At 36.1% G+C, this 461,373-nt stretch carries 397 protein-coding genes and 5 tRNA genes (2 of these 402 running past the window's edge); 237 read left to right on the plus strand and 165 right to left on the minus strand.

Translation table 11 applies throughout. From position 1 onward, the window contains the following. Window positions 1–396 carry the final stretch of an FAD-binding oxidoreductase gene (locus tag LUA90_RS05510; protein WP_231458579.1) on the plus strand. 741 nt of this gene lie to the left of the window's left edge, so the window shows 396 of its 1,137 coding nt (coding positions 742–1,137); the start codon falls outside the window, past its left edge; its stop codon occupies window positions 394–396. A gap of 4 nt (window positions 397–400) precedes the next feature. Here LUA90_RS05510 and purU read toward each other — a convergent pair whose 3' ends face one another. Then, window positions 401–1,240, minus strand: coding sequence for a formyltetrahydrofolate deformylase (gene purU / locus LUA90_RS05515; RefSeq protein ID WP_231458580.1), 840 nt, complete (start codon window positions 1,238–1,240; stop codon window positions 401–403). A gap of 156 nt (window positions 1,241–1,396) precedes the next feature. On the opposite strand from purU, the gene rmuC reads away from it, so the two are divergent. Further along, complete coding sequence (gene rmuC / locus LUA90_RS05520) at window positions 1,397–2,770, plus strand: DNA recombination protein RmuC (RefSeq protein WP_231458581.1); 1,374 nt, start codon at window positions 1,397–1,399, stop codon at window positions 2,768–2,770. A 115-nt stretch (window positions 2,771–2,885) separates the two neighbouring features. Here rmuC and thiL read toward each other — a convergent pair whose 3' ends face one another. The 3 genes from thiL to nadA form a co-directional block, all read right to left on the minus strand. Next, window positions 2,886–3,926, minus strand: coding sequence for a thiamine-phosphate kinase (gene thiL, locus LUA90_RS05525; RefSeq protein WP_231458582.1), 1,041 nt, complete (start codon window positions 3,924–3,926; stop codon window positions 2,886–2,888). A gap of 90 nt (window positions 3,927–4,016) precedes the next feature. Further along, entirely contained in the window at window positions 4,017–5,249 is a 1,233-nt protein-coding gene (locus LUA90_RS05530) for a dicarboxylate/amino acid:cation symporter (protein ID WP_231458583.1), read from the minus strand. Between the two features lie 80 nt (window positions 5,250–5,329). Continuing rightward, complete coding sequence (nadA, locus tag LUA90_RS05535) at window positions 5,330–6,322, minus strand: quinolinate synthase NadA (RefSeq protein WP_370634298.1); 993 nt, start codon at window positions 6,320–6,322, stop codon at window positions 5,330–5,332. 454 nt (window positions 6,323–6,776) lie between these two features. Here nadA and nadB point away from each other — a divergent pair, with 454 nt between their 5' ends. After that, window positions 6,777–8,363 (plus strand): L-aspartate oxidase, encoded by a 1,587-nt coding sequence (nadB, locus tag LUA90_RS05540; protein ID WP_231458585.1) that lies wholly within the window; start codon window positions 6,777–6,779, stop codon window positions 8,361–8,363. 102 nt (window positions 8,364–8,465) lie between these two features. After that, on the plus strand, window positions 8,466–8,975 hold the full coding sequence (locus LUA90_RS05545) for a gamma carbonic anhydrase family protein (RefSeq protein ID WP_231458586.1): 510 nt from the start codon (window positions 8,466–8,468) through the stop codon (window positions 8,973–8,975). 247 nt (window positions 8,976–9,222) lie between these two features. Here LUA90_RS05545 and LUA90_RS05550 read toward each other — a convergent pair whose 3' ends face one another. From LUA90_RS05550 to LUA90_RS05600, 11 genes are all read right to left on the minus strand, one after another. After that, entirely contained in the window at window positions 9,223–9,717 is a 495-nt protein-coding gene (locus LUA90_RS05550) for a hypothetical protein (protein WP_231458587.1), read from the minus strand. Then, window positions 9,693–10,013, minus strand: a complete 321-nt coding sequence (locus tag LUA90_RS05555) for a hypothetical protein (RefSeq protein ID WP_231458588.1) — start codon at window positions 10,011–10,013, stop codon at window positions 9,693–9,695. Before LUA90_RS05555 ends, LUA90_RS05550 begins: the two co-directional genes overlap by 25 nt. A gap of 30 nt (window positions 10,014–10,043) precedes the next feature. Next, window positions 10,044–11,684, minus strand: coding sequence for an Ig-like domain-containing protein (locus tag LUA90_RS05560; protein ID WP_231458589.1), 1,641 nt, complete (start codon window positions 11,682–11,684; stop codon window positions 10,044–10,046). Window positions 11,685–11,784: 100 nt separating this feature from the next. Next, complete coding sequence (gene mnmG, locus LUA90_RS05565; protein WP_231458590.1) at window positions 11,785–13,647, minus strand: tRNA uridine-5-carboxymethylaminomethyl(34) synthesis enzyme MnmG; 1,863 nt, start codon at window positions 13,645–13,647, stop codon at window positions 11,785–11,787. 95 nt (window positions 13,648–13,742) lie between these two features. Beyond that, window positions 13,743–15,605, minus strand: a complete 1,863-nt coding sequence (locus tag LUA90_RS05570; RefSeq protein WP_231458591.1) for an ABC-F family ATP-binding cassette domain-containing protein — start codon at window positions 15,603–15,605, stop codon at window positions 13,743–13,745. Window positions 15,606–15,808: 203 nt separating this feature from the next. Then, the gene (locus tag LUA90_RS05575; RefSeq protein WP_231458592.1) at window positions 15,809–16,441 is read right to left on the minus strand and encodes a GIN domain-containing protein; all 633 of its coding nucleotides are present in this window, start codon (window positions 16,439–16,441) and stop codon (window positions 15,809–15,811) included. A gap of 592 nt (window positions 16,442–17,033) precedes the next feature. Further along, a complete protein-coding gene (locus LUA90_RS05580) occupies window positions 17,034–19,643 on the minus strand; it encodes a phosphoenolpyruvate carboxylase (protein WP_231458593.1) in 2,610 nt (869 codons plus the stop codon). Window positions 19,644–21,052: 1,409 nt separating this feature from the next. Further along, window positions 21,053–22,600: a DHA2 family efflux MFS transporter permease subunit gene (locus tag LUA90_RS05585; RefSeq protein ID WP_231458594.1), complete on the minus strand. Its 1,548-nt coding sequence runs from the start codon at window positions 22,598–22,600 to the stop codon at window positions 21,053–21,055. Between the two features lie 7 nt (window positions 22,601–22,607). Further along, a complete protein-coding gene (locus LUA90_RS05590; RefSeq protein WP_231458595.1) occupies window positions 22,608–23,687 on the minus strand; it encodes an HlyD family secretion protein in 1,080 nt (359 codons plus the stop codon). Between the two features lie 8 nt (window positions 23,688–23,695). Next, the gene (locus LUA90_RS05595) at window positions 23,696–25,015 is read right to left on the minus strand and encodes a TolC family protein (RefSeq protein ID WP_231458596.1); all 1,320 of its coding nucleotides are present in this window, start codon (window positions 25,013–25,015) and stop codon (window positions 23,696–23,698) included. Further along, window positions 25,012–25,638: a TetR/AcrR family transcriptional regulator gene (locus tag LUA90_RS05600; RefSeq protein ID WP_231458597.1), complete on the minus strand. Its 627-nt coding sequence runs from the start codon at window positions 25,636–25,638 to the stop codon at window positions 25,012–25,014. The genes LUA90_RS05595 and LUA90_RS05600 overlap by 4 nt, the downstream gene beginning before the upstream one ends. 54 nt (window positions 25,639–25,692) lie before the next feature. Between LUA90_RS05600 and LUA90_RS05605 the strand changes: the two genes are divergently transcribed. The 4 genes from LUA90_RS05605 (at window position 25,693) to LUA90_RS05620 (ending at window position 29,165) form a co-directional block, all read left to right on the plus strand. Beyond that, window positions 25,693–27,567 carry a glycoside hydrolase family 9 protein gene (locus LUA90_RS05605; protein ID WP_231458598.1) on the plus strand — a complete coding sequence of 625 codons (1,875 nt, stop codon included), beginning with the start codon at window positions 25,693–25,695 and terminating at the stop codon, window positions 27,565–27,567. A gap of 77 nt (window positions 27,568–27,644) precedes the next feature. Then, window positions 27,645–28,292, plus strand: coding sequence for a polysaccharide deacetylase family protein (locus LUA90_RS05610; RefSeq protein ID WP_231458599.1), 648 nt, complete (start codon window positions 27,645–27,647; stop codon window positions 28,290–28,292). A gap of 59 nt (window positions 28,293–28,351) precedes the next feature. Further along, the gene (locus LUA90_RS05615; RefSeq protein ID WP_231458600.1) at window positions 28,352–28,537 is read left to right on the plus strand and encodes a hypothetical protein; all 186 of its coding nucleotides are present in this window, start codon (window positions 28,352–28,354) and stop codon (window positions 28,535–28,537) included. Between the two features lie 58 nt (window positions 28,538–28,595). Beyond that, on the plus strand, window positions 28,596–29,165 hold the full coding sequence (locus tag LUA90_RS05620) for a DUF2911 domain-containing protein (protein ID WP_231458601.1): 570 nt from the start codon (window positions 28,596–28,598) through the stop codon (window positions 29,163–29,165). 233 nt (window positions 29,166–29,398) lie between these two features. Here the strand turns inward: LUA90_RS05620 and LUA90_RS05625 are convergent, their stop codons facing one another. The 5 genes from LUA90_RS05625 to LUA90_RS05645 all read right to left on the minus strand — a co-directional run bounded on the left by LUA90_RS05625 (window position 29,399) and on the right by LUA90_RS05645 (window position 37,954). Beyond that, window positions 29,399–30,259 (minus strand): AraC family transcriptional regulator, encoded by an 861-nt coding sequence (locus LUA90_RS05625; RefSeq protein WP_231458602.1) that lies wholly within the window; start codon window positions 30,257–30,259, stop codon window positions 29,399–29,401. A 113-nt stretch (window positions 30,260–30,372) separates the two neighbouring features. Further along, a complete protein-coding gene (locus LUA90_RS05630; protein ID WP_231458603.1) occupies window positions 30,373–30,999 on the minus strand; it encodes a response regulator transcription factor in 627 nt (208 codons plus the stop codon). 31 nt (window positions 31,000–31,030) lie between these two features. Next, window positions 31,031–33,940 carry a sensor histidine kinase gene (locus LUA90_RS05635; RefSeq protein WP_231490587.1) on the minus strand — a complete coding sequence of 970 codons (2,910 nt, stop codon included), beginning with the start codon at window positions 33,938–33,940 and terminating at the stop codon, window positions 31,031–31,033. A gap of 55 nt (window positions 33,941–33,995) precedes the next feature. Next, window positions 33,996–36,365: a phosphocholine-specific phospholipase C gene (locus LUA90_RS05640; protein WP_231458605.1), complete on the minus strand. Its 2,370-nt coding sequence runs from the start codon at window positions 36,363–36,365 to the stop codon at window positions 33,996–33,998. An 83-nt stretch (window positions 36,366–36,448) separates the two neighbouring features. Then, window positions 36,449–37,954, minus strand: coding sequence for a family 16 glycosylhydrolase (locus LUA90_RS05645; protein WP_231490588.1), 1,506 nt, complete (start codon window positions 37,952–37,954; stop codon window positions 36,449–36,451). 342 nt (window positions 37,955–38,296) lie between these two features. On the opposite strand from LUA90_RS05645, the gene LUA90_RS05650 reads away from it, so the two are divergent. Next, window positions 38,297–41,611 (plus strand): DUF4175 family protein, encoded by a 3,315-nt coding sequence (locus LUA90_RS05650; RefSeq protein ID WP_231490589.1) that lies wholly within the window; start codon window positions 38,297–38,299, stop codon window positions 41,609–41,611. Window positions 41,612–42,269: 658 nt separating this feature from the next. Continuing rightward, the gene (gene ybeY / locus LUA90_RS05655; RefSeq protein WP_231458608.1) at window positions 42,270–42,707 is read left to right on the plus strand and encodes an rRNA maturation RNase YbeY; all 438 of its coding nucleotides are present in this window, start codon (window positions 42,270–42,272) and stop codon (window positions 42,705–42,707) included. A 91-nt stretch (window positions 42,708–42,798) separates the two neighbouring features. Here ybeY and LUA90_RS05660 read toward each other — a convergent pair whose 3' ends face one another. Genes LUA90_RS05660 through LUA90_RS05670 form a run of 3 tightly spaced genes read right to left on the minus strand, consistent with a single transcriptional unit; the run spans window position 42,799 to window position 44,001 of the window. Beyond that, entirely contained in the window at window positions 42,799–43,047 is a 249-nt protein-coding gene (locus tag LUA90_RS05660; protein WP_231458609.1) for a hypothetical protein, read from the minus strand. Then, window positions 43,047–43,355: a co-chaperone YbbN gene (locus LUA90_RS05665; RefSeq protein ID WP_231490590.1), complete on the minus strand. Its 309-nt coding sequence runs from the start codon at window positions 43,353–43,355 to the stop codon at window positions 43,047–43,049. Before LUA90_RS05665 ends, LUA90_RS05660 begins: the two co-directional genes overlap by 1 nt. Window positions 43,356–43,368: 13 nt before the next feature. Further along, window positions 43,369–44,001: a peroxiredoxin gene (locus tag LUA90_RS05670; protein WP_231458611.1), complete on the minus strand. Its 633-nt coding sequence runs from the start codon at window positions 43,999–44,001 to the stop codon at window positions 43,369–43,371. A gap of 465 nt (window positions 44,002–44,466) precedes the next feature. Between LUA90_RS05670 and efp (LUA90_RS05675) the strand changes: the two genes are divergently transcribed. The 6 genes from efp (LUA90_RS05675) to LUA90_RS05700 all read left to right on the plus strand — a co-directional run bounded on the left by efp (LUA90_RS05675) (window position 44,467) and on the right by LUA90_RS05700 (window position 51,073). Next, window positions 44,467–45,027, plus strand: coding sequence for an elongation factor P (efp, locus tag LUA90_RS05675; protein ID WP_231458612.1), 561 nt, complete (start codon window positions 44,467–44,469; stop codon window positions 45,025–45,027). 121 nt (window positions 45,028–45,148) lie between these two features. Beyond that, window positions 45,149–45,709, plus strand: a complete 561-nt coding sequence (gene efp / locus LUA90_RS05680) for an elongation factor P (protein ID WP_231458613.1) — start codon at window positions 45,149–45,151, stop codon at window positions 45,707–45,709. A 133-nt stretch (window positions 45,710–45,842) separates the two neighbouring features. Further along, window positions 45,843–47,630, plus strand: coding sequence for a hypothetical protein (locus tag LUA90_RS05685; protein WP_231458614.1), 1,788 nt, complete (start codon window positions 45,843–45,845; stop codon window positions 47,628–47,630). A 67-nt stretch (window positions 47,631–47,697) separates the two neighbouring features. After that, window positions 47,698–49,506, plus strand: a complete 1,809-nt coding sequence (locus tag LUA90_RS05690) for a hypothetical protein (protein ID WP_231458615.1) — start codon at window positions 47,698–47,700, stop codon at window positions 49,504–49,506. 56 nt (window positions 49,507–49,562) lie between these two features. Continuing rightward, on the plus strand, window positions 49,563–50,120 hold the full coding sequence (locus LUA90_RS05695) for a LemA family protein (RefSeq protein ID WP_231458616.1): 558 nt from the start codon (window positions 49,563–49,565) through the stop codon (window positions 50,118–50,120). A 2-nt stretch (window positions 50,121–50,122) separates the two neighbouring features. After that, complete coding sequence (locus LUA90_RS05700; protein ID WP_231458617.1) at window positions 50,123–51,073, plus strand: DUF3137 domain-containing protein; 951 nt, start codon at window positions 50,123–50,125, stop codon at window positions 51,071–51,073. Between the two features lie 2 nt (window positions 51,074–51,075). Here the strand turns inward: LUA90_RS05700 and LUA90_RS05705 are convergent, their stop codons facing one another. The 8 genes from LUA90_RS05705 to gltX form a co-directional block, all read right to left on the minus strand. Further along, window positions 51,076–51,441, minus strand: a complete 366-nt coding sequence (locus LUA90_RS05705) for a response regulator (protein WP_231458618.1) — start codon at window positions 51,439–51,441, stop codon at window positions 51,076–51,078. Between the two features lie 17 nt (window positions 51,442–51,458). After that, window positions 51,459–52,049, minus strand: a complete 591-nt coding sequence (locus LUA90_RS05710) for a chemotaxis protein CheB (RefSeq protein ID WP_231490591.1) — start codon at window positions 52,047–52,049, stop codon at window positions 51,459–51,461. Then, entirely contained in the window at window positions 52,034–52,852 is an 819-nt protein-coding gene (locus LUA90_RS05715; RefSeq protein ID WP_231490592.1) for a protein-glutamate O-methyltransferase CheR, read from the minus strand. The genes LUA90_RS05710 and LUA90_RS05715 overlap by 16 nt, the downstream gene beginning before the upstream one ends. Continuing rightward, window positions 52,849–53,223 carry a two-component system response regulator gene (locus LUA90_RS05720; protein WP_231458621.1) on the minus strand — a complete coding sequence of 125 codons (375 nt, stop codon included), beginning with the start codon at window positions 53,221–53,223 and terminating at the stop codon, window positions 52,849–52,851. Before LUA90_RS05720 ends, LUA90_RS05715 begins: the two co-directional genes overlap by 4 nt. A gap of 14 nt (window positions 53,224–53,237) precedes the next feature. Further along, entirely contained in the window at window positions 53,238–56,825 is a 3,588-nt protein-coding gene (locus LUA90_RS05725) for a response regulator (RefSeq protein WP_231458622.1), read from the minus strand. A gap of 3 nt (window positions 56,826–56,828) precedes the next feature. Next, window positions 56,829–57,971 (minus strand): hybrid sensor histidine kinase/response regulator, encoded by a 1,143-nt coding sequence (locus LUA90_RS05730; protein ID WP_231458623.1) that lies wholly within the window; start codon window positions 57,969–57,971, stop codon window positions 56,829–56,831. A 134-nt stretch (window positions 57,972–58,105) separates the two neighbouring features. Next, on the minus strand, window positions 58,106–58,945 hold the full coding sequence (locus LUA90_RS05735) for a neutral zinc metallopeptidase (RefSeq protein ID WP_231458624.1): 840 nt from the start codon (window positions 58,943–58,945) through the stop codon (window positions 58,106–58,108). Window positions 58,946–59,077: 132 nt separating this feature from the next. After that, window positions 59,078–60,586 carry a glutamate--tRNA ligase gene (gene gltX, locus LUA90_RS05740; RefSeq protein WP_231458625.1) on the minus strand — a complete coding sequence of 503 codons (1,509 nt, stop codon included), beginning with the start codon at window positions 60,584–60,586 and terminating at the stop codon, window positions 59,078–59,080. A 170-nt stretch (window positions 60,587–60,756) separates the two neighbouring features. Here gltX and LUA90_RS05745 point away from each other — a divergent pair, with 170 nt between their 5' ends. Genes LUA90_RS05745 through LUA90_RS05755 form a run of 3 tightly spaced genes read left to right on the plus strand, consistent with a single transcriptional unit; the run spans window position 60,757 to window position 62,864 of the window. Beyond that, window positions 60,757–61,962 carry a HAMP domain-containing sensor histidine kinase gene (locus tag LUA90_RS05745; protein WP_231458626.1) on the plus strand — a complete coding sequence of 402 codons (1,206 nt, stop codon included), beginning with the start codon at window positions 60,757–60,759 and terminating at the stop codon, window positions 61,960–61,962. Continuing rightward, window positions 61,943–62,452, plus strand: coding sequence for a DinB family protein (locus tag LUA90_RS05750; RefSeq protein ID WP_231458627.1), 510 nt, complete (start codon window positions 61,943–61,945; stop codon window positions 62,450–62,452). Before LUA90_RS05745 ends, LUA90_RS05750 begins: the two co-directional genes overlap by 20 nt. Further along, complete coding sequence (locus LUA90_RS05755; RefSeq protein WP_231458628.1) at window positions 62,442–62,864, plus strand: hotdog fold thioesterase; 423 nt, start codon at window positions 62,442–62,444, stop codon at window positions 62,862–62,864. The genes LUA90_RS05750 and LUA90_RS05755 overlap by 11 nt, the downstream gene beginning before the upstream one ends. Window positions 62,865–62,917: 53 nt before the next feature. On the opposite strand, the gene LUA90_RS05760 is transcribed toward LUA90_RS05755, so the two are convergent. Beyond that, on the minus strand, window positions 62,918–63,274 hold the full coding sequence (locus LUA90_RS05760) for a DUF6249 domain-containing protein (RefSeq protein ID WP_231458629.1): 357 nt from the start codon (window positions 63,272–63,274) through the stop codon (window positions 62,918–62,920). A gap of 131 nt (window positions 63,275–63,405) precedes the next feature. Between LUA90_RS05760 and LUA90_RS05765 the strand changes: the two genes are divergently transcribed. The 3 genes from LUA90_RS05765 to LUA90_RS05775 all read left to right on the plus strand — a co-directional run bounded on the left by LUA90_RS05765 (window position 63,406) and on the right by LUA90_RS05775 (window position 65,141). Then, window positions 63,406–63,726, plus strand: coding sequence for a multidrug efflux SMR transporter (locus LUA90_RS05765; RefSeq protein WP_231458630.1), 321 nt, complete (start codon window positions 63,406–63,408; stop codon window positions 63,724–63,726). A gap of 351 nt (window positions 63,727–64,077) precedes the next feature. Then, a complete protein-coding gene (locus LUA90_RS05770) occupies window positions 64,078–64,659 on the plus strand; it encodes an RNA polymerase sigma factor (RefSeq protein WP_231458631.1) in 582 nt (193 codons plus the stop codon). Further along, the gene (locus LUA90_RS05775) at window positions 64,656–65,141 is read left to right on the plus strand and encodes a hypothetical protein (RefSeq protein ID WP_231458632.1); all 486 of its coding nucleotides are present in this window, start codon (window positions 64,656–64,658) and stop codon (window positions 65,139–65,141) included. The genes LUA90_RS05770 and LUA90_RS05775 overlap by 4 nt, the downstream gene beginning before the upstream one ends. Before the next feature lie 75 nt (window positions 65,142–65,216). On the opposite strand, the gene LUA90_RS05780 is transcribed toward LUA90_RS05775, so the two are convergent. The 4 genes from LUA90_RS05780 to LUA90_RS05795 form a co-directional block, all read right to left on the minus strand. Next, window positions 65,217–65,408, minus strand: a complete 192-nt coding sequence (locus tag LUA90_RS05780; protein WP_025141747.1) for a cold-shock protein — start codon at window positions 65,406–65,408, stop codon at window positions 65,217–65,219. A 105-nt stretch (window positions 65,409–65,513) separates the two neighbouring features. Continuing rightward, the gene (locus tag LUA90_RS05785) at window positions 65,514–66,443 is read right to left on the minus strand and encodes a hypothetical protein (RefSeq protein ID WP_231490593.1); all 930 of its coding nucleotides are present in this window, start codon (window positions 66,441–66,443) and stop codon (window positions 65,514–65,516) included. Between the two features lie 41 nt (window positions 66,444–66,484). After that, window positions 66,485–67,342: a phosphodiester glycosidase family protein gene (locus LUA90_RS05790; protein WP_231458634.1), complete on the minus strand. Its 858-nt coding sequence runs from the start codon at window positions 67,340–67,342 to the stop codon at window positions 66,485–66,487. Window positions 67,343–67,412: 70 nt separating this feature from the next. Further along, window positions 67,413–68,552, minus strand: a complete 1,140-nt coding sequence (locus LUA90_RS05795; protein WP_231458635.1) for an aspartyl protease family protein — start codon at window positions 68,550–68,552, stop codon at window positions 67,413–67,415. A 157-nt stretch (window positions 68,553–68,709) separates the two neighbouring features. Here LUA90_RS05795 and LUA90_RS05800 point away from each other — a divergent pair, with 157 nt between their 5' ends. From LUA90_RS05800 to LUA90_RS05835, 8 genes are all read left to right on the plus strand, one after another. Continuing rightward, entirely contained in the window at window positions 68,710–70,038 is a 1,329-nt protein-coding gene (locus tag LUA90_RS05800) for a D-alanyl-D-alanine carboxypeptidase (RefSeq protein ID WP_231458636.1), read from the plus strand. 63 nt (window positions 70,039–70,101) lie between these two features. Continuing rightward, complete coding sequence (locus LUA90_RS05805) at window positions 70,102–71,118, plus strand: glycosyl hydrolase family 18 protein (protein WP_231458637.1); 1,017 nt, start codon at window positions 70,102–70,104, stop codon at window positions 71,116–71,118. 5 nt (window positions 71,119–71,123) lie between these two features. Next, window positions 71,124–72,164, plus strand: coding sequence for an aminotransferase class I/II-fold pyridoxal phosphate-dependent enzyme (locus LUA90_RS05810; protein ID WP_231490594.1), 1,041 nt, complete (start codon window positions 71,124–71,126; stop codon window positions 72,162–72,164). A gap of 127 nt (window positions 72,165–72,291) precedes the next feature. After that, window positions 72,292–72,840 carry an RNA polymerase sigma factor gene (locus LUA90_RS05815; RefSeq protein ID WP_231458639.1) on the plus strand — a complete coding sequence of 183 codons (549 nt, stop codon included), beginning with the start codon at window positions 72,292–72,294 and terminating at the stop codon, window positions 72,838–72,840. A 59-nt stretch (window positions 72,841–72,899) separates the two neighbouring features. Further along, on the plus strand, window positions 72,900–73,925 hold the full coding sequence (locus tag LUA90_RS05820; RefSeq protein WP_231490595.1) for a FecR family protein: 1,026 nt from the start codon (window positions 72,900–72,902) through the stop codon (window positions 73,923–73,925). A 78-nt stretch (window positions 73,926–74,003) separates the two neighbouring features. Further along, a complete protein-coding gene (locus LUA90_RS05825; protein WP_231490596.1) occupies window positions 74,004–77,291 on the plus strand; it encodes a TonB-dependent receptor in 3,288 nt (1,095 codons plus the stop codon). A gap of 20 nt (window positions 77,292–77,311) precedes the next feature. Beyond that, a complete protein-coding gene (locus tag LUA90_RS05830; RefSeq protein WP_231490597.1) occupies window positions 77,312–78,682 on the plus strand; it encodes a RagB/SusD family nutrient uptake outer membrane protein in 1,371 nt (456 codons plus the stop codon). Window positions 78,683–78,797: 115 nt separating this feature from the next. Then, a complete protein-coding gene (locus LUA90_RS05835; RefSeq protein WP_231458643.1) occupies window positions 78,798–79,298 on the plus strand; it encodes a phosphoglycerate mutase family protein in 501 nt (166 codons plus the stop codon). A 6-nt stretch (window positions 79,299–79,304) separates the two neighbouring features. Here the strand turns inward: LUA90_RS05835 and LUA90_RS05840 are convergent, their stop codons facing one another. The 4 genes from LUA90_RS05840 to LUA90_RS05855 all read right to left on the minus strand — a co-directional run bounded on the left by LUA90_RS05840 (window position 79,305) and on the right by LUA90_RS05855 (window position 83,751). After that, entirely contained in the window at window positions 79,305–79,982 is a 678-nt protein-coding gene (locus tag LUA90_RS05840) for a M15 family metallopeptidase (RefSeq protein WP_231458644.1), read from the minus strand. 298 nt (window positions 79,983–80,280) lie between these two features. Beyond that, window positions 80,281–81,510: an alanine dehydrogenase gene (locus LUA90_RS05845; protein ID WP_231458645.1), complete on the minus strand. Its 1,230-nt coding sequence runs from the start codon at window positions 81,508–81,510 to the stop codon at window positions 80,281–80,283. Window positions 81,511–81,589: 79 nt separating this feature from the next. Continuing rightward, window positions 81,590–82,000 carry a tRNA (adenosine(37)-N6)-threonylcarbamoyltransferase complex ATPase subunit type 1 TsaE gene (gene tsaE / locus LUA90_RS05850; protein ID WP_231458646.1) on the minus strand — a complete coding sequence of 137 codons (411 nt, stop codon included), beginning with the start codon at window positions 81,998–82,000 and terminating at the stop codon, window positions 81,590–81,592. Window positions 82,001–82,197: 197 nt separating this feature from the next. After that, a complete protein-coding gene (locus LUA90_RS05855) occupies window positions 82,198–83,751 on the minus strand; it encodes a PglZ domain-containing protein (RefSeq protein ID WP_231458647.1) in 1,554 nt (517 codons plus the stop codon). Window positions 83,752–83,862: 111 nt separating this feature from the next. Between LUA90_RS05855 and LUA90_RS05860 the strand changes: the two genes are divergently transcribed. The 6 genes from LUA90_RS05860 (at window position 83,863) to LUA90_RS05885 (ending at window position 89,611) form a co-directional block, all read left to right on the plus strand. Next, window positions 83,863–85,086 (plus strand): HD domain-containing protein, encoded by a 1,224-nt coding sequence (locus LUA90_RS05860; RefSeq protein WP_231458648.1) that lies wholly within the window; start codon window positions 83,863–83,865, stop codon window positions 85,084–85,086. A gap of 122 nt (window positions 85,087–85,208) precedes the next feature. After that, window positions 85,209–86,285, plus strand: coding sequence for a UDP-3-O-(3-hydroxymyristoyl)glucosamine N-acyltransferase (gene lpxD / locus LUA90_RS05865; protein WP_231458649.1), 1,077 nt, complete (start codon window positions 85,209–85,211; stop codon window positions 86,283–86,285). Continuing rightward, window positions 86,275–87,687 (plus strand): bifunctional UDP-3-O-[3-hydroxymyristoyl] N-acetylglucosamine deacetylase/3-hydroxyacyl-ACP dehydratase, encoded by a 1,413-nt coding sequence (locus LUA90_RS05870; RefSeq protein WP_231458650.1) that lies wholly within the window; start codon window positions 86,275–86,277, stop codon window positions 87,685–87,687. The genes lpxD and LUA90_RS05870 overlap by 11 nt, the downstream gene beginning before the upstream one ends. After that, window positions 87,687–88,472: an acyl-ACP--UDP-N-acetylglucosamine O-acyltransferase gene (lpxA, locus tag LUA90_RS05875; RefSeq protein ID WP_010599175.1), complete on the plus strand. Its 786-nt coding sequence runs from the start codon at window positions 87,687–87,689 to the stop codon at window positions 88,470–88,472. Before LUA90_RS05870 ends, lpxA begins: the two co-directional genes overlap by 1 nt. Before the next feature lie 39 nt (window positions 88,473–88,511). Further along, window positions 88,512–88,976 (plus strand): GNAT family N-acetyltransferase, encoded by a 465-nt coding sequence (locus LUA90_RS05880; protein WP_231458651.1) that lies wholly within the window; start codon window positions 88,512–88,514, stop codon window positions 88,974–88,976. 14 nt (window positions 88,977–88,990) lie between these two features. Continuing rightward, a complete protein-coding gene (locus LUA90_RS05885; protein WP_231458652.1) occupies window positions 88,991–89,611 on the plus strand; it encodes an ABC transporter ATP-binding protein in 621 nt (206 codons plus the stop codon). A gap of 348 nt (window positions 89,612–89,959) precedes the next feature. Here LUA90_RS05885 and LUA90_RS05890 read toward each other — a convergent pair whose 3' ends face one another. Together LUA90_RS05890 and LUA90_RS05895 are read right to left on the minus strand one after the other, a co-directional pair. After that, window positions 89,960–92,347 (minus strand): prolyl oligopeptidase family serine peptidase, encoded by a 2,388-nt coding sequence (locus tag LUA90_RS05890; RefSeq protein ID WP_231458653.1) that lies wholly within the window; start codon window positions 92,345–92,347, stop codon window positions 89,960–89,962. A 230-nt stretch (window positions 92,348–92,577) separates the two neighbouring features. Next, complete coding sequence (locus LUA90_RS05895; protein WP_231490598.1) at window positions 92,578–93,765, minus strand: hypothetical protein; 1,188 nt, start codon at window positions 93,763–93,765, stop codon at window positions 92,578–92,580. Window positions 93,766–93,924: 159 nt separating this feature from the next. On the opposite strand from LUA90_RS05895, the gene LUA90_RS05900 reads away from it, so the two are divergent. Both LUA90_RS05900 and LUA90_RS05905 read left to right on the plus strand, forming a co-directional pair. Beyond that, window positions 93,925–95,316, plus strand: coding sequence for an aldehyde dehydrogenase family protein (locus LUA90_RS05900; protein WP_231490599.1), 1,392 nt, complete (start codon window positions 93,925–93,927; stop codon window positions 95,314–95,316). A gap of 126 nt (window positions 95,317–95,442) precedes the next feature. Beyond that, entirely contained in the window at window positions 95,443–95,976 is a 534-nt protein-coding gene (locus LUA90_RS05905) for a YfiT family bacillithiol transferase (RefSeq protein WP_231458657.1), read from the plus strand. Here the strand turns inward: LUA90_RS05905 and LUA90_RS05910 are convergent. From LUA90_RS05910 to LUA90_RS05940, 7 genes are all read right to left on the minus strand, one after another. Further along, a complete protein-coding gene (locus LUA90_RS05910) occupies window positions 95,968–96,687 on the minus strand; it encodes a heavy metal-associated domain-containing protein (RefSeq protein WP_231490600.1) in 720 nt (239 codons plus the stop codon). The two genes, LUA90_RS05905 and LUA90_RS05910, sit on opposite strands and share 9 nt — an antisense overlap. Before the next feature lie 233 nt (window positions 96,688–96,920). Beyond that, entirely contained in the window at window positions 96,921–97,745 is an 825-nt protein-coding gene (ygiD, locus tag LUA90_RS05915) for a 4,5-DOPA dioxygenase extradiol (protein ID WP_231458659.1), read from the minus strand. 105 nt (window positions 97,746–97,850) lie between these two features. Further along, window positions 97,851–98,369, minus strand: a complete 519-nt coding sequence (locus LUA90_RS05920; protein ID WP_231458660.1) for an AraC family transcriptional regulator — start codon at window positions 98,367–98,369, stop codon at window positions 97,851–97,853. Between the two features lie 41 nt (window positions 98,370–98,410). Then, on the minus strand, window positions 98,411–98,914 hold the full coding sequence (locus tag LUA90_RS05925; protein ID WP_231458661.1) for a DUF3347 domain-containing protein: 504 nt from the start codon (window positions 98,912–98,914) through the stop codon (window positions 98,411–98,413). Between the two features lie 7 nt (window positions 98,915–98,921). Beyond that, the gene (locus LUA90_RS05930) at window positions 98,922–99,737 is read right to left on the minus strand and encodes a hypothetical protein (RefSeq protein WP_231490601.1); all 816 of its coding nucleotides are present in this window, start codon (window positions 99,735–99,737) and stop codon (window positions 98,922–98,924) included. Window positions 99,738–99,740: 3 nt separating this feature from the next. Next, the gene (locus tag LUA90_RS05935; protein WP_231458663.1) at window positions 99,741–100,277 is read right to left on the minus strand and encodes a heavy-metal-associated domain-containing protein; all 537 of its coding nucleotides are present in this window, start codon (window positions 100,275–100,277) and stop codon (window positions 99,741–99,743) included. 81 nt (window positions 100,278–100,358) lie between these two features. Next, window positions 100,359–100,763, minus strand: coding sequence for a hypothetical protein (locus LUA90_RS05940; RefSeq protein WP_231458664.1), 405 nt, complete (start codon window positions 100,761–100,763; stop codon window positions 100,359–100,361). A gap of 94 nt (window positions 100,764–100,857) precedes the next feature. Between LUA90_RS05940 and LUA90_RS05945 the strand changes: the two genes are divergently transcribed. From LUA90_RS05945 to LUA90_RS05965, 5 genes are all read left to right on the plus strand, one after another. Continuing rightward, window positions 100,858–101,547: a peptidylprolyl isomerase gene (locus LUA90_RS05945; RefSeq protein WP_231458665.1), complete on the plus strand. Its 690-nt coding sequence runs from the start codon at window positions 100,858–100,860 to the stop codon at window positions 101,545–101,547. Between the two features lie 335 nt (window positions 101,548–101,882). Beyond that, on the plus strand, window positions 101,883–102,317 hold the full coding sequence (gene tnpA, locus LUA90_RS05950) for an IS200/IS605 family transposase (RefSeq protein ID WP_231458666.1): 435 nt from the start codon (window positions 101,883–101,885) through the stop codon (window positions 102,315–102,317). 33 nt (window positions 102,318–102,350) lie between these two features. Next, window positions 102,351–103,118, plus strand: coding sequence for an exodeoxyribonuclease III (locus LUA90_RS05955; protein WP_231458667.1), 768 nt, complete (start codon window positions 102,351–102,353; stop codon window positions 103,116–103,118). Between the two features lie 81 nt (window positions 103,119–103,199). Further along, complete coding sequence (hutI, locus tag LUA90_RS05960) at window positions 103,200–104,438, plus strand: imidazolonepropionase (RefSeq protein ID WP_231458668.1); 1,239 nt, start codon at window positions 103,200–103,202, stop codon at window positions 104,436–104,438. Then, complete coding sequence (locus LUA90_RS05965; RefSeq protein ID WP_231458669.1) at window positions 104,431–105,387, plus strand: formimidoylglutamase; 957 nt, start codon at window positions 104,431–104,433, stop codon at window positions 105,385–105,387. The genes hutI and LUA90_RS05965 overlap by 8 nt, the downstream gene beginning before the upstream one ends. A 307-nt stretch (window positions 105,388–105,694) precedes the next feature. Here the strand turns inward: LUA90_RS05965 and LUA90_RS05970 are convergent, their stop codons facing one another. Both LUA90_RS05970 and LUA90_RS05975 read right to left on the minus strand, forming a co-directional pair. Then, a complete protein-coding gene (locus LUA90_RS05970) occupies window positions 105,695–105,853 on the minus strand; it encodes a hypothetical protein (protein ID WP_231458670.1) in 159 nt (52 codons plus the stop codon). 6 nt (window positions 105,854–105,859) lie between these two features. Then, on the minus strand, window positions 105,860–106,423 hold the full coding sequence (locus LUA90_RS05975; RefSeq protein WP_231458671.1) for a 5-formyltetrahydrofolate cyclo-ligase: 564 nt from the start codon (window positions 106,421–106,423) through the stop codon (window positions 105,860–105,862). A 158-nt stretch (window positions 106,424–106,581) separates the two neighbouring features. Between LUA90_RS05975 and miaB the strand changes: the two genes are divergently transcribed. The 12 genes from miaB (at window position 106,582) to LUA90_RS06035 (ending at window position 122,771) form a co-directional block, all read left to right on the plus strand. Continuing rightward, window positions 106,582–107,997 carry a tRNA (N6-isopentenyl adenosine(37)-C2)-methylthiotransferase MiaB gene (miaB, locus tag LUA90_RS05980; protein ID WP_231458672.1) on the plus strand — a complete coding sequence of 472 codons (1,416 nt, stop codon included), beginning with the start codon at window positions 106,582–106,584 and terminating at the stop codon, window positions 107,995–107,997. Between the two features lie 118 nt (window positions 107,998–108,115). Continuing rightward, window positions 108,116–109,360 (plus strand): sigma 54-interacting transcriptional regulator, encoded by a 1,245-nt coding sequence (locus tag LUA90_RS05985; protein WP_231458673.1) that lies wholly within the window; start codon window positions 108,116–108,118, stop codon window positions 109,358–109,360. A 38-nt stretch (window positions 109,361–109,398) separates the two neighbouring features. Continuing rightward, complete coding sequence (locus LUA90_RS05990; protein WP_231458674.1) at window positions 109,399–109,902, plus strand: LptE family protein; 504 nt, start codon at window positions 109,399–109,401, stop codon at window positions 109,900–109,902. A gap of 53 nt (window positions 109,903–109,955) precedes the next feature. Then, complete coding sequence (locus LUA90_RS05995; protein WP_231458675.1) at window positions 109,956–111,047, plus strand: hypothetical protein; 1,092 nt, start codon at window positions 109,956–109,958, stop codon at window positions 111,045–111,047. 13 nt (window positions 111,048–111,060) lie between these two features. After that, window positions 111,061–111,417, plus strand: a complete 357-nt coding sequence (secG, locus tag LUA90_RS06000; RefSeq protein WP_231458676.1) for a preprotein translocase subunit SecG — start codon at window positions 111,061–111,063, stop codon at window positions 111,415–111,417. A 453-nt stretch (window positions 111,418–111,870) separates the two neighbouring features. Beyond that, window positions 111,871–112,161, plus strand: coding sequence for a co-chaperone GroES (gene groES / locus LUA90_RS06005; protein WP_025141798.1), 291 nt, complete (start codon window positions 111,871–111,873; stop codon window positions 112,159–112,161). An 86-nt stretch (window positions 112,162–112,247) separates the two neighbouring features. Continuing rightward, on the plus strand, window positions 112,248–113,885 hold the full coding sequence (gene groL / locus LUA90_RS06010) for a chaperonin GroEL (RefSeq protein WP_231458677.1): 1,638 nt from the start codon (window positions 112,248–112,250) through the stop codon (window positions 113,883–113,885). Window positions 113,886–114,233: 348 nt separating this feature from the next. Continuing rightward, complete coding sequence (locus LUA90_RS06015; RefSeq protein WP_231490602.1) at window positions 114,234–118,484, plus strand: PKD domain-containing protein; 4,251 nt, start codon at window positions 114,234–114,236, stop codon at window positions 118,482–118,484. Beyond that, complete coding sequence (locus tag LUA90_RS06020; RefSeq protein ID WP_231458679.1) at window positions 118,481–119,506, plus strand: PorP/SprF family type IX secretion system membrane protein; 1,026 nt, start codon at window positions 118,481–118,483, stop codon at window positions 119,504–119,506. Before LUA90_RS06015 ends, LUA90_RS06020 begins: the two co-directional genes overlap by 4 nt. A 25-nt stretch (window positions 119,507–119,531) precedes the next feature. Further along, window positions 119,532–120,191: an MgtC/SapB family protein gene (locus LUA90_RS06025; protein WP_231458680.1), complete on the plus strand. Its 660-nt coding sequence runs from the start codon at window positions 119,532–119,534 to the stop codon at window positions 120,189–120,191. A 242-nt stretch (window positions 120,192–120,433) separates the two neighbouring features. Continuing rightward, window positions 120,434–121,861, plus strand: coding sequence for an L-serine ammonia-lyase (locus tag LUA90_RS06030; protein WP_231458681.1), 1,428 nt, complete (start codon window positions 120,434–120,436; stop codon window positions 121,859–121,861). A gap of 328 nt (window positions 121,862–122,189) precedes the next feature. Continuing rightward, entirely contained in the window at window positions 122,190–122,771 is a 582-nt protein-coding gene (locus tag LUA90_RS06035) for a DUF5025 domain-containing protein (protein ID WP_231490603.1), read from the plus strand. A gap of 152 nt (window positions 122,772–122,923) precedes the next feature. Here LUA90_RS06035 and LUA90_RS06040 read toward each other — a convergent pair whose 3' ends face one another. From LUA90_RS06040 to LUA90_RS06060, 5 genes are all read right to left on the minus strand, one after another. Beyond that, window positions 122,924–123,835, minus strand: a complete 912-nt coding sequence (locus tag LUA90_RS06040) for an AEC family transporter (protein WP_231458683.1) — start codon at window positions 123,833–123,835, stop codon at window positions 122,924–122,926. 58 nt (window positions 123,836–123,893) lie between these two features. Beyond that, window positions 123,894–125,129 (minus strand): DEAD/DEAH box helicase, encoded by a 1,236-nt coding sequence (locus LUA90_RS06045; RefSeq protein ID WP_231459249.1) that lies wholly within the window; start codon window positions 125,127–125,129, stop codon window positions 123,894–123,896. A gap of 144 nt (window positions 125,130–125,273) precedes the next feature. After that, window positions 125,274–126,578, minus strand: a complete 1,305-nt coding sequence (locus LUA90_RS06050) for a RagB/SusD family nutrient uptake outer membrane protein (protein WP_231490604.1) — start codon at window positions 126,576–126,578, stop codon at window positions 125,274–125,276. An 18-nt stretch (window positions 126,579–126,596) separates the two neighbouring features. After that, window positions 126,597–129,716, minus strand: a complete 3,120-nt coding sequence (locus LUA90_RS06055; RefSeq protein ID WP_231458685.1) for a SusC/RagA family TonB-linked outer membrane protein — start codon at window positions 129,714–129,716, stop codon at window positions 126,597–126,599. A 69-nt stretch (window positions 129,717–129,785) separates the two neighbouring features. Next, window positions 129,786–130,982 carry an anhydro-N-acetylmuramic acid kinase gene (locus tag LUA90_RS06060; protein ID WP_231458686.1) on the minus strand — a complete coding sequence of 399 codons (1,197 nt, stop codon included), beginning with the start codon at window positions 130,980–130,982 and terminating at the stop codon, window positions 129,786–129,788. A 155-nt stretch (window positions 130,983–131,137) separates the two neighbouring features. Between LUA90_RS06060 and nagB the strand changes: the two genes are divergently transcribed. Together nagB and LUA90_RS06070 are read left to right on the plus strand one after the other, a co-directional pair. Then, on the plus strand, window positions 131,138–133,060 hold the full coding sequence (gene nagB, locus LUA90_RS06065; protein WP_231458687.1) for a glucosamine-6-phosphate deaminase: 1,923 nt from the start codon (window positions 131,138–131,140) through the stop codon (window positions 133,058–133,060). A gap of 109 nt (window positions 133,061–133,169) precedes the next feature. After that, window positions 133,170–134,312 (plus strand): acyltransferase family protein, encoded by a 1,143-nt coding sequence (locus tag LUA90_RS06070; protein ID WP_231458688.1) that lies wholly within the window; start codon window positions 133,170–133,172, stop codon window positions 134,310–134,312. Here LUA90_RS06070 and LUA90_RS06075 read toward each other — a convergent pair whose 3' ends face one another. Continuing rightward, complete coding sequence (locus tag LUA90_RS06075; RefSeq protein WP_231458689.1) at window positions 134,313–135,857, minus strand: glycoside hydrolase family 10 protein; 1,545 nt, start codon at window positions 135,855–135,857, stop codon at window positions 134,313–134,315. It abuts the gene before it with no gap. Window positions 135,858–136,058: 201 nt separating this feature from the next. On the opposite strand from LUA90_RS06075, the gene LUA90_RS06080 reads away from it, so the two are divergent. Then, entirely contained in the window at window positions 136,059–136,961 is a 903-nt protein-coding gene (locus LUA90_RS06080; RefSeq protein ID WP_231458690.1) for a hypothetical protein, read from the plus strand. A gap of 4 nt (window positions 136,962–136,965) precedes the next feature. Here LUA90_RS06080 and LUA90_RS06085 read toward each other — a convergent pair whose 3' ends face one another. The 4 genes from LUA90_RS06085 to LUA90_RS06100 form a co-directional block, all read right to left on the minus strand. Then, entirely contained in the window at window positions 136,966–140,694 is a 3,729-nt protein-coding gene (locus tag LUA90_RS06085; RefSeq protein WP_231458691.1) for a HAMP domain-containing sensor histidine kinase, read from the minus strand. Between the two features lie 88 nt (window positions 140,695–140,782). Beyond that, on the minus strand, window positions 140,783–141,664 hold the full coding sequence (fabD, locus tag LUA90_RS06090; protein WP_231458692.1) for an ACP S-malonyltransferase: 882 nt from the start codon (window positions 141,662–141,664) through the stop codon (window positions 140,783–140,785). Between the two features lie 75 nt (window positions 141,665–141,739). Next, entirely contained in the window at window positions 141,740–142,375 is a 636-nt protein-coding gene (folE, locus tag LUA90_RS06095; RefSeq protein ID WP_231458693.1) for a GTP cyclohydrolase I FolE, read from the minus strand. A gap of 6 nt (window positions 142,376–142,381) precedes the next feature. Then, window positions 142,382–142,792: a 6-carboxytetrahydropterin synthase gene (locus LUA90_RS06100; RefSeq protein WP_231458694.1), complete on the minus strand. Its 411-nt coding sequence runs from the start codon at window positions 142,790–142,792 to the stop codon at window positions 142,382–142,384. Between the two features lie 131 nt (window positions 142,793–142,923). On the opposite strand from LUA90_RS06100, the gene mqnB reads away from it, so the two are divergent. Both mqnB and LUA90_RS06110 read left to right on the plus strand, forming a co-directional pair. Then, window positions 142,924–143,550, plus strand: a complete 627-nt coding sequence (gene mqnB / locus LUA90_RS06105; RefSeq protein WP_231458695.1) for a futalosine hydrolase — start codon at window positions 142,924–142,926, stop codon at window positions 143,548–143,550. 129 nt (window positions 143,551–143,679) lie between these two features. Next, window positions 143,680–144,507, plus strand: coding sequence for a menaquinone biosynthesis family protein (locus LUA90_RS06110; RefSeq protein WP_231458696.1), 828 nt, complete (start codon window positions 143,680–143,682; stop codon window positions 144,505–144,507). Window positions 144,508–144,562: 55 nt separating this feature from the next. Here the strand turns inward: LUA90_RS06110 and LUA90_RS06115 are convergent, their stop codons facing one another. The 3 genes from LUA90_RS06115 to LUA90_RS06125 form a co-directional block, all read right to left on the minus strand. Beyond that, complete coding sequence (locus LUA90_RS06115; protein ID WP_231458697.1) at window positions 144,563–145,258, minus strand: response regulator transcription factor; 696 nt, start codon at window positions 145,256–145,258, stop codon at window positions 144,563–144,565. A gap of 124 nt (window positions 145,259–145,382) precedes the next feature. Further along, complete coding sequence (locus tag LUA90_RS06120) at window positions 145,383–147,212, minus strand: sensor histidine kinase KdpD (protein WP_231490605.1); 1,830 nt, start codon at window positions 147,210–147,212, stop codon at window positions 145,383–145,385. Window positions 147,213–147,399: 187 nt separating this feature from the next. Further along, complete coding sequence (locus tag LUA90_RS06125) at window positions 147,400–147,768, minus strand: DUF3127 domain-containing protein (protein ID WP_231458699.1); 369 nt, start codon at window positions 147,766–147,768, stop codon at window positions 147,400–147,402. A gap of 72 nt (window positions 147,769–147,840) precedes the next feature. On the opposite strand from LUA90_RS06125, the gene LUA90_RS06130 reads away from it, so the two are divergent. The 8 genes from LUA90_RS06130 (at window position 147,841) to LUA90_RS06165 (ending at window position 155,413) form a co-directional block, all read left to right on the plus strand. Beyond that, complete coding sequence (locus LUA90_RS06130) at window positions 147,841–149,019, plus strand: class I SAM-dependent RNA methyltransferase (RefSeq protein WP_231459250.1); 1,179 nt, start codon at window positions 147,841–147,843, stop codon at window positions 149,017–149,019. A gap of 225 nt (window positions 149,020–149,244) precedes the next feature. After that, the gene (locus LUA90_RS06135) at window positions 149,245–149,529 is read left to right on the plus strand and encodes a helix-turn-helix domain-containing protein (RefSeq protein WP_231490606.1); all 285 of its coding nucleotides are present in this window, start codon (window positions 149,245–149,247) and stop codon (window positions 149,527–149,529) included. Window positions 149,530–149,598: 69 nt separating this feature from the next. Next, a complete protein-coding gene (locus tag LUA90_RS06140; RefSeq protein ID WP_231490607.1) occupies window positions 149,599–150,243 on the plus strand; it encodes an HD domain-containing protein in 645 nt (214 codons plus the stop codon). Between the two features lie 119 nt (window positions 150,244–150,362). Continuing rightward, a complete protein-coding gene (locus LUA90_RS06145; RefSeq protein WP_231490608.1) occupies window positions 150,363–151,619 on the plus strand; it encodes a putative DNA modification/repair radical SAM protein in 1,257 nt (418 codons plus the stop codon). A 19-nt stretch (window positions 151,620–151,638) separates the two neighbouring features. Further along, window positions 151,639–152,403, plus strand: coding sequence for a TIGR03915 family putative DNA repair protein (locus tag LUA90_RS06150; protein WP_231490609.1), 765 nt, complete (start codon window positions 151,639–151,641; stop codon window positions 152,401–152,403). A 33-nt stretch (window positions 152,404–152,436) separates the two neighbouring features. Continuing rightward, window positions 152,437–153,462 (plus strand): cell wall metabolism sensor histidine kinase WalK, encoded by a 1,026-nt coding sequence (locus tag LUA90_RS06155; protein WP_231458704.1) that lies wholly within the window; start codon window positions 152,437–152,439, stop codon window positions 153,460–153,462. A 286-nt stretch (window positions 153,463–153,748) separates the two neighbouring features. Next, window positions 153,749–154,390 carry a DUF47 domain-containing protein gene (locus LUA90_RS06160; protein ID WP_231458705.1) on the plus strand — a complete coding sequence of 214 codons (642 nt, stop codon included), beginning with the start codon at window positions 153,749–153,751 and terminating at the stop codon, window positions 154,388–154,390. Window positions 154,391–154,402: 12 nt separating this feature from the next. Then, entirely contained in the window at window positions 154,403–155,413 is a 1,011-nt protein-coding gene (locus LUA90_RS06165; RefSeq protein ID WP_231458706.1) for an inorganic phosphate transporter, read from the plus strand. A 604-nt stretch (window positions 155,414–156,017) separates the two neighbouring features. Here the strand turns inward: LUA90_RS06165 and LUA90_RS06170 are convergent. The 3 genes from LUA90_RS06170 to LUA90_RS06180 form a co-directional block, all read right to left on the minus strand. Next, the gene (locus tag LUA90_RS06170) at window positions 156,018–156,632 is read right to left on the minus strand and encodes an FMN-binding negative transcriptional regulator (protein WP_231490610.1); all 615 of its coding nucleotides are present in this window, start codon (window positions 156,630–156,632) and stop codon (window positions 156,018–156,020) included. A gap of 198 nt (window positions 156,633–156,830) precedes the next feature. Continuing rightward, window positions 156,831–158,168: a carboxypeptidase-like regulatory domain-containing protein gene (locus LUA90_RS06175; protein WP_231490611.1), complete on the minus strand. Its 1,338-nt coding sequence runs from the start codon at window positions 158,166–158,168 to the stop codon at window positions 156,831–156,833. Continuing rightward, window positions 158,161–158,739: an RNA polymerase sigma factor gene (locus tag LUA90_RS06180; protein WP_231490612.1), complete on the minus strand. Its 579-nt coding sequence runs from the start codon at window positions 158,737–158,739 to the stop codon at window positions 158,161–158,163. The genes LUA90_RS06175 and LUA90_RS06180 overlap by 8 nt, the downstream gene beginning before the upstream one ends. A 349-nt stretch (window positions 158,740–159,088) precedes the next feature. Between LUA90_RS06180 and LUA90_RS06185 the strand changes: the two genes are divergently transcribed. The 8 genes from LUA90_RS06185 to LUA90_RS06220 all read left to right on the plus strand — a co-directional run bounded on the left by LUA90_RS06185 (window position 159,089) and on the right by LUA90_RS06220 (window position 164,673). Next, entirely contained in the window at window positions 159,089–159,847 is a 759-nt protein-coding gene (locus LUA90_RS06185; RefSeq protein WP_231490613.1) for a DUF4197 domain-containing protein, read from the plus strand. A gap of 85 nt (window positions 159,848–159,932) precedes the next feature. Then, window positions 159,933–160,850: a hypothetical protein gene (locus LUA90_RS06190; protein ID WP_231490614.1), complete on the plus strand. Its 918-nt coding sequence runs from the start codon at window positions 159,933–159,935 to the stop codon at window positions 160,848–160,850. 335 nt (window positions 160,851–161,185) lie between these two features. Next, window positions 161,186–161,737, plus strand: coding sequence for an RNA polymerase sigma factor (locus LUA90_RS06195; protein WP_231490615.1), 552 nt, complete (start codon window positions 161,186–161,188; stop codon window positions 161,735–161,737). Window positions 161,738–161,748: 11 nt separating this feature from the next. Next, window positions 161,749–162,096: a hypothetical protein gene (locus tag LUA90_RS06200; RefSeq protein ID WP_231490616.1), complete on the plus strand. Its 348-nt coding sequence runs from the start codon at window positions 161,749–161,751 to the stop codon at window positions 162,094–162,096. 1,221 nt (window positions 162,097–163,317) lie between these two features. Beyond that, entirely contained in the window at window positions 163,318–163,584 is a 267-nt protein-coding gene (locus LUA90_RS06205) for a hypothetical protein (RefSeq protein ID WP_231490617.1), read from the plus strand. A 4-nt stretch (window positions 163,585–163,588) separates the two neighbouring features. Beyond that, window positions 163,589–163,816 (plus strand): hypothetical protein, encoded by a 228-nt coding sequence (locus LUA90_RS06210; RefSeq protein ID WP_231458715.1) that lies wholly within the window; start codon window positions 163,589–163,591, stop codon window positions 163,814–163,816. Between the two features lie 6 nt (window positions 163,817–163,822). Continuing rightward, entirely contained in the window at window positions 163,823–164,203 is a 381-nt protein-coding gene (locus tag LUA90_RS06215; RefSeq protein WP_231490618.1) for a hypothetical protein, read from the plus strand. A gap of 29 nt (window positions 164,204–164,232) precedes the next feature. Then, window positions 164,233–164,673, plus strand: coding sequence for an Hsp20/alpha crystallin family protein (locus LUA90_RS06220; RefSeq protein WP_231490619.1), 441 nt, complete (start codon window positions 164,233–164,235; stop codon window positions 164,671–164,673). Between the two features lie 182 nt (window positions 164,674–164,855). Here LUA90_RS06220 and LUA90_RS06225 read toward each other — a convergent pair whose 3' ends face one another. Beyond that, window positions 164,856–165,605, minus strand: coding sequence for a DeoR/GlpR family DNA-binding transcription regulator (locus LUA90_RS06225; protein WP_231458718.1), 750 nt, complete (start codon window positions 165,603–165,605; stop codon window positions 164,856–164,858). 237 nt (window positions 165,606–165,842) lie between these two features. On the opposite strand from LUA90_RS06225, the gene LUA90_RS06230 reads away from it, so the two are divergent. The 4 genes from LUA90_RS06230 to LUA90_RS06245 all read left to right on the plus strand — a co-directional run bounded on the left by LUA90_RS06230 (window position 165,843) and on the right by LUA90_RS06245 (window position 173,748). Continuing rightward, entirely contained in the window at window positions 165,843–168,923 is a 3,081-nt protein-coding gene (locus LUA90_RS06230) for a SusC/RagA family TonB-linked outer membrane protein (RefSeq protein ID WP_231458719.1), read from the plus strand. Between the two features lie 11 nt (window positions 168,924–168,934). Beyond that, complete coding sequence (locus LUA90_RS06235; RefSeq protein ID WP_231458720.1) at window positions 168,935–170,485, plus strand: SusD/RagB family nutrient-binding outer membrane lipoprotein; 1,551 nt, start codon at window positions 168,935–168,937, stop codon at window positions 170,483–170,485. A gap of 11 nt (window positions 170,486–170,496) precedes the next feature. Further along, a complete protein-coding gene (locus tag LUA90_RS06240; protein ID WP_231490620.1) occupies window positions 170,497–171,276 on the plus strand; it encodes a DUF4397 domain-containing protein in 780 nt (259 codons plus the stop codon). A 72-nt stretch (window positions 171,277–171,348) separates the two neighbouring features. Then, the gene (locus tag LUA90_RS06245) at window positions 171,349–173,748 is read left to right on the plus strand and encodes a gliding motility-associated C-terminal domain-containing protein (protein ID WP_231490621.1); all 2,400 of its coding nucleotides are present in this window, start codon (window positions 171,349–171,351) and stop codon (window positions 173,746–173,748) included. A gap of 59 nt (window positions 173,749–173,807) precedes the next feature. Here the strand turns inward: LUA90_RS06245 and LUA90_RS06250 are convergent, their stop codons facing one another. After that, window positions 173,808–174,410 carry a porin family protein gene (locus LUA90_RS06250; RefSeq protein WP_231458723.1) on the minus strand — a complete coding sequence of 201 codons (603 nt, stop codon included), beginning with the start codon at window positions 174,408–174,410 and terminating at the stop codon, window positions 173,808–173,810. A 170-nt stretch (window positions 174,411–174,580) separates the two neighbouring features. Between LUA90_RS06250 and LUA90_RS06255 the strand changes: the two genes are divergently transcribed. The 4 genes from LUA90_RS06255 to LUA90_RS06270 all read left to right on the plus strand — a co-directional run bounded on the left by LUA90_RS06255 (window position 174,581) and on the right by LUA90_RS06270 (window position 180,858). Further along, the gene (locus LUA90_RS06255; RefSeq protein WP_231458724.1) at window positions 174,581–174,796 is read left to right on the plus strand and encodes a hypothetical protein; all 216 of its coding nucleotides are present in this window, start codon (window positions 174,581–174,583) and stop codon (window positions 174,794–174,796) included. 162 nt (window positions 174,797–174,958) lie between these two features. After that, the gene (locus tag LUA90_RS06260) at window positions 174,959–176,650 is read left to right on the plus strand and encodes a S41 family peptidase (RefSeq protein ID WP_231490622.1); all 1,692 of its coding nucleotides are present in this window, start codon (window positions 174,959–174,961) and stop codon (window positions 176,648–176,650) included. A gap of 34 nt (window positions 176,651–176,684) precedes the next feature. Beyond that, window positions 176,685–178,013 carry an alpha-L-fucosidase gene (locus tag LUA90_RS06265; protein WP_231490623.1) on the plus strand — a complete coding sequence of 443 codons (1,329 nt, stop codon included), beginning with the start codon at window positions 176,685–176,687 and terminating at the stop codon, window positions 178,011–178,013. A 241-nt stretch (window positions 178,014–178,254) separates the two neighbouring features. After that, window positions 178,255–180,858, plus strand: coding sequence for a glycoside hydrolase family 2 TIM barrel-domain containing protein (locus LUA90_RS06270; protein WP_231490624.1), 2,604 nt, complete (start codon window positions 178,255–178,257; stop codon window positions 180,856–180,858). Between the two features lie 142 nt (window positions 180,859–181,000). Here LUA90_RS06270 and LUA90_RS06275 read toward each other — a convergent pair whose 3' ends face one another. Together LUA90_RS06275 and LUA90_RS06280 are read right to left on the minus strand one after the other, a co-directional pair. After that, window positions 181,001–181,327, minus strand: coding sequence for a 2Fe-2S iron-sulfur cluster-binding protein (locus LUA90_RS06275; protein ID WP_231458728.1), 327 nt, complete (start codon window positions 181,325–181,327; stop codon window positions 181,001–181,003). 41 nt (window positions 181,328–181,368) lie between these two features. Further along, window positions 181,369–182,379 (minus strand): NAD(P)/FAD-dependent oxidoreductase, encoded by a 1,011-nt coding sequence (locus LUA90_RS06280; protein ID WP_231490625.1) that lies wholly within the window; start codon window positions 182,377–182,379, stop codon window positions 181,369–181,371. A 293-nt stretch (window positions 182,380–182,672) separates the two neighbouring features. Between LUA90_RS06280 and LUA90_RS06285 the strand changes: the two genes are divergently transcribed. The 4 genes from LUA90_RS06285 to LUA90_RS06300 all read left to right on the plus strand — a co-directional run bounded on the left by LUA90_RS06285 (window position 182,673) and on the right by LUA90_RS06300 (window position 186,463). Continuing rightward, window positions 182,673–183,419: a UDP-2,3-diacylglucosamine diphosphatase gene (locus tag LUA90_RS06285; protein ID WP_231490626.1), complete on the plus strand. Its 747-nt coding sequence runs from the start codon at window positions 182,673–182,675 to the stop codon at window positions 183,417–183,419. A gap of 407 nt (window positions 183,420–183,826) precedes the next feature. Further along, entirely contained in the window at window positions 183,827–184,900 is a 1,074-nt protein-coding gene (gene prfA, locus LUA90_RS06290; RefSeq protein WP_231458731.1) for a peptide chain release factor 1, read from the plus strand. Window positions 184,901–185,006: 106 nt separating this feature from the next. After that, window positions 185,007–185,080 (plus strand) — tRNA-Asp (locus LUA90_RS06295). 189 nt (window positions 185,081–185,269) lie between these two features. Beyond that, entirely contained in the window at window positions 185,270–186,463 is a 1,194-nt protein-coding gene (locus LUA90_RS06300; protein ID WP_231490627.1) for a TlpA disulfide reductase family protein, read from the plus strand. 192 nt (window positions 186,464–186,655) lie between these two features. Here the strand turns inward: LUA90_RS06300 and LUA90_RS06305 are convergent, their stop codons facing one another. Continuing rightward, on the minus strand, window positions 186,656–187,225 hold the full coding sequence (locus LUA90_RS06305; RefSeq protein WP_231490628.1) for a DUF1543 domain-containing protein: 570 nt from the start codon (window positions 187,223–187,225) through the stop codon (window positions 186,656–186,658). A 45-nt stretch (window positions 187,226–187,270) separates the two neighbouring features. Next, window positions 187,271–188,977 (minus strand): FAD/NAD(P)-binding protein, encoded by a 1,707-nt coding sequence (locus tag LUA90_RS06310; protein ID WP_255717603.1) that lies wholly within the window; start codon window positions 188,975–188,977, stop codon window positions 187,271–187,273. Between the two features lie 277 nt (window positions 188,978–189,254). Between LUA90_RS06310 and LUA90_RS06315 the strand changes: the two genes are divergently transcribed. Next, entirely contained in the window at window positions 189,255–189,419 is a 165-nt protein-coding gene (locus LUA90_RS06315; RefSeq protein WP_231490630.1) for a hypothetical protein, read from the plus strand. A gap of 97 nt (window positions 189,420–189,516) precedes the next feature. Here LUA90_RS06315 and LUA90_RS06320 read toward each other — a convergent pair whose 3' ends face one another. Continuing rightward, window positions 189,517–189,861 (minus strand): hypothetical protein, encoded by a 345-nt coding sequence (locus LUA90_RS06320; protein ID WP_231458736.1) that lies wholly within the window; start codon window positions 189,859–189,861, stop codon window positions 189,517–189,519. Window positions 189,862–189,979: 118 nt separating this feature from the next. Here LUA90_RS06320 and LUA90_RS06325 point away from each other — a divergent pair, with 118 nt between their 5' ends. After that, entirely contained in the window at window positions 189,980–190,510 is a 531-nt protein-coding gene (locus LUA90_RS06325; protein WP_231458737.1) for a superoxide dismutase family protein, read from the plus strand. A 246-nt stretch (window positions 190,511–190,756) separates the two neighbouring features. Beyond that, complete coding sequence (locus LUA90_RS06330; RefSeq protein ID WP_231490631.1) at window positions 190,757–191,284, plus strand: biopolymer transporter ExbD; 528 nt, start codon at window positions 190,757–190,759, stop codon at window positions 191,282–191,284. Window positions 191,285–191,430: 146 nt separating this feature from the next. Here LUA90_RS06330 and metK read toward each other — a convergent pair whose 3' ends face one another. After that, window positions 191,431–192,717, minus strand: a complete 1,287-nt coding sequence (gene metK, locus LUA90_RS06335) for a methionine adenosyltransferase (protein WP_231458739.1) — start codon at window positions 192,715–192,717, stop codon at window positions 191,431–191,433. Window positions 192,718–192,942: 225 nt separating this feature from the next. Here metK and LUA90_RS06340 point away from each other — a divergent pair, with 225 nt between their 5' ends. The 29 genes from LUA90_RS06340 to LUA90_RS06480 all read left to right on the plus strand — a co-directional run bounded on the left by LUA90_RS06340 (window position 192,943) and on the right by LUA90_RS06480 (window position 220,048). Next, window positions 192,943–193,824, plus strand: a complete 882-nt coding sequence (locus LUA90_RS06340; RefSeq protein ID WP_231458740.1) for a diacylglycerol kinase family protein — start codon at window positions 192,943–192,945, stop codon at window positions 193,822–193,824. A gap of 17 nt (window positions 193,825–193,841) precedes the next feature. Beyond that, the gene (locus LUA90_RS06345) at window positions 193,842–194,192 is read left to right on the plus strand and encodes a translation initiation factor (RefSeq protein WP_231458741.1); all 351 of its coding nucleotides are present in this window, start codon (window positions 193,842–193,844) and stop codon (window positions 194,190–194,192) included. Window positions 194,193–194,369: 177 nt separating this feature from the next. Continuing rightward, window positions 194,370–195,965: a phosphoenolpyruvate carboxykinase (ATP) gene (gene pckA, locus LUA90_RS06350; RefSeq protein ID WP_231490632.1), complete on the plus strand. Its 1,596-nt coding sequence runs from the start codon at window positions 194,370–194,372 to the stop codon at window positions 195,963–195,965. 301 nt (window positions 195,966–196,266) lie between these two features. Then, the gene (locus LUA90_RS06355; RefSeq protein ID WP_231458743.1) at window positions 196,267–197,097 is read left to right on the plus strand and encodes a MotA/TolQ/ExbB proton channel family protein; all 831 of its coding nucleotides are present in this window, start codon (window positions 196,267–196,269) and stop codon (window positions 197,095–197,097) included. Between the two features lie 75 nt (window positions 197,098–197,172). After that, entirely contained in the window at window positions 197,173–197,787 is a 615-nt protein-coding gene (locus LUA90_RS06360; protein WP_231458744.1) for a biopolymer transporter ExbD, read from the plus strand. Window positions 197,788–197,790: 3 nt separating this feature from the next. Continuing rightward, window positions 197,791–198,294, plus strand: coding sequence for a biopolymer transporter ExbD (locus LUA90_RS06365; protein ID WP_231458745.1), 504 nt, complete (start codon window positions 197,791–197,793; stop codon window positions 198,292–198,294). A gap of 18 nt (window positions 198,295–198,312) precedes the next feature. Further along, window positions 198,313–199,131: an energy transducer TonB gene (locus LUA90_RS06370; RefSeq protein WP_231458746.1), complete on the plus strand. Its 819-nt coding sequence runs from the start codon at window positions 198,313–198,315 to the stop codon at window positions 199,129–199,131. Window positions 199,132–199,357: 226 nt separating this feature from the next. Continuing rightward, on the plus strand, window positions 199,358–200,257 hold the full coding sequence (locus LUA90_RS06375) for a PstS family phosphate ABC transporter substrate-binding protein (RefSeq protein WP_231490633.1): 900 nt from the start codon (window positions 199,358–199,360) through the stop codon (window positions 200,255–200,257). A gap of 107 nt (window positions 200,258–200,364) precedes the next feature. Beyond that, window positions 200,365–202,077 carry a hypothetical protein gene (locus tag LUA90_RS06380; RefSeq protein ID WP_231458748.1) on the plus strand — a complete coding sequence of 571 codons (1,713 nt, stop codon included), beginning with the start codon at window positions 200,365–200,367 and terminating at the stop codon, window positions 202,075–202,077. Window positions 202,078–202,160: 83 nt separating this feature from the next. Beyond that, complete coding sequence (locus LUA90_RS06385) at window positions 202,161–202,532, plus strand: NADH-quinone oxidoreductase subunit A (protein ID WP_231458749.1); 372 nt, start codon at window positions 202,161–202,163, stop codon at window positions 202,530–202,532. 187 nt (window positions 202,533–202,719) lie between these two features. Then, on the plus strand, window positions 202,720–203,262 hold the full coding sequence (locus LUA90_RS06390; protein WP_025146324.1) for an NADH-quinone oxidoreductase subunit B: 543 nt from the start codon (window positions 202,720–202,722) through the stop codon (window positions 203,260–203,262). Beyond that, window positions 203,262–203,762 carry an NADH-quinone oxidoreductase subunit C gene (locus tag LUA90_RS06395; RefSeq protein WP_231458750.1) on the plus strand — a complete coding sequence of 167 codons (501 nt, stop codon included), beginning with the start codon at window positions 203,262–203,264 and terminating at the stop codon, window positions 203,760–203,762. Before LUA90_RS06390 ends, LUA90_RS06395 begins: the two co-directional genes overlap by 1 nt. A 90-nt stretch (window positions 203,763–203,852) precedes the next feature. Then, window positions 203,853–205,067 (plus strand): NADH-quinone oxidoreductase subunit D, encoded by a 1,215-nt coding sequence (locus LUA90_RS06400; RefSeq protein WP_231490634.1) that lies wholly within the window; start codon window positions 203,853–203,855, stop codon window positions 205,065–205,067. After that, window positions 205,060–205,575: an NAD(P)H-dependent oxidoreductase subunit E gene (gene nuoE, locus LUA90_RS06405; protein ID WP_231490635.1), complete on the plus strand. Its 516-nt coding sequence runs from the start codon at window positions 205,060–205,062 to the stop codon at window positions 205,573–205,575. The genes LUA90_RS06400 and nuoE overlap by 8 nt, the downstream gene beginning before the upstream one ends. A 73-nt stretch (window positions 205,576–205,648) precedes the next feature. Further along, window positions 205,649–207,016 (plus strand): NADH-quinone oxidoreductase subunit NuoF, encoded by a 1,368-nt coding sequence (gene nuoF, locus LUA90_RS06410; protein WP_231490636.1) that lies wholly within the window; start codon window positions 205,649–205,651, stop codon window positions 207,014–207,016. 150 nt (window positions 207,017–207,166) lie between these two features. Next, the gene (locus LUA90_RS06415; RefSeq protein ID WP_231490637.1) at window positions 207,167–208,177 is read left to right on the plus strand and encodes a 2Fe-2S iron-sulfur cluster-binding protein; all 1,011 of its coding nucleotides are present in this window, start codon (window positions 207,167–207,169) and stop codon (window positions 208,175–208,177) included. After that, window positions 208,177–209,214, plus strand: a complete 1,038-nt coding sequence (nuoH, locus tag LUA90_RS06420) for an NADH-quinone oxidoreductase subunit NuoH (protein ID WP_231458755.1) — start codon at window positions 208,177–208,179, stop codon at window positions 209,212–209,214. The genes LUA90_RS06415 and nuoH overlap by 1 nt, the downstream gene beginning before the upstream one ends. 2 nt (window positions 209,215–209,216) lie before the next feature. Beyond that, entirely contained in the window at window positions 209,217–209,720 is a 504-nt protein-coding gene (locus tag LUA90_RS06425) for an NADH-quinone oxidoreductase subunit I (RefSeq protein ID WP_231458756.1), read from the plus strand. Between the two features lie 112 nt (window positions 209,721–209,832). After that, window positions 209,833–210,336, plus strand: coding sequence for an NADH-quinone oxidoreductase subunit J (locus LUA90_RS06430; protein ID WP_231458757.1), 504 nt, complete (start codon window positions 209,833–209,835; stop codon window positions 210,334–210,336). Then, entirely contained in the window at window positions 210,336–210,665 is a 330-nt protein-coding gene (gene nuoK / locus LUA90_RS06435) for an NADH-quinone oxidoreductase subunit NuoK (protein WP_010601897.1), read from the plus strand. The genes LUA90_RS06430 and nuoK overlap by 1 nt, the downstream gene beginning before the upstream one ends. 13 nt (window positions 210,666–210,678) lie before the next feature. Then, window positions 210,679–212,580, plus strand: coding sequence for an NADH-quinone oxidoreductase subunit L (gene nuoL / locus LUA90_RS06440; protein ID WP_370635306.1), 1,902 nt, complete (start codon window positions 210,679–210,681; stop codon window positions 212,578–212,580). 20 nt (window positions 212,581–212,600) lie between these two features. Then, window positions 212,601–214,064 (plus strand): NuoM family protein, encoded by a 1,464-nt coding sequence (locus tag LUA90_RS06445; protein ID WP_231490638.1) that lies wholly within the window; start codon window positions 212,601–212,603, stop codon window positions 214,062–214,064. 3 nt (window positions 214,065–214,067) lie between these two features. Next, window positions 214,068–215,441, plus strand: coding sequence for an NADH-quinone oxidoreductase subunit N (locus LUA90_RS06450; protein WP_231490639.1), 1,374 nt, complete (start codon window positions 214,068–214,070; stop codon window positions 215,439–215,441). A 46-nt stretch (window positions 215,442–215,487) separates the two neighbouring features. Continuing rightward, complete coding sequence (locus LUA90_RS06455) at window positions 215,488–216,144, plus strand: DedA family protein (RefSeq protein ID WP_231458760.1); 657 nt, start codon at window positions 215,488–215,490, stop codon at window positions 216,142–216,144. Between the two features lie 2 nt (window positions 216,145–216,146). After that, window positions 216,147–216,698, plus strand: coding sequence for an inorganic diphosphatase (locus LUA90_RS06460; protein ID WP_231458761.1), 552 nt, complete (start codon window positions 216,147–216,149; stop codon window positions 216,696–216,698). A 71-nt stretch (window positions 216,699–216,769) separates the two neighbouring features. Continuing rightward, on the plus strand, window positions 216,770–218,125 hold the full coding sequence (locus tag LUA90_RS06465; protein ID WP_231490708.1) for a hemolysin family protein: 1,356 nt from the start codon (window positions 216,770–216,772) through the stop codon (window positions 218,123–218,125). Window positions 218,126–218,133: 8 nt separating this feature from the next. Then, the gene (locus LUA90_RS06470; protein WP_231490640.1) at window positions 218,134–218,838 is read left to right on the plus strand and encodes a 16S rRNA (uracil(1498)-N(3))-methyltransferase; all 705 of its coding nucleotides are present in this window, start codon (window positions 218,134–218,136) and stop codon (window positions 218,836–218,838) included. 71 nt (window positions 218,839–218,909) lie between these two features. Next, on the plus strand, window positions 218,910–219,545 hold the full coding sequence (locus LUA90_RS06475; RefSeq protein WP_231490641.1) for a DUF4159 domain-containing protein: 636 nt from the start codon (window positions 218,910–218,912) through the stop codon (window positions 219,543–219,545). 2 nt (window positions 219,546–219,547) lie between these two features. Beyond that, a complete protein-coding gene (locus LUA90_RS06480; RefSeq protein WP_231458765.1) occupies window positions 219,548–220,048 on the plus strand; it encodes an acetyl-CoA carboxylase biotin carboxyl carrier protein subunit in 501 nt (166 codons plus the stop codon). Between the two features lie 46 nt (window positions 220,049–220,094). Here the strand turns inward: LUA90_RS06480 and LUA90_RS06485 are convergent, their stop codons facing one another. Beyond that, a complete protein-coding gene (locus LUA90_RS06485; protein WP_231458766.1) occupies window positions 220,095–221,753 on the minus strand; it encodes an SUMF1/EgtB/PvdO family nonheme iron enzyme in 1,659 nt (552 codons plus the stop codon). Between the two features lie 246 nt (window positions 221,754–221,999). Here LUA90_RS06485 and LUA90_RS06490 point away from each other — a divergent pair, with 246 nt between their 5' ends. The 3 genes from LUA90_RS06490 to ispF all read left to right on the plus strand — a co-directional run bounded on the left by LUA90_RS06490 (window position 222,000) and on the right by ispF (window position 226,503). Further along, window positions 222,000–224,585 carry an AsmA-like C-terminal region-containing protein gene (locus LUA90_RS06490; protein WP_231490642.1) on the plus strand — a complete coding sequence of 862 codons (2,586 nt, stop codon included), beginning with the start codon at window positions 222,000–222,002 and terminating at the stop codon, window positions 224,583–224,585. A 199-nt stretch (window positions 224,586–224,784) separates the two neighbouring features. Beyond that, window positions 224,785–225,975, plus strand: a complete 1,191-nt coding sequence (gene porV, locus LUA90_RS06495; protein ID WP_231458768.1) for a type IX secretion system outer membrane channel protein PorV — start codon at window positions 224,785–224,787, stop codon at window positions 225,973–225,975. A 48-nt stretch (window positions 225,976–226,023) separates the two neighbouring features. Next, window positions 226,024–226,503 (plus strand): 2-C-methyl-D-erythritol 2,4-cyclodiphosphate synthase, encoded by a 480-nt coding sequence (gene ispF, locus LUA90_RS06500; protein WP_231458769.1) that lies wholly within the window; start codon window positions 226,024–226,026, stop codon window positions 226,501–226,503. 57 nt (window positions 226,504–226,560) lie between these two features. Here the strand turns inward: ispF and LUA90_RS06505 are convergent, their stop codons facing one another. The 9 genes from LUA90_RS06505 to LUA90_RS06545 form a co-directional block, all read right to left on the minus strand. Further along, window positions 226,561–227,430 carry a pirin family protein gene (locus tag LUA90_RS06505; protein ID WP_231490643.1) on the minus strand — a complete coding sequence of 290 codons (870 nt, stop codon included), beginning with the start codon at window positions 227,428–227,430 and terminating at the stop codon, window positions 226,561–226,563. A gap of 45 nt (window positions 227,431–227,475) precedes the next feature. After that, entirely contained in the window at window positions 227,476–228,006 is a 531-nt protein-coding gene (locus tag LUA90_RS06510; protein WP_231490644.1) for a YceI family protein, read from the minus strand. Between the two features lie 173 nt (window positions 228,007–228,179). Beyond that, entirely contained in the window at window positions 228,180–228,770 is a 591-nt protein-coding gene (locus LUA90_RS06515) for a Crp/Fnr family transcriptional regulator (protein WP_231458772.1), read from the minus strand. Window positions 228,771–228,783: 13 nt separating this feature from the next. Then, window positions 228,784–228,942: a FeoB-associated Cys-rich membrane protein gene (locus LUA90_RS06520; RefSeq protein WP_231490645.1), complete on the minus strand. Its 159-nt coding sequence runs from the start codon at window positions 228,940–228,942 to the stop codon at window positions 228,784–228,786. A gap of 143 nt (window positions 228,943–229,085) precedes the next feature. After that, complete coding sequence (locus LUA90_RS06525) at window positions 229,086–230,273, minus strand: hypothetical protein (protein ID WP_231490646.1); 1,188 nt, start codon at window positions 230,271–230,273, stop codon at window positions 229,086–229,088. A gap of 155 nt (window positions 230,274–230,428) precedes the next feature. Further along, window positions 230,429–231,253, minus strand: coding sequence for a type 1 glutamine amidotransferase (locus tag LUA90_RS06530; RefSeq protein ID WP_231490647.1), 825 nt, complete (start codon window positions 231,251–231,253; stop codon window positions 230,429–230,431). Between the two features lie 7 nt (window positions 231,254–231,260). Next, window positions 231,261–232,361 (minus strand): carboxylate-amine ligase, encoded by a 1,101-nt coding sequence (locus LUA90_RS06535; protein WP_231458777.1) that lies wholly within the window; start codon window positions 232,359–232,361, stop codon window positions 231,261–231,263. Between the two features lie 29 nt (window positions 232,362–232,390). Beyond that, complete coding sequence (locus tag LUA90_RS06540; RefSeq protein ID WP_231490648.1) at window positions 232,391–233,443, minus strand: RimK family alpha-L-glutamate ligase; 1,053 nt, start codon at window positions 233,441–233,443, stop codon at window positions 232,391–232,393. 79 nt (window positions 233,444–233,522) lie between these two features. Further along, the gene (locus tag LUA90_RS06545) at window positions 233,523–234,230 is read right to left on the minus strand and encodes an esterase family protein (RefSeq protein WP_231490649.1); all 708 of its coding nucleotides are present in this window, start codon (window positions 234,228–234,230) and stop codon (window positions 233,523–233,525) included. Between the two features lie 171 nt (window positions 234,231–234,401). Here LUA90_RS06545 and LUA90_RS06550 point away from each other — a divergent pair, with 171 nt between their 5' ends. The 4 genes from LUA90_RS06550 (at window position 234,402) to LUA90_RS06565 (ending at window position 237,087) form a co-directional block, all read left to right on the plus strand. After that, the gene (locus tag LUA90_RS06550; RefSeq protein WP_231490650.1) at window positions 234,402–235,220 is read left to right on the plus strand and encodes an esterase family protein; all 819 of its coding nucleotides are present in this window, start codon (window positions 234,402–234,404) and stop codon (window positions 235,218–235,220) included. Between the two features lie 75 nt (window positions 235,221–235,295). Next, window positions 235,296–235,739, plus strand: coding sequence for a nuclear transport factor 2 family protein (locus LUA90_RS06555; protein ID WP_231458781.1), 444 nt, complete (start codon window positions 235,296–235,298; stop codon window positions 235,737–235,739). Window positions 235,740–235,780: 41 nt separating this feature from the next. Further along, window positions 235,781–236,560, plus strand: a complete 780-nt coding sequence (locus tag LUA90_RS06560) for an ion transporter (RefSeq protein ID WP_231490651.1) — start codon at window positions 235,781–235,783, stop codon at window positions 236,558–236,560. A 74-nt stretch (window positions 236,561–236,634) separates the two neighbouring features. Next, window positions 236,635–237,087, plus strand: a complete 453-nt coding sequence (locus LUA90_RS06565) for a VOC family protein (protein ID WP_231458783.1) — start codon at window positions 236,635–236,637, stop codon at window positions 237,085–237,087. Between the two features lie 6 nt (window positions 237,088–237,093). Here the strand turns inward: LUA90_RS06565 and LUA90_RS06570 are convergent, their stop codons facing one another. Continuing rightward, window positions 237,094–238,236, minus strand: coding sequence for a retropepsin-like aspartic protease (locus LUA90_RS06570; RefSeq protein WP_231458784.1), 1,143 nt, complete (start codon window positions 238,234–238,236; stop codon window positions 237,094–237,096). A gap of 318 nt (window positions 238,237–238,554) precedes the next feature. On the opposite strand from LUA90_RS06570, the gene typA reads away from it, so the two are divergent. The 3 genes from typA to LUA90_RS06585 all read left to right on the plus strand — a co-directional run bounded on the left by typA (window position 238,555) and on the right by LUA90_RS06585 (window position 243,470). Continuing rightward, window positions 238,555–240,357 (plus strand): translational GTPase TypA, encoded by a 1,803-nt coding sequence (typA, locus tag LUA90_RS06575; RefSeq protein WP_231458785.1) that lies wholly within the window; start codon window positions 238,555–238,557, stop codon window positions 240,355–240,357. A gap of 913 nt (window positions 240,358–241,270) precedes the next feature. Beyond that, window positions 241,271–242,203 carry a lysophospholipid acyltransferase family protein gene (locus LUA90_RS06580; protein WP_231458786.1) on the plus strand — a complete coding sequence of 311 codons (933 nt, stop codon included), beginning with the start codon at window positions 241,271–241,273 and terminating at the stop codon, window positions 242,201–242,203. Window positions 242,204–242,279: 76 nt separating this feature from the next. Further along, entirely contained in the window at window positions 242,280–243,470 is a 1,191-nt protein-coding gene (locus LUA90_RS06585) for a serine hydrolase (protein WP_231458787.1), read from the plus strand. Window positions 243,471–243,529: 59 nt separating this feature from the next. Here the strand turns inward: LUA90_RS06585 and LUA90_RS06590 are convergent, their stop codons facing one another. From LUA90_RS06590 to LUA90_RS06605, 4 genes are all read right to left on the minus strand, one after another. Next, window positions 243,530–244,090, minus strand: coding sequence for a type 1 glutamine amidotransferase domain-containing protein (locus LUA90_RS06590; protein WP_231458788.1), 561 nt, complete (start codon window positions 244,088–244,090; stop codon window positions 243,530–243,532). Window positions 244,091–244,195: 105 nt separating this feature from the next. Continuing rightward, complete coding sequence (locus LUA90_RS06595; protein WP_231490652.1) at window positions 244,196–244,942, minus strand: glycosyltransferase family 2 protein; 747 nt, start codon at window positions 244,940–244,942, stop codon at window positions 244,196–244,198. A 2-nt stretch (window positions 244,943–244,944) separates the two neighbouring features. Then, entirely contained in the window at window positions 244,945–246,036 is a 1,092-nt protein-coding gene (locus LUA90_RS06600; RefSeq protein WP_231490653.1) for a YhcG family protein, read from the minus strand. A 1-nt stretch (window position 246,037) separates the two neighbouring features. Next, on the minus strand, window positions 246,038–247,318 hold the full coding sequence (locus LUA90_RS06605) for a glycosyltransferase (protein ID WP_231458791.1): 1,281 nt from the start codon (window positions 247,316–247,318) through the stop codon (window positions 246,038–246,040). Between the two features lie 74 nt (window positions 247,319–247,392). Here LUA90_RS06605 and LUA90_RS06610 point away from each other — a divergent pair, with 74 nt between their 5' ends. Both LUA90_RS06610 and LUA90_RS06615 read left to right on the plus strand, forming a co-directional pair. Then, the gene (locus LUA90_RS06610) at window positions 247,393–250,581 is read left to right on the plus strand and encodes a S41 family peptidase (RefSeq protein WP_231458792.1); all 3,189 of its coding nucleotides are present in this window, start codon (window positions 247,393–247,395) and stop codon (window positions 250,579–250,581) included. 137 nt (window positions 250,582–250,718) lie between these two features. Next, window positions 250,719–251,471 (plus strand): bifunctional 2-polyprenyl-6-hydroxyphenol methylase/3-demethylubiquinol 3-O-methyltransferase UbiG, encoded by a 753-nt coding sequence (locus LUA90_RS06615; protein ID WP_231458793.1) that lies wholly within the window; start codon window positions 250,719–250,721, stop codon window positions 251,469–251,471. Here the strand turns inward: LUA90_RS06615 and LUA90_RS06620 are convergent. From LUA90_RS06620 to upp, 9 genes are all read right to left on the minus strand, one after another. Further along, window positions 251,466–252,917, minus strand: a complete 1,452-nt coding sequence (locus LUA90_RS06620) for an alpha-L-fucosidase (RefSeq protein ID WP_231490654.1) — start codon at window positions 252,915–252,917, stop codon at window positions 251,466–251,468. The two genes, LUA90_RS06615 and LUA90_RS06620, sit on opposite strands and share 6 nt — an antisense overlap. Window positions 252,918–252,970: 53 nt before the next feature. Beyond that, window positions 252,971–253,885 carry a glycosyltransferase gene (locus LUA90_RS06625; RefSeq protein ID WP_231458795.1) on the minus strand — a complete coding sequence of 305 codons (915 nt, stop codon included), beginning with the start codon at window positions 253,883–253,885 and terminating at the stop codon, window positions 252,971–252,973. Between the two features lie 107 nt (window positions 253,886–253,992). Continuing rightward, window positions 253,993–254,754, minus strand: coding sequence for a class I SAM-dependent methyltransferase (locus LUA90_RS06630; RefSeq protein WP_231458796.1), 762 nt, complete (start codon window positions 254,752–254,754; stop codon window positions 253,993–253,995). A 10-nt stretch (window positions 254,755–254,764) separates the two neighbouring features. Beyond that, window positions 254,765–255,412, minus strand: coding sequence for a class I SAM-dependent methyltransferase (locus LUA90_RS06635; protein ID WP_231490655.1), 648 nt, complete (start codon window positions 255,410–255,412; stop codon window positions 254,765–254,767). Further along, window positions 255,409–256,728, minus strand: coding sequence for a flippase (locus LUA90_RS06640; RefSeq protein WP_231458798.1), 1,320 nt, complete (start codon window positions 256,726–256,728; stop codon window positions 255,409–255,411). Before LUA90_RS06640 ends, LUA90_RS06635 begins: the two co-directional genes overlap by 4 nt. A gap of 33 nt (window positions 256,729–256,761) precedes the next feature. Then, window positions 256,762–257,283 carry a hypothetical protein gene (locus tag LUA90_RS06645; RefSeq protein WP_231458799.1) on the minus strand — a complete coding sequence of 174 codons (522 nt, stop codon included), beginning with the start codon at window positions 257,281–257,283 and terminating at the stop codon, window positions 256,762–256,764. A 26-nt stretch (window positions 257,284–257,309) separates the two neighbouring features. Then, complete coding sequence (locus LUA90_RS06650; protein WP_231458800.1) at window positions 257,310–257,834, minus strand: DinB family protein; 525 nt, start codon at window positions 257,832–257,834, stop codon at window positions 257,310–257,312. Window positions 257,835–257,855: 21 nt separating this feature from the next. Continuing rightward, window positions 257,856–258,554 (minus strand): YjjG family noncanonical pyrimidine nucleotidase, encoded by a 699-nt coding sequence (locus LUA90_RS06655; RefSeq protein WP_231459252.1) that lies wholly within the window; start codon window positions 258,552–258,554, stop codon window positions 257,856–257,858. Window positions 258,555–258,648: 94 nt separating this feature from the next. Continuing rightward, complete coding sequence (gene upp / locus LUA90_RS06660; protein WP_231458801.1) at window positions 258,649–259,293, minus strand: uracil phosphoribosyltransferase; 645 nt, start codon at window positions 259,291–259,293, stop codon at window positions 258,649–258,651. A 182-nt stretch (window positions 259,294–259,475) separates the two neighbouring features. Between upp and LUA90_RS06665 the strand changes: the two genes are divergently transcribed. After that, window positions 259,476–261,404 carry a glycoside hydrolase family 172 protein gene (locus LUA90_RS06665; protein WP_231458802.1) on the plus strand — a complete coding sequence of 643 codons (1,929 nt, stop codon included), beginning with the start codon at window positions 259,476–259,478 and terminating at the stop codon, window positions 261,402–261,404. 11 nt (window positions 261,405–261,415) lie between these two features. Here LUA90_RS06665 and LUA90_RS06670 read toward each other — a convergent pair whose 3' ends face one another. Next, on the minus strand, window positions 261,416–262,672 hold the full coding sequence (locus LUA90_RS06670) for a hypothetical protein (RefSeq protein WP_231490656.1): 1,257 nt from the start codon (window positions 262,670–262,672) through the stop codon (window positions 261,416–261,418). 151 nt (window positions 262,673–262,823) lie between these two features. Continuing rightward, a complete protein-coding gene (locus LUA90_RS06675; protein WP_231458804.1) occupies window positions 262,824–263,336 on the minus strand; it encodes a DUF6702 family protein in 513 nt (170 codons plus the stop codon). A gap of 85 nt (window positions 263,337–263,421) precedes the next feature. Between LUA90_RS06675 and LUA90_RS06680 the strand changes: the two genes are divergently transcribed. The 5 genes from LUA90_RS06680 to LUA90_RS06700 all read left to right on the plus strand — a co-directional run bounded on the left by LUA90_RS06680 (window position 263,422) and on the right by LUA90_RS06700 (window position 269,302). Further along, window positions 263,422–264,009 (plus strand): HupE/UreJ family protein, encoded by a 588-nt coding sequence (locus LUA90_RS06680; RefSeq protein ID WP_231458805.1) that lies wholly within the window; start codon window positions 263,422–263,424, stop codon window positions 264,007–264,009. A gap of 8 nt (window positions 264,010–264,017) precedes the next feature. Further along, window positions 264,018–266,390 carry a M1 family metallopeptidase gene (locus LUA90_RS06685; protein WP_231458806.1) on the plus strand — a complete coding sequence of 791 codons (2,373 nt, stop codon included), beginning with the start codon at window positions 264,018–264,020 and terminating at the stop codon, window positions 266,388–266,390. A gap of 333 nt (window positions 266,391–266,723) precedes the next feature. After that, on the plus strand, window positions 266,724–268,766 hold the full coding sequence (uvrB, locus tag LUA90_RS06690; protein ID WP_304622658.1) for an excinuclease ABC subunit UvrB: 2,043 nt from the start codon (window positions 266,724–266,726) through the stop codon (window positions 268,764–268,766). Window position 268,767: 1 nt separating this feature from the next. Further along, window positions 268,768–268,965, plus strand: a complete 198-nt coding sequence (locus tag LUA90_RS06695; RefSeq protein WP_231458808.1) for a YwbE family protein — start codon at window positions 268,768–268,770, stop codon at window positions 268,963–268,965. A gap of 85 nt (window positions 268,966–269,050) precedes the next feature. Continuing rightward, on the plus strand, window positions 269,051–269,302 hold the full coding sequence (locus LUA90_RS06700; RefSeq protein ID WP_231458809.1) for a DUF4834 family protein: 252 nt from the start codon (window positions 269,051–269,053) through the stop codon (window positions 269,300–269,302). A gap of 160 nt (window positions 269,303–269,462) precedes the next feature. Here the strand turns inward: LUA90_RS06700 and LUA90_RS06705 are convergent, their stop codons facing one another. Beyond that, complete coding sequence (locus LUA90_RS06705) at window positions 269,463–269,969, minus strand: GbsR/MarR family transcriptional regulator (RefSeq protein ID WP_231458810.1); 507 nt, start codon at window positions 269,967–269,969, stop codon at window positions 269,463–269,465. Window positions 269,970–270,178: 209 nt separating this feature from the next. Between LUA90_RS06705 and LUA90_RS06710 the strand changes: the two genes are divergently transcribed. The 40 genes from LUA90_RS06710 (at window position 270,179) to LUA90_RS06905 (ending at window position 317,383) form a co-directional block, all read left to right on the plus strand. Next, window positions 270,179–272,683, plus strand: a complete 2,505-nt coding sequence (locus LUA90_RS06710) for a YfhO family protein (RefSeq protein WP_231458811.1) — start codon at window positions 270,179–270,181, stop codon at window positions 272,681–272,683. A 336-nt stretch (window positions 272,684–273,019) separates the two neighbouring features. After that, window positions 273,020–273,871 (plus strand): UDP-2,3-diacylglucosamine diphosphatase, encoded by an 852-nt coding sequence (locus LUA90_RS06715; protein ID WP_231458812.1) that lies wholly within the window; start codon window positions 273,020–273,022, stop codon window positions 273,869–273,871. Window positions 273,872–273,895: 24 nt separating this feature from the next. Beyond that, window positions 273,896–274,885, plus strand: coding sequence for a glycosyltransferase family protein (locus tag LUA90_RS06720; protein ID WP_231458813.1), 990 nt, complete (start codon window positions 273,896–273,898; stop codon window positions 274,883–274,885). Window positions 274,886–275,084: 199 nt separating this feature from the next. After that, a complete protein-coding gene (locus LUA90_RS06725) occupies window positions 275,085–275,999 on the plus strand; it encodes a DUF6427 family protein (protein ID WP_231490657.1) in 915 nt (304 codons plus the stop codon). A gap of 123 nt (window positions 276,000–276,122) precedes the next feature. Next, window positions 276,123–276,857: a type III pantothenate kinase gene (locus LUA90_RS06730; protein ID WP_231458815.1), complete on the plus strand. Its 735-nt coding sequence runs from the start codon at window positions 276,123–276,125 to the stop codon at window positions 276,855–276,857. A 1-nt stretch (window position 276,858) separates the two neighbouring features. Then, on the plus strand, window positions 276,859–278,151 hold the full coding sequence (locus LUA90_RS06735) for a hypothetical protein (protein WP_231458816.1): 1,293 nt from the start codon (window positions 276,859–276,861) through the stop codon (window positions 278,149–278,151). Continuing rightward, on the plus strand, window positions 278,151–278,726 hold the full coding sequence (locus LUA90_RS06740; protein ID WP_231490658.1) for a hypothetical protein: 576 nt from the start codon (window positions 278,151–278,153) through the stop codon (window positions 278,724–278,726). The genes LUA90_RS06735 and LUA90_RS06740 overlap by 1 nt, the downstream gene beginning before the upstream one ends. A gap of 131 nt (window positions 278,727–278,857) precedes the next feature. Next, window positions 278,858–280,942 carry a SurA N-terminal domain-containing protein gene (locus LUA90_RS06745; protein ID WP_231458818.1) on the plus strand — a complete coding sequence of 695 codons (2,085 nt, stop codon included), beginning with the start codon at window positions 278,858–278,860 and terminating at the stop codon, window positions 280,940–280,942. A 65-nt stretch (window positions 280,943–281,007) separates the two neighbouring features. After that, on the plus strand, window positions 281,008–281,523 hold the full coding sequence (locus LUA90_RS06750) for a DUF2480 family protein (protein ID WP_231458819.1): 516 nt from the start codon (window positions 281,008–281,010) through the stop codon (window positions 281,521–281,523). 139 nt (window positions 281,524–281,662) lie between these two features. After that, window positions 281,663–282,433, plus strand: coding sequence for a DUF3108 domain-containing protein (locus LUA90_RS06755; protein WP_231458820.1), 771 nt, complete (start codon window positions 281,663–281,665; stop codon window positions 282,431–282,433). A 2-nt stretch (window positions 282,434–282,435) separates the two neighbouring features. Next, on the plus strand, window positions 282,436–282,999 hold the full coding sequence (locus tag LUA90_RS06760) for a DUF3109 family protein (RefSeq protein WP_231458821.1): 564 nt from the start codon (window positions 282,436–282,438) through the stop codon (window positions 282,997–282,999). A gap of 258 nt (window positions 283,000–283,257) precedes the next feature. Then, on the plus strand, window positions 283,258–284,310 hold the full coding sequence (gene rfbB / locus LUA90_RS06765; RefSeq protein ID WP_231458822.1) for a dTDP-glucose 4,6-dehydratase: 1,053 nt from the start codon (window positions 283,258–283,260) through the stop codon (window positions 284,308–284,310). Continuing rightward, entirely contained in the window at window positions 284,310–284,852 is a 543-nt protein-coding gene (rfbC, locus tag LUA90_RS06770; protein ID WP_231458823.1) for a dTDP-4-dehydrorhamnose 3,5-epimerase, read from the plus strand. The genes rfbB and rfbC overlap by 1 nt, the downstream gene beginning before the upstream one ends. Window position 284,853: 1 nt before the next feature. Continuing rightward, window positions 284,854–285,717, plus strand: coding sequence for a dTDP-4-dehydrorhamnose reductase (gene rfbD / locus LUA90_RS06775; RefSeq protein ID WP_231458824.1), 864 nt, complete (start codon window positions 284,854–284,856; stop codon window positions 285,715–285,717). A gap of 14 nt (window positions 285,718–285,731) precedes the next feature. Next, the gene (gene rfbA, locus LUA90_RS06780) at window positions 285,732–286,592 is read left to right on the plus strand and encodes a glucose-1-phosphate thymidylyltransferase RfbA (RefSeq protein WP_231458825.1); all 861 of its coding nucleotides are present in this window, start codon (window positions 285,732–285,734) and stop codon (window positions 286,590–286,592) included. A 606-nt stretch (window positions 286,593–287,198) separates the two neighbouring features. Continuing rightward, on the plus strand, window positions 287,199–288,470 hold the full coding sequence (locus LUA90_RS06785; protein WP_231458826.1) for a nucleotide sugar dehydrogenase: 1,272 nt from the start codon (window positions 287,199–287,201) through the stop codon (window positions 288,468–288,470). Between the two features lie 98 nt (window positions 288,471–288,568). Continuing rightward, entirely contained in the window at window positions 288,569–289,720 is a 1,152-nt protein-coding gene (gmd, locus tag LUA90_RS06790; RefSeq protein WP_231490659.1) for a GDP-mannose 4,6-dehydratase, read from the plus strand. Window positions 289,721–289,756: 36 nt separating this feature from the next. Then, window positions 289,757–292,294, plus strand: a complete 2,538-nt coding sequence (locus LUA90_RS06795) for an SLBB domain-containing protein (RefSeq protein ID WP_231490660.1) — start codon at window positions 289,757–289,759, stop codon at window positions 292,292–292,294. A 126-nt stretch (window positions 292,295–292,420) separates the two neighbouring features. Next, window positions 292,421–293,545: a Wzz/FepE/Etk N-terminal domain-containing protein gene (locus LUA90_RS06800; RefSeq protein WP_231458829.1), complete on the plus strand. Its 1,125-nt coding sequence runs from the start codon at window positions 292,421–292,423 to the stop codon at window positions 293,543–293,545. A 4-nt stretch (window positions 293,546–293,549) separates the two neighbouring features. Next, window positions 293,550–294,572, plus strand: a complete 1,023-nt coding sequence (locus LUA90_RS06805; protein ID WP_231458830.1) for a polysaccharide biosynthesis protein — start codon at window positions 293,550–293,552, stop codon at window positions 294,570–294,572. A gap of 5 nt (window positions 294,573–294,577) precedes the next feature. Beyond that, window positions 294,578–295,666, plus strand: a complete 1,089-nt coding sequence (locus LUA90_RS06810) for a DegT/DnrJ/EryC1/StrS aminotransferase family protein (protein WP_231458831.1) — start codon at window positions 294,578–294,580, stop codon at window positions 295,664–295,666. Then, window positions 295,666–296,727 (plus strand): DegT/DnrJ/EryC1/StrS aminotransferase family protein, encoded by a 1,062-nt coding sequence (locus tag LUA90_RS06815; protein WP_231458832.1) that lies wholly within the window; start codon window positions 295,666–295,668, stop codon window positions 296,725–296,727. Before LUA90_RS06810 ends, LUA90_RS06815 begins: the two co-directional genes overlap by 1 nt. After that, window positions 296,709–297,233 carry a hypothetical protein gene (locus tag LUA90_RS06820; protein WP_231490661.1) on the plus strand — a complete coding sequence of 175 codons (525 nt, stop codon included), beginning with the start codon at window positions 296,709–296,711 and terminating at the stop codon, window positions 297,231–297,233. Before LUA90_RS06815 ends, LUA90_RS06820 begins: the two co-directional genes overlap by 19 nt. 46 nt (window positions 297,234–297,279) lie before the next feature. Then, window positions 297,280–298,542 carry an NAD(P)/FAD-dependent oxidoreductase gene (locus LUA90_RS06825; protein WP_231458834.1) on the plus strand — a complete coding sequence of 421 codons (1,263 nt, stop codon included), beginning with the start codon at window positions 297,280–297,282 and terminating at the stop codon, window positions 298,540–298,542. Window positions 298,543–298,574: 32 nt separating this feature from the next. Continuing rightward, window positions 298,575–300,044: a flippase gene (locus LUA90_RS06830; RefSeq protein WP_231458835.1), complete on the plus strand. Its 1,470-nt coding sequence runs from the start codon at window positions 298,575–298,577 to the stop codon at window positions 300,042–300,044. Window positions 300,045–300,050: 6 nt separating this feature from the next. Further along, window positions 300,051–301,058 (plus strand): hypothetical protein, encoded by a 1,008-nt coding sequence (locus tag LUA90_RS06835; RefSeq protein ID WP_231458836.1) that lies wholly within the window; start codon window positions 300,051–300,053, stop codon window positions 301,056–301,058. Window positions 301,059–301,168: 110 nt separating this feature from the next. After that, window positions 301,169–302,311, plus strand: a complete 1,143-nt coding sequence (locus LUA90_RS06840) for a glycosyltransferase (protein ID WP_231490662.1) — start codon at window positions 301,169–301,171, stop codon at window positions 302,309–302,311. A 62-nt stretch (window positions 302,312–302,373) separates the two neighbouring features. Further along, window positions 302,374–303,357, plus strand: a complete 984-nt coding sequence (locus tag LUA90_RS06845; RefSeq protein WP_231458838.1) for an EpsG family protein — start codon at window positions 302,374–302,376, stop codon at window positions 303,355–303,357. 167 nt (window positions 303,358–303,524) lie between these two features. Continuing rightward, window positions 303,525–304,352, plus strand: a complete 828-nt coding sequence (locus tag LUA90_RS06850) for a glycosyltransferase family 2 protein (RefSeq protein ID WP_231458839.1) — start codon at window positions 303,525–303,527, stop codon at window positions 304,350–304,352. Window position 304,353: 1 nt separating this feature from the next. After that, window positions 304,354–304,953: an acetyltransferase gene (locus LUA90_RS06855; RefSeq protein ID WP_231458840.1), complete on the plus strand. Its 600-nt coding sequence runs from the start codon at window positions 304,354–304,356 to the stop codon at window positions 304,951–304,953. A gap of 105 nt (window positions 304,954–305,058) precedes the next feature. Continuing rightward, on the plus strand, window positions 305,059–305,883 hold the full coding sequence (locus tag LUA90_RS06860; protein WP_231458841.1) for a glycosyltransferase: 825 nt from the start codon (window positions 305,059–305,061) through the stop codon (window positions 305,881–305,883). Next, window positions 305,883–306,776: an NAD-dependent epimerase/dehydratase family protein gene (locus LUA90_RS06865; protein WP_231458842.1), complete on the plus strand. Its 894-nt coding sequence runs from the start codon at window positions 305,883–305,885 to the stop codon at window positions 306,774–306,776. The genes LUA90_RS06860 and LUA90_RS06865 overlap by 1 nt, the downstream gene beginning before the upstream one ends. 22 nt (window positions 306,777–306,798) lie before the next feature. Then, the gene (gene gmd / locus LUA90_RS06870) at window positions 306,799–307,926 is read left to right on the plus strand and encodes a GDP-mannose 4,6-dehydratase (RefSeq protein WP_231458843.1); all 1,128 of its coding nucleotides are present in this window, start codon (window positions 306,799–306,801) and stop codon (window positions 307,924–307,926) included. A 48-nt stretch (window positions 307,927–307,974) separates the two neighbouring features. Beyond that, window positions 307,975–308,907 (plus strand): GDP-L-fucose synthase, encoded by a 933-nt coding sequence (locus LUA90_RS06875; protein WP_231458844.1) that lies wholly within the window; start codon window positions 307,975–307,977, stop codon window positions 308,905–308,907. Continuing rightward, complete coding sequence (locus LUA90_RS06880; protein ID WP_231458845.1) at window positions 308,894–310,003, plus strand: mannose-1-phosphate guanylyltransferase; 1,110 nt, start codon at window positions 308,894–308,896, stop codon at window positions 310,001–310,003. The genes LUA90_RS06875 and LUA90_RS06880 overlap by 14 nt, the downstream gene beginning before the upstream one ends. Window positions 310,004–310,056: 53 nt before the next feature. Further along, window positions 310,057–311,022, plus strand: a complete 966-nt coding sequence (locus LUA90_RS06885; protein WP_231458846.1) for a glycosyltransferase family 4 protein — start codon at window positions 310,057–310,059, stop codon at window positions 311,020–311,022. A gap of 369 nt (window positions 311,023–311,391) precedes the next feature. After that, window positions 311,392–313,326 carry a nucleoside-diphosphate sugar epimerase/dehydratase gene (locus LUA90_RS06890; protein WP_231458847.1) on the plus strand — a complete coding sequence of 645 codons (1,935 nt, stop codon included), beginning with the start codon at window positions 311,392–311,394 and terminating at the stop codon, window positions 313,324–313,326. A gap of 6 nt (window positions 313,327–313,332) precedes the next feature. Further along, window positions 313,333–313,983, plus strand: a complete 651-nt coding sequence (locus LUA90_RS06895) for a hypothetical protein (RefSeq protein WP_231458848.1) — start codon at window positions 313,333–313,335, stop codon at window positions 313,981–313,983. Next, a complete protein-coding gene (locus LUA90_RS06900) occupies window positions 313,980–315,662 on the plus strand; it encodes a capsule assembly Wzi family protein (protein WP_231458849.1) in 1,683 nt (560 codons plus the stop codon). The genes LUA90_RS06895 and LUA90_RS06900 overlap by 4 nt, the downstream gene beginning before the upstream one ends. Before the next feature lie 11 nt (window positions 315,663–315,673). Then, window positions 315,674–317,383 (plus strand): capsule assembly Wzi family protein, encoded by a 1,710-nt coding sequence (locus tag LUA90_RS06905; RefSeq protein ID WP_231458850.1) that lies wholly within the window; start codon window positions 315,674–315,676, stop codon window positions 317,381–317,383. A gap of 357 nt (window positions 317,384–317,740) precedes the next feature. Here the strand turns inward: LUA90_RS06905 and LUA90_RS06910 are convergent, their stop codons facing one another. The 9 genes from LUA90_RS06910 to LUA90_RS06950 form a co-directional block, all read right to left on the minus strand. Beyond that, complete coding sequence (locus LUA90_RS06910) at window positions 317,741–318,823, minus strand: hypothetical protein (protein WP_231458851.1); 1,083 nt, start codon at window positions 318,821–318,823, stop codon at window positions 317,741–317,743. Window positions 318,824–318,827: 4 nt separating this feature from the next. Then, window positions 318,828–321,143 (minus strand): SLBB domain-containing protein, encoded by a 2,316-nt coding sequence (locus LUA90_RS06915; protein ID WP_231490663.1) that lies wholly within the window; start codon window positions 321,141–321,143, stop codon window positions 318,828–318,830. A gap of 121 nt (window positions 321,144–321,264) precedes the next feature. Next, window positions 321,265–322,404, minus strand: coding sequence for a glycosyltransferase family 4 protein (locus LUA90_RS06920; RefSeq protein ID WP_231458853.1), 1,140 nt, complete (start codon window positions 322,402–322,404; stop codon window positions 321,265–321,267). 130 nt (window positions 322,405–322,534) lie between these two features. Then, complete coding sequence (locus tag LUA90_RS06925) at window positions 322,535–323,653, minus strand: glycosyltransferase family 1 protein (protein WP_231490664.1); 1,119 nt, start codon at window positions 323,651–323,653, stop codon at window positions 322,535–322,537. Window positions 323,654–323,659: 6 nt separating this feature from the next. Next, a complete protein-coding gene (locus tag LUA90_RS06930; protein WP_231458855.1) occupies window positions 323,660–324,763 on the minus strand; it encodes a DUF1972 domain-containing protein in 1,104 nt (367 codons plus the stop codon). Between the two features lie 11 nt (window positions 324,764–324,774). Then, window positions 324,775–325,713, minus strand: a complete 939-nt coding sequence (locus LUA90_RS06935; RefSeq protein ID WP_231458856.1) for a class I SAM-dependent methyltransferase — start codon at window positions 325,711–325,713, stop codon at window positions 324,775–324,777. A gap of 75 nt (window positions 325,714–325,788) precedes the next feature. Then, the gene (locus LUA90_RS06940) at window positions 325,789–327,186 is read right to left on the minus strand and encodes an O-antigen ligase (protein WP_231458857.1); all 1,398 of its coding nucleotides are present in this window, start codon (window positions 327,184–327,186) and stop codon (window positions 325,789–325,791) included. After that, window positions 327,183–328,103 carry a glycosyltransferase family 2 protein gene (locus LUA90_RS06945; RefSeq protein WP_231458858.1) on the minus strand — a complete coding sequence of 307 codons (921 nt, stop codon included), beginning with the start codon at window positions 328,101–328,103 and terminating at the stop codon, window positions 327,183–327,185. Before LUA90_RS06945 ends, LUA90_RS06940 begins: the two co-directional genes overlap by 4 nt. Next, complete coding sequence (locus LUA90_RS06950) at window positions 328,096–329,358, minus strand: oligosaccharide flippase family protein (RefSeq protein ID WP_231458859.1); 1,263 nt, start codon at window positions 329,356–329,358, stop codon at window positions 328,096–328,098. The genes LUA90_RS06945 and LUA90_RS06950 overlap by 8 nt, the downstream gene beginning before the upstream one ends. Before the next feature lie 201 nt (window positions 329,359–329,559). Here LUA90_RS06950 and LUA90_RS06955 point away from each other — a divergent pair, with 201 nt between their 5' ends. Both LUA90_RS06955 and LUA90_RS06960 read left to right on the plus strand, forming a co-directional pair. Continuing rightward, window positions 329,560–330,951 (plus strand): undecaprenyl-phosphate glucose phosphotransferase, encoded by a 1,392-nt coding sequence (locus LUA90_RS06955; protein WP_231458860.1) that lies wholly within the window; start codon window positions 329,560–329,562, stop codon window positions 330,949–330,951. Window positions 330,952–331,040: 89 nt separating this feature from the next. Continuing rightward, the gene (locus LUA90_RS06960) at window positions 331,041–332,648 is read left to right on the plus strand and encodes a gliding motility protein RemB (RefSeq protein WP_231458861.1); all 1,608 of its coding nucleotides are present in this window, start codon (window positions 331,041–331,043) and stop codon (window positions 332,646–332,648) included. A 75-nt stretch (window positions 332,649–332,723) separates the two neighbouring features. On the opposite strand, the gene dxs is transcribed toward LUA90_RS06960, so the two are convergent. Continuing rightward, a complete protein-coding gene (gene dxs / locus LUA90_RS06965; RefSeq protein ID WP_231458862.1) occupies window positions 332,724–334,652 on the minus strand; it encodes a 1-deoxy-D-xylulose-5-phosphate synthase in 1,929 nt (642 codons plus the stop codon). 193 nt (window positions 334,653–334,845) lie between these two features. On the opposite strand from dxs, the gene LUA90_RS06970 reads away from it, so the two are divergent. Next, window positions 334,846–335,589, plus strand: a complete 744-nt coding sequence (locus LUA90_RS06970; protein ID WP_231458863.1) for a ScpA family protein — start codon at window positions 334,846–334,848, stop codon at window positions 335,587–335,589. Between the two features lie 63 nt (window positions 335,590–335,652). After that, entirely contained in the window at window positions 335,653–336,924 is a 1,272-nt protein-coding gene (gene glyA, locus LUA90_RS06975) for a serine hydroxymethyltransferase (protein WP_231458864.1), read from the plus strand. A gap of 275 nt (window positions 336,925–337,199) precedes the next feature. On the opposite strand, the gene LUA90_RS06980 is transcribed toward glyA, so the two are convergent. The 8 genes from LUA90_RS06980 to LUA90_RS07015 all read right to left on the minus strand — a co-directional run bounded on the left by LUA90_RS06980 (window position 337,200) and on the right by LUA90_RS07015 (window position 343,974). Continuing rightward, window positions 337,200–338,573, minus strand: coding sequence for a hypothetical protein (locus LUA90_RS06980; RefSeq protein WP_231458865.1), 1,374 nt, complete (start codon window positions 338,571–338,573; stop codon window positions 337,200–337,202). Between the two features lie 13 nt (window positions 338,574–338,586). Beyond that, a complete protein-coding gene (locus LUA90_RS06985; RefSeq protein ID WP_231458866.1) occupies window positions 338,587–339,306 on the minus strand; it encodes a ComF family protein in 720 nt (239 codons plus the stop codon). 211 nt (window positions 339,307–339,517) lie between these two features. Next, a complete protein-coding gene (gene rlmN / locus LUA90_RS06990) occupies window positions 339,518–340,579 on the minus strand; it encodes a 23S rRNA (adenine(2503)-C(2))-methyltransferase RlmN (protein WP_231458867.1) in 1,062 nt (353 codons plus the stop codon). Window position 340,580: 1 nt separating this feature from the next. Beyond that, window positions 340,581–340,862: a Txe/YoeB family addiction module toxin gene (locus tag LUA90_RS06995; protein WP_231458868.1), complete on the minus strand. Its 282-nt coding sequence runs from the start codon at window positions 340,860–340,862 to the stop codon at window positions 340,581–340,583. After that, on the minus strand, window positions 340,844–341,083 hold the full coding sequence (locus LUA90_RS07000) for a DUF2683 family protein (protein WP_231458869.1): 240 nt from the start codon (window positions 341,081–341,083) through the stop codon (window positions 340,844–340,846). The genes LUA90_RS06995 and LUA90_RS07000 overlap by 19 nt, the downstream gene beginning before the upstream one ends. Window positions 341,084–341,198: 115 nt before the next feature. Then, complete coding sequence (gene rluF, locus LUA90_RS07005) at window positions 341,199–342,170, minus strand: 23S rRNA pseudouridine(2604) synthase RluF (protein ID WP_231458870.1); 972 nt, start codon at window positions 342,168–342,170, stop codon at window positions 341,199–341,201. A 153-nt stretch (window positions 342,171–342,323) separates the two neighbouring features. Continuing rightward, complete coding sequence (locus tag LUA90_RS07010; protein ID WP_231458871.1) at window positions 342,324–342,884, minus strand: DinB family protein; 561 nt, start codon at window positions 342,882–342,884, stop codon at window positions 342,324–342,326. Window positions 342,885–343,284: 400 nt separating this feature from the next. Beyond that, window positions 343,285–343,974 carry a YafY family protein gene (locus tag LUA90_RS07015; protein ID WP_231458872.1) on the minus strand — a complete coding sequence of 230 codons (690 nt, stop codon included), beginning with the start codon at window positions 343,972–343,974 and terminating at the stop codon, window positions 343,285–343,287. Between the two features lie 124 nt (window positions 343,975–344,098). Here LUA90_RS07015 and LUA90_RS07020 point away from each other — a divergent pair, with 124 nt between their 5' ends. Then, entirely contained in the window at window positions 344,099–346,576 is a 2,478-nt protein-coding gene (locus tag LUA90_RS07020; protein WP_231458873.1) for an ATP-binding protein, read from the plus strand. Between the two features lie 20 nt (window positions 346,577–346,596). Here the strand turns inward: LUA90_RS07020 and LUA90_RS07025 are convergent, their stop codons facing one another. The 3 genes from LUA90_RS07025 to LUA90_RS07035 all read right to left on the minus strand — a co-directional run bounded on the left by LUA90_RS07025 (window position 346,597) and on the right by LUA90_RS07035 (window position 348,726). Beyond that, entirely contained in the window at window positions 346,597–347,928 is a 1,332-nt protein-coding gene (locus LUA90_RS07025) for a sigma-54 dependent transcriptional regulator (protein ID WP_231458874.1), read from the minus strand. Window positions 347,929–347,997: 69 nt separating this feature from the next. Next, window positions 347,998–348,309 (minus strand): hypothetical protein, encoded by a 312-nt coding sequence (locus LUA90_RS07030; RefSeq protein WP_231458875.1) that lies wholly within the window; start codon window positions 348,307–348,309, stop codon window positions 347,998–348,000. Window positions 348,310–348,411: 102 nt separating this feature from the next. Continuing rightward, entirely contained in the window at window positions 348,412–348,726 is a 315-nt protein-coding gene (locus LUA90_RS07035) for a hypothetical protein (protein ID WP_231458876.1), read from the minus strand. A 565-nt stretch (window positions 348,727–349,291) separates the two neighbouring features. Here LUA90_RS07035 and LUA90_RS07040 point away from each other — a divergent pair. The 22 genes from LUA90_RS07040 (at window position 349,292) to feoB (ending at window position 381,544) form a co-directional block, all read left to right on the plus strand. Continuing rightward, a tRNA-Thr gene (locus LUA90_RS07040) sits at window positions 349,292–349,364 on the plus strand. Between the two features lie 122 nt (window positions 349,365–349,486). After that, window positions 349,487–350,647 carry an amidohydrolase family protein gene (locus LUA90_RS07045; protein WP_231490665.1) on the plus strand — a complete coding sequence of 387 codons (1,161 nt, stop codon included), beginning with the start codon at window positions 349,487–349,489 and terminating at the stop codon, window positions 350,645–350,647. A 5-nt stretch (window positions 350,648–350,652) separates the two neighbouring features. Next, entirely contained in the window at window positions 350,653–351,609 is a 957-nt protein-coding gene (locus LUA90_RS07050) for a nitronate monooxygenase family protein (protein WP_231458878.1), read from the plus strand. 63 nt (window positions 351,610–351,672) lie between these two features. After that, window positions 351,673–351,948, plus strand: coding sequence for an acylphosphatase (locus tag LUA90_RS07055; RefSeq protein WP_231458879.1), 276 nt, complete (start codon window positions 351,673–351,675; stop codon window positions 351,946–351,948). Between the two features lie 49 nt (window positions 351,949–351,997). Further along, entirely contained in the window at window positions 351,998–353,479 is a 1,482-nt protein-coding gene (locus LUA90_RS07060; RefSeq protein WP_231458880.1) for a lipopolysaccharide biosynthesis protein, read from the plus strand. Window positions 353,480–353,539: 60 nt separating this feature from the next. Beyond that, window positions 353,540–353,971 carry a dUTP diphosphatase gene (dut, locus tag LUA90_RS07065; RefSeq protein WP_231458881.1) on the plus strand — a complete coding sequence of 144 codons (432 nt, stop codon included), beginning with the start codon at window positions 353,540–353,542 and terminating at the stop codon, window positions 353,969–353,971. 76 nt (window positions 353,972–354,047) lie between these two features. Further along, a complete protein-coding gene (locus LUA90_RS07070; protein WP_231490666.1) occupies window positions 354,048–355,733 on the plus strand; it encodes a tetratricopeptide repeat protein in 1,686 nt (561 codons plus the stop codon). Continuing rightward, window positions 355,711–356,502, plus strand: coding sequence for a DUF4292 domain-containing protein (locus tag LUA90_RS07075; protein WP_231458883.1), 792 nt, complete (start codon window positions 355,711–355,713; stop codon window positions 356,500–356,502). Before LUA90_RS07070 ends, LUA90_RS07075 begins: the two co-directional genes overlap by 23 nt. A 163-nt stretch (window positions 356,503–356,665) precedes the next feature. Next, the gene (locus tag LUA90_RS07080) at window positions 356,666–357,973 is read left to right on the plus strand and encodes a murein hydrolase activator EnvC (RefSeq protein ID WP_231458884.1); all 1,308 of its coding nucleotides are present in this window, start codon (window positions 356,666–356,668) and stop codon (window positions 357,971–357,973) included. 77 nt (window positions 357,974–358,050) lie between these two features. Continuing rightward, window positions 358,051–358,389: a twin-arginine translocase TatA/TatE family subunit gene (locus LUA90_RS07085; RefSeq protein WP_231458885.1), complete on the plus strand. Its 339-nt coding sequence runs from the start codon at window positions 358,051–358,053 to the stop codon at window positions 358,387–358,389. An 11-nt stretch (window positions 358,390–358,400) separates the two neighbouring features. After that, window positions 358,401–358,601: a twin-arginine translocase TatA/TatE family subunit gene (locus LUA90_RS07090; RefSeq protein WP_231490667.1), complete on the plus strand. Its 201-nt coding sequence runs from the start codon at window positions 358,401–358,403 to the stop codon at window positions 358,599–358,601. Between the two features lie 15 nt (window positions 358,602–358,616). Beyond that, the gene (gatA, locus tag LUA90_RS07095) at window positions 358,617–360,035 is read left to right on the plus strand and encodes an Asp-tRNA(Asn)/Glu-tRNA(Gln) amidotransferase subunit GatA (protein WP_231458886.1); all 1,419 of its coding nucleotides are present in this window, start codon (window positions 358,617–358,619) and stop codon (window positions 360,033–360,035) included. Between the two features lie 332 nt (window positions 360,036–360,367). Further along, a complete protein-coding gene (locus LUA90_RS07100) occupies window positions 360,368–361,771 on the plus strand; it encodes a lytic transglycosylase domain-containing protein (RefSeq protein WP_231458887.1) in 1,404 nt (467 codons plus the stop codon). A gap of 311 nt (window positions 361,772–362,082) precedes the next feature. After that, window positions 362,083–364,407 carry an NADP-dependent malic enzyme gene (locus LUA90_RS07105; RefSeq protein WP_231458888.1) on the plus strand — a complete coding sequence of 775 codons (2,325 nt, stop codon included), beginning with the start codon at window positions 362,083–362,085 and terminating at the stop codon, window positions 364,405–364,407. Window positions 364,408–364,475: 68 nt separating this feature from the next. Beyond that, a complete protein-coding gene (gene ruvA, locus LUA90_RS07110) occupies window positions 364,476–365,060 on the plus strand; it encodes a Holliday junction branch migration protein RuvA (RefSeq protein WP_231458889.1) in 585 nt (194 codons plus the stop codon). Window positions 365,061–365,071: 11 nt separating this feature from the next. Continuing rightward, entirely contained in the window at window positions 365,072–372,271 is a 7,200-nt protein-coding gene (sprA, locus tag LUA90_RS07115; RefSeq protein ID WP_231458890.1) for a cell surface protein SprA, read from the plus strand. Between the two features lie 93 nt (window positions 372,272–372,364). Beyond that, window positions 372,365–372,745, plus strand: a complete 381-nt coding sequence (gene gcvH, locus LUA90_RS07120; RefSeq protein ID WP_231458891.1) for a glycine cleavage system protein GcvH — start codon at window positions 372,365–372,367, stop codon at window positions 372,743–372,745. Beyond that, window positions 372,735–373,157, plus strand: coding sequence for a glycine cleavage system protein H (locus LUA90_RS07125; RefSeq protein ID WP_231458892.1), 423 nt, complete (start codon window positions 372,735–372,737; stop codon window positions 373,155–373,157). The genes gcvH and LUA90_RS07125 overlap by 11 nt, the downstream gene beginning before the upstream one ends. Window positions 373,158–373,402: 245 nt before the next feature. Beyond that, window positions 373,403–376,225 (plus strand): outer membrane beta-barrel protein, encoded by a 2,823-nt coding sequence (locus tag LUA90_RS07130; protein ID WP_231458893.1) that lies wholly within the window; start codon window positions 373,403–373,405, stop codon window positions 376,223–376,225. A gap of 136 nt (window positions 376,226–376,361) precedes the next feature. Next, window positions 376,362–379,112 (plus strand): TonB-dependent receptor domain-containing protein, encoded by a 2,751-nt coding sequence (locus LUA90_RS07135; protein WP_231490668.1) that lies wholly within the window; start codon window positions 376,362–376,364, stop codon window positions 379,110–379,112. Window positions 379,113–379,208: 96 nt separating this feature from the next. Continuing rightward, entirely contained in the window at window positions 379,209–379,424 is a 216-nt protein-coding gene (locus LUA90_RS07140) for a FeoA family protein (RefSeq protein WP_231458895.1), read from the plus strand. Between the two features lie 11 nt (window positions 379,425–379,435). Continuing rightward, window positions 379,436–381,544, plus strand: coding sequence for a ferrous iron transport protein B (feoB, locus tag LUA90_RS07145; protein WP_231458896.1), 2,109 nt, complete (start codon window positions 379,436–379,438; stop codon window positions 381,542–381,544). A gap of 447 nt (window positions 381,545–381,991) precedes the next feature. Here feoB and LUA90_RS07150 read toward each other — a convergent pair whose 3' ends face one another. Further along, a complete protein-coding gene (locus LUA90_RS07150) occupies window positions 381,992–382,468 on the minus strand; it encodes an Lrp/AsnC ligand binding domain-containing protein (protein WP_025145395.1) in 477 nt (158 codons plus the stop codon). Window positions 382,469–382,624: 156 nt separating this feature from the next. On the opposite strand from LUA90_RS07150, the gene LUA90_RS07155 reads away from it, so the two are divergent. Together LUA90_RS07155 and LUA90_RS07160 are read left to right on the plus strand one after the other, a co-directional pair. Further along, a tRNA-Asp gene (locus LUA90_RS07155) sits at window positions 382,625–382,734 on the plus strand. 90 nt (window positions 382,735–382,824) lie between these two features. After that, window positions 382,825–382,968, plus strand: a tRNA-Asp gene (locus tag LUA90_RS07160). A gap of 145 nt (window positions 382,969–383,113) precedes the next feature. Here LUA90_RS07160 and frr read toward each other — a convergent pair. From frr to LUA90_RS07200, 8 genes are all read right to left on the minus strand, one after another. After that, window positions 383,114–383,677: a ribosome recycling factor gene (gene frr, locus LUA90_RS07165; RefSeq protein ID WP_231458897.1), complete on the minus strand. Its 564-nt coding sequence runs from the start codon at window positions 383,675–383,677 to the stop codon at window positions 383,114–383,116. Window positions 383,678–383,717: 40 nt separating this feature from the next. After that, complete coding sequence (gene pyrH, locus LUA90_RS07170) at window positions 383,718–384,422, minus strand: UMP kinase (protein ID WP_231458898.1); 705 nt, start codon at window positions 384,420–384,422, stop codon at window positions 383,718–383,720. Window positions 384,423–384,480: 58 nt separating this feature from the next. Next, window positions 384,481–385,566 (minus strand): N-acetylglucosamine-6-phosphate deacetylase, encoded by a 1,086-nt coding sequence (gene nagA / locus LUA90_RS07175; RefSeq protein ID WP_231490669.1) that lies wholly within the window; start codon window positions 385,564–385,566, stop codon window positions 384,481–384,483. A 307-nt stretch (window positions 385,567–385,873) separates the two neighbouring features. Then, entirely contained in the window at window positions 385,874–386,719 is an 846-nt protein-coding gene (gene tsf, locus LUA90_RS07180; RefSeq protein ID WP_231458900.1) for a translation elongation factor Ts, read from the minus strand. 110 nt (window positions 386,720–386,829) lie between these two features. Next, window positions 386,830–387,666, minus strand: a complete 837-nt coding sequence (gene rpsB / locus LUA90_RS07185) for a 30S ribosomal protein S2 (protein WP_231458901.1) — start codon at window positions 387,664–387,666, stop codon at window positions 386,830–386,832. A gap of 18 nt (window positions 387,667–387,684) precedes the next feature. Beyond that, window positions 387,685–388,071, minus strand: a complete 387-nt coding sequence (gene rpsI, locus LUA90_RS07190; RefSeq protein ID WP_055913282.1) for a 30S ribosomal protein S9 — start codon at window positions 388,069–388,071, stop codon at window positions 387,685–387,687. 3 nt (window positions 388,072–388,074) lie between these two features. Next, a complete protein-coding gene (gene rplM, locus LUA90_RS07195) occupies window positions 388,075–388,518 on the minus strand; it encodes a 50S ribosomal protein L13 (RefSeq protein ID WP_231458902.1) in 444 nt (147 codons plus the stop codon). A gap of 400 nt (window positions 388,519–388,918) precedes the next feature. Beyond that, the gene (locus tag LUA90_RS07200; RefSeq protein ID WP_255713356.1) at window positions 388,919–389,458 is read right to left on the minus strand and encodes an ORF6N domain-containing protein; all 540 of its coding nucleotides are present in this window, start codon (window positions 389,456–389,458) and stop codon (window positions 388,919–388,921) included. A gap of 121 nt (window positions 389,459–389,579) precedes the next feature. Here LUA90_RS07200 and LUA90_RS07205 point away from each other — a divergent pair, with 121 nt between their 5' ends. After that, window positions 389,580–390,659 (plus strand): mechanosensitive ion channel family protein, encoded by a 1,080-nt coding sequence (locus tag LUA90_RS07205; RefSeq protein WP_231490670.1) that lies wholly within the window; start codon window positions 389,580–389,582, stop codon window positions 390,657–390,659. Between the two features lie 130 nt (window positions 390,660–390,789). Here the strand turns inward: LUA90_RS07205 and LUA90_RS07210 are convergent, their stop codons facing one another. Then, window positions 390,790–391,989: a DUF1501 domain-containing protein gene (locus tag LUA90_RS07210; protein ID WP_231458904.1), complete on the minus strand. Its 1,200-nt coding sequence runs from the start codon at window positions 391,987–391,989 to the stop codon at window positions 390,790–390,792. Between the two features lie 10 nt (window positions 391,990–391,999). Beyond that, window positions 392,000–393,442 carry a DUF1800 family protein gene (locus LUA90_RS07215; RefSeq protein ID WP_231458905.1) on the minus strand — a complete coding sequence of 481 codons (1,443 nt, stop codon included), beginning with the start codon at window positions 393,440–393,442 and terminating at the stop codon, window positions 392,000–392,002. 73 nt (window positions 393,443–393,515) lie between these two features. Between LUA90_RS07215 and aat the strand changes: the two genes are divergently transcribed. Further along, window positions 393,516–394,148 (plus strand): leucyl/phenylalanyl-tRNA--protein transferase, encoded by a 633-nt coding sequence (gene aat, locus LUA90_RS07220; RefSeq protein WP_231458906.1) that lies wholly within the window; start codon window positions 393,516–393,518, stop codon window positions 394,146–394,148. A gap of 50 nt (window positions 394,149–394,198) precedes the next feature. Here aat and LUA90_RS07225 read toward each other — a convergent pair whose 3' ends face one another. From LUA90_RS07225 to dapF, 7 genes are all read right to left on the minus strand, one after another. Further along, window positions 394,199–394,981, minus strand: a complete 783-nt coding sequence (locus LUA90_RS07225; protein ID WP_231458907.1) for a DUF1080 domain-containing protein — start codon at window positions 394,979–394,981, stop codon at window positions 394,199–394,201. 64 nt (window positions 394,982–395,045) lie between these two features. Continuing rightward, window positions 395,046–395,363 (minus strand): DUF2892 domain-containing protein, encoded by a 318-nt coding sequence (locus tag LUA90_RS07230; protein WP_231458908.1) that lies wholly within the window; start codon window positions 395,361–395,363, stop codon window positions 395,046–395,048. Between the two features lie 367 nt (window positions 395,364–395,730). Next, a complete protein-coding gene (locus LUA90_RS07235) occupies window positions 395,731–398,622 on the minus strand; it encodes a DEAD/DEAH box helicase (protein WP_231458909.1) in 2,892 nt (963 codons plus the stop codon). A 337-nt stretch (window positions 398,623–398,959) separates the two neighbouring features. Then, window positions 398,960–400,360, minus strand: coding sequence for an efflux transporter outer membrane subunit (locus tag LUA90_RS07240; RefSeq protein ID WP_231458910.1), 1,401 nt, complete (start codon window positions 400,358–400,360; stop codon window positions 398,960–398,962). 12 nt (window positions 400,361–400,372) lie between these two features. Further along, window positions 400,373–403,552, minus strand: a complete 3,180-nt coding sequence (locus tag LUA90_RS07245) for an efflux RND transporter permease subunit (protein ID WP_231458911.1) — start codon at window positions 403,550–403,552, stop codon at window positions 400,373–400,375. 27 nt (window positions 403,553–403,579) lie between these two features. Continuing rightward, window positions 403,580–404,749 (minus strand): efflux RND transporter periplasmic adaptor subunit, encoded by a 1,170-nt coding sequence (locus LUA90_RS07250; protein ID WP_231458912.1) that lies wholly within the window; start codon window positions 404,747–404,749, stop codon window positions 403,580–403,582. A gap of 385 nt (window positions 404,750–405,134) precedes the next feature. Next, entirely contained in the window at window positions 405,135–405,917 is a 783-nt protein-coding gene (gene dapF, locus LUA90_RS07255) for a diaminopimelate epimerase (protein WP_231458913.1), read from the minus strand. 311 nt (window positions 405,918–406,228) lie between these two features. Here dapF and LUA90_RS07260 point away from each other — a divergent pair, with 311 nt between their 5' ends. The 3 genes from LUA90_RS07260 (at window position 406,229) to LUA90_RS07270 (ending at window position 409,184) form a co-directional block, all read left to right on the plus strand. After that, window positions 406,229–407,779 (plus strand): trypsin-like peptidase domain-containing protein, encoded by a 1,551-nt coding sequence (locus tag LUA90_RS07260; RefSeq protein WP_231458914.1) that lies wholly within the window; start codon window positions 406,229–406,231, stop codon window positions 407,777–407,779. 469 nt (window positions 407,780–408,248) lie between these two features. Next, on the plus strand, window positions 408,249–408,758 hold the full coding sequence (locus tag LUA90_RS07265; RefSeq protein ID WP_231458915.1) for a hypothetical protein: 510 nt from the start codon (window positions 408,249–408,251) through the stop codon (window positions 408,756–408,758). A 234-nt stretch (window positions 408,759–408,992) separates the two neighbouring features. After that, window positions 408,993–409,184 (plus strand): cold-shock protein, encoded by a 192-nt coding sequence (locus LUA90_RS07270; RefSeq protein WP_231458916.1) that lies wholly within the window; start codon window positions 408,993–408,995, stop codon window positions 409,182–409,184. Window positions 409,185–409,251: 67 nt separating this feature from the next. Here the strand turns inward: LUA90_RS07270 and LUA90_RS07275 are convergent, their stop codons facing one another. Further along, window positions 409,252–410,373, minus strand: coding sequence for a TlpA disulfide reductase family protein (locus LUA90_RS07275; RefSeq protein ID WP_231490671.1), 1,122 nt, complete (start codon window positions 410,371–410,373; stop codon window positions 409,252–409,254). Between the two features lie 224 nt (window positions 410,374–410,597). Here LUA90_RS07275 and LUA90_RS07280 point away from each other — a divergent pair, with 224 nt between their 5' ends. The 3 genes from LUA90_RS07280 (at window position 410,598) to LUA90_RS07290 (ending at window position 414,182) form a co-directional block, all read left to right on the plus strand. Beyond that, the gene (locus LUA90_RS07280; protein ID WP_231458918.1) at window positions 410,598–411,266 is read left to right on the plus strand and encodes a succinate dehydrogenase cytochrome b subunit; all 669 of its coding nucleotides are present in this window, start codon (window positions 410,598–410,600) and stop codon (window positions 411,264–411,266) included. A 29-nt stretch (window positions 411,267–411,295) separates the two neighbouring features. After that, on the plus strand, window positions 411,296–413,275 hold the full coding sequence (locus tag LUA90_RS07285; RefSeq protein ID WP_231458919.1) for a fumarate reductase/succinate dehydrogenase flavoprotein subunit: 1,980 nt from the start codon (window positions 411,296–411,298) through the stop codon (window positions 413,273–413,275). 136 nt (window positions 413,276–413,411) lie between these two features. After that, the gene (locus LUA90_RS07290; protein WP_231458920.1) at window positions 413,412–414,182 is read left to right on the plus strand and encodes a succinate dehydrogenase/fumarate reductase iron-sulfur subunit; all 771 of its coding nucleotides are present in this window, start codon (window positions 413,412–413,414) and stop codon (window positions 414,180–414,182) included. Between the two features lie 436 nt (window positions 414,183–414,618). Here LUA90_RS07290 and LUA90_RS07295 read toward each other — a convergent pair whose 3' ends face one another. The 11 genes from LUA90_RS07295 to LUA90_RS07345 form a co-directional block, all read right to left on the minus strand. Further along, complete coding sequence (locus LUA90_RS07295; RefSeq protein ID WP_231490672.1) at window positions 414,619–415,311, minus strand: TonB-dependent receptor plug domain-containing protein; 693 nt, start codon at window positions 415,309–415,311, stop codon at window positions 414,619–414,621. 36 nt (window positions 415,312–415,347) lie between these two features. Continuing rightward, complete coding sequence (locus LUA90_RS07300) at window positions 415,348–417,291, minus strand: M56 family metallopeptidase (protein ID WP_231458922.1); 1,944 nt, start codon at window positions 417,289–417,291, stop codon at window positions 415,348–415,350. Continuing rightward, window positions 417,288–417,665 (minus strand): BlaI/MecI/CopY family transcriptional regulator, encoded by a 378-nt coding sequence (locus LUA90_RS07305; protein ID WP_231458923.1) that lies wholly within the window; start codon window positions 417,663–417,665, stop codon window positions 417,288–417,290. Before LUA90_RS07305 ends, LUA90_RS07300 begins: the two co-directional genes overlap by 4 nt. Before the next feature lie 97 nt (window positions 417,666–417,762). Beyond that, window positions 417,763–418,404, minus strand: coding sequence for a response regulator transcription factor (locus LUA90_RS07310; protein WP_231458924.1), 642 nt, complete (start codon window positions 418,402–418,404; stop codon window positions 417,763–417,765). 2 nt (window positions 418,405–418,406) lie between these two features. Beyond that, a complete protein-coding gene (locus LUA90_RS07315) occupies window positions 418,407–419,159 on the minus strand; it encodes a sensor histidine kinase (protein WP_231458925.1) in 753 nt (250 codons plus the stop codon). Window positions 419,160–419,164: 5 nt separating this feature from the next. Next, a complete protein-coding gene (locus LUA90_RS07320; RefSeq protein ID WP_231458926.1) occupies window positions 419,165–419,695 on the minus strand; it encodes a hypothetical protein in 531 nt (176 codons plus the stop codon). Between the two features lie 151 nt (window positions 419,696–419,846). Continuing rightward, window positions 419,847–420,317, minus strand: a complete 471-nt coding sequence (locus tag LUA90_RS07325; RefSeq protein ID WP_231458927.1) for a hypothetical protein — start codon at window positions 420,315–420,317, stop codon at window positions 419,847–419,849. A gap of 375 nt (window positions 420,318–420,692) precedes the next feature. Further along, entirely contained in the window at window positions 420,693–422,285 is a 1,593-nt protein-coding gene (locus LUA90_RS07330; protein ID WP_231490673.1) for a M20/M25/M40 family metallo-hydrolase, read from the minus strand. 335 nt (window positions 422,286–422,620) lie between these two features. Continuing rightward, complete coding sequence (locus tag LUA90_RS07335) at window positions 422,621–423,418, minus strand: ABC transporter permease (RefSeq protein ID WP_231490674.1); 798 nt, start codon at window positions 423,416–423,418, stop codon at window positions 422,621–422,623. A gap of 2 nt (window positions 423,419–423,420) precedes the next feature. Continuing rightward, window positions 423,421–424,329, minus strand: coding sequence for an ABC transporter ATP-binding protein (locus LUA90_RS07340; RefSeq protein ID WP_231458932.1), 909 nt, complete (start codon window positions 424,327–424,329; stop codon window positions 423,421–423,423). A 3-nt stretch (window positions 424,330–424,332) separates the two neighbouring features. Next, entirely contained in the window at window positions 424,333–424,506 is a 174-nt protein-coding gene (locus LUA90_RS07345) for a hypothetical protein (protein WP_231458933.1), read from the minus strand. Window positions 424,507–424,773: 267 nt separating this feature from the next. Here LUA90_RS07345 and LUA90_RS07350 point away from each other — a divergent pair, with 267 nt between their 5' ends. Next, complete coding sequence (locus LUA90_RS07350) at window positions 424,774–425,805, plus strand: sensor histidine kinase (RefSeq protein ID WP_231458934.1); 1,032 nt, start codon at window positions 424,774–424,776, stop codon at window positions 425,803–425,805. Window positions 425,806–425,865: 60 nt separating this feature from the next. Beyond that, window positions 425,866–426,615: a LytTR family DNA-binding domain-containing protein gene (locus LUA90_RS07355; RefSeq protein ID WP_231458935.1), complete on the plus strand. Its 750-nt coding sequence runs from the start codon at window positions 425,866–425,868 to the stop codon at window positions 426,613–426,615. 93 nt (window positions 426,616–426,708) lie between these two features. Here the strand turns inward: LUA90_RS07355 and LUA90_RS07360 are convergent, their stop codons facing one another. The 3 genes from LUA90_RS07360 to LUA90_RS07370 form a co-directional block, all read right to left on the minus strand. Next, a complete protein-coding gene (locus LUA90_RS07360) occupies window positions 426,709–427,455 on the minus strand; it encodes a 1-acyl-sn-glycerol-3-phosphate acyltransferase (RefSeq protein ID WP_231458937.1) in 747 nt (248 codons plus the stop codon). Between the two features lie 53 nt (window positions 427,456–427,508). Beyond that, a complete protein-coding gene (locus LUA90_RS07365; RefSeq protein ID WP_231458939.1) occupies window positions 427,509–428,063 on the minus strand; it encodes an NUDIX hydrolase in 555 nt (184 codons plus the stop codon). A gap of 93 nt (window positions 428,064–428,156) precedes the next feature. Further along, window positions 428,157–430,649: an outer membrane beta-barrel family protein gene (locus LUA90_RS07370; protein ID WP_231458940.1), complete on the minus strand. Its 2,493-nt coding sequence runs from the start codon at window positions 430,647–430,649 to the stop codon at window positions 428,157–428,159. A 206-nt stretch (window positions 430,650–430,855) separates the two neighbouring features. On the opposite strand from LUA90_RS07370, the gene LUA90_RS07375 reads away from it, so the two are divergent. Next, on the plus strand, window positions 430,856–431,791 hold the full coding sequence (locus LUA90_RS07375) for an NAD(P)-dependent oxidoreductase (protein ID WP_231458945.1): 936 nt from the start codon (window positions 430,856–430,858) through the stop codon (window positions 431,789–431,791). Here LUA90_RS07375 and LUA90_RS07380 read toward each other — a convergent pair. Then, the gene (locus tag LUA90_RS07380; RefSeq protein ID WP_231458947.1) at window positions 431,781–432,203 is read right to left on the minus strand and encodes a DUF6157 family protein; all 423 of its coding nucleotides are present in this window, start codon (window positions 432,201–432,203) and stop codon (window positions 431,781–431,783) included. The genes LUA90_RS07375 and LUA90_RS07380 overlap by 11 nt on opposite strands. Before the next feature lie 148 nt (window positions 432,204–432,351). Between LUA90_RS07380 and LUA90_RS07385 the strand changes: the two genes are divergently transcribed. The 3 genes from LUA90_RS07385 to LUA90_RS07395 all read left to right on the plus strand — a co-directional run bounded on the left by LUA90_RS07385 (window position 432,352) and on the right by LUA90_RS07395 (window position 433,975). After that, window positions 432,352–432,828 (plus strand): OsmC family protein, encoded by a 477-nt coding sequence (locus tag LUA90_RS07385; protein ID WP_231458948.1) that lies wholly within the window; start codon window positions 432,352–432,354, stop codon window positions 432,826–432,828. Window positions 432,829–433,001: 173 nt separating this feature from the next. Then, on the plus strand, window positions 433,002–433,475 hold the full coding sequence (gene greA, locus LUA90_RS07390) for a transcription elongation factor GreA (protein WP_010603520.1): 474 nt from the start codon (window positions 433,002–433,004) through the stop codon (window positions 433,473–433,475). Window positions 433,476–433,576: 101 nt separating this feature from the next. Further along, window positions 433,577–433,975 carry an HIT family protein gene (locus LUA90_RS07395; protein WP_231458950.1) on the plus strand — a complete coding sequence of 133 codons (399 nt, stop codon included), beginning with the start codon at window positions 433,577–433,579 and terminating at the stop codon, window positions 433,973–433,975. 1 nt (window position 433,976) lies between these two features. On the opposite strand, the gene LUA90_RS07400 is transcribed toward LUA90_RS07395, so the two are convergent. From LUA90_RS07400 to LUA90_RS07410, 3 genes are all read right to left on the minus strand, one after another. After that, window positions 433,977–434,867, minus strand: a complete 891-nt coding sequence (locus LUA90_RS07400; RefSeq protein WP_231458951.1) for a pirin family protein — start codon at window positions 434,865–434,867, stop codon at window positions 433,977–433,979. A gap of 115 nt (window positions 434,868–434,982) precedes the next feature. Next, complete coding sequence (locus tag LUA90_RS07405) at window positions 434,983–436,083, minus strand: NADH:flavin oxidoreductase (RefSeq protein ID WP_231458952.1); 1,101 nt, start codon at window positions 436,081–436,083, stop codon at window positions 434,983–434,985. Window positions 436,084–436,095: 12 nt separating this feature from the next. Next, window positions 436,096–436,398: a helix-turn-helix transcriptional regulator gene (locus LUA90_RS07410; RefSeq protein ID WP_231458953.1), complete on the minus strand. Its 303-nt coding sequence runs from the start codon at window positions 436,396–436,398 to the stop codon at window positions 436,096–436,098. Window positions 436,399–436,570: 172 nt separating this feature from the next. Between LUA90_RS07410 and LUA90_RS07415 the strand changes: the two genes are divergently transcribed. From LUA90_RS07415 to LUA90_RS07440, 6 genes are all read left to right on the plus strand, one after another. Further along, window positions 436,571–437,149, plus strand: a complete 579-nt coding sequence (locus LUA90_RS07415) for an RNA polymerase sigma factor (protein ID WP_231458955.1) — start codon at window positions 436,571–436,573, stop codon at window positions 437,147–437,149. A gap of 133 nt (window positions 437,150–437,282) precedes the next feature. Next, window positions 437,283–438,455, plus strand: a complete 1,173-nt coding sequence (locus LUA90_RS07420; RefSeq protein WP_231458956.1) for a FecR family protein — start codon at window positions 437,283–437,285, stop codon at window positions 438,453–438,455. 215 nt (window positions 438,456–438,670) lie between these two features. Further along, complete coding sequence (locus tag LUA90_RS07425) at window positions 438,671–442,027, plus strand: TonB-dependent receptor (protein WP_231490675.1); 3,357 nt, start codon at window positions 438,671–438,673, stop codon at window positions 442,025–442,027. A gap of 12 nt (window positions 442,028–442,039) precedes the next feature. After that, window positions 442,040–443,548, plus strand: a complete 1,509-nt coding sequence (locus LUA90_RS07430; RefSeq protein ID WP_231458958.1) for a RagB/SusD family nutrient uptake outer membrane protein — start codon at window positions 442,040–442,042, stop codon at window positions 443,546–443,548. 11 nt (window positions 443,549–443,559) lie between these two features. Beyond that, window positions 443,560–444,981 (plus strand): PKD domain-containing protein, encoded by a 1,422-nt coding sequence (locus LUA90_RS07435; protein WP_231490676.1) that lies wholly within the window; start codon window positions 443,560–443,562, stop codon window positions 444,979–444,981. Between the two features lie 66 nt (window positions 444,982–445,047). Further along, window positions 445,048–445,920 (plus strand): family 16 glycosylhydrolase, encoded by an 873-nt coding sequence (locus LUA90_RS07440; protein ID WP_231458960.1) that lies wholly within the window; start codon window positions 445,048–445,050, stop codon window positions 445,918–445,920. Between the two features lie 188 nt (window positions 445,921–446,108). On the opposite strand, the gene LUA90_RS07445 is transcribed toward LUA90_RS07440, so the two are convergent. Beyond that, window positions 446,109–446,483 carry a hypothetical protein gene (locus LUA90_RS07445; RefSeq protein ID WP_231458961.1) on the minus strand — a complete coding sequence of 125 codons (375 nt, stop codon included), beginning with the start codon at window positions 446,481–446,483 and terminating at the stop codon, window positions 446,109–446,111. A gap of 74 nt (window positions 446,484–446,557) precedes the next feature. Next, the gene (locus LUA90_RS07450) at window positions 446,558–446,752 is read right to left on the minus strand and encodes a hypothetical protein (protein ID WP_231458962.1); all 195 of its coding nucleotides are present in this window, start codon (window positions 446,750–446,752) and stop codon (window positions 446,558–446,560) included. A gap of 122 nt (window positions 446,753–446,874) precedes the next feature. Here LUA90_RS07450 and LUA90_RS07455 point away from each other — a divergent pair, with 122 nt between their 5' ends. From LUA90_RS07455 to LUA90_RS07470, 4 genes are all read left to right on the plus strand, one after another. Further along, a complete protein-coding gene (locus LUA90_RS07455) occupies window positions 446,875–447,171 on the plus strand; it encodes a Dabb family protein (RefSeq protein WP_231458963.1) in 297 nt (98 codons plus the stop codon). A gap of 517 nt (window positions 447,172–447,688) precedes the next feature. Then, the gene (locus LUA90_RS07460; RefSeq protein WP_231458964.1) at window positions 447,689–447,925 is read left to right on the plus strand and encodes a hypothetical protein; all 237 of its coding nucleotides are present in this window, start codon (window positions 447,689–447,691) and stop codon (window positions 447,923–447,925) included. Beyond that, window positions 447,913–448,974: a hypothetical protein gene (locus tag LUA90_RS07465; RefSeq protein WP_231490677.1), complete on the plus strand. Its 1,062-nt coding sequence runs from the start codon at window positions 447,913–447,915 to the stop codon at window positions 448,972–448,974. Before LUA90_RS07460 ends, LUA90_RS07465 begins: the two co-directional genes overlap by 13 nt. 205 nt (window positions 448,975–449,179) lie before the next feature. Next, complete coding sequence (locus tag LUA90_RS07470; RefSeq protein WP_231458966.1) at window positions 449,180–450,025, plus strand: sensor histidine kinase KdpD; 846 nt, start codon at window positions 449,180–449,182, stop codon at window positions 450,023–450,025. 52 nt (window positions 450,026–450,077) lie between these two features. Here LUA90_RS07470 and LUA90_RS07475 read toward each other — a convergent pair whose 3' ends face one another. Then, window positions 450,078–450,302: a CDGSH iron-sulfur domain-containing protein gene (locus tag LUA90_RS07475; RefSeq protein WP_231458967.1), complete on the minus strand. Its 225-nt coding sequence runs from the start codon at window positions 450,300–450,302 to the stop codon at window positions 450,078–450,080. A 76-nt stretch (window positions 450,303–450,378) separates the two neighbouring features. Then, a complete protein-coding gene (locus tag LUA90_RS07480) occupies window positions 450,379–452,889 on the minus strand; it encodes a zinc-dependent metalloprotease (protein WP_231458968.1) in 2,511 nt (836 codons plus the stop codon). A 423-nt stretch (window positions 452,890–453,312) separates the two neighbouring features. Between LUA90_RS07480 and LUA90_RS07485 the strand changes: the two genes are divergently transcribed. Beyond that, window positions 453,313–453,385, plus strand: a tRNA-Lys gene (locus LUA90_RS07485). A gap of 228 nt (window positions 453,386–453,613) precedes the next feature. On the opposite strand, the gene LUA90_RS07490 is transcribed toward LUA90_RS07485, so the two are convergent. Then, window positions 453,614–454,435, minus strand: a complete 822-nt coding sequence (locus tag LUA90_RS07490) for an alpha/beta fold hydrolase (RefSeq protein ID WP_231458969.1) — start codon at window positions 454,433–454,435, stop codon at window positions 453,614–453,616. Window positions 454,436–454,732: 297 nt separating this feature from the next. On the opposite strand from LUA90_RS07490, the gene LUA90_RS07495 reads away from it, so the two are divergent. The 5 genes from LUA90_RS07495 to LUA90_RS07515 form a co-directional block, all read left to right on the plus strand. After that, complete coding sequence (locus LUA90_RS07495) at window positions 454,733–457,144, plus strand: hypothetical protein (RefSeq protein WP_231490678.1); 2,412 nt, start codon at window positions 454,733–454,735, stop codon at window positions 457,142–457,144. Window positions 457,145–457,288: 144 nt separating this feature from the next. Next, window positions 457,289–458,536 (plus strand): efflux RND transporter periplasmic adaptor subunit, encoded by a 1,248-nt coding sequence (locus LUA90_RS07500; protein WP_231458971.1) that lies wholly within the window; start codon window positions 457,289–457,291, stop codon window positions 458,534–458,536. 4 nt (window positions 458,537–458,540) lie between these two features. Next, window positions 458,541–459,998 carry a TolC family protein gene (locus LUA90_RS07505; protein WP_231458972.1) on the plus strand — a complete coding sequence of 486 codons (1,458 nt, stop codon included), beginning with the start codon at window positions 458,541–458,543 and terminating at the stop codon, window positions 459,996–459,998. A gap of 297 nt (window positions 459,999–460,295) precedes the next feature. Next, window positions 460,296–460,961, plus strand: a complete 666-nt coding sequence (locus LUA90_RS07510) for an ABC transporter ATP-binding protein (protein ID WP_231458973.1) — start codon at window positions 460,296–460,298, stop codon at window positions 460,959–460,961. Between the two features lie 10 nt (window positions 460,962–460,971). Then, on the plus strand, window positions 460,972–461,373 hold the beginning of the coding sequence (locus LUA90_RS07515; protein ID WP_231458974.1) for an ABC transporter permease. 828 nt of this gene lie beyond the right edge of the window; only the first 402 of its 1,230 coding nucleotides appear in the window; its start codon is at window positions 460,972–460,974; its stop codon lies off the right edge, out of view.

The raw sequence follows: 461,373 nt of genomic DNA on the forward strand, positions 1-461,373 counted from the left end.
CAAGTTTTGATAACAAAGCCTATTAAAACCCTAAAAATTAAAGGAACCTTCCATTACGATAAGGGCTATTATTATTTTAGAAATATTAATGATAGAATTTTGCTTGGCGGCGGTAGAAATCTCGATTTTAGTGCAGAAGAAACAACGGAGCTAAGTGTAACTACCAACGTTCAAAATGCTTTGGAGAAGCTTTTGAGAGAAGTTATTATACCTGAAACATCTTTTGAAATTGATTATCGCTGGAGTGGCATTATGGCATTTGGCAAAACACTTTCACCAATAATAAGCGAAGCAATACCGAACGTTTTTTGTGCAGTTAGGTGCAACGGAATGGGCGTTGCTATGGGTAGCCAAACTGGTGAAGACGTTGCTGAAATGGTTTTAAGAAGTTTATAAGGCGTTACTTAAAAACAATAGTTTTATTTCCGCTTACAAAAACCCGGTTCTCAAAAATCAATTCTAAGGCTTCTAAAAGCACTTTTTTCTCTATTTCTTTACCAGCACGAACCATTTCTTTTACTCCGAAATTATGGTCGATATGTGTTGTATGTTGTGTTATTATCGGACCCTCATCTAAATTATCGGTTACGAAATGAGCAGTTGCACCTATAATTTTTACGCCACGTTCAAAAGCTTGTTTGTATGGATTTGCACCAATAAAGGCCGGTAAAAATGAGTGGTGAATATTTATAATTTTCCCAGCAAAATCTTTTACAAAATCCGGAGATAAAATTCTCATAAACTTTGCTAAAACGATATAATCAACTTCAAACTGATTGATAACTTCTTTTACTTCTGCTTCAAAAGTTGCCTTATCTTTGTTTTCGTGAGAGATGTAATGATATGGAATACCCAGACTTTCGGTAAAATCTTTTAGTCCTTCGTAATTGCCAATTACGCATTTAACGTTTGCACCTAGGGTTTTAAACTGATTTTTAACTAAAATTTCTGCCAGACAATGGTATTCTTTGGTAACTAAAACAGCAATCTGTTTTTCTGAATGGTTTATTAAGTTCACCTCAGCAGAATTTGGCAAACTCTCAAGCAGTTTTTCTTTTAATTTATGTGGTGCTTCTAAATCACCTGTGCAGGCAATACGAGTAAAAAAGCCTTTTTTTTCTTCATCAACAAATTCACGCATCGCTACTATATTAAGTTGATGTGCCGCCAATACACGCGTAATGTTTGTAACTAAACCAACTTTATCGGGGCATGAAATTAAGATTGTTAATTCGCTCATTATTTTATTATGAAAATCAATTATAATAAAACAAAGCCACAGATTAGCAGATTAATGATTTTTAAAGGAATATAAATGTAAATGCTTAGTAACATTAAGCAAATTATTTTGGCAAAATAGTTTTTATTTGAGATTTTTACTAAAATTTTTATCAAAATGGATGTAACTGGAATTATTTTATTAGTTGTTATTCTTCTCGTATTAATACTTTTATTTTTAAAAAAGCCACAAACTTCAATTCCATTAATTTCTTTAGAAGACTTTGAGAAATTAAAAACAGAGAACGAATCTTTAAAAATTGCTTTGGCTAAAGCCGACGAACGTGCCTCTAATTTAGTTGTAGAAAAAGAGCACATAACTTTATTACTAAAGCAAGAGCAACAAAGGTTAATTGAGGAGTTGCAAATGGAGCGGGATAGACTTGCTGATGCTAACCGCGAACTGGAAGGCACACGTTCTTTTTATCAGGCCGAAAAAGAAAAACTTGCTGCTCAACAATTGAGTTTGGACCAAAATCAGGAAAAGTTTAACAAAGATTTTGAGCTGATTGCCAATAAAATTTTAGAAGAAAAATCTATACGTTTTGTAGAACAAAACAGAACCAATCTGGATTTAATTTTGAATCCATTAAAAGAAAATATTAAGGCTTTTGAGGAAAAGGTAGAAAAGGTTTATAAAGCTGAATCGGATGAACGAAATATTTTAAAAGGCGTAATTTCAGAGCTTCAGATACAAAGCAAACTTATTCAGGAAGATGCCAATAATTTAACCAAGGCTTTAAAAGGAGATAGTAAAAAGCAAGGCAATTGGGGCGAAGTTATTTTAGAAAAGGTTTTGGAACGTTCGGGTTTGGTGAGGGATCAGGAATATCGCATTCAGGCTTCGCTTATATCCGCCGAAGGCGGAAGATACCAACCAGACGTAGTTATTGATTTGCCAGACGGTAAACATCTTGTTGTTGATGCTAAGGTGAGTTTGGTTGCTTATGAACGTTCTGTATCAGCTGAAACCGATGAAGAGCGTGAAGGTTATGTAAAACAGCATTTAGCTTCTATTAAAAATCATATTCAGGAATTATCTTCAAAAAATTACCAGGATTTATATAAAATTAATTCGCCAGATTTTGTTTTACTATTTGTTCCGATTGAATCATCGTTCAGTATTGCGGTACAAAAAGATGCAGAACTTTTCAATTTTGCATGGGATAGAAAGGTTGTTATTGTGAGTCCATCAACACTGTTGGCTACTTTACGCACCATTGCCAGTATGTGGAAACAGGAACGACAGAATAGAAATGTACTAGAAATTGCCCGCTTAAGCGGAAGCATGTACGATAAGTTTGTTGGCTTTATTTCGGATATGGAAACGATTGGTAAGCACATCAAAAACGGTCAGGACGCATATGATAAAGCCATAAATAAATTATCAGATGGTTCAGGAAATTTGGTAAATACCTCAGAAAAAATTAAGAAACTTGGCGCTAAGGCTACTAAACAGATAGATGGGAAGTATTTGGATGAGGAGTTGTAAGAAAAATCGTCATTGCGAGGCACGAAGCAATCTCTCAAAGCTATTGCCATTGATAATATTAAGATTGCTTCGTGCCTCGCAATGACGACCGTGTTATTATTTTTTTTATATCTACTTACTTATTAAAAGCATTCCAGCCTTGCGCTTTCAACTCATGAACGTTATCTGATTTTGAAACCATTTTGCAACCCGAATTTTTATCAGTAACATGACCAATTACTGTAATGTCCACATCGTGTTTCAGTTTTTTATAATCATCCTGACTGATGGTAAACAATAATTCATAATCTTCGCCGCCACTTAAAGCACAAACCGTTGGGTCTAATCCTAGTTCTCTAGCGGTTTCGTAAGTCATTGGGTCGAGTGGAATTTTTTCCTCGTAAATTGTAATTCCTTTATCGCTTTGCGTTGCCAAGTGCAAGATTTCAGAAGCTAAACCATCCGAAACATCAATCATCGAAGTTGGTTTAATATTCATATCTTCAAGTAAAGCTACAATATCCATCCTAGCTTCCGGTTTCAATTGTCTTTCGATGATGTAATCTTTTCCTTCTAGATCGGGTTGGATTTGAGGATTTTCAAGATAAATTAATTTTTCTCTTTCGAGGATTTGTAAGCCCACGTAAGCGCCACCTAAATCGCCAGAAACACATAATAAATCATTTTCTTGGGCGCCGTTTCTGTAGACTACTTTATCAGCATAAACATAACCAATACTTGTAATACTGATGACTAAACCTTGCTTACTCGATGAAGTATCACCCCCAATTAAATCGATATTATATTTATTGCAAGCCAGCTCAATGCCTTTGTAAATTTCTTCCACTGCCTCTAATGGAAATTTACTTGATAAACCTATTGATACAGTAATTTGGCTTGCCTTACCATTCATTGCATAAATATCACTCAAATTTACCTGAACGGCCTTATAACCTAAATGCATTAAAGGCACATAGGCTAAATCAAAATGAATACCTTCTAACAATAAATCGGTAGAAATAAGTGTTTGTTTTCCTTTTGAATCTAAAACGGCTGCATCATCACCAATTCCTTTTACAGAATAATCATTTTTTATTTTAAAATTAGTAGTAAGGTGTTTTATCAAGCCAAATTCACCCAATTCATTTATATCTGTGCGTTCTTTATTTTCAAACATATTTTTACATTTTGTAATATAAGGGCAAGGCCCTAGATTTTATTTTAAGTTATAAGCAAATTCTTCGACAAGCTCAGGATGACAATTTAACTATGATAATTTACTTTCCATCCAATTCTTACCTTCTGTAAATCTGGCAATTAGCATGGCTGCAACATTATCACCTGTTGCATTTAACAGCGTAGCCATTGGGTCTACCAAAGTTCCAATAATCATTGCTGGTGGTAAAGCTTCAGGTGGTAATTGGTAGGCAGAAATCATTAGTAATTCTCCAATATATCCACCATTTGGTATGCCACCCTCAACAATACTTACCAAAACAGTAATCCCCAAAGCCAACAAAATAGTATCTACACTAGTTAAATCTTTGCCAAAAATTGCAAAAACAACTGCTATTTTAACAATAGAGCTTATACTAGAACCATCTTTGTGCAAGGTTGAACCTAAGGGGATAGTAACATTGGTAATGTAAGCCGGAACACCCATTTTTGATGCTCCTTCTAAATTTGCAGGAATCGTTGCAATACTGCTGCATGTACCTACAGATGTTAAAGAAGGTACTATGTTGTTCTTCCAGAATATTTTTATTGCTTTAAAACCTCCTGCAACAAAAGCGTATAATGTAAAAAAAACAATGAAATAAAATGCCCCAACACCATAATATAAACCCAAAGCTTTTGCATAAGTACCGAAAAGTTGTGGTCCGAAAACACCAACCTGGTATGCAAAATACGCTCCTAAACCAATCGGTCCTAGTTTCATTATCAAGATGATGAGCTTTTTCATCACCTCATTCCCGGATACTAAAAAGTTTTTAAAGCCTTCGCCTTCTTTTCCTGAATATAGTGTTGAGAAACCAACCAAAACTGAAAAAATAATTAGGGCAAGCATATTCTTCCGACTACCAATTTCGTAGAATTCACCAACTGTTAAAAGTTGCGTCATTTGCCCGCCAAAAGATTGAATCTTTTCATTTTCAAGTGGTAATGTATTGTTTCCAAGTTCCTGATGAATTGGAAAAACCCAGGTGGCCGCCAAGGTTAAAACAGCCGAAATTAAAATTGTAGATAAGAAAACAAGCACCATTATGGTTAAAAGTTTTCCTAATTTTTTTGAACGGTCTATGTTTGCAATGGCAGATGAAACCGCAAAAAATACTAAAGGAATTACCGCTGTAAATAACAGGTTTAAAAATATATCTCCTAGTGGTTTTATACGCTCAACGCTTTTTCCAAAAATTAAGCCCACAATACTACCTACTGTTATACCGAGTAGTAGCCAAAGCAGACCTGAGTAATTTTTAAGAATTTCTGTTATTTTCATATAATTAGCTTTCCGTCATTGCGAGGAACGAAGCAATCTCATTAGTAGATTGCTTCGTTCCTCGCAATGACGGTTTCATTTTATAATCCCAATTCTGCTGAAATATCTAGCATTCTTTGAATCGGTTTACGAGCTTGTTCAATAATATGTTCAGGCACAGTTACTTCGGGCGAACTATTTTTCAAACATAAATATAGCTTTTCTAAAGTATTTCGTTTCATGTAAGGGCAATCATTACAAGCGCAACTATTATTTGGTGGTGCAGGTATAAATGTTTTATCCGGACAAGCTTTTTCCATTTGGTGGATAATTCCACTTTCTGTAGCTACAATAAATTCTGTAGCCGGGTTGCTGATAGAATATTTTAACAATCCAGTGGTAGAACCAATATAATCGGCCATTCTTAAAACAGGTTCTTCACATTCTGGGTGTGCAATAAATTTAGCATTTGGATGGCGTTCTTTGAGCTTTGTTATTTTCTCCTGAGAAAAAATTTCATGAACCATACAAGCTCCATTCCATAGAACCAAATCTCTACCCGTTTTTTTTGCAACCCATGCTCCTAAATTTCTATCCGGCCCAAAAATTATTTTCTGGTCTTTAGGCAAACTTTCTACAATTTGAACAGCATTTGTACTCGTACATACAATATCACTTAAAGCTTTTAATTCAGCTGTACAATTTACGTAGGTAATCACCAGATGATCTGGATATTTTTCCTTAAACTTTTTAAATAAGTGAGGCGGACAACTATCTGCCAAAGAACAACCAGCTTTAACATCAGGTAATAAAACTTTTTTATTTGGCGATAAAATCTTCGCCGTTTCTGCCATAAAATGCACACCAGCAAATACAATTACTTCGGCATCTGTTTTAGCAGCTTCTTGAGATAAGCCTAAACTATCGCCAATGTAATCTGCTATATCCTGAATATCAGGCTCTTGGTAATAATGAGCCAGGATAATTGCATTCTTCTCTTTCTTTAATTTTTCTATTTCTGCAAATAAATCAAGTGTTGGGTCGATATCTTCCTCAACAAATCCTTTTATATTTATTTCTTCTAAGGTATCCATCATCTTTTAACAATTATTTTATTTGGTTTTGAAGCTTGCTCAAAGATAGCAGTTTCCACATCTCAATAATTAATAAGTATTTTAAATAAATAGATCTTGTTTGTTTATTAGTGTGTTAGTATTGTTGGCAAGTTTCGTAAAATTATTCTTTTATGTAAGTTGTTAATCGTTTACTAACATTTAGATTACATTTTTGTAATATCATAAGATTGATATTCAGCACTATCAAAAACAGCTTCAAATTTTATCAATATTGGAATGTTAATTGTTTATAAGTGTGTGAAAAGTTAATTACTTGTACAAAGGTGCTCAAAAATTACCTAAAAGATTGTGGCAAATTGTCTTTTTAGAGTAGCTTTAAACATTCAAATTTATTTGTTAGCATAATTTAGACATAGAGTTAACACTTATTAAATATTTGTTAACATAGTGGATAAAGTAAAAGTTTTTATTGATGAGAAAAGTTGATTTTCTGGTAATAGGTTCAGGTATAGCGGGTTTAAGTTTTGCACTTAAGGCGGCTAAGTATGGTAAGGTTTTAATTGTTACTAAATCTAACGAGGATGAATCTAACACAAAATATGCTCAGGGTGGCGTGGCTGTTGTTGTAGATAAAGATGATTCTTTTGAAAAACATATAGAAGATACGCTGATTGCAGGCGATGGTTTATGCGATAAAAAAATTGTAGAAATCGTTGTAAAAGAAGGACCTCAGCGTATACAGGAGATTATTGACTATGGTATTAACTTCGATAAAGACAACTCTGGTTTTTACGATTTAGCTAAAGAAGGTGGTCATTCAGAGCATCGTGTTTTGCACTATAAAGACATCACCGGATACGAAATTGAAAGGGTTTTGCTACAGGAAATTCATGAAAATCCTAACATAGAGATATTAACACATTACTTTGCATTGGAGTTGATCACTCAACATCACCTTGGTGAGTTTGTTGATAAACGTACTGAAGATATTAACTGTTACGGTATATATGCCTTTAACACAGAGCTTAACGATGTGGAAAAGATTTTAGCAAAGGTTACAGTTATGGCTTCAGGTGGTGCCGGACATGTATATTCTGCTACCACAAATCCGGTAATTGCTACAGGTGATGGTATGGCAATGGTTTACCGTGCAAAAGGAAAAGTTAGAAATATGGAATTTATTCAGTTCCATCCAACAGCTTTATATCATCCAGGAGAATATCCATCATTCTTAATATCTGAAGCTGTTCGCGGTTTTGGTGGTGTGCTTCGCCGTAAAAATGGTGAAGAATTTATGCATGAATATGATGAGCGCAAATCTTTAGCGCCACGTGATATTGTAGCCAGAGCTGTTGATAATGAAATGAAAAAATCTGGTGATGATTTTGTTTTTCTGGACATCACAATGCGTAAGAAAGCGGATATTTTAAAACATTTTCCTAATATTTATGCTAAGTGTTTATCAATTGGTATTGATATGACGAAGGATTACATTCCGGTTACACCAGCATCGCACTATATGTGTGGCGGTATTTTAGTTGATGAATATGGTCGTTCATCTATTAAAAACCTGTATGCTTGTGGCGAATGTTCATCTACAGGTTTACATGGCGCCAATCGCTTGGCTTCAAATTCTTTATTAGAAGCGACCGTTTTTGCACATAGAATATATCAGGATGCAGTAGAAAATTTCAAGAATAACATTATACCAGATAATATACCAGAGTGGGATTCTAAAGGTGTCACACAAATTAATGAAGATGTATTGGTAACCCATAACCTTCGTGAATTGCAAAAGATTATGGGCGATTATGTGGGTATCGTTCGCTCTGATTTTCGTTTAGAAAGGGCACACCGACGTTTATTTCTAATCCATCAGGAAACAGAAGAGTTTTATAAAAAGAATAAAGTTTCCGTTAAGCTTTGTGAGCTAAGAAATGTAATCCAAACTGCTTATTTGGTTATTAAATCGGCAATGCAACGTAAAGAGAGTAGGGGTTTGCATTTTACTACTGATTATCCAATTCATGCTAATGAACTGATTGATACTGTATTTTAGCACTTTTTCATGCTGAGCCTGTCGAAGCAAACTCATAGGTCTTCGACAAGCTCTGATTTACAATTATTTATTACATTCCATTTTACATCTTACATTTTAATTATGCCTTTAATACTGCCCGTAAAAGATAAATACCCTGAAATTGGAAAAGATAACTTTATTGCAGAAAATGCAACCATAGTTGGCGATGTTGTAATTGGCGATAATTGTTCGGTATGGTTTAATGCTGTTGTTAGAGGCGATGTAAACGCCATTACTATTGGAAATGAGTCTAACATTCAAGATGGAGCAGTAATTCATGCTACGTATTTAAAAGCATCTACACATATTGGTAATCGGGTGTCTGTTGGTCATAATGCCATAGTGCATGGCTGTACAGTAAAGGATAATGTATTAATCGGTATGGGTGCAATAGTTATGGATAATGCAATTATCGAAGAATATTGCATTATTGCTGCCGGTTCTGTTGTTTTAGAAAATACAATTTGCGAAACCGGATTTTTGTATGCTGGTACGCCTGCAAAAAAAATAAAGCCCATTACTGATGAGCAAAGGGCTTTATTAAATAAGTTACCAGATAATTATATTATGTATTCTGGTTGGTTTATGTAATTATTTTCTATAATGCATTAGATGAGTTATAATAAATGCCAATAATATTATTGTAAATCCAATAATAAGTGCAATAACTTTCCAGCTACTAACACTTTTTGGCTGATTTAGAATTGTAAATATAGCTGTACTTACTATTGATAAGCAAAATATTAATGATTTATCAGTAATCAAAAAAACTGAACAAATTATTAGTTGAATTATTATGAAGCTAATTGCTAATTTCTTCTCTCTATTAAAATTCATATTATGATATCGATGCACAATGATCTAATTGATAGCCGGCAGTATTTAAACAATGATCGTAGCTTACAACAATTGCAGTAATTGCGACTTGCATTGTAATTTCAGCTACAACACTCCCTATTCCTGCTGTAGTTACTACCGCTAATATGCCAACTGTGATGGCAGATGCCATCTGTAAATTAAAATTGAATTCACATTCTCTCATTGCCATATTAAGCTGGTATAAGCAATCATCGGCATAATTCAATTTTGTGAATGGTGCGTTCAGTGACATTAATTTGCTTGAATTTCTTTTAATATTTTCAAGCTTAATAATTTGATTTTCAGTGTTATTGTTATTTAAAATATTAGATATGATATCCAATTGTTCTTTAGAAGTTAGTTTTTTAAAGTTAGGATATTTTTCAATGAAATTGCTTATTGCTTTTATTTCTGAATTAATTAATTGCAGTATTTTATTTGGATCTCCATTTAGATGATTTGAAATAAATGACAAAACATCTTCTTTTGTTTTAGCGTTTTTTTTGAAATTGTTAATGTCAGAGTCTGTAGTTTTTTCCTAATAATACCTTTGTCTACAATATCTAAAGAATTAAGCTTTGCTTCAGCTAGAAGTAATCTATTAGAATTTAGAAATGTGTTGATGTTTTGGTCATCTTGCATTAAAATCTTGAAATCGTCTTCTGTTTTGAAATCATCTTCTTTTTTACATCCATTGGTGAATAGTGAAAGGATCAGGATTAAAGGAATTAATTTGTTTTCTGAGTTAAGTAGCGTTTTTAGTTTTATCATTTTTTTATAATTTAATATTCTACTATAATATTATTTATTATTATTTGGTATAGTTAAATTATTTTCAATATCCCAGTTTGGTCTTAAAGATATTTCATCTTTTGAATACCAGATTTTTTCTGGTTGAGTGCCTGATTTTAGATTTCCTGTATCCCAGATTCCATTTTTATTATCATCATAAACTACTCTTATTAAGTATTTTGCAGCTGGATAATTATTAAAGTTCAGTTTGATGTTTGATCTGATGGCATAAGATTTAATTAATACTTTCTTATCATTCAAAATTTCGATAATATAACTTTTTGAGGTATCTGGAACGGATACATTTAATGCAAGGTTTCCATAATTATCGGCTGCATCTAAAGTAAACTTCTTTGTAAATTCCTTATTTTTAGAATTAAAAATCCCTGTAAATGCACCTGCAGCAAATTTGATATCATAATTCCTTTTTGCCTTCCATGGAAAAATAACGTAGTATTTTAGAAAGTCTGTACTATCTTTTAATAATTGAAAATTTGTGCGTTTTATGGAATCATCAAGTAGGGAAATTTTACTTTCATCGGCACTGGTAATCGGTAAAGGAAAATTCAGCGTGTAACGTTGATGTGGATTTAGCTTGCCGGCACCAGCATTATCAGTTGGTGTTAAATCTCTAACGTAAGTATCTTTCTTCGAGCGACTTAAATTTACAGTTTGCAATAATTTTCCCTGGTCTTTAATTGCTACTTTTATAGAGTCGAAACTTAAATCATTTAGCCATACTTTTGCCGAATCGTTGTTTTTACTAAAACGAAGCCTTTTGCCAACATCAACGCCCGCAGGCTCAGTTACTATTATATCTGGATTTTTAAGTTGCTGTGTAAAGCTGAGGCTTATGCTACCATCGTTATTTAATTTACTATCTGTAACCCTAAATTCTGGAGATAACTCTTTAAAAACGCTTAGGTTAACATTTTCAACATTCTTTTCAATGTTAACCGGCTCTTTTAAATAGCCAACTTCATCGTTAATTTGTTGGTATACTTTATCTCCTCCACCTTTTGCTTCCTTAATTGCATACACTTTATATTTTCCCTTACGGAGATTATTTAGCTTATAATTTCCTGAGCTGTCTGTTAAAGTATAAATAGAAGGGCGTTTCTTACCAAAAAGGGTATCTCGTTCTAAAGGAAATATAAGAACAGTAACATCCATTTCATCTTCACCTGTTAAGGCATTTGTTACCTTGCCGCTTAAAGAAAGCGAGTCAATTTCTGGACCGGTAGAAAATACATAACTAAAGTTTTTGAGCACATTACTTTCATTAATATCTGCAATAGATTTACCGAAATTTAAAGTGTAAGTTGTATTTTTCTCTAATGTATCTGCAATTGAAATTTCTAATGATCTTTTTTTGATTTTTAGAATTGGCGCCTTTTCCAATTCAGGTGAAATCGAAAATTCTTTAGTTTCATCTACTATTTTAAAATATTCATCAAATTCTATAACAATTTTTTTTGCGCTAAAATTTCTTGTCAGATTTTTCGGGCTAATGCTTAAAACTTTTGGTGGCGTTTTGTCTTGCGGTCCACCTGTAATTGGTTGTGGTGAAGCACAGCCGAAAGATAGACTAATAATCGCCAAAGCCATCAAATTTATTAGGTTAAAATACGGTGTTTTAATATTTGGCATTTTTAAGCGTTTTAAGGCGTTTTTAATGATTGTGGAACTTTTATATTAAAATAATTTTTTATTCAATTTAATTAGATATTCATAACCATTTGTAAATCAGCTACTTATTTATATAAACCATTAAAACTGATATATCTGATGGTGAAACTCCTGAAATACGGGAAGCCTGACCCAAAGTGCGTGGTTTTATTTTAAATAATTTCTCGCGAGCTTCTTTTGATATGGAAACGATTTTGTTGTAGTCAAAATCTGCTCGAATTTCTTTGTCTTCCATTTTTAGCATTTTAGCTACAATTTCATTTTCTTTTTCAAAATAGCTTTCATATTTTATTTTGATTTCTGCCTGTTCAATGGTCTCTTCATCCAAGTCTTTTGTAGCTTCACTTAAAGGCTTACTTACTTTAATAATGTCTTGGATGCCGACATGAGGTCTGCCGATTAAACTGTGTATTTTTACATTTTGGTTTAATGTACTAGAACCTAAGCTTTCAAGCATAGGATTTGCATCAGCCATTTCTATACCTTGATTTCGGGTGTATTTTACTAAAGCATCTGCAGCTGCAACTTTGTGTTTAACTTTTTCCAAACGTTCATCAGATATTAAACCTAATTCATGGCCAATAGGAGAGAGGCGAATATCAGCATTATCTTGTCTTAATAGCAAACGATGCTCAGCTCTGGAAGTAAACATTCTGTATGGTTCTTCTGTGCCTTTAGTTACCAAATCATCAATTAAAACACCAATATAACTTTCTGAGCGTTTCATTATCAGCTCATGTTTATCATTAATTTTTTGATGCGCATTTATACCCGCCATAAAGCCTTGACATGCGGCTTCTTCATATCCGGTAGTACCATTTATCTGGCCGGCTAAAAATAAATTCTTTATCAGCTTTGTTTCTAAGGTTAACGATAATTGGGTAGGAGGGAAGAAATCATATTCTATGGCATAGCCTGGTCTAAACATTTTAGCTTGTTCAAAACCCGGAATTAATCTTAATGCTTTAAATTGTACATCCTCTGGAAGTGATGTTGAAAAACCATTAACATAAATTTCACATGTATTCCATCCTTCTGGTTCAACAAAAATCTGGTGTCTATCTCTTTCTGCAAATCTGTTTATTTTATCTTCAATAGATGGACAATACCTCGGACCTAAACCTTTAATCCTGCCTGTAAACATTGGAGATTTTTCAAAGCCCTCTTTTAATGTTTCATGAACTTCACTATTGGTATAAGTAATCCAGCAACAACGTTGGTCAGTTGATACTACTGTATCAGTAAAAGAGAATTTGCTTTTATCACTGTCGCCCCACTGCTCTTCCATTTTTATGTAGTCCAGGCTTCTACCATCAACTCTTGGTGGCGTTCCGGTTTTCATTCTGCCCGCTTCCATACCTAGTTCCACCAGTTGTTCTGTTATACCAGTAGATGATTTTTCGGCAGTTCTACCTCCTCCAAATTTCTTTTCTCCTATATGAATTATTCCATTTAAAAAGGTTCCATTAGTAAGAACAACAGCGGTGCTTTCAATTTCGATACCTAGAGATGTTTTCACACCATATACGGTATTGTCTTTAACTAATAAACCTACCACGTTATCCTGCCACATGTCAAGATTCTGAGTCTGCTCAAGTGCTAATCGCCACTCTTCGGCAAATTTCATTCTATCTATTTGTGCTCTAGGACTCCACATTGCAGGTCCTTTCGATTTATTAAGCATTCTAAATTGAATGGTTGATTTGTCGGAGATTATACCTGAGTAACCACCCATAGCATCAACTTCACGAACAATCTGACCTTTTGCAACACCACCCATAGCAGGATTACAGCTCATTTGTGCTATAGTTCCCATATTCATGGTGATCAGTAAAACCTTCGATCCTAAGTTGGCAGCAGCAGCAGCAGCTTCGCAGCCTGCGTGGCCGGCGCCAACAACAATCAAATCATATTTTGCAAACATTGTATTTTCTATTAACGTTCCACGTGGAACATGTATTTATTTTTCTAAGTTTCTGTATATGTTCCACGTGAAACATTTACATAAATTAGCTATTATTAATTTTCAGATAACTCTAACCACCTCAAAGTGTATTCATCTAAAAGTGCTTTTTGCTTTTCTATCTCCTCTGAAACTTCCTGTATTTTTTTATAATCTGCAGCATCGATAGTAAGTAATTTTGCAGTTAGCTCAGCTATTTTGGCTTCTGCTTGCTCTATGCTTTGTTCGCTTTCTTCAAGCTCTTTCTGCTCCTTATAACTTAGTTTTTTAGTGCTTTTTGTATTTACAATATCAAGAACAGGTTCAACAGGCTTTTTAATTTCTGTTTTTTTAGGTTGTTCTAAACTCAATCTATATTCAGAATAATTACCGTTATATATTTTCACAACACCTTCGCCTTCCATTATAAAAAGCTGATCGCTCATCTTATCTAATAAATATCTATCGTGAGAAACAAGCATCAAAATACCAGGGAAATTCTCTAAAAATTCTTCTAATACATTAAGTGTATCAATGTCTAAATCGTTGGTTGGCTCATCCAAAATTAAGAAGTTTGGGTTTTGCATTAAAACCTTCATCAAGTTTAATCGCTTCTTTTCACCACCACTTAATTTTTCTACCATGCCATGTTGTTTCTTTGGAGGGAAAAGAAAAAGAGTAAGTAGGGCAGAAGCAGTAATTACAGAACCATCTGCCATTTTAATATATTCGGCATCTGATTTAACAATATCAATTACTCTTTCTTTCGGATCAAATGTTAATCCGCCTTGTTTGTAATATCCGAAAACGGTGGTTTCACCAATATCAACTTTACCGGCATCTGGCTGAAGTTGGTTAGTAATAATGTTTAACAGCGTGGATTTGCCTGTTCCGTTTTTACCGGCTAAGCCAATTCTATCGCCTTTTTTAAAGGTGTAACTGAAATCATTTATAATCTGGCGGCCATCAAAAGCTTTTGCTATGTTTTCAAGTTCAATAATCTTACCGCCTTGGCGAGACATCTTCATTTTTAACGTAACACTTTGATTATCAGACTTTTTCTTTGTTTTTTCCTCTAAATCATAAAATGCATTTATTCTGGCGTTAGATTTAGTCGCACGAGCTTGTGGCATACGCCTCATCCACTCCAACTCTTTCTTTAATAGCTGTTGGTTCTTGTGTAAAACGGTTGCATCAGAAGCCTCTCTTTCAGCCTTCTTCTCTAAGAAGTATGCGTAATTTCCATTATAGTTAAAAATCTTTCCGCCATCTAATTCTACAATTGTATTGCAAACATTATCTAAGAAATATCTATCATGAGTAACCAATAAAATTGTTTTCTGTCCGGTGGTTAAAAGTTTTTCTAACCATTCAATCGTATCAATATCTAAATGGTTGGTCGGCTCATCCAAAACTAAAATTTCTGGATCTTCTATTAATAATTTGGCTAGAGCCAAACGTTTCTTTTGTCCGCCAGAAAGGGTAGATATTTTTTGTTGCAAATGAGTAATGCCCATTCTGTTCAAAATGGTTTTTATCTCATGCTCATATTCCCAGGCATTGTGTTCGCTTAGTTCTTCATATAAACGGTTAAGCGTTTTTTCGTCAGGGTTAGGATTTTCGATTAATTCTTCATATTCCTTAATCAACTGCTGTTGCTTATTCTCTAAAGAAAATATATGATCGCTAATAGAAAATCCTTCAGTAAACTGAGGTTCCTGATCTAAGAAACCGATTTTAACAGATTTATTTTTTACAATTTTTCCTTCGAGCGGAGGAAACCTTTCGGCTAATAATTTTAAAAGTGTGCTTTTACCCGCACCATTAATTCCAACAAGCGCTACCCGCTGTCCGGAATTAATTCCTAGGGTTAAATTTTTAAATAGCCATTCATCATGGTAGCCATGACCCAAACCTTCTGCCGCAATTAGTGTGCTCAATTTCTTTGTGTTTCGAATTTATAAAGGAAAATTGCAACAAAAGTACGGATAAAATATTTGAGACAATAAATTGTATTTATAATGCCTTACAATGCCGCTAAATATTGCATAATATTGATTGTTAAAAACCTTAAAAACAAAACAGCGGAGGAATCGCTCCGCCGCTGCTTCTATCATTAACTAAAACTAAACTTATCTTCTATTTAGATTATTGTTTCCAATAACTCTAACTTTACATCATTAAAACGGTTCGCATTATAAATAACAATTAGAGCAGTACTCACATTGCTATCCGTTGCTGTAAAATCGTTCATGCCAACCTTTGCCGATGAACTTAAAACAGCATTGTAACTATCTGTATTTCCGCTTAAATTAAGCTTGCTGCTGCCATTCACATTTGTGTTTAAACTAATGGTGTTCGCTGTAATATCTGCAGTGGCTTTATCATTTAAAACCACAGTAAGGTTTAAAAGGTTAAAATTACCCGAAGTTTTAACGGATGCATTATTAGATGCTTCGATGTCTGTAATATTATTTACGTGTGCAATAACGGTTAAAGCCTCAGCATTAAACGAACTAATTCTTAACTCGCCATTTTGCTGTTGTACAAGTGCATTTTTAGTGTAATAATTATCATAAACCTCAACACTCTCTTTAGCGTCCTGTACTAAAATCAATTTCACATTTCCACTGATTTTAATTTTGCTGATATTTTTTACTGCAGTTAAATTGGTATAACTGTTTGTATTTTCTGTTGCATTTGCTGCTACACTTACAGAACCTAAAACCAAAGTTGTTAAAGCTGCTGCGAATAAATTTTTGATAGAATTTTTCATGACTGTATATTTTAAATTTCTTAAATCTTTTTGTTGTTGTTTTGTATATAAGACTGCACATGCGCAAAAACGTTGCACAAGAAATGGCTGTATTATACCAGCTTGGATATATTATAGACGAACGCCAGTAATTATTAGACGAAACCAAAGAAAAAAAATAATTAGAAAAGCAATTTTCTGTGATAACAGGATACAACAGCCCCGCCTGCCTACCGCAGGCAGGCTTTTTGCTACAACAAAAGCAGAAAAAGCTTTTGGTTTCCCCGGCAATCGGGTTTAATTACAAAGTATCCGGTTTTTGGGTTTGGCTTGTTGCCCGGCAAGCGCCAATAGCAGCAAAAAAATGGAGTGTGTAAACGGGATTTAGTGAAAATATTCCGATTTAGGTCCTGCTGGAATTTATTACTTCTGCTAACCTACAGGTTTCATCGGGAATTGGAACGAGTGCCCTACTGGCAATAAAGTTGTTGCTAATATTGCTTTACAAAAGATTAAACAACTGTCAATCAATTTTTTACAAAAAAAACGAAGCAATTTTAGGCTATTCTATATAACCTTTTATTGCTTCGTTAATAATAAGAATTGAATGATATTAAGCTAGATTTCTACCTGCATTAACAATTCCGAATACTGTTCTAACGGCTAATTTTTCTAAAGCGTTTTGGTCTACTTCGTTTTGGTCATGTTGTAATTTCTCTAAAGCAAAATGCTGAATTAAAACTAAAGGCAAAATAATTTTTTCACGTGTAGCAATAGATTTTTTATCAACCGGATAGTTTGCCATTAAAACCTCTTGTCCTGAAAGTTTTAAAAGCATTGCCTTCGTTAATTCAAATTCATCGTGTAATTGGGTCCAAAATGCACCAAACTCTTTATCGTTTGCCAAATGAGCCGTAATCACAAAGTCTGATTTACTCATACTCATCATACAATTATCTACAATGGTTTTTAAATAGTCAGATGCTTCATAAGCTTTAACCACTTTATCCCAGTTGCCGGCTTTTTCCTGATTTTTCATTGCAGTACCCATGCCATAAAAACCAGGTACATTTTGTTTTAGCATGCTCCATGCGGTTACAAAACTAATAGCCCTTAAATCTTCAAGCTTCATTTCTCCGCCTCCATTTCTTTTTACCGGTCGGCTGCTAATATTTGCCTGCGACAGTAATTTAAGAGGGGAAAGTTTTTCTAAGTAGCTTACAAACAAAGGGTGTTCTCTCAAATCGACAAAAGCTTTGTAACCATCTTCTGCCATTTCATCAAGTAAAGTCTTGTTTTCGGGGTCTAAAAGCACATTATGCTTTTCCTTTAAACCAGATGAAATACCCGCATTAATAAGTTGTTCTATATTAAATTCAGCACTTTCTACCGAACCATATTGCGAACTAATGGTTTGACCCTGAACGGTTAATTGTATGTTTTTATTAGCAATTTCTTTACCCATTGAAGCATAAAAACGGTGGGTTTTACCACCACCGCGAGCAGGAGGGCCGCCTCTGCCATCAAAAAACGCAAGCTGTATGTTGTGTTTCTTAGAAATCTCTGATAGTGAGGTTTTACCATTAAAGATTGACCAGTTTGCCATTAAGTATCCGCCATCTTTTGTACTGTCTGAATAGCCCAACATAATATCTTGCTTGTTGCCACGATTAGCCAAATGCGTTTTGTAGAAAGGATTGCTATAAAGTGTATCCATTATTGCTCCGGCGCCTTTCAAATCGTTAACAGTTTCAAAAAGCGGCACAAAATCTATTGTTAGTGATTCTTTACTCCATCCATTCCAAAGGAAAAGCTCAATAAGTTGTAAAATATCGCTGGCTTGTTGACAATTACTAATAATAAATCTATGGCATGCCTTTTCGCCATTACGTTTCTGGATGCCTTTAATTTCTTTAATGGTTTGAATGGTATCTTCAATCAAAGCATCAGCTTCAGTTACATAAACAGGTGTTGCTTCTTTAAATGAAATTAGTTTTAGTTTTTCAGCTTCTGATAGTTTATCGTAGTTTTCGGGATATAAGGAAGATATAGGTTTATTTTGACGGCAATAAGCATGTACACTTCTCAAAACACGGCTATCCTGGCGAATATCTAATGAAGCGAAATAGTTACCATAAAGATCGATTTTACGTATCAAATCATTGACTAAATCAACAAATAAACCATCATGTTCTTTTAGTAGGGTTTCTTTAATCTGATTCAGGTTTTCCCTTAGTTCATCAGAAATGTCATGAAGCTCACAGGTTTGGTCGAAAGCATTTTTATAAAGTACATCATGTAGTTTAGCAATGTTTTCTTCTACCCCTCTAAAGGTAATGCGGCGTTTAATTACCCTAAAATCACGATAGTAACAACGGAAGAGAATTTGGCGCAACATTTTAGAAACTTCTAAAGTTGTATCTGCGTGAATGTTTGGATTTCCGTCTCTATCGCCACCCGGCCAAAAGCCCAACTCTAAAATCTTTTTGGTTTCTAAATTATATTCATCAAGGTTTTGGTCTATTTCCTCTTGGATATTTGCCGCAGCGAAGTAGAAAGTGTTTTCTAAAAACCATGCTAAATTCAAAGCTTCATCAACCGGTGTTGGCGATTTTTTATTAAAAAATGGCGTTTTACCCAATTGCTGCAATAAGGAATTCATCGAAATGATGTCATTATCTCTGATGGCTTTGGTTAAATCGGTAATAATAGCCAATACACTGCCCGGATAAAATTGTGTTGGGTGGGCGGTTAATACTAAGCGAAGCGAAAGTTCATCAATTAGCTTTTCGATTTTAGCTAGCATTGGTTTATTATCAGCATTCTTTTTTAAGATAAATGCTAATGTACTTTGCTCATCTGTAGTGTTTAGCTTCGTAAAAGAGGCATCTTCAACAGCATCAAAAAGAACAACCTGGCGCTCTATGTATTGAATAAAGCGGAATAGTAAATCAATGATATCTTTTCGCTCTGTATAGCTGGTAAACTTGGCGAAAAATTCTTCAATAATTTGAGCAGGCTTCTGTCCGTTTGCAATGCCATCTTCACAGCTTTTAAAAAATAAAGGCAATAAGGTACCAGTATCTTTAATTTTATAGAATGGCAAGGTTAAAAACAGGCTATTGTAAAGTTCAAATTTTGAGATTACCTCATTATTGAAAATGGATTCACGCTGTGTTGTTAAACGAAGTTTAGGCATAACTTTAGCAATTGTTTTGTACATGGTAATACTACAAAAAATGCATAAGGTATTAAAATTCTAAGGCTTACAATTTGGATAATTGTATAATAAATTTTAATTTTAAAATCTTATTTGGCTACTTGGTAGTTTAATAAGAACATGTGCAATGTTTAAGGGCGTTGCATTGATTGTTAATTTTTTGGGTTAAAACAGCCGATGTAATAAAATACACCGGCTGTTTTTATTTAGGCTCACTGAGCCCCACCTAAATCCTCCCCGGAAGGGAGGACTTTAAGTCAGAAGTATATTTATGTTTAAAAGATTATGGGTTTGGTAGGGCTTTTTAACCCATTAGGTTTAACCCAGTATCTGATAAATCCCTCTTCGCCTGGAGAGATTTAGCCCCACCTAAATCCTCCCCGGAAGGGAGGACTTTAAAGCAGAAGTATATTTATATTTAATGGGTTATGGGTTTGGTCAGGCTTTATAACCCATTAGGTTAAACCCACTATCTGATAAATCCCTCTCAGTCTGGAGAGGGAGCGCTCATAATTCGCCTTACCAGAAACATTGATAGGGTGAGGCTTAAGCCGCATTTAGCCCCACCTAAATCCTCCCCGGAAGGGAGGACTTCAAAGCAGAAGTATATTTATGTTTAATGGGTTATGGGTTTGGTCAGACTTTATAACCCATTAGGTTAAACCCACTATCTGCTAAATCCCTCTCCACCTGGAGAGGGAGTGCTTGAAGTTAGCCTTACCATAAACATTGAAAGGGTGATGCTTAAACCCCATTAGCCCCACCTAAATCCTCCCCGGAAGGGAGGACTTCAAGGCAGAAGTATCTTTATGTTCAATGGGTTATGGTTTTGGTCAGGCTTTATAACCTATTAGGTTAAACCCACTATCTAATAAATTCCTCTTCACCGGGTGAGGGAGTGCTTAAAATTCGCCTTGCCACAAACTTTGATTGGGTGAGGCTTAAGCCCCATTTAGCCCCATCTAAATCCTCCCCGGAAGGGAGGACTTTAAGTCAGAAGTATATTTATGTTTAATGGGTTATGGTTTGGGTAGGCTTTTTTAACCTATTAGGTTAAACCCACTATCTGATAAATCCCTCTCCACCTGGAGAGGGAAAGCTTGAAGTTAGCCTTACCACAAACATTGATAGGGTGAGGCTTAAGCCACATTAGCCCCACCTAAATCCTCCCCGGAAGGGAGGACTTCAAGGCAGAAGTATATTTATGTTTAATAGGTTATGGTAGGCTGTTTTAACCAATTAAGATAAAACCAGTATCTGATAAATCCCTCTCCACCTGGAGAGGGAGTGCTTGAAATTCGCCTTGCCACAAACTTTGATAGGGAGGCTCTTTTTATTTGATAAATTCCTCTCCACCTAGAGAGGGAGTGCTTAAAATTCGCCTTACCACAAACATTGATAAGGTGAGGCCCCTAGTGCGCATCAGTTACAATGTTTGCATTTTTCTTAAATTTTTGCAAATACAAAAGCGGAATGGAGAACAACATAATTAATCCTGCAACCCAATAAGCATCATTATAAGTAAGCAACATGGTTTGTTTTATTACTGTTCCTTCAATGGCTTTCATGGCCATCAACTTGGCATCAAGAAATGATGCGCCTTTTGCCATGAAGCCATTTACCAGCGCATTTAATTTCTGTGTAAAAGCTGGGTTGTATTCATTAACATTGGTAAGCAGATTACTTCTGTGAAAACCCGAACGTATATGAATTAAGGTTGTTAATGCAGCAATACCGAAAGAACCACCTAATTGACGGCTCATGTTGTTTAGCCCCGAACCCTGACCAATCTCTGGCCCCGACAAATCTTGCATGGCAAGCGTTGTTAACGGAACAAATAATAAAGCCATACCAAAACCCCTGATTACGAGCGGCCAGAAAAAATCTCCTGTACCCGAAGCTAAAGTGGATTTGCTCAACATCCAACAGAAAACAAAGAATAAAAACATACCTCCGGTTGCCATAAACTGAGCCGGAACACCTTTCTTAAGCATAATTCCAATAAAGGGCATCATTGCTATTGTACAAATACCTCCGGCAATGAATAGCTTTCCGGTTTGTAATGGTGTAAAGCCTAACAAATTTTGCGCAAAAACCGGGAACACGAAAACCGAACCATATAAACCAAAACCTAATATGAAAGAGGTAAACATCCCGATGGAGAAGCTTCTTTTTTTCATAATACGAAGATTTACGATTGGATGGTCGGTTGCAGTTTCTCGCCAGATAAACAAAAGCAAACCGAAAACAGATACAACAGCAAGGGCTGTTATGTATGGTGTAGAAAACCAATCTTCGCTTTCGCCTTTTTCCAATACCGTTTGTAAGCTACCTACTGCAATCGCCAGTAAAGCTATTCCCCACCAGTCAACAGGTTTTCCCTGTCCGTCTTTTGGCGTTTCCCGAATAAATGTGTAGGTACAATAGGCTGCGAGTATCCCGACGGGAATATTCACGTAGAAAATCCAAGGCCAATCGGCAATTTCTAAAATGTAACCACCTATAGTTGGGCCAACCGTTGGGCCAACAACTGCACCTAAACCGAATAGGGCGGTGGCAATACCAACATCTTCGCGAGGCCAGGTTTCAATTAAAATGGCTTGCGCTGTAGAAATTAATCCACCACCAGCTACACCCTGTAAAATCCTGAATAGAATTAATTCATTTAGCGATGTAGCATTACCACATAAGAATGAAACCAGGGTAAAAACAATGATAGAAGTTAAAAAATAATTTTTTCGCCCGAAACGACTACCCAACCATCCAGACATCGGTAGGATGATTACGTTCGCAACGGCATATCCAGTAGATAACCAGGCGATATCCTCGAGGGTAGCGCCCAGGTTTCCCTGTATTTGAGGGATTGCTACGTTCACGATGGTTGTATCAATAAGCTCCAAAAGAGAAGCTGTGATCACCGTAAAAGTAATAATCCACTTTTTTAAACCTACTTCGGCCATTTTGTTATTAATTAGTAGAAACGGAAGCTTTCACGCTCATTCCAGGGCGTAACTTAGCTAACAATTCTTTTGATGGATGAATTTTGATTTTTACCGGAATACGTTGAACAACTTTAACGAAGTTACCTGTAGCATTATCCGGAGGTAATAAAGACCCTTTTGCACCAGTAATTGGCGAAAAGTTGTAAACTTCTCCTTGGATTTTTTCCTCTGGATAGGCATCAACTTCGATTTCTACTTTAGAACCGGTTTTAATTTTCTCTAACTGAGTTTCTTTAAAATTAGCAGTTACATAAATGCTGCCATCATTTACTACAGAAAATAAGGATTGACCAGCTTGCACCAATTGGCCTTTTTGCACATTCTTTTTAGAAACAATACCAGAAGCCGGAGCTTTAATATTTGTGTATGATAATTGAAGCTTAGCAAAATCGATATCACTTTGGCGTTGGCTAATTACATTACTGCTAACAGCCAATTGCGATTGAGTTGTTCCAACTTGTTTAACAGCGGCATTATACTGGTCTTGAGCGGCCTGATAAGCTGCAATAGCAGATTGTCTTGCTGCTTCTGCAGATTCTTTTGTTGCTTTTGCCTGGTCGAAAGCTTGTTGCGTAATTGAACCATCTTTTACCAGGTTTTCATAGCGGGCATAATCTTTCTGTGCTAAATTTACTTTCACATTTGCTGCTGCAACGTTTGATTTCGCCGCTTCTACATTTGCTCTGGCCGTACCGGTATTTGCTTGCGTAGCTGCAATTTGCGATTGTGCCACACCAACTCCGGCGCTTGCACCTTTTTGTCCCGATTCAGCTTGCTCTAATTTTACTTTGTAATCACTATCATCAAGTTTAACCAAAACCTGTCCTTCGTTTACATGGGTGTTTTCTTCAAAACTGATGTCTTGTACGTAGCCACCAACACGAGCAACAACAGGGCTGATGTCGCCATCAATCTGGGCATCATCTGTATCTACATGTTTACTAAAATAATTCCACTCTGTGATACCAAAAACGATACCTATTACAAGTAAAACACCTAAAATGATGGGTACTACTTTGCTCTTCTTTTTATTTTCAGTTGTCATTGCTGTATTTATTGCGTTATTTTTCCTGTTGATTTTAATAATGTATAGTAAGCCAAGCCTGCATCAGCCTTTGCTATTTCTAAATTAATTTTTGCTTGATATAATAAGGTTTCAGCATCTATTCTATCGGTTACAGATGCCACATTATTTTTATACTTGGATGCCAATAATTTATCATTTTCGGTAGCCTGAGCAATCGATGTTTCTAATACCTGGATTTTATTAATCGCTACCTGATAATTCTGAAAGTTTTTATTGATATCAGTTTTTACATTATCAGATAAAATATCTTTTTGCAAGCTGATTTCACTTTGTTGAATTTTTGCTTCGTTAACTTTATTTTTATTGGTCCAAAGGTTGCCAATATTCCAGCTTACCGTTGCACCTAAAGTTATTGGCATTAAATATTGGTTTACCGGCGGAATGAACCTACCACTTGGGTTAATGTAGTAAAGATTTGCACCCACACCAACCGTTGGCAAAGTATTCGCTTTAACGGTTTTTATGTTATAATCTGCAACTTTGTTCTGAACATCTAATTGTTTCAATTCCTGGCGATTTGCCATGGCCAAACCAATATATTCATTTAAAGAAGCTGCTGATTTTAAACCTATGCTTGGATCTGTAATTTTAACTTCTGTATCTTCTGGTAAGCCTAAAAGGATATCGAGGTTGTAATTAATCACTTTGCGATTGCTTTCTATATCCAATTGGGTTAGCGTTACGTTTGCCTGTTGCAATTGGAAGCGAAGCACATCATTTTTGGTAACAATGCCTTGTTCAAAGAAGCGCTGTGCTTGTTTAATCTGGGCAGCAATCGATTCTAAATTCTGGCCAACCACTTTTTTGCTTTGCTCTACTTTATATAAAGCATAATATGTGCTGATTACCGCATAAGTGATTTCTTCCTTGCTTTTGTCTGCATCTAGGCGAGCCACATCAGCTAGTAATTTCGTCGATTCTTTTGCGTATTTTAATTTCCCACCGCCATAAACCAATTCTTGCACGGCTGCGGTACCTACAAAAGCATCCGCTCTGCGTGGTAATTGTAAAGATGAGCCGCCACCCGGTAAGGTAAAAGTGCTGGTAGGTATTTCTGCGTGATTGTATATAAAGCTAGCATTAGCAGTTGGAAGTACATTGTCTTTTACAACGGCTAGCTGCGCCTCTGCTTGCTGTATTTTGTTTTGTGATAATTTTAGGTTTTTACTATTGGCTATGCCAAGTTCAATTGCCTGGTTTATGCTTAGTTCTTTTGTGCTTTGCGCAAACAAAGCCGCAGGAACTAATGATGCCACCAGCATTAATCTTATTGATTTGGGTATCATTTTTTTGCTGTTAAATAAACGGTTACAAGATTTTGTAAATGGGCGATGGCTCGCTCTTTAATCATTTTATTGTCTTTTGGGTTGCTTAAATCTATTACCTCGCCCTGTGAAATTTTATGAGGCGCTATTACCACATTGGTTAGCGTACCCATAATTGTCGAAATAACCATTCTTACATCCACGTTACTAAAGCTGCCATCTTCAATCCCATCAATGATGATTCTGTCTAAAATCAGCATGTTATGGCTCATGGCATTTTTAATTTTATCATACATCTCGGGTCTTTGCGTTAGCGAAAGTTCTCGATGCATCATCTTATGGAAGGCAATATTGGAGAATATTCTATTCGCATAACCCTCAATCACTTTGTGTAATTTTTGCAGAGATGAAATTTTATCTTCATTGATAATTCGCAATTGAGATGCAAATCCCGCTATTCGGTTATTCATAATTTCTACAAAAACCCCTTCTTTCGACCCGAAGTAATAATTAATCATCGCCATGTTGGCACCAGATTCCTTTGATATCTGCCTGGTAGAAGTTCCCTCATAACCGGTTTCGCAAAACAACTTTTCTGCTGCTTCTAAAATGGCTTGCCTTTTGTCTACTTTTTCTGTTTTCATTTCTTTATTAGATGGCACAAAATTAATCAAACGATTGATTAATTTCCAAATGAAATGATACATCTTTTACATTATCTTGATAAAAGCTTAATTTTAGACGGAAAAAAAATTAAAATGAAGAACAGGCTAGCCATCTTAAGTGCTATTTTTCTCTTATCAGCTTATTTATTAGCATTTAAAAACACTGCTAAAAGAAAACAGCAAAGCTGGATTAGAATAAATTTGTTGGGCTACACTACGGAGGCAATTAAGGTGGCCGTTTGGGCAAGTAAAGAAAATATCATACCATCATCTTTTGAAATTATTGAAAAATCAACCGGAAAAGTTGTTTACACATCTAAAAACATAAAGAGCTTTGGCGCTTATGGTCCGTTTAATAAAACTGCCAGATTAAATTTTTCGGATTTTAAAGCACAAGGAAGTTTTTTGATTCGTGTAAACAATATAACCTCGCCTGATTTGCTTATAAACAATGAGATTTACAAAGGCGCTGCCGATTTTTGTCTGCGCTATATGCGACAGCAAAGGAGCGGCTTCAATCCATATTTAAAAGATAGCTGCCATACCCATGATGGTTTTGTGTTGTATGGTGCTAAAGCTGGTATAAAAGACAGCACCCATTTTGATGCATCGGGTGGATGGCATGATGCCAGCGATTATCTGCAGTATTCTACTACTTCTGCAAACGCAACCTATCATTTGCTGATGGCCTATCGGGATTATCCCGAAGTTTTTGGCGATAAGCAGCAAGCCAATGGTTTAGATGGAAAAAATAGTATAGCCGATGTTTTGGATGAAGCTAAATGGGGATTAGATTGGTTGCTCAAAATGCATCCAAAAAAGAATATAATGTTTAATCAGCTAGCGGATGACCGCGACCACCTCACTATGCGCATCCCTAAAGAAGATAACCAATACGGTAAGGGACTTGAAAGGCCTTTATATTTTATCTCAGGCGAAACACAACAACGCGGAAAATTCTTAAATAATACAACCGGCACCAGTTCTACCGCCGCAAAGTTTAGCAGTGCCTTTAATTTAGGGGCATCATTATTTAATAAAATCGATGTTGAGTATGCAAATCAGCTAAAAGCAAAAGCAGGTACCGCGATGCAATTTGCGATGAAAAAGCCAGGCGTTACGCAAACGGTTTCTGTTAAATCTCCATATATCTATGCTGAAGATAATTGGGTTGATGATATGGAGCTGGCATCTGCCGCGATGAATTTCAATCTATCGAAAAACGTGAAAAGAAACTTAAAAACCGCTTTAAATTACGCTGAAAAAGAAATGGTTACACCATGGATGGAAAAAGATACTGCTGCTCACTATCAATATTACCCTTTTATCAATATCGGCCACTATGAACTTGCCCAACAACTAAATGGTGATGAAAAACAAAAAGTTGCAGATTATTATAAAAATGGAATAAACGAAGTTTGGAAACGGGCTGAGCAAAATGCTTTCTATCGTGGCGTTCCGTTTATTTGGTGCAGCAATAATATAACCGTCTCTTTTGCAATTCAATGCGGCTGGTATGCAAATTTAACTGGCGATAAAAGATTTAGCGAGTTAGAACAAGCTAACTTTGATTGGCTGTTTGGCTGCAACCCATGGGGTACGAGCATGGTTTATGGTTTACCTACTTCGGGCGATACACCCGCCGATCCACATTCTGCTTTTACACATTTAAAAAATTATCCAATTGATGGTGGTTTGGTTGACGGGCCGGTTTACACCAATATTTATAAAAGTTTAATAGGTATTACGTTAGCCAAAGAAGATGAATATGCACAATTTCAAAGCGATTTGGCTGTTTATCATGATGATTATGGCGATTACAGCACCAACGAACCAACAATGGATGGAACGGCATCTTTAATTTACTTACTTGCAGCAAAGGAGGCTGGAACTAAGCCAAAAAAGTAAAAGCCTCTGTTACAGGAGGCGAAAGTAATTATCTGGGTGCAATTATTCGTGGCGACACCACCAAGAAAAAGATTGCTTTGGTTTTTACTGGTGATGAATTTGCAGATGGCGGGAAATCCATTTCCCAGACTTTGAAAAACAGACATGTTAAAGCATCTTTCTTTTTAACCGGAAATTTTTATCGCAACAAGCAGTTTAATGGAATTATAAAGGAACTGAAAAATAACGGACATTACCTTGGTGCACATTCTGACAAGCATTTATTGTATTGCGATTGGCAAAAAAGAGATAGTTTATTGGTCGCAAAACATCAGTTTGATGAAGACCTGTTTAACAATTATAAGGAAATGCAACATTTTGGTATAAGTAAAATGGATGCCAAATATTTTCTGCCACCTTATGAGTGGTATAACCAAAGCATTGCCGATTGGACGGGTGAACACCAACTACAGTTAATTAACTTCAGTTCTGGCACTCGTTCAAATGCAGATTATACTTATCCCGAGTTGGGAAAGGCTTATCGCGGAAGCGAAGAAATATTTAAATCGATTAACACATATAATGAAACAAATCCAAATGGGTTAAATGGATTTATCTTACTCCTGCACATTGGTACAGACCCACGAAGAAAGGATAAGTTTTACTATAGGTTGGATGAGTTAATAACTTATTTACAACAATATGGCTACGATTTGGTTAGAATAGATAAATTATTAAACCATTAAACGAGTAACGCAAAGTATATTTTAAAATAAATATTAACTTTGCCTCAAATATTAAAAAAATGAGTGTACAAGAAAACAGCAGCAATAATTTTAACTGGCTTTATTACGCATTAGGTTTATTCTTCGGTATTTTAACAGGAGCTATAATAACTCAGAATTATATTTTTGCTCTTTTAGGTGGCGTACTTGGATTATTAAGCGCAGGCTTATTTCTAAACGCACTTGTTAAAGGCAGAAAATACTAAATCGATATTTAATTCGATTAACCTTCTGTTATCTATTAAATTTCAAAAAACTCAGCACATGAAGAATACTTTCATTGTTGCTTTAGCTTTATTTTGTTTTTCAGCAAAAGCTCAGGATGCATCAAATGCAGATGTAAAATTTCCTGCTGTAGATCCAAGTCCGGCAGATGTTGTTTACTATCCGCTTAATGCTGCTAAAGTTAAAGCTGATGATGCTACATTGCCCGTTGTTAAGGTTATTTATTCTCGTCCGCAGAAGAAAGGGCGTGAAATATTTGGCGTTTTAGAACAGTATGGAAAAGTTTGGCGTTTTGGCGCGAATGAGAGTACAGAAATTCGTTTCTTTAAAAAAGTTACTATTGGCGGCAAGAAAATTAAAGCGGGTACTTATAGTTTATTTGCAATACCCAATAAAGATAACTGGACAATTATCGTAAACAAACAAACCGACAAATGGGGCGCTTTTAGTTACGACGAAACAAAAGATGTGGTGCGGGTTAATGTATTGGCGAAAACTTTAAGTAAGCCTGTTGAATACTTTTCCGTAACCTTTAATGCAAAAGATAGTGGCGCAAATTTAATTGCCGCATGGGATAAAACACAAATTGAATTACCAATTGGCTTTTAAGCAAAATCTATAAAATTTTTAAAAGGCTTCAGAACATCTGAAGCCTTTTTTATTGTGAAATTTTTTAAAAAATGCCTGTAAAAATAAAAAGCAAACCCCAATCCTGGAAGCTTGCTTTTTTTCTATCATTATTAACCTATCAGGTAAAACTTCTACAAAGTTTATCTGAAAGTATCGGCAAAAATAGTGCTCTAAATATTTAAAAAATATGTAGAAAACACTTTTTTATATTTTTAATTCAATCTACTTTTCTTGTATTTTGAAGGTGTTATGTTAAAATGGTTTTTAAACAATCTGATAAACGAACTTGGACATTCAAAACCAATTAAACCAACAATTTCATTTAAAGAATAATGGGTATACTGCAATAAATCTTTAGCCCTTTGCAACCTAATCTGCAATAAATACTGGTGTGGCGTAATTTCGTAAGCTTCTTTAAATGTTTTTAAAAAATGATTTATAGACAGGCAGCAATGCTCTGCAATTTCTTCAACCGTTAAACTTTTATTAAAGTTGCTGTTCATAAAAGCTTTTGCCACAGTTAGCTTTTTTAAAACATCTTCTTTAGTTTTTTCCCTAACAAAATTTAGCTTGTTTATCCGCTGGTTTATTTCCTCATCGTAAATTTTATAATAATTTAAAAGCGTTTCTTCCATGTATGCATTTATCAATAACTCATCATTTAAGCCTTCATCAAGATAGTTTTTTAACAGATTAACCTGTTCTTTAATACCATCAGAAAATGGATAAATTGATTCGTAAAAAGTATGCGGATCAAAAGCCTTACCTATTTCATTTTGTTTATTTCTATTTAGGGATGCATAAAAATCGCTGATAAAACGCTCTGTAAACGATAATGAAAATGTTCTTACCGGTGTTGGAGATTCTATTTTACTGCTAAACTTTGTGCCAATATTAAGCACAGCAAAACTATCAGGATATATATTTAAATTTCGATTTTGCATGCCGCAATTTTCCCTTCCACCAAATACAAATTTTATGGTGTAAAACATGCCTTTGTCCTGGTAAGTAGCATCGCAAGAGGTTTCGCTTACGATTGTATTTCCATTACTTAATACCTTGGCATATCTCATCTATTCAATTAGAAAGGTGGTTGCAAAATCTGATTTAGGGTTTGTAAAAATAGCAGTAAACGAAATTCTATATACCACCCCAAAAGGGGGATTTATGAAGATGATTTTTGAAATTAGATAAATCGCTTTTCTTTGGCAGCCTTTATTGCTTCTGATTTTGAATTAACATCAAGTTTAATGTAGATGTTTTTTACGTGGCTCCTAACCGTTTCCTGATCTATAAAAAGTTCTTTGGCAACTTGTGGTTTGGTTTGTCCGTTTGCAATACGCTCTAAAACCTCAGTTTCTCTTTTAGTTAATGGCGAATTCAGGTTTTTTTGGAAAGAATGCATCACAATTCTGGCAACATTTGTACTCATTGCGCCACCACCGGTACTAACCTCTCTAATTGCATCTATAATTTTTGATGAACTTGAGTTTTTTGTAAGATAGCCACTTGCACCTAATGTAAGCGCTTCAAAAACCTGTTCTGGTGAATCAAAAACGGTTAATATAATAATGTTTGTTTTTGGTAGAGATTTCTTAATAAATGGAAGGGCTTCAATTCCAGTGGTACCGGGAATTTGTAAATCGAGCAAAATTAAATCAGGTTTATCATCTGATAAATGCTTTTTAGCGATATCGTATGAAGAATATGAATTTACAATTAGGAAATCCTGCTCATCTTGCAAAATAGATTCGTAACCCATTCTAAGAATTTCATCATCATCGATTAAAATAATTCTTAGCTTATTGCTCATTTTCGTGCTCATTAAAGGTTAGACGCTAATTTCAACAATTTGTGACACATACTTGCGTACAAATCGAAATTTCTGTTCCCTTACCTATTTCAGAATTAATTTTAAATGTTGAGTTTATGCGTTTACTTCTGGTTTTTATGTTATTTAAACCTCTGCCACTTTTAACTTTTTGTAAGTTAAATCCTATTCCATCATCGTAAGTTAAAATTTCAATATAGCCTGATGTGTTCTCAAAAATGGTTACTACAACATGCTGTGCATGAGCATGTTTTAAAATGTTATTAAACATCTCTTTAAAAATAAGGGTCAGGTTTCTATTAAATTCCATAGAAATACGAATCTTACTAAAAGCTGCAGTTACGCCATCTACTTTAAAACTTACGCCTGTATTCTGAAATAAATCAATACCAAAATTTTTGATGTGGTCTAAAACGGCAAGCAGATTATCGCTTTTAGGATCTAAGGCCCACAAAATATCTTTTGTACCAGTATATAAAAGTCCGGCATTTTCTCGTATTAAACGGATAAGTTCTTTTTGTTCGGCTGCGTCTTCAGCCACTTTTTTATCTAAAATTTCTGATAAAACATTAATTCTGGTTAATTTATTTCCAATATCATCATGAAAATCTTCGGCTGTTTGCTTTCTTATTTTTAGTTGTTCCTCGATTTTTATTTCCTCTAATTCTATTTTCTTCCTTTCTCTGGCTTTAAAAATCATGAAAAATATCAACCAGATTAAAAAAATAAGCAGAATAAAAGCAAAAACTTTAAAAAGAATTGTATCATAAAATGGAGGAACGATTGTAAAACTGAAAGTTTCTATGTTCGAGGCTTTACCATCTGCAATCGCATAAACTTGAAACGTGTATGTTCCTGGTTTTATAGATGAATACTCGATTTCGTTGCTGTTTATCGGCGCACTAAAGTCTTCATCCACACCAATCATTTTATAGCGATACTTTATGTTATCGGGATTGGATAAATAAATGGCTTTGAAATTAATAGAAATGTGGTTCTGGTTATAATTTAGTTCATTTAAGGTTTCAGCCGAGTGTTTTGGGATTACTGAAACATCTTTTTTCTTATCGCTTTTATGATAAATTTTTATGAAATCGATGTAAGCAAATGGTCCGACTTTCTTTTCAGAATTACGAAGTGTTTTACACCGAACAAGACCATTTACGGTACCAATAACCATACTGTTTTTGTAGTTTAATATTACCGATTGGTTGCATTCGATAATTAGCGGACTATTCTCTAAGATCTCATAATTATTATTTTTTTTATTAAGATTAAGCGTGTTGATGCCACGCCCCGTACCTATCCATAAATAATTATTACTATCGGCGGCCATACTGTAAATGTCATTGGAATTTAATCCGCTGTTAACAGTATACTTTTTGATTTTTTTGGTTTTTAGGTTCCAGGCCAACATCCCATCGCCAAGGGTTCCAAATAAAATATTGCCTTTATGTTTGGTGATGCTTAAAATGTAAATACCATTTAACTCCTTTATCCTGAAGGATTTATCTAACTTTTTGTTTTTAATAAGCTGTATTCCTGCAGACGTTCCTAACAAAATGCTATCTGAATTTAACTGATAAATACAGGAACTATTTCCTTCAAAGCCGCTAATTTTTTGGGTTTTACCATCTTTGATATAAAGGGTTTCCATTAAATTATTAAACCAGTAGCCACCCTCCTTATCCTGCAACATTGAGTTGAAATCAGAATTAGCCGCATTTACTTCCTTCGTAAACTTATTTCCATTATACTTCCATATTCCTTTATCCGCTACGGAAATCCAAACGTTTTTAGCTTTATCAGTATAAGTAAAAAGTATATTTTTATCTCTAAATTCTGGATTAGCAACACGCTCTATTGTTGTCCCATTATATTTCAGCAAGCCTTTATTTGTACTGCCAATCCACAAATTATCACTTTTATCAGCTGCAACGCCACTAATTGGAAAATTTAAGCTTTGGCCTTTAAAGGCTAAATATCTGATATAGGCATCTCCTTCATACTTGTACAATCCATCACTAAAACAAGAGACCCAGATGTTACCTTCCTTATCTTTAAAAATATCGTACACCCGGTTATCACTTAATCCATTAGTATCGTTAAAGTGAATGTCGGGTCTATTTTTATTTAACAGGTATACGCCTTTATCTGTGCCAACCCAGAGGCCGCCTTTTGTGTCTTGTGCTATGGTGTAATAATTGGATTGATTTTCGTTGTAGAATACCCGATTTATTGCTCCCTTTTCTAAAGAATAAACACCCAATTTATTCGATAGTACAAATAATTTATTCGGGTTTTTATCATCAAACAAAATTTTTGAAACATAAGTAGATGCAATTTCTGCCGGGAAGGCTTTAAACAATTTCCAGGTTTTAGTATCTCTTTTGAAGATGCCTTTTTCCCAGATAAACGCGTATAAATCGCCGCTGACGTTAACCGATAGGCAGGTAATTTTCTCATCCTTAATTTCTGAGAAAACAGGTTTGCCTGCGTCGATATGGAAAAGTTTGCGGTTGCTTAAGCCCCAGATTTTGCCTTGCTTATCTTTTTTAAGCTGTGATATAAAGCTGTTTGGTAAAACAGTTTCTATTTTTCCTTTTGAAATAATATTCAAACCAAGCTCGGTGCCAATGTAAACCTGCTCGTTGTCATCTTCAACAATGCTGGTTATGGAGTTAGAAATTAAACCATCAGCTTTGCTGTATGAAGTAAAAAATTTCCCGTCAAAGTTGCTTACGCCTCCAAAAGTACCAAGCCAAAGCGTTCTGTTTTTAGCTTGATAAATTACACTAACCTGCGATTGAGGTAAGCCTTCTTTTAAACCATATCGTGTAAAATTATAGCTCTGCGCTAAAAGCTTACTGCTGATAAACAGAAAGATAACTATAAATTTGACTATAAGGCTTTTACTTTGCATCGCATTGCAAAATAAGAGAATTTATCTTAATATTTATTGCAGCCCAAAAGGGCTTTTACGCGTTGCCCATATAAGGATCTGTTTGTGTAATCATCCCGTTTTCTATCTTGCCGGCATACTGTTGTTTAAAGATTTTATTTCCAACCTGAACAATACTGAAATCGTACCAGTTACCACTTTTAGCTAGATTTAAGGTAATGCTTGCTGTTGATTTTAGCTTTAAGCTTAAGGTTTTTGGCTGGCTTTTATATTTGTTATCAATAATTTGAATATCTGCAGGTGTTGTGCCTTTGTTTTCAAACGATAGAACTAAATTTCCACTTGTTTTTTTAGCTATAGTTCCGGTTATTTCAGGTTTGGCAAGCACATTTATGTTTGGATTTTTGGCATTTCCTTTAAAATTTCTGTAGAAACCATTGGGTCCGCTTATTGCCAAATCATAGATGCCATTATCGAAATCATCCAGGCTGATTGTATCTTTCAAAACATCGCCACTTTTGACTGCATAAGCCCAGTATTTGCCAATTACGCCTTTATATTTTAAAATGGTATTCATATTAAAAGGTGCGCCAACATTTTCTGTTTCACTACCAAAAAGGCCTTTTGCCGCTTTAAAGGTAAGCTCTATTTCATTGTTCGAAAGCGCAGCATCAACCGTTAAATGATAAGGTAATGCGCAGGCAGGCTTAGTTCCATTTTCTTGCTTTGGAGCATATTTTGAAGTTTCAGAAGAAAAGTTTTCAAAACGGTTCATTTTCTCAACTTCAACTTTATTTAGCGCTGTCGGACCCGCTTGAGCAGGTTTGTTTCTGGCATTAATAATATTTGCAACCACGGTTTCTCGCTTTAAAGGCTGCGGTGAATTTATTTTTTCGCCGTTATATGGTCTGAAAACTGAAGTTAAATCGCCACAAAAATGCCTTCTCCAATCGCTAATATTATCGCTTTTTATTGCCTTGCCGGTTTTTTTTGAAAGCCATTTTTCCATAAACATTAAAGAAGATGTATGGTCAAAAACCTGCGAGTTTACAAAGCCGCCTTTACTCCATGGTGATGCGATAACCATTGGCACTCTGTAACCTAAACCTATCGGACTGCCTTTTCTATTTTCATAATCGGTTGCAAAATTTATGCCTTCAGATACTTTTCCGCTCGATGAATCATCTGGATTTGGAACCACAAAAGGAGGTTGATGATCGAAATAACCATCATTTTCATCGTAAGTAAGTACAAAAATGGTTTTCTTCCATAGCTCCGGGTTTTTAGTTAAAATATCTAAAGCTTCGCTTACATACCACGTTCCATAAAGCGGTGAGCTGGTATGGTCTGAAAATTTTTGTGGGGCAACCAACCACGAAACTGCAGGCAGTTTTCCGCTGTCTACATCTTTTCTAAACTGATGAAAGATATCTCCTTTCGGAATGTTTACGGTTTCTTTATTTCCCTGGTCGTTAGTAAAAGTGAAAGGCTCAACATCTATATAATCTTTCTGTGAAATATTAGTTGTAAAAGCCTTGTCAATCAGATTTTTTTCTCTTTGAGATAATTTATCGTATTTCGCCTGAACTTCTGCAGCAGTTAATGGTGGTTTTACTGTATTATCTCCATTTTTTCTGAAATAGGCAGAAAGCTTTACATTATGCCTGCTGATGTATTCGATAGGATTATCGCCATAATTTCCACACCAGTCATCAATTTCTCCTTCAGGAAGTTTGGATGTCCAGAGCTCATTTTGGTAAATGCGCCAATCTATACCATTATCTTCTAATTTCTCTTGAAAAGTAGGCCAATCTACAAAAACATTATTTTGCGATTCTGCCTGGTCGTTATTTACTACGGCAACTTTATTCAGGCTTTTTTCGCCACGCACTGTTCCGGTAAAAAAGAACAACCTGTTGGGCGTTGTACCTGTTAGCGAAGAACAAAAATGTTGGTCGCAAACGGTAAAAGCATCCGCTAAAGCATAGTAAAAAGGCACATCATTCCTGTCGTAGTAAAATAATGTCATTGCCGATTTAACCGGGAACCATTTGTCATATCGTCCGCCGTTTCTTGCTGCAACCTGATCGTTCCAGGAGTGCGGCAAACCGCCTTGCCAGGTAATTTTGGTTTTATTTATGTCTACATGAAAGGGTGCGTAAGTATAACCTTGCCCATCTTTTTGCAACCAGACCTTGTTGCCATCTGGCTGAATATGCGGATGAGGATCATTAAAACCACGCACACCTTTTAACTTACCAAACATGTGGTCGAAAGAGCGGTTCTCCTGCATTAAAAACACAATGTGTTCAGCATCGTAAAATGTGGTTCCAGGCTCGGCGTTGATGGACATTGCCTTCAATACAGAACTTGGAAAAGCATTTGCAAAACCAGTCGTACCTGCTAGTAAGCCGGCTTTTTTAAGAAATTCTCTGCGTGAATCCATGGATTTTACAATGCTAAAAAATGGAGGATGGAAAATGTAAAATGAAGGATGGACTGGTGCCATCATCCATTTTACATTTTCAATTACTTTTGATAAACCCTAACGTAATCAACTTTCATTGTCGCCGGAAAGATGGTATCGTCAACACCTTTTTTTCCACCCCAACCGCCACCAACGGCTAAGTTTAAAATTAGATGAAAGTTTTGGTCAAATGGCCAATCATTAGCGCCTTTGCCTGTGTTTTTGAAGGTTAAATATTTTTGGTCGTCGATGTAAAAATCAATCCTATCTTTAAACCACTCTACAGCATAAACATGATATTCTGTATAAGGATTGGCCACTTTTAAAGCCTTACCAACCTGCGTGTTTTTTATGTGGTTAAAATGTTCGGTGTGAACCGTTCCGTGTACACTATCGGGTTCGTAACCAACATGCTCCATGATGTCGATTTCGCCACTTTTAGGCCAGCCGCCATATTTTCCATCGGTAGGTAAGCCCCAAAATGCCGGCCACAAACCTCTGCCTTTTGGTAAAATCATACGGGCTTCAGCTCTGCCATACTTAAAATCGAATTTGTTTTTAGTTACCAAACGGGCTGAAGTATATTGGTTACCTTCTTTTTGGGTTTTTAGCGCAATGATGTTCAAATTGCCCTTTCTAACGATGGCATTCGAACTGTCTGCGTCAGTGTAGTATTCTAATTCACTGTTTCCCCAGCCTTTACCGCCAACATCATAACTCCAGTTTTTAACCAAAGGAAGTCCGGCGTCATTAAATTCATCGCTCCATTTTAATTTCCAACCATTTGCAACAGGTGATTTCTTTAATTCTTCAAAAAGCAACTCTGGTTCGTTCGTGGTAATGTATTCTACGTTATGCGCCAATAACCATTGCATTTCCGGAGCAGCATTAACCGTCCAGGCGTTAATGGTTAAACCAAGTTTTTGAGCATTTTCAATCCAGTTATCCTTTTGGTAAAGGCTGTAATGATAATCTACGCCGGTTAATTTATCAGCCTTCAATTGCTCAGCAGTTACATCGCCTTTTAAATAAGCAACTTTAGCATTTGGTAGTAATTGTACAACACGTTTGCAATAGTCGTAATCAAAGCTGATATACTCTGTCCATGCCAAGGCTTTAAGTTTTTTAACCATTTCAACGCATTTATTGGTTACTTCGAGCCCGCGTTCTTTACTAATTAATGATGGTTTTATTTCTAGAATGAGCTTTGTTGTTTTTTGCTTTAAGCCCGCAAGTAAATAGCTTTCTAAAGTTGGAATTTTTTCGCCATTGCTTAAGGTTTTGGTTAGTAATTCCTGGTATTTTACGGCTTCAATTTTAAGCCCTTGAAATTCAGGATCGTGATTTACAACCAATACGCCATCGGCAGTCATCCATACATCAAACTCCGAACCATAACAACCTAAACGAACGGCTTCATTTAGGGAAGCAATAGAATTTTCGGGAAATTTATTTTTTTTCCAGGCGCCTCGGTGTGCAATAACCTGGTTTTTGTTCCAGTTAAATTTTTGTGCAAATGATGCCGTAAAAATAAATACCATAAAGGCTGAAATAAATATTCGTTTCATATCTGGTTGTGACGATTTTTTTGACCCAAAAGTATGGGTTTGTAGTTAAAGTTAGTTAAGTTTTATGTAACCATAGTATTAATCAATTAATTTTTGACGTTAATGTTTAATAACAGGTTTTTGTTAAATAAACCCGATTGAAGTGAAAATCAAAAGCTTTTTCTGCTTTTATTGGAACAGAAAGCCTGCCTGCGGTAGGCAGGCGGGGCAGGAGCTGCTATGAAAAACCGAAGCCTTCGTTTTCAAATTAATTTAAACAGTTAATAGGGGGTTTATAATAATGACGTTACCATTGGGCTATTAAACTTAATTGATTGGAATTATTTTTACATTTACGTAGATATGGTGAGCAATAATTACAATGAGCTAATCAGAAAAATTGATGAGTTTATCCGTAAATTTTATTTGAATAAAATTTTGCGGGGAAGTATTTATAGTGCTGCGATTTTACTTGCCTTATACCTGCTGATTTTTATAAGTCTTTACTACTTAAACCCGGCAGCTGTATTTAAAACTTTTATTTTCTTTTCGTTTTTGGTGGTTGCTGCATTTGTGGTAGGTTTTTTAATTATAAGGCCTTTACTTGCAATGTTAAAATTGGGTAAACACCTATCTTTTGATGAAGCTTCAGTAATTATTGGTAACCACTTTAGCGATATTAAGGATAAGCTTTTGAATACGCTTCAGCTCCATCGTTTATCTGAAAATATGCCTGATAATCAACTTATTCTGGCAAGTATAAATCAGAAGATATTTGACTTAAAACCGGTTCCTTTTAATACAGCTGTAAGAATTACTGATAATAGAAAATATTTAAAATACCTGTTTATTCCGCTATCGATAATTTTACTGATAGCCATTTTGGCGCCTGCAATTTTAAAGGAAGGCACAAATAGTTTTTTTAAATACGATGAATATATTGCGGCAAAAGCACCTTTTGATTTCTCGGTGTTAAATAAAAATTTAACGGTTACACAAGGTGATGATTTGACCATTAACTTAAAATTAAAAGGTGATGAATTGCCTGCGGAAGTTTATGTGGAGGATGGTAAAAACACCTACAAATTAACAAAGGAAAATATTAGCCGATTTAATTACAGCATCAAAAATATTCAAAGTGATAAAAAGCTGATTTTTAAAGGTGGAGGATTTAGTTCTTCGACATTTGTGGTTAGCGTTAAACCCCGGCCAGAACTGTTAAATACTTCGGCAACGTTAATTTTTCCGAGCTATTTAAATAAAAAACCAGAAACGATAAGCAACGCAGGCGATATCCTTTTGCCTGAAGGAACAAGGGTGACCTGGAATTTTAAAACCGGGCAAAGCAACTCGGTGCTGTTTACTTTAAATAACAACCCGCATGTTATTAAAGTTGCAGAAAATAATGCCTCGTTTGTGGCTACGATAAAAGCTAACTCGAAATATAGTATTACTCCGCAAAATGATTTTGTATCGGTTAAGGATTCGCTTAGCCATCAGATTAATGTGATTAAAGACCAATTGCCAAGTATTAATGTTGATGAAAAACAAGATTCGATAAGTAGTAAAGCGCTTTACTTCAGCGGGCAAATCTCTGATGATTATGGTTTTAGCCAATTGACTTTTAAATATTCTATCAAAGAAGATAAGAAAATTATTAGCTCAGCGGCTAAAAATATTTCAATAAAAAATAATGTTACCGAAAATAGCTTTTTCCATTTTTGGGATTTAAAAAATGTTGCCGCCAAGCCAGGGCAAGAAATTGAATATTATTTTGAAGTAGCCGATAACGATGGCGTTAACGGCGCAAAAGTTACCCGCTCGGAAATTAAGGTTTTTAAACAGCCAAGCAAACGAGAAACCGCCGAGCAAATTAGCGCAAATAACCAGGCGCTTAAGCAAAAAATGCAATCGGCTATTCGTTTAGCGGGAGCAATTGAAAAGGAAAGTAAAAAGGTGGCACAAACTTTAATTGATAAGAAACAAATCTCTTTTGAGGATAAAAAACAGATAGAGCAATTGTTGGATAAGCAAAAACAATTAGAGGAAGCTGTTAAGGAAATTAAAGATTTAAATCAAAAGAACACGCAGCAGCAACAAGAAAATCAGGCTGAAAACCAAGACCTGCAAGAGAAGCAAAAGCAAATTAATGATTTGTTTAATAATGTTTTGGATGAAAAAACAAAAGAACTTTTGCAAAAGCTTCAGAATTTGATGAATGAGCGGAATAAAGATCAAACGCAAAACGAATTATCGAAAATGCAACTTGATAATAAAACACTTAAAAATGAGCTGGATAGGATTTTGGAATTGTACAAGCAGCTGGAATTTGAGCAAAATTTGCAAAACGACATTGATAGGTTAAGTGATTTAGCAAAACAACAAAAAGAGCTGTCTGCACAAACTGCCGCTAAAAAGCAAGACGATGAATCTCTAAAACAAAAGCAAGATGCTTTGAATAAAGAGATGAAGGATATTAAAGAGGATTTAAAGAAACTCGAAGAGAAAAATCAATCGCTTGAGCGCCCTAATCCTTTCGAAAACCCTGAAAAAGATATTCAGGATATTCAAAAAGACCAGAAAGATGGTAAAGATGCTTTGGAAAAAAAGGATAGTAAATCTGCCAGTCAAAAACAGCAAAAGGCAGCAGAGCAAATGGAGAAGCTGGCGCAAAAGATGAGCGAAATGCAGCAGCAAGGTGAGGAAATGGAAAATAACCTGAATGCTAAAGAGTTGCGAAAACTGCTTGAAAACTTGCTAAATACATCTTTTGACCAGGAAAAAGTAATGCTTGCCTTAAAGCGAATGAATGCCTCAGATCCATCTTATGTAAGCAATGTGCAGAAACAGCGCAATATTAAGGATAACCTAAAAACCATTGCCGATAGTTTATACAGTTTAAGTAAGCGGGTTCCTCAAATAGAATCGACTGTTAATGAGGAGATGAATAAAATTAATTTTAACCTTGATAAAAGTTTGGAAAACCTTGGCGACAGAAGAACGCCTGAAGCAAATCGGTATCAGCAGTTTACCATGACTTCGATAAATAACCTTTCGTTGATGTTGAGTGAGGCTTTGAATCAATTGCAAAACATGCAAAAAAATGCTAAAGGAGGAAAAGGTAAACAGAAACAAAGCATGAAACAGCTTTCGCAGATGCAAGATCAGCTAAATAAAAGCATGCAAAAGGCGAGAGAACAAATGCAAAAGCCTGGCGGAAATCAGGGAACGGTTGGCAAAGGAGAAATGAGTCAGGAGTTTGGTAAAATGGCTCAGCAACAGCAGATGATAAGGCAGGCGCTTGAAAAACTTAATCGCGAAGAGAACAAAGACGGTAAGGGTAAACTTGGAAATTTGAATGAAGCCATTAAAGAAATGAAAGAAACCGAAAGTGATTTGGTTAACAAAAAACTTCAGCAAGAAACCATGAACAGGCAAAAAGAGCTTTTAACTAAATTGCTTGATGCCGAAAAGGCCGAAAGAGACCAGGAAGAAGATGATAAACGTGAAAGTAAAGCCGCAAAAGAGTTTCCTCCTTCATACAAAAAAATGGTTGATGACTACAAGAAGCAACTGCAAAATGGAAATGATGTGCTTCAAAAGTTGCCGCCATCTTTAAACTATTATTATAAAACCAAGATAGCCGAATATTTGAAATCATTAAATATGGTAAACTAAGGTTATCGCTATAGATTTGCTTTACACAATGTCTTCCTAAGAATAATGAATGGCCAGCCTGGTAACCTGAGCTTAATAATAATTTGAACACAGGATTAATGTGCCATGTGCGTTATTGCGAGGCACAGCCTGCCCCGGCAATTCTGGGCAGCAATCTATTATTTAGTCAGTAAAGATTGCTTTAGCTCGCACAGGTCCAGCTTCGCAATGACGACCGCTTTAATAAAACGTTCACAGTATTCTAAAAAAGATTTAAGCGCCATGTGCGTTATTGCGAGGCACAGCCTGCCCCGGCAATTCTGGCCAGCAATCTATTATTTAGGCAGTAAAGATTGCTTCAGCTCGCACAGGTCCAGCTTAGCAATGACGACCGCTTTAATAAAACGTTCACAGTATTCTAAAAAAGATTTAGGCGCCATGTGCGTTATTGCTAGGCACAGCCTGCCCCGGCAATTCGGGGAAGCAATCTATTATTTAGGCAGTAAAGATTGCTTCAGCTTGCACAGGTCCAGCTTCGCAAAGACTACCGCTTTAATAAAACGTTCACAGTATTCTAAAAGGGATTTGAAATTGTGTTCTTCTTTTGCAGCTTCCTTGCTGCGATTAGAACTACAAAGACGATTAATATTTCTTAAATTTGCGGCTTTAATACATTAAAATGCCGGCAATTACTTTCTTCACCGAATCGATAAATTACAATCTTCCACAAAAATTAAAAGTTAAAAAGTGGATAAAATCAACCATCGAAAAAGAAGGTTATAAACTTAGCGAGCTTAATTTTATTTTCTGCAGTGATGAATATTTGCTTGGTATTAATCAACAGTACTTAAATCACGATACTTATACAGACATCATTACTTTTGATAATTCTGAGGAAGAAAAACAAATTGTTAGCGATATTTTCATCAGTATAGAACGGGTTAAGGAGAACGCCAAAACATTTAAAACAAATGAGTTTGATGAGGTTTGCCGAATTATGATTCATGGAACTTTACACCTGCTTGGTTACAAAGACAAAGGCAAGGTTGCAAAAACCCTCATGACTCAAAAAGAAGATGAATATTTGGGTTACAGAAATGAGGTTGGACTGGCTTAAATATTTAGCTTTAATTAAGCGAAAAAAGCAAAACAAAAAACCCTTTACATTTCTGCAAAGGGTTTTATTCTAAAGTTCTGACTAAGAGAAATTATCTATCAATAGAACCCATTACTTTTTGGCCGAAAGCGTTTAGTGCATCTTTTTCTGCAACACCTTCGCTTACCATTTGGTGTACTTCTAGTGCACCGCATATATTGGTAATCATTTCGCCAGCAACATCAACTTCGTGTTCGCTAACACCTCTAAATTCACAAAAAGCCTCTAAAACCTCTAAAGTAGTTTCTAATTGAGCAGGAGTGGTGTTTTGAAATAATTGTCTGATAACCGGAATCTTCATTATTTTATTTTCTTAAATAATTCAATTAAACCTTCTACTTTGTTGGTTTGCACCTGGTCTACCAAATTACCACCTTCAAAAGCTGCAAAAGTTGGTAAATTATCAACGTTTGCAAATTTGCGTGAATTTGGAAGTTTTTCGGCATCAACAATCAAGAAAGCAACATCTTCATTTTCAGCAGCCAGTTTTTTAAACTTTGGTTTCATGATTCTGCAGTTACCACACCATGATGCAGCATACTGAACCATAACCTTTGAGTTATCGGCTAAATATTGTTGAAGATTATCTTCTGTTAATTCTAAAAACATAATGTTTATTTAGTTAGTTGGCAGCTAAATATTCAGCAACGCCAGTTCTGTTTGCATTCATTGCTTCTTTTCCTTCTTCCCAATTTGCAGGGCAAACTTCGCCATGTTTTTGAACGTGAGCATAAGCATCAATTAAACGCAAATATTCTTTAACGTTTCTACCTAATGGCATATCGTTAACACTTTCGTGGAATACTTTACCGGTTTCATCAATTAAATATGTCGCTCTGAAAGAAACATTTGAACCAGAGAAAGATTCGTTTCCTTCTTCATCGTAGTTAATTTCCTGGTCAAGGATATCTAAAATACCAGATAATTGTCTGTGTGTATCTGCTAAAATAGGGTAAGTAACACCTTCAATGCCACCGTTATCTTTTGGTGTGTTTAACCAGGCAAAATGAACTTCGTTTGTATCGCATGATGCACCAATTACAATTGTATTTCTTTTTTCAAATTCAGGCAGTGCCGCTTGGAAAGCGTGTAATTCTGTAGGGCAAACGAAAGTAAAATCTTTTGGATACCAGAATAATAATACCTTACTATTTTTATTTACAGCCTCTTCAAAAACATTGATTTTCAAGTCATCACCCATGTCTGACATTGCATCAATACTAACACTCGGGAATTTTTTACCTACTATTGCCATAATTTTTTTGTCTTTAATTTTGTGCCACAAAGGTACGGCGAAAAGAAGTCTCAATCAACCCGGATGTATTAATTATCAATTGTATTTATTGATAACGATATAGTTAAAAACTATAATTATTTAGCAAACTATAAGGTTTGCCTATTGAGATATTTGAAAACTAAGGGGTTGAATTTTTTGGCATTTGCAACCCCGCCATTCGTTGCAATCTTTTTGGCGTCTTTTCTACATTCCATCGCCGTCATTACGAGGAAGAACGACATGGCAATCTATTTATTTGTACAACAAAAAGTATTTTCACTTCTGTCTGGTTTATTTAACAGCAACCTGTAGTTCTTGGGTTGGTTTTTTTTATTAGCAAGAAACAAATAATCCTTCAACCAATTCAATTAATATGTGTTTAATTTCAAATCAATAATCCTTTTTTTAACTTTGATGTTCGGTTAACAGAACATATTATTAGTAATGGCAAAAGCATCAGAAGTAAAGAGCGGAAATGTATTACGCTTTAATGGAGAGTTGGTAAGCGTGGAAGAATATATTCACCGCACACCAGGAAATTTAAGGGCGTTTTATCAAGCTAGAATGCGCAATGTTAAAACCGGAAAAATTGTCGAATACCGCTTCCGTACAGATGAAGAAGTTACCATTTGCCGTGTAGAAACTAATGACTATCAATACTTATATGAAGATGGTGATTATCTGGTGGTGATGGATAACAATACTTTTGAGCAATACAATATCCCAAAGTTGCTTTTTGGTTCTGCAATTAAATTTTTAAAAGAAGGTATGAATGTTACTGTTGCTTTTGAAAGTGACGAACCAATTGTTGCTCAATTACCAAATAGTGTAGAACTCGAAATTACTTACACCGAGCCAGCTGTTAAAGGAGACACTTCAACAAGTGCCCAAAAATATGCAACTGTAGAAACAGGTGCTGAAATTAGAGTGCCTTTATTTATTAATCAAGGCGATAAAGTTAAAGTAGATACGAAAACCGGAGACTACATGGAACGTGTGAAATAAACGATAATACCTTTGGGCTTAAACCTTAAACCCCTAAACCATTGTAGGTTTTTGTTAAAATAATTTTACCTTTGGCGACACAAAATTTTAAAAATAAAAATCCGAATCGGATAAACCTAATATGGCAAAAGCATCAGAAATTAAAACAGGTAACATTCTTCGTGTAAACAACGAATTAGTTACTGTTGATGAGTGGAATCACCGTACACCAGGTAAAGGCGGCGCTTTTTATACTGGTAAGTTTCGTAACATTAAATCAGGTAGAATTGTAGAAGCTCGTATGAATACCGACGAGGCTGTTGAAATTTGCCGTGTAGAAACTAATGATTATCAATATCTATATGAAGATGGCGATTACCTGGTAGTTATGGATAATAATACCTACGAACAATATAATGTAGAAAAATCATTATTCGGTTCGTCTATTAAATTTTTAAAAGAAGGAATGAACGTAATTGTTTCTATGGAAAGCGATGAAGCAATTATGGGGCAGCTGCCTAATTTTGCTGAATTTGAAATTACTTATTCAGAGCCGGCAGTAAAAGGAGATACCTCTACAAATGCATTAAAGGCGGCAACGTTAGAGAATGGTGTAGAAGTTAAAGTACCTATGTTTGTTAATCAGGGTGATAAAATTAAAGTTGATACACGTACAGGCGAATATGTTGAGCGTGTAAAATAATACCAAACACATTGCAATTGTAAGCCTTTGAATTTTTATTCAAGGGCTTTTTTGTTTTTGTGCCCAGCCGCCAAATGTTAACAAAAAAACCTTTTGAGGCTTAATCTGTTAGATACCGATAAACCAATATGAAATGACAGCCCGGAATAGAAATAAAATTTGGATTTGGATTGCCAGTATTTTTGGCGGATTAATTTTGATTTTAGCTTTCGCAGCAATGTTCATCAGCGCCCGCTGGAAACCCTTACTTACAGATAAAATAAAAGAAGGTGTTTATAATGGTTCAAGTCATTTGTATAAAATTGATTTCAAGAGCATAAATTTAAACGTAATAACAGGTAGCTTGGCGCTTCGCGATGTTACGCTCACGCCAGATACTGTAGTTTACGATAGTTTAAAAACTTTAAAATTAGCACCTGCACATATTTTTGAATTGCAGTTAAAGAAGTTGCAAATTACCAGAGTAGGTTTATTGACTGCTTATTTTAAAAAACGGGTTAATGTAAATGAAATCTTATTGGATAAGCCATCCATAAATATGATTTTTAATAAAGTGCCAAAGAAAACGGATACAACCAAAGTCGAAAAGTCACTTTATGAGCAAATTTCAAAAACGTTAAAATCTATTCAGGTGCGGTCTATTAAAATTGTGGATGCAAATTTCGACTACATTAATAAAAGCGGTGCTAAAAAAACGAAGAATTCCATTAAACATTTAGACATCAACGTGAAAGATTTTCTTTTGGATTCTTTATCCGGAAATGATACTTCGAGATTTTATTACACAAAGGATATTTCATTTAAGCTGGCTGGTTATAAATCAACAACAAAAGATAAAATGTACTCCATGAAAGTGGATACCATTTCGGGCTCTTCGGCTACAAAAAAAGTTACAATAAAAGCATTTAAACTTATTCCTCTATACCCAGAATTAGCTTTTGCGAGAAAATACAAGGTTCAAAAAGATAGATACAATTTGCTTTTCGAAAAAGTTGAATTTAGCGGTGTAGATTTTATAGGCTTAAATACCGACCAAAAACTTTATGCAAAATCTTTAAACATTGGCCCGGGCAACGTGGAGGTTTTTATGAGCCGCGAATCGCCGCCACCTCCCGGATTTGATAAAGGAAAAAACTACCCGCATTTGGCATTGAAAAGGCTAAACTTCCCAATTAACATTGATACCGTGAGGTTAAAAAATGTTGCCTTAAAATATGGAGAATTTAATCCTGCCAGTAAAAAAACCGGCACTGTAGAGTTTAAATCTTTAAATGGGAAAATTTTAAATGTTACAAACGATAGTTTACTATTGGTTAAAAACAATCATGCCCTGGCAGATTTTAGCACGCTTTTAATGGGAAGCGGAAAGCTAAACATCAAAATAGATTTTAACCTTACAGACAACAATGGGTCATTTAGTTATAGCGGAAGCCTGGGTAAATTCAACTTACAAAATCTTAATTCCTTATCAAAAAATTTAGGACTTGTAGAAATTGAAAGTGGAAATGTACAGCAGATAAATTTTCAGGCAAAAGGTAATTTGCGCTCGGCTTCTGGTACAATGACAATGCTTTATAATAACCTTAAAGTGAAACTACTATCAGATAATATTGATGGAAAAGGCACAAAAGAAAAAGGATTATTGTCTTTTCTAGCGAATACCTTGTTAGTAAAAGACGAAAATCCGAAAAAAGGAGAACAGGCTAGAACGGCTTCAATGACTAATACTAGGATTAATTCTGCTTCATTTTTTAACCTGATGTGGAAAACAGTTTTTGTTGGTATAAAAGATATTGTTGGCATTGGCATTGTTCCGGAGAAAGATCCGGTTAAGCAGCAGAAGGTAATTGCAAAGAAAATAAGAGCGCAAAAAAGGGCAGATCGTAAGGCAGAAAGAAAGGCGAAAAGGGAACAAAATTAGTAAATGCTTTAAAGCGATATTTTTAAAGTGTATATTGCTGTAGAAAACCATCACCCGATTTTTTTAAATGCCTGCAATTATAAAACGCCGTTACGTAATTTTGAAGTGGGTTGGAGCAAGTTTGCTCATTATCGTTACTCTATTAGCTGGTATTGCATGGTTTTTGAATGTAAAGTCGCGGCCAATGCTTACGCAGCAGATTAAAACTTTACTTTATAAATCAACCGATAGCCTTTATACCATCTCTTTTAGTAAAGTAAGCACAAATATTTTTACGGGTAGTGCAACCTTGCAAGATGTAAAAATCGCAGCCGATACGGCCAGGTATAGCCAATTGGTCAAGCTAAAAAGAGCGCCAAACAACCTTTACACTGTTTCTTTAAAAAAGCTTGCTGTAAAACACTTCCATCCGCTAATACTTTATCGCGAAAAAAAACTACAGATTGATGAAATTTTATTCGATAATCCGGAGGTTTATATGGTTAACCGCCAATTGGATTTTAATGAAAACCGTCCTGCAAGGCTAATTCAATCGCCCTACACATTTATCTCCAAAAGCTTAAAAGAATTCAGCATAAAAAAAATCCTTTTTAGAGATGCTAGTTTCAATTACGTAAATAAGAATGTTAATAAATTCGATGTTTTTTCTATTGATGATTTTAACATCACACTAGTTGATCTGCTCGTTGATTCAACTTCATTTGAAGATTCTACAAGATTTTATCTGCTTAAAGATGTATTGCTCAATTTAAAAAACTACAATTATGCTACGCCAGATAGCATGTACAATATCAAACTTAATCAGCTTGATTTTAAGGCATCAACGGGCCGCCTTAGTGTAAATAAATTTGCTTTAGAGCCAAGGTACGATGAGATGAAATTTGGCAAAGTTGCCGGTTATGCAAAGGATAGATTCAATATTTTAATGAATGATATTAGCTTGATGGGCATAAACCTTCCGCTGTACATCAGCAAGCAAGAATTAAGGGCTAAAGACATGGTTGTTTCTAACGGTTACGTTTCGGTTTTTAATGATAACAGTTTGCAAAATCCAGCGCAAACAAATAAGATTGGCAAATACCCGCATCAATTATTGCAAAAGGTTCCTGCTCCAATATTGGTTGATAAAATTACGCTTAAAGATGTTGATGTTAGTTATGCGGTGTACAATCAAGAAAGCCAGCAAAGGGGTCGGATTTCTTTTGAGCATACTGCGGGTTTTATTAGCAACGTAACCAATATTGATAAGGTAAAAGCCCAAAAACCGATTATGCAGGCAAGCTTAAGCACTTATTTGCTTGGCCAGGGAAAGCTAGATTTAGATTTTAAATTTGATTTGGTTTCCCGTACCGGCGATTTCTCTTATAGCGGTCTTTTGCAAAATTTTAATGCAAGAGTATTAAATCAAATTACAAAGCCTTTGGGTTTGGTGAGGATTAATCGTGGCAACGTAAACAGGCTTCGGTTTAATTTTAAGGCAGATGATTTCGGCTCAAAAGGGAACGTAGATTTTTCATATTTTGATTTATCAGTTGCTCTGATGAAAAACGACCCGGAAAAAGACCATTTAGTAACCCGAGGTTTGTTGTCGATTTTAGCAAATGCGTTAATTTTAAACTCCGAAAATCCAGGGCCGGATGGAAAATTTATTTCCGCAACAGTAGATTATCAGCGTCCGCAAAATACTTCCTTTTTTAACCTGATTTGGAAAAGCCTTTTTGTGGGTATAAAACATAGCGTGGGTTTAACGGAGGAGAAACAAATGGAAATGAAGGCGCATATCGATAAGTTTAAAGCGATGAAGGCAAGTCATGATTTACGCAAAAAAAGGCGATTAGAAAGAAGGAAACTGAGAGATAGGCAACAAAAAAAATGATCGCTTAATAAATAAATCCTTTTTATATTTATATCATAAACCAAAAAATAACCATTATGATTATTGCCCTCATCATTATTGCCGTAATTTTCTTATTCGGCATATTCTTCTATAATTCCCTTATTGGTAGAAAAAATCAAGTGATTAACGCATTCTCTGCAATAGATGTAATGTTGAAAAAACGTTTTGATTTGATACCAAATCTCGTTGAAACGGTAAAGCAATACACAAAATACGAGCAATCTACTTTAACCAAAATTACAGAGTTACGTACAAAAGCTACTTCGCCCTCAGTTAGCGATGCGGAGAAAGCTCAGATAGATGCGCAGCTAAGTTCGAGCGTAAAGGGTTTAATGGTTAACATAGAAAATTATCCCGACTTAAAAGCCAATCAAAATTTCATCAATTTACAAACCACCTGGACAGAAAGCGAGGAGCAGATTGCTGCCGCCAGGAGAACTTATAATTCTGCCGTAACCGATTATAATAACGCAATTATGATGTTTCCAGGAAATATGTTCGCCGGGATGTTAAATTTCCACCCAACACCGGTGCTGGCAACCGCCGAAGAAGAACGTAAAAACATTAGCGCAAAAGAACTTTTTAATAATTAATTGTGGATGTTGCAAATCATGCAGCATTGCAGAATACGCTTGCTGCGTTAGAGATTGATCGCCAGAAAATTGTCTCTACTCAAAAGAAAGGCTATATTTTTATTGTGCTGGCCATTATTTTAACCATAGCTGGCTTTTATTTTGGTATAGGTGTTTTTGCTATTCTTGCAGGTTTAATCCCGGCAGTTTATGGTGGTTCTTTGCTGTATAAAATAGCTGATGCGCTTACCACCTATATGCAAAGTTTTAAAGTTGATGTAATTGGCAGCGTGCTCAAATCGGTAAACGAAAGTTTGCAAATTCAGCCAGCTCTTGGTATTTCATCCGAAGAATTTGAACAAACGCAGCTATTTACACAAGAACCAGACCGTTACCGTAGCGAAGATTTAATTAATGGCAAAGCTGATAAAACCAGTTTTTATTTTGCAGAAGTACATGCCGAATATAAAACTGAAGTACAAACTAAAAACGGTACACGAACCGAATGGCATGACATATTTAGAGGGATAATTTTTGTTGCTGATTTTAATAAAAATTTTAAAGCGGCAACAGTTGTAAGGCCAAAAGATTTATTCGGACAAATGGGCGCATGGTTCTCAAAAAATGTATTCTCTTTTGGAAATAATACATTAGTAGAATTAGAGAACAGCGTTTTTAATCAAACCTTTACCACACACGGAACTGACCAGGTTGAAGCCCGGTATATTTTAACGCCCGCCATGATGGAAAGAATTTTAGAGTTGAATCGCAATTCGAAAAATACAATTTCCTTATCCTTTATAAACAACCGAATGAACATCGCTTTTCCTTTAGATAGAAATTATTTTGAAGCACCGGTTTTTAAAACTTTGTTAAATCCGGAATTGCTAAATCAGGATGTAGCTGCAATTAAATTTATGTACGAAATTGTAAAAGAACTCGACTTAAATACAAGGATTTGGGGGAAGGATTAAGATTAACTCAAGTGTTTTTTAACTATGTCTTCCAAGGTAGAGATATCAAATGGCTTTGATAGATAACTGTCTGCACCTGCTTGTTTGGCTAGCGAAGAAATATCGTTATTAGCAGAAAAATATATTACTGGTATATGTTTCAGGTCTGGATGTTTTTTTATGGCTTTTGTTGCTTCAATTCCGCCTAATTCTGGCAACCAGTTATCCATAAAAATCAAATCAGGCATGTAATCCGAAACTTGTTTTTCAATATCATCGGCACTTTCTGATGTTCTTATATCATATCCAGCATCTTCAAGAATGAAAGTACATAAATCGAGAATATCTTTATTATCATCAAATACAAACACTTTTTTAACTTCAGCCATAATTTTTGAGGGATAACTTAATTTTTTTTATTTAATGCGTTAATAAAATCTGCCATTTCGTAGCTATGTAAAACAAGATGTGGTTTTACAATATTAACAGCTTGCTGAGGCATGTACGGCATTAGTGCTGTGCTTGGATTTTGTATCACCACCATTCCGCCATGTTTATTTACTATTTTTAATCCTTCTACGCCATCTGCGTTAGAGCCAGAGAGCAATATGCATACCAATTCGCTCTTAAAAACCTCAGCTGCAGATTGGAAAGTAACATCAATGGATGGTCTGGAATAATTAATTTTTTCAGAATAATCTAAAGAAAACGTATGGTTTTGCTCAATTAATAAATGATAATCAGCAGGTGCGATGTATACATTGGCCGGCAACATTTCCTGTTTCTCTTCTACTTCATGAACGTTTAAAGATGTTCTCCCTTTTAATAAGTCGGTTAATAAAGAATCGCTGCCTGATTTTCTATGCGTAACTAAAACGATGGGAAAATCAATTTCTGCCTTAAGCGCAGGAAAAACTTCGAGTAAAACATCTAGGCTGCCTGCAGAACCTCCAATAACCAAAGCACTACATGTATTGTTTATTACAGTTTGCGCCATATTTTTTCGGTTTTTATTCTTTTATATCCCTTAGCATTTGGCCAAAAATCCAAACTCTCTTTACTGCCGAGTGCTAAATAACCCAAATTTTCAAGGCTATTATCAAACAGCTGAAATACCTTATGCTGTAAATCCTTGTCAAAATAGATTAACACATTTCTGCACAATATAAGCTGAAATTCGTTAAAAGAACGGTCGGAGACTAAATTGTGAGTAGAAAAAATCATTTTTGAACTTAAGTTTTCATCAAACTTAGCCAAAGTATAATTTGCGGTGTAGTATGATGAAAAATCTTTTACTCCGCCAGATTGAATATAATTTTCCGAATAACCTTTAAGGTAATTAATTGGAAACATCCCTTTTTTTGCTTTCTCTAAAACTGATGGATTGATATCAGTAGCATAAATAAGGCTTTTGTTTAACAGGTTTAATTCTTTAAGTAATATCGCTAATGAATAAGCTTCTTCGCCAGTAGAGCAGCCCGCTACCCAAATGCGTATAAAAGGATAAGTCCCCAGAGCTGGTAAAACATCTTTTCTTAACGCTTTATAAAATGATGGATCACGGAACATTTCGGTAACGTTTACCGTAATTTCTTCTAAAAAACGTTTAAAATATTTCTTATCGCTTTTAACAGTGTATCTAAATTCAGCGAAACTTACGAAATTATCAAGTCCGAAAAGTCTTGAAATTCTTCTCTTTATTGATGCATGAGAGTATTCTAGAAAATCATAACCATAGACTTCCAAAACATCGTTTAACAGCAATTCTACTTGTTCATTATCTATCGAATCACCAATCACTTATTTGTAACCTCTTCTATTTGAAACATTAATTCATCAACATCTATCGGTTTTGAAACATAGCCAGATGCACCTGCGCTTAAGCAACGCTCTTTATCTCCAACCATAGCCTGTGCTGTAACGGCTAAAACCGGAATATCACGCATCTTTTCTGATCTCTTCATCGCAGCGATAGCCTGGTAGCCGTCCATATCCGGCATCATCATATCCATAAGCACAACAGCAACATTATCGCTATTCTCAATTATAGTAAAACCTTCTTTTGCGCTCGGGGCAGATAAACATCCAAAACCTTTGGATTTCAGAACAGCTTTTAGGGCAAAAATGTTTCGATTGTCATCATCAATTATTAAAATTAATTTTTGAGGCATATTGTTAAGGGGTATTAAGATTTATGATGATTTTCGTATAACCAAACGCGTAGTAAGCTCACCAGCTGATCCATATCAACTGGCTTGCTGATGTAATCTGATGCACCAGCAGCAATGCATTTTTCTCTGTCGCCCATCATGGCTTTTGCTGTAACTGCAAGGATAGGTAAATTACGATGTTTTAGATTTTGCCTGATGGCAGTGGTGGTTTCATAACCATCTAGTTCAGGCATCATCATATCCATTAAAACAACATCAACCGATGGATTTTCCTCTAATAATTTAAGGGCTTCCTTTCCATCAATTGCTGCAATTACCTTCATGTGGTGCTGCTCTAAAGTTTTCGTTAACGAAAAAATGTTACGAACGTCATCATCTGCTATTAAAACGGTTTTGTCTTTTAAAACATCTTGTAGCTCTGTAAATTTTGATGGTTTTTTCTCTACGCCTTTATTTTTTTCTTCTACCAGGTGTAAGAATAAGCCGGCTTCATCTAATATCCTCTGGTAAGAGTGCGCAGTTTTTACCACTATCGAATCGGCATATTGCTTTATTCTGTTTTCTTCTCCTTTAGATAAATTTTTACCGGTGAAAATGATAATTGGCAAGTTTTCTAATCCCGGCGTTTTTTTCACAACTTCTAAAGTATCGTAAGCGGTTTTGTCTGGAATTCCCATATCGAGAATTACGCAATTTACATCGGGTTTATGTAATGCGAATACGCCTTCGCTTACGTGATTTACAATTTCCGTTTGGATGTTGAAATTGCTTAAAAAATAACTCAGGGCTTTGGCGTGCTGCTCGTTCTCTTCTACAATTAAAACCTTTTTAGGGTGGCGACTTAAAGCATGCTCCAGCTTTTGGAAAATCTCTTGCATGTGCTCAAAAGCGAAAGGTTTGTTTATAAAATCTACGGCGCCTTTAAGCAAACTTTCTTTTTTTACTTGTAAAGATGACATGATGTGAACCGGAATCGGACGCGTTTCCGGGTCAGATTTAAGCTCTTCCATAACCTGCCAACCATCTTTTATGGGAAGTTGGATATCCAGCAAAATAGCAAGTGGTTTATATGTTTTTGCCATTTCTATACCAACATCGCCGCGTACCGCAACCAAGCCTTTGTAATTTCTTTTTCTGGTAAAATCTAAAAGTGTTTTAGCAAAAGGCGTATCATCCTCCACAATTAAAATTACTTTATCTTCAGGCTGGATGTTATTTCTATCATCTTCCACATCTTGTGGGATATTTGTAACCCTCAGATTATTTGGTTTGGCTACTTGTACCTCAACTGGAGCAGCCATTACAGGTTTTTCAACCTCTTTAACTGCTTCAAGCCCTTTGTTCTTATCAATTGGCAGCGTTAAAGTAAATACACTTCCTTCGCCTTCGGCGCTTTTTAATTCTATGTGTCCGCCTAGTAATTTTGCTAATTCTCTGCTAATAGATAAGCCCAAACCTGTACCGCCAAATTTACGTCTGGTAGAACCATCAGCTTGTTGAAAAGCCTCAAACACCATGGCTTGCTTCTCGGGTGCAATACCTACGCCAGTATCTGTAACTTTGAATACTAATGCATTTAAACCTTCATTTTTATCAATATTCAGGCGAACAGAACCTTGTGCCGTGAATTTAATAGCATTAGATAATAAATTTTTAAGGATTTGCTCCAACCTCATTTTATCGGTGTGATAAAACTCTGGCGTAGTGTCTGTTTTATCAATAATTAAGGTTAAACTTTTTTCTTTAGCTAATGGGTTAAAAAGTGAAGTCAGGTTTGTAATGACGCCATCTATACTTACATTGCTACTATCCAGCTCCATTTTGCCTGCTTCAATTTTCGATAAATCGAGAATTTCGTCTATCAAGCTTAATAAACCTTGGCCTGAGCTTTGAATCACCTCGGCATATTCCTGATGTTCTCTCTCCATGGCCTCATTTTCAGCCATCAATCTTGATAAAAGTAATATAGAGTTTAATGGAGTGCGCAACTCATGCGACATGTTGGCCAAAAATTCAGATTTATATCTTGTACTTAACTCTAAAGCTTCTGCCTTTTGCTGAATTTCTGCATTACGCTCTTCAATCAGTTCATTTTTCTCTTCAAGCAAGCTGCTTCGCTCTTCTAATTCCTGGTTGCTTTGAAGTAACTCTTCTTGTTGTACTCGAAGTTCTTCTTCTGATGCCTGAAGCTTTTGTGCCTGCGCTTCAAGTTCTGCATTCATGCCTTCAAGTTCTTCATGTTGCACTTGTAATTCTTCCGATTGAGCCTGCGTTTCCTCTAAAAGATGTTGCAATTTCATTCTATTTTGTGCAGCAAGCAGGGCAGAACCAACTTCCGATAAAACTAAATTCAGGAAATGTTTCTGTATATCGCCGATGGTAGAGGTTGAGCCTAATTCTAATCCTCCAATAGTAATTCCGTTTCTAATAATCGGCAAAATCAATAATTCTGCAGGTGTAATTTTTCCTGAAGAGTAAGAAATGGTTAAATTGTTATCAGGGATTTCATTTAAAATAATTGGTCGGCCAGATTTTACAGCCTGGCCAACAAGCCCTTGTCCAATTTCTAATGTAGAAGCTAATTGGTCTTTGCGTAAAGCATATTGCCCTTTCAAATGCAAAAAGCCATCATCCTTAAATAAATAAATTGCACCAATCTGGCTATTGGTATAAACGGCCAAAAATTCTATAATATCATCAGCAAGCTGAAAAACATCCTTTTCGCCCACCATCTTAATATTCAGATTAGCTACACCCGTTTGTAACCATTCATTTTCAGCCAGTGTATCAAAAGATTTTTTTAATGAGAACGACATGCTATTCAATGATTCGGCTAATTCTCCGATATCATCTTTGGTGCGCTCTTCCATTTTTACCCCATAATTTCCGTCTGAAATCTGATGGGCAATTTCCTTAATGGCGCCAATGCGTTTCTCCATTTCGAGCTTTTTATCTTCTATCTCCTGCTGAAGTTTTACGCGTTCATCAAAATCTACAGATACTTTTCTGTAAAAAAATAAAGTAATTAATATCGCCAGAATAGCTGCTATAATAATTAATATTGGTGTGTATGATGTAAGCTTATTTAAATCTGCAGTTCTGGTATCGAGCAAACGTTTTTCTTCATTTACAATATTAGAAACGGTAGCCCTTGCCTTATCCATGTAAACTTTACCCTGAAACAAAACGGTTGGGTCTACTACACCACCAACCGTTTTTATTTCTACGGTTGATTTAATGATACCCAGTCGTTTACGTAAAATATCTCTTAATGTGCCTACATTTTTTTGCTGTATAGCATTGTCTTTTGTGGCAATTTCAATGCGTGATAAAATAGCGGCTGCGGTATCGCTGGCGCCATAATAAGGCTGAAGAAATACTTTATTTCCTGTTAATAAAAATCCACGTTGTCCGGTTTCTGCATCTTTTAGTGAAGATATAATTCTTTCAGCATCCAGAATTACTTCATCGCTGTGCTTAACAAGTTCGGTACTTTTTATAAGATTGCTGATGCTGATGTATGATGCCAGGGAACTTATGAAAAGAATAATTAACGAAAGCCCAAGGCCTAACCGCAAATTATTTTTAAGGGTTGTTTTCATTTATTATTGATGTTCGGGATTATTATTGGAATATTCTGGCTGCGTAATTGGTATAATGAAATAAAATTCAGAACCTTCGCCTTCGGCACTTTTAACGCCAATAGTACCACCATGACGCTTAATTATTTCTGAGCAGATGTACAAGCCGATACCTAAACCATTAAAGCGGTTGCTGTTTTCTTCTACGCGATAAAATTTATCGAAAATTTTGCCTTGCTGTTCAGCCGGAATGCCAATTCCAAAATCTTTAACGGCCAGATATAGTTTTTCATCTATGATGTTGATGGTAACATTGATTTGGTTGGTGCCCGGAGAATATTTTATGGCATTGGTAATGAAATTGATAACCACTTGCTCAATCCGCATTTCATCAGCAAAAATTAAATCATGCGTTTGCCCAAGCTTATTGATTTTAAAATCGGGATTGGATTGTTGCAGCATTTCAACTGCATTATTTAACATAGTATCTGCACAAAACGAACGCATGTTAAATTTCAATTTACCACTTTCAATTTTGGAAATATCAAGTAAATCAACAATTAATTCGTTTAGTTTTTCCAGTTGAATGCTTGCCTTTTCCAGGTGGTTTTGGGCCATCGTTTTATCATCTCTGCCCAAACTTCTTTGAAGGAGTTGTATATAGCCTTTAACGCTGGTTAGTGGTGTTTTTAATTCATGACTGGCAATGCTGATGAATTCATCTTTTTTATGTTCAGCTTGTTTACGAAACTCAATTTCTTCGAGTAATTTTTCCTGAATTTCGGATAGTTTTCTGTTTTGCTCGTAAATGCGATAAAACGTTTTGATTTTAAGTAATAGAACATTAATGTCTACAGGTTTGGTGATATAATCTAAACCACCGCTTAAATAACCTTTTGTAATAAATTTAAGCTCTGTATTAACTGCCGAAAGAAATATGATTGCGGTATCTTTTGCCTTGCTGAAACCAGAAATTGCTTCAGCCACTTCAAAGCCATCCATATCTGGCATTTGTACATCCAGAATAATTAGAACGTAATTATTCTTTAAAACTTTTTTAAGTGCTTCCTCTCCGGATGAGGCCGTTTCGACCTCGAAATTGTGGGCTTGAAGCACTTTTTGTAAAGAAATTAGGTTTTCAGGCCTATCATCAACAATAAGGATCATTTTTTAAAATTCATTATGCCTGAATATTTTGTTCGGTTTGGTGCATAAAATGCCTTTAACTGTAAACAAACAATCCTGCCTAAAAAAAGTTTTAAAATTTTATTGTAGGATGTGTTTAGGGATGATTACAATTATTATAGTTCTCGGCTATTGAAAGTATCGCCCTGACTGATATCGCCAGTTTCAAATCCTTTCTTAAACCAAAGCATACGTTGCTGAGAAGTGCCATGTGTAAAAGAGTCTGGAGTAACCTCGCCAGTCGCTTGTTTTTGAAGTTTATCATCTCCAATAGCGTTTGCTGCGGTTAAAGCCTCCTCAATATCTCCGGCTTCCAATTTAAAATCTTTAAGGTTTTGTGCCTGATGCGCCCACAAACCAGCGAAAAAATCAGCTTGTAATTCTAATTTAACAGATAGTTTATTGTATTCAGTTTCACTTAATCGGCCACGGGCTTGTTGTAATTTATCAGAAATGCCTAAAAGGTTTTGAACGTGATGACCAACCTCATGTGCAATTACGTATGCCTGGGCAAAATCGCCGGCAGCGCCAAAACGATTTTTCAATTCATCATAAAATGATAAATCGATGTAAACTTTATGATCGCCTGGGCAATAAAACGGACCAACAGCGGCGCTAGCACCACCACAAGCGGTTTGAACTTGTCCATCAAATAGCATAAGTTTTGGTTGTTCGTAGGTTTTGCCCATGTTCTGGAATTCTTTATCCCAAACCTGTTCGGTTGATTCTAAAACTCCGGAAATAAATTGAGCTTGTGTATCGTTTGCCGGAACACCTTGTTTAGCCTGGGTATTTTCCGTTTGTGGCAATTGACCAACTAATCCGGTTAAATCTTTACCGAATATTAAACCTAAAACTACGATGATGATACCAACACCACCACCTAATACCGTTCTGCCGCCACCGCCGCCTCTACCATCTTCGACATTATTACTGCCTTTACCAAACCATTGCATATCTTAATATTTTTTAATGAGTAAACTAAATTTTAAATGATTACTAAAGTAAATATTTTGCACTGAATTATTCCTTCCGGGAATCTTTAAAATAAAAAGCCTAAAATTTAATTCAGGCGTTTTACTTTTTAGTTAACTGTTAAACTCATTAACAGCCTTCAAAATTCTTGCTTTTGTATTTTCTGAGCCAAGCAACACTGCAATATCAAAAACTCCAGGGCCAAATTTACCACCAACCAACATTATCCTGAATGGTAACATCAATTCACCAGGTTTAAAACCATTTTCTTCGGCTAAAGTTTTAAAATAGGTTTCAGCAGAACCTGCATCGGTAAGTTTTAAATTTTCGGCAAAATTGTTAAAAAATGCAGCCTTTTCTGGTGTCCATTTTGGTTTAACCGATGCAATATCATAAACTGTAGGTGCTGTAAAGAAATATCCACTTTGTGCTGCAAAATCTGGCAATAAGGTAACTCTATCTTTTATCAGATTAATTACAGTATTTAAAAAAGCATCATCAATAGCTTTAAATCCCGCTTTTTCCAGTTCAGCTTTAACGATTGGCGCTAAACTTTCAGCACTTTCGTTTTTAATCCACTCGTGGTTATACCATTTAGCTTTTTCGAAATCGAATTTTGCACCAGCTTTACTTATACGCTCTACATCAAATTTTTGTTCCAGTTCTGTAAGCGAGAAAAGTTCCTGTTCGGTTCCATCATTCCAGCCCAAAAGCGCAAGCATATTTATAAAAGCCTCAGGCAAAAAGCCTAGTTCTTTAAATCCTTTAGTTACATCTCCGGTTTTTGGATCTGTCCAATTCATGGCATAAACCGGGAAACCGAGCCTGTCGCCATCACGTTTACTTAATTTTCCATGGCCGTCTGGTTTTAAAATAAGCGGTAAATGCGCCCATTGCGGCATATCACTTTCCCAACCTAAATATTTCCAAAGCAAAATATGAACGGGTGCAGATGGTAACCATTCTTCACCACGAAAAGCATGGCTAATTTCCATTGCCTTATCATCAACCACCACGGCTAAATGATAAGTTGGCATTCCATCAGCTTTTAATAAAACTTTATCATCAACAATCGATGTGTCAAAACTAACATCGCCGCGAATTAAATCATTAAAATGTACGTTCTCGTTTTCTGGAACTTTAATTCTAATTACATGCGGTGTTTTGGCGGCAAGTAAACTTTCAACTTCGCTTATGGTAAGGGTTAAAGAGTTGCGCATTTGCATACGCGTTGCTTGTCCGTATTGGAAGTTTGGAATTTCTTTACGTTTTGCATCCAAATCCTCTGGGGTATCAAAAGCGTAATAGGCATAACCATCGCTAATTAATTGCTCAGCAAATTTTCTGTAGCTCGGTTTGCGTTCGCTTTGGCGGTACGGGCCATAATTACCAGGTTTACTTGGGCTTTCATCTGGCGTAATACCACACCAATCTAAACAGTTTGCAATGTATTCTTCAGCACCCTCAACAAAACGGGTTTGGTCAGTATCTTCAACACGTAAAACAAAAGTTCCGTTGTGTTTTTTGGCAAACAAATAATTAAATAAGGCTGTGCGAACACCGCCTAAATGCAAACCTCCGGTTGGGCTTGGCGCAAATCTTACTCTAACTTTTTTTTCCATGATGGCTTGTTTGAGCGTATAGCGAGCAGCGTACAGCACATTTACGGGCCATCGCTTTTGCGCCAACGCAAGACAGCGCAAAGATATGTTTATTGCTTTATGGTTTTAGAAAAAGCATAATGCTTTTGTGTTTTTTTCGTTTTGTTATTTGTAATTTGGCTACCCAAAGCATGAATCCATACGAAAAGAAACGCCGCTGGAAATTTTTCCTTCTCATATTTGCTATCTTAATTGGCATTGCCTCAGTGTTTTACACCGATTCTTTTGTAAAAAAAATGGAACGCGAAGAAGCCAATCAATTCCAGTTATGGGTTAGGGTACAAGAACGTTCCATGCTTTTAATGGATAACGATGTGTTAGTTGGCCTGGTTGAAACCGTAAGGCAGAATACCAAAATGCCGGTTATTTTAACTAATAAAGATGGTTTAATTATTTCGGCCACTGGCTTAGACAGTACAAAATCAATGTATCCGGATAATGGCAAATTGGTTTACGACAGTTTGTATTTTGCCAATCAGCTACGCAAAATGAAAATTCAGCATAAGCCTGCAACCATGAATATTTTTGGTGATGAATTTAAGGCTTACTATCGGGATTCATTTATTTTAACACAACTTCGCTATTTCCCTTATATACAAATGGGGGTTATTTTTCTGTTTCTTTTAACCGCTTATGCAGCTTTTAGTTCTGCCCGAAGAGATGAACAAGACCATGTTTGGGTCGGCTTGGCTAAAGAAACAGCCCACCAACTTGGCACACCAATATCATCATTAATGGCATGGGTAGAACTCATGAAATCGAAGTTTGATGCAGAAGACGATCCATTAATTGCCGAAATGGAGAACGACATAAAACGCCTCGAAATTATTACCGATCGTTTCTCGAAAATCGGGTCGAAACCTATTTTGGAAGATCACGTAGTGTATGTTGTTATCAATAATTTTATCGATTATTTTAAAGTAAGAACATCAGATAAAGTTAAGTTTACCATTACCGGCGATGAACAGGTAAGGGCAATGTTAAACATTCCGCTGTTTGATTGGGTAATCGAAAACCTTTTAAAAAACGCAGCTAACGCTATAGAAAACGAAGGCTCTATCTCGGTAAACATTATCGAAAATTTAGCTAAAGAACAAGTTTTTATTGATGTAACCGACTCTGGAAAAGGAATTCCCCGTTCTAAATTCGATGCCGTTTTTCAACCAGGTTACACCACCAGAAAAAGAGGTTGGGGATTAGGTTTATCTTTAACAAAGCGTATTGTAGAGAATTATCATAGCGGCGAAATCTTTGTAAAAGATTCTGAACTTGGCAAAGGAACAACATTTAGAATAATATTAAAAAGCAGCTTAAGATATGAACCCACCACTGCCTAACGAATACCCTGCCTGGGGCGAAACCTACATCAGCAAAGTACATGGCGATATTTTTGAAGTGCTCGAAGCGCAAATTTTCAGCATTCCGTCTTTTTTCGAATCCAATAAAGAAAAAGAAAACTATGCTTATGCAGAGGGTAAGTGGACGTTAAAAGAAATGCTTGGCCATATTATCGATACAGAGCGCATTTTAACCTACCGATTTACTTGCTTTGCCAGAAATGAAAAGCAACATCTGCCCGGCTTTGATGAAGACGAGTATGTTTTAAATGCTCGCTTTAACGAACGCAATTATGAAGATATGATTGAAGAATTTGCCGCACTCAGAAAAGCAAATCTTTACCTTTATCGCAGTTTAAATGATGAAGAATTAAATCGAAAGGGAACAGCTTCATCAAGAGAAATTAACGTAAAATCCATCCTGTTTATAATTGGCGGACACGTAAATCATCACGTTAGTATTTTAAAAGAACGTTATCATGTGGTTTAAAAACTTTACTGTTGATGATTTAAATAATCGTCCGAAAAACCATATTGGTGGTTTGCTAGATATTATTTTTACGGAAATTGGCGACGATTTTATAATCGCAACCATGCCTGTAGATGAGCGTACACATCAACCGGCAGGCATTTTGCATGGTGGCGCTTCGGTGGTACTAGCCGAAACACTGGGCAGCATTGCATCTTACATGTGCATCGACTCGGAAAAATATATGGCCGTAGGCCTGGAGATAAACGCAAACCACCTCCGTCCGGTTAAAAGCGGTTTGGTTAAAGGCATTTGTACCGTAATTCATCGCGGCGCAAAAACGCATATATGGGATATAAAAATTTACGACGAAAGAGGTAAAATGAATTGTATAAGTCGATTAACGGTGGCAATTATCAATAAGCCCCAATAAAAAAAGCCTGTTCTGCAAAATTGCAAAACAGGCTTTTTAGCTTTCAAAATATGCTATTTATCAATCGCTTTTTTCTCGATAAGGAACGAAGTTATTAAACCCAAGCCGCCAAAAATACCCAGGCAGCCAAAATATATAGCAACCGCCTGGCCTTCTTCCTGGTGAGACATGTTTGACCCAAAAACACTTCGCACCGTAAATAATGCAACCAGCAAACCAATGCCCAAGCCAACCAATAACAAACCAAATTTTAAGCTTAAATAAGGTTTAGGTGCCGATTTGCCTATACCCGGATTAATTCCGCGTTCTATCATGGCCATTTTTTCTTTGTTTGATAAGTATCGAATTCCAAACACCATTGCAAAGGTGCCCAAGAAAATTGAAATTGGTACTAATACTCCGCCTTCCATAATTATAATTTTTTAATGTAAATATTTCTTAAATTAATTTGAACCGTGTTCTGTGTGTTATGACAACACACTTTTAGATCAGGTTACAGCAAGGCCGTAAAAAAATTATAGCTTTGCCAAAACACCTAATCATGAATTGGATTATATTAATTATTGCCGGTCTGTTCGAAGTTGGTTTTACCACCTGCTTAAAATTATCAAGCAACTTTAGCAATGTTAAATGGAGCGTAGGTTTTTTTATCTGCATTGCCTTAAGCTTTTTACTGCTAAACAAAGCATCGCAAACTTTGCCAATGGGTACTGCTTATGCCGTTTGGACGGGTATTGGAGCCGTTGGGACCGTAATTATTGGTATTCTTTATTTTAATGAGCCGGCAACTTTTTGGCGCATATTTTTTATATGCACCCTAATTGGTTCAATTGCCGGATTAAAGTTTTTTGCTGCGCATTAATATTTTTGTGAAGCGCAATTTGCTGCATCTATTTCAGTTTGTTCCCGTTTTACACTTGTACGCCTGCCTGCCTTGTAGGCAGGCTTCGCTTCGTCATGCTTCCTCACTGCGGGGTACCGTTGCAACCGGGGCTAAAAACTAAAAACAGTATTTCATTTTTGGGGTTGCAATTTGCAGAAACCTTTATGCTAAATCCGATTGATTAAAAAGCCCAAAGCAAGGTTGAACTAAGCCATCTGCGGCGTAAAGAAAAGTGAATTATTAACTTAAGGTGTTCATTTTCAATTAAATATTTTGATTTCAAAAATTCATCTGTAACCTCGTTCTTTATCTTGTAGTCTTACAAGAAGCATGAAGCAAGAGCTTACAGATTTAGAACTGATTAATGATATTTTGACCGGAAATACGGGGCAGTATGCCTTGCTGGTTAAGCGTCATCAGCGGTTTGTGTTTACACTTGCTTTGCGTTTTGCAAAAAACCGCGAAGATGCTGAAGAAATTGCTCAGGATTGTTTTGTAAAAGCTTACAAAGCCCTTGGAAGTTTTAAGCAAACGGCTAAATTTAGTACCTGGTTGTATACCATAACATATACCACTGCAATGACATTTTTGCGAAAAAAGCGTTTAGATACATCATCTATAAGTGATGAAGAAACATTTCTACAACTAGAAAATCATACATCTGGTTTTAACGCAAATGTTTACGAGCAGCAAAATAGTCATGCTTTTTTAAACGATGCGATAAAACTTTTGTTACCAGATGATGCTGCAATAATTACCATGTTTTACAAAGGCGAACAAAGCCTTGAAGAGATAGCCGAAGTTTTAAATATGGAAGCCAATACAATTAAGGTAAAATTGTATAGAGCAAGGCAGAGGCTTAAAGAAAAATTACAATTTTTGTTAAAAGATGAAGTAAAGGAGTTATTATGAACTTGATAGAACAACAACTTTGGGATTATATTGATGGCATTTTAACTGATGCCGAAAAAAAAGACGTTGAAAGCCAAATTGCTTCAGATAAAGATATTAGAAAACAGTATGAAGATTTGCTGCTGATTAACAGTACTTTAAACGGATTGGATATGGATGCGCCATCTATGTCTTTTACCCGAAACGTTATGGAGCGTATTGAGCTTGAGCCAGCTCCGGTTGTATTAAAAACCAAGGTAGATACCCGGATTATTTATGGCATCACTTCGTTTTTTGTGCTTTCTATTTTTGCAATTGTTAGCTATGTAATTTCTACCACAAACCTAACCATGCCTAATTTTAGCTTAAATTTTTCTTTAAACTTTAACATAGAAAATTATATAACGCCAACGGCATTATACCTGTTTATAGGTTTTGATTTGATAATGGCTTTAATATTTATAGATTATTTTTTAAGAAGAAAACTGAATACAAAGGAGTAGTGGAAACTCAGAAAATTTTTTAAACAAAAAAAGCCCCGATTTTTATCGGGGCTTTTTTGTAAATATGATAGTTAATTAAATTACTTTCACATTAACGGCATTTAAGCCTTTTTTACCGTTAGCAACTTCGTATTGTACTTTGTCGTTTTCACGGATTTCGTCGATAAGACCTGTTGAATGAACAAAGATTTCGCTATCGCCGTTTGCAGGGACTATAAAGCCAAAACCTTTAGTTACATTGAAGAATTTTACTGTGCCTTCTTGCATTGTATTAAATATTAAAATTAAGTATGCAAGGTAGGTTTTAATTTTTAAAATCAAAATATTTTTTTAACATTTTTTTAACGTTAAAATTTTGTAACCAAATGATTACTAAGACTTTTTAAGTGCCTTACCCAATACACCTATTGTAATTTCGCTGTTATGTTGTATGCCTAAAGTGCTACCCGGAACAACATAAAAAAGGTTACGGATGTAAATATCTGCAATGCTTTGAACCACTTCTTTTTTCTGTTCTTCCTGGCCTTTTAAAATCCCATGAACAGCTTTTACATGTATGCTTCCATTTACATCAACAATGGCTGTAAACTGGTAAGTAAAATCTTTATAAGCCCTATCAATTTCTATTCGGTATTTAGGGAACATATAATTATAAGAAGCTGTTCTGCCGCTTAATTTATCGGCTGGTTCTTCGGTTTGGCTAACTTTTACAATTTTACTCTTTGGTATAAACTGAACCGGTGCTGTCGCAGCAAATGCGCTATCGCTACTTAGATTAGTTTTGGTAGCAATCTTTTTAATAAAGGCTGTATCGGCTTTGGTTGGTTTCTGCAAATCTTCAACCGGCTTTTTAAGTTTGTTTTTAATGTAATCCTGAGCGTAAAAGGTCATGTTTACATCCGAACGAAAATCGTTGGCAATAATCTTATTATTTACCTGAACGCGTTGAAAAACCAAACTATCTTTAGTAAGGGCTTTAACCTTAAACCATTCTTCGGCGAAATTGTAAAGATTACCATGATCGTATTGCAGGTAAAACTTTTGCATAACCTGCTTTTGTGGGCTCCAGGCCATCATTGTACCTTCAGCCGCAACTTCAATAATCCACGATGGCTTTTGCATAAAACCTTGCTCGTTAAAAGATAAACCATTACTGAAACGTCTTTTTGTTTCAATATAACGGATACCTTTTACGGGCTCGAAAGTAAAATCTCTAAGTTTGGCATTTGTTCTTTTACTGCCAGATTCGCAGGCTAAAAAGAAGGTTGAAGAAATTACAAGTAGCCAAAAGTATCTTATCATATTTATATAACGAATGAAGCTGAATTTTGGGCTAAAATAATTTATTTTTTCTTAACCAGAATTACGTTGGCTACTTTTCGTTGCCCTTCGTGGTCCCATTTTTTATTATCGCTTGGGTAATTAACAATTCCGTTTTTAATTGTCCACAAGGTTGTAGAGCCGCCGCCATCAAAATTAATTGCCGTTTTGCAGCCCAGCCACTTCATCAGTTTTGTTAATTCAAATAAACTTAATCCGGCAGAATTTTCATGTCTTCCATCAACGGTAAGCATAATTATTCTGCCATTTGGCTTTATACCTAAGCATGTTCTTGGGTGGCGTAACCGGTTAAAGGCGGCAGAATCCAACAGTTCGTTAACGCCATTAAAAGTTAATAATGGCCCATTAAGCATTACATTATTTTCGCTGAGTTTGGTTTCCCAATCCGTTGTTCCATCCCATTTTTTAACTTCAATTTTTCCATCATTTATTACTACTGCAGCTTGTTGATGCCTTGCTCTTAAGTCGTTTTTTTCCAGGCGGGTGGTATTAATTATTTTTCCATCAACTTTAACAAAATCTACGGCACCACCATTTTTAACATCGAAAAAATTCCCATTAATTGCGGCAATTGCGGTGTCTTTCTGAGCAAAATCGCTGGTGTATAATAAGGTTTTATCTTCTGCTCCAATGGCGAATACAGCCTTTCTGCCGGTATTTTTAATTTCCAGAAAGGATATATTTTCATTTGCTGCGAATAAATTGTTCGAATTAAAATGATGTACATATAATTTAACCTGCTTTGCAATTCGTGTTTTTTGCCATTTTGCCTTTACAACCGTTATCGAATCGATATTTTGAGCGTGTGCAAATATGCTTGATGCGCAGGTAAAAATAAGTAGTAGTAAATTTTTAAACATGGATAGAGATTGAACAGCTAATTTAAAAGCAATAAAACTAGCATTTGGCTTGTAACCTGAAAATTACCAATTAAATTCTGCGCTCTAAATGAACCACTTTATAGTAAATTTTTTCGTCACGGTAGATTTCTAAAATTACGCTTTTGCTATCGCCAGATTTGAAAAGGTTTGCCAAATCATTTAAAGTGTAAGCGTCCATTGATTTGAAATTAACGCCAATAATTTCATCATTCGGGCAAATGCCTGATTTTTCTGCCGGAGAGTTTTCATCAACTTCGCCAATTAAAAAGCGGGTATAATTTTTTTGATCCAAATAAACCACCATACCTATCATATCGTGCTCAAAAGGTGCTTTAAAATAGGTATTTGGCTTAACGTACATAAAGCTATCGCGATAGTTTAGCTGAATATTAAACTTTCTTAAAAGTTCTGCACCAAGGTTTCCATTTCGGGTTTTTAAATCAATTTTTTTCGAAATGAGCTGATAATCAGGAAAACCGGATATCACATCTTTAAAATCGTAATTACCAATTGAGAACTGCTTTATCCGGCCTAAATATCCTTTTATTTGTCCGCTCAGGCTCATGCCTAAGTTCGATTTGATTTTAGAAAACGGCAATGGAAACATATTTCCATTTAACATTTCCATTGATAAAGCATGACTTGCACCCGTATCTATCAAAAATTTAGCTTGAACCACACCACCATCCGGCACTTCAACATCAGCATAAACATAGGCTTTCATGTTCTCTATAGAGATTGGAATTTTGCTGCCTTTATATTTTATTTTCGAATCAGGATTACTGATTATAAGTCTGTTATTGGTGTAACGGATATCAACAACGAAGCTATTAAAAAAGCTGTAGCCAATTAAGCCATAAATTTTTGTGCCCAAATGGCCGGAAAGATTAAATAAATCATCCTTTAAAATAGCTGTTGGAATGTGATCAATTTTTACCCTGCTAATTCTGGCATTAACATTTTGCGATACAAATGCTTCAACAGTTTCTAAACCCAAACCAGAAACTTTAATCTTTCTCATCAGGGTAAAATCTAATGAATCGATAATGGAAGGTTCTGTAATAATCATTGGTCCAACGCCAGTATCCAGAACAAAATCGAATGGTCCTTTACCGTTTACAAAAACCGGAATTACTATTAAGTTTTTTATTAATTTGAAAGAGATGGACTGCCGTTTCTGGTTATCCATAAAATGAAAATCTTGAGCATTATTTTTAAGTGGAAGCAGCAAAAAGCAGGTGCAAGCTACTATAATGCAGCCCCTTAAAATTATAGCCGATTTACATTTGGTTAACATTATATTAAATTTAATCATTTAGTTCGTATTATTTATAATAACTTTAAGGATGATTTCCAACCGATTATTAAACATCACTTTAGTTCTATCTACATTACTAACCAGCTTGTTATTTGCGTGTTCTACCGATAAAATGGTAGCCAAAAAGGTATCCAATGAATTTAAAAATAATAGTGTAATACAGCAATATCAGGTTGGCTTTGCGCTGTATAATCTGGAAGAGAAAAAAATGATTTTTGAAAAAGATGCGGATAAGTATTTTTCACCCGCATCGAATACAAAACTTTATACCTTTTTTGCGAGTTTGAAAATGTTACCAGAGGTGATGCCTGCCTTGCGTTACATAGAAAAAAACGACTCGCTTATTTTTTGGGGTACCGGAGATCCATCATTTTTACAGTTTAACGTTAAAGATAAATCGGCCTATAATTTTCTTCAGGCATCGAATAAAAAATTATTTTTTGCCCCGGGCAGGTATTCTGGAACTTTTTTTGGCGATGGTTGGGCTTGGGACGATTACGATTTTTATTACCAGCCAGAAATATCAGAAATGCCGATTATGGATAATATGGTTACTTCTACATATTTATCGCCAAACAAAATAAACATAGTTCCCAAAGTTTTTACCCACTGTTTTGCAGTAGATTCAACTAAAACTTCAGGTAATTTTCAGGTAACGCGGAATTTCCTAACCAACGAGTTTCATTATCCCGCAGTTGCCGTTAAGCCAAATTACAATCAGCAAAATCCATATAAAACCAGTCCGCAAACAACTGTAGAAGTTTTATCAGATACCTTACATAAAACAGTTGGATTGATAAAAATGCGTATGCCTTCCGGAGCTAAAACTCTACCCGGCGCCAGCAGAGATTCTGTTTTAAAACACATGATGTTGCCAAGTGATAATTTTATTGCAGAGCATTTGCTTTTGGTAATTTCTAATCAAATTGGCGATACATTAAGCACTACAAAAGCGATTCAGCATGTAACTAAAAATCATCTGTCTTTTTTGCCCGATAGAGTAAAATGGGTTGATGGTTCGGGATTATCCCGCCAGAATTTATTTACACCAAGAGATAATATTTACTTGTTAGATTCCATTTATCATTTGGTAAATAACCCCGAAAAACTTTTTAACATGTTGCCTGCCGGCGGAAAAAGCGGAACTTTGAAGAATGCCTACCCAAAAACAGATAAACCTTTCGTTTTTGGAAAAACCGGGTCGCTGGGCGGTGTTCATAATCAAAGCGGCTATGTTCTTACAAAAAATGGCAAAACCTATATTTATTCTTTTATGAATAATAATTTTGTTAAGCCTACGGCTGAAGTAAGAGCAGAAATGGTGAGGATTGTAACTTACATACACGATAATTTTTAATCAAAAAACTGAATTATAAATTTTATCACAACGAAATGTAACAGCATCCTTAAAGCCTAAGCTATGAAAAAATTAATATTATGGACTGCGCTGATTTTTACATTGGCGCTTAATGCCTGTAAAAAAGGAACTTCAGTTTCGCCCGAACCAAACGTTCCAGTTAAACCTTACACGCCAGATAACAGCTTTAAAATTGTTTCTTACTTTCCCAGCTATCGCGATCCGGAAGCCATTAATCCTGCTAAGTATAAAATGATTACCCATTTGTTTTATGCTTTTTTAAATCCAAATTCTGATGGTACTTTGGCCACTTTGGAGCAACCTGCACGGTTCAGCACGGTAATGCAACGTGCTAAAGCAAACGGATTAAAGTTTGGCATTTCTGTTTCGGGTACCCGAAGCATTTTTGTAACCATGGCTTCAAGCTCAACATCGCGAAGCTTATTTGTTAAAAACGTAACCAATTTTGCCAAAACAAATAATTTAGATGGTGTAGATATGGATTGGGAATACCCTAGTACAGCCGATGGATCGGCAGATAATTATGTACTGCTGATTAAAGAACTATCAGATTCGCTACACAAATACAATAAGTTTTTAAGCGCTGCCATTACGCCAGGCGTTTACGCAGGTAGTATTAGAGATGGTTTGAAAGCAGAAGTTTTTGCTTTGGTTGATTTTTTTAATATCATGGTTTACGATGGAATTGGTTGGGATAAAACTGAACCTTTCCAACACGCATCGTATAACATGGCTGTTTCCAGTTTAAATTATTGGCTAACCACCAGAGGAATGCCGAAGGAGAAGGCTGTTTTAGGGATTCCGGCTTATGGTAAAAATGCTGCAAATTCTGCACTTGCTTACCGAGATATTGCAGCGGCAAACGCAAATGTAAATATAGATTCTGCACTTGTTGGCACTACAAAATATTATTATAATGGTGTTTCAACAACAAAGAAAAAAGCTAAACTTGCCAAGGATGTGGCCAATGGCGTTATGTTTTGGGAGTTTTACCATGATGATGGTGGTGCTAAATCTATTATAAAAGCGGCAAACGATACTTTAGGCAGAAGCTATTAATAAAAATGAATTTAGATTTTACTGAAATAAATCAGCCTTTTTCAAATACCATCCAAATATCTGGTAAAAACTATCTGTACTTTGGCGGAACGGCCTATTTGGGCATCCCGCAGAATAAAGCCTTTATTAATTTATATGTTGAAGGAATTAAAAAGTTTGGCTTAAATAATGGAACAAGCAGAAGCAATAATATCCAACTCGGCATTTACAAGCATGCAGAAGCGGTGGCTGCTCAAAGATTTGGTTCAGAAGCAGCCCTTATTACATCAAGTGGTTATTTGGCCGCTCAGTTAACGGTTAACCAGCTTGCAGCTTTTGGTACCGTAATTTATGCGCCATCTACTCATCCGGCGCTTTGGGTAGAAAATCAAATAAATCACACTAATAAATTTGTGGATTGGTCTATAGAAACGGTTGAGCTCATAAATTCATCACCAAAAAAAAATTGGGTGTTGATTAGCAACTCCATGAATAATATTATGCCTGAAATCTATGATTTTAATTTTTTAAACAAAGTTGATAAGGATAAAAGCATTATTTTAATTGTTGATGACTCTCATGGTATTGGTGTAAATAATGAGGGTTTGGGTGCTTATTCCGCATTGCCAAAACTGGCTAATGTAGAAAATGTAGTCGTGGCTTCGATGGCAAAAGCGTTAGGTGTAGATGCAGGAATTGTTCTTGGCTCAGCTTCAATAATAGAGCAACTAAAGAGAACAAATACTTTTGTAGGGGCTTCTCCGCCCGCTGCTGCAGGTTTATATGCCTTTGTGTATGCCGAAGAAATTTATCAAAAGGCCATTCAAAAGCTTTATGGTAACATCTCAATTTTTGAAAAGGGATTAATTTCTAAATGTGATTATGCTAAAAATTTTCCTGCTTTTTTATTCCACAACACCGATTTTGCAAACCAACTATTAAATCAGCAGATTTTAATTTCCTCTTTTCCCTATCCGGGAACCAATAATTTATCCATTAACCGGGTAATTATTTCTAGCTGGCATACCGAAGACCAAATCAATATGTTGTTGTCGGCAATTTCATAAACAGCTTTATGCATTGATTTTTGAAATTATATCAAATATTTCTATAGCCTATCGCCTTGGATAACATTATAAAATTAATACTATATTTATTTTATAATAATATAACCAAATTACTTTTGAGCCATACATGACAGGCTACATTGAAGATATAAGGCAAGGGAACCACAAATCTTTTGAAATAGTTTTTAAACTATGGCATAAGAAGGTTTTCGCTTATTTTTTTAATAAAACTGCATCTGATGATTTGGCAGAAGAATTAACTCAACTTGCCTTTATAAAACTCTGGAGATTTAAGCATACGCTTTCTGATGATTATCCAATTGACATTCAATTGTTTAAAATTTCAAAATCGACATTATTGGATTACTTTAAAAAGGTAGCCACTGAAGACCGAAATCTATATTTATACAAACTCGAAACCGAAACGAATATAATAGAGCAATCGTTACATTTCGATACAAAGAGACAATTAGACGAGGTTTTAAATTGTCTTCCGCCGGTGCGTAAACAAGTTTTTGTTTTAAGTCGTTTACAAGGTTATTCCTATAAAGAAATTGCTGAGCAGTTGTCAATTTCTCCAAGAACGGTAGAAAAACACATTTCATTAGCCATTAAACAACTTGATGGCTATGCATATATTCCTGCATTTATATTGCTTCTTAAATTCTTCAGTTAAACTGAAAAAAAAAATCATCCGCTTACGGGATAACCCTTTTCCAAATCGTATTAGTAGTTATGATTGTATCTGAAGAGCTATTGGCCAGGTATTTTAAGGGTTTATGTACACCAGAAGAAAAGCTTTTGGTGGCAAATTATTTAAATGATGTAGAAGATTTGCCCGAACATCTGCTAAAAAAAGAGGAATGGGATGATGCTGAAGATGCTTTAATGAGTAACGAAAAAAGCGAAGCATTGTTTTTGGCCATAAAAAGAGAAACTATTTCAAAATCAGTAAAGCTGAGAAGGTATAAAATAATGGCAATAGCAGCAATGTTATTAGCTGTTTTGACTGTCGGATTTTATATGGTGCTAAAACCAGAAGCAACGGTTTTTAATTTGGCTAAGCATAAAATTGAGCAGAAAGAAAAGCAAGCAGAAATTGTCTGGAAATCATTTGTTAATTACACAAGCAGCAACCAATCTATAACATTACCCGATGGTTCATCTGTAAAGGTTTATCCGGCAGGAGAAATTAGATATGCCATACCTTTTGTACAGCAAAGCCGTGAAATTTATTTGACAGGTAAAAGCTTTTTTAAGGTCGCCAAAGATAAAAAGCATCCATTTACAGTATACTCAAATGGAATATCAACAACTGCTTTAGGTACTTCATTTACCATTACGGCCGATGACAAAACTGAATTGGTAAAGGTTGAGCTGCATACAGGTAAAGTTTGGGTTAAAAAAATGGTGAGGGTTTTAAACAAGCAAATTTTTAGTGAGATTTTAATGCCCGGCGAAAAACTGGTTTATGATAAATCGAAGGATAAGGTTAATGTAAGCACTAATGGATTGCTGGCCAGGGTGCCAATCAAATTAAACGAAGTAAATTTTACCCAGGTAGCGCTGAAAGATGTTTTTGAAAAACTTAAATCGCATTACAACATAAAAATTATTTACAACGAAACTGACTTAGCTGAAATCTCATTTACCGGAACCATCAATTTAAGCCAAAAGCCCGAACAAATTATTAAAGAAATAACCGAATTAAATGAGCTAAGCCTAACCAAAACAGCTAATGGCTACATTATCAGCAAATAAAACCAACCAAACTAAATATTTAATTGCTCCAAATTAACTGTTGGTGCCTTTATGAAAAAACAATAAACGAATATAACTATGCTAAGAAAATTTACGAAACACTTGTTCTTTTGTGTGCTGCTAATTACAGTCGCCGCAACTGCCCGTGCTCAAACATCGGAGATTACGGGAATTGTAAAGGATGAAACGGGACAGCCGCTTATTGGCTCTTCAATTCTTTTACTCAACACAAAAACCAATGAGAAAAAAGGTATTATGGTAAACGCCGATGGGAAGTTTTTAATTTCCGGATTATCTGCAAATGTGCCATACACCATTAGTGCTTCTTATATTGGCTACACCACAAAAACCATCGACAATTATTTACTCAAAGCTGGCGAGCAGGCAACATTAATGATTCAATTAATGCCTGAATCTGCAAATTTAACCGATGTTGTAATTGTTGGTTATGGTAGTCAGAAAAAGAAAGATGTAACCACCGCAATTGCAAGTATTAAAGCCAGCGACCTGGAAAACCAACCGATTAATAATGCTGCTGAGGCAATGGTTGGTAAAATGGCTGGTGTTCAGGTTTCACAAGGCTCTGGAGCACCGGGTGGCGCATTATCAATAAAAGTTCGTGGTGTTGGTACAATTACTGCGGGTTCAAGTCCGTTGTACGTAATTGATGGTGTACCAATTTCTGGAGACAATATTAACACGCTTAACACAAATGATATTGCTTCGATTGAGGTTTTAAAAGATGCTTCATCTGCAGCTATCTACGGTTCAAGGGGTTCAAATGGTGTGGTTTTAATTACCACTAAACAAGGTAAAAATGGCGCCGCTACCATTAGCGCAAATAGTTACACCGGATGGCAGACTTTAGGGAAAAAAATCGATATGATGGATGCTTATCAGTATTCTCAGATGGTTATAGAATCTAGAAATAATACTTATGCTGACGCGATGGATGCGATAAATCGTAGGAATGTTGCAAATGGTAATCCAACTATTGCGTATAGCATTAATGATAGTAACGCACAACGTTTAGTTAACTCTGGTAACAATACAAGTGCCGTTATTCCTTTAGATGTTTTGCCGTATTTATCAGGTCAGCAAGGTTTAACAAATACCGATTGGCAGGATGAAATTTTTAGAACAGCCAAAATCCAGAACCATTCGTTATCAGCATCTGGAGGTAGCGAAACCTTAAAATATTATGCCTCTATGGAATATTTTGATCAGGATGGTATTATTTTAAATAGCGGTTTTAAGCGCTACAGCGGAAGATTAAATTTAGAAGGCACAAAAGGAAAGTTTAAATATGGCGTTAATTTAACCCCATCAGTTATTAAAGAAAAAAGAGTTAATGCAAACGGGCCATATAGCAGTAGCGGTATAGTTGCATCAGCTTTGCATTATTCGCCAATATTTCCTGTTTTTAATGCAAACGGAAGCTATAGTTTTGCTCAAAACTCATGGAGCCCGGGGCAGGTAACAACATTGCCAAATGGTTCTACAATTTCTGGCAATGGAGAAACCCAGGCTTGGAACCCAGTTGCTTTAGCAATGCTTCAAAAAGACGATGTGGGCTCGAACAGATTAACTGGAAGTGCATTTGTAGAGGCATCTATCTTCAAAGATTTAAAATATAGAATTCAGTTAGGTGTTGATTTGTTTAACAGCGCTGAAGATATTTTCCGCCCTTCAACTTTTCCATTGTCAAACACTGCAGGTAATCCACCGTCTGATGCATCTGGAAGTTCGAGAACAATAAAAGAAACAAACTGGTTATTAGAGCAAACTTTAAGTTACAATAAAACCATTGGCGACCATAACATTTCAGCTTTGTTAGGTTGGTCTACTCAAAAAGATGATTTAAGCGGAAACTATGCGGTTGCTTCGAGAGGATTTATCAGCGACCAGATTGAATATTTAAACGCAGGAATTGTAACCAGTGGCACATCAACAAGATCACAATGGGCACTTGCTTCTGGCATTGCCAGATTACAATACAGCTATAAGGGCAAGTATTTATTTACCGGTTCGGTAAGGGCCGATGGATCTTCAAAATTTGGAGCGAATAACAAATGGGGTTACTTTCCATCAGCATCTGTAGGATGGCGATTATCCGAAGAAGACTTTTTGAAAGATGTAAAATCAATATCTGATTTAAAACTAAGAGCAAGTTATGGCTTAACCGGAAACTTTAACATTCCAACTTATGGAGCTCAAGGCTCAATGACAAATTACGGCTATGTTTTTGGTGGCGCAACACCTGCAGTTGTTAATGGTGCAGCAACTTATGCACAACCTAATGATGATTTAAGATGGGAAAAAACAGCACAATTAAATGTTGGTTTAGATGTGGCTTTTTGGGATAATAAATTAACCTTAACAGTTGATGCTTACAACAGTAACACTACCGATTTATTACTGAATGTACCGGTTCCAATTACAACAGGCTTTGCTACCGAGCTTAAAAACATCGGAAAAGTTAACAATAAAGGTATAGATATCAATTTAGGTACAACACAACAATTTGGCGCTGTAAAATGGACAGCCAATGCAAATTTCTCTAAAAATAAAAATAAAGTAGTTGAGTTAGGTCCAGGCAATGCCGATATTATTAGAACAGGTTCTGTTGCAAATGCCTATTTTTTAACCCGTGTTGGTGAGCCAATTGGTTCATATTATTTACCGGTTGTATTGGGCGTTTTTAAAAGCCAGGCAGAAGTAAATGCTTACCCGCACTATATGGATACGCAAGGGAATTTTGATTTGAATACCTCTAAGCCAGGTGATTTTAAATTTAAAGATGTTGATGGCGATGGCGTAATTGATTTAACTAAAGACCGCGAGATTGTAGGTAATTATTTGCCTAAATTCACCTACGGTTTTGCTACTTCACTAGAATATAAAGGCATTGATTTAAACGTTGCTATGCAAGGTGTTTATGGTAATAAAATTTTAAATCTATCTCGTAGATATTTTGCCAATAAAGAAGGTAACATGAATAACATGATTAGCTCTTTAGATAGATGGGTTTCTGAAGCAAACCCAGGTAGCGGGCAAGATGTAAGAGCAAACCGTGTAGCTAAAGGGAGCAATGGAACAACCTCAACATGGCACGTAGAAGATGGTTCGTACCTACGCATTCGTAACATCGCTTTAGGTTATACATTACCCGATGCTTTTGTTAAAAAACTAACCTTATCAAAAGTTAGATTGTATGTGTCGATGCAGAATCCGTTCACATTTACAAAATACACTGGTTATAATCCAGAGGTTACAAACAGAACCGATGCGACAACAAACGGTGAAGATTATGGTGTTTATCCAACGGCAAAAACTACATCTATTGGTTTAAATATCACTTTATAATTCTTTAAAAAAGATATCAAATGAAAAAATATATCATATCCATTATAGCGTGTGGCTTAGCAATTACAGTTACATCCTGCAAGAAATTTTTAGATTTAAAACCATTAGATTCATACACAGAAAATACATTTTATGTTGATGAAAAAGGTTTACAAGGCGGTTTAGTAAGTTGTTACGATGCTTTACAAACAGATAGTTTGTATGGTAACAATCTACTAACCTTAGGCGAAATTCGTGGCGATAATGTTACTGATAACGATCCGGGTTCTGGTGCTGGTGTGCGAAACTCGATAGAGGTTTTTTCAGAAACTTCTGCTAATGCAATCTTATCCGCTTCCTGGCAAGGACATTACAAAGCCATTTATCGTTCAAATATTATTTTGGATAGAGCTCCGGCAATTAACATGTCAGACGCAACAAAGAACCAAATTATTGGCCAGGCAAAATTTATCCGTGCACTCAGCTACTTTAACTTAACCCGTATTTGGGGCAATGTTCCTTTGGTTTTAACAGTTCAAAAAACTGCAGAAGCCAGAGACAACAGCCGTGCAACATCTGCGCAGGTTTATCAACAAATTATAAGCGATTTAACCGATGCGGCTACAAAATTGCCTACAACCTGGGCTGATGCACAAAGAGGAAAAGCAACAAGTTACGCTGCATCAGCATTATTGGCCAAAGTGTATTTGTATCAAAAAAACTATAATATGGTCGTATCCACTTTGCAGCCCTTAGCCACAGCAATTTATGCAGGTACAACGCTTTCTTTGGTACCACAAACCACAACTTTTCCTAGTGGGTTAAAAACCAGCCGCGATATTATTTTTGCAGTTTTATATTTAAATGGTGGAGTTAGGGAAGCGGTTAATCAAGATAATCGTTACAGAAATAACAACAATACCAATACAATAACTATTCCTCAGGCATTGTTTGAAACAGCAGATAATCGCAGAGCTTTAGTTGCACCAACCAACATCGGACTTCGTCCGGGTAAGTTTAACAGTGCCGTTTCTAACTCAACAGAAATTAGCGGCGATTTTCCGGTATTACGTTGTGCAGATGTTTTGTTAATGTACGCTGAAGCCTTAAACGAGGTTGCTTATGGTAATGCTGAAGCTTTTAAAGCCTTAAATGCAGTTAGAACAAACGCCAATGCAACAAATAAAACGGCTGCTACCTTGCTTACACAAGCTGATTTTAGGGCTGCTGTTTATTTGGAAAGACGTTTGGAATTAGCTTTAGAGGCCGACCGCTGGTTCGATATCGTTAGAACTGCGCAAATGGCAACTGTTTTCCCAGGCATTCCTGCTTTTAGAAGTATCTATCCGGTTCCGCAAACGGAGATTGACAATGTGAATAACAAAAGCGGATGGCAAAATCAAGGCTATTAATCAATAAAATATAAGCTTTTAAGCCGATGCTGTTTAATCAGCATCGGTTTTTCATTTTACAGGGATTTCCTCAAACGGATTATTTTTTCAATATTTATAACCAAAATAAAGACCAATGAAAAAGCTTTTCTTCCTCTTATCACTATCTTTCTTATTTCTGATAAATGTACAGGCTCAAACCACCGAAGTTTGGATTGTTAGGCATGCTGAGAAAGATAAATCAAATCCACAGGAAAAAAATCCGGATTTATCTGATGAAGGAAAAACAAGAGCCGGAGATTTGGCTAAGTTTTTAAAAAAGGTAGCTTTTGATGCTGCCTTTACAACGCCTTACAAAAGAACAAGGCAAACTTTAGATTCTTTAGTGATTCCAAAAGTAATTGAGTACAACGGCATTAAGGCACTTGTAGATAGCGTTAAAACAAACTACGTTGGTAAAAAAATTATAATCGCAGGCCACTCCAACACCGTTTTAGAAATTATTGAAGCTTTTGGGGGCAAACGCCCAAGGGAAGAACTAACAGACGATGATTATGATTTCATCTTTAAATTAAATGTAAAGGGCGATAAAGCTAAAGTTAAGATGGACCAATTCGGTGTTCCACATCATTTATAATGTTGATTACAATTTTTCAAACGGAATATCCATAATATCGTAATTTTCCCAACCTTGAAAGTCGTAATGCCACCATTCGTTTATTAAAACGTTTAGCTTATTTTTCTTCATAACAGCGATTAAGTATTCACGGTTTTTGCGTACTTCATCGCTTACAGGTTCATAATTTGCTGCTGCTGCTTTCGAAAAGCTATCATAAGGTGTAGCCATTTCCAATTCCTTGCCTGTTTTTAAGTTGATGATGGTTAAATCTAACGCACAGCCTCTATTGTGTTTTGAACCTTTTGCCGGGTTTGCTACAAAATTTTTATCGCTTGCTTTCTTATAAAACTCTACCGTAATTTTATACGGGCGATAACCATCAAAAATTTTCAGTCCCAAACCTTTTTTATTCAATTCTTTCTGAACTTTTTTTAGTGATTCTACAACCTGTTTTCTGGCAAATGCTCTAGCCTGCTTATACATAACCTGTTGCATAAAATTATTTTTTGTCGCATAGCGGATGTCAAGTTTGATATTTGGAATGGCTTTTTTTATCTCCACAAGCTCATTGTTCGGATTGATTTTAATAGAAGCCAGATATTGATTGTATGAATTTACAACAACAAGTTTTTGTGGTGCTTCGGGTTTAGTTTGAGCTAAAGCAGAAAATGAAATAAATAATAGAATGATTAAGATTTTCATTGAAGTTTTCTAAACAAATTTATATGATCCAGTAATTCACATTAGTAGAGCCTAAGCATTGTTTCCGCGTTAAGCTCATAACCGGCCTAACAAATTTTTGGGTAAGTACCTCACAAGCCTCATCACAAACTTAAGTACAAAAATTTTAAGCCGGCAATTTTGTTTCTTTTGTTGTCAAAAGAAAAAAGCCTGTCTGGCCAAGACAATAGGCATCTAAAAACGAATTATAAATGCCGAATACATATTGCTTCCCCGAATTGTCGGGGCAGGCTGTGCCTCGCAATGACGAAATAAATTATTACTGATTAGAAACAACCAATAATTCTAAATCTTTAAAAGGCAAATTAAACATATCAGCCAAGTCTTTATTCGTTACGTTTCCCTGGTAAATATATAAGGCTTCGCGAATCCCCGGATTATTCCAAACCATATTCATTAACCCACCAAACTCGCCAATATCCAATAAAATCGGCGCAAAAATGTTGGTTAAAGCATAAGATGCCGTTCTTGGCACACGCGAAGCAATATTAGGAACGCAGTAATGAATTACATCATATTTTCTGAAAACAGGATTTGTATGGTTTGTAACTTCAGAGGTTTCAAAACAACCACCTTGATCAATACTTACATCTATTACAACTGAATGCGGCTTCATCTTTGCAACGGTTTCTTCCATTACGATACAAGGGCTTCGCCCGTGGCTTGAACGGATTGCACCAATTACAACATCGCAGGTTACAATGGCTTTATTTAAAACAATAGGCTGCATAACCGAAGTAAATACACGGCTATTGCCCAGGTTATTTTGTAAGCGGCGTAAACGATAAATGGAACTATCAAAAACCTTAACCTCGGCACCTAAAGCTAAAGCCGTTCTTGCGGCGTATTCGCCTACTGTTCCGGCACCTAAAATTACAATTTCTGTTGGTGGTACACCGGTAAAACCGCCAAGCATTAAACCTTTGCCTCCGGTTACATTACTTAAGTATTCTGCAGCAATCAGTATTGATGTTGAGCCAACAATTTCACTCATCGCCCTAACCACACTTAAAACATTACCTTCATCGCGAAGGTGTTCAAAACATAAAGCATTAATCTTTTTGTGCATCAAAGCTTTAAGGTATTCTTGCTTTAAGGTTCCGGTTTGCAGAGAGGATATTAAGGTTTGCCCTTTGTGCATTAAGGCAATTTCCTCTAACATTGGCGGTGCAATTTTTACCAGAATATCGCAGTCAAAAACCTCTTTTTTATCATAGGCAATTTTTGCACCTTGCTCTGCATACTCTGTATCAGAAAAATTTGCTGCGGTTCCTGCACCACTTTCCAGTATAACCCTATGACCATTGTTAACCAAAAGCGCTACAGATAGCGGCGTTAAAGCAATTCTATTTTCCTGAAATGAAATTTCTTTGGGTATTCCGATGTTTAGATTGTTTTTTCTATTTCGGGTCTCTAGTGTTGCTTCTTGGGTTTGCAATAAACCCTGACGAGCTATGTCGGCCATTCCTTCGCGTAATCCTGTAGCCATGATTTAAAAAAAATGTTTATTGTTTTAGGTTGTTGAAGATAGGGAAAATCTCTTAATTAATTGATATATAATTCTATCCTTAACTAATCCGAAATATTCTTTGTGTATTATTAGCTATGCTAATATCCACATGTACCAAATTTTCTGGTAATAATTCAGCAACAAGTTCTGGCCATTCAATTAAACAAATTGCTCCGCTGTAAAAATATTCTTCGTAGCCCAAATCATAAGCTTCCTGAATGTTTTTTATTCGGTAAAAATCAAAATGATAAACCGCACCTTTTGGACTTATATATTCGTTAACAATAGAATAGGTTGGACTAGAAACTACATCTTCAATACCCAATTCACGGCACAAAACTTTTATAAAAGTTGTTTTGCCGGCGCCCATATCACCTCTGAAAACGAAAATTTTTTTATCACCTGCAAAATCTAAAAGCTGTTGGGCTGCCTTTGGTAAATCGGCTAAACTGTTAACTATTAATTCCATCTTAAAAAAATAAAGGCAAAAGTAACACATAATTGTGTTGCTTTTGCCTTTAAAATTATCGTTGTGCTGATCTTGTGAAAGATTATTAATTCAACCCTCATCTACACCGAAGCGACGAAATCTTTGAAATTGAACTTTTTTACAATTAAAAGATTTCTTGATTACGCTCCCCTTGAAATGACGACCAGAGCTAATATTTACCTCGGCGAATAGGTTACTACAGGGATAATCATTTCTTCTAAAGAGATGCCCCCATGTTGAAAGGTTTCATTATAGTAATTTACAAACTGGTTATAATTGTTCGGGTAAACAAAGTAACTATCCTCTCTGGCAAAAATATAACTGCTGCTGATGTTAATTTTCGGCAATAAAGCATCATGTGGATTCTTAATTGCAAAAACCTCTTTAGCGTTAAAATTTAAGTTTCTGCCCTGTTTGTATCTCAAGTTGGTATTTGTACTTCTATCGCCAATTACTTTTACCGGTTTTTTAACACGAATTGTTCCGTGGTCGGTAGTGATGATTACTTTAACCTGTTTCTGTGATATTTTCTTCAATAAATCGAACAATGGCGAGTGTTCAAACCACGATAAAGTTAACGAACGATAAGCAGCATCATCATTTGCAAGTTCGCGTATCATCTGCATATCTGTACGGGCATGGCTTAACATATCAACAAAGTTGAAAACAATAGCATTAAAGTCGTTTTTCAACAAATTATTAGTTTGTTCTACTAAATCTTTTCCTTGCTCAAAAGTTAAAATTTTATTGTAGCTGTATTTGCAATCCTTACGTAAACTGCGTTTGATATTATCTGCTAAAAACGCTTCTTCGTGCATGTTTTTACCGCCTTCATCATCGTCATTTTGCCAAAGCGCAGGGAAACGTTTCTCCATTTCTAAAGGCATCAAGCCCGAAAAAATAGAATTACGTGCATATTGCGTAGCCGTAGGAAGAATACTGGTGTACATATCTTCTTCATCTATACGGAAATATTCAGAAATAAGCGGATTGATGATTTTCCATTGATCGTAACGCAGGTTATCAATCAATATAAAAAATACTGGTGTAGTATCGTTAATGTGCGGAAAAGCTTTGGTTTTTAGCAACTCATTAGAAAGTAGCGGAGCTTTATCTTTTTCCTTTATCCAGCCTAAATAATGTTCTTCGATAAATTTTGAGAATTGAGTATTTGCTTCCTGCTTCTGCATGGTTAAAATCTCATGCATCTGTGGGTCATCCAATTTCTCAAGTTCTAATTCCCAAAAAACGATCTTTTTATATACATCAATCCATTCTTCATAATTAAGCTTATCGCTTAAAGTCATTCCTAATCTGCGGAAATCTTGTTGATAAGCCATCGAGGTTTTCTCGCTCACCAATCGCTTGTTATCAATCAGCTTTTTGATGGTTAGCAACACCTGTTTAGGGTTTACAGGTTTAATCAAATAATCATCTATTTTACTACCAATGGCATCTTCCATCAAATTTTCTTCTTCACTTTTGGTAATTAAAACTACCGGCACATCAGGATTTAGATTTTTAATAGCCGAAAGCGTTTCTATTCCGCTCATTCCCGGCATGTTTTCATCTAAAAAAACTAAATCAAAATGCGCTTTTCCAAAAGCTTCAAGGGCATCGTTTCCGTTAGTGAATGTAGTAACGGCATAACCTTTATCATTCAGTAGTAATATATGAGGTTTTAGTAAGTCAATTTCATCATCGGCCCACAATATTTTAGTTTCTTGCATGTTTTTGTAAAAATAGGGTATTAGCGCCTTTATATTTTGGCACGTAAATCAAACTATGAATAAAAATAGCAATTTTTGTACCGTATCTTTCTATTTAACTATTTTTAACGATTGAACAAGAAAAAAATAATTAACGACCCAGTTTACGGGTTTATAAGTATCCATAGTGAACTGGTTTATGATGTAATTTCGCATCCATACTTTCAGCGCTTGCGTTACATAAAACAGCTCGGGATGACACATTTGGTATATCCTGGCGCATTACATACCCGTTTCCATCATGCCTTAGGCGCTATGCACTTAATGAGCCTGGCCATAGGGCTATTAAAAAGTAAAGGGCACAACATAACCGAAGGCGAAGAACAAGCTGCTATATTGGCTATTTTACTGCACGATATTGGTCATGGGCCATTTTCTCATGCACTTGAGCATTCTTTAGTTACGGGCATTAAACACGAAGATATTTCAGCAAAGCTGATGCAGGATTTGAATCAGCATTTCGACGGAAAATTAACGCATGCAATTGAAATTTTTAACGGTACTTATAACAAAAAGTTCTTACACCAGCTTATTTCTGGTCAGCTGGATTTAGATAGAATGGATTACCTAAATCGCGATAGCTTTTTTACGGGCGTAAGTGAAGGCGTAATTAGTTTTGATAGAATTATTAAAATGTTTAACGTTTTTGATGATGATTTAGTTATCGAAGAGAAAGGTATTTATTCTATTGAGAAATTTTTAATTGCCCGTAGATTGATGTATTGGCAGGTTTATCTGCATAAAACCGTTATTGCCGGCGAAATGATTTTAGTTAAATTATTAGAACGGGCTAAATTTCTGGCAGCCAAAGGCGATGATTTATTTGCTGCACCATCGCTAAGTTATTTTCTAAAAAACGATATTAACGAAGAAAATTTCTTTGAGCAACAAGAAAATTTGGCACACTTCACAAATCTCGATGACCAGGATATATATGCTGCGGTTAAGGTTTGGGTTCAACATCCTGATAAAATTTTAGCTGCACTTTGCCAAATGCTTACTTCAAGAAATCTATATAAAGTAGAAATGAGTAATGAAAAGGCAAGTGATGATCGTGTAAAATTTCTGCAAAACGCAACCATAGATTTATTGGGAATTAGTGCAGAAGAAGCCGGTTATTTTGTTTTTACAGATATGATTCAAAACCGTGCTTATAATGCCGGTGTAGGGAACATCAAGATTTTAATGAAAAATAACGATATTGTTGATATAGCTAAAGCTTCAGATTTGTCGAATTTAGAATCGTTGCAAAAAACAGTAGAGAAATATATACTTTGTTATCCTCGTGGCATTTAAGGTTTTTTAACAAAATATTTAGTTTTTAGAGCCGTTTTAAGTCTTATTATTGTGTATTAAATACACTATTTAACCCTTACAGGTTTTTTTGTTCATATCAATTTAACATTTACCTTTGTACGATGCAATTTACTGCCAAGCAGATAAGCGAGTTTTTAGATGGTTCCATAGATGGTAACCCTGATGTAACCGTAAGTGAACTCTCTAAAATAGAAGATGGTAAAGAAGGTTCTTTGTCTTTTCTTTCGAACCCGAAGTACGAAAACTTTTTATATTCAACTCAGGCATCAGTTGTTATTGTTTCAAAAACGTTTAGTCCAACGCAAGAATATACAAGCACATTAATTCGTGTAGAAAATCCTTACAGCTCATTTACTGTACTGTTAGATAAATATAACGAGGCAATGAATGCGCAGGCAACACAAACAGGTATCGATAAACTGGCTTTTGTTCATCCGACAGCAAAAATTGGTAAAAATGTTTTTATAGATGCATTTGCCTATGTTTCTGAAAACGTAGAAATTGCCGATGGCTGTAAGTTAAATGCCCAAACCTTTGTAGGTGCAAATTCAAAAATAGGGGCGAACAGCACATTTTTTCCTGGTGTAAAAATCTATCATAATTCTTTAATCGGTAAGAATGTAATTATCCATTCAAATACAGTTATTGGAAGCGATGGCTTTGGTTTTGCACCTCAAAAAGATGGAACCTATAATAAAATACCGCAAATTGGTAATGTTATTATAGAGGATGATGTAGAAATTGGAGCGAATACTACTATTGATAGAGCAACCATGGGCGCTACAATTATTAAGAAAGGCGCCAAAATAGATAACTTAATTCAGATTGCACATAACGCAGAAATTGGTGAAAACACGGTTTTAGCGGCTCAATCTGGTGTATCTGGAAGTACTAAAATAGGGCCTAATAGCGTTATTGGTGGTCAGGTGGGCATTGCCGGACATTTATCTTTAGCAAAAGGAACCCAAATTGGTGCGCAAGCAGGTATCAATTTTAACATCACCGAAGAAAATAGACAATGGCATGGTAGTCCGGCGCAACCTTTACGGAACTGGATGCGTGCTTCGGTTATTTTTAAACATCTGCCAGACATCGAAAAAAGAATAAACATACTCGAGGAAGAGATAAAAAGGCTTACATCTGAAATCGAAAAGAATACAATAAACAATGAACGTTAGACAAAGAACGATTACTAAAGAAATATCAGCCTCGGGTGTGGGTTTACATACTGGTGCTAATGTTACCTTAACTTTTTGCCCTGCGCCAGAAAATCATGGCTTTAAATTCCAGCGTGTGGATTTGGATGGCCAGCCAATAATCGATGCAGATGCAGATAATGTTACCGATACTTCTCGTGGAACAACCATTACTCAAAATGGCGCAAGTGTTAGCACTGTTGAGCATGTAATGGCTTCATTAGTAGGTATGGACCTTGATAACGTTTTGATAAAATTAGATGGACCGGAAACACCAATTATGGATGGCAGTTCCATTCAATTTATTGATTTACTGGAAGAAGTAGGAACAATTGAGCAAAACGCAGATCGTGAATACTTTACCATCCCACACAATATTACCTATACCGAAGCAGATAGAAAAGTTGAAATTGTAGCCATGCCTTTGGATGACTACCGTTTTACTTGTATGATAGATTACAACTCGCCGGTTTTGGGCAGTCAGCATGCTGGGATTAACACTATTGCAGAGTTTAAAAAAGAAATTGCTTCTTGCAGAACGTTTTGTTTTCTACATGAATTAGAATATCAGTTACAACACAACTTAATTAAAGGCGGCGACTTAAATAATGCTATCGTTATTGTTGATAAAGAAGTAACTAAAGACGAATTAAGTCATTTGGCTAAGCTTTTTAACCGTGAAGATATTGATGTTGCACCTCAGGGAATCCTGAACAATATGGAGTTACGTTATCAAAATGAACCTGCCCGTCATAAACTTTTAGATATGATTGGAGATTTAGCTTTGGTGGGTATGCATTTAAAAGGTCATATTATGGCCGCCAGACCAGGGCATGCGGCAAATGTTGCATTTGCGAAGAAGATAAAAGCGGCAATCAAAAAAGAAAAAAATAAGAAAATTCAAAAAGTGTACGATCCAAGCGCAAAACCATTGTATGATATTGTTCAAATAATGGACATTTTGCCTCACCGTCAGCCCTTTTTGTTTGTTGATAAAATCCTTGAGCTTTCTAAAAATCACGTTGTGGGCGTTAAAAACGTAACCATGAATGAGGAATTTTTTAAAGGTCATTTCCCTGGCGCACCGGTTTTTCCGGGTGTTATTCAAATCGAAGCAATGGCTCAGGTTGGTGGGATTTTAGTTTTAAGTACAGTTCCAGACCCAAGCAATTACCTTACTTATTTCTTAAAAATAGATAATGTACGTTTTAGGGCACAGGTTCTTCCCGGCGATACTATTGTTTTCCGTTGCGATTTACTTGAACCAATCAGAAGAGGCATTGCCCAAATGAAAGGTGTTGGTATGGTTGGCGAAAAAATCGTTGTAGAAGCCGAAATGATGGCTCAAATTTCAAAAGTTAAACAAACAGAACCTGCTCAATAATGATACAACCTTTAGCATATATACATCCCCAAGCAAAAATCGCCGAAAACGTAGTAATTGAACCTTTCGTTGTAATACATAAAGATGTTGTTATTGGCGAAGGTACCTGGATTGGCTCGAACGTAACCATTATGGATGGCGCCAGAATTGGTAAAAATTGCCGTATTTTTCCTGGTGCTGTAATTTCTGGCGAGCCGCAAGACTTAAAGTTTGCAGGTGAAGTTACCACCGCAGAAATTGGTGATAATACAACAATCCGCGAATGTGTAACCATTAACCGTGGTACCAAAGATAAATGGAAAACCGTAATTGGAAGCAATTGCTTAATTCAGGCTTACTCACACATTGCTCACGATTGCGAAGTTGGAAATAATTGTATTTTTTCTAACAGTACAACTTTAGCTGGCCACATTACCATCGGAAATAATGTTGTTTTAGCCGGATTAGTAGCCATCCATCAGTTTGTTAAAGTTGGCTCTTATGCTTTCGTTACTGGCGGTTCGCTGGTGCGTAAAGATGTTCCACCTTATGTTAAAGCTGCCCGAGAACCACTTTCTTATGCAGGCATCAACTCTGTTGGCTTAAGAAGAAGAGGCTTTACTAATGAACAGATTGATGAAATTCAGGAAATTTACCGCGTACTTTTTGTAAAGCATAATAATGTTACCAAAGCCTTGGATATGATTGAGGCAGAATTTAAACCTACAGAAATCCGCGATGAGATTGTGGATTTTATTCGCAACTCTAACCGGGGTGTGATGAAGGGTTTTGGAATGGGAAGCTAACACAAAGCCATAAGGTTTAATTAAAACCCCAAATTATTCATGAGCAATTTAACGCTAGTTAGAACCAATTCAGAAAATACTGATTTTATGAGGTTAGTTGCCTTGTTGGATAAAGATTTAGCGATTAGAGATGGCGAAGAACATAGTTTTTATGCTCAGTTTAATAAAATTGATGCCATTAAAGAAGTTGTGGTAGCCTATTTTGATGAAACTGCTGTAGCTTGTGGAGCAATAAAGCCTTTTTCTGAAACCGCTGTAGAAGTTAAACGGATGTTTGTGCATCCTGATTACAGAAAGAATGGCTTTGCTTTAAAGGTTTTAACAACACTAGAGCAATGGGCTGCAGAGTTGGGTTATACTGCATGTGTTTTAGAAACGGGTAAAAAACAGCCTGAAGCCATTTCACTCTATCAAAAAGCGGGCTACCAAATCACAGAAAACTATGGGCAGTACATTGGTGTAGAAAATAGTGTTTGTATGACTAAATTTCTTTCTAAAGCTTAATATTACCCATATAGATGAATATTTCATTAGATAACTTAGGTAGGAGATTTAACAAGGAATGGATTTTTAGAAATTTAAGCACCGAGTTTAAATCTGGCAATAGCTACGCGATTTTAGGTCCGAATGGTTCTGGTAAATCCACCTTACTTAGTGTTGTTACAGGTAATTTAACGCCTTCTGAAGGGAAAATTTCTTTTACTGATAATGATGAAAAGAATATTGCCGTTGAGGATATCTATAAACAAATAAGCTTGGCCGCTCCTTATTTAGAGCTGGTGGAAACATTTACGTTAAGAGAAACTATAGATTTCCATTTTAAGTTTAAAAATTTTGCCAATGGCGTTGATGCAAAATCCATCGTTTCTATATTGGGTTTAGAAAAATCAATTAACAAGCAAATTAAATATTTTTCATCGGGTATGAAACAAAGAACAAAGCTTGTTTTAGCCTGTTGTTCTGATTCACCTCTTCTATTTTTAGATGAACCAACCAGTAATTTAGATGTGCAAGGGATAGAATGGTACAAAGAACTGATAGAAAATTTCACCAAAGATAGACTTACTATTATCGGTTCAAATCAAATTTCAGAATACGAATTTTGCCAGCAGCACATTCAAATAGCTGATTACAAATAGTTTAACTAGCTTTTTAGCGCCTTGTTTTTGTTGATATTTGTCATCCGTTTGTATTAAAAAATAAATTTATAAAAAACATTTGCTAATTGACAAATAGTTATTACCTTTGCACCACCAAAAAGAGAAACATTATTTAATTTATCTTTTTAGGAAATTGTTCATATTCTCCGCGTAGCGGAAACAAAATATATAGTCGTAAAAGACAAAAGATTTTTCATAGTTTAGTTTGAGGTTTAGGTTGATTATGCCTTTGGAGTGGTTCCCAAAGGCATTTCTTTTACACGAGGTTTTTAAAACTAATTGCAAAAAAAAATCTCCCTTAATTTTCATTAAGAGAGATTTAAAATTCTACTTCTTCAAGGTATTTTCATACAGTTTAAATATCCGCTTGTATTCATCTGTCCAGCTGCTCGGCTCTATAAAACCATGGTCTTCCACCGGATAAACCGCTAACTCCCAATTGTTTTTACCAAGTTCAATAAAACGTTGAGTTATGCGAACAATATCCTGAAAATGTACATTCACATCCACCATTCCATGCGCCATTAATAAATTTCCTTTTAGTTTATCAGCAAAATAAATTGGTGAGCTTCTTTTATAAGCTATTGGGTCGTTAAAAGGATCGTTCAAAATATTGGATGTATAACCATGGTTATAATGTGCCCAATCGGTAACCGAACGTAAAGCTGCACCGCTTGCAAAAACATCCGATTCGTTAAACATCGCCATTAGTGTAATAAAGCCACCATAAGAACCGCCATATAAACCAACATGCTTAGGGTTTACACCATATTTTTCTACTAAAAATTTCACACCATCAACCTGGTCTGTTAAATCTTTTCCACCCATGTGGCGGTAAATTCCGGTTCTATGGTCGCGGCCATAGCCTGAGCTTGCAGTATAATCTATATCGATTACGGTGTAGCCAATATCCGCCAGTAAATTATTAAACATAAACTCACGGAAGTAGGTACTCCAACCGAAGTGAACATTCTGCAAATAGCCGGCACCATGTACAAAAACCACGGCCGGACGGTTTGGATGTGGTTTATCAGATTTATAAACTCTTGCGTAAACATCTGCTCCATAACGGTTTTTGAACGAAACCATATCCGGTTCTCGCCATTTGTAAGCATTAAATTCTGCAGAGGCTGATTCTGTTACTTTTACTGCTTTTGCACCTGCTTTATTTGGCTGAATATACAATTCACCCGGTTTATTTAGGTAAGAGTAATTAATGGCAACGTATTTTTCATCCGGAGAAAGCGTAATATCATTTAAACCTTTCATGCTTGTAATTTGAACAAGCTCGCCACCGTTTACATTAATTTTAAAGAAATTGGTAATCCCGGGATGTTCTTTATTCGCTTTGATGTAGAAGGTGTTGTGGTCTTTAGAAAGCTGAACAGATTGTACCTCAAATTTGCCAGAAGTGAGCTGTTTTTTATCGCCAGTTGAAACATTAACCACATACAGGTGCGAATAGCCCGTTGCTTCGCTTTGATAGTAGAAACGATTATTATCAATCCAACCGGTGCTGCCCTGAAAAAAACCACTAATACCAGGACCGCCAATCCAGGCTTCATCATGCTGTCTGTCTATCAAATCGAATTTTCCGGTTAAGGCATCTAATTTTAAAATCCAGCGGTCTTTATTGTCTGTAGAAGTAGCAACCATAATTCCGGTACTGCCGTTTTCATTCCACAATGGGCCAAAAAAGTTTACCGGCCTATCTGCATTTTTCTTTTTTATTGAATCTAATTGTTTTGGATAATCCTTGTAAAAATCTGGAATATCCTTAATACCAGGTATGGTTGCAGTTTGTATGGCATAAATGGTATCTCTTTGTGTATCGTAGATGAAGCCTTGTGAACTGTTTTCATTTTCACCAACCTTCGTTCTGCCCGGAATATCTTCAGTATAACCAGAGGCAGTTACATAATTCGGAACGATTGTATTGTGGTTATTTTGTGCTGGCGTAGTTAATTTGTAGGTCACAAATCTACCATCGGGACTAATAACCACGCCATTCAAAAATTTATCATCTGTGTAAAGCGGTTTTAATGATTTCGCATCAGCTGATGATGCACCAAAACGACCTCTACCACCACGAGTAGCACCGCCGCGATTTTCTGCATTTCTTTTTTTAATGATATCGAACAATTCAGTTTGTTGTGCTTTTAACCAACTATCTTGCTCAGTTGCTGCTTTTGATGGCATTCTACCTGCTGCTTTACCTTTAGTGAAGTTGGTAATTTGCTTAGTTTCTGCAGTTTTTAAATCAAGTTGAAAAATATTATCACCAAGTTGATAAGCGATATTTCCATTGGTTAAAAATACAGGGCTGCTTTCGCGTTCCATTGTGTTGGTTAAACGCGTTTCTTTTTTGGTTTTGAAGTTTTGAAGATAAATGTCGCCGCTTTTTTCAATCAAGCCTTGCGATTTATCTTTGTTATAAACATAGTTTAAGCTTAGCAACTTTTCGTCTTCCTTATCTACAGCTTTTAAAGGCTTGGTTGCCGAAGGAGTAATCTTGTATAATTCCTCTTTCGCTTTGTTATTAGGGTTCCAATTAAAGTACAAAGTTTTACTATCTGCCGTCCAGCGGAAATTTGTTGGCGATGTACCCATCCACTTTGGGTCTCGCATTATTTTTTCGACAGTTAGTGGTGCGATTTGTTGTGCAAAAGCATATTCTCCTGTACATAATAGTAGGAAAAGTAAATATTTCTTCATGAATTTGATTTGGATGCTGCAATTTAGATATTGCTGATGCTAAATTTGAAAGGAAATGGAAATGTTACAACGCTTAGGTTGCCACGGAAGCACTGGTTTCTTAATATTAGTAATCCAGGTATAAAAAATATTGCCACGGAAGCTCGGAATACGCGGAGATATCTAAATATAAAACACCAATAATTTTCTATCCCTTTCGTGCTTTCTGTGTTTCAGTGGCAAAAATGTGATTATCTTATCACTCGTCCCGTTCTATCTACGTTTATCTTATCGAATGGTTCTAAATATTCATTCACGATAACTGAAAATTCTCGTCGCGTTAAAATTTTTTTCAAATCATAATTCGATGAAAACTTGTAGTTTTTCTTCCATTTCTTTTCAATCTCTGCTTTGGTGGCATCAATAGCTTTGTTGCCAACGTAGCTAACCATAGAAATAGTGTTTTCTAAATTAACAGGCACATTCTGATGGTCATCGAACCAGATTTGAGCTTTGTAATAGTAATCTTTAATGGGTTGCTTAATTTCAGTATAAGAAACTGCCTTATCCGGATTGAAAAATACTTTTTCGCCTTTTATCTCTGCTTTCAAAATTCCTGTAATGCCTGTTTTTTGAATCACAAGCCAATTAGAATCTGTTATCTTTACATCCTCAAAAGGCATTAATGGCAATTTATAACTTAAAAGTTCACCTTGTATACCTTTTAGGTTTGCTAAGCTGGTTTTTGTTTTATAAAAAGTAGCATAGGCTGCAGTGGCTCCGGCCGCTTGCCCGGTTTCGAAACCATCCGCTTTAATGTAGATTATGTTCTCTTGATTAGGAATAAGTAAACTATAAAGCGATAAGAAATTTGAAGTTCCGGTTATGCCACCAATTGTGGTTCGATAAAGGTTTTCGTTGTAATTTAAAGTGTTAGTTTCTGCTGGTTTTAAGTTCGAAACTTTTAACGCCGGGAGAACTTTTTCAATATTATCAGTAACGATTAAAACCTTTGCTTTAATGCTTTTATCTTTGGTTAGTTTAGCTTCCCATCCACTTCCCGAGCGTTTTATTTCATAATAAGGTGTATTGTTAATCACATCAAAAAGCTTTGAACTATCTGACCAATTTTTAATTACAGCATTTAATATTTGATTGGTTATTTCTGGAAGTGATACACTATCTGCAATTTTTAGCGATTTTTTTGCTCTTTTTTCGAATGCTTTGATTACCCCGGTGTGCGGAAGATTTTTAATGCTGCTAATTTTCAAACCATCACTTTGTGTTAAAATTATGGTGTTTACGCCAGATTCTGATGCCTGAACACCCGCCGAAAATGCAGCTGTAGAATTTCCCAACACCAAAACATCAGTTTTAATGGTTTGCGCTTGTAATGTGGATGATATGAAGCAGGCAAAAAGAAAAAACAATTTCCTCATTTGTATGATTTAAGATTAGTTGCAATATGGTTTAAATCGATGAAATTTTAATGAAATGATTGGATTTTAACTAAATTTAAATAGGAAAAGGTGTGTTAGTCTGAGTTATCGCAGACTTTAACATTATCTTTTGACAAGCTCAAAATGACAGATAATTTGATGGAACAAGAAATAAAATCGGTTGTCGATTTACAACATAAATATAAATTTGAATTGCGTAAAACGGATGCAAAAACCCGAATTGCAAAGCTAAAAAAACTAAAGTTTGCTTTAGAAGGTGCAGAAGCAGAAATTTACCATGCTTTGGATAAAGATTTGCGAAAGAGCAATTTCGAAACCGCTGTTACAGAATTGTTTTTTACCTATGCTGAGATAGATCATGCAGTTAAAAAACTTTCGGGATGGATGAAGCCAAAATCAGTTGGTAAAACCATCAGCAATCTTTTTGCCGGCAATAAAATTTACTATGAGCCTAAAGGTGTTTGTTTAATTATTGCGCCATGGAATTATCCATTGCAGCTGGTTATGAGTCCGCTGATTTCGGCAATTGCTGCGGGGAATTGCGCCATTCTGAAGCCCTCAGAATTGAGCTCGAATACGGCTGCTGTTATCCATAAAATTATATCCAATACTTTTGATAAAAAAGAAATTGCCTGTTTTGAAGGTGATGTTGAAGTTTCTACGGCGCTCCTTAAATTGCCTTTCGACCATATATTTTTTACCGGAAGTACCGCTATTGGAAAGGTGGTGATGGAAGCGGCAGCAAAAAATCTTACGTCTGTAACCTTAGAATTGGGTGGAAAATCGCCGGCCATAGTTGATGGTAGTGTTGATTTGCAGAAAGCTGCAGAAAAAATTGCCTGGGGTAAATTGGTAAACGCGGGGCAAACTTGTATAGCGCCAGATTATGTTTTAATTGACGAAAATTTGGAAGGAGCATTTGTAGAACACTTTAAAAACGCAACCGAAAAAATGTTCTTTATGGATGGAAAGATTAGTGAAGAGGTTTATGGAAAAATCATTAATAAAAAACAGTTTGAACGATTAAATAGTGCTCTACAAAAAGCTATTAATGATGGCGCTAAAATAGAATTTGGAGGAGGAGCCGATGCCGATTCTTTAACTATAAATCCGACGATTTTAACTTCGGTTAATACGGAGAATAGTATAATGCAAGAAGAAATCTTCGGGCCAATTTTACCAATTGTTAAATATAAAAATTTACAGCATGCGATTGATTTTATCAATTCAAAAGATAAACCTTTGGCACTTTATATTTTTTCGGATGACAAAAAAAGCCAGGAGAAAATTATAAAAGAAACCAGCTCGGGTGGAACTTGTGTAAATGATGTTTTAGTGCACATTAGTAACCCAAACTTGCCATTTGGTGGCGTAAACAGCAGCGGAATTGGGAGTAGCCATGGCATATTTGGCTTTAAAAACTTTTCGCATGAAAGAGCTGTGGTTTTCCAATCAAAACTAGGGATGACAAAAATGATTTATCCGCCTTATAAAATGGGTTTATTAAAATGGCTGAAGAAGCTGCTTTGATTGGTTAAAAAAACTGCCACGGAAACACTAAAGGTACGGAATAAGATTAATTATATTCCGTGATTTCCGTGTCTCCGTGGCAAAAAAACTTCCTAATAATGCTTGTAAAAAGCTTATTTTTCCAACATGGATTTAGAAAAACTCAAATACCCAATCGGGCAATTTAGCATGCCTGAAATTTTTGACCAAAAGCAGGCAGATATTTGGATTTCGGAGATTGAAATGCTTCCAAATCAAATCAGAAATGCTACAAAAAGTTTGACTGCTGATGATTTAAATCAAACCTATCGGCCAGGCGGTTGGACGTTGAAACAGGTTATTCATCATCTTCCAGATAGCCACATGAATGCCTATATCCGTTTCAAACTGGCTATTACTGAAGATAATCCAATCATCAGACCTTATTATGAAGATCGTTGGGCAGAAACCGAAGAGGCTAAAAATGGCGACATTGAGTTATCCACTATGTTGTTAACAGCGTTGCATAAAAGATTAGTTGCCTTTTTGAGAACACTTAAATTGGAAGATTTCCAGCGTATGTACATCCATCCCGAGCACGGTAAAACATTTACTTTAGCCTATATGCTTGGCACTTACGCCTGGCATGGAAAACACCATTTAGCGCACATTACAAATACAATTGCAAAAGGTTTACATTAAAATTAGCATCGCAGCGCTCATTGCAATCATTATCGCGTCTTCTACAATGGTAACGGTACTCATAGGTAAGTTAAAAACTGCTCCAAGGCAAGCGCATTGAATTTTTTTCTTGTTTATAACACTTTCTAAAACACCCAAAATGCTCACAATCATTACGATTAAGGTAACCCAATTAACAATTATCGGTGATAAATTTAGCGCAAAACTTAAACCCAAACCCAGCTCAATAAAAGCATAAATGTAGCCCCAGGCACTAAATTTTTTGGCAACGATATCGTACATCGCATAGCTTTCGGCAAAGGCTTTCAAGTTTAACAGCTTAAAAAACGAAAAGGTTAAGAAAAAACCAGCCATGAAAATCCGCATAAAAACCATCCAGTTTACCGCCTCATTTTGCCAGGAAACGATGAGGGAAACAATCGTAACATAACCAAAAATTAAAAGAATTGGTTTATAGGTTTCAGCCCAGGATTTGGTTTCATCTAAAACCTCACTCTGTGTATTCGCCGTTATTTGATATTTACTTTCAATACCGCCCAAAGCCTTTTGCAGCACATCTAAACCAATATGCTTATCCATGCTGATGGTTGCAGAATTTGTATCTTTTGAAACATCAACGGCCGTTACATCCGGTAGAATTAAAAGGTTGCTTTTTACTTTATTCTCGCAACCTCCGCATGTCATTCCGGTAAGTTGATAAGTGTGTGTCATAACTTAAATTTTAAACAAATTTACCCTTTGCATAAGTGAAATTCGTTACAGAATTTTCATAAAATGTTATAGGATTTTTTACAGATATTGTGGGGCGGTCGTTATTGCGAGGCACGGAAGCAATCTCTTAGGCTACAAGTATATCTTTAAGGAGATTGCTTCTCCCGAAGAAAAATCGAGTTCGCAATGACGGGGAGGATATATCAGCAGAAGAAATAATGCGTTAGTAAAACCTATCCAACCAAAACTGAAGTCATTGTTAACGAGCCACCAACAGCTTTATCGTTAAAAAATGAAATTTCTTCCTTATCATTCTTCAAACCCAAAGTGTAAATCAATGGCAAATAGTGCTCGGGAGTTGGTATTGCCAACATCGCATCAGTGCCTAAATTTCTATAATCAATTAAAGGTTTATGGTCGCCATTGGCGATGAGATTTTTGAATTTATCATTCATTTCATTGGCCCAATCGAAACCGCCGCCGTTTATCATTTCCCAGCTTAGCATGCGTAAATTGTGCACCATGTTTCCGCTGCCAATAACTAAAACGCCTTTTTTTCGAAGCGCATAAATCTCTTTGGCAATTTCGTAATGTTGCTCTGGTGCTTTCGTGTAATCGATACTTAACTGCAAAACCGGAATATTAGCTTTTGGATACATGTGCCTAATGATTGTCCAGGTGCCATGGTCTAAACCCCAATCATGATCTAAACCAACCGTTGTAGAATGAACAAGCGAAGGAATTTCAGCTGCTAATTCAGCATCGCCGGGAGCAGGATATTGAACATCAAATAAAGCTTGTGGAAACCCACCAAAATCGTGAATGGTTGATGGAAAATCCATAGCTGTAACAAAAGTTCCGTGTGTAAACCAATGTGCCGAAACAACCAAAACTGCTTTCGGAACTGGAATATATGCGGCTAATTCAGTCCAACTTCTGCTAAATTCATTATTTTCAATACCATTCATCGGCGAGCCATGCCCTATAAATAATGTTGGCATCAAATCAGTTTGTGGCAAGCGCTGGGTAAAACTTCTGAATTGTGATAAGGTTGACATGCTGTTGAATTTTAATATAAAGGTACAGCGTTATCCTTTTTTACAGCTTGATATAGGTTAAGAAATATTGAGGTTCCATCACCCGTTTCACCTCTTCCATATTTTCTAAATCTCATCCAATGTTTTTCTCTTATCAGATGTTTGATTTTTATAGGCTGAAGGTGTTAAGTCTGTAACTTTTTTAAACTGCGCTGAAAGATGCGCAACACTACTGTAATTTAACTGATAGGCGATTTCGCTTAGTGTTAATTCATTATAAGTAAGCATTTCTTTAACCCTTTCTATTTTTTGAGTGATGAAATATTTCTCAATAGTTTGATTTTCTACCTCAGAAAAAATAGCGCTTAGGTGTGCATATTCTGTATTAAGTCGCTCACTTAAATAAGATGATAAATTAATTTTTAAAGGTTCCTTTGCATAGTGAACCAAGTTGATAATAGCTGTTTTGGTTTGCTCCGAAATTTGAGTTTTTTTATCCTCTAGAAGCTCAAATCCAAATAAATCTAACCTTTCGGATAACTTCTTTTTAGCATCAGCAGAAATGCTTTCTTTGATAGAAACCCTTCCTAATTCAACTGAAATAGGGTTAAAGCCGAGTTTTTCAAACTCTGCTTTAACCACCATTTTACAGCGGTTGCATACCATATTTTTGACATGCAAATCCATTATTTTGATTTTATGGTTTCAGCAACATCGCCGCAATCAAACATCATGCTTCCGTAATACGGATTTTCGATGTTTTCTTTCTCGTTTAACCAGCTGGCTTTAGCCATCGGACAATGTTGAACATAAACCGTAGCATTATTAAATTTGATATTTTTTACTGTTTTAATCATCGCATAAGAGATGCCTTCAAAAGATTTTCGCTGTGCTTTTATATCCTTTCCGGCTGCTAATTCTGTTGCTTTCGCTTTAATTATTTTAGCCTGTTCCATCCAAAGTGTGTGTTGTGTGGCCGGTAAATCTTTATGCGGTATGGCATCAAGCTTGTTTATTAAAACTTTTACTTTTGTAACAGCCATCTCTTTTTTGTCGGTTGCTAAAGCATTCTTTACATCGTAATAAGCTGTTAATAGTTGATTAAAAGCAGCATCAGTTTTACTTTGTGCGAAAGTCAATTTTGTAGTTGCAATGGCGATTATCGCCATCATTATCATTATTTTTTTCATGGTATTTTTATTTTAAAACATTAAAAAAGTTAAATTCTGCCCTTAGCAGATACATGTTCTTCAAGTATCGATTAGTCATGTTTCCGGTTGCCTGAAAACGATAACCTAAATCAATTCTGGTTCTGCTGTTCAAAATAACCTGTATGGCAGGAGCCAAATCTAAATATGATTCGCCTGAACCTGGATCTGTTTTGCCCAACATTTCAAAATATAGATTAAAATTTGGCTCCTTGTAATCTTTGTAAACCACAGGCAAAACCAAATAACCAGATGATAAACTATATGAAAGCATTTTATCGGGCTGTGGTGTATTTAACCTCAAAACCTTATCCGTTTTTTCAAAAGCATCAGCATAACCTAAAGTTGCCGATAAAGCCAATTTATGCAAAAGTTGTGTGAAAATTAAGCCTGCCTGCCAACCAGAATTATCGCCTTCAAGGTTAATATCTCTGCTAAATCCGGGTCTTTTACTCGTACTTATTCTTCCATAAGCGGCTGCTCTGAAATGGCTTTGTGCTTCATCAATAGATAAAAAGCGATACTTAGCGTATAAACTTGCACCTTCAAATCGGTATCGCCCATCCATATCTGATAAAAAAGCTTGTGCATGCGCCATTACATTTTTATTGAAACCAAACATTACTTCCGGAATGGTTCTGCTCACAAAACCAGGGTTGTTAAACATGCCTTCATTGGTTAAACGAATACCGATAGACTTGCTTGGCATATTACTCGCAGGCTCGGTAAAAACGTATAGCTCTTGTCCGAAAATACTGGCAGATGCCCCGATAAAAATCAGAGTTGTCAGAAAAATATTTTTCATATTTTAAGACAAAACTAAGTGATAAACACGAGTTTTCTTTCCGTTTACAACAGCCGTTCCGCTTGCATATGCATCAGAATTAACAGCGCTTGCCTGCTTTTTAAATGCTGTACCAGAAATGAAATTTTTATCTATTACTGATGCTTTTACGGTTCCGTTTAGGGTTTTGTTTTTTGCGTTTACAAAGCGATAAACGTTGCCACCCACAATTGCTTGGCCTTTATCGTCAACTTTAACCTGATTAAACGTAAAGTCTGCGGTTAAACCCCCAACAGAGAAGCCGGCATCCTGAACTTTTTTGCGGATTAAATCGATATTAATATCCGCACCTTTTTTAAAGGTTAAAACGAAGAGGTTTTTGTTTAAATCTGGTTTTACTGTGCTGATAAAACCTAAAGTTTCTAACGATTTTTGTGTAGCGTTAGAACACATGGAGCAGGTTAAGCCAGTTACTTGTAAATCTGCTGTTGATATTTGTTGAGCCGAAACTTTAGCGGCAAAAAGAAGCATAATTATGCTGAATAATTTTATTGTTTTCATGATTTTTTGAATTAGAATTAAAGAAAATGTCACACTGTGCTTGTCGAAATGCTTTAAGCATCGAAAAACAAATGATATATCCTAATTCCTAAAAATGCAATTGAAAACATGCAAAGCAACCCGCGAGGAAAGTGGCGGTGCTTTGTTGCTAATTTTACTGAAAAAAGCAGGATTGATGTTTGTTAGAAATTCTAAAACTGGTGGATGTAAAAAAAGCTGAATGGAGAAAAGCTTAGGCATTTCAACTTTTGCCGCAGTTTGATGGCTATCTTTTACCTTAACAGTAACTTGTGTATTTTTACAACAGCCGTCATCTTTAATTTTCTCCGCAGGAATATCTTTACAAAGCTTACAAGCAACTTCGTTGCTGAACAATTGTACATTCGCTAATTTTCCACCGCAGAAATGCAAACTTAAAGCTAAACCAATAACACTAACCGCGTAAAATACGGCCAAAGAAAATGCTATTTTTTGTTTTAACTTCATTAATACAAAGTTAAGGTAAAATAATTTGAATAATAAGCTTCTTTATTTATTGAATTTCATTTTTTAGCTTAATTTAGCCATAAACACAATTAAAATGAAGAAGTTACTCTTTATAGTTTGCATATTTTCTGTCTTCACGGCTTTAGCTGCAAAACCTAAAAATCAATATATCCGTATCAAAACTGAATATGGAGAATGTATTGTTAAATTGTACAATGAAACACCTTTGCATCGCGATAATTTTTTAAAACTTACAAAACAAGGCTATTATAATGGCACTTTATTTCACAGGGTGATAAAAGATTTTATGATTCAAGGAGGCGATCCGGATTCAAGAAATGCAAAGCCGGATTCACTACTAGGCGAGGGTGGACCAAAATACACCATCCCGGCAGAATTTAGAGATAGTTTATTTCATAAAAAAGGTGTTTTAGCTGCCGCAAGAGATACTAACCCTGAAAAGGCATCAAGCGGAAGTCAGTTTTATTTGGTACAGGGCAAGGTTTTTACCGATGAACAATTAAATAGTTTGGAGGAAAAACGCTTAAAATTTAAAATCCCTGAATGGCAGCGTCAAGTTTATAAAACCCTTGGTGGCACACCACATTTAGATAGAAATTACACTGTATACGGCGAAATAATTTCTGGTTTGGAGATGGTTGATAAGATTGCTGCCCTTGAAACAGACAAAAATAATCGGCCAAAAAAGGATGTTAAACTGGATATAACAATTTTAAGAAAAAGAGAAGCGAAAAAGTTGGAGAAGCAGTTGGCTACGCTTTAGATTGGCAGAGTTTTATAATCCCACGATTGAAAATCGCGGGCGATGTTGATTATGCCTCACCTTTACGCTTCGGCATGTGGGTTTTTGAGTATTGACCTTGATTTTCAATCATGGAATTATTTAAGCGATAAATCATTTTCTATTTATTTTTTGAAATTGCCATATTGCCCACGATTTCAATCGGGCAATGTTTAAGGTTCTTTAATAATTTCTTCGCTATATTTCCTTAGATTTCAATACTGGAAGAATGGGTTCTTTTATAACTATATTAGTTTCTAATTGCCATATTGCCCACGATTTCAATCGTGGCATTTAAGAAATCTAAATTAAAGCCGATGTCTCATTCATATAACAAAATCTGGATTCATGCAATTTGGGCAACAAAAGAAAGAGAACATTTTATTAGACCTCAGATAGAAAAAAGACTTTATGATTTTATATATACTCAATTCATTGAAATGGGATGTGTGGTTAGGATAATAAATGGAATGCCAGACCATATTCATTGTCTATTTCTATTGAATCCTAAAAAGTCAATCGCTGAAGTTATTAAGCAGATAAAAGGAAGTTCATCTCATTTTATGACTGAAGAAAATTTGATTCAGACCAAATTTTCATGGCAAACAGGTTATGCAGCTTTTTCGGTAAGTGAGTCAGTTTTAGAACGTGTCCATCAATATATTAAAAATCAGAAAGAACACCACAGGAAGAAAAATTTTCAAGATGAATATGATAGGTTCTTAAAATTATATGGACTTTTGGAAAAATGATTTAAACTACGATTTCAATCGTAGAATGGAACTATGAAAATTATCTCCTACAATGTAAATGGAATTAGGGCGGCAAGCACTAAAAACTTCTTCGGTTGGTTGCAGGCTACGAATGCAGATATGGTTTGCCTTCAGGAAATTAAAGCGATGCCCACTCAAATACCTGAAATTATTGCCTTGGTGGAGCAACTTGGGTACCATCATTACTGGTATCCGGCAGAAAAAAAGGGTTACAGTGGCGTTGCAATTTTAAGCAAGTTAAAACCTAACCATGTAGAATACGGTTGTGGCGAAGAATGGATTGATAAGGAAGGCAGAATTTTAAGGGCAGATTTTGATGATTTTTCCTTGATGAGTTTATACATGCCTTCTGGTTCGAGTGGAGACGAAAGGCAGTTGAAAAAGTATGCTTTTATGAAGTTTTTTGATGTTTACATTGGCGAACTTCGCAAAGAAATCCCAAATCTTATTGTTAGTGGAGATTATAACATTTGCCATACTTCTATTGATATTCATAACCCTAAATCGAACGCAAATTCATCGGGTTTTTTGCCAGAGGAACGCGAATGGATGCAGCTATTTTTAGAGAATGGTTTTGTAGATGCTTTCCGCCATTTCAATAAGGACCCACATCATTATACTTGGTGGAGCTACCGGGCAGGTTCTAGAGGTAAAAATTTGGGTTGGCGCATCGATTATCATTTGGTTACAAAAGCAATGGAAAACCGGCTAAAAAACGTTAAAATTTTACCAGATGCCATTCACTCCGACCATTGTCCGGTTTTATTGGAAATGGAATGATAAAATACCGAAAACGGATAATGGAATCTGAGTATAATCTTGATACCCGAGTCTTACTGCTTGATAATAAAAACTAACCAAATGCTTATAACAAACATTAAAGGCCTTGTCGGCATACATCCAAAAGATAAATTAGTTCTTCGCGGCAGTGAATTGAGCAATTTACCTGTTCTGGATAATGCTTGGCTTTTAATTGAAGATGATTTGATTAAAGATTTTGGTAAGATGAGTGAAATTCCATCTACCATTTTACAACTTCCATCAATCAATGTAAATGGTAAATACGTTTTCCCGTCCTGGTGCGATAGCCATTCACATATTGTTTTCGCCGCTTCGCGGGAAGAAGAATTTTCCTTAAAAATTCAAGGTAAAACCTATGAAGAAATTGCTGCAGCTGGCGGCGGCATTTTAAATTCAGCAAATAAACTTCAGCAAGCAAGCGAAGATGAACTTTTTGAAAGTGCATCAATCCGCTTAAAACAAATGATTTTGCAAGGAACCGGCGCTGTTGAAATCAAAAGTGGCTATGGATTAACCGTAGAAAGCGAACTGAAAATGCTTCGGGTAATTAAAAGGTTAAAGGCTAATTTTCCAATTCCTGTAAAAGCCACCTTTTTGGCGGCACACGCTTTTCCTGTTAAGTTTAAAGAAAATCAGCAGGGTTACATCGATTTGATTATTAACGAAATGTTGCCCCAAATAGCAACTGAAAAATTAGCCGATTACATTGATGTTTTTTGTGAAAAAGGTTTTTTTTCGGTTTCACAAACCGATGAAATTTTAAAGGCTGGTGCAAAAGATGGTTTGAAACCAAAAATACATGCCAATCAACTTTCAATTTCTGGGGCTGTAGAAATCGGCATACAGAATAATGCAATTTCTGTCGATCATCTTGAAGAAACAAATCAGCAAACCATTCATGCATTAAAAAACAGCAATACAATTGCAACACTTTTACCTTCATGCTCGTTTTATTTAGGAATACCTTTTGCAGATGCTAAAAACTTAATTGCCGAAAATATTGCTGTTGCGCTTGCCAGCGATTATAACCCAGGTTCAACACCATCGGGAAATATGAATTTTGTAGTTTCATTGGGCTGTATAAAACTTAAAATGCAACCAGAGCAAGCCATTAATGCAGCTACATTAAACGGCGCAGCAGCTATGGAAATTAGTAATGGTTATGGCAGCATCGCAATCGGTAAAAAAGCAAATTTATTTATTACAAAGTCGATGCCTTCAATAGCCTATTTGCCGTATAGCTTCGGCGAAACGCAAATAGAAACCATCATTTTAAATGGCGAAATTTATAATGGATAATCTAAAAATATATTCGCAAAGCGATATAAACAGCTTGATTATTTATCGCGAAGGAGAAACCAAGCTAGGCGAAAAGGTTCAAACTATTTCTTCTTTAGATGATTTTGAAGCATCAAATTCAAAATTTGTGCTTTTAGGCGTACCTGAAGATATTGGTATTCGGGCAAACGCAGGTGTTGCCGGCGCTTCTACAACCTGGCGACCAGCTTTAATGGCTATTTTAAATATTCAAAGCAATCGGTTTTTATCTGGCGAAGAAATTTTAGTGCTTGGTCATTTTGAAATTGAAGAACCTGAAAATTCTACCATTGGGGGATTAAGAAAAAAAGTTAATGAAATCGATAATTTGATTTTTCCCGTAATCCAAAAAATTGTTGCAGCAGGAAAAATTCCTATTGTAATTGGTGGAGGGCATAATAACGCATATCCAATAATTAAAGGAGCATCTTTAGCTAAAAAAAATCCCATTAATGTTTTAAATATAGATGCTCATGCAGATTTACGAGAACCCGAAGGCAGACATAGCGGAAACGGATTTACTTACGCAATTATCGAAAAATATTTGAATAATTATTTCATGTTTGGTTTGCATCAAAACTATAATAATGAGACAATTTTATCTCAAATTGATAGCAACCCAAAATTAAACGCCATTTTTTTTGATGATATTTTAAAAGGCGATGAATTTAATGATATGTTGTCTCAGTTAGTTGATGGTTTTGGCTTGGAAATAGATTTAGATTGCATTCAGAATGTGCTTTCTAGCGCAGAAACACCATCTGGGTTTTCGGTAAATGACATTCGGAAAATAATCCTGACCAGTAAGACGAGGTTTTCATATTTGCATATTAGCGAAGGTGCTACAAGATTGCTTGATGGAAGAGTAAGCAAATTAACATCTAAACTGATTGCTTATTTAGTAAGTGATTTTGTGAAAGCACAGGTTTAAATTGTTTCTGCAGATTGCGAGGATTTATGTGGATTTTATTCTCTAAAATCCTAATAGGAGGTAAGTTCAGTCGTCATTTCGACCGAAGTGGAGAACCACGAAGTGCTCGGCCAAGCTAAATCTTTTAAATTAGTTACAAAGATTTCTCAGTTACGCTTTGCTTCATTCGAAATGACGGCACACACGTCTAAATCAAGAAGGTTTTTCGTTTGCTCGTCATTCTCGCGAAAGCGGGAATCTTAAAGCAATTGACTAGCCTCTTTAGGATTTCCAATTAAATTGGGAATAACGTCCATTAATAATTCAATTACAAATGCTCCGCCTCATATTTCTCTCCAGCTTTCAGCATCAATTCAATTTGCTTTAAATCTTCAGCGCTAAGCTCTTCTTTTTCCTGCAATTCAAAAACAGCAATCATGTTGTCTTCGTATTGTTTTTCGGTTTTAATTACGATTTCCTGTGGCATGATGTGTTAAATAAATTTGATGGTTTCTGTTGGTGTAATGCAGTAATCTAATTTAATGTCGTATTCGTTTACGTCATCAATTTTATCTATTGCAGGCCTCAAAGATAAGCCTATTTTTTGAGCATTTATATTTTGCAAAAAACGGTCGTAAAATCCTTTACCGTAGCCAACTCGATAACCCATTTTATCAAAAGCTAAAAGCGGAATTAAAACCAAATCAACTTCTCCGTTATAAATGTTTCCTTTCTGAGGTTCTAAAATATTGTAAAGATTTTTTTCTAAATCACTAATTCCCATATATTCATGATTGGTCATTAAAGCAGTTTCAAAATCTGCTTTGGGCACAATAATTTTAATTTCTGGATGATTTTCTGCAAGCCATTCAGTAATTAAAAAGGTATTTGGTTCTTTCTTTTCAATGATTGGCAGGAAAATGTGAATGGTTTTAATTGCGCTAAAATCAAGCAGTTTAAATTGTTGCAACAACAACATGCTCTGCCTTTCACAATCTTCATCACTTAATAATTTCCGCTCTTTTGAGGCTATTTTTCTTATCTCCGATTTAAGCATAATGGCAAATTTAATAATTTTTACCAAGGCCAAAGTTTATGGTTGTAACGGAAATCACTATAAAATAATCACTTTGTAAACATTTAAACTAAATATGTCAATTTGTCACTTTTAATTTTATTTGTGTATTTTTGCAATCCCAAAATGTTTTTAAAGGAATGATTGATTTACAAGTACAGGATAAAACACACGACGAGGCCAGGCAAGGTGAAGCTTTAATTTTAGAAGCCCCAATTAAAGCCGATGCCCGTAAATTATATATTGAAAGTTATGGTTGTGCAATGAATTTCGCCGATAGTGAAATTGTAGCTTCCATTCTTTCAGAAACTGGATTTGAAACCACTGGAGATTATCATCAGGCAGATGTGATTTTCATTAATACTTGTTCAATTCGTGAAAACGCAGAAACAAGGGTAAGAAATCGTCTTTCGCAATTTGGGGTAGAAAAACGCCGTAATCCAAAGTTAATTGTAGGGGTTTTAGGTTGTATGGCAGAACGTTTAAAATCTAAATTTTTAGAAGAAGAACGTTTAGTTGATGTTGTGGTAGGTCCGGATGCTTACCGCGATTTGCCTAACCTTATAGAACAAGTCGAAAGCGGACATAAAGCGGTTAATGTTTTATTATCCCGCGAGGAAACTTATGCCGATATTAGTCCGGTACGTTTAAACAGTAATGGCATTACTGCTTTTATTTCGATTACCCGTGGCTGTAACAATATGTGTTCGTTTTGCGTAGTGCCTTTTACCCGCGGGCGGGAACGCAGCCGCGATGCACACTCGATTATTGAAGAAGCTAGAACACTTTTCGAAGCCGGATACCGTGAAGTTACACTTCTAGGGCAAAACGTAGATTCATATACATGGACATCAGAAGATGGGGCTGAAACGGTAAACTTTGCTCAGCTTTTGGAGCAAACGGCATTGGTTAGTCCCGATTTAAGAGTTCGTTTTTCTACTTCGCACCCTAAAGATATTACCGATGAGGTTTTACATACCATCGCCAAATACGATAACATTTGCAACTATATCCATTTACCGGTGCAATCTGGTAATACCCGTGTTTTGGAGTTAATGAACAGAACTTACACCCGCGAATGGTACATCAATCGAATCGATGCGATTAGAAATATTATTCCTGGTTGTGCAATTTCTACAGATATTATTGCCGGTTTTTGTACCGAAACGGAAGAAGAGCATCAGGAAACGTTAAGCATGATGGATTATGTTCAGTATGATTTTGCATATAACTTCACCTATTCTGAGCGACCAGGAACTTTGGCGGCTCGTAAACTGGAGGATGATATTCCGGAGGATGTTAAAAAGCGCCGCTTAGCTGAGATTTTAGCAAAGCAACAAGCACATTCGTTAATGCGTTTGCAGGAATGGGTTGGTAAAACGGTTCGCGTTTTAATTGAAGGTACATCAAAAAAATCAGATAAAGATTATTGTGGAAGAGGCGATAGCGGAGCGATGGCAATTTTCCCAGCGATAGAAGGCGTTAAACCTGGTCAGTATGCAAATGTTTACATTGAAAGATGTACTTCAGCTACGCTGATAGGAAAGATAGTTTAGTGTTTTCGTCATTGCGAGGCACGAAGCAATCTTAATGCGGTTGCTTTAACCTAATTTGTAAGATTTGCTTCGTGCCTCGAAATGACGGAGTTGGTTTGTTAATACTTGATACTAAAGAATGGATACACAAAATATTAAACAACGATTCGGGATTATTGGTAATTCGCCATTGCTTAATCGTGCCATAGATATTGCCAGTCAGGTTGCGCCAACGGATATGTCGGTTTTAATTACCGGCGAAAGTGGTAGTGGTAAAGAGGTTTTTTCGCAAATTATCCATCAAATGAGTGCCCGCAAGCATGGTGCTTTTATCGCCGTTAATTGCGGGGCCATTCCGGAAGGGACCATAGATTCAGAACTATTCGGACATGAAAAAGGCTCTTTTACAGGAGCTCACGAGGCCCGGAAAGGTTATTTTGAGGTAGCAAACGGCGGTACAATATTTTTAGATGAGGTTGCTGAATTACCACTTGGAACTCAGGCTCGTTTATTAAGAATTTTAGAAAGCGGCGAATATTTACGCGTGGGTTCATCTAAAGTGCAGAAAACCGATGTTCGTATTATTGCAGCAACAAATGTTGATGTTTATAATCGTGTTAAAAACGGAAAATTTCGTGAAGACTTATACTACAGATTAAACACGGTTCCGTTACGAATTCCTGCTTTACAAGAACGTAAAGAAGATATTTATTTACTTTTCAGAAAATTTGCTGCCGATTTCAGCGATAAATATCGTTCGCCAGGTTTGCAGTTAGAGCCCGAGGCAGTTCAGATTTTAACCAATTACAGCTGGCCGGGAAATGTTCGCCAGTTAAAAAATATTGCCGAGCAAATTTGCGTATTAGAAAAAGATAGAAACGTTACCGCACAAGCAATTTTAAACTATATTCCAAATGAAGCCGGCAGCAATTTGCCAATGGCGATAAATGCGCAATCAAAAGAAGATTTTACAGAAAGAGATATTTTGTATAAAGTGCTTTTTGATATGAAGAAGGATATGGTGGAGCTTAAAAAACTGGTTGCTGAGATTATCCAGCATGGCGGAAATACGGCTACTGTTTTGGCTGATAACCCTCAATATATTAATCAGCTTTATAGAGATGTAGAGTTACCGGCCGGCCAAGAACACGCCTTTACCATACAGCACCCGGCGCCAAACAACAACATCAATAACAACAATAATTCTGATTATTTTGCACATGATGCTGAAGAAATTGAAGAATCTTTATCGTTGGTAGATAAGGAATCGGATTTAATTAAGAAAGCATTAAAAAAGCATAAGGGAAAAAGAAAGTTTGCGGCACAGGAGTTAGGAATATCAGAGCGAACGCTTTACAGAAAGATTAAAGAACTAAATTTGTAAAGCCATCATCCATCCTTGTTCAAACTGAATTTATCAAAATGAGAATTAAAATATTTGCACTTTTTTTAACCGCCATCCTAAGCTCATGTGCCTATACATTTAGCGGGGCATCAACCGAAGGTTTAAAAACAGTTACGGTTCGTTTTTTTGAAAATACGGCACCGCTGGTTGTACCTACTTTGAGCCAGAATTTTACAGAGGCATTAAAATCTCGGATAAGAACGCAAACTAAACTGAGCATTACGCCGAATGATGGCGATGCAATATTTGAAGGTAAAATTACAGGTTATGATATTAAACCGGTGGCTTTAACCTCTAGCAGAACACCAACGGCTTCAAACAACCGCTTAACCATTACCATTTCTGTTAAGTACAAAAACAATATTGAAGGCCACGAAAAGGAGAGTTTTGAAGAAAGTTTTACCCGTTTTTTTGACTTCCCTTTGGGTGGGTCTTTGCAAGCCGTACAGCCACAGGCTATAGAGAACATAAATAAACAATTAACCGAAGATATTTTTAACCGTGCCTTTGCGCAGTGGTAGCTAAAAATTTTAAAAATCGACTTCAATTTTTAACTTAGTAGCAAACCTCAACAATGAATAACAAACAGCTTCTTACAGATTTATTGGCTCAACCCGGAAAAGTAAGGAAGACACACGCGTCGGCATTGTTGGATATGTTGGCACAATACCCTTATGCACAGCCTATTCATTTACTTTTAGCAAAAGCTGATGCTGAGTTTGTTCCGAAGGCTGCTTTGTATAGTAATGGCAATGTTTTGTACAATATTTTGCAGGAAGCCGAAGTAGAGGATGAAATTGTTGTTGAAGAAATTGAGCAGCAGCAGAAAATTGAAGATGCAGAAACAACTGCGGCAAAAGTTTTACCTGAGATAGAAACTTTTGAAGCTGAATATATTGAATTAGAAGAGGAGCCTGAGGTTTTTGAAGAAATTGGCGAGGTGCAGACGATTGCAAAACCAATTACTGAAGCTAGTGTTGCTACGCAAATTGCCGAAGAAGAATTTCAAACAGAAATTAAGGATGAAGATTATATTGAAAGTGTAGTTTCTTCTGATTTCTTTGCCTTTGAGAAAAAGTTAAGTACCGATGTGGTTGCTATAGCTCCGGATATTGAAACTGTAATTCCCGATGAGCCTGAAAATAGCTATTTATCAAAATATGATGATGATAAAATGCCGTACACTTTCTTATGGTGGCTTGCTAAAACCAGAAAAGAGCATGAGCAGATATTTCAACCTTATGCACAGCCTAGTGCTGCTGTTGTAAAGCAACCAGAAGTTAAACCTCAACAACAAGCTGCCTTTCAGCAGCAATATGTTGAGCATATTTTTCACATTCAAACACCTTTTGAAGTTGCTGATCATTTGGCTGAATATCCTTCTGCAGAAGTAAAAGATGTTAAAGGTGCTGAAATTATAGAGCGGTTTTTGAAGGAAGACCCAACCATAAAAGCGCCAAAACCAGAACAGATAGATAATGAAAATAAGGCGAAAAAAAGCGCTGAAGACCATTACGACTTAGTTTCGGAAACACTGGCAAAGATTTACATAGAACAAATGCTTTACCACAAGGCCATAGATACTTATAAAAAATTAAGTTTGAAATATCCAGAAAAAAGTGGTTACTTTGCCGACCTTATCCAATCTATAGAAAAGAAATTATAAAATATATTTTATCATGATAACCCTTTTAATCATTTTATTAATCGTTGCGTGTGTAGCTTTAGGCTTATTTGTTTTAGTACAAAACCCTAAAGGTGGTGGTTTAGCAACAGGTGGAGGTACCAGCAATATGTTTGGTGTGCAACGTACAGGCGATGTTTTAGAAAAAGGATCGTGGATTTTGTTAGCCGTTATTGTTGTTTTAACATTAGGTATTACTACTATAGGGAAATCAGGCGGCTCAGCAGCAACTGGCAACACAGAATTACAGGAACGTTTAAACAAAATGCCTACACCTTCTCCAATTGGTGGTGGCGCAACTAAAAGTGCAACTCCGGTTGCTCCTGCTCCGGCAGATACAACTAAGAAATAGTTTAAGCAAACAAAGTATTTTAAAAAGCTTTCCTCAAAAGGGAAAGCTTTTTTCGTTAAAATACAATTATATTCTTCTAAAGATAAGTTGGTTATAACTAAAGGCTATGAACACAAATTCCCCTGATAAATTTTTATAAAGCATATGCAATTCACTGCAGGCTGCTTTAGCTGCCTGTTTTTATGTGGCAATACGGCTTCAGCCAAATAACGTTTACCTAAATCCAATTGCAGCGAAAAGCTGAGCCAACCCGAACCAAAATGCAACCGATGTTCTTTCCCAAATCATAATTAACTGCGAATTTTTTTCATAAGCTCTGCCAAGCTGACACGCAACACTCTGTATTGGTTTGAAAAATTGGCAAATTTGTCCCTAGATGCTGCTTGGCATAATAAGTGTTAATTGTATGCTTAGTTAAAAAACTTAAATCAAAATAAAAAATTAATAAAAGTTATGGCGTTAAACCTAAAACCAATTGCTGGCAGTTCGAACAGAGTTATTGTTGAACCAGCTGCGGCAGAAGAAAAAACTGCATCGGGTTTGTATATCCCTGATACTGCAAAAGAAAAACCATCTAAAGGAACTGTAGTTTCTGTTTCTGAAGAAGATTCTGAAGGTAAAAAAGCTAGTGTAAAAGTTGGCGATGTTGTAATTTATGGTAAATACGGTGGTACCGAATTCCCTTACGAAGGTAAAGATTACCTAATTATGCGTGAAACTGATATCTACGCTGTTGTAGGATAATTATAAGTTAAAATTAGAAAGTTAAAAGTTGAAAGATGACGCGATTAAAATGATCGTAAATCATAATTCTAAAATCTTAAATCAAAATGTCAAAACAAGTAAAATATAACGTGGAAGCACGCGACGCCCTGAAACGTGGTGTTGATATCTTAGCTAATGCAGTAAAAGTAACTTTAGGTCCGAAAGGCCGTAATGTTATTATCGATAAAAAATTCGGTTCTCCGGCTATCACTAAAGATGGTGTTACGGTTGCTAAAGAAATCGAATTGAAAGATGCGGTTGAAAACATGGGTGCACAAATGGTTAAAGAAGTAGCTTCAAAAACAGCCGATATTGCTGGTGATGGAACTACAACTGCAACAGTTTTGGCTCAGGCAATTATTACAACAGGTATTAAAAACGTTGCTGCGGGTGCAAATCCAATGGATTTAAAACGCGGTATCGATAAAGCTGTTGCTGCTGTTGTGGCTAACTTAAGAGAGCAATCTCAAACAGTTGGTGAAGACAATAACAAAATTAAACAAGTTGCATCTATCTCCGCAAATAACGATGAGGTTATCGGTTCGTTAATTGCTGAGGCAATGAGTAAAGTTGGTAAAGATGGTGTAATAACTGTTGAAGAAGCAAAAGGTACTGAAACTGAGGTTAAAACAGTTGAAGGTATGCAATTCGACAGAGGTTATTTATCTCCGTACTTTGTTACCAATGCAGATAAAATGGAAGCTGAATTAGATAATCCTTACATTTTAATCTACGACAAAAAAATCAGCAACATGAAAGAATTGTTGCCGGTTTTAGAAAAAACTGTTCAAACTGGTAAGCCTTTAGTTATTATTTCTGAAGATTTAGATGGCGAAGCTTTAGCTACTTTAGTAGTTAACAAAATCCGTGGTTCGTTAAAAGTTGTTGCGGTTAAAGCTCCAGGTTTTGGTGATAGAAGAAAAGCAATGTTAGAAGACATCGCTATCTTAACTGGTGGTATCGTTGTATCGGAAGAAAGAGGTTATAAATTAGAAAATGCTGATTTAACTTACTTAGGTTCTGCTGAAAAAGTTGTTGTTGATAAAGACAATACCACTGTAATTAATGGTGCCGGTAACTCAGAAGATATTAAATCTCGTGTTAGCCAAATTAAAGCTCAAATCGAAACAACTACATCTGATTACGATAAAGAAAAATTACAAGAGCGCTTAGCTAAATTAGCTGGCGGTGTTGCTGTTCTTTATGTAGGTGCAGCTAGTGAAGTTGAAATGAAAGAGAAAAAAGACCGTGTTGATGATGCTTTACACGCAACTCGTGCAGCTGTAGAAGAAGGTATTGTTGCAGGTGGTGGTGTTGCCTTCATCCGTGCGGTAGCATCTTTAGCTGATTTAAAAGGCAGCAACGAAGATGAGAATACTGGTATTCAAATTATTCGTCGTGCAATTGAAGAGCCATTACGTCAAATTTGCGAAAACGCAGGTATTGAAGGTTCTATTGTAGTACAAAAAGTAAAAGAAGGTACTGCAGATTTTGGTTACAATGCTCGTACTGATGTTTACGAAAACTTAATTGGTGCTGGTGTTATCGACCCAACTAAAGTTTCTCGTGTAGCTTTAGAAAATGCGGCATCTATTGCAGCTATGTTATTAACAACAGAAGTTGTTTTGGCAGACGAGCCTGAAGAAGGTGGTGCAGCAGCTCATCCTCCAATGGGTGGCGGCGGCATGGGCGGCATGATGTAACAAAAATTGAAAGAGAAAAGTTGAAGGTTGCAAGTATTGCAAAAAACTTTAAACTTTTACATTATAGAAATCCCTCAGAACTTTAGTTTTGAGGGATTTTTTTATTTAAAAATCTCTTGAAATGCATTTGGAAGGGTTTTGATAGCTAATTACTTGGCTTTCGTGTAAAATTTTAGATAGATCGATACGGATTAGATAGATTTGAACTGTAAAAACTATTGAAGATTATCCCTATCGAACAAAATTTTACCAAACAAACTGATTTAACATAAGTCTTAGCGGCGCTATCAATTTGTCGTGCTTTTTTGTGAAGGAATTTCTTTAATAATCCCCTATTATTAAAGATTTATGAAAATTTGGTGTAAACAAATTACAGTTGCTGTATTTGTTTTCTCGACATTGTTATTTGTTGCTTTAAATGCATCTGCACAATTAACTGTGAGCGGTGTGGACGCTGGCCCATATACCCCCGGGAGTACTATTGCTGTTCCGTTTACCATCGGCAATGCATCATGCATCTCAACAACGAACGTTTTTGAGCTTTATCTTTCTGATTCGAATGGTAGTTTCGCTTCTGAACGAAGAATTGGAACATACACCGGATTTTATAGTACTTATGTAAATGGAATAATTCCTGCAAATACACCTGTTGGAACTGGTTATAAGGTTAGAGTTAAATCAACTGCACCAGCCGATGTTAGTGCAGAGTCTGCTGCGTTTGAAGTAAAAGCTGGCACACCCGTTAGGGCTGAAGTTTTATCTACAACACTAAATACACCTGCCGGGCAAGAGGCTTTTGGTCCTTGTATTACCAGAGCAAATTACGAACTTGCCCTTTCAAGTAATTCATCTGCAAATGCTACTGTTAATGCAAGTATTAAAAATGAAATAACTGGAGTTACAACGTCCGTAAGTTTGAATACACCTCAAACATTTACCGCACAACTGGCTCACTACACTATTTTTGCAAAGGCCACCATGCCCGATGGAACTGTTGGAACCAAAGCTTATTTTATCATCAATAACCAAGCTACAACTGCATTTGCTACAATAAATAATAATCCGGTTTGTTTACCGCTGGCTTCCTATCAATTTAATGTTGATTTAACTGCAAGTGGAATCTTAAATAATTTTCCGGGTGATAAATATGTTATTAATTGGGGCGATGGTACCTCAACCACTTATACTTATTGTGATATTTTTAAGGCTGGCGGTAAGGTTGGACATGATTATACTACTTCTTCTTGTGGTCGGGTATCGAATACAGCTTCGGGGCCGATTTACAATGCATTTACTGTATCCATTAGGGTAGCTAATGATTTCTGTGGAAACCTTGGCGACCCATTAAGTGCTTATGCAAAGGTTGTAATTAAGCCTATCAATTCATTTAGTTTTGTAAGTCCGGCATGTACAAATACTGAGATAACTTTTGAGAATACATCTCAATTAGGAGAAAATCCGAACACCACCTCTGCTGGTTGCGAGCCAAATAATGTACTTTATAACTGGTATGTTGATGGAGTACTTGTTCAGGCAAATAAATCACGATCTTATAATTTTGTTCACAAGTTTCTTACTCGTGGAATACATAAAGTTAGATTAATTTCTGTAAGTTCTGGAGCATGTGACGCAGATCCTGTGGAGCAGGAAATCTGTATTCAAGATCCGCCTAAACCCTTATTTACTTTACCTAGTACTACAGTTTGTGCACCTAGCATTCTTACACCTGTGAATACATCTGAAATTGATAATACTTGTAACGCAGTACCAACGTATTTATGGACCGTTACGCCTGCGATTACTTTTTCTGGTGGTACAACAGCAGCTAGTAAAGATCCTATTTTTAATTTCAATACTGCCGGAATTTATACAATCACCTTAAGTGTCTCAAGCGGCGCTTGTGGCGCTGTTGTGTCTGCCCCTCAAACCGTAATTGTTCAAGGTGCGGACGCAGGGCTTGACCAAAATATATGTGTAGGTTCTACAGCAATATTGGCAGGAAATAACGAGGCTGGTTTATGGACACAAACTGCAGGACCGACAGTAACTATTTCCAACCCAACTCAATATAATACTACAGTCGCAGACTTATCACCAGGAAATAATTATGGATTTAGATGGACGCTTTCCGGAGGACTATGCCCAGGAAGTTACGATGATGTAGTGATTAGCTACCCTACAGCCATTGTAAATACAATAAGTTTAAGCTCAACAACAGTTTGTTCAGGGCAAAGCATTACAGTAGTTGGTTCAACGCCTATCGGTGGAACCGGAACTTATACTTATCAATGGCAAAGCAGTGCCGATGGAATAACCTGGGCTAATTTGCCTGGAAAAAACACAAAAGATTTGACAATTTCAGTAAGTTCTAAAATACAATTCAGAAGAGTGATTACAAGCGGTTCTTGTTCCTCAGAAAGTAATTTAATAGAACTGGATGTTTTACCAGCCATCACAAATAACACCATTTCTGCTGACCAAACGATTTGCACTGGAACTCCAGTAAATGCTTTAACAGGTACCTTACCATCAGGCGCTGATGGAACTTTCAATTATCAATGGCAATCGAGTTTTAACGGAACAACCTGGACAGACGTTGCCGGTGCGACAGCCAAGGATTATACGCCGCCTCAGCCAACAGTGAGCATCCGCTACAGAAGATTAGTTACCAGCGGTGCTTGTTCAGGTGGCTCAGCAAATATTAGCAATATTGTAGCGATAACGGTTAATCAGAACGCAAAGGCTGAGATTATTTACACTACTGCAATTGGTTGTGCGCCATTTGCTTTAACCCCTGCAATTATTCAAGCCGGCCTTTATCCCGGAAGGAATGCAACATACACCTGGTTTGCAAACGATGTGCAAATTGGAACTGGAGCAGTTTTTCCAGGTTATACCATCACCAACAGCAATGAAAAGATAGATATTAAACTGGTTGTAATAAGCCCAACTGGTTGTTTAGGAGATGAAATTTCGCAATCCTTTACAACAAGAGATAACATAACGGTTTCTTACACTCAAGATAAAACGGCTGCATGCGGACCGTTTAGTGTAAACTTTGTAAACACATCATCAGATTTAACTGGTTCTACATTCTTTTGGGATTTTGGTAATGGTACCACCTCAAATCTGGCCAATCCTCCAAGAATTGATTATCGTTCAGACCCGGATGGAAATGACATCACTTATACGGTAACCTTAAAAGCAACAACGCCTTGCGGAGAAATTACCAAAACATCAACGGTGTTAGTAAAAGCGGCAGCTGTTTCTGTTTTTTCACCAGATAAAACTTCGGGCTGCTCGCCTTTTACAACTTCATTTAGCAATACATCGCCCGGAAATTATACCAGTTTTACATACGATTTTGGTGATGGAAGCCCTTTGTTAACGGTTTCAGATAAAAATAAAGTTACACATACCTACACAACAATCGCAGTTACAGATTACGTTGTAAAAATGACTGCCGTAAATGATTGCGGCGCTAGTGTATCTCAATATACAATAAGAGTTTCACCAAACAACATAACACCCGAATTGGTGGTTAATGCTACTCAGTTAAAAGGTTGTGCACCGCATACAGTAGATTTTTATAACAATACCAAAGGTGCAAGTACATTTTATTACAACTTTGGCGATGGCAGTTCTGCGCTAACAAGTTCATCGCCCGAAATGGTTGCCCATACTTTTACCAAACCCGGCACTTATCTGGTTACCTTATACACTTCAAACGATTGTTCTATAAATTATACCAACGAAACAATTGTTGTGCTTGAACAGCCTACCGTAAGCTTTACATCAGATAAAACCGTGGGCTGTGATGGAACGCTGGTGAAATTTAAAAACAACAGCGTAAATGGCATAAGTTTTCTGTGGGATTTTGGTGATGGCACAACATCTACCCAAATCGAACCTGAACACACTTACAGAGGTAACGGCATCAATTACACCGTTAGCCTAACTGCTACAAATACCTTAGGCTGTAAAAACACCTCCGTTTTAACTAATTATATCCAGTTGGTTAATCCTCCACAATCAAATTTTACGGTGTTGCCGGGTAATGAGCTTTCTATCCCTAACTATACTTTCAATTTCAGAGATGCAAGTATTAATGGTGCCGGAAGTTGGGAATGGACTTTTGGTGATGGTTCGAAATCTACCCTTCAAAACCCAACACATACGTATAGCAATGTAGGTGAATACATCGTTACGCTTAAAATTATCAATAAAGAAGGATGTTCGGCTACCTCAATGCAAATGGTTAGGGTAATTGGTGTTCCGGGAACTCTGCAAGTGCCAAACTCTTTTATGCCTGCCAGTGCTAAAAATGAATTAAGAACTTTTAAAGCAAAAGGAAGAGGAATTGATACCTGGAAAATGACCGTTTTTAATAAATGGGGACAAGCCTTGTGGGAAACCACAAAACTTGATGATGGGGCACCATCAGAAGGATGGGATGGAACTTTTAACGGTCAGGAGCAACCACAGGGTGTATATTTTTGGAAAATTGAAGTAAAATTTATTAATGGTAGCGATTGGAAAGGAATGACTTACGACAACTCGGCACCAAGAAAAACCGGAACAATATATTTAATAAGATGATGAAGCGCAGTTGGATTAACGTAGTTATATTGTTTATCGGCCTACCTTTTTTTAGTAGAGGGCAAGACCACATTTACAGCCAGTTTTATAATTCTCCTATTTACTTAAATCCCGCGTTAACCGGGCAGTTTGAGGGCGATGTTCGTTTCAACGCATTATACCGCAATCAGTGGACGGGTCTTTCTGGCGATTTTTCTTACATGAGCGCATCGGCCGATTTAAACCTTCAGAAACTAAATAGTGGCGTTGGAATAATTTTTAACCGAAGTAGCGAAGGAACTGCTTATCTGCAAAAAAACAATATTGCCTTAAGTTACTCTTACATTATTGGCGGCGAGGATTTCACACTTTCCTTCGGTTTGCAAGGTGGTATAACCAACCAAAAGCTAAATTGGGATAAATTGGTTTTTGGCGATCAGATCGACATCAATGCCGGAATTATTCCAGGCGGAATTTCTGGTGCTGAAAGGCCAAATGTAGATAGCCGTTTTTATTTTGATGCCGCCGCTGGCGGAAACATCGTTTATAAAAATTTTATGCTTGGTTTGGGCGTTCACCATTTAAATCGGCCAGATGAATCACTTGCAGGCTACCAAGCCAGGTTGCCGATGCGATATTCTGCTAATATGAGCTACAAATTGGCAATTATCCCGGATAGGTACGACCGCGATGGCGCATACTTAATTCCTTCCATAGTTGCTTATCGCCAGCAAAATGTGATGTCGTTTAGTTTAGGTACGCAGTTTAAATATGCTGGCGTAAACGCTGGAGTTTGGTATAGAAATGATGGCGGAACCAATGGCAATGATGCGATTGTGTTTTCCGTAATATTCGATATTTTTAATAGAAGAACCAATGGTGAAAAATTTCGGATTGGCTTAAGCCATGATGCAACAACATCAAAGCTAAATTACACCAACACAGGTGGAACATCAGAAATTGGTGTAGGTTACGAAAAATATTGGTCTAATAGTTCTAATTATGGCCGTGCAAATGGATTAAGATGTTATGATTTTTATTAATTTGCCCTAACATTTAGGCAAAGCGATGAATGAACTAATCGAAAACCAGCATTTTATTACGCAAAGTGAAGTCAATAAATTCTTGCTGGCAACCTTATTGTGTGGCTTAATAGGCGCCGAAAGAGAGTATAGAAGCAAATCTGCTGGTTTGAAAACCATGATGATGATTGGGCTGGGTTCTACGCTATTTACCATTCTCTCTATAAAAATTGGATTAAGCAGTCATGATCGTATTGCATCAAATATTGTTACCGGAATTGGTTTTTTAGGCGCTGGTGTAATTTTTAAAGAAGAGAATAGGGTTAAGGGCTTAACAACTGCTTGCATAATCTGGATTGTGGCTGCAATAGGAATGGCCATAGGTTCAGGATTTTATGAACAAGCCATTGGCGTAACAGGAGTGGTTTTATTCGCCTTAATTGTATTTCCTTTTTTAGAAGAAATTGGCGATAGACGCTTTACCAAACGCTTTTATAGGATTGTAAAAAAGCAACAGGCTTACGGCGATTTTGAGAGTTATGAAAAAGTATTTAAAGAGAACAAATTAAAACCGCAACGCGGAAAACATCAACTTATCAATAATATAATTACTGGCAACTGGACTGCAACCGGAACGCCTAAAAATCACCAGAAATTTGTAGAGCAAATGTTAACCGACAAAGAAATTATAGAGTTTGATTTTTAAAATTCGAAAAAAAATCTGTCTTCTGAGTTTGTAGAGCAACTTTCTTTTCGTCAACTACCATTGTTTCCGACCATTTATCATGCCATGGCGTTTTAAAAGCCATTTAGAGTTTTTAAAATGTCAATCAATATAAATTATTTAGATTATTTGCCAAAATTAATTTCTCTAAAATCTTAAAAACAATCATAGCTTTGTACTAACAGATTCATCCCTAAATTGATAATCTGTAACTAACCCAATTCATGATAAAAGAACAAATTTCAGTTTTTGATATTTTTAAAATCGGCATCGGTCCATCAAGCTCACATACGCTTGGTCCGTGGCGGGCGGCTCAACAATTTACGGCTTCGTTAAAAGAAAATAACCTGCTCAATAATGTTGAAACCATAAAAATATTGCTCTATGGCTCGCTTGCAAAAACAGGTGTTGGGCATGGAACTGATGTTGCCATTGTATTAGGTTTAACCGGTGCAGATCCGGTAACTTTTGATGTTGATGCGGTTACGCCAACGTTTGAAAGCATTAAAAGGGATAAGAAACTGAATTTAGCAGGAGATATCGTAATTGATTTTAATTTCGAAAACGATCTTCTTTTTCTATTTGCAGAAAGTTTGCCTTTCCACCCCAATGCGGTAACATTTCAGGCACTTTTAAAAAATGGTAAAGCTTTTTCCGAAACCTATTATTCAATTGGTGGCGGTTTTGTAGTAAAGGAAGGCGAAGATAATAGCCAAAAACCTCAGGTAGATTTGCCTTTTCCGGTAGAGAAAGCAAAAGATTTACTGCATTGGTGTTTATCAACAGGATTAAAAGTTAGTGAAATTGTAATGGAAAACGAGCTGGCTTGGCGACCAGAAGCCACGACTAAAGCCGGTATTTTACAACACTTCCAGGTAATGAGGGATTGCATTTATCGTGGTTGCCACACCACTGGGTTTTTACCTGGCGGTTTAGATGTTGCCCGTAGAGCTTTTCCATTAAATAAGAGATTAATTAACAAAGCAGAATATACAAATTACGATACCTGGGTAGATGCCATCAGAAAAGGCGGAAACGGATTTAACTATATTTTAGATTGGGTTAGCTGCTTTGCGTTAGCGGTTAACGAAGAAAATGCATCTTTCGGTCGCGTGGTTACCGCACCAACTAATGGCGCTGCGGGTGTAATTCCTGCGGTTTTGCAATATTTTATTGTTTTTTGCCATGGCTACTCTGAAGAAAAAATTACCCAGTTTATTGCCTGTGCTTCAGAAATTGGCAGCATTTTCAAAAAAGGCGCAACCATTTCCGCGGCTATGGGTGGTTGCCAGGCAGAAATTGGTGTATCATCGGCAATGGCTGCTGCCGCTTTAACCGAGTGTTTGGGCGGTTCTCAGCGTCAGGTTTTAATGGCTGCCGAAATTGCGATGGAGCATCATTTAGGTTTAACCTGCGATCCTATCGGCGGTTTGGTTCAGATTCCTTGCATCGAGCGCAATACGATGGGCGCTATTAAGGCCATAACGGCGAGTCAGTTGGCTTTGCAAAGCAATCCCGATAAAGCAAAAGTAAGTTTGGATGCCGTTGTAAACACCATGTGGGAAACCGCTTTGGATATGAACGCAAAATACAAGGAAACTTCTGATGGTGGTTTGGCGACTAATATCCCGATTAGCTTGCCGGAATGTTAAACCAATACTTTTAATTTGTAGCGCAATTTTGGTGCTTTTCGGGTACATTCTTCCCGCCAATGCTGCCTGCCTACCGAAGGCAGGCAATCTTTTGGTTATAGTTTTGCGTTTTTTTAAGGTAAATGCTACCAAAAGTATTTCCGCGAATGTCGGGGCTATAAAACACAAACAGTAGCGTTTAGGCTGGTTTTCTTATCACGATTTCTAGCGTAGTAGAGTTGAAACTCTCGATGCTGGGCTTTGCCCAAGCGTGCAACATAAAAATGACTTGAAACTAACTGAGATTTGTATTTTGTGGTAATGCCATATGTCTCTATATTTGATTCCTATGATTATACGTAAATCTATTCTCGCTTTTCTAGTCTCAGTACTCCTTATTTCTTGTAAAAAGGAAAACACTGAAAATCAAGTTAAAGAGCCATACATTCAATATTTTATGGCAGATTTAGCAGGTAAACCTCTTGATATAAAAGGTTCACTTTCATCCAATAGAGATTTATTTCGTGGCTGCTTGACCAGAATTGGATACGGTAACGGCACTTCTAAAGAAATGTATACTGTAAGTGTTCAGGTGCCCAAAACAATATTAGGTACTACAATAGATTCCAAACTTCAGTTTCAATTATTTGATGTTCAGGAAAAAGAATATTTATTAACCAGCAATAGAGCCTTTCAAGAAGATTTTTCAACTCATATTTATTTGGTCACCAATTTAGGTATGCCTAATTCGAAAATATATACTACTTTCGATAATAAACTACCATTTAAAATTTCAATTTTAAAATATGAAAAACCTAATGATGGTAGTATTCCATTTGTAGGAGGTAAGTTAACAGGTGTGCTTTATAATACTACAGATTTACAGGATTCAATAATTATTAAGAATGGTGCATTTGATGTTAGATTTTAAAAGTAAAGGCTAGTTCGGTTTTTATGCACAAACCTTTGTTCATAAACCTGATATAAATGGAAAGCACGCAAGCGAGGCACGAGTGCGGACTTGAAATGTTAGCAGGACTACAGACCGCCAAGTGAATTTACCGTTCCTTTTCAACAAAGGAATTAAAATAAGTTTGTGTGCGTTAAAATGAACCACCACAAGCCTGTAGTAAGAAAGGAAAGCAAAATTCCAATTCCCACAACTAAATTTGAAACCTTTGGGTTTAAATTATATTGATCGGCAACTAATCCGGCGGTTAACAATGTTGGCATTGCCATTTCAAAAATGGTGATTTTGGCAATCATGCCATTCAAGCCGAATAACAAAGCAATTGCTAAAACCGAAAGTGGCGCTAAAATAAGTTTGTAAAAAAGAGCAAAGCTAATGTGTTTGATTTCGCTAAACCAACCACCAAATTTTAGCTGCAAACCAATTGAAAATAAAGCTAACGGACCAACAGTTCCAGCTAATTTATCAAATAGCACATCAAAGGAAGATAAATCTAAATATCGAGGTAAAATTAACGCCAATACGCAACCAATAAGCGGAGGGAAAGTGAGCACTTTTTTGAATACCAATTTTGCACTCAGTTCTTGCTGCTGTGAAGACCGGATGGCAACAATAATGCCTATGGTGGAAAGTAGTGTAAACGTAATTTGGTCGCAAATGATGGCAATGGCTAGTTCCTTTTCGCTGAAATAAGCAATTATTAGAGGGAAACCAATAAACGAAGTATTACTTAAAGAACTAACCAACTTTAAACCACCGGAAGTTGCCCTACTATTTTTACTTAATTTACTGTAAACAGTGATGAATAACCAACCAAATAACCAAACGCATATTGGCGCAAGGGCGGGGAAAAGTAATGCTTTAGTCCAGGTAATGTGCGGTAAATATTTAAATGAAACCGCCGGAAGCGCGATATAAATTATCCATGCATTTATGCCTTTATGGGCATCTCTTGGCAAAGTTTTACTTTTCCTAAAAAGAATACCTGCCAGGATACATAAACCGATTAGAATAAAGTTTGCCATTTAATGCTAATTGATGGATAAAAAGAAAACGCCAATAAATTTCATTGGCGTTTTAATATTATGTGGTTGGGTTACTAGGTTTTGGTTTCTTTTTATGCCAAACCTTTTTCTTGCCATTATTTCTAGGGTGTTGTGGTCTTTTTTCTTCCACATGCGTTATTTCCATGCTTGCGATGTGCTCTGGCAAAACCATCCGTGGAACTTCTTTTTCAATCAGTTTTTCTATATTATCGAACTTGCGTTTATCTTTTCCGTTAACCAAAGTAATGGCGGTTCCTTTAGTCGCCGCTCTTGCTGTTCTTCCAATTCGGTGTACATAATCTGCCGGGTCGCCTGGTACATCATAATTGATAACCAAATCTACGCCTTCAACATCAATACCACGAGATAAAACATCAGTACCTATGATAATTGGAAGTCTTTTGTTTTTAAAGGCAAGCAAAATGTCTTCACGCTCTTTTTGATCTAAATCAGAGTGAAAAGCTTCAGCCTGGATTTTTAAACCTTTAAAAGTTTTGTATAAAGCCTTAACCTTATCTTTTGTAGAGGCAAAAATAATGGCGCTTTTATAGGTATCATCCTTAAAAATATCAGTTAATAAAGCCTGCTTTTGCTGGTCGTGAATGTTGTAAGCTTGTTGTGTAATACCTTCGGCAGGTTTGGCAATTGATATGGTAATTTGCTGCGGATTATTTAAAATGCTACCGGCCATTTTTCTAATCTTTGGAGCCATGGTAGCCGAAAACAATAGGGTTTGTCTTTTTTGCGGCAGGTAACTTACAATACGCATAATGTCATCGTAAAAACCCATATCCAGCATTCTATCAGCTTCATCTAATATTAAATGTTGCAAATGCTGTAGTTTTAAAACTCCTGAGGATAAATGTGCCATTAAGCGACCTGGCGTTGCTATTATAATATCAACACCATCACGCATGGAGCGTTTTTGTTGCTCGTAAGCCATGCCATCGCCACCACCATAAACCGCTAAAGAGCTAATATTTGTGAAATAAGCAAGTGCTTCTACCTGTAAATCAATTTGCTGGGCAAGCTCTCTGGTTGGCGCTAAAATTAAAGTATTGTTGTGTCTATCGGCAGCACGACTAATTTTATCCATTACCGGTAAAAGGTAACTTGCAGTTTTTCCGGTACCGGTTTGGGCACAGGCAATTAAGTCGTGATTATCTAAAATTACAGGAATGGCTTGTTCTTGTATTGGTGTAGCGCTTTTATACCCCATTGCCATAAGGCCTTCATGTAAGTCGGGGCTAAAGTTAAAGTCGTTAAAATTCAATCTTTTATGTTTATGTATTTTAGCAAAAGTACCTGAAAATATGGCTAATAGCAAGCAAGATTTAAACATCACCTTGTGAAATAGTGATTTATGAAAATCAGGTTATAAAAAAACCTCAAGTTTTGGCTTGAGGTTTTTAGTTTTTTAGAAAGCCGGATCGGCCGGTGTATTTGGATTGTTATCTCTTTCTTGGAAAGGATAAGGGAAGAAATTACGTTTTCTATCCGTAAGTGGCAAGCCAAATCTTCTCATATCTTCAAGTTTTAAACCAGAAGCATACAGTTCTATGCTGCGGTGTTTGTATATCAAATCCAATAATTGCTGTTGTGTATAAGTTCCGGTTAGGGCTGGTAAAGCAGCACCAACACCAAATGGATCAGCTGTAGAAACTTTCGTAACTACTTTATTCAATTCAGTTAAGGCATTAGGTAAATCTGGTGTTCTTGCATAAACTTCAGCCTTAATCAAAGTCATTTCTCCAGGTAAATAAATAGGGAAAGGCGTGGCTGTTGTAGCCGCAAAACCATTCATTCTTAAAGTTGCTGTGGGCGTTCCTTCCATTTTAGTATAGAAAACTAATCTTCTATCTGCTGCATCTGGCACATAAGTTCCTGTTAAACCTAAATTTGCATTTAAAGGTTGGAATACGTTATTTGACGCAATGATGGAAAATAGAATATTTGGAGAAGTTGCGTCGAACCTAAAAGAAGAAGCTGTTGTTAAAGTAACTAAGTTTGCTTCTGTTAATGCCAAAGGATAGTTTCCAGAAAACAAAGCATAACGTGCTTTTAAAGCATGCAATGTGTTTACAATGCTAACATCGGCAGGTACATTGCTTGTAAAACCTGTAGAAATTGGGTTTGCTGCAATAACGGTTAAAGCGTTATCCAAAACTGAAATAGCTTTTGCAAAGCCCGCAGCACGGGTTATAAATGCAACATTTTTTCCGGTTCCATCTGGAATGCGTTCCCAATATTGCGACATGTTTCCAATGGCTAATGCTTTAAATACGCTGGCATATCCGATTAATCCGGCGGCATAACCTTTATCGCCTAAATTACCGGCATTTGTAATCACTAAATCGGCATCATATATAATTTTGTTTGCGCTTGTCCAGAGGTTGAATAATATGGTATTTGTACCATCTACTGCGTTGCCACCAGTGCTTAATTGCAACTCCGGAATGTTACCGGCATTTAACAAAGCGAGTTCATTGGTTACAAAACCGTTAGCTGCGATTGAATTAAACATTACACCTGTTCTGTTTAGAGTGTAAACACGTTGCAAACCAATTGCAACAGCTGTTAAACCTTGTTGTGTTGTTAGTGCGACATCCGTTTTTGCTCTAGATGGATCTTGATATTCTTTTGTACAAGAAGATGAAAACAAAACCGCCGAAAGTGCAATACAGCTTATATATTTTGAGGTATTATTTCGTAAATTTTTCATAAATTTTTCTGCTGAAGATTAAAATTTAACTTGTAAACCTAAACTGAAGGTTCTTGGGATTGGCACCGAACCAAAATCGATATTTCTTAAAATAGTCGATTGTCCGCCGGAGTTTAATTCTGGATCGTAGCCTTTGTAATTATCCCACGAAACAAGATTTCTGCCGCTTAAGGTAACTGTTAAATCTCTCAGGTATTTTATTTTTCCGATGTTATAGCTCAATGAAACTTCTCTTAACTTAACAAAAGAACCATCATCAATTCTCCATTCTTCGGTAGCATAAACGCCCGCTACATAACCACGTGGTAACTGGCCCAGTTGCTCTGCTTCGGCTACTTTACCATTACCCACACCTTGGCGGGTTCTCCAATCTGCATTCCAAACATCTCCACCCTGCACAGCATCTAACTGTATGTGTAAATTCAATTTTTTATAAGTAAAATCATTCACAAATGATGCTGTGTAATCTGGATTCGGGTCGCCCAAAACTTTACGTAATGTAGTTCCTGTTGGCAATCCATTTGCATCTCTTTGAGGTGTGAAACTTGTTGCTGAGTTTTGAATACCACGCTCTAACTGTGGAATACCTGCCGCATTGGTTAGTAAACTTCCATCTGCTTTGCGAGCGAAGAATGTTCCATAAAATACACCAATTGCTTCGCCATTAATGATGGCAACCGGAGCGCCAGGGTTTGTACTGAATAATCTTAAACCACCAACATCAAGCGCTTTATTTCTATTTCTGTTGAATACAAGTGTTGTATTCCAGGTAAAATCGTTTGATTTTAATGGTGTACCGTTTAACACAAGCTCAATACCTCTGTTTTGAAGCGAACCAATATTATCTAAGAAACTAGAAAATCCGGTAGATGGTGCGGTAACACTTGCAATTAATAAATCGCTAACTTTTTTGTTATACCAGTTAAATTGTAAGCCTAATCTGTTTTTAAAGAAAGACATATCAGTACCTAATTCTAACTCACGCTGACGCTCAGGTTTAACATTTTCGTTTGCCAGTTGAGCGCTCGAGAATAGGGAAGCCCTGCCTAAAAACGATTGAGTTGAATAGGCGTTGATTCTATCGTAAGCGCCAATTCCGGTTAAGTTACCCGATTCTCCATAAGCAGCCCGGATTTTAAAAGTATCCCACCAGGAAGATACACCTAAGTTTTTCCAATAATCTGCAGATGATAAAACATAACTTGCATTGCCTTTGAAATAGGTTTGTGTACGATTATCAGCACCAAATACGGTTGATTGATCGACTCTTACTGCGCCTGTTAAAAAGAAATGGTCTTTATACTTAAATGTTTGCTGCAAGTAACCACCCGTAACAGATAATTGTGTTCTGCCATCAACACTTGGCAGTTGTGTTGCTGCAGCGTTTACCGTTTCTATAAGTGGCGCTAAACCGCGTCCGTTAACCAATTGATAACGGGTTTGCTCATACTGAAATGAATAACCTAATTGTGTGGTCGAAGAAATTTTATCAGAAATTTTTCCCTGATAAGTTGCATTAATTTCGTTGTTGAACTGAAATGCATTGTTGCTTGCAGTACTGGCGTAGCCATTTAGTGTACCATCTAAGCTAGCGCCACCACCAAAGAAATCTGGATTTACGTTGTAAGCAAATGGTGGAATATAAGTTGTTCCGTTTGCACCAGAATTATCTACACCTAATAAAAAGTTTAAGGTTAGGTTTTTAACCGGATATAATTTTAAATTGGCGCTTGCAATAACACGATTTGTTTCCTGACGTTGTTTAATATCTTCTATTACAGAAACTGGATTTACACGTCCGCGTTCGCCTACAGCTAATAAATTGCCGTTTGCATCTCTTGCAAAAATATCATGAAAATTGCCAATAATCGTTACCGAATTCATTGGAGAGAAGAAGGAGTTTCCATCTGGTTTTTCATTTGCAGCGCTTCTGATGTAGTTTAAACCAGCACTTAATGAAGCCCACTCCGTAATTTTTTGATCTACATTTGCCCTTAAATTATACCTCGAAAAATCTGTGTTTTTAATAATACCTTGATTGGTAAAATAACTGGCAGATGTATAGAATTTGGTATTATCCGTTCCACCGCTTACAGAAACTGTATTGTCTGTTCCATAACCTGTTCTAAAAATATAATCCTGATAGTTATACCTTGTAACCGGTGTAGTATTGGTTAGGGCCGGCGTTAAAACATCTTGAGTTTGACTGTTAACAGAACCACCAAATTTTACCGGAGATTGATTTACCTCAACTTGTTTGCGTAACTCGCTAATGGTTAAACTCGTGTTAAAACTAACCTGAGCTTTTCCACTTGCACCTCTTTTGGTAAAAATTTGAATTACACCAGAGTTTGCTCTCGAACCATAAATGGCAGCAGCTGCAGCACCATTTAAAACTTCAATCCTGTCAATATCAGCCGGGTTAATATCAACCATTCTGTTTTGGCCAATGCTTCCAACAAAATTCCCACCATCGTAATTGGCCGATGTATTGGTTACTCTTGTGGTAGAATTATTTACAATTACGCCATCAATAATGTATAATGGCTCTGATGATGAATTTACAGAGCTGATACCTCTTAACCTTACCGATAAACCGCCTGCAGGGTCGCCAGAGTTTTGACTGATTTGTGCACCAGCGGTTTTACCTTGTAAAGACGAAAGAACATTTCCGCTGCCTGCACGATTTAAATCATCGCCTTTCACGGTGCTTACATAACTTCCTAATTCTTTTCTGGTGGTTCCCTGAGATGTTCCGGTAACAATTACTTCGTCAAGCCCAACAGCATCGCCGGCAAGTGCTCCATTAACCTGAACCTGGTCTGCCGCACCTAAATCAAGGTTTTGAATGGATGTTTTAAAACCTACATAAGAAAATTGAATTTGATACTTACCTGCCGGAAGGTCGACTGTAAAATTATAACTTCCGTTTGCAGAAGTACTTGTGGCGAGGTTGGTATTTAAGATTTTTACAACTGCACCAGGTATTGGTTCTTTGTTTGCAGCTTCTGTTACTTTTCCTGTAATGGTGTAACGCTTATTTTGCGCATTTGCCATTTCTGTGAGTAAAAGCAGCACAAAAGAGATCATCAAAATCGATAAAAATTTTGGCGACCATTTTAGGTAACTTTTTTCCATAAAATTCGGGTTGTTGATTATAATTAGCTATCAAACAAATTTAGCAAATTACAACACAAACCAAATTATTTATTCCGGTAAGCTAATCTTTCCCATACAAACAGAAGGCACACCTTGTCTTTTGCCGAAGTTTATTGGTTTTCCGCAAAGGGTTTCGTTGGCCAAAACCGCAAAAAGAACAGCTTCTTTCGCATCTGGATTAATATTTAAATCATCAGTAGTTTTGAAAATTGCAAAAGTTAGTTTGCTTTTTAATAAGTTAACCAACAATGGATTATGCATGCCGCCACCGCTCATAAATAGGTGTATTGCTGCATTTTCATCAAAGCATTTTTTTATGGCATTTGCAATGGTTTCAGCAGAAAAATGGCACAGGGTTGCCATTACATCAGCTTTGCTAATATTTTGCGTTGCTGATTTTTCTTGGGCAGCATCTAAATACTGTAGGTTAAACAATTCGGGTCCTGTGGTTTTAGGAAAATTTTCATTAAAAAAATCGCAATCCAGCAAAGCTGATAAAAGATCTGCATTTACATTTCCTGCAGATGAAACTTCAGCGTTTTTATCATAAAATTTATTAAAGTGCTGTTGCATATATTGGTCCATCAAAGTATTCCCAGGCCCGATATCCGTAGAGAAAATTTCATCAGCCTTTAAACTTGCCGGTAAATAAGTAAAGTTAGAAATGCCACCAATGTTTAACATTACCCTGTTTTCGCCAGGTTTTGAAAACATTAGATAGTCGCCATAAACCGCTAAAGGCGCACCTTCCCCGCCTGCGGCGAGATGTTTTTGTCTAAAATCTGATAAGGTAATGATGCCGGTTTTTATGGCAATATGGTCACCATCGCCAATTTGTAATGTACCGTTTGGATATTCATTAAGCTTATGCAATGATTTTGGCGCATGAAATATAGTTTGCCCATGGCTGGCTATGAAATCTATCTGATGGTTTTCGTAACCCCATTCGTTTAAAGCTGTGTTAATTAATTCGCTATGAACGTTGGCAATGTGTTCATTCATAAGGCAAACCAACTGCAAATCAACTTCTTTTTTGGAGAAAATTGCTTTAATTTTCGCTCTGAATTCGTCAGTATAGTCGCCTGTTTTAAATTTTAAAATTTTAACATCAGTTTCAGCACCCTGCCCTTTAATGCTGCAAAGTGCAATGTCTAATCCATCCATCGATGTACCACTCATTAAACCAATAATAAGTCTTTCGGCCTTATTTGCTTTTTCGTAGAGGTTTTTTATTTGAAGATTCATAACAGATTAATTTTTATCAAAAACGAGCAAACGTTTGTTTTATACCTTGAGCTAATATTATTTAAATACTTGCAATAAAAGTAAAAAACCTTTATTAAATACCGCCTATATGTTACTATCTTTACTGCTCCGTACATTAAAAACCATAACAAAAAATGGCAAGATTAAATCTACTGGAGGAAACACGTTTCGAGAAACTCCCTGTGAGCGTGTTTGCAAATCCAAAAATTGCTTCTGTAAACGTTGCTCATCGCATCGCAAGTCTTATCAAGACAAAACAAGCAAACAACACACCTGCCGTACTGGGCTTAGCAACAGGTGTTACCCCAATTGCAGTTTACGCCGAACTGGTTAGATTGCATAAAGAAGAGGGTTTAAGTTTTAAAAACGTAATTACTTTTAATTTGGATGAGTATTATCCGATGCAGCCAAATGCGGCTCAAAGTTACGTTACGTTTATGAATGAAAACCTTTTCGATCACATTGATATCGATAAGAATAACGTTCATATACCTGATGGAACACTGCCATTGGAAGATATTCCGGCTTTCTGTTTGGATTATGAGAAGAAGATAGGGGATTTAGGTGGTTTAGACATACAAATTTTAGGTATTGGTCGTACTGGTCACATCGGTTTTAACGAACCTGGTTCTGCACCTAATTCAGGAACACGTTTGGTTACACTTGATGATTTAACACGCCGGGATGCTGCACGTGATTTTGGTGGAAAATCTTTTGTGCCAACAAAAGCCATAACCATGGGTATTGGCACAATCTTTAAAGCCCGCGAAATTATTTTAATGGCTTGGAGCCGTAAAAAAGCTTCGATTATTAAAAAAGCTGTAGAGGGCGAAATCTCTGGCGAAGTTCCAGCAACTTATCTTCAACTTTCGCAAAATGTTGAGTTTATTTTAGATGAACCAGCAGCATCAGCTTTAACTCGTTTCGATACACCTTGGCTGGTAAAAGATTGCATCTGGACGGATTCGTTAATCCGAAAAGCAGTAATTTGGTTGGCTAATACCTTAAATAAACCAATTTTAAAGCTTACTGAAGACGATTACAATAATAACGGTATGGCACAATTGGCTACCGAAAAAGGGCCGGTTTACAATATCAACATTCATATTTTTAACAAATTACAACATACCATAACAGGCTGGCCAGGTGGAAAACCAAATGCTGATGATTCTCAGCGCCCGGAAAGAGCCGAACCGGCAAAAAAACGTGTTATCATCTTTTCTCCGCATCCTGATGATGATGTAATCTCAATGGGAGGAACTTTTATCCGTCTGGTTGATCAGAAACATGATGTGCATGTGGCCTATCAAACATCGGGTAATACTGCAGTTTGGGATGATGATGCCTTACGTTTTGTAGAGTTTAATGTAGATTTTACTGAAAAGATGGGCATGGATAATGCTCACTTAAAGGATCTTTATCAAAGAATGAGAAAATTCATTGATCAGAAGAAACCAAATCAGGTAGATACCCCAGAAATTCAAACAGTAAAAGGTTTAATTAGAAAAGGGGAGGCCATAGCGGGAGCAAGATATTGTGGTTTAGAGGATGATCACATTCATTTTCAAGCGCTTCCGTTTTATGAAAGCGGTAAAAACCAGAAAAATCCGGTTACTCAATTAGATGTTGAACTTACAAAGGAGCTTTTGCAAAAGGTAAAACCTCAGCAGGTTTTTGCTGCCGGAGACTTTGAAGACCCACACGGAACGCATATTGTGTGTTTTAATATTATTTTAGCGGCTTTAACCGAGTTACGCAAAACAGAAGATTGGGCAAAAGATTGCTGGTTGTGGATGTATCGTGGCGCTTGGCATGAGTTCGAAACACATGAAATAGAGATGGCCGTGCCGATTAGTCCGCAAGAACTGGAGCGCAAAAAATATGCAATTTTTAAACACCAAAGTCAGAAAGACAGAGCTGTTTTCCCTGGTGATGACGCAAGAGAATTTTGGCAAAGAGCTGAAGATCGTAACCGAGATACAGCCAAAGCTTACGATGCTTTAGGTTTAGCAGAATACGAAGCTATGGAAGCTTTTGTACGCTGGAAGTTTGATTAAAGGTTTGATATAATCTTTTAAGCGTTTAGTATAACGCCATAAACTTACGAAGTCTAATTTGCACATGCATATTAGACTTCGTAAGTTTATACCAAACTAACCATCTGCAATGAATCAACCCAAACAACGCCTGCTTTCTTTAGATTTTTTTAGAGGATTAACTGTAGCGGCAATGATTTTAGTTAATAATCCTGGAAGTTGGGGACATATTTACGCCCCGCTAGAACATGCAGAGTGGAATGGATGCACACCAACCGATTTAATTTTTCCTTTTTTCTTATGGATAGTTGGCGTTTCAATTGCATTTGCAATGAGCAGCAGCAAAGCCGATCCATCAACACATAAAAAAACGATTATTAAAGCGATTAAGCGAGGTTTGATATTGTATTTTTTAGGGTTTTTTCTGGCCATTTTTGGCAAGCTGATAAACGATCCGGCCCATGCTTTACAAACAGTTAGGCTACTGGGTGTACTTCAGCGAATAGGTATCGTTTTCATTATCAGTTCAATTATTTTTTTAAAAGTATCCGAAAAAAACATCTTTAAAACTTTGATTGTTATTTTGGGTGTTTATTGGGCATTAATGACATTAGTTCCTGTTCCTGGTGTGGGTTATCCAAACATGGAAAAGGAAACCAATCTGGCTGCCTGGATAGACCGTGGAGTATTAACCGAAGCGCATACCTGGGCATCATCAAAAACCTGGGACCCTGAAGGCGTTTTAAGCACGCTACCTGCCATTGGAACTTGTTTGTTTGGTATTTTAGTTGGCATCTGGATGAGACGTAAAGATGTTGATAACCCAACTAAAGTTGCCTGGCTTTTTTCTGCGGGCATATTTGCCACAATACTCGGGCTTCTACTGGATTTAAATTTCCCTATTAATAAATCCCTATGGACAAGCTCTTTTGCGCTCTACACCGGAGGTTTGGCTTCTATAGCACTAGCGCTTTGTTATTGGATTATAGATGTTCAGGGTTATAAAAGATTTACAACGCCCTTTTTAGTTTATGGCGTAAATGCAATTACTGTTTTCTTTCTTGCCGGGTTAATGCCAAGGGTATTAAATTTGATTCAGGTTTCTAAACCAGATGGTACTAAAACCGGATTGTTGGTTCGTTTTTACGAAACCTGTTACACACCATTTTTTTCGCCAATAAATGCATCATTGGTATGGGCAATGACCTACGTTTTAGGGTTTTATGTGCTGCTTTACATCATGTATAAAAAGAACATCATTATAAAGGTTTAGTTATTCTTTCGCCAGCGGAATTTCTACACCAACCGGGCTTGTGGGCTCGCTTTCATTTTTCAATCTATCTAAGGCGGTAACAACATAACTATATCTTTTGCCGCTTTCAACAGTAGTATCAATAAATGAAACATAATCCTCAAAACTGATTTTCAGAATATTTTTTGCATCTAAAACTGATATTTTTTCGCCTTCCTCAAAACGGTAAATAACAAAACCAGAAGCTGTTTCTCCATCTTTAGCTTTTGTTGGTAATTGCCATTTTAAGTGTACACCATCTTTAAGTGCATCGGCCATTAAGGCTTGTGGCTCATTCGGAGGCGTTTCATCCAGCCAAGGCATTTGAGGAGGCAATGCCTGATATTTATACAAATCATTCTTTAACGAATCTCCAACGGAGCGGGCAACTGTACTAAGCGATTTGGATGAAAAGAAAACGCTGCCCTGAATTCGATTGCTCGCCCTTAATGTTCTAATTTGATTTGGTATTTCAGAAAGGTTTTTCCAGGCCATTTCTGCCCTCGAATTTACCAGATATGCACCATGGCCAACATATACATGTCTGCCATAAGCGTTATTACTCCACCAATCTAATAAAACGCCAAAAGGTGCTGCTTTTCTGGTAAAAGTGAAATAAATCTGCGGATTGATGTAATCTACCCAGCCTTCTCTTACCCACTTTCGGCTATCCGCGTAAAGCTCTGCATAATTGGAGAGTCCGCTGCTTGCAGAACCTTCTGCATCTTCGTATTTATTGCGCCAAATACCAAAGGGGCTAATTCCAAACTTTACGTATTTTTTGTAGTGATGAATGCTGTCATCAACCATCTTGATCAATAAATCGACATTATTTCTGCGCCAGTCCTTTACATCAGAAAAGTTGTTAGGGTATTTATAAAATGTATTTCCATCATCAATCCTTTGTCCGGCGATTGGATATGGATAAAAGTAATCGTCGAAATGGATACCATCCACATCGTAGTTTTTAACAACATCCAAAATCACTTGTGTAATATATTCCCTAACTTCAGGAATACCTGGGTCAAATTGTTTTTTTCCGCCATAGGTGAAAAACCATTCTGGATGTTTCTTGGTGATGTGTGTTTCGCTTAAAGGCGTTACACTGTTCATTGAAGCACGATAAGGATTAAACCACGCATGTAGCTCAATGCCTCTAAAATGCGCCTCTTTAATTGCAAAAGTTAATGGATCGTAACCTGCTGCAGGTGCAACACCTTGTTTGCCCATCAGCCATTGGCTCCATGGCTCTCTAGATTTGCCATAAAAAGCATCAGCTGCTGGTCTAACTTGTAATATTATTGCATTTATACCCTGGGCTTTGTGCTTCTCTAATATACCAATGAATTCTTGTTTCTGTTGATCAGCACTTAAACCTGGTCTTGATGGCCAGTCGATATTAGATAAAGTAGCCACCCAAACCCCTCTAAACTCTCTTTTTGGTGCAGTTTTTGATGTTGCTTGGGCATTTATGATGTTTGGCAGTATTGTTAAAGTTAAAAGTGCGTATAGAAAGTTTTTAAGCATTATTTATGTGTGTTTTTTTATTGGGGTTGTATAGCTGTGTAAACAATACACATTTTGAACCTTAGCAAGTAAACGATTTTTTTTAAAAACTCATATAAGTTTATTAAAAATTTTAATTTGCGCCAAATTTACAAAAATCCGATTGTGTTATCATTTACCTGTGAAGACAAGAGTTTTAAACCGAAAAAGCATTAGTAAAAAATGGAATCACAAAACGTTAATAAAGGCGATAGAAATAAAATTTACTTCCTCATAATTGTTATTGCAGCACTCATTGGTACCAATGGATATTTGTTTTTTAAAGACAGAAAACAAGGCGAAAGATTGGTTACCGTAAGTACCGAAAAAGATAAATTACGATTAGAGGTTGAAAAAATAGAAGTTGAGTTAGATAAAGTAAATGCACTCAACCTCGATTTAAACGATAAGTTGGTTGAAGAACAGAATTTAGCCAGAACAAAGATAGAAGAACTGAAAGTTGCTTTAGAAAAAGGTGAAATTACCCAGGCAGAGCTTGATAAGGCTCAAGGCCAGGTAGAAGAACTTAAAATTTTCATTAAGAATTACAACGACCAGGTTATCAAGCTTCAAAATGAAAATATTTTTCTAAAATCATCAAGAGATAGTTTAGAGCATGGGCTAAAAAATGCAAATGATAAAGCTGCAAATCTGGCAACAGAAAATTCAGTGCTAAATGCAAAAGTTAAAACTGCCGCAATGCTTAAACTAAAGCAAGCCGAGGTTTTTGCTTACAGAACCAAATCAAGCGGGAAAAAAATTGAGGTGACCAAATCCTCAACTGCAGAGAAATTAAGCATTCGTTTTGAACTAATTCCTAATGAACTGGCCGAAAAAGGCCATCATAACGTTTTTATCAGAGTTTTTGATCCGGCAGGAAATCTTTTAGCCGACGACAGCAATCGCTTTGAAGCCGATGGTCAGGAAATGCAATTCAGTTATTCTATATATATCGATTATAATAATGATGGCACAACTTATTCCATAGATTGGGCTAACCCAAAACCATTCATAAAAGGCATTTATACGGTAATCTTATACACCGATGGCAGCACAATGGGCAAAGCACAAATCGAGCTAAAGTAAAAGCTTAAATCAAAGGAAAGCTTAGATAGAATGTTGTTCCTTTATCTGCTACAGAAGTAAACGTTATATTTCCTCCGGCATTTTCTATAGCCTGCTTAACAAACGCTAAGCCTAAGCCGGTTCCCGACGATTTGGTTGTAAAGTTCGGTACAAAAATTTTATCGTGTAACACAGCCGGAATACCTTTTCCATTATCCTTAATCTCGATATAGGCACTTTGATTATCATTATAGAGCAGCACATTTATGTTGCATGCGGCATCAGGCTCAATTGCTTCAATTGCATTCTTAAACAGATTGTTAAATGTTCTTAGTAGCTGGTCTCTATCTGCCTGAATGTAAGCATTTATTTCTGCTCTATTTGTTACCGTAATTTCAACGTTTTCTGCATTTTTAAACACTTCTCTTGCCTGCTCAATAACTGGTAAAACAGCAGTTTGTTCTAATTTCGTATCTGGCATTCTGGCGAAATTCGAAAACTCCGAAGCAATTTTAGAAAGGCTTTCAATTTGCTCAATAAATGATTTACTAAATTTATTAAACTTTAGCTCGAAGTTTGGGTCATTCTCTTTCCATGATTTTTCTAATAACTGAACGCCTAGTTTTAGCGGTGTTAAAGGGTTTTTAATTTCATGCGCAACCTGTTTGGCCATTTCTCTCCAGGCATTTTCTCTTTCAGAACGGGCTAATTTTGCAGCGCTTTCCTCCAGTGCGGCAATCATGCTATTATATTCTTTAATTAAGGTTCCAATTTCATCGTGCCTGCGCCAAACTATTGGTTCATTTTTTTGTCCGATTTTTGTGCGGCTAATGCTTTCTTGAATAAAGGTTAGCGGACTTGTTATCTGATTTGCCAAAAATACTGCAAGCACCCCGATAGCAACAAAAACCAATGCATATATATTAATAAGGTTACTCACAAAAAGCGCTATTTTATCCTTGTATTCATCCTCGTTAGAGTAATTTGGCAAACCAATAAATGCGATGGTTTTATTCTGGGCATTTCTAATCGGTGCATAAGCAGCGGCATAAGTTAAATTCCCTATTTTTTCATCCTGGTTAATAAATTCCGAACGCTGCAATCCGCTTAGGTTTAAATAGGCAGTAGGCCCCATTTTCCGGCCAATAATTTTGTAGTTGTAAAGTTTTGGGTAAGTGGTCATTATCACATCACCTTTGGTATCGTATAAGGTTAAATCTGCATTATTTATATCTGCAAAATTGTTAAAATCTGCTATCGCGTTTTCATCCGTATTTATTTTACCATCATTAAAAACCTGTTTCTCAAAGTTCTGTTGAACCTTTCTGATTTTATCTTTAATCAACACATCCTGCTGGCCTCTGTATTCCTTATTCATGTATCCGTAGGTTGTCCAACCCACCACAAGCAGGGTTGCAACAACGGTGAGCACAATGGATACCTGAATACGCGTTTTATACAGAATTTTATTGGCATTAATCATTAAAGATCGGTTAATGCTAAACCAACCAACCTTATCATCATCCAGGTTTTTAATTAGCCATATTAAACCATAAAGTATAAAGCAGAAAATAATGAAAACAAGGAAGAAAAAAGACAAAGCGGCCAAACGTTCTATGTAGCCCACTTTTTCTTTGCTTATCACAACCATTTTACTGGCGCTTGGCTTAAATATTAAATGACTGTAATGCAGGTTATCATCGTTGTCAACAACAAAATCATCTTGCTTGCCTTTATAAATTTTTCCGCTTAGCGGATAGGTATATGATCCAGATTGATTTAAAAGTTTATCATTACTGTACAAAGCAATTGAATAGCCCTTAAATTCCTCATCTTTATTGTATTTCTGGTCGGAGAGTAAATCTGGTAATCGGTTGCTATAATTATAAGGCTTGGAGCGCAGCTCTATAATCAAAGTGCCAACTAAACTATTTTTACTTACAACAGGGATGATACCGAAATAATCCTGATAACCAAATGTATTGTTAACCTGATAGAAAAAGTTTGAAGCTTCAATTTTTACAGAACCAGATTCTACAAGGTTTTTGTATTTTTCAATCGGTTGTACATCGGCTTTGTTTAGTAAGTTGTCGAATTTGTTGTAATCGTATAAATTGTAATCATAGCGGCTTAAATAACCATCTAAATAACCTTTAAGGTGATTTTTTAACACGGCGAAGTTTGCCTGGCCATTTGTGTTGAAATATTTGACCAGGAAATCATCTTCTAACAACTGACGTTCTAATTTACCTAAAGCGATAATTGCATTCGGATCTTCTGAAGCTTGCACCTTTCTAGCCAGAAGCTCCCGCTCACTTCGCTCTTTAATATCTTTATATTTGATGTATTTAATTGATGTATTAAAAGCAAGGCAGAAGAATAAAATGGCTAGCAAACCAATAGAAAAACGCTTTGTTTTTACGTAAGATATCCTTGCAACGATAAATAAAACAAGCGCATAAATGATAAAAAAGGCTGTAAAATTATTCAGTAACCGATAAATAAATACGCCAGCGAAACCAACTACGAAGAGCATAACCCTTTCCCGGTTGCTTACATTAAGTTGTTTACTTACCTCAATTGATACAATGGTTATTAAATAAATTTGAAACCACGCCAAACATAAAATAACTATACTTACCCAGCTGTTTCCACTTAGCTTAAGAATATTAATGATATCGAAATTAATTTTTGAGTTATTGATTAAACCAAAAAATAAATCATCAACAAAAAATGCAATTGCCCCGATAAGGATTAATAGAATTGCGTGTATTAATATTCCAATCCATTTATTTTTTCTTATCCATTCTGGAAATTTGTATTGCTCTTTATGATTATAAACGAATAGGAGCCACCAGGTTGCAGCTAATACATTCATTAGGAAATCGCCAAGCGATGGCATTAAATCACTATTGGCGTAAATTTTAGGGTCAAATAATTCTAGCGGAAACCGATGGTTAAACCAACCAAACCAAATATCGGTTAACCGGCCTGTAACGAAAAATGCCAGCAGTAAAAAACTTGCAAAAATAAGATTTCCTTTTCTGGCAATTAATGAGCAGAGGGAATTTACAAACATGCAAATGCAAATAATTCCGGCAAAAAATAACCATAATTCTGTGTCAGAATAATAGTCATCGGCGTAGCTGGGCTTAACTTTTAAGCTAAATAGAAAAATATTGTCATTACTTCTAATCGAGTAAGCATCTTTATCATAGTATGAAGCCAGCGTAACTATTTTAGAATCGGATAGGAGCGCATCGATATCATTTTTAAAATATCTGTTTTCTGGAACGGAATATTGAGATTGAATGGCAATTAAAAATAGAAGGGTAAAATCTCCATCAGATTTCTTTATAACCTCATAATAACCATTTGATAACTGCAAAACAGATTTTCCTTCTTTAATAAAAGATGGATTAACATCTATAACTTTAATGGTGCTCCAATATTTGAGCTGGTTTTTGTAAAATGTTTGCAGATTAATGCCATTTGGGCGGTAATGCTCGAGAAAATGCATTCCTGCAGCGGCATTAAGGTGAAATTTTTCGGCTTGTTTTATCTTATTTTTATCAGATAGAAAATTGTCTACAATATTTTCTTTTAAGGATAAATTTTCCTGAATCTTTTTTGCGTCACGCTCTAAAAGTTCGGATTTAGTAGTAAAATGACTTAGCGAAATAGAAGTGGCTATTAGGCAGCAGCCTAGAATAAGCAGTAGAAATCTTATTTTAACACCAAAGCTTAATTTCATCTATCGATAAAGATATTAAATATTGACAAAAAATAACGCCATAAACAATAATGCTTATGGCGCCGAATATTAATTATTTAGTAGGATTTTAAGCAATGCTAGCACTGCTCGTGTTTACCTCTCGGCTTACTTTTTTAACTAATCCTTGTAAAACACTACCCGGACCAACTTCTACAAATTCGGTAACTCCATCTGCCAGCATGTGCGTAACAGTTTGTGTCCAACGTACTGCACCGGTTAATTGTTTGATTAAGTTTTGCTTTATTTGTTCTGGATCTGTGTATGGTTTTGCGTCAACATTTTGATAAATCGGGCAAATTGGCGTTAAAATATTTGTGTTTTCAATAGCTTCCTGAAGTTCAATTTTAGCTGGCTCCATTAGCGGAGAGTGAAAAGCACCACCAACGTTTAGTTTCAGGGCTCTTTTAGCGCCTGCTTCAGTTAGTTTTGCACAAGCTAAATCAATGCCTTCAATACTTCCCGAAATTACCAATTGGCCAGGGCAATTATAGTTTGCAGGTACAACTATGGCATCAACTTCTGCACAAATTTTTTCTACTACATCATCAGCCAAACCTAAAATTGCAGCCATTGTTGATGGTTGAGCTTCGCAAGCTTTTTGCATTGCGTTCGCACGGGCAATCACAAGGCTTAAACCGTCTTCAAAACTTAGTGCATTTGCCGCCACAAGCGCCGAAAATTCGCCTAAGGAGTGCCCGGCAACAACATTTGGTTTAAAATCATCTCCTAAAACTTTTGCCAAAATAACCGAATGTAAAAAAATTGCAGGTTGTGTTACGTTGGTTTGTTTTAGTTCTTCGTCAGTTCCGCTAAACATAATATCGCTAATGCGGAAACCAATAATTTCATTTGCTTTTTCAAATAATGCAGCTGCGGTTGGGTTTTCATATAAATCTTTACCCATTCCTACAAATTGTGCTCCCTGACCAGGGAAAATATATGCTTTCATAATTCTTTATCCCCAAAGGGAAAATATTTAGTTAAACTTATTAATGACCACTAAAGTCCCGATTAAGGGTTTGGGTTAATCTAAACTTGCTGTAATTAACCTTAAAAACTCTGCTCTTGTTTTATCGTTACTTAAAAATGTACCTGTAAAAGCAGATGTTGTGGTAACAGAATTTTGTTTTTGTACACCACGCATCGCCATGCAAAGGTGTTTACATTCCATAACTACTGCAACGCCCATTGGGTTTAAAGTATTCTGGATACAATCTCTTATTTCGTTGGTTAGGCGTTCTTGCACCTGCAATCTGCGGGCAAAGGCATCAACAATACGAGGAATTTTACTTAAGCCCACAATGTGGCCATTTGGAATATAGGCAATATGCGCTTTTCCAAAAAATGGAAGCATGTGGTGTTCGCACATTGAATATACTTCAATATCCTTTACAACAACCATTTGGCTATAATCTTCTTCAAACATGGCCGATTTTAAAATCTCATCGGGCTTTAAATCGTAACCATGTGTTAAATATTGCAACGCTTTGGCAACTCTTTCCGGCGTTTTTAAAAGACCTTCACGTTCCGGATTTTCGCCCAGATTAATCAAAATATCTTTATAATGTGTGGCTACAGCTTCAATTTTAGTTTCATCGTAACGGTCTATTTTTACATAACCGTCTCTCGATTCACCTTTTAAAATATCTTTTTTTTCCATTAAGAATTAACCAAAGTATTCAACAAAATTATTTTCAGTTTCGTAAATTTTAACACAATGTAAAATTGCACCTGCCTCGGCTATCGGAGCAATTAATTGTTCCCAAATGGCAATGGCTAAATTTTCTGTAGAAGCCAGTTTATCTTTCATAAAATCTACATCAAGATTTAAGTTTTTATGGTCAACTTTATCTACAACATAGGTATTCATTACATCCTTTAGCCATTTTAAATCTACTAAGAAACCGGTTTCAGGATTAACTTCACCTTTAACGGTAACATATAGCCAATAATTATGACCATGCCAGTTTGGGTTAGCGCATTTACCGTAAACCTCCGTATTTTTATCCGCATCCCAATCTGCTCTGGCTAATTTATGAGCAGCATTAAACGATGCTTTTCGAGTTATATAGATCATTGTTCAAAAATAATGTGCAAATATACGTATTAACACCAAAGGCGAGCGAATTATAAAAAGATGTAAAATGGATGATGAACTTAGCCGTTTAATATACGATAGATTTGAACGCATTTTTTACCTTTAAGCCTATGAAATTATTGGTTGTTGCAGCTACAAAAGCAGAACTCACCTTTTTTTACCAGCACTTTAGTTTGCAGGAGGGTGATTTTATGGAAGAAAAGAAATTTGATGTTTTAATTACCGGCGTGGGTATGGTTGCAACAGCTTTCTCATTGGGGAAATACCTCACAGCATCCAGATATAACCTCGTTTTGAATTTAGGCATTGCCGGAAGTTTTGATAGAAGCATTGAGTTAGGACAGGTTGTAAATATTACGCAGGATACTTTTGCAGAACTTGGTGCCGAGGATGGAGATAACTTTTTAACCATTACAGATTTAGGTTTTGGCGAAAGCACTTATAAAAGTAAAAGCAATATTCGGGTTAATTTACCACAGGTTGCCGGTGTTACTGTTAATCGGGTTAGTGGCAATGATATAAACATTAAAAACCTGGTTAAACGTTTAAATCCGGCTACTGAAAGTATGGAAGGTGCGGCTGTATTGTTTGCCTGCCATCACGAAAAAATCGATTGCTTGCAGATACGAAGTATATCCAACTATGTTGAACCTAGAAACAAAGACAAATGGAAAATAGGTTTAGCCATTAAAAATCTAAACGATTGGGCGATTTCTTTTATTGGAGATATGAATTGATTATGACCAACTAATGCCGCATTGTTTTTTAATTTTGAAAAATGAGATAGCCATGTACCGAAACACTAAAACACAAATAAAGATACATGGCGTATCCTGTTTAACGATTAAAAACAATACGATCTGAATATGAAACTTACACTTGGTTTTTCGCCCTGCCCAAACGATACGTTTATATTCGATGCACTAATTCATCATAAAATTGATACCGAAGGTTTAGAATTTGAGGTTTTTTTTGATGATGTTGAAACACTAAATAAAAAGGCTCTACAAGGTGAGCTAGATATCACAAAGCTGAGTTTTCATGCATTTGCTTACGTGGCAAATCAGTATGCATTGCTTGATGCCGGAAGCGCATTGGGCTTTGGTGTTGGTCCGCTGTTGATTAGCAAAGAACAATTTGGCACTGATTTATCTGAGAATTTAAAAGTTGGCATCCCCGGCAAATATACCACAGCAAACTTTTTACTGGGAATTGCTTATCCGCAACTGCAAAATAAAAAGGTAATGGTATTCTCTGATATCGAAAAATCATTACTTAATAAAGAAATAGATTTAGGCTTAATTATCCACGAAAACAGATTTACTTATCAGGATAAAGGCCTGATAAAAATTATTGATTTAGGTGATTATTGGGAGAAATTAACCGGCTGTGCCATTCCGCTGGGAGGCATTGTAATCAACAGAAAACTGGATAAAGATATTCAGCTAAAAGTTAACAGGCTAATTAAAAAGTCGGTTGAATATGCTTTTGCAAATCCAAAATCGGGTATAGATTTTATCCGCGAACACGCTCAGGAAATGGAAGAGGCTGTAATGTACAAACACATTAACCTTTACGTAAATAAATACAGTGTTGATTTAGGTGTGGAAGGTAAAAAAGCAGTAAACACTTTATTTAACCTCGCCCAAGAACGAAATCTTATTCCGGCAATACCAACTGATTTATATATTTAGCAATGATTTTGAATGTTTTAGGCTTTAATTAAAACCTAAAACATCATTTTAAAATTTAGCTAACCAAAAGCTTATAACCTTTGCCGTGTACGTTTATAATTTCTACGGCAGAATCTTCCCGTAAGTACTTTCTTAACTTACTTAAAAAAACATCCATGCTTCGGCCATTAAAATAATTATCGTCGTGCCAAATAGAAAGTAGCGCTTCTTCCCTGGTTAAAACTGTGTTTTTTTTCAAGCATAATAAACGGAGCAGCTCAGCTTCTTTTGTAGAAAGCTTTTGCTGTATTTCATCGTGGGTTATAATTTGGGTTGTGTAATCGAAATTGTATTTACCAATAGAAAACTGACTTTCAGTAGCTTCTTCTGTAGCGCCAATTTTATTTGCAACTCTTTTAAACATTGCATTTATGCGTAGCAAAAGCTCCTCAATACGGAATGGTTTAGTGATGTAATCATCGCCGCCCAAATCATAAGCTGCAGATTTATCTTCGAGCATAGTTTTAGCGGTGGCAAAAATGATTGGCACTTGTGCGTTCACTTTTCTAATATCTTTACCTAAAGTAAAACCGTCTTTTTTAGGCATCATCACATCTAAAATACACAAGTCGAAACTTTGTTTATTAAATGCTTTTAAACCTTCATCTCCGTCGGTACATAAAACTACATCAAATTTACCTTTCAATTGTAGGTAATCTTGCAACAAAAGGCCAAGATTTGGGTCGTCCTCTACCAGAAGTATTTTTTTCATTTTATTGATTTTAATTAAGTAAACGCTGTTTTTGTATTAAACGCTACCAAAGCTTTGAGTAGAATTCTTTGTAACGGTTTAATTCAATTTGAAATATTGGATAAATTACGACCGGTGTTATGGTTTAATTTAAGTACGGTAACATTATTTCGAAAGTTGTGCCTTTATCTTTTTCACTACTTACTTTAATCGTTCCATCCAGCTTTTTCACAATATCCTGCACATAATTTAAGCCTAATCCAAAGCCTTTTACATCATGTAAGTTACCGGTTGGCACCCGATAAAATTGATCGAAAATCCGCTTTGTATGCTCTTTGTTCATTCCAATGCCTTTATCCGCAATTTCTATAACCAAATTTTTACCAACGTTTCGGGTATTGATGCTGATATCGGGCACTTCTTTGCTGTATTTATTGGCATTATCTATCAAATTGTAAAGCACATTAGAAAGATGCAGTTCATCACCAAAAACAGTTGCATGTTCTGCATCGGTATTAATGTTTAAGATTGCATTTTTCTTTTGAAGCTGAAGACTCATACTATCAAGCACAATCATTATCAAATCGTTAATGTCAACTTCGGTGTTTTCCATTTTGAGTTCGCCTTTCTCAAGTCGGGCAATACTTAACACACGTTCAATGTGATTTCCCAAACGAACATTTTCATCATAAATAATACTTGCAAGCCGCTTTAACCGCGATTTATCTTCAGTTACTTCCGGGTCTTTTAGCGCTTCGCTTGCAATCATAATGGTTGCCACAGGTGTTTTAAACTCATGCGTCATATTGTTGATGAAATCTGTTTTCATCTCGGAGATTTTTTTCTGCCTAAGAATAGCGTAAAGCGTATAACTGAAAATAAAGACCAAAACCAGCAGCAAACCGACTGAAGATGCCAGTGTTGCACTCAAATTGCTTATGATTTCTGAATTTTTATTCGGAAATGTAACTTCCAGAATTCCCGGATCGCGAAATAAATCGTTCCCAAACAAGGTGGTTCTGTAAGTGTTTTTAGGTAAGAAATCTGCTGTCGAATTTGATGTTTGTAGATATAAAACAGAATCTTTCTGGGCTAATTTAACCCTGAAATTATAATTCTGATTAATGTTATGGTTTAAAAATTCTTGCTTCAATCGGTTATCTAACGAGATAAAATTTATCCTTTTGTTAAGCGGAATATCTTTTTCGGTCATTTCCTTTGCAACATCTTCCAGTAGGTTATACCCGTTTTTGTATGGGATGGTACCTTTACCCAATGCTGCAATTTTAAAGGCTAGCTGGCGCTTTGCTATAGCATCTTCACGTTTAAATTTCTTTTCTAAATCGTCAGAGATTTTCGGTAGCGTAACAAACAAGGGTTTACCTGTACTGGGTTCAAAAACCTGATATCTGATTGTATCAGGCAGCGTTTGTGCATTTCTAAAATCGAAGGTTTTAGTATTGCTGGTGTAAGGCTTCGAACGTAGACTTAAGCCTCTAAGCGCATAATTTTTTATGTCGATAACGGCTTCCATTTGCAAATCCAGCTTTGCGTTTCCACCCGGAGATAGGGATACAAATTCTACCTCCGAAATTACTTTAGGTGCCGAAAACCGTTTTCTAATCAAACTATCTTGCTGATTAAGGTAATTTTCGATTTCATTTTCTCTTTCTGCCTGTCTAATCTCAGAAGCCTCTGTAAATTGTTGCTTTAAATCTTTGATGTCCAGCTCACGTTGTCTTAAATCCTGACTGCGCTTTACCTTATTTTCAAAATCTTTTCTGGTAATTCTATCTGCAGCATTTAAACGCTGAACTTTATTAACTACAGATGTTAAAGTTTGATTAACCTGTTGATCGAAAAGCTGAGATTTTAAGTTATAAGCCTCCCTGATGTAATACAATTGCATTACAAATACACCAAGTAAAGCCACTGTCATTAAAACAGTAATTAACAAAAAACTTCTTTTCTTCATTTATGCATTTTAGTGGAAGCCAAAAGATTAGGCGTGCTGTAAAAAAACCATATCAACTTCAAAAATAATCATTAACGAAGCTAACTATTTGTTTTTAACATATTTTAACAGAGGTTACTAAACAAAAAATGCCGAGGCTAAAGCCTCGGCATGGTTCAAAATTGTTTGCTTAAAAAAGACTCTTTATTTAGAAAGGCAAATCATCATCTTCGCCTGCTGTATTGCTTACATCAACCGGAGCTGCGTACGCCGGAGTTGCTGCTGCCGGAGCACCTGCTGCAATAGCATTTATACGCCAGATAACCAAGCTGTTGAAATAACTTGTTTTACCTGATTTATCTGTCCACGGGCGACCGCGTAAATTAAAGAAAACCTCAACCTCATCGCCCGCTTTAAATGTGTCTAATAATGCAGTTTTATCTTGTAAAGCCTCAAAACGGATATATTCCGGATATGTTGGATTTTCTGCATATTCAACGATTAAATCACGCTTTTTAAATGTTTCGCTTACTTGCTGCGTGGCACCCACTTCGTGTACTTTTCCCTTAATTTCCATATTAAATACTACTTTATTGCACTATAAAGTTCAAATCTCTATAATTTTATTGATAACTTCGCATACAATATGATGCAAGTTTTCCACAATAAAAGCAAGGTTATCATAACCTGCAACAAACGCCTTTCTCCTTACTTACAAGAAGAAGTTTTGGCTTTAGGTTACACTATAGAAAGAGCTTTTCCAACAGGTGTTGAGCTTAATATTACCCTAACGGAATGTATTAAACTTAACCTTAACTTGCGCTGCGCAAGCCAGATTTTATACTCAATTAAAGCTTTTAAAGCCATAACCCCCGATGATTTATACGAAAATATTAAGGCAATTGAATGGGAGGAATTAATTGATTTTACCGGATATTTCTCTGTTACTTCCAACGTAGATAATCCTAATATTACAACGCCGCTTTTTGCTAACCTTAAAGTAAAGGATGCGATTGTAGATAGATTAAAAGAATTGAAAGGTATCAGGCCAAATTCAGGCTCTGATGCAAATAAAACTGTGGTGCATTTATATTGGAAAGATGCAGAAGCAGATGTTTTTATAGATACATCGGGTGAAACCCTAGCAAAACATGGTTATCGGAAAATTCCGGGTAAGGCGCCAATGTTAGAAGCTTTAGCTTCGGGAGTTATTTATGCAACCCAATGGGATAAAAAGTCGCCATTTATAAATCCAATGTGTGGTTCTGGTACGCTGGCTATTGAAGCGGCATTAATTGCAACAAACCGAGCGCCTGGCTTATATCGAATGAATTATGGGTTTATGCACATCATTGGTTACGATGAAGAAGTGTTTTTTGCTGAACGTAGATTGTTAAAAGAGCAGGTTATTAAGAATGTTGATATAAAAATTATTGCTTCTGATATTTCTGAAGATGCCGTTGAAGTAACCAGACGTAATGCAAAAACCGCTGGTGTGGATACTTTGATTGATTTTCAGGTATGTGATTTCGAATCTACACCTGTGCCAGAAGGCGGTAAGGGTGCAGTTGTTTTTAATCCGGAATATGGTGAGCGTTTAGGTGTTCATAGTAAACTGGAGCAAACTTATAAACGTATGGGCGATTATATGAAGCAACATTGTAAAGGTTATTCTGGTTATATTTTTACCGGCAACCCTGATTTGGCAAAAAAAATCGGGTTAAAAGCTTCGAAAAAAGTTGAATTTTATAATGGTAAACTAGATTGTAGATTGTTAGAATATGAATTGTATGATGGTACGCGAAGGCTGCCACAACCCGAGCTGTAATCGCCTATTTTTAAACGGATTGGCGGCATAATATTTAAGCGAATTTTTTAGAAAAAATTATAAATTTTTATTTTAACTTGTTGCATTAAATGTAAAAAACATATGTACAAAACGTATGTTTAAATACTACGCCGGACGTTTTAATGCAAAAAGTGTTTTTTTTAGATCCTTTTTGGAACAATTTTCGTTTATAAGCGTATTAGATTAAAAAAAAATCCTCACCCTATGGAAGATCAGATGGCTTTGAAGACGAAAAATGTTGCAGGGAACATTCGAAAAATCAGAGAATACCGTGACTACACTCAAGATTATCTTGCAGCAAAACTCAAGATTTCGCAAAATGCTTACAGCAAAATTGAACTCGGCTATAGTAAACTTACTATAGAACGCTTGTTTCAAATTTCTGCAATCTTAGATATTGATGTAACACAAGTATTAACTATGGAACAATCTGAATTAATTAAAAGTATTTCTTCAGATAGTAAATTGGAATCTGCGAGCGCTAAATAAACGTTAATCCAATTTAAAAATTAACCGCTCGCCTATCCTTTTCAACTATAAATTCTGATACCTTTGGGTATGCAGAATTATATAGAAAAAACAATCAACTTCGTAAAAAAAACCCTTGAACATGCTGAAGCCGGCCACGATTGGTTCCACATAGAAAGGGTTTTTAAAACTGCTCTCAATATTAACCAAATTGAAAAAGGTAACGAACTTATTGTTTCTTTTGCAGCGCTTTTACATGATATTGCCGACCCAAAATTCAATAATGGCGACGAAGAGCTTGGTCCAAATGTGGCTGCAGATTTTTTAAAATCGATGAATGTTGAAGCAAGTATTATTGTGCAAGTAAAACTTATAATTCAAAACATGTCTTTCAAAAACAGTTTTGATAATTTAAGTTATACATCCAAAGAACTAAATATTGTGCAAGATGCCGATAGACTTGATGCTATTGGTGCCATTGGTATAGCAAGGGCTTTTACTTACGGCGGCTATAAAAATCGTGTGTTGTATGATCCTGAAATTAAACCCGAATTAAATCATTCTAAAGAAAGTTATAAAAATACAACCGCCCCAACGATTAATCATTTTTACGAAAAGCTTTTGTTGCTAAAAGATATGATGAAAACCGACAGCGGGAAAGCCATAGCACAAAAACGCCATGATTTTATGGAAAGTTATTTAACGCAGTTTTACCACGAGTGGGAAGGTAATTAAAAAATGAATGATAATTTTATAATTTAAAAACCCTAATGTATTCTTAAAAGGCGTTTAAAATACCGATTAATTGCTAATAAATTTAGTTATTTAGCTATATTTGTTAGTAAATTAAATCTATGTCTGACAGAATTCGTGAAAAGCTAAGTATTCTTGCTGATGCAGCAAAATATGATGTTTCATGCTCATCAAGCGGAAGCAACAGGAAAAATGATAATAAAGGCTTAGGCGATGGACATTCATCGGGGATATGCCATACCTACACAGAAGATGGACGATGCGTTTCGCTTTTAAAAATTTTACTAACCAATCATTGTATTTACGATTGTTTATTCTGTGTTTCCAGAAAAAGTAACGACATAAAAAGAGCAGCATTTACGGTAGATGAAGTGGTTGATTTAACCATGAATTTTTATCGTAGAAATTATATTGAAGGTTTATTTTTAAGCTCCGGAATTTTCAAAAATGCTGATTTTACCATGGAGCGTTTGCTGTTAGTTTGCAAAAAACTTCGATTGGAGCAGCGCTACAATGGATATATTCACCTAAAAACCATTCCGGGTGCTAGCGAAGAATTAATAAGAGAAGCCGGTTTATATGCTGATAGAATGAGCATAAATCTCGAAATGCCCACCGAAGCCGGTTTAAAATTGCTTGCACCTGAAAAAAATCACGAAGATGTTATCAAACCGCTTGATTTTGTGAACAAGCAAATGATACAACTCACCGAAGAAAAAAAACTTATTAAACATACACCGAAATTTGTACCGGCGGGGCAAAGCACCCAAATGGTTATTGGCGCTACACCCGAAAGTGATAAAGATATAATGTACACTGCCAATGCATTTTACAAAAATTTTGCGCTCAAAAGGGTTTATTATTCTGGTTACGTACCAATTAGCAACGATAACAGAATGCCCATATTAGGCACTCAACCTCCGCTTTTGCGAGAAAACAGACTCTATCAAACGGATTGGCTTATGCGTTTCTATGGCTTTAAAGTTCAGGAGATTTTGAATGATGCAAACCCTAATTTAGACGTTGATATAGATCCAAAATTAAGTTGGGCGATAAGAAATATGCAGCATTTTCCTATAGATATTAATACTGCAGATTATAAAATGATTTTAAGAATTCCAGGCATTGGTGTAATGTCGGCTCAAAAAATTGTGCAAGCCCGCAAATTTGGCAAACTAAGGATTGACCAGCTAAAAAAAATCGGCGTAGCTTACAACCGGGCTAAGCATTTTATTGTTTGTGTTGATACGCCTTATCAGATAAAAGATTATCAAGGCACTCAAATTAAAGCGTTTATAATGGCAGATAGTCAAAGTAAATATCTAAAAACGCCTAGTAACCAAATGCTGCTTTTTTAGGAAGATAACAGGGAAATAAATGACATATATTTTTGATGGTTCTTTACCCGGATTATTAACTGCAGTTTTCGAGTGGTTTGAGCGTAAGCCCGGCAAAGTTGTACTACAGTCGTTGGCTGTGTTCCAACCAGAGGCGTTTGCAGAAAGTTTTACTATTGTTACTGATGCTGTAAAATCTGATAGGGTTTGGGCGGGTTTGCAAAAACGAATGAAAAAGGATTGGCTCAGGAAATTCTATTGCAGCTACCTGTCTGAATTACCAGAAGCATTTAACCACCTTTTCGAATTTACACTATACATTTTTCAAAGCCAGAACGGAGCAGAGAATAATTACGGAAATGAGCATGTAATTGCACTGGCTAAATTTGCTAAAAGCGTAGAACGGGAAAAACACCGAATGGAAGCTTTCATCCGTTTTCAAGAAACCGGAGATGGAATGTTTTATGCTGGTGTTGATCCAGATTTTAATGTTTTACCATTAATATCTAACCATTTTAAAAACAGATATGCCGACCAACAATGGATAATTTATGATTTGAAGCGTAAATATGGATTGCATTATAATTTAAACACAGTTGAAGAAATAACCATTTCTTTCGATAAGAATGTAAACAAAGCAAATCCTGCTGCTATTTTAATGGATGAAAAGGAAGAATTATATTCTGTTTTGTGGAAGGATTATTTTAAAAGTACAAATATTGTTGCCCGCAAAAACACCAAGCTTCATATCCAACACGTACCTAAACGTTATTGGAAATATTTGACAGAAAAGCAGTTGAGTTAATATTCTATTAACACAAAAAGCCTAAATTGCAGCATGAAATTAAGTGTGCTGGTTTTATTTACTGCTCTTGCCGTGGCTCTTTCTATAGGTATGGTAAACTTTTACTTTCAGCACAGCTGGTATTATTTGGCAATATCTTTTGGTGTATCGTTTCTAAGCAGCTTTTTGGTTTTCTATTATTTGCTTGAGAAATACATATACACTAAAATAAAGCTGATTTATAAGCTTATTCATAATTTAAAATTAGGTAAAGATTTAAAGGATGCCCTTGGCGAATACGTTAGCTCTGACCCAATTAATGATGTTGAGCTCGAAGTAAAGGAATGGGCAGGAGCTAAGAAAAAAGAAATAGATTTGCTAAAAAAACAGGAGCAGTTTAGAAGAGAATTCTTATCTAACGTTTCTCATGAGTTTAAAACACCACTTTTTGCAATACAAGGTTATATAGAAACTTTGCAGGATTGCCTTGTTGATGACCCGGACCAAGCTGTCATTTTTTTAAAGAAAGCTGAAAATAACGTTGAGCGTTTAAGCTATTTAATTAATGATTTAGATTCCATTGCAAAGCTCGAAACTGGCGAATCGCCGATAAATTATCAAAAGTTTGATTTTGTACAGCTTGCCAAAGAGGTTATGGAAAACCTTGAAGACCGTGCGAAAGCCAAAAACATTAAGCTATTTTTTAAAGACAAATACACCGCTTTAACCCTGGTTTCGGCCGATAGAGAAAAAATTCGTCAGGTTTTAATAAATTTAATGGTTAACAGTATAAAATATGGTATTGATGCCGGCGAAACAGCTATTAAAATTTTCGAGTTACATGATCAGTTTTTAATTGAAGTGACAGATAATGGAATCGGGATTGAAGAAAAACATTTACTTCGTTTATTTGAAAGGTTTTACAGGATTGATACGCATCGCTCTAGAGAAGTTGGTGGTACAGGTTTAGGCTTAGCAATTGTAAAACATATTCTAGAAGCACACCAGCAAACTATTTCGGTTAGAAGTACACCGGGCATTGGAACTACCTTTGCCTTTACCTTGCATAAGGCTGGTTAAGTCATTTATTTGCGACCTGCATTCTCACCGATGAAACACTTTGCCTAACATCATAAACCCCTGCCTGCGGCAGGCAGGCGATATAAGCGACAGCCCCGAAATGCAATGAGGGCTACAGCGTTTAGCGGGACTGCAATTTCAAACGGAATACTTGCTTTCATTTTCAAAAAAATTACTTCGCAAATGCTATGCATTAATACACAGCGAGATAATTGATTAATATAATTAGTAAATTAACATTAAGTTAACATTGGGCTCGTAGCTTTGCAACATATTAAGAATTAACATGAACAATATTTTTAAGTTCTTTACACCTCAAGACAAAAAATTTCACCCGCTATTTGAGCAGGCTGGTAGCAATGCATTAAAAATTGCTGAAGCGCTTTTAGAAATGGTAAGTACTGCCGATGCAGAAACCAGAAAATCAATTTTTAAAGAAATTGAGCGTTTAGAGCACGTTGGTGATGATATTACCCACTCAATTTTTTTAGAGTTAAGTAGAAATTTTATTACGCCTTTCGATAGAGAAGATATCCACGCTTTGGCTACTGCAGTTGATGATGTTGCAGATTATATTTACGGTACAGCGAACAGAATGCAGATGTACAACATGAATACGATTAGCGAACCAATTGTAAAAATTGCTGAGCTTTTAGTGGAAATGTGTACTGATATTGATAAAGCGATTAAAGAATTACGCAGTTTCAAAAACATTCGTGTTATTGCCGATGCTTGTATCCGTATTAACAGCGGTGAAAACCAGGCTGATTATGTATTTACTCTAGCGGTTGCCCGTTTATTTGAATACGAAACCAATGCAATTGAATTAATTAAACAAAAAGAGGTTTTACAAACAATAGAGAAGGCAACAGACAAATGCGAAGATGTAGCAAATGTGCTTGAAACTATTTTAGTTAAAAACGCTTAATAAAACACAAACATGGTAACTACCTTATTGGTTGTTGTTGTAATTCTAGCTATTGCTTTCGATTACATAAACGGTTTCCACGATGCCGCTAATTCGATTGCAACAGTTGTTTCTACAAAAGTTTTAACACCGTTTCAAGCCGTTTTATGGGCCGCATTATTTAATTTTGCAGCCTACTTTTACTTTACCGACCACAAAGTTGCCAATACAGTTGCTAAAACTGTAATTGAGAATTACATCACATTAGAAGTTATTCTTGCGGGCTTAGTTGCCGCAATTATCTGGAATCTTTTAACATGGTGGTATGGTATTCCTTCGAGTTCATCGCACACGTTAATTGGTGGTTTTGCAGGTGCTGGTATGACACATGCCTTACTTACAGGCGCTAGTCCGATGGATGCTGTAAACATGGGTTACGTTGTTAAAATCGTATCATTCATTGTTTTGGCACCAATAATTGGAATGGTCATTTCAGTGGTTTTAACGCTAATCATCATAAATATTTGTCGCTACGCCAAACCTGCTACAGCCGAAAAATGGTTTAAACGTTTGCAATTGTTATCATCTGCAGCTTTAAGTTTTTTCCACGGTGGTAATGATGCACAAAAGGTTATGGGTATTATTGCTACTGCTTTAATTGCGGCAAAGGTAATTCCTGATTTTGAGGCGATGCCTTCATGGGTTCCAATTGCATGTTATTCTGCAATATCATTAGGTACTATGAGTGGTGGGTGGAAAATTGTGAAAACAATGGGTTCTAAAATTACCAAAGTAACGGCTTTAGAAGGTGTAGCTGCAGAAGGTGCGGGTGCAATTACTTTGGGTATAACAGAGCATTTTGGTATCCCGGTTTCTACCACGCATACCATAACAGGTTCAATTGTGGGTGTTGGTGTTGTAAAAAGTGTGTCAGCAGTACGTTGGGGTGTAACCATCAACTTAATTTGGGCATGGATTTTAACCATTCCGGTTTCTGCGACGTTAGCCGCCATTATTTACGCAACTATTTATTACCTAAAATAAAAATTTTAAAAATCATTCTTGTTAAAGACTAAGGCAAATTGCTTTAGTCTTTTTTGTTTTTAGAGATTTTAGGAAAACAATAGAGTGTAGCTTTTGGGGAAAAGCAGTCCCGCTTTCCGTTTCAATCTTTTAAACCTATAAGGTTTTTAAAACCTTAATAGGTTAAGTAAAAGTATTTTCACTGCAATCGGGTTTAAAATGATTGTAAGTAATTCTTGGGAGCGTCTGCTCTACTAAGCGCTATTCTGCATGTTAGCGAAGCGCATCCTGAATGAATAGTAAAAAGAGGATTTGAAATCCTCTTTATTTTAACTTCGAGATGCCTTGCAGAACATCTCGAAGAGCTGGAAGAGCTGGGTCCCGCTTTCCCTTTCAATCTTTTAAACCTATAAGGTTTTTAAAACCTTATAGGTTAAGTAAAAGTATTTTCACTGCAATCGGGTTTAAAATGATTGTAAGTAATTCTTGGGAGCGTCTGCTGTACTAACTGCTATTCTGGATGTTAGCGAAGCGCATCCTGAATGAATAGTAAAAAGAGGATTTGAAATCCTCTTTATTTTAACTTCGAGATGCCTTACAGAACATCTCGAAGAGCTGAAGTTATCTATAAACCACCCTTCATTTCTTTCGCAACTTCTTGCGATAGAACATCATCACTTTTTTCTAAATATTCAACAATTTTTGCTTTGTTATGTGAGGAATGATTTTGGCTCATTTTAAAAACATGGTCTAATTCCGTTACCAAAACTTCAAAACCTGTAATTGCTTTTAAATGTTTTTTTATGTAAGCCTCATCCATTTTATGGAAGGCAGCAGCACTATTTTCAGGATTTTCGTACTTATCCGTTAAATCTTTAATTACCTGGTAAGTTTCATCACTGTTTAAAAGCTTAATAATTCCTTTTGCTTGCACAGTTTTATAATTCCAGGTTGATGCTGAAGCTGGTTCTTCGTATACAGATGCACTTATATAGGCATGTGCACCCGTAAAAATTGCCATTACATTTGGGTTTTGCTCAAAGGCTTTGCAATGGTCGGTTTTGGTCATGATGTGACCAATCAATTTTATATTATCACCATCTACAATAGTTTTAACCGGAACTTGCGTAGCTACCGGAAATTCACCATCAAAACCAATTAAAGTTATAAAAGTGTTTTTGTGCATAAATTCAAGAACTTCATCTTGATTGTTGGCAGTATAATAAGGGAGTTTGTACATGATTTAGGCTTATCGTCATTGCTAGGCACAGCCTTCCCCGACAATTCGGTGAAGCAATCTTTATGCTTTCGCTAATAGTAATAACCAGTCGTTTTATTGATGCTTTTCCGAAAAAGCCAGAAAAGGCTATACTTATTAGGACAGGTTTTTATAAAAATATTTTCAGAATCGTTCCTTTTCGAACGCCATGGTTTAATTTTAAAACTTAACGCTTAACTCAACTTTGTCGGCGCCATTTTTAGGTAGAACCCAGTCAGGCCCGTTCAATATTAGTCTTTTAGCTTCTGCATCAGCAGCTTTGTTAAGCGATTTAATAACCACTACATTTGCAGGCCGACCATTCTTTTTTATCCTAAAACTTAAAACAACGAATTGTTCAGGACTTTTCGGATTGTAAAGTTTATTGTTGCTTTCTAAATACTGTGCATAATTTACAGTAGAAACCGGAACTGGTTTATTTGCTTCCGCTGCATTTTTATCAAGATTTTCTACAGCTTTTAATACAATTTTCGGCGCAGCCGGTGGAATTGCATTTCTCCTTGCCGATGAACCTGTTATTACAGCAATTTCATTTAACGAATAGTTTCCACTCAGCGCCATTCTAATGGCATTCGGGTCAGTTGTAACCGTTTTATCATCAAAACCCTGTGCTTTTACCAATATTTCTTTGTTCTTATCTGTACTATCAACCGGAAGCGAGAAATAACCTTTGGCATTTGTAGTTGTAATGGCTTTTGTTCCAGCTACTTTTATAACCGCTCCAGAAACTGGTAGTCCATTTTGCGCAACTACATTGCCACTGTAAATTAATCCATTGTTAGATAATGTTCCTCCAGAATATGCAATGGCATCGCTACTTGCAACTTCCGCACTAGCTTTTGCTTTCTTCTCGGCGTATGGCGCAACGCTTCCCATTACAACGGGCACAGATTGTTTAATAGCGGTATTTTGTACATCAACCATGCGAACTTGTTTGGCGGGCACATTATCGGCAGCTGCAGCAACTATCATCGCATTTTTAGACGTAGAAGGTACTTTACCATTCTTTGCTAAATCTCCAGATTTTGCGTCAACAATAGCTTTATCAATAAAGGCTGTACTTGCAGCTTCGGTAATTGGTTTTTCGGCTTCTTTGGGTTTTGTTATGGCTAAATCGCTTTTTGGTGCCACATCAACCAGTACACCGTTTGATTTTCTTGAGGCAATTTCTGCATTTTTACGATTGGTTTCTCGCATGAAAAACAAAATGCTAACGGCAATAAATGCTACGGTAGCCGTAGCAGCAATACTTAAACGTTGTGTGGTAATGCCCCACATTTTACGTTTAATTGGTTTTTCTGAAATTCTATCGTAAAGCTGTTTTTGTAGTATAGAAATATTTTGCTTACGCTTTGGTGAGTGTTTTAATCCCTCTAAAGCTTCTGCAATGAAAGGATCTTCCAATGCCTGGCGTTCTACAAAGTGCATAGCCTTTGCATCAAGCTTACCATCAAGGTAATCCTCAAGCACATCAATATCTAACCAATCGTTATTCACCGCTATTTTTCTCTATACAAATCTTTAAATTCCGCTTTCCGTTTTGAATATAGCTTTTAACTTTAAGCATGTCGTAACCCGTAATATCGGCTACTTCTTTATAACATTTCTCTTGTAAATAAAATAAATCTACGCTTTTTCGCTGTTCTTCTGGTAAAGTTTCCATGCACTTTTCCATTATGGTAAGCTGCGTTTCTTTTGTATTGTCAATATCCAGATGCACAAACTCCGTATTTTCCACAAAAGTTTCATCAATAGAAACGTTATTTTGCTTGGAAGATTTCCTCAAAGCCATTAAGCAATGGTTTCGGGTTAACACATGCAGCCAGCTTTTAAAGTTTTGAACTTCGTGTACCAATAATTTACGCACCAACTCTTCAAAAATTTGCATTACCGCATCTTTGCTCAATTCTTCATCCTTAAAATAATTTAAGCAAACCCCAAAAACCAAATGCATGTATTTGTTGTAAAGCGAACCCAACGAGTCTAAATTGCCAGTATTTTTATACTCGGCAATTAATTCTGCATCTTCTTTCTGGTTGTTACCAGCTGTGTTTTTTATAAACTTCAAAAAATTGGGTAGCTAAGGCAAATTATCATTCAAGTATAAAAAATATTTTCGATTGAGGTATTATAAAATCATTTGTAGTTATCTTTTTTGATAAGCAAATTCTATACATTTTGGTTAATATAGTCTCGCTTTTGTTTTTCGTCTTCTTCGTCATTTCGACTGAAGTGCAGCAAAATGTAGTAATCTTTGAATTTATTAGCTAGCTCCAAAGATTAACTTGGCTGAGCACTTCGTAATGCTTCACTAAGGATCAAAGTGACGCATTTTCTTATTTCTAAAAACCTCTTCATTAAACACCACAAAAAATTTATGGCAGTTGTTTTGCATAGCAAAACTAAACACACACAAAATGAAGAAAATTAATATTCTATCTGCATCTCTGGCATTAATATTATTTACAAATCAAGAGGTAAATGCTCAGTTTAAATTGAGCGACATTTTTAAAAAAGTAACAGAAAAAACAACTACAACAAGCGCCACCGGCACACCAACAACATTCGAAATTGGGCAAGGAATTAAAGAAGCTTTACAGATTGGTGTTTCTGCCGGTGCCGATAGGCTTTCGGTTAAAGATGGTTTTCTTGGTAACCTGGCTGTTAAAATTTTAATGCCTCCAGAAGCCCAAAAGGTAGAAAGAACACTTAGGGGAATTGGCTTAAATAAACTTTGCGATAATGTAATAACAAGCTTAAATAGGGCTGCAGAAGATGCCGCAACCGAAGCTAAGCCTATATTTATATCTGCAATTAAGCAAATGACTTTAACCGATGCTACAAATATTCTTCTAGGTAATAAGGATTCTGCCACAGAATATTTTAAGCGTGTTACAACAGCACAGCTGATGCAGAAGTTTAGTCCGATTGTAACTACCAGCTTAAATAAAGTAAATGCAACGAAATACTACAGCGATTTAACTTCGCAATATAACAGGTTGCCTTTAGTTAAGCCCGTAAACACCAATTTAACTGAGTATGTAACTCAAAAAGCCATCGAAGGTTTATTTGTCGAAGTTGCAAAAGAAGAATTAAAAATCAGAGATAACTTTAGTTCCAGAAGCACAACCTTGCTGCAAAAGGTTTTCGGCTACGCCGATAAGAAAAAAGGTTAAGTCTTATTAAAATCATAAAGCAAAAAGATTCGGGTTTCAAAAGCGCCCGAATCTTTTTGTTTAAAAACTATTTGTAAAATTGTGCATGACTAATATCTCGGGCAAATTCGCAATACTTTTAATTTTATGTGTAGCCATTATTACTTCTTGCAACAATAATGAAACCACAAAAGAAAGTTCAAATGCTATTTTAGATACTGTTTCTTTAGGCAATAAAAATTTTGCTTTGGCTTACCAGGATGAAAGTAAAATTGTAGCAACAAGTATTGATACAATGAAACAGATTTCTTTTGGTGGCGCGGCAAATCCGGCAATTTCTCCTGATGGTAATAAACTGGCTTACACCATAACTGATAGCTTAGGGCATAGAAGTATTTGGGTTGCCGATATGGAAAATAAAAGCCAATTGCAATTAAGGGCAAATAGCGGAAATTATTATCAGGCAATGTGGTCGCCTAGCGGAAAAATTATTGCCTATAATATTTTCAACGAAGAAAATCTTTGGAAAATAGGTATTGTTAAGCCAGATAACACTGGGTTTTTGGTGTTGGATGCAGCATCTAAATTAAACGTATATTCGCCAACTTGGAAAGGTGAAAATGAATTAGTTGCCCATGATTTAATAAACCTTTACACTTTCGATATTTCTGGTAAGCTGATAAACACAGAAGCAATTTCATCTTTAATTGGTGGTAATTTTGGTGTATCAAGTGGTAGTCGTTTCTTTTTCACTAATGATGGAAAGAAGTTGGTTTTTAATGCTGTTAGCAAACAAAATGAAAAAAGCGAAGGCGTTTATATTTTAGATTTACTGAGCAAAAAAGTATCGCAAATTTCTCCTGCCGGAATGGATGTGCCTTATGTTTTTTTAACGGCTGATGATAGAATTTTTTTTAGCGGTTCTGAAAAATCTGCAGGCAGTAAAATTTACGTTTCAGATTTAAAAGGCAATAGTAAATTACTGGTTGATAAAGGCACTTACCCTACGGGTGCTTTAAAGTAGTTATAAGTTTACAAGGTTTTTAACTCGCTTATAAAACTTCATAATATATAACGTTGAGATCGCTTCCCCGAATTGTCGGGGCAGGCTGTGCCTCGCAATGACGTGATTGCAAATTTTTTGACGCTTAACCATTGTTTCTAAATCTGATTGTAATGCCTGCCTGCCGGACAGGCAGGAAAAGCAGGGCTGAATTACACCAAAAACTACTTCCTTCCGTTTCAAAAATAAAAATCTTTAATTTTAGTTACGCTTCTCAACCTTCCTTCAAAAAAAAATTATAATAATTTAAAGTAATATTGGTTTCCATCCGTCTATTGGTTTAATAAATACGAATAGTGCCAGCAAACGAATCTCAAAATATAATTTCTACCGTTGCCAGTTATGGCAAGCGCTTATTCAGTTTTATCCGTGGTAGGGTAAATACGGATGAGGACGCAGAAGATATTTTGCAGGATGTTTGGTATCAGCTAAGCAACCAACCTGAGGCGGGAGCTATTGAGCAAATTGGCGGTTGGCTTTACCGTGTTGCCAGAAATAAAATTACCGACCGCTACCGAAAGCAAAAAGATGTACTGATTGATGATTTGAGCTATGAAGATGATGAGGGCGAAATCAATTTCAGAGAGATTTTACTGGCAGAATCTTTTTCGCCGGAAGAAGAAAGTTTGAAAAAGCTATTTTGGGATCAGCTTTTCTTAGCCTTGGCAGAGTTGCCAGAGAATCAACGTTATGTTTTTGTACAGAATGAATTGGAAGACAGAACCTTCCAAGAGCTTGCAGATGAAACTGGCGAAAATATTAAAACATTAATATCGAGAAAAGGATATGCAGTGAAACACCTGCGGAACCGATTACAAAATTTATATCAAGAATTTATAAACTATTAATTTAGCAGGAGATGAGAAACAGAAAGTTTAGTAAAGGCAAGAAATTTATTTTCTTCTTACCTGTTATAGCGCTAATTGCTGCCGCTTTAGGCTTTATTGTTATGTATTTATGGAACTGGATTTTACCAGAAGTTACACATGCCGGAAGATTAAATTTTTGGCAAGCTTTAGGTTTATTAGTTTTATGCCGCTTACTTTTTGGTAATTTCAATAAAGGTGGTGGAGGTGGAAATCGTTTCCGTGAAAAGGCAATGGGTATGCGCTCGAAATGGCAAAGTATGAACGAAGAAGAGCGGGCAAAATTTAAAGAAGAATATAAACGAAGATGTGGCGGATGGGGGCATCGTAATAAAGAATAATTTTAAAGCCAGCTGAAAAGCTGGCTTTTTTTAATCGCGGTCATCGTGTTGATTTTTTGCAAATTTCGTTTATAGTCTTCGCCAGACGGGCTTTCCACTTTTTCTTGATAAAAAGTGGAGCAAAACCGAGCCTTTCGGCGAGTTCATGAATACCAATAAAATATAGAAACAGATGAATAAATCAAGGCTTGCATCTATTTGTGTAAAAATTCGATAAACTGTTTTCGAAAATAATTTGAGGCTTTCCCTCTTCACACATCTCCGCACAGCTGAAAATTATTTTATTCAGTGCTTTATGATTGAAACTGCAAACAGTTTCTTCGTTTTTTTCTACAAATATTTGCTATGCCAGTTTTCGCAACGATGAAAGATTGGGGTAGTGATTTTCCTTTTTACAGGCTCAGGGTTTTCGTTTATTGTCTTAGCCAGACGGGCTTTCCACTTTTCTTGATAAAAAGTGGAGCAAAACCGAGCCTTTCGGCGAGTTCATGAATACCAATAAAATATAGAAACAGATGAATAAATCAAGGCTTGCATCTATTTGTGTAAAAATTCGATAAACCGTTTTCGAAAATAATTTGTTAGGCTTTCCTCTTTCAAGCATCTCCGCACAGCTGAAAATTATTTTGTTCAGTGCTTTATGATTGAAACTGCAAACAGTTTCTTAGTTTTTTCCTGCAAATATCTGCTATGCCAGTTTTCACAACTATGAAAGATTGTGGTATATAATTTTCCTTTTTACAGATTCAGGTTTTCGTTTATTGTCTTTGCTAGACGGGTTTTCCACTTTTTCTTGATAAAAAGTGGAGCAAAAATCAAGGTTTGCATCTATTTGTGTAAAAATTCGATAAACTGTTTTCGAAAATAATTTGAGGCTTTCCCCTTTCACGCATCTCCGCACAGCTGAAAATTATTTTGTTCATTGCTTTATGATTGAAACTGCAAACAGTTTCTTCGTTTTTTCCTACAAATATCTGCCATGCCAGTTTTCGCAACTATGAAAGATTGCTTCCTTCTCGCATGCTTGTTCCTCTAATTTCGGTATCTGGGTTAAACCCACAATCTTAAATTTCCCTCTTCAAGGAGAGGGGTTGCACACATTAGATTTCCCTAATTCCTTTCACAGGGTGAGGTTTGCACAGGTGCTGAATAAAATCAAAATTATTTAAAGTAAAAATAAACTGCTTACGTCTACCTATTTAAATAACAAGAAATAATAAAATGAAGAAGATATTAAAAGCTATAGGATTTGGAATTGTACTCGGTGCTACCATGTTCTTTGTTCCATTCATATTTAAATTTATTCTGATTGCAATGGTAATCGGTATGGTTGCGAGATTGTTTGCTTACCGAAAACGCAGGCATTTTATGGAAAGGTTTGCTGAATTTGAACATCAGTTTTCAGGTGTAGTACCAATTGATAATCAATGGTATAAGCCTACAATTCAGGGAGATGTTCTGGTACAGAATATTAATGTAAATTATTAAGAACATGAAAGCATTTAGAATATTATTAGCACTAACAGTTGCAGGAGCAACATTTTACAGCCTAAATGTTTTGGCGGTTCAAAACGGCTACAAAGATAGGCTGGATTTCAAAAATCGGAATTACCACGATAATAACTGCCACAATGAATATAGAAAGCATCATGCTTTTAGTCACCACGGCAGTAAAACTGAAGATAGTATAATTACACCAATTGATAGCCTTAAAAAATAACCTAACATGTCGCAAGTTTTATTTTTAAGCAAACCATCGCAGAATGAAGTTAATCCTATTTTGAGCTTAGCCAGCGAAATGATTACCCGTGGCGAGCAAGTTACTTTCTTCAGTTCGGATGAATTTAAGCTGCCCATAGAGCACATTGGCGCTGATTTTAAAGCTTATGCCACAAGTTTAAATGTTTTTAACAAGAGTGAAGAGGGAAATCAGAAATCGGGTTTAATAACAGCTCTTTTAGAGCCGATGAAGTTTATAGATGGTATTGTAGAGCAAACTAAAGGATTAAAGTTTGATTATGCTGTCTTTTCTCCTGCTTATCCTTATGCAAATATCATTACCCAAATGCTGGCTATTCCCAAAACACAATATGGTGTTTCAATTTAATTAAGAGATTTAACAATAAATATAAAACAATGTATAAAGAAGATAGATGCCATAACGGCAAAATGAATAGAGGTTGGGGCGGAAGGTTTGGTCATCACCAAAGCAGAAGATTTACCCGCCATGCAGAACATTTTTTTACCAGGTTTAGAAATGTAGCCGCTAACATTGAAGAAACTGATGAGAATTTTATTATTCATTTGTATGCGCCTGATTTAAAAAAAGAACATTTAAAGGTAGTAACCAAAGATGATGTTTTAACTATTTCTTACACACCTAAAGATGATGCTGAAACGGAAAGAAAATTTAGCAGAAAGGAATATGCAAATGGCGCATTCGAAAGAGCTTTTGCTTTAAATGGAAAAGTAATGATTGAAAATATATCAGCTGGGTATGCTGATGGAATTTTAAAAATACAGCTTCCTAAAAATCCCGAAACCAATAAACCAGCTGTGAATATTGCTGTAAATTAAGGTTTCGTCTATTATAATGTTAAGGGGCTGCCTCAAAACCAAAATTTGGTAGCTGGCTAGGAAACTTTAGTTCATTTTCCTGTCATTACCGCGAAGTCAAAATTAAATTGGGAATAACGAATGTCCAAAATATTAGTTGTACACACAGTAAATCAATTTTTTTTTTGTGGCAGCCTCTTTTTTTATAAAATATTAACGTTGTTTTTTGATAGATAAGGCTGAAGAAGCAAATCATCATTATTTAATTCAGTTACCAGATAGCTAATGCTTTCAATCGGGCAAACTTTTAATCTGAGTGTAATTTCTAACTTTTCAGAAATGCACAATACCGCTGATTTTTTTGAAGCTGCAAGCATCGCTTTTTTTAATTGATTAATTTCCCAATCCGTATCCGTCATGCCTGCATCTGGATGCAATGCGCTAGTACCCATCAGGCATAAATCTACTTTTATCTCTGACAACTGATTAATCACGCTACCGCCGTACGATACCTGAGAGTTCTTGGAAAATGAACCTCCAATTAAGATAACTTCAATGTTATTGTATTTCGCCAATTCAACGGCAACTAAAGGGCTTATTGTAAAAAAAGTTGCTTCTAAATTTTCTGGAAGTTGCTTAACAAACTCCAATACAGTTGTGCCACCACCGGTTAAAACAACCATGCCATCTTTAATTAAGCTTGTTGCTTTTTTTGCAATAATGATTTTACTATCGCGAGCATAAACGGTACTATCATCAAAAGAAGAATGGTAAGATTTAGATAATGCTCCACCATGAACTTTGTAAAGCTTACCCAAATCAACAAGTTCTTGCAAATCTCTTCTTATAGTATCTTCAGATACATTAAGCAGTTGAACCAAATCTGAAGTGAGCACGCGATTGTGCAAATTGATTTGGCGCATAATGAAATCATGGCGTTCTTTTTTAAGCATTGTTTGTTTGGTTTATGCTAATGTAGAAAAAATATTAAATAATTGCGTGTTTTTGCGGTTTTTTGCAATTATGTATCGTTGGTTGTAAATAAAAATATTAGTTGTTTGTTCTATTATTAAAAAACATTTATGATATTAGCTAAAATATTGATAAGCATGCGGTATTGTGCGTGTTTAGAAATACCAACTAACAAACTTAACAACTGATCAAATTTATTTATTCCTTACAGGCAGTTTATGAAAAAAAAACTACTATTAATTTTTATTGGTACGTTTTTGTTGCTGGCACAGGCCTTTGCGCAACAAATTACCGTTACTGGTAAGGTAACCTCTTCGGATGGACCTATACCCGGTGTTTCTGTTAAAATAAAAGGAGGCACAACAGTAACTCAAACCAATGGCGATGGAAATTATTCCATCAAGGCCCTAAAAACCGATGTTTTAACCTTTTCTTACGTAGGTTATGCTTCTGTAGAAAGAACGGTTGGAAACAACACAACGATTAACTTAAACATGCAAGCCGATTCAAAAGGTTTGGATGAGGTTATTGTTACAGCTCAGGGTATTGAACGTTCTAGCAGAGCATTAGGCTATGCAACTCAAACTATAAAAGGTAATGAAGTTGCTCAAACCCAACGCGACAATTTTTTAACAGCCTTGCAAGGACGTGTTGCAGGAGCAACGATTACACCAACTAACGGTACTCCAGGAGCTTCAGCTACCATGATTATTAGAGGTGGTGTTTCATTGGATGGTGACAATCAGCCTTTATTTGTAGTAGATGGACTACCGATTTCTAATAGGACTTTTAGTGAGTATAATTTAGTAGGTCAAGGTACATTTAATCGTCAAAACGATTACGGTAATAGAGCGATGGATATTAATCCAGAGGAAATTGAAAGCTTAACAATTTTGAAAGGTCCTGAAGCATCGGCATTGTACGGTACACAAGGCGCTTCGGGTGCGGTAATTATCACTACAAAAAGAGCAAAAGCAGGTACTGCCCGTGTTGATTACAGTAATTCTTTCAGGGTTGAAAACGCTTACCGTTTTCCGGATATTCAAACTACGTATGGTGGTGGCGCAGGCGGTATTTTTGATGAAGAAGTAAGAACCAGGACATTCTTCGGCGCTAAATATCCGGCTAATAGACCAATTTATGATAATGTTGGTAATTTCTATAAGACTGGTTTTACCCAAAAGCATAATGCATCTGTAGAAGGCGGAAGTGATAAACTATCTGTAAGAGCATCATTAGGTTATACAGATCAATCAGGTGTTATTCCGGGTACCGGATTTAAGAGCTTAAATGCAAAAATTACAGCTTCGGCAAAAATTAGCAATAAACTCAAAATGAATGGTTCCATAAATTTTATCAATTCCAAAACAGATAAAACTTATAAAGGAGCTAATAGTCCGATGCTAAGTTCCCTAACCTGGCCGTTGGTTGATGATATGCGTAATTACCTTACGTCTACCGGAGATAGGAGAACCATCACAGGAGGTTATAATTTAGAGTTAGATAATCCGTACTGGGCAGTTGAGAAAAATCCAAATACAGAAAAAAACAATCGCGTTTTAACAAATTTTGGTATCGACTATACACCAACAACTTGGCTTAGTATGACTGCACGAGGCGGGGCGGATGTTTCTGCAGGGCAAGGAATGTCAGCTTATCATCCACAATCCTACGCATCTAACGTTGCTGGAACTGTGTACTCTGGTGGGGGAATTAACACATTTAATTCTAATGAAAGAATTTTTAACGGTTCATTTGTTGCATCCCTTAAAAAGGATTTTGGCAAATTTAAGCCTGTTTTAAGATTAGGTACAGACATTACAGATAACTCATATCAAGTAAATGCACAGTTCGGAACTAGGTTTTACCAGCCAAGTTTTTACAGTATGAATAATACTGACCCAACCACACAACGTGTTGCTTATACTGATGAATTAAGGAGAAAGGTTGGATACTTCGCATCGGCAGAACTGGGTTATGACAATTTTTTATATTTAACTTTAACAGGTAGACAGGATTTATCTTCAACGCTGCCAATTAACAATTACAGCTTCTTTTACCCTGCAACATCTTTAAGTTTTGTTTTCTCAGAATTAGCACCTTTTAAAAAATTAGATTGGTTATCATTCGGTAAACTTCGTGCCTCATGGGGTCAATCAGGTAAAGATGCAAGAGTTGCCTATGTGACTAAAACTAAATTAATTGCACAATCTACAACTGGTGGTGGTTTTGCAACAGACGTTACTGCCGGTAATCCTGATTTGGAGGCAGAGTTTACTACCCAAAAAGAAGCAGGTGTTGAGCTTGGATTCTTTAACAATCGTTTATCAATTGATTTTAGTTATTACAAAGCATTATCAAATAAGCAAATCACAGCACCGCGTTTAAGTTATGCAACAGGGGCAATTCTTCAATACATTAACAGTGGAAAGATTGAATCTCAGGGGTTTGAAGTTCTAATAAAAGGAACTCCGATAAAAACAGAAAATTTTGCTTGGGATATCTCTGCAAATGCTTCTAGAAATAGAGGGAAAATTACATCTTTACCTGGCGATCAGGAAGTTTTTTATGTATCTGACAGTTGGTTATTTGATAACGTTAGAGCTCAATATACTGTGGGTTCGTCTATATCTGCCTTTGCTGGTATCGACTACCTTCGTAACAATGATGGGCAAATTCTTATTAACCCGCAAAATGGCATGCCTATCAAAGGAAGTAATTTTACACCTATCGGAGATAGAGCGCCTGATATTTCTGTGGGTTTAACCAATAGTTTCACTTACAAAAATTTTAACGTATCCTTTTTGTTAGACATGAGAAAAGGGGGTGACATCTATAATGCAACCGAACTATATCTTTATGCAAGAGGAATGTCTAAGCTATCAGAGGATCGTGAAGTACCGAGAGTTATTGCCGGGGTTCTTAAAGATGGTTTAGAAAACTCGGGTAATCCTACAAAAAATAATATACTAGTAACCCCTTATATTACAACAAGTTATTATTCAACTTATTACAATACATTAGATTTTCTTCAAAAAGATGTGAATTGGATTAGATTGAAAGACATTACTTTAAGTTATAGCCTACCTAAAAGGATATTCGAAAGAAGTAATGTATTTAAAAGTGTGAATATCTTTGCAACTGGAACAGATTTGCTGCTAATCACGAACTACAAAGGTGTAGATCCTGCTGTTAATGGTTTAAGTGCAGCATCAGGTGGTCTGGGTGGAACAGGGATCGATTTTGGTTCATTTGGTTTACCACGTGGATATAACTTTGGTGTAAGGGTTGGATTTTAATTAGATAAGAAATGAAAAAGATTTATATAATATTAACTGCTTTTGCTGTAGTCGTATCTTCAGGATGCAAAAAATATCTTGATATTAACACCGATCCGGCGACGCCGCAAAATCCTGAGAGCAGAACGCTAACCCCTCCGCTATTTGCACAAATGGAAAGAGGTATTCAGTTCGATTCAAGATATTTAGGTGCAGTGGTCCAATATTTTGGAGGTAACGTAAATGTTGGGGAATCTCATGGATGGATTGCCGGTAGCGATGCGATGGGTGAGATATGGAGAACAAATTATTATGGTTTAGGTGCAAATCTAAATCTGATAATTGATGAATCTACGAAACAACAAGAATATAACTATGTAGGATTAGCCCAGGCATTAAAGGCTTGGAGCTGGCAAACTACAACCGATTATCATGGCGAAATTATTTTGAAGCAGGCTTATGAACCAAATCGCTATATTTTTGATTATGATAAACAAGAAGATGTTTATGCTGAAGTAGTACGTTTAGCGAACCAATCCATCGCTAATTTTTCTCGTACAGATGGTGCTGGAACTGTAGCAAAAATTTCAGCTTCTGATTTAGTTTATGCTGGTGATAATGCTAAGTGGATTAAGTTTAATTATGGTATATTGGCTAGAAATGCGAATAATTTAATTAATAAAGAAAGTTATAATGCCGCAAAAGTTATTGAGTATGTGGATAAGGCACTTAGTAGCAATGCTGATAATTTCATAGTACCAAATACGGGAAGTGTATCTGCTAACGGAAACTTTTTCGGACCGCTGAGGGCCAATCTTGGCTCATACCGACAAACGAGGATGGTTGTTGGCTTATTAGATGGGACATACTATACAGGTGTTGCAGGCTCAGTTTTGGATCCGCGTATAACAACGATGATTTCTCCATCACCGGATGGCATTTATAGAGGAACTTCGCCAGGCTCTTCAGATCCTGGTACAGTTGCTTTAAAAAATCAAATTCCGAATCCTTGGGGAAGTTTAGGTAGTGCAAATCCAGGTGCAACTTTTGGTAAATATCTTTTTAAAGATAATGTTGGGTTTCCTATCATGACATACTCTGAAATGCAATTTATTAAAGCTGAGGCTGCTTTCAGAAGTGGAAATACAACTATGGCTTACACAGCATATATTAATGGCATATCATCAAGTATCGACTTTGTAAGTAGTTTAGGTACGGCGATTACAACAGCACAGAAAACAGCATATTTAACAAGTGCATCTGTTAAACAAAATGCAGCAAGCTTAACCTTAAGAGATATTATGCTTCAAAAGTATTTAGCATTATATGGATATGGTTTTGTAGAAACTTGGTGTGATTTAAGAAAATATAATTACAATGTTGGCGACGTTAAGGGCAACAATCCATATCAAGGTGTTTTTGTATTTCCAACTGCCTTTTTTGCAGATAATGGAGGAAAGCCTGCTCAAAGGTATCGCCCACGTTATAATTCTGAATACTTATGGAATGTTGCAGCACTTAAAGTAATTGGTGCCGACCAGCCAGATTATCATACCTACAAAATGTGGTTTTCTCAACCTTAAACAAAAAAGACATGAAAAAAATATTATATATTTTAGTTGTTCTTACTACCAGTTTTTTAGCCTGTAAAAAGGGCACACTGGTAGAGAGTACACCATACACGAAAATAAATGCTGGCGATCCGGCATACTCTTACTTACGTTTCATTAACGTAGCCCCTGGTAGCCCAGTAGTTAATTATTATTTAGGAGATGTTCGCAGTTCTGGTAATTATAACGCATTAACAGGTGAAACAGGATTCGGCTATGTTAGTATCTTCCCAATCTCAAGCGGGCAGTATCTGCCAATTGCTCCAGGTACTAATAAGGTAGATGCAAAAATTGTAGCAACAGCAACGGTTGATAAAGGTTTAAACGTCTTTAATTCGACTATAAATACCGAAGGAGGCAAATATTACACCATGTTTCTTAATGGAAGCTATGGAGCAGATAAAAAAATACCATCTTCATTATTACTGGAAGAAGTTAAACCAAAGCTAGATACATCAAAAGTTTTAATAAGATTAGTTAATCTTTATTCTGGTGCGACCGGAAATATGGATGTATTACAGAATGCTACGGGTCAAAGCTTAATATCTAACATAGCCTTTAATAATGCATCTGGTTTTGTAGAAATCCCATTACCTGGTCAATCAAATGTTTATCAAATAAGGGTTGCGGGAACAACTACCCCTTTAACCATAAACTTTGCGCCAGTTTTATCTAAAGGGCAAGCCTATACTTTTGTTACTAGCGGAATTGCCGGCTCAACAACCTTTCCATTTAGAATTAATTCGTATACCTCTTTTTATTAATAAGATTGTATCATAAATAGAAAAACCAAGTCAACTGACTTGGTTTTTTTTTGTATATTAATATTTTATTCGATGAGAAATTTTGTCATTGCTATCATTCTCATATTGAATGCTGCTAATCTTCAAGCCGCAGTTTTTACTGTAACTTCTAATTCCGATTCTGGTGATGGCAGTTTACGTGAAACGATTTTGAAGGCAAATGCAAATGGAACAGCAGATGTAGATATTATTAATTTTAACTTACAAGGCTCTGATTTGGCAAATATCACTATTTCTTTAAAAACTGAATTGCCAATTCTTACTTCTAATATCATCATTGATGGCACTAGCCAACCCACCTCAATACTGGCAAACCCAAACATTAAAGTCTGTTTAGTAAGGGCGGCGGATACTTATTTTAATGGATTAAGATTGGACAATGCATCGGCTGTAGAAATTTACGGTCTATCATTTAGTAACTTTAAAGCCGATCCTCAAGGCTCAATCGATGAAAAAAAGGGAGCTATATATCTATATAATTCCTTAAATATCCGTATAGGTTCACCGAATAAGCCGAACTGCTTTGGTAATAACTATGCAGGAATATTATCTCCATTTGTAATTCCTAAAGTTTATGTTGAAAATATTGTAATTAAATCCAATATTTTTGGTTTAAGTGAAAATGGAATGAATGTGATGCCAAATGATAGTGGTATAGATTTAAGCTTTTTTAAAAATGGGCAAATTGGAGGAGATACACCTGAGGAAGGCAATCTGATAACTGCTAACGTGCGTAATGGTATAGCCCTGGGCGCTGCAGAGGGGGCCGTTCGTGTACTAAATAATATTATTGGCGTAGATAAAGCATTAAGCTTTAGGCCTGCACCAGCCGCAACAGGAATTTACATCAATGGAGCCAGCTGTACACCAATTATTTCAGAAAATATTATTGGTGGTCAATTAAAGGGAATTTTATTGGATTATATTAATGCCGGGTTTACTATTTCAGGCAATAAAATTGGTACTGCTTTATCAGGTAACGAAAACTATCCAAACACTACAGGTATACACATAAACTTCTCAAACTTTAAAGGGATAATTGGAGGTTCTACTAATGGAGATAGAAATTTCATTGCAAATAATGAGGTAGGCATTTTAATAGAAAATTCCTACCCGGTTTCGATTTTAAAAAATAGCATCTTTTGTAACCGCAAAGCGGCTATTGAATTTAAAGATTTGCCTATCGGAAAAACGATTACACAATCGAAAATCAATTTAATTACTACAAACTCTGCTTCGGGTTTATATCTTCCTAATGCTGTTGTAGAACTTTTTTATGATGATGAATGTCCGGATTGCCAGGGAAAGTTCTGGATTGCTACATTACAAACTGATGCGAATGGCAATTGGGAATATAATGGCCCGTTAACTGGTAGTTTAACCAGTACAGGCACAAATATGGATGGTGCAACCTCGGGTTTTTCAAAGCCTGTAATTTCTGATGCATCAAAAAAAATAAATGATGTTTTTTGCGGTGCTGCAAATGGGAGTATTACCGGTTTGGTTATTAGTGATGCAAGCGTTTTTACCTGGTTTAATGCCGCTAACCAACAAGTTGGTAATTTAAAAGATTTAACAAACGTGCCAGCTGGCGTTTACTATTTAAAAGCGGGTCAGCCTGGAGGTTGCGATATACTTTCTGCAACTTACACCATCAAAAACATTCCAGTTAACTACAAAGTAAAATCAAGTACAATTACGCCTGCAAGTTGCAATCTAGAAAATGGCAGTGTTTTTATAACCGCTTATGAATCTGAAAAGCCAAATAACTTTAGCTGGACAAATGATAAGGGCATTGAAATTAGCAATGCAGAAATGTTAGAAAATGTTGCTGACGGGCGTTACACTTTAACGGCATCAAATGGTAGTGGATGTAGTAATATTGTTGGAGAATTTATTGTTGGGGTAGCGCAACCGCCTATATTAGATGTTACTAAAATGCAGCAATTAATTAGCTGTGATGGAAAAACCATCAGTGCAACTGGAATAGAAATTATTGGTAACACAGCACCTTATACCTACAAATGGATAGATAATGATGGTAGTGTAGTTTACGACGGCTTAAATATTGTGAACGTAAAAGCAGGGAAATACACTTTACAGGTAACTGATAAATACGGTTGTACAGTAAATTCAGAAGAATTGGATTTTATGCAGTTAGAAAATAAAGTTTTACAAATTCCAAATACAATAAGCCCCAATGGTGATGGAATTAATGATACCTGGAAAATAAATGGGGCTGTAAATTACCCGAATGCAGAATTCTATGTTTTTAACAGAAATGGCGAAAAGATTTTTAATTCAAAAGGTTATAACAAAGAATTTGATGGTACCCGAAATGGTAAACCACTAGCAGTAGGTGTTTACTATTATGTTATAGATTTAAAAACGGATTGCGGAAAATTGAGTGGAAGCTTAACGATATTAAAGTAACCTAACTTAAAATAAAAAAGCGACCATTGGTCGCTTTTTTATTATTGAGTATTCTGTAATTACAAAATTTTGAAGCCTAAACTTAATTGAAATAAGTTAGGGTTTTGTTTGTATTTTTCACTTTTACTAATGTTTGTTAAGCCAGCTTCGTAGCGTAAATCAACAGAAATAGCACCAACATCTACACCTGCTCCGGCTTGTAAACCAAAAGCCTGATTTTTGTAATTATTAAAATCTGTTGCTTGTTGGTAAGCCGAATTAAATGTAGAGCTATCATCAAGAATCAGTGATAATACCGGGCCAGCCATCACCCTGAAGTTTAAGTTTTTAGCGCCAAACTTTGTTCCTAATAATACCGGAATATCCAAAGTGGTAAATTTAACTTTCCCTTCTGCAGCTACTTCAGTATTGTTATTGTTGGTAAAGCTGATAAATTTATTTCCCTTGCTACCAATATATGCTTCTGGTTGTACATAAAAACTGGCACCACCAATTCGTGCCCATGCACCAACCTGGTAACCTAAACGGTTTTCTTCGCTAGCGAAATCAGCATTCATTTTTGCAAGATTTACACCAGCTTTAATCCCTAAATTAAAAGTTTGTGCCTGAGATGTTGCCCAACCTACAGTTAGGAAAACAATAGAGAAGATAAGTTTTTTCATTTTGATTGTGTTTAAGGTTTTCGATATTTCGATTTTTTGAATTATAACGCACGTTTCGCACAATTATCATGCAAGATTTTTTTTGATCCTAAAAAATTTTACATTTTATATTCTAAAACAATTAGATGGCGCACAAATATTTTTTACTTTTGTATTAAACAGAAAAAGAAATGGCAAATTTTCAACTTACAAAAGATAACGCAGAGAAAGTAAAAATAAAGTTCTTTAGAAAATACCGTGATCTTGTTAATGCGCCTTTAGATTTTTCTCCAGGTAATGAAGATAAATTGGTACAAGATATTATGCAGCTGGTAAAGCGTGATCGTACTTATGTAGAATTTACCATCCAGAAAGCACTTGCCGATACAAAAGGCAACAGACTTTAAAAAAATATTAAAATTTCCTTCTTAAATAACGATTAAATTACGCTTTGCCCACCTAAGCAGTTTTTAATCTTTGTCTCTTTTTGTACATTTACAATGTACAATTCAACAATCTTTAAGGTAGACAGCAATTGCTCGTACCTTTAAAGTTTCAATCATAAAGGGATGAAAAAATTTAAATACCTAATCTTTGCAACTGTATCCGGCATTGCAATTTTATCCTTTTCTTTTAAAGAAGATTTGTTTCTGGTTTCTAAAAACTTAGATATTTTCGCGTCTTTATACAAAGAAATTAACATCAACTATGTTGATGAAACCAATGCACCAGGCTTAATGAAAACGGGCATTGATGCTATGTTAGATAGCCTCGACCCTTACACAGAATATGTTCCAGAATCTGAAATTGAAGATTATAAGCTAAAATATGTGAGCACGCAATATGGTGGTATTGGGGCAGGCACTTTATTTATTGATGGAAAATTATTTGTTAACGAAGTTAGCGAAGGTTATCCGGCGAATAAGCAGGATATTAAAGCCGGCGACCAGCTCATAAAAATTAATGGCATCGAAACAAAAGGTAAAGATAGGGCACAGATTAGCCAGCTGCTTCGCGGGCCAAAGGGTACAGCAGTAGATTTAGTTTTACTTCGTGATGGAAAAGAAATTGCTAAAAAACTAGTTAGAGAAGAGATAAAACAACCAAATGTAACTTACGCTGGCATGGTTGGCGATGGGATTGGTTACATCAAACTTGATAAATTTCTTGAAAATTCTGGTCAGGAAGTTAAAGATGCTTTAGTAAACATCAACAAAGAAAACCCTAAAGGCATTGTGCTCGATTTGAGAAATAACGGTGGTGGTATTTTGCAGGAGGCCGTAAAAATTGTTAACCTTTTTGTAGATAAGGATTTACTGGTTGTTACTCAAAAGGGTAAAAACGCAGAGAAAACCATCAGTTACAAAACTATGAATGTGCCAATTTCCCCTACAATTCCTTTGGTGGTTTTGGTTAATAACAATTCTGCTTCAGCATCAGAAATCGTGGCGGGTTCGTTGCAGGATTTAGATAGAGCCATAGTTATCGGGCAGCGCAGTTATGGTAAAGGATTGGTGCAGCAAACATTTAACCTGCCTTACAACAGTCTGGTAAAAGTTACGGTTGCAAAATATTACACGCCATCTGGCAGATGTATTCAAAAGTTGGATTATGCACATAGAAACGCAGACGGTTCAGTAGATAGATTTGCCGATTCTACCATTACAATGTATCAAACACGTGCTGGTAGAAACGTTTACAGCGGCAATGGTGTTTATCCGGATATAGCCATAAACGCCGATAAATTAAGCCCAATAACGGTTACAATGCTTAATAAAAGCCTGTTTTTTAATTATGCTAATCAATTCAAAAGAGATAAACCTAACATTTCATCAGCTAAAACATTCCAGGTGAGTGACGCCGATTATACTGCTTTTGCTGCAAGCCTGGCCGAAAAAGATTTAAGCTACCAAAGCCGCACAGAAAGATTGCTGACTGAATTGCGTTACGAAGCCGATAAAGAAAATAAAACAGCCGATGTAAAAGCAGATTTAGATAACCTGAAAAATAAACTTACATCTGCTAAAAAAACTGATTTAGCCAACCACAAAGCAGAAATAAAACGAGTTTTAGAAACGCAGATTGTTAGTCGCTATTTTTACGAAAAAGGTAGAATTGAGCAGAGTTTTCAATATGACAAAGAATTGGCTGCGGCAAAGGCTGTTTTTAACAATCAAACACAAATGCTTGCCATTTTAAAAGGCGATGGAAATTATAAGGTTATTGGCAAACCGATTAAAGAAACGCCCGGCATAGATTAAAATCTTTCCAATTTATTAAACTAAAGTATCCCCAATGAAAAAACTTTTTTTGTCGGTAATGATTATGCTTTGCGGCTTTTATTTATCCGCACAAGAATACGTTCCATCGCAAGCAAATTTAAAGCAAAGGGCTTGGTTTGCCGATGCTAAATTCGGTTTGTTCATCCATTGGGGGCCATTCAGCATTCCGGGTAGCGGTGAATGGGTAATGAACGACAGGAAACTAAACGTACACAATTACTCTAATTTAAAAGACTTTTTTAACCCGATTGATTTCGATGCGGCGACTTATGTAAGCATGGCCAAAAATGCGGGGATGAAATACATAACTTTAATCACCAGGCATCATGATGGCTTTAGCATGTGGGATACAAAGTATTCAGATTTTAACATCATGAACACACCCTACAAAAAAGATATTGTTAAAATGTTTGCCGATGAATGCCATAAACAAGGCATCAAGTTATATCTATATTATTCATTGCTCGATTGGCGCCGGGATGACTATCCTTATGAAACAGGCAGAACCGGTCAGCATTCGGGGCGGAAAGCCAAAAGCGATTACCCAAGCTACCTAACTTTTATGAAAAATCAGTTAACAGAGCTTTTAACAAATTACGGTGAAATTGGCGGAATCTGGTTTGATGGGCATTGGGACCAAACACAACCTGAAGGATCTGCAGACCGTTCATCAAGATTAGATTGGAAATACGATGAAATTTATAGCTTAATCCATAAGCTTCAGCCGCAGTGCATGATAGGAAACAATCATCACTTAACACCATTTCCTGGAGAAGATTTTCAAATGTTTGAGCGAGATTTGCCGGGAGAAAATAGTTCAGGTTTAAGTTTCCAAAAAGCATCAGATAAATTACCATTAGAAACCTGCGAAACCATTTCCAACTCCTGGGGCTATAACCTTAGCGATACCAGCTATAAAACTAAAAAGCAATTGGTAAATATGCTGGTAAAGGCATCAAGTTTAGGCGCAAATTTATTGTTAAACATTGGTCCAATGCCAAGCGGAAAAGTTCAGCCAGAATTTCAATGCAGGTTAAAATCAATGGGCGAATGGCTAAAAATTTATGGCGAAAGCATTTATGGTACAAAGGCTGGCTTTATAAAACCTCAGTCATGGGGCAGCGTTACGCAAACTGACGATAAAATTTTTGTTCATATTCTCGATAATAAAAACACAGCAGTTACGCTAAATCAATTTCCTTTCAAAAAGATAAAAAAAGCCTATTCGTTAAAAGATAAATCATCCGTAAAGTTTACAAGTAAAAAAGATATAGTAGAAATTACCACCGGTTTCTCTAATAATGAAATCGATAATGTTGTTGTTTTAGAAGTTTCTAAATAAATATTTCGCACAGTGAAACATTAAATAATTAAAATTTTAATTCCTTTTATTTAGAAAATTTTCGGATAAAGCATTTGGCAGCCATCAGTCCTGCTATCACTGCAATCTTTTTGTTGCCTACCCGCTCCAGGCCTTAACAAAAAGTATTTTCGTTCTATCAGGTTTATTATTAAGGGTTTGTATTTCATAGCTTAAACAAACCCCTCGCAAAAAAAAATAATCATCAATAAAAAATACTTACATGAAGAAAATTTTAACCTACCTTTTAATTTTAGTTGCTTTCACTTCAAAATCTCAACAACGCTATGAATTAAACTCGGGTTGGTTTTGTGCTAATATTAAAGAAATCAAATCTTCTGGAATAGAAATTTCTAAAGAAAACTTTGCAACATCTGGTTGGATGCCGGCAACCGTTCCAGGTACGGTATTAACCACATTGCTTAACAACAATAAAGTTCCTGATCCATTTTATGGAATGAATAACGAAAAAATTGCCGACATCTATAAAACCGGTAATGACCACTATACTTATTGGTTTGTTAAAGATTTTAGTGAAAAAGCCATCGGCAATGAGCAAGTCTGGCTTCAGTTTAGAGGCATAAATTACAGGGCAGAAATTTTTCTGAACGGCAAAAAAGTAAATCAAAAAGTTTATGAAGGTATGCACCTTCGTCAGCGATTTAACATTACAAAATTATTGGCTGCAAATGGTAAAAACAGGTTGGCCGTAATTGTTTATCCTCCAGATAATCCCGGAAATGCAAATGGCGGCCAGGGTGGCGATGGCACAATTGCCAAAGGTTTAACCACACAATATACCGCCGGTTGGGATTGGATTCAGCCTATTCGCGATCGCAACACAGGTATTTGGGATAAAGTTACTATAGAGAAAACCAAAGCCATTAACATATCAAATCCTCACGTGGTTACCATTGTGCCTGGTAAAAGACTGCCCGAAGGCAAACAACAGCCAGCTACAATTAAAGTTACGGTAGAAATAGAGAATCCGACAGAAAAGCCTGTAAGCGGTATTTTGCAATATGTTATCGGTGGGAAAACAGTTTCTAAACAAATTATTATTGCCGCAAATAAGCATAGTGAAATTATATTACCAGACTTAAGTTTTGAGAATCCTAAACTTTGGTGGCCGAATGGTTATGGCGCACAAAACCTGTACAATATGCAGGTTAAATTTTTAGCCGCCGGACAAGTTTTAGATCAGGAAAACCTTAATGTTGGGATTCGCCAAATTGATAATATCTGGAACGAACACACCAAAAGCATGGGTGCCTATGTTAACGGGCAAAAGATTTTTATCAAAGGTGGTAATTGGATAATTTCTGATGCGATGCTGCGGTTCAGTGATGCCAGATATGATGCTGAAGTGCGTTACCATAAAGATATGAACCTGAATCTCATCCGTATTTGGGGTGGCGCTTTAATCGAACGACCAGAGTTTTACAATGCCTGCGATAAATATGGATTATTGGTATTTCAGGATTTCTGGTTTAGCGGCGATTGTAATGGTCGTTGGGTAGATCCAATGAAAAAAGAAGACCAATGGACCAGAAGGAAATATCCTGATAATCATAATTTGGTGCTTACCGCAATGGAAGATCAAATTAAGATGGTAAGAAATCATGCATCATTGGCTTTTTGGTGCGGTGGAAATGAAATCACCCCTCCGGAAGATATTTTACAACCGCTTAAGAATGATATTTTACCTCGTTTAGATGGAACAAGAATTCTGTTTGATTTTTCTAATAGCGATGAAATGTCTTATAACGCTTTGGGTGGCAATGGCGATGGGCCCTATGGCATACAGGATGCAAAGAGTTTTTGGGCCAATCAAACCTTTCCATATAACTCTGAAGTTGGTTCGGTTGGAGTTGGTGATTATGTTTCTTTAGAAAGATTTATCCCGAAGGAAAACATGGTAGCACCGCAATTTAAAAGTAAACCCGATTCTGTTTGGGATTACCATAAATACATTGGTTATGATGAACACATAAATCCTTACGGAAAAGCAAAAGATGCCAAAGATTTTGCCATGAAAGCACAATTGGTTAATTATGATCAGTATCGTGCCTTAATGGAAGGCTTTTCAAATAAAATGTGGGATTGGTACACCGGTTCAATTATCTGGAAAACGCAAAACCCATGGACAGCGCTTCGTGGACAGATGTATGATTATTACCTCGATCCAAATGCTTGTTTGTATGGTTTGCGTAAAGGCAGCGAACCACTACATATCATGATGAATCCTATTGATAGCATGGTTACGGTGGTAAATAATGGATTTAAAAACCTCGATAACCTGATGATTAAGGCAAGCGCTTATGATATGGAAGGTAAGGAATATTTTTATTCGCAGGTTTTTAACTCTATCGGTGCATCGTCTGTAAGAAAATTCTTCCCTTTAAATTCTTTTTTAGAAAAGCTTGATAAAAAAGAAGGCGTGTTTGTTTCGCTCCAAATTTTAAACCTTGATAAACAAGTTTTAAGCGAAAATCTTTATTCGTTGCCGGGTAAAAATGGCGAATATACTGGTTTGCAGAAAATAAAAACTACTCCTTTAAGTGTTACTGCAACTCAAAAATCAAAAGGAAAGGTAGAAGTATCTTTAAGTAATGATAAGGGCAATCCGGTTGCGTTTTTTAATCGTGTGGCTGTAATTAGCAGCACCACAGGTAAGAGAATCTTGCCAGCTTTTTATTCTGATAATTATGTGAGTATTTTGCCAGGAGAAACTAAAACGCTTACCGTAGAATTTTCGGGGGATGAAAAAAATGCTGTAGAAGTTTACGGCTGGAATGTTGATACAAAAAGGGTAGAGATTAATTAATTTCTCAATTAGCCGTCATTGCAAGGCACGAAGCAATCTTATCCATTAAGTGAGATTGCTTCGTGCCTCGCAATGACGTTATGGATAAAACAATAAAGGCGATGCATCAGCATCGCCTTTATTGTTTTATCAAAAGATTAAATTAACTCACACCGTGAAGTTTAACTTTTAATCCATCCATGTTGTTATTTAACTGTAGTTGGCAAGCTAAACGAGAGTTTGGCAATAAATCTGGCAAGGTATCTAACATTGCATATTCATCATCCGAGATTTCATTAAGCTTTTCTTCACCTTCCAAAACATCTACACAACAAGTTGCACATAATGCCATTCCGCCGCAAGTGGCTAAAATATCGTATTCAGATGCTTTTAAAAACTCCATCAAACTTAGCCCCATATCTGTTGGTGCTTCGTGAGGTGTAACAGAACCATCCGGTTCTTGCATGTATATTGTAATGTTGTTTTCCATTTCTTGGCTGCTTACTTATATGGGCAAATATAAATAAATGCTTAAAATTCAGAAACTCCGTTTACAGTAGTATATTTCATCGTGTACTTAATACCTGGATTCATGTATGAGTATGCGCTATGACTCATTAAAGCAGCTTCGTGGAAACCACAAAGTATCAGTTTTAACTTGTTTGTATAAGTATTGATATCGCCAATAGCGTAAATACCCGGAATATTTGTCGAATAATCATCAACATTCACTTCAATAGCGCTTTTGCTAATATTTAAGTTCCATTCTTCAATTGGACCTAATTTAGGGCTTAAACCAAACAAAGGAATTAAATGATCAGCATCAACTATCGTTTTTTCCATTGTACGGTTTTGTACAATTTCTACCTGCTCCAGTTTATCAGTTCCATGTACGGCTTGTAAGTTGCTGTTTAAAATCAAGTTGATTTTTCCACTTTCGGCCAATGCCATAACCTTAGCGACCGAATCTGGTGCACCACGGAAGCTTTCACTTCTATGTACCAATGTCAGTTCAGAACAAACTTCAGCTAAATAAATAGTCCAGTCTAATGCCGAATCGCCACCGCCCGCAATAACCATTCTTTGATCACGATATTTCTCCGGGTCAAGGATCATGTAATTAACGCCTTTACCGTTTTCAAAATTTACTAAGTTCTCTACCGCAGGTTTACGTGGCTCAAAACAACCTAAACCACCAGCAATAACCACAACTTTAGCTTCGATAATGGTTCCCATATTGGTGGTTAAAACGAAATCAGCTTCGCCGCGTTTTTCTAAACCTTCAATACGCTCGCCCAAGGTAAAAGTTGGATGGAAAGGTTTTGCCTGCTCCATCAAATTATCTATAAGTTCTTGCGCCAATACCGATGGATAACCCGGAATATCATAAATTGGTTTCTTAGGATAAATTTCAGATAACTGACCGCCAACCTGAGGAAGGTAATCAATTAAATGACAACGCATTTTTAATAAACCGGCTTCGAAAATGGCAAATAAACCAACCGGACCAGCGCCAATTACGGCTATATCAGTAGAGATCATTCGAAAAAAATTTAACGCAAAGTTACAAAATAAACAACAATCTTTTTCCTTATTTAGAAATATTCCAGATAATTTGCTAAGCTAAACGTATTCAGTATTTTATATGTTTTATGCTAATATAAAGCAAAACTTAACCTTATTTTAATCTTTGAAACCAATTATAATTATTCTATGGAATTTGTAGTGTTTTATTCCAAAATATTTAGATGCTTTCTGAACATGCGTTTATTTACCATCTGCCTAAAGCTTTCACCCTTTCGCTTTCCGCTTTTTCCCTTACCTTTGGCTTGCTCATGACAAAAAATATTTATTTCGCTTCAGATTTCCATTTAGGCTCTCCAAATTATGCCGAAAGCCGCAAACGCGAAGACCGTATTGTAGCCTGGTTAAATTTTATTGAACCAACTTGCAGCGAATTATATTTAATGGGCGATATTTTCGATTTCTGGTTTGAGTACGAAAAAGTTATTCCGAAAGGCTTTGTTAGGTTTCAAGGGAAATTGGCCGCAATGGCGGATGCCGGGATAAAAATATATTTCTTTAAAGGCAACCACGACATGTGGGTTCGGAATTATTTTACCGAAGAAATTGGGATGGAAATTATTAGCGATGAACTTATTATTGAAAAAAATGATAAGAAATTTTACCTCCACCATGGTGATGGCTTAGGGCTTGGCGATAGAAAGTACAAGTTCTTGCGTAAAATTTTTAGGAGTCCGCTTTGCCAATGGCTTTTTGCCCGCTTGCACCCAAATTTAGGCATTGGAATAGCAGCTGCCTGGAGCGGAAAGAGTAAAAAAAGAGCTGGTGCCGATGCAGTTTTTTTTGGTGAAAATTACGAATGGCTAGCGGTTTACTCTCGCGAAATATTAAAAAAGGAACACTTCGATTATTTTATATATGGCCACAGGCACTTGCCAATGGATATAAACCTGGGAAATGGTAGCCGCTATGTAAACATTGGTGAGTGGATAAATTATAATTCATACGGCGTTTTTGATGGTGTTAATTTAGAACTTAAATATTTCAAAGAAAATTAATCGACTATTTTTTTGAAGCGCAAAATCTGTAGTGCTTCGGTTAAAGTAGTCCCGCTCTCGCTACAATCTTTTTCAACATCTGTTTGGCAATATTTGTTATTAATTACATGCAGCAATCCTGTAGCATTTTTTTGTGGTATTGCATCAAAAAGTATTTCCGCTAAATCGGGGCTATTGTTTATGGTTGTGGGTTTTGGGAGCACAAACCATAGTTCATAAACCTGATAGCGCCAAATAGCCCGGAGTGAGGAACGAAATGAGGACTATTGGCAATAGCAGGACTTTCGGCTGCCAAAAGTATCTTCCAATCCTTTGCAAATTATTTTAAAAAATCCTTTGTACTATCTGCTTAGCCCATTCGGCTTTTTTTACTTATTTTTGCATTTCTTTATAAATTGAAGAATAATATGTTAGATAAATTAGAGGCAATAAAGCTGCGTTGGGAAGATGTAGAAGAGCAATTGAGTAATCCGGATGTGATTCAGGATATGAAACGTTTTGCGGCTTTAAATAAAGAATATAAAGATTTGGGCAAAATTGTAGATGAGTACAAAATCTACAAAAATGTAATGAGCAATATCGATGCGAATAAGGAAATTTTGGCAACTGAAAAAGATGCTGAAATGCGTGAAATGGCTAAAGAGGAGCTTGATATGTTGCTAGAACAGCAGGAAGCCATGGAAAGCAACATTCGTTTAATGCTGATACCGAAAGACCCTGAAGATGCGAAAAATGCTGTTTTTGAGATTAGAGGTGGTACGGGTGGCGATGAAGCTGCACTTTTTGCAGGAGATTTATACCGGATGTACACCCGCTTTTTTGAAACCAAAGGTTGGAAAGTTGAAACAGTTGATGTAACAGAAGGAACTGCTGGCGGATATAAAGAGGTTATCCTTAAAGTTAGCGGTGATGATGTTTATGGTCAACTGAAGTACGAAAGTGGCGTACATCGCGTGCAACGTGTGCCCGATACCGAAACTCAGGGTAGGGTTCATACTTCTGCAGCTTCGGTTGCGGTTTTGCCAGAGGCAGAGGAGATTGATTTGTACATTAACCCGGCCGATATTGAGCTTCAAACTTCACGCTCTGGTGGTGCCGGTGGACAGAACGTAAATAAGGTTGAAACGAAGGTACAGTTAACGCACAAACCTTCGGGGATTGTGGTTGTTTGCCAGCAAGAGCGTTCGCAGTTAGGGAATAGGGTTATTGCTATGGAAATGCTCCGCAGTAAGCTTTATGATATAGAGTTGCAAAAGAAAAATGGTGATATTGCAGCAAAACGTAAAACAATGGTATCTACCGGCGACCGTTCTGCAAAGATTAGAACATACAATTACCCACAAGGTAGAGTAACCGAACATCGCATCGGTTTAACGCTTTATAACCTTCCAACCATTATGGATGGTGCCATTCAGGAGGTTATTGATGCATTGCAGTTTGCAGAGAATGCCGAGAAGATGCAAGAAGGCGCTGTGAATTAAGGCGTTATAATTATTTTAAAAAAAAATTTGTAAGTATAGATTTTGTGCCTATATTTGCAACCTCGAAAGGGGAAAGAGGTTTAAACTTTTAAAAAGTAAACAAAAAGGAGTGGTAGTTCAGCTGGTTAGAATGCCTGCCTGTCACGCAGGAGGTCGCGGGTTCGAGTCCCGTCCATTCCGCAACAAAAGCCTTAACTTGAAAAGTTGAGGCTTTTTTGTTTTCTGGAAATTTCAATTTTATTAGCCCAATATCATAATCTTAAATAAAATAACGTGTGTCAATAATCAAGAAATAGACCTACTTTATTTTGATGTGGACAAAAAATTGGTAAATTAGACCATGTGCGTTTAACTATCAGTTTTCTTCTAATGAAATCTTCAATCCTTATTGTTTTTTTTAGTTTATTTTTCTTTACCAATGCTTTTGCCACCTTATTTTCAATAAATGGTAGCATAACTGGTAAAGAATCAGTAAACTATGCTTATATCTTCGACAACAACTTCAAACAATTGTCAAAAATTGAAGTCGTTAATCGAAAATTTCAGTATCAGGGAGAAGTTGAAAGAAATACGAAATTTGGTGAATCGCCAACAATCTCAGTATTGTTTAGTAATAGTTCCTTGACTGAGCAAGAGATAATTAATAAGCGACTATTATCAAACAGAAAGCATGGAAATTGTACATTATTTCCATCTGGCCAAATAGAGTTGAGTTACAACACGGACACAAAAACATTTACTATAAAGGCAGATAAACTTAACAGCATACAAAGTCTTTTTACGAATGGTTACGCTTCTTATCGTTATAGCAGAGATAGTATTTACGTTATAATAGATAAATCTCCTTTATCCGACGAAGAGCGAGAAGAAAAAAAAAATAATGGGCAGGCTAAAATGTTCACCAAAGCTATGTTTGGATTTATTGACATTATAAAAACTCACCCAACATCATTGGTCTCACTGATGAATTTCCCTCCCATAATTTATGACCAAGCTATCAGCGGCAAACAAGCTATGAATGCTTTTAATTATTTTTCAAAAGATTTACGCGCTTCTACCTATGGTCAGCGTCTTTACATGGATATTATTGACAAAATAAAAACCGAAGAATCAATTGCAAAACCAGCTTACTTTGTTGGAATGAAAATGCCAGATTTTTCTCTTAAAAATGAGAAAAGCCAAATAATAGAAAGCCGCTCAATATATTCAGATTACACTTTGGTTGATTTCTGGGCTACCTGGTGCCTTCCTTGTAGGAAGGAAACACCAAATGTTATTGATGCTTTTGCAAAATATGGTGAAAAGGGATTCAAGGTGATCACTGTTTCAATAGATGACACAAAAGACAAAGCTAAATGGATAGAGACTATCGAAAAGGATAAAATGATGGGATTTATAAATCTTTTTAATGGAAATGACATAAGCGGGCTTTCAAGAGAACTGAAGATAGTCACTATACCAGCTAATTATTTAGTGGATTCTAAGGGTATCATTGTCGCAAAAAATTTAAGGGGTGAAATGTTAGCAAAAAAGCTTGAAGAGTTATTTGCCGGCAAAAATTAGAATAGGCCTACAAACATTTTTAAAACTAGCAGCAATTACCTGAAGCCGATACAATTTTATCAATGATAAAACATCATTGACAAAATTGCTTATTCAAATTAATTGCAGAACTTATTGCCAAAGCAAAATTAAGAACTCTTATATAAAATTCAGATTTTTTACATTTGAATTTCATTCTTATTCCTGACCTTTCTACAACTTATCCAATTTAAAATACCCTAAATGGATTTCATCCTCCGGAAGATTTTCGGCAGGTGTAATTTGCAGTTGATAATATTCCTTTTGGTCAATTACTAATATTTCATCAACGCGATGAATATCGTCCACATCAATACCATATTTATCATCTATATGAGAGGTTGCGCCTTTAATGGTGTTTTGCTTAAAGAAAATAGTTTTTTTGGCATCCTGAACAGCCTTCGCTCTGTCGTTTTGAACAGTAAGCACCGCATAATGTTGCTCTTCTAGCTTATTTGCCTGATATCCTCCAAGGTTAATGAAAAAAAGTTTATGCTGGTTACTTTCATTGTTCTCACTGCGGGGAACAACTTTAACTTCGTAACCATCAACGGCATTTACTTCACGCCAACCATCAATATGGATGCTTGAGCCGGCTTCTGGCCAAAAAGCTTTTATATTAGGAATCAATTCTTTTAAGTTATTGGCAATACCAAAGAAATAATCATGTTGTTCTACGTTTCTCTGTGGAGCTTTTGAGCCTAATAGAAGCATGAATAGCTTCGGGTTTTGTAATTCAGTCATTTGTAAATTTATGTAATGCTTCAGCTAAATATAAAGGTTTAAAGTTTAGTTTTTCTCAAGGCTTTCTATTATAATGGACGATGCCTTTTCACCAAAATCTAATCCGGAATAATCAGGATTAAAACCAGCAATGTAAGGAACCGCCATAATGTATATCCTTTCATTCAAGGCGCCATAACTATCTAACAGTTGAAAGTTATCATTAATGCTCAAACCTGGCACGCTCAAATAGTAATCGCCGGCAAATTGAACAACCTCCTCAACGTTATTGTTTCTTTCGGTAAGGGCGGCATCTTCGCTTTTAAATTTAAGTTTCGCCGGACTAACCACTTTTTGGTACATTAAACTTTTGTAAGGCAAATCTGAATACCACAAATGCGGTTGGCCTACACAATTTACAAATGTTTTATAATAAGTTTTGTTAGCGGTTTTATTTTCGTCTTCATAGTGATATTCGATTCCTCCACCATCATTAGCTTCAACATGGCTATTCGCATCTACGGCAATCATCTCTAACGCGTCTGCCTCGTGTAAGGCTAACATTTCTTCTACAGAACTTTGCGGCACAAATGCAATTACGATTGAAATTAAAGGCATCAGGTTTCGTTTCAAGCGTAACATATCTTCAGCAGAAAAATGTTTGGCCGGATAATTCATTGCAAAACTTAAAACAGCTAATAATTCTTTCCAATAAATAGATTCTTGCCTTTTTATGGATTTTTGAGCTTCAACATATTCGCCCCTTAACAATGAAAATGGATCTGTTTTTTCCCTTAAGTCCATTGCCATCTCTACAAATTCCTCTAAACGGATGTCTTTAATCCTTTCGTAAAATTCGGGTTCCTTATCTTTAAAGAGCTGTTTAAAATTTTTATCGAACACGTAATCTAAAGATAAAAAACCACCATTAGAAAGCATGTTGGCTTCAACTTCTTCTTTGCTTAATACGGCATCTTTTAATAAATGCGGATCTTCCAGATGAAACCTTACTGCCGGCAACATTCCATTTCTGGAATGCATTATCATTTTAAAATCTGGTGAATCTTCATTTTTTGCAAATGAAACTCTTCCACTTTTATCCTTGTTAAATTTTCCATTGTGCCTAGCCAGGGTTCTTATTGCATCAATTGCCGTTAATGATGAACCCTTTATAGCGATTGGATGATTGGCTTTGAAGGCAAGCTTTGATGGCGGATAAGGTGAATCGAAGTATCCGGAAACTTTGCCTTCTAATTTTTTAGGCCAGGTATGTCCGGTGCAAATCACAATGTAATCATATTCTGTAACTGTCTGTTTATTCGTTTTAACAGCAACCTGATTGCGGTCGGGAATATCAATTATGTCTATAACCTCTGTTTTTAAATATACATTTACCGCGATGCCTTTATCTTTTGCGGCATTAAGCAATAACTCAAATTGGTTTTGCAAATACATGCCGAAAAGCAATCGGGGCATTACTTTGTAGTCATTGTATTTTTCTGGTGATAATGCAAACCTATCTAACAATTCTTTTGGCAATGATTCTATCCAGTCGGCAACAGAAGTAACCAGTTCGGGTATTTCATTTCCAGAAACATTAGTGATGTGTTCGGTGTTTGCGCCTAACTCGCTGTAAGGCATTCCTGCACCTAATTGTGTAGTTTTTTCAAAAATATCAATGTTGAATGTATTGTCTTCGGCATCAATTAATCTTTTGAACATGAACAGGCCACTAGGACCTCCTCCTAATATGGCTATATTTTTAATTTTCAATGAATGGGTTGATTTAGTTTAAATTAATAACCTTTTTAGAAGTTAAAAGTTTTTAAGTTTTGATTAAGCGAAACGCTAAATAATTATAATAATAATAAATTTTTAACGGATTTTATAGATGGTTTAAGTATTAGGTTGTCTACTTATAAATCCATTTCATCTACTTTCTTGCACATAGTGATGTTTATCAAAACAAATTAAAGAAATTTGAGTTAACACATCGAGTAAAGGCTGATTTACGCTTTCAACGTCTTCCTTAAACTCTTAATTTATAATTATGAATCAAGGAAGAACGAATCGCCAGGTGCAGGCGAATAATAAAATTATGGTCACTTTTCTTGTGGCCATGTTAGCATTTATCTTATTTGCCTTTAGCCTTCGCTTTTTTGATAACAAAGCATCGTTTCTGGTTAACATAGAGAAAAAATTGTTCTCCAAATAATTGAAATGCCTTTAAAAAGCAATCACTTATCTAATAAAAAAACAGGTGCGATTAAACGCACCTGTTTAGAATTATAATTGATGTAATATTGGTTCAATTAGCAAAATAGCTCTTGCTCATCTCTATCTGCCGTTGGTATCTTTTTAAGAAAATCATCAAAGCTAGATCCAACATTATCTGAATAAATGCCATAAGCATCTAATATGTATCCGATTTCTTTATCAGAATCTTCAGTAATATAAAGCACAGAATTATCTCCCGGGTCTGAATCGCCTTCAAAACGGTAAGTCTTAACTATCGTTAAATTTTCCGGCCTGTAAATTTTACCTTTCTGACTTTGCATTTTGCCATGGTCGGTCATTTTAAGCTCGTTATCTTTTCCTTTCAGCCTCAATTTCTCTAGAATTTGACTCAAAGTATTCATTGCAATTGGCTGTTCCATAGTTTCTATTTTTTAGTAATGATAGAACAAGCTGTATCATAAATGGTTTTATCTATAATCATTTTTCAAAACCAAATGATATTCAGCTTGTTATTTAATCGGACTTAAATTATACGAAATGAGAAAACATATCCTAACCTTGGCAATTGCAAGCGCAGCTTTATTTGGTGCATGTACTAAATCTGAAAAGCAAATTGCAGGCGCTACTCTAAATGAAACTGCAGATAACAGTAAAACCATTGGTACGGCTAAATTTTATGAGCTTAGCGATGGACAGATTAAAATGGATTTAGAAATAAACTTCGCCAGTAGGGCAGATAGTAATGTCGCGGTGCATTTCCATGAACATGGTGATTGCGGTAACATGGGCGAAAATACACACGGACACTGGAATCCTACAAAAGAGAACCATGGTAAATGGGGTTCTTCAGCTTTCCATTCAGGCGATATTGGTAATATTGTGTTAGATGATAAAGGACATGGTTCGGTTTCTGTAACTACAGATAGATGGAACATTAAAGATGGCGATTTAAAAAACATTATCGGTCGTGGAATAATTGTTCACGGTGGTACTGATGATTATACCACTCAGCCAACCGGAAATTCTGGTCCAAGAGTGGGTTGTGGAATTATCGAAGCATCTAAATAAAATATTTGACTTAACATAAAACAGGCGATTGAACAATCGCCTGTTTTATGTTGTATTTTAAAACTGGTTGTATTTGCATTTTAGTACTATTGCAGTACTCTATCTATACTTGATCCCTACCTTTGCTATGCTTTATCTATGGTTTATGCTTCAATATGCTAAAAGCTGGTAATAGTATGATTCAAATTTTTTCTGCTGTTATGTAATCTTGATGATATTTTCATCATGCTATAAAAACCAAAACTTATGGCAACAGTAGAAATTTCAAGCGGAGGCAAGGCTTCCGGAAGAAGAAACAGAAAAACAGCTCCAAGACTAGATTTAACGGCAATGGTCGATTTGATGTTCCTGCTCACCACCTTTTTTATGCTTACTACATCATTATCAGAACTAAAAGCCGCTGATGTAGCAAAACCTATCCCTTCTGAAGTAAACGAGCCTTTTCCGGCTTCCAGAACGATGACAATTTTATTAGGTAAGGAAAGCTCAACCGCTTATTATCTTGGCGAAACCGATAAGGCCAGCATAAAGGAAGCAAATGTTGCAAAAATTGGAGAAATTATAACGGCCACCAAGAAGGATATTGCCAGATTTCATGGAAATAATCCTTCTAAATTTATGATAGTCATCATTAAACCGACAAAAACCTGTAGTTACAAAGATTTAATAGATGTAATTGACGAATTGAAGATTCGAGATGTAAAATCTTATTCAATAGACGATAACCATATAGCAGAAAAGGAACAAAAATTCTTGGCGGCTAGAGGATTATGAGTATTGAAGTCAAAAATTTCGATTTGATAGCTCCCTCTCTTCAAGGAGAGGGCGGGGGGTGAGGTATTTATAAAGCCACCCAACAAAGGCCACAAAAAAAAGCCCTAAAATTAAATTTCGGGCTTTTTGATGTCGATAATTTTAAATTAAATGCCGAAGGCAGCTTTAACCTTATCTACAAAGTCTAATTTTTCCCAGGTAAATAATTCAACTGAAACAGTTTTTTCTTCTCCGTTTGGAGTTCTGAAAGTTTTATTTACAGTTTCCGGTTTTCTACCCATGTGTCCGTAAGCTGCTGTTTCACTATAAATCGGGTTTCTTAATTTTAAGCGTTGCTCGATAAAGTAAGGGCGCATGTCAAAAATTGATTCAACTTTTTTGCTGATTTCACCATCAGTTAAATCTACTTTAGAAGTGCCATAAGTAACTACGTTAATAGATGTTGGCTTTGCAACACCAATAGCATAACTTACCTGAACTAAAATTTCATCAGCCAAACCAGCTGCAACTAAATTTTTGGCGATATGACGTGTTGCATAAGCAGCACTTCTATCTACCTTACTTGGATCTTTTCCAGAGAATGCGCCACCACCGTGTGCACCTTTACCACCATAAGTATCTACAATAATTTTTCTGCCGGTTAAACCTGTATCGCCATGCGGACCACCAATAACAAAAACGCCGGTCGGGTTAATGTGGTAAGTGATGTTATCATTAAATAAATGTGCGTATTGCGGATATTTAGCTTTAACTCTTGGAATCAAAACCGACACTAAATCGCTTTTAATTTTTGTAAGCATCTCCTCATTTGCAGCATCTTTATCTGCTTTAGATTCTGTTTTTGGCTTTACAAAATCATCATGCTGTGTAGAAATTACAATTGCATCAATTCTTTGCGGCTGGTTATCATCAGAATATTCTAAAGTTACCTGTGATTTTGCATCAGGACGCAAATAAGTAATTTCAGTATTTTCTCTTCTTAAAACAGCTAATTCTCTCAATAAAGCATGAGATAAATCCAGGGCCAATGGCATGTAATTTTCTGTTTCGTTAGTTGCATAACCAAACATCATACCTTGGTCGCCTGCTCCTTGCTCTTCTTTACTTGCCCTGTCTACACCTTGGTTAATATCCTGAGATTGCTCATGAATTGCAGATAAAATGCCGCAAGAGTTAGCCTCAAACATGTATTCGCTTTTCGTGTAGCCGATTTTTTTGATTACATCACGGGCAATTTGCTGAACATCTAAATAGGTTTTAGATTTAACCTCGCCAGCCAAAATAACCTGACCAGTGGTTACAAGAGTTTCGCATGCAACCTTCGATTCAGCATCGAAAGCTAAAAAGTTATCAATTAGTGCATCCGAAATTTGGTCGGCAATTTTATCTGGATGGCCTTCAGATACTGATTCTGATGTAAATAAATATGACATTTATTAAAAAATTTTAAGATAAATAAACAATTTAATAAAGTGCTAAAATTCCCCGAAAACCGGTTCATATGAATTTAGGAAGGTATTAGCACTTTTTTTAGAGTGGTTGCAATCCCGTTCTTTATCAGAACATCGCAAATCAATCCACTTATTATGTTGCAAAATTAGTATAATTTCTTTATTTAAGGAAATTATAGATTATTTTTGTGTCTTCATAATCACACATTGCAACTCAAAACCAATATTTTATTCGTCATTAATCCAATTTCCGGGGGTAAGGCTAAATCTCGTATACCTGCCTTAATAGATAAATACCTGGATAAGGAAAAATTTAATGCCAATTTTCGTTTCACAGAGTTTGTGGGCCATGCAACCGAAATTGTAGAAGAAGCCATTTCAAAAAATTTTGAAGTGATTGTGGCGGCGGGTGGCGATGGAACCATTAACGAAGTCGCAGCAAAGGTTATGCAACATCAAAAAATCCTCGGTGTGCTGCCTTTGGGCTCCGGAAACGGTTTAGCCAGGTTTTTAAATATACCGCAAAACCTTAAGGATGCAATTTTATTGTTAAATGAATTAAAAATAGAAAACATAGATTCTGCCAGTTTCAACAATAAATGTTTTTTTAATATTGCAGGTGTGGGTTTTGATGCACATTTAAGTGCTGCATTTTCTCATGATAAGAAACGTGGTTTGGCTGGCTATGTGAAATTGGCGTTTAAAGAGGTGATGAATTACAAAGCAGATGTTTATCAATTAAATATTGATGGTGTAGATTACATCCGCAAAGCTTTTGCTGTAAGCATTGCAAATTCATCCCAATATGGTAACAATGTATATATTTCGCCCAATGCGTCGGTAAAAGATGGCCTTTTGGATGTTTGCATTATTAAACCATTTCCAATACTAAAATTGCCTGCATTAAGTTATGTTCTATATACCGGCAAAGCCGAAACTTCTGATTTAATAGAAATTATTAAAGGCAAAAACATAAAAATTACCCGGGCAGCCGGCGGTCCGGTACACGTAGACGGAGAACCTTTGCAAATGGGTAAGGAAATAGAGATTTTGGTTAAACCACTTTCATTAAAGGTAATTGTTCCTTAATTATTCAGTTTTTAAATATGAAATCGAAAAAAAATAGTTTAAGCGATTTAGGTGGAATTATGTTTTCTACAAATCCTGATTTTGAGTTTGAGCAGGAGCTGGATGATACCGTTACAGCGCCAAACCAGCAGCAGGATTTAAGGGTTATGCTCGATAAAAAAAACAGAGGAGGTAAAGCTGTTACCTTAATTACTGGTTTTAAAGGCAAAGCCGATGACTTGGAAGTTTTAGGTAAAATGCTTAAAAATAAATGTGGTGTGGGTGGCTCTGTAAAAGACGGCGAAATACTTATTCAGGGAGATGTGAGAGAGAAAGTAATGAATATACTACAAAAGGAAGGTTACAAAGCTAAAAAAGCTGGTGGTTAATTAAAGGCTTAGTGTATTTTTTTATAAAAAATAAGTTGTTTTTTATCGAAGTAATCCATTGTTTATCAATTGATTAAATCATAGTGTATAAGCTACAATATGTAAAAAAAGACTAAATAATATTAGTTTTTTAGTGATTTATCTATATACCTTTGTTGCACTAACTAACTTATTGTTATGAGCAAAAAAGGATTGCAAACGCCAGATTTAAGCTACTTAAATCTGAAAGCCGGTTTGGATGTAAAATATCAATTGCCAGCGGCTGAACTGATTCAAGAATCTTTAAATAACGGAGAAGGAAGCCTCGCCTCATCAGGAGCGCTGGCTGTAGATACCGGTAAATTTACCGGGCGTTCTCCAAAGGATAGATTTATAGTTTGCGATAGCATTACCGAAAATGAAGTTTGGTGGGGTGATATCAATATAAAGTTCAAGCCCGAAAAGTTCGATAGCTTGTTTAATAAGCTTACAGCTTATTTAAATCAAAAACCTTTTTATGTTAGGGATTGTAGCGCTTGTGCAAGTGCCGATTATAGCATATCTATAAGGGTAATTACCGAAACTGCCTATCAAAATCTTTTTGCAAACAATTTATTTATCCGCCCTGCGGATGAAGATTTAGGTGCAACACCAGAGTGGACGATAATTGCTGCCCCTGGTTTTTTAGCCAACCCCGAACAGGATGGTACCCGACAAGAAAACTTTTCCATCATCAACTTTACTAAAAAGATGATTATTATTGGTGGAACAGGTTACACAGGCGAAATAAAAAAAGGAATTTTTTCTGTTTTAAATTTCATCCTTCCGGTATATAAAAATACTTTATCTATGCATTGCTCTGCAAATGTGGGTGCAGAAGGAGATACGGCGATATTTTTTGGTTTATCCGGCACGGGGAAAACAACTTTATCTGCAGACCCGGAAAGAGCATTAATTGGCGACGATGAACATGGTTGGGGCGCTGATACGATTTTTAATTTCGAAGGTGGTTGCTATGCTAAATGTGTTGATTTAACAGCTGAAAAAGAACCTCAGATTTATAATGCAATAAAACATGGTTCTTTATTAGAGAATATTAACTTTTTTGAAGGCACTAATGAAGTTGATTATTCAAATATCGATAAAACAGAAAATACAAGGGTAGCTTACCCGATAAACTTTATAGATAATACGGTTATTCCGTCTGTTGCATCATCACCAAAAAACATATTTTTCTTAACCGCTGATGCTTTTGGCGTTTTACCTCCAATATCAAAATTAAATGTAGAACAAGCCATGTTTCATTTTATGAGTGGCTATACGGCAAAAGTTGCGGGTACTGAAGCAGGCGTTACAGAACCGCAACTAACTTTTTCTGCCTGTTTTGGGAAGGCCTTTCTACCACTGCATCCATCAAGATATGCAGCATTGCTGGGTAAAAAAATGGAGCAGGAACAAGTTAATGTTTGGCTGGTTAATACCGGTTGGACGGGCGGACCGTATGGCGTTGGGAAGCGCATGAAATTGGCTTACACGAGGGCGATGATAAAAGCTGCAATAAATGGTGATTTGGAACATAATAATTATAAATTACACCATGTATTTAAATTAATGATGCCTTTACATTGTGCTAATGTACCGGATGAAGTTTTAGACCCATCTAAAACCTGGAGTAATCAGGAAGAATACTTTTTAAAAGCTTACGAACTATCGGAAGCCTTTAAGCGGAATTTCAAACAATTTGAACAGCAAAAAGTTCAGAAAAAGGAGGAAGAATCCTTAAAAATGTGTTAAAAGTGGTTTTAAATGCATTTTTTACTTAAAAAATTTGCAATTCGATTTTTTTTTAGTTTTTATTGTGAAAGAATTGCCTCCGGCTGAGGCAATTTTTTTGTTATATGCCATCGTGGGATTAGTCGATAACTAAAAATTTAAGTAACGATTTAATTGTTTATTGATTTATTAATTTGTAATTTAAAATCAATTTATAAATTTGTTTTCGCAACAAAATCGGATTAGCCTACGTTGTGTGTAATAGAAAAGAAAAAACAGCTAAAAATTAAAAACAAGAACTAAAACTAAAAAATCAAAAAAAATGGCAAACGCACCAAAACCAACAACTGTTAAAAAAGAGAGCTCTTCAAGTGCTTCAAATGTATTTGCAACATTAGTTATTCCAATTTGTATCGTTATTGGATTTGTTATCTGGAAATTTGTATTAGGAGATCCATCAAACTTTATCGATAATAACAATGAAAACCTGCCATTGCCTAATAACTATCCAGGTACAGCTTACAAAGGTGGACCAATCGTTGCAGTATTAATCGGTTTATTATTGACCACAATCGTTTTCTCTATCGAGCGTTTAATCGTAATTGGTAAAGCAAGCGGAAAAACCAGCTTAGATACATTTATCATCAAAGTAAAAGGTTTATTAAATTCAGGTAACATCGAAGCTGCTAAAGCTGAGTGCGACAAACAACAAGGTTCAGTTGCAGCAGTAATTAAATCAGGTTTGAAAAAATACAGCGAAGTAGAAGCTGATACTAATATGGATGTTGAGCAATCAATCGTTGCTATCCAAAAAGAGGTTGAAGAAGCTACTGCTTTAGAAATGCCAATGTTAGAGCAAAACTTAACCATCATCGCTACATTAGTATCAATCGGTACGTTAATCGGTCTATTAGGTACGGTAACAGGTATGATTCGTGCGTTCGCAGGTTTAGCTAACTCAGGTGCTCCGGATCAGGCTGCATTAGCGGTGGGTATCTCTGAGGCACTTATCAATACAATGACTGGTATCTCGGTTTCTACTTTAGCGATTATCATGTACAACATTTTAACTTCGAAAATCGACAAGTTAACTTATGCTATTGATGAGGCTGGTTTCAGCATCGTTCAAACTTATGCTTCTACGCATAAATAAAAAATGAAAATAATTTTTACCGGCTTTATGGAAAACCGGAAAAAAGATCATCATTATTAAAAAGTATATAATATTATGCCTAGAATTAAAGTTAAAAGAACCAGTACAGTAACAGATATGACCGCCATGTGCGACGTAGCTGCACTGTTACTTACGTTCTTCATATTAACTGCTACGGCTAAGCAACCTGAACCTCTAGCGGTATCAACACCTTCATCTACTTATGTATTTAAGGTGCCCGCTGAAAATAACGCGATTTTAACAATCGGTCAAGGTAAGGTTTTCTTTGAGGTAGCAGGACAAAAAGTAAGGGCAAGAACGTTGCAATTAATGGGAGAGCAGTATAAGCTTACTTTCACTCCTGAAGAAATTAACAGATTTTCTGTAGTTGGTTCATTCGGCGTTCCTGTTTCAAATCTTAAGCAATTTATCGGTATGTCTGGTGCAGATCGTATGAAACCAGGCGCACAGCCAGGCATTCCTACAGATTCTACAGATAACCAGCTAAACTCATGGGTTTTAAATGCACGTAAAGCTACACAAGAACTTAATGGCGCAGCAATGCGTGTAAGTATTAAGGGCGATGCGAAAGAAGAATATCCGGTAGTTAAAAAAGTTATCGATGTTTTGCAAAAACAAAAAGTGAATAAATTTTTGTTAGTTACAAACTCTGAAGCACCAAGAAAATAAGAAATGGCAGAATTAAACACAGGCGGGAAGAAAGCCACACCAAGGGTTGATATGACTCCAATGGTGGATTTAATGTTTCTTTTGGTAACATTCTTTATCTTAACGACTAGTATATCTACGCCACAAGCGATGGATATTACCAAACCGGATAAGGAAGATAACTTGCCAGAGAACAGATTGGAGCTAAAAGCAACCAAAACAATGACAATTTTATTAGGTAAAAACAATAAAGTTGCGTGGTACATGGGCGAAGCTGGAAAGAGCTCACCAACAATTGAATCACTTCAGTCAATTGAAGGTTCGATTCTTAAAAACAGAAAGGGTTCTAATGAAACAGAAAAAGATCCGTTTGTTGTGCTTGTAAAGCCAACTTCAGGTTCAACTTTTCAAAACTTTGTTGATATTATGGATGAATTGGAAATTTTAAAGGTGAATGCTCGTCAGATTGATGATGATAATATCCTTGACAATGAAAAACAATTTATGCAACAACAAGGTATTTTATAATTTACTAAACCAGTAATCATGTCGAAATTAGATATATTTAGAAAGGAATGGCTGGAAGTAGTTTTTGAAGGTAAAAACAAAAACTATGGTGCTTACGAACTACGTAAGACCTCTCCTGCTAATACCACAAAGGCACTAATTTATGGCTCGGTAGTATTTCTTGTTTTGTTCTTTGCTCCAAAGATTTACAGCCTTATTAAAGGTTCGTTACCAGTAGAAAAAGAAGAAATAGCACAAGAAGTAGTACTTACGCCGCCACCACCGGTAAATCCGGAAACACCTCCACCGCCACCGGTAGAGCCACCGCCACCAAAAGTGGATCAGGTAAAAATGCCACCTCCGATTGTAAAACCGGATATTGAAGTTCAGGATGAACCACCTACTGTTGAAAAACTTAAGGAGGCTGACCCAGGGCAGAAAGATATTAAAGGTGATCCTACTGCGGATATTGTTATCGCTGAACCTGTAGGTGAAGGACCGAAAAGAGAAGCTGCGGTAGCAGTTGATGATAACAAAGTTTATGACTTCGTTAGTATCGAAAAGGTTCCTGAATATCCAGGTGGTATGCCAGCTTTCTATAAATACTTAGGAAGTGCAATTAAGTATCCGCCAATGGCACAAGAAAATAACGTACAAGGTAAAGTATCATTATCTTTCGTAGTAGAAAGAGATGGTTCATTAACCGATATTACAGTTATTCGTGGTCCGGGAAGTGGTACTAACGAGGAAGCTGTACGTGTACTAAAAGCTAGTAAACGTTGGATTCCGGGTATTCAGAATGGTAAACCAGTTAGGGTAAAGTACAACATCCAGGTAAACTTTACACTTAGCAATTAAAATGTTAAATTTTGATATTTTTAAGCAAAAATCGCCTAAACAGCGGTTTTTGCTCATTTTAGGCCTTCTCATGTTCGTGTTCTACCTATTTATCGGTTTAGCATGTATCTTTTGGAAAGACCTTCCTTTAAATATTGCCTATCCTTACAAAGTTGCAATTGGAATATTTCTTATCGTTTATGCATTTATCAGATTATTAAGCTTAGGAAGGCGAGACTAAAAATCAATGAGGAATATCTTATTACTTTTATTGGCATTATTAACATTTTCTTCCTGCAACCGCAAGAAAGATAACAAAGTTGAAGAAACGCGAACCAGCGGAACTTTAAAATTATTGGTTGATGAAACTGTTGGTCCGATAGTTCAGGATGAGATTGACATTTTTAAACTTGATTATCCGCAGGCAACATTTATTACAACAGTTAAGCCCGAAGAAAAGCTTTTACCTACATTTTTAAATGATAGTGTAAGGGTAATTATTTTGCCAAGAATGCTAACCAAGCAAGAGGAGAAATATTACAATCAACGCCAGATTAAAATAAACACTTCTCGTTTTGCGGTAGATGGTATTGCATTAATTACTAATGCAGGCAATATAGACAGCACTATTAACGTTAAAGAAATTATTGATATATTGCAGGGCAAGGATTCGGATAAGAAATTAGTATTTGATAACGCTTACTCCAGTACATTTAAGTACTTTAAACAACTGGCTAATATCAGTCAGTTTCCCCAAAAAGGTGTGTATTCTAAAAATTCGAGCAATGAGGTGATCAATCTTATTGCGGAGGATAAAAGTTTTATTGGTATTTTAGGTGTTAACTGGCTTTCTGAAAAAAATCCGGTAATGCTTAAAAATAAGGATAAAATAAAAACGCTTGGGGTAAAAAATATTAAAGGAAGTTTGGGTGATGATCAGTACTACAAACCCACCCGTTTAAATTTAACCAATGGGATTTATCCACTGCTCAGAAACATTAATATTATAGATTGCGAAGGACGCGGAGGTTTAGGCACAGGATTTGCAACATGGTTAAGAAGCCAGAGAGGACAGTTAATTGTACTTAAATCTGAACTGGCACCACATAAATTAATGCCGAGAGAACTGAACATCACAAAAAAATAATAAATTGAACCACGATTGTTTTTGCAATCAGAAAAAAAGAATATCAGATGAAGCTTTGCATTAGCTTATGTAAACTTTACAACCATTAAAAAAACAAAAAAAGAACTATGAAAATTTTAAAGAAAGCAATAACCTTAAATGTAGGTTTGGTGTTGATGGGTTCTGCAGTTTTTGCTCAAAGTTTAAACGACGCGAAAAAAGCGATTGATGCCGAACAATACCAAAAGGCAACATCAATGCTTAAAACATTAGTAAACTCACAAGCATCTAATGGTGATAATTATTATAACCTTGGCTTGGTTTACTTAAAAACCGGATATATCGATTCAGCAAGAGCTGTATTTACTAAAGGTACAACGGCTGACCCAAAAAATGCATCAAATTTTGCAGGTTTAGGCGAGGCCGATTTATTATCTAACAATGCAGCATCAGCAAAAACAAATTTTGATAAAGCAGTATCTGTTGCACCTAAAGATTACAAAACATATTTAGCAATTGGTAAAGCATATTTAGCTCAGGATAAACCGAGTGAAGATGTTTCTAAGCCAGATTTTGCGAATGCATTGACGAACTTAACTAAAGCAGATGAGTTAGATTCGAAAGATAAAGATGCTGAAGTATTTATTGGCTTAGGTGATGTTTATGCGTTACAAAAGAAAAACTCTGAAGCAATTGGGCCATATTTCCGCGTAGCAGATATTGACCCAACAAACAGAAGAGCTGGAACACAAGTTGGTAAAATGTACAAAGAAGCACGTTCATTTCCTGAAGGCGAAGCAGAATTAAACAAAGTAATTGCAGCTGATGCAAATTATGGTCCTGCTTACCGCGAGTTAGGTGAGTTATACTTGCAATGGAGTAGTTTTGGTACAGATAAAGAAAAAGCAGCGAAAGCAGTAGAGCTTTATAAAAAGTATATGGATTTAACTGATAAATCATTAGAATCTCAGTTACGTTATATGCAGTTTTTATTCTATGCAAAAGATTTCCAGGCTTTGGAGCAAGTGGCATCATCCATTCAGGTTCCGGCTAACGACCCTAAAGGTGTTATTGTTTCAAGGTTAAAAGGATGGTCGGCTTATGAGAATAAAAACTATCCTCAGGCTTTAACCAATATGACTGAATATTTTGCTAAACAAAAGGATGAAAGCAAGCTTTTAGGTTTTGATTATTTGTATCTTGGTAAAGCTCAATTAAAAGCTGGTCAGGATAGTTTGGCCTTAATCAACATTACAAAAGCAGTTGAAAAGGATTCTACTAACACCGATGCATTAGCTGAGGTTGCAAAAACTTTCTTTGATGCTAAAAAATATGCTAAAGCAGCTCAGATTTATGATAAAGTAATTGCTGCAGGCCCGAATGCTAAAGGTGTTTTATATAGCTATTTTTATAATGGTTTAGCTTACTATTTTGATTACGCAGGTCAATATTCAGCGAAGAAAAATCCATCAAAAGATTTATTAGTAAAGGCTGATTCATCAATTGCTAAAGTTGCTCAATTAGCTCCTGAAACTACTGATGCATATTTGTACCGAGCTAGAATTAATAACCTTTTGGATGATGAAAAAGCACCAAAAGGATTAGCAATTCCGTTTTTTGAAACTTTTGTTGAGAAAGTAACGGCAAAACCTGAGCTGGTAACTGCCAACGCTAAGAAATTATCAGAGGCATATGATAATATTGGTGGATATTACTTTAACACTGATAAAGCAAAAGCAAAAGAATACTTTGATAAAAGTGTAGCTGTTTATCCAGCAGGAACATTTGCTGCAGCGAAGTTGAAAGAATTAGCTGCTCCTGCAAAAGGAAAAGGTAAATAATTATAAGAGTTAAATAATTTAGAAAAGGCAGAGTTTGGTTACTCTGCCTTTTTCTTTTACTTTTGCAACAGAAAATAATAATTATGCAAGCGCAAAGCACTCCGATAGATTTTTTACCAATTATATTTCAAGTAATTGTGGCTTTAGGTTTTGTTGTAACTACTTTGGTTGCTACACACTTTTTAGGTCCGAAACGTAAAACAAGCGATAAACTTGAGATTTTTGAAGCTGGTGTTAAAAGTATTGGTAATGCCCGTCAGCCATTTTCTATTAAGTATTTTGTGGTAGCAATACTGTTTGTTTTATTCGATATCGAAGTAATTTTCATGTATCCATGGGCTGTTAATTTTAGAGCATTGAAAATGGATGGAATGATTGAGATGTTCATTTTTATGGGCACACTATTACTAGGTTTTATCTACGTGATTAAGAAAAAAGTATTAGACTGGAACTAGTTGTAGCAATTTAGTTATAACTCATAACCGGCGTTAAAGAACAACATGTGTACAGATTACACTTAGCGGGCATGTTTTTATCTAATTTAGAAAGGTTCTAAATCGAGTTAAGCTAGTTTAATTGCCCTTAAATATTGTAAATTTGTTGCTCATTCTGCAAAGGAATGAGCATTTTTTGTTTATAAACATGAGTGAAATTAATATAGTTGATGCGCCTCCAGGAACCGAAGGACCTGGCTATTTTGCCACTTCTTTAGATAAAGTGATTGGTTTGGCTCGTTCAAATTCATTATGGCCTTTACCGTTTGCAACATCTTGTTGTGGAATTGAGTTTATGGCAACCATGGGTTCTCACTACGATTTAGGTCGTTTTGGTGCAGAGCGTTTGAGTTTTTCTCCCCGTCAGGCTGATGTTTTAATGGTTATGGGAACCATTGCTAAAAAAATGGCTCCTGTACTTAAACAGGTTTATATCCAAATGGCTGAGCCGCGTTGGGTAATGGCCGTAGGTGCTTGTGCAAGTAGTGGTGGTATTTTCGATACTTATTCTGTTTTACAAGGAATTGATGAGGTTATTCCGGTAGATGTTTATGTGCCAGGTTGCCCACCAAGACCAGAAGCTATTCTGGATGGTTTTCAACGTATTCAGGATTTGGTTAGAAACGAATCTGGCAGAAGAAGAAACTCTGATTATTACAAAGAACTTTTGGGTCAATACGGCATTAAATAATGGAAGAAACGACGCTAAATACCGACATCCACGTTAAGCTTACCGAGAAGTTTGGCGATAAAGTTACTGCTGTTTCTGAGCCTTATGGTTTTTTAACTGTTGTAACTTATAAAGATGTTATTGTAAATGTGCTTTCGCATCTAAAAAACGAATTAAAATTTAATTTTCTTACTGATATTACAGCAGTTCATTACCCTGGTAAAGACCATGGTATTGCAGTTGTTTACCATCTGCACAATATGGTAGAAAAAGTAAGAATCAGAATCAAGGTTTTTATTTCTGAGCAAAACCCAACTATCCCTACAGCTACAACAGTTTGGAAAGGTGCAAATTGGATGGAAAGAGAAACTTACGATTTGTTTGGAGTTAAGTTTGAAGGACATCCTGATTTACGCCGTATTTTAAATATGGATGATTTAGGCGTTCACCCAATGCTTAAACAATATCCATTGGAAGACCCAAACAGAGTGGATAAAAAAGACGAATTTTTTGGAAGGTAAACCCCTTGCCCCTAAGGGCGAATGGGACAGAATATATAAGTAAATAATTAATAAATTTGAAAGGAGTTCCGAGCTTCGGAATTAAGGTCTATGAATCATAACCATCCGGTATTTACAGATAACGACCCGCAAAGTGAGCTGGTAACCTTAAATTTAGGTCCAACACACCCTGCAACTCACGGTGTTTTTCAAAACGTTTTGCAATTAGATGGCGAGCGTATTGTTAGCGGCGTTTCTACAATTGGCTACATCCACCGTGCTTTCGAAAAGATTGCCGAGCATCGCCCGTTTTATCAAATTACGCCACTAACCGACCGTTTAAATTATTGTTCATCACCAATTAACAATATGGGATGGCACATGACGGTTGAGAAATTACTGAATATACAGATGCCTAAACGTGTAGATTATCTTCGCGTTATCATCATGGAACTTTCTCGCATCGCCGATCATATTATTTGTAATACAATTATTGGTCAGGATACAGGTGCAACAACAACTTTCCTTTACCTTTTTCAATTCCGCGAACATATTTACGAAATTTTTGAAGAGGTTTGTGGTGCTCGTTTGACAACAAATATTGGTCGTATTGGTGGTTTTGAGAGAGATTTTAATGACATCGCATTTGCGAAAATCAACAAATTTTTAAAAGAGTTTCCGTTTGCTTTAAAAGAATTTGAAAACCTTTTAACGCGTAATCGTATTTTTATCGATAGAACTGCAGGCGTTGCCGAAGTTACTAAAGAAGATGCTTTAGAATATAGCTGGACTGGCCCGCTTTTACGTGCAACTGGTGTAGATTATGATGTTCGTGTAAGCGATCCTTATTCATCTTATCAGGATTTCGATTTCGAAGTTCCGGTTGGAACCAGTGGTGATATTTACGATAGATATTTAGTACGAAACGAAGAAATGTGGCAAAGTTTGCGCATTATTGAGCAAGCCACGGTTAAGTTAAAAACAGAAGAAAAGGGTATTTTTCATGCTGATGTACCAGAGTTTTATCTGCCTCCGAAACAAGAGGTTTATAACAACATGGAAGCATTAATTTATCACTTTAAAATTGTTATGGGAGAAATTGATGCACCAAAAGCAGAAGTTTACCATGCTGTAGAAGGTGGGAATGGAGAATTAGGTTTCTATTTAATTAATGATGGAGGACGTACACCATACCGTTTACACTTCCGCAGACCAAGTTTTATAAATTACCAAATGTTTGCACCAATGAGCGAAGGCATGTTATTGTCAGACGCCATTATAAACATGAGTAGTATGAATATTATTGCAGGAGAATTAGATGCTTAAAGTAGAAGAACAAACACCTGTAGAATTTTCATCAGAATTACTAGCTAAATTTGATGAGATAAAAAGCCGTTATCCAGAGGGAAAACATAAATCAGCTTTGCTACCATTATTACATTTGGTGCAGGCAGAATTTCTTTGGGTACCAACATCTGCAATGGATAAAGTTGCCGCATACTTAAACATTCAACCTATTGAAGTTTACGAAGTTGCAACCTTTTATACCATGTACTTTTTAAAGCCTCAGGGTAAATATGCTTTGGAGGTTTGCCGTACAGGGCCATGCTGTTTGGTTGGTGCAGAAAAAATATTAAGCCACTTAGAAAATAAGTTGGGCGTTAAAGAAGGCGAAATAACTGCCGATGGCTTATTCAGCTTTAGAGGAGTTGAGTGTTTGGCTGCCTGTGGTTTCGGTCCGGTATTGCAAATTAGCCCGGAATATACCTTTTACGAAAACTTAACTACAGATAGCGTAGATAAACTGATTGAAGATTTAAAGAACAAGATTTGAGAAACTAGATTTGAGATTTGAGATAAGGCGGCAATCGTACATCTCACATCTCACATCTCACATCTAAAAAATAATGAGTCGCAAATTATTACTTGAGCATATAAACGTACCAGGCATCAATACACTTGAAGTCTATCGCCAAAAAGGCGGGTACCGTGCCGTGGAAAAGGCCCTTAAAACTTTAACACCTGAAGAGATTGTTGAAGAAGTTAAGAAATCAGGCTTACGCGGTCGTGGTGGTGCGGGTTTCCCTACCGGGATGAAATGGAGCTTTTTGGCTAAACCAGAAGGTGTTGCACGCTATTTGGTTTGCAATGCTGATGAGTCTGAGCCAGGAACTTTTAAAGATCGTTACCTTATGACTCATATTCCTCATGCTTTAATTGAGGGCATGATTGTTTCGAGTTTTGCCTTGGGTGCAAAGGTTTCATACATCTATGTTCGTGGAGAAATGATGCCTCAAATCCGTATTTTGGAAAAAGCAATTGCAGAAGCAAAAGCAGCCGGATGGTTAGGTAAAAACATTTTAGGTACAGGGTACGATTTAGAATTATATGTTCAGCCGGGTGGTGGCGCTTACATTTGTGGTGAAGAAACCGCATTGTTAGAATCTCTTGAAGGAAAAAGAGGTAATCCAAGAATTAAACCACCTTTCCCTGCAATTGCAGGATTGTATGGTTGCCCAACGGTGGTAAATAATGTAGAGTCGATTGCAGCCGTGGTGCCAATTATTAATGATGGTGGCGATGAATACGCAAAAATTGGTATCGGTAGAAGTACAGGTACGAAATTAATATCAGCATCTGGCAACTTAGTTAAACCGGGTGTTTACGAAATTGAATTAGGTTTACCAGTTGAAGAATTTATTTATTCTGATGAATATTGCGGCGGTATAGCAAATGGTAAACGTTTAAAGGCAACAGTTGCGGGTGGTTCATCTGTACCAATTTTACCAGCTAACTTAACTTTGAAATACGCAAACGGCGAACCTCGTTTAATGAGTTACGAATCTTTATCAGAAGGTGGTTTTGCTACCGGAACCATGATGGGTTCGGGCGGTTTTATTGCTTTTGATGAAGACCAATGTATTGTTCGCAATACCTGGAATTTCTCTCGTTTTTATCACCACGAAAGTTGCGGTCAATGTTCACCTTGCCGTGAAGGTACTGGCTGGATGGAAAAGGTATTGCATAAAATTGAGCATGGACATGGTTCTATGGAGGATGTTGATTTGCTTTGGGATATCCAACGTAAAATTGAAGGAAATACCATTTGCCCATTAGGTGATGCGGCAGCATGGCCGGTTGCAAGTGCAATTCGTCATTTTAGAGATGAGTTTGAATGGCACATTAAAGAACCTGCTAAGAGCCAAACACAAAATTATGGTATTGCAAATTATGCTGTGCCGATAGAAAAGGAACCGGTAACGGAGGAAAAGTAGTTATCGACATATAACTATTTACAAGATATATATCACGTCATTGCGAGGAACGAAGCAATCCTAAAGCGATTAGACGTAAAAAATACAAAGATTGCTTCGTGCCTCGCAATGACGGCAATGAGCATAAAAAAATAAAGATTATCATTAACCATGAGTGATAAAGTTAAAGTAACTATAGACGGAATAACAGTAGAGGTTGACAATGGCACCACTATTCTAAATGCTGCAAGGCAAATAGGAGGTGACATCGTTCCGCCGGCAATGTGCTATTATTCTAAGTTAGAAGGCAGTGGTGGTAAATGCCGTACCTGTATTGTTAAGGTAACAAAAGGTTCGGAGAAAGATCCACGGCCTATGCCGAAATTGGTTGCATCTTGCCGTACAACTGTAATGGATGGTATGGAAGTGTTAAACATCACTTCGCCCGAAGTTTTAGAAGCCCGTGCAGGTGTGGTTGAAATTTTATTAATCAACCATCCGTTAGATTGCCCTGTTTGCGACCAGGCTGGTGAGTGCGATTTGCAAAACTTAGGTTACGAGCACGGTTTACAAAAAACCCGTTACGAATTTGAGCGCCGTACTTTCGACCGTATTGATATCGGAGATAAAATTCAGTTACACATGAACCGTTGTATTTTGTGTTATCGTTGTGTTTTCACAGCAGATCAAATTACAAATAAACGTGTTCATGGTATTTTAAACCGCGGCGACCATTCAGAAATTTCTACATACATCCAACAAGCTGTTGATAGCGATTTCTCAGGAAACGTAATCGATGTTTGTCCGGTTGGTGCTTTAACAGACAAAACTTTCCGTTTTAAAAATCGTGTTTGGTTTACTAAACCGGTTGATGCACATCGCAATTGCGACCATGAAAAATGCAATGGCAAAGTGACTCTCTGGTATAAAGGCGAGGATGTTTTACGTGTAACGGCACGTAAAGATCAATTTGGTGAGGTTGAAGAATTTATCTGCAATACTTGCCGTTTTGATAAAAAAGCAACATCAGACTGGACAATTGAACATCCAACACATATTGATGATACATCGGTAATTGCTTCAAATCATTATGAAACATTAAAACCGCTTCCGGTTATTAAGCCAAATGCGGCATTGCAAGCAGCTAATGAAATTGAGTTACATAAAACAGTAAAATACTAATGGAAATAAGTTTTGTAATAGAAAAATTTATTCTGGTAGCGGTAATTTTCGGTATCAGTTTAGTTATCGCCATGTATTCTACTTATGCTGAGCGTAAAGTTGCAGCCTATCTTCAAGACCGCTTAGGTCCGGATAGAGCTGGTCCGTTTGGTATTTTACAGCCGTTGGCTGATGGTGTAAAAATGTTTATGAAGGAAGAAATTATTCCGGCTTCATCAAACAAATGGTTATTTATAGTAGGGCCGGGTTTGGCTTTACTTTGTGCTTGTATAGGTACAGCCGTTATTCCTTGGGGCAGCCCAATGGAAATTGGGGGCAAAATGGTTCCTTTACAAGTTGCTGATATTAATGTTGGTGTTTTATACATTTTTGGTGTTGTATCATTAGGCGTTTACGGTGTAATGATTGGCGGCTGGGCATCAAATAACAAATATTCGTTGTTAAGTGCTATTCGTGCAGCATCGCAAAACATCAGTTATGAAATCGCAATGGGATTATCAATCATCGCTTTGCTTTTAATGACAAACACTTTAAGTTTAAAAGAAATTGTTGATCAACAGCATGGCTGGAGATGGAATGTATTGTATCAACCTTTAGGATTTTTAATCTTTATGGTATGTTCTTTTGCTGAAACCAATCGTGCACCTTTCGATTTACCGGAGTGTGAAACAGAGTTAATCGGTGGTTATCATACAGAATATTCATCAATGAAATTGGGTTTCTACCTTTTTGCTGAATATATCAACATGTTTGTATCATCAGCAGTAATGGCAACTTTATATTTCGGCGGATACAATTATCCGGGTATGGATTATATGGCAACCTTATTAGGGCCAACGTGGGCACCGCTTTTTGGCGTTGGTATTTTCTTTTTAAAGATCGTGTTTTTCATCTTTTTCTTCATGTGGGTACGTTGGACAATCCCTCGTTTCCGTTACGATCAATTGATGAATTTAGGTTGGAAAGGTTTAATACCTTTGGCTATTGCCAACATTATAATAACAGGTATTGTGATTGCGATTATTGAGAAGTTTTAGTTATGGAATCATTAAGTAATAAGAAAAAAGTACTGGAGCAAAAGCCTTTAAGCTTTATGGAGCGTATGTACCTGCCTGCAATTGCAAAAGGTATGGGTATTACCATCAGCCACTTATTCAAGAAAGAGGCTACTGTAAGATATCCGGAAGTAGAACGCGAATTCTCTACAAATTTTAGAGGTATGCATTCGCTTAAACGCGATGAAAACGGTAAAGAGCGTTGTACGGCTTGCGGTTTATGTGCATTATCTTGTCCGGCTGAAGCAATTACTATGATTGCTGCTGAACGTAAAAATGAAGAGAAGCATTTATATCGTGAAGAAAAATATGCTGCAACTTATGAAATTAATATGTTGCGTTGTATTTTCTGCGGATTATGCGAAGAGGCTTGTCCGAAGGAAGCAATTTACTTAGACGGACCAATTGTTCCTGCTGATTACCTTCGTAAAGATTTTATCTACGGAAAAGATAAGTTGGTTGAAGCTCCGTTAGAGATGAAAAAATAGTTATAACACAATCCGTCATTGCGAGGAACGAAGCAATCCTAAAGCAATGACTATAAAAATGAGATTGCTTCATGCCTCGCAATGACGAGGTCTACAAAAAAATAACAAATTAATGGGTACACAAGTATTCTATTTCGTAGCTACATTAAGTATCATCTTTTCGCTGATGGTGATTTTTGCAAAAAATCCTATCCATAGCGTTTTGTACTTAATCCTTACCTTTTTCACATTTACGGTACATTATGTATTGTTGAATGCTCAATTTTTGGCAGTTGTAAACTTTATCGTTTATATGGGTGCCATAATGGTTTTATTTTTATTCGTGCTAATGCTCCTCAACCTTAACAAGGAAACCGAGCCGGTAAAATCGCCATTAATAAAAATTGTGGGCGTAATTGCCGGTTGTTGCCTGGTGGTTACTTTAGTTGGGTCTTTCAAAGCGGCAAGTATTAACAGCCCATTAGTATTGAAAAATCAAAGCTTAGGTTTGGTAGAAAATTTAGGAAAAGAGCTTTTCGGTCCTTTCTTATTGCCGTTTGAGTTATCATCTCTATTACTATTGGCAGCAATGGTTGGAGCCGTTTTATTATCTAAAAGAGATGAGGTAGAAGCATAATGGAAAATTTAACTACACAAATGGCAGGCGTTCCGCTAAATCACTACATCTACTTATGTGCAATTATTTTCACGATAGGCGTAATTGGTGTTTTAACCCGTAGAAATGCAATCGTAATTTTTATGTCGGTTGAGTTGATGTTAAATGCAGTAAATTTGCTTTTAACGGCTTTCTCTGTTCATAGTAACGACCCATCCGGACAGGTTTTCGTATTCTTTATTATGGCGCTGGCTGCTGCAGAGGTTGCAGTTGGTTTGGCGATTATCGTAATGGTTTATAGAAATACGAAATCGATAGATATTAATGTTTTAAATCGCCTTAAGTGGTAAATATATATTAAGAATGACAATAGAACAATTGATTTGGTTAGTTCCGTTACTTCCTTTTTTAGGGTTTGTAATTAATGGACTGGGCAGAAACTCTTTATCTAAAGGGCTTGTTGGTATTATTGGGAGTGGCGTTATTCTAGCTTCTTTCGTTATCAGCGTGGTTATTTTCTTTAGTTTACAAGGCGATACACAAAAATCTCACGAAGTATTTTTATTCGATTGGATTAGCGCAGGCACACTCCACATTCCTTTATCATTTCTGGTTGATCCATTAAGTTCAATCATGCTTTTGATTATAACCGGAATAGGTTTTTTAATCCATTTATATTCTACCAGCTACATGCATGATGATGCAGGATTTGGTAAATTCTTTGCCTACCTAAACCTGTTTGTGTTCTTCATGCTATTGTTGGTATTGGGCTCAAACTATATTGTTATGTTTATCGGTTGGGAAGGTGTAGGTTTATGCTCATATCTTCTAATCGGTTTCTGGTATACAAATAGTGCCTATGCATCGGCAGCGAAAAAAGCTTTTGTGATGAACCGTATAGGTGATTTAGGCTTTTTGTTAGGTGTATTCTTAATCTTTAATACTTTCGGTAGTGTAGAATTTGCAAAGGTTTTCCCTCAGGCTGCAAATATGTTGCCTGGTCAAAATACTTTATTTCTGATTACAGTATTGTTATTTATTGGTGCTTGTGGTAAATCGGCTCAATTGCCATTATTTACCTGGTTACCTGATGCAATGGCCGGTCCAACACCTGTTTCTGCATTAATACATGCGGCAACAATGGTAACCGCAGGTATTTATATGATTGCCCGCTCGAGTGTATTGTTTGATTTAGCACCAGTAACACAAAACATCATTGCAATTGTTGGTGCCGCAACGGCGTTGGTAGCCGCTATTATCGCCTTAACTCAAACCGATATTAAAAAAGTATTGGCTTATTCAACAGTATCACAATTAGGTTACATGTTTTTAGGCTTAGGCGTTGGTGCTTATACAGGTTCATTCTTCCATGTATTAACTCACGCATTCTTTAAAGCATTATTATTCTTAGGTGCTGGTTCGGTTATTCATGCTATGCATCACGAACAAGACATGCGTCACATGGGTGGATTAAGAAAGAAACTTCCGATTACATTTTTAACCATGATGATTGGTACAATTGCTATAGCAGGTTTACCGCCCTTTTCTGGTTTTTTCTCAAAAGATGAAATTTTAGCACATGCTTTTCAGGCAAGTCCTATTTTATGGGGAGTTGGGGTGCTGACAGCATTCTTAACAGCATTTTATATGTTCAGAATGATGTTCCTTACTTTCTCAGGAAAATATCGTGGAACCCATCATGAAGAAAGCCATGTTCATGAATCGCCTGTGGCGATGACTACGCCATTAATAATTCTGGCAATTTTGGCCGCTATTGGTGGAGCAATAAATATCCCTCATGTTTTTGGTGGAAACGAATGGTTAGCACATTGGTTAACAGGTGCTGATGTTTCGCAACATGAATTAGATTTAAGTCATTCAACTGAATTTACTTTGATGGGCGTTTCAGTTTTGGCTGCAATTGTAGCTTTGCTATACGCTTATACACGATATGTAAAAGGTGCCCGTGTACCTGTAGCTGATGAAGCGCCACGTTCTGCACTCGCAAAATTATCATACAACAAATTTTATTTAGATGAGATTTACGATTTCATCATTACAAAACCATTAGATGCTTTCTCAAGATTTTTCTACAGAATAATCGATACTAAATTTATTGATGGAATTGTCAACGGATTAGGTTGGAGTACAAACGAAGCGAGTAAAGGCGTTCGTTTATTACAAAGTGGAAATGTAGGTTTCTATATTTTTATGATGGTTATTGGTATCATCGCATTGCTTGCTTATACATTTTATTACATATAAAAAGGGTTCAAAAATAAATAATGGAACAACTTTTACTACTTATATTTCTTCCGCTTTTAGGTGCTATTATTACGGCATTTGCAGGTAAATCGGCTAAAATAGTTTCTACTGTAATTTCAGTAGTATCTTTGGGATTGGCATTGTTTATTGCATGTAACTTCATTCCTAATGCAAGTACGCAATTTGAGGCTAACCTGCCATGGATTACTGACTTAGGGATTCGTTTTCATGCCGGTATAGATGGGATAAGCATGCTTGTGTTATTGCTTACCAATTTGCTAATTCCTATTATCATCTTATCAAGCTATAAACACGAGTATAAAAACCCCTCTGCCTTTTATGCATTGATTTTATTTATGCAAACGGGTTTATTGTTGGTATTCACTGCGATGGACGCTTTCTTATTCTATATTGGGTGGGAAGCGGCATTAATCCCAATCTATTTCATTTGTGCCTTCTGGGGCGGAAAAGATAGAATCCGCATTAACATGAAGTTCTTCGTGTATACGATTGCTGGTTCATTATTTATGCTGATGGGTATTATTTATTTGTATTTACAAAACCCGGCTAACAATTTTGAAATAGCAGAATTTTATAAATTAAATTTAGATAGCGCTCAACAAGGATGGATTTTCTGGGCTTTCTTTATTGCCTTTGCGATTAAGATGCCGATTTTTCCTTTCCATACCTGGCAACCAGATACCTATACAGCAGCGCCAACGCAAGGTACCATGTTGTTATCAGGTATTATGTTAAAGATGGGTATTTATGGTGTAATCAGATGGTTACTGCCTATCGTACCGGCAGGTGTACAAGATTGGTCGGGTTTAGCTATGGTACTTTCTATCATTGGTATTGTTTACGCCTCTATAATTGCTTTCACACAGAAAGATGCCAAGCGTTTAGTCGCCTATTCATCTATCGCTCACGTTGGCTTAATTTCGGCAGGTATTTTCGCATTAAATCAACAAGGTTTACAAGGCGCAATGGTTCAAATGTTGAGTCACGGTATTAACGTAGTCGGTTTATTCTTCGTGTTAGACATCATTTTCTCAAGAACTAAAACCAATAAAATTGAAGAACTGGGGGGTATTGCAAAATCAGCACCGCAACTAGCCATTGTTTTCTTAATCATCGTTTTAGGAACAGTAGCCTTACCAGGAACAAATGGTTTTATTGGCGAGTTTCTACTTTTAATGGGCGTTTATAATTATGGCATTTTGGCTGCAGCTGTTGCGGGTTTAACCATCATTTTTGGTGCGGTTTATATGTTACGCATGTACCAAAATTTAATGCTTGGTAAAACAAACGATTTAACCATCACTTTTACGGACATTCAAGGAACAGAGAAATTGGTTCTTTATATTATTTGTGCTTTAATTATTGTTTTGGGTGTTTACCCGAAACCATTATTGCACTTAACAGAAGCATCTGTACAACATTTGTTAGAACAGGTAAATCAAAAATTAACATCAGTAAAATAAGCAATGAATATTATTATAACCATTAGTATAACCGCTTTTATTGTACTTTATGCAGGTTTGTTTAAAGCAAAGAAAGCCTTGTTGCCGCTTACCGTTGTTGGCTTATTAACTGCGTTGGGTTTTACATGTGCTGCGTGGAATAGCAATGCTGTTCATTTCGGGATGATGCAAACTGATAATTTTGCTTTGGCATTTTCGGGTGTTTGTATTATCGGCACACTTTTAATCTTCTTACTAACACAAAATTATTTTCACGCTAAGAGTGATAACATTGCCGAGTATTATACCCTTATTCTTTTTGCCCTTGCGGGAATGATTATGATGGTATCGTACAAAAACATGGCGATGTTGTTTGTTGGCTTGGAAATTATGTCGGTAAGTTTGTACATCCTAGCTGGTATTCGTAAAAAAGATTTTGCCTCGAACGAGGCTTCGTTGAAATATTTTTTAATGGGTGCTTTTTCAACCGGCTTTTTATTATTTGGTATCACTTTAATTTATGGTGCTACCGGTTCATTCGATTTAGATAAAATTCAAGCTTATTTAGTTGATAACAGCAAAGCAATTTCTCCAATTTTTTATCCGGGTGTTATCTTAATGATGATTGGTTTATGCTTTAAGGTTGGTGCTGCTCCATTCCACTTCTGGACACCAGACGTTTACGAAGGCTCGCCAACGTTGATTACCACTTTCATGAGTACTGTTGTGAAAACCGCAGGTTTTGCAGCTTTCTTAAGGTTATTTGCTGATGCTTTTGCACCACTTCACGATTTCTGGGTTGCACCTTTAATTGTTATTGTTTGCATCACCTTGTTTATAGGTAATGTTACTGCATTGTTCCAAAAACACTTTAAGCGTATGCTGGCCTACTCGAGTATCTCTCATGCGGGCTACTTATTGTTTTCATTAGTTGTTATTGGTGCTAATTCTCAAAACAGTGTTTTAGTATATGCTGCAGCATACACCTTCGCCTCAATCATCGCGTTTGCGGTTTTAATTTTGGTAAAACAAAAAACAGGTAGCGATAGCTTTGAAAGTTTTAACGGCTTAGGAAAGAAAAATCCCTTAGTGGCCATTTCTTTAACTATAGCCATGCTTTCATTAGCCGGAATTCCTTTAACGGCTGGTTTTATTGGGAAATACTTAATGTTTCTGAATGTAATGGGCGAGTACAAAATGCTTTTAGTGGCTTTCGCTATCTTAAATGCTTTAGTAGGTTTCTATTATTACTTTAAGGTAATTGTTGCGGTGTGGTTTAAAGATGGCTCAGAAGTTGAATTATCTACGCCAGCACAATATAAAGTTGTATTAGCAGTTTCAGTTGCGATTACGCTAGTTTTGGGCGTTTATCCGGCAATTATTTTAAACCTGATATAGGTGTAACTTGTTAGATAATTATTTGTAGTTTTACGAATAATTGAATATGCACGATTTTTGGACTAACCTTCAGCATCTAATCTCTCCCGAAAAATTATTGAGGGAGGGCGGTTTCTATCTCGTTGTATTCGTTATCTACGCGGAAACAGGCTTATTCTTTGGTTTTTTCCTACCTGGAGACTATTTATTATTTCTTGCTGGCATGTTTGTTGCTACTGGCAAACTTGATGTTAACATTGCTGTTTTATTGGCCGGATTATGCGTAGCTGCAATTTCAGGTAATTTTACGGGTTATTGGTTCGGTAGAAGAACTGGTCCACTATTGTATACCAGAAAGGATAGTTTCTTTTTTAAGAAACGCTATTTAAAAGCAGCTGAGAATTATTACAATAAGCAAGGTGCATTTGCTTTAATTATGGGCAGATTTGTGCCAATTGTAAGAACTTTTGCGCCTATTTTTGCAGGAATTGTAAAACTAGACTTTAAAAAATTTGCGCTTTATAATATTGTTGGCGCATTGCTTTGGATTTGCTCGCTAACTTTATTGGGTTATTTTTTGGGCCGAAAATTTGAAAAAGAGATTAACGATTACTTATTATATATTATTATTGGCTTTATCCTTATCACAACTATACCATTATTAATTACCTTTGTAAAAAATAAAGTAACAACTGCTGAAGAGGAAAAGACAGATTTAAATTAAAAATGGCAAAAGAAGAAAACCACGCTTGGCATAGCGTATCACCTGGTGCAAACGTACCTGAAATTGTAAATGCAATTATAGAAATTCCAAAAGGCTCAAAAGCTAAATATGAAATAGATAAAGAATCTGGTTTAATTAAGTTAGACAGGGTTCTTTTTTCATCAGTAATGTATCCGGCTAACTATGGTTTTATTCCACAAACGTATTGTGATGATAAAGATCCATTAGATATTTTGGTGCTTTGCTCTGTAGATGTTTACCCAATGACGGTTATTGAAGCTAAAGTTGTTGGTGTAATGCACATGGTAGATAATGGCGAGCAGGATGATAAAATTATCGCTGTTGCTAAAAACGATATGTCGGTAAATTATATCAACGATTTAGATGAATTGCCGCCACATACAATGAAAGAAATTGTTCGTTTCTTTCAGGATTACAAAGCATTAGAAGAAAAAAATGTAACTATCGAGCATTTGCTTGGCGTTCGTTATGCACATAAAGTAATTAGAGAAAGTATAGAACTTTATAATACAACATTTAGAGAATTAGCATAATGGATTTACCCACGGTCTGTTTGTTTTTAAATTTAAAGTTAAGCGCAATCCTTCCATCAACAAACCTGGCGATGGTTGCCTTACAGGAAACTGATGAAACTTCAGTAGGATGGCGGTTATTTTTTGCTCTATTTTTGGTGCTATTAAATGGATTTTTCGTTGCCGCAGAGTTTGCAATCGTTAAAGTTCGGGCATCACAAATCGAAATAAAAGCAAAATCGGGCAGTCGAGTTGGCAAAATGGCCAAAACCATTATTCATAATTTGGATGGTTATTTAGCCGCAACACAATTAGGTATAACGCTTGCATCACTTGGTTTAGGTTGGGTTGGTGAGGGTGTTATGCATACCATTTTCAAAAATCTTTTTGATAGTTTGCAATGGGGATTTAGTGATGCTACAATCCATACGGCATCTACTATTGTAGCTTTCTCGCTTATTACCATTATGCATATTGTATTTGGTGAATTGGCTCCAAAATCTTTTGCAATACAACGTCCTGTAGCAACAACACTTTTTGTATCTGTTCCGCTACAGATTTTTTATGTAGTGTTTAAGCCTTTCATCTGGACATTAAACAGCCTTGCAGCTGTTATTTTGAAGCCATTTGGTATCGATACTTCAGCAGGACATGAATCTTTGCACAGTTCTGAAGAGCTACAATATCTGCTCGATCAAGGTAAGGAGAGTGGTGCATTAGATAATAACGAACACGAGCTCATCAAAAATGTATTTGATTTTAATGAGCGTGTTGTAAAAAACATCATGGTTCCACGAACCAAAATTTCGGGTATCGAGCTTTCTTCTTCTAAAGAGGATGTTATTGATAAAATCATTAAGGAAGGCTATTCCCGTTTACCTGTTTATGATGAAATTATGGACAAGATTGTTGGTATTATCCATGCCAAAGATATTTTGCCATTGGTTGCATCAGGTAATCAGCATTGGACATTGAACGACATTATACGTAAACCTTATTTCGTTACAGAAACAAAAAAGATTAACGATTTGATGAGCGAGCTGCAAAGTAACCGCATACAAATTGCGATTGTTTTGGATGAGTTTGGTGGCACTGCCGGAATGGTAACCCTTGAGGATATTGTTGAAGAACTTGTAGGCGAAATTCAGGATGAGTATGACGAGGAAAAACCTTTGGTAGAAAAAATTGCAGAGAATGAATTCATTGTAAATGCTTTCGCTACGGTGTACGATGTGAACGAACATCTGCCTCACGATTTGCCGGAAGATGAAGACTTTGATACTATAGGTGGATTAGTTTCTCACGTGTTTGAGCGTATTCCTGAAGTTGGAGAGAGTAATGAATCTTATGGGTATTTGTTTACCATCCTTAAGAAAACAGAACAAAATATCGAAACCGTTAAGTTAGAATTGGTTATAAACGAAGATGATATGGTTGATAATCATTAATTTCAACTATGAATATTTTTTATACCCCTGATATATCTGATTCTTCTTACACACTTAACGAAGAAGAAAGTAAACATTGTATCAGGGTTTTAAGATTGCCGGTTGGTGCTATTGTTTACCTTGTTGATGGTGTGGGCGGTTTTTTTACAGCCGAAATTACATCCGATAATCCAAAAAAGGTTACGCTAAAAGTTATTAGCGCCGAAGCCGAGTACGGTAAAAGAAACCATTATCTGCACATCGCAGTTGCACCGACTAAAAATATCGATCGCCTTGAATGGTTTTTAGAAAAGGCTACTGAACTGGGTATCGATGAAATTACGCCGATTATTACCGATAGATCTGAACGTAGAGTAGTCAAAGAAGATCGCTTAAATAAAGTTATTACTTCGGCGGTTAAGCAATCCATAAAGGCTTATCACCCAAAAATGAATGAAGCCCTTTCTTTCGATTCTTTAATGAAGCAACCGTTTGAAGGAAACAAACTGATTGCTCATTGTATTGATAATGCAGATAAAAAATACATTTCAGATTTAGTAAGTCCTTTTCAAAAATATTTAGTATTAATTGGTCCGGAAGGTGATTTTACACCTAACGAAGTTGAACAAGCTTTGAATAAAGACTTTAAACCCCTAACTTTAGGTAATAACAGATTAAGAACAGAAACTGCAGCCCTTGCAGCCTGTTTCGAAATCAATTACCTAAACCGATAGTTAGTTTGAAATTTTCAAAAATCAATTTCCAATTTTCAAAAATAGCAAGGTTGCTATTTTGCTTCGGCGTTTTGTCATTTATCCTTAGCCTTTACTCATTTTCATCACCACCATCTTATCGAATAGCTAAGTTAAAGTACAATGGCGGCGGAGATTGGTATGCCGATAGAACAGCACTTCCCAACTTAATCGCTTTTTGTAATGCTAATCTTAAAACTAATTTTTATCCTGAAGAAAGTATTGTAGAAGTTGGCAGTAAAGAACTTTTCAACTTTCCTTTCGTTTATATGACGGGGCATGGAAACGTTGTTTTTAGTGACCAGGAAGCTAAAAATTTAAGACAATATTTAGTTGGTGGTGGTTTTCTTCACATCGATGATAATTATGGTTTAGATAAATTTATTCGGCCACAGATGAAAAAGGTTTTTCCTGAACTGAGTTTTGTAGAGTTGCCGGCAAATCATGCTATTTACAATCAAAAATTTAAATTCCCTGGTGGATTGCCAAAAATCCATGAACATGATAATAAAAGGCCTCAAGGTTTTGCATTAATTTTTAAAGGAAGAGTTGTTTGTTATTATACCTTTGAGTGTGATTTAGGCAACGGTTGGGAAGATTTTGGAACTTACCCTGAGGATACGCAGGAAACTCGCTCCAAGGCTTTAAAAATGGGCGCTAATCTTATTCAGTACTCTTTAACTCAGTAATTATGTATAAAATAAAAGTTAACGATAATTTTCAGTTTGAGCTTGAAGAAAAAGCAAGTGATTTTTATTTAAATGGCTCAAAATTAAATGTTGATGTAAGTGATACAGCAGCTAATGCAACTAATATTATTTACAACAACAAATCTTTTAACGCAGAAATTGTTGAGCTTAACAGAATGGATAAAACATGTACCGTTCGGGTTAATGGAAATAATTATTCACTCAAGGTTGAAGATAAATTTGACCAATTGTTAAAACAGCTCGGTTTAGACAACATCGCATCAGCTAAAATAGCCGAAATTAAAGCACCAATGCCAGGGTTAGTTTTAAGTGTTGCTGTTAAAGAAGGCACGGAAGTAAAAAAAGGCGACAACCTTTTGATATTAGAAGCCATGAAAATGGAGAACATTATTAAATCTCCAACGGATGGTATCGTAAAAAAAATAGCGGTTATACAGGGCGATAAGGTCGAAAAAAATCAGGTGCTCCTGCAGTTTAAATAAAGCTTATAACAAGAGAAGCCCCGATATTTTCAGGGCTTCTTTTATATTATCTCTTAGGAGGATTAAAAGCTTTTGGCTTCGTTTGTTTAAAGTTTCGCTTGCCAGCCGTACTAATTTCCGGCGCTCCAAGCATCGTCATTGCACAACGGAAACCTACTTCTGCTGATGCTTCATCTTGTTGTAAGAAACGACGCGTTGCCGGATTTAACCAATAAGCCATATCATTCCATGAACCACCTTTATAAACTCTTGATTTATCGTTTACCAATGAAATACCTTCATCGTTAAGCAATTTGTTTTGTCTGTCGCGATATCCACGCTCATCAGCCTGATAAGAAGTTACCATTGCAGTTGGATCTGGAGATTTAGCAATTGAATCTGCTCTTTTTGCTAAAGCTTGTTTTTCAGCCCATGTTAATTTTTTACCCGAGTAAGCATTTGCTTTAATCGGCTTGCCATATTTATCTAAAGCAATTTTTCCATTTGCCGCATCAGCAAGCTGCTTATCTTGAAATTGGTTACCACGATAAGGATTAAAAGCTTCAGCATCAGTAAAAGTACCTGTACGATAAACATCATTAACCCACTCATTTACGTTTCCAGCCATATTAAATAAACCGAAATCGTTTGGTGCATAATAGCGAACAGGTGCCGTTAAATCAGCCTTATCATTTAATGAACCGCCAACACCCATATAATCGCCAGGTGCTCTTTTAAAGTTGGCCTGTACTAAACCTCTGGTTTTTTTTGCCGCAGAGCTAACGCCAAGGCCATTCCATGGATAAATTTTATTCTGACTAATGTTTTCGTATTCTGTATTTCCAATTAAACCTAATGCTGCATATTCCCACTCGGCTTCTGTTGGTAATCGGTATGGTTGCATAATTACACCATCTTCTAACGTTGCGTTTCTGGTTGGTACTGCGTTACCACCTCTTCCACCAGCTGCACCCACAGATGCGCCAGCTTTAGCATTATAGTCTTTTGGTGCATTTTTACCTTTATCATCATACTGACCGTTTAAGTAAGCATCAGTATTAAAAGGTTTATCAGGTCTGGCTGTTGCAGCGGCAGTAGTTGTATTACCTCGTGCAGGGTTATTTCCCTGAGCCAATGTTTTGTAATCCGTTAAAATACCTTTTTGGCGAAGAATGTATTCGTTAGCCTGAGAAGTTCTCCATTCGCAAAAACGCGATGCTTGTTCCCAACTTACACCAACAACCGGGTAATCTCTATATGCCGGGTGTCTTAAATAATTATCAACGTATGGTTCGTTGTACGATAGCGCACGGCGCCACACCAAAGTATCAGGTAATTCATTGTAATAAAATTCTCTGTCTTCCGGATAGCTCGTTCTTATCCAATGCAAATATTCAAGCCAATCCGTATTTGAAACTTCCGTTTCATCCATGTAAAAAGAAGGTACAGTTACTTGTCTTTTGTAATTGTAAATATTTGGTTCAACCCCTGCAACCTCAATTGCACTTCCACCTACAACCAAAACCCCACCTTCAATAGGAATTAAGCCGGGTCCGGGGGCACGCTTGTATTGAGATGCTACAGTAAAACTGCCATAAGTTTTGTTGTTCTTATCAGCATAAGGAATACCAGTTTTACTGGATACGCCTCCTTTGTTTCCACCGCAAGAAGATAGAAGGGCTACAGCAGCAAGGCAGGTTAAAGAATATAGTAATTGTTTTTTCATATGATGCAATATCATGAATATGAGCTTATTCAACTCGTAAAATTACGGAATTTTAAATGATTTCGTAAAATTTGTGTTAATAAATATAGTAGATGCTTTTTTTAATGCAAAACGTATTAATAATCAATGTATTGTGTTTTGTTTAAAATATTTAGATTAAAGATTTCTGTCTGCAAAGGGGGTATAAATTGGTGTGCTTATTGCCTTATACGATTTTCAAATAAATTAGTTTAAAAGGTTTAGGTTATGTTTAAAAAGGTATTAATTATAGTTTTTTCGTTATTTATATTGTTATTCGCTGCCGCAGCTGCCATTCCAATGTTTTTTAAAGAGGAAATTGATGCGAAAACCAAATCCAGCATTAATAAAAACGTAAATGCAAAGGTTAATTATAAAGAACTTGATTTATCTATAATATCTTCATTCCCCAATGTGGGCATTAAAATCAACAATCTATCTATAATTGGTATTGATAGTTTTTATAAAGATACACTTGCAAATGTTAAACAACTTCAATTAAATGTTAATTTATGGAGCGTTTTAAAGGGCGATACATACCAGATTAATTCTGTTAATTTAAATGAGCCAAATATATTAGTTAAGGTATTGAAAAATGGTGTTGCCAATTGGGATATCATGAAACCAGATTCTGCAAATTTAACGACCGACTCGTTAAAAAGTACTTTTAAGGCGGCCTTGCAAAAATATTCTATAGAGCAGGGTACAATAACTTATGATGATGCATCGCTGGGTTTATACATGAAATTAGATAGTTTAAACCATAGCGGAAAAGGTGATTTCACGCAGGATTTATTCACGCTGGATACGCAATCAAAAATTGAAAAACTAACGGTAAAATATCGCGGAATTCCGTATTTAAATGGCGTTAAGTTAGATGCTGAGCTTCCTGTTGAGATAGACACTAAAAATATGAAGTTTACTTTTGCCGATAATAAAATAAAGTTGAATGAACTCCTTTTATCGGCAATTGGTTATTTGGCCATGCCAAATGAAACCGATATGGTTATGGATTTTAAATTTGATGCAAAAGAATCTGAGCTTAAAAATTTCTTGTCGCTAATACCATCTATTTATGCAGCAAATTTTAAGGATTTAGAAGCAACAGGCAAATTTTCGATGAATGGAAACGCAAAAGGCATTTATAATGAGAAATCCTTACCAGCCTTTAATGTTAATCTACTTGTAGAAAATGGTAAAATAAAGTATCCTTCATTACCTTCAGCAATTAATAATATTCAAATCAAGTCGCAAATCAGTAATCCAAATGGTGTAATTGATAATACAGTTGTTAATGTTCCTTCTTTTCATTTAGAATTTGGACAAGTTCCTGTTGATGGAAAACTTTTGCTAAAAAATCCGGTCTCCGATCCATTTATTGATATGGCATTAAAAGGGAAATTAGATTTAAAACAATTAACTGCAATTTTTCCAATGAAGGATATGGTGTTAAGCGGTATTTTAGATGCTGATGTTAAGGCCGCCGGTAGAAAATCATCAATAGATAAGCAACAATACGAAGCGTTTAAAGCATCTGGACAAATTATTGCTAATAACTTTAATTATGCCGGCAAAAATGTACCAATGCCTGTAAGTGTTCCGTCGGCAAAACTAATATTTAGCCCAAAAAATATCACACTAAGTAACCTTATTGCAAAAATTGGAAGTAGTGATTTTGCCGCTAATGGTTCGCTTAACAACTACCTGAGTTATTTCTTTAATAAAAATCAATTATTGCAAGGTAGCTTCAACATGTTATCCAATCTGGTAAATGTTAACGAGTTAATGGGACCAAAAGTAACTGGGGCTACACCGGCATCAAATGAAAGTAAGTTAACCGTATTCGAAGTTCCGGGAAATATTAATTTCAATGTAAACGCAAAAGCAAATAAAGTAATTTATGATAATTACGATATCACCAATGCAATCGGAACATTATTGGTGAAAGATAAGACCATAACTTTTAAAAATATGGGCATGAATATGCTTGATGGCAAATTAAGAATGGATGGAACTTACGCCACCATAAACCCAAAAAAACCAAAAGTAGATGTTGATTTTGGTATCGATAACATGAATATTCAAAAAGCCTTCCAGGCTTTTAATACTGTGAAATTGTTGGCGCCGGTTGCAAAATATGCGAAGGGTACTTTCTCCACTGATTTAAAATATAATTCGGATTTAGATGAGCACATGAAACCGGTGTATTCAACAATAAATGCAGAAGGCTTAACAAATATTATTCAGGCAATGATTGATGGTTTTGAGCCATTAAATAAATTGGCGGCATCCTTAAGTTCAGATAAATTTAAAAAACTGGAGCTTAATAATGTGATTACAAAGTTCAAAATAAAAGATGGAAGACTGAATGTAGCTCCATTTGATATTAAAAAGGATGGAATTGTGATGAATGTTCAAGGCTCAAACGGTATAGACCAAACCATGGATTATAACCTGGGTTTAAATTTGCCAAGGGCGATGCTAGGCGCTAAAGCAAATGAAACCGTAAATGCAATGCTTGGAAAATTAAACAGTAAAGCTGGCACAAACGTATCTGTGAGTGATAACGTTAAAGTTAACGCTGTTTTAGGCGGAACATTTTTGAAACCAACCATTAATCTAAAATATGGCATTGCCGATGCAAAATCTACAGCTAAGGAAGCCATTACGAATGTTATAGCTGAAAAAAAGGCAGAATTTCAAACAAAAGCACAGGCGAAATTAGACACGGTTAAGGTAAAGGCTACAGAAAAAGTTAAAGATGCAATTGCAGATAAACTAAACAATCTATTCAAGAGAAAGACAGTTAACTAGTTGCTAATTTAGCTCGTTATCATCAAGAAAATTGTTCAAAAAATGTGCTAGATCATATTTGTAAAAAATCGTAGATTTAGTTAGTATAATTTTCAAAAAACGTAAGTTTACTGTAAAATATAATTTGTGTAATTACGTTTGATGATTATATTCTTTAAAAGTATTAACTTACCTGAAATCTTAAATACATACCCTAAGGATGAATTTCAAGTACATTTGTAAACTTGCAGTTTCTGCATTATCTGCAGTTTTGGTATTTGGCAAGTCGAATGCGCAGGTAACAATAGGTAATACACAAACTAATGGTAGTGAATCAAATAACATCATTACTGCTGTCCCATTTTTACTAATCACACCCGATGCCCGGGCTGGAGCTATGGGTGATGCGGGTGTTGCGATTACCGGTGATGCAAATGCTGCAAGCATAAACCCTGCTAAATTAGCTTTTCTTGAAAAACCTTATGGTTTTGCACTTTCTTACAGTCCTTGGCTTAAAAGCCTTGTGCCAGATATTAACCTGGCTTATGTTAGTGGTTTTTATAAATTAGATGATAGAAATACGATTGGCGCATCATTAAGGTATTTTTCATTAGGTCAGATTCAGCTTACAGATATAAATCAGCAAGATTTAGGTATTTCAAATCCAAATGAGTTGGCTTTTGATGTTACTTTTGCCCGCAATTTTGGCAAGGAGTTTTCATTGGCATCTTCATTAAGGTATATATATTCTAATCTAGCTTCCGGACAATTTTCTTCAACCGGACAAGTGAGGGCAGGTAATGCATTAGGAATTGATGTTGCCGGATTATATAAAACACCAACAACAATGTTTGGTAAAAATGCGATAGTATCTGCAGGCGCAAATATCTCAAACATTGGTACAAAGATGAGTTATTCTGATGGCGGCGAGAACTATTTTCTACCTACAAATTTTAAACTTGGAGGCGCTTCTACAATAGAAATTGATGATTTTAACACATTTACCTTAGCCTTAGATTTTAATAAACTGTTGGTGCCTACACAGCCTATCTACGATTTGAATAACAATATCGTTAAAGGAAAAAATCCTAATCGTTCGGTTCCGGCAGGTATTTTTGGTTCGTTTAGCGATGCACCTGGAGGTTTTAGTGAGGAACTTAAAGAAGTTGGAATTTCTACCGGATTTGAATACTGGTATAATCAGCAGTTTGCCATACGTGGAGGCTATAATTACCAAAGTCCGCAGAAAGGTGACAGCAGATATTTCACACTTGGCGCAGGTTTAAAGTATAATGTTTTTAATATTGATTTTGCCTACCTTATCGCTAATGCTCAAACCAGTCCTTTGGCAAATACTTTACGTTTCAGCCTTTTATTTAATTTTGGCGATAAAAAAGCCTCGTTCAAATAATAGCGTTTCGAAATATTTTGGCAACTTCGTGCCTTATTTAAAATTTATATGAAAATCAGGGTAGGCTTTGGATTTGATGTTCACCAACTAAAAGATCAACATCCTTTTGTGGTTGGTGGCGTAACGCTCGAACATGATAAAGGCGCATTCGGTCATTCTGATGCTGATGTATTGTTACACGCCATCTGCGATGCATTATTAGGCGCTGCCAATTTGAGAGATATAGGTTTCCATTTTAAAAATACAGATGATAGATGGAAAGGGATTAGCAGCTTAATTTTGTTAAAAGAAACCGTTAAGCTTTTAACGGAAAAAAATTGGCAAGTGGGTAATATTGATGCAATGCTCTGCCTGGAGGCGCCAAAAATAAATCCTCATATACCAGCCATGCAGCAAAATATAGCTGAAGCAATTGGCATTTCTACTGAAGATATTTCAATTAAAGCAACAACTAACGAGCAAATGGGCTTTATTGGTAGGGAAGAAGGTGTTGTTGCTTACGCAGTGTGTTTAATAGAGCGGCAATAGCAAAAAAAACCGACAGATATTAGCTTGCCGGTTCTTAAAATATAAACTTAAACCTTATTATTCTTCCAGATAACCAAATTTGCCTTGGTTGTAATCGGCAATTGCCTGATGAATCTCCGCTTCGGTATTCATTAAAAATGGCCCATACTGATGAATTGGTTCATCAATTGGTAATCCGCTCAATATTAAAATAACAGAATTTTCTTGAGCTGTAATGGCAATGTTTTCACCCCCATTTTTGAAATAGGCAAAAGAATTGGCATTTACGATTTGGCTACCATTTATAGTAACTGAACCTTCAATAACCAAAAAACCAGTATTGTACGCTTTAGGGAATGCAAAATCTGCGTTACCTCCTTTATTAAAGCGAGCATTGTACACTTCAATTGGCGTAAATGTACTTGCTGAGCCTTTAACACCTTTATATTCACCAGCTATCACCTCCACTTTCCCGCCATAATTAGCCAGATTAACAAGGGGCATATCAGTTTGTTTAATTGCCTGATATTTTGGTGTGCTCATTTTATCCTTAGCAGGTAAATTAACCCAAAGTTGTACCATCTGGAATGGTCCACCCTTTATGCTATACTCCGCTTCGTGATATTCTTTGTGCAAAATACCGCTGGCTGCTGTCATCCATTGTACATCTCCCGGATATATAACGCCGCTGTGCCCGGCACTGTCATGGTGCGCAACCGCTCCATGGTAAGCAATGGTTACCGTTTCAAATCCGCGGTGCGGATGAACACCAACACCGCGGGGATTTTTTCGTGCAGAGAATTCTATTTTAGAGCCATAATCCATTAAAAAAAATGGATTCATATCAATTTTATATCCGCTAGGGAAAAAATTATGTACTCTAAAACCATCGCCAACCATATGTGGTGCTGGCGCATTTAATACCTCTGCAACTTCTCTCTTTTCCATATCAGGAATAATTAAGATTCGTTTTACCGAATATTTTTTAAGCGATTAAGCTTGCTTAACAAACTGTAATTCGCCTAAAATTCTAACTTCTTCACTTACCATTACACCTCCTGTTTCTAAGGCTGCATTCCAGGTTAAACCAAAATCATTACGATTAATTTTTCCGCTTAACGTAAAACCTGCTTTAGTATTTCCCCACGGATCGGTAGCAATACCACCAAATTCTGCTGTTAATTTTACGGGTTTAGTTTCACCTTTAATGGTTAAATCTCCTTTTAAAATATAATCATCACCATCTTTTTCCATCGATGAAGATTTGAAAGACATAGCCGGAAATTGTTCAGCATCAAAAAAATCAGCACTTTTTAGGTGATTATCGCGGTCTGTGTTTCCGGTATCTAAAGAGCTGATGTCTCCGTTAAATGAAATTTCTGCCCGCTCAAACTCGTCACCTTCTGAAGTTAATTCTGCCGTAAAAGATTTTAAATTACCAGTTACGGTAGTAATCATTAAGTGCTTTACTTTAAACTGTAATTCGCTGTGGGTTGGATCTAATGTCCATTTTGTAGTTGCCATATCTTTGTGTTTTGATTATTAATATTTATAACACAAATGTAAGGCGAGGGCTTGGGTTTGAAATTGATGTATGGTAACTAATTAATGATTGAGTTATTGAACGAGAGCATTATTGAAAGGCTGAATATCTATTAGCTACCATTCATTAAATTAAAAATTCTCTGCTTCTACATTTAACTTGTTCTGAAATGTTTATTGGCTAGTTCTTTTCTAACCCTGCTTAAAGACTCTGGCGTTATGCCCAGGTAAGAAGCTATCATCCATTGCGGTACACGCAAAGTTAGGTTTGGATATAATTTGATAAAATCAAGGTATCTTTCTTCGGCAGTTGCGCTTAAAAGCATGTTGATGCGCTTTTGCATAAAACGAATAGAATTGTTTAGCAATCTGTTGTGCATGGGCTGTAAACAAGGTACTTTTATTGCAGCCTGTTCCATAAAATCATAGGGCATAATTACAACCTCGGTATGCTCAATTGCATCTATAAAAAACACCGAAGGTTCATTATTCATGCTGTTTCTATCAGACATGAGCCAGTTTTCTGGTGCAAACTGAAGTATATGTTCTTTCCCTTTAGAATCGATGGAATAAGCCCTTAATAATCCTTTACAAACAAAAAAACCGTATTTTGTAATGTCGCCTGTATATTGAATGATTTCGTTTTTATCGAACTTCTTTATTTTTAAATCAGCAGAGATGCTGTCGAATTGATCATCTGTAATTTCTATTTTCTCTTTGAGATAATTTCTAAACTGATCAATCATAAAAGGGATTGGATTATTTTTTTACAGGTTTAATGTCAGAAAAATCTATGCTACATTTGCAATTACCACCGCAACCATCTTTTTTAACTTGCAAAGATTTATAAACCAAACGGCCAACATATACTAATGCAATAGCAAAAAGTAAAAAGACTAAAATCGTTTGAATGTTCATAACACAAATATAGTATGATTTTGCATCTCTGAATTCAGTTTAATGTAAAATGATGGTTGAGCCGCAGATTTACAGATTGCCATTTTCTTTTATTAAGACATTAAAAAAAATGCAATGCGATTAAAAATCTGTGGCTAATAAAATTATTGCTCCATGAAACCCACTGTTCCGCCAACCCAATCAAAATCTGCATTATAGCGAACGCCAATCATTTTGCCTCGGCTTAAGCGTGCTAAATTTAAGCAAAGCTGAGGTTCTCCACCATCGGGCCATAAGTACATCATTCTAATTTCTGCTTTTACGCCGCCGTCAGGCGATTGAACTACTGGTTCGTAACTTACTTTACGTTGTAAAATCCAGTTTTCAGGGTCTGCAATATTTTTTATATCAGTTTCTGAAACATCAATGATTACACCCATGCCGGCAAAAGAAAATAATGGTTTTAATACATAGTTTTCTAAATCTGCAGGAATAGACGTTACTTCATTTAAAAACCTGGTTTCAGGTACAAATTCACTTTTTAGAAAAGGCATGGTGTATTTACTGATTCTGTAAAACCAGTTTGGATGCGTCACCCATTCTACATCAAGTTCTTCGCGAGGGTCGAAACTGTTTTTAAAAATATCGGTATTATCTGCTACTTCATCAAAAATTAATCTGTTGTAAATTCTTTTTAACTGAATTTGCTTCCCATCTTCTTCGTAGAAAAGTTGTTTACCAATCTTCTTTATATCTTCTAAAGCCAAGATTTTAATGCCTAACATTTTCTGCGTCACAAAAAAATCTATTGCAGTTTTTTGATTGCGTGCATCAACATCCATTAAAGCTACTTCGTGTGGCTGATGCTGGCCAATTATAACTTCCTTAAAAAGTTCGATATATTTATCTTCATCAAATCCATTTAAGAAATAATTCAATGAATTATCAATGTTGTAGTTTTTTTTGAAGGTTTTGGCCAGGTGTGTTTGAAAACCATATAAAGACGGAAAACCCTGCATTTCAATAAGCATTGGAGTAAGTGCTCCTGCGTTATTCTTACAAATTCCAAAATCGAAAGTTAAAAAATGCGGCTGCTCGTTTTCATTAGGCACATTCCAGTTTTTTGGAATAGCGTTTTCTGTTAATGCCTTAAAGTTAGGCTGTTTAATTAGTTTGATGATTTCTTCGCCTGCGGCGATTAACTTTTCTTTTAAGTCCTTAGGTATAAATATTGGCGTTTCTGCAACTCTAAATGGAATTTCGGGATATCCTTCTTGTAAATCAGTCAAAAAGTTTTGATACTTTTCTTCAGTAAATTGCTGATTAAAATTTTGACGTTGATCAGGTATCATAATTTAGTATTTTAATAATATCGTCATTGCGAGGCAGGAAGCAATTTTGTTCTGATTAAGTAGCTAAACATTTAAGATCGCTTTCCCGAAGTGTCGGGATTAACTGTGCCTTGCAATGACGACCGCATAGAAAAGAGAGTTAGTGAATTAATTTTCTAGGCCTCCTGTAAATTCCCTATTGCTTTGTTTAAGAAATTTGGAAGAATAACGCTTTGTGTGAGTACAATTCTATCCGGGTCATCTAAACTATTTAGCATGTCGAAATATTTTGCTTCGCCATGGGTATCAACAATGGCCTTTTTCTTTTCATCTTGTAGTAAATACATCTTCATGCCAATGGGATCAGCTTCCGGATGAAATTGAGTGCCAATGATTTCTTCGGTGAAACGAATTGACATCATGCAACGTTCCAGATCAACATGTTTACGCTCTTTTTCGATTGCTAACAATTTTGCTCCTTTTGCATTAAAAGCATCCAGATTAGGTTCGATTACCTGCCAATCTCTACTATCAACAGAATAGAAAGGGTTTGTAATTCCATCGAAAATTTCATCCTGCTCACCATCATTTGTCAAAGTGATAGGGAAAATACCAAAAGCGTTTGAACGCCTTTCGGTTACATTACCCAAATTATATTTTCTACAAGCCAATTGAAAAGAGTGGCAAATTAAGAAAGCATATTTCTTTTCTTCATTAGCTGAGTTAAAATTCTCAACCTGATCTAAAAGATTAAAAAAATCATTCTCCCATTTTTCACCCTTGCTTTCTATTGGGCTTCCCGGACCACCGCTAGAAATGTAAGCATCGTAGTCAATGCCCGGAATTTGTCCTTTTTGTCTTAAATCAAAAATATCGAATGTTAAATTGATATTGTTTTCAGTTCTAAACCGGGATAAAATTTCCTGTATTCCCCGCATGCCCTGATTTGGAGCGCCGTTATTCATATCAATAACAGCGACCCTTAAGCTCCTTTTATCCATAATAATTTTACTTTGCGCCTATAAGTGTCTGTGTGGTAATGTAATCTACCACGGCCTCAAAGTTACCGGTTTGTTCGTAAACTGCCAACTGTCTGTCTGCACCTGTACCGTGTTCTAAAATTTTATGTACATAATTAAGGTCTTCTCTGCAACCTAAATCATCAACAACATCATCTACAAAATCTAAAAGTTCTAAAACCAGATTTCGGCAATTTACCTCCATCTCTTTACCAAAATCAATTAAATTTCCATCTATTCCATATCTTGCAGCACGCCATTTGTTCTCGTTGATTAAGGCACGGGAGTAATTTATGAAAGTCATGTTTTGCAAACGCAGTTTATACAGCTTGGCGCAAAGTGCCTGAAACAGGGCCGTAAAAGCCATCGTTTCATCAATTAACATTGGGCAATCGCAAATTCTAAATTCTACCGTATCAAAAAATGGATGTACACGAATATCCCACCAGATTTTTTTTGCATTATCCATGCAACGGGTTTTAATCAGCAGTTTAACATAGTTATCATAATCTTCTATGCTGTTAAAAATATCAGGAATTCCGGTGCGAGGGAATTTATCAAAAATCTTAGTTCTGAAAGATTTGTAACCGGTATTTCTCGATTCCCAAAAAGGAGAATTTGTAGACAATGCAAAAACATGGGGAAGGAAATACCTTACCTGGTTTGCAATGTGTATGGCTAGCTCACGCGATTGAAACCCGACATGAACGTGTAGACCAAAGATTAAGTTTGAACGTGCAGCTTCCTGCAGTTCGTTAACAATTTCATTATAGCGGGGATGTTCTGTTATCAATTGTTTTTCCCAATGAGAAAATGGGTGAGTTCCGGCGGCACCAATACGTAAGCCCTGCTCGCCTGCAAGCTGCGATACCGTATAGCGTAATTGCGAAATTTCCTTCCGGGCTTCGGTTGTTGTTTTGCAAATTCCGGTTCCGACTTCTACAACAGCCTGGTGCATTTCTGCTTTAACCTGGTCTTTATGTATTTTTTGTGCCGCCTCAACAATTTTTTGGTCGTGCGAGGTAAGTTCCCTGGTAACGGGATCAATTACCATATATTCTTCCTCTATACCAAGCGTAAATTCGTTCATCCTGATGGTTATTAAATTCTAAATCCCTTTTATTTCTTTGCTGCTGGCTTTTTTGGCTTAGCCGATGCTTTAGTTGCAACCGTTTTTTCAGGTGCTTTTTTAGCCGCAGGTTTAGTTGCTGCTTTAGCAACAAGCGGTCTTCCGGCTACTGATGCTTTAATATATTCTCCCCAGGTTAAATTATCCTGTCCATCTTTTTGCGCTTTAGCTCTTTCAATTGCATAATTAGCAGTAGTTTCTACAACCCAATCAAAGTTTTCTTGTCCAACGCTTTTTATATCAGCATCTGGCGCAGGGTTACAAAAATCAATCGCGATAGGCACACCATCACGAACTGCAAACTCTACCGTATTAAAATCGTAACCTAAATATTGGCAAAGTTTTAGGGTGTATTCTTCTACTGTTTTTAATAATTTTTCGCTTGATGGTTTGGTATCGACCGCATAGCGTAAGTGATGCGGGTTACGCGGGTCGTATTGCATAATGCGAACATGTTTGCCACCAATGCAATACACTCTGAAATATTCATCAAAAATTATTTCTTCTTGCAGCAACATCACCAGTTGCTCTGTGCCGCTATGTTTATCAAAAAAATCTTCCTTATCATGAAGTTTGTAAACATCTCTCCAGCCTCCACCATCAAATGGCTTCATATAAGCCGGAAAGCCTACATAATCAAAAATTTCATCCCAGTTTAAAGGCATTGTTAAGTTTGAAAATGAATCGCCGGTTGTGCCTGTTGGATGTTGTCTGGATGGAATCAACGCTGTTTTTGGAACTGGCACGCCAATTTGTTCGGCAAGTGAGTTGTTAAAAAACTTTTCATCGGCACTCCACCAAAATGGGTTGTTAATTACCGCAGTACCGGTTATGGCTGCATTTTTTAAAGAAGCACGATAAAAAGGTACATCCTGCGAAATTCTATCAATGATTACAGAATAGCCCAAAGGTTGATTTTGTAATATTTTCTCAATTTTAACGGCTTCTGCAGTGATGCCTTTTTCAGCTTTTTGGTTAATTCTTTCAACTACCGCTTCTGGAAAAGAGCGTTCTTGTCCAAATAAAATCCCTATTTTTTTCATTCGTAATTTAGTTTAATTGTGTAACTGTTTATGGCATATAACCAGTTAATTCGTTTTATTGTTAAATTGTTTTCAGCAACTATAATTGTGCAATATAATTTGGAAACATTTCTCTCCAAATTGGCCAGTCATGATCAGCATTCTGTCTGATGTCAAGCCAATGATCGATACCTTTTTGCGATAAAATACGCGACAGATTTTCGTTATCGCCCCTGCACATATCTCTATCAGTTGTACCTAAAACTATTTTCATGTAATGAAGTTCAGGGTTACTGTTATTCATCAGGTTATCAACAGGATTGTTAAAGTAAACATCATCATTATAAAAACCATCAAGCTGGCCGGTAATATCAAAGGCACCGCTCATACTAAACATGTGGCTAACCAACCAGGGGTGCCGAAAAGCAAAGTTTGCGGCATGATAACCGCCAAAACTACAGCCTGCGGTAATAATTTTGCTATGGCCGGTTTCATGTCTGGCTAATGGCGCTACTTCTTCCAACAGGTATTTATCATACCAAATGTGATTTTTTACTCTATCTGCGGGATGTATGCTTTTATTGTACCAGCTTAATTTATCAATACCATCCGGGCAGTATATTTTGATTTTACCTTCATTAATAAAACCCTCAACAGAATCAATTAATTTGAAGTCTTTGTTTTCAAAATATCGCCCCATACTTGTTGGGAACAGTAGAATAGGGATACCACCGTGACCAAAGATGAGCATGTCGATATCAGTATTTAAATTTTGGCTGTACCACCTTTTATGTTCTTCTTTAACCATACAAAAATTTTAATGCTTTAAGGTATAAATTAAATTCTACAAAAATGAAAGCATTTGATCTAAAAAAGCTTATTACAAAAAATGGCAACTCATATTTAATAGTTTATCAAGATTTGTAACTTTGCAAAAAAAATTGAGGCGGTTGCCATGTGATAGGGGGTTTGAATAATTATGTACACTACAGTTTTATCGGTAAATATTAATACCAGTCATTTTAAGATTCCGTCGGCTTATTTAAAGCGTGAGGTTGAAATAGATATATATGCGCCTGAAGGCATTTTAGGCAATGAAAAAATTGAATTGTTATTACTGAACGATGGTCAGGATGTAGCAAAGATGGATTTTGCGCAAATTTTGCAAAATGCGCACCTCAATAAAAGAAACCACAGATTGGTTGTTGTTGCCATTAAAGCATCTGTAGAGCGATTAATGGAGTATGGCGTAGCCGGAGTGCCTGATTTTAAAGGCAGGGGCGCAAAAGCAAACTTATATTCAGATTTTATTATAAAGGAATTGATGCCCTTTGTAAAAAAGAAAATAGCAATGCCAATTGGTGGCAGAGTCGCTTTTGGTGGTTTTTCGTTAGGCGGTTTATCTGCTTTTGATATTGCCTGGAATAATCCTTCTGTTTTTGATACAATTGGTGTTTTTTCTGGTGCTTTTTGGTGGCGCAAAAAAGATTTGGCAGATGGTTACACTGATGCAGACAGGATTATGCATGAGCTTATCGATACTACATCTACCAAACCAGATATGAAATTTTGGCTGATGACAGGAACGGAAGATGAAAAAGCCGACCGCAATAAAAACTTGATTATAGATTCTATTGATGATACAATTGATGTGGTAAAATCGTTGTTGAAAAAGAACTACAAACGCCGCGAGCATATTTTTTATTATGAAAAAGTAGGTGGTAAGCACGATGTTGCAACCTGGGAGAGTGTAATGCCTGCATTTTTGGATTGGGCTTTCCCGAAAACGGGGATTTAAGCCCTCTTGATTGGTTTTTAGTAACCTAGGGAGTTAAAATAATTGCTTAACTTGGTTTATCAGATTTGATTTGCCATGAAAAAATTATTGCCTTTTTTATTTCTATCATTTTGTGCATTAACCGTAAATGCGCAAGAAAAAAATTCTTCTCAAAAAGCTGCGGAGCAAACTATTGTTGATTTCTTTGATGCTTTATCTGCTCTTGATTTCGAAAAAATGAAATACTATACCAAAGATGTTGAATTTGTGGAGTATGGTGAAATTTGGAATTTGGATGTTTTGGTAGGTAGGCTAAAGCCAATGGTTGGTAAAGGCATTAAAAGAACCAACACATTAAAGTTTACAAAAACTGTAGTTGAAGATAACACGGCTTGGGTTATTTATTTTAATACTGCAGATTTAGAAATCAAGGATAGGAAAGATCAGGTAAAATGGTTAGAGAGTGTTGTTTTAGTTAAGGATGAAGGAAGATGGAAGATTTCACTTTTACATTCTACAGTTTTAAGCAATAAAAAATAAACCGTCTTTAAAGCATTTTCTTATGCATTAAATACACACTAATGAGAGAGAAAATTAATCGCATAATTTTTGGGCATGATACAAAAGGCGGGAAGCTATTTGATATTGTTTTATTATGGGTAATACTTGCCAGTGTGTTAATTGTTATTCTAGAGAGTATCCCATCTTTTCACAGCGCCTATTTTAAGTATTTTTATTATATCGAATGGATTATAACCATTCTTTTTTCTCTGGAATATGTTGTAAGAATTTGGAGTACAAAAACTCCTTTCAGGTATATTTTTAGTTTTTGGGGTATAGTTGATTTGCTTTCTATTTTACCAACGTATCTTGAACTTGTTAACTTTGGTTTCCATTACTTGCTGGCAATAAGAATTTTTAGGTTACTACGAGTTTTTAGAATTTTAAAGCTAGTTAGATTTAACCGCGAAGCGCAAAAATTGTTATTGGCATTAAATGCTAGTCGCCATAAAATGAGTGTTTTTTTAATGGCTGTTCTTACCATTATGGTTATCCTTGGTACTTTAATGTATGTAATTGAGGGTGGCGAAAACGGCTTCACCAGTATTCCTCAAAGTATTTATTGGGCAATTGTTACCGTAACAACTGTAGGGTTTGGAGATATTGTGCCGCAAACAGTTGCGGGTAAATTTCTTTCTTCAATTGCTATGATTATGGGCTATGCAATTATTGCCGTGCCAACAGGAATCATCACGGTAGAACTAGCTACAAAAAAATCTGAGGATAAAGTCTGCGAAGTTTGTAAACATGATAATCCTGATAATGCTAATTATTGTAACCAATGCGGATTAAAGTTTTAAGCTATCAATTTTGATGATGTGAAGATTGAGAAAAGTGATTTTCTTTGCGCTTTGCCAAACTGTAATTTCACAGTATGATAAAAGGATTATTTGAAACACACCTCTTCGTAGAAAACCTAGAGCGGTCTGTCGATTTTTACAAAAATGTTTTAGGCTTAACAGAATGTAGTTATAATGATGATCGCAGAATTGCATTTTTTTGGATTGGTGAGCCGAAAGGCGCAATGTTAGGTTTATGGGAAAAGCCGAAAGAGGAAATAGATATTCGACATTTTGCTTTTGGCTGTGAAGTTGAAGATGTACTAAATAAATCTGTTGATTTTTTGAAAACCAGAAACTTAAAGCCTTATAATTTTTTAAAGGATGGTAGCGAACAGCCAATGGTTTTTGCCTGGATGCCAGCTTTAGCTATTTATTTTAAAGACCCCGATGGACACGATTTGGAGTTTATAGCTATTTTAGAAGGCGATGGTAAACCTGAATTGGGCGTAATTACCTATGATGAATGGCTGGAAAAAGCAAATTAGGCGGACTTAAAAAATTGATTTTGTAATGTTCAGCTTTTCGCCTGTAACAGTTGTTACCGAAAACTGATCTTTTTTAGCTTGCTCCGCGTACCAAATTAAGAATTCGCATCTATCAGCAAAGCTCTCTGCATTACGGCCATTTAGTTCTTCTATAATTTGGCCTATGGTTAGTGATTGTGCTGAATGTTTCGAAGCACCATTTAAAGAAACAACTTCGATTTTATTTTTATCGTTAAAGTGAAAACCTGCATCAAAATTGGTTTGTTTAGGCGGGGTAACATTACTTGTTTGCAGCCAATATTTAAGCTCCGTATTGTTTAATATGATTTGATTGAAATACTTTCGGAGAAATGAAAGCCCAATTTTATTGTCGGTGTCATTCATCGCATTTATTTTAAAATCTTTTACGGCAACACCTCCAAAAACTACCGAATCAAGAAAAAAAGAATTAGTCGTTTTGCCTGCCGACATAGAATTTAAACCCATTGAAGAACTTTTGCTGGGATAAATATTTTCTGGTGAAAGGTTGCCCATGATGTTTTTGGTGCTATTTGCTTTAATGTTCATTGTACAGTTCCCGGCGAAACCAAAATCAATTAAAATATTATCTATAGCTATCCCATTTGCAATTAGTGAAGAAAAATGGCGGTTTCCTACAATCTTTAAATCCATTTCTTTCATACCACTTTCCTGTGTGAAGGGCATTTTGGAAAAATAAACCTTGTTGTTCTGGAAATCGAATTTCCAATTTAATTTATTAATGATATCGCCGCCCAATAAGTAAGTTTTATTGCAAAATAAAAATGGCATATCTGCTACAACGCTCGTAACATCTGCGAAATTAAAAGAGCCAATTTTTAGGTTATCAATTTTAGCTACATCTAGTTTGGCTGAGTTTTTCTGACTATCATTTATTCTCCTTGAACCCTTTAATTTTATTTTCGAATCATTTACATTTTTGCTGTTTACCACACCAAGTGCAGCACCTGTATCAAATGCAAAATCGGTTTTTATACCATTTAAATAACCTTCAAAAACAACTAAACCTCGGGCCATACTAAAAGAAAGACTATCTATTTGTTTCTCTTGTGCATATCCGTTTATAAAAAAGAAGCATACTGTAATTATTGAAAGTAATATTTTTCTCATGTGTTATGGTTTAATATATGATGCTTTTTAGCAACTATAGGTTGCAAGTAAAATAAAATTTATAGCATTACCTAAGCCTATTTAAACCCGATGGCAGGGTAAATACTTTATGGTTGTAATTCCTTTCATAAGGCTTCAAATTAAAAACAAAAAGATTGGAGTGCACAGCGGGACAAAACCCTCCGTATATTTTACTGCAAATGCTTTTCTAATTATAAATGAGATAATTACAACATTATCATAGCATTAAATAGTAGGCTACATAGTAGAAAATCCATTTCTAAACACTATCTTTGCGCCAAATTTGAGGCGCATTTTATGCAAAAGATTAGAAATATAGCTATTATAGCACACGTTGACCACGGTAAAACCACTTTGGTTGATAAGATTTTACACTCTTGTTCTGTTTTTCGTGATAACGAGCAAAAAGGAGAGTTGATATTGGATAACAACGATTTAGAGCGTGAGCGTGGTATCACAATCGTATCTAAAAACGTTTCAGTTCAGTACAAAGACGTAAAAATTAACATTATCGATACACCTGGTCACGCGGATTTTGGCGGTGAGGTAGAGCGTGTATTGAAAATGGCCGATGGGGTACTTTTACTTTGTGATGCTTTTGAAGGTGCAATGCCTCAAACGCGTTTTGTTACGCAGAAAGCTTTGGCTTTAGGTTTAAAACCGATTGTTGTTGTAAATAAAGTAGATAAAGAAAACTGTCGCCCTGAAGAGGTTTATGAGCAAATTTTTGAGTTGTTCTTTAATCTTGAAGCTACTGAAGATCAATTAGATTTCCCGGTTATTTACGGTTCATCTAAACAAGGATGGATGAGTACTGACTGGAAAAAACCAACTACTGATATTTTTGCCTTGTTAGATGCCGTAGTGGAAAATATTCCTGCTGCACCAATTAATGAAGGTACTTTACAAATGCAAATTACTTCGTTAGATTATTCTTCTTTCGTAGGTCGTATTGCAATTGGACGTGTTCACCGTGGTACAATTAAAGAAAACCAACCGGTTACTTTAATTAAACGCGATGGTAAAATTGTTAAAACAAGAGTAAAAGAACTTTATACTTTCGAAGGTTTAGGAAAAATTCGTACTACGGAAGTAGGTTCTGGTGATATTTGTGCAGTTGTTGGTATTGATGGTTTTGATATTGGTGATACTATCGCTGATTTTGAAGCACCAGAGCAATTACCAGTTATCAGCATTGATGAGCCAACAATGAACATGTTGTTCACCATTAACAACTCGCCTTTCTTTGGTAAAGAAGGTAAATTGGTTACTTCTCAACGTATTAAAGATCGTTTGATGAAGGAAATGGAGAAAAACTTAGCATTAAAAGTTGTTGAAACTCAAGGTGCAGATTCATGGTTGGTTTACGGTCGTGGTATTCTTCACTTATCTGTATTAATCGAAACGATGCGTCGCGAAGGTTACGAATTGCAAGTTGGTCAGCCACAGGTTATTGTTAAAGAAATTGATGGTAAAAAACATGAGCCGATTGAAACTTTAATCGTTGATGTTCCTGCAGAAGTTTCTGGTAAAGTAATCGAATTGGTAACTCAGCGTAAAGGTGAGTTGTTAATTATGGAGCCAAAAGGCGATTTACAACATTTGGAATTCGAAATTCCATCTCGTGGTATTATCGGTTTACGTAACAACGTTTTAACTGCTACTGCTGGTGAGGCAATTATGGCACACCGTTTCAAAGCTTACGAGCCTTGGAAAGGTACAATTCCTGGTCGTTTAAATGGTGTATTAATTTCAATGGATAAAGGTACAACTACTGCATATTCAATTGATAAATTACAAGATAGAGGCCGTTTCTTTGTAGATCCGGGAGTTGATATTTACGAAGGACAAATTTTAGGTGAGCACATCCGTGATAACGATTTAGTAATCAACATTGTTAAAGGTAAAGCGTTAACCAACATGCGTGCTTCTGGTACTGATGATAACACCCGTATTGCACCAGCTATTAAATTCTCTTTAGAGGAATGTATGGAATATATACAGGCTGATGAGTACATCGAGGTTACACCGCAAAGTATGCGTTTACGTAAAATCTTCTTAACAGAGCAACTACGTAAGGCAAACGGTAGCAAAAACTAAGCCCACCCAAATCCTCCGCACAACGGTAGGACTTTAAAATATCAAGCCCATTTCTTGATTGAGATGGGCTTTTTTTTACCTCAGCTTGAACTATACTTTCACCTCACCCCAACCCTCTCCTTGAAGAGAGGGTGCTTTGGATGCATATTTTGCAAGAGTATATAAGCCACTGTCTTACATTCACCTCTTTTCAAGGATAGGGATTGCAGAATAGAAACCTTAAATCACAAACTTAAATAGGGTGAGGTTTTTAAAGGAGCTTCACTTTCACCTCAGCCCAATCTGCTTCTTGAGGAGATGAAGCTTTGGATGCATATTTTGCAAGAGTCTATAAAAGCACTGTCTTATATTTCCTCTTTTCAAGGATAGGGATTGCAGAATAGAAACCTTAAATCACAAACTTAAATAGGGTGAGGTTTTTGAAGGAGCTACACTTTCACCTCAGCCCAATCTGCTTTTTGAGGAGATGGAGCTTTGGATGCATGTTTTGCAAGAGTCTATAAAACCACCGACTTACATTTCCCTCTCTTCAAGGAGAGGGATTGCAGAATAGAAACCTTAAATCACAAACTTTGATAGGGTGAGGTTTTTGAAAAGCAAATTTCTAAACCACTATTAATGCCAGTCCTTCTTTCCGCTATATCTTTCTGGCTGTCCGTCGATGACTTGACCTGACACTTCGGGAAGCTTAGGATGACAGCCAAAAAGGACACCGCTACAATAAGGTTTAGAGAAATTTAGTCTGTGCAAGCAACAAAGTTTTTTTACCGAAGCCCTAAAAAAATTAATCACTCGATTGATTTTTCGTCAGCGAAATTTCAAAACAACTAAATGGAATAAAATTCTAACAATTTCATGGCAATTGATTTTTTCGAGGCCTGTAATTTTGTATCATAAACTAATCATACCCTTTATGATTAATAAGATTTTATCTCGATTCGGGATTTTTTTATTAAATGCAATTTCTCTCTTACCACTTTTTCTGCTTTATAAATTAGCCGATGCTTTTTATTTATTGATTTTTTACGTTTTTAAATATCGTAGAAGAGTGGTTAAGGAGAATTTATATCATGCCCTTCCGGATAAATCTTGTGCCGAGCTTAATGCAATAGAAAAGGAATATTATAAGTTCCTGTCTTCGTTATTTGTAGAAGTTATCAAGATGAAAAGTATCTCTAAAAAGGAATTGAATAAACGCGTTAAGTTTAAAAACAAAGATTTGGTCGAAGCGTATTTACAAAACAATGAAAGCGTAGTGTTTTGTTCGTCACATTATGGCAACTATGAATGGGTTTGTATGGCTATTGGTTTAAATTTTTCAGGTCAGCACTTTCCAATTTATAAGCCTTTAAGCAGCGAAGTTTTTGATAACTGGTTCTTCAACATGAGAAGTAAGTTTGGAAATAAAATGGTTTCGATGCGCCAAACGCTTAGAGCCGTGCAAGCCAATAAAAATACAGCAAGCATGTTTACTTTTGGCAGCGACCAGGCGCCATCAAGAGAAGAATCTATGTACTGGACCAATTTTTTACATCAGGAAACATCTGTACAACTAGGCGTTGAAAAGATTGCAAAGAAAACCAACCGACCGGTTTTTTATTTGAAAATAAACTATTTAAAGCGTGGTTATTACGAGGTTGATTGCGTTCCAATTTGCCTTCATCCAAAAGAGACAGCAGAATTTGAAATTACAGAACTTCACACCAATTTTTTGGAAAGTATGATTCAACAACAACCTGCCTACTGGCTTTGGAGCCACAGAAGGTGGAAACATAAACGTCAGCTTAAAACACCTAAAATTGATTTAGGCGATTTGAATAATCAATCTTTATTCAGTCATTCTTAATACTATTTGGTGTTTACTTAATAAATATCAGGTGCTTTAATTAGTTTAGCTTTTTGTTTGAAATCAGAAGCTATTAATGAAAGTTTTCAAAAGGATATTAACCAGCATATTTGCACTTTTTATAATTGCAATCATTACATTATTTATCTGGAAACCCTATTTAGTTCGTGTTTTACAATACCGAACGCCAGATGCCAATACCTATAAAATTTTCCCGCAAGCAATTGTTCATAAAAGCGATTCTCCATTCCATTTTATCAGGACAGAAAAAAGCAGAACAGATTTAGATACCCTTCATGTATTTGATGCAAAAAATCAATACATCAGCTTTAACGATTATTTTAAAAACGGAGCAATAAACGCATTTTTAGTGATTCGAAATGATACCGTAATTTATGAAAGATATCAGAATGGCTATTCAGACAGTACATTAACTACAATATTTTCCGGTGCAAAAAGCATCATTTCGATAATTATTGGAAAGGCGTTGGAGAATGGCGATATTAAAAGCATAGATGATAAGGTTACCAACTACATCCCCGAATTAAAAGCAAATTCTGCTTATCAGCAAATTACCATCAAAAACTTGCTCGATATGAAATCAGGTCTGGCTTTTCAAGATGCTTTGGGTGGAATTACAAAAGCTTTCTTCTCTGATGAAGCAAAATACTTTTATACTCATGACATGAAAGCTGAGCTGATGAATGTTAAGCTTTTGAATAAACCTGGAACATTCTGGCAATATAAAAGCATCGACCCAATTCTTTTAGCCTGGGTTTTAGAACGTGCTACAGGAAAATCAACTGCAACGTTTTTTGAAGAAAATATATGGAAAAATCTGGGTACAGAATATAATGCAAGCTTCGGTTTAGACCGTAAAAATGGATTGGCGAATACAGCAAGTCGGTTTCAGGTTGCTGCAATTGATTTTGCTAAAATTGGTCGATTATTTTTGAACAAAGGAAAATTTAATGGCAAGCAAATTTTATCTGAACATTGGATAAACCAGTCGACAAATATAGGTTCAGAAAAACCTGCATCAGCAAAAGGTTGGCAAAAATCAGCCCATCATTTTCTGTGGTGGATTCCGCAAGAAGGTAACAATGGAGATTACGCCGCAGAAGGTATGCTTGGACAACGATTATACATCGACCCGAAAACAAACACAATTATTGTTCAGTTTGCAAATCGTGGTTCTGGCGATTATCCATATCGTAAAATTAGCAGGTATTTGGCAGGCTTGCCGTTTGCTTACCCAAAAAGGTAAAAAAAACGGCTAACCTAAGTCAGCCGTTTCGAGTAATTCAGAAAGAGCGTCTAAAGTTTTTAGGCATGTTGCCCGTCATGTACCCCTTCTGCAAATTCTTCAACAATTTTATCATTAAAAGCAGGCAAATCTTCTGGCGTTCTACTCGTTACTAAACCTTGGTCTACAACAACTTCTTCGTCACTCCAATCAGCACCTGCATTGATTAAATCTTGAGAAATATTTTTAACCGAAGTTAGTTTTCTGCCTTTAACAACGTTAGCACTAATCAAGGTTTGCGGTCCGTGGCAAATAGCCGCGACAGGTTTACCAGCTTCAAAAAATGCTTTTACAAACTTAATTGCGTCTTCATTAACTCTTAGTTGGTCAGGATTGATAACGCCTCCTGGTAAAAGCAAGCCGTCGTAATCGTCAGCATTAGCTTCTGAGATGGTCTTGTCAACATCAACTTCAATCGACCAATGGTCGTGATTCCAGGCTTTTATTTTCCCACTTTTTGAGGAAACAATGTGAACAGTTGCACCTTCTTCTTTTAAACGTTTTAAAGGTTCTGTTAATTCAACTTCTTCAAATCCGCTTTCTGATAATATTGCAATATTTCGGTTGCTCAATTGTGCCATAATCTTAATTTTTTAATAGGTGATGTAATTAAGACAGCAGTAGAGAAGATATTGTTTTTGAAAATTTTAAATTACGCAATTAAAGAATTGCAAAACTTATTACTCCTAATCATTCGTTCTGCTATTCTTTAAAAAATAAAAACCAAGATTAAAAGCAATGATAACATGATTAAAAATATTCGGAATTAATCCATAATATTTAGTGAAAATCTGAAAACGTTCTTTTAAACTCTCGCGATGTTTTTTCTTGCTCATGCCGCCAACCAAATATTTTGCTACATAACGATGAACGTTTACAATATTTGAAGATTTTTTAGCCGCTTTAATAATCCAGTCAATATCCGAGCTGTATTTGTATTGTAAATCGTATGGCGTAATAATACTTCTGCGAATGTAAATTGCCTGATGGCTAATGCTCATTCCATATTTAAAACTTTGCCAGTTGAAATGTTCTGGTGCCTCATGTCTTCTTCTACCTAAGCTTTCCCAGTTATCATTATACATTTCCGTTTCGCCATAGTAAATATCTGCACCATTTGCGGTATCGAAAATATCCTCTACCGTATGCTCATCGTAAATTTCATCACCAGAATTCATAAACAAAACATAATCTCCTGTTGCCAAAGCAAGTCCCTTATTCATTGCATCGTAAATGCCTTTATCTTTTTCAGAAACGATTTTTGCTGTTTGCGATCTATATCTTTCTATTACCTCAAGTGTTCCATCGTTTGATGCACCATCAATAATGATGTATTCAATATCTTTAAATGTTTGGTTAATAACCGATTTTATTGTTCGTTCTACATCACGAACGTTATTATAAACGATTGTTATTATGGTTAGTTTAGGCATTGTTAATCCATTAATTTTTTAAGGGTTTCTACGTCTGGTAAAAGGCCCTTAAAGGCTGCGGGTAAAACCTGGCTTGTTTTGTATGTAGAAACACCCATTGCCTTATTAAAATCTCTAAATGAAAATTCAATAACTTTATTCTTCTTCTCTTTGCACAAAATAATCCCAATCGATGTTTGTTCGTGTGGCTGTTTTACATATTCATCTAAAGCTGATAGGTAAAAATTCATTTTACCCATATATTCAGGTTTGAATTTTCCGGTTTTTAATTCAAAAACAACCAAACACTGTAATCGGCGATTAAAAAATAAAAGATCTAAAAAATATTCTTCGTCTTCTACAATTAAACGATATTGATTGGCTATGAAAGCAAAATCAGAACCCAATGACATTAGAAACTTTTTAATGTTTTGAACAATTTCACTTTCTAAAACGCGTTCGTCATTTTCATCGTTGTCTTCAATGTTTAAAAAATCTAACAGGTATTCATCTTTAAATGATTGTAGTGCCTTTTGCCTTACATCATCATTAATAATTGTTTGTGAGAAATTATTTGGCAGACGACCAGTTTTTTTAAAAGTTTGATTAGCGAGGTGATTTTTTAGAGTACTTATACTCCAAAATTCTGCCGCGGTTTTTTGAATGTAAAATATCCTTTCATCGAGGGATTTTGTATTTTGTAATATTTCAATATGATGCGTAAAACTAACATTTGAAAATACATTTCCTAATTGGTCCGTCAGTGACGGACTGAATTTAATCTCCTCTAAATCAATAACTTGTGTTTGGTTCGTTACTGACGGACTAATTACAAATTGATCATGCCAAGCTTCAAAAAAAACTCTCATTCGTTTAATGTTCGATGCTGAAAATCCTCTTAATCCAGGCAGTTCTAATTGTAAATCTGCAGATAGATTATCAATAATTTTTGCACCCCATTTTTCTTCCTCAATTTTTCTGGATATAAATCTACCAATGGCAAAATATAAGATGAGGAGTTCTTTATTAACAATTGTCGCAGCTTTATAGCGGCTTTTTAAAATAGCCGATTTTAACGCATTAATATTGTCGAGATAGTTTTTAGAAAGCTCCATATTACTTCGGTTGCAAATTAATCAACGTTTCATATAAATGTATATGTTCAGTAGCGATAACCTCTTCCGAAAAATCAGTTAAAATGCTTAGTCTTGCAGCTTTATTTAATTCATCTTTATTCGGGCGATGGTACAACCATTCAATTCCGTTAGCTAAATCAGTGGCATTTTTGTACTCTGCCAAATAACCATTTTGCATATGTGTAACCATATCGGGAATTCCGCCTGTTGTAAAGGCGATAACCGGAGTAGCGCAAGCCAGGCTTTCCATTACGGTATTTGGCAAATTATCTTCTAAAGATGGCGTGATAAATGCATCAGCAGCCGAATAACATTTTGCTAAATGCTCATCTTTGTTAATGGTTCCTAAAAAAGTTGTTTTAAAAGGAAACGTTGGCATTTCGGCATTCTCTTTATTCCCGAAAATTACGAGTTCTATATCTTCTTTATTAATTCCCGCTCTGCGTGATAAAATTTCTAAAGCTTCAATCAAATAAGGCGTTCCTTTATGTTTGTCATTTTTTGAGGGCATAAAACCACTCATCAAAACAAACTTATCTGGATTTATTTTCAGAATTTTTTTCGCTTCTGATTTAACATAAGGCTTAAAAATTTTAGTTTCGATGGTGTTCGGAATTACCGTAGTTTTCCGCGTACCCAACAAACTGCTAAATTTTACCGAAGCCGCCATCCAATTACTTGGGGCAACAATATGAAAATTTAATTTTGTGTAAGCTGTTTGCTTTCTTAACCAGGTTTTATGCGATATATCTTCTGGGCCACTAATTTTTAAAATTGGGCAATTGCCGCATTGCTGATGAAAATGCTCGCATCCATAACGCACATGGCAGCCACCCGTAAAAGCATTACTATCATGAAATGTCCATACAATTGGCTTTTCAAGTTCATCTAGCTGCGCTAAAAACTTTGGATTAAGAAAGCCGTGATTTACCCAATGTAAATGAATTACATCTGCATTTTTAACATCAGGATGGTTGATAACCGATCGGCCAAACCACTGCAAACTAAAAGGTGTTTTTACGGATTTGCTTAACCATTTAGCAAAATATCGTTCTGAGAAAATATTATAAACAGCCTTTGCTTTTTGAAATGGCGATTTACTAAAAGTATCTACCGCTGGGTTTTGCCCAAATTTATAATAAACCAATACTTTCGAATCGATGCCACTTGCTTTAAGCGCATCGCTTAAGCGTAAACAGGCTCTTCCTGCTCCGCCATTTCCGTCATAGGTATTTAGATGTACAACTTTCAAATCAATCAAAAATACATTTTATTGTTTACGATTATAAAAACTGTTACGTATTTTCATGCTTCCAAAGCCAAACGAACAAAATCATGCTTAAAAAACTATTTAAATCGCTTGCGGCAATAGCATTTCTGTTGCCCTTTAATTCATTTTCACAAGGTCAAACTTACTTCGCCGCATACCCAGCTTTAACGCCCGATGCGCAAACGATAGTATTTGCCTATGATGGAGATATTTGGAAAGCGCCGGTTGGTGGCGGCGTTGCATCGCGAATTACCGCCATGCAAGGCGAAGAAATTAATCCCAAAATATCTCCTGATGGAAAATGGATGGCTTTTTCATCAAATCAGTTTGGCAATTATGATGTTTACCTAATGCCTTTGGCAGGTGGCGATATTAAGCAGTTAACTTTTAATGATGCTGCAGATGAAGTGGATAACTGGAGCTGGGATTCGAAAAGCATCTATTTTACTTCCGGTAGGTTCAATTCGTTTTCGAGTTATAAAGTTGGTATAACTGGCGGAACTGCAGTGCGCCTTTTCGATAACTATTTTAATACTACACATCATATTGCAGAAGCACCTGATGGCGAATTATTTTTTAATGATACCTGGGAAAGCTACCGTTTTGCAAATCGTAAGCATTACAAAGGCGCTTACAATCCAGATATTCAATCTTATAATCCAAAAACTAAAGCTTATAAGCAATACACCAATTATTTAGGTAAAGATTTCTGGACCAGCGTAGACCAGAAAGGAAATATTTATTTTGTATCGGATGAAGGCAACGAAGAATACAATCTTTATACTTTTTTAAATGGTAAAAAAACGGCTTTAACCAATTTTGATAGTTCAATTAAACGCCCTTTTGTAGCTGCGAATGGAAGTACAATCGTTTTTGAGAAAGATTATCAGCTTTACACTTATGATGTTGCATCAAAAAAATCAGCAAAAATTAACATTAGCACTTCCAGAAATCAGGTTTTAAGTAAAGAGCAGGAATATGATGTGCGTGGAAATATCTCGGCTTTTGATGTTTCTACTGATGGAAAGAAAACCGTATTTATTTCTAGAGGGGAGATTTTTGTGAGCGATGCTGATGGAAAATTTATACGTAAAATAAGCAATACTGGCGAGCGGGCTTTACAGTGCAAATGGCTGGCCGATAACAAAACAATTCTCTTCAGTCAAACCTGGAATGGCTATCAAAACTGGTTTACCATAACCGGCGATGGCAAGGGCACCATAAAACAGCTTACCAAAGATAAGGCGAACAATAGAGACATCACCCTTAATAAAGCTAAAACTTTAGGCGTTTATTTAAGTGGAAGAAATGAATTAAAGCTTATCGATTTGAAAACTTTTGATAGCAAAACATTAGTTACTGATGAGTTTTGGGCCATCCAAAATTCTACCCCAAGTTTTTCTCCGAATGATGAATATGTGCTTTTTACCGCTTACCGTAACTTTGAGCAAGATATATTGGTGCATAATATCAAAAGCAACAAAACCATCAATTTAACAAATACTGGCGTTACAGAAACTGCTCCGGCCTGGTCGCCAGATGGTAAGTATATTTATTTTACAAGTGCACGTACAGATCCGTTTTATCCTTCGGGAAGCGAAAACGTTCATATTTATCGAATGGCCTTAAATAATTACGATGCCCCATTCCGGGCCGACAAATTTGATGATTTATTTAAAGAAACGCCGGTTGCGCCAAAAGAAGTTACCACGGTAATAGACAAAAAGGGAAAAAAAACAACCGATACGGCAAAGAAGAAAACTGATGTTAAGCCAACACCAAAGCCTGCCAGCGTTATTACAATTAATACACAGAATATTTTAGACAGAATTGAACTGGTTAGCCCGGGTTTTGGTAGTCAGTTTGGAACAGATGTTTTTGCCAAAGGCGATAAAACGTATGTGTTCTACAGTTCAAACCACGAAGGTGGAAAATCAGGTTTGTACAGAACCACTATCGAACCTTTTGAAGCAAATAAAACTGAAAAGGTTGGCGATGGACAAGATTACACAATTGTGCAAAGTGGCGATAAGTTTTTCGCCTTAATAGGTGGCGCCATTAATAAGTACAACCTGGATGGTAATAAACTTGATAAAGTTGACCATGCATATAAGTTCGCAAAAAACCTGAATGCAGAGTTTAACCAGATGTTTTATGAAACATGGGTTGGTTTGGATGAGAATTTTTATGACGAAAATTTCCATGGTGTAGATTGGGAAAAGATGAAAACCCATTATTCGGCCTATTTGCCTTATGTAAATAATCGTAGTGATTTAAGGATTTTACTGAATGATATGCTTGGCGAATTAAATTCATCGCACATGGGCTTTAATAGTTTCGGTGCCGAAGAAAAGAAAAACCTAAATTATATCACAAACCAAACAGGCATTATTTTCGACAATGAAAATCCTTTTAAAATTGAACGTGTTGCTGCTAAAAGTAATGCATCTTACGGTAGCGTAAATGTTTTGCCCGGCGATGTTCTGAAAAAAGTGAATGGGGTAGAAGTTGATGAAAAAATTGACCGTGATTATTATTTTAGTAAGCCATCGTTAGATAAAGAAATGACTTTAACTTTTACCAGAAGTGGGAAAGAAGTTAATGTAAATATCCATCCACAAAGTTCTGGTAGTTTAAAAAATAACCTTTATGACGAATGGATTGCTAAAAACCGCTCTAATGTTGATAAATGGGGCAATAACAGAATTGCCTACTCTTACATGAAAAATATGGGTAGCGGTGAGTTAGAACGTTTCCTTTTAGATATGGTTGAACAAGAGGAAAATAAAGATGCAATTATATTGGATTTACGCTACAATACCGGTGGAAATGTTCACGATGCTGTGCTAAGATTTTTATCTCAAAAACCTTATTTGAAGTGGAAATATAGAGGTGGTAAAATGGCGCCTCAAAGTAACTTCGGCCCTGCTGCAAAACCGATTGTATTACTCATTAACGAACAATCTTTAAGCGATGCGGAAATGACTGCCGCAGGTTTTAAACAATTAAAATTGGGTAAAATTATTGGAACGGAAACTTATCGCTGGATTATTTTTACCTCTGCAAAGGGTTTGGTTGATGGTTCTTCATACCGATTGCCATCTTGGGGATGTTATACAATGGATGGAAAAAATATCGAAAAGGATGGTGTAACACCAGATATTTATGTGAAAAATACTTTTGAAGACCGTTTAAATGATAAAGACCCACAATTAGAAAAGGCAGTTGCAGAAATTTTAAAAGACTTGAAATAGGTCTAACTTTTATGGTATGCCAGTCGCCATTCTGAGCTTGTCAAACACATTAATAAGTTTCGACAAGCTCAACATGACAATTAATATAAAATTTATCATACTTTTCCGTTTCTTTGGCGTTGGAATCAATTTAGAACATGGCAAATTTATTAACCGACAGAGCTTTTTGGGTAAATTATTGGGAAAGTAAAACAGGACTTGCAGTTCAGTTGCCGGAAAACTACTTGTTTCATAAGCAACTTGCAGAGGTTATAAATAAAGAAAGTGTTAAAAATGCCATAGAATTAGGTGGCTTTCCTGGTTATTATGCAGTTTTTTTAAAGAAGTTTTTTAACCTTGATGTTACCCTGTTAGATTATTTCGTTCATCCTCCAGTGGTAAACGATTTGCTGTTGAAAAACAATTTATCCGAGAAAGACATCCACATTATAGAAACAGATTTGTTTAACTACACGCCAGTTCAACAATATGATTTGGTGCTGAGCTGCGGTTTAATTGAGCATTTTAATGATACTGCCGATATTATTAATCGCCACATTACTTTTGTAAAACCCGGCGGAACGCTTTTTATTACTTTACCAAACTTTAAAGCCGTAAATGGTTGGTTTCAAAAAAACTTCGATAAAGAAAATTACGATAAGCACAACATCGATAGCATGAACCCCGAATTACTTAAATCCATCTGCGAAAAAGCAGGATTGAAAGCAGTAAAGTCTGGTTACTTCGGGCGTTTTAGCGTATGGTTAGAAAACGAAGCCCAAAAATCTACTGGTGTTCGTTTATTTAAAAAAATTGTATGGTTAAGTGGCAAAGTTTTCACAAAACTTATTCCTTTCGAGAGCCAAAGTTTGTCGCCTTACATTATTCTACAGGCAAAGAAACCGTTATAAGGTTTTTTTATAAACTCCAAATTCGCTTAAAGTGATACATACCGGAGATTTCGAAATGTTTAATCTTAGTTTTTGTGCTGTAATTGGTTTATCCAACATAATCAATCTTTTTGCACCAATGCTTTCTCCGCTGTAAACTTTTTTCCAGGCGTTGTTTTCAAAAACTTCAACATTAAATTCCTCAATTCTTTGTCCCAAAGGGATGTATTCCTGCAAACTTATAATGTCGAAAGTTTTTGCAGCACCTAAATCAATCTCAAGATTTGCAGTGTGAATCTTATCAGCGGTTGCCCAATAAGTTTCCTTATCACCATCTAAAATAGTGTTAATGCTAAAGTTTTTTCCTCGGCTATTACTGGCTTTAATTTTTCCATTTTTAGCTAGATTATTAGCGAAAGTATGTTTTACGATATCGCCAAAACCTTTCAAAGCGGCCACATCATCACTATGTAATTGCCCTCTGGTATCTGGCGCCAAGCCTAAATCCAAAGCCGCACCATGGCCTACACTCTGCAAGTATAAATCGAATAATTCTTCAGGCGATCTTGGTTTCTCGTTTTCATGGTAAAACCAACCCTTTCTTAGTGGAACATCGCATTCTGCAGGCATCCAAAATTTACCATTTCTAATGCCCATTGGACTTTGAGGATAATTCGCCTGACCCGGAACGGCTACATTTTTTCCCTCTGGAGGAAGTGGTGTAAAGGTTGCCCAACTGGTTTCTGCAGCTGTTCCATCTTCGCTTCCAACCCATCTTACGTCTAAACCAATATCGCTAAAAATGTTTGCCATTGGCTGCATTTTGCGGGTAATGCCCCAGGTATTGTTCCAGTCGTAATAGGTTGTGTTGTCAATAGAACGCTTTTCCCTGGCGCCACCATAATATCCATCGCCACCATTTGCACCATCGTGCCAGCTCATAAAAAGCTCGCCATAATTGCTGTATAATTCTTTAAGCTGCGCTTGATAGATGGCTAAATATTTATCTGTGCCATAAAGCGGATTGTTTCTATCCCAAGGCGAACAATAAATACCAAATTTTAATCCATTTTTTCTTACGGCTTGCTCAACTTCTTTAACCAAATCGCCTTTGCCATTCCTAAAGGGACTTTTGGTAATATTATATTCAGTAGTTTTTGTTGGCCACAGCGCAAAACCATCATGGTGTTTTGCAACCAGAATGATGCCTTTCAAACCGCCGGCTTTGGCAGCACCGATAATCTGCTCTGCATTAAAATCAGTAGGATTAAATGTTTTTGGATCTGCATCTCCAAATCCCCATTCCTTGTTTTCGAATGTTGTGGGCGTGAAATGTATTAATCCATATACCTCCACATTATGCCAGGCCAGTTGCCTTTTAGATGGAACAGCTCCGTATGGTTTTGGTGCTGTTTGCGCAAAAATATTTGTAGAAATAAATAAGATAAGGATGGATAAAACTCTCATGATTAACATTTGGAATAACCAAAATACAAAGAATTTTTAAGAATGGCTCTGTCTTATTTTGAAAAGTATTGTGATAGTTTCTCGTTTACAAAACGCTTCAATCTCCTTACCATGTTGCCTTTTCTGGTCGCCAGAAATTGTTTTATGGTTTTATAAGCAATTTCGTCTTCTTCTATTACCTTCGGAAATTTAGTTATAGGTTTTGGATTAATAATAACATTGTAAATATCGTTTATGCCCGAATGTACCCCAGAACCATCATGACCAATGTTATTAACTAAGGATTGCGATGGGTTTAAAGTTAAGCCGCCTTTTAAAAAAATTGAGGCATACCACCTGATTGCCCAGCTATTATTTTTACCTTTTTTAAATTCCTGCATTTGCTTCCAGAAATTCATTTTATTATCTATAGAAAAGGCAGATTTTTTCTTTTTATCAAATTGACTAATCAAATTATCGATGTTTGGTTCGAAGTGTGTCCAAGCCCTTTCCCAGGTTGCCCAGCCCCAACTTGTAGCCGCACGGAAGAAGAAAGATTGTGGAAGCTTTTCGGGGTTAATTGGGTACATATAAGCTCCAATGTGCATAACCTTCTCCTCGCCTTCATAAAGGGTTAAAGCATCATTAAAGTAGGTTAAGGTGTGTGGCGAGGTAACCAAATCATCCTCAAAAACGATAACTTTGCCATAATCTTTAATTAATTGGCTTACGCCTGAAATAACTGAATTTGCCAAGCCTGCATTTTCTTTCCTTTCAATTACCTTAATGGATTTAAAACCATCAATTTTATTGATTATGGTCCTTACTTTTGCAACATCATCAATCTCGTCTTTGGTTTTAGCGCCGTCAGAAAAAATGTATAAATGACTTTTTGCCGCAAGTTTATTTTCCTGCAAAAACTTTATAGTTCGCTCTGTATGTTGCGGACGATTATAAACGAAAAGGGCTATAGGAGCAAGGTTTTGCATGTTGTTTTTACCATTTTTACTTCTGCGTCATGCTGAATTTATTTCAGCATCTATACAATAAGATCCTTAAATAAATTTAGGCTGTCGAGTTCAGGAAGTATTTGCTATTAAAATATTTGAAGATTTGAATCTGATTTTTTTGTTAAAACCGTATAAGCATTTGCAAATTGCTCTTGCTTTTTTCTGCCAAGAAAATTTCCCAAGGCTTTTTTAATTCGGTATTCCAGCTCAATTTTTAAATTTTTAGTAAATGTTTTTGGCGCTTTTCTATTAATAAATTCGTTAAACTTTACCGTTTCAGTTGCAGTCATCGAAACCTTATCTTCTAAAATTTCAAGTCCTTCGCTTTGCAATAAAAACCTTAATGATGTAGGCGTGTACATATTGATGTGCCCATAATCAAGGAAATGTTTCATTCGCTGGTCTACCCCGAACCGATAATCTTTCGGAACTTCAACAACAATATACTTCGAAACTCTTTTCAGCTCACGCAATAAAATCCTTTCATGCTCCACATGTTCGAGCACATGTGCGAGTATCACTAAATCGAAAGCATCATCCTCGAATGGTATTTTGTAACCATCAAAAGTTTGAACTGATTTTAAACTGGATAAATTTCTGCTTTTTATAATATCTACACCACTTTCTGCAATTTCCAATGCATACAGCTCAGGGGCAAAACTCCATTCGTTTAAAAAATGAAGGATACTTCCATCGCCGGCACCAACCTCTAAAACTTTAGTCGGTTTTATATCTCTACAAACATCAACAATGTTTTTTGCTTTGTATTTTGCGCCGAGCATTCGCCAGGCAACATCACTATTTGTATAAAAATTATCGTATGCCGTTTTTACTTCTTCGCTGAGCATGCTGTAATGATTAAATGCCTAAGCAGTTATCTGCTTTATAAAAAACTGAAGTTGCTTTTTCGTAAAATAAGCCTGGAGAAATTCCGCTGAAACTGATTTCTTTAAAGCCCTTTTCTTTCAATAAAACACGTGCAGGATTGTAAACTTCTCGTTCACTATCATCCAATACAATTACACCATTGGCAGATAAAGCATCCAAACTGTAAGCGCAACACCTAACTCTATCTCTTCCATCAACAATAATAATTTCGAATTTCCTGTTAAGTAATGCCGCTTTTTTAGCATATTCACCATCCCGTTGCAACTCACAATAAATCATTTCTGCATTTGCTGGACTGGTGTTTTTTACCTTTTCGAACCAGTTTTTATCATGTTCTACCGATGTAACCGAACCTGCTCTTTCTGCATAAAAAATTGTCGAGTTTCCAGAGCCATACTCAAAAATGTGTTGGGTTTTGTTAATTCTTTCTTTTATAAAATCGATAAAAGAATATGTAACCCAAGGCAGCGCTTTGCCCTGCCCATCAACCGCCTGTTTGTTGTCGAACGCGGTAAACCAGCCAATGCTATTTAGATATCCTTTATGCCCGTATGATAATAATGCTTTTAACCTTGATGGTTTAGCAATTAGTGTGCTTAATGCTTTTAATGTACTCAACGTTTTAATATTTTTTGAAATGCAGTTATCAAAAATAATGATTTTAACATCATTATGCCTTGTTGGCGAGTTTTTGGAATTAATAATAAATAAAAAGTTGAAACAAAACACGCAATGAGCGTTGCTAATGATGCTCCCACTCCGGCATATAATGGAATTAACCACAAATTTAGTCCAACATTAATTACTGCTCCGGCAGCCGTTCTGTAAAATGAAATTTTTGTAAAGCCTTCTGCAACTAAATATTGCGAACTGGCTGTACCTAAAAATACAAAAATGCCTGACCAGATATGTATGGATAACATTGGTCCGGCTCCATCATATTTACCTTGATAAATAATATGGATAATATCAGAACCAAAGAAACTTATAAAAAGTGCCACAGGAAGGCTGATGAAGACCAGCAAATCGTATAAATTGCCTAAACGCTTTTGATAGCGGTCTAAATCTGTTTTCCTGGCATTTAATAATGCGGGGAATACGGAAGTAACAATTGCAACGGGAATAAAATACCAGGCTTCACTCAAATTTTGAGCGGCACTGTAAATACCTACTGCTTTACTGCCAATACTTTTTAGCATAACAACATCAATTTTCATGTAAATTGAAACCATTACAGCTGATAAAATTAATGGCGAAGATTTCTGTAAAAGGAATTTTGCTCTTTGTTTATTAAAGGTCCAATCGAAAATATTAAATCCCCGTTTCTGAAAAATAAGGATTAAACCAATTGCCAGAATTAACCCATCAAAAACATAAGCTAATACAATATAAATGAGCGGCAGATTTAATGTGATAAGAATTATTTTTACAACAGAAGTAACGATTAAACAGATATTTTGAACCTGCACTACATATTTCGATTGTACCTGAGACTGAAAATATGCATCAATTACATTAAAAGATTTAAAGAAGGAGGCGAGTGCAAGTAGGCCGACTAAAAGTGTAAGTGGTTCGCCCGGCTTTGTTGAAAGATGATGACTGAATAAGTAAATGCCTACTGCTACAGGAATCAGCAGTGCATTTGCAACCATTCTGAGCCATAACGATGTGCCTAATATTTCGTTGCGTTTCTCTGGTTCTTGAATAATTTCGCGGATGATAAATGTATCTAAACCTAAGGCACCAACCGCAGCTAAAATAGCAACCAGAGATAAGCCAAAGTTTAAATCTCCAAATAAAATGGGACCAAGGTAACGGGCAATTAAAAGGTTTACAATAAGGCTTAATCCTTTGCCAAACATAACCCAACCAGCATTTTTTAAATACTTGTTAAAAGCCTCTTCATCAAAACCTTTTATGGCGGGTAATTTCATCAGCGCAAAGATGTAAAAAATTGCATTAGCTTTTTAAGTTAATGGAGCGCCAACTGCAATATCGCACCTATGTCCATCTTTTCCATGTTCTGGATTGAGTTTTATCTTGCTGCTTGCTTCTGTTGTTTTATTTACTGATTTGTTTAAAGCAACTGGCTTTGCTACTGGCTTAGAATCTAAAGGCGCACCCACCGCAATATCGCATCGATGGCTCGGCTGACCATGAGCCGGATTCAGGTTTTTTGCCGATGTTTTTACGATTGGAGGCTCGGCTTTTGCTTTAATCTCTTGCTTTACAATTTGTTGAGCTTGTGGGGTAGATGCAGCCTGGTTTAAAGGAGCACCAACCGCTAATTCGCATCTATGTCCGGGTTTACCATGCTCAGGATTAAAGATTAAATTACTCTTTACGGATTGATTTACCGGCTGCGCTGGAGCGCTATTTTGCAAGCCCTGCATACCTGTTGGAGTGGCTATAACAACTTGCGTTGAAGATTTTTTATTATTACAGGCAAAAAATATCAAGGTAATAAATAAGTACGATGATTTTTTCATAAGCAGTTCTTATTTAATGATGGTAATTATGTTCTTTGCAGATAGCTTTCTTCAATTCTAATTAACTGCTTTAAATGATGCTTTAAGTGGATTTCTATAAACCTTAACCATTGCTTTGAGTTTAAATACCCTAACCTTGGATGCTTGGTTTTTGAACGATTAGAAGCTTTTGCAATTTGTGTATAAACATTTTCTAAGGTTTTTTCAAATTCTAAAATAAAATCCAAGGCTTCAGTTTTACTGATTTTTTTTACCCTGCTCGCAAGTCTTTTTGGTACTTCATATTTTTTTGCAGGCGGCAGAGCGCCAAATAGCAGTATTAGTTTTACAATAAAATGGGTGGGTTTATCTTCACCTTTACCATTTGCTGCGTTTTCAAGAGCAATGGTAGAAAGTATGCTCGAATCGAAAATGTGGCAATAAACTTCGCTAAAACTCCAGCCATTTATGGGTGGTGTTGTTTCAAAAATCTCATCAGTATAAGAAGAAAGTTTTGCTTTATAAGCTTCCACAATGTGATGGATTGAAACTCTTATTTTGGCTGCAGTCATTCTTAAAGCTACTAAATACTATTAAAATAACTGCAAAAGTTCCTCAAGATGAACAATTTCCTTTTTCACATCTTCAGGCTTTTCTTTCTTTAACGGATTAAAAAATATGGCATCCATACCAAAATTTAATGCACCGTAAATATCTGCCTCCAAACTGTCTCCAATCATAATGCTTTCTGCTTTAAGTGCTTTTGCTTTATCTAATGCATATTCAAAAATTACCGGATTTGGCTTGTTCACACCAACATCTTCAGAAATAATTACGTTCGAGAAATATGGATTAAGTGCTGAAAAATCCATTTTTGTAAGTGTAGTTTCTTTAAAACCATTTGAAATGATGTGTAAAGTATATTTCTGCTGCAAATAGCTTAAAACATTCTCTGCACCTTCAAATAAATTCGTTTTCGTTGGAGAAATGCATACGTAATCGTCTTCAAACTGATGTGGAACGGCATCCGGATGGATACCCAATTCCAAAAATGTTTTGCTAAACCGCTCTGCCCGAAGAAAGTCTTTAGTGATTTTTCCGAGGTGATAATCTGCCCAGAGCTTATGGTTGTTCTCTGTATATTTTGAAATAAAATCCGAACATGATTTTAAGCCCAATTCATCAAGCTTATATTTTTTATATAGCTCTTGAAGCGTTTCTTCTGCATTTCTGTCGAAATCCCAAATCGTGTGGTCAAGGTCAAAGAATATGTGTTTTTTGTTTTTCAAGATGTTTTGTTATTGGGATGGTTAGAATTAGTGAAGTAGAAAGGGTTGAAAGTTTGAATATTGGAAAGTTATATCCTGCTAATCCTAAAAATCCTGATCACACTTTTTCCCCATAAGCTAAATCCCCGGCATCGCCTAATCCGGGTACAATATAAGATTTGCTGGTCATTTCCTCATCAATTGCGCCAAGCCATAATTTTGCCTTGGGTAAGTTTGCCTTAACATGCGCCACGCCTTCTACGCTTGCAATAGCCGCCACAATGTGTAATTCAGCAATTTTATAACGATTCATTAATTCTTTGCAACACATTACCATGCTTTGTCCGGTTGCCAGCATTGGATCGGCCATAATTAATACACGTCCATCCAAATCTGGTGTAGAAACATAATCCATCTGGATGATAAAATCGCCACTTTTTTTAACTTTCCGGTATGCCGAAATGAAACAGCACTCAGCTTTATCGTAAATATTTAACAGACCTTGTTGTAATGGCAAGCCTGCCCTTAAAATTGTAGCTAATACAGGTTGAATTTCTAAAAATTCGCAGCTGGAGGTACCCAATGGCGTTATTACATCTTTTTGCTGATATTTTAATGTTTTACTGATTTCATAAGCAAAAAATTCACCTAACCTTTCAAGGTTTTTGCGAAACCTCATCGAATCCTTTTGAATGTTTTCATCACGAAGTTCTGCAACAAAGGTATTTGCAACAGATTTAGTTTTGCTCAGGTCGAAAATCATAATAATAAGTTTTGTTGCTTTTAAAAGCCTTGTTAGCGTCTAAATTAATGTTTTTGGTTGATAGTGAGTAACATCTTTATAGATATTTAAATTCCATGTAGAATATTTAATAAATTAGTTTTAATCATTACTAAATCGAATTAGTGATGCTCTAACCGGATATATTTTTTAAATTATTAACTATGACAGCTAACAAACTTCTTAAAACTATTCTTTTTTTCTGCGTTTTGTTAGTTTCATTGCCTAACCTACTATCTGCACAACAAAATTTAATTAGTGTAAAGTCAGAACTGGAGCTCATGACAAACATTGGCAACCTGCCAAAATATACAGATGCGGTTATAAAACAATACTCGTCTTACGATACAACAGGGAATAACGACGATGGTTTTAGCGGTAAATATTCTTTTATCAAAAAAAATCCAGATAGCAGTTTAGTTATTTTTGAAGATAAAGGAGCAGGGGTTATCAACAGGATTTGGACACCTACTCCAACAAATGATATCATCGATTTTTATTTCGATGGTAGCAAAAAGCCATCTTACTCGATTAAATTTTCAGATTTATTTTCCGGAAATGCTGCGCCTTTTCAATTACCGCTTTGTGGTAACCAGATTGGAGGCTATTATTGTTATTTTCCAATACCATATAAAAATGGATGCAAGGTAGTTTTTAGAGGCAAAAAGTTAGAGTTTTACCAGATTCAGTACCGCAATTTTGGTAAAAAGGCCAATGTTAAAACATTCGATTCAAATTTAAATCAGGAAGAAACAGCTGCCTTGGCAAAAGTGTCATCAACATGGTTAAATGTTAAGAAAAGCATAATGGCTGAAAGCCCCATTGACTCCCTTGTTGTGGATAAAACCATATCGACCAGCCAAAACATTACCTTGGCAGAAATAGATAAAGGCGGGCGCTTGTTAGGTTTTGAAATAGAAAACGCCACACAATTTGAAGGACTAAACAAAAAAATTGATATAAAAATAACCTGGGATAATGAAAGCCGGCCAGCGGTTTACATGCCAATAGCCGATTTTTTCGGATACGCTTTCGGAAAGATTTCTATGCAAAGTTTATTAATTGGAACGGCTAACAATATAAATTACAATTATTTTTCTATGCCTTTTGATAATCATGCAAAGGTTGAATTGTATTATCGAAACAGCAGCATTAAGGATAAAGCCGAATCACTGAGAATTAAAGCAAAATTCTATTACGCTGCAAAAGTTCGAAATCAACAAACTGAAGGTAAATTTTATGCTTACTGGAATAGTGAACAAACAACCGCCGGCAAGCCCCATGTGTTTTTAAGTGGAGCAGGCAAAGGGCATTATGTGGGTACTATTTTGCAAGCCCAAGGTTTAACGCCTGGCATGACTTTGTTTTTTGAGGGAGATGATTACACCGCTATTGACGGAAAGATGAGCATGCATGGAACAGGATCAGAAGATTATTTTAATGGAGGCTGGTATGCATTACTCGATCGTTGGGACAGAAAAATGAGTTTGCCTATTCATGGTTCGTTAGATTACTCGCTTCCATTTAGCAGAACGGGCGGTTACCGTTTATTTTTAACGGATAAAATGCCTTTTAATCAGAGTATTTTGCATACAATTGAGCATGGTCCGGAGCAAAATAATAAGCCCGGAGTTTACACTTCTGTTGCTTTTTATTACGGCGAAAAGGCAATTGCTAAATCAAATGAACCAACAGAAAAATCTACAACAGTTTTTTTGCCAGATACGATGATGGTTTATCCTCAGTTAATGAATCTCAGCTTTAATGGCCAGGCTACTATCGATGGTAATAACATTATTTCGAGAAGCGGTGCTCAGGTTAGAATTGATTTGCAAGAAATTCCAAAAGGGAAATACAAACTTTATGCTGATATGGAAACTGCTGGTGATGGTGCTGAGATAACCATTTGGCAAAGACAAACGAAAGTTAGTAACCCAATATCATTTTATACTGCTCAAAAAACATACAAAAGGAATGAGTTTTTGTGTGATATAGAAGTAAACGAATTCAGAAATACAATTACCCTGCACTTTAAAAATGATAAAGATAAAAACCGCATCAATATTGGCCGACTAATCCTTATCAAAAAATAGATTACCAACGCTTAGGCATACGTATTCATATCGTTATAAGTTGCTTTTAGTTTTTTGTATTTCAAGTGCTGCGATAAACTTCGCAATTGCCAGTTACTAATAAAATAGCCATGAACCAATTTAACTACGTCAATAAAGCCAGTAACTAATTTTTTAGCTTCTTGCGTATCCAGGTGTGTGAAATGTTCGTCGCTTAAACAGTACGAATAAACCAATAGCGGCGTCACTTTTTCTAATTGCAAATCATACCAATTAAAAGGCGTACAAGTACCAGCCCTAAAACCTGGCGTATCTTCATAGCCCATTGAATAATCAGCGGTTATACCGGCAGAAATTAAATTCAGATAGCATGAAGGCAATTTTAAATCATCAATTTGTTGGCTTGAAAGGTTAACCAAACCTTGCTGTAGTTTTTTAAGTTGAAGTAAATCTGCTTTTAGTGAAGCTAATTTTTCTTTGTCTGTTGCGCATGGACGAAATAACCCAATGTTTTTGTTCTCTAAAAGATGTTTACTGTTTCTGAATGTAAATATATTTTTAGAATCTAATGGGAAATTTACAAAATAGATTGGTTTTTGAGGAGTTTGAGTATCTGGAAAAGATTCCAATACTTCTGCCGGATTTACGCTTAACCCGGTAAGCTCATCAAAAACTGAACTCAGAAATTTTTGCTCCTTATTAAAAATCGAACTGAAAATAAATTTCGATTTCGGAAAAAATCCTGGTGGCACATCAGGCTTCAGTGTAAAGTTAATTGTAGGTTGATGTTTGAACTTCTTCTCTGAAAATTTAAAAGATGGATAGTTTTTCCTGATTACATTTTTTATCAGCATTGCCCATTCATCAATTATCGGGCGATTCAAAATTTTCCATTTATGCTGATAACTATCTTCAGCCTTAAAGTTTAACACACTTTTATCTTTATGAAGGTATTCTTCGTATCGGCTGATGATAAAAAAAGATGCAGCAAAAACATCAAATGGCAAAGTCGAATCATCTACACTAAACGGCACTTTATAATCATCAAAAGTGGTCGTTTTTAATTTCAGTTCTTCAACTTTGTTTGATAAAAGAATGTTTGAATGTTTAAAAAAAAGTTCCTTGCCTACAGGTTTGTCTGCATAACTAATTTTCAAATTATCATTCTGAAGAAAATATTCTGTGTTTCCGGTAAACTCTACATCGGTTTTTAAAATATCCTTAAAAATAAAATTGAAGATATATTTTATCCTTGGAGTTAACTTGGGCGAAAAGACAATTACATGCATAGTTTAATAACAATAGGGAGCGTTACAAACTTAATTTCTTAAACAATTTATCCTGCCTGGTTTTGCCTTTTCACATTATCTTTCGGTTTAGGACATAATATAAATTTACCGTTTTTTAATCTTAATTTAATATCTATTACAAAAATTACAATTAAAAGTTTGCGCTAAAAGCCTTATCAGGATATAAAACTTTACCGCTTTTTCTGGTATTTCCTTTCACAAGGTGGATGATACTCATCTGGTCATCAAACATATCGTATAAAATAGAGCTATTTACTTCAATGCTTTTTATGCTTGCTATTTTGTCAACTTCCAGATAAATATTTGTGGCCTCGTGGTCAATTTCAAAGCCGATATAATTCATGTTAACGAGCTTACCATTTGCCTTTATTTGTAAATGGCTGAGCAGATATTTTTTGACTAAAGCATCCATTTGATTTTTTAAAGCCGGATTAACTAAATCAGTTTTTTGCTTATATAATTTAGCAAGTATGCTTTCAAAATCATCACTAAAAATTCTACAGCTTATTTCCAAACTTTTATCTTTTACATTAAAATTTACTTCAGTTGTACTTACATGAAGAGGATGTTTCTCTATTTTTTTTGAAGAAAATAGAGATAAAAAAAGAAATAAGGTAACAAATTTGGAGTTTAACAATAGCATTTCGGTGATTTTAACTTTTTTACAATTAAAATTTTAATTTTAAGCTTTCAAAAATACTAAAGCTTATTACACAAAGCTAATTTAAATGCCATTGCAAGATTTCTTATTTTATTTTAAACTTGGTTGGGAACATATAATCAGCGCAGATGCGCTTGATCATCAACTCTTCATTTTAGCTTTAGTAGCCATTTACAGCTACAAAAATTTTAAACAGGTTTTAATTTTAGTAACTGCTTTTACCATCGGTCATTCTTTAACCTTATTTTTAAGTGTTACTGATGTTTTTCGTTTTGAAAGTAAATGGGTTGAATTCTTAATTCCATGCACAATTGTTTTAACGGCCATTAGCAACGTATTCAGGAAAGATTTCTCTTTAAAATCTATAAAGATAAACTATTACCTGGCCTTAGTGTTTGGGTTAATACACGGAATGGGTTTTGCAAATTCAATAAGAATAATGCTTGCCAAAGGCGATAACATTGGCTGGGGTTTATTCGGTTTTAACGTGGGTTTAGAAGCCGGACAAATATTTATGGTATTTATCATTTTACTCATCACCTTTTTTATTTTTAATTATACAAAAATCAGGCGTCGCGATTGGGTCTTGTTTATCTCAGCCGCAGTATTTAGCTTAGCACTTCAAATGTCCTTACAAAGAATTCCTTTTCTATAAATATCATTATGAACAAATTATTTACGTTAACCGGTTTATTGCTTTTTACAGGAAGCCTTGCAATAGCGCAAAATATTCAGAATAATCCAGGCAGCAACCATGGCAACAAGTTTGAACAATTAGGCACAATTTTGCCTACTCCAAACGAACAGCGAACTGCAAGTGGCGCACCTGGCGTAAAGTATTGGCAGCAGCGTGCAGACTATAACATAAAGTGTACGCTTGATGAAAAAAACCTGTTATTAACCGGAAGTGAAACCGTAACCTATACCAACAATTCGCCCGACCCATTAACTTATATTTGGTTACAACTTGATGAAAACGAGCACAGCACAAGCAAAAATGCAAACTATCAGGATGCAAGTAAAATGCTAACTGGCGGAACAACAAAAAGTATAGATGCCTTAAGCGATAAGACAGATAATGATTTTGGTATTAATATTTTAAAAATAACCGATGCTTTAGGTAAAAAATTAACCTATACCGTAAATAAAACCATGATGAGGGTTGATTTACCCGCACCGTTAAAAACCGGTCAGAAATTAATTTTTAATATAGATTGGAATTATAAAATTACCGATAGAATGACCGTGGGCGGTCGCGGAGGTTATGAATATTTTGCCGGCGATGGAAACTATTTGTTTACAATGGCTCAATGGTATCCTCGTTTGTGTGTTTACAGCGATTTTCAAGGATGGCAAAATCATCAGTTTACAGGCAGAGGAGAATTTGCCTTAACCTTTGGAGATTTTAAAGTACAAATGACTGTTCCTGCAGATCACCTTGTAGGTTCAACCGGTGCTTGTTTAAACTATAGCGCCGTTCTAAATCCTACACAATTAAGCAGATATAATGCTGCAAAAACGGCTACTGCTCCGGTAGAAATTCAGACTTTAGCGGAGGCTAAATTGGCAGAAACCAGAAAAGCAACAGCTACAAAAACATGGGTTTTTCAGGCAGATAATGTTCGCGATTTTGCCTGGACATCTTCCCGCAAATTTATTTGGGATGCAATGCCTCAGAAAATAGCAACCAACAACAATACGGTAATGTGTATGAGTTTCTACGGCAAAGAAGCTTATAATTTGTACAGTAAATTTTCTACACGTGCGGTTGCGCATACCATTAAAACTTATTCTGATTTTACCATACCTTACCCATATCCGGTGGCGCAAAGTATAGAAGCCGCTAACGGAATGGAATATCCGATGATTTGCTTTAACTATGGCCGTACCGATGCGGATGGAACTTATAGCGAAAGTACCAAAAATGGTATGCTGGGTGTAATTATTCATGAAGTTGGGCATAACTTTTTCCCAATGATTGTAAATAGCGATGAGCGTCAGTGGACCTGGATGGACGAAGGTTTAAACTCTTTCGTAGAATATTTAACAGAGGAACTTTGGGATAATACTTTCCCGAGTAAAAAAGGACCGGCTTATACGATTGTAGATTACATGAAATTGCCTAAAGATGAGTTGGAACCAATTATGACGAATTCTGAGAACATCGCACGTTTTGGTCCGAATGCATATTCTAAACCTGCAACAGGCTTAAATATTTTGCGTGAAACCATTATGGGAAGAGCGCTATTCGATTATGCTTTTAAAGAATATTCGAGAAGATGGGCTTTCAAACATCCTCAGCCTGCAGATTTATTTCGTACAATGGAAGATGCAAGTGGCGAAGATTTAGATTGGTTTTGGAGAGGTTGGTTTTATGGAACAGAACCATGCGATATTGCATTGGATAGCGTAAAATTTGCCAAAGCAGATTTCCCAACATCAGTGCCCGAGGCAAGATCAAGAATGGTAAAAATTGATAAACCTGCTGTAAATGCTTTCCAGGATATTTCAAAAATTAGAAACCGGGAAGATAAAAAGATAAGTTTCTACACAGATAAAACACCGGCGGCACAAGATTTTTATTATAAATACGATAGAGGACAAGTAAGTGTTGATACTACAACAGCGGTTAAAGTAGAAACCGCTTCGGGTTTTGAACCTGTACCTGCAGCTGAACAGGCGAAATATGAGAACAAATTTTTCTACGAACTTACCTTTAGCAATAAAGGCGGTTTGGTGATGCCAATTATTGTAGAATTTACTTATGCTGATGGCACGAAGGAAATTGACCGCATTCCGGCGCAAATATGGAGACACAACGAACTTAAAACTTCTAAATTTTATGTAAAGGATAAAGAAGTTCAATCGATACTAATTGATCCGTTACGTGAAACTGCAGATATTGATACCGGCAATAATGGTTGGGGTGGCAAAGCAAAAGAAAGCAAATTCAAAGTTTTTAAGGCCAAAACTGCAACGGCAGTTAGAGGTCAATCTGTGGGTATGAACCCAATGCAAAAAGCTGCGGGTAAATAATTTTGCTCATAAAAACATTGATAAAATTAAAGCCTTGCTAATTAGCAGGGCTTTTATTGTAAGCGATAATTTGAAATACGGATGTTTGTAAACTAAACCCGGTAGCAGCGAACACGAAACCCGATTTAAATACTGCATCTGTTATCTTAATTGTACACTTCCATATTCTACAGGTTTTTTCGGGTGAGTAAAGCGGATAACGGGACTATTGGAACCGATAAACACCGTAGCTTGCTTTTCAAATAAAACCATGTGCTAATTATTACGTTGTTATGGTATTGCAAAGTTTATAAAATTGCTTTGCATAGCATTTATAGTTAAATTTGATTGTTTATGAAATTTAAAATTACTTCAGCGTATCAGCCTACCGGCGACCAGCCTCAGGCTATAAAACAATTGGTTGATGGTGTAAATGCGAACGAAAATTATCAAACTTTACTAGGTGTTACCGGCTCAGGGAAAACGTTTACAATTGCCAATGTAATTGAGCAAACCCAAAAACCAACGCTGATATTGAGTCATAACAAAACGTTGGCTGCCCAGCTTTACGGAGAGTTTAAAAACTTTTTCCCTGAAAACTCGGTGAATTATTTTGTTTCATATTATGATTATTACCAACCCGAAGCTTTTATTGCATCCAGTAATACGTACATAGAAAAGGATTTAAGTATTAATGAAGAGATAGAGAAATTGAGGCTTCGGACTACCTCATCATTGATGAGTGGCAGGCGGGATATTATAGTAGTTTCTTCCATTTCCTGTATATATGGTATGGGAAACCCGGAGGATTTTTCTAGAATGGTTTTCCGCTTTGGAGTTGGTTTAAGAATCTCCAGAAATGCATTTTTGCACAGTTTAGTAGAAATTTTATACGCCAGAACGACTACAGAATTTAAACGCGGAACTTTTAGAGTTAAAGGCGATACAGTAGATATTTTTCCGGCTTACCTTGACCATGCTTACCGGATTTCTTTTTTTGGTGATGACATTGAAGAACTTACCGCTATTGACCCGGTTTCGGGTAAAACTTTAGAGAAGCTGGAAGACATGGCGATTTACCCGGCAAATTTATTTGTTACACCAAAAGATAGATTTAACCAGTCGATTTGGGGCATTCAGGAAGAATTGGAGATAAGAAAAAATCAATTGGTGGCCGATAAACATTTACTGGAAGCCAAGCGATTAGAAGAGCGGACCAATTTCGATATCGAGATGATGAAAGAATTGGGTTATTGCTCGGGTATCGAAAATTATTCTCGCTTTTTCGATGGTCGTTCGCCCGGTATGCGTCCTTTCTGTTTGCTTGATTATTTTCCTGAAGATTATTTAATGGTTATTGATGAAAGTCATGTTACGGTGCCTCAAATCAGGGCAATGTACGGCGGCGACCGTTCGCGAAAACTTTCTTTAGTTGAGTATGGTTTCCGTTTGCCTGCAGCTTTGGATAACAGGCCATTAAATTTTACAGAATTTGAAGCACTTGCGCCACAAACCATATATGTTAGTGCAACACCGGCTGAGTATGAATTGGAAAAATCAGAAGGCGTGGTGGTAGAGCAGGTTATTCGCCCTACTGGTTTGCTAGATCCCGTTATTGAAATCAGACCTGCAATTAACCAGGTTGATGATTTATTGGATGAAATAGATTTAACCATTAAGCAAGGCGGTAGAATTTTAGTAACAACGTTAACAAAACGCATGGCAGAAGAGTTAACTAAGTACCTGGATAGGTTAAACATTAAAACCCGCTACATCCATTCGGAAATAAAAACTTTAGAGCGTGTTGAAATACTAAGAGGTTTGCGTTTAGGTGAATTTGATGTTTTGGTTGGTATTAACTTACTACGAGAAGGTTTGGATTTGCCTGAAGTTACCCTTGTAGCCATTTTAGATGCTGATAAAGAAGGTTTTCTGCGTTCAGAAAAATCGCTTATTCAAACAATTGGGCGTGCTGCAAGGAATGATAAAGGTAGAGTAATTATGTATGCTGATGGCATTACCGAAAGCATGGAAAAAACGATTTCAGAGACCAACCGCCGTCGTGATATACAGATTGCCTATAATTTGGAGCATGGTATTACGCCATTAACGGTTGGTAAATCTCGTGAGGCAATTCTGGAGCAAACTTCTGTGCTCGATTTCTCTCAAAAGGCTAGTGATAACAAAGCCCGGGCTTACATTGAAAATGCAGAAATTAGTATTGCTGCCGATCCGATTGTACAATACATGGGCAAAGCCGAATTGCAAAAGGCAATTGATAATACCAGAAAAGATATGCAGAAAGCAGCCAAAGAAATGGACTTTTTACAAGCTGCAAAACTGCGTGATGAGATGTTTGCTTTAGAGAAAATGTACAACGAAAAATTTGCCAAATAGGATGGACGGACAAAATAGAAAGGATATCTTCCCGGGGTTGGAAGTTGGTATAATTTTAAAGAAGGATCAGCGGAGCGGAAATGTTACGTATGGAGTGGTGAAAGATTTACTCACCTCGTCTGCATTTCACTCAAGAGGAATAAAAGTAAGATTAGAGGACGGACAGGTTGGAAGAGTTTGCGAAATTATTGAAGATTAAGAATTGTAATGAAAATGCAATTAATCTGCAGAAAAGTAACAAAATATTTAAGCCTACGTCTATATTTGTAACATAAGAAATCAGCATGGGATTAATTAAATTTATATTTATAGCAATACTGGTACTTTGGATTATCCGAATGTTAATTCGTTTAATATTACCAATGTTGTTTAATAATATGGCTAGTAAAATGCAACAGCAGGCTACTGGACAGCAATATCAACAAAAAAAGCAAAAGCCTGAAGGTTCAATTTCTATTGATTACATGCCGCCAAAGCCAGACCAGGGTAAAACCGATAAGCTCGGAGATTTTGTAGAATACGAAGAAGTTAAATAATGTAAGTCCTGATGAAAATCAGGATTTTTTTGTTTGTAATATTTCCTTAATTGTGAGGTACAGCCGGGCCAGACAATTTAGGGAAGCAATCTTTTGTTTCATGCAACAAAATAAAGATTTGTATTGATAAGGCTGTTTAAAGCTTTTTTTGGAGATGCTTCTATTTAAACACTTTCAAAATCGAACCCCAAAACCAGTTTTCTTCAGCTTTTAGCATGGTTTCGATGGTTTTATCAGCATTAATTGCTAACTTATTTATATCTGCAACCGATTTTTTGAAGGTAGCATATTCCGGATCTTTTTCATCTCCTGTAACAGCTGAAAGCTCAGAAAGCACCTTCAACACCGGCTCCAGCTCACGTTTTTTACGCTCTTTTGCAACTTGTCTCGAAATATTCCAAACATCTTTATCAGCAAAAAAATATTCTTTACGCTCTCCGGCTTTATGTTGCTTTTCAACAAGTCCCCAGCCGATTAAATCGCGAAGTGTCATGTTTGCATTACCTCTGGATATGCTCAGGCTTTCCATAATATCTTCAGTGGTTAATGCCTCTGGGGAAATTAAAAGCAAAGCATGAATTTGCGCCATTGTTCTGTTAATACCCCATTCTAAGCCAAGTTTACCCCAGGCTTCTATAAATTTTAATTTCCCTGTCGCTAAATCCATAAACAAATATAATTATGTTTTTTAAACTTTCAGGAGTTATTGAAAGGTTGCTTTATAGAAATTTATTGCTGATTGCTGTGCTTATTTGGATGAAATTAACCGCAATATTTCACATCGAAATTATTAATTATCAGTACGGTTAATTTATTCCTTTAATATACGGGGCAAATTTTTATTTTTGACGTTCGTTTAAACTTAAACAAACCTTAATGAATAACTGGTTTAAAAACAATGGCACCCATATAGCCATTATTGCAATTTTTGTAGTCATTTGTTTTGCTTATTTCAGTCCTGTTTTACAGGGGAAAGCACCCATGCAAGGCGATGTTTTGCAGGCAAAGGCTATGCAAAAAGAAATTATGGATGTTAAAGCCCAAACAGGTAAAGGCCCGTTGTGGACTAACCAGATGTTTGGTGGAATGCCAGCTTATCAAATCTGGGTTCAGTATCCATTAAATATCACTACCTATGGTATCGATTTTATAAAAGGCGTATTTCCTGATCCGGTGGGCACTGTATTGCTTTATCTTTTAGGCGCATATCTTTTGTTTTGTGTGTTAAAGGTAAATCCATGGCTTGCAGCGGCAGGTGCCGTAGCCTTTGCGTTTACATCATATAACTTTATCATAATTGCTGCTGGGCATAGTAATAAAGCTTTAGCAATCGGATTTTTTGCACCGATTCTTGCTTCAATTATCTTAACGCTAAGAGGCAGATATTTGCTCGGCGGAAGCTTGTTGGCTTTATTTATGGCTTTAGAAATTCGTTCTAACCATATTCAAATGACCTACTATTTGTTTATTGCCATCTTCATTTTAGGATGCATTGAACTTTATCATGCAGTAAAAGCAAAACAATTACCGGTATTTGGTAAAACGGTGGCTTATATCTTCGGCGGTATTTTTCTTGCTATTTTAGTTAATGCAGGTACACTTTGGACAACCTATGAATATGGAAAAGAAACCATTCGTGGTAAATCTAACTTAACAATGGATAAATCCGAGCCTGCAACCGGTTTAGACAAAGCCTATGCCTACCAATGGAGCCAGGGTGTTGGCGAAAGTTTCACTTTCTTAGTGCCAAATTTATACGGTGGTTCGAGTGGAGGTGCTTTAGATCCAAAAGGCGAATTCGTTAAAATTTTGCAAGATGGAACAGTTGCAAATGCTATTGGTCCCTTATATGGTGAAAAAACCGGAGAAGCCATCAATGCAATTGCACAAAACGCTGGCTCGCAATATTGGGGTGATAAACCTGGTACTTCTGGCCCTTATTATTTTGGTGCTATTATTTGTTTCTTATTTGTATTCGGATTATTTATTGTAAAACACCGTTGGAAATGGTGGATTTTAGGCACGAGCATTTTACTATTATTACTTTCATTTGGTTCAAATTTCCCTTTAGTTTCAGATATTTTCTTTAACTACCTGCCAGGATATAATAAATTTAGAGCTGTTGAATCAATATTAGCGGTTGTTGGTTTATTAGTTCCGCTACTTGCGGTTTTGGCAATTAAAGAAGCTCAAGATGGTGTTTACGACCAAAAATACCTAATTAAAAGATTAACCTGGTCGGCGGCGATAACCGGTGGTTTTGCATTAATTATCTTAATTATGCCGACTGTATTTTTCAGTTTCAAAAATGCAAGCCAGGTTGAGCTTACCACTTGGCTTAATCAAATTACGCAAAACAATGCGGCAATTGTGTCAAAAATTACAGATGCGGTTGTTGCAGACCGAGTATCTCTAGCTAGAGCTGATGCTTTCCGTTCCTTGTTATTTATCCTGATTGGATTTGGTTTAATCTGGGCATTTATCACCAAAAAACTGAATATGCAACTTGCATTTGGTTTATTAGCATTGGCTATTCTTATCGATTTATGGCAGGTAGATCGCAGATATTTGAGCAATCAGAATTTCGTAAACAAATCTGATTTAGCCGATCATTACAAACCTAGAGATGTAGATAATTTTATCGCTGCTGATAAAGACCCAAACTTTAGAGTATTCGATTTAACTTTAGGCGATCCATTCAAAAGTGCAGAAACTTCATATTTCCACAAAACAGTTGGTGGTTTCCACTCGGCAAGGTTAAAACGTTTTCAGGAATTGGTTGACCATCAATTAACAAAAAGCATCAATCAAGATGTGCTGGACATGTTAAATACAAGATACATCATCACACAAGACCAACAAAATGGTTCATACAAAATGCAACGTAATCCAACGGCTTGCGGAAATGCATGGTTTGTAGAAAGCGTTCAGTATGTTAAAAATGCAGACGAGGAAATGAAAGCCATTAACAGTTTTGATGCTAAAAAAGAAGCAATTGTTGATGAAAGCTTTAAAAGCATGTTAAACAGCAAAATTTTAGGAACCGGGCAAGAAGGTTTTATTAAATTAACCACTTACACTCCTGATCATTTAACTTATGAGTACTCATCAGCGAAAGATGTAGTGGCTGTTTTCTCAGAAATTTACTACAATAAAGGTTGGAAAATGTATATTGATGGTGTAGAGAAGCCTTATTTCAGGGCTGATTATATCTTACGTGCGGCTCAATTACAAGCGGGTAACCACAAACTAGAATTTATTTTCCACCCAACTTCGTATTATGTTGGCGAGAATATTTCGTTAGCCGGTTCGATACTTTTAATTGCTGGTTTAGGCTTTGGTTTCTATTCAGAGAATAAAAAGAAAAAAGCTAAAGCATAATAGAGGTCTTTAATCAAACTTAACAATAATTAAACCCATAGGCATTTGCCTATGGGTTTTTTTGTGGCATTAAATTTTAACAAAAATTAAGAGAGGCGTAATAAAATTTAACAGTTACGTAACATTTGATTGATAGACAGTGTCTTATCTTTGTTTCAAATCGGATGTTATGCTTGAATTCTTTTTTGCGATATGCCTGTTAATTATCGTTATTTACTTTTTTAGTCCTTTTGAGGTTAAACTCGATGAGGAAGAAGAGTGGTAACATCTTTTTCAAAAATGTGAACTGCTTAAATAAAGCGGTAGTAAAATTCCTCCCCCAAAAATTTCTTGATAATGGATAAAAGAAACGTAGATATCGTTGTGATATCTGATGTGCATCTTGGTACTTATGGATGCCATGCCAAAGAACTTTTGAAATACCTTAAAAGTATCAAACCCAAAAAAGTAATTCTGAATGGAGATATCATCGATATTTGGCAGTTCAGCAAAAGTTATTGGCCGGAATCACACATGAAAGTTATCCGAAAGTTAATGAAGTTCGTTTCCGAAGGAGTAGAAGTTCATTACTTAACAGGAAACCATGATGAAATGCTCAGGAAATTTGACGGAATGGAAATGGGGAGTTTCCATTTAAGCAACAAACTGGTTATGGAATTAGATGGTAAAAAAGCCTGGTTTTTTCATGGTGATGTTTTTGATGTAACCATGCAGCATTCTAAATGGCTTGCCAAAATGGGCGCTATTGGTTATGATACGCTAATTTTGATTAACAGCTTTGTAAACTGGTTTCTTAATCTTTTAGGAAGGGAGAAAATGAGTTTTTCTAAGAAAATAAAGGCGAAATTTAAGGATGCGGTAAAGTTTATCAATAGTTTTGAACAGGTTGCCGCCGAGCTTGCTATTGAAAAAGGTTATAACTATGTGGTTTGCGGACATATACATCAACCCGAAAAGAGAGAAATTTTAAGTGAAAATGGTTCGGTTACCTATTTGAATAGTGGCGATTGGGTAGAAAGCTTAACGGCTTTGGAGTATAAGGATAAAGCCTGGGAAATATTTAAATACGACCATAAAGATTTTACTAAGGATGAAATGGATGACGGAATTTTATCTGATGCGGAAGATTTAAAAAGTAAACTCGACATTAATTTACTGTTGAAAAATATTAAGTATGAAATTGCCTGATAATTTAAGATATTCGGGCAATCAATGAAGATATTATACGCAATTCAAGGCACAGGGAACGGCCACATCAGCCGGGCAAGGGAAATAATTCCTTTGTTGCAAAAACATGGTGAGGTAGATATTTTGGTTAGTGGAACGCAGGCCGATGTTAAATTAAGCCAGCCCGTAAAATACCAGCTGCATGGTTTTAGCTTTATTTTCGGTAAAAAAGGTGGCGTTCATCATTTTAAAACCTGGTTAAGCATGAATCTTTTCCGTTTCAGAAAAGACATGAAGCAGCTTCCTTTAAAAGATTACAATTTAATTGTTAATGATTTTGAGCCAGTAAGTGCCTGGGCTTGTAAACTTCAGGGTATTGATTGCGTTTCGTTAAGCCATCAGGCTGCGTTTAAATCAAAGAAAGTGCCCAGACCAAGAACTATCGATTGGGGTAAGGTAATTCTCAGCCACTATGCGCCAACAAAATACCATATTGGTTTTCATTTTGATAGATATGATAGTTTTATTTACACACCTGTTATCCGCACGGAAATAAGAGCGTTGGAAATTACCAATTTAGGTCACTATACCGTTTACCTTCCAGCTATTGATGATAAATATCTGGTGAAAGTTTTAAGCAAAATCCCTGATATTAAGTGGCAGGTTTTTTCTAAACACAACAAAGAAGCTTATCAGTATGAAAATGTTTTTGTAGAGCCTGTTAACAACGAAAAGTTTAATAAGAGTTTGGCAAGCTGCGAAGGTCTTTTTACTGGTGGTGGCTTTGAAGGGCCATCTGAAGCGTTATATTTAGGCAAAAAATTATTGGTAGCGCCAATGCGTTTTCAATTTGAACAGCAATGTAATGCCTTTGCGCTTAAAAAATTTGGTTTACCGGTTATTTGGGGCAGTACCAGAAACTGGCTCCCGATAATTAAAGAATGGGTAGAAAACCCTCAGCAGCATCAGTTCAATTTCCCTGATGAAACAGCGCAAATCATTGATGATATGGTTAAGAAGTACGCTAGAATTTAGCCTTTGCTTAGCAACTCTTTTTTCGCAACTTCTATCCTTGCTCTTTAGGTTGCGTTTCTGCATCCTTGCTTCTTAATCTTTACTTTTTGCGCTTTGCGGTTTTTATCTTTACTTTGCCCTCTGTATAAATGGCATGATTAATCAGTTTAGAAAATTAAACCCTGTTAACCTTATTTTATTACTCGCATACACTTTTTTTATGCGGATAATTCTTTTTTATCAGGTGCCTGAACAGCTTCATTTCGATTTTTTAGAGCCATTTGCTCATTTTTTAATCGATTATGATTCGTCGAATATGTTCTCGCCTGTGGCTAACATATTTTTCGCCGCAATTCTGGTATTTATCCAGGCACTTTTATTCAACAGGATAATTAATAACCAGAATTTACTTACTAAGCAAAGTTTTTTACCCGGTTTAATGTATGTAACAGGCGCAAGCTTATTTATGCCATTTATGGTTTTAAGTCCGGCGTTGATTTGTAATTTCCTGCTCATCTGGATAATAGATAGGTTTTTGAAGCTGAATAAAAGCGCAAATTCTGTAACTGCAGTTTTTGATATTGGCATGATAATCGGATTGGGGACATTAATTTATTTCCCTTTTATTTCGATGTTGCTGATGATTTTTCTCTCCTTATTACTCTTCAGAGCATTTAACTGGCGAGATTGGATAGCGGGAATTGTTGGCTTTTTAACTGTATTTTTCTTTCTGGCTGTGTTGTATTACTGGAGAGATAATCTAACATCTTTCTATCAGATTTGGAAACCATTGGTAAACCGTTTTCCATCAGTTTTTAAAATTAATTATAACGATTATCTGGTGCTTATTCCTGTTTTTGTTATTATTGTTTTGGCCTCTTTACAGCTCCGCGAAAACTTCTTTCGGAGTTTTATAAGCACCAGAAAGGGCTTTCAGATGTTGTTTTTTATGTTTCTGATTGCTGGAGCCAGCTTTTACTTAAAGCCAGGTTTTCGGGTTTCTCACTTTTTACTATGCGTACCTCCGGGTGCGGTGCTTTTGGCTTATTACTTCAGCAATGCCAAAAAGAGGTGGTTCTACGAAACCTTGTTTTTGTTGTTTGTGCTTTCTGTTCAATACTTTCTGTTTGTTTAACCTTTTTTAACAAAATGATACCTCGAAACTTGTTAAAGATTAATAGCTTTGTGGCTGATTGAAGAGTTTTGGACTTTTTGATATTAGTTTTTTAATATTGAAAATAGATTCCGCTAAAGTTAAATGCACAATTTAAGTATCGATATTGGCAATTCTGCTACTAAAATTGCCGTTTTTTCAGGCAAAGATATTGTTCATTATCAACGGTTTGAGCAAGTAGCAACGAGCGATCTGTTGCACTTAATCAATCAGTTTAATATTCAGAAATCGATAATAAGTTCGGTTGATGAAGAGATTAAAAGCTTAGAAGATTTTTTAAAGAATCATACAGAATATGTTCGTTTTTCAGCTTTGCTGAGTAATGGCGTATTAAATAAATATAAAACACCCGAAACCCTAGGTTTGGATAGATGGGCAGCAATTTTAGGCGCCAATGCTATTTTTAAAGGGCAGGCATTTTTAGTTATAGATGCCGGAACATGTATCACTTATGATTTATTGAATCAAAATCAGGAGTATTTTGGGGGCAGTATTAGTCCGGGGATAAACATGAGATTCAACGCTGTTCATCATTTTACAGGCCGGTTGCCCTTAGTAAAGTGGGATGATAAAGAAGCCATCCCGGCAGGAACGGACACACAGTCTGCTATTAAAAACGGCATTTTGCAAGGCGTTTTAAATGAAATTGAAGGGTTTATTTCCCTAAATAAGATACAAGAAAGTGCCTTAAAGGTAATAATAACAGGGGGAGATGCGGATTTTTTGGTTAACCAATTACAAAACAGCATCTTTGCGCCTCTAATAATTAAAGATTCCTATTTGGTATTAAAAGGATTAAATGAAGCTATTGCAGATTAAAATGTACAGAAGAATAAATTATATTGCAGCCATACTCGTTTTTGTTTGTGGTTTAGGTGTTCAGGCACAGGTAACTACATCATCACCCTACTCAAGATTTGGATTTGGTAACGTAAAAGGTTCATTATTGCCTCAATTACGTGCTATGGGCGGCATATCTACTGCAGTAGGTAAGGTTAATGGCTTCAACTATATCAATATGCAGAATCCTGCATCGTATTCGGGTATTACCCTAACTACAATAGATTTAGGCATGAGCGCCGGATTAAATTCACTTTCCAGAAATAATTTAAACGAAACCAGCTTCAACGCAACTTTTGGTCACCTGGCTTTTGCTGCACCAATAAACAGGCGCTCGGCTATTAGTTTTGGTGTAATGCCTTATACCGATTTAGGTTACAGCTATAAAAATTCGGTTAAGATAGATACCATGAGTGTAGATCAGCTTTATGAAGGTGAAGGTGGTTTATCGAAGGCATATTTTGGTTACGGATACAGATTCGGAGACCATTTGAGCATTGGTGCTAACGTAGAATATATCTTTGGTAACTTAATTTCGACCCGAGCAACTGAATTTGCAGAAGTTGGAGCCTTAAACTCTAAACTTCAAAATAAAAACAGTGTTGGTGGTTTAAACTATTCTTACGGTATTCAGTACAATTTCAATGTTGCGCCAAAAACACTTGTAACCTTGGGTTATTCCGGTAGCAGCTCTGGTAAAATTAATTCTAGCCAATCTTACTTCGCTACTATTTACCAAAGAGACCAAACCGGTAATGAGGGTACAGCTATTGATACATTGAGCTCGGTTGTAAGTGCTAAATCAAACTTAAAACTTCCGTTATCTCATAATTTCGGTGTATCTATTCAACAAACAGATAAATGGTTAATTGGTGCCGATTTTAGAATGAGCAAATGGGCTAATGTAACGCTTAATAATGTAAACCAAGGTTTGCAGGATAGCTACGGTGCATCTTTGGGTGGCCAATTTACACCGGATATTACATCTTACAATAACTATTTTAAACGTGTTGACTATCGTTTAGGTGTTAGTTATGATAAAACCTACATCAAAATCGGTAATCAGGATATTAAGCAGATGGGCGCTTCCATCGGTTTTGGTTTCCCTTTACCATCGGCAAATGTGGGCTCAACCTTCTACAAAATTAACTTCACTACAGAAGTTGGTCAGCGTGGAACTTTAACCAACAGCTTGGTTAGAGAGCGTTTCATCAACTTCCATTTAGGTTTTACGCTTAACGATACCTGGTTCCGTAAGTATAGAGTAGATTAATGAATGGCAAAACTTTTTTATATGGTTTAATGCTTGGGTTGCCTTTATTTCTGGTTTCCTGTGGAGATGATGACTTAAAAAAGGCTAATGCTGTCGGAGATAAGAAGATAACCTTAAACCGGGACAGAACGCTTGGTGTAGAAATTATTTACAGTGATTCGGCTCGTGTAAAGGCGAAAGGTAACGCTCCGATAATGGATAAAGTTACCCCATCTAACGGTGGCGAATACCAGGAAATGATTAAAGGGGTTAAGATAGATTTCTTTAACGTACAAACCGGTAAAATAGACGGAACGCTCATTAGCGATTATGCTATTCGCCGTTCTCAGGAACAAAAAACCATTTTCAGGAAGAACGTAATTGTGAAGAATATTAAAGGCGATACTTTCTCCTCAGAAGAATTGATTTGGGATGAAGCGCAAAAGATATTCTATTCCAAACAAAAGGTAACCGTTAAAACCATCGATGGGAACATTCTGGACGGGGTTGATTTTCAGGCACCGCAAGATTTTAGCACCTATACCTTTAATTCTGCAACAGGTCAGGCCGTTTTAAAAGATGCCATAGCACCTTAAAAGCGCTATTTTTGCAACGCTTATTTGCTTAAAAATTAAACACTTGATAAATAAAATTTAGTATTTTCTTTTTTAAGGCAAATTTGTATCTTGCGCCCTCTTAAAAAAAACTAAATAATTTAAAGTACAATATGGGATTAATGACATTTTTGCGTAACCGTGCCGGATACATTCTTGTATTCATGATTGGTTTTGCAATTGTTGCATTTTTAGTAGGTGATGCAATTAACGTGGGTAAGCCTTTTTGGGCAGCCAACCAAAAAACTGTTGGTTCGGTTGATGGAAAAGACATCAGTATTGATGATTTCGGACCAAAGGTAGAGCAAAGTGTAAATCAGTTAAAACAACAATATGGTGGCGGTTCTAACGCTCAAATGCAATCAATGGCAGTTGATCAGGTGTGGAATGCAGAGTTAGCCAACGTGTTATTAACTAAAGAATACGATCGTTTAGGTTTAACGGTATCAGAAGATGAATTATTAGATTTATTAGTTGGTCAAAATCCAAGTCCGCTAATTAAACAATACTTCACAAACCCTCAAACCGGTCAGTTAGATAGAATGTCTTTAAACAGCTTTCTGAAATCTAAAGAGCCACAAGCACAAAGTCAGTCGCTTTTGTTGCAAACAGAAATTAAAAACCAGGCTTTACAACAGAAATATTCAAACTTAGTACGTAATTCAGTTTATGTTACTTCATTAGAAGCAACTGATGAATATACCAACCGTAACAAGCTGGCTAATTTCAAATATGTAAATCTTGATTATACCTCTATTCCTGATGCTTCAGTTAAATTAACGGATGCAGATTACTCGGAATATTATGACGCGAACAAAGCACGTTTCAATAATGCTCAGGAATTACGTTCATTTGAATATGTTACCTTCAGCATTAAACCTACAAAGGCAGATTCTGCTGCGGTAAAAGCTCAGGTAGATAAAATTGCTGCCGATTTCAGAACAGCTAAAAATGATTCGCTTTATGCGGCGATTAACTCTGATGTTAAAGTTCCTTTTACTTACTTAACTAAAGGTAAATTAGATCCTGCAGTAGATTCTGCTGTATTTTCTTTGCCTGCCGGAAGTTATTACGGACCAGCCCTATCAGGTAATTCTTATAAAGTAATCAAAGTTGTTGCTACTCGTTTCTCTCCTGATTCGGTTAAAGCAAGTCATATTTTGATAGACCCAGCTAAGGTAGGTGGTGAAGATAAGGCAGTTAAACTTGCCGATTCATTAAAAAGCTTAATTGCCGGGGGTAAAAGTTTATCAGACCTTGCAAAAATCTACAGTGTAGATGGTTCTAAAGATAAAGGTGGCGATTTGGGTACTTTCGCTCGTGGTACAATGGTTCCTGAATTTGAGAATGCTGCTTTTGATGGTAAGACGGGTGATTTAAAAGTTGTGAAATCTCAGTTTGGTGTTCACTTAATCAAAATTGAAAAACAAATTGGTTCGTCTAAAGTTGCGAAATTAGCTTACATCGAGAAATCATTAGCAGCAAGTAGCAAAACGCAGGCCGCAGCTTATAAGGCGGCTAGCAACTTCTTAGCTAATGTTAAAGGCAATGATTTTGCAAAGCTTGCAGCGAAAGATAAATTGAAAACAGCTGTTGCAGATAAAATTACGGCTACTCAGGGCTTTGCTCCGGGATTAGATAATCCACGTAAATTAATTCAGGATGCATACGCGGCAGATAAAGGTGATGTTTTACCTGAAATTTACACCATGGGTGATGCTTATGTTGTTGCTCGTTTAACAGATGTTAAACCTAAAGGTGTTTTATCTTTAGATGCAGTTAAAAAAGAAATTCAACCAATGGTGTTAAGTGCGGCTAAAGGCAAATTGCTTGCTGCTAAGCTTGAAGGTGCTGGTAAAGGAAACTTAAATCAAATTGCATCAAAAGTTGGTCGCCAGGTGATGCCAGTTCAAAACATTGTTTTCGCAAACCCAATTATTCCAGGTGTGGCTCAGGAAAATAAATTGGTGGGTTCTGTTTTCGGTTCTCAACCGGGTAAGGTTTCTGCACCGGTTCAGGGTGAGCGTGGTGTGTATGTTTTCACTGTTGATGGATTTACAAATCCTGCTCCAATTGCAAATATGTTTAAACAAAAAGAAAGCATGTTAATGACCTTAGGTCAACGTTCATTAGGTTCGGCTTTCCAGGCTTTGCAAGATAATGCGAAGATAAAAGACAATCGCGTGAAATTCTATTAATTAGAAATTCCGTAAATTTGAACCGTTCTGATGTTAAGTCAGAACGGTTTTTTTATTTGTTAGCCATGGAAATTCAAGAGAACATCATCAATAAGGTAGCGAACAGCGGTTTAATCACTTTAAACCTGGAAGATTATTATCATCCGGGCGAGCGAGTTGTGTATGATATAAAAGATAACCTTTTTCATGGATTGATGTTGAGGGAGAAGGACTTCAGGGAATTTATAAAAGCACACGATTGGTCTCAATATCAAGGTAAAAATGTTTCAGTTATCTGTTCTACAGATGCCATCGTGCCTACCTGGGCTTATATGCTTTTGGCTAATAAATTAAAGCCATTCGCAAATGAGGTGGTTTTTGGAAACCTGGAAACGCTAGAGGCAATACTATTCTCCAAGGCAATTGCTAAAATTAATCCCGAAAATTTTGCAAATGAACGTGTAGTGGTAAAAGGTTGCGGAGACATTGATATTCCGGTTGCCGCTTATGTAGAAATTACAAATTTACTTACACCCGTTGTTAAAAGTATAATGTTTGGGGAGCCTTGTTCAACTGTTCCGGTGTATAAAAGAAAAGATTAAACCCGTTTCTGAATGTTGTTTTGGTGTTGCTGAATTTATTAGATGTGCTCAATAAAAACTTGGATTGTTTTTTGCATATTGTAACAGGACTGCAAATAAAGCGTTATTATACGGTCGGACACAAACAACACACACACAAATGAAAAGGTTATTCACAATATTATTCACCTTTGCCACCTGGTATGCATCCGCTCAGGAACTTCCGCTCAAGAAGGAGCCTGTTTTCCAAGATGGAGAGGTATTAAGTTACAAGCTTCGCTATGGATTTATAACGGCTGCAGAAGCAACGATTAAGGTGCAAAATTCAGATTTAAAGTTTGATAACAAACCAACCTATAAATTAACAGTAGATGCACAAACCTCGGGCACTTTTGATGTTTTTTATAAAATAAGAGACCATTACGATTCTTATATTGATAAAAATGAATTGACTCCTTATTTCTATCAGGAAAATATCCGAGAAGCGAGTTATAAAAGACAAGACAAAGCCCGGTTTAATCAGGTTGGTAAAAAAGTGGTTTCGAACAGGGGAACTTTCAGTACGCCAACTACACAAACCTTCGATTTGGTATCGGCTTACTATTTTGCAAGAAGTCTGGACATCTCTAAAATAAAAACAGGCGATAAGTTTAAATTGAATTATTTTCTTGGTGATGAAATTTCGGCTTTGGAAGTTGAATATATTGGCAAAGAAACCGTTCAGAGTAAATTGGGTAAAATCAGGTGTTTAAAATTTAGTCCGTCTATAAAACCTGGCCGGATTTTTAAAAAAGATAGCCGTTTGTACCTTTGGGTAACGGATGATGGAAACCGTGTACCGGTAAAGGCACAGGTTGAAATTTTAGTAGGTGCGGTAACGATGGAGTTAAAATCGGCTTCAGGCTTAAAATATGCTTTAGCAAAAGATTAATCATGATAGAGGTAGAACAAGTGCTGGTGCACGAAGATGTTTTAAAAGAGAACTTTGTTTGCAATCTGAGTAAGTGCAAAGGAATTTGCTGTGTGGAAGGGGATTCGGGAGCACCATTAGATAATGATGAAACTGCAATTTTAGACGAGATTTATCCAAAAATAAAACACCTGCTGAATGAGAAAGGTATCAAAGCCATCGAAGAACAGGGGACTTATGTGGTGGATGAAGATGGCGACCTAACCACGCCTTGTGTGGATAAAAATAAAGAATGCGCTTATGTACTTTTTGAAAATGGCATAACCAAATGCGCCATTGAAAAGGCTTATGAGCAAGGCCTGGTAGCATGGCAGAAGCCAATTTCCTGCCACCTTTACCCAATCCGAATAACTAAATACCCAGAATTTGATGTATTAAATTACGACAGGTGGCACATTTGCCATGATGCCTGTACTTTCGGTAAGGAATTGAAGGTGCCGGTTTACAGTTTTCTTAAAGGACCGCTTATCCGTAAATATGGTGAGCAATGGTATAAAGAGCTGGAAGAATCGGTTGCTGCAATGTAGCATAAATCAGGAATTTCAATTTAGTACTATTACAGTACTTTATCTATGCTTTATCCCTACTTGAGCTACGCTGTATCTACGGATAGAATAGAGTGTCTTAAATAGTTTAATAATTTGTACCTCGTAACGAAGAGGTATGCTGAATTGTGTTTTACTGAGATTAAGTATTATAAAGCTTTACTAATACATAATTAATTGTATATGTGTAATATCTATCTTATTTTAGCAGATTGAAATTCATATATCTCTGATAACAACGTGAAAAAAATTCTAATTACCGGTGGTGCCGGCTTTATCGGTTCTCATGTAGTGCGCCGTTTCGTAAATAACTATCCTCAGTATGAAATTGTAAATTTAGACAAATTAACCTATGCAGGTAATCTGGCTAATTTAACTGATATTGAAAATAAACCAAATTATAGGTTTGTAAAGGAAGATATCGCAGATGCTTCGGCAATGAACGAGTTGTTCAAAACAGAAAATTTCGATGCGGTTATCCATTTAGCTGCAGAAAGCCACGTAGATAGATCGATTGCTGATCCAACCGCATTCGTCATCACCAATGTAATCGGTACGGTAAACTTATTAAATGCCGCCCGCGAATATTGGAAAGGCGATTACGATAAAAAAAGATTTTATCACGTAAGTACAGATGAAGTTTATGGCGCATTAGGCGAAGAAGGTATGTTTACGGAAACCACCGCTTACGATCCGCATAGCCCGTATTCTGCATCAAAAGCAAGTTCAGATCATTTTGTACGTGCATACCATGATACTTATGGTATGGACTGTGTAATTTCGAATTGCTCTAACAATTATGGTTCTCACCATTTCCCGGAGAAATTAATTCCATTAGCCATAAATAACATTAAAAATAACAAACCTGTTCCTGTTTATGGTAAAGGTGAAAATGTTCGCGACTGGCTTTGGGTTGAAGACCATGCCCGTGCAATCGATGTAATTTTCCATAATTCTAAAACCGGTGATACTTATAATATCGGCGGACATAATGAATGGAAAAATATCGACTTAATTAATCTTTTATGTACCATCATGGATGAAAAATTAGGTCGTGAAAAAGGTGAATCTGCTAAATTAATTACTTATGTAACCGATAGAGCAGGTCATGATTTAAGGTATGCCATCGATTCTTCTAAATTGCAAAAACAATTAGACTGGGTACCTAGTTTACAATTCGAAGAAGGTTTAGCTAAAACGGTTGATTGGTATTTACAAAATGAAGATTGGTTAAACAATGTTACTTCAGGCAATTATCAATCTTATTACGAACAACAATACAGCAATAAATAATGGAGATTCAAGAAACAGGATTAAAAGACTGCTTTATTATTAAGCCAAGGGTTATTGAAGATTCAAGAGGTTATTTTTTCGAGGGATTTAATAAAAACACCTTCGAAGAAAAAACAGGTATGAATGGACAGTTTGTTCAGGATAACCAATCTTTTTCTACTTATGGCGTTATCAGAGGATTGCATGCACAGGCAGGTGAATTTGCACAGGCAAAACTGGTTCGTGTGCTAAAAGGCGAAGTTTTAGATGTCGCTGTGGATATCCGTCCGGGTTCTCCAACTTTTGGTAAACACATTTCGGTAAAACTAAGTGCCGAAAACAGGTTGCAATTATATGTACCAAGAGGTTTTTTACACGGTTTTTCCGTCTTAAGTGAAACCGCTGAATTTTTTTACAAGTGCGATAACTTCTATGAAAAATCAGCTGAAATCGGCATCATGTATAACGATCAGGATTTAGGTATAGACTGGATGATTCCTGAAGATAAGGCATCTATTTCAGATAAAGACTTAATATTAAATGCTTTTTCTTCCTTAAAATAATATGGGTAAAATATTAGTAATCGGCGCAGGCGGTCAGTTAGGGCAATGCCTTAAAACTGTGGCAGAGCGTAGAGGTATAAGTGATATCGTATTTCCGGTAGAGCAGGAAGCCAATATCCTGAACGAAGAACTTTTAAAAACACTATTGGAAAGAGAAAAACCAGCTTTTGTTATCAATTGCGCCGCATATACTGCGGTAGATAAAGCAGAAGATGAAACCGAATTAGCTAAAGCAGTAAACGAAACAGGTGCTGCTAATTTAGCAAGGGCCTGCAAAGTTGTGGATGCTGCTTTAGTGCACATCTCTACAGATTTTGTTTTTGAGGGAACTGAGGTGAAACTTCTGAAAGAAGAAGACGAAGCTAAACCTATCAATGTATATGGTGTAACCAAACTTGACGGTGAAAAAGCTGTAGTATCTATTTTAGATAAACATTTCATTCTTCGCACCAGCTGGTTATATTCAGAATATGCCAATAACTTCGTAAAAACGATGTTAAAATTGGGTGCAGAAAGAGATGAATTGGGTATAATTGCTGATCAGGTAGGCACACCAACTTATGCCATCGACTTGGCCAATACAATTTTTGATATCATTGATTCGGGTTCGGAGCGTTATGGTTTATATCATTACAGTAATGAAGGCGTAACTTCGTGGTTTGATTTTGCTAAAGCTATCTTTGACATCAGTAATACCCAGGTTAAAGCCAATCCCATTCCGGGTTCAGCTTATCCAACAAAAGCTACCCGACCGGCTTTTTCAGTTATGGATAAATCTAAAATTAAATCAACATTTAATATAGAAATCCCTTACTGGAGAGATAGCCTGGTGGAGTGTATCTCAAAAATTAAGAATACTCAATAACCAATTTTCAAAAAATGAAAGGTATAATCTTAGCTGGTGGCAGCGGAACACGTTTACATCCTTTAACGCTTGCATGCAGTAAGCAAATGATGCCGGTTTACGATAAGCCGATGATTTATTATCCGCTATCTACTTTAATGCTTGCCGGTATTAAAGAAATTTTAATTATTTCTACGCCTCACGATTTGCCAAATTTCGAGAAATTATTGGGTGATGGTGCTGCTCTTGGCTGTAAATTCAGTTATGCAGTACAGGCAGAACCGAATGGTTTGGCGCAGGCCTTCGTTATTGGAGAAGAATTTATTGGTAAAGATAAAGTTGCTTTAGTTTTAGGCGATAATATTTTCCATGGTGATGGAATGGCTAAATTATTGCAAGCCAGTTCAAATCCAGAGGGCGGTGTGGTATTTGCTTACCAGGTTTCCGATCCGGAACGTTATGGTGTAGTAGAATTTGATGAAAATAAAAAGGCCATCTCTATTGAAGAGAAGCCTGAAAATCCGAAATCAGACTACGCTGTGCCAGGCTTATATTTCTATGATAATGAAGTGGTAGAAATTGCTAAAAAGATCAAACCCTCACCAAGAGGTGAATATGAAATTACTGATGTTAACAAAGTTTACCTGGAAAGAGGTACTTTGAAGGTTGGTGTTTTATCAAGAGGAACAGCCTGGTTAGATACCGGTACTTTTACTTCATTAATGCAGGCAGGTCAGTTCGTTCAGATTATCGAAGAACGTCAGGGCTTAAAAATCGGATGTATTGAAGAAATTGCCTATCGCATGGGTTTTATTGATGGAGAACAATTGAAAGCAATAGCTACGCCATTGGTTAAAAGTGGTTATGGCGCTTATTTGCTGAAGCAGATTAAATAAAGAATAAAAAACATATAAATGAGCCACAATATTTACCTAACCTTAAATATGTGGCTTTTTTTATGGGATAAGTTTTGGGTTGTTTGCTTGCCGCAAGGCTCTTTCTTTTTTCTTGATATAAAAAGAAACAAACCTGAGCGCAGCGAAAGCATGCCTACCAAAAAAACAACAACAAAAAAGATATAACATCAAGGCTTGCAACTGGTATTGGCTATGCGCATCGAAACTTATATTACGGCAGCACAAGCCCGATGAAAAATCGGGGGGATGTGCTGTCTGGCTATTGGTTACTTAGAGTTTGTTCAAAAGTTTCAATGGCCTATGCAACTATCATTTGCTATGCCAGGCGCCAGGGCATAGAAGTAGAGGTGCATTATAAAAATGGCTAAGCATTAGTATTGCCAGGGTTGTACAAATTTTACCAGCCTATGCTACTTCAATTAGGATGTTAGTTTGTTGTGCTTTTAAGTGGGTATTTTAAATCCAACTTTTATATCCTTAGATTGGTATCTGAAGAAACGTAACAATTTTATTTAGAAGGGCTAATCAATCAAATAAAACTGGATAGATGATTTTAATTACCTTTATCCGCAATACATCAGTTAAATGGATAAGACTAAAAAAATTGCCATCATTGGATTAGGTTATGTTGGATTGCCTTTGGCCCTTGAGTTTGCCAAAAAATATGAGGTGATAGGCTTTGATATTAATGAAGAGCGTGTTAAAGAGTTAGAGGAAGGGAATGATCATACAAAAGAAGCCGATTTAGCTGAACTGAAAAAAGCCATTAGTGAACACGGAATAAAATTTAGCAGCAGCCTCCCTGACATTAGCAATAGCAACATCTATATTGTTACCGTACCTACGCCCATCGACCACCTGAAACAACCAGATTTAACACCGCTATTATCTGCCTCCAGGATGTTAGGTGTTGTTTTAAAAAAGGATGATATTGTCGTTTATGAATCTACAGTTTACCCTGGGTGTACTGAAGAAGATTGTGTGCCGGTTTTAGAAAAAATCTCCGGTTTAAAGTATAATGTAGATTTTTTTTGCGGTTATTCGCCCGAACGCATAAATCCTGGCGATAAAATAAATACCCTTACCAAAATTAAAAAAGTTACTTCTGGTTCCACTCCGGAGGTTGCAGTTGAAATTGATGCGCTCTATTCCAGCATCATTACGGCAGGTACACACCTTGCACCAAGTATAAAGGTTGCAGAAGCTTCCAAAGCTATTGAAAACGCCCAGCGTGATGTTAACATTTCATTTGTAAATGAGTTGGCTTTGATATTCGATAAGATGGCTATCGATACCAGCGATGTTTTAGCTGCGGCATCCACTAAATGGAATTTTTTGAATTATAAACCCGGTTTAGTTGGTGGTCATTGCATCGGCGTAGATCCTTATTATCTTGCACATAAATCTGAGTCTTTAGGTTACAAACCCGAAGTTATATTATCCGGAAGACGGGTAAACGATAATATGGGCACTTTCGTAGCAAACAAGGTGATTAAGATGATGGTGGCAAAAGATAAAGTTATCAAAAATGCTAAAGTGCTGATTTTAGGTTTTGCTTTTAAGGAGAATTGTCCCGATATCAGAAATACCCGTGTTGTAGATATTTACAAAGAGCTAAGATCATTTTCTGTGGATGTTGAGGTTTATGACCCATGGGCAGATAAAGCAACAGTTTTAAAAGAACACCAGATACAGCTACTAGAGGATTTACAAAGTACCGATTATGATGCTTTGATTTTAGCTGTAGCCCATCAACAATTCTTAACCATAGATTATAAGGCTCTGAAAGCCAATAGTTGTGTAATCTTCGATACTAAATCATTTATTGATAGAGATTTTGTAGATGCAAGGTTGTAGGCATTTCCTCTTCTTTTGAAATTGATTCGCTGACTTGTATTTTTTTACACAAAATTTATTACGTATGTTTGCGGGCTTAATGTCTATGAATTAATTTTATGAAAGTTGCTCTTATTACCGGTGTTACCGGACAAGATGGTGCATATTTAGCCGAATTTTTGTTAAAAAAGGGTTACTTTGTTCATGGTATTAAAAGAAGAAGTTCTCTTTTTAATACGGACAGGATAGATCACCTCTATCAGGATCAGCATGAAAACAATGTTCATTTCAAACTCCATTACGGTGATTTAACCGATTCTACCAACTTAATCCGCATCATTCAGGAAACACAGCCAGACGAGATCTATAACCTGGGGGCGATGAGTCATGTTATGGTCTCGTTCGATTCGCCAGAATACGTAGCGAATGTTGATGGCATTGGAACACTACGAATTTTAGAAGCGGTACGTATTTTAGGCCTTGAGCAGAAAACTAGGATTTATCAGGCCTCTACTTCCGAATTATATGGCGGGATGCCAGAGAATAAAAATGATAGGGGTTTTTATGATGAAAACTCTGCCTTTTATCCCCGTTCACCTTATGGTGTTGCAAAGATTTATGGTTTCTGGATAACTAAAAATTATCGCGAAGCTTATGGAATGTTTGCTTGTAATGGTATTTTATTTAACCATGAAAGTCCACTACGTGGCGAAACCTTTGTAACCCGTAAAATAACAAGAGCAACGGCTAAAATCGCTTTAGGTTTGCAAAACTGTCTTTACCTGGGTAATTTATCTGCACAAAGAGATTGGGGCCATGCAAAAGATTATATCGAAGCCATGTGGCTGATTTTGCAACAAGATAAGCCTGAAGATTTTGTTATTGCAACCGGTGTAACCACTACGGTTCGTGATTTTGTTCGAATGAGCTTTGCGGAGCTTGGTATCGAAATTGAATTTTCGGGCAAGGATGAAAATGAAAAAGGTGTAATTATTTATGTTGAGGAAGAAAGGGCAATAGCCTTAGGTTTAAATCTTGATAACTTAAAACCAGGTCAAACCATAATTAGAGTAGATCCTAAATATTTCCGACCTACCGAAGTTGATTTGTTATTAGGAGATCCTACTAAATCAAAGACTCAATTAGGTTGGAAACCAAAATATGATTTACCTGGCTTGGTTAGGGATATGGTGATTGCCGATTTGCATTTAATGAAAAAAGATGAATATCTTAAATCGGGTGGTTTTAAAACCTTAAATTATTTTGAATAACAAGTGAAGCTGAAAAAGCTTGACAATACTATATTTATGAAACAAAAATTAGTTCTATTATTATCCTTGTTCATCTTTACATTATTCACCAATACGGTGGTTTTAGCACAAAGCAATTTTGCCAACCAAAAAGTTGATGAATTATCTGATGCACAAATCAAACAATTGATGCAAAGAGCAGAATCGTTAGGCTATAGTGATGCCCAACTTGAACAAATGGCGGCAGCTCAGGGCATGAAAGCTGAAGAAATTGCAAAACTGCGTACTAGAGTCGAAAAAATCAGGCAAGGTGGAACGGCTGCTTCGTCTGTTAAATCTTCAAATACAGGTAATAGTAGTGGTTCAGCAGTAAGAACCGATCGACAGTATGTTGGCGGAGGCGATAGCACCTCTATCACACAGCCCACTAAACAAGAGTTAATTGATAAAGCCTTTGATGATTTAAAACCTAAGATATTTGGTTCAGAATTATTTAAAAATACCAATATCACTTTTGAGCCAAATTTAAGAATGGCAACACCAGCAGGCTATGTTATTGGTCCTGATGATCAATTATTAATCGATATTACAGGTGATAACGAAGCCAACTATGATTTGAAGGTTAGTCCGGATGGTTCGATTAGAATAGAATATGTTGGCTTGGTTAAAGTTGGCGGCTTGAGTATTGAAGAGGCCCGTTCAAAAATCAGATCTTTAATGTCTGGGACGTACCCTGCATTACGTTCGGGCAGAACAAAGCTGGCTATTAATTTGGGCAATATTCGTGGAATTAAAGTGGTATTGAATGGTCAGGTAACCAAACCAGGCACTTATACTTTGAGTTCATTATCCAGCGTGTTTAATGCATTATATGCAGCAGGCGGGCCAAACCAGAATGGCTCTTACCGTAAAATTCAGGTGGTGAGAAGTAATAAAGTGGTAGCAACTGTCGATTTCTATGATTTAATTATCAACGGTATGCAACGTGGCAATATTCGTTTACAGGACCAGGACGTGATTAATGTTCCGGTTTATGAAAACAGGGTAGAGCTAGTGGGTGAAGTTAAAAATCCGGCCATATTCGAAACCCTGAAAGGCGAAAGTTTTCAGGATGTTTTGGATTTTGCGGGTGGCTTTTCGAACATCGCCTATCAATCAGCGGTTAAGGTTTTCCAGAACACTTCAAGAGAAAGAAAAATCACCGATATTTTTGCAGCTGATTTCGGCACATACATTCCTAAAAATGGCGATAAGTTTTTTGTTGAACCTATCTTAGATAGATTTGAAAATAGGGTAGAAATTTCTGGTGCAGTATTCAGGCCTGGATATTTTGAATTGGAAAAAGGCATGACCTTGAAGCAATTGATTCAAAAAGCAGACGGCTTAAAAGAAGATGCTTTTATGAACCGCGGTTACATCAGCCGTTTAAATCCCGATAATACCCTAGGACTGGAGCCTTTTGATGTGGCAGCCATCATGAATGGTACTCAGCCAGATATTCTATTAAAAAGAGAAGATAGGATTACCATTTCTTCGATTTTTGATTTAAGGGATGAATACAAGGTTACGGTGCAAGGTGAAGTGAGGCAGCCTGATCAATTCCGTTACGCAGAAAATATGAGTATTGAAGATGCGATACAAATGGCAGGTGGGTTTAAGGAAGGTGCCTCCCCAAATCGTATTGAAATTTCAAGACGCGTTGGCAATAGTAATGTTCAATCCGTTGCAGCAAGTACAGCTGATGTTTTTACCATCAACATTGATAAAAATTTAAAATTATTGTCTGATACTACCTTTATACTCCAGCCTTTTGATATTGTCTCTGTAAGAAGTGCAGAAGGCTATGTGGTACAAAAACAGGTGAAAATTGAAGGCGAAGTGTTGTTCCCAGGTACTTACACAATAAAAAATAAAAACGAAAGAATTTCTGATTTAATTAGGCGTGCAGGTGGATTGACTGCGATGGCATATACAGATGGCGCTTCTTTGAGAAGACCAGGGGTAGATACAACCACTTTTAAGAATGATAAAGCGGCTGCGAGCAATAACGATGAGGCATTGAAAGAGCGAAAGAAAGAAGAGCAGGCTAGGATTATAAATTTAAAAAGAGTTACTCAATCCGGCGCCGATACAAGCAATTTTAGCAGGCAAGCGCAGATTATTACCTCAGACATGGTCGGGATCGATTTAACCAAGATATTAAAGTATGCTGGAAAAAGAAATGATCTGCTACTTGAAGACGGGGATGTTATTAAAATTCCTAAACAATTGCAAACAGTCAGGGTGAGTGGAGAAGTGCTAAATCCCAATAACATTGTTTTTAGAAAAGGAAAAGGTTTCAAAGGATATGTGAATGGAGCCGGTGGATTTACTGCTAATGCTTTAAAGGCCAGAGCTTACGTAAAATACGCAAATGGTTCCGTCGAAGGTGCCAGAAGTTTCTTGTTTTTTAATAACTATCCTAAGGTGAGGCCGGGCGCTGAGATTTTGGTCCCTAAGCGTGCTGAACGAGAACGATTGACCCCAGCTGCCTGGATTGGAATCGGGACGGGTCTGGCTTCTTTAGGGGCAATTATTGTGAGTCTGTTAAGATAACTTACCTTTCTAATATTTAATTTTAAGTAATTTACTTCACTTAGTGACGTTTGTGGTGGGTTTAACGAGATTAAAGCTTTTGAGCATGAAGGTAAATACAAGCAATCCTTGAGGCGCTAATGATAAATGGCAACGAAAAAAGACACAATGACAACTGAAAGTCAACAATCTAAAAGTATAGAAAACGATGAAATTTCTTTAAAAGAGTTAATCATCAAAGGGCAGCTATGGTGGCGTTATTTGCTTTCTAAATGGATAATTATTATAACATCTATTTTAATTGGCAGTGCCATAGGGTTTTTCTACGCAACTTCTGAAACACCAAAGTATACTGCTACTACTACATTTGTGCTGGAGGATGAAAAAGGAGGTGGAGGCTTAGGAAATTTAGCCGGTTTAGCATCCATGGCTGGTGTAGATTTAGGGGGTTCTGGTGGAGGAATTTTTCAAGGAGAGAACATTTTGAGCTTATATAAATCGAGAGCGATGCTCGAGAAGACATTGCTCTCTACAGTTCAAATCAACGGAAAAGATCAGTTGTTAATCGATCGTTTTATAGCGTTCAACTCCCTGAGGGAAAAATGGGCTGATAAACCACAGCTTTTAAAGCTGAACTTTCAAGCAGATAGCATGCAAGATGGTTTCCCCAGCCTTAAACCCAACCGTTTACGGGATAGTATATTAGGGGCCATTGTCACAAATTTAAATCGTGAATACTTATTCGTTGCAAAACCAGATAAAAAATTGAGTACTATTCAAGTTGATGTCAGAGCCAAAGATGAAATATTTGCAAAAGCGTTCGACGATCAGCTGGTTAGAAATGTAAACGAATTTTATGTTAATACTAAGACAAAAAAGACATTACAAAACGTACGAATTCTACAGCATAAAACTGATTCGGTAAGAGCTGTTATGAATGGAGCAATATATTCAGCAATTGCAGTGGCAGATGCCACACCTAATTTAAATCCGACAAGACAGATTCAGAGAGCTGCCCCAGCACAAAGGTCGCAGTTTTCTGCAGAGACAAATAAAACTATACTCGCTGAGATGGTCAAAAATTTAGAGTTGACTAAAATGTCTTTGCTAAGAGAAACTCCATTGATACAAGTTATCGATCAGCCTGTTTATCCCCTCAAAATAGTTAGGCTCGGTAAGGTTAAAGGAACAGTTATAGGTGGCGTGCTATTTGGTTTTTTAATAGGCCTCGCATTAACAACAAAATATATATTCAAAAGAATTTTAGAATAAAAATATGTACAAAGATAAAACACTTCTTATTACGGGTGGAACAGGATCATTTGGAAATGCCATGTTAAAGGGATTCCTAAATTCTGACTTAAAAGAAATTAGAATTTTTTCTCGTGATGAGAAAAAGCAGGAAGACATGAGAATCGAATATAAAAATGATAAACTAAACTTTGTTATTGGCGACATTCGGGATTTTAATAGTATTAACAATGCAATGAACGGTGTTGATTTTGTTTTCCACGCTGCTGCATTAAAACAAGTTCCTTCCTGCGAATTTTATCCAATGCAAGCTGTTCAGACAAATATTTTAGGTGCAGAAAATGTACTCGAGGCTGCCGCTAAAAATAAAGTTCAGCGTGTTGTTGTTTTAAGTACAGATAAAGCTGTATATCCAATTAATTCTATGGGTATATCAAAGGCGATGATGGAAAAGATGACAATTGCTAAAGCCCGTGATCTGAGGGTAAAAAATAACAATGCTGTCTTCACCGCCACTCGTTATGGAAATGTGATGTGTTCTCGGGGCTCAATTATTCCATTGTTTATCAAACAAATCAAAGAAGGCAAACCATTAACAATCACAAATCCTGATATGACTCGCTTTATGATGTCATTAGATGATTCTGTAGAATTGGTGATGTTCGCTTTCACCAATGGAAATCCAGGAGACATCTTTGTGCAAAAATCTCCAGGCGCTACGATTCACGTGCTTGCTCAGGCATTAAAAGAATTATTTAATGCAAGCAATGAAATTCAAATTATTGGAGAAAGACATGCAGAAAAGATGTATGAAACACTTTGCTCCAAGGAAGAAATGTCTAAAGCAGAAGATTTAGGTAAATTTTATCGGGTGCCTGCAGATTTTAGAGATTTAAATTATACGAAATACATACAGGAAGATGGCCCTAAGTTAATTAACGACGAATACAACTCTGATAACACCTTAAGGCTGGATGTTGAGGAGTTGAAGAAACTGCTATTGACATTAGATTACGTTAAGGAAGAATTAGCTTCACATCAAAATTAATTTGCATGTTACCATTAGTACAAACAGCGATTCCGCCAAGGGAAATTTTGATTCCCAAGCTTGAAGAAGTTTTATATAGCGGTTATGTTGCTCAAGGGGAAATTGTTGAGCAATTTGAGCGAAAATTTGAAGAATACATTGGTTCCGGCCATACACTTTCACTCAATTCTGGTACTGCCGCACTGCATATTGCCTTAATTTTGGCTGGTGTTACGGCAGGAGATGAAGTCATTAGCACGGCACTAACTGCCGAGCCAACGAATGTAGCGATTAAGATGGTTGGCGCAAATGTGAGGTGGGCGGATGTTGATTTGGAGACCGGAAATATTTCAGCTGAAGCTATTGAAGGGGCCATTAATTCTAAAACAAAGGCTATTATTGTTGTTGACTACGCCGGAATTTCGGTGGATGTCGAAAAGATTCAGGCAATTTCTCTTAAGTATAACATACCTGTAATTGAAGATGCTGCTCACGCACTGGGTGCAACATTTAAGGGTAAAAGAACTGGTAACCACTTTCCTTTTACAGTATATTCCTTTCAGGCAATTAAACATTTAACCACCATAGATGGCGGGGCTTTGCAAATACAGGACAAAGAAATGTACGAGAAGGGTAAACTTATCCGTTGGTTCGGTTTAGATAAAAAACTTAGCCGGATGGATAATAACATTACCATACAAGGCTTCAAGTATCATATGAACAATGTTAATGCAGCTATTGGATTAGTTCAGCTGGAAAGCATCGAAGACCTGGTGCAAACATATATTGCTAATGGCAAATACCTGGATGAGCAATTAAAGGATGTTAAAGGTGTCGAATTAATTCAATATTATCCAAACACGGAGGCTTCGTATTGGCTTTATACCATCAAGGTTGATAACCGAGATTCGTTTATTAAAATGATGGCGGATAATGGGATTATGGCCTCAGAACTTCATAAAAGAAATGATTTGCATACCTTTTTAAACGATTACCCGGCAAATTTACCTAATCTTGATCAATTTTACAGCAAAATGGTTCACCTTCCATGTGGTTGGTGGGTAAATAAAACAGATTGTGATAAAATGATTTCTTTAATTAAATCCGGTTGGTAATGATTCCAGTCTTCAAGCCATACATGCCCGAAGGTATCATGCCAGAAATTCAAGAAATTTTATATTCTGGAAATTTAGCCTATGGGAAATATGGAAAATTATTCGAACAACAACTTTCTGAGTATATCGATAACGACAAAATTGTAACGGTAAGCTCTTATAATCACGCCATGCTAATGGCGTTGTCTATACTCGATTTAAAACCTGGTGATGAAATTATTGCTTCGCCGGTAAGTTGCTTAGCATCTAACCAGCCATTCGTGGTCAAAAACTTAAATGTTATCTGGGCAGATGTTGACCCCTTAACTGGAAGTATGTGTCCGGAAGATGTTTTAAAACGGATTACGAGCAAAACTAAGGCTATTTTTCACAATCATTTTTGTGGTTTCTTGGGTAATATTACGGAGATCAGCAACATCGCCAAACAGCACGGTTTATATGTGGTTGATGACTGTATTGAAGCATTTGGTTCTGAATATAACGGTTTAAAAACTGGAAACCTATTATCAGATATGTCTGTATTTTCCTTTCAAACCGTAAGATTACCAAATACAATTGATGGGGCAGCCATATCTTTTAATAATGAAGAATTGTTTAAAAAGGCTCAAAAGATTAGAGACTATGGTATCGACAGATCGAAATTCAGAAATCAATTAGGCGAAATCAGCGATAGTTGTGATATTGAAGTAGAAGGGTACGGTGCATTAATGAGTGAATTAACTTCATATATCGGCTACATGCAAATGAATCAAATCCCTTCGCTCTTAAGTAAGCAACGGGGCAATGCTGAAAAGTGGTATGAGAAGATAGCAGAGATGCAAGATGTTTCCTGCGTTAAATTAACACCTCAGACAAAACCGAATTACTGGGTTTTTGGCATTCTTTGCGAACATAAGGCAGATATGCTAGCGAAATTCAGAAATGAAGGTTGGTATGCAACCGGAGTTCATATCAATAACAATCTTTACTCCGTATTCAAAAATAATGAGGAGTTGAAAGGTGTAAATGAATTTATGAATAAGTTTTTGGCTTTACCTTGCGGATGGTGGGTACATATATAGTTATGGTTGAGGAGCTAATACTTTCAAAACACAGGGATATCTCCGAAATTCAACTTGAGGAGATATGTAAACTTAAAGCCATTAGATGGAATTATCCTTTAGAGGAACATAAAAGCTGGATGCAAAAAAATATTGAGGCTAATGACTATCACTTATTGGTCAGCAAGGATCAGCAATTGGTTGCCTATTCAAATCTGATAAATACCTTTGCATCTATTAACGGAGAACTTACAGTTTTTAAAGGAATTGGCAACGTTTGCACAAGAGAGAGCGGTCAAGGGTATGGGAACATATTGATGGATTCAATAAATATATCCCTTTTCGAGCATAATTGGAAAGGAATTTTACTATGTAAAGATCATCTTATTGCTTACTATCAAAAATTTGGATGGTCCTTGGTTAAAAAGAAAGAAATCTTATCTCCCATCGCGGACGGTATAAATTATATGATTTATAACCACAAACTTAAGGTTAACAGTTTTGAGTATAGTGGTCGAAATTTCTAAAAGGCAGTAATAATGTGGTTTTCATCTAAAAACAAATAAATCAACAATGAAGAAAGTAGTAGTAATTGGTTCAGGTATTTCTGGCTTAAGTATTTCCAGAATGCTGGCAGAAGATAACGAAGTTGAGATTTTGGAACGTAACGAATTGCATGGCGGTTTAATAAAATGCAAAAGGATTGATGGCAATTTATTCCATCTCGTTGGCGGTCATGTTTTTAATAGTCGCAATACAATTGTTTTAGATTGGTTTTGGAAGCATTTCGATATCGAAAATGAATTTATTAAAGCAAATCGAAATGCCAAGATATTGATGAATGATACCTTAATTGGTTATCCAATCGAGAATTACTTATACCAGCTCCCCGAGCAGCAATTAACAACTATATTGAATGAGTTGCTTGATAAGTTATCGGAAAAGGTAAAGGATGTAAGTGACTATGAAAACTTTAAAGATTTTCTAATTGGCAACTTTGGCGAAGCGCTATATAACACTTATTTTGGCCCTTACAATACAAAATTATGGAATACTGATTTATCAAAGGTTCCTCTTGTGTGGCTTGATGGGAAGTTACCAATGCCTAAGTTAAGAGAAGTGATATTTAGTAACGTCATTAAAAAAGAAGAATCTACAATGGTTCATGCTACTTTTTATTACCCATGCAAAGATGGATCTCAGTTTATTGTTGATAGGCTAGCTGAAGGGTTAGCTATAAACAGATCTTACGATGTACAATCGATAGAATACTTAAAGGAGCAACAATTGTCTGTTAACAAGGGAGATAAGGTGGTTGATTCTATCATTTACTGTGGCGATGTAAGAAAGCTACATACAATAGTTAAAATTGATGATTCAGAATTACAGCATGCAATGAAAGAAGTATCGAACCTGCTTTCCAATGGCACTTCAAACGTTCTTTGTGAAACGGATGCGAATGATGTTTCCTGGTTATATTTACCGGAAGAGAAGTTTAAGGCACACCGTATAATTTACACTGGTAATTTCAGTGATTCAAACAACGGAGGAACATCCCGTAAAACTTGTGTTGTCGAATTTTCTGGCAAACAAGATCAGAATGATATGGTTGAAGAATTGGCATTACTACCTGGCAACTTATCACCCCTTGCATTTAATTACGAACCAAATTCGTACATAATACAAGATGGGGAAACCAGAGACAAAATATCACTATTGAAAAAATTACTGAAACCCTATGGCATCTTTTTGCTGGGACGATTTGCTGAATGGGAATATCACAATATGGATAAATGTATAGAGTCTGCGATGGAATTGAAAGCGCTTAATTTTTAGTTTGGTTAGGGCAGGGTTATCCTTTAGTTGAAATGATGGTAAAATTAAAAACAAACGCTTTCTATAATATTCTGCTTACAGGATCTGGTCTGGTATTGCCCTTGATAACTTTCCCTTACGTTACGAGAATTCTAGCTCCAGAAGGGATTGGTCATGTTAATTTTGCGAATTCCTTTATTCAGTATTTTGTAATTTTAACTTCATTAGGTATTCCATTATATGGCATTAGGGAAGTTGCAAAAGTAAAAGAATCGCTAGTAGCAAGGAGCAAGATCTTATTTGAACTACTATCAATTAAAGTTGGTTGCACCATCGTAGGTATTCTAATCTACCTCCTATTAATTTTTACTATTGGTAAGTTTCATGATAGCTTAATTTATTATCTGCTGGGTATTAGCACTATCATCATCGGAATATTTGACTTAAATTACTTTTTTTATGCTTTAGAAGACTTTAAATACATCACCATACGAACAGTTTTTTTTCAGGTTGTTTCGGTGATTATCACCTTCATACTGATTAAAACCAAAGAAGACACATTGATTTATTTTTGTATTCCAATATTGATCAGCCTTTTAAATACTGTAATTAATACTAAATACATCCTAAAGTTTATTGATTTTAAGGTTTTATCATCCAAATTAGATATCAGAACACACATCAAACCTTTACTGTTACTATTTTCCGTAATGGTTTTTACCAGTATATATAATTTACTTGATACCACTATTCTGGGGTTTATAGCTGGCGACGCCAGTGTAGGGTTTTATACTGTTGCGTCTAGAATTAACAAAATACCGTTGTCTTTAATTATGGTTCTGGTGCCTGTAATGCTGCCCAGAATTTCCGTTGAATTTAAAAATGAAAATCATACCGAGATCAATAGACTTATTAGTAAAACGCTGCAGTTTGTTATTCTTCTAGGCGTTCCCATTATGGTAGGTTTGTATTTGTTGGCACCAGAAATCATTACTTTATTCTCCGGTAAGGCTTTTTCCTCATCCATTACAACGCTACGCATCATGTGCCCAATTATTTTGGTAATTGGTATGACTACCAATTTTAGCACACAACTCTTAATCCCTATGGGCAAGGATAAACAGCTTTTAAACGCAGTCATTATGGGTACCGTAGTAAGCTTAATTCTTAACATCACCCTTATTCCGGTCTTTCAAGAAAACGGGGCAGCCATTTCTAATTTGCTTGCAGAGTTGGTGGTACTGGTAAGTTGTTATTTGTATGTACGTAAAAGTATCGAGGTAAAAATTCCATTCCAACAAATTATATTATTAACAGTATTATGTATGCCATTCTTTGGGTTTGTAATACTTTCCAGGGTGATATTTTCGATACCAATTTTCGTATTGCTTTCTGCTGTATGTTTTTGTGCCCTATACTTTCTAATCTTACAGGTCTTTGTCTTAAAGAACACAATGATTCTGGAGGTTGTATCAACGGTAAAGAGTAAAATTTCAAAAAAACCATCTAATTTTCCTGCTTAATAAGCTATGCAAATAAAAAATATTTATTCAACACGCAAGAGTAATAGCGAGGTTTACTCAGATCTGATCTACGAATGGGAAGATTGTATCGCAGAAGAATTAAAGATTCCAATACACTCATCCACCAAGGTTTTTGCCAGATTGACTAGTATGGGTTATAGGATGGCTAGTAAGATCGGTCTTTCCAACCTGTTTCAGCAGGTCAATAACTCGTTTAAACCTCATGCTTATACCCTAATCTATCACCTTTATCCAGTAAAAGAATTTGGATTCAAGGTGTTCTCAGATAAAATACCGTATTTAATCGATTTTGATAAAAATGTTGACATCAATAACTTCAACAAGGTTTATGAAAACTGTAAACTTATTTTAGTTTCAAGTTTAAACGCATATAATATATTAAAGGAAGCCAACTGCCCGTTAAATATTGTTCATTTACCACTAGGTCTCTCTGATAAATATCAGCTATTTACTGATTACCAGAGTAAAAAGTATGATGCCATTTTTGTAAGGAAAAATAGAGTTTTGGAGGAGTATGCCGAACGTTATGCTTCATCACATCCAAATTTTAATTATGTATTTAGAACCTGGGCAGGTAATAATATGTATAGAAATAATGTTTATGTTTCTAATTTAGATGGGGTTTTAGGTGAGTATTCTAGCCGCTCTGAGTACATAAATTTATTAAGAAGTTCCAAAATTGCATTTTACTCTACACCAGGTACTGATGAGAAAGATTCAAAGTTTATTAACCATGTAACACCCAGCCTTTTCGAATTTATTGTAAATGGATGCCGCATTGTGGCCAGATATCCAGAGAATGAGGAGACTAGATCATTTGATTTATCCTCAATATCTGAATCCATGAGTTCGTACGAAATATTTGAAGAGACGCTAACAAATCACCTAAGAGATCAAACGGGCGACTATTTGATTAGTAGCAAGAAATTTTTGGAAAAGGTGTATATGAACAGGAGAATAACAAGTTTAAAAGAAATACTAGAAAAATATTAAAGGGCGCAATGCTATCGTATCATAGCAAAAATAAAGGGTATATGCTTACAAACCTGGATATCGACAACATCACCACGCTTGTTATACAACAAAACTAAAATAGTAAATTGATGAAACCATTATTGAGTGTAGCCATCGCCACTAAAAATAGAGAGCAATACTGTATTGCAGCAATTCAAAGTATTTTAGACTATAGGGACAAGCGGATAGAAATTACGATTGCGGATAACAGCGCTACCACCTTAGTTAAACAATATGTAGAAAATCTCAATTCTACTCAGGTTAAATATAGATATGACGGTGGAGGTGTATCATCGATTGAAAATTTTAACCGGGCGGTTGAATTAACCTCTGGTGAATATGTTTTGATGATTGGAGATGATGACTCGATATTGCCAAATGCTGTAGATGTTGCACTTTGGGCCAAAGAAAATGATGCAGATTCTATCTGCTCAAATGAGAGCGTAGTTTATTATTGGCCAAACTCCAGAGATATCTATCCAAACGGACATTTAACAATACCTGTTGGTACCTCAGAAAAAGAGGCTGTTAATGTCAAAAAAAATTTAGTTAAATTGCTTAAAAACGGAATACAGCATTATTTGCTATATCCTTTGCCAAAAACATATCATGGTATCGTTAAAAAAGATGTTTTGGATAAAATTAAGGCAAAAACGGGTCACTATTACGGGGGGTTGAGTCCAGATACCTACTCTTGTATAGCAGTATCATGCATTGCCAGGAATCATTACATTATTAACGAACCTATATCTATTGCTGGCGTTTGCGCAACGAGTACCACTGCAGATAATTTTTCAGGTAAACATTCCGGTACCGTTGATAATATACCACATTTGCAAAATCGCCCTAATTATGTATGGAATGTTAAGGTACCTAAATATTATAGCGTAAATACCATTTGGGCAGAATCAGGCTTAAAAGCCTTAGAGGAGTTGGGCGAAGTAAAATATCTTCAATTATTTAACATGTATCAGCTTATGGCTCAAGGCTGGGTTAATAATTATAAGTTCATTCCGCATGTAATCAAAAAAGAATCGGGCATTACAAGGAAATGTAATCAAATCTCAAATATCGCTTTGTATGCAGGGCTGAGTTTAGCTTTCTCCAAAATTGTTTTAAAGAAGTTTGCCCATACCTTAAAAGCAAAATTTAAATCGAAAAAATATATAGTAAACAATCGGGTAATTGATATACAGGAAGCGATTAACATTTATAGCGGACTAGGTAAATGATATTTTATGTAATTCCATATCTCTTTGTACTGACACTTTCGTCTGTTTTATACAAGGTAAGGATGGAAGATATACCCAAAGGTGTTCTTCTTTTTCTCTTGCTATTGCCGGCAACGCTTGTTGCTGTGTTACGCGGAGATGTAGGAGCAGATACATTAAACTATATAGGATATTTCAATGATTTGCGTCAAGGGTCGAATAATTATCAACATTACGAGCCTGGCTTCCATTTCTTGCTTAAGGTTATTGATTTGTTTGGTCTAACTGACAGGGGGAGTATTGCCCTTGTAAGCCTGTTGACGATCCTGTTACTCTGTATTTCGTTCTCTAGAAATAAGCAACAATTTCTTCTTTTTTGTTGGGTCATTTTTCCAATATACTTCGTGGATATGACAATGAATGGGCTTAGATACGGCTTAGGGTTTGCGTTGGCTGTTATAGCAATTGAAAATATCTATAAAAAAAAATATCTAGGGGCAATTGTATTCTCATTATTAGCAATACTTACTCAATATTCTTCTTTTTTACTTATCATCCCATTCATCTTTGTGGGTGTTAGCAAGAAATACGCTATTTATATTGCTTTGATGATGATCATTACGCTAGCAGGTATAATTACCGCTGCGCCTATGCTGTTGATATATTTATACGATAAACAAGATGCCTACAAGGATATAGCCTCTCCTGGAATCACATCTGGATTGCTACCGTTATTGTCTTTCTTTGTTATTTATTTTAGTTTCATAATTTTTTCCAATAAGGATAACTTCAAAATTTTACATATTTTGCTTTGTTTAGAACTATTGTCTTTTGGCATCGCAAAGATGTCTTATGCCGGACTGAGACTACAGACTTTATTTTTGTTTGGTCTTTTAGTTTTTATCAAAGAAAATTTCGGCATGTTAAAATTTCAGAATAAGTTTATGCTCATACTGTATATATATGGGATATTTAGTTTTTTGTTATTAACAAAGAATCTGTCTGTACAAGTTGAGGGTGTTGAATCACCAATGATACCTTACAAATTCTTTTGGAATGAGAGATGATAAAAAGGTTGGTGTCAAATCACGTAAATTAATTCAATTTATCTAAAATATCTATGAAATCCGATCGGCAAAAAGATAAAGTGGAAATACATTCATCATTCAGTTAATGAGTTTAAAATTAAGATAGTCAGACATTTCCGACATAGGTACTTTTATCTAAAAGACCGATGCTTGGAATATATAAATTTATTATGAACAATACCAGGGTACGCGTTTCTGTGGTTATACCAATGTATAATTCCGAGAATACGATTATTAGAACATTAGATTCGGTGAAAAATCAAACGGTTACAGATTATGAGATTATTATAGTTGATGATGGCAGTACTGATTCGTCCGCCGTTCTCGTACAAGAGTATATTCGATCAAATGACTCATTAGAAATTCAACTCATTAAGAAAGCAAATGGAGGAGTTTCCACCGCAAGGAATCTAGGTATATCTAAGTCTTCAGCTCCTTGGATAGCATTGTTAGATAGTGATGATGAGTGGTTGCCTAACAAATTGGAGCGGCAATTTGAGATAATAGACAATAATCCATCGATTGACTTTCTAGGTACTAATCGAAATGGTGAACATTTCAGTTCAATTCTTTGGAAAAAACTTGGGATGTTGGAAAAAATTTCGGCCAGATTGTTGCTTGTGAAGTTTATTTTCGTCGTTCCAACAATCCTTTTTAGAAGGCAAATTGTTGGTGATATTGGATACTTCGATGAGAGTCAAAAATATGCTGAAGAAGGGAATTATTTCATTAGAATAGCACAAAAGTTCAATTGTTATCTTTTGAATGAAAGTTTGGTGATCACCGGCGGAGGAAAAGCGCACTTTGGCCATTCAGGCTTATCAAGTAATTTAAAAGAAATGGAGCGTGGTGAACTCAGAAACATAAAACTAGCTCTAAATCTGAAGATTATTAATTATTTTGAATATAGTTTGTTGACAGTGTTCTCCATACTTAAATACTTTAGAAGGGTTATAATTGTTAAATCTCGATAATATGTGGAAAAGATACGGTTTTTGGGGATGCATAAAGTTAATACGTGCAGTGATATTTACTAGGATTTGGTATCCTGGAGCAAGATTGATCCGCCTGCCTTTTGATATAAGAAATCGCAAATACATTAAGTTAGGCAAAGGATTTACGACAGGCTTTGGTTGTCGGATCGAAGCTTTACCTATTCTTGAAGACGGGAAGTACTGTATTAAAATTGGTAGTAATGTTCAAATTAATGACTATGTCCATATAGGAGCAGTAAGTTCTGTCACTATAGGTGATAATGTATTAATGGCAAGTAAAATATATATATCTGATCATAACCACGGAAGTTATAATCTAGAATTTAGTGACTCTCCTTTGAGTAACCCTATGGATAGAAAACCAATACCTAAACCTGTAGTAATTGCTGATAAAGTTTGGATTGGAGAATCATGTTGCATTTTGCCTGGGGTTACTATCGGCGAAGGCAGCATAATCGGTGCATTATCTGTTGTAAGTAAAGATATACCCCCTTATTCGATTGCTGTTGGAATTCCGGCAAAAGTCATAAAAATATTTAACTTCGAAACGAATAATTGGGAACCAGTTAAAAAAGTATAATAATGGAAATAAATATAGATCAACCACCGAAACCAGGTTGTAATTTTCTTTTAGCAAATTGGGTGTCTTTATGTGAATATACCAGTGAAATAGAAAACCCTAGAGATGGTGAATAGACATTTTTCTGGCAGTATCGTTTTATTTAAAAATGAGTATAATGAAGTAAAGAAAGCAATTCTAAGTTTCATACAGCGGAGCAGTTATACGTCTCTTTACCTAATTGATAATTCACCCGACGATAGGTTAAAGAATTTGAAAGATATTGGGGAAAGAATCGTGTATATCCATAATCCTCATAATCCAGGTTTTGGAAGTTCTCACAATGTTGCAATTGAGATGTCCATATCGAAAGGTAATCAATTTCATTTTATAATAAATCCAGATATTCATTTTGATGATAATGTCGTTGAAACCATGATAGATTTTATGGGAAATGACCAGTCCATTGGTATGATGATGCCAAAGGTTTTGAATGAAAATGGTTCGCTCCAAAATTTGCCAAAACTGCTACCGACACCGATGAGCATTGTGTGGCGAAAACTTGGTGCGCCACGAATCTTTTATTCAAATTTTATTAATAAGTATGAACTTAGATTTGTTCCAACTGACCGGATCTACAATGCTCCTGTTTTGTCTGGCTGCTTTACTTTGCTAAATTTAGCAGCGATTAAAGAGGTCGGTATGTATGATGACCGGTTCTTTATGTATTTTGAGGACTGGGATTTATCAAGACGTATGCATGCTAGATACAAAACAGTTTATTTTCCAACTGTATCAGTGTACCATGGTTATGAATCTGGTGCAAACAAGAGTGCTAAATTATTTAAGATTTTCTTAAACTCAGCATTTTCTTACTTTAACAAATGGGGATGGTTGTTCGACAAAGAGCGTGGCGAAATCAATTCAAACGCCTTAAAACAGTTTAGATAATGGATATATTAATAACTGGTAGTACAGGTTTCGTAGGGCAAAATCTTCTCCCATTTCTGAAAGCAAACAATATATCGGCTAAAACGATTGCCCGAAATGATTTTGAAGGTGACATTGACTTCAACGGTTTCGAGTGTATTGTTCATTTAGCAGGTAAAGCCCACGATCTAAAAAAGACCTCCAGTGCCGACGAATACTACCAGGTTAATTTTGAGTTGACCAAAAAGCTTTATGATGCTTTTCTAAAATCTGATGCTAAAAAATTTATCTTCATCAGTTCGGTAAAAGCTGCGGCGGATATGGTTGATGGTGTATTAACGGAGGAAAATAGGCCAAATCCTCAAACTCATTACGGTAAATCCAAATTATTGGCTGAACAATATATTCAGGAACAGCCTTTGAAAGCGGGGAAATTATTTTATATCCTACGTCCTTGTATGATTCATGGGCCAGGGAATAAAGGAAATCTTAACTTATTACATAAATTTGTACAAAAAGGCATACCATATCCACTAGCTGCATTTGACAATAAACGTTCTTTTCTGAGCGTGGAGAATTTATGTTTTGTAATTGCTAACTTGTTGAATAAAGATATTCCATCTGGAGTTTACAATGTTGCTGATGATGAAGCATTATCAACAAATGAAGTTGTTGAGATTTTAGCAAATTCTTTGAAAAAGCCCTCTAGATTATGGGCAATTCCTACTAGTTTTATACGTATTTTAGCTAAATTTGGGGATCTACTTAAACTACCATTAAATACTGACAGGTTAAATAAGTTAACAGAGAATTATATAGTTAGCAATAAAAAAATAAAGGAGGCGATCAACTTACCTTTACCAATTACCACACGAAATGGTTTATTAAAAACCGCAGATTCGTTTAGCGGTTAAAAAATAGCTTGAAGAATACTTTATGAAAATAGCATTAATAACAGGAATAACTGGCCAAGATGGGGCCTATCTGGCAGATTTATTATTAAAAAAAGGATACGAAGTTCACGGCATCAAACGCCGTAGTTCTCTCTTTAATACGGATCGTATCGATCATTTATATCAGGACCCGCATGAAAGCAATGTCCGTTTTAAATTGCACTATGGCGATTTAACGGATTCAACTAATCTGATTCGAATTGTTCAGGAAATTCAACCTGATGAAATCTATAATTTGGGTGCAATGAGTCATGTGAAAGTTTCATTCGATTCGCCTGAATATGTAGCTAATGTTGATGGTATTGGTACTTTGAGAATACTGGAAGCGGTAAGGATTCTTGGTTTAGAAAAGAAAACCAGAGTTTACCAGGCGTCTACCTCTGAGTTATTTGGCGGTATGCCTGAGAATAAAAATGAGAAAGGTTTCTATGACGAAAACTCTCCATTTTATCCACGTTCCCCTTATGGTGTTGCGAAGATTTATGGCTTCTGGATTACTAAAAATTACCGTGAAGCTTATAATATGTTCGCTTGTAATGGTATTTTATTTAATCATGAAAGCCCACTAAGAGGCGAAACCTTTGTTACCCGTAAGATTACCAGAGCAACAGCCAAAATTGCCTTGGGTTTACAGGATAAATTATTTCTTGGGAACTTAGATGCTTTACGTGATTGGGGCCACGCAAAAGATTATGTAGAAGCGATGTGGTTGATTTTACAACAAGAAACGCCAGAGGATTATGTTATTGCGACAGGTGTAACCACTTCTGTTAGAGATTTTGTGAAAATGTCCTTTAAACAAGTGGGGATAGGATTGGAGTTTAGAGGGGAGGGCGTGGAGGAGAAAGCTTATGTTGCATCGTGTAGTAATCTAGATTACCAATTAGAGATAGGCAAAGAAGTGGTTGCAGTTGATCCTAAATATTTTAGGCCCACAGAAGTAGATTTATTAATTGGTGACCCAACAAAATCTAAAACCAAGCTAGGCTGGAAGCCACAATATGATTTAGCCGGATTGGTTGAAGATATGATGACATCAGATGTGGAGCATTTTAAGAAAGAATTATTGTTAAAAGCTGCCGGTTACAGCGTAAAAAATCAATTCGAATAAAAATAGGAAGGAGATGGCTTAGTCACAGTCTCTTGTAATTACGAAGTAATGAATAAAAATAGTAAAGTATATATAGCTGGCCACCGTGGCATGGTAGGTTCCGCTATTCTAAGAAATTTGGAAGCTCAGGGTTTTGATAATCTTGTTACAAGAACTTCCAAAGAATTAGATTTGCGTGATGCCTCAGCAGTAGCTCAATTCTTCAATATCGAAAAACCAGAATATGTGTTTTTAGCAGCGGCAAAAGTTGGTGGTATTGTCGCAAATAATACCTATCGTGCAGATTTTTTATATGAAAACCTGATGATACAAAATAACGTGATTCATCAGGCTTATTTAAATAAGGTTTCGAAGTTGATGTTTCTTGGATCTTCTTGTATTTATCCAAAATTGGCTCCTCAGCCCTTAAAGGAAGAATATTTACTAACAGGTGAGTTAGAGCCAACAAATGAACCTTACGCCATCGCCAAAATTGCAGGTATAAAAATGTGTGATGCTTACCGAGCACAGTACGGATGTAATTTCGTTTCAGTGATGCCTACAAATCTTTATGGGCCTAATGACAACTATGATTTAAACAATTCGCATGTACTACCTGCAATGTTGCGCAAGTTTATTGTGGCTAAACAAAATGGTTCTGGCACGGTAACCATTTGGGGTACAGGTACACCTAAAAGAGAATTTTTATATGCCGATGATTTGGCTGAAGCTTGCGTTTATTTGATGAACAACTATAATGAACCTGGATTAGTGAATATTGGTGTTGGCGAAGATGTGTCTATTTTAGAACTGGCAAAATTGGTGAAGGAAATTGTAGGTTTCGATGGCGAGATTATTACTGACATCAGTAAACCAGATGGTACACCGAGAAAACTAATGGATGTATCAAAGCTCAATATGATGGGCTGGAAGGCGAAAACCTCTTTGAGAGCGGGTATACAAAAAGTGTATAGCGAAATCAAAAATAATGACTGGAGCTAATCGTAATAACACTCAGGTTCTGATCATGGCAGGCGGTGTGGGTTCCCGCTTTTGGCCGAAGAGCCGCAATCAATTTCCCAAACAGTTTATAGATATTTTGGGCTTAGGTAAATCTTTATTGCAACTTACTTATGAGCGTTTTTTAAAAATTTGCCCAAACAATCAGATTTATATTTTAACTAATGCAGACTATGCTGATTTGGTAAAAGAACAATTACCTGAAGTTTTAATCGAAAATATATTGTTAGAGCCAAGCAGAAATAATACTGCACCATGTATCGCTTATGCCAGTTATAAAATAGCAAAGTCTAATTCGGATGCAAATATAGTTGTGGCTCCATCTGATCATTTGATATTAAAAGAAGAAGATTTTTTGGCAAAAGTTAAGCAAGCCCTGGCTTTTACTGAATCAAACGATGCATTATTAACCTTGGGTATCAGCCCTACTCGTCCGGATACAGGTTATGGATACATCAAGTATCAAGTTTCAAATTTCAAGAATCTAGATGATGATTCCGGAATCAAAAAAGTGCATGCTTTTATGGAGAAGCCTTCGCTTAGTAAAGCACAGGGATATTTGCAAAGTGGTGATTACGTTTGGAATGCCGGGATTTTTATCTGGTCTGCGAAAGCGGTTAAAAATGCTTTTGAGAAATACGCTCCAGAAATCGCTTCCTTATTTGCTAGCGGGCATGAATTTTATAATACCGATAATGAAGCGGAATTTATCATGGAAAATTACCCAACAGCTCCTAACATCTCCATCGATTATGCCATTTTAGAAAAGGCAGACAACGTGTATACAATTCCAGCAGATATTGGCTGGTCTGATTTGGGCACATGGGCTTCACTGCATGCTGTTGCACAAAAAGACGGCCATAATAATGCCATCAGTTGTGAGCATTTGAATTTATCAGCGACAACGGATTGTTTGATTCAATTGCCATGGGGTAAAGCCGCGGTAATTAAAGGTCTATCCAATTTTATTGTGGTTGACGATGGAAAAGTGCTATTGATTTATCCTAAATCCGATGAGCAGGAAATTAAGAGAGTTGCTTCTGAAATGGTGGAAGCATTTGGCGATGAATATAAATAAAGAAACAATAGAAATAAATTAGTCGAATACACTATCTTCGCCCTTTTAAGATTATGACGCCAATCCTTGCTTTTTCGATTCTTACAGGCCTATTTCTTTTAGAACTTACTTATTTTAAGGTTGCTGATCATTTCAATATTATTGACAAACCAAATGCCCGAAGCTCACACCAAAGTATTACATTAAGAGGTGGGGGCGTAATTTTCGCTTTGGCTGGCATTATTTATTTTATTTTATCCGGTTTTCAATACCCTTTTTTCATTATTGGTCTTTTCGCCATCGCTACCATAAGTTTTATAGATGATGTCATTACCTTAAATAATAAAATAAGATTAAGCATCCATCTAATTTCCGTGTTGCTAATGTTTTACCAATGGAATCTATTTGCGTTGAGTTTGTATTGGATTCCTTTGGCATTGGTGTTTGTTATCGGAACCATTAATGCCTACAATTTTATGGATGGTATTAATGGCATAACAGGTTCTTATAGTTTATTAGCGATTGGCACATTATATTATATTAACGAAAAGGTGGTTTTGTTTACCTCTTCAGATTTATTAGTAATAGTCGGCTTATCCTTATTGGTCTTTAACTTTTTCAACTTCAGGAAAAAAGCGAAATGCTTTGCCGGAGATGTAGGGAGTGTGAGTATTGCTTTCATCATTGTTTTTTTAATCGGGCAATTGATTATAAATACTGGTAATTTCAGTTATATCTTGCTTTTATTGGTGTATGGATTGGATGCAGTCATTACGATTTTCTTTCGGTTACTGAGGAAGGAGAATATATTTGCAGCGCATCGTAGTCATTTTTATCAATATCTGGCTAATGAAAAAAAATGGTCTCATCTGTTGGTTTCCGGATTATATTTTATAGTTCAGCTTATCATTAATCTTCTAATTGTTTATTGGGTAGGAGATAATTATATAATGGCATTTGTTCTGGTTTTGCTATCTGCTATATTATTCTTAATCATCAGGTTTAAGATGGAGGGTAAAAAGCGGTTGATTGGGGTATAATTTTTTGATTCCGTTCAAGGTGAAAGGAGGATAAGCGTTTTGTTTGCCCTTTGACTATGCTCAGGGTGACAGGAAGATAGGTGTTTGTCCTTCGACAAGCTCTGGATGACAGGGTAAAAGAATTAGTACTTTGATTATGCCTGGGCTGTAGTTTGCAAGGTTGACAATTAAGTAAATTTGCTTTACGAACCATTGGAAATTCAGCGGTTTGCGCTAATCAAGGTTTTGCAATGGCATTCTGTTTAGCCCTTAGACTATGCTCCGGATGACGAAATTGCGTTTTCTTTGTTTATAAAAACATGTAGGAATATAAAACTTAACCGTATTAATATTATATTTATCTTTACAGGAATTTAAGCCTATTGAATTTTGTTTACTCAGATTAATATTGTACCCCGCTGGATAATTTTTCTTTTAGATATTATCATCTGCACCTTCTCTTTGGTTTTTGCTTATGCCTTGAAGCAAAACTTAGATTTAACTTCTGTTAATATTCCCGAACTGGCCAGAAGTATCCTGATTTTAGGGCTAATTAATATTGCTGTTTTTTTTAATATTAAAACTTATGCAGGTATTATTCGCTATACCAGTGCTCAAGATTCATTCAGAATCTTATTTTCTGTTATCATCAGCAATGGCACTTTTTTCGTATTAAATCTGATTGGCATTACTTTTTTTAATACACTGCTCATCTCGCATACCATTCTGATTACAAATGGTTTAGCGAGCTTTTTACTCTTAATTACCTATCGTATTTTGATTAAATATTTTTTCTTATACATAAAAAACCTGAAGCTTGATAAGAAAAAAGTAATTATTTATGGTGCTGGTGAGGCCGGTTTGGCCACCAAAAGAACATTCGATCATGATGGCAGCGTAAATAAAAATATTGTTGCATTTGTAGATGATGATGAACGAAAAGTTGGCAAGACCATTGATGGTGTTAAAATTCTGGATGCTAAAAAGCTGGAAGGCTTAATTGAAGAGCATGAGTTAGATGAAATCATTTTTGCTTCTTATACTATTCCCGATGAGCGTAAGGATCAAATCATTGATTTATGCCTGGAAAATGATATTAAAATATTAAATATTCCGCCTCCGGATGTATGGACTAACGGAAAATTACAGCCTGCTCAAATTCAGAAGCTAAATATTGAGGATTTATTGAACCGCAAATCGATTGATATTGATATTGAAGGCATTGGTAAAATGCTTGATAAAAAACGCATTCTGATTACCGGGGCAGCGGGTTCTATAGGAAGTGAGATTGTTCGCCAGCTTTCTAAGTTTGATGTTGGTTTAATAATTATATGTGATCAGGCTGAATCAGCATTGCATGAATTGTATCTGGAGTTGGAAGAAACCAACCGAAGTAAAAACTTTCATGCTTTTATTGGGGATGTTAGGGATGAGCAAAGGATGGATGTTTTGTTCGAAACTTATAAGCCACACTATGTCTATCACGCCGCGGCGTACAAACATGTGCCCTTGATGGAAGATAATCCGGCCGAAGCGATTAAAGCCAACGTATTAGGTACGAAAACCATTGCTGATAAGTCGGTCAAATATGGTGTACAAAAGTTTGTCATGATTTCAACGGATAAGGCGGTTAACCCAACCAATGTAATGGGTGCCTCTAAAAGAATTGCGGAAATTTATGTACAGTCGCTAAATAATTCTTTAAGTCAGGATAAGTTTATTTTCAGTAACGGTTTAAGCTATATTAATGAAATGGAGGTAAAGCCCATTACTAAATTCATTACGACACGTTTTGGCAATGTTTTGGGTTCCAATGGATCAGTTATCCCAAGGTTTAAACAACAGATTGAAAAGGGTGGCCCTTTAACGGTTACCCATCCGGAAATTACCCGTTATTTCATGACGATTCCTGAAGCTTGTAGATTGGTATTGGAGGCTGGCTGTATGGGTAAAGGGGGCGAGATTTTTATTTTCGACATGGGTAAATCCGTAAAGATTGTAGAATTGGCCAAAAAAATGATTCGCTTGGCTGGCTTAGAACCTAATGTGGATGTTAAGATTGAATATTCTGGCTTACGTCCGGGAGAAAAGCTTTATGAAGAATTGCTAAACGATAATGAAAATACCATGCCTACACACCATAATAAAATTATGATTGGAAAGGTTAGGGAATATGTTTTTGATGATATTGTAGATCAAATCACGGCTTTAGTACAATCTGCAAAAAGCAATAACGACCGCCAGGTGGTGATTAATATGAAAAAGCTGGTGCCTGAGTTTAAGAGTAAAAATTCAGTTTTTGAAGAATTGGATCAGTTACCTTAAGCAGAAATGATGAGAAAACTATTTGGAATATTAATCCTTGGGCTTTTGCTGAATTCCTGCGCCAAGGAAGTGAAAAATGAACAGGAAGTTTATTTCAACGACTTCGAAACAAATAATGTTGATGGGCTTTTGAACGCATCAATTGAAAACTATAACGGCACAAAGGTTTTAGGGCGCTATAATGCTTCCGGCTTTGATCTTAATCTGTCTAATCTTCCTGCACACAAGTTAATAGAGGTAAGTTTCGACTTATACATTCACGATAGCTGGGATGGTAATAAGGTTAGTTCAGGGGTGGATGGTCCGGATATCTGGAAATTTATGGTCGACGGGCAGCTCTATGTAAATGCAACATTCTCTAACGAAGATTGCAATAATGCTGGCTTTTGCCCGCCGCAATCTTATCCTGCCGATTACCCAAACGCCTATAACAATCCAAAAACAGGTGCAGCAAACCCAAATTTGCCGGGTGTCTGCAATTTAGCCGGTAAAATTGGCGGTACCAGCTTATATAGAATTACGAAGGTTATCGAGCATTCTAAGTCCACACTTTTAATGCAATGCCGTGATCAGCTTATTCAAACGAATGCAGCTGATGCTAAATGTGATGAAAGCTGGTCGGTAGATAATATCCGGATTAAGGTTATTAATTTATGAAGAAGTTAATCTATACCATTATAATGTGTTTGTTTGCTGGCTTTGGCTATGGTCAGTCGCTCCCGGTTGGTGCTTCAGCTTTAGAAGATTACTACAGAAGGGCGCAGCTGGAAGGAAAATTAGATTCGAGCGTTTCATTTACCGTTCGTCCGATTATACCAAAGTCTGCATTTAAAGTTAAGGATATGGATTATCCGGATTCAAGCGAAACCAGGTTTAATCTGTTCCATACTGAACGCTCAGGGCTTTCTAAAGATGGTAAATTTGGATGGCAGCTTTTACCCATAGGTTTATTGTTGCAAAATAATTCCCATCATCCCTATGGTTGGAATGATGGTGCCATGATTCCGGCTAAGGGACTGCAGACTTTATTAACCGCAGGTATTTATGCTGAATACGGGCCTTTAACCATACAATTTAAGCCGGAGCTAGTGCTTGCCGCTAATGGTAGTTTCGATACTTTTGATAAGGAACATTTCGATGTGATTACAGCGAGGTATTATGATTTCTATAATAATATAGATTTACCGGCTAGATTTGGGGGGGATGGCCTAACCAAAGCTTATTGGGGACAAAGTAGTATTCGTTTAAACTATAAAGCCCTTTCTTTTGGCTTATCTACCGAAAATTTATGGTGGGGTCCGGGTATGCGCAATTCCCTTTTAATGAGTAATAATGCGCCTGGCTTTAAACATTTAACCTTAAATACCCGAAAACCCATTCAAAGTGCGATAGGAAGTTTCGAGGGGCAAATTATTGCAGGTCGTTTAGAAAATTCTGGTTATGGTGTTTTAGAGCCCGAACGCGAATATTTTAATCAGCCTTTATTTGTGGCTAAACCAAATGACTGGCGGTATTTGTCTGGTCTGGTTATCACCTGGCAGCCAAAATGGGTTCCGGGATTATTTTTAGGTTTAACCCGTTCTGCGCAACATTACAGTAGTGGTTTAAATTCATTTGGTGATTATTTACCTTTCTTTTCCTCCAAAAAGCAAGCTTCTGCAACGGAAGCGATTAACAAAAGGGATCAAAGAAACTCCTATTTCATGAGGTGGTTGTGGGCAGAGGAAAAAGCTGAAGTTTATTTTGAATTCGGTCGGAATAACTATTCAGGGGATTTAAATGATTTGGCTTTGGAACCCAATGTATCGCGTGCTTATGTTTTTGGCATTAGAAAGTTATTTCCATTTGGTTCGAGAGCAGGTGAAAATTTAATGTTAAGTGCAGAGATAACCCAGATGCAGGAGACGAATATTGCGAAAGTTTTGAATCTGGATAGCTGGTATACGAGCAAAAACATCAGACATGGTTATACCAATCGTGGCCAGGTTTTGGGCGCTGGAATCGGTCCAGGTGCGAATCACCAGTCTGTTGAATTGAGTTGGGTTAAGGGTTTTAAAAGATTGGGCTTTCAGGTTGAGCGACTAGTACATAACAATGATTTTTATTATTATGCTTTTAATGACTCGTTCGATTTTAGAAGACATTGGACAGATTTAAGTTTTGGGGCAAGTGGTGAGTGGAACTATAAAAACTTTCTGTTTAATGCAAAACTTCAAGGCATACAATCTTTAAATTATCAATGGTTTTTAATGCAGAAACCTGGGGAAGATTATATGGTTCCAGGAAAAGATGTTTTTAATTTACAGGTGCAGATGGGTGTCACCTATCGCTTTTAAGTTAATCATAGATGAAAAATATTTACTTATATATATTTGTTTTCCTATTAGTGGCTGTTTCAACAAATTTGTTTGCGCAAACAATTCCCGTAGGAACTCATTCTTTAGAAGAGTATTACAGACGTTTACAACTTCAAGGTAAACTGGATTCGACCATTTCTTTCAGTAATCGCCCTTTATCTAACGATGCTTTAAAGCAAACTGACGTTTTCGACCCTTTGAATACTGTAGCTTCTGATGGGGCTTACAAGCCATTAGGCCCCGTTTCTTTTGCAATTGGAAAGGGTATTTTTCAGATACTACCTATTTCCTGGCAGCAACAGGTCAATTCCCATCATCCTTTTGGCTGGAATGATGGGGCCATGATTCCGGCAAAAGGTTACCAGACTTCGGTTTCCGGTGGTTTTTATGCGAAATTCGGACCTTTAAGTATTCAGTTAAGGCCGGAGTATGTTTATGCACAAAACAGTCCATTTGAGAGTTATGGTGATGATAGGGCAATTACAGAATTACAAGCTTATCTCACTCAAAACTATAATTTAATTGATGCGCCTGAACGCTTTGGTAATGGATCATACAGCAGATTTAACTGGGGTCAAAGTAGTATTCGCTTAACGGTTGGTCCGGCCTCCCTAGGTTTATCTAATGAGAATTTGTGGTGGGGTCCGGGCATTAAAAATAGTTTGATGATGAGCAACAATGCTCAGGGCTTTAAACACGTGACGCTAAATACGGTTCGCCCGGTTAAAACACCAATTGGTTCGTTTGAAGGGCAGATATTTGGAGGTCGTTTAGAGCAGTCCGGTTTTGCACCATTGGACGAAAAAATTCTCAGCAATAGTTCAGTGATATATACTGCTCCAAGAAAGGATTGGCGATACCTGGCAGGCTTAAATATAAATTATCAACCCAAATGGTTACCTGGGTTTTTTATAGGATTTACCAGAACTTTTATGTCTTATGGGCCTGATTTGGAAGGCGTGGATGACTATATCCCTTTCTTCATCCCATTTCAGAAAAACAGGATTGATAATGGCGGTGGCGATGATGGTCAGGCCAGAGATCAGCGAACGTCGTTATATGCCAGATGGATTATGACAAAGGCTAAGGCTGAGATTTATTTTGAGTATGGATTGAACGACAATGCTTACAATTTCAGAGATTTCATTGGTTCGCCAGATCATTCAAGGGCTTATCTTTTTGGACTTAAAAAGTTAATTCCTTTAAAAAATAACGATGAAGAATTTGTTCAGGTAGGTGCGGAAATCACACAGATGTCTCAAACCATTGATGGTCTTTTACTTAGAAACGCTTATGGTTTTTATTATCATGGCGAAGTAAAACAGGGATATACGAATAATGGAGAAGTTTTGGGTGCTGGAAGTGGATCAGGAGGTAATTTGCAGTCTTTTGATATTAGTTGGGTTAAAGGTTTAAAACGATTAGGTTTAACCTTTGATAGATTAGAACACAACCGTGATTTTTATGATTTTGCTGGTTTCGGAAGTGCAAAAGGTGGTAATAGAAGCTGGGTAGATTTTGCATTAGCTGCTGAAGGTAATTGGGATTATAAAAACTTCTTGTTTAATGCAAAAATCCAGGGCATTAAATCTTTGAATTACCAGTGGAGGCAGAAGGATTTTACCGATAGTCAGTATTACATACCGCATAATACCGTGTTTAATTTTCACGGAGAACTGGGTGTCGCTTTTAGGTTTTAGTTGTGACAGCGCTTTGCTCTTCGACTACGCTCAGAGTGACAAATAAGTTGTGTGGCAAAGGTTTAATCTTAAGAATTGATATAGTCTTAGATAATCTTTTAAAGGCAATTCTCTTTGAGATTGCTTTCCCGAATGGTCGGGACAGGCCGTATTTCCTCGCAATGAAGGGAAATCAGCGATGGCTGTAACCCATGCCGTCATTGCGATGCTGGGTTTAAGCGAGCTGTGGCAATCTTGCTGCAATTCTCTCCAAGATTGCTTCGTTGTAAAGACTCCCTCGCAATGACGAATTGTGTAAGATTCTTTCCCGAATGGTCGGGACGGGCGACGGCTCAGGATGACAACAATAATTTAGTATTAATTTTTTCTTCTAATAAGCAAAAATAAACAATACAAAGCACCTAATAATAATCCGCCGGCGGCGATACCCAAAGCCTTGCTCATTTTGTTTTTCTTCAAAGGCATTTCCGGTTCATCTACAATCTGGAAAGTTGGCGTTTCCTGCATGAGCATGGTTCTGCTTACCTCTAAGTTTTTAATAATTTCTGAATAGATGGTTTGTAAAACTCTTTTATCCCGTTCCTGAAGTTCTGCACCCACACCAATGGTGGCAAAGGCTGGGTTTGCATCTAACATAATCGCATTTGCACCTGCAGCGGCATAAGTTTTACGGTTTAATAATCTACCAATACTATCTGCTCTATGTTGCAAGCGATTAACGTTTACTCTTAATCTTTTGGTTTTGGTTTCAATATAAAACTGAGTGGCTTCTTCTATTAAACGGGTTGATACTAAACTTGCAAGTTGCTCATTCTTCATGGTTGTTGTAAGCGCAAAAAAGCCCAGTTTTTTATCTGGTTTGCTTACCGAAAGCTCTTTCTCTGTAACTCTCCTAATGATGTCGTGAAGCAAACTATCTTGTAAGCGGGTATATGTTTTAGTTTCTGGCGGAAACATGATGGTTTCCTTTTTAGTATTAGCCTTTAAATCTTTCCAATCTTCTTTAAGTTTATAGGCATCAGCATATTTATCTGCAATAGTATAATTTTTATTTATTGTATCTAATGGGGTTAAAATGGTTTGTTTAATCATTTTCTGACTGGTTAATAACTGCAATACGTTATCTCCAGCCAAAACTCCACTTGTTCCACCTGTTAAACCACCAATATCAAAGCCCATTTGCCCGGCAAGGGAGGATAATATTCCACCACCGCTGGATTTACCCTCTTCTACTACAAAAGTTAGTTTAGCGGTGTAGGTAACGGGCCAAAACCAGGCTGCCAGAAAACCTAAGGCGCCACCGATTAGTCCGATTATTAATATTTTAATTTTAAACTTCCATAAATATGCAATATCCTTCTTGCGGGCATCCATCATCTTCGAAAAAGAAAATTCTTCTTCTACGTTAGCATAGGTTGTTTTATTTTCGGCAGACTGCATAAACTTATTTAAATAGGATGGCAATTAAACTCACAATACCGGTAAGTGCCGAGGCAATGGTTGTAATTTCTGCAAAGCCTAATTTATTTTTTCCTGATTTTTCTGGGACAACGATTTGGCTACCTGCCGTTACTTTTGGGTAATTTTTGATAAATAAGAATGTTTTAACGGGTGCATTAATGCCATTTGGATATTTAATGTATGCGCCTTTTAATCTTGCGTTTTCTGTTATTCCGCCTGCTGCATCAACATAATATTTAAAGTTAGAATTTGCATAGCGTAATAACTGTGGATTATTAACCGAACCAATAACCTCTACAAATGGTTCATTTTTAGGAATAAATAAACTGTCGCCTGGCATTAAAATCGTTGCATCTGCACTTTGTCTTTTGCGCTTTCCGGTCAGGTCCATATCAACACGTACACCATTACGATAAACCTGTATGTTTTCTATCGAACCTAATGGTGTTACACCACCAGCTCTTTTTATAAATTCCATACCGGTTTCATCCCGTCTTTGTTGTGCATAATCTCCAGGGAATAAAACCTCTCCACGGATTTTGACATTACCTATCGAACGATAATTTACCAATCTTGGTACATAAATATAATCCAGAGGCTCCAGTAAAAATTTACCATCATTCGATGATAAAGCAGAATCTAAACTGAGCGTAATGATTTTAACCAATTGATTGGATAAGGTATCAGAAGTATCTTTTATTAATCTGGAAATTTCTATACGGTGATTTGCTGCGTCGTTCGTAAAACCATTTGCCATGTTTACCACATCGGCAACGCTCATTCCTTTTCTATATTGAAATGAGCCGGGTGCTTTTACATATCCACCTATGCTGATAGATGACTCATCTCTTAAGCTTTTTGTTGAGGTTACAAATACCGAATCTTCCCGCATGAGCATGATATCATTTTCTTTTCCTGCCATTACATTGCCAAGGTTAAAGGATATCATTTCTTTTTCTAAATCGGGTTTAATACGTTTGATATATCCATTTCCCAAAGCTGCATCTTCGCGTAAGCCATCAGCTTTAGCAATTAAGGTTTTTAAGCTTAAACCCTGGCTTAATTCAAAAGTTCCAGGTCTGTAAACCGCACCTTCTATCACAACCCTGTTCGCAAACCGTTCCAATATTGCACCGAAATATACTGAATCCGCATTTTTTAGGGTGTAACGGTCAAACATATCCGAAGAGATATCTTTTACACTTCTTTCTTTATCACCAACCTGTGTAACCTTCGACATGCCTCTATAGGCCAAATCGCTAAAGCCACCTGCATAAGTAATCAGGTCGTTCAAGGTTTCAGAAGTTTTTAGTTCATAGATGCCCGGTCTTTTAACAGAACCATCAATTGCTACCCTGGTGGTATAAACCGGTATTCTGATTACATCCTGATCGCGTAAGCTTACATTATCTGTTTGTATACCTTTTTGAAGGAAGTTATAGAGATCGACAACCTGAATCACCCTGTTGTTTCTTATTAATTCTATTTTACGCAATGAACCGCGATAGGTTGGTCCGCCACTTTGGTAAAGTGCATTAAATAAAGTTGATAAAGATGAAACGGTATAAGTTCCAGGTGTAGCAACGTCGCCAATTATGGTTACCCTTATACTTCTTACTGTACCTAAATTAACGGTTAGTTTGGTTTGGCCTGAAGCTAGTGCAGGATAAGCTTTAACCATTTTTGAGCGGATTTGTGCGGTTGCCTGTTCAATACTTAAGCCATTTACATACACTAAACCTGCGTAGGGGATTTTTACATTCCCTTCAGGTGAAACCTTTGCATTGGTGGTGCTTTCATTTAAACCGGTTAAAAGTATTGATAATTCATCATCAGGCCCTAAAACATAACTTTTAGGTGTCGCAATGCGGATGTTTGGTTCAAATTTAAGGTTAGGATTGTTAAAGAATTCATAGCCATAAATCGGGCTGCTTTTTTTGATTGGCTTAGGATCGCTAAATCTTGTTGTGTCTCTGTTTTTTACGTCCTGTATTTTTATAACAGTTGGCTGAGTTGTATTTTTAGCCGTTTTTCCGCCAGATTGTACCTGTTCCAAACGTTCTTTATACTTATCAACCTCAGCGGGGTCCATGCCCTTAGCCACCAGAATTTTAATGGCTTCAGCTTCGCTAATGCCTGATGCTTCAAATCTTTTGGAAATTTCCAATATCTGTGCGTCGGATAACTGCTCTACTTTTACCTTGCTTAAGTTATCAGTTGATATGGTTTGTGCAGATAATTTTGCCAAAGGCAGGAGTGTAAATAAAATTAGGGCACAAAAGATATTTTTTAAACGCATGTATTGTAAAATTTTAACTGCAAATATAAGTTAAAAATTCAAATGCATGCTTCATCGTTCAATTCTAATTTATTGAGGGTTATTTAATTAAAATAGGTTTGAAATCCTTTTGTAATTTCTGTTAAAAAGTGGCTTTAAATATGTTTAAAATTGATTTTCTAAAACTATCTAATGAGAAATGTGCATCAATTCTAATTTTAGCCAATCTGCCCATTTCATTAATCCGAGTTTTATCGCCAATCAATTCTAAAATTTTACCCGAAGATACTTTGGCATCATCAAATGGAATAAGCAGTCCGGTTATCTCATCAGCAATCATTTCGCAGGCGCCACCATGTTTAGTTGCTACAACAGGCTTAGAACTTGCCATTGCTTCTAAAATTACGGTTGGAAATGGATCTGGTGAAGTAGATGGTAAAACAAAAATATCAATTGAACTTAAAATATTGGGTATATCTGTTCGGTAGCCGATATAATGAATGGATGCTGTTAGTTGCTCATTTTTAATACGATTGATCAGTTTATCTACTAAATGTTCATTCCCCGGATAAGCATCTCCGGCAATAATAAATTTTATGTCAGGTTGTTTTTCAAGGATAAGTTTAGCAATGTCAATAAAGTAATCCTGTCCTTTCCAATGGTTAACCCTTCCAATCATGCCAATTAATATATCGCTTTGATTCAGGTTTAGCTCTTGTCTTAGCAGGCCATCAGATTTGCCGTAGATACTTGTATCAATACCATTATAAATCCGGGTAATGGGTTTTTGCTGAATGTATTTTTTCCAATGATTTTTTACTGCATCAGATACGACAATGATGTTGTCGCTGTATTGACCAACCAGAAAACTTAAAACCTTAGTAAAGATTTTAGGCTTAGTTATAATTTCGTGAATATGCCAAATATGCTTGATTTTCTTCCTTCTGGCTAAAAAAGCACCAATTAAAACTCCTGTGGTGTTTGAGTAAACAATGTTAATTTTTTCATCATCGATTAACTTACCCAATAATCGCCATGCCTTTCCTGTAACATTTATCCGGTTTAATATTCCGGGGATGGAAAGGTACTTTCTTCTTAAAATACCTAGCCGAATAATTCTTACTTCAACATCTAATTTATTCAGCTTATCTACCAGTTCGCCGGTTTCAGAAATCACCACAATGGGCCTGTGCTTACCCTCGACTAAGATTTTAGCAACGATTGAAAGTATTTTGCTCCCACCATATAAATCTGATGAAGCACCTAAAATAAGTATATTCATCAGTTGATTATTAGATTTATTTTATGCGTATTCGAATTCAATTTGTAAAAATAGGTTTGATGTTATGGATGTTGTATCAAAACTACAAAAGTACATTTTTAAAGGAAGGAAATTTATAAGTTGTGCAATATTAATATTGTGCAGCCTTTTTAAACACTTCAATTAATTCATTGGCTGTTCTTTCCCACGAAAAGTTTTTTAACCTTTCATTTCCCATTTCTATAAGCGCTAATCTTCTTACTTTACTGGTAATGATAGGAATTATCTTATCTGCCAAATCAGAAGCGTCAAAAGGATTGAATGTTACGACAGCTTCTCCTCCAACTTCTGGTAAACAAGTATTGTTTGCAACCAAAACGGGTAGTTTATTTTGGAAGGCCTCTAAAATTGGAAGGCCAAACCCTTCATTAACAGACGGGAAGAGATATAATTCAGCGTTTTGGTAATACCATGATAAATCTATATCGCTCACATAACCGGGCATGATAACATAATCTGTCAGGTTGTATGCATTAATCGCTTCATATAGTTTTCTGCTGCCATCCATATCATTCTTGGGGCTGATTTGTCCGCATAAAACCAATGAAAAATCTGTGAAACCTTGCTGGTGTAGAAGGTGAAGGGCCTCCACTAAACAATAAAGATTTTTTCTTTTCTCGAAAGTACCAATATGTAAGAAGTATTTCGAGGTTTTCAATTTTAGGGTTCCTGTTGATAAGGAGGGTGTTGAAAGAAGTGTTTTTGGTGCCTCCGGAATACTTATTATTTTATTAACTGGTAAGCCAGAATAATGCGCAATTCTATCTTTTGCATATTCGGTTGGCGCAATAACATAGGCAGATTTTCTTGCAGCTTGTACTCCAAATTTATGAAATATTTTAAGCCACAATTTATTGTAGTGTTCCGGGTATTCCCAGAAAAAGGCATCATGAAAAACAGGAATTGTTTTATAACCTAAATTTAGATATGGCACAAAGAAATCAGTACAGAAAATTATATCACAGCCTTTAGATAATGCTAATACTGGAAGTAGTACTTGTTTCCAGATAAAGAACCGCAAATGCTCTGCAATTTTTAGTATTTTGTTTTTCCCAATGTAAACAGGTAATATGGTGTCAAAAAAATAAAATTTAATTCCAGGTCTTTCCTTTTTAAAAGCCCTGCAAATTTCTTCCAGATAAGTTTTTGTTCCGGTTTTGGCAATTTTTAAATCCCTTATATCTATACCAACAACAATTGTCTTTTCCATTCGCTATTAAACGTTTAATAGTTTTAACATCTCCTCTTTGTATGCTATTGTTATCTTATCCCAATTATATTTATCAGTTAAACCTGTACTTACTAAGTTTTTCAGTGCTTTAACTTTTTCCGGTGCGTTTTCTAAACTTTCGAGCGCAACTGAAACTGCCTTTTCATTTTCATCAAAAAACAATCCAAATGCTCCATTATTTAGCATCTCCTGATTAAAGACAGTATTTAAAGCTAATATGGCACAATTATTAACCATCGCTTTTAACATTGCAGGGTTTGTGCCACCAAATTTATGACCATGGATGTAAGCAAAAGCATGTTGGTACATAGCCATTAGTTCCTGCTGATCTTTAATATAACCGGTAAAAATTAACCTTTCATTTTGCATTGATTTCAAATCAGATGCATATTTATCACTGTAAGGTACATCGCCGACTACCACCAGTTTTTTTTGAGATTTAGAATTTAAAAATCCTTTGATTATCAAATCGGCATTGTTATCGGGAATCAATCGCCCAACAATAAGATAATAGTCTTCTTTTTCCAAGCCCAATCGCTGTAATCCAGTTTCTGAAGCTGGCTTAAAAACAGGTGCGCCATAGGCAATAACCGTAGAATCTGTTTTAAATTCTTTCAGATAAACTTGTCGCATGGCTTCGGCATCCGTAATTACTTTATCGTATAGTTTTGTAGCTAACTTTGCTGCCCAATAAAAGTATTTAGCACCTAAACCCTTCCACTTTGGTCTTAACCATTCCAAGCCATCCACATTAATCATGGTTTTTTTTCCAGCAATCTTAGGTATCCAACCCATTGGTCCGGCGGCTAAGTTTACAACGAGCAGAACATCAGCTTTGCTAAATGTTGCATGCATGATGGATAGAAATGAATGGATAATTTGATTTAAGGATTTTTGGGGTAAAGTTGGTATATAGTGTAGTCTAATCCCGTTAACTTCTTTAGGATGCGCGGTAAACAAATCTTTCTGGCAGTAAACATGTACTTCTACACCTTGCTTAACTAAACGTTCACTTAGTTCTTTAACAAAAGTTTCAAATCCACCGTACACATAAGGATATCCCCTCGAACCTATTATTGCAATTCGCATTTAACCGTTTATTATTTATTAAGATGATTTTTTTTTACTGCATAATAACGGATAATACCACCACTTTTAAAGACTGCGGAAACGGACTCCAGTAAAATCGCAAAAGGTAAAACAAAAAGTAAGGCCAACATTAATGAAAGAGTTTTTTTTCTTTTCAAATCTGCAATCAGAAAACCATTATATCCAAACCAGCTGAATATGGTTTGAATCATTCCTATAATGCCTAAATGTAGCGAAAAGTATGCCGATGACTTTACTTCCAAACCATTTTCCTCAATCAAATTGTTTAAGACGGATGGCGTAAAATGGCTTATATGCCGGGGTACATCTAAATGTAACCATTTATTGCCTGCCCATTTAGATTGCCAACTGTTAAAATTTGGAACTTCGATAATTAAAAGACCATCATCTTTTAGGTTATCCTGAATTAAATTCTCTAAAAGGTTATCAGAAAGATGAATATGTTCCAATACATGAAACATGGCGAGCACATCGAACTTTTTATTAAAAACAGATCCCGATTTATAGTAATCTGTATTAATATGCAAACCAAAATATTTTCTTGCATAATCTGCTCTTGGTTCAGAGCTTTCTATACCCTTAACATCAAAACCTTGTTCTTTAGCAAATTGTAAAAAGAGTCCTTTGCCCGATCCAAAATCTAGAAGTGTTGCTGGAATTTTTTTGAAAGACAGAATTTTTTTTAAAACCGCATTATATTCAAATTGCTGTATTTTATAAAAAATACTTTTACGGGTGTCTTGTACAGCATAATCTTTATCATCATAATAACTTTCTATATCAACCTCGTGTTTAAACCAAGTAAAATTATGACCGCATTTTTGGCAAGTTTTGATCAAGTATCGCTCATCTGCTGCTTGAATTTCGAATCGCACAGGACTTAGTTGTGTTTTATCGTTTAGGCAAAGCGGACAAGTAATGTTAATCATATTTAGATAGGCCAAACCCTTTATTGGGTTTTAAAGGCAAACTTAAAGAATAATATTAACACTCTGCCTTTTTCTTTAATCAAGCAATTCTTGTTGCTCATTTTGAATGGCCACTTTTGTAGAAATTATATTAACGAATAATCCTGACAGGAACCACATTAAATACGATGTATAAGATGATGTTTCTATCTCTGAAGTTAAGGATGGAATAATGAATCCAATTTTAATTAAAAGTATTGCCAGACAAATTTTCTTTTCTTTTCCTTCCAAACGGTAATACCATTTTATGCTTTCTTTAATTAGGCAGACATAAATTGTTAAATATAGGATTAGGGCAATTATTCCCGCCTGTACTCCAATAATAATGTATTGATTTTCCCCACCCACATTTTCACCAAGCGAACCACCAATTCTACCCGAAGAGCCTAAACCCAAACCTAATGGGCTGGAGGCAATCGCTAAAGCACCTTCAATCCACTCTACTACGTGGCCGACACTAGAGGGGTTACTAAAATTGATGGTATTCATAATTACCATTTGTAACCCATCATTTTGGTCTTGTTCTTTAACGAACAGGTAAATTACATAAATTGTGGCCAATAATGCTCCAACATGCACAGTGTGGTAAATGTATTTCTTTTTTGTAAATACAGAATACACATAAAGCAAAATGAAATAGCTTATAAATGCAGAACGTGAAAATGCAAAGATAATGCAGCATAGAGTTGCTGCTAATGCTATGTATCCAAAATTATCAAGTTTTAATTTGTACTTATCTGTAGTGTAAAGTGCGGCTAATACTGCCAGTGCAATAACAGTTGCTGATGCAAACTCTAAAGGGTTAGCAAAAAAACTGGCAAATCTTTTATAGCCACCTTCAGATTCGAATGTCCAGGTTAAGCCATAATTACCGCTCGGCTCAAAGTTAAAGAGGTAAAAATTATAATCAGCGTAGCCTGTTCGGGTTTGTAGATGCTGGTCTGTAATAACCTCGGTAAGTAAAACAGCTGCAGCCGCAATAGAAAGCAGTAGTATGTAATGAAAATATTTACTTATATAAATCTCTCCAGGCTTGTATAATCTGCCACAGAAATATACCAGCACGAAAAAGGATAATGTTTTAAAGGCCATTATTTTAGCACCAAATCCTTGTTCGCCAACAGGTAAAAAAGCATACAATAGTGTATAAATGAAAAATGCAATGATTAAATAATCAATATAATGGAGTTTTATTTTTGTTTTTAACTTAAAGATGCTAATGCCCAGCACAAGGATTACAAAAACTTCTTTAAGCGATTGTAATATTGGTATAAGACTTTTAAAACCTAAGGAGAAAGTGACAGAAAGAACGGTTGTGTAAATAGACAGTCCGAATATCAGAAATAGTATAAATCCGTCTTTTTTGCCCCTAACAATATCGCTTATGGCTAAAACAAATGCAAAAATATAAACTAACGGAAATATTGCTATCATACCCAGATTTCCTTTAATGGTGTAAAAAAGCCTTCTTTAAAGCCTTTTATCAGAAATTTTGCTTTTTGTTTTCTTCCTCGGATTATAAAATAAGTTAATAAAAAAGCATTATAAAAAGTTATTTGGACAGATATAAGTGGTAACAAAAATGGGTTAGCATAACGTCTTAGAAACCAAATCCTGTTTCTGCTGGTATAAAAGTGTATAATTGGGCTTAAAGTGCCCTCACTGGTTTTAGTTTTTTGTTGCCCCGAAACTCCGGCCTCATGGTAGATTTTGGTGGTGGGTAAATAGTCTAAAAGCCCTCCATTTTCTCTTAACCTGAAGGATAAATCAACATCCTCGTAATAAAGGAAGAATTTGCTATTGAATAAACCACATTGTTTTAGGGCCGAGTTTCTTATTAACAAGCAGCAACCGGTTAGCCATTCAACTTGTTCAGGGGTTTTTAGGCTTTGCCTCTCCTTTTGATTTTTTGAATAGGTATAACCTAAATATGGATTAAAAAACGAGCCGCCATTCCACAATTCATCTTTTTTGTATAGGTAATATATTGCTGGCTGCACAGCAACAGTTTTAGGGTTGTTTTCTAAATGATTAACTAAAGGACTTAAAAAATCTTCATCAACTTCGGTATCATTATTTAGTACCAGCGAATATTTGTAGCCATTTTGTATGCTATATTCGAGCAACTTATTATTGCCTTCGGCGAAACCCAAGTTAGCCTTATTGTTTATTATGGTAAGCTCGGGGAACTTAATTTTTAAAATTGAGATAGAGTCATCGGTGGAGCCGTTATCTGCAATGATTATATCAAAATCATCTGCCTTGCAGAATTTATTAACCGATAATATACAATTTATGGTGTGCTCCGGAGTATTCCAGTTTAATAATAGTATAGCAACGGATTTAGGCATTGAACGTATTAGATTTTTTGATTGCGTACTCGTACATAATTAGTGCGCAGCCATCTATAAGCACGGTATAAAGCCCAAACCAATTATGCAGGCCATTTGTAACCAATGTCCATGATGTTATTGCAGAGATGACCAACAACACAATCGCTATCCTGAATATGGCCAAAGTATTATTCTTTAGCAAAAGATCCAATACATTAAGCACATTAAGTGCCGCCAAAAACGGAACAAAAGCCATCAGTCTTAAAAAATTAATGGCATCCTGGTTATGCGCTCCAGATAGAAGGTGAACAATAAAGCCTGGCATAATAAATAAGGTTAGCGATAGTAGCAAAAACATTGCAGCTATCAGCTTGCTCATCTTGCCTTTATAAATTTTCCAGGCGTCGGTGCTTTCTGCAAAAATTTGGGCTGCTTTAGGGTAAATTGCATTTGAAACAGAAATAATTAATATTCTTGATGAACTTATCACCTTATCACATAGTGAATATGCGCCCAACCACAACGGCGTACCCCATTTGGCTAAGGCAAAAACCATCAGCGATTGCTGTAAGTGAACAGATATATTATTAATGGTTAGAAAAAAATTGTCTTTTGTGATTTTTAAAATACCACTTTTATCAGGTAGTTGAAAGTTAAGTCGGTAATTTTTTATTAAAAACAACAGCAGAATAGCATAAGTGGCAGTGCTTGCTAATCCAATAATAAAATTTACCCATTCGGAGTCTTCTGCGCCTCTTATAAAGATAATCACCCCTAAAATAATGAACACTTTAGAGATTAAATTTGCAATGTTATAAATTTTTAATTTTTCGGCACCTAAGAAAAAGAATAGCGGATTTAGCACTTCGGCCAAAACTATCGGTGTGGATAGAATGATAAAAGAATAATACTTTATCCGGGCCCATTGCAATATAAAAAGGAGTAATAGATATCCAATAAAAATTAAGATTCTAATCCACATTGTATTGCTAAAAACTTTATTTAATTCTATTTTATTTTTGGCGTAAGTGGCTACATCTCTAACACCGGATTGGTTTGTGCCATAATTGATAATTATAGAAGACAGGCCTGAAAAAGTATTGGCTAACATCACCATACCAAAGTTTTCAATACCTACAATTCTGGTAATAATAGGGTAAATGAGCAGTATTAGTAAAGTGTTTGAGATCTGAATGCTGCTCAAATTCAAAAAATTGGAAACAATTTTAGTTTCTTTTAATCCACTAATAAAATTTGTTAGAACTTGCTTCAAAACTTTTGGAAGATGTTTTGCAAATTTATAATAAATAAACATAATATGCCCAATTATAATGGTTTTGCCTGATTATGATAATTTGGCTTGTTTTTTGAGGTAAGGCGATTAAATTATTGAAAGCAATTGCGATGATTTTATAACAAACAAATAATCTGTTTCTTAAACCAGGGCTATATTTGGCAAAATTTTACCTCATAAATGATTGAAAGTAATAGTACTTATTTTAAGACAATAAGTATCCTTATAGATCTTCTTCTTGTAAACCTTTCAGGATATCTGGGATATGTGCTTGCTTATGGTACTTTTGGTATGTCGGATGGGAGAGGGATAAATTTTCTGCACATACTACTTATCAATTTCGTTTGGTTTAATGTAACTCAAATTACGCGTCTTTATCAAGATATGTTTGTTAAAGATGCTATTCCAACCATAAAGCAAGCCTTATGGAGTTTACTTTTCTTCGGCGCCATTATATTTTGCCTCGTTGTTTTTTTAAGAGATTTTAGTGTTTCCAAACAATTACTTATTTACGCCGGTATTCTTTTCGGGCCGCTATTTATTGCAGGTAAAATTGTCTTTTTACTTTTAAGGCGATCGAGCAGGGCTAAACTTATTAATTATAAAAAGGTTGTTATTGTAGGTGCAGGGCCGTTAGGCTTAGATTTAAAAAACCATCTTGAAAAAAATACACACCTCGGTTATAAAGTTATTGGTTTTTTTGATGATGATCCTGCCAAGCTCAATCAAAATCATGTAATTGGTAAGGTTGATGAATGCATAAGTTATGTAAAGGGAAGTAATGTTAATGAAATATATTGCGCCCTTCCGGATAGAGCCTTATCAAAAATCGATACGCTAATGCGCCAGGCTGATAAAGCCATGATTCGTTTTAAATTGGTTCCTGATGTTAAGGATTACTTCAAAAAAAATGTGATGGTTCAGTTGTATGGTCATTTGCCGGTACTTAGCCCACGTACGGAGCCATTGGAAATTTTAAGCAATCAAGTGTTAAAGAGATTATTTGATGTTATTTTTTCGTTATTGATTGTTGTTTTTATTATGAGCTGGCTTGTGCCTTTGATGGCCATACTGATAAAGTTAGAATCAAAAGGACCGGTGTTTTTTAAGCAATTAAGATCTGGTAAAGACAACCAGTCTTTTTACTGTTTAAAGTTTAGAAGCATGCAGGTTAACGGCGAAGCTGATACCAAACAGGCCACCCCTCAAGATTCGAGGGTTACCAAAATAGGAGCTTTTATGCGTAGAAACAGTATCGATGAAATGCCTCAATTTTTTAATGTTTTATTTGGGGAAATGTCTGTAGTAGGGCCAAGGCCTCACATGTTGCAACATACCGCCGAGTACTCTAAAATGATTGATCAGTTTATGGTTCGCCATTTTTTGCTTCCGGGTATTACAGGATGGGCTCAGGTGAATGGCTTTAGAGGAGAAACCCGCGAAGACGGCTCTATGGAAGAACGTGTTAAAGCGGACATCTGGTATCTCGAAAACTGGTCGCTTTTTCTTGATTTGAAAATTACTTTCTTAACCATTTGGCAGGTTATAGTTGGGCATAAAAAGGCTAATTAAAGCCTGCTATATTTCTAAAAATAAGCCTTGAACTTTAAAAACAAATTAATTTTACGTCCTTTGCGTAAATTTTATTAAAAATAATGTTGATGAAAAAACTTATACTATTCGTAATAATATGCCTTGGAGTAGGCAAATTAAATGCACAGTCACTTTACCAACCATACTCATTCCAGTTCTATCAGAAACTAAATCGCGAAGTTTATAATCCCGAAACTCGTTTCCATACCAGCTTAAAGCCATTTTTTATTGATGATAGTTTATTGGTTGAACATGGTAAACAGTTACTAAGCGTTGGGGTTGATTCGACAAGACACTCGTGGGTTGCTAGAAAGTTATTTAACGAACATCTAATTGATATACAAAAAGATGAATATACATTTTATGCAGATTTCCTCCCTGATTTCCAAATTGGCAAAGACTTCTCCGGAAAACAAAATACCTGGTTAAACACTCGTGGTTATCAAATTGGCGGTACAATTGGTAAAAAATTCTCTTTTTACACCAGCGGTTTCGAAAACCAGGGCAGGTTTGCAAAATATTATACTGATTATGCCAGAAGTATAAATGTTGTGCCAGGCCAATCTTACAACAGGGATTACGGCTCAAATGCTGGTAAAATGTCCTTAGATTGGTCATATGTTACCGCATTGATTTCATATACACAATCAAAGTATTTAAATGTAACTGCTGGTTACGATAAAAACTTTGTAGGCGATGGTTATCGTTCGATGCTTTTATCGGACGTATCTTCACCATATCCATTCTTAAAACTTACGGGAAACCTAGGAAGCGTTCAGTACACAGCAATTTGGGCGGCCTTACAAGATCCTAATGTAAGGAAGTTATCTTATGAGGCTGGAAACCGTAAAAAGGGTGGCGTTTTTCATTATTTAGATTGGAACGTTACCAATAGATTGTCAATAGGTTTCTTTGATTCTATTATTTGGGGCCAAACCGATGAGTTGGGCAATGAGAGAGGTTTTGACTGGGGTTATGCAAATCCAATTATCTTTTTGCGCCCGGTAGAGGCTTCAAGTGGTTCGCCGGATAATTCAATGATTGGATTAACCGGAAAGTATAAATTGTCAAAAGAACTAGTGGCTTACGGTCAGTTTTCATTAGACGAATTTGAAGCCAGCAATTTCTTCTCGAGCAATGGAAGCCCTCGTAATAAATATTCTTGGCAATTGGGTATAAGAGGTGGTGATTTGTTTAAAGTTGAAAACTTAAATTACTTGTTGGAGTACAATACCTCTAAACCTTATACTTACACTGGTCGCACGCAAATTGTTGCATACACAGCATATTCAGAGCCTTTGGCACATCGTTTAGGTACAAACTTTAGAGAAGTAATCGGTTTGGCTAATTACTCATGGAAAAGATTCGATTTTACCGGTCAGCTTATGTATGCTAAATATGGTTTATCCTTAAACGGACAAGATTATGGTAAAGATTTGAGTATTCCATATTCTGAAGCCATCAGACAAACGGGTAATTTTACGACTCAAGGATTAAGAACCGATTTATATTATGCCGAAGGTAGAGTTGCTTATATCATCAATCCTAAATATAACTTACGTTTTGAGTTAGGTGGTATTTATAGAAAGGAAACCAATAATTTAGGTTCAAATAATACCGGTATGCTTACCATTGGTTTAAGAAGCTCATTCAGAAATCTTTATACAGATTTTTAGAATACTAAACGTTACAAAAGAGCCCCATCAAATTAAATTTGATGGGGCTCTTTTTGTTTATATTGAAAATAAATTTTAGCCAACCATCGTATCGGTTATTCTTTTTTCGCTAACGCTTTTTACCGTTTTAATAATTGATGCTTTATCGTAACCACATTCTGCCCAAAGTTCTGGTTGTTCTCCGTGTTCAATAAATTCATCAGGAATACCTAATCGGATAACTCTAGCGCTATATTGATTATCAGCCATAAATTCTAAAATAGCCGAGCCTACGCCACCTTGTAAAGAACCATCTTCGATGGTGATAACATGTTTATATTTAGCAAAAACCTCGTGAAGCATTTCCTCATCCAAAGGCTTAACAAATCGTAAATCGTAATGTGCAGGATAATAACCTTCACTGTTTAGTTCGGTACAAGCCTCAACAGCAAAATTGCCTACATGGCCAATCGTTAAAAGTGCAACATCTTCCCCATCACAAATTTTTCTACCTTTACCAATTTCTAATGCTTTAAATGGTCGTTTCCAATCAGGCATTACACCATTTCCACGGGGATAACGAATTACGAAAGGTCCGGCATTTTCTTGTTGTGCCGTAAACATTAGGTTGCGCAATTCTTCTTCATTCATTGGCGATGATATGACCAGATTTGGTATACAACGCATAAATGAAATATCGTAGGCACCGTGGTGTGTTGCACCATCAGCGCCAGCTAAACCCGCTCTATCTAAACAAAAAATAACATTAAGCTTTTGGATGGCAACATCATGTATTACCTGATCATAAGCCCTTTGCATAAAGCTCGAATAAATATTGCAAAAAGGTACTAAACCTTGTGCAGCCAAACCTGCCGAAAAAGTAACGGCATGCTGTTCTGCAATCCCGACATCAAAAGCTCTTGTTGGCATTGCTTTCATCATAATGTTTAATGATGAGCCTGAAGGCATTGCAGGTGTTATCCCAACAATTTTATCATTTGCTTCAGCCAATTCTACCATTGTATGCCCGAAAACATCCTGATATTTTGGTGGCTGAGGCTTATCCGGGATGCTCCTTTTTATTTCTCCCGTAATTTTATCAAAAAGGCCTGGTGCGTGCCATTTAGTCTGGTCTTTTTCTGCTAAAGCAAAACCTTTACCTTTTACAGTAACGCAATGCAGTAATTTCGGACCCGGAATTTCTTTTAAATCTTTGATAATCGCTGCTAAACGCTTTACATCATGTCCATCAACCGGACCAAAATATCTAAAGTTCAGTGCTTCAAATAGGTTGCTTTGCTTAAGTAAAGTGCCTTTTATGCTTTTCTCAATCTTTTTAACATACTTATGTGCATTCGGGCCAAGTTTTGATAAACCTGTGAGCACGTGTGATATATCGTCGCGAAAGCGATTATAAGATTTTGATGTTGTTATACTTGTTAAATATTCTTTTAACGCACCAACATTCGGATCGATAGACATGCAGTTATCATTCAAAATAACTAAAACATTACTATTCTCAATACCAGCGTGGTTTAAACCTTCAAAAGCCAAACCTGCAGTCATGGCGCCATCACCAATAACGGCTACATGCTGTCTATCGGCTTCGCCTCTAATTTGAGAAGCTACAGCCATGCCTAATGCAGCAGATATAGATGTTGACGAGTGACCAACACCAAAGGTGTCATATTCACTTTCGCTAATTTTAGGGAACCCGCTAATTCCTTTATAGATACGGTTTGTATGAAATAAATCGCGTCTTCCTGTTAAGATTTTATGTCCATAAGCCTGATGACCAACGTCCCATACCAACTTATCGTAAGGCGTATTTAAAGCATAGTGTAATGCAACAGTTAATTCGACAACACCAAGGCTGGCGCCGAAATGGCCACCATTCACACTCACAACATCAATAATGTATTGACGTAATTCCTGGCTTATTTGCTCTAAGTCAGCTTCGCTAAACTGCTTTAAATCTGCAGGATAGTTAATTTTAGATAATAGGGGGCCAGCTTTTACTTGCATTTAATATTTTGGGTAAAAAACAAGATACAAAGAAAGTGAATTTTGTGCTAATATTTTAGAAAAAAAAAGCGCAATACACACACAGGTTGTTTATATGTAAAAAAGTTAAAATTGAATACGTAAAGGGTTGATTTTGATAATTTAACATTCTGCATTAAATACTGATTTGATATTTTATTATGTTTGTTTGAGGATGCATGCAGAAAATTTTGAAATAAAGCTACCGGTATTCGAAGGTCCCTTCGATTTATTGCTGTTTTTTATAGAACGTGATGAACTTAATATTCAGGATATCGAAATTGCTAAAATTACAAACGATTTCCTTGCTTACATACATCAGTTATTGGCTTTAAATGTAGAGCTTGCCAGCGAATTTATTCTGGTTGCGGCAACTTTAATGCGCATAAAATCTAAAATGCTTCTTCCCCGTATTGAAGTTGATGATGTGGGTAATGAAGTTAATCCTGAGCAGGATTTAATTGCCCGGCTAATTGCTTACAAACAATTTAAATCAGTTTCTGAAGAATTAAAACGCTTTGAAGATTTAAGGATGCAACAAGAGCGAAGAGGAAATATTGAATATGATTTATCTATAGCCGCAGAATCTTCAGCCCATCAGGATGAACTACTTTCGCTGGATTTATATAAACTTTTGATGGTTTATCATCGTAGCATGCAAAAGTACGACTTGCGGAGCCAGGAGGTAAAGCATACGGTGATTCAGTATCCATATACTATTGAGCATCAAAAGCATTTCATTGCCAATCTTTTAGACATCAATAAACAGATTGATTTTGCGATGGTGCTCAAAAACTCGGAAAACAAGGTTCACTTTGTTTATAATTTTCTTGCCATTTTAGAAATGTTGCAACAACAAATCATTGAAATAAACATAGGCAACGGCTTTAATAATTTTAATGTAAAAGCAATGGCTTAATTGAGCCATATTTAACATGTAATTGCGTACTTTTGCCAAAAAAATAACAAACCTATTTTACGGATGAAACGTGATAACCAAATCTTTGAACTTATTGATAAGGAATTAAACCGCCAGGAGCACGGTTTAGAGCTTATTGCATCAGAAAACTTTGTAAGCAAGCAGGTTATGGAAGCTGCAGGCTCGGTATTAACCAATAAATATGCTGAAGGCTTACCGGGAAAGCGCTATTATGGCGGTTGTCAGGTTGTTGATGTTGTTGAGCAAATTGCTATTGATAGAGCCAAAGAATTATTTGGAGCGGCATGGGTTAACGTTCAGCCACATTCAGGTGCACAGGCTAACGCGGCGGTAATGCTTGCGGTTATTCAACCTGGCGATAAAATTTTGGGTTTCGATTTATCGCATGGCGGTCACTTAACACATGGTTCTCCGGTAAATTTTTCTGGTAAGTTATATCAACCATTTTTTTATGGTGTTGATAAAGAAACCGGCTTAATCGATTATAAAAAACTCGAAGAGGTTGCGTTGGCGGAGAAGCCAAAATTAATTATTTGCGGTGCTTCTGCTTACTCACGTGAGTGGGATTATGCTTTCATACGTGCTGTAGCTGATAAAGTTGGCGCTTTGGTATTGGCAGATATATCACATCCGGCAGGTTTAATTGCTAAAGGTTTATTGGCAAATCCGCTTCCGCATTGCCATATTGTAACCACAACTACGCACAAAACTTTACGTGGCCCGCGTGGTGGTATGATTATGATGGGTAAAGATTTTGAAAACCCATGGGGATTAAAAACGCCAAAAGGTGAAACCCGTATGATGAGTAATTTGCTAGATATGGCTGTTTTTCCGGGTACTCAAGGTGGTCCATTAGAACATATTATTGCAGCAAAAGCAATTGCCTTTGGCGAAGCTTTAAGTGATGAGTATGGAACTTACATTAAACAGGTTGCTGCAAATGCACAGGCAATGGCTAAAGCTTTTGTTGCTAAAGGTTACGGAATTATTTCTGGTGGAACCGATAATCACTTGATGTTAATCGACTTAAGAAATAAAAACATTACCGGTAAACTTGCCGAGAATGCTTTAGAAAAAGCGGAAATTACGGTAAATAAGAACATGGTTCCTTTTGATGATAAATCGCCATTTGTTACCTCAGGTATTCGTGTAGGTACTGCTGCAATTACAACCCGTGGTTTAAAAGAAGCAGAGATGGAAAAAATTGTTGATTTAATCGATCAGGTTTTAACAAATCCTGAAGATGAAGCTAATTTAAATACAGTGAAAGCCGAAGTTATTAAATTGGTAAGTGCATTTCCACTTTACAAATAATACAAAACCTTTTAAGGTTTAAGCAAAAAGCGCTTTACATTATTTTGTAAGGCGCTTTTGTTTTAAATAATTGCACTGAAAAAATCTTCCTGATTTAATCAATAGATATTATTTTGGTAAATCGTATTGATAATCCTTTAATCTAAAAAATCCGGAGCTAAAAAAGTAAAGGGCCGATATTCTATAAAAGAAGTATCGACCCTTACCATCTAAATTAACGCTCTCGATAATATAAACACAGTCGCAATAAATTTGTTTTCAGAGATATGAAAAATTTATTTTTTTTCATAACAACCTAAAGATGAAGGGAAAATTCTTATTTCACCTTTCAAATCTTTTGATAGATAAGTTGTGTAGAAGTTATCTGCTGATAGGTTTAAACCTTTTGATGCAGCCGGACTGCCAAAAGATAATTCAAAATTTTCTTTTGTTGCGGATGTAAACAATGGGTCGCTATTTGTAATGTTATTATTGCTTGGATACGGGTTACTGCTTTTTATTAAATTATTAAACAGGCTGATTTCACTCGTAGCATTCGTCTTTTTTTGAATGTCTAATTCGTTATTTAAGCTGCCCCATATAATATTATTAGTGAGGTTTAATTGCAGCTTATTGTAAGAAGTTAACGATATGTAATCTGAGAAAGTTAGCGCTGCATTCTTTCTGGGGAAACGAGGATTAAAACCCGCAAATGTATTTTGTTTTAGGTTGTAATTGCCGCCTCCAACGGCATAGATAATGTAGTTGCCGCAGTTGTACATTAAATTGTTAAAGGCCAATAATTCTGAGTGGTAACCAATATAAGCCGCAACCTGCATGTTTTTAATAATGGAATTGACGACGATTAATTTGGGTTCTGACGTGTTAGATAGCGAATCTGATGAAATCCCCACAGATGCATTTTTCAGGATGGTATGATTTATTATGCTACTGCCAGAACGTTTTAAATAAATGCCTTTCCATTGTCCGGGTTCGTTAGCATAAATATCCTCTAATCTATCGCCAGAGAATATTATCGGTTCGGTTACAGAACCACTTGCATATAATTTTCCATCAACGTTCATTACAGCATCTTTATGGAAATAAACTTTGGTGCCCGGTCTTATTTCTAAAATACCACTGCTACTTATGGTAATGGAACCATTAATAATGTAGGGTAAGTTTTTATTCCAGACTGTACTTCTATTAATTACTTCGTTATTTATAAAAACCGCATTTTGGCCGTAAGCAAGTAATTGAATGGCTTGTCGGTTTCCGTTTGACTGCAATATAATCGAATCCTGAATAAGGAAAGGGTTTGTTCTCGAATCGGGGTTTATGTTTACTTTAATAAAAATATTTAAAGAATCCTGACCATTAATTTTGAGGTTGGTTCTGCTACTGGTATTTTCGCCGTTAATATTTAGGCTAAAAGAAGAAGCATTACCACCTGCAAGTGCAATGTCTGAGATATTAATTGCTTCGCTATTTCTGTTTATTATTTTAACGGTTTTTGTAATTGAACCTATGGATGTAAATAGGGTGTCGAATAATATAGCATCGCTGGATAGCGCTAGTTTTGCATTCGGGTCAGTTGTAATGTGTTCATCTTTTCTGCAAGAAGAAATAAAAATTAAAAAGATTAAACTGTATAATATAACCGAACGCATAACTCAAATATAATTATTCTGCAAATGCTAAAGCCGCAATACTCACTTTTTCTGCACCATTCTCTAAAAGTGTATTTGCACAAGCTTCTAAAGTAGCACCTGTGGTAATTACATCATCAATTAATAAAATATGCTTGCCTTTAATTAACTCCTGATATGCAATTCCGAAAACATCTTTCATGTTTTCGTATCTATTATAACGACTTTTTTTGGTCTGGCTTTCTGTTGATGTATTTCTGACTAAAATCTTTTCATCCAAAGGGATGTTCATTTTTTCTGCCACACCTTCTGCAATAAATGAGCTCTGGTTATAACCGCGGATACGAAGTTTCTTTCGATGTAACGGAACCGGAATAATTAAATCGATATTTTGATAAAGCGGACTGCTACTTAATCGTTCACCGAGTATGCCGCCCAATAAAACACCTATTTCTGTTTTATTATTGTATTTTAAGCTATGGATTAGGTTTTGAACTTTTGCGCCTTTTCTAAAATAAAGCATTGCCATGGCAGCATGAATGGGTAATCTGCCCCATAATTGTTTGGCTACACGGTTTTCATCGTGGATATGATAATCTGTGTAAGGCAAATCATAAAAACAGCGTGTGCAAATTAAGTGTTCGTTTTGAAATAGCGATGTACCACATGCATTGCAAAGGTTAGGAAACAACAAGCCAATTAAATCAGAGCTCCATTGGCTTAGCCACCATTTATTTAATTTGAGTGCTTCCATTATTAATCATTTAACTAAATATAAGGTTTCTTTAGATAAATTGATGTGATGATATATTTCTAGGCTTTTGGCAACCCAAAATAGTAGCAATTGCAGCTGTAATTAAACCTGATGGAAATGACAGCGCCCGTTTTTCTTCGAAAAAACGGGACTAAAATGTACAGCAGGACAGCACTATAATTTTTGAACTGTTTGTGCTTTTCAAAAAAAATTAAGCTTTTGCTTCTTCCTTAACGGCTAATTGTCCGCAGGCAGCATCGATATCTTTGCCTCGGCTACGGCGAATATTTGTATTTATGCCCTGACTTTTTAAATAGTTGGAAAAGGCATCGATTTTATCTCCATCGGCATTTGTAAAATCAGCAAATGAAATTGGATTATATTCGATAAGGTTTACCTTGCAGGGGATATGCTTGCAGAATTTCGCAAGTTCCATAGCATCCGCAATTTCATCGTTAAAATCGTTAAAAACGATGTACTCGTAAGTAACGGGGTTTTTGGTTTTAGAGAAATAATATTTTAAAGCTTCGGCTAAAGATTGTAAGGAATTGGCCTCGTTAATAGGCATTATTTCGTTACGCTTTTTATCGTTTGCCGCGTGTAATGAGAGTGCCAGATTAAATTTCGCACCATCATCACCAAGTTTTTTAATCATTTTGGCAATACCGGCAGTAGAAACGGTAATGCGTTTATAACTCATATTTAAACCATCGGGTGCGGTTATGCGTTCGATTGATTTTAGTACGTTGGCATAGTTAAGCAAGGGTTCGCCCATACCCATATACACGATATTTGTAAGTGGATTATTGTAGTTTTGTTTAGCTTGTTTATCAATTAGAACAACCTGATCGTAAATTTCATCGGCATTTAAATTGCGTTTGCGTTCCATGTAACCTGTTGCACAAAATTTACAAGTTAAACTACAACCCACCTGAGAGCTTACACAAGCCGTCATACGGTCTTCAAGCGGAATTAAAACGCCTTCAACGATGTTTCCATCTGCTAAACGAAAAGTATTCTTTATCGTATAATCGTTGCTGAACTGCGAATTATTAACCTGAACAGCATTTATGGTGAAGCTTTCATTTAATGCTTTGCGTAAATCTTTAGAAAGATTACTCATGTCATCAAATGTGGTAACCGATTTCTCCCACAACCACTGGTAAATTTGCTTAGCCCTGAATGCAGGTTGTTGCATTGCCGTTAAATGTTGCTGTAGTTGTAGCAGATTTAAGGATCGGATATCGATTTTTTTAATTAATTGTTCTAACATTTTATTTATCACCATAGTGACCGGTAGCGGCTACAATGAAAACGGTGATTATGTTTTCATCTACTCTATAAATTAATCGATCTTTTTGGTTTATTTTTCTCGACCAAAAATTTGATAGATTGTATTTCAAAGCCTCTGGGTTTCCAACCCCATTATATGGGTGGGATTTAAGTTCTTCGAAAATTTGATTTATTCTTTTAATTGATGCTTTATCTCCTGATTTAAGATGCAGTTTAATTTTCTTTTCAGCTAATTTATCTAAAACTATTGAATATTTTCCCATAACGATTTCGTTGGGTCCAGCGTTTTAACATTGCCTTTTTTGATAGACTCTTCTGCTTTTTCTATTGCATTAACCATATCAATGCCGTATAAATTTATCGTTTTCTCACGCTCTGTTAGTTCCCGCTCTTCTTTTTTAAACGGAACCTTCAAAGCTTTTGCGATTGCTTTCAAAGCAGCTAATTGCTCTTTGGTTTCAGGGTGCATAATTAATGTTTCCATAGCTTAAATATTAAATTCTGGCTGAGAATAGCACAAAGGTACTTAAAAAGGCTTTATGCATGAAGTATATTCCTAAAAGACTATAAATCAGCAGGTAATTTTACAATTTATTGGTTTATCTGCCCCTTTGCCGCGTGTTGGTTTTAGCAGAAGATTTACCTTTTGCAGGGCGTGAGTTTCGGTTTGAGCCTGGGCCTTTCTGACCTGGTTTAGCTGACGAATGGGCAGATTGTTTTTTACCACCCGATTTTTGAGCAGGCTTAGATGGTTTAAAGTTTTTTGTTCGTTCTTCCTTTAATTCTGGAATTTCCTCCCATGAGTTGTTTTGTTTTTTAGGTTTGGATGCAGGTTTAGGTTTGGCCTCTGACGAAGACTTTTCTACACTTTTCATCATCGTTTCCATTTCCGCTTCCGTAAATTCTCTAAACTCTCCTGTTGGGATGCCTTTCAAATTGATGTTCATAATTCGGGTACGCTCCAGCTTGGTTACTTCATAACCAAAATGCTCGCACATTCTGCGAATTTGCCTGTTTAAACCCTGAATTAGAATGATATTGAAGGAGAAAGTTGTAAGTTGCCGTACTTTACATTTTCTGGTATTTACACCCAAAATGGGTACGCCATTACTCATTTCGAAAATAAAATCTTCGGTAATTGGCTTATTCACTGTAACTACATATTCTTTTTCGTGGTTATTGCCTGCACGAAGAATTTTATTTACAATGTCGCCATTATTGGTTAAAAAAATTAATCCTGATGAATCTTTATCTAGCCTGCCGATTGGGAAAATACGCTCGCTATAGTTAACGTAATCTACAATATTATCCCTAACACTGCTTTCGGTTGTACTGGTAATGCCAACAGGTTTATTAAATGCCAAAAGAACAAAGTTACTTTCTTCTTTTGGTTCGATGTTGTGCCCGTTAACCATTACTCTATCTCCGGCTAAAACCTGATCGCCAATTTTGGCTCGCTTGCCGTTGATGAAAACATTTCCACGTTCTATAAATCTATCCGCCTCGCGACGAGAACATAATCCGCTTTCGCTTATAAATTTATTTAACCGGGTTGCAGAAGTGTTTTTCATGCTGCAATTTTACGGAAATAAATTGTGTAATTAAGGTTATCAAGACATGACAATCTTTTAAAATAATTTAGCCACAGATAAAAAGGATGAACACGGATTTGGTTTATTAGCCGTATTTATCCTTTTTATCTGTGTACATCTGTGGTTAAAAATTTAGAAAGAAGGATAATCTGCCGTTGGTCCGTAACTCATTGGAACCGGAATATCCAATAACCTAAAATAAACGCCTAATTGTGCTCTGTGGTGAGCGGTTTGGCTAAAAGCAATACGTATCATTTCATACCTTGTCGAATCTGATAAAATCTGTTCGCCATTGCGTAATACCCATCTTTCAGTTAAACTTTCTTCGCTGGCTTTTTCTAATTCTTTTTTGCCTGCGTTGTAGCTTGCTTCTAAAATTTTAGTTAAATCATCGGCACTTTCAATTTTTTTCTCTTCGTAAGGTGCCGTTGCGAAATCCAATCCATCAGTTGTAAGGGCTAAAGAAATCCACTCTGGTAATTCAGCAACATGACTTGCAAGGGATTTCATTTTCATGCTTTTTTCGTGTGGTGCCCAATCGAATTTATCGGCAGGTACACTGGCCATAAATATTTTTGAAGTGTTAAATTCAGTTTCAAGTTCTTTTAGTAATGCTTTAATGATTTCCATTTTTTGTTTGTTTAAGTTTTCTTCTTTGTTAATATCCAGTAGTAAAAAGTCGACTAAGCTCATGTTGTTTGAGGTTTGTTTAGACAAAGAAAATACTGGTGAGTGACAACCCTATGGCAGTGTAAAAAATATATTTTAGATTTTTTTAAAGACTAAAAATTAAAGATGGATGGCAATAAAACTCTAAGTGATTTGCAGAAATTTAAATTTGTCTTAACCAGACGGGCATTTTTCTTTTGACAACAAAAGAAACAAAATTGCCGGCTGAAAATTATTCATTTGTGTTTAATGTTTTTTAGGTACTCATGATTGCTTCGCAGTTTTTGTATTAAAGTTAGTGGTTTGGCTTTGACAATGTATTCCCAATCCCGTACGTACGGGATGTTAGGCCGGTTTAAAGTACAACGAAGAAACACTACTTAGGCTTTACCAAATGCACATACAAAGTTGTAAAGCTTGTAACTCAAAAATCAACTGGCAACATCGTCATATAATCGCTTAATGGCATGTGAGTTTCTTTAGTAAAAGGAATTTGCAGGTTTTTTAAGCAAACGATTCTTGTTAAATTAAAATCTCGGTATTGATTTCTTAAATGGCACCAGCCGATTAAATGCCAGCTGAAAGCATAAAAAATTAATCCGATTGGCTCAACAATCCTTTTGCTTGCTTCATCTTTAATATTTTTATAGTCTATTTCTATAATGTGTTTATCAGAAATTGCCACCTGAATTAATGAAAGATAATCATAATTAAAGCGTAGCCTGGTTGGCGTTTGCAGCTTTATATGCTGATTCATGGTTTCAAGTTTTTCTTTTTGACCATTCTTTAAAACGGCTTTTACTTTTGTTAATGCTGTAGCATAATGCGAACGAATGGAATTATCTGCAAAGCCATTTACTAAAGTTTCTACCAATAGTAATGCGTTGGCTTCATCTGTGTTAAATGAAACTGGAGGTAAAAAGTACCCCTGCACTAAAAAATAGCCTTTATGCTGTTCAAAGCTAATCGGAATACCCTGCTCAACTAATGCTTTTACATCTCGATAAACAGTTCTTACGCTAATATTGAAGCGTTCAGCAATTTTTTCTGCGCTGATGTATTTCTTCGATTGAAGTAGCGTTAAGATACCGAAAAGTCTGTCGATGCGATTCATTTTGTTTGGTTAACTAAAATTAATCAAATTTTTTACATTGCCTTGGTATGTTATTTGTTTAACATAGGTTACATGTGTTTTTCTATAAATATTCGTTTTATATGATAAACAAAATCTCTATTAAATGGCTGCCGTTATTCAAAAGCGTTTCTTAAGGGCAATAAAAAGTAAGGTAATTATTGGGTTTTTATTTGCCTGTTTTGCTTTGCTTTTGGCTTGGGGTATCAGTAAGTTCGCCTTTACGCGTATGCTTAGCACTGTTGAGCAAATTTCTGCACCAAATGATAAACTTAGGCTGGTAAATAACCTTTCTCACAAAATAGCCAGGCTAGATCAGTTACAACGCGATGAAGCTTTTAACAAGCAAGGCGATTACAGTTTTTTAAGGGAATCGAGAAAATTAAGGGCTACGCTAGATACCTTGAAGCGCTTATATGATGGAGATTCTTTGCAACTGGCCAGAATTAAATCGATAAAAAATTTATTATCTGACAGAGATAAACAATTTGTAGACTACCTCAAGGTTAGAGAAACTTTGGTTAATACAAAATCTTTTTCTGAAGAGGTTAAAAAGTTGAATGATTTAGTGGTAAAAAGGTCTGTACAATCAGATAGTGCAGTTTTAACAACTGAAACCACTACATCTACCACAACCGTTGCACCCGAAGAGGCGCAAAAATCAAAAGGCTTTTTAAGCAAGCTTTTTGGTAAAAAGAAATCTGATGTTTACAAAATTATAAACGAAGAATTTAAAGTAAAACGTGATACTTTAAATGCGAAAGCTGAAGACAGCATTATGAAAAGCATGACGGGTTCGTTAAAAAATATCGAACTTGAGCAGCGACAGAAAAGCCAGAAATTTTTAAAACGGGAAGCTGAATTATCTAATGCGAGTAATGCCTTAACGGCTCAAATGCTGCAAATTTTGAGAGAAGTTGAAGGGCAGGCCGTGGCACAAATAGATTTAAACGGTATTCAGGCAAAGCAAGTTGTAAATGATGGTATTACCCAAATTACCGTAATTATCATTGCTTTCTTTTTGCTAACGGTTATTTTGCTTTATTTTATCTTAACAGATATCACTAAAAGCAATCGGTACAGAAAGGAGCTGGAGCAGGCGAAAGATGAGGCAGAATACCACGGAAAGGCAAAACAACGCTTCCTTTCTAATATGAGTCATGAGATTAGGACGCCTTTGCAGTCTATTTTAGGTTATGCAGAATTGATTGCACATCAAGATAATCCTAAAAAGAAAGATATCGATGCTATCTATCAATCCTCTATTCATTTGCTGCAGATTGTTAATGAAGTGCTGGATTACAACAGAATTATTTCAGGAGAGTTTAGTTTTAACAACCAGGTTTTTGACATCCGTAAAATTTTGAGCGAAGTGATTTCTGTGATGCGACCATTAGCAGAGCAAAAATCGTTGCTGCTTAATGCCAATTTAGACATTACTGGTGTTGAGTTTGTTAGAGGTGATGCCTTCAGGTTAAAACAAATTCTGTTTAATTTAATTGGTAATGCCGTCAAATTTACCCTAAAAGGGGAGATAAATTTATCCGTTGCCTGCAAAAGGCAAGGAGATGATTTACACTTTCATTTTACCATACAGGATACCGGAATTGGTTTTGAAGAGAGCGATATCAGCAAAATATTTAACGAATTTGAGCAGATAGAATCGCCGGAAAAATATGTTATTAACCAAACCGGAACAGGCTTAGGCTTACCAATAGTAAAATCTTTAATCGAAGCGCAAGGCGGAAGAATTCATGTAAAAAGTAAACCATCAAAGGGTACAACCTTTAATATATACTTAACTTACCAATACACTGATGAAAAGGTAAATGAAGCATTAGATTTGGAACATTATGCCATTGTAAACCCGGGTTTGGTTTGGATTATTGATGATGATAAGCTTATTCTTGATTTATGTGGTTTCATTTTCGGTAAAAATAAAATTCCGTATAAAAGCTTTAATCATGTGGCTGATATTTTACATGAAGAGGTTGCCCCAGATTTAAAATACGTATTAATTGATATGCGAATGCCCGAAATGAGCGGTATTGAATTGTGCCATTTATTAAGGAAAAAACTCCCAGCCGAAGTTAAGTTTTACGCCATAACAGCCCAGGTTTTACCAGAGGAAAGAGAAATGGTTCTGGGTGATGGATTTGATGGTTTGATTATGAAACCCTTCCAGGCGGTAGATTTATTATCAATTTTTGATAAAACTAAAATTGTTACTGATGCAATAGAGTTTGATTTTTCTTCAATAGAGAAAATGACTTTTGGCGACCAGCAGATGCTGGAAAAAATATTAACGAGGTTTAAATTAGATTGTGTTAACGATTCAAAAGAACTTACACAATATATTAAAGATAATAATCAGGATAAAAGCAGGCTAATTGTTCATCGCCTTGCCGGGCGAACCGCCCAAATGGGTGCTAAAACTTTAGCAACCGCTTTCCGCGAATTGGAAATAGATATTGCCGAGATTGGATTAACAGATGGAAATTCTAAAGAAGTTCTAAATCAACTCCAAAAACTGGAGGGTTTAATCGCGGTTATAGAAGAAATGGAATGCGCTGGAGCAAAATAATTTTCGCCGTTCTTACCACATTATTCTATCCCGTATCGCTCCATTTTGGCGTACAATGTTTTCCTGTCGATATTTAAAATTTTTGCAGCTTTTGATTTATTGTGCCTAACCCTGATTAGGGTTTCTGTTATCAAAGCTTTTTCGTTTTGTTCGTTCACCGCCTTTAAATCTGATGAATTTCCAACCGCTGTTTGCTGATGAACAGAAATCATCATCTCATCTGGAAGGGCTTCTACTTGCGCAACATCACCTTGTGTTAATAAAACCATTCGCTTAATTACATTACTTAATTCACGCAGGTTTCCTGGCCAATCATAATTTAAGAGCAGGCTTTTTGCATCTGCAGATATGGTTTTAACATTCCTGCCTAAGTTGCGGTTTGATAGTTGCACAAAATGGTTGATAAATAATTCAAGGTCGGAGCCTCTATCACGCAATGGAGGCAACTGAATTTTAAATTCGTTTAAGCGATGATATAAATCTTCTCTAAATTCACCCTGTTGCATGCTTCCTGCTAAATCATCATTGGTTGCAGTTATAATTCTAACATCAACCTGAATTTGCTTTGTGCTGCCAAGCGGTTGTATAACGCGTTCTTGCAGGGCTCGCAGAAGTTTTATTTGTACTTCGTAACTTAAATTTCCTACTTCATCTAAAAATAAAGTTCCGCCATCTGCAGCCTCAAACTGACCTTTTTTGTCATTTAGTGCGCCTGTAAAAGCACCTTTTACATGTCCGAATAATTCACTTGCGGCCAAATCTTTCGATAATGCACCACAATCTATAGCAATAAATGGTTTATTTGCTCTTTTACTTTGCTGATGTAAAGTTCTGGCGGCAAATTCTTTTCCCGTTCCGCTTTCACCTTGAATAATTACCGACATATCCGTTGGTGCAACCAAAGCAATATGTTCATACAATTTATCGGCAATTGCGCTTCTGCCTTTAATAAAATCGCTTTCAGCAGGTTTTTGGTTATTGTCTTTATCCTGCTTTTTTGTAAGCGAGTTTTTTATAACCATCAAAAGTTCATCAGGGTTTACAGGTTTGGTAATGTAGTCGAAAGCGCCCATCTGCATAGATTTCACAGCTGTTCTTACATCATTAAAACTTGTCATGATGATTATCGGGGTCAGAAACCCTAAGTTTCTGGTGTGGGTAATCACTTCTAAACCAACGCCATCTGGTAAGCGATAATCAATAAGAAGCAAATCAAACTCCTGATTTTCTATAAGTTTAAAAGATTGCTTTACATGGGTTACGAGCGTAACCTCATAATTGTTTTTAGTTAAAAAACCTTCAAGTAATTGAGCAAATGTTGTATCGTCTTCTAAAATCAGGATTCTCGCCATATAACAAAAATACGAAAAGCCAGTTAAATACTGGCCTTTCGTATACTAGGTAGATGCAATAATTTGGGGTTATTGTACTGGTTTACCGTCTTTATCAATCTTAACTGAGCCTGTTTCGGCTTCTTTTTTAACATTGATTAGGTAATATTCTTTTGTTCCTTCTTTAACTGCCCAGGCTTCTGTAGCGGTCCAGCCTTTGTAAGCATCAGATTTTAATGCGGTTGTAACCGGCTCTGGTAATTCTTCTAATTTTACCGGAGTTTTTGTAGTGCTATCTTGACCTGCAACAATTGCAGTTGGTTTTAAATCTTTAATTTCACTCGCTTGTACTGCTGTTAATCCTGCTACAGCTAATGCTGCTGATAAAATGAACTTTTTCATAGTTGTAAATTTTTATTATAAAGTGTAGCCTGGTAAATGGCTACACTATTGGTTAATTATGCCTCAATCGAGGGTATTGTAATTTTTGGGGTGCTATTAATATTATTGTACCGGCTTACCGTCTTTATCAATTTTAACCGAGCCAGTTTCAGCTTCTTTTTTAACATTGATTAGGTAATATTCTTTTGTTCCTTCTTTAACTGCCCAGGCTTCTGTAGCTGTCCAGCCTTTATATGCATCAGATTTTAATGCGGTTGTAACCGGCTCTGGTAATTCTTCTAGTTTTACCGGAGTTTTTGTAGTGCTATCTTGAGCTGCAACAATTGCAGTTGTATTTAAATCTTTTACTTCACTTGCTTGTACTGCTGAGAATCCTGCGAACGCTAAAAATGTAGCTGATAAAATGAACTTTTTCATAGTATGATTTTTAAAATTTAATATTTGTAACAATACTTGCTAAGGTTTCATAATAATGCCAAAGCTGGCATGCCTTATTAACTTATTGATTTTCAAGACTATAAAAATTAGTAGCTTAATTATGTGTGTAGACTTTCTCCACACATTGGGGGTAATGCCAACAGGTTAAATTGATTTTTTAAATTTTTGGAAAGCAAAAGCACTGCTAATAATCAAAGTTCGTCCCGTTATTCGCTGTAGCCCTCGCAGAAAAAGCTCGGGGCTGCCGCTATTACCGGGTTTAGGTAAATTGGTTTCTGCAGGAAATAGAAAGGGTAGCTCCTGCTCCGATGTCAATAACTCAAGCAAATTTGTGCTTGTCATCCTGAGCTTCCCTAAACTTCTTGACAAGTTATTGTTATACAGAATCTTTAGTTCATAAAAAGTAATTTAAGGTATTCGAGAAGCGCAGACTGACAGATTGAAAGGTTAAATTAATGAGGAGAGGTTAAAGCGAAACGAATAAAATTTTAAAAAACTTTTTTTCGGCAACATAATTTTTTCTATACTTGCAGCCCGATAAAAAGCCTCCTTAGCTCAGCTGGTAGAGCAACTGACTTGTAATCAGTAGGTCATTGGTTCGATTCCGATAGGAGGCTCTTTTTTATCTTCGATTGCAGATTTAAAATATTAGATTTTGCTCAAAACCGATATCTTTTCTTAAAGCGTTTTACTCCACAGCTTTACTACATTCATAAATCAAAAATCATAAATTCGCTTTATGTTACAATATTTTGCAGCCGATTGGATATTTCCTGTTAATGCACCTGCTATAAAAAACGGTACAGTTGTTACAAATGCTAAAGGCGAAATCACTAAGCTTCTTAATGAAGATGAATCGAAAAATTTAGATGTCTATAAACACAATGGCGCTATCGTTCCAGGTTTTGTAAACACCCATTGCCACCTCGAATTATCGCACATGTTTAAGCAAATTCCAGAACAAACCGGTTTGGTGGAGTTTGTAAAGCAGGTAATTAAAAGTAGGCAAGCTAGCGATGAACAAATTAAAGCATCTATAGAAATTGCTGATAAACAAATGTTTGATAATGGCATCGTTGCCGTTGGCGATATTTCGAATCAAATTGTTTCGAAAGAAACTAAATTAAAGAGTAAAATTTATTACCATACTTTTGTCGAAGCAATGGGATTTAATCCCGATAGGGCAGAATTAATTATGAAGCATTCAAAAGAAATTATGAATGATTTCTCCCCATTGCATGCTTCCATAGTTCCCCATGCACCATATTCAGTTTCTGCTGAGCTTTTCAATCTGATTAGAGAAATTGCTCATCAGAATAAGCAATTTATCAGCATTCACAATCAGGAAAGCCCGCAAGAAAATTCATTTTTTCAAAACAAGACAGGCGATTTTTTAGAGTTATACAAGTTTTTAGGTTTAGATATATCGTTTTTCCAAGCGACAGCCAAAACATCATTGCAAAGCTATTTGCCAAACTTAGAGTTGCTTAAAACTTTAATGGTTCATAATACGGTTTCCAGTAAAGAAGATATTGATTTTGCAAAAAAGGCAAATCCAAATTTATACTGGTGCCTTTGTTCGAATGCAAATTTATATATAGAAAATGCATTACCTGATGTAGATTTACTGATTAATGAAAACCTGAAAATTACATTAGGAACCGACAGCCTGGCAAGTAATCATCAGTTAAATATTCTGTCTGAAATGAGAACCTTGCAAAAGGCAGAAAAAGTCAATTTCGAAAAACTTTTAACTTGGGCGACTATCAATGGTGCCGAATTTTTAGCATTAGAGAATAAGTTAGGAACAATTGAAATTGGCAAAACGCCTGGCTTAAATTTGATTCAACTATCTAATAATTTTGAAATAGAAAGTGATAAGGTTACTAAACTGATTTAATATTTATGAATTCAATTTGTAAACTTTTTAATATAAAATACCCGATTATTCAAGCCGGAATGGTTTGGTGCAGTGGTTGGAAGTTAGCTTCGGCGGTTTCAAACGCTGGTGGTTTGGGGATTATTGGCGCAGGTTCAATGTATCCTGATGTTTTAAGAAGCCACATTCAAAAATGTAAACTCGCTACTGATAAGCCTTTTGCAGTAAATATACCTTTGTTGTACCCGAACATTCAAGAAATAATTGATATTGTTATTGAAGAAAAAGTTAAAATCGTTTTTTCATCCGCTGGCAACCCGGCTACATGGACGAGCACACTAAAAGCGCATGGAATTATAGTTGTACATGTTATTGCAAATACAAAGTTTGCCTTAAAAGCTCAGGAAGCCGGTGTTGATGCAATTGTTGCCGAAGGTTTTGAAGCCGGCGGACATAACGGTAGGGAGGAAACCACAACCATGTGTTTAATACCGATGATTAAGGCTGCGGTAAATGTTCCGGTAATTGCTGCTGGTGGTATTGCAAGTGGAAAATCGATGTTGGCGGCCTTTGCATTAGGTGCCGATGCTGTTCAAATTGGTTCTGCCTTTGCCGTTGCTGAAGAATCTTCGGCACATCAGGCATTTAAAGAAAAGATTATTTCATCCGCCGAAGGCGATACCAAACTGGCCATGAAAAAGGTTGTTCCCGTTAGGTTATTAAAAAATGAATTTGCTGATGCAGTTGAAAAGGCTGAAGCCGAAGGCACCGGGAAAACTGAACTGATGGATTTATTAGGTAGGGCAAGGGCTAAACTTGGTATGTTTGAAGGTGATATGCAAAATGGTGAACTGGAAATTGGTCAGGTATCAGCTATGCTAAATGAAGTGAAACCTGCAAAACAAATTTTGGATGAAATTTGGAGCGAATACAAAGCCGGATTAAAAAGATTAAAGGATTTGCACAACGAATTAACAGACTAACTATTTGATAAGCATTTGGAATGTTAACTTTGCAACCGTAAAACAATTCAACATTTAATTTCAATGAAGCATTTCAACATCGTTATTACCGGAAAAGTTCAAGGTGTGGGTTTTCGCGAAACCACCAAAATTATTGCCAATCAAATGATGGTTAATGGTTTTGTTAGAAACGAAAAAGACGGCTCGGTGTATGTTGAAGCAGAAGCAGATGATATCTTCCTTGAAGAGTTTGTAAACTGGTGCCATGAAGGGCCAGACCGTTCGCGGGTTGAAAATGTTTCGGTAAGCGAAGGCGAAGTTAAAAACTATCGTAATTTTGAAGTTTTAAGAAATAAATAGATTAAGCATCTTATAATCTAAAATCGTAAATCAAAAATCTGAAATAAAATTGTCTGTATATAAAAAATTTGTTGGGCAAACAATGGTTTATGGTCTTAGTACCGTTTTCTCCCGATTGTTCAATTTTATCCTTACCCCAATCTATACTTCGGTGTATAAAAAAGGCGTGTATGGAATTTTTACCAACATGTATGCCAATGCCTCTTTGATAAATGCAATTTTGGCTTTTGGTATGGAAAGTACTTATTTCAGGTACCTGAATAAGTTTGAGGATAAAAAGCAAGAAGTTTACAATAACTCTTTTTTGTGCATTGCCTTTATTTCTACTCTTTTTTTAATAACCGGGTTAATTTTTTCAAATCCAATAGCCACATATCTGGCCGCAAAAGCATCCGAAGTTTCTGATTACAAACAGTATGTTGGTTTTTTTCTGTGGATTTTATTTATTGATGCCATTTGTGTAATTCCTTTTGCCAAACTGCGGGCAGATGGAAGGCCATTTAAGTACAGTGTTGTAAAATTCCTAAATATTGGCTGCTTCGTTGGCTTTAACCTGATATTTATTTTTGTACTGCCTGCCATTATAAAACATAACTGGATTGGTGCATCATGGCTACAGTCTTGGTATCGCCATCAATGGATTGGTTATGTGTTTGTATCTAACTTAATTGCAAGTTTAGCTACGCTTTTCGCATTGCTTCCTGAGTTTTTAAAAATACAACTGAAGTTTGATAAATCACTGTTTTCAAACATGTTTTCTTATAGCTGGCCTATACTTATTGCAAACTTATCCTTCATCGTAAATGAAAATTTAGATAAGATTGTTCTAAAAGATTTGCTTCCGGCAGATATTGCTAACGAAGAAGTGGGTATTTACGGCGCTGTATGCAAAATTGCCATCTTTCTGAGCATATTTATAACTGCGTTCCGCTTGGGGGCAGAGCCATTTTTCTTTAGTCACGCTAAAAATAAAAATGCCAAAGAAACTTATGCAACCATTTTGCAGTATTTCGTAATTGCGCTTGCCATACTTTTTGTTGCATTAATTGCAAACATAGAACTTTTAAAATATTTCATCAGGAATGAAGAATACTGGGTTGGGTTGCCTGCTGTACCATATTTATTAATGGGTTATGTTTTTTTGGGCATTTACATGAATTTATCAATATGGTATCGCCTTTCAGATCAAACCCGCTTCGGTTTATATATTTCAGTTATTGGCGCTATTATAACAATTGTGTTAAACGTTGTACTAATTCCTCGCTTCAGTTACATGGGTTCTGCATGGGTTTCGATGGCTGCTTATGCAATTATGACCATCATTTCGTACATCCTCGGACAGAAACATTATCCAATTCCATATAACCTAAAAAAAATACTTGCTTATTTAATAGTTTCAACCATAATAGTTTTTACCTCGTTTTTTGTGTTCGATAAAAATATTTACATCGGCAATGCGATGCTTATTGCTTTTATTGCCGGTATCGCTTACTTCGAGAAAAATGAAATCAGAAAACTTTTAAAACGATAATGCAATAATCATTAATTCACTCATTTATTCAATCAAACATTCAGTCATTCAAAATTATAAATGGAGATAAAAATCATCAATAAATCAGAACACCCATTGCCACAATATGAAACTGCTCATGCTGCAGGTATGGATTTGAGGGCATCAATAACTGAGGAAATTACGCTAAAGCCTTTGCAAAGAATGTTAATCCCGACAGGATTACATATTGAATTGCCAATTGGTTATGAAGCACAAATCAGACCGCGAAGCGGGTTAGCTTACAAGCACGGAATCAGTATTGTTAATGCACCCGGAACTATTGATGCAGATTATCGTGGAGAATTGAAAGTTTTATTGGTAAATTTATCCGATACGGATTTCAAGATTTTAAATGGCGAGCGTATTGCTCAAATGGTTATTGCTAAACATGAAACTGTAAGCTGGAATCTTGTTGAAGAATTATCTGATACAGCAAGAGGAGCGGGCGGTTATGGGCATACGGGCAAATAAATTTTTAATGATTAAGTTTTAATTATTGAATGTGTTGCAATAGCCAAATAGCTCATCTGGCATTTAGGTTTAAATTATGAGAAAATACATTTTTTTCGCTTTAATTGCTTTTAGTCTGCAAGCTTTTAGTCAGCTGCCTCCTGTAAAACTTAATCAGGATAGCAATGTGGTTAAACAGCTTTTCTTTGCAGGCTTACGCGAAAAAATGTCTGAGAATTTTGTCGTTGCATCTACAACTTTTAATAAGGTAGTTACGCTGGATACCAAAAATCATGCTGCTTATTATGAGCTTGCTGGTTTAAATCTAAGGCTTAATAAATTATCAGAAGCCGAACTAAATATCAAAAAAGCTATCGATTTAAATCCAGGAAACAAATGGTATTTGCGTTTGCTAAGCGAAGTTTATAAGCGGAATAATAATATGGTTTCGCTTATTTCTGTATTTAACCAATTGATAGCAATCGAGCCTGAAAATGACATATATTATTTTGATAAGGCAAATGCACAGTTAATTGCTAACCAGGTTAATGAAGCAAAAAAAACCTACAGCGAAATCGAATCAAAATTTGGCGTATCGAGAGAATTAACAAACGCCAGGAGGAGAATTGATGGAACTAATGCAACTGAAAGCGACATTGTAAAGTTGTTAGAAGGCAACCAGGCCGATGTAAAAAATTATCTGTATGCTGCGGGTTTATTGCTTCAAAAAAACAACGATGCTGAAGCTTTGAAAGTTTTATTGAAAGCACAGCAAATAGAGCCTAAAAATTTTGAAGTGAACCTTGGCTTGGCAGATGTTTATCGCAAGCAAAAGAATGATGAAGCCGCATTTGCATCGTTAAAATTAGCATTTGAAAGCGAAGAGATGCCGATTGATGAAAAGGTTAAAATAATTGCAGCGCTTTTCCAAAAAATAGATCAGCCAATAGTATCTAAAAACATTACAGCCTTAGGTAAAAGTTTAGCAGAAGCTAACCCGAAAGATGCAAAATCATTATCGCTTTATGGTGATATATTGTATCAGCAGAACAAGTTGCAAGATGCGTTGGTGCAATATCAGGCAGCTTTAAAACTTAACGAACAAGTTTACGCAGTTTGGGAACAGGTAATAAATATCCAAACTTTATTAGGCCATTATACAGATGCAGTTAAGCTTGGCGATGAAGCATTAACCATTTATCCCAATCAGGCAAGTTTATACTATTACATGGCTTATGCCTTGTATAAAACGGGCAAATATGATGTTGCTCAAAATAACCTCAAAAATGCACTTCAGCTGGATGTAGATAATAAAAGCTTACAAGCGCAGGTATATGCTTTGCAAGGCGATATTTTCATTAACCAGAATAATTTTCCGCAAGCCAAACTAGCATTTGAAAAGGCAATTATAACCGAGCCTGATAATTATCTGATAATGAATAATTATGCCTACTACCTTGCTTTAAAGAATGATGATTTAGCTAAAGCGGCAAAATATGCAGAAACAGCAGCGAATGCGATGCCCGAAAATTCATCGGTTGCAGATACTTATGCATTTATTTTGTTTAAGCAGCAGAAATACGATTTGGCAAAAACCTGGATTGAAAAGGCATTGCAAAACAATAGCAATAAAAACGGTGTTTATTTGGAGCGCTACGGCGACATTCTTTTTCTTAAAGGTGAAAAAGATGCAGCGATGCTCCAATGGCAAAAGGCCAAAGATGCCGGTAATGGCTCAGAAGTTTTAACAAAGAAAATCAATGAAAAGAAATATTTTAAATAGTGTTTTAATCCTATCTGCAGTAATGTTCTTTGCTGCTTGTAAACCAAAAAAAGAAATTGTAGTTGCGCCAACAACCACACCAGCACCTAGAACCGATAATTCAAAAATCGAAACCCTGAATTTATTAAATAGTAAACAGCTTAAGTTTAATACACTTTCGTTAAAGGCAAAGGCTTCGCTTGATATTTCTGGTGATGTAAATGATGTAACTATGAATTTCAGAATGAAGGATAAAGAAGTGATTTGGGTGAGTATTACTGCTTTAGGCGGAATGGCCGAAGTTGCAAGGGCTTTAATTACGCCCGATAGCATCAAAATTCAAAATAAGCTTAAAACTGAATACCTGAAAAAACCTTTCAGTTACATTTACAATTTTACCAATAAACAGGTAAACTTTAACACCTTACAAGCTATTTTAACAGGCAACGCCATGGGCGAATTTTTGACTGAACAATCTACATTAAAGCAAGAAAATGGCGCATGGATAGTATCAGGCAATAAAGAAAGCTTAGATTATCGCCTGCTTTTTAATGCTCTTTTTAAAGTTGCCGAAACTAACCTTAACGATGCTAAAAACGGACAAGCGTTGAAGGTAAATTATGATGATTACCAAAAGCTTAATGAGTTCCTTTTTCCGGGCAGTTTAAAAATTAATACCTTATCAGGAAGTAAAAAAATTAATATCGAAATGCAGTACGTAAAAATTGATGGCAATGTTCCGGTAGATTTTCCGTTTACTGTACCAAAGCGATACACGATTGTGAAATAATTCGTACCCAATCGAAATTATTCATCAATTAGATTTAAGTATAAAATTTTGCAATTTAAATGTTTCGTTACAGGCATGAAGTTTTTGTGAAGATGAACTCCTAATGCCCTTAGTAACTTAATTTTAATACTTTTTACTGTAAAATTTTTATACTTTTGGCTTAATGAAGCTATACAAACTCCTAATCATCCTGTCTTTAAGCACTATTGCCTTTTCTTCTTATGCGCAAACTGAGAGCCAATTACGAAGAAAAAAAGAAGCTATACAGCGAGAAATAGAACAGCTACAAAAAAATCTTAATAAAACGGCAAGTGGTAAAAAGCTAACCTTACAACAAATTAATGCCATTAATGCCCAAATCAGGCTTCGCCAGGATAAAATCGGAACCATCAACTCTGAAATAAAAAACCTCGATAACCAAATCTCTCAGAATACAAATACCGTACATACATTACAAGGACAGCTTGGCGATTTAAAAAAAGAATATGCCGGCATGATTCGTTTTGCGCAAAGAAATAGAAATGCTTACGAAAAAATGATGTTCGTTTTTGCAGCAAGAGATTTTAATCAAGCCTATAAAAGAATTAAATACCTGCAACAATTTAGTCAGTATCGTAAAAAACAAGCAGGCTACATCGAAAATACGCAAACCGAATTAAATGGTAAAATCAGGGTTTTGGATAAAACCTTAAAAGAAAAAAGCGAACTTTTAAAAGAGCAGGAAAGAGAAAGAGAACGCTTAGGAAAAGATAAAAACCAGCAGTCTGTAGCTTTAAAAAACTTAAGCAAACAAGAGCGTCAATTTAAGCAGGATATTAACGCCAAAAGAAAAGAACAACAGCAAATTGATAGGGCCATTCGTGCTGCAATCGCCAGAGCAATTGAAGAGGCCAGAAGAAAGGCAGCTGAGGAAGCTCGTTTAGCGGCGGCAAAACGTGCGGCAGAAGAAAGAGCTGCGGCAGAGAAAGCAAAAGCAGAAAATAAGCCTGCTCCAACTGCTTCTAAAGCCGCTCCGGCAGTAAAAGAGAAGAGTACCTCAGAACTGTTAACAGCTACACCTGAAGCAGCACGATTATCAGCAGGTTTCGAAAATAACAGAGGTAGATTGCCTTGGCCAGTTGCAGCAGGTACTATTACAGAGCGTTTTGGTTTACATAAAATAGATCAAGCTACATATACCAATGATGGAATAGATATTACTACTTCAGATGGTGCTACAGTTAGAGCCGTTTTTGCCGGAAAGGTTGTAATGGTTCAGAATATTATGGGTAGAATAGCCGTTTTAATTAGCCATGGAGAATATTTCACAGTATATCAGAATTTAAAAGCGGTTACTGTAACCACAGGTTCAACGGTTGATACTAAACAATCAATAGGCTCTGTTGCAAATACAGGCGATGATGCGATTTTGAAGTTTCAGATTAGAAGAGGTCAAGGGGCCTTAAATCCAGAAGCTTGGATTAGTAAATAACAATAGGGAATTAAATGTTTATATTTGTATAAAATAGATTAGTGATGTATCAAGGCACGTTATTAGAGTTTTTAAATATGGGTGGATCAGAGATCGTACTTATATTGGTTGTGGTTCTTTTGTTGTTTGGAGGTAAAAAATTACCCGAATTAGCAAGAGGATTAGGGAAGGGGATTAGAGAATTTAAAGATGCATCTGATGGTGTAAAACGCGAAATCCATAGAAACATCAATGCAATGGATTTAGATAAAGAAGAAGAAGAACAGCATGCAACCAACATACATAGCCAGCGCCATCATCCTTCAGATGATTCGGTAGTTGATGAAAAGGTTGCTACAACTCCAGATAATACACATTCCTCTGTTAGCAGTACTCCCATTGATGAAAAAATTGTAACAGATAGTCAAAAAGTTTAAACTAAAAAGTTATGTTAAATACAACAATAGCAGCAATGCTTGGCACACCAGAAATCATCATTATTGCGGTAGTGGTACTTTTATTATTTGGTGGTAAAAAAATTCCTGAACTTATGCGTGGTTTAGGTAAAGGTGTAAAAGAATTTAAAGATGGTAAAGATGGTGTAGATGGCGAACAAGTAGGTCCATCAAACCGCGATAAAACTGTTTAATACAAATTTTAGGTTTTGAAGAAATACAGCTCTCTAAAGGAGATTCAAACGCTCATTTCGCAGAAGCAAATCACTTTACCCGATTTATTGGCTTATTATTTTAAGCAAATTAAAGCAAACGAACACCTCAATGCATTTAATGAGGTGTTTTTTTATTCGGCAGAGGCGCAGGCGACAACAGTACAGCAAAAAATAAACGAAGGCACGCAAGGTAAGCTTGCGGGCATGGTTATCGGCATAAAAGATAATATTTGCTATAAAGATCATATTGTTACGGCATCTTCAAAAATGCTCGATGGTTTTGTATCCCCATATTCTTCAACGGTTGTACAGCGTTTATTACAGGAGGATGCCATAATAATTGGTCGCTTAAATTGCGATGAATTTGCAATGGGTGGTTCTAACGAAACCTCATATTTTGGAGCGGTAAAAAACGCTGCAAATCCAGAACTTGTTCCCGGTGGCTCATCAGGTGGTTCTGCAGTAGCCGTTCAGGCAGACATGTGTTTGGCAGCTTTAGGCACCGATACGGGCGGTTCTGTTCGTCAGCCGGCTGCTTTTTGTGGGCAAATTGGTTTAAAACCAACTTACGGAAGAATTTCCAGGTATGGCGTAATCGCTTATGCTTCCTCTTTCGATCAGGTTGGTCCGATAACTTCATCTGTAGATGATGCAGCCATATTATTAAAGGTTTTAGCAGGTGCTGATGAGAATGATTCTACTGTTTCTGCCTTAGAAGTGCCTGATTATGCTGCTCATTTGAGCAATAATAAAAAACAAAAAATCGCCGTTTTAAAAGAAACCATCGAGAGCGAAGCGCTTGATCCGGAAATTAAAGCTGCCATACTTCAATCTATAGAAAATTTAAAGCAAAAAGGCCATACCATTGAGTATGTTTCTTTTGATTTACTGGATTATTTAGTGCCGGCTTATTATATTTTAACTACCGCAGAGGCTTCTTCAAATCTTTCGCGTTATGATGGTGTGCATTACGGGCATCGCAACGCGGAAGCAAAATCGCTCACAGATTTATATAAACTTTCTCGTTCTGAAGGTTTCGGTGAAGAGGTTAAACGCCGTATTTTGCTTGGAACTTTTGTTTTAAGCGCTGGTTATTACGATGCATATTATCAGAAAGCACAACAGGTAAGAAGACTAATCCGTGAAAAACTTGATGATTTATTCAAGTCTTACGACTTAATTCTATCGCCCGTGGCACCCACTTCGCCTTTCAAAATTGGCGAGAATTTTCAAGATCCCTTGGTGATGTACATGGCCGATATTTTTACGGTTTTACCATCTTTAAGCGGTAACCCGGCGATTGCATTGCCTTTAGGCAATAATAGCGAAGGTTTGCCGTTAAGTATTCAGTTTATAGCCAGGCATTTTGAAGAGGATGCTTTACTTGCTTTCTCTAATTCGTTTTTAAAATAGCTCGTTATTGCGAGGAAAAAGGAATCTTTTAAAACCTAAAAGATTTTTATTTTGGAAATTGAAGCATTTGCCTTTTGGCCGATTGTAGTCCCGCTTTTTGTTGCTCCCGATGAAAAATCGGGATTCACGTCAATCGGGTTTAGGTACAAAGGTTTGTGTAGGTTGGAAACATTAAAATGGAATATAATTTTGCCATTTAGCCCCGGGTGAAGCGGTTACCCTGCAGCGAGGAGGAAACCGACGAAGCGAAGCGTAAAAGCGAAACACGGGAAGAATTTTTAATAAGTGTAATTAGTTGCGCTACAATTTAGTTTTATATTAAACCACAACGCATGATTAAAAAATTACTTTTTACTTGTTTTTTGGCGCTAAGCGGATTTGTTTTTTCGGCATCGGCACAGCAAATTCTAAAAGCAGATAGTCTTTTTAAAAAGCAAAATAACGTATTCATAAATACCGATACGGTAGCCGTTCCTCCGGCAATAGAAAATCCTTTGCTTTTAAGCCAAAATTATGTTTATAAACTTCGGTTAGATTCGGTTGAGCAAATTGTACCACTTCCGCATAACGAATATGTGCAGCAATACATAGATATTTATGTTAAACGTAAAGATATGTTTGGCAAAATGCATGGCTTATCTGATTATTACTTCCCGATTTTTGAAAAAGCATTGAGGGATTACAATATTCCACAGGAAATAAAATACCTTACCATTGTAGAATCTCAAATGAATCCGCATGCCATTTCAAGGGTTGGCGCAACCGGCATTTGGCAGTTTATGTTTGGTACCGGTAAAGCTTACGGCTTAAAAATGGATAATTATGTTGATGAACGTAAAGACCCAATACAGGCAAGTTATGCCGCCGCCGCATATTTTAGAGATGCTTTTGAAGAATTAGGCGACTGGCTTTTGGCTATTGCGGCTTACAATTGTGGCAAAGGAAATGTGAATCGGGCAATTGAGAAAGCAGGCTCACGCGATTTTTGGGAGATAAGACAGTTTTTACCAAAAGAAACCAGAAACTATGTTCCGGCTTTTATAGCGGCAGTTTATGTTATGAATTATTCTGGCAAACACCAGATTACTGAGCTGGCCAGCAATATGATTTTAAAAACCGATACCATGCAGGTTAACCATTTTGTTTCACTACAATCGCTTGCGAAGGTTTTAAATGTAGACGAAAGCACATTGTTTGCTTTAAACCCATGGTATAAGAAAAAAATTATTAATGGTACGGCAGATTTACCAAAACGTGTAATTCTACCTAAATTAAAAAGTGCTGATTTGGCTGGTTTGTACGATGTATTAAACGCCGATGAGTTTGACGGAAATATGCGTGTTATTGAAGCCGGAACAGATGATGTGCGTGAACTTAGAAAGAAAAAGGTAACAACTATTGCTTCAAAAGCGATGATTTTCCATAAAGTATTAGCAGGTCAAAATTTAACCGCCGTTGCCAATAAGTATGGTGTTGAAGTTCAGGATTTAAAAGTTTGGAATGGTTTAAAAAGCCAAACGGTAGTTCCGGGGCAAAAGCTGAAAGTGTATGCAAAAAGAACAGTTGCTTTGAAAGCACCTGCATCTTATTTAAGCTATACAGTAAAGCGTGGTGATACGCTATCTGAAATTGCTGAAAAATTTGATGGTGCAAGCGTTCAAAGTATCAGAAAAGATAATCGACTGGCTAAAGCTGGTTTGCAACCTGGTATGGTGCTTAAGATTAGTAAAGGGTAACTTCCATTTTTTTATTTTCGCTATTCTTGATGTTGGCAGAGCGTAGCCAGATTTGGAAAGGAATAAGGATTTCAAATCCTTATTTTATTAGAACTTCGAGATGCCTTTCAGAACATCTCGAAGAGCTGAGGTGTGCAGCCAGACTTGGAAAGGAATAAGGATTTCAAATCCTTATTTTATTAGAACTTCGAGATGCCTTTCAGAACATCTTGAAGAGCTGAATAACTTCCATTCTTTTTATTCAATAGCCTTTTTATTTTAAGCCTCATAAAAAGAATTGTACCTTTGCGCCGTCACTAATAAGTTACTTAATGAGTAATATCAATAGAAAGCAAGATGCGCTCGATTACCACTCGCAAGGGCGGCCAGGAAAAATACAAGTAGTACCTACAAAACCAACAACTTCGCAACGCGATTTAACTTTGGCTTATTCGCCGGGTGTTGCAGAACCTTGTTTAAAAATAGCCGCTAACACGGATGATGTTTATAAATACACCGCAAAGGGAAATCTTGTTGCGGTAATTAGTAACGGTACAGCCGTTTTAGGTTTAGGCGATATTGGCCCCGAAGCAGGTAAACCTGTAATGGAAGGTAAGGGTTTGTTATTTAAAATCTTTGCAGATATAGATGTTTTTGATTTGGAATTGGACACTAAAAATGTTGATGATTTTGTGAAAATCGTTAAGGCTTTAGAGCCAACATTTGGTGGTGTAAATTTAGAAGATATTAAAGCGCCTGAGTGTTTTGAAATTGAGCGTCGGTTAAAGGAAGAAATGAATATTCCTGTGATGCACGATGACCAACATGGAACAGCAATTATTTCTGGTGCAGCGTTATTGAATGCCATCGAAATCCAGAAGAAGAAAATAGATAAAATTAAGGTTGTGGTAAGTGGCGCTGGTGCAGCGGCTGTATCATGCTCTAAAATGTACCTTTCTTTGGGCGTAAAAGCCGAAAATTTGGTTATGTTCGATATTAATGGGTTAATTAACACCGAACGTACAGATTTGGATGATATGCGAATGAGTTTCGCAACAACCAGGAAAGACATAAAAAACATTGGCGAGGCTATGAAAGGCGCTGATGTTTTCATTGGTTTATCAGCAGGAAACGTTATACAGCCTGAGATGTTGGTTGGTATGGCCAAAAACCCGATTGTTTTTGCGATGGCCAATCCAAATCCGGAAATTGCTTATGATTTAGCTATAAAAACCCGTAAGGATTTAATTATGGCTACCGGCCGTTCTGATTATCCTAACCAGGTTAATAATGTATTGGGTTTCCCATATATTTTTAGAGGCGCTTTAGATGTACGTGCAACAACCATTAACGAAGCGATGAAAATTGCTGCTGTTAAGGCGATTGCCGAGCTTGCGAAAAAATCTGTGCCTGAGGCGGTAAATCTTGCTTATAACGCCCGTAATCTTAAATTTGGCAGAGATTATATCATTCCAAAACCTGTAGATTTTAGGTTGATAACAGAAGTTTCTATCGCGGTAGCTAAAGCGGCGATTGAAAGTGGCGTTGCCCGTAAAAACATTACAGATTGGGATGCTTATCACGAAGAATTAAGAAAACGCTTAGGTTTGGATGATGTAATTATGCGAGCCATCACCAATAAAGCAAAATCAGACCCAAAACGTGTGGTTTTTGCCGAAGCGGATAATTATAAAATCTTAAAAGCTGCCCAAATTGTGAAAGATGAAGGCATTGCAATCCCAATTTTATTGGGTAACAGAGAAAAAATTCAGGATATAATTGATGCCCACGCTTTGGAATTGCATGGTGTAGAAATTATAGATCCAATTCAAAATCCTGCTAAAACCAAACAATATGCAGACGCACTCTATAAAAAACGTCAGCGTAAAGGAATTTCTGCAAAAGATGCGGCCAAACTATTGAGAGATAGAAATTATTATGGTGCATCGATGGTTGAGTTTGGTGAAGCTGATGCAATGATTTCTGGTTTAACCAAAAATTATGGCGATACAATTAAGCCAGCTCTTCATGTAATTGGTGTAGATCCATCGGTTAAGCGTGTTGCAGGTATGTATATGATGATGACTAAAAAAGGTCCGGTGTTTTTTGGAGATACTACTGTGAATGTAGATCCATCTGCTGAGGAACTTGTTGCCATCACTTTATTAGTAGAGAAATCGGTTAAACAATTTAACATTAAGCCGAGAGTTGCCTTACTGTCTTATTCAAACTTTGGTTCGAACGATGGCATAACACCAGAAAAGGTTAGGAAAGCTGTTAATATTTTACATAAGGAACATCCTGAAGTTGTTGTGGATGGTGAAATGCAGGGTAATTTTGCCATTAATAATGAGCTTTTGAAAGATAATTTTCCTTTCAGCACATTGGCAGATGCACCTGCAAATACGCTAATTTTTCCTAATCTCGAAGCTGGTAACATTGCTTACAAACTTCTACAAGAACTTGGAGGTGCTGAAGCTGTTGGTCCGATTTTGTTAGGCTTAAATAAACCGGTGCATATTGTGCAGTTGGGTAGTTCGGTGCGTGAAATTGTAAATATGGTAACCATTGCTGTTGCAGATGCGCAAGCCAAAGAAGAATCGGCAGGTGGCACAAAGCGGAAAGGTATTTTTACTAAAACAGCAGCAAAAAAGTAAGTTTAGTTGCTTTTAATAGTAATTAGCTTTAAATTGAAAATCTCAAACTGTAATCCGAAATCTAAAATATGTACGCCTATATTGATGGTAAACTTACCTTTAAAAACCCTGCTTATGTTGTTATAGAAGCAGGAGGAATAGGTTTTCATATAAACATTTCATTAAATACGTATAGCAATCTTACCGATACGGAAAGGTGTAAACTTTACACCTGGCTACATGTTAAGGAAGATGCACACACACTATATGGCTTCGCCGATGAGGGTGAACGCCGTTTATTTTTACATCTGATTTCTGTTTCGGGTATTGGCCCGAATACAGGAAGGATGATTTTATCCTCAATTACACCAACAGAAATTCAAGCAGCTATCGTTCATGCAGACTATCCACTAATTCAGCGAATTAAGGGACTAGGCGCAAAAACTGCACAGCGTTTAGTTTTAGAATTGCAGGATAAACTAAAGAAGGAGGGCGTAGATTCATTAATTTCTGTTCCTCTGCACAATACCGTTAAAGATGAAGCGTTATCAGCATTAGTAATGCTCGGTTTCGCCAAACAAACAGCCGAAAAAACTATCGATCAGATTTTAAAAGTAACAGAAGGAACGCTTTCGGTAGAGCAGCTAATTAAACATGCCTTGAAGAACTTATAGACTAACCGCCTTTGAAGAGAATATTTACCCTATTAATTCTCATCCCTATTCTATTTGCCACAAAAAACAGCTTTTCGCAAGTTGTAACAGGCAAAGCGGATACGTCATTGAAAAAAAATAATTTTAGCCTCCGCGAAAAGCAATTGCTTGGCTTAAGCCCTACCACCAATCCCTTTTATCCACTTCCAAATGGTTTAAAAAGAACGGTAGAGTTTGATGCTAAAAACAAGCGTTACATTGTTAAAGATTTGGTTGGCGATAAATATGTAACCAGTACGCAGTATTTAACGATAGATGAATACCAGCGATTGGTTAACAGCGAAATAAAACGCGGCAACTGGAGAAGTATTTCTAATGCAGAGGTTAGCGATTTTAGAAACACTGGAGTAATTCCTCAAATACAGGTTAATAGCAAAGCTTTCGAAAAATTATTTGGCGGAACGACTATAGATATTCAGCCTCGTGGCGAAGCTGAATTAACCTTTCTTGGTCGAACCAACAGGAATGAAAACCCACTGTTTAATGAGCGCCAAAGGGTGCAAACCAATTTCGATTTTAACCAAAGAATTCAAATGGATTTGATTGGTAACATTGGTACGAAACTAAAAATAAAAAGTAATTATAATACTGAGGCGCAGTTTGATTTCGAAAATCAAATTAAGTTGGATTATACCGGTGGTGCTGACGATATTATCAAGAAGATTGAGGCTGGAAATGTGAGTTTGCCATTAAACACCAGTTTAATTACCGGTACTCAGGCACTTTTTGGTTTAAAAACGCAATTGCAGTTTGGTAAATTAAATGTAACCAGCGTTTACACACAGCAAAAATCTCAATCTCGTGAAATAAAAATTACGAATGGTGCGCAATCCAACGATTTTAGAGTTGGTGCAGATAATTACGAGGCCAATCGGCACTTCTTTTTATCGCAATACTTTAGAAATAATTACAACAAAAATTTAGCGAATGCACCTATTATTACATCACCAATCCAAATTACAAAAATAGAGGTTTGGATAACAAACAAAGCCGGTAATACAACCGATTCTCGTGATGTTTTAGGTTTAATCGACTTAGGTGAAAATAACCCATTTAATACGGCGCAAGTAACCGGCGGAAGTTCAGCACTTCCTGCAGGAACAACAGCTACTGGTTTTCCGCAGCAATCGAATAATTTATTACAAAATCTTCCGGCAGGCGCAAGGCTTACCAACTCTAATGATGTAATTTCTTACTTTCAGGCAAATGGCGGTACAGATAACTTTGCAAAGCTGATTTATGCCAGAAAACTAACCGACAGAGAGTTTACTTTCCAGCCTCAACTTGGTTACATTTCCCTTAACAATGGTTTAAATGGCGATGAAGTTTTAGCGGTTGCTTATCGATACACCTACAATGGCGTTGAATACCAGGTTGGAGAATTTTCTACAGATGTAACTTTTGATGGCGCTACACCTAAAGTATTATTTGCAAAGCTACTAAAAAACGAAACCACTAAAATTAACCTGCCAACCTGGGATTTGATGATGAAAAATATCTATTCCATTGGTGGGTATCAGATTAGTAGTCAGAATTTTAGGTTAGATATTTTCAGGATTGATAATCAAAGCGGCGTTGAAAGTCCGGTGATGACGGAGGGACAAAACACAGCGAATAAACAATGGATTAATTTAACAGAGTTTGATAGATTGAATCCTCAAAACGAACGAAAATCGGATGGTGTTTTTGACTTTGTGCCTGCGAATAATGCTTTCGGCTCTGCCACAAATGCTTATACGGCGAATAATAGTTCAACTTTTGGCTCAAATTTAAATGCCAGCGGTTTATCAGCTTTGCTGAACAATACAAATACTGGTTATATTACGATAGACCCAGCCAATGGCAGAATTATCTTCCCGGTTATTGAGCCTTTTGGAAAAGATTTGGCTGCTAAATTTACACCTGGTGAACAAGCTTTAATCGATAAGTACACCTTTACGGCATTATATGATTCTACACAAACTATAGCTAAACAATTATTTCAGGATAAAAACAGGTATGTTTTAAAGGGTCATTATCAATCTGAAGTTTCTTCAGAATTTAGCCTTAATGCAATAAATGTTCCTGAAGGTTCTGTTAAGGTTTTTGCCGGAACTATGCCTTTGGTAGAAGGTGTAGATTTTACAGTAGATTATCAAGGTGGCAGGGTAAGTGTTATTAACCAGGCATTGTTAATTTCTGGCCAGCCGATAAGGATTACAACTGAAAACAACGAGCTTTTTGGTTTACAGCAGCGCTCGTTATTTGGTACGCGGTTAGATTATCGTTTAAATAACAAGTTAAATCTTGGTGGTACGATAATGAACCTAACGGAGAAACCATTAACTCAAAAGGTTAATTTGGGAGAGGAACCGATTTCAAACACCATTTGGGGCGCCGATATTAATTACAGTTCCCCATCTCGTTTTTTAACAAAATTAGTAGATAAACTTCCTTTTATATCTACAAAAGCGCCATCGAGTGTAAACTTTTATGGTGAATATGCTCAACTTATTCCCGGGCATCCAAGAGCTTTAAATTTTGCTGGTAGCCGTAATGGCGTAAGTTATCTGGACGATTTTGAAGCATCGAGATCGATAATTGATTTAAAAGGAGCGATTTCGTGGCAACTATCTGGTACACCTCAGCTTTTTCCAGAATCTCAACTAATCGATAACTTGGAATATGGTTATAACCGAGCAAGGGTAGCTTTTTACAATATCGACCCAACTTTTTACAATGCTGCGGCATCTACAACGCCTGCAAATATTCGTAATAACCGTAATGAGCTTTCAAATCACTACGTACGTGAGGTGGTGGAGCAAGAGGTTTTTCCCTTTAAGCAAACTGCAACAGGGCAAGCTTTAAATATTACCACTTTGGATGTGGCTTATTATCCAACGCTTCGTGGTCCATACAATTACCGCACAACAGGTTTTAACAGAGATGGAACTTTATTAAACCCAAGAAATAACTGGGGTGGCTTTCAACGTAGAATTGAAACAAATGATTTTGAAGCTTTGAATGTTGGCTTTATAGAATTTTGGGTTTTAGATCCATTTATTTATAACAAAAGCAATACCGCAGGCGGCGATATTTATTTTAACCTCGGTAATATTTCAGAAGATATTTTAAAAGATGGCAGAAAATCATTAGAAAATGGTTTGCCTGCTAATGATGATCCATCTAAATATGATGAAACCAATTGGGGGCGTGTACCAAGATTGCAGCCCGTAATCCAGGCATTTGATAATGATCCGGATGCCCGTAGAGCACAGGATGTTGGTTTAGATGGGTTATCAAACCAAAATGAAAAAACAAAATTTGCAAATGCACTTGCGGCAATTAAAGCGCAATTAAGTCCTGCTGCTGCGGCCATTATGGATGCAGATCCGTCATCAGACGATTATGCATATTTCCGCGGTCCTGCTTTGGATCAAATTAATGCTGGTATTTTAAAACGTTACGAAAAATACAACGGGCCGGAAGGAAACTCTAAAACTTCGCAGCAATCTCAAGCAGAACTTGGTTTAGAAAATTCTGCATCAACCGCTTTACCTGATGGAGAAGATATTAATCGCGATAACAACATGACGCAAAGCGATGAATATTTCCAATATAAAGTTTCTATGCGTCCGGCTGATTTGGTTGTTGGACAAAATTTCATTAGCGATAAAGTAACCTCATCGGTTAAGCTGGCGAATGGAAATACTCAGGCAGTAACCTGGTATCAGTTTCGGGTTCCAATTGGCGATTATCAGCAAAAAGTTGGTAACATTCAGGATTTTAAATCCATTCGTTTCTTTAGAATGTTTATGACGAATTTTGCGGATACAACCATTATGCGTTTTGCAAAACTGCAGTTAATTCGTGGCGAATGGCGTGAATTTAATACCAAAAATGGTGCAGATCAGGTTATCGTTGATCCAAGTTTGCCATTGCTTACACCAGATAACTCCAGTATTGAAGTTGCTACTGTAAACATTGAAGAAAATGGCAGACGTACGCCAATTCCTTATGTAACGCCACCGGGCATCATCAGAGAAAGAGATTACAGTAATTACCGTGGAGATACCCGATTAAATGAGCAATCGCTTGCCGTAAATGTGAAAACGTTACGAGATGGATATGGTCGAGCTGCTTTCAAAACAGCATACAGCGATTTCCGTTCTTACAAGCGCCTGGAAATGTTTATACACGCCGAAGCTTTAGATAATCAAATTTTAAATGATGGCGACGTTTCTGCTTTTTTGAGAATTGGAACAGACAATCAGGATAACTATTACGAATATAATATCCCGCTTAAAATAACAACACCAGGAACATCAGACCCTGATGCCATTTGGCCTGAAGCAAACCGAATGGATATAGATTTAACGCTTTTTCAAAATGCTAAACTGGCTCGTAACGTAGCTAAACAAGCTAACGGACAACCCTGGCCGATAAATGTACCATTTACCTATTCTGATGGGGTGCGGACAATTATTGTGAAAGGTCAGCCCGATATGAGCAAAGTGCGTATTTATATGCTTGGGGTTAAAAATCCACTCAGAAATTTGGCTAGCCCGGGTAGAGATGATGGTTTGGATAAAAGTGTTACGGTTTGGTTTAACGAGCTTCGCTTAACCGAATTTGATGAGCGTGGCGGTTGGGCAGCTACTGCCAGGTTAAACTTAAAACTTGCAGATTTTGCCGATGTAAATATTTCTGGAAGTAAATCTACTATTGGGTTTGGCTCTATTGATTCTCGCGTTAGCGAAAGAAATCGTGCCGATAACGTTTTATTAGATGTTTCTTCGGCGGTTGAGCTAGGTAAATTTTTGCCACAAAAATCTGGTGTAAAAATACCAATGTTTGTAAGCTATTCTAAGCAGGTTGCTACTCCACAGTACAATCCTAAAACACCAGATATTGAATTGAAAAATGCATTGGATCAATCTACAAGAGCGCAAAAAGATTCAATATTAAATTTTGCCCAAGATTACACCGTTCGTAGGGGTATAAACTTTACAAACGTTAGAAAAGAGCGCACCAACAATACTAAACCTGTACAGTTATGGGATGTAGAAAATTTTTCTGCAAGCTATGCTTACACGCAATATGATCATCGCGATTTTATTAATCAAAGCAGCATTCAAAATAATTACCGCGGCTCTTTGCAGTATAGTTACTCGAAAGAAGCGAGAAGTTATGCGCCATTTGAAAAGATTATAAAGTCGAATATGCTTTCGATATTGAAAGATTTTAACTTCAGTATTTTGCCTAGCGCAATTAATTTCAGGGTTGATGTTGACCGATTATACTCTGAAAATACCTTAAGAAACAACGACCCTAATAATACAATTCCGTTGTTGCAAAGCGGTTACGGTACAACCTTTAACAAGAATTTTAGAATGAGTCGCTTGTATGGTATCGCCTGGAATTTAACCCGTTCTTTACAGCTAGATTTTAATGCTACTAATTATTCTATAATTGATGAACCCGATGGAAGAATAGAAGGCTTAAAAAGAGATACTGTTTGGCAAAACTTGAAGCGTTTAGGCAGAACGACAGATTACAATCATAATTTGAATGTAACTTATGCTGTGCCGATAAATAAAATTCCGGGGTTTAACTGGATAACTTTATTAACTAAATACGGTACAAACTTTAACTGGCAAACTGAGCCTTTGGCAACCTTAAGCGACCCTAATATTAATTTAGGTAATACGGTTCAAAACAGTAGAAACATTCAGGTAAATCCAACTTTCAATTTCAATACGCTTTACAATAAATTTGGTTTTATCCGCGAAGCGAACAATGCAGAAGGTGGTGGCGCGAAAAAGTTTTTTGTTAACCTGCTTACCAGTTTAAAAAATGTAAACCTAAATTATGTACAAACTAAAGGTACATTTTTGCCTGGTTATTTGCCAAGAACAAGGTATTTGGGTATCGATAATGTAAGCGGTGCACCTGGCTTAGGCTTTGTTTTTGGTAGCCAGAGAGATATTAGGGATATGGCATTAAATAACGGTTGGATAACAACAGATACCTTACAAACCCAGCAATATGTAAATACTTTGAGAGAAGACTTTCAATTAACCGGGCAGATTGAGCCAATCAAAGATTTAAGAATTACTTTAAGAGCAAATAGAGCACAAACCCGAAATTTCTCAAGCAATTTCAGATACGTGGCAAGCGTTTCTTCTTTTGAAAATTTAAGTGCAATTACTACTGGTGATTACAGTATTTCTTACATCGCACTCGGAACGGCATTTAAAGAAAACAATGCAAGTACCATTTCAACTTTATACAATAGGTTTATCTCAAATCGTTTGGTAATGTCGAGGCGTTTAGGCGGTCAAAATCCAAATTCATCTGGTATTACAAATGGTTATGCTGATGGTTATGGTAAAGAAAGTCAGGATGTGGTTATTGCAGCCTTTTTAGCTGCTTATTCTGGTAAAGATGCCAATAATTCAAAATTAAGTTCTTTTCCTAAAATACCGCTACCAAACTGGAGTTTAACGTATAACGGATTAACTAAGATTCCATTTATTGCCGATAGATTTTCTTCGGTGGATATTAAACATGGGTACCGTTCGGCATACAATATTAATGGTTATAATTCATTACTACGTTACCAGGAAAATAATGGCTTTGTAAGCACAAGAGATGCTAATAATAACTTCTTGCCACAATTTCAGTTTGCGCAGGTAACGGTTTCAGAATATTTTTCTCCATTGATTGGAATAGACACTCGCTTAAAGAATAATTTAACTGCGAATATAGAATTAAACCGTTCTCGTTTATTGGGTTTGAGTTTATCCAACAGTCAATTAGCGCAACTTTCAGAAAACAACGTGGTGGTGGGTTTTGGTTACCGTACCAATAAATTCCGTTTCCCATTTGGATGGTTTAAAAGCTTAAAAATGGATAACAATATGGATTTTAAACTTGATGTAGCCATTAGAGATAATAAAACAGTTATTTATAGAACGGTAACAGATGAGCGTAATCAGGAAGTGGCACAAACGGAGGTATCATCTGGAGCAAAAAACATTTCATTAAGACCTACAATTGATTACGTATTAAATCAAAAGTTTAACATCAGATTGTTTTACGATTCCAACATCACCAAACCATATACATCGCAAACGTTCAATACATCGTTTAGTAATTTTGGTTTTAGCCTGAGGTTTACTTTGAATTAATTGATGTATGGATAAATTGAGCGTAACATTTCAATGTTTAGATTTCAACATTCCAACATAATATTTAACTTTGACAAACAAATAATTATACAAATGAATTTTCCATCAGAATTAAAATATACTAAAGACCACGAATGGGTTAAAGTAGAAGGAAATGAAGCATATATCGGCATTACTGATTTTGCTCAGCGTGAACTTGGTGATATCGTTTATGTGGATATCAATAGCGTGGGTACAGAAGTAGCCTCGGAAGAGGTCTTTGGAACTGTAGAGGCTGTTAAAACTGTTTCTGATTTATTTATGCCGATTGCTGGTACTGTGTTAGAAATTAATGCTGAATTAAATGATAACCCTGAACTGGTTAATTCTGATCCATACGGTAAAGGCTGGATGGTAAAAGTTTCATTATCTAACGCTGCAGATGTAGATGCATTACTTACAGCTGAGGCATATCAGGCTTTAGTTGGCGCATAATAATCCAACAACATTGTTTAAAGCACTAAAGACACAAAAATGGGCCATATTATGGACACTTGTAACTTTAGTGCTTTGTAATATTCATCTCCCCGATCAGGATGGTGATGGTTTTTTCTTTACTGGATTTGATAAAATGGCTCACCTGGGCTTCTTCTATATTTTATCGGTACTCCTGTTTTATGGAAAAATCAATTACCAGCATAGTTTTGGTTTCAGAACCTTAACAATTTTTAAAATTATACTGATTAACGTAATAATTGGTGGTGGAATTGAGTTATTGCAATGGAAAGTTTTTACGTATCGCGCTGCCGAATGGTGGGATTTTACATGTGATATGTTAGGCTGTTTTATGGCGGTTTTTAGTTACGTTTTATTGCATAAATTAAATTTCAATGAAAAAGCCAATTAGTTTAATCTGTTTAATTTTTATACTATCATTAAGTAGTTGTAGTGTATTCAAAAAGGATTGCAACTGTCCTAAAGTATATTACAAGTCTTATCCATCCCAAAAATAAATAGCATTAAAATGCCGCCAGATTAGCGATTTTTCGGCTGTATTTAAAATGTTACCTTGTTTTTAACATACCTTAACAAACCTTTCAGCATTCCCTTAGTCTGATAGCATAGTTTTGTATTAATTATATTCAAATTTTGATGAAAATTTACGTTCAAAGAGCAATATTTTTTGTTCTTATTTTTTGTGGATACTTAGCTCAGGCGCAAAATGGCGGAGCAATAAATGGTCGGATTATCAATGCGAAAGATAAAAAACCGGTAGACTATGCAACAATTGCAGTAAAAAGCTTAAAGGATTCCTCTATTGTGGCTTCCGGTCAATCAAATCCCGATGGAACTTTTTCTTTTAAAAACATCCCAGCAGGTAATTACAGGGTTATCGCTGCATTTTTAGGTTTAAAAACAACCAATAAAACTATTACTGTAGCAAAAGCCGCTATAAACATTGGCGATATCGCTATGGCTGATGATGGTTTGAACCTTAATGACGTAAATGTTACGGCTCAGGTACCAACGGTTGTGGTTAAGAAAGATACTTTAGAATACGATGCTAAATCGGTTAAAGTACGTGAAAATGCCGTTGTAGAAGATGTTTTAAAGAAACTTCCAGGTGTTGAGGTTGCCAAAGATGGTAGCATTAAAGCCGGGGGCGAAACTGTAACCAGAGTTAAGGTAGATGGAAAAGAATTTTTCGGTAGCGACCCATTGCTGGCAACAAAAAATCTTCCGGCAGATATGGTAGATAAAATTCAGGTTATTGATGAATTATCTGAGCAGGCACAATTTACAGGTGTTGATGACGGTACAAGAAGTAAAATTTTAAACATCACCACCAAAAGCGGTATGAAAAAAGGCTATTTTGGAAATAGTAATGTAGGTTACGGAACTAACGACCGCTACGATGCCAGCTTAAACGTTAATAAATTTAATGGCGACCAGCAATTCAGTTTTATTGGTCAGTTTAATAACGTAAATAAACAAAACTTTGGTGGTGGCGGTGGTCAAGGCAACGGTTTTGGTGGCGGTGGCGGCGGTGGCCGTGGTTTTAGTATTGGCGGCGGCGGTTCATCATCTGGTGGTGGCGGTATTACCACTACAAATGCTGCGGGTTTAAACTTTGGCGATACCTATAAAGACGGAACCCAAATTCAGGGAAGTTACTTCTTTAACAAGTCATCTGTTTTTAACGAACAAACCAGCACAACACAAACTTTATTAGGTAATACTTCTCAAAATGTAAATAATTATTTAAACAGCAATAGCGATAGAAACAATCATAGATTTAATTTTATGATTGACACAAAACTAGATTCGAGTACAAGTATCAAAATTCAGCCGAATGTGGCCTACACCGAAAACAGTGGTTTAAGTTTGCAGAATTACAATAGAAACAACATTCTGGCGAATGGAACCACCAACACTATCGGTAATCAGAATTTTACTACAGATAATTCAACACCAGCTATCAGCAATAATATCCTGGTTCGTAAAAAATTTAAACGCAGAGGCCGTACTTTATCATTAAATATCAACACTACAATTAATGATAGCGATTCGGATAATATCAACTACATCTCAGAGGCCAGCACATTTAATGGCGTAACTACGCAAAAGCTAACGAATCAATTAAATGATTTAAGCAGTAGTAATTTAACAAATAACACACGGGTTGTTTATACTGAGCCTCTATCTAAAACTACAAGTTTGGAGTTAAACTATCAAAACGGTATAAATAACAGTACTTCAGATAGAAATATCTTTAATTTTAATGCGCTAACCGGAAACTTTGATTTAGTTGATAATACATATTCTAACCATTTCGAAAACCAGACTTTAACAAATGCCGCTGGTTTAAGTTATACAGTAACACAGAAAAAATACAACTGGAATATTGGCGTTGCCGGACAACAAACAAATAGAGAAAATACCAATTTAACTACAGGAGTAGTATTTACCCAAAACTTTGTGAACATTACCCCTTCAGCGCAGTTCAGATATAATTTTAGCAACAGTAAAAGGTTATTTGTAAACTATAGAGGAAATACACAACAACCAAGTATTGATCAAATTCAACCAATTCCAGATAATACAAACACACAATCTGTTATTTTAGGTAACCCGAATTTGAAACCTGCGTTTAACAATACACTAAGTGTTAGATACAACAACTTTGCTTTTGCAAAAATGCGTTTCTTCGCCGTGTTTTTAAACTTAACCCAAACGTTTAATGCCTTTGCATCGAGCCAATCGGTTATTACGAATCCAGCAGATATTAACTATGGTAAAATTGCATCAACTTTTATCAATGTTGATGGAAATTACAGCGGTAATGCGAACGTGGTTTTAGGTCAGCCAATTCTTCCAAATAACAAATTGAATTTAAATGCAACCTTGTCTGGAAATTATTCACGCGGAACAAACATTACCAGTGGATTAGATAATATCACTAACAACTGGAGTTTAAATAATAATTACAGGTTTGTAACCAATTTGGATAAATTAGATTTAACCGCTGGTATTGGTGGTACAGTTACAAGAGCAACTTATTCTGCAACACCTAACTCAAATACAAGATTCTTTACCTTAAATCCAAGCTTCGATGTTTCTTATCTTTTCCCAGGCAATATCCGCCTTGCGGTTGATTTAGATTACATGAAAAACACGGGTAGAGGAGAAGGTTTTAATACAGACTTCACTTTGGTTAATGCATACATCAGCCGTCAGTTCTTTAAAAACCGTGGTACATTCAAGGTTGCGGTAAATGATGCCTTAAATCAGAATCAGGGAATTAGCAGAACAGCTACAGCAAATACAATTACCGATTTAAATTACAACGTATTAAAACGTTATTATATGTTCTCATTCACTTATTCATTAACACGTATTGGCGGCAGAAATATTGGTAATGATGTTCAAATGCCTGGTGCACCTGGTCAGGGCGGAATGCGCATGAGAATGTAATTATATAATAGAACTCAAATTTTTAAGCCTATCGTTAACAGCGATAGGCTTTTTTGTATTTCAATTGTTACCTGCTATAAAACAAACCTTTTAGTAGGTTGGCAGTCAATCATTATACAGACTATCCGTAAACCGAATGAAAACATTTTTTACCTGCTTTATACTCTTTTTATGCCTTTCTACATTTGCTCAGCAAAAACCCGGAACCGTAAGCGGTCGAATTGTTCAATCGAAGGATAGAAAACCTTTAGATTATGCCTCAATAGTAATCAAAAATCTTAAAGACTCGAGCACCGTAGTTTCTGGTACAACCGGTGAGGATGGCAAATTCTCATTCAAAAATCTTCAGGCAGGTAAATATAAAATATATGCTGCTTATATTGGTTTAAAAAACAACAGCAAAGATTTTTCTATAACTGCTGATAAAAGCGAAATTGCGTTAGGTGATATTGTTTTGGATGGTAGTGCAATTGATTTGCAAACGGTTGAAATTAAAGCAGAAGTGCCTCCAATTGTTGTGAAAAAGGATACGCTAGAATTTAACGCCAGTTCTTTTAAAACGGTAGAAAATGCCGTGGTAGAAGATTTACTTAAAAAACTTCCGGGTGTTGAGGTAGATAAAGCCGGAGCAGTAAAAGCCCAAGGCGAAACTATTACCAAGGTTATGGTTGATGGAAAGGAGTTTTTTGGTAATGATCCTTTATTGGCTACAAAAAATCTTCCGGCAGATATGGTTGATAAAATACAGGTTATAGATCAATTATCAGATCAGGCACAGTTTACTGGTGTAGATGATGGAACCCGAACAAAAATTATCAATATCACCACGAGAAAAAATAAGAAAAACGGTTATTTTGGAAATAGCAGTGTAGGTTATGGTTCTGATGATAGATATGATGCTAACGCAAACATCAACCGATTTAATCAAGACCAGCAGATGAGTTTGGTGGCGCAATTTAACAATGTAAATAAGCAAAATTTTGGTGGTGGCTTAGGTGGTAATGGCGGTGCAGGCGGTAGAGGAACCGGTATTACCACAACTAATGCCTTGGGTTTTAATTTTGCAGATACTTATTCAGATCAAACTCAGGTTAACGCCAGTTATTTTTTCAATAAAACCGAAAATCTAGTTCAGCGAAACAGTGTAACGCAAAACCTGTTAGGCGATATTACAACCATATTTAATAACAATCAAAATAATGTGGCTGATAGATTAAACCATCGTTTAAATTTTATGGTCGATACTAAAATTGATTCTTTAACTTCTCTTAGAATTCAACCTACGCTAAGTTATACAAACAATGAGAGCGCCAACAATAGTACATACACAAGAGATTACAGTACCTACACTACAAATGGAACGCAGGCTTTAAATAATAAGAATACTTCTCCATCAATAAATAATAATATTTTATTTAGACGAAAATTTAAGCGTAGAGGTAGAACACTATCCTTAAACTTAAATACCAGTATTAATAATAACGATGCCGATAATTATAATAACATTGTTGATAATACAACAAATGCAGGCATCACCACACAAAAAATTACCAATCAGCTTAATGACCAAACCACCGAATCAATTAATCAAAATTCGAGGATAGTTTATACAGAGCCAATTTCCAAAACTTTAAATCTCGAATTAAATTATCAAAACGGTTATAATCATAATACATCCGATAGGTTTACCTACAATTTTAACCCGGCAACTTTGCAGTATGATATCTTAGATTTAACCTATAGCAATTCTTACGAGAATACCATTTTAACAAATACAGCAGGTTTCAGCTTTAATGGTAATGGCAAAAAGTTTAACTGGAATCTGGGTTTCGCTGTTCAAAATACTGATAGAACAAACGATAATTTAACGCAGGGTTTTACCTTAAAGCAAAACGTGTTTAATTATACGCCATCTGCAATGTACCGCTATAATTTTAGCAATAGTAAACGTTTGGTTGTTAATTACAGAGGTTCAACAAATCAACCAACCATCCAGCAATTGCAACCTATACCAAATAATACCAATACGCAAAGCATCCCGGTAGGTAACCCAGATTTAAAGCCAGAATTTAACAACAACCTTCGCATTGCTTACAACACTTTTACAGTTGGAAAAAATCGGTCGCTTTTTGTAAATATGAACCTAACGCAAACCATGAACAGGATTGCAAACAGCAGCAGTTTAATTCAAAGCGGTATAAACCAAGGTAAGCTTGCAATACTACCGGTAAACGTTAACGGAACATATTCGGGCAGTATTTCTTCTTCTTTGGGTTTGCCTTTCTTGCCAGATAATAAATTAAATTTCCACATCAATATTGGCGGCAATTATGATCGCGATGTGAATTTCACTAATTCTATAAAAAATATCACCAATAGCTGGGGCATTACCAATGGTTATCGCCTGGTTTCTAATTTAGATAAGTTGGATTTAACCGCTGGTGTTAATGGTTCCATTAACCGGGCTACTTATTCGGTACAGCCAAATTCAAATACAAGGTTTTATACTTTTAGTCCAAATATTAGCGTAAGTTATCTTTTCCCTGGCGATATCCGTTGGTACATAGATGCAGATTATAATCAAAATACTGGTCGTGGCGAAGGTTTTGATACGCACTTTACCTTGATAAATTCTTACATCAGCAAGCTCTTGTTTAAAAACCGCGGAACGCTTAAAGCTTCGGTAAATGATTTATTGAACCAAAACCAAGGTATAACCAGAACAGCGAACAATAATACTATCCAGGATGTGAGTTACAATGTTTTAAAACGCTATTTTATGTTTTCGTTTACTTATGCGCTTAACCGCATGGGCGGGAAAAATATGAATATGATAGGCGAACAGAGAAATGGAAGCGGTAACCGCGGTGGCAGAAACCGAAACTAAATCATTTGCCTGTAATTTACCTTTTATGAGGTCATTTATTAGTCTTCTTATTTGGAATAAATCTAAAGAAAGGCTAACTTGCACCAAATTTAACAGATGAAACTATCGCAGTTAAAAGTTGGAGAAACAGGAACGATTGTAGCATTTACAGATCTAGAAATGTCTGTAAAATTAATCGAGATGGGCTGCCTTCCGGGCGAGCTTGTTGAAGTTGAAAGATTTGCACCACTTGGCGATCCGATGGCGATAAGAGTTGCAGGTTATCAGCTATGCTTACGTAAAAGTGAGGCTGCGGTTATCATCATTCAATAAGCTTACATAGTTTGGATATTAAAGTTGCATTAGTTGGTAATCCCAATACAGGTAAATCTACCTTGTTTAACCGCCTAACAGGTTTAAATCAAAAAATTGGCAATTTTCCGGGCATTACTGTTGATAAGAAAACAGGTTACACTAAACTCATTGATGGCAAAGATGCCGAAGTGATTGACTTGCCGGGTACATATAGTTTGTATCCAAAAAGTAACGATGAAAGTATTGTTTTTCAGGTTTTAGCAGATAAGGCAAACAGCAGCCATCCAGATGTTATTGTTTTAATTGTTGATGCATCCAATCTGAAACGAAACATGCTGCTTTTTTCTCAAGTGGCAGACCTCGGCATTCCAATGGTCTTGGCTTTGAATATGACAGATTTATCTGATAAGCAAGGTATTTACATCCATATTGATAAACTTGCGCTAAAATTAGGCGTACAGGTTATACCAATATCTGCTCGTAATAATACAGGACTAGATAAATTAAAGGCTGCAATTACCTATACCAATAAAATTGCTACACAAATTAATGCTGTAGATATTAATTATTTAGCGCCTGAAGCCATAAATGCTGTGAAGCGTAAAATAAATACTGAAAACGATTATTATGCGCTTCAAATTCTTCACCAGCATGAGCATTTAACTTTCTTTACAGATAAAGATCAAACTGAAATTGAAGAGATTGAAAAGGCACATAATTTTCAATCATCCAAAATACAAGCGGCAGAAACCATTGCCAGATATAAAAGGTTAAGTTCCATATTGGCAGATGTAGTAATTGATAAAGGAACGGCAGAAAAATTTTCTTTTAGTGATAAGCTAGATTCTGTATTAACCCATAAAGTTTGGGGCTTTGCCATTTTTTTACTCATTCTATTTGTAATTTTTAACGCAATTTTTGCCTGGTCATCCTATCCAATGGATTTGATTGAAGTGGCATTCGGTTTTATTACAGAAATTGGGCACAAGTATCTTCCTGCCGGTATGCTCACCAATTTGGTTTTAGATGGTGTAATTGCAGGTTTGGGTGGTATTTTCGTTTTTATTCCTCAAATCGCCATATTATTTGCTTTTATCTCCATTTTAGAAGATACGGGTTACATGGCTCGTGTTACCTTTATGATGGATAAAATCATGAGTAAGGTTGGCTTGAATGGTAAATCGGTTGTGCCAATGATTGGTGGTTTGGCATGTGCCGTTCCTTCAATTATGGCCGCAAGAAACATCGAAAATTGGAAAGATAGAATGATTACCATCATGGTGACGCCTTTAATTAGTTGCTCGGCTAGATTACCGGTTTACATTTTAATCATATCGCTAATCATTCCTGAAAAAAGCGTTTTCGGTATTTTCAGTTTGCAAGGTTTAGCCTTAATGGCAATGTATTTGGTTGGCTTAATCGCGGCAGTTTTAGTGGCCTGGGTTTTTAAATTCATTATAAAAACCAAAGAGAGAGCTTATTTTATTATGGAATTGCCTATTTACCGCATGCCCAGGTGGAAAAATGTAATCTTCACGATGTACGAAAAATCAAAAACTTTTGTTTTTGAGGCTGGTAAAGTTATCATTGCAATTTCTATAATTTTATGGGTGCTGGCATCCTTCGGGCCGGGGAATCGCTTCGAAAATATTGACAAGAAATACGAAACAGCTTTAAACGATAGCAGTAAAAATACATCTCATATCGAAACCCTGGTTGCTACAGAAAAGCTAGAAAATTCTTATGTGGGTATTTTAGGTCATTGGATTGAGCCAGCCATTCGTCCGCTTGGTTACGATTGGAAAATCGGCATTGGTTTAATTACTTCTTTTGCTGCTCGAGAGGCTTTTGTAGGTACAATGGCAACCATTTATAGTGTAGATGGCGGCGATGAAGATACATCAACCATTAGAGAACGTATGTCGGCTTCGGTTAATAATCGGACTGGTTTGCCGGTTTACACATTCGCAACTGGCATATCATTAATGCTCTTCTACGCCTTTGCCATGCAATGCATGAGCACTGTGGCAATTGTTTACCGCGAAACCAAAGGTTGGAAATGGCCGGTTATACAATTGGTATATATGACGGCTTTAGCTTATTTCGCAGCGCTGATTGCTTATCAATTGCTTAAATAAAAACGTATAGGTTCGAAATATATTTAGAAGAGCAAATTTTTGCTTCTATTAAAGGTTTCTTCCCGCTTTCCGTTTTACGCTACCGATGGAAATCGGGATTCGTGTTCAATCAATCGGGTCTAAATGGCTCAATATGTAATCCTATTTTTGGCTAGGCGCTTAACATACACAATTGTAAATATGCAATTTGCTATTTAATGCACGTACCATTTTTTTAAACCCGATAGGAGCGACGGCTTCCGATTAAAAATCGGAACCACAGCGTATAGCGGGACTACAGAATCAGAATAACTTCAAACTTTCTTTTCCAAATAAGAAAGATTAAATCTCTTTGGCCTTTCAAAATACACCATAGGTTATCATATACGCTTACACGCTTAACTCTACACTTTCAACTTTTCACTCTCAACTTTACACTTAAAACGTACAACCTATAACTTAAAACCCTTACCCTAGCTCAATCTGTCTTTTAATACTTTCTTCTAATGATATTAGAGTTTCTGTACGCTGGATGCCATTTACTGCTTGTATTTCTTCGTTTAAAACGTGGCGTAAATGGTTGGTATCTCTGCAAATTATTTTCGCAAACATACTGTAAGCGCCGGTTGTGTAATGAAGCTCTACAACCTCCTTAATTTTGCTTAATTGGGCAACTGCATCTTTATATTGAATACCTTTTTCAAGGTAAATACCAAGAAAGGCACAAATATCGTAGCCGGCCTTTTGTGGGTCGATGATTAAGTGAGAGCCTTTAATGATGCCCATTTCCTGCAATTTCTTCATCCTAACGTGGATTGTACCGCCGGAAACGATTAAATCTTTTGCTATTTCTGTGTATGGTTTGGTGGCATCTTGCATTAATTGTTTTAAAATGTCGATGTCGAGGTTGTCAATTTCTAAATTGGAATTGTCTTTTTTGAGCATATTTTCTGATTTTGATAAGCAAATTTAAATAAAATTATCAATATTATAAAAATAAAATTAAATGATTAAAATATTTGCAAGGTATTAGATGTTCCTTTACATTTGTATTAAGCAAATAACAAAAAGGAACGTTCTTTAACAATTTGTTTAACATACTGTAGGGTGGTGAAACAGGCAGACACACCTCCTTGTCTCGGTGGCGGAGAATAATGGGAAAACCAGCAATGGCTAACCACTCCTTGAAGGTTCGATTCCTTCCCCTACAGCACTGAAGTTGTAAGTGATAAGTTTTTAGGTTATAAGTTTCTATACTAAACTTATTGCTTAAAACGTAAAACTTATAACTTAAGTAATAATGTTGGGTGGTGAAATTGGCAGACACGCCTCCTTGTCTCGGTGGTGGGGAATAATGGGACAAACGCAGTTTATTGGGTTGACCACAATTAATTTTTTGAACTGTAGCTAACTACCCCTTGAAGGTTCGACTCCTTCCCCAACAGCATTTTTTATGAATAATAAGTTAGTTAATCGAGCAATCCCGGATGGGTTGCTCTTTTTCTTTTTAGAGAGAATTTTTTATAAATTAAGCCAAACAAAAAAAGGAATAGATTGCTCCATTCCTTTTTAAATAATTTATCTTAACTATTAAACGGTCATTACATCTTTTTCTTTAGCCTCGGCATGCTTATCAACCTTGATAATATACGCATCGGTTAATTTTTGCACTTCGCCTTCGCCTGTTTTTATTTCATCATCAGAAACGCCTTCGCCTTTTAATTTCTGAATTTTAGTGTTCGCATCTTTACGAATATTACGTACCGTAATTCTTCCACGTTCGGCTTCTTCTTTAACTTTTCTAACTAAATCTTTTCTACGTTCTTCGGTTAATGGTGGTACAACTAAACGGATAACAATACCATCATTTTGTGGATTAATACCAATATTTGCAACCTGAATTGCTTTCTCAATTGGTACTAATAATGTTTTTTCCCAAGGTTGAATAACGATTGTTCTGGCATCGGGTGTATTGATACTCGCTACTTGAGATAATGCTGTTGCCGCACCATAATAATCAACAAAAATACCATCAAGCATTCCCGCAGAAGCTTTACCAGCTCTAATTTTAGTCAATTCAGATTCACAATGATCGATAGCTTTATCCATCGAAGATTGGGCATCCATTAATTGTAATTGTATGAGTTCGTTCATAATGTGTGTATTTCTACAAAAATAATAAAATTTTTAATGGTTATTTTACCAGTGTACCGATTGCTTCACCATTAGCAATTTTCATAAAATTGCCGTGTTTATTCATATCAAACACAATAATTGGAACTTGGTTTTCTTCACATAAAGTAAAGGCGGTCATATCCATTACGTTTAATCCTTTTGCATAAACTTCTTTGAAAGAAATTTCGTCATATTTAGTAGCAAGCGGATCTTTCTCAGGGTCTGCAGTGTAAATGCCATCAACACGGGTTCCCTTTAATACCGCATCTGCTTTAATTTCGATTGCCCTTAACGCTGCTGCAGAATCTGTTGTGAAGTATGGATTTCCTGTTCCTGCTCCAAAAATTACCACACGCCCTTTTTCTAAGTGACGAACAGCACGCCTGCGGATAAAAGGTTCGCAAATTTGTTCCATTTTAATTGCAGTTAGTAAACGGGTTTTTAAACCCACTTTTTCTAATGCATCTTGCAAGGCCATTGAGTTGATAACAGTGGCTAACATACCCATATAATCGGCCTGCGCTCTGTCCATGCCGCTTTTTTCGGCGCTCAAACCTCTAAAAATATTTCCGCCACCTATTACGATTGCTATTTCTAATCCTTTATCGTGTACTGCTTTAATGTCTTCAGCGTATTGTTTAACACGCTCATTATCAATACCGTATTGTTTATCGCCCATTAGCGATTCGCCGCTAAGCTTTAGTAGGATGCGTTTGTATTTCATGACCTCAAAAATAGGATAATTGTTTTAATGTTGGAAAGTTTTAATGCTAAAGGTTTAATTAAAATAATTCGCCCTTAAACACAACTTGTTTTAGGTTTAATTCATTGTCAAGAATCAATAAATCTGCAGATTTATTAACTTCTATTTCGCCAATAAAATTATCAAGGCCAATTAGCTTGGCAGGATATTTTGTAGCCATATTTAAAGCTTCAGGCAAAGAAATATTACAATGCTCTACACAATTTTTAACCGCTTGTAACATGGTTAATGATGAGCCCGATAAGGTTCCATCTGGCATAACAAATTTATTTCCGCTTTTTACATGCTGATATGGCCCATTTGCACATTCTGTAACGGCATCGGTAATTAAAAATAATCGTTCCTTTAAAAGCTTTTTTGCAAATTTCACCACCTCAAAATCTACGTGTTGTCCATCTACAATAATACTAGCCACTGCTTTATCGTGATTAAATACCGCAGTTGGTATTCCAGGTTCGCGGTGGTGAATAGGGCTCATTGCATTAAAAAGATGCGTTGTGGTTTGGATACCTTTATTGTATGCCTTTGTAGCTTCATCAAAAGTAGCGTTGCTATGGCCAAGTGAAACCACAACACCGTTATCTAATAAATATTGTATAACCTCTTCATCCTGGCACTCGGGTGCAATGGTCATCATTTTGATTACGCCATCGCCAAAATCAAGTAATTCTTTAATTTCATCAAGCGTAGCCTTTCTAACAAACTCCGGAACGTGTGCACCTAAGCGCTTAGGATTTAAAAAGGGTCCTTCTAAATGCAAGCCTAAACAGTTTTTAGCTGTAGAACGATGTTCTTTAGCAACTTTAATGCATTCGTTAAAAACTTCTTTGGTGTTTGTTGCCATGCAAGCTAAAAAACCTGTTGTGCCGTTTTTTAACAATTCATTTTCCATAATGCTTAACGACTCTACATTGGGCGAAGCTGAGAATAATCTGCCCCCTGCACCATAAATCTGTAAATCGATAAAGCCTGGTACAACTAATGATTCGATTGAATTAGATGCTGATTTTTTTATTGACACGATTTTACCATCCTGAATATTTATACTTTTCCCTTCTTGTAAAGTATTGTTCTGGTAAAATTTTGTATTGGATAGGTTTAGCATATCTGCTAAGGTACAAAGTTGAGGGGGGATTTTTGGTGTTTAAGCAGAAACTGTAATTTTAAACCCGATAGCGTGGAAATACTTTTTGTTGATTTTTCATTGGAGATTGCTTCGTCGTTCTTCCTCGCCTGCCTGCGGTAGGCAGGCAATGACGGGATTTAAAGGCAGTAGCATTTTTCAAAAAGATTGGAACAATAGCGGGGCTGAATTTCCCTAAACGTTAAATACCGTTCATTTTCTAAAAGAAAAAAGCATAAAAAAACCGCCCGGATTTGCATCGGGCGGTTTCCTATAATTTTATAAATGCTTATGCACCTAATTGAACACGTTTGAAAGCTGTTACCGTTAATCCTTTAGCAGTATTGTCTAAGAATTTACGAACGTCCATAGAACCATCTTTAACAAACTCTTGGTTTAATAAAGTACTGTCTTTGTAGAATTTGTTTAATTTACCAGCAGCAATTTTTTCAACCATTTCTTCTGGTTTACCTTCCTGACGGATAACATCCTTAGCAATTTCAATTTCACGCTCGATAGTAGCCGGGTCAACACCGTCTTTATCAACAGCAACCGGATTCATTGCAGCAATTTGCATTGCAACATCTTTACCAGCATCAGTAATATCAGCACCGTTGGCACCTTCAAATACTACCAAAACGCCCATTTTACCGTTAGAGTGAACATAAGAAACAACTTGCTCGCCTGTTACGTTTGCATACTCCTGGATAACGATTTTCTCACCAATTTTACCGGTTAATTCAGTAATTGTTTCAGCAACTGTACGTCCATCTTCTAAAGCAATAGCCGATAATTCTTCAGCGTTAGCAGGGTTATTTGCAACTGCAGCAGCTAAAACAGCCTGAGCTAAATTACGGAAATCTTCAACTTTAGAAACTGGTTCAGTTTCGCAAGCTAAAGCAACTAATTTACCATTAGTACCATCAGCAGAAACTTGGATTGATACCAAACCCTCGGATGTAGCATTACCTGAACGAGCGGCAGATACTTTCTGACCTTTTTTGCGCAATAAATCAACAGCTGCTTCGAAATCGCCATTAGCTTCTACTAAAGCTTTTTTGCAATCCATCATACCAGCACCAGTTTGTTGGCGTAGTTTATTTACATCAGCGGCAGTAATTTGTACTGTAGACATTTTATTATAATTAGCCCCCCTCTTTCCCCCCTAATGGGGGGAGGAGCGAGAAGTTTATCATTATGAATTATTTGAGAGTCCTCCCTTCTGGGGAGGGTAAAGAGGGGCTATTATTCCCCTTCTGTTTTAGTTTCTTCTGATGAAGATGCTTCAACTTCTGCTTCAGCTGTTTTTTTGCGTCTTGGTTCTTTAACCTCTGGCGCATCAGCTGCAGCTTTAGCCGCTACTGCTTCTTTTTCAGCCTCATCATCTTTTTCGCGTTTACGTTCATCTAAACCTTCTTCAATCGCTTTGATAATTACATCTGTAATTAAAGAGATAGATTTTGTAGCATCATCATTCGCCGGAATTGGGAAATCAATGTTAGAAGGGTCAGAGTTTGTATCAACCATCGCAAAAGTTGGGATGTTTAATTTTAACGCTTCAGTTACAGCAATGTGTTCTTTCTTAACATCAATTAAGAATAAAGCTGCAGGTAAACGGTTTAAATCAGCAATACCACCTAAAAGTGATTCTAATTTAATACGCTCACGCTGAATCATTAAACGCTCTTTTTTAGATAAGATAGCATAAGTACCGTCTTTAGTCATTTTATCGATGTTAGACATCTTTTTGATTGACTTACGAACTGTAGCAAAGTTAGTTAACATACCACCTAACCAACGTTCGGTTACGAAAGGCATATTTACTTTTTTAGCTTGCTCAGCTACGATTCCTTTTGCTTGTTTTTTTGTTGAAACAAATAATACTTTACGTCCTGATTTAACGATTTGCTTAATCGCAGCCGCAGCTTCTTCAGTTTTAGTTAAAGTTTTATTTAAATCTATAATGTGAATTCCATTACGCTCCATGAAAATGTAAGGAGCCATTTTTGGATTCCATTTACGGGTAAGGTGACCAAAGTGTACACCTGCATCCAATAAGTCTTGATAAGTTGTTCTTGCCATTGTCTTTGCCTCCTGTGATTAACGTTTACTGAATTGGAATTTCTTACGAGCTTTAGCACGTCCTGGTTTCTTACGCTCAACCATACGCATATCACGCGTCATTAGGCCTTTAGCACGTAATGCAGGTTTTTTCTCCGCATCTAGTTCAACAATCGCTTTAGCAATAGCTAAACGAACAGCTTCTGCTTGTCCTTTTACTCCACCACCTTGAACGTTTACAGTAATATCATAACGACCAGTAAGCTCAGAAACTTCTAAACTTTGGTTTACGATATATTGCAAAGGTAAAGTTGGGAAATAAACTTTGTGATCTTTACCGTTAACGGTAATTGCACCAGCACCATCTTTTAAATAGATACGTGCTACTGCTGTTTTTCTTCTACCTGAAGTGTTAGTAACTGACATTTCTTAAAGTTTAATGGTTTTTGGAGATTGAGCTGCATGAGGGTGAGATTCACCAGCATACACAAAAAGATTGGTGTAAAGTTTTTTACCCAATTTAGTTTTCGGTAACATACCACGTACCGCTTTCTCGATTACACGTTGAGGGTGTTTCGCCATTAACTCTTTTGGAGAGATAAAACGTTGACCACCTGGATAACCAGTATAAGAAACATATTGCTTTTCGCTGAATTTGTTTCCTGTCAATTTAACCTTGTCTGCATTGATAACAATAACGTTATCTCCGCAATCTACGTGTGGGGTGTATTCTGGCTTGTTTTTACCACGGATGATCATTGCGATCTTCGATGACAAGCGCCCCAAAATCTCGCCTTGTGCATCAACAACAATCCACTGTTTGTTAACAGTTTTCGCATTGGCAGAGACAGTTTTGTAACTTAACGTATTCACTTGCTTGTATTTAATTTATTAAACAATTATTTATTCCCATTAAAATTGGGACTGCAAAGATAGGTAGAAAACTTTTATTATCAAATAGTTGATTAGAAAAAAGTTAAAGGTTTTAAGTAATAAGTTTTAAGTTTTAGTGCGGTGGGCGTGAAGGATATGTTATTCTTCGAGCCGAAGTTATTTAAACATCATATTTCGAGAATTTTTTGTAAAGCAATTACAGTAATTCTTTGGTTGGTTCCGGCCGGGCTTTACGCTAAATCTTTTAAATCACTTATGTCATGCTGAGGCACGAAGCATGACAATGTAAATGAAGTTGGTGCAAATTTAAAAGGATATCGCTGCAATCCCGTTTATATGGCTTGGGTTGTTATGCTATTGATGGCGTCAAACAGAATGGCTACAAATCATCGGGTTTAAAACCAATCCGTTTTCTTGGCTGGTTTTCTTTATCAATCAGCTTATCTAAATAACTAAAAACCAATTCTATATTTTTATCATGATTTTGGAGTTGCGTTTTAATGTCCGCAATTTCAAGTTTTAATTCTGTATGCTCACTCAGTAAATTTCTCAATCTTGTAAAAATTCTTACAATTTGAATGTTTACCTGAATAGCCTGTTGGCTATTTAAAACACTGGAAAGCATCAAAACTCCATGTTCTGTGAAAACATTGGGTAAATATGTTCTACCACCTCTTCCAATCTTTGAGGTCGCAATTTGCGACCTCAAAAACTCCCACTCACTATCATTCAGTTGAAACATAAAGTCTTCGGGGAATCTATCGGTATTTCTGCGGATTTGTTCATTTAGTCTTTTCGTTTCAACACCATAAAGTTCTGCTAAATCGCTATCAAGCATCACCTTGTGCCGGCGAATCTCATAAATCTTATTAAGTAAAATATTTTCAGGGATGATAGAAAGCGTTTGTTTAGCCATCATATCATTATTGGATTTAAATTGGATACAAAAACAGAAGTGATTTTTGAGGTCACAAATTGCAACTTCAAACAATAAACTTTGCTTGTTGTTAAACAAGTGTTCTCTTAACCAACAGATTTTTATGCATTACTTTGATGATATTTTCGGATATCCAATTCCCTTATTTTTTAAAAATTTAATAATTGCTATCATAGCCATTCTTCTTGGCATTTTTGTTAGGTTCATCATTCATAAAATCTTTCTGTTATTATCTCGTTGGTGGGATTTCATCGTCATAAAATCTACCATTAAGCATTTGCATAGGCCAATAGCCATATTTATACCCCTGTTATTTCTAAATTTCTCTTTAGATGTAATGGTAATGCCAGCAGCAATTCGAATACCTTTAGATAAATCTTTAGAAATTGCATTAACTGCAACATTTGCATTAATCTTAGTAAGAATAATTAACGTACTAGAAGATTTTTTTTACCTCAAATACGACCTCAACAAAGAAAATAATTTAAAGGAGCGTAAAATCAGAACGCAACTTCAATTTGTAAGAAAGTTCATAGTATCCTTAATCATCTTAATCACAGCTGCAATTATACTGCTGAGTTTTGAAAGCATGCGTAAAATAGGCGCCGGCTTACTTACCGGTGTTGGTATTGGTGGGATTATTATTGGTTTTGCGGCGCAGAAATCGCTCGGTAATTTATTGGCTGGTTTTCAAATTGCTTTTACACAACCAATACGGATTGATGATGTACTAATTGTTGAAGGCGAATGGGGGAAGGTGGAAGAAATTACTTTAACCTATGTTGTTGTAAATATTTGGGACCAGAGGCGTTTGATTTTACCGATTACTTATTTTATCGAAAAGCCATTTCAAAACTGGACACGGGTTTCGGCTGATTTATTAGGAACGGTTTTTTTATACCTTGATTACACGATTCCGATTGAACCTTTAAGGCAAGAGATGACGAGGCTTTTAAGCGCAAATCCCCTTTGGGATAAACGCGTAAATGTTGTGCAGGTTACAGATAGTACAAAAGATGGTTCGATAGAGGTTCGTTTTTTAATGAGTGCTTCAAACTCATCTCGTGCTTTCGATTTGCGCTGTAACATCCGCGAAGCGATGATTGCATTTATTCAAACCAATTACCCTGAAAGTTTACCGAAAAGAAGGCTGGAGTTTAAGGATAAATTTGAAGGGATTTAATGCTAAAAGTCGTTATTGGGAGGCACGAAGCAATCTCACTTACAAGAGATTGCTTCGTGCCTCGCAATGACGATAGCCTTATTAAGTAGCTTAAAGATCAATTTCATTATGTATTTTTCTATCCCAAAACTTATATAAAATCCAGCGTATTAAACTTTTTATTCAATATATCGCCGTTGTTTACATCAAGCCATTTGTCTAGAATTGTTCCATAAACCTGACGGAAATCTAACTGATATTTTAAATCGCCCGTATCTAAATCACTCAAATTTGGTGGGCTGTTAAAAATTCCCTGTTTCTTTAAACGTCCTCCGAAGATGAACATGTTATTTGCAGTTCCATGGTCTGTTCCGTTACTTGCATTTTGCTCAACTCTACGTCCAAACTCCGAAAAAGTTACCACCAAAGTATCTTCTAACTTATTATTGCTTTTTAAATCTTTTAAAAATGCAGCCATACCTTCGCTGTACTGCTTCAGTAAATTACCTTGTTGGTTAATTTGATTTACATGTGTATCAAATCCACTTAAAGAAACATAATACACACGGGTTTTTAAGCCCGATGAAATAAATTTAGAAACCGTTTTTAACTGATTTGCGAAACCAGATTGAGGATAAGTTGCTTTGCTTTGATAAACTTTTGAGGTATTTTGAATGTAACTGGCCGATGAAGAAGTCTCAATCATGGTTTTATACAGATAGCCTAAATTATCTTCATCCAAATGCTCTTTATCGCCATTAATGATATTTTTAAAAAACGGATTGTTTGTATTGCGGAATAATGCCGCCGGGTCTTTTAGTGCGATACCTTTTTTAGTTTCGCCTTTTAAGGCCAGTGATAAGGAATCATCTACCTCAATGGCAGTGTAAGGAAATTTGCAAGTTTGGCAATTACTGTCTAAATATCTTCCAATCCACCCGGTTGATAGAAACTGATTACTATCGCTCCCGGTTTGCCAAATATCCATAGATCTAAAATGAGAACGATCTGGATTTGGATAGCCAACATCATTAATAATCGTCATCCAACCCTGGTCGTGAATTTCCTGTAAAGCAGCCATATTAGGATTTAAGCCTTGCATGTCGTTCAGTTTAATAACATCTTGGGGCTTAATGGCGATACTTTTTCGCTTTTGGTAATAAATATCATTTCCAAATGGAACTACAGTATTCAATCCATCATTTCCGCCAGAAAGCTGCACCACAACAAGGTTTTTGTACAAACTTAATTCATCCAGCGCCATCGCCTCAAGCGGTTTCATAAAGGCCGGTACAAATAGCGAACCCGCCGCTACAAAACCAGAACTCCTTAAAAAATTTCTTCTGTTCATAACCTTAAATTTAACAAAGTTGATATTCTGGCATGCTTGTTAATTCTACCGAAGTACTGCGCAAACCTTTATTATCACTTATCATTGTGGTAATTTTATTATTTAGCTTTGGCTGAAGTAAAAATTCTGCCAGTTCTATTGGTGTAATTCCTTTCGGAAGCGTATCTAAAAATTTTGGCCAATCTGCTTTTGAATCTACATAAGATTTAGGCTTAACATTTGCATTTACAGCTGCAGTTGCCGCTTTGCTTTGTGCAATTATGGCCTCATCTTCGGGGTCGGCTTTGCCGCTGAAATCAATTTCTCCATCATTCAAAACTAAAGATGGTATTCTCATCCTCAGCATTAATGAAGAACTATCAATCCAGCTTTGTCCGCCAGGCCAGCCTGCAACATTTGGTGGGTTAAATAAGTACTGACCTAAACTACTTTGAAGCTGAATTAAAACCTGCGGTTTATTATAGGTAACGTAAAACTCGCGACTCAAGCCAACCAAAAACTCTGCAGGTGATTTTATTTTGGTGCCAACATTTTCAGGACTGTAAAACCAATCGGCCATAAACATCTTTTTCATCATTGCCGAAATATCATATCCGGATTTGAAAAACGTATCCGCTAAATCTTTAACGTGTGCTTCATTGGGTGTATCATTTACAAAAAACTTATAAATTTTCTGAGCAATAAACTGAGCCGTTTGTGGCTTTTCGAGAATGATATCTATAATATTTTCACCATCAAAGTTTCCGGTTTTACCAAAGAATGTTTTAGGTTGTTCATCATGTAAATTAGGTCTGAAAACGAACGAACCATCTTTATCATACATCCAGCCGGTAAAAGAACGGGCAGATTCTTTAATGTCTTGCTCCGTATAATTGCCTCTGCCTAAAGTAAAAAGCTCCATCAACTCACGGGCAAAATTTTCGTTTGGTTTGCCTTTTCTATTTTGCTGGTTGTTTAAGTATTGCAACATAGCCGGCGATTTTGAAACCTCAACCAAAAGCGTTTTAAAACTACCTAAACCATTTTCTCTCTGAATGTTGTTAAGCTGTTGGGCAAACATGGGGTTATTACTTCTGCAGGCAAAATGCCCATGCCAAAAAAGCGTCATTTTCTCTCGCAAAGGTGTAGCCGTATTTATCATTTTCTCTACCCATGCAATGTTTAAATCACGGCTTCGCTCATTTTGCATTTTCACAATTTCCTGTCGCTGCTTTTTCTCTTCGTCTGTTAAATCTTTTTTAGAGTATAATCCGGCCTGCATCAGCATCTGTTGTTTAGATAATGCTGAATCAATCAGTAGAATATTATCTTGCGCTTTGGGCGGTTTTATCAGATTATTAACTACTTTTTCGTAATTTTTTTTGCTGAGTTTTTGCAAATCATTATAAGAAATACCAAAGCCAGCTCGGCTGTAAAGATGCTTTACTCTGTAAAAATTATCTTTCGGGCTCATGATTATATTTTAGTTATATGACTAATTTTAAACGCAGTGGTTTAATCATTGTTTTGTTTGTTACTTTAGCGCTATGTTTTTTCAATTGCTTGAAGATGATTGCAATTTCCCTAATCCGGCGCTTGCAGAAGAAGATGGATTGCTTGCAATTGGGGGCGATTTAAGTTTAGAGAGATTACTTATTGCCTACTCAAATGGAATATTTCCCTGGTTTAGCGAAGGCGATCCAATTCTTTGGTATTCGCCGCACCAACGGTGCGTAATATTTCCCGAAAGGATTAAAGTGAGCAAAAGTATGCGCAAAGTTATATCCGCCAATAGCTTTAACATCACCATCGATAAAGCATTTGAAAAAGTGGTGAAAAATTGTGCATCAACGCCTAGAATTGGGCAGGACGGAACCTGGATTACCGACGAAATGCAACAAGCTTACCTAAATTTACACCATAAAGGATTTGCGCATAGCATAGAAGTTTGGCAAAATAACAATCTTGTTGGCGGTTTATATGGTGTTAAAATTAACCGGGTTTTTTGTGGCGAAAGTATGTTCAGCCATGTGAGCAATGCATCAAAAGCGGCCTTAATTTTTTTGGCTAAAACTGATATAGATTTAATAGATTGCCAAATGCCAACTGACCATTTATTAAGTCTGGGTGCAGAAATGATTGAAAGAGATTTGTATATGAACATCCTTCACAAAGCATAAAAAAACCTGCAATTTTAAAATTGCAGGTTCTGTATTTTTGGTTTAAAATGTTATAATTCTCTAACCCAAATATTTCTAAAGCTTATCGCCGGACTAGGGTCTCCGTGGTCTTGTAGTTTAATAGAAGACGGCCCATGTTTTTTGTATTGTGGTGCGCCAATGTATCTGGTTTCACCTTTTAAAACGAAGCCATTTTGTAATAAAACACCATTTAAAAATAAGGTAACACTTGCAGGTTTTAGTAAACTGCCATCCTCATTAAAACGCGGTGCATTCCAGATAATATCGTAATACTGCCATTCGCCTGGTTTTTTATTGGCATTTGCCAATGGAACACCTTGCTTATAAACACTTCCGGTTTGGCCGTTTACGTAGGTTTTGTTGTTGTATGCATCCATAATCTGAATTTCATAACCATCATCGCCACCGCCGGTTGAAGCTAAGAATACGCCGCTATTTCCTCTTGCCTGTCCTTCACCAGAAATATTTGCCGGAATTTTCCATTCCATGTGTAATTGGTAATCAGTAAATTTTTTATTGGTTTCTATATTTCCGGTACCTTTTTTTACCGTAAAAAAGCCATCGTCAATTGTCCAGGCTGCAGGTTTAGATGGGTCTTTAACCGAATGCCAGGCATCTAAATTCCTTCCATTAAATAGAACAAGTGCATCACTTGGCGCATCTTGTGGTAATTTACCTGGAACAACCATTTTTGGAACCGGCTCCCAAACTTCAGTGGTTTTTGGATCTTTCGCTGGATCAATTTTTTTATCCTGAGCCATAGCATTAACTGCAACAAATGCAGGAATAAATAACAGTGCGTACTTTTTCATATATGTGGTTTAACTCTTAAAGTTAACCAGTTTATTAAGAAATAGAAATTTAGTATTCAATTTATTACTTCAAATCGTCAGTAATAAATGTTTCGGTTACAATTACTTCGTCTGGTATTAGTTGTTCTTCCTTTTGTTGAGCTAAGTCTCGCATTGGGCAATAACCCGTTACACCTCTGTAAAGCAATGATGCGCCAATTGCAACACCTGTTAAGCCAATAATTGGGTGAGAAAATAATCCACTTAGGCCTTTGTATAGAAAATAAGTTCCGGCGGCGCCAGATAACCAACGTTCAGATTTTGAAACGTTTTCATAAAGCTCAGGATATTTCCAGGCTTCGGTTATATTGTTTAAGGTTTTGTTTAAATCGTCGTTTGTCATAGCTGTATATTTTATGCTATGTAATAACAAGTTAAAAGCCTTTGGGTTTTAAATGAAATAATTTAATCGCTATTTGTTTAATTTGAAAGTGAAAGTTATTGCCAATAGCATCTTTCGCCCTGCTTTCCGTTACAATCTTTTGGCTATTCTTAACCAAGTTTCTGCCTAATGTACTGCAGAAACTGCAATTTTGGTAGCCAAAAGGATTTTCACTACAATCAGGCTTATAAACTAGGGCTTGAAGCTTTTAGCCACGGAAACACATAGAACACAGAATGTAATTAAAATTACCTAGTACATTAAAGCTGATGAGATTTATTAATTCAATAAATACTTTTCCGTGCCTTCTGTGTTTCCGTGGCAAATACTATTTTAAAATATCCCTGATGTCTTCTTTGCTTAAAGATTTAAAGAAACTTTCTTCAGTAGTAATTAAAGAATTGGCAAGCGATTTCTTACGGTTTTGCAAGGCTAAAATCTTCTCTTCAACAGTATCTTTTGCAATAAATTTATAGATGAAAACCTTTTTGTCTTGCCCAATTCGATGGGTACGGTCAATTGCCTGCTGCTCTACTGCCGGGTTCCACCATGGGTCGAGGATAAATACATAATCGGCCTGCGTAAGGTTTAAACCAACACCACCGGCTTTTATCGAAATTAAAAATACCTTTAAATCGGTATTTTGCTGAAATTCGGCAACAATTTCTCCACGGTTTCTTGTTGCGCCATCCAGGTAGGCGAAAGGAATATTTTCAGCTTCGAAATGTTTCTTGAAAATATCGAGGTGTTTAACAAATTGCGAAAACACTAAAACCTTATGGCCGCCTTTTAAAACATTATCAAGCGTGTGAATTACGTTTTTAAATTTGCCCGAATCTGATGCATATTCGTTATCAATCATTACCGGATGATTCGCCAATTGACGCAAAGCGGTTAAACCTTGCAAAAGCTGAACTTGTTTCTGAGCAAATGTACCATCATCCATGCTTTGCAACAAATCGTTACGGTAAGCAGATTTTGTTTTTTCATAATAAGCGGCCTGGTCTTCGCTCATATCACAATAAATAATCTGCTCCGTTTTAGGCGGCAATTCTGCTGCTACCTGTTCTTTTGTTCTACGCAGTACAAATGGTTTTATAATAGATTGCAGCTTTCTGGCTTTTTCTTCGTCTTTTCGCTTCTCTATAGCCAGAACATATTCTTCGTAGAAAAATGCTTGTGTGCCCAATAAACCGGGGTTTAAAAAGGTCAATTGCGACCATAAATCGCCAACAGAATTTTCTACCGGCGTACCACTCAATATTAGTTTATGCCTCGATTTTAAACTTCTAACCGCTTTAAAAGATTTTGAAGATGGGTTTTTTATGTTCTGACTTTCATCCAGAATAATGTAGTTGAAATAAAAGTTTTTCAAATCATCTACATCAACCCGGGTTATGCCATAGGTTGTAATAATGATATCGTAATTGGCAAAATTGGCAACATCTTTATTCCTGTTTGTACCTGTATGCGCCAGAATTTTCAATTTTGGTGTAAACTTCTTAGCCTCTGTTAACCAGTTATAAATTAAAGAAGTAGGCATAATAATTAAGGAAGTGGTTTGTGTTAATGCTAAAGCATCATCTTCTTTAACTTTTTGCAACATCGCCAGGGTTTGGATGGTTTTACCTAAACCCATATCATCGGCAAGGCAGCCACCAAAATTATATTCGCGAAGAAAACTAAACCAATTGTAGCCTGCTTTTTGGTAATCGCGTAAGCTGCCTTTAAAGTTTACCGGCATTTGCGTATCGGCAATATCTTCAAAATCAGATAGTCGTTGTAATTTGCGCTCCAAAGTTACATTGGCCAAGCTATCTTCTGCCAAATCGTTAATTAAGCCGATGTGGTGTTTCTTTAATTTTAAATTTTTTCCGGCTTCGGCCAAACTAAATAAACTACCGTATTGCGTAAACCACTTATCAGGAATAATGGCTACTTCGCCATCAGGCAAAATAAATTCTCGGCGCTTATGTAGAATATGTTGTTTTAAAGAAAGAAATGGAATTTGATATTTCCCAAACCAAACCACAGCGTTAATGTCGAACCAGTCATTACCTTCTTTAATTTCTAAGTCTATTTTACTGGCTCCAATAACAAAACGTTTTTGTCCGGTGGCCTGCTCAATCTCAAAACCTGCATCGCTTAGCATTTCTATATGCTCATTTACCCAATTTATGGCTGCGTAGCTCGGGTTATCAATTTCGGCGGCAACTTCTAAATTGCTAAATAAAGCACTGGTTTTTTTTAAACCAAGAGATAGCAATAAATTAAGCTGTTTTTTCTCCCATTCGGCAGAGCGTTTAATGCGGTGAAAAATGTAGTTATCGTCTATTTTTTCTAACCTTACCGTAACCTTGTGTGCGTTTTCTAAAGGAAAAATATATTCGCCATACTTAAAATAAAGCTGAATTTGAGAAATTCCACCATCAACATATAAAACTTTAATAACTGGGATAGCCTCAAATTGTTCAGTTCTGATTTCAAAACCTTCGGCATAAACATGGTGCTTTTCAATTAGCGGTGCAACAAATTTTTCAAAGTAAGTGGCTTCAGTCGCTTTGGGTATCGCAATGAAACGCTTATTTAAAAAAGGTTGAAGTTTTTTGCCTTCTATATCCTGGTCAAAAAAGTATAAAACATCATTTAACAATAGCCATGCTGGTTTATTGCTGATGATTTGCGCTTCTTTGAACATAAATTCTATACGCAAATTTTGATATTTTATCGTTGGAAAATATCGTGTTTCAGTTTCATTTCTACGGAAGTGAAATAGGATGGAAGCAGGTTCTGTAGCAAGTTCGATTTTACGCTCAACCGGCCAACCATCTTTATCCATAATATAAAGAGCATCTTTAACCTTTAGCAGCTCTAAAGCCTCAGCAAGTTTTTTCTCAATTTTTGGGCGAACACTTTCGTAAAATTTGCTGTCGAAAATTTTTGTAAAAAACTCTGTAGGCCTTATTAATTTTTTGTAGTGCTTTTTGATGAGGGAATCCTGCTCAATATCATCCAAAATTTTGATGAGTTTGTAGTCGATTTCGCTTAAGCAAGCCTTAAATTCATCAGCCGTATGCGTAAAAATTCTTTGATAAGTAAAAGAGAAATCGCCTTGTGGATTAAGCTGAACAACATGAGGTTCAATTAAAAAGCCCAAATACTCATGTTTGCACAAGGAGTACACAATTTTGCAGGATTTTGAGCTATCTACGCGTAACATTGATGGATGTGAAAATTTTTTAAAGTTATCCCCTTTAAAAAACTTTAAACTTACACTATTTTGAGTTTACATCAAAAGAAGCGAACATTTTTACAAAAAATATATTTTGTTAGATTTTGGACTATTTTGAAAAGAAGGAAGGATAGATTGAAATTCAGTTTATTTTTCAATCTGAGAGCGATTACAAGTTACCTTTTAGGATAACTGTTATTTAAGAATAGGCGTCATTGCGAAGCGAGACTTGGTGAGCTGAAGCAATCTATCAATCCAAATTAGTTGCTTCCCCGATTTGTCGGGGAAGGCTTTGCCTCGCAATGACGTACAAATTGTTAATTTACTATTTCCAGCCACCGCCCAAAGCACGGTATAAATTTACTACAGATTGTAGTTTCTGTAATTTATCGTTAATGCCGTTAAGCTGGGCAGTTAATAGACTTTGCTCTGACGTTAAAACATCGGTGTAGTTAGTTGCAGAACTATAGCGTAATAATTCTTTGGTAAAATCTACAGCCTTAGTTAATGATGCAATTTGCTTTGCCCTGGTTTCTTCTTTTTCTGCAGCCGTTTGATAAGCATATAATGCATTCGAAACTTCTTGTCCGCCGGTTAAAAGTGTTTGCTGAAAAGTATAAAAAGCCTGTTGTTGAGTGGCTTGTGCTGTTCTTAAACGTGCTTTGTTTTGTCCGCGGGCAAAAATTGGTTGCGTTAAACCACCAACAATATTGTAGAATATCGAATTATCGAAGAAATTCTTTAATTGTAAAGTAGATAAACCGCCCGAAGCGGTTAGTGTTAATGATGGGTAAAAGTAAGTTTTAGCCAGGTTTGTGTTTTCAAATGCGGCTCTAAAACCAAATTCTGCCGCAATTACATCCGGACGGTTTTTTAAAAGCTGTGCTGATACACCGGTTTGTAAATTTGCGTAAGGAACTTGTTGCTCCAGAGTAGTACGGCCGATTGTTGCCGGCGCCTGTGCAATTAAAACACTCAGCGCATTTTCAGCTTCTTTTATGCTTCTTTTTAAATCTGGTAAGGTAACCTGTGCGGCATACAAATTAGCTTCACTTTGAACTACTGCGGCACCATTTACTATTGCACCTTCTTTAAGGCTTTTCATGGTTTCAACATCTTTCATTCTGATGTCGATGGTTTGCTGTGTGATTTGCAGTTGCTTATCTAAAGCCAACAAAGTGTAATAATTATTGGCGATGGTTGCAATTAACTGCGTTTGTACCGCTCTTTTTGCGGCATCACTCTGCAAAAGTGTTGCATAGGCAGAACGTTTTGCACTGCTCAATTTCCCCCAAATATCAGCTTCCCAGGCGGTGCTTAACTGTGCACGATAGGTTTGGGTTTCCAGGTTAATGTTTATCCCGGGAGGAAAGTTTAAAGATGATAACGATTGCTTTGCATCGGTTACAGATGCATCTGCCTGTAAGCTTGGCAAAAATGCCGCTCTGCTTTGCTGCAAAGTTGCTTCCGAAATTTTTATACGCTCTATAGCTTGCTTTAAATCCAGGTTTTCGTTTATACCTCTTTGAATTAAGGATTGTAAGGTTGTATCTGAGAATAAGCTTTTCCATGGCAAATCGGCCATAGTTGTACTATCCGTCGTATTATTGTCGCGGTATAATCCTTCTTTCTTAACCAGGGGTGTTTCGTATTTTTTAGTTACGCAGGCACCCAGTGTAAGTATTACAAAACCGATTAAAACCGAATATTTATATTTTGAATTCATTATTTTTCTAAATTAATGTTTGCTGTTGCTGGTAGCTAACTCGTATTCTTCTTTAGTTTGCTCATGGTCAATGCCTTCATTAAAAGGCGATTTATTGCTTATTCTTTCTTGCAAACTTTGGAAAATAATAAACAAGGCCGGAATAACAAATACACCGAAAAGTGTACCGATTAACATACCACCAACTGCTCCTGTACCAATAGAAGTATTACCCGAAGCACCAACTCCAGATGAAAGCATTAGTGGCAATAAACCTAAAATAAATGCGAATGATGTCATCAAAATTGGACGTAAACGTGCTGTTGCACCATCAATTGCCGAGTTAACAATGCTCATGCCTTTTCGTCGTCTATCTACAGCGTACTCTACAATTAAAATCGCATTTTTTGCCAATAAACCAACGAGCATAATTAATGTAATTTGGGTGTAGATGTTATTATCAACTCCAAATATCTTATCAAAAACAAATACACCTGCCAAACCAATTGGTAATGAAATTAACACGGCCAACGGTAAAATATAACTTTCGTATTGTGCGGCCAACAAGAAATAAACGAAGATTACGCACAGTAAAAAGATAAAGATGGTTTGGCTACCGCTGTTCATTTCCTCACGGGATAATCCGGAGAATTCGTAACCGTAACCTGCAGGTAATTGCTCTGCAGCAACTTCTTGTACCGCTTTAAGGGCATCACCCGAACTGAAACCTGCATTTGGATTACCAGTAACAGATATTGAGGTAAATAAGTTAAAACGAGAAATGGCTTGCGGACCGTAAACTTTCTCTAAAGTTATAAATTCTGATATTGGCGCCATTGTACCTGCAGAATTTCGAACGTAAATGCTTGTTAAACTCTCCTGATTTGCTCTATATTTTGCATCAGCCTGAAACATTACCCTAAACTGCTTACCAAATTTATTAAAGTTTGATGCATAAACACCACCATAATAACCTTGCATTACGCCTAAAACATCACTAACCGTTAAGCCGGCTTGTTTTACTTTGGCTACATTTACCGAAATTTGATATTGAGGGAAATTTGGGTTAAATGAAGTTGATGCATACTGAATTTCTGGGCGTTTAGCTAATGCTGCTAAAAATGAATTTCCAATTTCATTAAATTTTTTGATGTCGCCACCGGTTTTATCCTGTAACTGAAACTCGAAACCACCACTTGTACCAAAACCCTGAATGGTTGGTGGCGCAAAGAAGATAATTTTAGCACCTTTAATTGATGCGGTTTTGGCAAAAAGGTCTCCTATAATTGCTTTAACGTCTCTTTTTCTTTCATCCCAAGGTGTTAATCTCGAAATAACCATACCATATGAACTACCAGAACCACTAATCATACTTCTACCAACAACTCTTAAGGAGCTTTTTACCTCTGGAATTTTATGTACAATACTATCAATTTGAGAAATGATAACATTTGTTTCTTCCTGAGATGTTCCGGCAGGTAATGAAATATCAGACATGATAGTACCTAAATCTTCATTTGGAACGAAACCTTTAGGTGTGGTGTTCATAGTCCAAACCAATACAATGGTAAAGAATGCAATACCAACACCAACTATCCACTTTTTCTTTGATAAGAAACTAACCGATTTTTTATATTTTCCGGTTACGGCATCGAAAGATGTATTGAAAGCTGCATAGAAACGTTTTAAAAAGTTCTTAGGCTTATCGTGGTCATCTTTATGTGGTTTTAGTAAAATAGCACACAAAGCCGGACTCAATGTTAAGGCGTTAATAGCCGATAATATAATTGAAATTGCTAAGGTTAAACCAAATTGTTTGTAAAATACACCCGATGAACCCTGAATAAAACTTACCGGGATAAACACGGCTGCCATTACCAATGTGATGGAGATAATCGCACCGCTGATTTCATCCATTGCATCAACTGTGGCTTTTTTCGCATCGGTATAACCTTCATCCAGTTTGGCGTGTACGGCCTCAACTACTACGATGGCATCATCCACCACAATACCAATTGCGAGAACCAGGGCAAATAAGGTTAATAAGTTAATGGTAAAACCGAACAAACTTAAAAAGAAGAATGTACCAATAATAGCCACTGGAACACTAATGGCAGGAATTAAGGTCGAACGGAAATCCTGAAGGAAGATAAACACGACCAAGAAAACCAGAATAAATGCTTCAATTAAAGTGTGGATTACTTTCTCAATCGATGCATCTAAGAAATCGTTAACGTTTACTAAAGTTGTATAATGAATGCCTTTTGGAAAAGATTTTTGAGCTTCGTTTAATGTATTAATTGAGTTTTCGATAACTTCTTTCGCATTTGAACCAGCAGTTTGGTTAATTGCAATACCTAAAGCAGGTTTACCATTAAACCTTACCGAACTTGCATAACTTAATGCACCAAGTTCAATACGTGCAACATCTTTTAAGCGAAGGATTTGTCCGTTTGGATTGCTTCTAATTATGATGTTGCTAAATTCAGCTTCATCTTTTAAACGGCCGGTATATTTTAAGGTATATTGAAAAGCCTGGTCGCCTTGTTCTCCAAATTGTCCGGGAGCGGCTTCAATGTTTTGTTCTGCTAAAGCAACGTTTACATCATTCGGAACCAAGCCGTATGTTGCCATTACATCGGGCTTAAGCCATATACGCATGGTATAATCCAATGTACCGAATGCACTTGCATCACCCACACCATTAATACGCTTAATTTGTGGAATAATGTTAATGTTGGCGTAATTCTGTAAAAACTTCTGATCGTAAGAATCACTTTCGCTGTAAACCGCGAAGATTAATACATTACTTGCTTGCCTTTTTGCGGTAATTACACCGGCACGTGTAACCTCTGCCGGCAATAAACTTGATGCTCTGGCAACCCTGTTTTGTACGTTTACGGCTGCTAAATCTGGGTTTGTACCCAATTTAAAGTTAATGGTAATGCTTGCAGTTCCATCATTACTAGCTGTAGATGTCATGTAGGTCATGTCTTCTACACCATTAATTTGTTCTTCCAGCGGAACAACTACACTATTCATTACCACATCGGCATTTGCACCTTGGTACGAGGTAGAAACCTGTACGGTAGGCGGGGCAATTTCGGGATATTGAGATACCGGAAGCGTTACCAAACCTAATATTCCCAAAATTACAATGATGATGGATATTACCGTTGATAAAACAGGTCTTTCTATAAATTTCTTAAACATAATTTTTTCTTAACGATTTACACTAGCTTACTTTTTTAGTTCAGCATAAACCGAATCTGAGCTTCTTTCTTCCGGTTTAATTTTGGTGCCATCTTTTAACGATTGAAAACCTTCTAAAACAACTTTATCGCCTGCTTTTAAGCCTTTGGTTACTACGTAGAATTTACCTTTAGTTAAATCCATAATCTCAATTTCAGTGCTGATGGTTTTAGCAGAATCGCCTAAAACATACACAAACTTTTTACCCTGCAAATCGATTGTAGACTTTTGAGGGATTAAAATTGCATTTTCTACCTTTTGTGGAATTCTAACCGTAGCGCTTGAACCATTTTTTAGCAACGATGTTGGGTTTGGAAAGGTTGCCCTTAAACTAGCAGAACCAGTTTGGGTATTAATCTGTCCATTGATGGATTCAATTCTTCCGTTTTGAGCATAAGTGCTTCCATCAGCAAGCACTAAACTAACAGGTGGAATGTTTTTCATTTGTTGTGCAAGCGTATTGCCTTTATATTTTGTCGAAAAATCTAATAGTTGTTTTTCGTTAAGTGCAAAATAGGCGTAAACTTTAGCAATATTCGAAACCGTTGTTAATGGCTCTGTGCTCGAGCTGCTTACCAAACTTCCATTTCTAAAAGGGATGCTGCCTACAACGCCATTAACAGGGCTTGTAATTGATGTATAACCTAAATTTACTCTAGCATTTGCTAATGCCGCTTTAGCTTGCGACAATGCAGCTTTTCTGCTTTGAAGGGTAAGTTCTGCAGATTGCAAATCGTATTTGCTAATGATATCTTTTTCTACCAAGGGTCTGGTTTTGTTAACCTGCAGTTGTGCGGCGTTAACATCAGCCTCAGCACTGCTAATTGCAGCTTTAGCCGTTCTAACTTCTTGCTCATATTGTGGAGCCATTATGGTAAACAGTAATTGACCCTTTTTAACAACAGCACCTTCATCAACCAATATTTTTTGTATAAAGCCATCAACTTTCGGACGAATATCTATATTCTGTATCCCTTCAATTGTTGCAGGATAATCTGAATTTAATTCTGTAGTTTGTGCATTAACAGTGAATACCGGGTATGGTTGTGGACCCGCAGCTGCTGCTGCGGCTGCTTTTTTTGCTTCGTCGTTATTTCCGCAAGATGCTATCAGCATAGCGATACTCATACTAAAAACGAGCGTTGTTACTTTTCTCATGGATGTTTTCTGTGTGTATTAAAATTTAAATTCCGGGACTAAAAGTGTTCTGAGCGCACTTCTATTTTTTACGTGATTAATGCCCAAAAATAGAGCCTAAAAAAAAATAAATCTGTCCAAATTCTGTCATTTAATCAATCGATTGATTTATTTTTAATCTAATAATAGTTGTTTATGAATGTAAAACACTGTTTTTTAATAGTTTAAAGCGTTTTATTTAGCTTTAAATGCTGTGTAAATAAATTGCGACAGATGTTAAAAACAGTTAATAAGGCTTAATTTTTTATATTTTTTTGTTAAAGATTGTTCGGAAAATAAGGCAAAATAGAATGGCGCTTCGTGTAAAAAGTACACAATAATTATGGTTTGAAATTATTTATTGATTTTATTCGGTTGTGCCTTCAAAAACTAATTTTGCCGGACCGCATAAAAATACATTCGTAAATGTTGTGCCATCGTAATCAAATTCAATTTTTATATCGCCACCCAAAACCTTTATATCTGTTTTTAAATGTCCCGTTAAATTTTTGTGTTTTGCTACTGCCATTGCCACTGCCGTAACTCCTGTTCCGCAGGCATAAGTTTCATCTTCAACCCCACGTTCGTAAGTTCTAACAAATAAATGGTCGCCTTTATCTTCCACAAAATTTACGTTTATGCCTTTTTCTGCATAAATTTCATTGTAACGGATATTTTTTCCTTCGTTAAAAACATCAAAGTTTTCTAAATCCTTTTTGAAAGCAACGTAATGAGGCGAACCTGTATTTAAAACATAAGCTTCAGCATCTTTAGACATGGTATCAACATCAATCATTTGCAATTCTACCCATTCGCCATTTTCTGAAATTCTGGCATAATGTGGTCCGTCAACTGCCAAAAAGTTTGTTTCACTATCAATAATACCCAATTGTTTTGCAAAGGCAACTATGCATCGCCCTCCGTTTCCGCACATGCTGCCTAATTTACCGTCTGCATTAAAGTAGTGCATCTCAAAATCGTAGTTCTCGTGTTTGGTTACAAACATTAAACCGTCTGCACCAATACCGAATCTTCGATTACAAAGCTCCTCAATTTGCTTATTATCAACGTTTTCAAGCGGAGCCATGGTGTGATCAATCAAAATAAAATCGTTGCCTGCACCTTGATATTTGTAGAAATTAATTTTCATAAAAGCTTCATTTTTAAATGCAAAATTTGAGCTGAGTGCTTAGTGTTATAACGATGTTTTTTGATTTAACATTTTTTAACACGAAGCCAGGTGCATTTGTTATGCAAATATCGTTTATATGGTATTAAATTTGAATAAACATAAAAAGAAATTTGAGCAGATAAAAACTGCCTGAGCAATCTGCTTAAATCAAAGTGAAAAGCTCTCGCAAAAAATAAATTAGTAAAATACATTTATTATAAGTTTACCAAACAATTAGCTAGCAAATTGGCTTATAATTTAAATGTGGGGATAAAAAACAATTTTAACACATGAAAAAAATATTAGGAATTACAGTGTTAGCTGCATTTATAGGTGGTGCAGCAGCAATTGGGGGTTACAAGCTATTTGAGGGTAGCCAAAACGGTGGGACAATTTCTGAAAAGCAAAATTTGTACTTCGCCAATAATCCATTAAAAGTATCATCGGCAGGTGCTGCAGATTTTACAGAAGCAGCTGCGGCTGTAGCGCCAGGTGTTGTTCACATTAAAACAACTTACAGTTCAGAATCAAGCAGAAGTCAAGGCGGTTCATCACCGTTTGATATGTTCGAAGATTTCTTCGGTGGCGGCGGTCGTCAAATGCAGCGTCAACCAAAGGCGGCTTCTGGCTCGGGTGTAATTATCAGTCAGGATGGTTATATCGTTACTAATAATCACGTTGTAGAAAATGCAGATAAAGTTGAGGTTGTGTTAACAGACCGACGTAAAGTGGAAGCAAAGGTTATTGGTCGTGATCCAAATACCGATTTAGCTTTAATTAAAGTAAATGCAACAGGCTTGCCTGTTGTGAAAATGGGTAACTCAGATAATGTACAAGTTGGCGAATGGGTTTTAGCTGTAGGTTTCCCGCTTGATTTACAAACAACCGTTACTGCTGGTATCGTTAGTGCGAAAAACAGGAGTATTGGTATTATTGGTCGCGAGCAGCAAGGCGGTGGCATTACTGAAGAAGAATATAGAGAATATCAGCGTACGGGCAAAAGACCAGAGCGTCCGGCTAATACGAGTATCGAATCATTTATACAAACAGATGCGGCGATTAACCCAGGAAACAGTGGTGGTGCTTTGGTAAATGCAAGTGGAGAATTGGTGGGCATTAATGCTGCTATTGCATCTCAAAGCGGATATAACCAAGGTTACGGTTTTGCTATCCCAGTAAACTTAGCTCGTAAAATTGTAGATGATTTTATGAAATATGGCACAGTAAAACGCGGTTACATAGGCGTTAATTTTGTGCCTTTAAGTGCAGAAAATCCATCAGATGTAAAAACTAAAGAGATTAGTGGTTTATATGTAAACGATGTTGTTGCTGGTGGTGGTGCTGCTGCAGCAGGCATAAAATCGGGTGATATTATTAAGAAAGTTGATGGTGTAGTGATTAATGATTCTCCGGATCTACAAGAAAGAATCGGTCGCTTAAATCCTGGTGATAAAGTTAAATTATCAGTGTTAAGAGATGGCTCGTTAAGAGATGTTAGTGTTACGTTAAAAGGTGAATCAAGCGTTGGATTAAATACAAATACTGCTGCTAACAAAGCGGCAGAAGTTACCAAGTTGGGTGCAACTTTTGCTCCGGCTACACAAGCTCAAAAATCTGAACTGAAAATTAACAGCGGTGTTGTGGTAACTTCGGTAACTGCCGGAAAAGCCTTCGATAATATTGGTGTTGAGAAAGGTTTAATTATAACTAAAGTAAACGGACAAGCAGTTAATAGTGTAACTGATGTTCAAAAAGCTTTGCCTCAAACCCGAAATGGCATGATTTTCATGTCGGGTGTAAATGAACATGGAACTTTTAATTTTAGTTTCCCGGCTCAATAAATGCTTAAATAAGATTTAAAAGTCTCGATGAAAATCGAGACTTTTTTTTTGGTAATTTTTTTTGCGTTTTATTGTGATTTTTGCTTTTAATAGTTGCAGAAACTTGATTAATATAAACCTGATGGTAGGGAAATCCTTTTTTGTTTGCAGTAAGCCTGAATATTTTGCCATGCTGAGGCACGAAGCATCTGCAAACAATGAAATTGTTGCTTCGTAACTTAGCAGTAAAAGAGGTTAAAAAAGATTGGACAAACAGCAGGACTAACGACAACAAAAGAACAGGAAACTGCTTTTCTTAATAATATTTTTTTGCTAGTGAAGCGATTTTGAACATTTACTCGTTTTACATGAAAAGGGGTTCATTTTAAATTCATTTTCTAATGATAGTTTAGGGTTTTAACTATTTAATAGAAGTTTACCAACAATTCATTTTTTATTGTAATTATTTAAGCAACACAAAATAGATATTATGGCTTTAGCTAACATCAACATCAGCTCTACACAATATTTTAATTTCATGTGCAAAACCGATTTTGAAAGACGGATATTTCACGATACGTATAAGGAATTTCAAAAGGAGTCTAAAATATTTAATTTGAAAAACGGTTTAAATACTTTTGCTCAAATGCAGGCGGCAAATAGTAAAGCAGGTTCGTTGCATCAAAAATTACACGATTCGGCAGTTGAAAATATTAAATTGCTTGACAATAAAATGCCTGTTTTATACGATGAAGCCGGTAAACCAATTTTATTTGAAATGGCACTACTTAAAATTTTTTGTTCTGATTTAGAAAACAAGGCGGGGCATGTGGTATCTATTACTTACACAAGTCCTAAACTGGTTTTGCATGAATTGGTTGATGATATGTTGATTTTAAGCTATGATGGTAAACGTGTTTTTAATCGAACTTTTATGGTTAAGGTTACTGATGATTTGACTATACATTACGTTAAAAATCATCAATTAATCTGTAATTGACATTCTACAACCTTAAGTTGTGACGCTTTTTATTGCTTAAAAAATTATTGTTTACAGCATTTTAAGTTCAAATTTCAGGTTAAAATGGCATAAGCCTTTAATTATTTTTAGCAAAGATTTAGCTCCTAAGTGCCATTAAACCAATGTTTTTGCATTTTATTTGTGTTTAAAAAAATAAAAAATTGATTTATAGGTATTTAAGCTTACCTTTATAGCAAATTAAAATACAATATAATGCAACAAGGAACAGTAAAATTTTTTAATGAAACTAAAGGTTTCGGATTTATTATCCCAGCAAATGGCGATGCCGAAATTTTTGTTCATGCTTCAGGCTTAATCGACAATGTTCGTGAGAACGATTCTGTAACTTACGAAGTTGAAGAAGGTAGAAAAGGCCTAAACGCGGTAAATGTTAAAGTAGCTTAAGAAAACTCGAATACATAAATCGTAAAAAGTCCCGATGCAAATCGGGACTTTTTTTATGGGCGATATTTTAAGAAACTTTTCTCAAATATTTAATAATATCGGCTTCAAGCATTTCAAGGCTTATATCTTCGCTCATTAAAATTTTGCCATTTTTATCCAGTATCATAAAATAAGGGACATTATAATTGCCGATGTTTTTTGCATTAGGAGATTTTGCGCCTTTCAAATCAGAGAATTGCGGCCAGCTTAATTTATCATCTCTAATAACATTTACCCACCAATTTCTTTTACTATCCAGCGAAACACCAATAAATTCAACTCCCTGGTTTTTATACTTATTATAAAGCGTTAGCAGTGCTTTATTATTTGTTCTGCAACGATTATTGTACGATGTCCAAACAAAAACCAGATTAACTTTTTTAAAAATCTCTTTACTAAAAGCTTTTCCATCAGGAGTTTCGCCGGCAATACCGGCAAAAAGATTGCCTGGTTTACTATTATTAACCCGGGTAATTTGCTCTAAAAGTTTTTTACCTGCTTTAGAATTTTTAACATCATCACTCAGATAACTGAATATTTTTTCAAATTTTTCGCTATTTAAGTCTGTTACAACCAATTGATCAAGTAGAAAGATAGTGTTTTCCGAATTTGGGTGCTTCTTGGCAAACGTTTCAATTGCATTTAAATCTAATGTTTTAGTTCGATCCATTAAGTCTGCCAACACATCAACTCTTACATTAATGTTGGTTAAGTCTGCAGCATCAACCGCACGTTTGGCAAGTAGTAAACTATCAGTGATTGGCTTGTTCAATTTATTTTTTATGGAATAGAAATGAATAAAATCCTCACCTTGGGTTGATGGTGTTTTCTTAAAGGGGTAAATAGTTCTGTTATCTTCTGCATTGAGAACTAAATTATACGTGCCACTTGTTAAATGGAACCAGAAATCTCTAACATCTATTCCATTTTCAACTTTAAGGGCTGCAAATCCTTCCTTAGGCAAATTAACCTGAAAGGTTTGATTGTTCTCTTTTATGTTTTCTACTTTTAGCAATTCTCCATTTGTAGATATGATGCTAATCGTGGCATTTTTTCCAAAGTTTTTGGCATTGAGTTTAAATAATGCAGGGTCATTGCTACAAGAATTAAGCAATAGGAGAGCTAAAATTATGAGGGTGAATTTTTTCATGAATATTTAATTAGATAAAGCAATATAACGAAATTGTTAGTTGGTTTTATTACTGTTTAAAAATATTCTTATTGGGTGTGTAATTAGATTTATATTAGAAAAAATTAAAATAACCTTTAGAATGTTTCTAAATAAATCATTTATCGTTGATTTGTCATATTCATTTATAAATTGAAACTATAATTAAATACTTTTGCACAAAGAATTATAAATAAAATAATCTAATGAGTAGTTTAAGTAAAGCTTTTACATCATCTATAGGTAGAAAGTACGTAATGGGATTAACGGGTCTTTTCCTGATTACTTTCCTTATTTTACACGTATCTATAAATGCATTAATTTTTGCGAATGATGGAGGTGAAACCTTCAACATTGCAGCCAATTTTATGAGTCATAACATTGTGGTCCGCATCCTCGAGATTGGATTATTTGCCGGAATCATCCTGCATATTATTCAAGCGGTAATGCTAACTGCCCAGAATAATGCGGCTCGTCCTGAAAAATATGCTTACAATAAGCCACAGGCGAATAGCAAATGGTATTCTCGTAGTATGGGATTGTTAGGTACTTTGATTTTAATGTTTTTGGTGCTGCATCTTTACCACTTTTGGTGGCCAACAAAAGTTGCTGTTTTCTCGCACGAAGAACATAACACCTTCCACGGCATTGTAGCAATTTTTCAAGAGCTTTGGGTAGTTGTAGTTTATATTTTAGGCGTAATTTCCTTGGGATACCACTTGCTGCATGGTTTTCAATCGTCTTTTCAAACGATGGGCTGGAACCACAGAAAGTGGACACCAGTTGTAAGAACGATAGGTATATGGTTCTCAATCATTGTTCCTATCATTTTCGCATTAATGCCAATTTCTGTCTATTTAGGCTGGATTAGCTAACTGAAACGTTTAATTAAAAGATTAAGTAAATGTCGACATTAAATTCAAATATCCCTGCGGGCGAATTAACCCAAAAGTGGACAAAATATAAAGCTTCTATGCCTTTGGTTAATCCATCGAACAAAAGAAGTTTAGAAGTAATTGTAGTAGGTTCTGGTTTAGCGGGTGCCTCTGCAGCGGCTACATTAGCAGAAATGGGCTACAAAGTTAAATGTTTTTGTTTTCAGGATTCACCACGCAGAGCACACTCTATTGCTGCTCAGGGTGGTATCAATGCAGCAAAAAACTATCAGAATGATGGTGATAGCACTTACCGTTTGTTTTATGATACCATTAAAGGTGGAGATTACAGAGCACGTGAAGCAAACGTACATCGTTTAGCCGAAGTGAGTGTAAATATTATCGACCAATGTGTGGCGCAAGGTGTGCCTTTGGCTCGTGAATACGGTGGTTTGTTAGATAATCGTTCTTTTGGCGGTACACAGGTACAACGTACATTTTATGCGGCTGGCCAAACCGGACAACAGTTGTTGCTAGGCGCTTACTCTGCATTAGAGCGCCAGGTAGGTATGGGTAAAGTACAAATGTACACCCGCCATGAAATGCTTGACGTTGTTGTAATTGATGGTAAAGCTCGTGGTATTATCGCTCGTAACTTGATTACCGGCGAGTTGGAGCGTCACTTCGGTCATGCAGTGGTTTTAGGTACTGGTGGTTACGGTAACGTATTCTATTTATCAACCAATGCAATGGGAAGTAACGTTACTGCAGCCTGGAAAGTGCATAAAAAAGGAGCGTTTTTCGCAAACCCTTGCTATACTCAAATTCACCCTACGTGTATCCCGGTTTCGGGAGATCATCAATCGAAATTAACCTTGATGTCGGAGTCGTTACGTAACGATGGTCGTATCTGGGTTCCAAAAAAGAAAGATGATAATCGTAAAGCTTCAGATATTCCTGAAGATGAAAGAGATTACTATTTAGAGCGTCGATACCCTGCTTTCGGTAACCTGGTTCCACGTGATGTGGCTTCTCGTGCTGCTAAAGAGCGTTGCGATGCCGGTTATGGTGTAGGTTCTTCAAAACTAGCTGTTTACTTAGATTTTAAAGCAAATACAGAGCGTTATGGTCGTATCGAAGCTTCGAAAGCTGGTAACCATAACCCTGATAAAGAAACTTGCATGCGTTTAGGTACAGCAGTTATCAAAGAGAAATATGGTAACTTGTTCGATATGTATGCGCAAATCACTGGTGAAAATCCTTATGAAATGCCAATGCGTATATATCCAGCGGTTCACTACACTATGGGTGGTGTATGGGTTGATTATGATTTAATGACAACCATCCCTGGTTTATATTGCACTGGTGAGGCTAACTTCTCAGACCACGGTGCAAACCGTTTAGGTGCGTCTGCATTAATGCAAGGTTTGGCAGATGGTTATTTTGTATTGCCTTACACAATCGGGGCTTACTTATCAAAAGAATTAGCTACCAAGCCAATTCCTACAGACCACCCAGCATTTGTTGAAGCTGAAAATAATGTGAAAGCAACCATCGATAAGTTCTTAAGCATTAATGGAACTAAATCTGTAGACCATTTTCACAAAAGATTAGGCCACATCATGTGGGAAAAATGTGGTATGGCTCGTAACAGAGAAGGATTAACTCAGGCTATTAAAGAAATTCAGGATTTACGCAGAGAATTTTGGGCGGATGTTAAAGTTCCAGGTTCTGCAGATGAATTTAACCCTGAATTAGAGAAGGCACACAGAGTTGCAGATTTTATTGAATTAGGTGAGTTGATGTGTATTGATGCGCTTAACAGAGAAGAAAGCTGTGGCGGTCACTTCAGAGAGGAACACCAAACTGAAGAAGGCGAAGCGAAGCGTGATGACGAAAACTTCGCATACGTAGCTGCCTGGGAATATAAAGGCGTAAGTGAATTCGAATTGCACAAAGAAGAATTGAACTACGAGAACATTAAGGTTGCACAAAGAAATTATAAATAGTATAGCGTATTGAGATGTGCGTATTTAACTATACGACAAACTCAAACGACTGTTATAAAGTTATTAATAGTATAGTGTAAAGTTTAGCGAGATTAAATCTCAATACGCAATACGCGTTACTCAATACTTAAAGAAAATGAGTACAGGAAATATGAATTTAACGCTACAAGTTTGGCGTCAAAAAAATAGCAAATCAGCTGGTAAATTAGTTGATTATAAGCTTTCTGAGATTTCTCCAGATATGTCTTTCTTAGAGATGTTTGACGTGTTGAACGAACAATTAATTACTAAAGGTGAAGAACCAGTAGTATTTGATCATGATTGCAGAGAAGGTATTTGCGGCATGTGTTCAATGTTCATCAACGGGCAGCCTCACGGACCAAAAGACCTGGTAACTACTTGCCAATTGCACATGCGTTCTTTCAAAGATGGCGATACGATTGTTGTTGAGCCCTGGAGAGCAAAAGCATTCCCGGTAATTAAAGATTTAGCCGTAGATCGTTCTGCCTTCGACCGTATTATTGCTTCTGGTGGTTTCGTATCGGTAAATACTGGTAATGCACAAGATGCTAACGCATTGCCTATTCCTAAGTTACAAGCTGATGCTGCTTTCGAGGCTGCTGCCTGTATTGGTTGTGGTGCTTGTGTGGCTACTTGTAAAAATGCTTCAGCAATGCTATTCGTATCTGCTAAAGTATCTCAATTGGCTTTATTACCACAAGGTCAGCCAGAGCGTTATCGTCGTGTACAAAGCATGGTAGCCCAAATGGATGAAGAAGGTTTTGGTAACTGTACCAATACTGGTGCTTGCGAAGCTGAATGTCCAAAAGGTATTTCATTAGAAAATATCGCTCGTATGAACAGAGATTACTTTACTGCAAAATTTGCCAGCGAAGAAGAAGTTTAAAAGCATACGATTCCATTCCAATTTAAGATTTTAAGCCTCCATTTTTATGGAGGCTTTTTATTTTTTACTTTTTTATGTGATGAATATTTACAATCAATCAGAAGTAATTAGTTCTAAATTTTAAGGTAAAAATAATGTAATGTAAAGAATCGAAAGTTTTTTACATCCAAAAGAAATGAAAAGAAAATTGCAACAGCAAATATTAATTTGTTCAATTAGCAAAATCATTATGTTTGCATATTAATAATTCAATTAATTAAAAATTTTATTTTGTAAAATTTGCATATACATTAAAGATTTTTTAATTTTAATACTCCGAGACAGGAGAGAAAGCATAAAAGCCCGACAATTTCTTATTGCCGGGCTTTGTGTTGAAATGTTCCTTTTGTTAATAATCGTTATAACAAGAACATTAATTATTTCGGGTATAAATTCTCTAATTCTGGTCTGGTTCTGTTGATTTTAAAGCCTTTTTTGTTGCCTTAGTTGTAATTAAAACAACTCCGTTTGAAGCAGCTAAACCGTAACTAATAATTGAATCTTTATCTTTAAGCACTGTAACAGATTGAATTGTATTTGGGTCGAGCAATTCGATTGAAGCGCTTTCAACTTTTTCACCATCTACGATGTATAACGGTTGATTGGTCTGCTTTCCAGCATTAATTCCTTTAAACGGAGCGTTATGTGAGTAAATTCTTACTTTTGAACTATCATTTAAATTATCGCCTTTTAGTGCCAGCTTTGATGTCTCACCATTATCAGCATAAGTATTCAGCGCTTTAATTCTTGCCCGAAGCAGCGTATTTTCAGGCGAATTCAAACCAAATTTTGTAGTTACCAAAACCACTCCATTGTTACCTTCGTTTCCAAAGAGTTTAGAACCTTTATCGTTTTTTAGCACAGTTATGGCTTTAATATCGTTTGGATTGAGTTTTTTAATGGTAAAATCCGTGTCAAACTGTTTTACGCCATCAATAACATATAGCAAAGGCCTTTTTGAAGTAGAATCGCCTAAGTTTCGTATAATGATATTTACGCTGTTAACATTAGCTGAGTCTGCTTTTGTTTGTGCAATGCCAGCTGTTGCCAGGCAACTAATTAGAACTGCTAAGAAAAATATTTTTTTCATATCCTTATAATTTAGACTTTAAAATATACACAAGTTTTAAGGTGCTATCTTATTATCAACGGCTTTAAGCAACTTATTCTTATCCAACTTTGTTGTGATAAGGATTACACCATTTACTCCTTTATTACCATATAAAGTAGTGGCAGCTTGATCTTTTAATACCGAAACAGACTCTATATTTTCTGTTCTTATGTATTTCAATGCATCTTTACCTTGTGTTACGCCATCTAAAACAACCAATGGACTATTGGCCTCTGATAGATTTTGAATTCCTTTGATGGAAAGATTTCCATTGTCTACAACTTGTGTTGATTTTGTTTTTGCAGAATTATCTAAAGTGAAATTTATGTATAAATTGTATTTAACTCTAACGGGTTTTCCATTTTGTATGCCAGGTGTCCAGTTAGGCGATTCATCTAAAACTCTAATGGCCTCATGATTTGTACTCTCGTTTAAGCCTTTTACAATCTGTATATCGGTAAGCTTGCCATTTTTCTCTACAGTGAAAGATAGAAACACTTTTCCCTGAATATTATTTTCTCTTGCGTCTTCGGGATACTTTATATTTTTACTTAAGTAATCATAGAAATTTTTAATTCCGCCATGGTATTCGGGTTGTTTTTCTATAGATACAAAATCATAAACTTTATCTCTTCTTTCTATAACTTCCTCGTTGTTCCTTACATATCCGATGATTTGAAGTGGCGAAATTTCTTTATATCCATCAATTTTTTGATTAGATAAATCTTCGTTCCCCGACTGAGATTCGCCTAGGCTGAAAGCTACTTTGAAAGCATAATTTCCATCCTTAACAGCCTTAAAATTTTTATAGGCTAAAATATTTTTCATAACCTCCTCATCACAGCCTTCGCCTAAATCTTGTTTCGAGCCTAAATCGGTAATTTTACCGTTTTTAACTGTAAACATAATATGCGTTGTACCTTCTATTGATTTTTCCTGAGCGTTATTTGGATACTTGATATGCTCAGCCAAAAATTTGTAGAAATCTTCCCAGTTGTTACTAACGGAGGCATGCTTAGCTACAGTTTTTGCTTTTTCAGGCGCTGAAATTTTTATTGGTTTTATAACTATGTCTTCAACAAAGGCAATGGGTTTATCAAAAGGAATTTCTGCTGCAAGAGAAATCAAATTTTCATTTTTTCTGATGGTTGCAGAAGAGAATAAAATTGCAGTAGCGAATAGGGGAATGAAAATGCCGTATTTTAAAACAGCTGTTTTTTTTGAACGCTCTTTATGTAACATATAAATGCGCTTTTTCACTAAAGATTTTTCGAAAAAATTACTTGTTAATGCGCTTTGGTTTATCCCAAAAGATTTGCTTAAAATTAACATAGCATACTCAGCTTTGTCGCCCTGATAACTTGCAGCATGCTCATCAGCTAAAAATTCGTGAATGTTTCTAATACTTTTTTTATAAAGATATATTATTGGATTTAGCCAGGTAAGTATACCTATCACTTCAAAAAATAAAATATCAAAACTATGCCATTGCTTAACATGAGCTTCTTCATGGCTATCAATAATATCACTGTTTGGTAATGATATATCAATTACTTTTTTGCTGAAGAATGAAAAGGCAGATCCGGCTTTTGCCGTTTGTATTAATTTTTTAACAAATAAGAGATTAATAACTAATCGACAGAGGAAAAATAAAATTCCTGCACAGTAAATGCTTACTAATAAATTTGCCCAATTAAAGCCATTTTGCGCTTCAGAAACAACAGTAGCCTGTTCCAGAATTGTATCCCACTTCACTGTTGCATAAACGTTTTGCGCCGCTTTTTGTGTAGTTAGCCATTCTAGTCTTATAAATGGGATGCACAGAGATAAAAGGCCTGCTGCAACCAAATAGATTCTATTCAGCGTGAAATAGGTTTCCTTGTCTAATAATAATTTATAAAATCCATAAAATACTATCAGATACAAGTTTACCTGCAAAAGGTAATGGGCGAAACTCATTTTGGTTTGTGTTTAATCTTATTAATCATTTTAAGAATTTCATCCACATCACTTAAATCTAACTTTTCTTCTTTTACAAAGAATGAAAACATGCTTTCTACTGAGTTTTCGAAGTAATTGCCCAACAATTTTTCAGTTGCATGGCGCTTGTATTCTTCTTTACTAATTAAAGGATGGTATTGGTGAGCCTTACCAAAAGCTTCATGGCCTATAAAACCTTTAGTTTCTAATATTCTGATAATTGTTGAAACTGTATTGTATGCTGGTTTAGGTATTGGTAACTCGTCAATTACTTCTTTAACAAATGCTTTTTCCAACTGCCATAATACTTGCATTATCTGTTCTTCGGCTTTGGTTAAATCTTTAATATCCATTTTATTTCTTGATTATAGGAACGAATAAAATTTTACCCGTTGTATTAAAGATAGAACTAATTAATTAGTTACGCAAGTTTTCAGAAAGAAATTTATATCAAATTTTTATTAAGTCGTTTTTAATTCCATACACAACAAGGCCGGTTCTTGTTTTAATGTTCAGCTTGGCAAATAAAGATTCGCGATAATTATCTACCGTTCGCGGACTGATGTTCATCAAATCGGCAATTTCTTTATAGGTAAGTTCAGTACTGCAATGCTGTAGAAAAGTATGTTCTTTTTCGGTAATTATTGGTTTAGGATCTTCTTTTTTTAATGAAAATAACAGTCTTCCGGATACCATTTCATTAATAAAAAATCCTTTTTCGATGATGGCTTTTATAGCAACAACTAAATCAGACGGGGTAGATCCTTTTAAAATGTAACCACCTGCTCCGGCTTTTAACATTTCAATAATTGCTTTCTCTTCTTCATGCATGCTCAAGGCCAACACTTTTACATCAGGATATTCTTTTTTTACGATGCGGGTAGCGGCATAACCATCCATAACAGGCATGTTTATATCCATTAATATAAGCTGAACATCTGGATGAGCTTTAATTTGATTTTGCATATCAACACCATTTGTAGCCTGAAAAATAATGTCTATCTCATCAAATTCTGAAAGAAGATTTGCAAGCCCTTGGCGAAACAGTGTGTGGTCATCAACGATTGCAATGCGGAAGGTATTTGTATTCATAGTTAAGGATATGGAATTTCTATAAAAATTGAAGTGCCTTTTTCTGGAGCTGAAATTACATCTATTTTCCCATCAATCATTTCAACCCTTTTTTTAATTGAATTTAAACCCATGCCAGTTTTTCGCTTTGCCGCATCTTCATAATTAAAACCTATACCGTTTTCTTTAACGGTTAAAAGTAAAGTCTCGTTTTTTAAGCTGGTATCTATCTGAATTGTGCTGGCTTGGGCATGTTTTATTATGTTATTTATTATCTCTTGTAATAATCTTAAAATGATTAAATCTTTATCCTGCGAAGTGATATTTATTTGAAGTAAATCATTGGTAACTTGTAATGTATAACCTTCAATTTTGCGTAGCCAGCTTATTTCTTGCTCAATTGCATTTCCAATTCCCGATTCTACAATTTGTTCACCATGTAGAATTTTGGCAAGCTCCCTTATTTCTTTTATGGATTTACTCACCAGCGATAAAGAACTGGAAATTTTTTCGCTGGCTTTTTCATTATCTGTTATTTGAATGGAGTTAAGCGTTAAAGTTGTTAAACTTAGTAATTGCCCAATGTTATCATGTAGTTCAGTGGCAATCGTTTGCATGGTTTGGTCTTGTACTTCAATATGCGTTTTCAAAATTTCCGACTCAAATTTTTGGCGCATGTTTTCTTTCTCAATAAAATGATTCTTCTTGTGCCGATTATACGAGCGGATGTACATCAGCAAGGATATTGGCATCAAAAGAAAAACTAATGATGCCAATAAAATTAAAGATAAGATTTGCGTTGGCGAGCTCTGCATATGAATGAATAGGACCAAAAACCGTATAAAAAGAAGTTTAATGTTGTGTAAATCAGCAGCCGGGGGTTCAAATTTCCAAGAATTTTTGTTTGTATGATATCATCAAAGAAATTGGCTAAGGTACTTCCAAAGTAAAAAATTAATGTACCGCCAACCCACCAAAATGCGGGATGAAATTTTAGGTCGATATATTTTTCATCTTTTAAAAGCAAATAAAAATAAAGTAGTGCATATATAACAAAGAATACAGACATTACACTAACTGTAACAGCATTATAAGCTTTATAACCATAAATAAAGATGTGCGTAAAGTAAATGATAAGAATAAGAATATAGTTTGCCAATATTATCTTCTTAATTTTTATATATTCTTTTAAAAAATGATGAAAAGCATAAAATATAAAACTCATCTCCAAAAGTGTATATGTGTTGTAAACTTCGATGTTATTCCGGTAAACTCTGCCCATATATTTGGCAATTATTTCTGAAATACACATACATACAATGTATATTAATGTAATTCTCCAGAATTTGGTTCTATCATTAATTAGAAATATGATGGCGAATAACAAACATGTTAATTCAATTATCAAGGTTGGAGAAAAAATATTAATCATTGAGCACTTTTCAAAATTGATTTTAAGCTTACTAGTCATTCATTAACGCACTATCATCATCACATTCTGTTGGACATAAAACTCCTCTGTTTTCCGGGTCAGTCGGATTTGGATCAGCCTCATCACAGATTGGTTTTTGTTCAATGGTTTTATCTAAGAAATAATCTGTCTTTGGTTTGCCATCAACCACTTTAGTAACTACAAGAAGTATGGTGTTCATATTGCAATACTTATCCGGAATTTTATCTCCATAACTTAATTTATTAATAGAATCGATAATATCCTGCGTATATCTTGCAAAATAAATACGTACTCCATCACCCTCAAATTCGGCTAATTTTTCTGCTATTTTTTTTATTTGTTCGGCTGGGAGCCAGGCAGCTTCGGTGTAAGTTCCTTTATCAGCTTTTTGACTTTCTCTAAAAGCAGCTGTCATTTTTTTCGCAATATCAACCGGAACGGAATTATTTGTTCCGTCTTTTGTTAACGAAGTTTTAATCATGATTTTTTTTTGGGTGTATATTATCTAAAATTGGTTATAAATACATGTTTATTCTAAGGCAATTTTCCCCTATGCCAATACCGTAAAAACACCCTCTGTAAAAAGGGTGTTTAATGCTTAAGGATTTAATGCATGAACAGTAATTTTGGATAAAAGAAAAGCAAATATTAGGATTACTTAGCGATTAAGTAAAATATAAAGCAAAATTTAAAACATTAAATATTGCTGTAAAATATTAACTGCTCTAAATAACGTTGAACTTTGGTTAAACAAAGTCAATCTCTCATTTTTTAGTTATAGTTAGGATTATGAAAAACAATCCCGAAAAAAAGGCCCCAGTAAACGGTGGGCCTTTTTTTGTGAGTTGACTATTTATTAGTTTCTTACAGGTGTAGCTGTACCTGTAGATGTAGAAGCAGGTGCTGCAGGCAATTCTTTTCGCGGAATTTGCGCATCACGTTGTGAAGTATTGTAAACAAAAGATGCAATGATGGTTGCTGATTGTTTTAAATCATCTTCAACCAATCTATCGTAGGTATCCATGTTGCTATGGTGTGTACGGGTATTGTAATCTGCAGGATCTTGAATAAACTGAAAACCCGGGATACCAACAGCATCAAACGCCTGGTGATCGGTACCGCCTGTGTTGCTAACAGTTACCGTTGTAGCGCCTAAATCATTAAAAGGTGCCAACCAGTTTTTGAAAATTGGGCCGGCTGCTTCATTTCCCTGTAAATAAATACCGCGAATTTTTCCGGTACCATTATCTAAATTATAATATGCAGAGATTTTTTTCTGATCAGGCGTTAATACCATCGTTTTAGGGTCGCCAAAATGCTTCGCAACATAACCTCTGGAACCAAATAAACCTTGTTCTTCTGAACTCCAAAAGGCAATGCGGATGGTACGTTTTGGTTTAAAATCAATTGCTTTTAAAATACGAACGGCTTCCATCATAACGGCTGAGCCAGCAGCGTTATCTGTTGCTCCGGTTGCTGCGTGCCACGAATCGAAGTGACCGCCAATCATAACTACTTCTTCTTTTAATTTTTTATCTGTTCCGGGAATTTCTGCAATAACATTGTAACCTTGAGGGTCTTGGGTGTAGAAAGATGTTTTTATATCGGCTTCTAACTCAACCGGTTTTCCGGCACGTAATAAGCGTAAGATGTGTAAATAATCTTCAGCGGCAACTTCTAACTCTGGCGATACCGGTTTAGCATCTAATGCATAAGATGCGCCATTGCTGGTAAAGAAAGTTCCTTGTCCACCGCGAGCGTAAGTTAAAATTAAGCCAACTTTTTCTTCAACTAGCATGTTGCTCATGGCTGCTCTAACTTCTCTCATTTTCATCATTTGCGCCATCATATTATTTGTAGCACCAGGGCGTTGTCCTCTGTTGCCTGCTGGCGTTGGTTTTGCATCGGCCATTTTAGCCAAAACGCTATCAGTGTAACGTACAAAATCTGGGCGTGTACCGCTTTGTAGTGGATTGCCAGAATCCATCATTACAATTTTACCCGATAATTTACCTTTATATTTAGTCAAATCTGCAACACTATCTGCTTTGATTAATACCACTTCAGATTTTATTGGGCCATTTGTACCAGGTGTCCAAGCTTTAGGCGAAGCAATTATTGCGTGATAGAATGGCAATGTTGTGGCTGCATAATATTTATCAATTTGCCATCCTTTACCAAAAGTTCCCCACGATTCTAATTTGGCATTTTTTAAACCCCAATCGGTAAGTTGTTTCATTGCCCATTCCTGAGCTTTTTTTAAACCAGGAGAGTTTGATAAACGTGGCCCACTTACATCAGTAAGGTTAAAAGCAATGTCCATAACCTTCGAATTATCTAATCCTTCTTTTCTTATTTTTTGTACCATTGCCGGGTCGGGTATATCCTGAGCAAGCACAGAAAGGCATAAGCTTAATGCCAATGCCGTAGCAGTAAATTTTTTAATCATTTGTAAATAGTTAGGGTGGTTATTAGGCTTAAAAATAAGCTTAATATGCTTTAATGAGATTATTTACCATGAGAATTTTACATAGTAACTAAGTTGCATTTATGTGTAAATTTTGGTGGAGTCAACTAAAATTGAGTTTTACTAGTAAGCCAAACTGAAAAAAATAACCTTTATTGAAATGAAATTCTGTAATGAAGGTTTAAGCGCTAATATCTATTTATTTTGCGCTTGCTTGTTGCACATGGTTCATCTATGCTAATTTTCTTGCCAGTGGTAGGCAGGAATTGTAAAAACGATTAGCATGAATTGAAAAGCGGTTAGGCTTAAAAAATAAATTATTTGATACTTTTTTTAGATACAATAAAATAGCCGATAATAAAAAATGCGGTTGCAAAAATTAGGCTGGTGTAGATTTCTCTGGAAAAAACCTCGAATGCAAGCGGGTCGCCACCTTTTTTTACTTTGGTTAGTTGCAAGGCTAATGTTGGTAAACTGTATGGAATTAAGTAAGCAAATTTCCAGTTTAAACTTGCAGTAACGATACCCATAATTGTGCCTACAAAACCTATGCCCATTGGTTTTAAAAAATCGGCCCAAATAAGACTTAAAATTAATTGTAGCGATAATATTCCGAGTGATGAAAAGAAAAGTTTGGCGTATGAGTTAAAAAGGAATGTTACAGGGTTATATTGGTTAAATGTATATTTCGGAACAAGAGATTGCAATATATAACCAAAGCCCAATGTTAATGCTCCAAATAAAGCAAGGCAGATAAAAATGAGTAAAACCGCGAATAAATATTTGGCTGCGTAGATGGAGAATTTGTTTAAAGGTTGTGCAAAGAGTGTTTTCCAGGTATCGTTTTTATGCTCTATATTATTTACCGAAAAAGCCATAAAAATTACATAAAATGGCATAATTAGGAAACCCATTACATTTAGTGTTGCGCTGCTATATCTGGCCCAAAGCATCATGCCCGAAAACTTTAGTGGCAAAATCTTGTCGGCATTTGAGTAAAAACCAAATGATACAAGGGTGCATATAATTACAGGGAGCAAAATAGCTGCCCAAAAAGCTAATGTTTTTCTTGATTTATAATATTCGGAAAATAATGAGATGTATAAAGAGCGCATAATTAGTTGTTTTTGGTAATATCAAGAAATAGGTTTTCCAAATCTTTTCTTTGTTTGTAAAGTGCAGAAATCATAAATCCGTTTTGAACTAACAAAGTATTTATTTCTGCATTTTCTTTATCATTTTTATAAGGGATGCTTAGCTTTTTACCATCATTCTCTGCCACTTGGTATCCGCAATTGATGAGTAAATCTGAAGCTTTTTCCACATCATTTATTTCGATTTCTAACATGGGTTTGCTAAGCTGATGAAGTTCATTAATTGTACCTTGAAACAACAGCTGCCCCTTATTTATGATGCCAACGTGGGTGGCTGTGCGTTCAATTTCTGCTAATAAATGACTGGAAACCAAAATTGTTTTCTGATGTTTTGTAGCCAACTCAACCATCAGGTTTCTAACTTCTATAATTCCGTTTGGGTCGAGGCCGTTAGTAGGTTCATCTAATAACAAAAGTTCTGGGTCGGAAACTAAAGCCAGTGCAATGCCAAGTCTTTGTTTCATACCCAATGAATATTGAGCAGCTTTTTTACTAGCGGCATCAGTTAAGCCAACCAAAGCAAGCATTTCGGTAGATTTATTTTTATTGATGCCTAATAAAATACAGCGGTTTATTAAGTTTTCTTTACCTGTTAAATGCCCGTAAATAGCTGGTTGCTCTACTAAAGCGCCAATCCTTTTTAAAGTTGCAATGCGGTTTCGGTTAATTTCTTTACCAAAAATAAAAACCTGGTCGGCCGGAGACTGAAGCAGGTTTAAAAGTATTTTAATGGTTGTCGTTTTTCCAGCCCCATTTGGCCCTAAGAAGCCATAAATGCTACCTTTTGGCACTTGTAAAGATAAATCTTTTACGATGGTTTGGCTGCCGAAATTGAAATTAAGGCCGACCGTTTCGATTGCGAAAGCGCTCATTTCCTATTTAAAAATAGCAGTAGCTTGTTTTACAATTGAACCAGAAGTTTTTGCTGGCTTTACAACCACTTCTTCGGTGTTGTTTTGGTTGGTGTTTATGGTAAGTGTAAATACCATCATCATAAAAACTGGTAGTAATAAAAGTAAAAATGGCGATGTGTTGGCTAACTTTTTCATAATAGGTTTATTTATAGTTATAATCGTTTCGTTTTGATAGTTCAAAGAAACAGAAGAAAAACAGGGTGCTAAAATCTATTATACCAAGTGTTAAAGATTATAGATGAACAGGTGATTTTGGCGTTGGTCGATAAATTTTGCCCGATAAGCCGTTGGTAGAAAAAAAATGCCCGTTGGTAGATTGTGTAATTAAATACAAGTTTCTTTATTTATTTTGGGGGATGATTTATTGTAAGCCAAAAAGCTTGCATTTCTGTTTTTATTAATATGAAGAAAAGTAAAGCACCATTAATACTAAATTCTATTTTTTGGGGGATAATCTCAATTTTTGTCATTTCGACAGTGCTTATGCAACCAGAGAAAATTACAATGAAAGATTATTTTCTTTCTATTGGTGTTTTTGGTCTGCTTAACGTATCTATATTTTACATCAATTATATTTTTCTAATACCTGAATTTGTTAAAAAGCGGAAAAAATATTGGGTTTATATTCTTTTGTTTGTAGTAACAATAATAGCTGTAGTATTGGTAAAAACAGTAATAGCAGTATTAAATCCGATAGAGATTTTACATTACGTAATGGATGGGAAACTTAAAGAACGTTCTGTTAATGAGTTTGTCATAGTTAGTTGTTTTGTTGCAGGTTTTTTTCTTGTAAGTAGCGGAATTGTACGTTTTATGGTAGATTGGTTTGATAGTGAACGTGTTCAACGCAACCTCGAAAGCGAGCGCCGAGAAATGGAACTTCAGTTTTTAAAATCGCAATTAAACCCACATTTTCTGTTTAATTCGTTAAACAACATATACTCATTGGCTTATCAAAAATCAGATAAAACCGCTGATGCGATTATGAAGCTATCTGAAATTATGCGTTACATGATTTACGAGAGTAATACGCCAACAGTTGCCCTAAGTAAAGAAGTTGATTATTTAAAGAACTACATTGAATTACAAAAAATCAGGTTTAAAGATGGTGCTTTTATAGAGATGACTTTAAATGGCGAAATTGATGACCAGAAAATTGTGCCTTTGATGCTAATTTCTTTTGTAGAAAATGCTTTTAAACATGGCGTAGTTACTGATGCTAATGAGCCAGTGAAAATTGATATTATCGCCAATCAAAAGATTTTGCACTTTAGTGTAATCAACAAAAAAAATAATCAAAATAAAGATGCGCAGGGTGGTGTTGGCTTGCCAAATGTTGAGCGTAGATTACAGCTTATTTATCCGGATAGATATAAATTAAATGTTGTAAATTCGCCTACACACTATACCTGCGAGTTAATGATTGATATCTAAAACCAAAGAAATCTCTAATTATTTATCAAAAAATTACAAGCAAATAAATTATTACCTAAGATGAACTTGAACTGTATTATTGTAGATGATGAACCACTAGCACTCGATATTTTAGAGGATTATATTTCAAAAGTACCTTTTTTAACGCTTACTAAAAGGTGCGAAAATCCGATTGAGGCTTTACAAATTGTTCAGGCTGGAGGTATAGATTTGGTTTTTCTTGATATTCAAATGCCAGAACTTACAGGGATACAGTTTTTAAAAATCGCAGGGAATAAATGTCATTTCATTTTAACAACTGCGTATCCTCAATATGCCTTAGAGAGCTATGATTTGAATGTTTCTGATTATTTGCTGAAACCCATCGCATTCGATCGTTTTTATAAAGCGGTAGAAAAAGTTCATAACCAGATGAAGCCCGCAGAAGTGAGTCCACCGCAAATTCAGCCTTTAATAACACCTGCGCCATTTTCAGGTTCTCCAAATCCAATACAGGATTTTATTTTTGTAAAAACGGAACATAAAATTCAAAAAATATATCTTCACGATATTTTATACATAGAAGGATTGAAGGATTACATTTCTATTTTTACTAAAGAGGAGCGTATCATTACCCTTCAAAGTATGAAAAAAATGGAAGAAGCTTTACCTGATAGTCAGTTTATCCGTGTTCATAAATCTTATATTGTTGCCATAGATAAAATTGAAAGCATTGAAAGAAGCAGGATTACCATTAACAAAAAAATTATCCCGGTAGGAGATACCTATAGAGATGAGTTTTTTAAAGTAATTGGAAATAAAAACATTTAGAGGATGTATGATTGATAAGGGAAGATTGATGATGGGAAACGGTTTTGCGGAATTAATTGTTTGTTTTAACCAATTATCTGAACAACCAGTAAACTAATCAAGTACTTTCTGATTCAATACTTTTCTGATTTCAGTCTCCACTTCCAGCGTTATTTCATTTGCGGTTTTTTCGCCTGGTTCGATAGGTTTTAAAACGGTCCACCTTAAAGCGTGGCCAGTCGTTAAAGGAAACATGCCAAAGCGTACAATTTTCCAAGAATTTTCTATTGCAATTGGAACAACCAAAGCATTTGGTACCACTTTCAGTAAAGTTGCAACGCCACCAAATTGAAAGGTTTTTACCTGGCCATCTTTAGCTCTTGTGCCTTCCGGAAATATAACTGTACTCCAGTTATTATCTTTCATTCTACGGCCTAGTTTAATAATTTCAGAAATTGCCTGCTTATTATCTTTCCTGTCGATGTTTGCACCACCACCTAAACGTAAGTTTATAGAAATGGATGGAATCCCTTTTGCTAGTTCAATTTTGGAAATAAATTTAGCATGATATTTTCTCAGGAACCAAATTAACGATGGAATATCATACATGCTTTGGTGGTTTGCGGCAAAAATTATCGGCCTATCAGTAGGCAGGTTCTGTGTATTTTTAAAGCTGATGGAATTAAAAAGGAAAATCTGGCAATATGTTAAAAAGAAATTTAACACATCAACAGATAATTTATGCGCTTTATATCCGCCAAATTTGTAGCAAAGCCATTGAATTGGGTGGAAAATGCAAAGGCTTAACGCGAAGAAAAAATAAAAAATTGGGCTAAGTATATAACCAAAAAGTTTGCTCATTTGGGCTTAAAAATTTTAGCAAATATAAAAATTAGATTTTATACCATTCAACACTATAAATCGCCAGTCATAAACATCAGCTTTGCTTTTAAAATTGCCGCTACGCTCATCGAATCTGTTATTTCTCCATGCTTAACCATTTGGTATGCCTCTTCAAAAGGCAATTTTTTTATTACCAACTCTTCAGTTTCTTCTGGCATAGCAATACCCTGAATCAAATCTGTTGCGATATAAATAATGCTTATTTCATCGCTTACCGAATTAGATAGGTGCATACGCTGAATTTCTTTCCAGTTTCTGGCACTCATTCCGGTTTCTTCTAATAATTCCCTTTGCGCACTTTTTAGCGGTTCTTCACCCAGCGGGCCACCACCTTCGGGGATTTCCCAACTGTAAGCTTTTAAAGGATAACGGTATTGCCCGACTAGCCAGGTGTTTTGGTCTTCATCCAAAGGTAAAATGCCAATAGCTAAATTTTTGAAATGAACTTCACCATAAATTCCTGCTCCGCCCGTCGGATTTATAACCTGATGTTCAGTTACACTAATCCAGTTGTTATCATACTTTAATTCACTTTGCAGCGTTTGCCAGGGATTGATTTCTTCCATAACTGCAAGATATAAAATGTGCAGATTTGTTAAGAATAAACTGCATAAAAAAGGCGTTCCGAATTATAGAAACGCCTGTAAGTTATTTATTGTTTAAAAAGAACCCTCATCAGGTCTGCTTTCTTGTTGCTCTTCTTTTTTATTCTTCTTCGTACTGTTAAACAAAGTTTTTCCGAAACGGTAAGAGAATGTTAAGTTACCCATTGTGCCTTGCATACGGCGTTGAAAATCAATCAGCGTAAAATTATCATCGGTTGTCATGCTCCATCTTCTGGTGTTAAACATATCTCTGATATTTAAGCTTAAAGATGCTTTTTTATTAGGGAAATCATATTTTGCACCACCATCAATACCATACATTGAGTTACGTTTACCTTGTGCCATTACTTCTGGTGCACGATAATCTCCACGAAACTGGAATGATAAATTTTTAATGGCAGTTATGTTTGCAGTTAAGTTTGCATTCCAGCTAAAGCCACTTCTATCCTGAATGCCGTATCTGGCGTCGCCTTCAATTTTCTGCTGATAAAGGTTTACGTTACTGGTAAAGTTTAATGCTTTAATTAAATCGAAACGACCAATTAACTCTAAACCACTATTTAACTGACGGGTTAAGTTTTGAGGCGTAGTGGTTATAATTCCATTCGCATCGGGCACACTTCTAACCCTTTGAATTACATCATTAGTTTGACGGAAATATAAGCTTGATGTTAAAGTAACTTTTTTCCAATATTTATTGTAGCCTAACTCGAATGAATGCACATCCTCTGGCAATAAATTAGGGTTACCGGCTCTGTAGTTTAATGGGTCAGAAACATCAAGAAACGGGTTTGTATCCCACGGGCGTGGACGGTTTACTCTACGTGTATAACTTAACTGTACCTGTTGTTCGTTCTTTAATTTCTGCGAAACAAAAACACTTGGGTATAATCTTTTATAATGGATATTGCCTTCGCTGTTTGTTAGTACGTTTCCATTGTAACCTTCTAAATAAGTATCTAAACGGGCATCTTCTGCTCTTAAACCTAATTGGTAACCAAAATCTTTAATTTGATTTTGATAGTTTAAATATAAAGCATGAACCTGATCTTTACTGCTGAAGGTATTGATCAGTTTATTGTTTCTAACGAAAATGTTGGTGTTCGTTAGTATCGAATCTGCATCCTGAGTATTATCTCCTAAACGAATCTGACTGCGGTAACCTGTTTCTATTTTACCGGCTTTACCAACTGGCAAAGTATAATCTGCTTGCACATTGTAGTTTGTATTATCTCCGGTATTAAAAATTCTTTGCAAACTTGGGTTAATGTTTACCGCATTGCCATTTATATTGGTAAAAGTAGTACTGTAATCCTGATCGTTATTATTTGTACCCGAAGAATAGCCAAAGTTAAAAGTTAACTCCTCTTTAGGCTTTGCAAATTTTTGCGAATAATCTAAATTTAAATCATAGCTATTTCCGCTACCGAGGTTATTATTTAGTCTGTTGCTTAATAAAACAGGATTTAAATTTCTACCTAACTGTCTGATATCAACAAATTCATCTCTATCATTTTCTCTCGAATTGAAACCTCCGGATAAACTTACCACGCTTTTTGGTGCTAAGTAATAATCAAGTCCGGCTTTAACGTTATGCCCCTTATCTAAAGAATTTGATGTTGTAGTTTGATTTGCAAATGCAGTTGAGCCAGTACTTTGTTTATAGGTAATATCTTGAAAGCCACCACCTAAACGATTTCCGTAACGGTAGCTGTAATTTCCATAAAGGTTAACCTTACTATTTTGAAAACTAAGGTTTGTATTTCCGTTGTAATTATCTCGGTTACCGGCACTTACTGCAACTGAACCATTAAAACCAAGTTTGGTGTTTTTCTTAAGTACAATGTTGATAATACCAGCCTGGCCTTCTGCATCGTATTTTGATGATGGATTGGTAATTAATTCAACACTTTCTATAGAACTTGCAGGGATAGATGCTAAAATTTGAGATACATTTCCGCCGGCAATTAACGATGGTTTTCCATCAATTAAAACCCGCACACCAGATGAACCACGTAAGCTTACATTACCATCAATATCAGTTGATACTGACGGTACATTAGCCAATAAATCTGTAGCCGAACCGCCTTCGCTTACTAAACTTTGATCTACAGAGAATACTTTTTTATCAATACCCATCTGCATAGCTGCTTTTTGGGCAGTAACTGTAACGTCTTTTAATACTGTACCAGCTGCGGCATTCATTTTAATATCGCCAAAATTTAGCGTTCCGGTAGCATCAGTTATCGTGATGTTATCCCTAACCATTGTTTGGTAGCCAACAAAACTCACTCTGAAAGTGTAGCTTCCGTTTGCTAAGTCAGGCATGGTAAATTTACCATCAATATCTGTTTGTGCTAATTTTGCATTTGCTTTAGTTTCCTTATTTACTAAAACGGCAGTTGCAAAAGCAATAGGTTCTTGTGTTTTGGCGTCTTTTAATACCCCGATGATTTTTGCTTTACCACCGGTTTGTGCAAATAAACTAAAGGAAGTGAAAAGTAAAAAAAAGGTGATTTTTATCGCTTTGTAATGTAGAAGTCTCATTAAATTTTTAAAGTTTTTGTTAATTTTCTTAAAGATTGACAAAGAAACGGCAAGGAAGTTTAAAACAAGTGCCGTAACTATTTTATTACAGCGCTTTAAGGGTAATATTTTTGTGGTCTTAGCCTAAACCTTTTAGTATTTATTAAAATTAAATTTTACTGTTAGATTTAATCTGCAAGTGAGTTTAATGTTACTTTTGCCATATCATGAGTAAAAAAATATTAATTGTTGATGATTTGCATCCTGCATTTAAGGAACAGGCTTTAAAGTTGGGTTATTTGGTAGATGACGAACCTTTAATTACACGTGCCGAAACTTTGGCAAAGATTAAAGATTATGATGGTATCGCCGTACGTACCAAATTTAGAATTGATGCAGAATTGTTTGCAGCCGCATCTAAACTTAAATTTGTAGCTCGTGCAGGTGCCGGTTTGGATAATATCGATGATAAAATTGCTTTTGAAAAAAATATCAGGCTTATAAATGCACCAGAGGGAAATTGTGACGCTGTTGGCGAGCATACAGTTGGTTTACTTTTATCCTTGATGAATAATTTCAGAAATGCCGACATTCAAATCAGAAACGGTATTTGGGATAGGGAAGGAAACCGCGGTTATGAATTGAAAGGCAAAAAAGTTGGGATAATTGGCTATGGTTTTATGGGGCAAAGTTTCGCAAAAAAGTTAGCTGGTTTTGAGGTTGATGTTATGGCTTACGACAAATACAAAACCGGATTTTCTGATGCTTTCGCACGTGAGGTGAGCATGGAAGAAATTGTTAAACATGCTGATGTATTGAGTTTACACATTCCCTTAACAACAGAAACCAAACAAATGGTTGACGATGAATATTTCTTCCATTTTAAAAAACCAATATTTTTTATAAATACGGCTCGTGGAGAAATTGCCAAAGTATCGGCCATATTAAATGCAGTAAATAGTGGCAAAATTTTAGGCGCTGGTTTGGATGTTTTAGAAACAGAAAAATTTCCTGCATTAGCAGAGCAAAACTGGTATAGCGATTTAAAACTACACGATAGAGTTATTTTAACGCCGCATGTTGGCGGATGGACTTTCGATTCTTATCGTAAAATATCTGAAGTGCTGGCCGAGAAATTAATTGCCATCGATTCTACTTTTTAGCAGAACGCATTGCCTTAATTTTTTTGATGTTGTTGTCGGCTAAAAATTGCTGATACTCTTTGGTTTCCATACCAAAAAGAGCAATTTTACCTTCGTTATTTGCATGTAAACCAAAGCCATATTGCTTGGTTAATGGAGAGGCTCTGAAACAAGCCTGACCTTTTGAAAAGAATTTTACTTTTGCATCATTTTCTTCTTCTTTCGAAATATCACTTCGCTCTATAAATACATTGAATAAAACATCATCGGATGTGTATTTGTAAGGATTTTTTGCAATTATCTCAAATTGAATTTCTGCAATAGTTTTATCCTTTCCTTTTGCTTTAGGGTGGCTTCCTGAAATCGCTTTACTATCTTCAGCAATTTCTATAAATGTATTGTAGTAGTTTGTGCTGTGTAATTTATCTTTCATGGCTATCTGTTTTTATGAACTTTCTAGATTTTTCAAATTACTGATTTCAGGCAATTTTTAATAATAAATTTGCTATGCTTTCAATTTATCCATGTGTTTATCAATCTTAAATTCTTAAATTGGCAATACAATTCTAACTAATTATATCATGCCGAAAGAACATCAATATTCTACAACTGTAACATGGACTGGCAATAAAGGCTCAGGTACGATGGATTATCGCTCGTACGATCGCGATTATCTCATCTCCGTAAAAGGTAAAACTGATATTTCAGGTTCTTCAGATTCTGCCTTTTTAGGCGATAAATCGAAACACAATCCCGAAGATTTATTATTAGCCTCCATTTCGAGCTGCCACATGCTTTGGTATTTGCACTTATGCTCTAAAAACGAAATTGTAGTTATCGATTATAATGATAATGCTGTTGGAATAATGGAAGAATCGGCAGATGGCGGCGGTAAGTTTAAGGAAGTAACACTGAACCCAGCTGTACTGATTGCAGATAAAGCACATATAGAACTGGCTGAAACATTACACAAAGAGGCTAATAAAATGTGTTACATTGCAAATTCACTCAATTTTCCGGTTAAACATCAAGCACAAACCAAGGCTGAGAATGGCTAATTGTTATAATTTTTTTTTTTGAAAATTGTCAAAACTTTAAAATCATAATGATTTATTTGCTTTTGTAATTTAAGCATTTTATCTTCGTTATAATTGAAGCAAGACTATGTAGCAAAACCAACTACATAGTCTTGTTTGTTTTTTATAGGCTTTACAACAAAATTAATTGAGCAATGACAGAGGTAACGTATTACACACAAGAAGGATTAGATAAATTGAAAGAGGAAGTTCATTATCTAACAACTACGGGCCGTCAGCTAATATCAAAAGCAATTGCTGAGGCGAGAGATAAAGGGGATTTATCTGAGAATGCGGAGTATGACGCAGCAAAGGAAGCTCAGGGCTTACATGAAGCTAAAATAGCAAAACTAAAAAACACATTGGCTAATGCCCGTCTTATTGATGAGTCTAAATTAGATTTATCAAAGGTTTTGGCATTATCTATCGTTAAAATAAAAAATGTAAAAAACGGTGCAACCATGACTTATCAGTTGGTTGCAGAAAGCGAAGCTGATTTAAAAACCGGAAAAATTTCAGTTAAATCTCCTATTGCACAAGGCTTACTGGGCAAATCTGTTGGCGAATTTGCCGAAATAGAAGTGCCTGCAGGCAAAATGCAATTCGAAGTTTTAGAAATTTCACGTTAAGATAAAAGGCGGAGGAACTACTCCGCCTATCAAACCTTACACTTTCCACTTTAAACCTTACACTTTCCACTTTAAACTTTCCACTTTAAACTTTCCAACACATGTCTATCTTTTCAAAAATCGTTTCAGGAGAAATTAGTGCGCACGTTGTAGCAGAAACTGTAGAGTATTTAGCTTTTTTAGATATTCAGCCTTTAACTGCCGGACATGTTTTGGTGATTCCAAAAATAGAAACCGACTATATTTTTGATATGGAAGAAGATTTATATGTTGGTATGTGGATGTTCGCAAAAATTGTTGCCAAGGGCGTTAAAGAAGCCTTTCCTTGCAAAAAAGTTGGTGTATCCGTTATTGGATTAGAAGTTCCACACGCACATATTCATTTAATTCCGATGAATAATGTTAGCGATATGAACTTCAGCAAAGAAAAGCTTAAACCAACTGAGGAAGAACTTGCCGATGCTGCTCAGAAAATAAGAGAAGCTTTGTTAGAACAATAACTTAGCGTTTAATAAATTTGCTTTGGTCGGGTAGGGGAACAAATCCTGTTTCACCCGGTACAGGTTTGTAGCTTTGATTTAGCCATTTCGTTTTGGCTTCTTCTATCAGCTGCTTATCCGTAGCTACGAAATTCCAATACATAAAGCGTTCTTCCGGAAATGGTGTTCCGCCAAATATGTAAACTGTAGTATTTTCGTTCATATCGAATTCGCAAAGTGTTGCATCATTTGCAATTAAAATATTTTTTGGCTCAAAAATATTTCCATCACTTTCAACAGACCCTTCTAAAATATACAGCGCACTTTCTCCGAATAAATCTTTACCAATATTTACCTTTTGCTTAGCTGTACTTTTAATCTCGATAAAATAAAGCGGACTGTAAACCGGCACTGGTGATTTGTGGCCAAATGCCTCGCCCGCTATTAATTTAAAACTCAATCCATCTTTTTCCCAATGGGGGATGTCTTTTTCTTCCGCATGGAAAAATTCAGGATCCATTTGTTCCAGTTCTTTAGGTAAGGCAACCCATATTTGTAAGCCGTGTAATACTTTATCTGTAGTTCTTAAATATTCAGGCGTTCTTTCAGAATGTACAATTCCGCTACCTGATGTCATCCAGTTTACCTGCCCCGGCTTAATCACTATATTGGTTCCTAAGCTATCGCGGTGTGTAATTTCTCCCTCAAATAAAAAGGTTAAGGTAGATAAACCGATGTGCGGATGTGGCGCAACATCTAAATTCTCATGATCGTTCATCGCCGCTGGCCCCATGTGATCAATAAATGAAAATGGACCAACCATTCTTTTTTCGCGAAATGGAAGTAAGCGGCCAACCATAAAGTTGCCAATATTTGCCGGGCGTTCTTCTATAATCAATTTAATGTTCGACATGAGATGGGTTTTTACGATGTGAATTTAATTAAAACTTTACAAAAAAAGCGAAGTATGAAGTATCTTGCTGATGGCTTCATACTTCGCTTTACGAAGTTCTAAACTATTTATCAACTTACACCAGTTCTGCTAAAGCTTCTTTTGTAAAGCCTTTAAGCTCATCAGTTTTATCGTTTTTAATTTTTTCTACCCAGTTTGGATCAGCCAAAAGCGGTCGGCCAACTGCAACTAAATCAAAATCACCTCTATCCATTCTGCGAACTAATTCATCAAGCGAACTTGGTTGTGAACTTTGACCTGCAAATGCACCAAAGAAATCTCCGTCTAAACCAACAGAGCCAACTGTAATTGTTGCTTTTCCGGTTAATTTTTTAGCCCATCCAGCAAAATTTAAGTCAGAACCTTCAAATTCCGGTTCCCAGAAACGGCGTTGCGAGCAATGGAAAATATCGATTCCTGCATCTGCAAGTGGCGTTAACCATTGCTCCATCTCGTTTTCGTTTTTGGCTAATTTAAAGTCGTAAGCTGCGGGTTTAAACTGAGATAAACGGATGATTAAAGCGAAATCTTCACCTACTCTTTTGCGTACCTCTTTTATTACTTCTACAGCAAATCTACTTCGTTCTGCCAATGTTTTGCCACCGTAAATATCTGTGCGGTTATTTGTAGCGTCCCAAAAAAACTGATCAATTAAGTATTGATGGGCACCATGAATTTCAACTGTTTCAAAACCTAATGCTTTTGCATCTGCTGCTGCTTGCCCAAAAGCGGCAATGGTATCAGCAATTGCCGAATCGGTCATTGCAATGCCGTTTTCAAAACCCGGACTGTTAAAACTCGAAGGGCCTTCAAATGGAGCGCTTGGCAGCCAGCCTGATGCATGATTAGCCGAAATGCCCTGGTGCCAGATTTGTGGTCCCATTTGTCCGCCATTAGCATGAACATCATTAATTACTTTTTGCCAACCAGCTAATGCATTCTCGCCATAAAAATGAGGAATGTTAGGATCGGCAGATGATGATGGACGGTTAATTACTGTACCTTCTGAAAGAATTAAACCAACTTCTCCTGCGGCTCTTTTTGCATAATATGCGGCAACATCCTTAGTTGGAACGCCATCTGGCGAGAAAGATCTCGTCATTGGAGCCATCACAATTCTATTTTTAATATTTAAAGTTTTAAGGCTAAAAGGCCTAAATAAACTATCTGTATTCATTTTATTTTATTTTTAAAGTTCTGAATTAAAAATTTTAGCTAATTCTTCTATACCTACCTGATTGCGTTTATAATACGTCCATTGGCCAATTCGCGTTGCGCATACCAAATCTGCCCTTTGCAAAATAGAAAGGTACTCGGAAATTGTACTTTGAGATAAACCAGCTTTATTTTGAATTTGACCAACACAAACCCCGATGTTTTCGAAATCGGCATTGGGCTGTTCGTTAAAATGTATTGCAGGCTCTTTTAACCAGTTTAAAATTTGTAAACGGGTTTTGTTAGAAAGTGCCTTAAATATTTCTACCTGATCCATAACACAAAGGTATATCGGTTTTTCCCGATATGCCAATATAATTTATAAGATTACAAATCTATGTTTAAGGTTATAATACGAGCTTATAAATCGATTAAACAAAATATGCTTTGTTAAAATATTTAGAATTTAACTCAAACTATTGCTTACATTCGTTAATCATTCTAACCAAATGGCTAACTATAAATTATTCACAGACAACGAACTTTTCGAACTGATTCAGCTTAGAGATAAAGCTGCCTTTGAGGAAATATACGAGCGTTTTAACGGTTTGTTGTTTATTTATGCCTTTAAATTGGTTACGGATAAAGAAGATGCGAGAGATATTGTTCAAGAGATATTTGTTTATTTATGGAGCAATCAAAACATTAAAATTAAGTCTCAGTTATCATCATATTTATATACGGCAATACGCTACAAAGTTTTCGATTGGTTAGATAAGAATAAGTCAAAATCAAACTATTTACTTTCGTTAGGCGATTTTGCTGAACAAGGAAATTGCATCACCGAAGATTACCTTCGTGAAAAGGAATTTGCATCGATAATTGAGAAAGAAGTAAGTTTATTGCCGCCAAAAATGAGGCAAATTTTTGAGATGAGCCGTCAGCAACATCTATCGCAAAAAGAAATTGCTCAACTACTTCATCTATCTGATAAAACCGTAAAAAAACAAATGAGCAATGCCTTAAAAGTTTTGCGTTTAAAGCTAACTTCATTAATTTCAATTGCATTCTTATTATTTTTAAGATAGTTTTTTAATTCATAATAGCCCTTTCATCGGCTCCCATGCCACATTTTAAAAAAATTTAAAAAAATATTTTATTTTATCTACTACCTAAGGGCCTTGTATCCTACATGTATTTAATAGCCAAATATATTTAGTGATGAATAAAGCTGAAGTTGAAAAACTTTTAGAAAAATATCGGGATGGACTTTGTACCGAGCAAGAAATTGCTTTGATAGAATCGTGGCATCTTCAAGAAATTTCAAGAAAAAAATCTGATTTAAGCCAGGATGATATCAGTGAAGCCAGGAATAAAATATGGCAATCCATTGAAGTGCAAACAGATTTAAAATCAACACCAAATTATAAATTGTGGATTAAAGTTGCTGCGGCAGCTGTTGTGCTATTTTTTATTGGTTTTGTAATTAAAACTCAAGTCACAAAATCTTTTAAAGAAAACGAATTTGTTAACAATAAGTTAGAAGGGATTAAGCCTGGTGGTAACAAGGCTACATTGACTTTGGCTGATGGTTCTAAAATTTCGTTAACCGATGCTACAAACGGTATTATTGCAAAGCAAGCTGGGATTAACATCACTAAAACACGTAATGGAGAATTAATTTATACCGTATCATCTCAACCTAACAATAAATCAAATAATTTATTCAATACAATAGAAACGCCCCGCGGCGGTCAATATCAAATCAATTTGCCCGATGGTACAAAGGTTTGGTTAAATGCAGAATCTTCCTTAAAATATCCAACAAGTTTTAGTAATGCTGAGCGCATTGTGGAGCTCAAAGGCGAGGCCTATTTTGAGGTGGCGAAATTGGCCAATAAAAATGGCGTTCGTGTTCCTTTTAAAGTGAATAGTGAAATTGGTATTGGCAAAAATCAACAGGTTGAGGTTTTAGGAACACATTTTAATATCAATGCTTATGCAAATGAACCCAATAACAAAACAACTTTATTGGAGGGTAGCGTAAGGGTTTTAAATTTGAATTCTACTGCTGCTAATATTTTAAAACCTGGTCAGCAATCAACCATTTCGCCATCATCTACATTCGTTATGGTTAGAAATGTTGATGCCGAAGATGCTATCGCATGGAAAGATGGTTTTTTCAGTTTTAACGATGAGAACCTGCAAACAATCATGAATAAGATTTCTCGCTGGTACAATGTAGATATCGATTATCGGGGAGCAAAAATGGATAAACTTTTTGGGGGAAAAATTTCTCGTTTTAATAGTGTGAACGAAGTTTTGGAAACATTACAAGCTACAGGCGATGTTCATTTTAAGATAGAAGAAAGGAGGATTTTAGTTATGCCTTAAACTTATACTTTTTTCGTCATTTATGATGGTGTTAGAATACAGCATAGCTAAAAAAAACCGGAAGCGCGGCAACGCTCCCGGAGTACATCAGGGCTTTATTCTAATCGTAAAATTGTGAGATACAACTATTAATAAACCTAATAACCAAATATATGAATTTTTATACTGAATGGTTTCCCAATCCAAAGGGGCGCCTATCTAAATTTTTGTTGATTATGAAATTGACTTTTGTCTTATTAATCACTACGTTTCTTCAAATCAGTTACGGTGCCAAAGCGCAAAATGTAACGCTCTCAGAAAAAAACACCCAACTGCTAAAAATTTTTCGGAAGTTGAATAAAAGTGTTGGTTATAGTTTTTTATACAACACCGATCTTTTAAAAGAAGCAAAGCCAGTAACCATCGATGTAAAAAACATTGATATTAACGAAGCTTTAATACAAATTTTTAAGGAACAGCCACTTGGCTATACCATTAAGAATAACACAATAATTATCCACAAGAAAGCATTAAACGGCTCGCCGTTATTAATGCGCAGCTATGCCGATATAAAGGGTAAAGTTGTAGATGAAACCGGCGCACCCATGGTTGGTGCAAGTGTTAAGGTTAAAGGTTCAAATCAAGGAACCATGACTGATGTTAATGGTGCATTTACATTAAAAACGGTAGAAGACAACGCAATTATTGTGGTGTCTTATATTGGTTACGAAAGTAAAGAAGTGGCGGCAACATCTGCAACTGCCATATCAGTACAAATGGTACCGCAAGCGGGAGTTTTGGCCGATGCTGTAGTTATTGGTTATGGAACACAAAAGAAAAGTGTGGTAACCGGTGCGATATCTCAGGTAAAGGCAACTGATTTAGAGAATATGCCTGTTGTACGTGTAGAGCAATCTTTACAAGGCAGAACTTCAGGTTTAACCATAACAACCTCTTCCGGTCAGCCAGGTGAAGGTGCAACATTGCGTATACGTGGTACAACTTCAATTAATAACAGTGAAGCCTTGTATATTGTTGATGGGGTGCAAGTTGGTGGTGGTATTGATTACCTAAATCAGGCAGATATCGAATCTATCGAAGTGTTAAAAGATGCTGCTTCGGGTGCTATATATGGTGCCAGAGCCGCAAATGGTGTTATCATTATTACTACAAAAAAAGGGAGTAAAAATGGAAGAATGGCGGTTAATTACAATACCTATTTAGGTACACAGGCGCCTTCTCGCAAATTAGATTTGTTAAACGCTACGCAGTATGCAACCATTTATAATGAGGCAGAATATGCCCGTAACCCGGCTTTAACAACGCCAAGGTTTCCAAATCCAAAATCATTAGGCGAAGGAACAGATTGGCAGGCTGCTGTTTTTAATAATGATGCAAGAATCCAAAATCATGAATTAAGTATTAGCGGAGGTAATGATAAATCTACCTATTACAGCTCTTTTGGATATTTTGATCAGGATGGAATTGTAGCCACAAGCAACTCTAATTATAAAAGATTTACGGCTAGATTTAACTCAGAACATCAGTTAACCAAGGCCATAAAGTTTGGCCAAACTATTGGTTATACCAGGGTAAATTCTGTTGGTGTTGGTACCAATACAGAATATGGTTCTCCACTTAACAGGGCAATTAATATCGACCCAATTACACCGATAATTGAGACAGACCCGGCAAAATACGGTGCTGCTCCATACATCGGTAATCCGGTTGTTAGAAATGAAGCTGGTTTTCCATACGGAATTTCACAATATGCTCAATCTGAAATTTTAAATCCGATAGCAGCTTTACAAGTGGCTCAAGGCAAAGGCTGGTCTGATAAAGTAGTTGCCAATGCATTTGTTGAAGCAGAAATTATTAAAGGTTTAAAAGTACGTTCTCAAGGCGGCGTAGACTTAGCTTTTTGGGGTAGCGAAGGCTTTACACCAATTTATTATTTAAATTCAATAAACCAGACTACCATAACATCTTATAACAGAAATTCTAATAGAGGATTATTTTATTCTTTAGAGAATACCATCAGTTATAATAAACAAATTGCCAAACATAATGTAACCGGTTTAATTGGCTATTCTTTCCAAAAGAACAGAGGTGAAACCCAAGGCGGTACAAAAGATGGTATTCCGGTTAATAACATAAAAGATGCTTCCTTACAATTTCCGGTTTCAAGAGCGAATGATGTTTTCTACGGTGGAGAATACCTAAACACATTAAATTCTGCTTTTGCCAGATTAACTTATAATTATGATGAAAAATATCTTTTAACAGGTATTATCAGAAGAGATGGTTCATCCCGTTTCGGTCCAAATAACAAATTCGGATATTTCCCTTCAGCATCAGTTGGATGGGTAGCAAGTAGAGAAGATTTCTTTCCAAAAAACGATTATGTAACCTTCTTAAAATTTAGAGGATCTTACGGTGTTGTTGGTAACGATAATATTGGAGACTTTAGGTATTTATCTACTGTTAGTGGTGGCAGAAACTACACTTTAGGTACTTCGGCAGGTTTAAATAATGGGGTTAGTCCGGATGCGCTTTCAAACCCTGATTTAAAATGGGAGCAAACATCATCAACAGATATCGGTGTTGATATGAATTTATTCGGAAACTTTACCCTTACCGCAGATTGGTACAAGAAAAAAACATCAGGTATGTTGTTGCAAATTGCTGTACCAGGTTATGTAGGTAATGCAGGCCCAATCGGTAACATAGCCGATTTATCTAACAAAGGCTTTGAATTGGAACTTGGTTACAATAAAAGATTTGGCGATTTATCTGTAAAAGTTAATGCAAATGGTGCCTTTGTAAAAAATAATATCGATTATTTGGGCGATGATAAAGAATATCTTGGTGGCCAAACGGTAACTCCTCAAGCTTTAGAAATAACCCGTACAAAAGTGGGTTACTCAATTGGCTCTTTTTATGGATACAGAAGTGATGGTTTATTTCAAAATCAAGCGCAAATAAATAATTATAAAAATCAGGGTGGCTCGTTAATTCAGCCAAATGCTAAACCTGGTGATATTAAATTTATTGATTTGAATGGCGATGGACAAATAAATAACGATGACCGCGAAATTATTGGTAACCCAACGCCAAATTTCACCTATGGTATGAACATCAATTTAGCCTACAAAGGCTTTGATTTAGTTGCTTTAGGTCAGGGCGTTTCGGGCAATCAAATCTTTAATGCATTAAGAAGATTCGATTTACCAACAGCTAACTATACTACTGCAATTTTAAACAGATGGACCGGAGAAGGAACCAGTAATTCTATCCCACGTGTTACGTTGGATGATGCAAATCAAAATTACAGTCGCGTATCTAGCATATTTTTAGAAAGTGGTTCTTATTTCCGCATAAAAACGCTTCAGATTGGCTATAGTTTACCAAAAAATCTAATTAAAAAAGCTGGGTTGGATAAGCTAAGATTTTATGTAATGGCTAATAACCTGGTAACTTTTACAAAATATACAGGTTACGACCCGGAAATTGGTGGCGGTAGTTATGGTGTAGATCGTGGTTTCTATCCACAGGCAAGAACTTTCTTCGCCGGTTTAAATGTTGGTTTCTAATTAGTAAGAAAAATGAACAATAAAAAATTTAAAGGCTTAACGGCAATAGTTGCCTTAATGCTAATTTTTGTATCGTGTAAGAAAGAGTATTTAGAATTAACACCCAGAGGTACTGCTTTAGAAGATAATTTTTATAAAAATGAAAACGAGGTAATGCAGGGTGTTATTTCGGTATATGATGTAATACAATGGGGCACAACAGGTGGATATACAATGAAAATGCCGCTTTTAAGTGCTGCATCTGATGATTGTTTTGCGGGTGGAAGTAGTGCATCTGACCAACCAAATTGGGTTGCATATGATAATTTTAATATGAACTCCGGCCTTGGTCCGCAGATAGGTTTGTGGAATAAAAGTTACTCGGGGATAAACCGGGCAAACGTAATTTTAAGTAAAATAGATAAAGCTACATCACTAAATGCTGCTTTTAAAACAAGAGTTGTTGCTGAGGTGAAATTTTTAAGGGCTTATTTCTATTTCGACTTGGTAAGGTGGTTTGGTAATGTTCCGTTAATAACAAAAGTTTTAGAAACTAATGAACTTTACGACAGAACTCAATCAACACCAGCACAAATTTATGCACAAATCGAGAAGGATTTAAGAGAAGCGATTCCTGGTTTACCGAATACAATTTCTACAGCTGAGAAAGGTAGAATATCTCAAGGTGCTGCAAAAGCTCAATTGGGTAAAGTTTTATTGTATCAAAACGATAATACTAAATTAACAGAAGCTGCAACTTTATTTGAGGATGTAAATCGCGTTGGCAATGTTTACGGCTATACGCTACTTCCAAACTATGCAGATATATTCAGCCCTAACAATAAGTTCAATAGCGAATCTATTCTTGAAATTCCTCATTCAAGTAATTCTGCCTGGTCTGATTGGGGTTACATCAATGGCGGCGAGGGAAATGTTGCCCCACAGTTTGTGGGTATGGACGGATACAATGGCGATACATTCTCTAGCGGATGGGGCTTTTGTCCGGTAACGCTTGATTTAGTGGGTGTGATGAAAAACGATCCACGCTTTGCTGCAACTATTATAGATGGAGCGGCACTTAAAGCAAACGGAGGTACTTACAACGCCCGTTATCAAAACACTGATTATTTTATCAAAAAATATGCACCGTTAAAAGCTTTTCGTTCTGCAAGTGGTGTAGCTGAGCAAAACTGGCCGATGAATGAGATCGAAATTCGCCTTGCGGATACTTATCTAATGCAAGCCGAAGCCTTAGTAAGAAGCGGAGGTAATGCAACCAGGGCAAAAGAATTGCTTGATGCTGTAAGAGCGAGAGTTGGTTTAGCTTCTGTTCCGGCAACTTTAGATAATATTTACGCAGAGCGTAGATTGGAATTGGCTACAGAAGGACATCGCTTTTTCGATTTAGTAAGAACCGGCCGTGCGGTAGCTGTATTAGGCGCTCAGGGTTTTAAGGCCGGGAAGAGCGAATACCTTCCCATTCCATTAAATGAAATTGAAGTTACAAAAGGTAGCATCAAACAAAATCCGGGTTATAACTAATTTATAGTGAAATGAAATTACTTAAAAACAAAATAAAAGTATCAATCTTACTAAGTTTTAGCTTGCTACTTAGCTTTATGGTTTCTTGTAAAAAAACAGAAACAAGTAAAGATATAGGAATGCCTCCAACCGAGGCTCAGATTCAGTTTACTGCTGCTCCTACATCAACTAATCCAAATATAATTGCTTTTAAAAGCGCTTATAATGGTATTAATGCACATTGGGATTTCGGTAACGGTGCCAGCGCAGATGGTAATGATGTTCAGTCATCATACCCAATTGCCGGAACTTACACCGTAAAGCTAACCATACTTGCTGATGGAGGAACGGTTTCAACTACAAAAACGATTACCATTGCTTCAACAAATACAAGTATGTTAAGCGATCCGGCATATACCTTGCTTTCCGGAGGTATATCTAATACAGCAGGAAAAACATGGGTAATTGATCAAACTCAACCTGGGCACTTAGGTGTTGGCCCTATTACCTCGCAAGCTCCAGATTGGTATCAGGCAGGTCCAAATGAGAAGGCCGGATTAGGTTTTTATGATGATGAAATGACTTTTACAATGGGTTCTACATCGTTGAAATATACCTACGCTAATAACGGGACAACATTTGCAAATGCATCAAATGCCCCGGGAATTGGCGGCCCTGCCGGAAGTAATGATCCAACAGTTAATTACACACCGCCAACAAATTTAACATGGATATTAAATGATGTTAATGGAACCAAATACATCAATTTAAGCAGTACTGGTTTTATATCTTACTACTTAGGTGTATCGTCATACCAAATTCTTTCACTTACAGCTGATGAAATGTGGTTAAGATGCTTAGACAAAGCAAATGCGGGTAATGCCTGGTATTTAAAATTAATTAGAAAAGGTTATGTCAGGCCAATTATTCCGCCGGTTCAAAAACCAATTCAGGCGGCTAACCTGTCAGATGATTTTCAGTTAAGCACAGGTATGGCATGGCTTACCGAAAATATGGATTTTAATAGAAACTATGATAATCCGGCCAGGTTCCCTGTAAATACATCTTCAAAAGTTGGTTATTACGAGAAAAGAAATGGCAATGATGGTCAATACGGAAATTTAAATATTACACTTCCTTATCGTTTTGATTTAACATCCAAAAACAAAATCAGACTTAAAGTATTTATCCCGGGAGGAAATGATTTTACTAAAGTTGCGCCAACCGTATCTGTTAAATTGCAAAATTCTTTGCTAGGTGGAAATGCATGGCAAACTCAGATCGAAATTGTTAAAACTATTACAAGCGCTCAATACAATACTTGGGTTCAATTAGAATTTGATTATGCTGCATCAGCTAGTCAAACTTTATATGATAAGATTGTAGTGCAGTTAGGTGGTGAAGGACACCCGAATCCAGGTATCTTCTATATCGATGATTTCGAATTTAAATAATATTTAAGCAGCAGTTTGAAAATAATTTCAACCTGCTGCTCTTTCAATTTTAAGACAACAAACTCCATGAAGTATTTTAAAAATCTGATTTTTGCAGCATTGGCATTCTCATCTTTTGGTTTAGCCGGATGCTCAAAAGGCTCTGGTGGTACTGATGACCCAGTATATATTCCTCCAGTTGTAACAGTTCCTGTTGATAAAAATTGGAGCTTCGAAACTTCACCTAGCTGGAGTGATGAATTTTCAAATACCGGGGCGCCATTATCTTCCAATTGGGATTACGATACCGGCGGTAGTGGTTGGGGTAATAACGAATTACAGTTTTATACCAACACCACTAATAACGCAAGTGTAGCCAATGGTATTTTAACCATTACTGCTAAAAAGGAAAATATGGGTGGTATGGGCTACACCTCATCTCGAATGGTTACCAGAGGTAAACTTGATGTGCTGTATGGTCGTTTTGAGATTAAGGCGAAATTACCAATGGGAAAAGGTACCTGGCCAGCCATTTGGATGTTGCCAACGGATAGAGCTTATGGAGAATGGCCAAAATCTGGAGAGATTGACATTATGGAGCATGTGGGTTATGATCAGGATAATGTTCATTTCACTACGCATACCGAAGCTTATTATTTTAAAATCAATACACAAAAAAGTAGCACAAAAAAGATTGATGGGGTTAGTAGTGCATTTCACACCTACCGGGTAGATTGGACACCCTATGCAATTAGGGGTTTTTTTGATGGGATACAGGTTTTTGAATTTGCTAATGAAGGTACCGGATATAAAGTTTGGCCTTTCGACAAAAAGTTTCATTTACTGCTAAATATTGCCGTTGGCGGAGATTGGGGTGGGGCACAAGGTATTGATGCTTCGATTTGGCCACAAACTATGGATGTAGATTATGTTCGATATTACAAGATGATTGATAAATAATTTTGGAAATTATGCTTTAAAGCCGCTAAGAAATTGGCGGCTTTTGTTTTTTAATTTGATATGCCAGCGTCTCCTAAAAAAAAGAAACGGGGATAAATCATACCGACCTATCCCCGTCATCTAAATTAACGCTCTCAGATATATAAACAACTATATCTGCTGTTTATTGTACGTTAGTTAAAATATTTTTATTTTTTTGCTGCAGTTTTCTTTGTAACTGCCTTTGGCTTTTTCTCTAAAGGCGCATCAGCATCTGCTTTTACTTTCTTTTTAGGCTTTTCTTCAACTGGTATTTCATTTACAGGTTCCGCTATTTTTGGCTCATCTTTTTGCTGCAAATAAATTGCAAGAATTTGCTTTAAATAAACTTCAGGCTTGGGCATATTAATAATTGTACCTGGTTCTTTATCTTGAGATTGCTTAATATATGCTGATTTAATTTTGCCCCAATCTTTCGAATAAAGTTTTATAAACATTTCCACGAATTGCTCATCAGTATATTTCTTTGCAAGCCTACCCAGTACTGCCTGTATTTTTTCTTCTTTTTTGTGTAATACCGCCATCGATTTTATTTTCCGCAAAGATAATCTAAAATATCATTATAAAATTATTTATACAGCTAACAACATTTAGACCTTTATTTTTTCCACTTTTTCTTCATTTTCTTATAGGCTTTCTTACCTATTTTCGATTTCTTTTTAGAACGAGAAATCCCTTTCTTTTTTCTGGCATTAATATTATTTACAAGCGAATTTTTAACACCAAGCTTATTTTTTTTCTTCTTACCTTTTTTAGACGATTTTTTCTTTTTCTTGTCTTTTTCCTTTGCCATACGTTTCTAATTTTCATTTTAAAACATATCTCAGTCAAAAATAGTTTCGATACATCAGCCTGTTATTTTATTGGGTTTACAATAGGCTTAATGACTATCTTCGCAAAAAAAAACAATTATAAATGATAGCACATCACGTATTATTTTGGCTTAAAGCCGAAACCAGTTCAGCACAAAAGGAAGCGTTTAAAAATGGTTTAGAATCATTGCAAGGTATTGAAGTTGTTAAAACCATTCATATAGGTACACCTGCACCTATAGAAAGAGCTGTTGTTGATACTAGTTATACTTTTAGCTTAGTCTTATTTTTTGATGATCCTGCCGCACATGATGTATATCAGGTCCATCCGATTCATAAAGCATTTTTGGATGAGTTTAGAGAACTCTTCGAAAAGGTAATTATTTATGATGCCGCTTAATAAATTTAAAACCCTTTTTAAAAGGGTTTTTTCATTTTAATTCTTTTATTTTTCAGATGCATTAATAATTTGCATCAATTTTTCCCCACATCATTAGTTCAAATTTGGCGTACCCCTTGCTTCGTGAATATAGAAATCATAGTTGAATGTTATAAAAACATAAATTGTGATTTTCCTCAATAACTAAATTCTAAATTATTGTATTGAATATTAACATATTACCAACCCGGGTGATGTGTTATTTTTTTTAAGACGATCTTAAATATCGGGAAAAATGGGGTTCTAAAAGTAAGTCATTGGGGAATATGTTCCTCAAGATTTAATCCCCAATAACACCTATTCAAGCACCTACGCATTTATACTCATATTTTCTTATTGGTTCAGTTTTTGGAATATCTACACGGATCTTGTAAGTTTTAACATACAAAAGTGTAAAATTTTGTAAATGTAAAAATTATAGTCCATTGATGATTAACGTCCATTCAAAAAAAACATTACCTATTAGAATATTCATTATATGAAAAAACAATTACTACTTAGTTTCTTAACAATCCTTATCGGTACTACAGCATCTTATGCTCAGCAAAAGCTTAAAGATGGATCGGTTTCGTCTGGAAATTTACCAAGCAAGAACGCAATATTAGAACTCGAAAGTGCTAATAAAGGATTTTTGCACACTCGCATAAGATTAGTAAAAACATCTGATGCAGCGCCTTTAACCGATCACGTTGCTGGTATGAAATGTCCAATTTAAACTTTCCTACATCTTCAAATAACTCATTATCATCAGGCAATACTTTTACAGTAACGAATAAACTCAAAGCTAATGGAACACCATGTAATCCAATCAGAATTTTTGCGAGTAACTCAGGTGTGCCAGCAATCTTAACATCCACCCTGTGCAATTTTGACATTAAATTTGCCCGATTAACGGATATTACCGCGGGTGGTACTTGTACCGTAGCACAGAATAAGGTAGTGGGTGATGATGCAGGCGGAAACAGTAATTGGACCTTCGCTACTATTGCCGCTTTTGAATATTTGGGAGCTGATAAGGTTTTAAAGTGTAATGAATATCCGTATGTATTAAGTTCTGCTAGTTTTAACCAGGACGCCACTTCAATATTATGGAGCAATGGCGCTACCACTCCGGATATTACAGTAACAGGACCTGGAACTTACAGCGTTACCGTAACTTATGGAACGGGCTGTAATTTAACGGATGCCATTACCCTAGGTTTAACACCAGGCCCTGTACTAAATACTGCTAGCTTGAGTTCTTGCGCAAATACTTCAGGGGGGAATTCGGGTAACTTTACTTTTACTGATGCAAATGCAATATTAGTAGCTACACCTGCAAATTACACATTTACCTATTATGCAAGCACAGCGGATGCAGTTGCCGGAATTAATCCAATAGCAAACACTTATTCGGGAATTGGGAAAACGGTGCATGTAAGAGTTGTTGAAACAGCAACAGGCTGTTTTTCGACTAGCGAAGTAGTTTTAACTGTAAAATCTAAAGTGAACCCGGTAGCCGCAACCAATCAACGAATTTGCGTTACCATGTATACCACATTAGCGAGCATAACCATTTCGGGTACTGATATAAAGTGGTATGCTGATGCTGTAAGTTCTGCGGTATTGCCAAATACAACTGTGCTGGTAAATGGTGCAACTTATTATGCAACACAAACCGTGGCCGGAGGCTGTGAAAGCAATAGAGTACCTGTAACCGTAACATTTGAAAGCTGCTCGATGGCAAATCCTGCGCTAAGAAGCAGAAGTAGCAGACAAAATTAGGCTCTATTTTTTTAAAACGTAGGCTTATATTATTTTCTATGTAATAATCTTCAGTAGCTTGTTAATATACTGTTTGTCAAGCTATTGAAGCGTCTGCGTATTTTTGCGTATTATAAATTCAGCTGGTTTTTTACATCAGTATCGTTCTTTGTAAAGTTTTAAAAATAAACACTCAACTTTCCCTGTTGTTACAAATTCCATTCTGATGACTGACTTCTACAACTCTCTATTTTTTACATCTTTGATGGCGATTGCATTCATTGCATTCGCAGCCCATTTACAATATCGTACTAAGCAAAAGCTAAATAATTTTTTTAAGCAAAATAATAACCTTGCTAATAATTATGTTGAACTACAAAGTAATTGCGAACTTTTAGAATTAAGGCAAAAAGCCCATTTAAAATCTACAAAATCAATCGTTCACGATTTACGCGGACCAATTGCAGGAATTATATCTGCCTCGAGGTTAATTCAAATGGATGGAAACTTTTCTGAGGATGAAGAGAAACTTTTGAAACTTATAGAAGAATCAGGTACTAGTGCTGCCGCCTTATTAAACGAATTGTTAACTACAGAAAAGGAAGTAGAACTTGCAAAAGAGCGTAGCGATTTATATGAAATTTTAGATACCTGTACATATCTCTTAAATTTTCAGGCAGCAGAAAAATCTCAAAAAATCATTCTTGAAGGAAATAGAATACAATTATTGGTTAACAAAGAAAAAATTAAAAGGGTTATCATTAATTTAGTTTCAAATGCCATAAAATTCAGTTTTGAAAATACCAACATAAATGTGGGTTTGAACACAACTGAAAACGAAGCCATAATAAGTGTTAAAGATGAGGGCTTGGGTATTTCAAACTTGATTAGCCACAATATTTTTAGTAAAACCACCAAGGCGCAACGCCTGGGCACTGCCAACGAAGAGTCTTTTGGTTTGGGTTTGTCCATCTCCAAAGAAATTGTAGAAGAGCACGGCGGAAGAATATGGTTCGAAAACAACAAATCTTCCGGAAGCACATTTTTTATCGCTTTGCCTTTATCAGCATAAAAAAAAGGCTGTATCTAAATGATTCAGCCTGTTTTGCTATAATTTAATTTTATTATACTTTTTTTGGAGGAAGATCAAAAGCTATAGCTTCATGCTCAAAGTGACCATTGTGAGCACCGTCGCAAAAAGGTTTGTTTTTTGATAATCCACATCTACAGATAGAAAGCACTGTGCGGCCCTGCAAGCCATATTCATTTCCATTTCTATCAACGATTTCAAAATCGCCCTCTATTTTCACAGAGCCATTGTTATTAATTGTAAGTTTTGTTTTAGCCATTTTATGTTTTGTATATAGCAAAGCTAGAACTTTGTTTGGTGCGAAATAAATCTGTTTTTAATTTAGAAACATTCTCTTATTTCCAATTTTCTATAAAGTCCAACCCACCCATTCCAATTGGTGCGCCCGGAGGCATTACCTGTGCTGGTGCAGGTTGGAATTTTGATGGAGACTCTTCAAAATCTTTAATTTGCGATAAGCCATAAAGGAGGTTAGCCTTTTGTTTGGGCAATGCATTTGATAATTGACTGTTCATCCACGATTTTAATTCTGTAACCTCTAGCAGGGCTTCGCCACGCACATTTTCGGCAGCCTTATCATTTGCTGCAAGCTGCAGCAGATACTTTAAAGTTAAGTTATTAACCATAGTTTGTAAAGCACCATTATAACCGGTTAAAGGCTTAGCTTTCCAGGTTTTGGCAATTAACTTTTCAATTATGGCTATCAATCCCGGTTGTTGAGCATCTCTGGCGTTGTATTCAATCAAACGTGAGGCACGTTCGGGGTTTAGTAATGAAGAAATGGTTTCATTTGCTGCGGCTTCCGCAGTAGCAATTGGGTCGAATGTAGGGCCGGTATAGCCACTAAATGTTTCTGCCGAAGCCGGATAACCTGATGGGCGTGGTGGGATTTTCTGAATCAGGCTTTCGGGTAAAGCTAGTGCTTCCGGACTAATGGTTGCCATCAAAGCATCAAATGCACTCCATTGCTGTGCCGGCTCGACCATCTTTGTCGGTTTCTGCCCGTCATTTTTAATCGCGTGGGTAAAATAAAGACCACCAATTGATTTTGCGACTGCCTCAATTTCATAACGATGCAATAGATAAATTGGAACCAGAACTTCTTCCAAGGTGGCCATTGGCGCATCCTTAACAATTGCTTTCTCTGAAAAATTATCCAAAACCTGCCTTCTAATTTTCATTAAGCGGTTAAGTTCAGTAATTGGATTTTCTCCATCTTCCCATTGGTTCGCTGCAGGGTGTGTATAACCGCCAATATCAGGTATATATTGAAAGCCTTGCTTCAAGGTTTCATTCATGATTTTGTCCAGCTCAGCATTTTCATCAGCGCCTTTAGGAAACACGCTATATCCCCACATTATAGCTCTTTTATCCCAGCTGCCTATTCCTTTTGCATAAGCATCAGATAAATCTATACGACCATCTGCTTTTTGTTTGATACGCGGGAAGGGGTAATCCATTACCGATGCCCGGTCTTTCGGACTGGCAGCAAAGTTATGGTTTAAGCCTAAGGTATGCCCGATTTCATGGGCCGATAGCTGTCTGATTCTCGCCAAAGCCATTTCTTCCATTTGCTTGCTAACTGCTTTTCCATCGGTGTAAGGTTGCAATAATCCTTCAGCGATTAAATAATCCTGGCGATGGCGGTCTGAACCTAAAGTAACTACGCCTTTAATAATTTCGCCTGTACGTGGGTCGCTGTAAGATGAACCATAAGAGAAAGCCCTCGGACTACCTGCACGGGTAATCCAGTTTACTACATTATATCGAATATCCATCGGGTCGGCACCTTCGGGTAACTCCTTTACCTGAAAAGCATTTTTAAATCCTGCAGCCTCAAAAGCCTCATTCCAAAAAGCGCCACCTTCTATCAATGCTTTTTTAATAGGCGCAGGTGCACCTCTGTCTATATAATACACTATTGGTTTTACAGCTTCACTTAATTTTGCATTCGGGTCTTTTTTTTCCAGTCGATGTCTTCTTGTAAAGCGTTTAACTAAAGATTCATTCATTGGTGCAGAAAAATCTGTATAACTAAATAACTGATAGCTCGAACGTGGGTCGAATTTTCGCTGATTAAAGCCCGCTTCTGGCAATTCTACAAAAGATTGATGCATGCGTACGGTTACTGCGTTCGCATCCGGGGCAATGTTTCCCCGGCCATTTGGTGCACCGCCAGTTAAAGTAACCATGGCTTCAAATTCTGTGTTTTTTGGAAAGTTTCGGGTGTTGGGTAAATAAATTGCCGAACGGCTTTCATCAATGCGATAAGTGCCACCACCGGTTGCCGCTCCGCGGCCGTCGGCACCACCCGATGAAGCTGGTGCACCAATTATTCCCCCAATATTCTGACTATCCCTTATGATGAATGGCGTTAAATCTATCAAAACTTTATTGCCTTCGCTTGCTACAGGTGCAAAACCCCAAATCACCGATTTTGCAAAAGAACCTTCAATTGTTTTAATTTCATCGGGATTGTTATTACCCGCACGGTAAGCCAGGTTGGGCTCTAATAGGAAAACCTTCGGGCCAACTTTAATAAAACGCACAACGTTGGTTGAGGCTCCGCCACGTTCTGCATTTCTGCCGGCTCCATCTGTTAAAGAATTAAAATAAAGGAAATCTTTATCAAACTGATCAATTTCCAGAAACAATTTTCCGGTTTTTTCATCATAGTAATAATTGAAATAACCTTCCTGTTTTTTGAAATCCTTTGTAAAGGCTGCAATGTTGGTGGCCGGAGCAGCAACTTGTTGCCTGGTATTGCCGGGATTGTTTTGTGCGCTTACTGCCGATGGAATACATGCGGACGCAAATAAGGCTAGAAAGTAAAATTTTCTGGTCATAAACAGTAAAAAAATGATTTGGTTGTTTGGTTGAGGCGTATGCAAGCCATGTTGCAGAGCCAAACAAATATAATTTATTGGGGCCTTAAGCCCTCAATTGCTTAGTAACTTTTTAATTGCGCTATAAAATATTTACCTTTAAAATAAACCTTACATGTTTATGATTCAGTTATTATTCGAATTTCTATACAATTTCTTCAGCATAGCTGGAGGAAAGCACGCAAAGCTTAAATTAAAACCTGCTTATGGGTTAATTTTAGTGATATGGCTCAGTTTCTTATTTACAATAACCTTAGTGTTTGGATAAGATATAAATTTAAGTTTTTGATTAGCAATGGGTTTAACCTACATTTAATATTTATTTAAAATAAATTTTGCACGAATACTTATAATTTCTATATTTGCACCTCCTTAAACAGGAGCGATTCCGTAGCTCAGCTGGTAGAGCATTACACTTTTAATGTAGTGGTCCTGGGTTCGAATCCCAGCGGGATCACAAGCAAATCCTCTAACGAAAGTTAGGGGATTTTTTATTTTAAGCCGCTGGGGTTCGAACAGAAGCGCCGGGCGGGTTCAATTTGAGAAAGGCTCGGGGCTAAGCCAAGGCTTGCGGGGCTGAGCCAATCCCAGCTGGATCACGAAAGCCTTCAACGTTAATTAAAGGCTTTCGTGTTTTAATGTATTTTCGTTTTGTCAAAAAAAATCTATGCAAACAAACAACTTTTTAAGATTGAATAAACTCCAGGATATCTTTATTAATTGTTGCGGCTTCTGTGGTTGGCATACCATGCGGAAAACCAGGATAAGTTATCAGTTTCCCGTTTTTTAATAATTTGGCAGATTTTACGCCGGCATTTTGATAGGGTACAATCTGGTCATCCTCACCGTGAAGTACCAATACCGGGATATCTACCGCTTTTAAATCATCATTGAAATCGGTTTCTGAAAATGCTTTTATGCCATCATAGTGCGCAACAATACCACCCATCATTCCTTGTCTCCACCAGTTACGCTGCACGCCTTCTTTAACATCGGCGCCTGCTCTATTGTAACCATAAAAAGGTATAGTTAAATCTAAAAAAAACTGTTGTCTGTTATTTAAAGTTTGTTCTCTAATACCATCAAATACCGACATGGGCACACCATCAGGATTACTATCGCTTTGAACCATTATTGGAGGAACGGCACTGATTAATATTGCTTTTTTTGCTCTTCCGTTGGCGTACTTGTGTACATAGCGAATCACTTCGCCGCCGCCGGTGGAGTGGCCGATGTGAATAACATCTGTTAAATCGAGATGATCAACCAATTCTGCAGCGTCAGCAGCATAAGTTTCTATATTATGGCCATAAATGTTTTGGCTCGAGCGGCCATGGCCTCTTCTATCATGTGTAATTACCCGATATCCTTTTTGCAGGAAAAAGATAACCTGGGCATCCCAATCATCAGATGATAATGGCCATCCGTGGTGGAACATCAAAACAGGTCCTTCGCCCTGGTCTTTATAGAAAATTTCTGTTCCGTCTTTTAATCTTAGTGTACTCATAGCTTTAAGTTTTTAGGTTTGATTTATTTTTAGGTGATTTTTTTATGCTAAAGCTAAATTAGACTAATAAATATTTCCCAATCTTGACCTATGATAAAATCGCTAAAAAAATAATTCTATTTCCTTCTGAAAAAATTAAAGTTATATCCAAACCCGGCAAAAAATATGATTACGCTTGCTTAAACAAAATTTGCAGCTAGGCGATAAGTTTGTAACAATGAAACTATAGATTTAGTTTCCATGCTTTGATTCGCGATATTACCATAAATTAATTATTAACCGATATCGTCCTTGCAGATGAAAAATATTATCATTGCCTTTGTATTCATTTTTCATGCTTGTTCGGTATGTTCGCAATCTAAATTAAATGAAAATTTAAATCAGCTCCGAAAAATTAAACCATTTTCTTTCCTCTATCTTCATCATGATAAAGATATTTACACCAACAACGAAAAAATTTGGTTCAGTGCTTATCTTCTTAATACGCCCAATCCGATAGCAGAACATAAGCTTTTAAATGTTGCCCTTGTAAACGAGCAGACCAGAAAATCAGCGGTTTCGCAAAAATTTGTGATTACAGACGGTTTAAGTTCTGGTTTTGTGTTATTGCCAGATTCAATTCCACCGGGAAATTATCAGTTAATGGCCTATTCGAATGTTTTAAATGCACAGAATTTACCAATAGCTCAATTCAGGTCGTCAATTAAGGTATTTAATATTAGTCAGCCTACTTTTACAAGCAGAATTACCTGGTTAGATACCCTTATTAAAAATGGTGCAATGCGGTTTCAGGTCAATATTGATGGTCTGGATGCGAATCGCAAGGCAGTAGTTTCATTAAATTATCAGCTGGGAGCAGATTTTTCCAAATCGATTAAAATCGATAGAAAGCAGACCACCATTTCTATTCCGGAGCATCTCTTAAAGCAAAACACAACACTATTGCTAAATGTAAATGTTGATGGCGAAGTGCAGTACCATACAAAGCTTATACCTACACAAGAAAAGCAAAAGTTGAATGTAAAGTTTTATCCGGAAGGGGGAGCGCTTGTGGCCGATCTGCAATCACGTGTAGGCTGGGAAGTTACAACTGCAGATGGGCGTCCGCTATCTTTAAAAGGAATGTTAATGAAAAATAATGAAGCCTTGTATGAAGTTTCAACTAATAATTATGGCTTGGGCTCGTTTGTAATTACCCCTAATGATGGAGCCGAATATAGTGTAAGATTACAGCCAGGAGTTTATGCATCAGAAGGTATAAATATTAAACTTCCTGCGCAATCAACCGATACAGACATTACTTTACATATTCCAAAAGCGGTTTTGAATGATAGTTTGCGATTTATAATTGCTTCTAAACAAGTTAAGCCCATTCAAATGATGCTACATAATGATTCGGGAGATTATGTTTTACTTAAAGGGAATACAAATGCATCTACCAACGTTAATAATATTTCAATCGAAGCACTTCAAAAAGGCCTGAATACGATTACCATTCTGGATGCATCTGGAAAACCTTTGGCCGAACGGCTGTTCTTTGCACACCACAATCAACAGGATTTATCTCAAAATATCAAAATTGAAAAGGAAAATTATAATATAAGAGATTCTGTAAAGTTAAAGCTGAAATTATCTGATATGGAGGGCAAGGCGGCGTCGGGTATTGTATCGGTTTCTGTGGTGCAAAATAATCGTTTAAGTACCAAAACAGCAAACATCGAGCATTATTTTTACTTAAATAATTCGCTTAACGAATTGCCTGCAAATCCATCGGGTAATGGTTTGCAGGATAAAGAATATCTGGAAAATATATTATTAATAAAAGGATGGAGGCGATATACGGCAGTTTTGCAAGCCTTAAACCGTGATTCAGTGTTTATGGTAAAGGAGAACATTATGAGTGGTGCGGTATTTAATGGTCAGAAACCTTTAAAAAAAGCAGTTAATTTAATTTCTTTCGGAAGCATTAAAACCGGCATTATAGAAACCAATACGGATGGTTCATTCAATTTGCGTAATGACGACATCATGGTAGAACGAAATAATAATGTGTTTTTGCGGGTTGGTGTAGATAAAAATAATTACGATTTTAAAATTGCTGATGCCTTATTGCCTATAACTAATGCACTGGTATCAAAGATGAAACCAACCATATTCGAAAGTTTGCTAAATCATCAGGAAAATTCCATATTAAAAAATCTTCAAAACGTAATTGCTTTAAAAGATGTAGAGATAACAGTAAAGAAAGGTGCTATGTATGGAACTAAAGGTGAAGCTGGTGCTAATGAATGTGGTGATTATGTTAGTGTTCATCATTACTTAAATTATCCCGGCACGCCACTTTCCGGAAGGCTAAAGCCAATCAAAAATACGCCTTATTTAACACGAACTGATTTGCAGGGTTCACAGTTTAAAGTAGAAAGAGTTTGGTATACAGGCTGCTTAACCGAAAATGAAAAAATGGGAATTGCTATTGCAGGTATTAATACTGGTAAAGAATATTATATGGCTGTAGAAGATGATGGCGGTTTGCAATACCACTCAACCTTGTACTGGCAATCCGGTATGGTAACAAATGCGTCAGGTGAAATTCCAATTAGTTTCAAGGCCGGCGATATTGCTGATGATTTTTCAATCATCGTTCAAGGCATTAGCAATAAAGGATTAGTGAATATGAAAGAAACGTTTAAAATTAGCGATAAGCCATAAGGTGACAAGTTCATATAAATGCCCGATATAAAACACAACGTTCGATATCGGGCATTTTTTGTTTGAGCTTAAATTATAATTAGCTGATTGTTAATATTTTAACTTTGGCATTTTGCTTGTAAAAGCTTGTTCAAAAATATTTAAATGGACAAGCTCATTGAAGAAGAAGTTTTAGCGAAAAAAAGGAAGAAAACTTACTTCATCATATTTATAGTTTTAGTTGTGCTTATTGCGGCTGTTTGGTTGCTAAGATTTTATTTTAAGCCTTCTTTAACCGATGCCGATATCACCACCTCAAAGGTAGAAGTTGGCATAATAGAAAATACAATTAATGCCACCGGCGAAGTGCTTCCCGAATTTGAAGAAGTTTTAACCAGTCCGATAAATGCTTCTATCCAAAAAGTATTAATGGATGCCGGTAATCAGGTAAAAAAAGGTCAATCAATTTTAACACTCGATAAATCTGTTTCTGAAGATGAGTATGGCAAGCTTCAGTTTCAAATGGAATCTAAAGAGAATGAAATCCGTAAGCTTAAGCTCGATTTAGAAAAAAGTTTCTTCGATATCAAATCGAGTAACAGTATAAAACAATTGCGCATCAGCAATCTAAAAGATGCGGTTTCTTCCGCAAAGCGATTACTAAAAGCCGGTGGTGGTACACAAGAAGATGTGGAACGGGCAGAACTTGATTTACGCGTTGCCAATCTGGAAAAACTTCAGCTCGAGAACGAAATCAAAAGCAAGCAGCAAACCATGAAAATAGAAATCAGGGAAGCTGAAATTGCGCTGGCCATACAGCGAAATGATTTAAATGGTTTAAAACGCAAATTGGATTTAGCCAACTTAATTGCAACCAGACCTGGCGTAATTACCTGGGTAAATAAAAATATTGGCAGTAGCGTGCAGGCGGGTGAGGCTTTAGTGCGGATTGCAGATTTAAGCGGTTTTAAAATTGCCGGAAGTTTGTCTGATAATCTGTTGGATAAAATCCATCAAAATATGGCGGCCATTATTCGCGTGGGCGATGAGCAATTACGTGGAACCATAACCAATATTTCTCCATCTGTAAGTAATGCCATCGTTTCTTTCGATATTCAGTTAAATCAAAAAGATAATAAGGTTTTACGCCCAAACCAGAAGGTTGATGTTTTTCTGGTTACGGCAACCCGAAACGGTGTTTTAAGGGTAGCCAACGGACCAGCATTTAATGGTTCAAATCTTCAGGAAATATTTGTCTTAAATAAGGGTGTTGCAGAGCGAAGAACTGTTAAAACCGGCTTGAGTAATTTCGACTTTGTTGAAATAAAAAGTGGCTTAAAAGCAGGCGATGAAATTATCACATCGGATATGAGTGATTTTAAAAATGTAAAAAACGTAACGCTAAGTAATTAAAACGATGAAAAGAATTTTACTTAGCGCTTTACTTTTGGCCATCAGGTTTGCAAGTTTTGCTTTAGCCGAAACGGATACCTTGAAACTGACTTTGCCACAAGTTGTGCAAATGGCGAAATCAAACTCTATCGCCGCCAAACAAGCCATCACCGTAAAAGAAACAAAATACTGGGAATGGCGTACTTTTAAATCCAATTATCAGCCACAGCTTTCTTTAGAAGGTATTTTACCGGGTTATACAAAAACTTATAGCCAGGTGCAACAGCCAAACGGAACCATTCTTTTTCAGCCTGTGCATTACGATAATTCATCGCTTACGCTAAATTTTAGTCAGAGTATTGCCGCAACAGGCGGAACAATTTTTGGCACTACACAGCTACAACGGTTTACTGATTTTGATAGAAATAATGTGCTTTACAATGGTATCCCTTATGGTATTGGATACCAGCAGCCGCTTTTGCAGTTTAACAGTTTAAAATGGGATCAAAAGATTGAACCCTTAAAATACAATGAAAGCAAGCAGACTTTTATAGAAACGCAGGAAAAAATCTCCATCACGGTAACGGAGTATTTTTTCGATTTATTACTGGCGCAGGTAAACCTGAATATTGCAGAATTGAATTTTACAAATACGAAAAGGATTTTGGGCATTGCCGATACAAAATTTGAATTGGGTAAAATCTCTAAAAATGAAATTTTGCAATTACAGCTGGAAGTTTTAAATGCCCAAAAAGCAGTTGGAACGGCAAAAAGAGATGTGGAAATAGCCACTTTAAATCTCCGCAGTTATACCGGTATAGAAGGAGATGATCGCATAAAACTTGAAATGCCTGCTGCGGTTGCACAAATGTCTGTTTTGGCCGATAGAGTTTTGGCGCAAGCCTTTGAAAATCGTTCAGATGCAATTGGTTTTATCCGCCGGTTAGCGGAGGCAAAGAGAGATGTTGCAAAAGCCAAAGGCGAAAATGGTTTGAAAGCTACTTTGCGGGCAAATCTTGGTTTCTCAAATGCGGGTATCAATGCTCTTGATGTTTACCGCAACCCAAGAAGTCAGCAATCTGTAGAATTACAATTATCTATCCCGGTAATGGATTGGGGAAGGTCAAAATCACGTACTAAAACGGCATTGGCAAATGAGCAATTTACCACTTATGCGGTAGAGCAGGATAAGCAGGTTTTTGAACAGCAGATTATTACCCAGGTAACACTTTTTAATATGATGAAAGAACAAATCAAATTAACCGATGCGGCAGAAAATATTGCTTCAGAAAAATATAAAATAGCCAGCGAAAGGTATGTTTTAGGCAACCTGAGTATTACAGATTTAAGCATTGCTTTTCAGGAAAATGATAGAGCCAAACGAGATTATGTTTCTTCGCTTCGCGATTTCTGGGGCGCTTATTATCAGCTTCGCTACTTATCGTTATACGATTTTGAAAAAAATGTAAAAATTACCTATTGAAAACATAAAAACCTGATTAAGAGAACGGAGCCTGTGGCTGCTCCACTAAAGGCTAAAATTAGTTTAATATGTTAAGATTCTTTTCAGCTGCTCTGGTTTTCTTATTTGGGTAAAATGGAATTAAAGAATATACAATAAACAATAAACAATGAGCAATTTACAATAAATAAAAACCAAAGACCAAGAACCAAATCGCAATGATCAATAACCATTTCCATCATCCATTTTCCATCAACCATCATATATTTTACATCCTTACTAATCCATTTTCCATAACCTTACATTAATTTACACATTATGATACGCTTACAAAATATTGAAAAGGTTTACCGAACCGACACTGTAGAAACACTGGCCATAAATAACATTAGTTTAGATATTGCCAAAGGAGAATTTTTATCCATCATGGGTCCTTCCGGTTGCGGTAAAAGCACGTTGCTAAACATTATGGGCTTGCTAGATGATCCATCCAAAGGCAATATCGTTATCGATAATCAAGACATTAACCGTTTTACAGATAAAAAACTGGCCAATTTCAGAAATGAAAAACTGGGTTTCATTTTTCAGAGTTACCATTTAATTAACGATCTGCAAGTTTTGGATAATGTAGAATTGCCATTGCTTTATCGCAGTTTATCTGCTAAAGAAAGAAAAGAACTTGCCACAGCAGCATTAGAAAAAGTTGGTTTATCTAATCGGTTAAAACATTTTCCTAGTCAGCTGTCTGGCGGGCAAAGACAACGCGTAGCCATTGCAAGGGCAATTGTTGGTCGGCCGCAAATTATACTTGCCGATGAGCCTACCGGTAACCTGGATAGCGCAATGGGTAACGAGATTATGGATATACTCATTAACCTGAATAAAAACGAAGGTACTACCATTGTAATGGTTACCCATGATGAAAGTATGGCGCAAAAAACGCATAGGTTAGTACGCCTTTTTGATGGTTCTCAAGTTCAATAAAGAAACAGCTATGTTAAAGAATTACTTCAAAATTGCTATCGCTGTATTAAAAAGGAGAAAGTTTTTCACCTTCATCAGCTTATTTGGCATCAGCTTTACGCTTACCATATTAATGGTTGCAACTGCTTTGGCAGATAAAATGTTTAGTCCGGATTACCCGGATGATAAACAGGAACGTTCGCTATACGTAGAAAGAATAGAAATCAAGAATACGAAACAAGGCTGGGTAAATATGAGTAACCTATCTTTTCATTTTTTTGAACAATATGCTTCGAAATTAAAAACAGTTTACAAAATAGCCATTTCCTCGGGCGAGAAATCTTCAAATGCTTATGTTAACAATAAAAAACTGGTTATTGGTTACAAATACACCAACGCCGATTACTGGAATGTTTTGAACTACAAGTTTATT

Source organism: Pedobacter sp. Leaf170, assembly GCF_920984665.1.
Classification (GTDB): domain Bacteria; phylum Bacteroidota; class Bacteroidia; order Sphingobacteriales; family Sphingobacteriaceae; genus Pedobacter.

What these genes read in the sequence shown, in the direction of transcription:
- LUA90_RS06425 (WP_231458756.1), top strand. Translation starts at nt 209,217, where the DNA reads ATGGAATCATTAAGTAATAAGAAAAAAGTACTGGAGCAAAAGCCTTTA.
- LUA90_RS06060 (WP_231458686.1), bottom strand. Translation starts at nt 130,982, where the DNA reads ATGAATCTTCAAATAAAAAACCTCTACGAAAAAGCAAATAAGGCCGAA.
- LUA90_RS05560 (WP_231458589.1), bottom strand. Translation starts at nt 11,684, where the DNA reads ATGCCAAATATTAAAACACCGTATTTTAACCTAATAAATTTGATGGCT.
- LUA90_RS06800 (WP_231458829.1), top strand. Translation starts at nt 292,421, where the DNA reads ATGGCAACGAAAAAAGACACAATGACAACTGAAAGTCAACAATCTAAA.
- LUA90_RS06610 (WP_231458792.1), top strand. Translation starts at nt 247,393, where the DNA reads ATGCTTAAAAAACTATTTAAATCGCTTGCGGCAATAGCATTTCTGTTG.
- LUA90_RS06685 (WP_231458806.1), top strand. Translation starts at nt 264,018, where the DNA reads ATGAACAAATTATTTACGTTAACCGGTTTATTGCTTTTTACAGGAAGC.
- LUA90_RS06525 (WP_231490646.1), bottom strand. Translation starts at nt 230,273, where the DNA reads ATGATACCTGATCAACGTCAAAATTTTAATCAGCAATTTACTGAAGAA.
- LUA90_RS05730 (WP_231458623.1), bottom strand. Translation starts at nt 57,971, where the DNA reads ATGATCCTTATTGTTGATGATAGGCCTGAAAACCTAATTTCTTTACAA.
- gmd (WP_231458843.1), top strand. Translation starts at nt 306,799, where the DNA reads ATGAAAATAGCATTAATAACAGGAATAACTGGCCAAGATGGGGCCTAT.
- LUA90_RS06245 (WP_231490621.1), top strand. Translation starts at nt 171,349, where the DNA reads ATGAGAAATTTTGTCATTGCTATCATTCTCATATTGAATGCTGCTAAT.
- LUA90_RS07010 (WP_231458871.1), bottom strand. Translation starts at nt 342,884, where the DNA reads ATGAGCTTAGTCGACTTTTTACTACTGGATATTAACAAAGAAGAAAAC.
- LUA90_RS05920 (WP_231458660.1), bottom strand. Translation starts at nt 98,369, where the DNA reads ATGGTGGTTAAAGCAGAGTTTGAAAAACTCGGCTTTAACCCTATTTCA.
- LUA90_RS05955 (WP_231458667.1), top strand. Translation starts at nt 102,351, where the DNA reads ATGAAAATTATCTCCTACAATGTAAATGGAATTAGGGCGGCAAGCACT.
- LUA90_RS06625 (WP_231458795.1), bottom strand. Translation starts at nt 253,885, where the DNA reads ATGCAAAACCTTGCTCCTATAGCCCTTTTCGTTTATAATCGTCCGCAA.
- LUA90_RS07130 (WP_231458893.1), top strand. Translation starts at nt 373,403, where the DNA reads ATGAAAATTTACGTTCAAAGAGCAATATTTTTTGTTCTTATTTTTTGT.
- LUA90_RS06370 (WP_231458746.1), top strand. Translation starts at nt 198,313, where the DNA reads ATGTCGAAATTAGATATATTTAGAAAGGAATGGCTGGAAGTAGTTTTT.
- LUA90_RS05855 (WP_231458647.1), bottom strand. Translation starts at nt 83,751, where the DNA reads ATGCAAGAAACTAAAATATTGTGGGCCGATGATGAAATTGACTTACTA.
- LUA90_RS07440 (WP_231458960.1), top strand. Translation starts at nt 445,048, where the DNA reads ATGAAGTATTTTAAAAATCTGATTTTTGCAGCATTGGCATTCTCATCT.
- LUA90_RS05705 (WP_231458618.1), bottom strand. Translation starts at nt 51,441, where the DNA reads ATGGCTGAAGTTAAAAAAGTGTTTGTATTTGATGATAATAAAGATATT.
- LUA90_RS07205 (WP_231490670.1), top strand. Translation starts at nt 389,580, where the DNA reads ATGCATTACTTTGATGATATTTTCGGATATCCAATTCCCTTATTTTTT.
- LUA90_RS06275 (WP_231458728.1), bottom strand. Translation starts at nt 181,327, where the DNA reads ATGGAAAACAACATTACAATATACATGCAAGAACCGGATGGTTCTGTT.
- LUA90_RS07090 (WP_231490667.1), top strand. Translation starts at nt 358,401, where the DNA reads ATGTTAAATACAACAATAGCAGCAATGCTTGGCACACCAGAAATCATC.
- LUA90_RS07330 (WP_231490673.1), bottom strand. Translation starts at nt 422,285, where the DNA reads ATGATTAAAAAATTTACTGCTACGGCATTGGCATTAAGCTTATGCCTT.
- LUA90_RS06140 (WP_231490607.1), top strand. Translation starts at nt 149,599, where the DNA reads ATGCAGAATTATATAGAAAAAACAATCAACTTCGTAAAAAAAACCCTT.
- frr (WP_231458897.1), bottom strand. Translation starts at nt 383,677, where the DNA reads ATGAACGAACTCATACAATTACAATTAATGGATGCCCAATCTTCGATG.
- upp (WP_231458801.1), bottom strand. Translation starts at nt 259,293, where the DNA reads ATGATTTTCGACCTGAGCAAAACTAAATCTGTTGCAAATACCTTTGTT.
- LUA90_RS07495 (WP_231490678.1), top strand. Translation starts at nt 454,733, where the DNA reads ATGAAAAATATTATCATTGCCTTTGTATTCATTTTTCATGCTTGTTCG.
- LUA90_RS06465 (WP_231490708.1), top strand. Translation starts at nt 216,770, where the DNA reads ATGGTTGCCTTACAGGAAACTGATGAAACTTCAGTAGGATGGCGGTTA.
- LUA90_RS05815 (WP_231458639.1), top strand. Translation starts at nt 72,292, where the DNA reads ATGACAGGCTACATTGAAGATATAAGGCAAGGGAACCACAAATCTTTT.
- LUA90_RS06590 (WP_231458788.1), bottom strand. Translation starts at nt 244,090, where the DNA reads ATGGCACAATTGAGCAACCGAAATATTGCAATATTATCAGAAAGCGGA.
- LUA90_RS05735 (WP_231458624.1), bottom strand. Translation starts at nt 58,945, where the DNA reads ATGCAATGGTTTGGTAAAGGCAGTAATAATGTCGAAGATGGTAGAGGC.
- LUA90_RS06620 (WP_231490654.1), bottom strand. Translation starts at nt 252,917, where the DNA reads ATGAGAGTTTTATCCATCCTTATCTTATTTATTTCTACAAATATTTTT.
- LUA90_RS07375 (WP_231458945.1), top strand. Translation starts at nt 430,856, where the DNA reads ATGAGTAAAAAAATATTAATTGTTGATGATTTGCATCCTGCATTTAAG.
- LUA90_RS05760 (WP_231458629.1), bottom strand. Translation starts at nt 63,274, where the DNA reads ATGGAAGGCGGAGTATTAGTACCAATTTCAATTTTCTTGGGCACCTTT.
- LUA90_RS06085 (WP_231458691.1), bottom strand. Translation starts at nt 140,694, where the DNA reads ATGAAATTAAGCTTTGGTGTTAAAATAAGATTTCTACTGCTTATTCTA.
- LUA90_RS07225 (WP_231458907.1), bottom strand. Translation starts at nt 394,981, where the DNA reads ATGAAAAAGTACGCACTGTTATTTATTCCTGCATTTGTTGCAGTTAAT.
- LUA90_RS07045 (WP_231490665.1), top strand. Translation starts at nt 349,487, where the DNA reads ATGTTACAATATTTTGCAGCCGATTGGATATTTCCTGTTAATGCACCT.
- LUA90_RS05900 (WP_231490599.1), top strand. Translation starts at nt 93,925, where the DNA reads ATGGAACAAGAAATAAAATCGGTTGTCGATTTACAACATAAATATAAA.
- dapF (WP_231458913.1), bottom strand. Translation starts at nt 405,917, where the DNA reads ATGAAAATTAATTTCTACAAATATCAAGGTGCAGGCAACGATTTTATT.
- LUA90_RS06835 (WP_231458836.1), top strand. Translation starts at nt 300,051, where the DNA reads ATGCAAATAAAAAATATTTATTCAACACGCAAGAGTAATAGCGAGGTT.
- LUA90_RS06815 (WP_231458832.1), top strand. Translation starts at nt 295,666, where the DNA reads ATGATTCCAGTCTTCAAGCCATACATGCCCGAAGGTATCATGCCAGAA.
- LUA90_RS07260 (WP_231458914.1), top strand. Translation starts at nt 406,229, where the DNA reads ATGAAAAAAATATTAGGAATTACAGTGTTAGCTGCATTTATAGGTGGT.
- LUA90_RS07265 (WP_231458915.1), top strand. Translation starts at nt 408,249, where the DNA reads ATGGCTTTAGCTAACATCAACATCAGCTCTACACAATATTTTAATTTC.
- lpxD (WP_231458649.1), top strand. Translation starts at nt 85,209, where the DNA reads ATGCAATTTACTGCCAAGCAGATAAGCGAGTTTTTAGATGGTTCCATA.
- LUA90_RS06170 (WP_231490610.1), bottom strand. Translation starts at nt 156,632, where the DNA reads ATGTACAAACTCCCTTATTATACTGCCAACAATCAAGATGAAGTTCTT.
- LUA90_RS06745 (WP_231458818.1), top strand. Translation starts at nt 278,858, where the DNA reads ATGGGATTAATGACATTTTTGCGTAACCGTGCCGGATACATTCTTGTA.
- LUA90_RS06100 (WP_231458694.1), bottom strand. Translation starts at nt 142,792, where the DNA reads ATGATCTATATAACTCGAAAAGCATCGTTTAATGCTGCTCATAAATTA.
- rfbC (WP_231458823.1), top strand. Translation starts at nt 284,310, where the DNA reads ATGGAGATTCAAGAAACAGGATTAAAAGACTGCTTTATTATTAAGCCA.
- LUA90_RS05905 (WP_231458657.1), top strand. Translation starts at nt 95,443, where the DNA reads ATGGATTTAGAAAAACTCAAATACCCAATCGGGCAATTTAGCATGCCT.
- LUA90_RS06970 (WP_231458863.1), top strand. Translation starts at nt 334,846, where the DNA reads ATGCATGCAGAAAATTTTGAAATAAAGCTACCGGTATTCGAAGGTCCC.
- LUA90_RS07360 (WP_231458937.1), bottom strand. Translation starts at nt 427,455, where the DNA reads ATGAGCAAACTTTTTGGTTATATACTTAGCCCAATTTTTTATTTTTTC.
- pckA (WP_231490632.1), top strand. Translation starts at nt 194,370, where the DNA reads ATGAGCAAAAAAGGATTGCAAACGCCAGATTTAAGCTACTTAAATCTG.
- LUA90_RS06510 (WP_231490644.1), bottom strand. Translation starts at nt 228,006, where the DNA reads ATGGCAACTACAAAATGGACATTAGATCCAACCCACAGCGAATTACAG.
- LUA90_RS06585 (WP_231458787.1), top strand. Translation starts at nt 242,280, where the DNA reads ATGAAAGTTTTCAAAAGGATATTAACCAGCATATTTGCACTTTTTATA.
- LUA90_RS07510 (WP_231458973.1), top strand. Translation starts at nt 460,296, where the DNA reads ATGATACGCTTACAAAATATTGAAAAGGTTTACCGAACCGACACTGTA.
- LUA90_RS06380 (WP_231458748.1), top strand. Translation starts at nt 200,365, where the DNA reads ATGAAAATTTTAAAGAAAGCAATAACCTTAAATGTAGGTTTGGTGTTG.
- LUA90_RS05880 (WP_231458651.1), top strand. Translation starts at nt 88,512, where the DNA reads ATGAGCAATTTAACGCTAGTTAGAACCAATTCAGAAAATACTGATTTT.
- LUA90_RS07200 (WP_255713356.1), bottom strand. Translation starts at nt 389,458, where the DNA reads ATGATGGCTAAACAAACGCTTTCTATCATCCCTGAAAATATTTTACTT.
- nuoK (WP_010601897.1), top strand. Translation starts at nt 210,336, where the DNA reads ATGGAAAATTTAACTACACAAATGGCAGGCGTTCCGCTAAATCACTAC.
- LUA90_RS06880 (WP_231458845.1), top strand. Translation starts at nt 308,894, where the DNA reads ATGACTGGAGCTAATCGTAATAACACTCAGGTTCTGATCATGGCAGGC.
- LUA90_RS06935 (WP_231458856.1), bottom strand. Translation starts at nt 325,713, where the DNA reads ATGATTAACATTACTTGTCCGCTTTGCCTAAACGATAAAACACAACTA.
- LUA90_RS06150 (WP_231490609.1), top strand. Translation starts at nt 151,639, where the DNA reads ATGACATATATTTTTGATGGTTCTTTACCCGGATTATTAACTGCAGTT.
- mnmG (WP_231458590.1), bottom strand. Translation starts at nt 13,647, where the DNA reads ATGTTTGCAAAATATGATTTGATTGTTGTTGGCGCCGGCCACGCAGGC.
- LUA90_RS06820 (WP_231490661.1), top strand. Translation starts at nt 296,709, where the DNA reads ATGGTGGGTACATATATAGTTATGGTTGAGGAGCTAATACTTTCAAAA.
- LUA90_RS07055 (WP_231458879.1), top strand. Translation starts at nt 351,673, where the DNA reads ATGAAGCATTTCAACATCGTTATTACCGGAAAAGTTCAAGGTGTGGGT.
- LUA90_RS06205 (WP_231490617.1), top strand. Translation starts at nt 163,318, where the DNA reads ATGAAGAAGATATTAAAAGCTATAGGATTTGGAATTGTACTCGGTGCT.
- LUA90_RS06735 (WP_231458816.1), top strand. Translation starts at nt 276,859, where the DNA reads ATGTACAGAAGAATAAATTATATTGCAGCCATACTCGTTTTTGTTTGT.
- LUA90_RS06415 (WP_231490637.1), top strand. Translation starts at nt 207,167, where the DNA reads ATGAGTGATAAAGTTAAAGTAACTATAGACGGAATAACAGTAGAGGTT.
- LUA90_RS05665 (WP_231490590.1), bottom strand. Translation starts at nt 43,355, where the DNA reads ATGTTTTTAGAATTAACAGAAGATAATCTTCAACAATATTTAGCCGAT.
- LUA90_RS06075 (WP_231458689.1), bottom strand. Translation starts at nt 135,857, where the DNA reads ATGCTTAAAAACTTTCTATACGCACTTTTAACTTTAACAATACTGCCA.
- LUA90_RS06515 (WP_231458772.1), bottom strand. Translation starts at nt 228,770, where the DNA reads ATGATTGATCAGTTTAGAAATTATCTCAAAGAGAAAATAGAAATTACA.
- groES (WP_025141798.1), top strand. Translation starts at nt 111,871, where the DNA reads ATGGCGTTAAACCTAAAACCAATTGCTGGCAGTTCGAACAGAGTTATT.
- LUA90_RS07140 (WP_231458895.1), top strand. Translation starts at nt 379,209, where the DNA reads ATGAAACTATCGCAGTTAAAAGTTGGAGAAACAGGAACGATTGTAGCA.
- LUA90_RS06235 (WP_231458720.1), top strand. Translation starts at nt 168,935, where the DNA reads ATGAAAAAGATTTATATAATATTAACTGCTTTTGCTGTAGTCGTATCT.
- LUA90_RS05885 (WP_231458652.1), top strand. Translation starts at nt 88,991, where the DNA reads ATGAATATTTCATTAGATAACTTAGGTAGGAGATTTAACAAGGAATGG.
- LUA90_RS05995 (WP_231458675.1), top strand. Translation starts at nt 109,956, where the DNA reads ATGAATAACAAACAGCTTCTTACAGATTTATTGGCTCAACCCGGAAAA.
- LUA90_RS06450 (WP_231490639.1), top strand. Translation starts at nt 214,068, where the DNA reads ATGAATATTATTATAACCATTAGTATAACCGCTTTTATTGTACTTTAT.
- LUA90_RS06355 (WP_231458743.1), top strand. Translation starts at nt 196,267, where the DNA reads ATGGCAAACGCACCAAAACCAACAACTGTTAAAAAAGAGAGCTCTTCA.
- nuoL (WP_370635306.1), top strand. Translation starts at nt 210,679, where the DNA reads ATGACAATAGAACAATTGATTTGGTTAGTTCCGTTACTTCCTTTTTTA.
- LUA90_RS06025 (WP_231458680.1), top strand. Translation starts at nt 119,532, where the DNA reads ATGAATGAACTAATCGAAAACCAGCATTTTATTACGCAAAGTGAAGTC.
- LUA90_RS07080 (WP_231458884.1), top strand. Translation starts at nt 356,666, where the DNA reads ATGAAGCTATACAAACTCCTAATCATCCTGTCTTTAAGCACTATTGCC.
- LUA90_RS06430 (WP_231458757.1), top strand. Translation starts at nt 209,833, where the DNA reads ATGGGTACACAAGTATTCTATTTCGTAGCTACATTAAGTATCATCTTT.
- LUA90_RS05930 (WP_231490601.1), bottom strand. Translation starts at nt 99,737, where the DNA reads ATGAAAAATATTTTTCTGACAACTCTGATTTTTATCGGGGCATCTGCC.
- LUA90_RS07015 (WP_231458872.1), bottom strand. Translation starts at nt 343,974, where the DNA reads ATGAATCGCATCGACAGACTTTTCGGTATCTTAACGCTACTTCAATCG.
- LUA90_RS07320 (WP_231458926.1), bottom strand. Translation starts at nt 419,695, where the DNA reads ATGTGTATTTCAGAAATAATTGCCAAATATATGGGCAGAGTTTACCGG.
- LUA90_RS07280 (WP_231458918.1), top strand. Translation starts at nt 410,598, where the DNA reads ATGAGTAGTTTAAGTAAAGCTTTTACATCATCTATAGGTAGAAAGTAC.
- LUA90_RS05975 (WP_231458671.1), bottom strand. Translation starts at nt 106,423, where the DNA reads ATGCTTAAATCGGAGATAAGAAAAATAGCCTCAAAAGAGCGGAAATTA.
- LUA90_RS06070 (WP_231458688.1), top strand. Translation starts at nt 133,170, where the DNA reads ATGAATCAACCCAAACAACGCCTGCTTTCTTTAGATTTTTTTAGAGGA.
- LUA90_RS06830 (WP_231458835.1), top strand. Translation starts at nt 298,575, where the DNA reads ATGATGGTAAAATTAAAAACAAACGCTTTCTATAATATTCTGCTTACA.
- LUA90_RS06185 (WP_231490613.1), top strand. Translation starts at nt 159,089, where the DNA reads ATGAAGAAAATTAATATTCTATCTGCATCTCTGGCATTAATATTATTT.
- LUA90_RS06360 (WP_231458744.1), top strand. Translation starts at nt 197,173, where the DNA reads ATGCCTAGAATTAAAGTTAAAAGAACCAGTACAGTAACAGATATGACC.
- LUA90_RS06155 (WP_231458704.1), top strand. Translation starts at nt 152,437, where the DNA reads ATGAAATTAAGTGTGCTGGTTTTATTTACTGCTCTTGCCGTGGCTCTT.
- nadB (WP_231458585.1), top strand. Translation starts at nt 6,777, where the DNA reads ATGAGAAAAGTTGATTTTCTGGTAATAGGTTCAGGTATAGCGGGTTTA.
- uvrB (WP_304622658.1), top strand. Translation starts at nt 266,724, where the DNA reads ATGAAATTTAAAATTACTTCAGCGTATCAGCCTACCGGCGACCAGCCT.
- LUA90_RS05580 (WP_231458593.1), bottom strand. Translation starts at nt 19,643, where the DNA reads ATGTACAAAACAATTGCTAAAGTTATGCCTAAACTTCGTTTAACAACA.
- LUA90_RS06825 (WP_231458834.1), top strand. Translation starts at nt 297,280, where the DNA reads ATGAAGAAAGTAGTAGTAATTGGTTCAGGTATTTCTGGCTTAAGTATT.
- LUA90_RS06315 (WP_231490630.1), top strand. Translation starts at nt 189,255, where the DNA reads ATGAATCAAGGAAGAACGAATCGCCAGGTGCAGGCGAATAATAAAATT.
- LUA90_RS05820 (WP_231490595.1), top strand. Translation starts at nt 72,900, where the DNA reads ATGATTGTATCTGAAGAGCTATTGGCCAGGTATTTTAAGGGTTTATGT.
- LUA90_RS06520 (WP_231490645.1), bottom strand. Translation starts at nt 228,942, where the DNA reads ATGAACATTCAAACGATTTTAGTCTTTTTACTTTTTGCTATTGCATTA.
- ybeY (WP_231458608.1), top strand. Translation starts at nt 42,270, where the DNA reads ATGCCGGCAATTACTTTCTTCACCGAATCGATAAATTACAATCTTCCA.
- LUA90_RS06225 (WP_231458718.1), bottom strand. Translation starts at nt 165,605, where the DNA reads ATGCTTAAAAAAGAACGCCATGATTTCATTATGCGCCAAATCAATTTG.
- LUA90_RS05970 (WP_231458670.1), bottom strand. Translation starts at nt 105,853, where the DNA reads ATGCCACAGGAAATCGTAATTAAAACCGAAAAACAATACGAAGACAAC.
- LUA90_RS06080 (WP_231458690.1), top strand. Translation starts at nt 136,059, where the DNA reads ATGGAATCACAAAACGTTAATAAAGGCGATAGAAATAAAATTTACTTC.
- aat (WP_231458906.1), top strand. Translation starts at nt 393,516, where the DNA reads ATGTTTTTTCAATTGCTTGAAGATGATTGCAATTTCCCTAATCCGGCG.
- LUA90_RS05825 (WP_231490596.1), top strand. Translation starts at nt 74,004, where the DNA reads ATGCTAAGAAAATTTACGAAACACTTGTTCTTTTGTGTGCTGCTAATT.
- LUA90_RS06030 (WP_231458681.1), top strand. Translation starts at nt 120,434, where the DNA reads ATGATAAAAGAACAAATTTCAGTTTTTGATATTTTTAAAATCGGCATC.
- LUA90_RS06705 (WP_231458810.1), bottom strand. Translation starts at nt 269,969, where the DNA reads ATGGATTTAGCGACAGGGAAATTAAAATTTATAGAAGCCTGGGGTAAA.
- rmuC (WP_231458581.1), top strand. Translation starts at nt 1,397, where the DNA reads ATGGATGTAACTGGAATTATTTTATTAGTTGTTATTCTTCTCGTATTA.
- gmd (WP_231490659.1), top strand. Translation starts at nt 288,569, where the DNA reads ATGAAAGTTGCTCTTATTACCGGTGTTACCGGACAAGATGGTGCATAT.
- LUA90_RS05925 (WP_231458661.1), bottom strand. Translation starts at nt 98,914, where the DNA reads ATGAAAAAAATAATGATAATGATGGCGATAATCGCCATTGCAACTACA.
- LUA90_RS07490 (WP_231458969.1), bottom strand. Translation starts at nt 454,435, where the DNA reads ATGAGTACACTAAGATTAAAAGACGGAACAGAAATTTTCTATAAAGAC.
- rluF (WP_231458870.1), bottom strand. Translation starts at nt 342,170, where the DNA reads ATGAAAAACACTTCTGCAACCCGGTTAAATAAATTTATAAGCGAAAGC.
- LUA90_RS06330 (WP_231490631.1), top strand. Translation starts at nt 190,757, where the DNA reads ATGGCAACAGTAGAAATTTCAAGCGGAGGCAAGGCTTCCGGAAGAAGA.
- LUA90_RS06925 (WP_231490664.1), bottom strand. Translation starts at nt 323,653, where the DNA reads ATGGAAAAGACAATTGTTGTTGGTATAGATATAAGGGATTTAAAAATT.
- LUA90_RS07425 (WP_231490675.1), top strand. Translation starts at nt 438,671, where the DNA reads ATGAAATTGACTTTTGTCTTATTAATCACTACGTTTCTTCAAATCAGT.
- LUA90_RS07000 (WP_231458869.1), bottom strand. Translation starts at nt 341,083, where the DNA reads ATGGAAACATTAATTATGCACCCTGAAACCAAAGAGCAATTAGCTGCT.
- ygiD (WP_231458659.1), bottom strand. Translation starts at nt 97,745, where the DNA reads ATGTCAACCTTATCACAATTCAGAAGTTTTACCCAGCGCTTGCCACAA.
- LUA90_RS06945 (WP_231458858.1), bottom strand. Translation starts at nt 328,103, where the DNA reads ATGCCTAAATCCGTTGCTATACTATTATTAAACTGGAATACTCCGGAG.
- LUA90_RS06320 (WP_231458736.1), bottom strand. Translation starts at nt 189,861, where the DNA reads ATGGAACAGCCAATTGCAATGAATACTTTGAGTCAAATTCTAGAGAAA.
- LUA90_RS07415 (WP_231458955.1), top strand. Translation starts at nt 436,571, where the DNA reads ATGGCTAACTATAAATTATTCACAGACAACGAACTTTTCGAACTGATT.
- LUA90_RS05625 (WP_231458602.1), bottom strand. Translation starts at nt 30,259, where the DNA reads ATGAGATATGCCAAGGTATTAAGTAATGGAAATACAATCGTAAGCGAA.
- LUA90_RS06865 (WP_231458842.1), top strand. Translation starts at nt 305,883, where the DNA reads ATGGATATATTAATAACTGGTAGTACAGGTTTCGTAGGGCAAAATCTT.
- LUA90_RS06710 (WP_231458811.1), top strand. Translation starts at nt 270,179, where the DNA reads ATGAATAACTGGTTTAAAAACAATGGCACCCATATAGCCATTATTGCA.
- gltX (WP_231458625.1), bottom strand. Translation starts at nt 60,586, where the DNA reads ATGGAAAAAAAAGTTAGAGTAAGATTTGCGCCAAGCCCAACCGGAGGT.
- LUA90_RS07215 (WP_231458905.1), bottom strand. Translation starts at nt 393,442, where the DNA reads ATGAGCCCGAAAGATAATTTTTACAGAGTAAAGCATCTTTACAGCCGA.
- LUA90_RS06125 (WP_231458699.1), bottom strand. Translation starts at nt 147,768, where the DNA reads ATGGAAATTAAGGGAAAAGTACACGAAGTGGGTGCCACGCAGCAAGTA.
- ispF (WP_231458769.1), top strand. Translation starts at nt 226,024, where the DNA reads ATGAAAATCAGGGTAGGCTTTGGATTTGATGTTCACCAACTAAAAGAT.
- LUA90_RS06265 (WP_231490623.1), top strand. Translation starts at nt 176,685, where the DNA reads ATGAAAAAACTTTTTTTGTCGGTAATGATTATGCTTTGCGGCTTTTAT.
- LUA90_RS07035 (WP_231458876.1), bottom strand. Translation starts at nt 348,726, where the DNA reads ATGAAAAAGTTCATTTTATCAGCTACATTTTTAGCGTTCGCAGGATTC.
- thiL (WP_231458582.1), bottom strand. Translation starts at nt 3,926, where the DNA reads ATGTTTGAAAATAAAGAACGCACAGATATAAATGAATTGGGTGAATTT.
- LUA90_RS07470 (WP_231458966.1), top strand. Translation starts at nt 449,180, where the DNA reads ATGACTGACTTCTACAACTCTCTATTTTTTACATCTTTGATGGCGATT.
- LUA90_RS07235 (WP_231458909.1), bottom strand. Translation starts at nt 398,622, where the DNA reads ATGTTACGCGTAGATAGCTCAAAATCCTGCAAAATTGTGTACTCCTTG.
- LUA90_RS07085 (WP_231458885.1), top strand. Translation starts at nt 358,051, where the DNA reads ATGGGTGGATCAGAGATCGTACTTATATTGGTTGTGGTTCTTTTGTTG.
- LUA90_RS05935 (WP_231458663.1), bottom strand. Translation starts at nt 100,277, where the DNA reads ATGAAAACAATAAAATTATTCAGCATAATTATGCTTCTTTTTGCCGCT.
- LUA90_RS07310 (WP_231458924.1), bottom strand. Translation starts at nt 418,404, where the DNA reads ATGAATACAAATACCTTCCGCATTGCAATCGTTGATGACCACACACTG.
- LUA90_RS06160 (WP_231458705.1), top strand. Translation starts at nt 153,749, where the DNA reads ATGAACAATATTTTTAAGTTCTTTACACCTCAAGACAAAAAATTTCAC.
- LUA90_RS05780 (WP_025141747.1), bottom strand. Translation starts at nt 65,408, where the DNA reads ATGCAAGAAGGCACAGTAAAATTCTTCAATGTAACTAAAGGTTTTGGC.
- LUA90_RS06750 (WP_231458819.1), top strand. Translation starts at nt 281,008, where the DNA reads ATGGAAATTCAAGAGAACATCATCAATAAGGTAGCGAACAGCGGTTTA.
- LUA90_RS07135 (WP_231490668.1), top strand. Translation starts at nt 376,362, where the DNA reads ATGAAAACATTTTTTACCTGCTTTATACTCTTTTTATGCCTTTCTACA.
- LUA90_RS06630 (WP_231458796.1), bottom strand. Translation starts at nt 254,754, where the DNA reads ATGCTCAGCGAAGAAGTAAAAACGGCATACGATAATTTTTATACAAAT.
- lpxA (WP_010599175.1), top strand. Translation starts at nt 87,687, where the DNA reads ATGATACAACCTTTAGCATATATACATCCCCAAGCAAAAATCGCCGAA.
- LUA90_RS06720 (WP_231458813.1), top strand. Translation starts at nt 273,896, where the DNA reads ATGAAGATATTATACGCAATTCAAGGCACAGGGAACGGCCACATCAGC.
- LUA90_RS06895 (WP_231458848.1), top strand. Translation starts at nt 313,333, where the DNA reads ATGATGAGAAAACTATTTGGAATATTAATCCTTGGGCTTTTGCTGAAT.
- LUA90_RS06040 (WP_231458683.1), bottom strand. Translation starts at nt 123,835, where the DNA reads ATGGCAAACTTTATTCTAATCGGTTTATGTATCCTGGCAGGTATTCTT.
- LUA90_RS05720 (WP_231458621.1), bottom strand. Translation starts at nt 53,223, where the DNA reads ATGCCTCAAAAATTAATTTTAATAATTGATGATGACAATCGAAACATT.
- LUA90_RS06530 (WP_231490647.1), bottom strand. Translation starts at nt 231,253, where the DNA reads ATGGATAAAAGGAGCTTAAGGGTCGCTGTTATTGATATGAATAACGGC.
- LUA90_RS06285 (WP_231490626.1), top strand. Translation starts at nt 182,673, where the DNA reads ATGACAAAAAATATTTATTTCGCTTCAGATTTCCATTTAGGCTCTCCA.
- LUA90_RS07365 (WP_231458939.1), bottom strand. Translation starts at nt 428,063, where the DNA reads ATGGAAGAAATCAATCCCTGGCAAACGCTGCAAAGTGAATTAAAGTAT.
- nuoH (WP_231458755.1), top strand. Translation starts at nt 208,177, where the DNA reads ATGGAAATAAGTTTTGTAATAGAAAAATTTATTCTGGTAGCGGTAATT.
- LUA90_RS07025 (WP_231458874.1), bottom strand. Translation starts at nt 347,928, where the DNA reads ATGGCGAGAATCCTGATTTTAGAAGACGATACAACATTTGCTCAATTA.
- LUA90_RS05545 (WP_231458586.1), top strand. Translation starts at nt 8,466, where the DNA reads ATGCCTTTAATACTGCCCGTAAAAGATAAATACCCTGAAATTGGAAAA.
- LUA90_RS06485 (WP_231458766.1), bottom strand. Translation starts at nt 221,753, where the DNA reads ATGAAAAAACAATTACTATATTCTTTAACCTGCCTTGCTGCTGTAGCC.
- dut (WP_231458881.1), top strand. Translation starts at nt 353,540, where the DNA reads ATGGAGATAAAAATCATCAATAAATCAGAACACCCATTGCCACAATAT.
- LUA90_RS06400 (WP_231490634.1), top strand. Translation starts at nt 203,853, where the DNA reads ATGAATCATAACCATCCGGTATTTACAGATAACGACCCGCAAAGTGAG.
- LUA90_RS06145 (WP_231490608.1), top strand. Translation starts at nt 150,363, where the DNA reads ATGTCTGACAGAATTCGTGAAAAGCTAAGTATTCTTGCTGATGCAGCA.
- LUA90_RS07460 (WP_231458964.1), top strand. Translation starts at nt 447,689, where the DNA reads ATGAAAAAACAATTACTACTTAGTTTCTTAACAATCCTTATCGGTACT.
- folE (WP_231458693.1), bottom strand. Translation starts at nt 142,375, where the DNA reads ATGGAAAAAAAAGATATTTTAAAAGGTGAATCGAGAGACGGTTATGTA.
- LUA90_RS07210 (WP_231458904.1), bottom strand. Translation starts at nt 391,989, where the DNA reads ATGAACAGAAGAAATTTTTTAAGGAGTTCTGGTTTTGTAGCGGCGGGT.
- LUA90_RS05840 (WP_231458644.1), bottom strand. Translation starts at nt 79,982, where the DNA reads ATGAAAATCTTAATCATTCTATTATTTATTTCATTTTCTGCTTTAGCT.
- LUA90_RS06995 (WP_231458868.1), bottom strand. Translation starts at nt 340,862, where the DNA reads ATGGGAAAATATTCAATAGTTTTAGATAAATTAGCTGAAAAGAAAATT.
- LUA90_RS07050 (WP_231458878.1), top strand. Translation starts at nt 350,653, where the DNA reads ATGAATTCAATTTGTAAACTTTTTAATATAAAATACCCGATTATTCAA.
- LUA90_RS05775 (WP_231458632.1), top strand. Translation starts at nt 64,656, where the DNA reads ATGAACTTGATAGAACAACAACTTTGGGATTATATTGATGGCATTTTA.
- LUA90_RS07295 (WP_231490672.1), bottom strand. Translation starts at nt 415,311, where the DNA reads ATGAAAAAAATATTTTTCTTAGCAGTTCTAATTAGTTGCCTGGCAACA.
- LUA90_RS06550 (WP_231490650.1), top strand. Translation starts at nt 234,402, where the DNA reads ATGTACACTACAGTTTTATCGGTAAATATTAATACCAGTCATTTTAAG.
- LUA90_RS06545 (WP_231490649.1), bottom strand. Translation starts at nt 234,230, where the DNA reads ATGGTTAAAGAAGAACATAAAAGGTGGTACAGCCAAAATTTAAATACT.
- LUA90_RS06490 (WP_231490642.1), top strand. Translation starts at nt 222,000, where the DNA reads ATGTTTAAAAAGGTATTAATTATAGTTTTTTCGTTATTTATATTGTTA.
- tsaE (WP_231458646.1), bottom strand. Translation starts at nt 82,000, where the DNA reads ATGGAATTAATAGTTAACAGTTTAGCCGATTTACCAAAGGCAGCCCAA.
- porV (WP_231458768.1), top strand. Translation starts at nt 224,785, where the DNA reads ATGAATTTCAAGTACATTTGTAAACTTGCAGTTTCTGCATTATCTGCA.
- LUA90_RS06240 (WP_231490620.1), top strand. Translation starts at nt 170,497, where the DNA reads ATGAAAAAAATATTATATATTTTAGTTGTTCTTACTACCAGTTTTTTA.
- LUA90_RS07240 (WP_231458910.1), bottom strand. Translation starts at nt 400,360, where the DNA reads ATGAATTCAAAATATAAATATTCGGTTTTAATCGGTTTTGTAATACTT.
- LUA90_RS05845 (WP_231458645.1), bottom strand. Translation starts at nt 81,510, where the DNA reads ATGGCTACAGGATTACGCGAAGGAATGGCCGACATAGCTCGTCAGGGT.
- LUA90_RS06725 (WP_231490657.1), top strand. Translation starts at nt 275,085, where the DNA reads ATGCGGATAATTCTTTTTTATCAGGTGCCTGAACAGCTTCATTTCGAT.
- LUA90_RS06560 (WP_231490651.1), top strand. Translation starts at nt 235,781, where the DNA reads ATGAGAGAGAAAATTAATCGCATAATTTTTGGGCATGATACAAAAGGC.
- LUA90_RS05770 (WP_231458631.1), top strand. Translation starts at nt 64,078, where the DNA reads ATGAAGCAAGAGCTTACAGATTTAGAACTGATTAATGATATTTTGACC.
- rpsB (WP_231458901.1), bottom strand. Translation starts at nt 387,666, where the DNA reads ATGGCAAGAACAACTTATCAAGACTTATTGGATGCAGGTGTACACTTT.
- LUA90_RS07480 (WP_231458968.1), bottom strand. Translation starts at nt 452,889, where the DNA reads ATGACCAGAAAATTTTACTTTCTAGCCTTATTTGCGTCCGCATGTATT.
- nuoF (WP_231490636.1), top strand. Translation starts at nt 205,649, where the DNA reads ATGAGTCGCAAATTATTACTTGAGCATATAAACGTACCAGGCATCAAT.
- LUA90_RS05585 (WP_231458594.1), bottom strand. Translation starts at nt 22,600, where the DNA reads ATGGCCGAAGTAGGTTTAAAAAAGTGGATTATTACTTTTACGGTGATC.
- LUA90_RS05695 (WP_231458616.1), top strand. Translation starts at nt 49,563, where the DNA reads ATGATTATTGCCCTCATCATTATTGCCGTAATTTTCTTATTCGGCATA.
- LUA90_RS06130 (WP_231459250.1), top strand. Translation starts at nt 147,841, where the DNA reads ATGCAAGTTTTCCACAATAAAAGCAAGGTTATCATAACCTGCAACAAA.
- LUA90_RS06715 (WP_231458812.1), top strand. Translation starts at nt 273,020, where the DNA reads ATGGATAAAAGAAACGTAGATATCGTTGTGATATCTGATGTGCATCTT.
- mqnB (WP_231458695.1), top strand. Translation starts at nt 142,924, where the DNA reads ATGAAATTATTGGTTGTTGCAGCTACAAAAGCAGAACTCACCTTTTTT.
- LUA90_RS05835 (WP_231458643.1), top strand. Translation starts at nt 78,798, where the DNA reads ATGAAAAAGCTTTTCTTCCTCTTATCACTATCTTTCTTATTTCTGATA.
- LUA90_RS05940 (WP_231458664.1), bottom strand. Translation starts at nt 100,763, where the DNA reads ATGAAGTTAAAACAAAAAATAGCATTTTCTTTGGCCGTATTTTACGCG.
- LUA90_RS06260 (WP_231490622.1), top strand. Translation starts at nt 174,959, where the DNA reads ATGAAAAAATTTAAATACCTAATCTTTGCAACTGTATCCGGCATTGCA.
- LUA90_RS05690 (WP_231458615.1), top strand. Translation starts at nt 47,698, where the DNA reads ATGCCTGCAATTATAAAACGCCGTTACGTAATTTTGAAGTGGGTTGGA.
- LUA90_RS06270 (WP_231490624.1), top strand. Translation starts at nt 178,255, where the DNA reads ATGAAGAAAATTTTAACCTACCTTTTAATTTTAGTTGCTTTCACTTCA.
- rpsI (WP_055913282.1), bottom strand. Translation starts at nt 388,071, where the DNA reads ATGTCAGTTACTAACACTTCAGGTAGAAGAAAAACAGCAGTAGCACGT.
- LUA90_RS06305 (WP_231490628.1), bottom strand. Translation starts at nt 187,225, where the DNA reads ATGACTGAATTACAAAACCCGAAGCTATTCATGCTTCTATTAGGCTCA.
- LUA90_RS06730 (WP_231458815.1), top strand. Translation starts at nt 276,123, where the DNA reads ATGCACAATTTAAGTATCGATATTGGCAATTCTGCTACTAAAATTGCC.
- LUA90_RS05755 (WP_231458628.1), top strand. Translation starts at nt 62,442, where the DNA reads ATGTGGTTTAAAAACTTTACTGTTGATGATTTAAATAATCGTCCGAAA.
- LUA90_RS06115 (WP_231458697.1), bottom strand. Translation starts at nt 145,258, where the DNA reads ATGAAAAAAATACTTCTGGTAGAGGACGACCCAAATCTTGGCCTTTTG.
- glyA (WP_231458864.1), top strand. Translation starts at nt 335,653, where the DNA reads ATGAAACGTGATAACCAAATCTTTGAACTTATTGATAAGGAATTAAAC.
- LUA90_RS06810 (WP_231458831.1), top strand. Translation starts at nt 294,578, where the DNA reads ATGTTACCATTAGTACAAACAGCGATTCCGCCAAGGGAAATTTTGATT.
- LUA90_RS06020 (WP_231458679.1), top strand. Translation starts at nt 118,481, where the DNA reads ATGATGAAGCGCAGTTGGATTAACGTAGTTATATTGTTTATCGGCCTA.
- rlmN (WP_231458867.1), bottom strand. Translation starts at nt 340,579, where the DNA reads ATGTTAGAACAATTAATTAAAAAAATCGATATCCGATCCTTAAATCTG.
- LUA90_RS06915 (WP_231490663.1), bottom strand. Translation starts at nt 321,143, where the DNA reads ATGCGTTTAAAAAATATCTTTTGTGCCCTAATTTTATTTACACTCCTG.
- LUA90_RS06885 (WP_231458846.1), top strand. Translation starts at nt 310,057, where the DNA reads ATGACGCCAATCCTTGCTTTTTCGATTCTTACAGGCCTATTTCTTTTA.
- nuoE (WP_231490635.1), top strand. Translation starts at nt 205,060, where the DNA reads ATGCTTAAAGTAGAAGAACAAACACCTGTAGAATTTTCATCAGAATTA.
- LUA90_RS06805 (WP_231458830.1), top strand. Translation starts at nt 293,550, where the DNA reads ATGTACAAAGATAAAACACTTCTTATTACGGGTGGAACAGGATCATTT.
- LUA90_RS06930 (WP_231458855.1), bottom strand. Translation starts at nt 324,763, where the DNA reads ATGCGAATTGCAATAATAGGTTCGAGGGGATATCCTTATGTGTACGGT.
- LUA90_RS07450 (WP_231458962.1), bottom strand. Translation starts at nt 446,752, where the DNA reads ATGGCAAAGGAAAAAGACAAGAAAAAGAAAAAATCGTCTAAAAAAGGT.
- LUA90_RS05685 (WP_231458614.1), top strand. Translation starts at nt 45,843, where the DNA reads ATGACAGCCCGGAATAGAAATAAAATTTGGATTTGGATTGCCAGTATT.
- LUA90_RS06760 (WP_231458821.1), top strand. Translation starts at nt 282,436, where the DNA reads ATGATAGAGGTAGAACAAGTGCTGGTGCACGAAGATGTTTTAAAAGAG.
- LUA90_RS05615 (WP_231458600.1), top strand. Translation starts at nt 28,352, where the DNA reads ATGAGTGTACAAGAAAACAGCAGCAATAATTTTAACTGGCTTTATTAC.
- LUA90_RS06960 (WP_231458861.1), top strand. Translation starts at nt 331,041, where the DNA reads ATGAAAAAACTTATACTATTCGTAATAATATGCCTTGGAGTAGGCAAA.
- LUA90_RS06035 (WP_231490603.1), top strand. Translation starts at nt 122,190, where the DNA reads ATGATTATACGTAAATCTATTCTCGCTTTTCTAGTCTCAGTACTCCTT.
- tsf (WP_231458900.1), bottom strand. Translation starts at nt 386,719, where the DNA reads ATGTCTACAGTACAAATTACTGCCGCTGATGTAAATAAACTACGCCAA.
- purU (WP_231458580.1), bottom strand. Translation starts at nt 1,240, where the DNA reads ATGAGCGAATTAACAATCTTAATTTCATGCCCCGATAAAGTTGGTTTA.
- LUA90_RS06460 (WP_231458761.1), top strand. Translation starts at nt 216,147, where the DNA reads ATGGCAAAAGAAGAAAACCACGCTTGGCATAGCGTATCACCTGGTGCA.
- LUA90_RS06535 (WP_231458777.1), bottom strand. Translation starts at nt 232,361, where the DNA reads ATGAACGAATTTACGCTTGGTATAGAGGAAGAATATATGGTAATTGAT.
- LUA90_RS06215 (WP_231490618.1), top strand. Translation starts at nt 163,823, where the DNA reads ATGTCGCAAGTTTTATTTTTAAGCAAACCATCGCAGAATGAAGTTAAT.
- LUA90_RS07230 (WP_231458908.1), bottom strand. Translation starts at nt 395,363, where the DNA reads ATGACAAACGACGATTTAAACAAAACCTTAAACAATATAACCGAAGCC.
- LUA90_RS06135 (WP_231490606.1), top strand. Translation starts at nt 149,245, where the DNA reads ATGGAAGATCAGATGGCTTTGAAGACGAAAAATGTTGCAGGGAACATT.
- LUA90_RS07150 (WP_025145395.1), bottom strand. Translation starts at nt 382,468, where the DNA reads ATGCTCAAAAAAGACAATTCCAATTTAGAAATTGACAACCTCGACATC.
- LUA90_RS06755 (WP_231458820.1), top strand. Translation starts at nt 281,663, where the DNA reads ATGAAAAGGTTATTCACAATATTATTCACCTTTGCCACCTGGTATGCA.
- LUA90_RS06555 (WP_231458781.1), top strand. Translation starts at nt 235,296, where the DNA reads ATGAAAAAATTATTGCCTTTTTTATTTCTATCATTTTGTGCATTAACC.
- LUA90_RS07395 (WP_231458950.1), top strand. Translation starts at nt 433,577, where the DNA reads ATGTCTATCTTTTCAAAAATCGTTTCAGGAGAAATTAGTGCGCACGTT.
- nadA (WP_370634298.1), bottom strand. Translation starts at nt 6,322, where the DNA reads ATGGATACCTTAGAAGAAATAAATATAAAAGGATTTGTTGAGGAAGAT.
- LUA90_RS05750 (WP_231458627.1), top strand. Translation starts at nt 61,943, where the DNA reads ATGAACCCACCACTGCCTAACGAATACCCTGCCTGGGGCGAAACCTAC.
- LUA90_RS07275 (WP_231490671.1), bottom strand. Translation starts at nt 410,373, where the DNA reads ATGAAAAAATTCACCCTCATAATTTTAGCTCTCCTATTGCTTAATTCT.
- gcvH (WP_231458891.1), top strand. Translation starts at nt 372,365, where the DNA reads ATGAATTTTCCATCAGAATTAAAATATACTAAAGACCACGAATGGGTT.
- LUA90_RS07355 (WP_231458935.1), top strand. Translation starts at nt 425,866, where the DNA reads ATGAACTTGAACTGTATTATTGTAGATGATGAACCACTAGCACTCGAT.
- LUA90_RS06565 (WP_231458783.1), top strand. Translation starts at nt 236,635, where the DNA reads ATGATAAAAGGATTATTTGAAACACACCTCTTCGTAGAAAACCTAGAG.
- LUA90_RS05635 (WP_231490587.1), bottom strand. Translation starts at nt 33,940, where the DNA reads ATGCAAAGTAAAAGCCTTATAGTCAAATTTATAGTTATCTTTCTGTTT.
- LUA90_RS07410 (WP_231458953.1), bottom strand. Translation starts at nt 436,398, where the DNA reads ATGGATCAGGTAGAAATATTTAAGGCACTTTCTAACAAAACCCGTTTA.
- LUA90_RS07345 (WP_231458933.1), bottom strand. Translation starts at nt 424,506, where the DNA reads ATGAAAAAGTTAGCCAACACATCGCCATTTTTACTTTTATTACTACCA.
- LUA90_RS06795 (WP_231490660.1), top strand. Translation starts at nt 289,757, where the DNA reads ATGAAACAAAAATTAGTTCTATTATTATCCTTGTTCATCTTTACATTA.
- LUA90_RS06280 (WP_231490625.1), bottom strand. Translation starts at nt 182,379, where the DNA reads ATGATCTCTACTGATATAGCCGTAATTGGCGCTGGTCCGGTTGGTTTA.
- LUA90_RS06840 (WP_231490662.1), top strand. Translation starts at nt 301,169, where the DNA reads ATGAAACCATTATTGAGTGTAGCCATCGCCACTAAAAATAGAGAGCAA.
- LUA90_RS06200 (WP_231490616.1), top strand. Translation starts at nt 161,749, where the DNA reads ATGAGAAACAGAAAGTTTAGTAAAGGCAAGAAATTTATTTTCTTCTTA.
- LUA90_RS07380 (WP_231458947.1), bottom strand. Translation starts at nt 432,203, where the DNA reads ATGAAAGATAAATTACACAGCACAAACTACTACAATACATTTATAGAA.
- LUA90_RS06650 (WP_231458800.1), bottom strand. Translation starts at nt 257,834, where the DNA reads ATGACTGCAGCCAAAATAAGAGTTTCAATCCATCACATTGTGGAAGCT.
- LUA90_RS06325 (WP_231458737.1), top strand. Translation starts at nt 189,980, where the DNA reads ATGAGAAAACATATCCTAACCTTGGCAATTGCAAGCGCAGCTTTATTT.
- LUA90_RS06375 (WP_231490633.1), top strand. Translation starts at nt 199,358, where the DNA reads ATGAGGAATATCTTATTACTTTTATTGGCATTATTAACATTTTCTTCC.
- LUA90_RS06580 (WP_231458786.1), top strand. Translation starts at nt 241,271, where the DNA reads ATGATTAATAAGATTTTATCTCGATTCGGGATTTTTTTATTAAATGCA.
- LUA90_RS07405 (WP_231458952.1), bottom strand. Translation starts at nt 436,083, where the DNA reads ATGAATACAGATAGTTTATTTAGGCCTTTTAGCCTTAAAACTTTAAAT.
- efp (WP_231458613.1), top strand. Translation starts at nt 45,149, where the DNA reads ATGGCAAAAGCATCAGAAATTAAAACAGGTAACATTCTTCGTGTAAAC.
- LUA90_RS06480 (WP_231458765.1), top strand. Translation starts at nt 219,548, where the DNA reads ATGTATAAAATAAAAGTTAACGATAATTTTCAGTTTGAGCTTGAAGAA.
- LUA90_RS07370 (WP_231458940.1), bottom strand. Translation starts at nt 430,649, where the DNA reads ATGAGACTTCTACATTACAAAGCGATAAAAATCACCTTTTTTTTACTT.
- rfbA (WP_231458825.1), top strand. Translation starts at nt 285,732, where the DNA reads ATGAAAGGTATAATCTTAGCTGGTGGCAGCGGAACACGTTTACATCCT.
- LUA90_RS05810 (WP_231490594.1), top strand. Translation starts at nt 71,124, where the DNA reads ATGAATTTAGATTTTACTGAAATAAATCAGCCTTTTTCAAATACCATC.
- LUA90_RS05985 (WP_231458673.1), top strand. Translation starts at nt 108,116, where the DNA reads ATGGATACACAAAATATTAAACAACGATTCGGGATTATTGGTAATTCG.
- LUA90_RS07030 (WP_231458875.1), bottom strand. Translation starts at nt 348,309, where the DNA reads ATGAAAAAGTTCATTTTATCAGCAGCATTAGCTGTAGCAGGATTAACA.
- LUA90_RS07100 (WP_231458887.1), top strand. Translation starts at nt 360,368, where the DNA reads ATGATTAAAAAATTACTTTTTACTTGTTTTTTGGCGCTAAGCGGATTT.
- LUA90_RS06015 (WP_231490602.1), top strand. Translation starts at nt 114,234, where the DNA reads ATGAAAATTTGGTGTAAACAAATTACAGTTGCTGTATTTGTTTTCTCG.
- LUA90_RS05805 (WP_231458637.1), top strand. Translation starts at nt 70,102, where the DNA reads ATGAAAAAATTAATATTATGGACTGCGCTGATTTTTACATTGGCGCTT.
- LUA90_RS05595 (WP_231458596.1), bottom strand. Translation starts at nt 25,015, where the DNA reads ATGATACCCAAATCAATAAGATTAATGCTGGTGGCATCATTAGTTCCT.
- LUA90_RS06695 (WP_231458808.1), top strand. Translation starts at nt 268,768, where the DNA reads ATGGACGGACAAAATAGAAAGGATATCTTCCCGGGGTTGGAAGTTGGT.
- LUA90_RS07300 (WP_231458922.1), bottom strand. Translation starts at nt 417,291, where the DNA reads ATGAGTTTCGCCCATTACCTTTTGCAGGTAAACTTGTATCTGATAGTA.
- LUA90_RS07285 (WP_231458919.1), top strand. Translation starts at nt 411,296, where the DNA reads ATGTCGACATTAAATTCAAATATCCCTGCGGGCGAATTAACCCAAAAG.
- LUA90_RS07305 (WP_231458923.1), bottom strand. Translation starts at nt 417,665, where the DNA reads ATGGATATTAAAGATTTAACCAAAGCCGAAGAACAGATAATGCAAGTA.
- LUA90_RS06365 (WP_231458745.1), top strand. Translation starts at nt 197,791, where the DNA reads ATGGCAGAATTAAACACAGGCGGGAAGAAAGCCACACCAAGGGTTGAT.
- LUA90_RS06615 (WP_231458793.1), top strand. Translation starts at nt 250,719, where the DNA reads ATGGCAAATTTATTAACCGACAGAGCTTTTTGGGTAAATTATTGGGAA.
- LUA90_RS05630 (WP_231458603.1), bottom strand. Translation starts at nt 30,999, where the DNA reads ATGAGCAATAAGCTAAGAATTATTTTAATCGATGATGATGAAATTCTT.
- LUA90_RS05765 (WP_231458630.1), top strand. Translation starts at nt 63,406, where the DNA reads ATGAATTGGATTATATTAATTATTGCCGGTCTGTTCGAAGTTGGTTTT.
- LUA90_RS05600 (WP_231458597.1), bottom strand. Translation starts at nt 25,638, where the DNA reads ATGAAAACAGAAAAAGTAGACAAAAGGCAAGCCATTTTAGAAGCAGCA.
- LUA90_RS05830 (WP_231490597.1), top strand. Translation starts at nt 77,312, where the DNA reads ATGAAAAAATATATCATATCCATTATAGCGTGTGGCTTAGCAATTACA.
- tnpA (WP_231458666.1), top strand. Translation starts at nt 101,883, where the DNA reads ATGTCTCATTCATATAACAAAATCTGGATTCATGCAATTTGGGCAACA.
- secG (WP_231458676.1), top strand. Translation starts at nt 111,061, where the DNA reads ATGATAACCCTTTTAATCATTTTATTAATCGTTGCGTGTGTAGCTTTA.
- LUA90_RS05710 (WP_231490591.1), bottom strand. Translation starts at nt 52,049, where the DNA reads ATGGCGCAAACTGTAATAAACAATACATGTAGTGCTTTGGTTATTGGA.
- LUA90_RS05800 (WP_231458636.1), top strand. Translation starts at nt 68,710, where the DNA reads ATGATTTCCAACCGATTATTAAACATCACTTTAGTTCTATCTACATTA.
- LUA90_RS06050 (WP_231490604.1), bottom strand. Translation starts at nt 126,578, where the DNA reads ATGAAAAATTTACGAAATAATACCTCAAAATATATAAGCTGTATTGCA.
- LUA90_RS07070 (WP_231490666.1), top strand. Translation starts at nt 354,048, where the DNA reads ATGAGAAAATACATTTTTTTCGCTTTAATTGCTTTTAGTCTGCAAGCT.
- LUA90_RS05910 (WP_231490600.1), bottom strand. Translation starts at nt 96,687, where the DNA reads ATGACACACACTTATCAACTTACCGGAATGACATGCGGAGGTTGCGAG.
- LUA90_RS07505 (WP_231458972.1), top strand. Translation starts at nt 458,541, where the DNA reads ATGAAAAGAATTTTACTTAGCGCTTTACTTTTGGCCATCAGGTTTGCA.
- LUA90_RS06345 (WP_231458741.1), top strand. Translation starts at nt 193,842, where the DNA reads ATGAAATCGAAAAAAAATAGTTTAAGCGATTTAGGTGGAATTATGTTT.
- LUA90_RS06110 (WP_231458696.1), top strand. Translation starts at nt 143,680, where the DNA reads ATGAAACTTACACTTGGTTTTTCGCCCTGCCCAAACGATACGTTTATA.
- LUA90_RS07105 (WP_231458888.1), top strand. Translation starts at nt 362,083, where the DNA reads ATGAGTAATATCAATAGAAAGCAAGATGCGCTCGATTACCACTCGCAA.
- ruvA (WP_231458889.1), top strand. Translation starts at nt 364,476, where the DNA reads ATGTACGCCTATATTGATGGTAAACTTACCTTTAAAAACCCTGCTTAT.
- prfA (WP_231458731.1), top strand. Translation starts at nt 183,827, where the DNA reads ATGTTAGATAAATTAGAGGCAATAAAGCTGCGTTGGGAAGATGTAGAA.
- LUA90_RS05620 (WP_231458601.1), top strand. Translation starts at nt 28,596, where the DNA reads ATGAAGAATACTTTCATTGTTGCTTTAGCTTTATTTTGTTTTTCAGCA.
- LUA90_RS06385 (WP_231458749.1), top strand. Translation starts at nt 202,161, where the DNA reads ATGCAAGCGCAAAGCACTCCGATAGATTTTTTACCAATTATATTTCAA.
- fabD (WP_231458692.1), bottom strand. Translation starts at nt 141,664, where the DNA reads ATGAAAGCATATATTTTCCCTGGTCAGGGAGCACAATTTGTAGGAATG.
- LUA90_RS06670 (WP_231490656.1), bottom strand. Translation starts at nt 262,672, where the DNA reads ATGCATGTAATTGTCTTTTCGCCCAAGTTAACTCCAAGGATAAAATAT.
- efp (WP_231458612.1), top strand. Translation starts at nt 44,467, where the DNA reads ATGGCAAAAGCATCAGAAGTAAAGAGCGGAAATGTATTACGCTTTAAT.
- LUA90_RS07335 (WP_231490674.1), bottom strand. Translation starts at nt 423,418, where the DNA reads ATGCGCTCTTTATACATCTCATTATTTTCCGAATATTATAAATCAAGA.
- LUA90_RS05945 (WP_231458665.1), top strand. Translation starts at nt 100,858, where the DNA reads ATGAAGAAGTTACTCTTTATAGTTTGCATATTTTCTGTCTTCACGGCT.
- LUA90_RS06540 (WP_231490648.1), bottom strand. Translation starts at nt 233,443, where the DNA reads ATGAAAAAAATAGGGATTTTATTTGGACAAGAACGCTCTTTTCCAGAA.
- LUA90_RS06875 (WP_231458844.1), top strand. Translation starts at nt 307,975, where the DNA reads ATGAATAAAAATAGTAAAGTATATATAGCTGGCCACCGTGGCATGGTA.
- LUA90_RS06675 (WP_231458804.1), bottom strand. Translation starts at nt 263,336, where the DNA reads ATGCTATTGTTAAACTCCAAATTTGTTACCTTATTTCTTTTTTTATCT.
- LUA90_RS05590 (WP_231458595.1), bottom strand. Translation starts at nt 23,687, where the DNA reads ATGACAACTGAAAATAAAAAGAAGAGCAAAGTAGTACCCATCATTTTA.
- LUA90_RS05640 (WP_231458605.1), bottom strand. Translation starts at nt 36,365, where the DNA reads ATGGATTCACGCAGAGAATTTCTTAAAAAAGCCGGCTTACTAGCAGGT.
- LUA90_RS06985 (WP_231458866.1), bottom strand. Translation starts at nt 339,306, where the DNA reads ATGGAAGCACTCAAATTAAATAAATGGTGGCTAAGCCAATGGAGCTCT.
- LUA90_RS06390 (WP_025146324.1), top strand. Translation starts at nt 202,720, where the DNA reads ATGAGTGAAATTAATATAGTTGATGCGCCTCCAGGAACCGAAGGACCT.
- LUA90_RS05530 (WP_231458583.1), bottom strand. Translation starts at nt 5,249, where the DNA reads ATGAAAATAACAGAAATTCTTAAAAATTACTCAGGTCTGCTTTGGCTA.
- metK (WP_231458739.1), bottom strand. Translation starts at nt 192,717, where the DNA reads ATGTCATATTTATTTACATCAGAATCAGTATCTGAAGGCCATCCAGAT.
- LUA90_RS05965 (WP_231458669.1), top strand. Translation starts at nt 104,431, where the DNA reads ATGGATAATCTAAAAATATATTCGCAAAGCGATATAAACAGCTTGATT.
- LUA90_RS06445 (WP_231490638.1), top strand. Translation starts at nt 212,601, where the DNA reads ATGGAACAACTTTTACTACTTATATTTCTTCCGCTTTTAGGTGCTATT.
- LUA90_RS06855 (WP_231458840.1), top strand. Translation starts at nt 304,354, where the DNA reads ATGTGGAAAAGATACGGTTTTTGGGGATGCATAAAGTTAATACGTGCA.
- LUA90_RS06210 (WP_231458715.1), top strand. Translation starts at nt 163,589, where the DNA reads ATGAAAGCATTTAGAATATTATTAGCACTAACAGTTGCAGGAGCAACA.
- LUA90_RS06740 (WP_231490658.1), top strand. Translation starts at nt 278,151, where the DNA reads ATGAATGGCAAAACTTTTTTATATGGTTTAATGCTTGGGTTGCCTTTA.
- LUA90_RS06395 (WP_231458750.1), top strand. Translation starts at nt 203,262, where the DNA reads ATGGAAGAAACGACGCTAAATACCGACATCCACGTTAAGCTTACCGAG.
- LUA90_RS05575 (WP_231458592.1), bottom strand. Translation starts at nt 16,441, where the DNA reads ATGAAAAATTCTATCAAAAATTTATTCGCAGCAGCTTTAACAACTTTG.
- LUA90_RS06570 (WP_231458784.1), bottom strand. Translation starts at nt 238,236, where the DNA reads ATGAGAAAAATATTACTTTCAATAATTACAGTATGCTTCTTTTTTATA.
- LUA90_RS06220 (WP_231490619.1), top strand. Translation starts at nt 164,233, where the DNA reads ATGTATAAAGAAGATAGATGCCATAACGGCAAAATGAATAGAGGTTGG.
- LUA90_RS06955 (WP_231458860.1), top strand. Translation starts at nt 329,560, where the DNA reads ATGATTGAAAGTAATAGTACTTATTTTAAGACAATAAGTATCCTTATA.
- LUA90_RS07325 (WP_231458927.1), bottom strand. Translation starts at nt 420,317, where the DNA reads ATGATTAAAACTTCGTTAACAAAAGACGGAACAAATAATTCCGTTCCG.
- LUA90_RS06860 (WP_231458841.1), top strand. Translation starts at nt 305,059, where the DNA reads ATGGTGAATAGACATTTTTCTGGCAGTATCGTTTTATTTAAAAATGAG.
- LUA90_RS05895 (WP_231490598.1), bottom strand. Translation starts at nt 93,765, where the DNA reads ATGAGGAAATTGTTTTTTCTTTTTGCCTGCTTCATATCATCCACATTA.
- LUA90_RS05795 (WP_231458635.1), bottom strand. Translation starts at nt 68,552, where the DNA reads ATGGATAACCAGAAACGGCAGTCCATCTCTTTCAAATTAATAAAAAAC.
- LUA90_RS06165 (WP_231458706.1), top strand. Translation starts at nt 154,403, where the DNA reads ATGGTAACTACCTTATTGGTTGTTGTTGTAATTCTAGCTATTGCTTTC.
- LUA90_RS06120 (WP_231490605.1), bottom strand. Translation starts at nt 147,212, where the DNA reads ATGAAGAAAAGAAGTTTTTTGTTAATTACTGTTTTAATGACAGTGGCT.
- pyrH (WP_231458898.1), bottom strand. Translation starts at nt 384,422, where the DNA reads ATGAAATACAAACGCATCCTACTAAAGCTTAGCGGCGAATCGCTAATG.
- LUA90_RS06250 (WP_231458723.1), bottom strand. Translation starts at nt 174,410, where the DNA reads ATGAAAAAACTTATCTTCTCTATTGTTTTCCTAACTGTAGGTTGGGCA.
- LUA90_RS07400 (WP_231458951.1), bottom strand. Translation starts at nt 434,867, where the DNA reads ATGTCGAACATTAAATTGATTATAGAAGAACGCCCGGCAAATATTGGC.
- LUA90_RS06785 (WP_231458826.1), top strand. Translation starts at nt 287,199, where the DNA reads ATGGATAAGACTAAAAAAATTGCCATCATTGGATTAGGTTATGTTGGA.
- LUA90_RS05725 (WP_231458622.1), bottom strand. Translation starts at nt 56,825, where the DNA reads ATGAAAACAACCCTTAAAAATAATTTGCGGTTAGGCCTTGGGCTTTCG.
- LUA90_RS06470 (WP_231490640.1), top strand. Translation starts at nt 218,134, where the DNA reads ATGAATATTTTTTATACCCCTGATATATCTGATTCTTCTTACACACTT.
- LUA90_RS05890 (WP_231458653.1), bottom strand. Translation starts at nt 92,347, where the DNA reads ATGAAGAAATATTTACTTTTCCTACTATTATGTACAGGAGAATATGCT.
- LUA90_RS07270 (WP_231458916.1), top strand. Translation starts at nt 408,993, where the DNA reads ATGCAACAAGGAACAGTAAAATTTTTTAATGAAACTAAAGGTTTCGGA.
- nagB (WP_231458687.1), top strand. Translation starts at nt 131,138, where the DNA reads ATGGCAAGATTAAATCTACTGGAGGAAACACGTTTCGAGAAACTCCCT.
- LUA90_RS06055 (WP_231458685.1), bottom strand. Translation starts at nt 129,716, where the DNA reads ATGGAAAAAAGTTACCTAAAATGGTCGCCAAAATTTTTATCGATTTTG.
- hutI (WP_231458668.1), top strand. Translation starts at nt 103,200, where the DNA reads ATGCTTATAACAAACATTAAAGGCCTTGTCGGCATACATCCAAAAGAT.
- LUA90_RS06905 (WP_231458850.1), top strand. Translation starts at nt 315,674, where the DNA reads ATGAAAAATATTTACTTATATATATTTGTTTTCCTATTAGTGGCTGTT.
- LUA90_RS06680 (WP_231458805.1), top strand. Translation starts at nt 263,422, where the DNA reads ATGCCATTGCAAGATTTCTTATTTTATTTTAAACTTGGTTGGGAACAT.
- LUA90_RS07385 (WP_231458948.1), top strand. Translation starts at nt 432,352, where the DNA reads ATGCCGAAAGAACATCAATATTCTACAACTGTAACATGGACTGGCAAT.
- LUA90_RS07340 (WP_231458932.1), bottom strand. Translation starts at nt 424,329, where the DNA reads ATGAGCGCTTTCGCAATCGAAACGGTCGGCCTTAATTTCAATTTCGGC.
- LUA90_RS05555 (WP_231458588.1), bottom strand. Translation starts at nt 10,013, where the DNA reads ATGATAAAACTAAAAACGCTACTTAACTCAGAAAACAAATTAATTCCT.
- LUA90_RS06910 (WP_231458851.1), bottom strand. Translation starts at nt 318,823, where the DNA reads ATGCAGTCTGCCGAAAATAAAACAACCTATGCTAACGTAGAAGAAGAA.
- LUA90_RS07245 (WP_231458911.1), bottom strand. Translation starts at nt 403,552, where the DNA reads ATGTTTAAGAAATTTATAGAAAGACCTGTTTTATCAACGGTAATATCC.
- groL (WP_231458677.1), top strand. Translation starts at nt 112,248, where the DNA reads ATGTCAAAACAAGTAAAATATAACGTGGAAGCACGCGACGCCCTGAAA.
- LUA90_RS06300 (WP_231490627.1), top strand. Translation starts at nt 185,270, where the DNA reads ATGAAATCTTCAATCCTTATTGTTTTTTTTAGTTTATTTTTCTTTACC.
- LUA90_RS07445 (WP_231458961.1), bottom strand. Translation starts at nt 446,483, where the DNA reads ATGGCGGTATTACACAAAAAAGAAGAAAAAATACAGGCAGTACTGGGT.
- LUA90_RS07455 (WP_231458963.1), top strand. Translation starts at nt 446,875, where the DNA reads ATGATAGCACATCACGTATTATTTTGGCTTAAAGCCGAAACCAGTTCA.
- LUA90_RS05645 (WP_231490588.1), bottom strand. Translation starts at nt 37,954, where the DNA reads ATGAAACGAATATTTATTTCAGCCTTTATGGTATTTATTTTTACGGCA.
- typA (WP_231458785.1), top strand. Translation starts at nt 238,555, where the DNA reads ATGCAAAAGATTAGAAATATAGCTATTATAGCACACGTTGACCACGGT.
- LUA90_RS06600 (WP_231490653.1), bottom strand. Translation starts at nt 246,036, where the DNA reads ATGGAGCTTTCTAAAAACTATCTCGACAATATTAATGCGTTAAAATCG.
- LUA90_RS07250 (WP_231458912.1), bottom strand. Translation starts at nt 404,749, where the DNA reads ATGAGAAAAGTAACAACGCTCGTTTTTAGTATGAGTATCGCTATGCTG.
- LUA90_RS05790 (WP_231458634.1), bottom strand. Translation starts at nt 67,342, where the DNA reads ATGTTTAAAAATTTACTACTACTTATTTTTACCTGCGCATCAAGCATA.
- LUA90_RS06640 (WP_231458798.1), bottom strand. Translation starts at nt 256,728, where the DNA reads ATGAAATTACCCGCCATAAAAGGTTTTGATGAAGAGGCTTTTAACAAG.
- LUA90_RS06190 (WP_231490614.1), top strand. Translation starts at nt 159,933, where the DNA reads ATGACTAATATCTCGGGCAAATTCGCAATACTTTTAATTTTATGTGTA.
- nagA (WP_231490669.1), bottom strand. Translation starts at nt 385,566, where the DNA reads ATGCTAAACCTATCCAATACAAAATTTTACCAGAACAATACTTTACAA.
- LUA90_RS06230 (WP_231458719.1), top strand. Translation starts at nt 165,843, where the DNA reads ATGAAAAAAAAACTACTATTAATTTTTATTGGTACGTTTTTGTTGCTG.
- LUA90_RS05650 (WP_231490589.1), top strand. Translation starts at nt 38,297, where the DNA reads ATGGTGAGCAATAATTACAATGAGCTAATCAGAAAAATTGATGAGTTT.
- LUA90_RS05660 (WP_231458609.1), bottom strand. Translation starts at nt 43,047, where the DNA reads ATGAAGATTCCGGTTATCAGACAATTATTTCAAAACACCACTCCTGCT.
- LUA90_RS07475 (WP_231458967.1), bottom strand. Translation starts at nt 450,302, where the DNA reads ATGGCTAAAACAAAACTTACAATTAATAACAATGGCTCTGTGAAAATA.
- LUA90_RS06700 (WP_231458809.1), top strand. Translation starts at nt 269,051, where the DNA reads ATGGGATTAATTAAATTTATATTTATAGCAATACTGGTACTTTGGATT.
- miaB (WP_231458672.1), top strand. Translation starts at nt 106,582, where the DNA reads ATGATTGATTTACAAGTACAGGATAAAACACACGACGAGGCCAGGCAA.
- LUA90_RS06665 (WP_231458802.1), top strand. Translation starts at nt 259,476, where the DNA reads ATGACAGCTAACAAACTTCTTAAAACTATTCTTTTTTTCTGCGTTTTG.
- LUA90_RS06940 (WP_231458857.1), bottom strand. Translation starts at nt 327,186, where the DNA reads ATGATAGCAATATTTCCGTTAGTTTATATTTTTGCATTTGTTTTAGCC.
- LUA90_RS05870 (WP_231458650.1), top strand. Translation starts at nt 86,275, where the DNA reads ATGAACGTTAGACAAAGAACGATTACTAAAGAAATATCAGCCTCGGGT.
- LUA90_RS07075 (WP_231458883.1), top strand. Translation starts at nt 355,711, where the DNA reads ATGAAAAGAAATATTTTAAATAGTGTTTTAATCCTATCTGCAGTAATG.
- LUA90_RS07290 (WP_231458920.1), top strand. Translation starts at nt 413,412, where the DNA reads ATGAGTACAGGAAATATGAATTTAACGCTACAAGTTTGGCGTCAAAAA.
- LUA90_RS05670 (WP_231458611.1), bottom strand. Translation starts at nt 44,001, where the DNA reads ATGGCAATAGTAGGTAAAAAATTCCCGAGTGTTAGTATTGATGCAATG.
- LUA90_RS07420 (WP_231458956.1), top strand. Translation starts at nt 437,283, where the DNA reads ATGAATAAAGCTGAAGTTGAAAAACTTTTAGAAAAATATCGGGATGGA.
- LUA90_RS05990 (WP_231458674.1), top strand. Translation starts at nt 109,399, where the DNA reads ATGAGAATTAAAATATTTGCACTTTTTTTAACCGCCATCCTAAGCTCA.
- LUA90_RS05745 (WP_231458626.1), top strand. Translation starts at nt 60,757, where the DNA reads ATGAATCCATACGAAAAGAAACGCCGCTGGAAATTTTTCCTTCTCATA.
- LUA90_RS07430 (WP_231458958.1), top strand. Translation starts at nt 442,040, where the DNA reads ATGAACAATAAAAAATTTAAAGGCTTAACGGCAATAGTTGCCTTAATG.
- LUA90_RS06845 (WP_231458838.1), top strand. Translation starts at nt 302,374, where the DNA reads ATGGAAGATATACCCAAAGGTGTTCTTCTTTTTCTCTTGCTATTGCCG.
- rfbD (WP_231458824.1), top strand. Translation starts at nt 284,854, where the DNA reads ATGGGTAAAATATTAGTAATCGGCGCAGGCGGTCAGTTAGGGCAATGC.
- LUA90_RS06900 (WP_231458849.1), top strand. Translation starts at nt 313,980, where the DNA reads ATGAAGAAGTTAATCTATACCATTATAATGTGTTTGTTTGCTGGCTTT.
- LUA90_RS05605 (WP_231458598.1), top strand. Translation starts at nt 25,693, where the DNA reads ATGATACATCTTTTACATTATCTTGATAAAAGCTTAATTTTAGACGGA.
- LUA90_RS07350 (WP_231458934.1), top strand. Translation starts at nt 424,774, where the DNA reads ATGAAGAAAAGTAAAGCACCATTAATACTAAATTCTATTTTTTGGGGG.
- LUA90_RS07500 (WP_231458971.1), top strand. Translation starts at nt 457,289, where the DNA reads ATGGACAAGCTCATTGAAGAAGAAGTTTTAGCGAAAAAAAGGAAGAAA.
- LUA90_RS06455 (WP_231458760.1), top strand. Translation starts at nt 215,488, where the DNA reads ATGCACGATTTTTGGACTAACCTTCAGCATCTAATCTCTCCCGAAAAA.
- LUA90_RS06505 (WP_231490643.1), bottom strand. Translation starts at nt 227,430, where the DNA reads ATGGAAAAGAGAGAAGTTGCAGAGGTATTAAATGCGCCAGCACCACAT.
- LUA90_RS06980 (WP_231458865.1), bottom strand. Translation starts at nt 338,573, where the DNA reads ATGCGTTCGGTTATATTATACAGTTTAATCTTTTTAATTTTTATTTCT.
- LUA90_RS07465 (WP_231490677.1), top strand. Translation starts at nt 447,913, where the DNA reads ATGTCCAATTTAAACTTTCCTACATCTTCAAATAACTCATTATCATCA.
- LUA90_RS06645 (WP_231458799.1), bottom strand. Translation starts at nt 257,283, where the DNA reads ATGAAAAAATCATCGTACTTATTTATTACCTTGATATTTTTTGCCTGT.
- LUA90_RS05785 (WP_231490593.1), bottom strand. Translation starts at nt 66,443, where the DNA reads ATGATAAGATACTTTTGGCTACTTGTAATTTCTTCAACCTTCTTTTTA.
- LUA90_RS07435 (WP_231490676.1), top strand. Translation starts at nt 443,560, where the DNA reads ATGAAATTACTTAAAAACAAAATAAAAGTATCAATCTTACTAAGTTTT.
- LUA90_RS06595 (WP_231490652.1), bottom strand. Translation starts at nt 244,942, where the DNA reads ATGCCTAAACTAACCATAATAACAATCGTTTATAATAACGTTCGTGAT.
- LUA90_RS06255 (WP_231458724.1), top strand. Translation starts at nt 174,581, where the DNA reads ATGGCAAATTTTCAACTTACAAAAGATAACGCAGAGAAAGTAAAAATA.
- greA (WP_010603520.1), top strand. Translation starts at nt 433,002, where the DNA reads ATGACAGAGGTAACGTATTACACACAAGAAGGATTAGATAAATTGAAA.
- LUA90_RS06920 (WP_231458853.1), bottom strand. Translation starts at nt 322,404, where the DNA reads ATGAATATACTTATTTTAGGTGCTTCATCAGATTTATATGGTGGGAGC.
- dxs (WP_231458862.1), bottom strand. Translation starts at nt 334,652, where the DNA reads ATGCAAGTAAAAGCTGGCCCCCTATTATCTAAAATTAACTATCCTGCA.
- LUA90_RS06850 (WP_231458839.1), top strand. Translation starts at nt 303,525, where the DNA reads ATGCTTGGAATATATAAATTTATTATGAACAATACCAGGGTACGCGTT.
- LUA90_RS07020 (WP_231458873.1), top strand. Translation starts at nt 344,099, where the DNA reads ATGGCTGCCGTTATTCAAAAGCGTTTCTTAAGGGCAATAAAAAGTAAG.